This is a genomic window from Mycobacterium sp. SMC-11 (assembly GCF_046250095.1).
GTDB classification, from domain to species: domain Bacteria; phylum Actinomycetota; class Actinomycetes; order Mycobacteriales; family Mycobacteriaceae; genus Mycobacterium; species Mycobacterium heraklionense_A.
The window spans coordinates 2353885-2812161 of the sequence record NZ_CP176430.1 but is presented as its reverse complement, the minus strand read 5'-3'; the positions used below and the strand labels follow the sequence as shown (position 1 = coordinate 2812161).

Genomic DNA, 458277 nt, shown 5'->3' with positions numbered 1-458277 from the left:
CCTGGTAGACCGGCATCCGGCGGTGTCGCCGGAACGGTTGATCGCGCAGCTCAAGCCGCCCCCGACGTTCGCCGGCGCCAGCTTCGCCAGCTACCGGCCAGACCCGGCGCAACCCAGCCAGGCGGCCGCCGTGACCGCGTGCACCGCGTTCTGCGCGCAGGCGCTGACCCGGCGTGCGGGGCGGCGCAAGCTGTTGGGCAAGCGCGAGGTGTTGCCGGGGGTGGGTATCTACCTCGACGGCGGTTTCGGTGTCGGCAAGACGCACCTGCTGGCCTCGATCTACCACACGATCACCGACACCGGGTCCGCCGAGCCGCATCAAACGGCGTTCGCGACATTCATGGAGCTGACCCAGTTGGCCGGGGTGTTCGGTTTCACCGAGTGCATCGAATTGCTCGGCGGCTACACCGTGGTGTGCATCGACGAATTCGAACTCGACGATCCGGGCAACACCACCTTGGTGTCGCGGCTGTTGTCCGAATTGGTGGCGCGCGGGGTCTCTATCGCCGCGACTTCGAACACGCTGCCCGAACAGCTCGGCGAAGGTCGCTTCGCTGTGCAGGACTTTCTGCGCGAGATCAGTGCGCTGGCAAGCATTTTCACCCCGGTACGCGTTGACGGTCCCGACTATCGGCACCGGGATCTGCCACCGGCGCCCGAACCGCCCTCAGCCCAGCAGGTCACGCAGCGCGCAGCAGCGCGGCCCGGAGCGACACTGGACGACTTCGACGGGCTGTGTGTCCACCTGGCCACCATGCATCCGTCGCGCTACCTGACCCTGATCGAGGGCGTCACCGCAGTGTTCCTCACCGGTGCCCATCCCATCGACGACCAGAATGTGGCGCTGCGATTGGTCGCCCTCACCGATCGCCTGTATGACGCCGGCATCCCGGTGGTGGCTTCCGGCGCCAAACTCGACCAGATCTTCAGCGCCGAGATGCTGGCCGGTGGTTACCGCAAGAAGTACCTGCGGGCCACCTCGCGACTGCTCGCGCTCAGCAGCGGGGGTTAGCGAGGCTCGACGCGCGTTAGCTCACAGATTCCACTGCGCCAGGCGCAGGCCGGTGTTGCGCGACAGCATCACCACGTGGGTGACCAAGCCGCGGTAGACATCCCAGTAGACGCCACCGTCGACGGTGGAGCCCGCGGGAGCGTTGGTGAGCACCGCGTCCAGCGTGGTCGGGTCGTCGGTGTGCTTGGACACGTAGGCGTCGCCGCCGGGTGTGACACCGTCGAAGGTGACCGAGGCCGCCATGATGTAGGGGTTGGGTACCGAGATCGGGTGGACGGTTACATTCGCTCGCCACGGACCACCCTGGTTGCGCCAGCGGGGCGTGCCGTTGGCGCCCCAGCCCGGGGGGATCTCACTGGGCACCACGTCGTGCACCGTGACATCGGCGACGATCGGACCGAAGGCCTCATCGTGGTAGGAGATGCGCAGCGTGTCGCCGAGGCGACCGATCGGCGCTTCGGGGGTGGTGGTCGGCGTGGCGTTTCCGGCGGCCGGCGCTACCAGGGCTGCCAACGCGGTGACGACGGAAGTGACCAGGGCCAGAATCCAGCGATGCATCATGTCCTCTTCGTTTGCTTCTGGGCATGATGGCACATCGGCATCGCGGGTGCAGCAGCCTTGGCCCGCCACGTCCGCAGTTGGCTGGTTTCGGCGGTCAGTTCGTGGTTTCCGAACCGGGGGAACCCAGCTTCTCGGTGATCACCTCGAGCGCGCGAGCCAGATCGGTTTCGGCCCGCTCCCGGTCGACTCCCGCGCGATGCAGGGGGCCGCTGCCCTCCTCGGCTTCCAGCAATGCCAGCAGCAGGTGCTCGGTGCCGATGTAGTTGTGGCCGAGGCGAAGTGCGGTGCGGAAGGTCAACTCCAGCGCTTTGCGCGCCGGGCCGTTGAACGGGATCAGGGCGGGCGGCTCGGCGTCGCCGGGCTCAAGGGCGACGGCGGCAGCAACGGCTTCCGGGTCGACCTGTTGCGCGGTGAGCAGCGCGGTGGCCAGCGCGTCGGGATCGTGCAGCAGGCCCAGGACCAGATGATCGGGGGTGATCTCGGCGTTGCGTGCCCGGTGCGCGGCGTTCTGGGCTGCCACCACGGCACTGCGCGCCCGCGGGGTGAAGCGGGCGAAGCCCTGTTCGGGATCGAGCGTGGCGGCCTCAGGGCGCGGAACGAACTTCTTCTGCGCCGCCTGCTTGGTGACGCCCATGCACTTGCCGATCTCGGTCCACGACGCTCCCGATCGGCGCGCCTGGTCGACGAAGTGTCCGATCAGATGGTCGGCGACCTCACCGAGGTGTTCGGCGGCCAGCACGGCATCGGTCAACTGTTCTAGGGGGTTGTCGTGCACGCCGGTGATGGCGTTGATCAGGTCGTCAAGGCGGACGGACTGTGTGAGCGGGGTGGGATCAGGCATGTCGTCAACCTTAGGTTGACGACATGGGGTACGTCAACCGTTAGTTGACGCTGGGGGGCGGTGTGGCGCGACTGGGGGAGGGAAACAGCCATTCCCCGAAGCCGTCGGCGAACCCAGACGACGGGGCGTACCTGACTTTCGCCGGGCTGACATCGGCAGGCAGGGCGAACGCCACGCAGCCGGTTGCGGACTCGCCGGGGGCGATGTGGAACATGCCGGAGTCGAAGTTCGTGCACTCGCGGACATTTTTGAGATTCGGCGCATAGCGCTGCCCGTCCGAGCCGAACGCCCAGACGTTGGTGTTGATGTCGCCGTTCATGGTTGCGGTTCCCGGGTTCGCGATCGTGAACCGCGTCGCGATGTAGGTAGTGCCCGGGTCGCCGGGGCCAGGCGTGACGGTCGCGGGGTTGATCACCTCGTCCAAGGTGACGGTGACGGTGCTGCCGTCGGCTCGGGTGAGGTTCAGGGTGTCGCCGGTGTGCCCGGCGGGTTTCGGGGTGGCCGGGCTCGCTCCGTCGGAGGTGTCGGCCGGGGGCGGCGCGCTCGTCGAGTCGGTATGGCTCGAACAGGCCGCTGACATGGCGACAGTCAAGGCGAACACCGACAGGGTGACGATGGGTCGATTCATGGGGCCACCTTTCGTAATTCCCCCTCCTGCATTGTTAATGATTGTGCTGCTTACCGGCTGATGACCTCGGCCCGACCCGGGATTCGGGCTCGATCTCCGCAGGTGCGGATCTATGGAGTGTGATCTTCGTCATAGCTGCTTGGTGCTCGTGCCGAAGGCGCGCTCGGGGGCAGTGGGGTCGAGGCGGGGCTCGGGGGTCTGATCAGTCGCGGCCGCGTCGGCGCGGTGCTCCAGGCGGCCAAGGCCTAATACTCAGAGACGGAAAAACCCCTGTCGTCACGGGGCGGCGGCAGGGGTTTTCGCAATGTCGAGTCTGGTGCGCGGTACTGGGATTGAACCAGCGACCTCTTCCGTGTCAGGGAAGCGCTCTCCCGCTGAGCTAACCGCGCTTAGAGCCTTGGGACGGAGGTGGAGACGGGAATCGAACCCGTGTGCACGGCTTTGCAGGCCGTTGCCTCACCACTCGGCCACTCCACCGCAAGGGGTTGATGCCACTTGACACCCTCGAGCGGATGACGGGATTCGAACCCGCGACCCTCACCTTGGCAAGGTGATGCGCTACCAACTGCGCTACATCCGCGTGCCTCGGGCGAGATCGTCGCCCGGTGCCTGCAGAACATTAGCGGAGAGATGTGAGACAGCACAACTCCGCATGTCAGCACGGCGATTCGCCTGAAAACCGGCCTGCGCATTGATACTTAGCGGGTCCGGCGTGCTAGTGTTCGTCCTCGTTCATCCGGTCTCGTAGCTCAGGGGGAGAGCGTCCGCCTCACACGCGGAAGGTCGCTGGTTCGATCCCAGCCGGGACCACAAGAGAGCCACCTGGAAACAGGTGGCTTTTCTCGTTTTTGGAGCCAGCCCGAGTGGCCGGCGGTGCGAGGATGAGGCCGTGTCAACGGCGGCGCCCCGCACGGAGGAGCGGGCGGGGTCGGATTTGCTAGCCCGTGCTCGGCCGGGGCCCGCGGCATTGGTGATCGAGGGCGAAGCCGGCATCGGCAAGGTCACGTTGATGATCAGTGCCACGGACGTGGCTGGCTCTCAAGGATTCTTGGTGCTGTCGGCGCATGGGTCTGCAGCGGAAGTCGATTCTGCCTTCGCTGCGGTCGCTGACCTGCTCAACGGGATCGACCAAGCGATGCTGGGGGGACTGCCCGGCGCCCAGCGCGTTGCGCTGGACCGGGCGCGAGACGTGCCACCCCGGCAGAGCCGGACATCGACGAACGGGCCGTCGCCGCGGCGTTCTGTGCGGCCGTCGAGCGCCTCAGTGCGAGATCGCCAGCGTTGCTGGCTTCGTGTCACGGTCGGTGTCGCTCAATCTAATCTCGCCGACTTGGCGCAGTGGTTGACCGTTCGCAACCCTGCGATCGCCACACGTGTTCGGATGGGCCCTTAGAGCGCACGATGGCGCACCACCAGCGGCTCTCAATGCTCGCCGTCGAACTGTTTCTGGCCGAGAAGACCATCGAGAGCACGCTGTCGAGTGTGTACCGCAAACTCGGCGTCCACACCCGGGTCAGACTGGCCGCTGCGCTTGAGGCCAATGATGTGACGTGATCGCCACATCCAGCTCGGGCCCCGACGTAGGCTGCCACGATGACCATGCCGACTGGAATTCTGCGGTCCGTGCGTGTCGCCGCCACGGTTCTCGGTTTGTGCGCCGCGGTCGCGGCCGGCTCGCCGGTGACCGCTCAGGCGGGGTTTTCGGCCGCGCAGGTCAAACGGGCCCCGGCCGGGTCTCCGGTCGGCACGGCGACCATGACGGTCCTCGGGTCTGCCGACGGGCCGGTCAATATCAGCTATCGGATCAACGGTGGCCCGCAGCAGACCGAGTCGAACGTGACGCTGCCGTGGGAGAAGAGTTACCCGGTCTACGACGAGGTCGAGACTTCGGTGACCGCCGACGGCGGGGATGCGGCGCTCAGCTGCACCATCACCATGGACGGCATGCTGGCGGCGTTCAAAACCGAAGCTCACCCCACGTGTAGCTTCGCCTACTACGGATGAGCGCTGGCGCAATGGTGGTCAGCGCAGATGGTCGTTGAGGGTGCCGTCGGTGCCGAACAAGCGTGAGCGCCAATGATCAAGCAAGGCAACGGTATCCACATCGTCAGGGTGAAATCCGGGGCGTAGGTAGACCGCCGCGTCGCGCAGAAATCCGCGGAAGAAAGGCCCGCGGTACAGCGCGGCGATTCCCCGTAACGCCCGCCGCGGTTGCCGCCGTGCCGCAGGGTCGCGGGCCAGCGAGACGACCAGCCCAAGGGCGATGAGCGGAACGGTGGCGGCGATCACCACCGCCATGGCCATGATCCGGACCGCCTCGGAACCGCCGACGGCGCGATAGAGGTCAAAGGCCACCGACTTGTGCTCAAGTTCCTCCACCGCATGCCAATTCAGCAGATTCCACACCTCAGGCGTCCCCGGAATGGCCTGAATCTCGGCGTTGGACAGGATGCGCTCGGCCAGGACCGCGGTGTAGTGCTCCAGTGCCGCGGTCTGGGCCAGGTGCACCATGGCCGGGGTCCGTTCCTCGGCGCGAATTCGCCAGCGGTGCACGGCATCTGAATCCTGCCAGCGGATCGGATAACCCTTGTCGGCGAGGACGGCGTTGAGCCGGCGGTGCTCCTGGCCATGGGTGGACTCCTGACCGATGAACCCCGCGACCTGCTTCTTCAGCACCGGGTCGGTAACGCGATCGGCAAAGCGGCGCACCGAGCGAATGAAGGATTCCTCGCCCGCCGGAAAACCACCGGACAATCCGGCCAGGAAGTGGCTGAGCACCATGTCGTCGTCGGCGAAATACTTGCCGTAGCCATCGGTGTTGTCGAAGTCGTCGTCGAAACGGAAACGGATCCGCCGAGTCCGTGGATAACTCGGGCCCGAGCGCGGTCGCCGTTGGCGTGTCATGGGGCCGAGCGTAGCTAGCACCGGGCGCTCGGGCGCGGCGAGTTTGTCCCGGCCTTGGCGACGGTGGTGGAGATGTAAACCTGAGGCGATTCGTTTAATGGTCCCGTCGCCCCGCGTAGGCGTTAGGCGATCATCGGGTCGATCGCAGACCGGGGCACCAGCACGTGTAACCCCCCGGCCGAGGCGGGCAACAAGACGCCCTGGTCGAAAAAGAAGATCACCCCGTCGTTGGCGACGGCGAAGTTCTGATAGTTGGCGGGGTCGTATAGCGCGGCTTGCGCGAACGGTAACGGTGGTGGTGCCGTGGTGGACGTGGCCGTGGTCGACTGTCCTGGTGGTGCGGGCGGCGGAGCAAGTTGTTGCTGCAGCTCAGTTTGGACGATCGGGGCGACGGTCTTCAGCGGATCGTCCACCTGCCACAACGGCGCGTGTTCTTTGTCGTCCGGCGCCGCCGAGTAGGTGATCGCCTTGCGGTAAGTCTGGTCCCAGTTGAACGCCTTGTACGTCGTCTGTTGCTGCGCCCCGCCGAGATTCTGGTCCACCGTGAACACCACCGCTTGCGTGCCGCGCGGGGGGATCGACGAGCTGTATTCGGTTGGCTTGATGCGCAACTCGTACGGTGTGCTGTGCGGCGCGCCGGACTTGGCCGAGTTCAAGAATGCGTCGCGGGTCGCGGCGATGTACTCGGCGACCGCCTTCTGGTCGGGGTAGTTCAGCGGCATGCTGATGTCGACGACATACCCAGGGTCGGAGACCTGGATCTCACACGTGCGGCCGGTACTGCCCCCGCGGAGCTCGGCGCAGTAATCCTTCGGGGCCGCTGCAGCCACGGCCACGCCGCCGAACGTGACCGCAACCGTCGCGACCCCGGCCACGCTGAAAGCCCGCATGGGTGAGACCTCCTAGCAAAGGCGGCAACGCGCCGCGAGCAAAGATTAACCCCGAAGCCCACCTGACGTGCGGCTTCGTCAACTACGGCCAGCGGTGTTCAGGCCATCTCGGGCACGTTCAGATGAGCGATCGCCAAATCGAATTCCGCGACTTCGAGCACTTCTGCGCCGGCGTCGTTGACGGCCCGGGCCCAGATCGCCTGCTCGCTGCTGCGACTGGCCACCAGTGCCGCTCGGTCGTCGAAGCTGACCGACGAGACCGCGCGTCCGGAATGCCGATCCACCAGCAAAGTGGTGCTGCAGAATCCGTGGAGATCCTCCAATTCGGGCATCAACGCCAGCTTGTAGGTGTCGATCATCCGCTCGCAGCCCGCCGGGTCGGTCCGCAGCCAGGTGACGCGTACACCCGCGTGCCGCCGAGACCGGTGATCACGGCGCGCCGCGGCGATCTCCCAGCGGGTGATCTCGGCAGTGGCGTGGAAGATCTCCGCGGCACGGTCGCACATCTGCTGAGCGCCGGCCTCGCTTGCTCGCAAGGTGTCCTCATCCAGCCAGGACGAGGTGACGATGCACCGGCCGGCGTCGCGGTCGACCAGCATGGACATCCCCGCACAGCCGTCCATATCGGCCAGGGCCGGCATCACCACGCCGCGGACGTGGGTGATCCCCTCATCGAGAAAGGAAGGATGGGCGTGAATGGTGGTTGCGCGCGCAAACATAGGGGCCTCCGGGTGATCGGGGCGACGCCCCGGCGGCGCCGCCGGTCCCTTCCACCATGCTCTCGCTTCGGTGCCGGGACAACCCTTATTCGCCCCCAATTCGCTGGCTATTCGGCGACGGGGTCCCGCTGGGCTCGATGTTGGGCGTCCAGCTCCGCGATCTGGGCGCCGACCCGGCCCTTCAGCGCGAGGGTGGCGATCAGCCCGCCGAGCAGCGCGATCAGCAGCGCCACCCAGGAGAACCGCGACAGCCAGTGTTCGGCCGCGACGCCGGCGTAATACACCAGGGCAGTGGTCCCACCGGCCCAGAAAATCGCGCCGGTCACGTTCGCGATCAGAAAGTGCGGGTAACGCATCTTCAAGGCCCCGGCCAGCGGGCCGGCCAGGATTCGCAGCAGTGCCACGAATCGACCGAAGAACACCGCGCTGGCGCCCCAACGGCCGAAAGACCGTTCGGCGAAGGCGACGTGGCCGGGGCCGAAGTGATTCGGGAATCGACGGCCCAGGCGGTCGAAGAGCGGCATACCGAATCGCCGGCCGATCGAGTAGCCGATCGAGTCACCGATCACCGCGCCGATCACCGCCGCCACCGCAACGCCGACCGGGTCGACCCCCAACTCGTGCCGCGATGACAACAGTGCGGCGCCGACCAGCATGAGCTCGCCCGGCAACGGGACGCCCAGGCTCTCTATCCCGATAACCGCGCCGACGAGCAGGTAAACCAGGACGGGCGGGATCGAATACAGCAGGACATCCACCGACATGCGGCCAAGCATGCCTGACGTTGCCCAGGAAAGCCCGTCACGACCGTCGGCGGCCGGCCCATGCTCACCAAGTAGCGTTGCCCAGGCGTTGCGATCGAATCGAGGAGCGGCAGTGGAATTCAACCTCGCCCAAGTGTTCTCGGCAGTGGCGGCGGCCATTGGCGACCGGGACTGCATCGTCTTCGGCGACCGCCGATTCAGCTATCAGCAGATCGAGGACCGGTCCCAGCGGCTGGCGCGCGCACTGCACGAGCGCGGCCTGGGCGCGCGCCGCGAGCGTTCCGAGCTGGCCCCCGACGAATCCGGGCAGAGCCACCTCGCGCTGTACCTGGCCAATGGCAACGAATATCTGGAGGGCATGCTCGGCGCCTACAACGCCCGGGTCGCGCCGTTCAACGTCAACTACCGCTACGTCGCCGACGAACTGGTCTACCTGCTGACCAACGCCTCTGTAGAGGCGATCATGTACCACGCCCGGTATGCCCCCACGCTGGCCGAAGCGCTGCGGCAGGCCGGTGACCGGCTGCCCAAGATGCCGCTGATCCACGTCGACGACGACTCCGGCCACGCGCCGCTGCCCGGTGCGGTCCGCTATGAGGAGCTGCTGGCCACCACCTCCGCCGAACCCTTGGGCCTGGCGTTGTCCCCGGATGACCTGTACCTGCTCTACACCGGCGGCACCACCGGCATGCCCAAGGGTGTGCTGTGGCGCCAGCACGACATCTTCGTTGGCGCCATGGGCGGCCGTCAGTTCGGCACCGGCGCCGTGCCCACCACATTGGAGGAGATCGTCGAACGCGCCCGGACGGCGGCGGCCGCCGGTTCCATGACCGTGGCGCCGTTGATGCACGGCGCAGCCCAGTGGGCCGCCTTCATCACGCTGCTCGGCGGGCGGCCGTTCGTGATGTCGGCGACCACCGATCACTTCGACCCGGTCGGGACCTGGGAACTGGCGGCCAAAGAGCGGGCCGTCTCGCTCTCGATCGTCGGCGATGCCTTCGCACGCCCGCTGGCCGACGCACTGGAGGCCGGCGGCGCCACGCTTGCAGATGCGCTGTCAGGACTGTTCGTGCTGGCCAGCGGTGGTGCGCCGCTCACCGTGCCGATCAAGCAACGGATCTTGGATCTGCTCCCGCAGCTGTCGATCCTCGATGCCGGCGGCTCATCGGAGACCGGCGCGCAGATGGGACAGACCACCAGTCGGGCTCAGGCCTCCACCGGCCGCTTCACCCCGAACCCGGGCGCTGTCGTGGTCAGTGCGGACATGACCCGCATTCTGCAGCCCGGCGACGACGAGATCGGCTGGCTGGCGCAGCAGGGATATGTGCCGCTGGGCTACCTCGGCGACCCGGAGAAATCGGCCCGGACCTTCCCGGTCATCGAGGGCATCCGGCATTCGGTCCCCGGTGACCGGGCTCGTTGGGATGTCGACGGCGGCATCGAGCTGCTGGGCCGAGACTCGGTGACGATCAATTCCGGCGGCGAGAAGATCTTCGCCGAGGAGGTCGAAGCCGCGATCGCCCGTCATCCCGCCGTCTATGACGTCGTGGTGGTGGGCCGGCCCAGCCAGCGATGGGGCAACGAGGTCGTCGCGGTGGTCCAGTTGGCGCAGGGCGCCGACGCCGGGGCAGCGGACATCGTCACCGAGGCTGCCAACTACATCGCGCGCTACAAGCTGCCCAAAGACGTGGTGTTCTGCGCCCAGGTGCAGCGCTCGCCTTCGGGCAAGGCCGACTACCGCTGGGCCAAAGAACAGGCGCTCGCCGCGCACCGAGTCTGAGGGGTCTGAGCGGCGGCCGCTCAGCCGAACTGCGGCTTGCGCTTCTCCCGGATCGCGGCCAGGCCCTCAAGCACGTCGGGACCGGAAAACCCGAGAAACTCCAGCCCCAACGCGGTCTCGAAGGCCGGCGCGAACTGCCGATACCAATAGTTGAGGCTGTGCTTGGTGAAGCGGATCGCGTCTTGGGCGCCGTGCGCCAGGTCGTCGGCGATGCGGGTCGCGGTGGCCAGCACTTCGTCGTCGTCGACGCACTTGGAGACCAGACCGATCCGCTCGGCTTCCTCGCCGTGCAGCGTCTCGCAGGTCAGCAGGTAGTACTTGGCCTTGGCCATTCCCACCAGCAGCGGCCAGCAGATCGCCGCGTGATCTCCGGCGGCAACCCCGAGCTTGGTGTGGCCGTCGATCAACCGAGCGGTGCGCCCGGCCACCGAGATGTCGGAGAGCAGCGCCACCACCAGGCCTGCGCCGACGGCAGGCCCGTTGATCGCCGAGATCACCGGCTTGGAGAAGTTGACCATGTTCAGCACCAGATCGCGGGCCTCGCGCAGCACCTGCATCCGTCCGGCGTGATCACCGACGATCTTCTCGATCAGCTCAAAGCTGCCGCCCGCGGAGAAGGCCTTGCCCTCACCGCGCACCAACACCGCTCGCACGTCGTCGTCGCGGTCGAGAGCCGGCCACACGTCGGCGAGATCGCGGTGCATCTGCGGGCCCACCGAGTTCAGTCCGGGCGCGTCGAGCACCAGCTCCAGCACGCCGTTGTCGCCGGGCTCGAACCGAAGGCTGGGGAAGTCAGAGGAGGCGCGGTAGCGGGGGGCGTCAGTCATCGTTCGTTTCTACTCGACCGCCCCGCGCCGCGGCGCTGCGGCCTCGCGCTGTCGCGCTCGGGGAACCGTCACGTCGCCAAGTTCCTATCGGCGTGAATCCGCAACGAGCGCAATGGTTCTAGGGCCGGTGGTGCGAGCGCTGTGGGGGCGCGCCAAGGTGCCGCATTCGGCCTCCCAGATTTAGGTTTGCCTTTCTAGTTTCTACAAAATCCCTTGTGTAAACTCTCTGCCCATGGCATATGTGATCGGGAAGCCGTGCGTTGACGTGATGGACCGGGCCTGCGTGGAGGAGTGCCCGGTTGACTGCATCTACGAAGGCGGACGAGCCCTTTACATCCACCCGGATGAGTGTGTGGACTGCGGAGCCTGCGAGCCGGTGTGCCCGGTCGAGGCCATCTACTACGAAGATGACCTCCCGGACGAGCTCCAACCGCACCTGGCCGACAACGCGGAGTTCTTCACCGAGGCGCTGCCCGGACGCGACGAGGCACTCGGCTCACCCGGCGGCGCCGCCAAGATCGGTCCCCTCGGCATCGACACCCCGCTGGTAGCCAGTTACCCACCCCAGGGGGAGTGAGCGACATCGCCAAGCCGCCTGTGCCACCTGGAGGACGTCGCCTCGACGTTCTTCGGCTGGTACAGGCCGCCGACGAACCGCTGAGCATCGCGCAGATCGCCGACGAGTTGGGGGTGCACCCCAATACGGTGCGCTTTCACCTGGACACCCTGGTTGAAGAAGGCCGCGTCGAGCACACCGAACCCGACCACAAGGGACGGGGGCGGCCTGCGCTGATGTTTCGGGCGATCCGGCAGATGGACCGTGGCGGAACCCGCCGGTTCCGGCTGCTCGCCGAGATCCTCACCATCGGTTTGGCCGCCGACGCCGACCCCAGCGGCAAAGCACTGGCCGCCGGCCGGGCGTGGGGTCTTCGGCTGCGGCCGCTGCACCAACCCTCCGGGCCCGTCGACGCCCAGGAATCCACCGACCATCTGCTCGAGATGCTCGACGAGCTGGGCTTCGAACCCGAACGCCTGGAACGCGATGCCACCGGAGACGAGCAACTCGGGCTGCGGCACTGCCCGTTCCTGGAGCTCGCCGAAACCTCCACCCAAGTGGTCTGCCCGATCCACCTGGGGCTGATGCAGGGAGCGCTGGAGGCCTGGGACTCGCCGATGACCGTCGACCGACTCGACCCCTTCGCTAAGCCCGATCTGTGTGTGGCGCACCTGAAAACACCGACCCTCAACGGAGTCCCGGTCCACGCCTCGCGCCCCACCGCCGTACGTGCGGAAGGAACCACCGGGTGAGTGCCGGCGCCTCCGTTGCGATCGCTGCGACATTCGTCTGGCTGGGAATGGTGACCGCGATTTCGTTCATGGAGGCGCCGCTGAAGTTCCGGGCGCCCAACGCGACCATCCCGATCTGCCTCGGTATCGGCCGGTTGGTCTTTCGGGCCCTCAACTCCGCCGAATTCCTGCTGGCCGCCGTTATCGCCGTCACCTTCGCGATCGAGCGGCCGACGGTCGGCATCGCTGTCAGCTACGCGGTCGCCGTGGCGATGCTGGCGGCTCAGGTGCTCGCGGTGCGTCCGGCCCTGGGGCGACGCGCTGACCAGGTGCTGTCTGGACTGGAGGCGCCCCGCTCGCGGGCGCACTACGCCTATGTCGCACTGGAACTGATCAAGGTCGCCGCGCTGGTGCCGTTGGGCATCCTGCTGTTGTCTCGCTGAACCGTCCCACCGAGTGAGAAGGAGTACCGATGGAATCGACTTCGCTGAATGTGCTGGCCGACGAGAAGCTCGCCGAGGCCACCCAGCATCACAGCGGTCGGGCGGCCCACACCGTCTACGGCGGTTCGGTGCATCACCTGCGCCAGACCCTGGTCGCGCTGCAGGCCGGCCAGTCGCTGGCCGAGCATGACAGCCCGGGGGAGTCGACCCTGCAGGTGCTGCGCGGCCGGGTGCGGCTGACGGCCGGCGACGACAGCTGGGAGGGGGCAGCCGGCGACCTCGTCACGCTGCCGCGCACCCGCCACGCGCTGGAGTCGCTGGAAGACTCCGTGGTGCTGCTGACCGTCGCCAAGAGCGCCTCGCACTGAGCGTGCCGCTGCACACACCCTGGTCGCAAGGGGCCGGTCTGCGGTTGCCCATCCTCAATGCCCCGATGGGCGGGGTGGCCGGTGGCCGGTTGGCCGCCGCTGTCAGCGCGGCGGGCGGGCTGGGCATGATCGGGATGGGCAGTACCGCCACGGCGGCGACGCTGGCGACCGAGTTGGCGGCGCTCGGAGCCGCATCGCGGTTCGGGATCGGTTTGGTGGACTGGGTGATCCGCGATCAGCCGGACCTGCTGGATGCCGCGTTGGCTGCCCGCCCGATGCTGCTCTCGGTCAGCTTCGGAGCCGATCTGTCCTGGGTGCAGCGCGCCCACGCGGCCGGGATCCTGGCTGTCACTCAGGTCTATGACGCCGACAGTGCCCGACGTGCCCAAGACGCCGGGCTGGACGTGCTGGTGGCGCGCGGTGCCGAGGGCGGCGGCCACGGGGAGATCCGGCTGGCCACCCTGCCGCTGCTTGATGCGGTCCTGGACACCGTCGAGGTGCCGGTGCTGGCCGCGGGCGGGATCTCCGGGCCGCGCAGCCTGGCCGCCGTATTGGCTGCCGGTGCGGCGGGGGCGTGGCTGGGGACGGTCTTCTCGGCGTGCCCCGAGGCCCTGACCGGCGAGGCTGCCCGCCGCGCCCTGATCGCGGCCGCCGGCACCGACACGATCACCACCCGCGTCTTCGACGTGGGGCAGCGGCTGGACTGGCCGGCGCGGTTCCCGTCACGAGTGCTGCGCAACGAGTTCACCGGCCGCTGGATCGGCCGAGAGGATGACCTGGCCGGCGACCGGGAGGCGGGCGCGGAACTGGCCGCCGGGATCGCCGCCGACGATCAGCGAATTGCCCCGGTCGATGCGGGTCAGGGCGTGGGCAAGCTCACCGACAGTCGCCCAGCGGCCGTGGTCCTCGACGAGTTGTGCACCGGGGCGCAGCGCCTGCTGGCGCGCTGGAGCTGACCTGCGGGCGTCACACCGCCCGCAGATAGCGTTTGGCGATCGTGCGCTGCGCCAACCGCCCAATCGGACCGGCCGCCCTGATCCACCAGCTGGCGGGCCGGGAGAACGCCCGCACTTGCGCGTACACCGTCTCATCGGCCGGGTCATAGCGCACCGAGAACAGCTCCTCACCGGATTCGGGATGCCCGGCCAGCGTGCCATAGGCGAAGCCGCGCCGGTCGGGCTCGTTCACGACATAGACCACCCGGCACGGCGCGCTCAGCACGCCCAGTCGTACTCGCGCCACCGCGTCCACCGTGGCGATGTCGCTGTCGGCGTGCACCCGCACACCCAGCCCAGCGCCGCGCAACATGCCCCAGCGCAGCACCGCGTCGCCGGCCTGCTCAAAACGCCGGCGCCCCCTACCGATCGGCGCGCTCAGGTCGAGGTGGTGATACCCGGCGGGCAGCGTTGCGGCGGTAGCGCCCACTTCGGCGTAGGTGAGCGGCAACCCACGCAGCGTGCTCAAGTCCACGACCCAACCTTGCCATCGCGGGCGTGCCGCCGACACCGCAATCGCAGGAACGTTAAATAAGGGGGTGAATGCCCCACCACACGCCGGCGGCGGTTTCAATCCGCCCGAACCGACCGAAAGGGGCGGGCCGGACTACGGCCGGTTCCTGGAGACCATGCGCGAGCTGCAGGACCACGCCCGCGCCGTCGACGCTCCCGCCGAGGTGATCACTCGGGCCGCCGACGCGCTGCAGGAGGTCTGCGACCTGCTGGCTCCCTACGACACCGACGAATGGTCGTCACCGTCGGGGCGCCGGCTGGACCTGCCGATGCGCGGCAACCTGCTGCCGGTGCCGATGAAGCTCAAGAAGCACGATGACGGGCGACTGCGCGGCTGGGCCAGATTCCGCAGATTCCACCTGGGCCGCAACGGCGCGGCGCACGGCGGGGCGATCGGGCTGCTGTTCGACTCAGTGCTGGGGACTGCGTCCTGGATGCTCACCGGGGGGCCCTATCAGCGCACCGCCTACCTGCACCTCAACTATCGCCAGATCGTCCCGATCGACAAGGAGCTGCAGGTCGAGGCGTGGGTCAGCCGGACGGAGGGCCGCAAGATCTACGTCGAGACCAGGCTGTGCGACGGCGACACCGTACTGACCGACGGAGAGGCCTTGTTCGTGGTGCTCAAACCCGGCCAACCATGAGGCTGGTGTACTCGCGAACGGCTGGCCACCAGTGCCCCGATAGCATGGTCGCGGACGTTTCTAGCCCCTAGCACCCCCTTGGAGACCACGTCATGACCGCGCCCGCCATCCCCGCCCCGGCAAGCCCGATCCGGGTGGCTGCCGGGACAACCGCGGCCGCGGCGGTGCGCGCGGCGGGCCTGCCCGACCGGGGAGCCCCGAACGCCATTGTGGTGGTGCGCGACGCCGAGGGCCGACTGCGCGACTTGAGCTGGACTCCCGAGGTCGACGCCGAAGTGACCCCGGTGGCCGCCGACACCGACGATGGCCGCAGCGTGATCCGGCACTCGTGCGCCCACGTGCTGGCCCAGGCGGTGCAGGACCTGTTTCCGGCCGCCAAACTCGGTATCGGCCCGCCGATCACCGACGGCTTCTACTACGACTTCGACGTGCCCGAGGCGTTCACCCCCGAGGACCTGGCCAAGCTGGAGAAGCGGATGCGCGCCATCATCAAGGACGGGCAGCTGTTCTCCCGGCGCGTCTACGAGTCCAAGGACGCCGCTCGCGCCGAGCTGGCCGGCGAACCCTACAAACTCGAGCTGGTCGACGACAAGTCTGGCGACAGCGACATCATGGAAGTCGGCGGCGACGAACTCACCGCCTACGACAACCTGAACCCGCGTACCCGGGAACGGGTTTGGGGTGATCTGTGCCGTGGCCCGCACATCCCGACCACCCGGTTCATTCCGGCCTTCAAGCTCACCCGGTCCTCGGCCGCCTACTGGCGCGGTGACCAGAACAACGCCAGCCTGCAGCGCGTCTACGGCACCGCATGGGAATCGCAGGAGGCGCTGGACAGTCACCTGGAACTGATCGAGGAGGCACTGCGCCGCGATCACCGCAAGCTCGGGGTCGAGCTGGACCTGTTCAGCTTCCCCGACGAAATCGGTTCGGGGCTACCGGTTTTCCATCCCAAGGGTGGAATCATCCGCCGGGAGCTGGAGGAGTACTCGCGGCGCAAGCACATCGAGGCCGGCTACCAGTTCGTCAACACCCCGCACATCACCAAGTCCGAACTCTACGAGACCTCCGGACACCTCGAGTGGTACCGCGAGGGCATGTACCCGGCCATGCACATCGACGCGGAGTTCGCCGAGGACGGCGCGCTGCGTAAGCCGGGCCAGGACTACTACCTCAAGCCGATGAACTGCCCGATGCACCACCTGATCTTCCGGTCGCGTGGGCGCTCCTACCGGGAACTTCCGTTGCGGCTCTTCGAGTTCGGCAGCGTCTACCGCTACGAGCGTTCCGGCGTGGTGCACGGGCTGACCCGGGTGCGCGGGATGACTCAGGACGACGCGCACATCTACTGCACCCGCGAAAGCATGCGGGACGAGCTGACCTCGTTGCTGCGCTTCGTGCTGGACCTGCTCGCCGACTACGGTTTGGACGACTACTTTCTGGAGCTGTCCACTAAGGACCCGGAGAAGTACGTCGGCTCCGACGAGGTGTGGGAGGAGGCGACCGACACGCTGCGCGAGGTCGCCGAGGAGTCCGGGCTGACCCTGGTGCCCGACCCGGGCGGTGCCGCCTTCTACGGACCGAAGATCTCGGTGCAGGTCAAGGACGCGCTAGGCCGCAGCTGGCAGATGTCGACCATCCAGCTCGACTTCAACATGCCCGACCGCTTCGAGCTGGAGTACACCGCTTCTGACGGGACCCGCCAGCGACCCGTGCTCATCCACCGGGCACTGTTCGGTTCGATCGAGCGATTCTTCGGTGTGCTGACCGAGCACTACGCCGGTGCCTTCCCGGCCTGGCTGGCGCCGGTCCAGGTGGTCGGCATCCCGGTCGCCGACCAGCACGTGGGATACCTGGAAGATGTTGCCGCGCAACTGCGCAGCGCCGGGGTCCGGGTCGAGGTCGACGCCAGCGACGACCGGATGCCCAAGAAGATCGTCAACCACACCAACCAAAAGGTGCCCTTCATGCTGCTGGCCGGCGACCGCGACGTCGAAGCGGGCGCGGTCAGCTTCCGGTTCGCCGATCGCACGCAGATCAACGGGGTACCGCGCGACGAGGCGGTGGCGGCCATCGCCGGCTGGATCGCCGCACGTGCCAACACCGTGCCGACCGCCGAGACGGTCAAGGCGGGCCTTGAGTCGGGTCCCGAAGCGAGTGAGGCGCAGTGAGCAGCGACCAGGCCGGCGAGGAGGCGATCGTCGACACCGGCGCCGGTGATCCCGACCGGCTGGAGCGCCTGTGGACGCCGTATCGGATGACCTATCTGGCCGAGGCACCGCTGAAGCGTGCCGATTCGGGCTCGGCACGATCCACCCAGCCGTTCACCGATATCCCCACGCTCTCCGATGAGGACGGGCTGGTGGTGGCGCGCGGTGAGCACGTCTATGCGGTGCTCAACCTCTACCCGTACAACCCGGGCCATCTGATGGTGGTGCCCTACCGGCGGTTCTCGGAGTTCGAAGACCTCACCGACGACGAGGGCAGCGAGCTGATGGCGTTCATCCAGAAGGCGATCCGCGTCATCAAGGCCGTGTCACGCCCGCACGGATTCAATGTCGGGATGAACCTCGGCGAGTCGGCGGGCGGGTCGCTGGCCGAGCACCTGCACGTGCATGTGGTGCCGCGCTGGGGCGGTGACGCGAACTTCATCACGATCGTCGGCGGCTCCAAAGTGATCCCGCAGCTGCTGCGCGACACCCGCCGGCTGCTCGCCGACGAGTGGGCCAAACAGTAATGAGCAGACTGCCGTTCCTGTCGCGGGCGACGTTCGCCGGCATCACCACGCCGGTGGCGCGCGTGCTGTTACGCGCCGGACTCACCGCCGACATCGTCACGATGATCGGCACTGCCGGCGCGGTGCTGGCGGCGCTCACACTGTTCCCGACGGGTCAGCTGTTCGCCGGCACCCTGATCGTCTGGTTCTTCGTGCATTTCGACATGGTCGATGGTGCGATGGCCCGGCAGAGCGGCGGCGGCAGCGCGTTCGGCGCCGTCCTGGATGCGACCTGCGACCGGATCAGTGACGGCGCGGTGTTCTGCGGGCTGGCCTGGTGGGCGGCGTTCGGTCTGGACGACCCGCCGCTGGTGGTGGCCACCCTGATCTGCCTGGTCACCTCGCAGGTGATCTCCTATATCAAGGCCCGCGCGGAGGCCAGCGGACTGCGCGGCGACGGCGGCTACATCGAACGGCCCGAACGGCTGATCATCGTCTTGGTGGGCGCCGGACTGTCCGGCCTGCCGGTCTTCCCGCTGCCGTGGGCGTTGCCGGTGGCGATGTGGCTACTGGCGGTGGCCAGTCTGATCACCTGCGCCCAGCGGCTGCACACGGTGCGGACTTCGCCGGGTGCGGTGGAGCCGTTGCCGCAGATGTCCGACGGCTCCGACGGCTCCGACGGTGAGGAATCCACAGGACCGTGACATTCATCCCGAGCGGTCTGCGAGTTCCCGGGCTCAGTCAGCTGGACGCCTGGGCCACCGACGCCGGATTCGCGGCGGGCTGGATGCTGGTGCGTGCGATGCCGGAATTCGTCGCCCGCAACGCGTTCGACGCGGGCGCCCTGTTCGCCTCGCGCGGCGGGGGACCCGAGCAGCTGCGCAGGAACCTGGCCCGCGTCGTCGGGGTGGCGCCACCGGAAGTGCCGGCGGAGCTGATGCGGGCCTCGCTGGCGTCCTATGCCCGGTACTGGCGCGAGGCGTTTCGCCTGCCCACCATGGACCACGCGGCGCTGGCGGCGCAGCTGCATGAAACGGTGCGGGGCCGCGACCACGTCACCGCGGCGCTGGCGGCCGGCCGCGGGGCGGTGCTGGCATTGCCGCACAGCGGCAATTGGGACATGGCCGGGGTATGGCTGGCCCAGACCCACGGCGGGTTCACCACGGTCGCCGAGCGCCTCAAACCCGAATCGCTCTATCGCCGGTTCCTCGCGTTCCGGGAGAGCCTGGGATTCGAGGTGCTGCCGTTGTCCGGTGGCGCCCGGCCGCCGTTCGAGGTCCTCGCCGAGCGACTGTCCGGTAACGGCCTGGTGTGTCTGATGGCCGACCGCGACCTGACCCGTGGTGGGGTGGCGGTCGACTTCTTCGGTGACGTCACGCGGCTGCCGGCCGGTGCGGCGAGACTTGCGATCGAGACCGGCGCACCGCTGCTACCGGTGCACTGCTGGTTCGACGGCGCGGGCTGGGGCATCGACATCCAAGCCCCGCTGGACTGCAGCAGCGGGGATGTCGGCCTGATCACCCAGGCGCTGGCCGACAAGTTCGCCGCGGGGATCGCGGCGTACCCGCAGGACTGGCACATGATGCAGCCGCAGTGGATCGCCGACCTTCCCGAATCGCGACGGGCGCGCTTGGGGGAGACCTGATGCGCATCGGCATGGTCTGCCCCTACTCGTTCGATGTACCGGGCGGGGTGCAGGCTCATGTGTTGCAGCTGGCGGAGGTGCTGCGCGGGCGCGGGCATCACGTCAGCGTGCTGGCACCGGCGTCGCCGGATGTCGTGTTGCCCGACTACGTGGTGTCGGCCGGCAAGGCCGTCGCGATCCCCTACAACGGCTCGGTGGCCCGACTCCAGTTCAGCCCCGCGGCGCACCGCAAAGTCAAGAAGTGGTTGGCCAAGGGCGACTTCGATGTGCTGCATTTGCACGAGCCGAACGCCCCCAGCCTGTCGATGCTGGCGCTGAACGTGGCCGAGGGCCCCATCGTGGCGACGTTTCACACCTCGACGACCAAATCGCTGACCCTGAGTGTGGTGCAGGGCCTGCTGCGGCCGATGCACGAGAAGATCATCGGCCGCATCGCGGTTTCCGACCTGGCCCGGCGTTGGCAGATGGAGGCCCTGGGCTCTGACGCAGTGGAGATTCCCAACGGGGTGGACGTGGCTGCGTTCGCCACGGCGCAGCCCCTGCCGGGTTATCCGCGAGCCGGGCGCACGGTGCTGTTCCTGGGCCGCTACGACGAACCCCGCAAGGGGATGGCGGTGCTGCTGGGGGCACTGCCGACGCTGGTCGAGCGGCACGCCGACGTGCAGGTGTTGATCGTCGGGCGAGGCGATGAGGACGAATTGCGCCGCAGCGCAGGGAAATTGGCAAGCCACCTGCACTTCCTGGGTCAGGTCGACGACGCCGAGAAGGCCTCGGCCCTGCGCGGCGCCGATGTGTACTGCGCTCCCAACACCGGCGGGGAGAGCTTCGGGATCGTGCTGGCCGAGGCGATGGCCGCCGGAACCGCGGTGGTCGCCAGCGATCTGGACGCCTTTCGCCGGGTGCTGGGCGACGGGGAAGCGGGCCGGCTGGTTCCGGTCGACGACTCCGCGGCACTGGCCGCGGCCCTGATCGAAGTGCTCGACGATGATGCGCTGCGGGCGTCGTATGTGGCGGCCGGGGCCGAGGCGGTGCGCCGCTTCGACTGGCCGGTGGTCGCCGACCAGATCATCCGCGTCTACGAGACGGTCGCCGGGGTCGGCAGCAAGGTGACGGTGGGCGACTGATGGAGCTGACCATCGTGGCGACCCTACTGGTGCTGGTCGCGGTGGCGGTACTGGCCGCCGCGGTGGCCTGGGCATACCAGACCGCCAACCGGCTCAACCGGCTGCATGTGCGCTGCGACCTGTCCTGGCAGGCGTTGGACGGGGCGCTGGCGCGCCGCGCGGTGGTGGCCCGGGCCGTCGCGATCGACGCCTACGGGGACCAGGTGGCCGGTCGGCGACTGGCTGCCGTGGCCGACGTCGCCGAGCGGGCACCGCGCTACGCACGAGAGGCTGCCGAGAACGCGCTGTCGGCCGAGCTGGCGATGGTCGACGCCCAGTCGCTGCCGCATGTATTGGTCGCCGAGTTGGCAGACGCCGAAGCGCGAGTGCTGTTGGCCCGCCGGTTCCACAACGACGCGGTCCGTGACACCGTGGCACTGCGTGAACGTCCGTTGGTCCGAGTTCTGCACCTCGGCGGAACAGCGCCGATGCCAACGTATTTCGAGATCGTAGAGCGGGCCGGCATGGTCGGCCACGGCGGTCGCAGCGTGCTGGAACCACGCATCTCGGCGCGGGTGGTGCTGCTCGACGAGGGCGGATCGGTGCTGTTGCTGTGCGGTCACGACCCGGCTCTGCCCGACGATGCGGCCAACCCCGCACCACGGTGGTGGTTCACCGTCGGCGGGCAGGTGTTGCCCGATGAGCCGCTCGCCAAGGCGGCGGCCCGCGAACTGGCCGAGGAGACTGGTCTGCGGGTCGAACCCGGTGAGCTGGTCGGACCGATCTGGCGCCGCGACGCGGTGTTCGAGTTCAACGGTGAGCGCCTCGACAGCCAGGAGTTCTTCTTCGCCTACCGCACTGCGCGGTTCGAGCCATCCGGGGTTGGCCGGACTGGGCTGGAGCAGCGCTACCTGCACGGTCATCGCTGGTGCGATGCCGCAGAGATCGCGGCGCTGGCCGCCGGCGGTCAGAAGGTCTACCCGCTACAACTGGGCGATCGTCTGGCCGAGGCGGCTCGCTCGGCCGACGGCGGTGCCGGAGTTGATGCCGGCCTTCGCCGGATTTCCTGACCTGCGCGGCTTAGGCTGAACACGCCTCGGGCGAATCATCCTCGCTACCCAGGGAGTCGTCATGCCGACACATCGTGCTGTTCACGTAGCCGCCGTCGATGCGCCGCTGACTCTGGTCGATGTCGATACTTCGCAACCGGGTCCCGGCCAGGTTCGTATCGCCGTCGCCGCCTGCGGGGTCTGCGGCACCGACCACGCGTTCGTCAGCGGTGGCTTTCCCGCCATGACCTGGCCGCTGACCCTGGGCCACGAGATCGCCGGCACGATCGCCGAACTGGGGTCGGGCGTGACGGATTGGCAGCTCGGTGAGCGGGTCGCGGTCGGCTGGTTCGGGGGACACTGCAACCACTGCATTCCTTGCCGCAAAGGCGATTTCATTCACTGCGTCAACGCCTCGGTGCCCAGCTGGCACTATCCGGGCGGCTACGCCGAATCGGTGACGGTTCCGGCCAATGCATTGGCCCGAATCCCCGACGAGCTGTCCTTCGTCGAAGCCGCGCCCATGGGCTGCGCCGGAGTCACCACCTACCACGCGCTGCGGTCTACCCGGGCGCGAGCGGGGGACCGGGTCGCGGTGCTCGGCCTGGGCGGTCTGGGGCACCTGGGCGTGCAGTTCGCCCGGGCGATGGGCTTCGAGACGATCGCGATCGCACGTGGAGCCGCCAAGGAAGCCGACGCGCTCGCGCTGGGTGCCCACCACTACATCGACTCGACCGCCGGCGACGTCGCTGCGGCGATGGCGGCGCTGGGCGGTGCGTCGGTGGTGCTGGCCACCGCGGCCAATTCGCGAGCGATGGCCGAGACCCTTGGCGGGCTGGCGCCGCGCGGGGAACTGGTGATCATCGGGGTCACCGGCGAGCCGCTGCCGATTGCCCCCGTGCAGCTGATCACCCCCGGGCTCAGCGTCATCGGCCACCCCTCGGGCACCGCCCGCGATGTCGAAGAGACCATGGCATTCGCGGTGCTGTCCGGGGTTCGGGCCCGTGTCGAGGAGCGTCCGCTGGCCCAGGCCGCCGAGGCCTACGCCGCCATGGAGCAGGGGCGGGCGCGTTACCGCATGGTCTTGACCATGTGAGTTATCGCGGTCAGGCAACGTCGGCGTCGTAATCCCAGCGGGTCGGCGGAGTGATCCCCGGCGGCGTCCACGCCACGAACATATGCCCGTCAGGATGGGCTGTCCGGGTCGGTGCCACCCCCAGCAACGCCCGTACCTCGCCCAATGGCTTGTCCAGCAGCTGCTCGTAGGGCGCAGCCATCAGGTTGTCCGCGCGTTGCCCCCGGCGCACCGCCTCCCGAAAGTAGCGCAGCTTGCGGGGCGGTGAAGCCGGGATGATGGTGCCCAGCAGCCCGAGGCTCAGTGTTTTCAGGGCGCCGGACGGCTCCATCTGGCCGCAGTGGAAGCCGAGGTTGCCGAACTCCCCGCCCATGTCGGGACCGTAGCCGCCGAGGGTGTGGAATATGTCGTGCAGCGCGGTGCCGCGCCGCATCATGTAGAAGAAGTCCTCGTCCCAGCCGCGGCGCTCGGCGATCGGCCGGATCACGGTGTCCACGTCGAACACGCCGGCATCCAGGCGGTTGGTGTGTAGAAACGACCGGTAGGCGTGGCCCAGGGACCCGACGGGCAGCGCGGCCAGATAATCGTCGTCGCCGAGCAACGCCAGCAGATCCGGCTTCTCGGCGAACAGCCGCTGGCCGTTGGGGTGGGCGCGCAACTGGTAGTAGCTGCGGGCCAGGATCGGCGCCGCCAGGCCCACGATCAGGTCGAAGGCGGATGACCCGTTCTTGCCCGGATTGGCCAGCAATCGCCAGGAACCGAGCACGGCCTGCCAGTCTCGGTGTTCGGGTACGCCGTTTGACGTTGTCACCATGCGACGATCCTTTCATTCGATGCCCTCATCGGGTGATCCAATAATAGACATTTGAATGGAGATGTCCATATATGTCGGCGAAGACGGTCCGGGGGCGGGGCAGACCGCCCGGCGGCGGCAATCCACCCGAACACGCCCGCGAACTCCTGCTTGAGGCGGCCGAACGCTCGTTCGCCCGGCGCGGCTACCGCGCCTCCACGATGCAGGTCATCGCCCGCGAAGCCGGCTACACCCGCGCGGTGATCTACCGGCACTTCGCCACCCGTGACGAGCTGCTGGACGCGCTGGTGGTCCGCGTCGCCGGACGCCGGATGGCCGAGATCGCCGCCCGGATGGAACCGACCGCCGAACCCGGCGAGCTGGTGACCGAATCGCTGGTGATCGTGGCCACCGAGGTCGGCCGGGATCCGCTGCTGCGGGTGATCTCCGAGCACACCGACGACGGCAACGTCGCCGGGCTGATCGCCCGCTCGGCGACGCTGAGTGAGGTGCTGGCCGGGCAGTTCGAGGCCGGATTCGCCGAGGCGGGCGAGTGCCTGCGCGCCGGGCTACATCCCGGTGACGCCGCCCGGTTCGTGCTCTCGAGCGCCCTCGGCCTGTTGCTGGGACTTATCCCCGGTGTGCACGACGCCGACCAGGTCCGCCGCTATGTGCGGGTGTTCGTATTGCCCGCGCTGCTCGCCGATCCGCCGCCGGCGGGGCCGGTGTTCACGGCGTAGCGGTAATGAGCGGGAAAACCGCTGGCGTCGGCCCACTACACTGAGCGGGTATTACAGGCCAGCAAGGAGAAGCATTCAGTGGACAGCGCGGCGCAGAACGGTTCGGCACCCGACGGACAAACGGGTACTGCGCGAGTAAAGCGCGGCATGGCCGAGATGCTCAAGGGCGGCGTCATCATGGACGTCGTCACCCCGGACCAGGCCCGCATCGCTGAGGCCGCCGGCGCCGTCGCGGTGATGGCACTGGAGCGGGTGCCCGCCGACATCCGTGCCCAGGGCGGGGTTTCGCGGATGAGCGACCCGGACATGATCGAGGGCATCATCGCCGCGGTCACCATCCCGGTGATGGCCAAAGTGCGAATCGGGCACTTCGTCGAGGCGCAGATCCTGCAGAGCCTCGGGGTGGACTACATCGACGAGTCTGAGGTGCTGACCCCGGCCGACTACACCCACCACATCGACAAGTGGCAGTACACCGTGCCATTCGTGTGCGGGGCGACCAACCTGGGTGAGGCGCTGCGCCGGATCACCGAGGGCGCGGCCATGATTCGCTCCAAGGGCGAGGCCGGCACGGGTGACGTCTCCAACGCCACCACCCACATGCGGTCCATCGGCGGCGAGATTCGCCGGCTCACGTCGCTCTCCGAAGACGAATTGTTCGTTGCCGCAAAGGAACTACAGGCGCCCTACGAGCTGGTCGCAGAGGTGGCCAGGGCCGGGAAGCTGCCGGTGACGCTGTTCACCGCGGGCGGCATCGCCACCCCGGCGGACGCCGCGATGATGATGCAGCTCGGCGCGGAAGGCGTGTTCGTCGGTTCCGGCATCTTCAAGTCCGGTGACCCCGCCGCACGTGCAGCGGCCATCGTCAAGGCCACCACCTTCTACGACGACCCCGACGTGTTGGCCCGGGTATCCCGCGGGCTCGGCGAAGCGATGGTCGGCATCAATGTGGAGGACATCGCGCAACCGCACCGGCTTGCCGAACGCGGCTGGTAGAACTTCTTCGTGGCGATCGAAGAGATCCTCGATCTGGAACAACTCGAGGTCAACATCTACCGCGGGAGTGTGTTCAGCCCGCTCTCTGCGGACAACCAGCGCACCTTCGGGGGGCACGTCGCCGGCCAGGCATTGGTATCGGCGGTACGTACCGTGGATCCGCGCTACCGGGTCCACTCGCTGCACGGATACTTTCTGCGTCCCGGAGATGCCAAGGCGCCCACGGTGTTCACCGTGGAGCGGGTCCGCGACGGTGGTTCGTTCTGCACGCGGCGCGTCAACGCCATCCAGCACGGCGAAACCATCTTCAACATGTCGGCGTCGTTCCAGACCGAACAGCAGGGCATTGAGCACCAAGATGTGATGCCCGACGCACCCGACCCGAAAGACCTGCCCGACATCGCCGCGATGAAGGCCTTCGACGACGAGGGATTCAAGGCGTTCGCCGAGTGGGATCTGCGCCGGGTGCCGCGTGAACAGCTGCCGCACATGCCGGGCAAGGTTGCCGAGCAGCAGGTCTGGTTCCGCCATCGCGACCGGCTGCCCGACGATCCGGTGCTGCACATCTGCGCGCTGGCCTACATGAGCGACCTGACCCTGCTGGGCACCTCCTGGGCGATCCACCCGGGTGAGCGGGACGTCTTGCAGGTGGCGTCGCTCGACCACGCGATGTGGTTCATGCGCCCGTTTCGGGCCGACGAATGGCTGCTCTATGACCAGTCGTCGCCGTCGGCGGGTGCCGGCCGGGCGCTGACCCAGGGCAAGATCTACAACCGATCTGGGGACATGGTGGCGGCCGTCATGCAGGAAGGGCTGACCCGCTATCCGTCGGGATATCAGCCGACCAGCCAGTGAGCGGCGCGCACATCGGCGTCCTCGCCTTGCAGGGCGACGTTCGTGAACACCTTGCCGCCCTGAGCGCAGTCGGTGCCGATCCGGTGCCGGTACGCCGCCGCTCCGAGCTGGATTCGGTCGACGCGCTGCTGATTCCCGGCGGCGAGTCGACCACGATCAGTCATCTGCTGCGCGAGTTGGAGCTGGCGGATCCGCTGCGGGCCCGGCTGGCCGATGGGATGCCGGCGTACGGTTCCTGCGCGGGAATGATTCTGCTGGCCAGCGAGATCCTCGATGCGGGCGCGCAGGGGCGTGCCGCAATTCCGTTGTCAGGCATCGATATGGCCGTGCGGCGCAACGCTTTCGGCCGTCAGGTCGATTCATTCGAGGGTGACGTCGATTTCGACGGCTTGGACGAGCCGGTACACGCGGTATTCATCCGAGCACCCTGGGTCGAGCGGATCGGCCCGGGCGTTGCGGTGCTGGCCGAGGCGGCGGGTCATCCTGTTGCGGTGCGGCAAGGTCGCGTGCTGGCCACCTCGTTTCACCCGGAGGTGACCGGTGACCGCCGTATTCACCGGATCTTCGTCGACATCGTCGCGGGACGGGCCTGACTCGTCGCACCCATAGCTGGCCGCCAGTTGGGTGACCGGGAACACCGCCGCGAAGACCGGCCAGGCATGATGTCCGCATGGCAGATCTCGCGCGGGGCGGATTTCGTCGCGCAGTAAAACTGGCGAGCCTCCCGGCCGGAGTCGCAGGCCGCGCAGCGCTCGGTGTGGGCAAGCGGATGACCGGCAAGACCAAAGACGAGGTCAACGCCGAGCTCCTGGAGAAGGCCGCCGACGAGATGTTCAAGGTGCTCGGCGAGCTCAAGGGCGGCGCCATGAAGGTTGGCCAGGCGCTGTCGGTGATGGAGGCGGCGATTCCTCCGCAGTTCGCCGAGCCGTTCCGAGAGGCGTTGGTCAAGCTCCAAAGCGAGGCCCCGCCGCTGCCGGCCGCCAAGGTGCACCGGGTGCTCGACGCCCAGCTCGGCACCAAATGGCGGGAGCGTTTCGCGTCCTTCGACGACACCCCCGCCGCCTCGGCGAGCATCGGACAGGTCCACCGGGCGGTCTGGAAGGACGGCCGCGAGGTCGCCGTGAAGATCCAGTATCCCGGTGCCGACGAGGCGCTGCGCGCCGACCTCAAGCTGATTCAGCGGTTCAACTGGGTCGCCAAGCAGGTCGTTCCCGGCGCCGACGTGGACCGGCTGGTCTCGGAGATCAACGACACCCTGGAAGCCGAACTCGAATACCGCCAGGAGGCCGACAATCAGCGGGCCTTCGCCAAGGCCTATGCCGACGACCCGAAGTTCTTCGTTCCGGCGGTGATCGCCAGCGCTCCGAAGGTCATCGTCTCGGAGTGGATCGAAGGGCGGCGCCTGTCGGCGATCATCAACAGCGGCACGAGACAGGAGCGAGACTCCGCGTGCGCGCTGCTGCTGGAGTTCACCTTGAGCTCGCCGGCGCGTGTCGGCCTGGTGCATGCCGACCCGCATCCGGGCAACTTCATGATGCTGCCCGACGGTCGGCTGGGCGTGATCGACTTCGGCGCGGTGGCCGAACATCCCGAGGGCATCCCGCCGGGATTCGCCGAACTGCTGTGCTGGGCTCGGGACGAGCAGTGGGACGAGGCGATCCGGCTGCTCAAGCAACTCGGGTTCATGCCGGCCGACTATGACCTGAGTGCCGAGCAGCTGGTGGAGTACATCCAGCCGCTGTGGCCCTACATCGACCCGCTGCGCTCGGGGGAGTTCCACTTCACCCGCAAGTGGTTCCAGAAGTCTGCGTTGGTCACCACCGATCCGATGGCGGAAGGCTTCGCCGACCGTTTCAAGATGGCTCGCCGGCTGACCATTCCCGCTGGTTACGTCATGTTGCTGCGCACGCTGGGCGGTCTACTGGGCGTCGCGGTGCAGCTGGACGCGCACGTCGACTACGCCGCGCTGATCGAGCGATGGGCTCCGGGATTCTTCCCGCCCGAGCAGCCCCCGGCACGCAATCAGGACTGACACGTAGACTCGTCGCGCAAAGTTTTGACGCAACAGTGAGGTAGGGCAACCGATGAGCGGCCATTCCAAGTGGGCGACCACGAAGCACAAGAAGGCTGTCATTGACGCTCGTCGTGGCAAGAATTTTGCGCGGTTGATCAAGAATATTGAGGTTGCGGCGCGGGTTGGTGGTGGGGATCCGTCGGGTAATCCGACGTTGTATGACGCCATTCAGAAGGCGAAGAAGAACTCGGTGCCCAATGACAATATTGAGCGGGCGCGTAAGCGTGGTGCGGGTGAGGAAGCTGGTGGGGCGGATTACCAGACGATCACCTATGAGGGGTATGGGCCTAATGGGGTGGCGGTGTTGATTGAGTGTTTGACCGACAATCGTAATCGTGCGGCCAGTGAGGTGCGGGTGGCGATGACCCGTAACGGTGGTCAGATGGCTGATCCTGGGTCGGTGGCGTATCTGTTCAGTCGTAAGGGCACGGTGACCTTGGATAAGAATGGGTTGACGGAGGATGACGTGTTGGCGGCGGTGTTGGATGCCGGTGCTGAGGATGTCAATGATTTGGGGGAGAGCTTCGAGGTGATCTCGGAGCCGGGGGATTTGGTGGCGGTGCGTAGTGCGTTGGTGGATGCCGGGATCGATTATGACTCTGCTGAGGCGAGTTTTCAGGCGTCGGTGAGTGTGCCGGTCGATGTCGAGGGTGCGCGCAAGGTGTTGAAGTTGGTTGACGCTCTTGAGGACAACGACGACGTGCAGAACGTGTGGACCAACGTCGACCTGTCCGACGAAGTACTGGCAGCCCTCGAAGCCGAATAAGCGTCCCCGGCAGACGGCTGGTTTGGCTCACCGGGAATGCAATCCGGTACACGTCGGTTGCGCTGGCCTTCAGCACCCGCGTGATCTCGCCCTCGAGGCTTTGCCGTAAGTCGGCTGACGATAAGTGTTCGATCCCCGTTGTCGGGTGCGAGAACGGCTCGAGCAATAGCCAACCTAACTGCAGCGTTGCCGCATTGGCGCCAGCAAGGCGGCCGGTGAGTTCCTCGTCGCAGCTGCGTTGGCCGTGCCCTACCAGATTTGCTGCGATGGGGAACCGCTCCCGGAGTCGCCCGGCCGGAAAACCGTCGCGGATTGCGCGGGCCGGCATCCGCCACTTCAGCCCTGTTCTGGGTTGTCAGCCACCTAGCTACGCTAGCCGCACTACATCGGTGTAGTCGCTTGACCAGCGGGCGCGCGTCGCGGCGTGCTCGACGCACCGATCCGCCAATTCATGGAGGTCCTGATGGCCGCTCCCACGCAGGCCGCCGGCCGAGTCGTGCCGGGTTGCCAGGAATCGCGGGATCGTCAGCTGAACCGCCAGGGGCGATGTCGCCGCTGCTGCCTGTGACACCACGGGGCGGGTTACACGTTCGGTGACCGCAAGCGGGCACCCACGCCAATGTCGTTCACGGTCGGTACGCCGCACCCTGACGGTCTTCTCTACTTTCGACCGCATTTCGCGGTATTCAGCTTCGCCGTCGGCGGCCGCCGGCTTTCTTCCGACTTTCTTCCGGCTCGTCTGACGGCCACGGCGGACGAATCTTCCTGCTTGCCAGGGCGGTTGCCTCGTTGCGCAGTTCGTTGGCTCGAATCACCCTGTCGTCGAGTCTATCCCGCTGTTGAAGTGGGTTGCGCGCACGCTTCCGCGCGCGCTCATCGAGCATTGCCGAGACAGTAAACCATTGTGGAACAACACATATCGATCTGGATTCTCCAGCTACCAGGGCTGTAGTGACCGCCGATTCCCGGGATCGGCATTCGATGGCGAGGGCCTGTTTCCTCCGATGTTCAAGTGCCGGTGCACCTTTCGGAACCTGCTGATTCAAACTCAACGCAAGTCGTTTCCCGGGATTAACATGACCAGGGTCGAACCTGAACAACGTTTAGCGACAACATGTTTCGTGTTGCTTCCCGCTTGCGTTGGATGCTCGACCCCGGCTTTCCTGGTGCAGTGCGTCTCTGGTTGGTGGTCGACACCGGTGGGCCGTGATGGTCGTATGAGTACCCACCGGGAAGTCGCCAGGGATTCGCCCCAGTACGGAAGGAGATTGGTCATGCCGCTACATGTCGTCCCTGAAGGACTGGCCGCCGCCTGCGCACGCGTGGAAGCACTGACAGCCAGGCTGGCGGCGGCACACGCCAGTGCAGCGCCGGTGATCACGGCGGTGGTTCCCCCCGCGGCCGACCCGGTATCAGTGCAGAGCGCGGTCACGCTCAGCCTCTTCGGCAGCCGGCATGAAGCGGTAGCGGCCCAGGGCACAGCCGAACTCGGCCGATCGGGGATCGGAGTGGGTGAGGCCGGCATCAATTACCTCGCCGGTGACGCCGCAGCGGCGTCGGTGTATCCGAACTGGCGGCTTGCGTGACCGCGCCAGCCTGGATGGCGTTGCCGCCCGAGTTTCATTCAGCACTGTTGAGCAGCGGGCCAGGTTCGGGCCCGGTGTTGGCCGCAGCTGGCACATGGAGCTCACTGAGCGCCGACTACGCATCGGCCGCCGAGGAACTCGGCGAGGTCCTGGGGGCGGTAGAGGCCGGGGCGTGGCAAGGACCGAGCGCCGAATCGTACGCGGCGGCCAATGCCCCCTACCTGGCATGGCTGACGCAGGCCAGCGCCAACAGTGCCGCCGTGGCCGCCCAGCATCAGACCGTGGCCGCCGCCTACACCGCCGCGTTGGCGGCGATGCCGACGCTGGCTGAACTCGCCACAAATCACACGGTTCACGGGGTGTTGCTGGCGACGAACTTCTTCGGAATCAACACCGTCCCCATTGCGATCAACGAGGCCGACTACGCGCGGATGTGGGTCCAGGCAGCCACCACCATGAGCACCTATGAGGCGGTCGCGGGCTTGGCCGCGGCGTCAACCCCGGAAACCCCCGTGGCGCCGACGATCCTCAAATCGGCGGCGCCGGCGGAGACGTCGGATCCGGCGGACCCGTGGGGGCCTGCGCACACCTGGACCGACCCCTTGCTGGAAGGTATCGCACAGGTGCTGCGGGCCGTGGGGATCAACTGGGAACCCGGCGCCGGCACCATCGACGGGCTGCCTTACTCGGCGTACACCAGCCCACTGACCGTGCTGTATTGGGTCAAGAACACCGTGACCCTCATCCAAGAGGTCGACTACGTCATCGCGAACGTGGGTGCTCACCCGGAAGTCGCACTGCTGCTTCTCAACCCGGCTACTCTCTCGACATTCTTGATCGCGCATCCGCTGGTCGCCATCGAACTGGGTGCCGCGATCGCCTCCACGCTGACCGCGCCGTTGGCGAGTCTGAGCGCGTTCGCGGCACTGGCAGCTCTGCCATGGCCGGCCGACGCACCCATCCTGGTCGACTCGGTTCCCGACGTCGCCTCGGCGCCTGACTCGGTCGCAACGATCTCCAACCCGCACCTGGTGAGCGTTGCCGGGTCGGTGCCTGCCGGCGGATCCCCTGGGGCCGGGGTGCCGGCGAGCGCCTCGGCCGGTGCAGGGGCCCCAGCACCGGCGCCGGCGGCAGTCGCGGGAGCGGGAATCGCATTCCCCTACATGATCGGATTCGGGGGCGGTCCCGGGATCGGCTTCGATTCGACCAACCGAACTGGAACGGGCACCGGCGCACGAGCGAAGAGCCCGGCATCGGATTCGGCGGCAGAAGAATCCGCCGCGCGCCGACAGGCCCGCAAGCGCCGGCGCCGGCGGACGCAGTTGCACGATCACGGCGACCAGTTCGCCGACATGAACGTCGATCCCGAATGGGCATCGCCGGACGACAGCCCGACTGCCTCCCAGGGCAGCGCGGGAGGGCTCGGGTTCGGAGACGGCGCCGTCAAACACGCTGCGCGAGAAGCGGGTTTGACCACCGTAAGCGGTGATTCGTTCAGTGGTCTCCCGATTGAACCGTTGATGCCGAGCACCTGGACCGGTCAATCGAGCGATGGGGTGGATCACCACCGGGATCACTGATCGTCGCTCAACGCAAGGCAATCGATGTCGACAGGGAGATAGACCGTGAGTTTGTTGGATGCGCCTGAAACAGGGCGGCTAGCGTGACCGCGCCGGCGTGGATGGCGTCGCCGCCCGAGATCCATTCAACAATGCTGACCAGCGGGCCGGGGCCGGGCTCGGTATTGGCCGCGGCTGGGACATGGAAATCGCTGAGCGCCGAGTACTCCTCGGCGGCGGTGGAACTCAGTGAGGTGCTGGCAGCGGTGCAGGCCGGGGCATGGCAAGGACCAAGCGCCGAAACCTATGTTGCCGCCAACGCGCCATACCTGGCGTGGCTGACGCAGGCCAGCGTCGACACTGCCGCAGCCGCCGCCCAGCATGAGGCCGTGGCGGCTGCCTACATCACCGCGTTGGCGGCAATGCCGACGATGGCGGAACTGGCCGCCAATCACGCCGTTCACGGGATACTCCTGGCGACGAATTTCTTCGGGGTCAACACCGTCCCGATTGCGATCAACGAGGCCGACTACGCGCGGATGTGGGTCCAGGCCGCCACCACCATGAGCACCTACCAGGCGGTCGCGAGCTTGGCTGCCGCATCAATACCGCCGACCGCCGCGGCACCTGCAATCCTCAAGTCAGAGGCCCCGGCGGCGCCCGCGGACACCTCGGACCCCTGGGGCCCTGCCCACACCTGGACCGACCCATTCCTCGAAGGCATCGCGGACTTCATTGATTCGGCCTTGGGCCTGCGCTGGGACCCGGTGACCGGCACCATCGACGGACTGCCCTACAGCTCCTACACCAACCCGTTGACGGTGGCGTACTGGCTCAAGAACACGTTGACTCAGATCCAGGAGATCGACTACATCGTCGCCAATCTCTCGACGAACCCGGAAGTGGGCCTGCTGCTTCTCAACCCGGTGACTCTTGCACCGTGGTTGCTTGCGCACCCACTGACCGCCATCGAGCTGGGCGCCGCGATCTCCTCGAGCCTTGCCGCGCCCTTTGCCAGCATGAGCGCACTTGCGGCCCTGGCAGCCCTGCCGAAGCCGTTCGAGCTGCCTCTTGTTCTCGACGCGGTTCCTGAAGTCGTCGCGGCGCCCGCCGCGTCGGCCGGGACCGGGTCGAACGTGCACGTGGTGAGCGTGGCCGGGTCGGTGCCGGCCACCGGATCCCCCGCGGCCGCCCCGCCGGCCAGCGTCCCCGGCGGTGCGTCACCTCCGGCGCCTCCTGCGCCCGCAACAGCCCCGGCAGTCGCCTTCCCCTACATGATCGGATTCGGGGGCGGTCCCGGCACCGGATTCAATACGAGTAACAGGACCGGAAGCGGCACCGGCTCACAGGCAAAGAGCCCGGCATCGGACTCCGCGGTGGAAGAGTCGGCCGCGCGACGCGCGTCGCGGTCACGGCGCCGCCGGCGGACTCAGATTCGCGAACACGGCGAGCAGTACGCCGACATGAACATCGAAGTGGATCCCGAATTGGGCCCCGAACTGGGTGGTGGCCCAATCGCTTCGCGGGGGAGCGCAGGCGGGCTCGGGTTCGGCGGAAACGTCGTCAAACACGGTCTACGAGAAGCCGGATTGGCCACCTTGACCGGCGACTCGTTCAACGGGGTTCCCAGCGAGCCGCTGCTGCCGGCCAGCTGGACCGGTCAGTCGACCGAAGGAGTGGATCGCAACGCAGAGAACTGATCGTCGGTGAACACAAAGCAAGCGATGTGGAGAGGGAGATAAGCGATGAGTTTGTTGGATGCGCATATTCCGCAGTTGGTCGCCTCAGAGTCGGCGTTTGGTGCCAAGGCGGCGTTGATGCGATCGACGATGGCGCAGGCGGAGCAGACGGCGTTGTCGGCGCAGGCATTTCATGTGGGTGAGTCCGCCGTGGCCTTTCAGGGGTCACATGCCCGGTTTGTCGCGTTGGCGGCGCGGGTGAATGCATTGCTGGACATGGCGCAGGTCAACCTGGCGGACGCGGGCAGTACCTATGTGGCGGCCGACGCGGCCGCGGCGAGCACCTACACCGGATTCTGACGAGAAGGGATTTTGTGATGTCACAGATTCTGTACAACTACCCGGCGATGCTGGCCCATGCCGCGGAGATGAATGGTCACGCGGGCACATTGCAGGCCGTGGGTGCCGATATCGCCAGTGAGCAGGCGGCGTTGCACGCGGCGTGGCAGGGCGACACCGGACTGACTTATCAGGCGTGGCAGGCGCAGTGGAACCAGGCGATGGAGGAGTTGGTGCGGGCCTACCACGCGATGGCCACCACGCATGAGTCCAACACCCTGGGGATGCTCGCCCGCGACACGGCCGAGGCCGCCCGCTGGGGCTGACGCAGCGCCCGTACCGAAACATCCCTTCACCCGAAAAGAACTCTGCCGAACCAAATTCGGCAGGTTGGCGTGTTGGATTCCCCCATCCGCACGCCGGCTTGAACCGCTCAACAACTAGCTAGATCAACAAAGGAGAAAGTTTCATGTCCAGCCAATCGTTGTCCACCCGTTCCGACCTGGATGTGGTGAAGCTCGGCGAATACATCGGCGCCCGGATCGACGGAGTCCAGTTGGGCGGTGACTTGGACACCGAGACCGTCACCGCGATCAACGACGCTTTGGTCGCGCACAAGGTCATCTTCTTCCGTGGGCAGCACCATCTGGACGATGTCAGCCAGTTCGAGTTCGCTCAGCTGCTGGGAACGCCGACGGCCCCCCACCCGCTGTTGCCGGGCGAGGGCGCCATTCTTCCGATCGACTCCTTCGGCGGCACCAGCGCGAGCAGCTGGCACACCGACGTCACCTTCGTGGACCGGGCACCCAAGGCGTCACTGTTGCGGGCCGTGGAGCTGCCGCCCTACGGCGGAACCACGCTGTGGGCGAACACCGTCACGGCCTACGAGCAGCTGCCCAATCCGCTGGCGCGGCTGGCGGATGAGCTTTGGGCGGTGCACAGCAACGCCTTCGACTACACGCAGCTCGAGGTGGCTGACTCCAAGCAGCTCGAGAAGTACGCCGATCTGCTGCAGTCGGAGGAGTTCCAGGCGTACGTCCAGGCGTTCAACTCCACGACGTACGAGACGCAGCACCCCGTGGTGCGGGTGCACCCCGAGAGCGGGGAACGCTCCCTGCTGCTCGGCAACTTCGTGCAACGGATCGCGGATGTCAAGAGCTCCGAGTCGCGTGCGCTCTTCCAGCTCTTCCAGGAGCGGATCACTCGGCCGGAGAACACCATCCGGTGGAACTGGCAGCTGGGCGACCTGGCGATCTGGGACAACCGGTCCACTCAGCACTACGGAGTCTCCGACTTCGGGCAGGCGCACCGGCGGTTGCACCGGATCACCCTTGCCGGCGACATTCCGGTCAGCGTCCACGGCGAGCGCAGTCGCGTCATCCAGGGCGACGCTTCGGCGTACTCCGTCATCGGAGAGCCTCGAGCGGTGGCATAAGCCACCAATCGTTTCGGGCCGTACAGCTTTGAGTGGGAAGTGATTCGAGGATGAGCAACCGTGACGTGGGCGTGCTGGAGGCACGTACTCGCACAACCAAGGTGGACGGCGACATCGTCAGCCGGTTCGCCACCTGCAGTCGAGCGCTGGGTATCGCGGTCCACGGTCGGAAACGGCCCGCCGACCTGGCCGCGGCCCGCGCCGGCTTCGCCGCGCTGACCCGTGTCGCCCACGATCAATGCGATGCGTGGGTGGGACTGGCCGCGGCGGGCGATACCTCGGCACGGGTATTGGAGGCGGTCTGGCGCACCGAGCTGACGGTGGGTGCTCTGCAGCGGCAACTCGACCTGCAGCACGGTGCGCTGGGCTTCCACTACGACTCCGGTCTGTACCTACAGTTCCGCGCCACCGATCCCGACGATTTCCAGCTGGCCTATGCCGGCGCGCTGACCGCGGCCGGCCGGTATGGAGAGGCGTACCGACTTGTCACCGAGATCGCCGAGCGCCGACCGGGTTTCCGTGATGCCCGCTGGCTCGCCACGGTGATCCACTATCGCGCCGAGCGGTGGTCGGATGTCGTGAAGCTGTTGACTCCGATCGTCAACGACCCGGAGCTGGACGAATTGTTCGCCCACGCCGCCAAGATCGCCCTCGGCAGTGCGCTGGCGCGGCTGGGTATGTATGCCCCGGCGTTGTCGTACTTGGAGGAGCCGGCAGGGCCGATCGCGGCCGCGGCCACCGACGGGGCCTTGGCCAAGGGATTGGTCCTGCGTGCGCAGGACGATGAGGAGACCGCGGCCGAGGTGCTGCAGGACCTCTATGCCGCCAACCCGGAGAACGAGCAGGTCCAGCAGGCGCTGTTGGACCACAGTTTCGGGATCATCACGACCACCGCGGACCGGATCGCCGCCCGGACCGACCCGTGGGACCGCGGCACCGAGCCGAACGAATCCGACTTCATCGATCCCGGCGCGCATGAGCGCAAGGCGGAGTTGCTGGCCGAGGCGGAGCGTGAACTCGGCGAGTTCATCGGCCTCGACGAGGTCAAGGATCAGGTGCAGCGGCTGAAAAGCTCGGTGGCGATGGCGATCCGGCGCGAGCAGCACGGTCTGGCCGTGGCTCAGCGCGCCCATCACCTGGTCTTCGCCGGCCCGCCCGGGACCGGTAAGACCACCATCGCTCGTGTGGTGGCCAAGATCTACTGCGGCCTGGGCCTGCTGAAGAAAGAGAATGTGCGCGAGGTGCACCGTGCCGACCTGATCGGGCAGCACATCGGTGAGACCGAGGCCAAGACCAACGCGGTGATCGACAGCGCCCTTGATGGTGTGCTGTTCCTGGACGAGGCGTATGCCTTGGTGGCCACCGGCGCCAAGAACGACTTCGGTCTGATCGCCATCGACACCCTGCTGGCGCGGATGGAGAACGACCGCGACCGGCTGGTGGTGATCATCGCGGGTTACCGCGCCGACCTGGACCGGTTCCTGGACACCAACGAAGGTCTGCGGTCACGTTTTTCTCGCAGCATCGACTTCCCGTCCTATACGGCGGGCGAGTTGGTCGAGATCGCCACTGTGATGGCCGAGCACCGCGACAGCGTCTTTGAACCGAGTGCCCAAGAAGACTTGCAGGCGCTGTTCGGTCAGCTGGCCGCGGCGTCGCACCCCGATGCCAACGGTGTCGAACGGCGCAGCCTGGACATCGCCGGCAACGGCCGGTTCGTGCGAAACCTCGTCGAACGCTCCGAGGAGGAGCGCGAATTCCGGCTCGATCATTCCGAACAGGCTGGCACCGAGGCATTCACCGATGAGGAGCTCATGACTATTACTGCCGAAGACGTCCGTAACTCGGTCACGCCGTTGCTGCGTGGCCTGGGCTTGGAGGCCAAGGTATGAGCGCACCTTCGGACCGGTCTGATCTTACGGAAGACGGGCGGCGCTCGTTCGCGTCGCGAACCCCGGTCAACGACAATCCCGACCGAGTCGAGTACCGGCGCGGTTTTATCACCAAGCATCAGGTCAGCGGCTGGCGATTCCTGGTGCGGCGGATCTCCTCGGGCCTTGCCCTGCATGACACCCGGATGCTCGTGGAACCGCTGCGCACCCAGTCCCGCTCGGTGTTGATGGGGGTGGTCCTGTTGGCCACCGGAGTGGCCGGCAGCTTTGCACTGTCTTTGATCCGGCCGGGTGGATCCGCCGGCAACGATCCCGTGTTGGCTGACCGGTCCACGTCGGCGCTGTATGTGCGGGTCGGAGAGGAGCTGCACCCGGTGCTGAATCTGACCTCTGCGCGGCTGGTCGCTGGTCGTCCAGTGAATCCCACAGCAGTGAAAGCTGCCGTGTTGGACAACTTCCCGCGTGGCAATCTGCTGGGTATTCCGGGAGCGCCGGAGCGGTTGGTGCAAAACGCAGACGCCGACGCGAACTGGACGGTGTGCGACGCGGCGTCCGGCAGCGCCACTGGCGTGACGGTGATCGCCGGGCGGCTGGACACCGACGGGAGTCGCGCTGACGCCTTGGGAACACAGCAGGCGGTGCTGGTCGACAACGGTGCCGGCGCCTGGCTGTTGTGGAACGGCAAGCGCAGCCGGATCGACCTCGACGATCGGGCCGTCACCGCCGCGCTGGGCTTGGATGTCGGTGCATCCAAGCCTCGGCTGATCGCTTCGGGACTGTTCAATGTGATTCCGGAGGCGCCCGCACTGGTGGCGCCGGTGATCCCCGATGCGGGGAACCCGCTGCCGTTCGCGTTACCGGTGCCGGTTTCCATCGGCTCTGTGGTCGTAGCGCATGAGATCGACGACAGTTCCGACACCGCCCGGCAGTACTACGCGGTGTTATCCGATGGCTTGCAGCCGATTTCTGGGGTGTTGGCGGCGGTGTTGCGTAATACGGATTCGCAGGGTTTGGATCGGCCGCCTGTGTTGGGTGCTGATGATGTTGCGCGGTTGCCGGTTTCGCGGCAGTTGGATGTGTCGCGTTTCCCGGAGCAGCCGGTCAGGGTGGTTGATGCGGTGTCGGCGCCGGTGACGTGCGCGCAGTGGAGTAAGCCTGCGGGGGCGAGTACGAGTTCGTTGAGGTTGTTGTCGGGTTCGACGTTGCCGTTGCGTGAGGGTGTGCGGACTTTGGATTTGGTGGGTGCGGGAGTGGGCGGTACCGCCGCACGCGTCGCGCTGGCGCCGGGGTCGGGCTACTTCGCGCAGAGTGTCAACAGTGATCCGGCGGCCAATGCGAGTGCGGGCCCGCTTTTTTGGATCTCCGACACCGGTGTGCGGTATGGCATTAACACCGAGGCCGGCACCAATGGTGGCGAGGGAGACACTATCGCCGCACTGGGTTTGAGTGAGCCGGCTGTGCCGATTCCGTGGTCGGTGTTGTCGCAGTTTGCTGTGGGGCCTGTGTTGTCGCGTAGTGATGCGTTGTTGGCGCATGACGGGTTGGCGCCGGATGCGCGTCCGGGTCGTCGTGTTGCTGGTGAGTTGGGTGGCGTTTCTAGTGTTGGAGAGTCGCGATGAGTCGTTTGATTTTTGAGGCGCGTCGCCGGCTTCCGGTGCCGCCTGTTGATAGGGGCACGATCACGATTGAGCCGCCGCCGGAGTTGCCGCGGTTGGTTCCGGCGTCGTTTTTGCAGCGGGCGTTGCCGGTGGTGATTGTGGTGTTGATTGTGGGCATGGTGATTGCCATGGTCGCGACGGGGATGCGGTTGGTGTCTCCGGTGATGTTGTTCTTCCCGTTTGCGTTGTTGGTGGCGGCGGCCGGTATTTATCGGGGTGGGGATAAGAAGGCCCGCACCGTTGAGGTGGATGCCGAGCGGGCGGATTATCTGCGGTATTTGTCGGTGGTTCGGGACAATATTCGTGGTTCGGCGGCTAAGCAGCGGGCGGCGGCGCAGTGGTCGCATCCCGATCCGGCGGATTTGGTGGCGGTGCCGGGTTCGCGTCGGCAGTGGGAACGCGATCCTCATGATGAGGATTTCTTGGTGGTGCGCACTGGGCGGCATGCGGTGGCGTTGGCCAGTGCGGTGCGGGTGGCTGATACCGCTGATGAGATTGATTTGGAGCCGGTGTCGCACAGTGCGTTGCGCAGCTTGCTCGATACCCAGCGCACGGTGCGTGATGTGCCCGTCGGTGTGGATGTGACGAAGCTGTCGCGGATCACGGTCCTGGGTGAGGGCGAGGCGGCTGCTGATGAGGTGCGGGCGGCGCTGCGGGCGTGGATCGCTCAAGCGGTGACCTGGCATGACCCGACGATGTTGGGGGTGGCGTTGGCGTCACCGGAGCTGGAGACGCCGGCGTGGTCGTGGTTGAAGTGGTTGCCGCACACCGATATCGCCGGCCAGGTCGATGGGGTGGGTCCGGCCCGCTATTTGGCGGCCAGTGGTGAGGAACTGGTGGGCTTGTTGGCCCCGGTGCTGGCGGGCCGCCCGCCGTTTACCGGTGATGCCGGTGAGTCGGGTCGGCATGTGTTGGTGATCATCGATGATCCCGAGTTTGATGTGGCCGCTTCAGCGTTGGGCGCCGCGCGGGCGGGGGTGACGGTGATTGTTCGCGGGACGGTCGCCCCGAATCGGGAGCAGTATTGCGACCCGGAGCGCCCGATCCTGCGGATCAGCGCGGGTGGGGCGGCGATTGATCGGTGGCAGTCCGGCGGCTGGCAACGCTACGTCGACGCCGCGGACCAGCTCGGCGCGGCGGAGGCGGCGCATGTGGCGCGGCGGTTGTCGCGGTGGGATTCCAACCCGACCCATGCGGGGTTGCGCTCGGCGGGCACGCGTGGGGCCACGTTCACCACGTTGTTGGGGATCAGTGATGCGTCGCGGTTGGATGTGCCGGCGTTGTGGGCGCCCCGCAGCCGTGAGGAGGAGTTGCGGGTGCCGATTGGGGTGACCGCGACCGGCGAGCCACTGTTCTTTGACCTCAAGGATGAGGCCGAGGGCGGGATGGGGCCGCATGGGTTGATGATCGGCATGACCGGCTCGGGTAAGTCGCAGACGTTGATGTCGATTCTGTTGTCGTTGTTGACGACGCATTCGGCGGATCGGTTGATCGTGATCTACGCCGACTTCAAGGGGGAGGCCGGCGCCGATATTTTCCGGCATTTCCCGCAGGTCGTTGCGGTGATCTCGAACATGGCCGAAAAGAAATCGTTGGCCGATCGGTTCGCCGACACGTTGCGTGGTGAGGTGGCGCGGCGGGAGTTGCTGCTGCGGGAGGCGGGCCGCCGTGTTCAGGGCAGTGCCTTTAACTCGGTGACCGAGTATGAGGCGGCGATCGCCGCCGGCCATGATTTGGCGCCGATCCCGACGTTGTTCATCGTCGCTGATGAGTTCACGTTGATGCTGGCTGATCACCCCGAGTACGCCGAATTGTTCGACTACGTGGCGCGTAAGGGCCGCTCGTTTCGCATCCACATTCTGTTCGCCTCGCAGACCTTGGATGTGGGCAAGATCAAGGACATCGACAAGAACACCTCGTACCGGATCGGGTTGAAAGTCGCGAGCCCGAGTGTGTCGCGTCAGATCATCGGGGTCGAGGACGCCTATCACATCGAGTCGGGCAAAGAGCACAAAGGTGAGGGCTTTTTGGTGCCGGCCCCGGGTGCGGCGCCGATCAAGTTCCGCTCCACCTATGTCGACGGGATTTACGACCCGCCCCGCCAATCACGGGCCGTGGTGATGCATGCGCTGCCCGAGCCGAAACTGTTTACCGCCGGTGTGGTCGATGCCGGGCAGGAAACCACGATCGTGGGTGAGGTCGAGGAGGAGGTGTTGGGTCCGCCGCGCAAGCTGATCGCCACGATCGGCGACCAGCTGGCCCACTACGGGCCCCACGCCCCCGCCTTGTGGTTGCCGCCCCTGGATGAGCCGATCCCGCTCGCGACCACCCTGGCCGATGCCGGGATCTCCGAGCGGGCGTTGCGGTGGCCGCTGGGACAGATCGACAAGCCCTTCGAGATGCGGCGGGACCCGCTGGTCTTCGATGCCCGCTCCGCCTCGGGGAACCTGCTGATCCATGGTGGCCCCAAGTCCGGGAAGACCACCGCGTTGCAGACGTTCATCGTCTCGGCGGCGAGTCTGCATTCGCCGCGGGAGGTCAGTTTCTACTGCCTCGATTACGGCGGCGGCCAACTGCGGGCCCTGCAAGACCTGGCCCATGTCGGCAGTGTCGCCTCAGGGCTGGAGCCTGAGCGGATCCGGCGCACCTTCGGGGAACTCGAACAACTGTTGGCGGCACGTCAGCAGCGTGAAGCGTTCCGGGACGGCAGCATCGGCTCCCTTAACGATGGCTACGGCGAAGTCTTTTTGGTGATCGACAACCTGTATGCCTTCAGCCGCGACAACACTGATGCGTTCAACACCCGCAACCCGTTGTTGGCCAAGGTCACCGAACTGGTCAACGTCGGGCTGGCCTACGGCATCCATGTGGTGGTGACCACGCCGAGTTGGCTGGAAGTGCCATTGGCCATGCGCGATGGCCTCGGCCTGCGCCTCGAGCTCAAGCTCCATGATGCCCGCGACAGCAACGTGCGGGTCGCCGGAGCCCTCACCCGTCCGGCCGAAGCGGTGCCGGCCAATCAACCGGGTCGCGGTTTGACGATGGCCGCCGAGCATTTCCTGATCGCCCAACCCGATCTGGGCCAGATCGAGGCCATCAATGCCCGCCACCCCGGTCTGGCGGCGCCGCCGGTGCGGTTGTTGCCGACCAACCTGGCTCCCGAAGAAGTCGGGGTCAGCTATCCGGCGGTCGATCATGTGGTCATCGGGGTCCGCGAAGAGGACCTGGCACCAGTGCAGGTGGACTTCACCACCAACCCGCTGCTGCTGGTGCTCGGGGACGCCAAGTCCGGTAAAACCACTTTGCTGCGGCACATCATCCGCACCGTGCGCGAGCACTCCAGTGCCGAACAGGTGGCGTTCACCGTGCTGGATCGGCGCCTGCACCTTGTCGATGAACCGTTGTATCCGGACAATGAGTACACCGCGAATGTGGATCGGGTCATCCCGGCCATGCTCGGATTGTCGGCGTTGATCGGATCCCGCCGGCCCCCGGCCGGATTGTCGGCAGCCGATCTAGCTGGGTGGAGCTATGACGGTCACACCCACTACCTGATCATCGATGATGTCGACTCGATCCCGGACACCCCGGCCCTGACCGGCCCGTATGCCGGGCAGCGGCCGTGGACCACCTTGATCGAGTTGCTGTCGCAAGCAGGCGATCTGGGATTGCGGGTCATCGTCACCGCACGGGCCACCGGTTCAGCACACGCGTTGATGACCAACCCGCTCCTGCGCCGCCTCAACGACCTGCAAGCCACCACCCTGATGCTCTCGGGCAACCCCGCCGACAGCGGCAAAATCCGCGGCCAACGCTTCGCACGCCTACCCGCAGGACGCGCAATCCTGCTGGCCGACAACGACGAACCCACCTACCTACAACTCGTCAACCCACAATTCAGCCAAACCTTGACGCACTAGGAGAAGAACCCATGTCCCTTCTGAAGTTGAGGACCCCATGATGGCCAACACTGTGATTCCGATCGTGCGGATAGCTGTCCTGGCCGAGAGCCGGCTGACGGAGATTGCTCTGCCCGCGGACCTGCCGCTACGCGAGATCCTGCCCACCGTCCAGCGCTTGGTCGTGCCAACCGCTCCCGACGAGGCTCAAGACAGTGCCGGTAACACGGACCGGCTCAGCCTTGCGCCGATCGGCGGCGCACCGTTCAGCCTGGATGCCAGCCTGGACACCGTCGGCGTGGTCGACGGGGACCTCCTGGCCCTGCAGCCGGTGCCCTCCGGGCCTTCGGCGCCCGGCATCGTCGAAGACATCGCCGATGCTGCGGTGATCTTCTCGGCCTCCCGGCGCAAGCCGTGGGGACCGCGGCACATCGGGACCGGAGCACTCGCGGCGGCTGTCGGATTGATCTTGGCCGCAACGGGTCTGGCCGTCACCTATCGGGTGGTCACCGGAGCCCCGGCGGGGTTGTTCGCGGCCGGCGCGATCGCCGTACTTGCCGTGCTTGCCGCGTTCGTCGCCCGCCCACCGTATGACGGAGCGTTGTCCATCGCCGCGCTGGCGCCGATCGCCTCGGCACTGGCCTTGGCGGTGCCGGGGCAATTCGGGCCGGCACAGCTGACGCTGGGAGCCGCCGGCGTTGCTGCGTGGTCCTTGATTCGCGTCATCGGCTCGCACCGTGACCTTGGATTCTTCACGGCAACAGCCGCGGTCGGTGGCGGCGTTGCCCTGGCGGCTGCGGTCGAGGCACTGTGGCCGCTGCCGCTCAGCAGCATCGGCGGCGGCCTGGTCGTGCTGGCCCTGTTACTCACCGTCTCGGCTCCGCAATTGTCTGCGCTGTGGGCACGGTTGCCGCTGCCGGTCATCCCCGCGCCTGGAGATCCGACCCCGGCGGCTCCGTCACTGCGGGTGTTGGAGGACCTGCCGCGTCGGGTACAGGCCAGTGAGAAGTACCAAACCGGATTCATCGCCGGCGGCGTGCTACTTGGCGCTCTTGGCTCGTTTGCCATTGCTGCGCAACCCGAAACGGTTCCGGCGTGGGGATGGTACGTGGTGGTGGCCAATGCGGTCGCCGCCGCACTGCGCGCACGGGTGTGGGATTCCGCCGCGAGCAAATCCTGGCTGCTGGCCCAGCCTTATCTGCTGACGGTGGCGCTGCTGGTGCTCTACGGTGCAACGGGCCGCTATCTTGCCGCGCTGATCGCGGTCGGGGTCCTGGCCGGCTTGGTGTCGATATGGGTGTTGGCCTCCGTGCTTCCGGCCGTCGCCGATCCGCACAGCTATTCGTTGCCGGTGCGCCGGCTGGTCGGCTTCCTTGCCTCGGGTCTGGACGCATCGCTGATACCGGTAATCGCCTACCTGGTCGGCATTTTCGCCTGGGTCCTCGATCGATGAGCCGTTCCCGAATCGGCCCGGCGCCCGGGTACTCCCGGGCAATCCGGCTCGGCGGTGCCGCCGGGGTCCTGGTCGCCGCGCTGTGGACATCCCCGCCGGTCTTGGCGATCACCCCGCCGACCGTAGACCTGGGCGTCGTACCACCCAGCGGCACTCCCGGGCCGGTGCAAGCCACCCAGCAGAACAGCGAGTGCGGCACCACCGAGATCATCGCCGGCACCGATCTCAAGGATCCCCCTGCCGCGCAACGGCAGATCGACCTTGCCGGCGCCTGGCAGTTCGCTCGCGGCGACGGCCAAACCGTGGCCGTCATCGACACCGGGGTGCGGCCCGGCCCGCTCCTACCTGCCGTCGAGCCCGGTGGCGACTACATCGGCACCACCGACGGCCTCACCGACTGCGACGGGCACGGAACGCTGGTCGCCGGGCTCATAGCCGGCCAGCCCGGCGACGACGGTTTCACCGGCGTCGCGCCGGCGGCCCGGCTGCTGTCCCTGCGCGCCGCTTCCGCAAAGATCACACCGGCAACCTCCAACGGTGATCCGGAGTTGGCGCAGGCGGCCTTCATTGTGACGGCCCTGAGTCGGGCGATCGTGCACGCCGCGGATCTGGGTGCACGGGTGATAGCGGTCTCTGCGGTGCATTGCGTGCCCGCCGACCGCAACATCGACCAGTCCGAACTCGGCGCGGCCATTCGCTATGCGGCGGTCGACAAGGACGCCGTTGTGATCGCCGCGGCCGGCGACAGCGGTGCCACCGGGTCGGTTGGCGGTGGAACCGGTTGCCAGTCCAACCCGCTGACCGACCTGGGCCGACCCGAGGACCCGCGCAGTTGGGGAACCGTTGCATCGGTGTCGATCCCGTCGTCCTGGCAGCCCTATGTGCTGTCGGTGGCATCGCTGGCGCCCAACGGCCAGCCCTCGAAATTCACCACGGCCGGGCCGTGGGTCGGTCTCGCCGCACCTGGCGAGAACATCGTGTCGGTGAGTAACCGCGACGACGGTGGCCTGGCCAACGCGCTGCCCGGTGCTAGGCAGAAACTGGTGCCGCTCAACGGCACCGGTTACGCCTCCGGCTATGTGGCCGGCGTCGCGGCGCTGGTTCGGAGCCGGTATCCGGAGCTGAGCGCGGCACAGGTGATCCACCGACTCACCGCCACCGCGCACAACACGGCCCGCGCACCGTCCAACATCCTTGGCGCCGGATCCGTTGACCCGGTGGCCGCGCTGACCTGGCAGCTGCCGGCCGGAGCCGTCCTGGACGCGGTGCCGCTGAAACGGGTGGCCCCGCCTCCGCAACCCGAACCGAAGAACTACACGCCGCAGCTCGTCGCATTGGGCGGCGCAGCGGCACTGGGATTGGCCGTCGGCGCCGCCGCAATAGCGGCACGCCGGAGAAAGGAGACCGCCCTGTGAGCACCCACCGATCATCCTGGCCCGGTACTAGCCGAATCGCCGTGGTGCTTTTCGCTGCGGTGGCCGTGGCCGCCGCCTACCCCTGGCACGCGGCACGCGAGCGTTGGGTGCTGGGCATCGGCATCGCCGTCGTAGCGGTCTTGTTGGCGCGATGGCGTGGGTTACCCCTGACGACGCTGCTGCGGCGCCGGGTGGCGCTCAACCGCGGCAAGCACGGGGAACGCCGGGCCCACAGGACAATCACGGACCCGCGGGTCACCGCGCTGCTGAACGTCGCGGCGCCGCAGGATGACACCGATGCGCTTCCGCTGCCGCTGATCGCCCGCTACCTGGACCGTTACGGCCTGCGGGCAGACTCGATCCGGGTCACCAGCCGCGACGTCGGAGACCAGGCCGGCGCACGGGAGCGGACCACATGGATCGGGTTGACCTTCTCCGCCGTCGACAATCTCGCTGCGCTGCAAGCACGTTCCCCCGAGATCCCCCTGGACAAGACCGCTGCCGTCGTGGCACGCCGACTCGCCGATCACCTACGGGAATCCGGTTGGGCGGCCAGCGCCATCGAGCCGGACGATATCCCGCGCCTGGACTCCGCGGGCTCCCGCGAGACCTGGCACGGGATAGCGCAGGAAAGCGGAGACCACGTTGCCGCATACCGGCTCACACCCGGACACGACCTGCCGGAACTGCTTTCGAAGGTCTGGGCCCACCCGGCACCTGAAACGTGGACCGCGCTGGAGGTCGCCGGCTCCGGCGACGACCAGACGCTGGCGTTCGCGGCCGCATTCCGCACCGAAGCCCAACCCGGCGCCGGTGGACCGCTGCCCGGATTGAGTCCGCAACCAGGAGCCCAACGCTCGTCGCTGGCGGCCCTGCACCCGTCATCGGTGCAGCGCCTGGACGGCCATGCCGTCGTGGCCCGCGACTGGCTGACACGGCTCCGGTGGCCCAGCAGCACCGCCCGGCGTTCGCCGGTTGATGCCATCGTGGGCTGAACAGCGGAGGCCTAATCGCCACGAAGGTTCGCTGTTCACGACGGCTGGTCCCCACGTCAGCGGGCCATCGAGCAATACCGGCTACCGCCACCGAGTCAGTCGGCACTGGCCCCGGAGGCAACCGGGGTGGCTATCCTTTGCCGATGGAAAGCCAAGCATCCGGCAGCCAAGGGCCATTCGTTGAGGAACCGCCAGAGCAGCCGCGAAGTGAGGCTGCCACCCAGCCTGCACGCCGTTCGCTTTCAGCGGCCCTTGTTGCCGTCGCGGTCGCGATGGCCATTGCGCTGACCTCCGCTGCGCTGGTCGCCGCTGTGCTGATTGTGCTTCGCCGCAGCCACGAGCCGGCTGTCGAAGCGTCTGACAGCTCGTTGTCGAGCAAATGCGCGCCCAGCCCCGTGCCGCTTTCCCACCTGGACCACCGCGCCGCCGACGAGCCCAGGCTGGCGCTGCCCCAACCCAACGGCTGGGTCTTCGACGCCGCTGGCCCGCCGAGGCCGCCAATAGTTCGAGCGGTGATGGCTGGCCGAGAATTGGGTGCCTACGGTTTCGTGCCGAACACCGTTGTGACGCTTGAAAACCTCACCGATAAGGTCGAACTCCGCACTCCACAAGACGCACTCGAGTGGGAAAGCGCCGGCATTACCGGCATTATCGACCAGAGTCGCGGCGTTATTTGCGGCTATCCCGCCGTCATCATTGCCTACAACGCCGCCGACGAAGGCCCCGGCGGCATGGCCCTTCGCAGGCGTGAGGTTACCTCCCTGATAGTTGCGGGTCAGGACAGTGGAAACAGGCTCTGGGCTGCCACGGTCACTATTCAGAGCAGGGATCCCAGTAACCCGGCCTACACCATCGCAAAACACGCAATACTCACTGGCTTCCAGTTCGCCTTCGCCGGCGACTAGTCGGATTGCAGGGCGATGCGCAGCGCGTCGATCTGGTCGAGTTCGGCTTGCCCGGCCTGCACGTGGACCGCGTGCAGGGCCCCGTTCCAGGCAAAGGGTGGCTGGTAGTCATCGGCGACCGGTAGGCCGCGGTCGTAACCGAGGGTGAGGTGGGTGCCACCGTGCTGCCAGATGAACGGAAGCGCGTGTTCGGTCGTCGTGCTCGCGACAACGGTGTCGTCGACGACGGCGTCGACGGCGACGCCCCCGGACACCAGGCGCAGCACGCAGCCGATGAGGTGACGCCCGGGCGGCACATGCTGTTCGGACTGAAGCTGCAGGGTGCCACTGGGCAGCGCGACGGCAACATGCAGCCTGCCATCGATGACGTAGGAGGCCAAGCCGCCGTTGCGGTCGCCGATGGCAAACAGCACCCCGCTGGCCGCGTCCTGCTGCGGCACATCCACATCGGCGAGGATGTGACCACCGCCGGCCAGCATCGGCAACGCCTCATCGAGCACTGGACCGGCCTGCGGATAGAGCGTGACCTTCAGGCCAACCGGATACCGCGGCTGCGCTGCGGCGGTCAATCGTCCGATCAGCGAGTCAAGCAGCGGCAGAACATTGTTGGCGGCAGCTTCCTGCGACCACTGCTCCTGTAGCCGCTCGACTACATCGGGATGTTGGTCTGCGAGATCTTCAGACTCCGAGAAGTCCTCGTCGAGGCGGAACAACGACCACCGATCGGTCTCGAAGTCGCGGCTTCCGGTCAGCAGGGTGTCCTCGTCCATCACACCGACCGGAACGTGGTCGGTGGTCGCCTTCCAGCCATCGGCGAAGATCGCCCGCGAGCCCATCATTTCGAAGTACTGCAGCGAACGCGGGTTGGGGGCCGCAGGATCGGTGAACGAGGGCAACAGGCTGGCCCCCTGGACGGGCTGTTGTGCAATGCCGTCGACGGAGTCCGGGACGGCCACGCCGCACGCGTCGAGCACGGTAGGCAGGACGTCGATCGCATGGGCGAACTGTCCACGGACCTCGCCGCCCTCACGAATCTTCTTGGGCCAGTGCGCGATGAATGGAACCCGAGTGCCGCCGAGCCAGGTGTAGCGCTTCCACAACCGAAATGGCGTATTGCCGGCCCACGCCCAGCCCCACGCGTAGTGCGGGTAGGTGCGCGGTCCGCCCCATTCGTCGAGCTGCGCGAGGTTCTCGGCGAGGTCATCGCGTACCCGATGGGTAAAGCGGTGCTCATTGACGGTTCCGGAAACCCCGCCCTCGGCGCTGGCGCCGTTGTCAGACATCAGCAGGATCAATGTGTTGTCGAGCACCCCGATGCGCTCGAGGGTGTCGACCAGCCGGCCGATCTGTGCGTCGGTGTGGCTGAGGAACCCGGCGTAGACCTCATGCATGCGGGCGTAGAGACGGCGCTCGTCCGCGCTGAGATCGTCCCAGGCCGGAACCCAGGGCGGCCGTGGGGTCAAGGAGGTGTTGGCCGGGACTACGCCGGACTCCACCTGGCGAGCGAACAGTTCCTCGCGCCAGCGATCCCAGCCGATGTCGAACTTGCCGGCGTAGGCATCAGCCCATGAGCGCTCCACGTGGTGCGGCGAGTGCATCGCTCCCGGCGTGAAATAGAGGAAGAAGGGCTTGCCAGGGGCGCTGGCCTGTTGACTGAGCACCATCCGGATCGCTTCATCGGCGAGGTCTTCGGTCAGGTGGTAACCCTCATCGGGGCGGGCGGGTGCTTCGACGAACGAGTTGTCGCGAACCAGTTCCGGCGCCCATTGATTGGCGTCGCCCCGCAGAAATCCGTAGTAGCGTTCGAACCCCAATCCCAGGGGCCATTGGTCGTAGGGTCCGGCCCCGCCACGCTCACCGCGCGGTACCAGGTGCCATTTGCCGGTTGCCAGTGTGCTCCAGCCCGCGTCCCGCAGGATCCGTGGCAGCGTGGCCGCCGAGCGGGGAATGTGTGCGGTGTAACCGGGATGCGTGGTGGGCAGATCGGCAAGGAAGCCCATTCCCACTGCATGGTGGTTGCGGCCGGTCAGCAGCGCCGCCCGGGTCGGGGAGCACAGGGCAGTCACGTGAAACCGGTTGTAGCGCAGTCCTCCGGCGGCAAGGCGGTCGATGGTCGGCGTCGAGATGTCCGAGCCGTAGCAGCCGAACTGAGCGAAGCCGAGGTCGTCGAGCAGGACTACCAGGACATTGGGCGCGTCCTGTGGGGGCCGCTGGGGCTGGCTCATCTCGGTGTCACCTTTCGCTATGACCTGCGTGTACTCGATGTTGCGAATCGCACGGGGCAGTGGGTAATTCGCCTTACTAAAGCCGTAATCGACCCGGCTGGAGCGGCCTAGCCGGCCACCGCTTCTGAGGCCGGCCGCGCACCGTCATCGGGCTTTGTTGACAGCGCCTGGTTCGCAGCGGAGGCGGCAGCGGATTGGCGGTCCGAACGGTATGCAGGATCGAAGCGGCGCACCGTGACGACAAGCAGCAGGGCGATGATGGGCGCGATGACGCCGTAGAGTGCCGGCACAGTCCCGATTTCGGCGCTGTCGAGGAGCTGCGGACTCAGGGCGATCGCTGTGGCCACCATTGCGTTGTGCATCCCGATTTCGAGGCTGATGGCAATCGCCTGCCGCGGAGCGAGTTTCATCCACCGAGGAACCAGATAGCCGACGGTCAAGCTGACGGTGGCGAAGGACACGACGGCGCCACTGAGTGTGCCGAGGTTGTTGAGCAGTGTCGATTGCCCCCCGACGATTGCGGCAATGGAGATCGCGACCAGCAGCGTGGCCGCGGCGACCCGGACTGGCCGCTTCAAGCGGCGGGCTAGCTCGGGGAAGCGTTCGCGGATGCCGACACCAATTGCTGTGGGAATCAGGACCAGGCCGACCACTGCGACGAACTTGTCCAGCTGTAGCGGAATGGTCCTGCCCTCGCCGGTGAACCAGTTGATTGAGAATGCCAGGATCGCTGGCAGCGACGCGATCGAGATCACGGCGTTGATCGCGGTAAGCGTGAGATTGAGTGCCAGGTCGCCATTGACCAAGTGGCTGAAGACATTGGCTAACAGGCCGCCGGGGACGGCGGATATCAGCATGAGCCCCACCGCGAGCTTCGGCGGGAGGTTGAATGCTTCGGCGATGAGCAGGCAGAAGGTCGGCAGGACTACCGCTTGGCAGACCAGGGCGACCACGAGTGGGCGCTTCAGCGCGGCGGCCCGGCGGAAGTCGGCGACGGTGAGGGTCATTCCCAGCGCGAGCATGGCCGTCACGACGACCAACGGGAAGAACCGGTTGTCCATGAATGCTCCGCGGTGTTCGTGCGCAGATGCCATGACGGTTGGGCGGCCGCGGGCGTCGGCGCGATGATGCAGAGAAGCTTGCCGCAGCCGGTCGAAATCCGGCCCGCAGATCCGGCTGCCCGCAAGGCCGGGTGGGGCTCCCCGGCGACGTGCTGAGCAAACGGATTCAAAGCCGAACCTCGATCTTGTATGGCGTCACGCATTACCGCGAGCTGCCCAGGACATTCGCCATGGCGGCCGTCTTGTGTGTCGCCACACGCCATGGTGAGTCCACGCCGCTAAGGCCGCGGAACCTGCACGAGGTGTGTTGCCTCATCTGCGATGTAATCGCCAGTGCGCCAAGGAAATACCGGAACCGATGACGATAGGTCGGTGAAGTCCGCCTACCATCGCCGTCTCGCGCGGACGTGCCGTCGCGCCCGCGGGGCATCGTCGCGCCGGCCCCTGGCGGCCGTGCCGCAATGACGACGGCAAGGGTCGGCGGGCGCTCGCATCGCGACGGGGCGGGGCTAATTGCCGGCTACATCGGTCCGACCTCGCCAACGGGCTGGAATCCTTTTGAGCGGAATCAGTAGCGATCGCGCGCTCAACGGGGGCCGAGTCGGGCAAGCTCGGATGAGCGGTTGTTTCGCCACGTTGTGTGCAGGTAATTCCGAAGCGTCCGCGTAGACTCGCCGGGCGAACTTTTCATCAGAAACAGTGAGGTAGGGCAACCGATGAGCGGCCATTCCAAGTGGGCGACCACGAAGCACAAGAAGGCTGTCATTGACGCTCGTCGTGGCAAGAATTTTGCGCGGTTGATCAAGAATATTGAGGTTGCGGCGCGGGTTGGTGGTGGGGATCCGTCGGGTAATCCGACGTTGTATGACGCCATTCAGAAGGCGAAGAAGAACTCGGTGCCCAATGACAATATTGAGCGGGCGCGTAAGCGTGGTGCGGGTGAGGAAGCTGGTGGGGCGGATTACCAGACGATCACCTATGAGGGGTATGGGCCCAATGGGGTGGCGGTGTTGATTGAGTGTTTGACCGACAATCGTAATCGTGCGGCCAGTGAGGTGCGGGTGGCGATGACCCGTAACGGTGGTCAGATGGCTGATCCGGGTTCGGTGGCGTATCTGTTCAGTCGTAAGGGCACGGTGACCTTGGATAAGAATGGGTTGACGGAGGATGACGTGTTGGCGGCGGTGTTGGATGCCGGTGCTGAGGATGTCAATGATTTGGGGGAGAGCTTCGAGGTGATCTCGGAGCCGGGGGATTTGGTGGCGGTGCGTAGTGCGTTGGTGGATGCCGGGATCGATTATGACTCTGCTGAGGCGAGTTTTCAGGCGTCGGTGAGTGTGCCGGTCGATGTCGAGGGTGCGCGCAAGGTGTTGAAGTTGGTTGACGCGCTTGAGGACAACGACGACGTGCAGAACGTGTGGACCAACGTCGACCTGTCCGACGAAGTACTGGCAGCCCTCGAAGCCGAATAGGAGCCACCGCGGTGTCGACGATCCATTTCATCTCCGGTCTGCCGCGCTCAGGCTCGACACTGCTGGCCGCGCTCCTGCGGCAGAACCCGCGCTTCGAGGCCGGGATGTCTGGCCCGTTGGCGGGGTTGTTCGGCGCCCTGCTCGGTGAGATGAGCGCCCGCAACGAGTACTCGGTGTTCATCGACGACGCGAAGCGGGAACGGATCTTGCACGGCCTGTTCGACAGCTTCTATGCCGATTGCGACGCCGAGGTGGTCTTCGATACCAACCGAGGATGGTGCGGCTGGATGCCCGCGGTTTCCCGGTTGTTCCCGAGCGCCAAGGTCATCGCCTGCGTGCGCGAGGTGCCGTGGGTGGTCGACAGCATCGAACGGCTGGTTCGACGCAACGTGTTCACCCCCTCGTCCATCTTCGGCTTCAACCCCGGCGGCACTGTCTACACCCGCGCCAACGCGATTGTGGCGCAGGACGGAATGATCGGGGCCCCATACGACATGCTCAAACAGGCCTGCTTTGGCGCGGAGCGCGACCGACTGCTGGTGGTGCAATATGAGACGCTGACCACCGACCCGGCGTCCACCATGCGTGCCATCTACGACTTCATCGGCGAGCCGATGTTCGAGCACGATTTCGCTCATGTCGACTACGACGTCACCGATTTCGACGAGCGGGCCGGTACGCCGGGCCTGCACACCGTCCACGGCGAAGTCCGGGCCAAGCCGCGGGAGTCGATACTGCCGCCGGACTTGTTCAACAGATTCATCCACGACGCGTTCTGGCGCGACCCAGGCGCCGTGCCCGCCGGTTTGCGGGTCATTTAGCCGAACAACGGTTCTAGACTGACGCCGTGTCGGCCAGGGAACGCCAGGAGTACGGCAGATCCCAGCGGAAGGTGCTTCCGCGGTCCGCGCTCGGGGACTACGAACCGTCGTCGCGACGCGCGGACCCGGTCGCGCTGCTGGAATCTCAATCCAAGTCCCGGGTTCCCGAGTTGGTACCGATCCGCTATGCCCGCATGTTGGCGTCCCCGTATGCGTTTTTCAGGGGCTCGGCGGTGATCATGGCCGCCGATCTCGCCGCCGACCCACACACCGGATTACCGGCGCAGCTGTGTGGGGACGCGCACCTGTCGAACTTCGGCATGTTCGCCTCCCCGGAGCGGCAGCTGATGTTCGATCTCAACGATTTCGATGAGACGCTGCCCGGCCCGTGGGAGTGGGACGTCAAACGGTTGGTGGCCAGTGCCGCAGTCCTGTGCCGCAGCAGGGGATTGCGCCCTGCCAAGCAGGAATCGGTGGTAGCGGCCTGCGCCGAGGCTTACCGCAATCAGATGCGTGAACTGGCCAGGCTCGGTGAGCTCGACGCGTGGTACGCGCGGTCGGTCATCGACTCCGAATTACTGGCCGCCGTAGAACCGGTCTACGCCAAGGCCATCCGGCGTACCGCGGTCGGTGCCCTGTCTCGCGGCCGGCAGCAGGCCGTCGACAAACTCACCCGGCTGCAAGACGGCCGCCTGCGGCTGATCAGCGATCCGCCCCTGATCGTGCCGGCCGGTGACTTGGTCAGTGACGTTGTGGCGCAGCTCTACAACAAGTACATGCGGAAGCTGATCAAGGACTACGTTTCCAGCCTTCCCGACGACCGGAGGGTACTCGCACGGCGCTACCGCTATGTGGAGGTGGCCCGCAAGGTGGTCGGAGTCGGCAGCGTCGGAACCCGAACCTGGATCGTGCTGTTTGAGGGCGTGGGCAGCGGAGACCCGTTGCTCATGCAGGTCAAGGAGGCTCGCCCCTCGGTGTTGGAAGCCCACCTCAAGCGCAGCCGATACGCCAACGCTGGGGAACGCGTGGTAGCGGGGCAGCGGCTGATGCAGGCCACCAGCGACGTCCTGCTGGGCTGGCTGCACGCCATCGGCCCCGACGGCCACCACGGCGACTACTACGTACGCCAACTGTGGGACATGAAGGGATCCGCCGACGTCGAGTCGATGCGGCCCAAGGTGCTTACCGCCTACGTACAGGCGTGTGGGCATGCACTTGCCCGGGCGCACAGCCGTTCCGGCGACCGGGTCGCGATCGCGGCCTATCTCGGCAAGGGGGATAACGCCGACCGGGCCCTGACCCGGTTCGCCCTGGCGTACGCCGAACAGAACGACAACGATTACGAGGCGCTGCGGGCTGCGGCGCGCAGTGGCCGGATCGGCACCGCCTGATACGCGGCCGGGCAGAGCGTGCGGACGCCGCGTGTCGCGCCCTGTTGGTGTCGTCGGACCCCACTAGACTGTCGAACAGTTGTTCGGTACTGGAGAGGAATCCGATGCGGGTGATGGGCGTCGACCCTGGGCTGACGCGGTGCGGGCTGTCAGTGGTCGAAAGCGGGCAGGGGCGTCAGGTCACCGCTTTGGATGTCGATGTGGTGCGCACCCCGGCCGATCAGCCGCTGCCCGAGCGGCTGCTGACCATCAGTAACACCGCCGAGCACTGGCTCGACACCCATCGTCCCGACGTCATCGCGATCGAGCGGGTGTTCTCCCAGCAGAACGTCTCCACCGTGATGGGCACCGCGCAGGCCGGCGGGGTGATCGCGCTGCAGGCTGCCCGGCGTGGCATCACCGTGCACTTCCACACCCCCAGCGAGGTCAAAGCCGCGGTGACCGGCAACGGTTCGGCCGACAAGGCGCAGGTGACCACGATGATCACCCGGATCCTCGGGCTGCAGCAGAAGCCGACGCCCGCGGACGCCGCGGATGCGCTGGCGTTGGCGATCTGTCACTGCTGGCGGGCCCCGATGATCGCCCGGATGGCCGCCGCCGAGGCACTGGCCGCCGAGCAGCGGCGTAAGTACACCGCCAAGCTCAAGGCGGCCCGGGCATGATCGCCTCGGTACGTGGCGAGGTCATCGACATCGCGTTGGACCACGCCGTGGTCGAAGCGGCCGGGGTGGGCTACAAGCTGATGGCCACACCGGCGACCCTGTCGACGCTGCGCCGCGGCAGCGAATCCCGCCTGATCACCGCGATGATCGTGCGCGAAGACTCGATGACGCTCTACGGGTTCCCGGACGGCGAGGCACGCGATCTGTTCCTCACGCTGATCGGCGTCTCGGGTATCGGTCCCAAGATCGCCCTGGCCACCCTGGCGGTCTATGACGCGGCCACCCTGCGCCGGGCGCTCGCCGACGGAGATGTCACCGCATTGACCCGGGTGCCCGGGATCGGCAAGCGCGGTGCCGAGCGGCTGGTGCTGGAACTGCGCGACAAGATCGGCGCGGTGCCCGCATCCGACGGTGCGGTGTTCAGCGGCCATGCGGTGCGCGCACCGGTGATCGAAGCCCTGATCGGGCTGGGCTTTGCCGCCAAGCAGGCCGAAGAGACCACCGATAAGGTACTGGCCGACGCTCCCGACGCGACTACCTCCGAAGTGCTGCGGACCGCGCTGAGCCGGCTGGGGAAGACCAAGTGAGCCAATCCGGCGAGCCCGAAGACCGCGAGGTCTCCCCGGCGCTGACCGTCGGCGAGGGAGACATCGACGCCGGTCTGCGCCCGCGCAGTCTGGCCGAGTTCATCGGCCAACCCCGGGTACGCGAGCAACTGCAGCTGGTTATCGAGGGCGCCAAGAACCGTGGCGGCACCCCCGATCACATCTTGTTGTCCGGCCCGCCGGGGTTGGGAAAGACCTCGCTGGCGATGATCATCGCCAGCGAGCTCGGCAGTTCGTTGCGGGTGACGTCCGGGCCGGCGCTCGAACGTGCCGGTGATCTGGCCGCGATGCTGTCGAACCTGGTCGAACACGACGTGCTGTTCATCGACGAGATCCACCGCATCGCCCGGCCGGCCGAGGAGATGCTCTACCTGGCGATGGAGGACTTTCGCGTCGACGTCGTCGTCGGGAAGGGGCCCGGAGCCACCTCGATTCCGCTGGAAGTGGCCCCGTTCACCCTGGTCGGGGCGACGACGAGATCCGGGGCGCTGACCGGCCCGCTGCGCGACCGGTTCGGGTTCACCGCCCACATGGATTTCTACGAACCGGCCGAACTGCAGCGGGTGCTGGCACGCTCGGCGAAGATCCTCGGGATCGAACTGGGCGCCGAGGCGGCGGCCGAGGTCGCACGGCGCTCCCGCGGCACGCCGCGGATCGCCAACCGGCTGTTGCGCCGGGTGCGGGACTACGCCGAGGTGCGTGCCGACGGGGTGATCACCCGCGACGTCGCCAAAGCCGCGCTGGCCGTCTACGACGTCGACGAATTGGGCCTGGACCGGCTGGACCGCGCGGTGCTCTCGGCACTGACCCGAAGCTTCGGCGGCGGGCCGGTCGGGGTCTCCACCCTGGCCGTTGCGGTGGGGGAGGAAGCCGCCACCGTCGAAGAGGTCTGCGAGCCGTTCCTGGTGCGTGCCGGGATGGTCGCGCGCACCCCGCGGGGTCGCGTCGCGACTCCGGCAGCGTGGACGCACCTGGGCATGGTGCCCCCGGCAGGCGCGGGGGGACTGGGGCAACCGGGGTTGTTCGAGTAGGTCGGGCTAGAGCTTGGCCAGCTCGCCGGCCAGCACGTCCAACCCCTCCGACAGCAATGCGTCGCTGATGGTCAACGGCGGCAACAGCCGCACCACATTGCCGAAGGTCCCACAGGTCAACACGATCACGCCCGCCCGATGACACGCCGCCGCCAGTGCGGCGGTCAGGGCCGGGTCCGGTGCGTTGGTTTCCGGCTGCACCAACTCGACGGCGATCATGGCGCCACGGCCGCGGACATCGCCGATCCGGTCGTCGTCGGCCTGCAGGCGGCCCAGCCGTTCGAAGATCAACCGCTCCATCTGCCTGGCCCGGCCCACCAGGTCGTCAGCCTCGACGGCCGCCAACGCTCCCAGCGCGGCGGCACAGGCCACCGGGTTGCCACCGAAGGTGCCACCCAGGCCGCTCACCTGCGGGGCGTCCATGATGTCGGCACGCCCGGTGACGGCCGCCAACGGCAGGCCCCCGCCGATTCCTTTGGCGGTGCAGATCAGGTCCGGTGCCAGCCCTGTCGGGCCTTCATGATCACAGGCGAACATCGCCCCGGTGCGGGCGAATCCCGTCTGCACCTCGTCGGCGATGAACACCACATCGTTGTCGCGGCACCAGGCCAGCAGCGCCGGCAGAAAGCCCGGCGCCGGGACGATGAACCCGCCCTCGCCTTGGATCGGTTCAATGACCAGCGCAGCCAGATTGTGGGCGCCGATCTGGTTCTCCAGGACGCCGATGGCCCGTTCGGCGGCCCGGTCCCCGTCGCTGCCCAACTCTTTGTCGATCAGCCCATCACGGTAGGGATAGGAGGCCGGCGCGCGGTAGATGTCGGGCGCGAACGGACCGAATCCGCTCTTGTACGGCATCGACTTGGCGGTGAGCGCCATCGTCAAGTTGGTGCGGCCGTGGTAGCCGTGGTCGAACGCCGCCACCGCGGTCTTGCGGGTGTAGGACCGGGCGATCTTGACGGCGTTCTCCAACGCTTCGGCGCCGGAGTTGAGCAGCACGGAACGCTTCTCGAACTCACCCGGAGTGATCCGGTTCAGGGCTTCGGCGACGGCCACATATCCCTCGTAGGGCGTCACCATGAAACAGGTGTGGGTGAACTCGGCGACCTGCTGCTGCACCGCTTCCACCACGCGGGGCGCGGCGTTGCCCACCGTGGTCACCGCGATCCCCGAGCCCAGGTCGATCAGCCGGTTGCCGTCGACGTCCTCCACGATGCCGCCGCCGGCCCGCAGCGCGTACATCGGCAGCGTGCTGCCCACCCCGCGTGGCACGGCCATCGCTCGGCGGCGCGCCAGCTGCACCGAGCCGGGCCCGGGGATCTCGGTGGCCAGGTGACGACTCTGCAGCAGCGGCGGCACTGACATGGGGCGGGCCTCCTTAGCGGTGCTTTCCGCGGCTCAGATCTGGCCGAGTGGCCGGCACGCATTGCCGAAGGGCTGCCAATATTCACCAGGCGGGCAGTCCAGCGGGGTCGGTCCCTGTCCGAGCGGCATGCAGGTGTTGGTGCTGGGCTCCCAGTACTGACCGCCGGGACAGGCCAGCGGGGTCGGTCCCTGTCCGAGCGGCATGCAGGTGTTGGTGCTGGGCTCCCAGTACTGACCGCCCGGGCAGGCCAGCGGCTCTGCCGATCCGATGGCGGGCATGGCGATCGCTCCCAGCGCCAGGGGAGCCGCTGCCAGGGCAACTGCGGTCGCCAGACCACACGCAAAGTTCTTCATCGGCCAACCTTCCCTCAAGAATCTTGACCCCCCTGTCACCGACAGCCTAGGGGGTGGACGGCGGTACCGACGCGCGGTCGGCGGACACAGTGGCACACTGTTGTCATCACAGTGGCCCGCCACGCCTCAGGTGGTCCGGTGCCAAAGAATCATTCGAACAAGTCGAAAGATCGGTTGTCGTCATGGAAAACATGGTTGCCTTCCTGCCGCTGCTCCTCGTCATGGGCGCCTTTATGTTCTTCGCCTCGCGGCGGCAGAAGCGCGCGATGCAGGCCACCATCGATCTGCACGAATCGCTGCAGGTGGGCGACCGGGTGCACACGACGTCGGGGCTGCAGGGCACCATCACCCGCATCACCGACGACGACGTCGACCTGGAGATCGCACCGGGTGTGGTGACCACCTGGATGAAGCTGGCCGTGCGCGACAAGATCGAGCCGGAGGAGTTGACTGCCGAGGCCGCAGTCGAAGGGGCCGTCGAGGGCGCCTAACAACGCACCGCCACTCGGGTGCAGCAGGTCGCCGCCATCCGGCTGGTCGGCTGACACGCCCGACGCGCGGAACGTCCGCCCAACGATCATCCCGGCCAGCCGGGCACGTACCCTTTTGCGGGTGCAGTGGTACTGATCGCTGCGGGCGGCCCGAGCATGGGTCGGCCCCGACGATCACGAGAGCGCATTGCGCAATGAGCGAAGGAGACTCAACAACGTGGCATCGCCTTCGGCGCCGGTGCACCCTGCCCGCAACCTGGCGGTGTTCCTGGCATTGCTCATCGGTGTCTACCTGCTGGTATTCCTGACCGGCAACAAGCTCGCCGAACCTAAACTCGGTATCGACCTGCAGGGCGGCACTCGCGTGACGCTCACCGCGCGCACCCCCGACGGCTCCACGCCGACCCGTGACGCGCTCAACCAGGCGCAACAGATCATCAGCGCCCGGGTCAACGGACTCGGTGTGTCGGGCTCTGAGGTCATCATCGACGGCAACAACCTGGTCATCACGGTGCCGGGCAGCGACGGCAATGAGGCCCGCACCCTCGGCCAGACGGCCCGGCTCTACATCCGGCCGGTGATCAACGGTGTCTCGGTGCAGGAAGCTCAGGCGGCCGGCCGGATGCCCGGCCTCGGCGGTGGCGGTATGCCCGGCGTCCCGGGCTTGCCGCCCGGCGCCGGTGGTGGCGTTCCCGGTCTGCCTCCGGGTCTCGGTGGCGGCGGCGCTCCCGGTCTGCCTCCCGGTCTCGGCGGTGGTGGCGTTCCCGGTCTGCCTCCGGGCGCCGGTGGTGGTGCTCCTGGGCTGCCTCCGGGCTTCGGCGCGGGCGGGCAGGGCCCGTTCGGCGGGAACGGTGCCTCGCTTCCGCAGCAGCCGCTGACGCCGCCGGCCCAGCCGCGTCCTTTCCCGCAGGAGCCGACCCCGACCCCGGGGACCACCTCTTCGGGCCCCGACTCCGAAAGCACCAGCGAGACAGCCACTCCCAGCACCTCGGCCGTTCCGGCGCCCACGGCACCGGGTTCGCCCGCCGAGTCGCCGGCGGCCCCCGGTGCGCAAATGCCCGCCTTGCCGGGCCTCCCGGGGCTGCCCGGTATGCCGGGTCTGCCCGGCCAGGGTGATCAGGCCCAGGGACTGGCGGCCCGTATCGCCGCCGAGAAGCGGTTACGGCAGAGCGACAACAAGGTCGTGCAGGCCTTGGCCCTGCAGATCCAGGCCGGCCGGTGCGACAAGGAAGACATCCTGGCCGGCAACGACGACCCGGACTTGCCGCTGGTGACCTGTTCGCAGGACCACCAGACCGCATACCTGCTGGCGCCGTCGATCATCAGCGGTGACCAGATCGCCGACGCGAGCTCCGGCATGGATCAGCGCAGCGGCGCGAACATCGTCCAGGTGCAGTTCAAGAGTGCGGCGGCCGACACCTGGGCCGACTTCACCGCGGCCCACATCGGCACCCAGACGGCGTTCACGCTGGACTCGCAGGTGGTCAGCGCGCCGCAGATCCAGGAGGCCATCCCGGGCGGCCGCACCCAGATCACGGGCGGCTCGCCGGGATTCACCCAGGATGGCGCCCGTCAGCTGGCCAACGTCTTGAAGTACGGGTCGCTGCCGTTGTCGTTTGAGGCCTCGGAAGCCGAAACCGTCTCGGCCACACTGGGAATGACCTCGCTGAAGGCGGGCCTGATCGCCGGTGCGATCGGTCTGGCCCTGGTGCTGATCTACTCGCTGCTCTACTACCGCGTACTCGGCGTGCTGACCGCGCTGTCGCTGGTGGTGGCCGGGGCCATGGTGTACGCGATCCTGATATTGCTGGGCCGCTACATCAATTACACGCTCGACCTGGCCGGTATCGCCGGTCTGATCATCGGTATCGGCACCACCGCAGACTCGTTCGTGGTGTTCTTCGAACGCATCAAGGACGAGATCCGCGAGGGCCGATCGTTCCGCTCGGCGGTGCCACGCGGGTGGACGCGCGCACGCAAGACGATCGTGTCCGGCAACGCGGTCACCTTCCTGGCGGCGGCGGTGCTCTACTTCCTGGCGGTCGGCCAGGTCAAGGGCTTCGCGTTCACCCTGGGGCTGACCACGATCCTCGACCTGGTGGTGGTGTTCCTGGTGACCTGGCCACTGGTCTACCTGGCGTCCAAGTCGCCGACGCTGGCCAAGCCGTCCTACAACGGCCTCGGCGCGGTTCAGCAGGTCGCACGGGAGCGGCGGGCGGTCGCCAAATCAGGAGGCGCAACCGGCGGCAAGTCCGGAGCCAAAGCGCGCACGCGGGTAACCGCCCAGTCGACGGAACAGGGATAGCCAGATGGCCAAACCGAGCACCAGTAGCGGCACGAAGCGCGCGACGAAGTCCGCAAAGAACGACACGGCAGCCGCCGAGGCCACCAAGAGCCGGACCGCCGCGCAGGCAAAGCCTCGCAAGACCGCTGCAACCCCCAAGGCGCCCAAGCACGGTTTCCTGTCGCGGCTCTACACCGGTACCGGCGCGTTCGAGGTCATCGGTAAGCGGCGGATGTGGTACGCGATCAGCGGCGCTATGGTCGCCATCGCGATCGTCAGCATCCTGGTTCGAGGCTTCACCTTCGGCATCGACTTCGCCGGTGGCACCAAGGTGTCGTTCCCGCGCGGCGACACCAGCGTCACCCAGGTCGAAGAGGTGTTCCGCAAGAGTGTCGGCAATAGTCCCGAGTCGGTGGTCGTAGTCGGCAACGGCAACTCGGCCACGGTGCAGATTCGCGCCGAAACGCTCACCAATGAGCAGACCGAGAAGCTGCGCGACGACCTGTTCGACGCCTTCCAGCCGGTGGGGCCCAACGGCGAGGCGAGCAAGCAGGCGATCAGTGACTCCGCGGTGTCGGAGACCTGGGGCGGGCAGATCACCAAGAAGGCCGTCATCGCCCTAGTGGTGTTCCTGCTGTTGGCGTCGCTGTACATCACGGTGCGCTACGAGTGGTTCATGACCCTCTCGGCGATGATCTCGATGGTCTTCGACATTCTCGTGACCGCCGGGGTGTATTCGCTGGTCGGATTCGAGGTCACACCGGCCACTGTCATCGGCCTGTTGACCATTCTCGGGTTCTCCATCTACGACACCGTCATCGTGTTCGACAAGGTCGAGGAGAACACCAGCGGCTTCGAACACAAGACCCGCTACACCTACGCCGAACAGGCAAACCTGGCCATCAACCAGACCTTCATGCGATCGATCAATACCAGCCTGATCTCGGCATTGCCGATCATCTCGCTGATGGTGGTCGCGGTGTGGCTGCTGGGTGTGGGAACGCTGCAGGACCTTGCACTGGTGCAGCTGGTCGGTGTTGTCGTCGGCACCTATTCGTCGATCTACCTGGCCACACCGCTGCTGGTCACGCTGCGGGAACGCACTCAACTGGTGCAGAACCACACCCGCCGGGTGATGCGGCGGCGCAACGCCACGACCGGCTCCAAGCCGGCAGCGGCCGGTGCCGAGGACTCAGGTGACGCCGAAGACACCGTTGCCGACGTGGACGAGGCCACGGTGGCCTCGGCGCCGGGCACCCCGGCGCCCGGCGCAAAGCCGGTCCGCCCCACCAGCCGGCGCAGCCAGGGTCCGACCGGCAAGCCAGGCGCCGGCCGGTAACCGGCGATGGCGGCCCGCTGTCGGCACGCTGCGATGTGGCTGGTGGCGATCGCCACCAGCCTCGGCGTCTGGTCGGTCCCGGCGTGCACCAGTGCCACCGTCGATCAGATCGACTACGCCGTCGACGGCGGTCTGATCACCTACAACAGCACCACCGTGGCCGGTGCGGCGTCGGCCGGGCCTCAGGCCTTCTCGCGGACCCTGATCGGCTTCGGCTACCACGGGCCGGACGGCCAGATCGTCACCGATCACGACTTCGGCAGCATCTCGGTGGTGGGCCGGGCTCCGCTGGTGCTGGACTATCAGATCGCGGACGCTGCGGTGTACTCCGACGGCAAGCCCATCACCTGTGACGACCTGGTGCTGGCGTGGGCGGCCCAGTCGGGCCGCTTCCCGGGCTTCGACGCCGCAAGCCGAGCCGGCTACCTCGACATCGAGAACATCGAGTGTCAGTCCGGTGCCAAGAAGGCCCGGGTGTCGTTCTTCGGCGGCCGCAACATCGTCGACTACGAGGAACTGTTCACCGCGACCTCGATGATGCCGTCGCACGTCATCAGCGAGAAGCTCGGTGTGAACATCACCGACGCCGTGCTGGGCAGACTTGGGCCCGCCGACGAGGTGATCGGCAAGGTCGCGCAGGCCTGGAACACCACCTGGCAGCTGGACCGCGGCGCTGACCTGCGCTACTTTCCGTCGTCCGGGCCCTACAAGATCGACTCGGTGCTCGAAGGCGGCGCCGTCGTGCTGGTGGCCAACGACCTGTGGTGGGGCGCCAAGCCGGTCACCAAGCGGATCACGGTGTGGCCGCAGACCGCCGACATCGCCGACCGGGTCAACAAACGTGTCATCGAAGTCGTCGACGTGGCGACCGGATCCGCCGGGTCGTTGATCACCCCCGATGACTACCAGAGCAGCGACAGCCCCTCGGGCGGCATCGAGCAGCTGATCTTCGCTCCGACCGGCCCGCTATCGGAGACTCCGGCACGCCGGGCGGTGGCTTTGTGCACCCCGCGCGACATCATCGCCCGCGACGCGGGTGTGCCCGTGGTCAATTCCCGGCTCAACACCGCCATGGACGACGCGTTCGACCAGGCCGAGAACGTGCCCGAGGCCGAACAGTTCGCCCGGGCAAACCCCGACGCGGCCCGCGATGCGCTGGGCGGCAAACCGCTGACCGTGCGGATCGGCTACCGCGGTCCCAACACCCGGCTGGCCGCGGTCATCGGGGCGATCACCAGCTCGTGTGCACCCGCCGGCATCACCGTCACCGAAGTGGCCACCGACGCCATCGGCCCGCTGGCACTGCGGGAGGGGCGGATCGACGTGTTGCTCGCCAGCACCGGCGGATCCACCGGCAGCGGGTCAAGCGGATCGTCGGTGGTGGACGCCTACGAGTTGTTCAGTGGTAACGGAAACAACCTGTCCGGCTACCACAACGATCAGATCGACGGCGTGGTGTCCGCGCTGGCCGTCACCGCCGACCCCGCGGAGATGGTCCGACTGCTCGCCGAGAGCGCTCCGGTGCTGTGGGCCGACATGCCGACGCTGCCGCTGTACCGACAGCAGCGCACCCTGCTGTCGTCGAAGAAGACCTATGGTGTCGCCGCCAATCCCACCCGGTGGGGCGCGGGCTGGAACATGGACCGCTGGGAGCTGCAACAGTGAACCAAGCCGGGCCTGCGGCGGGCGCCGGTCAGATCATCGCGTCGCTGATCCGCGAGGTGGCGGACTTTCCCACCCCGGGAATCGCGTTCAAAGACCTGACCCCGGTCTTCGCCGACGCCGCCGGACTGGCCGCGGTCACCGAGGCGCTGGCTCGCGTCGCGGCCGGTGCTGATCTGGTGGCCGGCATCGACGCGCGTGGATTCCTGCTGGCCGGGGCGGTCGCCGACCGGCTCGGGGTGGGCGCGCTGGCAGTCCGCAAGGGCGGCAAGCTGCCGCCGCCGGTGCTCTCGGAGCGCTATCAGCTCGAGTACGGAACCGCCGTGCTGGAGATTCCGGCCGACGGAATCGATGTGGCCGGGCGGCGGGTGGTAATCCTCGACGACGTGCTGGCCACCGGCGGTACCCTGGCCGCAACGCGGCGATTGTTGGATAGGGCAGGAGCCGAGGTGGTTGCGGCGGCGGTGGTGCTGGAGCTGGCGGGGCTGGGCGGACGTGCCGCCGTGGCACCGTTGCAGCTGCACAGCCTGCACCTGATTTAGTCGATATTCTCGTGGTCGGAGGTGAGCACAGTGGGCCCTGAACAAGGCTTATCGCAGGGCCCCGAGCAGGGCTCAGGCCCCGAGCGGTTCAGCGCTGATGCCGGCCAGCCGGTGGCGGTGTCGGAGGCGATCGCCCAGGACTCGCCCTCCGAGCGCACCGATCTGCTGAAGGTCCCGACCAGCGCGTCCCGGCGGGTCCGGGCCCGGATTGCCCGGCGCATCACCGCCCAACGTGGTGCCTTGAGCCCGGTGCTGGAGCCGCTGGTGGCGGTGCACCGGCAGTATTACCCGAAGGCCAATCTGGCGCTGCTCCAACGCGCCTACGAGGTGGCCGAGCAGCGTCATGCCACCCAGCTGCGCCATTCGGGGGATCCCTATATCACCCACCCAGTGGCCGTTGCCACCATCCTGGCCGAGTTGGGCATGGACACCATCACGTTGGTGGCCGCGTTGTTGCACGACACCGTCGAGGACACCGGATACACCCTGACCGCGCTGGCCGCCGAATTCGGTGACGAGGTTGCTCACCTGGTCGATGGGGTGACCAAGCTGGACAAGGTGGTGCTGGGCACCGCGGCCGAGGCCGAGACCATCCGCAAGATGGTCATCGCGATGGCGCGCGACCCGCGGGTGCTGGTGATCAAGGTCGCCGACCGGCTGCACAACATGCGCACCATCCGCTTCCTGGCGCCGGAGAAGCAGGCCCGCAAGGCGCGCGAGACGCTGGAAGTCATTGCGCCACTGGCGCATCGGCTGGGTATGGCCACCGTGAAGTGGGAGCTCGAGGATCTGTCGTTCGCGATCCTGCACCCCAAACGCTATGAGGAGATCGTGCGACTGGTGGCCGACCGCGCCCCGTCCCGCGATACCTACCTGGCCAAGGTGCGCGCCGAGATCGTCAACACCCTGGCGAAGTCGAAGATCACCGCCACCGTCGAAGGCCGACCCAAGCACTACTGGTCGATCTATCAGAAGATGATCGTGCGCGGGCGCGACTTCGACGATATCTACGACCTGGTGGGACTGCGGATCCTCTGCGACGAGATCCGGGACTGCTACGCGGCGGTCGGTGTCGTGCACTCGCTGTGGCAGCCGATGGCCGGCAGGTTCAAGGACTACATCGCTCAGCCGCGCTACGGGGTCTACCAATCGCTGCACACCACCGTGATCGGCCCAGAGGGCAAACCGCTGGAGATCCAGATCCGCACCCGGGAGATGCACCGCACCGCCGAGTACGGCATCGCCGCGCACTGGCGCTACAAAGAGGCCAAGGGCCGCAACGGTGTTCCGCATCTCAACACGGCCGCCGAGATCGACGACATGGCCTGGATGCGCCAGCTGTTGGACTGGCAGCGGGAGGCCGCCGACCCGGGCGAATTCCTCGAGTCGCTGCGCTACGACCTGGCCGTCAAAGAGATCTTCGTGTTCACCCCCAAGGGTGACGTGATCACCCTGCCCACCGGGTCCACACCCGTGGACTTCGCCTACGCCGTGCACACCGAGGTCGGCCACCGATGTATCGGCGCCCGGGTCAACGGCCGGCTGGTGGCGCTGGAGCGCAAGCTCGAAAACGGGGAAGTGGTCGAGGTTTTCACCTCGAAGGCGCAGAACGCCGGGCCGTCGCGGGACTGGCAACAGTTCGTGGTGTCGCCGCGAGCCAAGGCCAAGATCCGGCAGTGGTTCGCCAAGGAGCGCCGCGAGGAGGCCCTGGAGTCAGGCAAGGACGCGATGGCCCGCGAGGTGCGTCGGGCGGGATTGCCGCTGCAACGCCTGGTCAACGGCGAGTCGATGGCGGCGGTGGCCCGTGAACTGCACTACAGCGACGTGTCCGCGCTCTACACCGCCGTCGGCGAGAACCACATCTCGGCGCACCACGTCGTGCAACGGCTGGTGGCCCAGCTCGGTGGGGTGGACCAGGCCGAGGACGATCTGGCCGAGCGCTCCACGCCGCTGACCATCCCGCGCCGCGAGCGTCACACCGATGATGTCGGCGTCGCGGTTCCCGGCGCCACCGGGGTGTTGACCAAACTGGCCAAGTGCTGTACCCCGGTGCCCGGCGACGAGATCATGGGTTTCGTCACCCGTGGCGGCGGGGTGTCGGTGCACCGCACCGATTGCACCAATGCCGATGCCCTGCGCCAGCAGGACGAGCGGATCATCGAGGTCAAGTGGGCGCCGTCGCCGTCGTCGGTGTTCCTGGTCGCCATTCAGGTCGAGGCGCTGGATCGGCACCGGCTGCTGTCGGATATCACCAAGGTGCTCGCCGACGAGAAGGTCAACATCTTGTCGGCCTCGGTCACCACCTCACGAGACCGGGTGGCGATCAGCCGATTCACCTTCGAGATGGGCGACCCGAAGCATCTTGGCCACCTGCTCAACGTGGTGCGCAACGTCGAGGGCGTCTACGACGTCTACCGGGTGACGTCGGCGGCTTAGAAACCGGTCGCGCGGCGAGAACACCCCGCGAGCGTGCGCCTTTGCACAGCCGTGACGGCGTGTTGACGGGCAAACACGCACGCTCGCGCAGAGAGCGGAGGAGCGCTCGGGCTAGTCGGCGCGCACCGACTTGACGGTCACCTTGGTGACCGGCGAGCCGTCGTCGCCGCCGCCCTGCACACCGGCCGCCGCGATCTTGTCCAGGGTGGCCAGGCCGTCGTCCTGAATCTTGCCGAACACCGTGTACTGCGGCGGCAGCATCGAATCCTTGTAGACCAGGAAGAACTGGCTGCCGTTGGTGCCGGGCCCGGCGTTGGCCATCGCCACCGTGCCGCGCGGGTAGGTGACCGGTCGCTGGGCGGCCGGGTCACCCAAGGAGTACTGGTCGGTGGGGTACTCGTTGTCGAACTCATAGCCCGGGCCGCCGGTGCCGTCGCCGGCGGGATCCCCGCATTGCAGCACGCTGAGCATCGGCGATGTGGTCAGCCGGTGGCACTGGGTGCCGGAGAAGAAGTCCTTGGCCGCCAGGCTGATGAAGCTGTTGACGGTGCAAGGGGATTGGCCGTTGTTGAGCATCAACCCGATGGGGCCCTGGTCGGTCATCATCGAGACGCTGACCTCGGCGGGGTCGGTCGGGACTTTGCCGGACCGCGGCGGCTCGACGGCCTTGGTGGCCGGACGCGCCTTCGGGTACTGGCAGTCGGCGCCCAGCTGAGGCGATGCGGTGAACTTCGGCAGCTGCCCGGCGCTGGCGGCCGGTGCCCCGGAAGCGTCAGAGGAGTCCGCGGACTCCGATGTGTTCGAAGCCGACGAACCGCTCGCGTTGACATTGCCCGGATCGTTGTCGCGCAGCACCACGAACACCACCCCGGCGATCAGCAACACCGCCGCGACGGCGCCGACGATCATCAGTGCCCGGCGCTGCTTGCGGGCCGCCTCGGCACGCTGCTGCACCTGTTGGTCCAGATTGCGCTTGGCGGCGGCACGCCGCTCTGAGTTCGTGGGCACCGGCGGTAACCTCCTGGCTCGCTGACTGAGTCGGGCCTCAAGTCTGCCAGAACGGGCCTGCACCGCCCGCGTCACCGCCGACCCGGCGCGCAATGGGAAACTGGTCGGCGTGTTGGTCACCGGATTCCCCGCTGGAATGCTGGCGTGCAACTGTTATGTGTTGGCACAACGGCAGGGCTCGGACGCGATCGTCGTCGACCCCGGCCAGCGTGCGATGGCTCGGCTGCGGCGTGTGCTCGACGAGAATCGGCTGACACCGTCGGCGGTGCTGCTCACCCACGGCCACATCGACCACATCTGGTCGGCGCAGAAGGTCTCCGACACCTACGGCTGTCCCACCTACATTCACCCCGAGGACCGATTCATGCTCACCGACCCGCTGCGCTCACTGGGCACCGTCCCGGGGCAGGCGTTGTTCGGGGTGTTGAGCAAGGCGATGTTCTCCGAGCCCAAGCAGCTGATCGAACTGGACCGCGACGGAGACAAGATCGGCTTGGGCGACACCACGGTCACCGTCGACCACACACCCGGGCATACCCGCGGTTCGGTGGTGTTCCGGGTCGAAGGTGACGCCGCCGAGGTCGTGTTCAGCGGCGACACCCTGTTTCAGAACTCGGTCGGCCGCACCGACCTGCCCGGGGGCAGTGGCCGGGACCTGCTGACCTCGATCGTCGACAAACTGCTCTGCCTTGACGACGCGACCGTGGTGCTACCCGGCCACGGACCCAAAACCACCATCGGCGCGGAGCGCCGTTACAACCCGTTCCTGGAAGGGCTCAGTGCGTGAGCACGTTTGCCGCACCCAAAGGGGTGCCTGACTATGTCCCTCCGGCCTCGGCCGGCTTCGTCGCCGTCCGTGACGGACTGCTGGCGGTCGCTCGCCGCGCCGGTTACGGCGACATCGAGCTGCCGATCTTCGAAGACACCGCACTGTTCGCGCGCGGGGTGGGGGAGTCCACCGACGTGGTCTCCAAGGAGATGTACACGTTTGCCGATCGCGGCGACCGTTCGGTCACCCTGCGGCCCGAGGGCACCGCAGGCGTGATGCGCGCGGTGATCGAGCACGGGCTGGACCGCGGTCAGCTGCCGGCCAAGCTTTGCTATTCGGGGCCGTTCTTCCGTTACGAGCGCCCGCAGGCCGGACGTTATCGGCAGCTGCAACAGGTCGGGGTCGAGGCGATCGGGGTGGACGATCCTGCCCTGGACGCCGAGGTGATCGCGGTCGCCGATGCGGGCTTCCGTTCCCTGGGACTGGAGGGCTTCCGGCTGGAGATCACCTCGCTGGGCGACGGCACCTGCCGGCCCGCCTATCGAGAGTTGCTGCAGCAGTTCCTGTTCGGGCTCGACCTCGACGAGGAGACCCGCCAGCGCGCGCAGCTCAATCCCCTGCGGGTGCTCGACGACAAGCGTCCGCAGGTGCGTGAGATGACCGCTGACGCCCCGGTCATGCTCGACCACCTCTCCGAAGCCGCCCGGACGCACTTCGACACCGTGCTGGCACACCTGGATGCGCTCGGGGTCCCGTACGTGGTCAATCCGCGCATGGTGCGCGGCCTGGACTACTACACCAAGACCACCTTCGAATTCGTGCACGACGGGTTGGGTGCGCAGTCCGGGATCGGTGGCGGAGGCCGGTATGACGGGCTCATGCGTCAGCTCGGTGGACAGGACCTGTCCGGGATCGGATTTGGTCTCGGCGTGGACCGCACCCTGCTCGCGCTGGCCGCCGAGGGCAAGACCGTGGGGCGGACCAGCCGATGCGACGTATTCGGGGTGGGCCTTTCCGAGGCGGCCAAGCTGCGGCTGGCCGTTATCGCCGCGCAGTTGCGGGCGGCCGGGGTGCGCGTGGACCTGGCGTACGGAGACCGCGGCCTCAAGGGCGCGATGCGTGCCGCGGACCGTTCCGGAGCCGTCATCGCCCTGGTCGCGGGCGATCGCGACCTGGAGGCAGGCACCGTCGGCGTCAAGAACCTGGCCACCGGGGAGCAGATCGACGTGGCGGTCGACGATGTTGTCGCCGAGGTGCTGCGACGAATGTCGCCTTAGTGCACGGTTATCCACAGAACGCGTGACAAAAGCCGACGCTCGGCACTGAGGTGACGGCTTGGGACGGCAGTGTGAACTTCATGCCGACGCCCACCCCCGGTTCGACGTGGCCCTTCCTCGGGTCTGAGGCGTTGGCAGCGGGCAGCGTGAGCAGGCGGACGTTACGCAGTCGGCATCGGCAGATCTACCGCAACGTCTATCTGCCCAACGGCGTAGAACTCACCCCCGTCACCCGTGCAGTGGCCGATTGGCTGTGGTCGGGCAGGACCGCGACGGTGGCCGGGTTGTCCGCAGCGGCGCTGCACGGATCACGATGGATTGACGCGCGATCGCCGGCCGAGCTGAACCGCAAGGCTGCTGGCGACGCCGATGGGATTGCGATCTATCGCGAGCGGCTGGAAGTGGACGAAACGTGCCTCATCCGAGGGATACCAACCACCACGGCCGCCCGGACTGCCTTCGACCTCGGGCGCAGGGGAGGCCTGACCGGTGCCATAATCCGACTCGATTCCCTGGCGCATGCCACAGGGCTTGTCGCGGACGACGTATCCGAGGTGGCCGAACGCCATCGGGGTGTTCGCGGTCTGGTACAGCTACGGCGTGCGATCGCGTTGATGGACGGCGGCGCTGAATCCCCGCAGGAAACCAAGACACGGCTGTTGCTGATTCGCGGCGGACTGCCGTGTCCGGTGACCCAGATCGTTGTGCGAGATGGCTTCGGGCGTCCGTTTGCCCGCATTGACATGGGCTGGCCCGAATACCGGGTGGGCGTGGAGTTCGACGGTGCGCAGCACTGGACCGATCCGCGGCAGCGGACCGCTGACATCGACCGCTATGCCGAGTTGGCCGCGCGCGGCTGGGTGATTGTCCGGGTTAGTAGTGACCTGCTTCGGTATCGGCCGAATGTGGTTCTCATGCGGGTCCGGGCAGCGCTACAGGTCGCTGGTTGCACCCGGACTGAGGCGAATGTCGACTTATTGCACGCGCAGCGCCTCGGGGCGTGACGTAACCCGACAGTCGGCAACACACGGTAGCGTGGCGCGGTATGACGATCATGCGGAACGTGACAGTCAAGGTCGGCACGGTGGTGCTGATGGCAGCCGCCGGAATGGCGGCCAGCCATGCGACGTCACTTGCGGACCCCGAGAACAGCCCAGCCTCTCCGACTGAGAGCCCGGCGGCATCGCCCACCGAGAATGCGGCGCCGTCACCGACGCCCACCCCGACCGAGAACGCGACCGAACCGTCGACCGACGCTCCGAAGAAGAGCACGACGGGCGGCCACGAGGTCACCTACACCATCACCGCCACCAGTGACCTGACCGGCAACATCTCCTACATCAAGACCGACCCGCCCAGCATGGCTGCCTACAACGCCAACTCCTCGGAGTACCTCGAGACGGTTCGGGTGCCGATCGGCGGGGGACAGCCAGTGGTCTACACCACCACCCTGGCCGATCCGAGTCAGTGGGCGCTGGTCACCGCTAGCGGTGGCTTGCGGATCAACCCGGAGTTCCACTGTGAGATCGCGGTCGACGGCGAAGTGGTGGTGACGCAGCAGGGCGGCAGTGGGGTGTCCTGCGCTACCCGGCCCTGGTGACCGATCCGGCTCAGCCGGCGAATACGTACACCCAGGCTTGCGCACCTGAGCGCAGTGGCACCGAGATCCGCCGGTAGGCGTCAACCTCGTACTCGTCAGCGGCCGCCAGTTCGGCGGTGCTGATCGCGAAGACCGTGCCAGGGACAGCGGCGTCATGTGCGTCCGACGGGCGCAGGATCGGATGACGGTCACTGCCACTGACTGCCACCACGTGCGGATCGGTGATCGTCACGTAGTCCAGGTCGTAGCCGATGATCGCGTCGGGCCGGCCATCGGGTTCGCGCCCGAACGTGCTGAGTTGCACCTCCGGTAGCTGCAGGGTGCCGTAGGAGAACAGCAGTTCGGTGTTCACTGGGCACCGCCGGCTTCGTCGGCGGCGACAACGACGACTTCGGCGGGCCCCGAGCCCACCGACCGGAGCCGGTGGCTGATCGAGGCGTCGAAGTAGGCGCTGTCACCAGCGCTGAGCGTCCACGTCGCATCGCCGTACTCCAATTCGACGGTCCCGGCGTGCACGAAGATGAACTCCTGGCCCTGATGAACCGGGTGCGTCGGATGGCCATCACGATTGCCCTGCCCGGTGGGACGAACCACGAACGGGGACATCGTCTTTCCCAGCATGCCCGCGGCCATGGCCCGGTAGCGCTGTCGATCCGTGCTGCGGTCCGCTGCCCGGTCCACGGCGATCTTGTCTTCGTCGCCACGCTCGGAGAACAGTTGGGCCACATCGACATCCAGGGCGCGGGCCACCTTGATGGCTACCGCGATGGACGGCGTACTGCGACTGCGTTCGATTTTGGACAGGTAGCTCTTGGTCAGCCCGGTCCGCTCGGCCAGGCCTTCGAGGGTGAGGCCTCGTTGCTTGCGGACGGCGCGCAGCAGTTCTGTCATGCGTCCATGATGACACAGGAGATGACACAAGGTGTCCTATCGGCTAGAGTTGTGTCATCCACTTCCGTCACCGAGGAGCTGCCATGGGCACCACGTTCGACGATTCCAAATCCGACCTGATGCAACGCGCGGAGCACCGCTTCGCGGAGAACTTCACCGAAACTCAGTGGTCCACTCGCCAGAAATTGGCGCTGACCTGCCGCGCGTTGTCCGACCGTGGTCATGACTCCGGCCTGGCCGGACAGATCACCGCCCGTGCTGAGGCGCCGGGCACCTACTACACCCAACGTCTCGGCCTCGGGTTCGACGAGATCACCGACACCAATCTCCTGCTCGTCGACGAAGACCTCAACGTCATCGAGGGCGAGGGGATGGCCAACCCCGCCAACCGATTCCACAGCTGGATATACCGGGCCCGCCCCGATGTCCAGTGCATCGTGCACACCCACCCGTTTCACGTGGCTGCGCTGTCGATGCTGGAAACCCCGCTGATCGTTTCGCACATGGACACCACACCGCTCTATGACGACTGCGCCTTCCTGCCGCTGTGGCCGGGGGTTCCGGTCGGAAACGAGGAGGGCGAGATCATCTCCGAGGCCATTGGCGACAAGAAGGCGATCCTGCTGGCGCACCACGGCCAGATCGTGGCCGGCGCCAGTGTGGAGGAGGCCTGCTCGCTGGCGGTGCTGATCGAGCGTGCCGCCGCACTGCAACTGGCCGCCATGGCCGCCGGGACCATCAAGGAACTCCCGGAGAAGCTGGCTCGAGAAGCCCACGACTGGACCTTGCTGCCCAACCGCAGCCGGGCGAACTTCGCCTACTACGCGCGCCGCGCCCTGGCCGGCCACCCCGACGCGATCACCCGATAAGCAAGGAGTCCCTTGTGGCAACACAGTTACATGGAGTCATCGGCTACCCGGTGACGCCGTTTCGCGACGGCGGAATCGACACCACGGTCCTGGCCACCGTCATCAACCGGCTCGTCGAGGCCGGGGTGCATGCCGTCGCCCCGCTGGGCAGCACCGGTGAACTCGCCTATCTCGACGAAGACGAGTTCGAGACCTGCGTCGACGCCTCGATCGCCGCGGTCGCCGGGCGTCTGCCGGTGCTGGTCGGGGTCTCGGATCTGACCACCGCGCGTACCGTGCGCCGCGCCCGCTATGCCGCGCAGGCCGGCGCCGACGCGGTGATGGTCTCGCCGGTGTCGTACTGGAAACTGTCTGAACGCGAGATCGCCGCGCATTACCGGGCCGTCTCCGATGCCATCGACATCGACATCGTGGCCTACAACAACCCGGCGACCTCCGGGATCGACATGAGTCCAGAGCTGCTGGTGGCCATGTTCGAGGGCATCGAGCACGTCACCATGGTCAAGGAGTCCACCGGCGATCTGAGCCGGATGCTGCGGATCGCCACGCTGTCCGACGGGCGCTTGCCGTTCTTCAACGGCAGCAATCCGCTGGTGCTCGATGCGCTGCGTGCCGGGGCGGCCGGCTGGTGCACCGCGGCACCCAACCTGCGTCCGCAGCCGTGCCTGGACCTCTACACCGCGGTCACCGCCGGCGAACTGGACAAGGCCCAGGCGTGCTACGACGACCTCAAGCCGCTGCTGGAGTTCATCGTGGCCGGCGGGCTGCCCACCACGGTCAAGGCCGGCCTGGACTTGCTCGGGGTACCGGCCGGAGAACCGCGCCGCCCACTGCTGCCGCTCGACGAGGCGGGTCAGGCCGAGCTGCGCGAGCTACTTACGCGCTGACCCAGGGCTAACCCAGGTCAGCGGCGGCGAAGGTGTCGCACTGGTTGGGGTCGCCGCTCTGATAGCCGACGGTGAACCAGTGCTGGCGCTGCGCGGATGCACCGTGGGTCCAGGACTCCGGATTGACTCGACCGGTGGCGGCCTGCTGAATGCGGTCGTCACCCACCGACGACGCCGCGGACAACGCATCGCTGATGTCTTGGTCGGTCAGCGGCTGCAGGAACGGCACCCCGGTGCCCTCCTGCTTGGTCACCGATGCGTAGTGCGCCCAGACCCCGGCATAGCAGTCGGCCTGCAACTCCGTGCGAACCCCGGCGCCGGTTGCGCCCTGCGCGCCGGTTTGGGCCCGGCCGAGCACGCCGAGCAGGTTCTGCACGTGGTGGCCGAACTCGTGAGCGACCACATACTCCTGCGCCAAGGGCCCGCTGCTGGAGCCGAATCGGTCGACGAGCACCTTGAAGAAGTCGGTATCGAAGTAGGCGGTCTGGTCCGCGGGGCAGTAAAACGGTCCGACAGCACTGCTGGCCGCCCCACAGGCGGTGGACGTCTGTCCGCTGAACAGCTCTACGCGCGGACGCGTGTAACCACGCAGCAGGTCCGACCACACCGCGTCCACCGAGTTTGCCGTGGCGACCACCCGGCATTGCACGTATTTATTGGCGTCCTTGCCGGTGCGGCATTTGTCGAGGTCGAATCCCGGTGACGTGTACTGGCCGCGATCCACGGGCTGCTGACTGAGCACCTCGCCGGGATCGGCCCCCAACAGCAGCGCCACCACCAGAATCACCAGCCCGGCAACGCCGCCGCCGATCGCAATCCCACGACCGCCGCCGCCTGAGGAGGTAGTGCTGGTATCGATCTGCATACCCTCGTTGAAGGTCATCGCACGCTCCGTGGAGTTGTCCGTAGTTAGATGGTGCCCGCCGACCGATTGGGGCACCTTAGCTTCGCATACCGGCGCCCGCCGCCAGGCCCGGTTCAGTGCGGTTGAACGCGTCGAATCCCGCGCCTTGGCTAAGTGAATAGAGCTTTGTCTGACCAGATCCCAAAGCTTTACTGAATGTTTGTCGCCACGCTGTACCCCGAGGTCGCGCCGGTGTTACGTTCTGCATCCGGCCGCAATAGGACGCTTCCAGCGACGGCTGCCGCAGCTACCTGCCCCAGGATTCAAGAGAGGTTGCCTGCTCGGTGAACGCTTCAACTCGTGCCCGCAGGGCCCCGTGGTGCGCCGGCCACGAGTTGTCGTTCGCCTCGGGCGCCCCAGCTTTATCAGACCGTTATTACAACTGTCCGCTAGAGTGACGTACGTCAAGTATTGACGCAGACTTCGAGTACCCAACACTTCCCCGAGACGCTTGCACGCCCCCCAGGAGGAACAATGTCGTTCGTAACCGCTCAGCCAGAGAACCTGACGGCGGCCGCCGGAAGCCTTTCCGGAATCGGCGACTCGATGACCGCGGGGGTTACCGCCGCTGCTGCTCCTACCACTGGTGTGACCGCGCCTGCCGCGGACTTGGTGTCGGCGATGACCGCTGCCCACTTCTCGGTCCACGGATCCCTGTTCCAGGAGGTCAGTGCGCAGGCGGCGGCGGTGCACCAGCAGATCGTGGCCACTTTGGGTAGCAACGCGAACGCTTACGCCCTCACCGAGGCTGTCAACGCCGCGGCTGCTGGCTGAAGCGGGGCGCCTCGATGAGTTTCAGTGTCTTTCCGCCCGAGATCAACTCTGGGCTTATATATACCGGGCCCGGTTCGAGTCCACTGTTGGAAGCTGCGGCGGCGTGGGCTCAGCTGGCGAGCGAGTTGATGACGTCGGCGACAGCGACGCACTCGGTGATTGCCAATCTGGACTCGACCTGGACTGGGGCCGGCTCGGCAGCGGCGACCGCCTCGACCGCACCGTATGTGGCCTGGCTTGAGCAGGCTTCGGCGACCGCCGCCAACAACGCTGCGCTGGCCACCCAGGCGGCCGCGCTGTTCGAGGCGGCGCGGGCCGCGTCGGTGCCGCCCGCGGTGATCGCGGCGAACCGCGCGATGCTGCTGGCGTTGATCTCGACCAACTTCTTCGGCCAGAACACCCCGCTGATCCAGGCGACTGAGCACCAGTACGAAGTGATGTGGGCGACCGACGGCGCCGCGATGGACACCTACAGCGGGTCTGCAGAGGCTAATAACAACGCGCTGCAGCAGGTCTCGACACCGCCGCAGTCCGCCCAGGCGACGGCGCAGGGGACGCCGGGATCGGCCGATGGCGGTCCGGTCATCACCCCGCCTGGCAACGGGCCGTCAGGTTATGACTTTGCCACCGTCGGCGGCTTGCTCGACGCCGTTGGCCTCCCTTCGACGTTGCTCGGCGAGAAGGCGGCGGCCACCACGATCAGCTCGGCGCTGTCGCCCATCAGCTCGGCGAGCATGCCCGCGATGATGTTGGTGCGATTGCTGCCGATGCTGATGCAGTTGGGCCGGTTGGGCGCCGCGGGTGGAACAGCGGGCACGCTGGCCGGACAATCGGCCGCCGGGGGCGCCGGCACCCTGATGACCCAGATCGGCGACTTCGTCAACGACAAGCTGCAGGGCGCGGTCGGCGTGCTTGCCGGCCACTTCAGCTCGGCCACTAACGCCATCTCCGCCAAGCTCGGCCAAGCCGCCTCGATGGGCGCGCTGAAGGTGCCGCAAGCCTGGTCGATGGCCGCCGACGGTATGGTCCGCGCCGCTCCGGTACTGCCCGCAACCACGGTCAGCGCCCCGGTCCAGACCATGTCGGGAGGACTTCCGGGCGGCCCGTTCGGCCACGCCATGATGGGCGCGATGGCCGGACGCGGGATGGGCGCGATCGCCGCCAAGGCCCCCAAGGTTATGCCCCGTTCGCCGGCTGGCGGGTAGCGGAAGGGGCCTGAACACCACGTGTCCGCCGGGTCGGCGCCCGGCTACCACAACGAATTGAAGAGCAAGAGGGAGAAAACCATGGCAACACGTTTTATGACTGATCCGGACGCGATGCGTTCGATGGCGGGCCGTTTTGATGTGCACGCGCAGACGGTGGAGGACGAGGCTCGTCGGATGTGGGCGTCGTCGACCAACATCTCTGGTGCTGGCTGGGGTGGTCTGGCGGAGCGGACCTCGATGGACACCATGGGTCAGATGCAGACGGCGTTTCGCAACATCGTGAACATGCTGCATGGTGTGCGTGATGGTCTGATTCGCGACGCTAACCACTACGAGCAGCAGGAAGCTGCTTCCCAGCAGATCCTGTCGAGCTAGAAGGAGAATCAGGACCATGTCGATCAATTACCAGTTCGGTGATGTGGACGCTCACGGTGCGTTGATTCGTGCCCAGGCGGCGTCGTTGGAGGCGGAGCACCAGGCGATCGTGCACGATGTGTTGGCTGCCGGTGATTTCTGGGGTGGTGCGGGTTCGGTGGCGTGCCAGGAGTTTGTGGCGCAGTTGGGTCGCAACTTCGCGGTGATTTACGAGCAGGCCAACAGTCACGGTCAGAAGGTGCAGTCGGCCGGCAACAACATGGCCAACACCGACGCTTCGGTGGGCTCCAGCTGGGCCTGACCCAAGCCAATCGCGATCAAGAAACCGGTGCAGCCCGCGGGCTGCACCGGTTTCTTGCATTCTGTGGAGAGAAGCGCGGCCTGAGCAAAGCCGACAGCGGCCGGGGCTACATCAGCCCCGGCCGCTGTCAGCGTGCCCTAGCGTGCTGTGGTCAGCCCGTGATCGCTGCCGACGAGCAGGCACCCAGCACCGTGGTGGACAGGAACGTCGCGGCGTTGGCCAGGTAGTTGTCGGTCGGGTCGTAGGTCGGCAACGCCAACACGAACGCCCGCCGGTACTGGGCAGACAGCTCCGCGAAGTCCTGCAGGGTGGGGTTGTTGCTGCGGCGGCCCAGCTGCTGCATCTTGTTGGCCAGGCTGATCATGATGGGGCCCACCGCCAGGTTGACCGCCTTCTGCTGCGGGTTCCAATACGTCCCCGGGATGCTGGGATCGATGCCGTGCCATTCGGCGGCGTCGACACCGAATTTATCCAGCGTGGCCTTCCAGTCCGCACACACCGGATTGGACCCGGTCAGGTAGCGCTGCGGGTTGGCCGGGTTGCCCGGCGAGGCCGTCTTGGAGGGGGCGGACTGCGACTCGACCAGGGGGCCGCGGGCGGCCGCCGAGCCGTTGTTGGCGGCTGCGCAGATCGCGGCCAGCGCCGAGGCCGCACTGTGCGCGGTGCCGGCCAGCGGAGCGTCGCGCTCGGTGTAGGTGGGAATGTGCTCGACGAAGGTTCGGGCGTAAGCGATGAACTGCTCGTAGAGTTCGCGCATCACCCGGTGCGGGGTCAGCTTCACCAGCCCGACGGTTTGGGCGGCGGCGTTGCGCACCACCTGGCCGGCGGCCAGGTACTGCTTCTTCTGCTCGTCATTCCACGCCGACGCCGGAATCGACTGGTCGCGCTCATTCCACTTGCCCTGTCCCAGCATCGACAGGGTGCTCGACAGGTTGCCGCTGATCGATATCCACGCGGTGCAGCTGGGGTCATTGATGATGATCGAGACCGGAGCTGTGTCGTCCGCGCTGGCGATACCCGACGCCGCCGAGCTGCGGCTGGAGGCCGAGCCGTCCAGCGAACTCTTGCCGGGGTCACCGCCCAGCAACACCACCGCGACCAACACCAGCGCCACCACGGCCAGCACGACTACTGCGGCCAACCCCCATTTGAGGCTCTTGTTCTGTTTAGGGGCAGCGGCTTCGTCGTAGTCCTCGTCTTCGTCCTCGTCGTCATAGTCAAAGTCGAGGTCATCGGTGCCGTTAGTCACAGTGAGCCAGCTTAAAGCACCGACCGGCGCGGGGCAGTGTCACGAGAGGCCTCTAGACTTGGCCACCGTCAAACCGTTACCGAACTAACCGTCACCAAGGGGGTATTCGTGCTGCGCAGCCACGACGCCGGCTCACTGCGGGCTACCGACGCCGGGCTCAGCGTCACGCTTGCCGGTTGGGTGGCGCGCCGACGTGACCACGGCGGTGTCATCTTCATTGACCTGCGCGACGCCTCCGGGGTGGCGCAGGTGGTGTTCCGTGACGCGGCTGTCCTGGAGCAGGCGCACCGTCTGCGGGCCGAATTCTGCGTGGCGGTCACCGGGGTCGTCGAGGTTCGCCCCGAGGGCAATGAGAATCCCGATCTGCCCACCGGGGCCATCGAGATCAACGCGACGGGGCTGACGGTTCTCAACGAGTCTGCGGCTTTGCCGTTTCAGCTCGATGAGTCCGCCGGCGAGGAAGCCCGGCTCAAGCACCGCTACCTGGATCTGCGTCGCGAAGACGGGCCCGGCGCCGCACTGCGACTTCGTTCGCAGGCCAACGCGGCCGCCCGTTCGGTGCTGGCTGAGCATAAGTTCGTCGAGATCGAAACGCCCACGCTGACCCGCTCCACTCCGGAGGGTGCCCGCGACTTCCTGGTTCCGGCGCGGCTGCAGCCCGGTTCGTTCTACGCGCTGCCGCAGAGTCCGCAGCTGTTCAAGCAGCTGCTGATGGTGGCCGGCATGGAGCGCTACTACCAGATCGCCCGTTGCTACCGCGACGAGGACTTCCGCGCCGACCGCCAGCCGGAGTTCACCCAGCTGGACCTGGAGATGAGCTTCGTCGACTCCGAGGACGTGATCGGCATCGCCGAACAGGTGCTCAAGGCGTTGTGGGCGCTGATCGGCTACGACCTGCCGTTGCCGCTGCCCCGGATGACCTACGCCGACGCCATGCGCCGGTTCGGCTCCGACAAGCCCGACCTGCGTTTCGGCCTGGAGCTGGTGGAATGCACAGAGTTCTTCTCCGACACCACCTTCCGGGTCTTCCAGGCGCCCTACGTGGGTGCGGTTGTCATGCCCGGCGGGGCGTCGCAGCCGCGCCGGACGCTGGACGGCTGGCAGGAGTGGGCCAAGCAGCGCGGAGCCAAGGGCCTGGCGTACGTGCTGGTGGGCGAGGATGGAGAGCTGTCCGGACCGGTGGCCAAGAACCTGACCGACGCTGAGCGTGCCGGGCTGGCCGGGCACGTGGGTGCCGCGCCGGGGGACTGCATCTTCTTTGCGGCGGGACCGGCCAAGCAGTCTCGCGCCCTGTTGGGGGCGGCTCGTGGCGAGATTGCCCGGCGCCTGGACCTGATCGACCCGGACGCCTGGGCGTTCACCTGGGTGGTCGACCCACCGCTGTTCGAGCCCGCCGACGATGCCACCGCCGCCGGTGACGTGGCCGTCGGCTCCGGGGCCTGGACCGCGGTGCACCACGCCTTCACCTCGCCCAAGCCAGAGCATGCCGCCAGCGTGGAGACTGACCCCGGCTCGGTGCTCGCGGACGCCTACGACGTGGTGTGCAATGGCAACGAGATCGGCGGCGGCTCGATCCGTATTCACCGCCGCGACATTCAGCAGCAGGTCTTCAAGGTCATGGGGATCGACGAGGCGTCGGCGAACGAGAAGTTCGGATTCCTGTTGGACGCATTCAGTTTCGGTGCACCGCCGCACGGCGGTCTGGCGTTCGGCTGGGACCGGGTGGTGGCGCTGCTGGCGGGTGTCGACTCGATCCGCGAGGTCATCGCGTTCCCGAAGTCCGGCGGCGGGATCGATCCGCTGACAGACGCCCCAGCGCCGATCACCGCGGCACAGCGCAAGGAAGCCGGTATCGACGCGGTGCCTCAACAGCGCTGAGGCGCGGGGCGCTAGACAGCGGCGCGGCGGTCGGCAAGGCTGGCGGGCATGGATTCGGCTGAGTTCGCCCGATTGGTCGTCGCCAACATGCCGTTCGCAGCGGCGTTGCAGATCGAGATCGCCGAACTGTCACCCCAAGAGGTGCGCGCGACCATGCCGTGGGCGCCGGAGCGCTGCACCACCGGCGGCATGCTGCACGGGGGAGCGCTGATGGCGTTCGCCGACACCGCCGGCGCGGTGTGCGCGGTGGTCAACCTGCCGCAGGGCGCGAGCACCTCGACGATCGAGTCGAAGACCAACTTCTTTCGCGCGGTGCGTGACGGCGTCGTGACGGCGGCCAGCATTCCGCTGCACGTCGGCCGCACGACGATCGTCGTGCAGACCGACCTGACCGACGACAATGGCAAGCTGGTCGCCCGGGTCACCCAGACCCAGGCGGTGCTGTCGCCGAAGCCGCAATAGCCGAGCTCACCAGAACGGTTTGAGCAGCTGGCGCATCGCCGGCGGCACCCAGCCCTTCACCGACGACGGGAATACGCGTCCCGGCCCGCATTTCGGCCAGGCATACGGCCCCTGCTCATCGAGAACCCGATTGGCGACCGCGATCTGTTCTTCGCGCGACGCTTTCGCCGGAGATCCCACGCCACCGAATGCGCGCCATGTCGATGGCTTGAACTGCAGACCACCGTAGAAACCATTACCGGTATCGGCGGCCCAGTTGCCGCCCGACTCGCATTGGGCGACCGCATCCCAACCCATCGCCATGTTGTCCGCATGCGCCACCCCTGCTGAAGACAGCAGCGTGCCCACAATCCCCCCGGTGATCAGCCCGGACGTGGCCCAAGTCAGCTGCCGCCGTCCAAACTGCACGACACGCCGTGCCGTGTTCCGGTACATATCACAACCTCCGTGATAGGTGTCTATCAGTGAGGTTTCCGAGCATAACGCGATAAATGATGAAATTGCACATTTTGGTCGCCTAAAGATGCAAATGAGTTTGCTGTTATAAATTGAGGCAAAAGTAAACAACAGTTGTTTGAGTTAACGAAGTTGTGATTGTTACGTATGTTGCGAGAGATCTCTTAGAAATTAAGAGAGTTTTGAGTTACTAATGTTGCTGAAGTGACTATTGATGCCAGAGTGGTGGCTGGCGAGTTGGAGAGCACGGGACCTCCCGGCGTCGCCCGGCCGAGAACAAACCGCCGGAATCGCGCGCTCGGTTCCCCAGCGGCATGGCCGGACGCCCCTAGATCGATGGCGGCGACCCGCCGCGCCAGGCTCCGCCGGGCTTGCGATCGACGCTAGGCTGCCTCGGGTGGCCGACCGCTATGGAACCGACATCCTCGCCGACAACCCGCACGCCGCCCGCAGAGTCCGCTCGGTGGAGGTGCCGGTGGAACGCGGCATGGTGGTCGAAGACGCCGAGAGCGGCTTCGTCGGGGCCGTCGTACGGATCGCCTACGGTCGGATGGACCTGGAGGACCGGCACGGCCGCACCCGCGGGTTCCCCGTGGGCCCCGGCTACCTGATCGACGGCAAGCCGGTGATCTTGACCGAGCCCCGCCCGACGGCACCCACGGCGCCGGTCCGGACGGCGTCGGGCTCGGTGGCGGTGCGCGGCGCACGCGCCAAGGTGGCGCTGGCCAGCCGGATCTACGTGGAGGGCCGCCACGACGCCGAACTCGTCGAGCAGGTCTGGGGTGAGGACCTGCGCATCGAAGGTGTGGTGGTCGAGTACCTCGGCGGCATTGACGACTTGGCCGGCATCGTCGCCGAATTCCAGCCCGGGCCCGGCCGCCGGCTCGGGGTATTGGTCGACCACCTGGTCGACGGATCCAAGGAGACCCGCATCGCCGAGGCGGTGCGCCGGGGACCGGGCGGTGCACACACCCTGATCGTTGGGCACCCCTACGTCGACATCTGGCAGGCGGTGAAGCCGGGGCGGCTCGGAATGCAGGCGTGGCCCAAGATTCCCCGCAACGTCGAGTGGAAGCACGGAATCTGCGCCGCGCTGGGCTGGCCGCACGCCGGTCAGGCCGATATCGCCGCGGCCTGGCAGCGCATCCGGGGCCGGGTGCGGGACTGGACCGACCTGGAGCCGGAGCTGATCGGCCGGGTCGAGGAGTTGATCGACTTCGTGACGCAACCCGCCGGCGGTTAGCGAGCCTGGTACCGGCAATCCGGCTGAATCGGGCCACCGGGGTCGCCTGAGCCGGTTGGATGGCAGGCATGAAAACAATTGCCGCCGTGGCACATGCGCCCAACCAGCCCTTCGAGATCATGGAATTGGACCTCGACGGGCCCGGTCCGGGCGAGGTGCTGATCAAGTTCACCGCGGCTGGGCTGTGTCACTCGGACCTGCACCTGGCCGACGGCGATTGGCCGTCCCGGTTCCCGATCGTCGGCGGGCACGAGGGCTCCGGGATCATCGAGGACATCGGTCCCGGCGTCACCAAGGTCAAGCCCGGCGATCACGTGGTGTGCTGCTTCATCCCCAGCTGCGGGGCCTGCCGGTACTGCTCGACCGGACGGCAGAACCTGTGCGACATGGGTGCCACCATCCTGGAGGGCTGCATGCCCGACGGTACGTTCCGATTCCACTCGGGTGGAACCGATTACGGCGGCTTCTGCATGCTGGGCACCTTCGCCGAGCGGGCCACCGTCTCGCAGCACTCGGTGGTCAAAGTCGATGACTGGCTGCCTCTGGAGACCGCGGTGCTGGCCGGCTGCGGCGTGCCCACCGGATGGGCGACGGCCAACTACGACGGCGGGGTGCGGGCCGGGGACACCGTGGTGGTCTACGGCATCGGCGGGGTCGGCATCAACGCCGTGCAGGGCGCCGCGCACGCCGGCGCCAAGTACGTGGTGGCGGTCGACCCGGTGGAGTTCAAACGCGAGACCGCCCTGAAGCTGGGTGCCACGCATGCGTTCGCCACCGCGGATGAGGCGATGGCCAAGATCGCCGAGCTGACCTGGGGACAGATGGCCGACCAGGCGCTGATCACCGTCGGCGATCTCGGTGAGGCAGTGACGACCGCAGCGATCAACACCGTCGGCAAGGGCGGCACGGTCGTCATCGCGGCGATGGCCCGCCTGGAGGACCTGGATGTGCAGGTGTCGGGCACCATGTTGGCGCTGTTCGGCAAGACGATCAAAGGCACGCTGTTCGGTGGTGCCAACCCGCAGTACGACATCGTGCGACTGCTGCGCCTCTACGATGCCGGCCAACTCAAACTCGACGAGCTGGTCACCCGCCGCTACACCCTGGAGCAGGTCAACGAGGGCTACCAGGATCTGCGTGACGGCAAGAATATTCGCGGGGTGATCGTGCACCGCTGACGTCGACGCAGAATTCTTGGTCTCGGCGGTTAGGGCGTTCCCGCCATCGGTGCGCGCGCCATCAGTTGGCGCTCGGTGGTGCTTGGGGTTGGAAGGGTTGGTACCACCACCAGTTGGCGCGTTCGCCGGTCGGCCCGGGGCAGGGTGCGACTGCCGGTGGTGGGGTGTGTGGTGGGCGGGCCAGTGATCCGGGGTGTAGTGGTTGGCCGTCTGTGTCGGTGACGAGGAGTTGGTCGGCTGGGCCGGTGATGGTGATGACGCCTCGGTGATGCAGGCGGTGGTGGTAGGGGCAGAGCAGGACCAGGTTGTTCAGTTCGGTGTCGCCGCCGTCTTCCCAGTGCCGGATGTGGTGGGCGTGTAGGCCGCGGGTGGCGCTGCAGCCGGGCACGGCGCAGGTGGGGTGGCGGTGTTCGAGGGCGCGGCGCAGTCGCCGGTTGATGGTGCGGGTGGATCGACCGCATCCGATCACTTCGCCGGCACGCTGGAACCAGACTTCGCAGGTGGCGTCGCAGGTCAGGTATTGCCGCTCGGACTGGGGCAGTAGTGGGCCCAGGTGCAGGTTGCCGATGTGCTGTTCGACATCGAGATGCACCACCACGGTGGTGCGTTGCCCGTGCGGTCGTCGTTGCACCTCGGCGTCCCAGCCGGTCTCGACCAGCGCTAGGAACGCATCGATCTGGGTCGGCATCGGGGCAGTGTTGTCGGACGTGGTGGTGCTGCTGTCGCGGTCGCGGCCCCACGCGGCGATCAGGGCATCGAGATGTGACTGCAGTGCGGCGTCGAGCATGGCTGATTCGGTGTGTGGCAAGGCGATGCGCCAGATGTCGAGTTCGGTGTTGGAGGTCTTGGTGATCGCCGGTTGCGGGTCGGGCCGTGGATTGGGTTCGGGGCGTGGTTCGAGTTTGACCGCGGTGCGTAGTTGGTTGACGGTGGCTACGTCGGCGAGCTGTGCGTAGTGCTCGTCGGATCCGTCGGCGGCTTGCTGGGCGATGACGCCGAGTTGGTCGAGGGAGAAGCGGCCTTCCCGCATCCCTTGGGCGCAGCGGGGAAAGGCTTCGAGTCGGTGCGCCACGGTCGCGATGGTGTGGGCGTTGGCTGGTGATGTTCCGGTTTTCCAGGCCACCAGCGCGGTGACCGAGCGTGCCCCGGTAGCGCCCCACAGTTCGTCGTGGTCGATCTCGGCGATGATGTCCACGATGCGGCCATCGATCGCGTTGCGCTGACCGGTCAACTCCGCGAGTTCCTCGAACAGCACCTCGAGACGCTGGTCAGGACGTGTTTCGGCGCCCGTTGAGGTCGCGGTCGAGAACATGACATCAGCATGGCAGGACGGTCTGACAAGTTTCGCTGTGTCCAGTTGCGGACGGGTGATCCTCTAGCTACTGCGGGTGGGACGGGAGGCAGCAGCAAGCCCTCGGGTTATCACATGTCTCACCCCGCGATGTTCGGCTCGCGGTTTGCCAAAACGCAACCGACCTCGCGGCACTACCGTGCAGGACTGGATCACCGAGCGTCGGATGGCGGAGGCACGCCGCCTGCTGGAAGACCCCGAACTGCCCGTCGGTGAGGTCGCCCGCCGTGTCGGCTTCCCGGACCAGGGGTATTTCGCCCGGCTTTTCCGCAAGGTCCACGGTGTGTCACCGCGCGCCTGGCGTGAACAAGAACCACGCGACGCGTGAGCCACCCGGCGCGCACGTGGTATGCCTGAAGGCGTGTCCGACGGACTGTTCGACCTCACCGGTGCGCCGGCTCCCGAGCCCGGCGCCGCCGCCTCCACTCCGTTGGCGGTGCGGATGCGTCCGGCGTTTCTCGACGAGGTGGTCGGCCAGGATCACCTGCTGGGCCACGGCTCCCCGCTGCGTCGGCTGGTCGACGGTTCCGGGGCAGCCTCGGTCATCCTCTACGGTCCGCCCGGTACCGGAAAGACCACGCTGGCTTCGCTGATCTCCGGTGCCACCGGCCGACGATTCGAGGCGCTCTCAGCCCTCAGTGCCGGGGTCAAAGAGGTGCGCGCCGTGATCGACACCGCGCGACGCGCGGCCGCCTACGGCGAGCAGACCGTGCTGTTCATCGATGAGGTACACCGCTTCTCCAAAACCCAGCAGGACGCGTTGCTGGCCGCGGTGGAGAACCGCGTGGTGCTGCTGGTGGCCGCCACCACGGAGAACCCGTCGTTCTCGGTGGTCGCCCCGCTGCTCAGCCGCTCGCTGATCCTGCAGTTGCGGCCGCTGGGGCCCGAGGACATCGCCACGGTGGTGCGGCGCGCCATCGACGACGAGCGCGGCCTAGGCGGACGCATCGAGGTGGCGCCCGACGCCGTCGACCTGCTGGTTCGGCTGGCCGCCGGCGACGCCCGCCGGGCCTTGACCGCACTGGAAGTGGCGTCGGAAGGGGTGGCGGCGGGCGAACAGATCACCGTGGAGATCGTCGAGGGATCCCTGGATCAGGCCGCGGTGCGCTACGACCGCGACGGCGATCAGCACTATGACGTGATCAGTGCGTTCATCAAGAGCGTGCGCGGCTCCGACGTCGACGCCGCGCTGCACTACCTGGCCCGGATGCTGGTCGCGGGGGAGGACCCGCGGTTCATCGCCCGCCGGCTGATGATTCTGGCCAGCGAAGACATCGGGATGGGCGATCCGACCGCGCTGCAGACCGCGGTGGCCGCGGCGCAGACCGTCGCGCTGATCGGTATGCCCGAGGCGCAACTGACCCTGGCGCACGCCACCGTGCACCTGGCAACAGCGCCGAAGTCCAACGCGGTGACCACCGCGCTGGGCGCGGCGATGGCCGACATCCGGGCCGGCAAGGCCGGGGCGGTACCGGCGCACCTGCGCGACGGGCACTATGCGGGAGCGCAGTCCCTGGGCAACGCGGTCGGTTACCGGTACGCCCACGATCACCCAGACGGCGTTGTGCCGCAACAATATCCACCCGATGAGCTGGTGGGAGTGGACTACTATCAGCCCACCGGTCGGGGAGCGGAACGCGAGATCGGCGGGCGGCTGGCGCGGCTCAGGGCCATCATCCGGCGCCGCTGATCACCAGGTGCCGGCGGCGAGATCGGCGAACAGGTTGGTCAGAGTGTCCGGAATCGCGTCCAGCGCCGTGGAGATGCCGCTCAGTCCGTCCTGGAATGCCGCAGCCAGCGCCGCCGAGTCGCCCGCGATCAGGGCGTCGAGAACGTGGTCGAATGCCACCTGCGGCGGCAGCACCAGATCGCGCCAGATCAGGAACGCCTCGCCCAGCACGCCCGGATTCTCCGGGACCTCTTGTCCGGCCCAGCTCAGCAGCGTCCAGCCGTCGGTGGGGTTGCCCGCGAGCTGGATCAGCCCGGCGTTCGGGACCAGCCCGGGCGACCCGCCGTTCTGCAACGACGAGATCAGTACGTTGACCAGCGCCATCGGGTCGGGGTTCTGCACGTTGAGCATGGTCCAGATCATCATCGACGCTTCGCTGGTGTATCCCACGGCGGTGATGTTGCCGTCGTCCCCGACCACCGGATTGGCCAGTGCGCCGGCATACATCGCGTTGACGGCCTCGGTGTAGTTGTCGTTGACGACCACCCCGTTGTATTCGTCGGCGCCGGGAATCTGAAAGACGTTGACCAACCCCAACATCCACAACACCACGGCCAGGTCGTAGTAGATGCCGCCGAGGCTCAGCACCGGCTGATTGGCGAAGATCCCGCCGTCGACCTCGACCAGTCCGTTGAGGATCTGCGGCTCCAGGCCCTGCAGCGTCGCGAACGGCGCCGCGGTGTCTTGGGCGTCGGTGTCGGGTCCAGAGAACAGCCCGGCGACATGACCGGGCCCGCCGACCTGTCCGAAGATCAGGTTGGCGGTGTCGATCGCCTGCTGCTTGCCCAGATCGCTGATCCCCGCGCCGGGGAACTCCGGCGAGAACGGAATCCGCGAGTTGGCCGGGGCCAGGTCCTCGGCGTGCCGCACGATGTCGATCACGATGTCCTGGGCGGTCAGCGCGATATCGGCGATGACATGCGCCGGCGGCACGGGCGGTGGAGTGGCGATCGGGGCGATCAGGCTGGCGCCCAGTAGCGCGACGCCGGCTGTGGTGCAGCAGTAGGACTTGTTGACCATTTCAAGCCTCCAACGTCGCAGTAAGCAATACCACGGTGTTCGCTAACGAAAAACCCAGGTGAGGCTAGCAATGCGGGTCCGCAACCACCGCAGCTTTCAGCGGCCATGCCGGGTATTGCCAGCAAATATGCAGGCGGGGAAACAGCTCGTAGCCTGGACGCCATGAACACCGAAGTGCTCGACATCGACACCTCCCGGCGTCGCACCGTCGACCTCACCGAGCAGGTGCGGTCGTTCTGCGCCGGCCAGGGCAGTGGCCGGTCGGGACTGTGCAACGTCTTCGTGCCGCACGCGACGGCCGGGGTGGCGATCATCGAGACCGGCGCCGGGTCCGACTCCGACCTGGTCGACACGTTGGAGAGGCTGCTGCCGCGCGACGATCGCTACCGGCACGCGCACGGCTCGCCCGGACACGGGGCCGATCACGTCCTGCCGGCGATCGTCGCGCCGTCGATCACCGTTCCGGTGGCCGGTGGTGAGCCGCTGCTGGGCGTCTGGCAGTCGGTGGTCCTGGTCGACCTGAACCGCGACAACCCCCGTCGAAGTGTGCGATTGACCTTTGTCGGCGACGCCGCCACCTAAGGATCCTTGCCTGCCGAGAACGCGATCGGCAGCCCGGTACTGTAGTGCCGTCTAAATGGACGAGACGGCGGGAAGCGATAGATAGTGCAGACACACGAGATCAGGAAACGCTTCCTCGATCACTTCGTGAAAGCGGGCCACACCGAGGTGCCCAGCGCTTCGGTGATCCTGGATGACCCCAACCTGTTGTTCATCAACGCCGGCATGGTGCAGTTCGTGCCGTTCTTCCTGGGCCAGCGCACCCCGCCGTACGCCACCGCCACGAGCATCCAGAAGTGCATCCGCACCCCGGATATCGACGAGGTGGGCATCACCACCCGGCACAACACCTTCTTCCAGATGGCCGGCAACTTCTCGTTCGGCGACTACTTCAAGCGCGGTGCGATCGAACTGGCCTGGACGCTGCTGACGGGCAGCGTCGCCGACGGCGGTTACGGACTGGACCCCGAACGGCTCTGGGCCACCGTCTATCTCGACGACGACGAGGCCATCGCGTTGTGGCAGGAGATCGCGGGATTGCCGCTCGAGCGGATCCAGCGCCGCGGCATGGCCGACAACTACTGGTCGATGGGCATCCCCGGACCCTGCGGCCCGTCGTCGGAGATCTACTACGACCGCGGCCCCGAGTTCGGTGTCGACGGCGGCCCGGTCGCCAACGAGGATCGCTACATCGAGATCTGGAACCTCGTTTTCATGCAGAACGAGCGCGGCGAGGGCACCTCTAAGGAGGACTTCGAGATCCTCGGGCCGCTGCCGCGCCAGAACATCGACACCGGCATGGGCATCGAGCGGGTCGCCTTCCTGCTTCAGGGCGTGCACAACGTCTACGAGACCGACCTGGTTCGCCCGGTCATCGACCTGGTCGCCACCCGCGCGCCGCGGGGCTACAACACCGGCAATGACGCCGACGACGTGCGATACCGGATCATCGCCGACCACTCCCGCACCGCGGCCATCCTGATCGGTGATGGGGTGAGTCCCGGCAACGACGGCCGCGGCTACGTGCTGCGCCGGCTGCTGCGCCGGGTGATCCGCTCGGCCAAGCTACTGGGCATAGAGGGTCCGATCGTCGGCGAGCTGATGGCAACCGTGCGTGACGCGATGGGCCCGTCGTACCCAGAACTGGTCACCGACTTCGACCGGATCAACCGGATCGCGGTCGCCGAGGAGACCGCGTTCAACCGCACCCTGACCTCGGGCTCGAAGCTGTTCGAGGATGCGGCGGCAGCCACCCGGTCCGCCGGGGCCACCGTGCTCTCCGGCAGCGACGCCTTCGCCCTGCACGACACTTACGGTTTCCCGATCGAACTCACCCTGGAGATGGCCTCGGAGGCCGGACTCCAGGTCGACGAGGCGGGGTTCCGCACGCTGATGGCCGAGCAGCGACAGCGCGCCAAGGCCGACGCCGCCGCGCGCAAGCACGCCCACGCCGACCTGAGCGCCTATCGGGAGCTGATCGACGCCGGTCCCACCGAGTTCACCGGGTTCAACGAGCTCACCACCGAGGGCCGCATCCTGGGCATCTTCGTCGACGGCAAGCGGGTGCCGGTGGTGTCGCACGAGGATGTCGCCGCGGATCGTGTCGAGCTGGTGTTGGACCGCACCCCGCTGTATGCCGAGGCCGGCGGACAGATCGCCGACGCCGGCACTATCAGCGCCGGCACCGCCCAAGCCGCGGTCACCGACGTGCAGAAGATCGCTCAGACGCTGTTCGTGCACCGGGTCAATGTTGAGTCCGGCGAATTCGTCGAGGGCGACACGGTCACCGCAGCGGTGGACCAGGGCTGGCGCAAGGGCGCCACCCAGGGCCACTCGGGCACCCATATGGTGCACGCCGCGCTGCGGCAGGTGTTGGGGCCCAACGCCGTTCAGGCCGGCTCGCTGAACCGGCCCGGTTATCTGCGGTTCGACTTCAACTGGCAGGGCGCGCTCAGCGACGAGCAACGCCGCCAAGTCGAGGAGGTCACCAACGAGGCGGTCCAGGCCGACTTCGAGGTGCACACCTTCACCGAAGACCTCGAGAAGGCCAAGGCCATGGGCGCCATGGCGATGTTCGGCGAGAAGTACCCCGAGAAGGTGCGCGTGGTCGAGATCGGCGGGCCGTTCTCACTGGAACTGTGCGGCGGCACCCACGTGCACAACTCGGCGCAGATCGGTCCGGTCACCATCCTGGGCGAATCGTCGGTCGGCTCCGGTGTGCGCCGCGTCGAGGCCTACGTCGGGCTGGACTCGTTCCGGCATCTGGCCAAGGAGCGGGCGTTGATGGCCGGGCTGGCCTCGTCGTTGAAGGTGCCCTCGGAGGAAGTGCCGGCTCGGGTGGCCAACCTGGTCGAGCGCCTCAAGGCCGCCGAGAAGGAGCTGGACCGCGCCCGGCTGGCCAGTGCCCGGGCGGCTGCCGCAAATGCCGCCGCCGGCGCCGAACAGATCGGTAACGTGCGCCTGGTGGCGCAGCGGATGTCGGGCGGTATCGGCGGAAGCGACCTGCGTTCGCTGGTCGGCGACATCCGCGGCAAGTTGGGCGAGGCGCCGGCAGTGGTGGCGCTGATCGCCGACGGTTCGGATTCGCAAGGCAGCGTTCCGTATGTCGTCGCCGCTAACGCCGCCGCGCAAGAGCTCGGGTTGCGCGCCGATGATCTGGTCAAGGACCTGGCGGCGGCGGTGTCCGGCCGTGGCGGTGGCAAGGCCGATCTGGCGCAGGGCTCCGGTAAGGACTCCGCCGGGATCGAAGCCGCGCTCGCGGCGGTCCGCGCGGCGGTCGCCCGGAGCGCGCCGGCGTGACCTCACCCCACCATCGCACCCCGGACCGGCCCGGCGGGCCGGACGATCCCGGCCGCGGACGACGGCTCGGGGTGGATGTGGGCAGTGTGCGGATCGGGGTGTCGTGTAGCGACCCCGACGGACTGTTGGCGACCCCGGTGGAGACGGTGCGACGACACGCCTCCGGTTCGCACCTGCGTCGACTGGCTGACCTTGCCGACGAATACGACGTCGTCGAAGTCGTGGTCGGACTGCCGCGCACCCTGGCCGACCGGGCCGGCTCGGCCGCCGAGGACGCCATCGCGGTGGCCGACGACCTGGCCCGGGCGCTGTCCCAACGACGTCGGCTCGCCCCGGTGCGGCTGGCCGACGAGCGCCTGAGCACCGTCAGCGCGGCGCGGTCGCTGCACGCGGCTGGCATGCGCGCCAAACGTCAGCGTTCGGTGATCGACCAGGCCGCCGCGGTGACGATCCTGCAGAGCTGGCTCGACCAGCGCCGGGCCCTGAGCGCGCCGGCCCCGACAGAGGACAACGATGTCTGACGAACACCGTGGGACGGCTTACGGCAAGGCCAAACCGGAAGCGGTAGGGCCGCCGAGGCGCCGGATGAGCCGGACCCAGCGGGCTCGGGAGAACCGGCGGCGACGCCAGCTCAACCGGCACCGCCGGATCGCCCGGGGGCTTGGCGTGGCGCTGATCGTCCTGGTCGCGATCGCCGGGGTTTTCCTGGGTTCCAAGTACTGGCACTCCAGCGGTCCCGTCGTCGACTTCACCGGTGACGGCGGCCAGCAGGTGTTGATCGAGGTGCATGAGGGTGACTTCACCACCGCGATCGCCGAAACCATGTTGGAGGCGGGGGTGATCGCCAACGTCGGAACGTTCCTGGGCGCCGCGCAGGGCAATTCCGCCATCGCGGCGATCCAGCCCGGCTTCTACCGGTTGCGGGCCGAGATCCCGGCGGCCACCGCGGTGCAGCAGCTCACCGACCCGGGGAATCGGGTGGGCAAGCTGGTGATTCCGGAGGGCCGTCAACTCGATGACACCACGGATATGAAGACCGATCGGGTGACGCCGGGGCTGTTTACCCTCATCGCTGAGGCCAGCTGCCTGGACCTCAACGGTGACCGCACCTGTCTTAAAGCCCAGGATCTGCGTCGCGCCGCGGAGATCGAGACGCCGCAGGCACTGTCGGTGCCGGAGTGGGCCTTGGGTCCGGTCAGCAAGATGGGGCGCGACCACCGACGCCTCGAGGGGCTGATCACGGCGGGCACCTGGAACGTCGACCCGACCGCGTCGGCGCCTACCGTGCTGTCGAAATTGATCAGCCAGAGCAGCGCGGAGCTGGACAGGTCAGGCCTGCCCGGCACCGCCGTGCAGCTGGGCATGACGCCTTACGAGATGCTGGTGGTGGCTTCGCTGGTGCAACGCGAAGCGCTGCCGCACGACTTCGCCAAGGTGGCCAGGGTCATCGACAATCGGTTGGGGGAGCCGCAGCGGCTGGAGTTCGACTCGACGGTCAACTATCCACTGGACCGCCAGGAGGTGGCCACCACCGACGCCGACCGGGCCAAGGTGACGCCGTGGAACACCTACGCCTCCGACGGTCTGCCGGCCACTCCGATCTGCTCACCGGGAACGGACGCCCTGCATGCCGCCGAGCATCCGGAGCCGGGCGACTGGCTGTACTTCGTGACGATCGACAAGGACGGCACCACTCTGTTCACGCACAACTACCAGCAGCATTTGAACAACATCGAGATGGCGCTGGACAACGGTGTCCTCGACAGCTCCCGCTGACCCCGGACCGCGCCGAGCCGCCGTGCTCGGTTCGCCGATCGCCCACTCGCGCTCACCGCAACTGCACCTGGCGGCCTACCGGGCGCTCGGTCTGCCGGACTGGACCTATGAGCGCATCGAGTGCGGCGCCGAAGAGTTGCCGGCGCTGGTCGCCGGCTTCGGACCGGAATGGGTCGGTGTCTCGGTCACCATGCCGGGCAAGTTCGCGGCCTTGGCGTTCGCCGACGAACGCACCCGACGCGCCGAACGCATCGGCTCGGCGAACACACTGGTACGCACCGCAACCGGATGGTTGGCCGACAACACCGATGTCGACGGGGTGAGCGGGGCGCTCGGTTCGGTGTTGGGCTCGGCGATCGTGCTGGGCTCCGGCGGCACCGCGCCGGCCGCGGTGGTGGCGCTGACCGAACTGGGCGCCAGTCACATCACGGTGGCCGCACGCAACGCCGACAACGCCGCGCGGGTGGTGGCGTTGGCCACCGAAGTCGGTGTGCCTGCTCGCTTCTGCGCACTCGATGACCCTGACCTGGCCGCGGCGGCCGCCGACGCGTCGGTAGTGGTCAGCACCTTGCCGGCCGACGTCGCCGCCCGGTATGCGCCGGTCCTGGCCGGTGTGCCCGTGCTGCTGGACGCCATCTACAACCCGTGGCCCACCCCGCTGGCCACAGCGGTGAGCGCGGCCGGCGGCACCGTGATCAGCGGCCTGCAGATGCTGCTGCATCAGGCGTTCACCCAGGTTGAGCTGTTCACCGGTCGGCCCGCGCCCCGCGCGGAGATGACTTGCGCGGTCGCCGACCTCGGCTGAGCATGACGCCGTGGAAGTGGTGGCGGCGGGTTCGGTGCTGGCGTGGCTGACGCTGCTGAGCGGGTACGACATCCGTCAGCGCCGACTGCCGAATTGGTTGACGCTGCCCGCTGCGGTGCTGGTTCCGGGGGTGGCTGCCGCGGTTGGCCGAGGACCGGCGGCGCTGGCCGGTGCGGCGGCTCTCACCGGCGTCTATCTGGCCGTTCATCTGATCGCCCCGGCCGGATTGGGCGCCGGCGATGTCAAACTGGCCGTCGCGCTCGGGGCGCTGACCGGTTCCTTCGGCGCCGACGTGTGGCTGCTGGCCGCGCTGGCCGCGCCGCTGCTGACCGGGCTGTGGGGGTTGTCCGTGGCGATGGCGGGCCGCGGACGCACGGTGCCGCACGGACCGTCGATGTGCCTGGCCAGCGCCTTGGCGGCGGGCTTAGGCATGTGGTGAACGGGTGGTGCCGGCGGCCGTTCAGCGGTGTAATGCTCAGGGAACGTAAATTAACGTCGAGTGTGACCTTGTCAGGAAACGTTTGCCGCTCAGCCCATTATTAGGTAGCATCGACCGTATTGAACTGCTGCTGACCGGTGCGTAGCCAGAGGGGGTGACCGTGAAGCGAGCTGTAATTGGGGGCGTGGCAGCTGCTGCGGTTGCCGCTGGTGGCGGCATTGTCCTTGCCAGCAACATGGCATCACCGTCCTTGCCTGACGTGCAGGTTCCGGCGATTCAGCTGTCCAGCGCCGAAGGAAACGACGCCACCGTGCAGTGGCTGGACCTGTTTGCGCAGACCTCGGCCGCCAACGCGGACTCCTTCGGCGGCTACCTGCTGGACCCGAGTTCGGCTGTCCCGCCGGGTGAATCGCCGTTAGTGCTGATCGACCCGGAGACCTCCGCGGAGGACTTCGACCAGATCCTCGACGGGGTGGTCGGAAACGCCGGCAGTCAGCTCAACGCGGTGACCTCGCCGAGCAACGGCCGCGACGCCGTCACCTACCTGATCCTCAAAAACGGTTCCTGAACCCGACTGACGGGTCTCGAGCCGAGATCGAATCCCGGTTGTCGCTGCACTGAGCAGCCTGTGTGTGCAACCGTTAACTCCTCCAAGCCCGGGCGGGCCTGACCGGCATGGGAAGATGGGACACGTGTTGCGTTGGATAACTGCCGGGGAATCGCACGGTCGCGCATTGGTGGCCATGGTCGAGGGCATGGTCGCGGGAGTGGCCGTCACCTCGGCTGACATCGCCGATCAGCTCGCTCGCCGGCGCCTGGGCTATGGCCGCGGGGCCCGGATGAAGTTCGAGGCCGACGCGGTCACCGTGCTGTCGGGGGTGCGGCACGGGATCACCCTGGGCGGCCCGATCGCCGTCGAGATCGGCAACACCGAATGGCCCAAGTGGGAGACGGTGATGTCGACCGATCCGGTCGACCCGGCGGTGCTGGACAGCGAGGGCGGCGCCCGCAATGCGCCGCTGACCCGGCCACGGCCCGGCCACGCCGACTTCGCCGGCATGCTCAAATACGGCTTCGACGACGCCCGCCCGGTACTCGAACGTGCCAGCGCACGCGAGACGGCCGCCCGCGTCACCGCGGGAACCATCGCGCGGGCCTTCCTGGACCAGGCGCTGGGCGTTCAGGTGATCTCCCACGTGATCTCGATCGGCGCCTCCGACCCGTACGACGGTCCGGTGCCGCAACCGTCCGACCTGGCCGCCATCGATGCCAGCCCGGTGCGTGCCTTCGACGCCGGCGCCCAGGAATCCATGATCGCCGAGATCGAGGCGGCCAAGGCCGACGGCGACACCCTGGGCGGTGTGGTCGAGGTGGTCGTGTCGGGCCTGCCGATCGGTCTGGGGTCCTTCATCAGCGGCGACGACCGGCTCGACAGTCAACTGGCTGCCGCGATCATGGGCATCCAGGCGATCAAGGGCGTCGAGATCGGCGATGGTTTCACCACCGCCCGCCGGCGCGGGAGCGCGGCCCACGACGAGATGTACCCCGGACCCGACGGTGTGGTGCGCTCCACCAACCGGGCCGGTGGACTCGAGGGGGGTATGACCAACGGTCTGCCGTTGCGGGTGCGTGCGGCGATGAAGCCGATCTCCACGGTGCCGCGCGCCCTGGCCACCGTCGACATGGCCACCGGCGAGGAAGCCGTCGCGATCCATCAACGCTCCGATGTGTGCGCGGTGCCGGCCGCCGGTGTGGTGGCCGAAGCCATGGTGGCGTTGGTGCTGGCCCGCGCCGCGCTGGACAAGTTCGGCGGCGACTCGCTGAGCGAGACCCGGCGCAACATCGAGGCCTACCGGCGTTCGGTGGCCGACCGGGTGCCGGCCGGCGACCAGGAACGGGCCTCGGGGTAGTTGATGGCACCCAGAGCGGTTCTGGTGGGGTTGCCCGGGGCGGGCAAGTCCACGATAGGACGGCGCCTGGCCAAGGCCCTCGACGTTGAGATGCTCGACACCGATGCCGCCATCGAGGCCCGCACCGGTCGCACCATCGCCGATATCTTCGCCACCGATGGCGAACCGGAATTCCGTCGCATCGAAGAGGACGTGATTCGGGAGGCGCTGGCCGAGCATGTCGGTGTGCTGTCGCTCGGCGGGGGAGCCGTCACCACCCCCGGGGTACGCGAGGCGCTGGCCGGGCACACAGTGGTGTTCCTGGAGATCAGCGCCGCCGAAGGCGTGCGTCGCACCAGCGGCAGCACGGTACGGCCCCTGCTCGCCGGCCCCGGTCGAGCCGAGAAGTTTCGGGAGCTGATGTCGCAGCGGGTGCCGCTGTACCGACGGCTCGCGACGATCCGGGTCAACACCAACCGGCGTAACCCGGGTGCGGTGGTGCGCTATATCGTGTCTCGGCTGGAGGCCGGCACCCCCGCCGGCCGCACGCACCCGCAACCGGCGGCACCAGGCCCTGCCGCCCCGCCGGTTACCCCGCCCACACCCGCCACGTTGGCCGCCCGACAGACCGGAGGACGCAAGTGACCGAGATTCCCGAGCCGATCACCGTAACGGTGGCCACCGACCCGCCGTACCCGGTGGTGATCGGTAAAGGCCTGCTCGGTGATCTCGCCGGGTTGCTCGCCGGGCGCAACAAGGTCGCGATCCTGCACCAGCCGACCATGGAAGCGACCGCTGAGGGCATCCGAACCTACCTGGCCGACAAGGGCATCGAGGCGCACCGCATCGAGATTCCGGACGCCGAGGACGGTAAATCGCTGCAGGTGCTCGGCTTCATCTGGGACGTGCTGGGCCGCATCGGCCTGGACCGCCGCGACGCCCTGGTCAGTCTCGGCGGCGGCGCCGCGACCGACGTCGCGGGATTCGCCGCGGCGACCTGGCTGCGCGGCATCTCGATTGTGCATGTGCCGACCACCTTGCTGGCCATGGTGGACGCCGCGGTCGGCGGCAAGACGGGCATCAACACCGAAGCCGGCAAGAACCTGGTCGGTGCGTTCCACCAACCCGCCGCCGTCGTCGTGGACCTGGCCACCCTGGAGACGTTGCCCAAGCGTGAGATCGTCGCGGGCATGCCGGAGATCGTCAAGGCCGGCTTCATCGCCGATCCGGTGATCCTGGATCTGATCGAGGCCGACCCGGTGGCGGCGATGGATCCGAACGGGGAGGTGCTCGGTGAGCTGATCAGGCGTGCCATCACCGTCAAGGCCGAGGTGGTCGCCGCCGACGAGAAAGAGTCGGATCTGCGCGAAATCCTCAACTACGGGCACACTTTGGCGCACGCCATCGAAGCGCTGGAGCACTACCAGTGGCGCCACGGCGACGCGGTGTCGGTGGGCCTGGTGTTTGCCGCCGAGTTGGCCCGCATCACCGGACGTCTCGACGACGCGACCGCGGACCGGCATCGTTCGATCCTGCTGTCGCTCGGGCTGCCAGTCAGCTACTACGAGGATGCGCTGCCCGCGCTGCTGGAATACATGATGGGGGACAAGAAGACTCGGGCCGGCGTGCTGCGGTTCGTGGTGCTCGACGGTCTGGCGAAGCCGGGCCGGCTGGAAGGGCCCGACCCGATGCTGCTGGCGGCCGCCTACGACGAGGTGGGTCGGCGATTCCGGTTGGAGCGGCGATGAACCGGATCAACGTCATCAACGGTCCCAACCTGCAGCGGTTGGGCCGGCGTGAGCCGGATGTCTACGGCAGCACCAGCTATGCGGATCTCCAGGCGCTGATTGAGCGGGAAGCGGCCGAACTCGGGGTCGACGTTGTGGTGCGCCAAAGCGACAGCGAAGCCGAGCTGCTGGAGTGGATTCACTGCGCAGCCGACGCCGCCGAACCGGTGATCCTCAACGCCGGCGGCCTGACCCACACCTCGGTGGCGCTGCGGGATGCCTGCGCCGAGCTGCCCGCCCCACTCATCGAGCTGCATATCTCCAATGTGCATGCGCGCGAAGAGTTTCGGCGGCACTCCTACCTGAGCCCGATTGCCAACGGCGTGATCGTCGGCTTCGGGGTACGCGGTTACCTACTGGCGCTGCGCTACTTGGTCGAGTCGTCGGAAGCCGAGTCTTCGGACTGAGCCTCGGCGCCGCCGTTGTCCTCGATCACGGGGAACTCGGTGGTGGCGTCGGTGTCGGCCGGGAACTCTTCGGTGGTGAAGCCGGCCGACGGGCCGGCCAGTGTCGCGTCGGCAGCCGGCGCGGCGGCTTCGGTCTGCACGGCGACGGTCTCTTCGGCGGCCAGCGCGGGAGCGCCCACGGTGGCGAACACGTCGGTCGCCGGCTGGCTCTCCTCCGCGGCGGCCGGGACCGGGCGGCGTTCCGGATGCTTCTCGTACTCCTTGTCGATGGCGCGGCGCCCGAGTGCCACCGCGGCCACTGCCACCACGAACACCAGCAACGCGGTGAAGGCAGCGAAGCTGGTCAGCTCGTTGAAGAAGGTGCTGATGTAGAGCGCCTTGTCGAACTGGCCGATGAGCCACGAGACGAATCCGCTGAGCAGCCCGGCGACCAGCCCGGCGGCCAGCCAGGTCATCGCGAGGTCAGCGCGCCGGTCCGGGTCGGCGTTGGCTTTGGCGTCCTCGCGGCCATCGGAACGGCCCCAGACGAACACCGCGATCGCGAACAAGATCATCAACGCCAGGCTGATCAGACCGGCCTGCGCCTCGAAGGCGTTGATCAGCACCCCCTGGATGAGGCGGACCACGACCATCAGTGCAGCGAACACCAGCCCGCGCAGAAACCACTTGCTCATGGGGCCACAGCGTAGCGAGTACCGTCACACCGCGTGACACATTCCTCCCGTCGGGCGCGTCTGACTGCCGCTCTCGGCGCCGCCGACCTGGACGCGATGCTGGTCACCGACCTGATCAACGTGCGTTATCTGTCCGGATTCACCGGTTCGGCCGGGGCGCTGCTGGTCTATGCGGACGAGCGGCCGGCGGTGTTGGCCACCGATGGCCGCTACCGGACACAGGCTGCCCGACAGGCCCCCGACCTGCAGGTTGCGATCGAACGCACCGGGGCCCGCCACCTCCTCATCCAGGCCGCGGCGGCCGGGGCGCGCCGGGTCGGTTTCGAAGCCCACGTGGTGACCGTGGACGGATTCGACGCCCTTTCGGCGGCCATGCAGGCCGAGGCAGCAGTGGCCGACGCGGACAGCCCCGTCGAGCTGGTCCGGGCCTCGAACACCGTGGAGACACTGCGCGAGGTCAAAGACGCCGGCGAAGTGGACCTGCTGCGACGCGCCTGCGAGGCGGCCGACGCAGCCCTGGGTGACTTGGTGGAACGCGGTGGCCTGCGGCCGGGGCGCACCGAACGTGAGGTCCGCCGGGAGCTGGAAGCGCTGATGCTCGACCACGGCGCCGACGCCGCGTCGTTCGAGACGATCGTGGCCGCGGGTCCCAATTCGGCGATTCCGCATCACCGACCCACCGACGCCGTGCTGGCCGCCGGTGACTTCGTCAAGATCGACTTCGGCGCCCTGGTGGCCGGCTACCACTCCGACATGACCCGCACCTTCGTGCTGGGGCAGCCCGCGGACTGGCAGCGGGAGATCTATCAGGTGGTGGAGGCCGCGCAGCGGGCCGGCCGAGAGGCGCTGCAACCGGGTGCGGAACTGCGTGCGGTGGACGCCGCCGCGCGCACCGTGATCGCCGAGGCAGGCTACGGCGAGACGTTCGGTCACGGCCTCGGCCACGGGGTCGGGTTGCGGATTCACGAAGCGCCCGGAATCAACGCGGCGGCCGACGGTACACTGCTTGCCGGTGCTGTGGTGACCGTAGAGCCCGGCGTCTATCTGGCTGATCGTGGCGGGGTCCGTATCGAGGACACGCTCGTGGTCGCTGATACTGCCGGGCAGGCCCCGGACCTGCTGACTCGGTTCCCCAAGGAACTGACCATTCTCTAGGAGACGTGAACGACCGTGGCTTCAACTGCTGACTTCAAAAACGGGCTGGTACTGGTGATCGACGGCCAGTTGTGGCAGATCACCGAGTTTCAGCACGTCAAGCCGGGCAAGGGTCCGGCCTTCGTGCGCACCAAGCTCAAGAACGTGGTGTCGGGCAAGGTCGTGGACAAGACCTACAACGCCGGCGTGAAGGTGGAGACCGCCACCGTGGACCGCCGCGACGCCACCTACCTGTACCGCGACGGCAATGACTTCGTGTTCATGGACAGCGAGGACTACGAGCAGCACCCGCTGCCCGAATCGCTGGTCGGTGACTCGGCGAACTACCTGCTGGAGAGCATGCTCGTGCAGATCGCCTTCCACAACGGAGTGCCGCTGTACCTGGAGCTGCCGGTCAGCGTCGAGCTGGAGGTCACCCACACCGAGCCCGGCCTGCAGGGCGACCGGTCCAGCGCGGGCACCAAGCCGGCCACCATGGAGACCGGCGCCCAGATCAACGTGCCGCTGTTCATCAACACCGGAGACAAGCTGAAGGTCGACACTCGCGACGGCAGCTACCTGGGACGGGTCAACTCCTGACCATGCCCGCTGGCAAGCCGGTAAAGGGCCGGCACCAGGCCCGTAAGCGTGCCGTCGACGTGCTCTTCGAGGCCGAGGCCCGGGGACTGACCCCGGCCCAGGGCGCGGAGTTGCGAACGGCGCTGGCAAGTGAGCAGCCCGACGTGTCGCCGCTGCACCCGTACACTGTCACGGTGGCCAATGGGGTCACCGAGCACGCCGCCCACATCGACGACCTGATCACCTCGCACCTGCAGGGCTGGAAACTGGAGCGGCTGCCGGCCGTGGACCGGGCGATCCTGCGGGTGGCGATCTGGGAGTTGCTGCACGCCGACGACGTCCCGGAGCCGGTCGCCGTGGACGAAGCGGTCAAGCTGGCCAAGGAGTTGTCCACCGACGAGTCGCCCGGGTTCGTCAACGGGGTGCTGGGCCAGGTCATGCTGGTGACACCGCAGTTGCGGGCCGCTTCGCTGGCGGTGCGGGGGGCTACCGCACCGCTCGACACCGAAATGGACACCGACGCCGAGGGCGAGCCGGACTCCGACTCAGCGGACTGAACCGGCCCCGCGCCGCCACAGCACGGGCACACTTGCCCTATGGGCGAGGGCTGGGACGCACCGAATCGGAGACTGCGGGTATCGGCGTTGGCCGCGGTGGCCAATCCGTCGTATTCGCGGGTCGACACCTGGAACCTGCTTGACGACGCCTGCCGGCAACTGGCCGAGGCCAACCGGGCGGGCCTGGAGACCACCCACGAGGCCGCGCGGGTAAAACGCCTGCTTGACCGGCTGGGCGCCTACGAGCGGTACTGGCTGTTCCCCGGCGCCGCGAACCTGGCGGCCTTCCGCGGTTACCTGGAGTCGATGGCGACGGTGTCGCTGACCGAGCGGGTGTCGCTGGTGGTGCGGCTGCTGTCGGACTATGGCGACCGGGCGGCGCTGTTCGATCTCGGTTTGCCACTCTCTGATCAGGAACTCGTGGCCCAGGCCCGCCAGCAGCAGTTCTACACCGTGTTGCTGGCCGACGACTCACCGCCGGATGTGCCCGAGAGCCTGGTGGAAAGCCTGCGCCGACTGCGCAGCCCCGACGACGACGTGCAGATCGAGCTGCTGGTGGTGTCCAGTGTCGAGGATGCTGTCACCGCCGTCGCCCTCAACGGCGAGATCCAGGCCGCGATCGTGCGGCACGACCTGCCGTTGCGCTCCCGTGACCGGGTGCCGCTGATGACCACCCTGCTGGGTGCCGACGACGACCCCACGAGCATCGGCTGCGGCCGCGACGCCATCGAATGCGGTGAGTGGATGCGCCTGTTGCGCCCGCACATCGATCTGTACCTGCTCACCGACGAATCGATCGCCGCCGACACCGAAGACGAGCCGGACGTATACGACCGAAGCTTCTATCGGCTCAACGACGTCACCGACCTGCACAGCACCGTGCTCGCCGGCATCCGGAAGCGCTACGCCACACCGTTTTTCGATGCGCTGCGCGCCTACGCCTCCGAGCCGGTCGGGCAGTTCCACGCGCTGCCGGTGGCCCGGGGCGCCAGCATCTTCAACTCGCGCTCGCTGCAGGACATGGGAGAGTTCTACGGCCGCAACATTTTTATGGCCGAGACCTCATCCACCTCCGGCGGACTCGACTCGTTGCTCGACCCGCACGGCACCATCCGGGTGGCGATGAACAAGGCCGCCAAGACCTGGAACGCCGACCACACCTATTTCGTCACCAACGGGACCTCGACCGCCAACAAGATCGTCGTGCAGGCCCTGACCCGGCCCGGCGACATCGTGCTGATCGACCGGAACTGCCACAAGTCGCACCACTACGGGCTGGTGCTGGCCGGCGCGTATCCGCTGTACCTGGATGCCTACCCGCTGGCGCCGTTCGCGATCTACGGGGCGGTGGCGCTGCGCACCATCAAACGTGCCCTGCTCGACCTGGAGGCCGCCGGCCAGCTGCACCGGGTCCGAATGCTGTTGCTGACCAACTGCACATTCGACGGTGTCGTCTACAACCCCCGCCGGGTCATGGAGGAGATCCTGGCGATCAAGCCCGACATCTGCTTCCTCTGGGACGAGGCCTGGTACGCGTTTGCGACCGCGGTGCCGTGGGCGCGGCAACGCACCGCGATGGTCGCCGCCGAAGGTCTGGAAGCCAGGCTGGGTTCGGCGCACTACGCCCAGGAGTACCAGGCGTGGCACGACAGCATGGAAGGCATCGATCGCGACCAGTGGAGCGAGCACCGGCTGCTGCCACACCCGTCGGCGCGGGTGCGGGTGTATGCCACCCACTCGACCCACAAGTCACTGTCGGCGCTGCGGCAGGCGTCGATGATCCATGTCCGGGATCAGGACTTCAACGCGCTGGCCCGCGAGTCGTTCGCGGAGGCGTTTTTGACCCACACCTCCACCTCGCCGAACCAGCAGCTACTGGCCTCACTGGACCTGGCCCGCAGACAGGTGGACATCGAGGGCTTCGACATGGTCCGGCGGGTCTATGACATGGCGTTGGTGTTTCGCCACCGGGTTCGCAAGGACCGACTGATCAGCAAGTGGTTCCACATCCTCGACGAGAGTGATCTGGTGCCCGACCGATTCCGGGAATCGACGGTCAGCTCCTACCGGGAGGTCCGCCAGGGGGCGCTGGCGGAGTGGAACGAGGCCTGGCGGTCCGACGAGTTCGTGCTCGACCCCACCCGGGTCACCCTGAATATCGGCAAAACCGGGATGACCGGCTACGACTTCCGCGAAAAAATTCTCATGCAGCGGTTCGGAATTCAGATCAACAAGACATCGATCAACTCGGTGCTGTTGATCTTCACCATCGGCGTCACCTGGTCCAGCGTGCATTATCTGCTCGACGCGCTGCGGCGGGTCGCCGGCGAACTGGACCGCGCCTGGAACGCCGCCAGCACCGATGACCGCGCGCTGCAGCGCCGCCGGGTCACCGAGATCACCGAGGACCTGCCGCCGCTGCCCGACTTCAGTGCGTTCGCACCGGCGTTCCGTCCCGGCGGCACCAGCCCGATCGGCGACATGCGTGCGGCGTTCTACGGCGGCTACGAAGAGGCCGACCGCGAGCACGTGCTGCTCGGCGACGCCGGCCGCCGGGTCGCCGACGGCAAGACCCTGGTCTCGACCACCTTCGTCGTGCCGTATCCGCCCGGCTTCCCGGTGCTGGTTCCCGGTCAGGTGATCTCCAAGGAGATCCTGTACTTCCTGGCCGAACTCGACGTGAAAGAGATTCACGGCTACAACCCCGAGCTGGGGTTGGCGGTGTTCACTCCCGAGGCCCTGGCCCGCTATGCGCGGGCACCCGGCGTCGCCGATTAGCCTCACCGCGATTGTTACCCCGGCCACGGGCACGGCGGCGGCGCAATGCGCCCACGCCGGGAGGTTTCTGCTGGCAGCCCGCAGCGGGTGGGTGGCGCAATGCGTTTCATCCCCCGATCAGCGGAATTCGCAGCTCTGGGGTCGCCGAGGTACCGGCCCTTAGCGTGTCTGCATGGCCGAAGCCCACGTCGCATCGCAGCCGATCCGCCGTGCGGATCGGGCCCGGCAGGTCGCCGACGTGTTGCGCCATCAGATCCATGCCGGCGCCTACAACGACGGGTTGCCCGGCGAACCGGAACTGGCCACCGAGTTCGTCGTCTCCCGCAATATCGTTCGCGAGGCGTTGGCCGCGCTGAAGGCCGAAGGACTGATCCATCGCGGGCCGCGAACCGGCACCCACGTGGCTCAGCACAAATACGATCACGGGCTGGACTCACTGCGCGGCCTGCAGGAGACCTTCGACGCGCAAGAGGTGCGCAACGAGGTGCGGGTGGCCACGACGGTAAGCGCCCCGCCGTCGGTCGCCCGCCGGCTCGGACTCGGCGCCGGTGCTCAGGTGGTCTTCATCGAACGACTGCGCTACCTCGGTGATGTGCCGCTGAGCCTGGACCAGACCTATCTGGCGCCCGATATCGGCGCTGCCGTGCTGGCCCATCCTTTGGAGTCCACCGACGTGTTCCCGCTGATCGAACAGATCAGCGGCCAGCGCCTGGGCGATGCGACCTTGGCGCTGGAGGCGATTCCGGCCGACCCGCACACCGCGGCCATCCTGCAACTTCCCGGCGGCGCGGCCCTGCTGATGCTGGAACGGCTCACCAGCTTGGAGGACGGCCGGCCCGTCGATCTCGAATACATCCGGATGCGCGGTGACCGCGTCACCATGCGCGGCACCCTGACAAGGAGCTATCCATGACGCTGGTCAACGGCCGTACCGATGTCCCCGTGACGATCGATGAATCACTGTGCATCTCCGGCTGCACGCTGTGCGTCGACATCTGCCCGCTGGATTCCCTGGCGATCAACCCGGAGAACGGCAAGGCCTTCATGCACGTCGACGAGTGCTGGTACTGCGGACCGTGTGCGGCGCGCTGTCCGACCGGCGCCGTCACCGTCAACATGCCCTATCTCATTCGCTGAATGCATTGACCATCAAGGTGTTTCATGAAGAGATCCCTCATTCTGCTGACCAGCGCCGTTCTCGTCCTGGCCGGATGCTCGCTGGATTCCACGAGCGCGGGTAATTCCGTCGACGTAGTGGTCGGTTATCAGTCCAAGACCATCAACACCGCGACCGCCGGCACCCTGCTGCGGGCCCGCGGCTACCTGGAGCACCGGCTCGCCGACATCACCAAGCGGACCGGAACCCGCTACCGGGTCGACTGGCAGGACTACGACACCGGGGCGCCGATCACCGCGCAGATGCTCGCCGAGAAGATCGACATCGGCTCGATGGGGGATTACCCCATGCTGGTCAACGGCGTTCGAACCCGGGCCAACGAGCAGGCCCGCACCGCGCTTGTTTCGGTGACCGGCTACCACCCCGCCGGCGCCCTGAACATGGTGGTGGTGTCGCCCGACTCCCGAGCAGACACGCTGGCCGACCTGGCCGGGGCCAAGGTGTCGGCCAGCGTGGGCTCGGCCGGCCACGGCACCCTGCTGCGCGCACTGGCCGGCACGGGAACGGGCGTCGAGGTGCTCAACCAGCAGCCTCAAGTGGGAGCCTCAGCGTTGGAATCCGGTCAGGTCCAAGGCCTGTCGCAGTTCGTGGCCTGGCCCGGTTTGCTGGTGTATCAGGATCGGGCACGGCTGCTCTATGACGGCGCCGAACTCAACTACCCGACCCTGCACGGGGTGATGGTGCGCCGAAGCTATGCGCAGGCCCACCCGGAAGTGCTCGACGCATTCCTGCAAGCCCAGCTCGACGCCACCGACTTCCTGAAACGCAAACCGTTGGAGGCGGCCCGCATCGTCGCCGAGGGCAGCGGGCTGCCGCAGGAGGTCGTCTACCTCTACAACGGGCCGGGCGGCACCTCGTTCGACGCCACCCTCAAACCGCAGCTGGTCGCCGCGTTGAAGAACGACGTGCCCTACCTCAAGTCGATCGGCGACTTCGCCGAGCTGGACGACTTCGACGTGGACGGATTCGTCGACGACAAGCCGCTGCGGGCGGCGTTCGACGCGCGAAAGCTGGACTACCACAAGGCGGTCGCCGAGATCGACAAACCCACCACGGTCGGCGGCGAGCTCTGGCTGGACGGCTCCGAAACCACCGTGACGGTGCCGGATTCCGACGCGCTGCTGGATGCCGTGCGCGCCGCGACCGCCCGCGGCGATCACCTGCGGGCCGCCTACGTGCACGACGCCGAGCTGGGGACTCGGTGGTTCGCCGACAAATCGGCGTGGGTTCGCGACGGTACGCACTACCTGCCTTTCGACACGACCGCCGGGGCGAGGCGCTATGTCGCCGCGCATCCGGGTGGCGTCGTGCTGGACTACCGGCAGGCCCTGGCGGGTGCGGCGTGACCGCGGTCCTCACCGGTGCCCCGGCAGCGGCGTCTCCGGTCGGCGCCGCACCGCGCCGGGCCCGGACCCTACGGTGGTCCTGGCTGCTGCGGCTGGCCTCGGTGGCGGCCGCACTGGGGCTGTGGCAGTTGCTGACCGTCGCCGACGTGCGGTGGTGGCTGCGGTTCGACACGCTGCCGACCGTCGATGAGGTCTTCACCACGTTGGTGCGCCGGTTGGGCACCGAGGCGTACTGGCTGGATCTGGCCCAGTCACTGATCCGGATCCTCACCGGCTTCGGTCTGGCCGCGACGGTCGGTGTCGCCACCGGCATCCTGCTGGGCAGGTCGCGGGTGGCTGCCGACGTCGTCGGCCCGCTCACCGAACTGATCCGGCCCATCCCGGCCATCGCGTTGGTTCCGGTCGCGATCCTGCTCTTTCCGGCCAGCGAACAGGGCATCGTGTTCATCACGTTCCTGGCCGCCTTCTTCCCGATCCTGGTCAGCACCCGGCACGCGGTGCGCGCACTGCCCACGCTGTGGGAGGACTCGGTCCGCACCCTGGGCGGCGGACGCTGGGATGTGTTGAGCCAGGTGGTGATTCCGGGCATCCTTCCCGGGGTCTTCGGCGGCCTGTCGGTCGGCATGGGTGTGTCGTGGATCTGCGTGATCTCCGCGGAGATGATCTCCGGGCGCCTCGGCATCGGCTATCGCACCTGGCAGGCCTACACCGTGCTGGCCTACCCGGACGTGTTCGTCGGCATCATCACCATCGGCGTGCTGGGGTTCGCCACCTCGGCTGCGGTGGAGACGGTCGGGCGGCGGCTGACCCGCTGGCTGCCGCGCAGTGAGGAGAACGGGCGATGACGGTCGGCATGAGTTTGACACTGGACCGGGTCCGGCTGTCCTACACCGACGCTCCGGTGATCGACGAGCTGAGCCTGGCGGTGCGCCCCGGCGAGATCCTGGTGCTGACCGGCCCATCCGGCTGCGGAAAGTCGACGGTGCTGCGCGCCCTGGCCGGGTTGCTGCTCCCCGATCAGGGGCAAGTGCTGGCCGACGGCGCCGAGGTGAGGACCACCTCGCGGGACCGCGGCGTGGTGTTCCAGGACAACGCGCTGCTGCCGTGGCGTTCGGTGCGCTCCAACATCGAGCTCGCGCTGCGACTGCGCGGTGTAGCGCGCAGCGGGCGGCGGGCCCAAGCCGACCGGTGGATCGCTGAGCTGGGGCTGACCGGCTTCGGCGACTATCTGCCGAAAAGCCTCTCCGGCGGGATGCGGCAACGGGTTCAGTTGGCGCGCGGCCTGGCCGGCGCGCCTCGTGCGGTGATGATGGACGAACCGTTCGGGGCGCTGGACAGCGCCACCCGCGCCGCCATGCAGGCGCTGCTGATCGACACCTGGCGATCCCACCCGACCACGATCGTGTTCGTCACCCACGACGTCGACGAGGCACTGGCACTCGGCGACCGGGTCGCGGTGCTCGGGCGTGCCGGAGAGCCACTGCGGGCCCTGATCGACGTCCCCGAACCGCGCAGCGGCCGAGCCGAACCCGGACTGCGCGCCGCCATCCTCACCGCATTGGAGCACCCATGACGTTGACGCCCCTGCAGATCCCGGATGTCGCCACACCGCAACGGCTGGACTGCGACGTGCTGGTGATCGGCGGCGGCACCGCCGGCACCATGGCCGCGCTCACCGCCGCCGAGCACGGCGCGCAGGTGCTGCTGCTGGAGAAGGCCCACGTGCGCCACTCCGGGGCGCTGGCGATGGGCATGGACGGCGTCAACAACGCCGTGATCCCAGGCAAGGCCGAACCCGAGGACTACGTCGCCGAGATCACCCGCGCCAACGACGGAATCGTCAACCAGCGCACCATCTATCAGACCGCCACCCGCGGCTTCGCGATGGTGCAGCGGCTGGAACGTTACGGCGTGAAGTTCGAGAAGGACGAGCATGGTGAGTACGCGGTACGACGGGTACACCGCTCCGGCTCCTACGTGCTGCCGATGCCCGAGGGCAAGGACGTCAAAAAGGCGCTCTACCGGGTGCTGCGGCAGCGCTCGATGCGCGAAAAGATCCGCATCGAAAATCGGCTGATGCCGGTGCGGGTGCTCACCCGCGACGGCCGGGCGGTGGGGGCCGCCGCATTGCACACCCGCACCGGCGAATTCGTGGCCGTCGGCGCCAAGGCGGTGATCCTGGCCACCGGGCCGTGCGGTCGCCTCGGGCTGCCCGCGTCGGGCTACCTGTATGGCACCTACGAGAACCCGACTAACGCCGGCGACGGCTACTCGATGGCCTACCACGCCGGCGCCGAGCTGTCCGGCATCGAATGCTTCCAGGTCAACCCGCTGATCAAGGACTACAACGGACCGGCCTGCGCGTACGTGGCCAACCCGTTCGGCGGCTATCAGGTGAACTCGCTGGGGGAGCGATTCGTCGACTCCGACTACTGGTCCGGTCAGATGATGGCCGAGGTCAAATCCGAGATCGACTCCGCGCGCGGGCCGATCTACCTCAAGGTGTCGCACCTGCCCGACGAGACGCTCTCGGCGCTGGAGAACATCCTGCACACCACCGAGCGGCCCACCCGGGGAACCTTTCACGCCAACCGCGGTCACGACTACCGCACCCACGACATCGAGATGCACATCTCCGAGATCGGTTTGTGCTCGGGGCATTCCGCCTCGGGGGTGTGGGTCGACGAGAATGCCCGCACCACGGTTGCCGGCCTGTACGCCGCCGGCGACCTGGCCTGCGTGCCGCACAACTACATGATCGGCGCCTTCGTGTTCGGCGACCTCGCCGGCGCGGACGCGGCAGTAAGCCTGAATGAGGTCACGGCGCCGGGGGAGCTGCCGGCCGACCAGCTCGCCGAGGCTCACGAGCTGATCTATCGCCCGTTGCGCCACCCCGACGGTCCTCCGCAGCCGCAGGTGGAGTACAAGCTGCGCCGGTTCGTCAACGACTATGTGGCGCCGCCGAAGTCGGCTGCCAAACTGTCGCTGGCGGTGCAGACCTTCGAGCGGATGCGCGGTGAGATCGCCGAGATGGGCGCCCGCAGCCCGCACGAGCTGATGCGCGCCGTCGAGGTGTCGTTCATCCGTGACTGTGCGGAACTGGCCGCCCGGTCATCGCTGACGCGTACCGAGTCCCGCTGGGGCCTGTACCACGACCGTGCCGACCTGCCCGGTCGTGACGACGCGCAGTGGGGCTACCACCTCAACGTGCGAAAACGTGCCGACGGCGCCATGGAATTCCTCAAGCGTCCGGTCGCCCCCTACTTCGTGGCTGTGCCGGAACTGGACGGGTTGCCGCCGACCGACCAGTCCGTGCACGCGGTGGCGCAGCCCCCGCTGCTGGGCGGTCAGGCTCCGGTGACCGCGGGGTCACGGGTTGCGGCACCGGCCGCGGTGCAGCCGCCGTCGCCGCGTATCGCGGCGGTCGTCGCCCTGGAGGAGCCGACGCTGGCCGATCTGGCCGGATACCTCGGTGATCCCGATCCGGCGGTGCGCCGTACCGCGGTCGCCGCGCTGAGTGAGCACACTCCGGACGGCTACGCCGCCGCGCTATTCGCCGCGCTGGCCGACGCTGATGCAGCGGTGCGCCGGACCGCTGCCGACGGGGCGCGTGAGCTCGTCGAGGTGATTGCCGATCCGGAGTCGGCCGGTGCACAGCTGAACTCGCCGGATCCGGTGGTGCGGGCCGCCGTGGTGTACCTGTTGTCCAGCCGGCGGGCCGGAGACCCGGCGGACTACCGGGCCGCACTGGCCGATCCCGACCACCGCGTGCGCATCGAGGCGGTGCGGGCACTGGTCTCGGTCGACGACGCGGCAACGGTGGCGATCGCCGCCGGCGACGGCAACCGCGAAGTGCGCGTCGCCGCAGCCAACGCCTTGGCGACGTTGCGCGCCGGGGCGGATGCCGTGCGAGTCCTGATCGGCGACCCGGACCCGCTGGTGCGTGCGGCCGCACTGGCCGCGCTCGGTGAGATCGGCTGCGGGCCGCAGGACCTCACCGTCATCGCCCCGGCACTACGCGAGTCGGCGTGGCAGGTTCGGGTCGGCGCGGCCCGCGCGCTGGTCGGTGCGCACGCCGAAGCGGCGGTGCCGCTGCTGACGGTGGCACTGGAGGACCCGCATCTCGACGTGCGCAAAGCCGCGGTGCTGGGGCTGACCCGCTGGGCCGAATCCGACGTCGCCGCTCGCGATGCGCTCGGGCTCGCGGTCAAGGACAACGACGCCGACGTTCGGGCGTACGCGCGTCGGGCCTTGCAGGAAGCGGCCGGGTCAGTACGCTGACTCGCCATGGCCACGTCGGACGCAGTTGGCGGGTCGGGCGGCAATCCCCGACTGTCCGTACAGGACTGGGTGCAGGCCGGCTTCCGGATTCTGGCCGAAGACGGCGTCAAGGCGCTGACCATCGACCGGCTCTGCAAGCGGCTCGGAGTCACTAAGGGCAGTTTCTACTGGCATTTCGCCGATATGAAGACCTACCGGCAGGCGCTGGTCGACACCTTTGCCGCAGTGCGTGACTCGGACCGTGGCGACTTCGATGCGCTGTCGGAACTGCCGCCGCGCGAGCGGTTGTCGCGCATGATGGCTGCCCTGGTCGGGCCCGCCCATTGGATGCTCGAACGTGCCATGCGCGAATGGGCCCGGTCGGAGGACAACGTCGCCGCGGCGGTACGCAGCTCGGATCTGCGGGTGCTCAAGGCGGTTCGGCAGGCGTTTCTCGATGACGGCTTCGACGCCGATGAGGCCGACATGCGTGCCAACGCGACGTTCGCCGCCGGAATCGGGTTTCTGCATCTGTCCGTTTCGGCACCGAGCGCACGAGCGGCGAGTGGGCGGGAACAGTTCCTGGACGTCATGCTGCGACACTGACCTCCATACCAAAAGGTATGGTACGGTCCGGGCATGGCGACCATGACGGCACCGGTGGTGCCCGAGGAATTCATCTCCAGACTGGCGCAACGCGCCGCAGCAGCCGAGGAGCTGCGCCGACTGCCGGCCGAGACCGTCGACGACTTCCGCAAGTCCGGACTCGCCGACCTGCTCTTGCCGGCCCGTTATGGCGGGCGGCAGGCCGAGTTTCCCGAGATCCTCGACCCGATTCGGCGCATGGCGCACGGCTGCGCGTCGAGTGCCTGGACGCTCGGGTTTTACATGCTGCACAACTGGATGCTGGCGCTCTTCGGTGAGCAGGCCCAGGACGAGGTGTTCGCCGACGGGCCGGTGCTGTGCCCGGCGCCGTTGGCGCCGACCGGGCGCGGCGTGCCCGACGGTGACGGCATCCGGCTGTCCGGCCGCTGGTCGTGGGCGACCGGGGTGGCCGACGCCGACTGGATCATGGTCGGGGCGATCTGCGGCCCCGACGCGGCTCCCTACCCGGCGCTGGTGCTGCTCCCGGCGGCCGATATTCGTATCGAGGACGTCTGGCACACCGCGGGTATGCGGGCCACCGGCTCCAACGATGTCGTCATCGAGGATGTGCACGTCCCGTCGCACCGGCTGGTCAAGGTCCTCGACATCTACTCCGGAACCGCCCCCGGCGCCGAGCTGCATGACGCCTCGGCGTACCGGTGGCCGATGGTCCCGGCGCTGGCCCTGGTCGCCGCGATGCCCGCCCTCGGGTCGGCCGAATGGGTCGCCGACCTGTTCGCCGAGCGCCTGACCGAACGGGTGCTGGCGTATTCCGGTGCCGCGCAGAAGAATCAGCCGGCGGCCCAGATCCGCCTCGGCGATGCGCGAGTTCGACTGCGTGCGCTGCGCGGGCTTCTCGATGACACCGCCGGCCGGATTCAAGACGCGGTGGACGCGCGGGAGCGGATCGGTCGCCCCGTTCGGGCCGATGCCCGGGCGGCGGCCGCCTATATCGTGCACGAATCCCGTGCCGTCATCGCCGATCTGCTCGAAGCCTCCGGCGCCAGCGCGCAGTTCGTGACCAACCCGCTACAGCGCGCCAAACGCGATGTCGACGTCATCTGCGGACACGTCGTCTTCGACTACGACGTGGCACGCGAGCTGTCGGGCGCTCTCGAGGCCGGCGTGAAGATCTCACCGATCTCGATGATCTGACCGAGACGAAGGACACCATGAAAACTCTGTGGGTGGAGGCCAGCCCGAAGCAAGAGCACTCGCTGTCCTCGGCGCTGACCCAGGCGTTCCTGGCCGCCGCGCCCGCGGCAGCGGTCGGCGACGTCGAACGGTTCTCGGTGTGGACCGACGACATGCTGGTGTTCGGGCGCGACGCAGCGTTCGCCAAGTTCGCTCCGCTCTACGGCGAGCGCCGAACCCCCGAGCAGAAGCAGATCTGGTCGCAGGTGCTGGCCGAGATCGAGCGGGTCCGGTCATTCGATCGGCTGGTGGTGTCCTCGCCGATGTGGAATTGGCATGTGCCGCATGCACTGAAGGCCTGGATCGACGTCATCGTGCAGCCGATGGCCAGCTTCACCCTCAACGAGCGCGGCGAGCACGTGGGCACGTTGGGGGAGGGCAAGCCGCTGCAACTCATCTTGACCCGCTCCAGCGCCTACGACGGCGACCGTGCCGACCTGCAGGACTTCCAGCGGCCGTATCTGGAGTACGTGTTCACCATGCTGGGCTATTCCGTCGAGACGCTGGTCTTCGAGCCGACCACGCGCTGGACCGCCGAAGAGCGGGCACAGATGCGCGACGCGGCGCTGGAGAGGGCCCGCCGCGCGGGGGCAAGCCTCTAGACCGCGGAATTCGTTCGCGCGGGCGGCCGCAGAGGCGGTTTACTCAATTCGATGATCCCGCTCGACACCAGGCCGCTGTTCGCGGTGGAACGCCAAGCGCTGCTCGACCTACTGAGGTCGCTGGCCCCCGCGGACTGGGACAGGCCGACAATCTGCCCGGGCTGGGATGTGCGCGACCTCACCGCGCACATCCTCAACGATTACCTGCGGCGCATTTCCGGTGGCCGCGACGGGCATCGCGGTGCGGTGTTCGCCGACGACGAGTCGCTGCCGAATTACCTGGCCCGGGTCAACGGCGAGTTTGTCCGGGCGATGCGGCAGTGCAGCCCCGAGACCATGATCGATCTGTTGGCCCATCTGGGCCCCCAATTGGATGCCGTTTGGGCGAGCGTCGATCTGGCAGGCGCCGCAGCTCTGAACGTGTCGTGGGCGGGCACCGGCACCAGCCCGGCCTGGCTCGATATCGCTCGGGAGTTCACCGAGTATTGGGTGCACCAACAGCAGATCCGAGACGCGGTGTCGCGCCCCGGCGCGGACGAGCTGAAGTTGCAGCATGCGGTACTCGTCACGTTCCTGCACGCTGTGCCGGTCGCGCTGCAGGACCACAGGTGTCCGCGTGGCACCGCGGTTCGGTTCGAGATCACCGGTCCGGCCGGCGGACGCTGGTCGGCGGTTTCCGACGGCACCGGGTGGGACCTGACCGCGGAGCTTGTCGAAGACCCCGCCGCGTCGGTGCGCCTGGATCAGGACGCGCTGTGGCGGCTGGCCAGCCGTGGGATCACCGTCGAACAAGGACGTCGGCGCGCCGAGCTGCACGGCGATCGTGCTCTTGCCGAGGCTGCGGCATCGCTACTGGCCGTGGTTCACTAGCCGAGGCTCAGAGACCCAGGGCCGCGTAGGTCCGCCGGACAAACTTCGGCTGCGCCACCCGCAGCTTGGCGATCGAGGTGTTGCCGGCGACCGCGACGGCCATGTCGGTGGACAGCGTCGGCGAGTTCTGGACCAGATAGATCAGGATCAGGTCCGCGGCCGGGTCCGCCTGCCACCAGGTGCCGTAGGCGCCCGGCCAGCCGAACGTGCCCGCACCGCCCGGCCCGAACAGCGGTTGGGACTTCGCCGGGTCGGTCACCACCGACAAATTGAGCCCGAACCCGCGGCCCACCCAGAACGGGGCGCCCAGGAACGGGTGCCGCTTTTGGTCGTCGGTGAGTTGATCGGTGCGCATCGCCCGCGCCGATTGGGCCGAGAGCACCCGCGTGCCGTCGAACATCCCGTCGGCCAACAACATCCGGGTGAACGCCAGGTAGTCGTCGGCGGTGGACATCAAGCCGCCCCCGGCGTTGGGAAACGCCGGCATCGCGATCGGTACCGGCCCCATCGCGTCGTCGCGCAGCGTGTCCCCGTCGACGCGGTACATGGTGGCGCTGCGCCCGCGTGCCTGCGGTGTGACGCAGAAACCGGTGTCGGTCATCCCCAGCGGGCCCAGGATCCGTTCCTCGATCACCTGCGGTAGCGGCTTGCCCTCCATCCGCGACATCAGCACGCCCAGCACGTCGGTGCCGTGGCCGTAGGTGACGCGCTCTCCGGGCTGATCCACCAGCGGAAGCGCTGCCAGCGCCGTCAGCCAGGCCTCGGGCCCGCGCCCGAAGGGCAGCCGCTGGTACTCCCGCGCGATCGGACCGGGTACCGAGAACCCGTAGCCGATGCCGCAGCAGTGCGTCATCAGATCGCCGACCGTGATGGCGCGCCGCGCCGCGGTGGTGGATTCCAGCGAACCGGCCGGGTCGACCAGCACCCGCGGCGCGGCGAACTCCGGCAACCAGTGCGCGATCGGGTCGGTCAGCCGCAGCCGTCCTTCGTCGACCAGGGTCATCGCGGCGGCGACGGTGACCGGCTTGGTCATGGAGGCGATCCGGAAGATCGTGTCGCGGGTCATCGGCAGGCCGGCGCCGACATCGCGATGGCCGATCTCGTTCACCTGCAGCACCGAGCCGCCCTGCCAGACGAGCGTCACGACTCCGGCGAGCAGGCCGGTGTCGCAGGCCTCGCGCAGCGGCGCCTGATTCGGGTCGAGATTCACCCGGTCAGGTTAGCGGCGTCCCCGCGTCCGGGCGTCCTTAGCCTTCTTGCGAGCCTTCTTGCCGCGAGGGTGCGTGTCTGTACGCCGACACGCCGCACTTGCGCGTACATCCGCGCACGCTCGCGCAAGGCAGCCCGTGGGTGGATGTTAGGCTACCCGGCAGTTCGACATCCTTTAACGATCCGTCCTGCGAGGCGGAGAAGGAGGTCCTGCGGTTTCGCATGGGCGCTGCCGGTAATTCCAGCACCGACCGGGAATTGATGTCCTCGGCGGATGTGGGTCGCACTATTTCTCGGATCGCACATCAGATCATCGAGAAGACGGCCTTAGACGACCCCGATAGGGCTAACGCCCCGCGCGTCGTGCTGTTGGGCATTCCCACCCGCGGTGTCACCCTGGCCCAGCGGCTGGCCGCCAAGATCAGCGAATTCTGCGGGGTTGACGTCGCGCACGGCGCGCTGGACATCACCTTGTACCGCGACGACCTGATGCGTCAGCCCCCGCGGCCACTGGAGCCCACCTCGATTCCGGCGGGCGGCATCGATGACGCGTGCGTGATCCTGGTCGACGACGTGCTTTTCGCCGGCCGATCGGTACGGGCCGCACTGGACGCGCTGCGCGACGTCGGCCGGCCCCGGATCGTGCAGTTGGCCGTGCTGGTGGACCGCGGCCACCGCGAGCTGCCGGTGCGCGCCGACTACGTCGGCAAGAACGTGCCGACCGCGCGCGGCGAAAGCGTGCACGTCCTACTGGCTGAACACGACGGTCGCGACCAGGTGGTGATAACCCGATGAGCACCAGGCATCTGCTGGCAGCCGGCGACTTGAGCCGTGATGAGGCCACCGCGATCCTCGACGACGCCGACCGCTTCGCTCAGGCGCTGGTGGGGCGCGAGGTCAAAAAGCTGCCCACCCTGCGCGGGCGCACGGTGATCACCATGTTCTACGAGAACTCCACCCGGACCCGGGTCTCCTTCGAGGTGGCCGGCAAGTGGATGAGCGCCGACGTGATCAACGTGTCCGCGTCGGGATCCTCGGTCAACAAGGGGGAGTCGCTGCGCGACACCGCGTTGACGTTGCGCGCGGCCGGCGCCGACGCGCTGATCATCCGCCATCCGTCGTCGGGCGCGGCGCACCTGCTTTCCGAGTGGACCGCGGAGGCTCTGGCCGCCGATGCCACAGCCCCGGCGGTGATCAACGCCGGTGACGGCACCCACGAGCACCCCACCCAGGCATTGCTCGACGCCCTGACGCTGCGTCAGCGGCTCGGCGGCATCGAGGGCCGCCGCGTCGTCATCGTCGGCGACATCGTGCACAGCCGGGTGGCGCGCTCCAACGTGAGCCTGCTGTCGACCCTGGGCGCCGAGGTAGTGCTGGTAGCTCCACCGACACTGCTGCCGGTCGGGGTGGCCGACTGGCCGGTGACGGTCTCGCATGACTTCGACGCCGAGTTGCCGGCCGCCGACGCGGTGCTGATGCTGCGGGTGCAGGCCGAACGGATGACCGGCGGATTCTTCCCGTCGACGCGGGAGTACTCGGTGCGCTACGGATTGAGCGAGAAGCGTCGGGCGATGCTGCCCGACCACGCGGTGGTGCTGCACCCCGGTCCGATGCTGCGCGGCATGGAGATCTCCTCGTCGGTGGCCGACTCGTCGCAATCCGCGGTGCTGCAACAGGTTTCCAACGGTGTACATGTGCGGATGGCGGTGCTGTTCCATCTGCTGGTGGGTAGCGAGTCCGCGGGGGAGGCAGAGTTGTGAGCGTGCTGATTCGCGGAGTGCGGTGCTACGGCGAAGGCGACCAGGTCGACGTCCTGGTGGAAGACGGCCAGATCGCCCAGATCGGCACCGATCTGGCTGCCCCGGGCGGGTGTGAGGTCATCGACGCGCCCGGACAGGTGTTGCTGCCGGGCTTCGTCGACCTGCACACCCATCTGCGTGAACCGGGGCGCGAATACGCCGAGGACATCGAAACCGGCTCGGCGGCGGCGGCCCTGGGCGGCTACACCGCGGTGTTCGCGATGGCCAACACCGATCCGGTGGCCGACTCTCCGGTGGTCACCGACCATGTCTGGGCGCGCGGCCAGCAGATCGGCCTGGTCGACGTGCACCCCGTCGGCGCCGTCACGGTCGGACTGGGCGGCACGCAGCTGACCGAGATGGGCATGATGGCCGCGGGTACCGCCGGTGTTCGGATGTTCTCCGACGACGGTGTCTGTGTGGACCACCCGCTGGTGATGCGACGCGCGCTGGAGTACGCGACCGGACTGGGGGTGTTGATCGCCCAGCACGCCGAGGAGCCGCGGCTGACTGTCGGCTCGGTCGCCCACGAGGGGCCCAACGCCGCCCGGCTGGGCCTGGCCGGCTGGCCGCGCGTCGCCGAAGAGTCGATCGTGGCCCGAGACGTGTTGCTGGCCCGCGACGCCGGCGCCCGACTGCACATCTGCCATGCGTCCACTGCCGGGACGGTCGAGCTCCTCAAATGGGCTAAGGCGCAAGGTATCTCGGTGACCGCCGAAGTCACCCCGCATCATCTGATGCTCGATGACAGCCGGCTCGCCGACTACGACGGGATGAACCGGGTCAACCCGCCGCTGCGCGAGGCCAGTGACACAGTCGCCCTGCGCCGCGCCCTGGCCGACGGCGTGATCGACTGCGTGGCTACTGATCACGCCCCGCACGCCGAACACGAGAAGACCTGCGAATTCGCCTCGGCCCGGCCTGGGATGTTGGGCTTGCAGACCGCACTGTCGGTGGTGGTGGCCACCATGGTGCAGACCGGCCTGTTGACCTGGCGCGACGTGGCCCGGGTGATGAGCGAGCGGCCGGCCCAGATCGTCGGCCTGCCCGACCAGGGCCGTCCACTAGAGGTGGGCGAGCCGGCCAACCTGACCGTGGTCGATCCCGACACCACTTGGGTGGTCACCGGTGCGCAGCTGGCCAGCCGGTCGGACAACACCCCGTATGAAGAGATGATCCTGCCCGCGACCGTCACCGCGACCTTGCTGCGCGGCCGGATCACCGCCCGGGACGGGAAGAGCCCGGCATGAACACCCCCACGTTGATCGGCTCGCTGGTCTTCGCTTTTCTGCTGGTGGTGCTGATCGGCGTGGTGATCCGACTGATGATGCGCGGCTGGCGTCGCCGCGGCCAGCTGCAGGACGCGCTGATCGGGACCCTGCCGACGGTGCCCGACACCGTGGGGGCGCCGACCGTGGCTGCCACCCGCGGGCAGTACCTGGGGTGCACGCTGGCCCCGAAGTGGAACGACCGGGTGGTGGTCGGAGACCTGGGCTATCGCACCAAGGCGGTGCTGACCCGCTACCCCGAAGGAATCATGGTGCAGCGCAGCGGCGCCCGGCCGATCTGGATCCCCGCAGACACGGTGATCGCGGTCCGCACCGAACGCGGCATCGCCGGGCGCACGATTCCTTCTTTGCCCACCCGACCCTCCGACGGGGTGCTGGCGATCCGCTGGCGACTGCCGTCGGGCACCGAGATAGACACCGGCTTCCGCGCGGACGACCGCACTGAGCACAGCCGTTGGTTAGAAGAAGAGGAAGACGACAGATGAACTCGCGAGCGGTGCTGGTTCTCGAGGACGGCCGGACGTTCACCGGAACACCGTTCGGGGCCGTGGGACAGACCTTGGGCGAGGCGGTGTTCTCCACCGGCATGTCCGGGTACCAGGAGACCCTGACCGACCCCAGTTATCACCGGCAGATCGTGGTGGCCACCGCACCGCAGATCGGCAACACCGGCTGGAACCGCGAGGACGGGGAGAGCCGCGACGAAAAGATCTGGGTGGCGGGCTATGTGGTGCGTGACCCGTCGCCGCGCGCGTCGAACTGGCGGGCCACCGGCACGCTGGACGACGAGCTGGTCCGCCAGGGCATCGTCGGTATCGCCGGGGTTGACACCCGGACCATCGTGCGTCACCTGCGCAATCACGGCTCGATGAAGGCCGGGGTGTTCTCCGGTGAAGCGCTGGCATCACCGGATGAGCTGGTGACCCGGGTCCGCGAACAGCCGTCGATGCTCGGCGCCGACCTCGCCGGCCAGGTCAGCACCGACGCGGGATACGTGGTGGAACCCGATGGCGCACACCGGTTCACCATCGCCGCGCTGGACCTGGGCATCAAGACCAACACGCCGCGAAACTTCTCGCGGCGCGGAATCCGCAGCCACGTACTGCCGTCGTCGGTGGACTTCGCGGCGATCGCCGACCTGAAGCCCGACGGGGTGTTCCTGTCCAACGGGCCCGGGGACCCGGCCACCGCGGAGGCGATGGTGGCATTGACCCGTGAGGTGCTCGGCGCCGGAATCCCGCTGTTCGGAATCTGTTTCGGTAACCAGATCCTGGGCCGGGCGCTGGGCCTGAACACCTACAAGATGACGTTCGGCCACCGCGGCATCAACATCCCGGTGATCGACCACGCCACCGGCCGGGTGGCGGTGACCGCGCAGAACCACGGCTTCGCCTTAGAGGGAGAGGCAGGGGAAGTCTTTGACACCGACTTCGGCCCGGCGGTGGTCAGCCACACCTGCGCCAACGACGGAGTCGTCGAGGGCGTCAAGCTCGCCGACGGCCGGGCGTTCTCGGTGCAGTACCACCCGGAGGCCGCCGCCGGACCGCACGACGCGGAATACCTGTTCGACCAGTTCGTCGACCTGATGGCAGGGGAGAAGTAATGCCGCGCCGTAGTGACCTGCGCCATGTTCTGGTGATCGGCTCCGGGCCGATCGTGATCGGACAGGCCTGTGAATTCGACTATTCGGGAACCCAGGCCTGCCGCGTGCTCAAGGCCGAGGGCCTGCAGGTGAGCCTGGTCAACTCCAATCCGGCCACCATCATGACCGACCCGGAGTACGCCGACAACACCTACGTCGAACCCATCACCTGGGAGTTCGTCGAGAAGGTGCTCGCCCAGCAGGCCGAGCGCGGCAACAAGGTGGACGCCCTGCTGGCCACCCTGGGCGGGCAGACCGCGCTGAACACCGCGGTGGCGCTGCACGAGCACGGGGTGCTGGAGCGCTACGGGGTCGAGCTGATCGGCGCCGACTTCGAGGCGATCCAGCGTGGCGAGGACCGCCAGCAGTTCAAGGACATCGTCGCCAAGGTCGGCGGCGAGTCGGCGCGTTCCCGGGTCTGCTACACCATGGCCGAGGTCGAGGAGACCGTCGCCGAACTCGGATTACCGGTCGTCGTTCGCCCCTCTTTCACGATGGGCGGTCTGGGATCGGGGCTGGCCGCCAGCCTCGACGAGGTGGCCCGGATGGCCGGCGACGGTCTGGCCGCCTCGCCGACGGCCAACGTCTTGATCGAGGAATCCATCTACGGGTGGAAGGAATTCGAGCTCGAGCTGATGCGCGACGGCAACGACAACGTCGTCGTGGTCTGCTCGATCGAGAACGTCGACCCGATGGGTGTGCACACCGGTGATTCGGTGACCGTCGCCCCGGCGATGACACTGACCGACCGGGAATACCAGCGGATGCGCGATTTGGGCATCGCGATCCTGCGCGAGGTCGGGGTGGACACCGGCGGCTGCAACATCCAGTTCGCGGTCAACCCGAAAGACGGCCGGCTCATCGTGATCGAGATGAACCCGCGGGTGTCGCGATCCTCCGCGCTGGCGTCGAAGGCCACCGGCTTCCCGATCGCCAAGATCGCGGCCAAGCTGGCGATCGGCTACACCCTCGACGAGATCATCAACGACATCACCAAAGAGACCCCGGCCTGTTTTGAGCCGGCGCTGGACTACGTGGTGGTCAAGGCTCCGCGCTTCGCGTTCGAGAAGTTCCCCGGCGCCGACCCGCGGCTGACCACCACCATGAAATCGGTGGGCGAAGCGATGTCGTTGGGCCGCAACTTCATCGAGTCACTCGGCAAGGTGATGCGCTCGCTGGAGACCGACCGGGCCGGGTTCTGGACCAAACCCGATCCCGAAGGCACCGCCGACGACGCGCTGGCGCGGTTGCGGGTTCCCACCGAGGGCCGGCTCTACGACATCGAGCTGGCGCTGCGCCTGGGCGCCAGTGTGGAAGCGGTGGCCGAAGCCTCCGGGGTGGACCCGTGGTTCGTCGAGCAGATCAACGGCCTGGTGGCGCTGCGCACCGAGGTCGTCGACACCCCGGTGCTCGATGCGGATCTGCTGCGCCGCTGCAAGTACAGCGGCCTGTCCGATCACCAGATCGCCGTGCTGCGCCCGGAGCTGGCCGGCGAGGACGGGGTGCGGCTGCTGCGGGACCGGCTGGGTATTCATCCGGTGTTCAAGACCGTCGATACCTGCGCCGCGGAATTCGAGTCCAAGACGCCGTATCACTACAGCACTTTCGAGCTCGATCCTGCCGCCGAGACCGAGGTGGCGGCCCAGGACGTCAAACCCAAGGTGCTCATCCTGGGGTCTGGGCCCAACCGGATCGGCCAGGGCATCGAGTTCGACTACAGCTGCGTGCATGCCGCGATCACCTTGAGCCAGGCCGGGTTCGAGACGGTGATGGTCAACTGCAATCCCGAGACCGTGTCCACCGACTACGACACCGCCGACCGGCTCTACTTCGAACCGTTGACGTTCGAGGACGTGCTCGAGGTGTACTACGCCGAACAGCAGTCCGGGCAGGGCGGCCCCGGGGTGGTCGGCGTGATCGTGCAGCTGGGCGGGCAGACTCCGCTGCGGCTGGCCCAGCGGCTGGCCGATGCCGGCGTGCCGATCGTCGGAACCAGCCCGGAAGCCATCGACCTGGCCGAGGATCGCGGTGCGTTCGGTGACGTGCTGACCACGGCCGGCTTGCCGGCGCCGCGATACGGCACCGCGACGACCTTCGAGCAGGCCAAGCGGATCGCCGCCGACATCGGCTACCCGGTCCTGGTGCGTCCCTCGTACGTGCTGGGCGGGCGGGGCATGGAGATCGTCTACGACGAAGAGACCTTGCACGGCTACATCACTCGGGCCACCCAGCTGTCGCCGGAGCACCCGGTGTTGGTCGACCGGTTCCTCGAAGACGCCATCGAGATCGACGTCGATGCGTTGTGCGACGGCACCGAGGTCTACATCGGCGGCATCATGGAGCACATCGAAGAAGCCGGCATCCACTCCGGTGACTCGGCGTGTGCACTGCCGCCGGTGACGCTGGGGCGCAGCGACATCGAAAAGGTGCGTCGGGCCACCGAGGCCATCGCTCACGGCGTCGGGGTGGTTGGGCTGCTCAATGTGCAGTTCGCCCTCAAAGACGACGTGCTCTACGTCCTGGAGGCCAATCCGCGGGCCAGCCGCACGGTCCCGTTTGTGTCCAAAGCCACCGCGGTGCCGCTGGCCAAGGCCTGTGCGCGCGTCATGCTGGGTACCACGATCGCCGAGCTGCGGTCTGAGGGCCTGTTGGCCGCCGCGGGGGACGGGGCCACCGTCGGCCCGAACGCCCCCATTGCGGTCAAGGAGGCGGTGTTGCCGTTCCACCGCTTCCGTCGCGCGGATGGCTCGAGCATCGACTCGCTCCTCGGGCCGGAGATGAAGTCCACCGGTGAAGTGATGGGCATCGACCGCGACTTCGGTACCGCGTTCGCCAAGAGCCAGACGGCCGCGTACGGGTCGCTGCCGGCACAGGGCACCGTCTTTGTGTCGGTAGCCAACCACGACAAGCGGTCCCTGGTGTTTCCGGTCAAACGGCTCGCCGACTTGGGCTTTCGGGTCCTGGCCACCGAGGGGACCGCGGAAATGCTGCGACGCAACGGGATTCCGTGCGATGTGGTGCGCAAGAATTTCGAGGAACCCAGTCCTGACCGCCCCGAGCTGACCGCGGTGGACGCGATCCGCGCCGGGGAGGTGGACCTGGTGATCAACACCCCGTACGGCAACTCCGGCCCGCGGGTGGACGGCTACGAGATCCGGTCGGCAGCGGTCAGCGTGAACATCCCGTGCATCACCACCGTTCAGGGTGCGGCCGCGGCGGTGCAGGGCATCGAGGCCGGCATCCGGGGCGATATCGGGGTGCGCTCCCTGCAGGAACTGCACAGCACCCTCGGCGGGCAGTAGTGATACCGGGGTTCGGCGCGCGCCTGGCCGAAGCGACGGCGGCCCGTGGGCCGCTGTGCCTGGGTATCGATCCGCACCCCGAACTACTGGCCTCGTGGGGATTGCCCGCGACGGCGGACGGGCTGGCGGCATTCAGCGAGACCTGCGTGACGGCGTTCGCCGGCTTCGCGGTGGTCAAGCCGCAGGTGGCGTTCTTCGAGGCCTACGGGTCGGCCGGCTTCGCCGTGCTGGAGCGCACCATCGCGGCGCTGCGTGAGGCCGGCGTGTTGGTGCTGGCCGACGCCAAGCGTGGTGACATCGGCTCGACCATGGCCGCCTACGCCGCTGCCTGGGCCGGACCGTCGCCATTGGCCGCCGATGCGGTGACGGCCTCGCCCTACCTGGGCTTCGGGTCCCTGCAGCCGCTGCTGGACACCGCCGCGCAGCATCGGCGTGGCGTATTCGTTTTGGCCGCCACCTCCAACCCGGAGGGCGCGAGCGTGCAGCGTGCCCAGGACGCGGACGGCCGCACCGTGGCGCAGGCGATCGTCGACGCCGCCGCAGAAGCCAATCGGGCCGAGAATGCGGCGGGCCTGGGTTCGATCGGCGTGGTGGTGGGCGCGACGCTGCGTGAAGTGCCCGATCTGAGCGCCCTCGGTGGGCCGGTGCTCGTACCCGGCGTGGGGGCCCAGGGAGGCCGCCCAGAGGCCCTTGCCGGGCTCGGAGGGGCCGCTGCGGGCACGTTGCTGCCGGCGGTCTCTCGGGAGGTGCTGCGTGCCGGCCCGGACGTGGGTGCGCTGCGCGCCGCGGCGGAGCGGCTGCGGGACACCGTGGCCTATTTGGCCGCTGCGGGATAGCTCCGGCGACCCAGCGAGGTCCCGCTGCACGCAACAGGGCCTGCGGGGCACCCGGTCCGGTCGCCCGCGCAGGCCCTGGATTGCTGGTTACCGGCCGCCGAAGTTGACGCCGCCGCCGGCGTTGGTGTTGTACCCGCCGCCGAACGGCCCCATGTTGACGTTGGCGCTGTTGTTTTGGCCGCCGCCGGCGCCGATTCCATTAGGGCCGAAGTTGAAGCCGCCGTTTCTGCCGACATTCATGCCGCCGCCGAACGGCCCCATGTTGACGTTGGCGCTGTTGTTTTGGCCGCCGCCGGCGCCGATTCCATTAGGGCCGAAGTTGAAGCCGCCGTTGTTGCCGGTATTCATCCCGCCACCGAAGGGCCCCATGTTGACATTCACCCCGCCGTTGTTGCCGGCGCCGCCGGTGACGCCGTCGTTGGGATCCGCGCTGGCCGCGCCCATCCCGAAAGCACCGAGGGTCAACACCGTAGCCGCCGCAAGCGCCCACCGGCCAGCACGGCCGATTGTCGTCATCGCCATCAATTCCCACTTTCTCTACCGAAACGGTATTCAGCGGAAATGTTCATAGTCATACCCCCCCCATAAACACCCCCGGGTGGACCACCCACCTGGCCGGAACATTAGGCGGCCAACCCGCGGCTTCGACCGTTCAAATGTAGAAACTGCCTGAATAGTTGCTGTCAGTCCACCGGTCAGCTGGATTCCAGTTTCTTGTCGCGCCACTAGGGCCTTCGCGGGGAAACAAACGGGGTCGGGCCGTCGGGGCAGAACATGGTGGTCACCCACCGAGTCGAGGTAGCGGTGTTCGTCGCGGTGGACCTGCCAGGCGGCGGCGCCGGCTGGCCGATCCTGCCTTCGACACGCCCGACACGCCGCGAGGTGCGAAGCCAACGGCAGGAATGTCCGGTCACATTCCGAAGGCCACCGATGCGCCCATGGCGCGGCGTCCCGTACCGCCGACAACAGCCTGCAAAAGGCAAGGTCAGAGTGGTTTTTCGGGCCGGTTTGCCGAAGATCGCGGTTCCCCCGGGGCGGGCCGAGCGGCGGCGGCCGACTCGGGTTCGACGGCGCCGCGCCCAAACCCCATACGCTGGGCATTTGTAGCCGGAAACGGGGGGGTGGGGTTAGATTTCGTCAGACGGCGTGGGTACGGTCGTCGTCTCTGGCCGAAGTACCTGGCCGGGACAAGGAAAACATCGACGTTGTCGATGATGACGAGACGGAGGAATCGTGGCCCTTCCCCAGTTGACCGACGAGCAGCGCGCCGCCGCGTTGGAGAAGGCGGCGGCCGCACGTCGGGCCCGAGCGGAGCTCAAGGACCGGCTGAAGCGTGGCGGCACCAATCTCAAGCAGGTGCTCAAGGACGCCGAGACCGACGAGGTCCTTGGCAAGATGAAGGTGTCTGCGCTGCTGGAGGCGTTGCCGAAGGTCGGCAAGGTCAAGGCGCAGGAGATCATGACCGAGCTGGAGATCGCCCCCACCCGCCGGCTGCGCGGCCTGGGCGACCGGCAGCGCAAGGCGCTGCTGGAGAAGTTCGACTTCTCCTGACCCGGCAGTGAATACCGGTGGAGGACCGGACAGTGGGCACGCGGGACGCGTTGTAGTGCTGTCCGGTCCATCCGCGGTCGGTAAGTCGAGCGTGGTCCGGTGCCTGCGGGAGCGGGTACCGGACCTGTATTTCAGTGTGTCGGCCACCACCCGGGCACCCAGGCCCGGGGAGGTGGACGGCGTCGACTACCGATTTGTTTCGCCGGCCGAGTTCGACCGGCTAGTCGAGAAAAATGAGCTGCTGGAGTGGGCCGATATTCACGGCGGCCTGCAGCGCTCAGGTACTCCGGCGGCGCCCGTCGTCGAAGCCACCCGCTCCGGCCGGCCCGTTCTGATCGAGGTCGACTTGGCCGGGGCCCGGGCCATTAAGAAGGCCCTTCCGGAGGCTGTGACGGTGTTTCTGGCCCCGCCGGACTGGGAGACGCTGCAGGCCAGACTGGCCGGCCGCGGCACCGAATCCGCGGAGGTCATGGAACGCCGATTGGCCACCGCACGCACCGAGTTGGCGGCGCAGGGAGACTTCGACGCCATCGTGGTCAATGGTCGATTGGAAACAGCCTGCTCAGAATTGGTATCCTTGCTGGTGGATACCGCACCGGGCGCGGTCTGATTTACCCGGGACAACAACCAGCAGGCGCGACCCGCCCCCAGTCAAACAGCTTCAGGAGATTGTCTTAAGTGAGTACCTCGCAGACCGACTCGGCCGTGGTGACCGACGCCGAGGAGTTCGACCCGGCGTCGATCGGCGGTTACGACACGCCCCTCGGCATCACCAACCCGCCCATCGACGAGCTGTTGCAGCGCGCGTCGAGCAAGTACGCGCTGGTGATCTACGCGGCCAAGCGGGCGCGCCAGATCAACGACTACTACAACCAGCTCGGTGAGGGCATCCTCGAATACGTCGGGCCGCTGGTCGAGCCCGGCCTGCAGGAGAAGCCGCTGTCGATCGCGCTGCGCGAGATCCACGGCGACCTGCTCGAATACACCGAAGGCGAGTAGCCGGAGCCGGGCAGGACGGGTCAGACCGGTGGGCCAGAAACGGGTCGTCGTCGGTGTCTCGGGGGGCATCGCCGCATACAAGGCGTGCACCGTCGTCCGACAGCTTGCCGAGGCGGGCCATTCGGTTCGTGTCGTCCCGACCGAGTCCGCCCTGAGGTTTGTCGGGGCAGCCACCTTCGAGGCGCTCTCGGGCCAGCCGGTCGACACCGGGGTTTTCGACGATGTGCCCCGTGTGCCCCATGTGGCGATCGGCCAGCAGGCCGACTTGGTGGTGGTGGCGCCGGCCACCGCCGATCTGTTGGCCCGCGCCGTCGCCGGTCGCGCCGACGATCTGCTGACCGCCACCCTGCTCACCGCCCGCTGTCCGGTGCTGTTCGCCCCGGCCATGCACACCGAGATGTGGCAGCATCCGGCCACCGTGGCCAATGTCGCGACGCTGCGGGAACGCGGCGCGGTCGTCCTTGAGCCCGCATCGGGCCGGTTGACCGGCGCCGACACCGGCCCGGGCCGGCTGCCCGAGGCCGAAGAGATCAACACCTTCGCGTCGCTGCTGCTGGAGCGCGCCGACGCGTTGCCGCACGACCTGGCCGGGCAGAAGCTCCTGGTGACCGCGGGCGGCACCCGCGAACCGATCGACCCGGTCCGCTTCATCGGCAACCGCAGTTCGGGCAAGCAGGGCTACGCCGTGGCCCGGGTGGCCGCCCAGCGCGGCGCCGAAGTCACCCTGATTGCCGCGCACACTGCGGGCCTGATCGATCCGGCCGGCGTCCACGTGGTGCACGTCAGCTCGGCCCAGCAACTGCATGATGCGGTGTCCAAGCACGCCCCCGAGGCACACGTGCTGGTGATGGCCGCCGCTGTCGCCGACTTCCGCCCGGTGCGGGTGGCGCAGGCCAAGATCAAGAAGGGCCCCGACAGCGCGGGGGAGCCGACCATCGACCTGGTCCGCAACGACGACGTGCTGGCCGGCGCGGTGCGTGCGCGCACGGACGGACAGCTGCCCAATATGCGGGCCATTGTCGGCTTCGCCGCGGAGACGGGTGACGAGAACGGCGACGTGCTGTTCCACGCTAGGGCCAAGTTGCGTCGCAAGGGCTGTGACCTGTTGGTGGTCAACGCGGTCGGGGACGGGCGGGCATTCGAGGTCGACCACAACGACGGGTGGCTGCTGGCCGCGGACGGAACCGAGTCCGCCCTGGAGTCGGGCTCCAAGACGTTGATGGCCAGCCGCATCGTGGACGCGATCGTGGCGTTCCTTGCCAGCAACCGCGGATAACGCGATCACGACGTCTGGCTGAGATCACTACTGCAGCGGATCGTTGACCGCTCGTCGTCCCTGGGCTAACTTTCAAACCGTAAGTTAGCCGAGAGGGGCCGGGCATGGACGATCGTCGCTACGTGGTGATCGGGGGCGGCCTGGCCGGGCTGGCCGCAGCGGTCTGGCTGGCCGAGGCCGGCAAGAAAGTGACCCTGCTAGAGCGGCGCGGGCGGCTCGGCGGACGCACCCAGGCGATGCAGGTGCAGGGGATACCGGACCTCGCAGACAACGGCCAGCATGTGATCGCCAGCGGCTACGAACACCTGTTTCGCTATTTGACCAGCGTCGGCACCCGGTCGATGGTCGAGTTTCCGACCGGCGGAACGCTGCGCTGGCCCGGCGGCGCCACCACCACGTTGGTGACCCGCGGCCTGGGCGCGGTGCGGACGCTGTTCGGGCCGCACCCCGACGCGAGCCTGTTCGACCGGCTGCGGACCGCTGCGGCGACGGTGCGCCTGACCGGTGAGGCACTGTTCCAACCCGCTGATCTGCCGGACCTGACCACCGACCAGTGGCTGCGCCGCGTCGGTATGCCGGCCCGGGCCCGGGAGGCCGTGTGGGATTGGCTGGCGCTCGGGATTGCCGCCGAGCCGGTGGACCGCGGTTCGGCAAAAGTCTTTGCCGACGTCCTGGCCACCGGAATCCGACTTGGGCTGCGCCACCGCAGTGCGGTGACGATCGGCTATCCCACTACCGATCTCGACACGCTCTATATCTCCGGTGCGCTCGCCGTTTTCGACCGACTTGGTGTCGAGGTGCGCTACCGCACAGTCGCCCGGCGAATCATTGTGGAGGGCAATGCCGTTCGTGCCGTGCAGTTGGCTGACGGCACGGAGGTGGCGGCGGACGCAGTGGTGTGCGCGGTGCCCAACTCGAATATCGGCGGCTTGCTCGATGATCTGCCCGAGCACGCCGAAATTTACGCCGCGGCAGAAAAATTGCACTACACACCGATCGTGAGCACCAACCTCTACCTGGACCGCCCATTGGGCACCGAGGCGGCGATGGAATCGGTGATCGGGGGCACGGGCATCATCGATGAGGTGTTCGACCGGCAGCGGATGCAGCGCCGCGAACCAGGCGGCGCCTGGCTGTATTGCCTGACCACCAGCGGCGCCTACGAGCAGATTCACCGGTCCAACGAGCAGATCGTGACCGAGCAGATGGACATGCTGCGCCGCTACTATCCGGCCGCGGCCGAGGCGAACGTGGTGGCCGCGCAGGTGGTCAAGATGCCCAAGGCCACCTTCTCGCAGGTGGTGGGCACCGACGGGCTGCGCCCGGATCAGCGCACGTCGGTGCCGAGCCTGGTGCTCGCCGGCGACTGGACCCGCACCGATTGGTCGGCGACCATGGAGAGCGCCGCACAGAGCGCTGCCCGCGCCGTGGAATTGCTGCTCGAGCTGCCGGCATCGACGTGAGCGCGCCGCCAGGGCCGAAGCGGCGGATGTCGGCACACGCGCGACGGATGCAGTTGCTCGACCACGCTCGCGACATCGTCGCCGCCGAGGGCTATGCCGCGGTCACCATCGACCGGGTGGCCCGCGCCGCGCAGGTGACCCGGACGGTGGTGTACCAGAACTTCGGCGATCTGGGCGGACTGATGACGGCGCTGCTGGACCGCGAATCGGCCATTGCCTTTGCTGGGATGCGCAGCGTAGCGGGCCCGCTCGACGACGACCCGGACGCGCTCGGCCGCGGCGTCCTGGCGTATCTGCATGCGGCGCCTACCAGTTGGCGCATCATCCTGAGTCCGCCGGCCGGCGCTCCGCCGCAGTTGGGGGTCCGCACGGAAGCGGGCCGTCGCTATGCGCGAACCATCGCCGCGGGGCGGTTGTCCCGGTTAGCGGGCCACTCGGTCGACCCCGACGGTGTGACGACACGGCTGTTGTTGTCGGCGTTGGAAGAACTGGCCCTGCTCCATCTCACCGACCCGCGAGCGCACCCGGACGAATTGGTGCTGAGTTATCTGCGGTCCTTGGTCGCCTGGGCGGTTCGGGTCGAAAAGGCGACGGCGGCGGCGGGACGGTAGAGTAGGCGCTCGCAGGGCCGAGTCGTTCAGGATTCTCGTCGTGGGGGATGTTGTCGAGGATTTTCTGAACGCGGCAGCACAGCCATTACCCCGCCCTTGGCGCCGGGGGATGCGCACCGGGCTGCCAGGCTCTCCCGAGGACCGCACGGCTATATTAGCCCGAGCTAACTTCTTGATCGATTACCCGGAAGGCGACATTGTGAGCGAAAAGGGACGGCTGTTCACCAGTGAGTCGGTGACCGAGGGCCACCCCGACAAGATCTGTGACGCCATCAGCGACTCGGTGCTCGACGCACTGCTCGCCGATGACCCCCGTTCACGTGTTGCGGTGGAAACCCTGGTCACCACCGGCCAGGTGCACGTGGTCGGCGAGGTGACGACCAACGCCCGCGAAGCGTTCGCCAACATCACCAACACGGTGCGCGAGCGCATCCTGGAGATCGGCTACGACTCGTCGGACAAGGGCTTCGACGGCGAGACCTGCGGTGTCAACATCGGGATCGGCGCACAGTCTCCCGACATCGCCCAGGGTGTCGACACCGCGCATGAAGCCCGCGTCGAAGGTGCCGCCGACCCGCTGGACTCCCAGGGCGCCGGCGACCAGGGCCTGATGTTCGGCTACGCGATCGCCGACACCCCAGAGCTGATGCCGCTGCCTATCGCGCTGGCCCACCGGCTGTCGCGGCGGCTGACCGAGGTCCGCAAGAACGGCACGCTGGACTACCTGCGCCCGGACGGCAAGACCCAGGTCACCATCGAGTACGAGGATGACGTCCCGACCCGGCTGGACACCGTGGTGATCTCCACCCAGCATGCCGAGGGCATCGACCTGGTCAACACCCTGGACCCCGACCTGCGCGAGCACGTTATCAACACCGTGCTGGCCGAACTCGCTCACGAGACCCTGGACTCCTCGTCGACCCGCATCCTGATCAACCCGACAGGCAAGTTCGTCGTTGGCGGACCGATGGGTGACGCCGGCCTGACCGGCCGCAAGATCATCGTCGACACCTACGGCGGCTGGGCTCGCCACGGCGGCGGCGCCTTCTCCGGTAAGGACCCGTCGAAGGTGGACCGCTCGGCCGCGTACGCGATGCGCTGGGTGGCCAAGAACATCGTCGCCGCGGGCCTGGCGCAGCGCGTCGAGGTCCAGGTGGCCTACGCCATCGGCAAGGCCGCGCCGGTCGGTCTGTTCATCGAGACCTTCGGCACGGCCACCGTCGACCCGGTCAAGATCGAGAAGATCGTGCCGGAGGTCTTCGACCTGCGCCCGGGTGCGATCGTGCGTGACCTGGACCTGCTGCGTCCGATCTACGCACCGACCGCGGCTTACGGTCACTTCGGCCGTACCGACATCGAACTGCCGTGGGAGCAGCTGGACAAGGTCGACGACCTCAAGCGCGCCATTTAATTCCGCCGAGCAGACGCATAGGCCCCCATTTCCGACCGGATTTGGGGGCCTATGCGTCTGCTCGCGCCGTAACAAATCAGGCGCTGAACCGGTAGTCGTCGATGTCGAAGCGGCGGCTGCGCCAGTAGGCCTCCACCGTGGTGGTGGGCCGTAACGGGACATCACCGTGCTTGTCGAAGTAGTAGCTGTTGGCCGACTTGCAGCTGTCCTGCCAGAACACCTGCCGGTGCCGTTTGCTCATCATCTCGGCGAAGTAGCGGGCGTTGGCGGCCTCCGATATCTCGATCCGGGTCGCCCCACGGTCACGGGCGCTCGTGAGGCACCGCACGATGTGGTGGGTCTGCGCTTCGACCAGCGCGAAGTATGACGACCCGACGTAGCCGTAAGGGCCGAAGACGCTGAACAGGTTGGGGAATCCGGGGATGCTGACCCCCTCGTAAGCCTGCAGCCGGTGCTCATCCCAGAACCGGGCCAGGGTCTGGCCTCCGGTCCCGGTGACGGCGAACGTGGGAATGTTGTCGCTGTCCATCACTTTGAACCCGGTGGCCAAGATCAGCACGTCGACCTCGTGGGACGTCCCGTCGGCGGTGACGACGCCGGTGGGGGTGATCCGGTCGATGGAGTCGACCACCAACTGCACGTTGTCGCGGTTGAACGTCGACAGGTAGGTGTTGTGGAACCCAGGGCGCTTGCAGCCGACGGCATAGCGCGGGGTGAGCTGCTTACGCAGGTTCGGATCGTGCACCTGCCGCCGCAGATACGCCCGCCCGGCCGACTCCATCCGCTTGGCCAGCGGAAACACCGTGAAATACTGCGCCGCAATGGGGAAGGTCGCCTCCACGTAGGCCTGGCTGACCAGCCGCTGCAGGGACTTGCCGCCGGGCATTCGCATCGCCCAGCGAATCGGAGCAGGTAGCGGCACATCGAATTTCGGGAAACACCAGATCGGTGTCCGCTGAAATACGGTGAGCGAGGAAACCTTCGGCGCGATCTCCGGGATCACCTGCACCGCAGAGGCTCCGGTGCCGATCACCGCCACTCTCTTGCCGGTCAGGTTTTGCGAGTGGTCCCAGCGCGCGGTGTGGATCGTCACCCCGGCGAAGGTGTCGACACCGGCGATGTCGGGCAGGTTCGGCGTGGTCAGCACCCCGCTGGCATTGATCAGATACCGCGCGGTCACAGGACCACCCGGGTCGGTCTGCACCCGCCACCAGCCGCGTTCCTCGTCGAACTCCGCCGCAAGCACCACGGTGCCGAACCGGATTCGTGAGCGCAGGCCGTACTTGTCGACGCAGTGCTCGGCATAGGCCTTCAGCTCCCCACCCGGCGCATACGTGCGCGACCAATCCGGGCTCTGCTCGAACGAAAACTGGTAGGAGAACGACGGAATGTCTACGGCGATACCCGGATAGGTGTTCCAGTGCCAGGTACCACCGACGCCGTCGCCGGCCTCGATGATCGAATAGTCCGACATCCCGGCGCGGTCGAGGTTGATCGCCGCTCCGATGCCGGAGAAGCCGGCGCCGACGATCAGGATTTCGTGGTCGGGTTCCTCACTCACGATCCGCTCCTCGTCGCCGACGTCAATCGAGGTCGACGGTAACGCGCGCGCCCGGGGACGGGGGTGGTGTTAGGGCAAATCCTGGGCTTCCTGCGGCGGCAGGCGCCACGGGGGATTCCGGCGGGCCTGGCCGGCGTGAAACAGGCACAACCGGTGGCCGTCGGGATCGTGCAGCCGAGCCTCTCGCCACAGCCACGGCATGTCGGTCGGTGGCTGGGTGAACTCAATCAAACCGCGCAACCGCTGGTACTGGTCGTCGAGATCGTCGGCTTCGAAATAGATGGTCACCTGCTCACCGGCCACGACCTCGCCGACGCGTTCCACCGAGAAGGTGCTGTCCCCGTCCGGGCACTCGAATCGCAGATAGTCGTCCGTCTTGACGATCAGGCGCAGCCCCAGCAGCCGGTAGAACCGCTCGGCACGGTCCAGGTCGGTGCTGCCGACGGTGACCTGGTTCAGTCGCATCGCATCACGCCAGGGCAGCCCGCAAAGCGGCCAATCCGCGGTCGGCGGCGTCGGTGGCCACCGGGATCACTCCGGCGTAGCCCAGATAACCGTGCACCAGCGTTTCGGCGTTGTGCACCTGCACCGGAACCCCGGCAGCCGCCAGCAACTCGCCGTAACGGATGCCGTCGTCGCGCAGCGGATCGTTACCGGCGACCGCGATGTAGGCCGGTGGCAGGCCGGCCAGATTCTCGGCGCGCGCCGGCGCCAGCATCGCCGGCGGACTGGTCAGATCCAGTTCCCCGGCATAAGCGCGCGTCAACGCAGCGATCGCGGCACTGTCGATGATCGGCGCATTGGCGTTCTCGGTAAACGACGGCAGGCTGCCGTCGTAGGTGGTCGCCGGGTACCAGAGCAACTGGAAGGCGATCGCCGGTCCACCGGCATCACGGGCCAGCTGGCACACCACCGCGGCCAGGTTGCCCCCAGCCGAATCCCCGGCCACCGCCAGCTTCGACGGGTCCACGCCCAGCTCGGCGGCGTGTGCCACCACCCACTCGGTGGCCGCCATCGCGTCCTCGACGGCGGCCGGGAACGGATGCTCGGGGGCCAGCCGATAGTCCACCGACACCACCACCGCGCCCGCGTCGACGGCATGCATGCGCGCGGTGCCGTCGTGGGTGTCGAGATCGCCGGCGACGAAGCCGCCACCGTGAAAGAACACCACCACCGGAGCGGCACCCGATTCAGTGCCTGCCGGCCGGTAGATGCGGATCGGCAGGTCACCACCCGGTCCATCGATCACCCGGTCCTCGCTGGGCAGCTCCGGGTGTATGGGTCGATGTGGCAGGTCACGCATGGCGCGACGCGCCGCCTCGGCGCCGTCGTCCAGTGTCAGTCGGAACGGGATGGCTTCCAGTACCTTCAGCACTATGGGGTCGATTGCTGGCATAAAAACACCGTACGCAACCAGACGAGTTTTCACCGGCTGGGCAGCGGCGGGATGGCTCGGAGTGGCTTACGGCATCTTCCTGACGGTGGTGGCGTTGCGTTCGACGCCCGGAGAGGCGCTGACCGGACAGTGGATCGGGCAGCCGGCCTTCAAGGCGGCGATGGCGGTGCTGCTGGCATTCGCCGCGGCCGCCCACCCGATCCTGCGGGAGGCGCGCTGGCTGATCCCCGCCCTGATCTTCTCGGCGACCGGCGACTGGTTACTGGCGATCCCCTGGTGGGAACCGTCCTTCGTTGCGGGTCTGGCCGCATTCCTGGTGGCGCACCTGTGCTTTTTGGGCGCGCTGCTGCCGCTGGCGGTGACCTCGCGCGGCCGGATGGTCGGGGCCGGCCTGGTCGGGGTGAGCTGCCTGGTGCTGTTGGCATGGTTCTGGCCCGGGATGGCCCGCGAAGGTATGACGCTGCCGGTGACGGTGTACGTCGGGGTGCTGGGCGCGATGGTGTGCGCCGCGCTGCTGGCGAAGCTGCCCACACCCTGGACCGCGGCCGGTGCGGTGTGCTTCGCGGTGTCGGACGCGATGATCGGAGCCAGTCAATTCGTCTTGGGCAATGAACTGCTGGCGGTGCCGATCTGGTGGGCCTACGCGGCAGCACAGCTGCTGATCACCGCCGGGTTCTTCTTCGGCCGGTCCACCGGCGCCGAAGAGGCGGCCGCGGACTGAGATTCGCCGCCGGGCCGGAGCGGTCAATGCCGGTGATTCCCGGTCCCGGGGCGCAGTCGTTCCGGATCGAACGCGGGCAGTCGTCGGCGGTGCAGTGCGGTCATGTGGTGGGTCGCCAGCGCATCGCCGTGACCCGAGGCGATGTCGCCGATGCTGAACAGCGACTCGCCGCCGGGAGCGAAGTAGGAGCTGTGGCTGCTCATCGGCAACGTCACGCCGTGGTTTTCGGCTTTGAACCGGGTGGATCCGTAGCCGTCTGCGGCCGGATCGGCGCCGAGCCCGACCGTTGCCGAGGTTGTCGGCAGGGACAGCTGCGGCTGGCCGCCGAAACCGGTGATCGGATCCGAAGAGGCCGCCCCCACATACACATGTCCTCCCGCGGGCAGGTGAAAGTCGTTGGCGCCGTGGGCAAGGTCGGTTCCCGGTGAGCCCACCAGCACTACGTCGTCGGCGCCCAACCCCGCCGAGGCCGCGGCGTCGGCCACTGTTGTCGACCCATAGGAGTGTCCGACCACGGTGACGTGCGAGGCGCCCACGTGCGACGCCGCCAGGGCGCGGACGTCGGCAGCGAGCAGCCGGCCGCCCGCCCGGGCGGCGGCCGGCTGCGTCACCGCCGGATCGAACAGGCTGTCCGGCGCGCGATAACCCATCCACACGACGACCGAATTGCTGCGATCCGGATCGGAGCGGACCACCTCGCGATAGACATCGCGCCCCTCCGGGTGCGACAGGTAGCCATCGCGGACGCTGCTGTGTGCGCCGGGAACCAGCACGGTGGTGTTGTCAGCGGTGTCCGGATCGCCGATTGCGATCGCGGCCCGCCCGCGCCCGCCGAATGCTGCCGGTTCATAGGTGAGCAGCAGCACCGGGGCTGCGCCGTCACCGGCGTTGGCTGCCAGCCCGTCGCGGACGCGTAGCGCATTTTCGTAGCGCACGATGTCGGCGGCACTGACCGCCGACGTCGCGTTGACCACCCGGCGAATGTCGTCGGCCAGCGCCTGCCGGTTGATCCGGTCGCGCAGCCGGGACGGCACACCGTAACCGGCACCCAGCGTCCGCAACCGCGCCGTTTGGCGGCGGTTGTCGGCGACCGCGTCGCCGAGCACCCGCCATATCTCTCGCGTCTTGGCAGCCAAAAACAGCTGGAACTGGCGGACGCCGGCCGGGGTGTCCCACACCGGTGCCCACGGATCGTCCAGGGCGTCACGGATCTCGCCGTGGATGGCATCGAGGTGGCGGCGGCTCGCGCGGGCGTGATCGGCGGCGGCGCGCACCGTGGCGGCCAGCACGCGATCGGTCAGTTGCGCAGTCTGCATCCGCGAGGCGAGGTCTGCTTCACGGACCCGCGCCGTGGCCGCGTGGGCCCCGCGCTGTTCGGGCATACCGCAGCAACGTAATTGGGTGCAGCCGGCATCGGCTCCGGCGATCCACAGCCCGCTCCGCCTGTGATCCGCCGTCAGCCGCGGTCGGCGGCGTCTGCTAGACCTGCGTGGTGAGTGTCGACAGCGAACCCGACGGGCCCAGCGAGCCCATCGCTCGGGTGCTGCCGATGCTCTCGGTGCCGCACCTGGATCGTGAGTTCGACTATCTCGTCACGCCAGAGCAGGCCGAGGATGCCCGGCCCGGGACGCGGGTGCGGGTGCGCTTTCACGGCCGGCTGGTTGACGCCTTCGTCTGGGAGCGCCGCGTCGACACCGATCATGTCGGCCGACTGGGCCGGCTGGAGCGGGTGGTCTCTGCCGAACCGGTGCTCACCGACGAGGTCCGCCGCCTGGTGGAGGCGGTGGCCGCACGCTACGCCGGTAGCCGGGCCGACGTGCTGCGGCTGGCCGTGCCGCCGCGGCACGCCCGGGTCGAACGTGAAGCGATGACGCCGACCGACCCGCCCGTCATCGCCCCGGTAGATCCCGCCGGCTGGCAGCGGTATGGGGCGGGCGGATCCTTCCTGACCGCGCTGGGCGAAGGCCGGGCCGCTCGCGCGGTCTGGCAGGTGCTACCCGGGGACTCGTGGACCGACCGGTTCGTCGACGCTGCCGCCCAGACGATTCGCGCCGGCCGCACCGCCTTGGCGATCGTGCCCGATCAGCGCGACGTCGACGCGCTGTGTGGTGCCGCGACGGCCCGAATCGGCGAGTCGGTGGTGGTGGCGCTGTCCGCGGGACTGGGTCCGGCCACCCGCTACCGGCGCTGGCTGTCGGTACTGCGTGGCGGGGCACGCCTGGTGATCGGCACGCGTAGCGCGGTGTTCGCCCCACTGGCCGATCTGGGCCTGGTGATGGTCTGGGATGACGGCGACGACTCGCTCGCCGAGCCACGGGCGCCGTATCCGCATGCCCGCGACGTGGCGATGCTGCGGGCACACCTGGCGGGCTGCGCCGCCCTGATCGGCGGGCACGCCCGCACCGCCGAAGCGCACGCCCTGGTGGGCACCGGGTGGGCGCACGACGTGGTGGCCCCGCGGGCGGTGTTGCGGACGGCCGCGCCGCGGGTGGTCGCCCTCGACGACACCGGCTACGCCGAGGAGCGCGACGCCGCGGCGCGCAGCGCTCGCTTGCCCACCGTCGCTCTGCAGAGCGCGCGCAGCGCATTGGCGGCCGGGGCGCCGGTACTGGTGCAGGTACCCCGGCGGGGTTATGTGCCGTCGCTGGCCTGCGGGCGCTGCCGCACGGTCGCTCGCTGTCGGCACTGCACCGGCCCGTTGTCGCTGTCGGAGCGCGGTAGTGCCGCATTGTGCCGCTGGTGCGGCCGGGTCGACCCGGCGCTGCGCTGTGGGCGCTGCGGGTCGGATGCCGTGCGGGCGGTGGTTATCGGCGCCCGGCGCACCGCCGAAGAACTCGGCCGCGCCTTCCCGGGTACTCCGGTCGTCACCTCCGCGGGTGACACCATCGTCGACCGCATCGAGGACGGCGCAGCCCTGGTGATCGCCACTCCCGGCGCCGAACCCCGCGCCCCGCACGGCTACGGGGCAGCGTTGCTCCTCGACAGTTGGGCCCTGCTGGGCCGCCAGGATCTGCGTGCCGCCGAGGACACGCTGCGGCGCTGGATGGGAGCGGCGGCGCTGGTGCGTGACCATGCGTCCGGCGGGCTGGTGACGGTGGTCGCCGAATCGTCGATTCCGACGGTGCAGGCCCTGATCCGCTGGGATCCGGTCGGCCACGCCGACGCCGAGTTAGCCACCCGAGCCGAGGTGGGGCTGCCGCCCGCGGTGCACATGGCTGCCCTCGACGGTGATCCGGATTCGGTGACGACGCTGCTGGAGCAGGCGCGGCTGCCCGACGGTGCCGACCTGCTGGGGCCGGTGCCCCTGCCCCCGGGAGTGCGGCGTCCAGCCGGTGTCCCCGACGAGCTGAATGTGATCCGGATGCTGGTACGGGTGGGCCGCGATCACGGCTTACCGTTGGCCTCGGCGCTGCGCCACGGCATCGGGGTGCTCAGTGCACGCGGGTCGACCCACCCGGTGCGGGTGCAGATCGATCCACTGCACATCGGTTAGCCAATCGGCCGGTTCCGCCTCACCACGGTACGAGTTGGATCATCCCGGGCGGCCGGGGCGGTGCCGGCGGGGGCTCGGCGGGACTGCCGTTGTCGGCGCCTCCGCCGCCTGCGCCGCCGTTGGCACCGCCGCCGCTGCCTGGGCCGCTGCCGTCGGTGGCGCTGCCGGACTGCGGACCGCCGGGGGCCGGCAGGTCTTGCGCTGGCGGGGGCGGCTGCTCCGGTGGCGGGGGCGGCAGCTGCTGTGGCGGCGGTAGCTGCTCCGGTGGCGCTTGCGGCGGCGGGGGTTGTTGTGGGGGCGGCGGAGTCTGTTGTCGTGGCGGTGGTTTCGTGACGGCACCGGGGGGCCGGGGGATCTTGGCCTTGGGTGCCTGCGGCGGCGGAATCTTCGGCGGTTTCGGCTGCGACGCATCGCCGGTGGCAATGGTGCCGACCGGTGAGCCGAGCACCGCACCATGAATGTCGGTGCCAGGACGGTATTTGGCTACCAGGAACAGGTGGGCGGGCCCGTTGGATTGCCAAGTACGGCCAGCCGCCAGCGAAGCAATCTTGCCTTGGTCGCCCGGACAGTAGACCTCGACGGCTGCCGCGATGAATCGGCTCATGGTGGCCGACAATCGATCCGATTGCTCGCGTAAGTCGGGGTTCATTCCATAGGCATCGTTGTTCAATCCGTCGAGCACGGTGCGCGCCGGTATACCGTCGTCGAGTTTGCGGCACACGGTATGGCCGGCGGCGACAACGGTCGAAACGTTTTCCATGGCGGGAATCTGTTTCTCTTGGAGCACCGCTAGAAATTGATCGTCTTGATTCGGGTCTGCCGCTGCCGCACCATACGGCAGCGTCCCGGCGGCGATCACGGCAGCGGCGGCCATTGTGACGCCGCGGTACGTCAGGGTGAACATGGCACGGTCCTCCGTTCTTTGTTCGGACCGTGCCCGTCGTCGGCCGTTGGCGGGGGAGGCCGCCACCGTTGTCTGTATTGACAATTGACCCAACGAGATGAAGACGGGCGGGGCGGTGGATGTTGTCTCCGCCGAGTTGTTTGTCGCTTCTGCGCGTGGTTCCCGGTCCGCACCGAAGAGCAGCATGGCAACCCGCGGAATTACGCAGCGGTGATAGCCGAACGGCTGCAGTACTCGCGAGAACCTGCGCGCCGCTACGTGTGCTTGCTGCGATGGAACATATGTTGCGCCTCCGTTTGATGTTCGGTGGCTGTCTACTCGGCAGCTGCCTTGATAAATCGTATACCGATATTTCATGATCGGAATCGGTTTTGCCGCAAGAGTTTGCAGGCCGTCATCTCATGAGTTGGGGCCGATGGATCGGCGATTGAGGTCCAACGGCCCCTGCCGAATCGCCCCGATTCGCAGTAACTTCAAAGGTGAGTCGGCTAGCCGGCTGGCCGGCCGATCGACATGGTTGGAGGGCTGCGATGTCACAAGTGGGAACGACCCCCGGAATCGTGGTGGGGGTAGACGGATCGCCTGAATCCGACGTGGCAGTGGCCTGGGCGACGCATGAGGCGATCATGCGCCAATTGCCGGTCACGCTGCTGCATGTGGTGGCGCCCCTGGAGACCGGCTGGCCGCCCGGGCCGGCTGCCGAGGAGATGCCCAGTTGGCAGGCCGATGAGGCAAACAAGATCCTGGCGCGGGCCCGCAATGTGGTCGACGCCAGCCGCGGTGATGCCGCATCGCCCGAGGTATACACCGAGATGGCCCATGCCCAGGTGGTCTCGACGCTGATCGGTGTCACCAAGAATTGCTGGCTGACTGTCGTCGGCTCAACGGGATTGGGTGCGATCGGCCGCCTGCTGCTGGGTTCGGTGAGCACCAGCCTGATTCACCACGCGCGGGGCCCGGTCGCGGTCATTCGCACCGATCGGGCTTGCACGACGGATGCACCCGTGGTGGTGGGCATTGACGGTTCGCCCGCGTCGGAGCGAGCTACGGCGCTGGCTTTTGATGAGGCCTCGTGCCGCGGAGTGCCGCTGGTGGCCTTGCACGCCTGGAGTGACGTCGGGGTCATGCCGATCCTCAACGTGGACCGGCATGACTACGAGGTACAGGGCCACGAGATCCTCGCCGAACGCCTTGCCGGCTACCAGGAGCAATATCCGGACGTCGCCGTCGAGCGCCGAGTCGTCTGCGACCACCCGGCCCGCTGGTTGGTCAAGGCGGCTGAGCAGGCTCAGCTGGTGGTGGTCGGCAGTCGCGGCCGCGGCGGTTTCGCCAGTCAGCTCTTGGGGTCGGTCAGCTCCGCGGTGGTTCAGGCCGCGGGGATTCCGGTGATCGTGGTCCGCCCTGCCTCGAAATGACCATCGGCCATGCTCGGGGCGGTCCGTTGACCGCCCCCGCACCCGGCCGCGATAGTTAACACTGGATGCCATGGAGTTCGCGACACACGGCGACACGGATGCGCCGAAAGCGGCGCCCTACGTTGCGGCCCACGAAACCCACTCCGGCGTGGTGGTCTTGGCCGGCGATCGCGCCTACAAGGCCAAGAAGCCGGTGCAGACCGACTTCCTGGACTTCCGCACGGTCGAGCAGCGCGAAGAGGCGTGCGCGCGGGAAGTCCACCTCAACAGCCGCATCGCCCCCGACAGTTACTTCGGAGTGGCCCATCTCAACGGCGCGTCCACCGGGGCGCCCGAACCGGTCATCGTGATGCGCCGCTATCACGACGACCAGCGGTTGGCTTCGATGGTCTCCAGTGGTGCCCCCGTCGAAGATGTGCTCGACAGCATCGCCCGGGTGCTGGCCGACTTCCACGAACGGGCTGAGCGCGGCCCGCGAATCAGCCTGCAGGGAAAGCCCGAGGCGATCCACCAACGCTGGTTCGACAACTTCCCCACACTGCGCCGCCACGCCGACACCGCGGTGCCCGCCGAGGCCGTGCGGCATGTTGAGGACCTCGCCGGCGCATACCTTGCCGGCCGGGCGGACTTGTTCGCTCAGCGGATCGACGAGGGCGCCGTCGTCGACGGCCATGCCGATCTGCTCGCCGACGACATCTTCTGGACCGACAACCGGCCGGTGCTGCTCGACTGCCTGGAGTTCAGTGACGACTTGCGTTTCCTCGACCGGATTGACGACGCCGCTTTCCTTGCCATGGATCTGGAATTCCTCGGCTGCAAGGATCTCGGCGACCACTTCCTGGACCGCTACACCGCCTATTCCGGCGACGCTGCGCCGTCGTCGCTGCGGGATTTCTACATCGCCTACCGCGCCACGGTGCGGGCGAAAGTCGACTGCGTGCAACTGACCCAGGGCAAGTCCGGCGCCGACGCCGCCGCGGCGCGCCACCTGGACATCGCCGTGAGCCACCTCGAGCACGGCGCCATTCGGCTGGTGCTGGTCGGCGGCGGTCCCGGAACCGGGAAGTCGACGCTGGCCCGAAAGCTCGCCGAACAGGTCGGGGCCGTGGTGGTGTCCACCGATGACGTGCGCAAAGAACTACACGAGTCCGGGCAGCTGAGCGGGGAGGCCGGCTCCCTCGGTACGGGTTTGTACGCACCGGCCAATGTCGCTGCCGTCTATCAGACGATCCTTCATCGGGCGGGCCGGCATCTGGCCGGCGGTCAGTCGGTGATCCTCGACGGAACCTGGCGCGATGCGCAGGTCCGCGCGCAGGCCCGCCGCCTGGCGGCCGACAAACACGCGGCGACCACCGAGATCCAGTGCGTGGTACCGGTCGATGTCGCCGCCGACCGCATCAGAAGTAGGGCCCCGGGCAACTCCGATGCCACACCGCAGATCGCCGCGGCGCTGGCAGCTCAAGACGTCGATTGGGACACCGCGCACCGCGTCGACACGGCCCAACCGCTCGATGATTGTGTGCGGGAGGCTCAGGAGCTTTGGCGCGCAGCGATCCACCGGCCGCGACGGTGACGCAGTCAGATATCGACGTCGTCCATGTGCGCGGCGGGTTCACCGCCGGCAGCGGTGAACGCGGTAAGCGCACTGACAAGTCCGTGGCGTTCCTTGGCGGGCAACGTCGCCACAATGTCGGCGATCGCGGCCCGTCGCAGGGCGGTGACCTGGTGTACGACATCGCGCCCGCGCGCTGTTAGGTCGGCGACCAATTCGCGTCGTGAGGTGGGGTGCGGGAGTCGATCGATCAGCCCCGCGCCGACGAGTCGGTCGACCATGCGTCCGGTCGTCGAGGGCTGGACACCGAGCAGGCTTGCCAGCGTCGCCAGGTTCATTGCACCGCGGTTGGAGAGGATCACCAGTGTCCGGAACTGGGGGATCGTGATGGTCTCGTCCACTTGGGCGATCGAGTGTGCCGAGATGGCTACCAGGAGCCGCGAGGCGGTCAGGAGTGCGTCAGTGATGGCGTCGACCGAGTCGTTGTTCGCTGCCACGTCGGTGCTCGCCATCGGTGCTTCCTCGGCTCAGGCCCGTCGGCGCGACGAGCTTCATCAGGAGGAGTCATTGTTACATGGCGGCATTATTGCTATCAGCACTATTTCGGGGGTCAGTCCACGACAACACTTGTCCGGCTGCGAATCAGCGGTAGCCGGTATCGGGGCTCACCGCTTCTCGGCGGTCACGAGCAGGTACTCCCATCCCATTACGCCGTCGTAGAGGTACCGCTGGGCCAGTTCGACGAGCTCGGTGTCCAAGGCCGCCATCAGTGCCGGTCTGTCACCGATCGTGCGGTAGGCGTCGATAGTCGGACCGTAGTGGGCCTTGAAGTAGTCATGCACGGTCTGGGCATTGAGGAACCGTTCCACCCGTAACACGCAGCGCTGTGCGTGGTTGACAGTGGCCTCATCGCCGAACAGGTGCGACAAGTAGTCCTCGCGGCCCCATAGTGCCGCTGGCGGTACGCCGGGCACTTGAGTTGGCCGGTATGGCCTGATGGCGCTGAGCATGCGGCCGAAGAAGCCTTCGGGAGTCCAGCTCGCTAGCGCAATGGTCCCGCCAGGTCGGCACACCCGCAGCAGTTCGGACGCGGCGCGCTGTTGGTCGGGTGCGAACATAACCCCGATCCCGGAGAGCACGGCGTCGAACTCTCCGTCATTGAAAGGCAGCGCCTGTGCATCGGCCTCCCGCCATTCCATGGTCACGCCCTGCTCGAAGGCGCGCAGCCGGGACCGCTGCAGCAATTCCGGGGTGAGATCGCTGGAAACCACTGCGGCGCCCGTTCTGGCGGCCGGAATGGAGATATTGCCGGACCCGGCGGCCACGTCGAGCACGCGGTCGCCGGCACCGATACCACTGGCGGCGACCAGCTCCGGCCCGATGGGGGCCATCACCTCCTCTGCCATGAGGGCGTAGTCGCCCAGCGCCCACATCGCACGATGAATGGCCGCCAGGGTGCTTGCGGAAGTGGTGGCGGTCGTGCTGTCCACGGTCATCGGGGTCTCCTACAAATGGGGTTTATGAGGGTTCTCGACGTCGTTGTCATGGCGATGTGCCCGGGCCATCTGGCGCACCGCGTCACATTCCATTGATACATGAAATAGTTGCTATAGGTAATAGTATCCGGCTGCCAGGCTGCTGTGTGACGTCTGTGCTCGGTACAGCCGGTGGCGAGCTGCGCCGGCCTGGAATGCGGAAGTCCGCCATGACCGCTAGAGGCGTGGCAACCGAGGGGCAGTGCGCGATGATCCGGACCGGCGTCTGCAATCGACGCGCTGGCGAAAGGCCGACCGCGCCTTCCCTAAACTGTCCCGGTGCGCATTGTCTTCGCCGGCACCCCGGACACCGCGTTGCCGTCGTTGCAACGGCTGATCGATTCGCCGCACCACGACGTGGTGGCGGTACTGACCCGACCCGACGCGGCGTCCGGCCGGCGGGGGACCCCGCAGCCGTCTCCGGTGGCCCGCCTGGCTCTTGACCACGGCATTCCGGTGCTGCGGCCGGCCCAGCCCAACGCGCCCGAATCCGTTGCCGAGCTGGCCGAACTGGCGCCGGAGTGCTGCCCGGTGGTCGCCTACGGGGCGCTGCTGCGCGACGCGTTGTTGGCGGTGCCGACGCATGGCTGGGTGAACCTGCACTTTTCCCTGCTGCCGGCCTGGCGGGGCGCAGCCCCGGTGCAGGCGGCGATCGCCGCCGGCGACGAGGTTACGGGGGCGACGACGTTTCGCATCGAGCCGGAACTGGACTCCGGGCCGATCTACGGGGTCACGACCGAGACCATCCGGGCCGATGACACCGCCGGTGAACTGCTGGCGCGGCTGGCCGTCTCGGGTGCCGAGCTGCTGGCGGCGACTCTCGACGGCATCGGTGACGGAGCGCTGCACGCGGTGCCGCAACCGCTCGACGGGGTCAGCTATGCGCCGAAGATCAGCGTCGATGACGCGCGGGTGCGCTGGGACTTGCCGGCTGCGGTGATCGACCGCCGGATCCGCGCCGTCACCCCGAATCCGGGTTCGTGGACCATGATCGGCGACCTGCGAATCAGAGTCGGTCCTGTCGGCCTCGCCGATGAAGGGCCGGCAGGACTGTCGCCCGGCGACATTCATGTCGACCGGCGACACGTGTGGGTCGGTACCGGATCGGTGCCGGTGCGATTGGGTCAGATCCAGCCGCCCGGAAAGAAACTCATGAATGCCGCAGACTGGGCGCGCGGCGCTCGGCTCGACGCGGGTGTGCGGGCATCATGACCGGACCGCAACGTGGCCAGCGTCGTCCGCAGCGTCCCCACGACGGCTCGCGCAAATCCCGACGGAAACCGCTGGACCCGGCTCGCCGCGCCGCATTCGATGTGCTGCAGGCGGTCTCGCAGCGCGATGCCTACGCCAACCTGGCCCTGCCGGCGCTGCTGGCCGAACGCGGAATCACCGGCCGTGACGCCGCTTTCGCCACGGAACTGACATACGGCACCTGCCGGGTGCGGGGACTGCTGGACGCCATCATCGGCGCGGCGGCGCAGCGCGAACCCGAGACGATCGACCCGGTGCTGCTGGATCTGCTGCGGCTGGGCAGCTATCAACTTCTTCGAACCCGGGTTGAGCCGCACGCCGCGGTTTCGACCACCGTCGATCAAGCGGCCATCGAATTCGACTCCGCACGTGGGGGTTTCGTCAACGGCGTGCTGCGCACCATCAGCACCCGGGACGAGCAGTCCTGGACCGCGGAACTGGCACCGAACGTCGACAGCGATCCGATCGGCCACGCCGCCTTCGTCCGCGCCCACCCGCGTTGGATCGCGCAGGCGTTCGCTGACGCGCTCGGGGCCGCTGCCGGTGAGCTCGATGCGGTGCTGGCCGGTGACGACGAGCGGCCCCGCGTACATCTGGCGGCCCGACCGGGCGCCTTGACCGCGGCCGAATTGGCCGCCGCGGTGGACGGCGAAGTCGGTCGGTATTCGCCCTACGCCGTCTATCTGCCGGGCGGCGACCCCGGCAAGCTCGATGCGGTGCGCGCCGGTCAGGCGCTGGTCCAAGACGAGGGCAGCCAGCTGGTGGCCCGCGCCCTGACCTTGGCTCCGGTCGACGGTGACAACGGCCGGTGGCTGGACCTGTGCGCCGGGCCGGGCGGCAAGACCGCGCTGCTGGCCGCCCTCGGCGCGCAGACCGGGGCGCGGGTCACCGCGGTTGAGCAGGCCCCGCACCGGGCCGCGCTGGTCGCCGAGAACACCCGTGGCCTGGGCGTGGAGGTGCTGACGGCCGACGGCCGCGAGTCGGGTCTGGAACCCGGCTTCGACCGGGTGCTGGTCGACGCGCCCTGCACCGGTCTGGGCGCCCTGCGACGCAGGCCCGAAGCCCGCTGGCGCCGCCTTCCTGCCGACATCCCAGTGCTGGCGAAACTGCAGCGTGAATTGCTGGCCGCGGCGATCGGGCTGACCCGGCCGGGGGGAGTGGTGCTGTACGCGACATGCTCACCGCACCTGGCCGAGACGGTCGGCGTGGTGGCCGATGCGCTACGCCGGCATCCGGTGCGGGCGTTGGACACCCGGGAACTGTTCGCGCCGGTCGACGCGCTCGGTGACGGACCGCACGTGCAGCTGTGGCCACACCGGCACGGGACCGACGCCATGTTCGCTGCGGCGCTACAAGTAATCTGAGCGCATGTCACGAGCCATGATCGCGCCGTCGATCCTGTCGGCCGATTTCGCCCGCCTCGCCGATGAGGTCGCCGCTGTCAAGGGTGCGGACTGGCTGCACGTCGATGTGATGGACGCCCATTTCGTTCCGAACCTGACGCTGGGCCTGCCGGTGGTGCAGAGTCTGCTGGCGGCCACCGACATCCCGATGGACTGCCATCTGATGATCGAGGACCCGGGACGCTGGGCGCCGCCTTACGCCGAGGCCGGCGCATACAACGTCACGTTCCACGCCGAGGCCACCGACAACCCGGTCGCCGTTGCCCGCGACATCCGTGCCGCGGGCGCCAAAGCCGGACTCAGCATCAAGCCCGGCACGCCACTGGAGCCCTACCTGGAGATCCTGCGCGACTTCGACACCCTCCTGGTGATGTCGGTGGAGCCCGGGTTCGGTGGGCAGTCCTTCATCCCCGAGGTGCTGAGCAAGGTGCGCGCCGTGCGCAAGCTGGTCGATTCCGGGGAGCTGAGCATCCTGGTGGAGATTGACGGCGGCATCAACGCCGACACCGTCGAGCAGGCCGCGGAAGCCGGCGTGGACTGCTTCGTCGCCGGCTCTGCCGTCTACAGCGCCGCTGACCCCGGCGCCGCCGTCGAATCACTGCGCCGTCAGGCTCTGGCGGCGTCACCGCACCTGCGCGCATGAGCATCGAAGCCGACGGCGAGAGAGTCGAGGCATGAGCTCCGAAGGCGACGGCGAGAGAGGAACGAACGAGCAAGGAGTCGAGGCATGAGCGCTGCGTCGGCCGCCGAGCATGCCGTCGACCATGACGCCGCGATGCTGTTGGCGATCGAACAGGCGCAGCGAGTCAAAGGCGACACCTATCCCAACCCGCCAGTGGGCGCGGTCATTCTGGATCGCGACGGCCGGGTGGTCGGCGTCGGGGGAACTCGTCCGGCCGGCGAGGCGCACGCCGAAGTGGTGGCGCTGCGCCGGGCCGGTGAGCTGAGCGTCGGCGGTACGGCGGTGGTCACGCTCGAGCCCTGCAATCACCACGGCAGAACCCCGCCGTGCGTGGACGCGCTGCTGGCCGCCGGGGTGGCGCAGGTGGTCTACGCCGTTGCGGACCCCAACCCGGATGCGGGGGGCGGGGCGGCGCGGCTGGCCGACGCGGGCGTTCAGGTGATCTCCGGGGTGCAGGCCGCGGCCGTGAGCACCGGGCCGCTGCGGGAGTGGCTACACAAGCAACGCACCGGCCGCCCGCACGTCACCTGGAAGTACGCCACCAGCATCGACGGTCGCAGCGCAGCCGCCGACGGTTCCAGCCAGTGGATCACCAGCGAGGCGGCCCGGGCCGACCTGCACCGCCGCCGGGCGGCGGCCGACGCCATTGTGGTCGGCACCGGCACCGTGCTCGTCGACGACCCCACACTGACGGCCCGGCTGCCCGACGGCACCCTGGCCGACCGTCAACCGCTGCGGGTGGTGGTGGGCCAGCGGGAGATCTCCGCGGACGCGCACGTGCTCAACGACGACTCACGCACCATGGTGATCCGCACCCATGACCCCGCCGAGGTACTGCGGGCGCTGTCCGACCGCACCGACGTGCTGCTCGAGGGCGGCCCCACGTTGGCCGGGGCATTCCTGCGAGCGGGAGCGATCGACCGCATCCTGGCCTACGTGGCTCCGATCCTGCTGGGCGGGCCGGTCACCGCCGTCGACGATGTCGGCGTGCCCAACATTGCCCGGGCCCTGCGCTGGCGATTCGACACCATGGAGCAGATCGGCCCCGACCTGCTGCTATCGCTGGTCCCGCACTAGCGCACCCGTCCGCGAGCGTGCGTGTCTGTACACGACACGCCGGGCTCAGGTGGACAACGGCGCACTCTCGCGAAGCTCCACCTCGGGATCTTCGGCGTGCACATCGTTGCTGCCGATGAACAATCCGAGCACCGCGCCGACCACACAGATGAGGGCGGTGATCCCGAAGATCTCGCCGTACATCATGGCGAAGGCCAACTTGGAGTTGGCCGCGGTTCCGGCCATCTTCTCGGCCAGGCTGCCGCCGGGCATCTTGGGCAGGCCGGCCAGGATCTGGTTGAACCGATACAGGCCCCACGCCGACAGGGCGGCCATGCCGATCAGCATCCCCGTCATCCGGGCCACCACCACACCCGCCGCAGCGATACCGTGCTCGCGCGGCGGCACTACGCGCATCACCGCTGAGGTCAGTGGGCCGATCACCAGGCCCAAACCGAAGCCGGCCAGCACCTGGTCGGTGTGTGCCGCCGGAAGGCTCAAGCCGAGTACATCGTGGTGGTAGGCCATCAGGTCGACCGGCCACTTCGAGATCAGCCAGTAGCCCCCGGCGGCGATCAGCAGCCCGACGAACGTGACCAGCCGGTCACCGACCGCGGTGGCTATCGCGCCACCCACCACGGCGCCCACCGGCAATGCGGCCAGGAACCACAGCAGCAGCATCGCCGCCTCGTTCTGGGTCTTGCCGAGCACGCCCTGGCCGAACAGTTCGACGTCAACCAGGGTGACCATCAGCGCGGCGCCGGCGCAGAGCGAGGAGCCCAACGCGGCCAGAAACGGCCCAATCCGGGCGCCGGCCGGGTCGAGCAGCTTCGTCGGCGACTTGATCTCCCACACTACGAACGCCACCAGCGCGATCGCCGCAAACAACAGGTACGCCGCACCGTGGTTGGGCAGCGCCTGCTTGGCGCTGGGGTCGGGGTTGTACAGCCCGATCGTCAGCAGTCCCAGGATCACCGCCAGCAGCAGCCCGCCGACCACATCGACACGTTCCCGCTCGCCGTCCTGGGCCTGCGGGGGGAGACTGAAGTGGATCAACACCATGGCCAGCACGGTCAGCGGCACGTTGATCCAGAACACGTCTCGCCAGCTGGTCAGCGCCCAGACGATGAAGATGCCGTACAGCGGACCCAGCACACTGCCCAGTTCCTGGGCACCGGCGATCCAACCCAAAACCGCAGACCGGCGGCGCTGTGCCCACAGGTCAGCACCGAGCGCGAACGTCACCGGCAACAGTGCCCCGGCCGCGACGCCCTGGATGGTGCGGCCGATCACCAACATGGACAGATCGGTCGACAGTGCGGTCACCACCGATCCGATGGCGAAGGTGGCCAGGCTGACCTGCAGCAGCAGTTTGCGGCCGAACCGGTCAGACGCCCGGCCCAGCAGCGGCATCGCCGCGATGTAGCCGAGCAGGTAGCAGGTGATGATCGGGGTCAGCTGCTGGATCTTGTTGATCGGGATGCCGACACCCGCCGGCTGCGGAGCCATGATGTCGCGCATGATCGTGACCACGACATAGGTGTCGAGTGCCCCCAGCAGGACGGCGAGGCTACCTGCGCTGATTGCCAGCGTGCGGTTGACCCGCATTACGCTCCCGCCGGCTTCTCAATCGTGACGGCTGCATTCCAGTTCGACAGGGTCATCTGGATGGCGTTGCCCGCGCTGGGGGTGAGCTGGGCCTGAACCAGCTGGTGGTCACCGTCTTCCTGGATCCAGACCGTGGCCGGCGTCGGAGCCGTGGCCTTGAGCTGCGGCGCCAGGGAGTTCACGGCGTCGGCGGGCGCGTTGCCGGTGACCCGGACGGCCTTCTGGCCGTTGATGGTGTCGCGGCCGGCGGCCTTCGCGTCAGTCAGGTTGGACAGCATGTTGGCCAAGCCCTTCTCCGGGCTCAGAATCGCGGCAACGTCGTAGATCTTGTCGGCGGAGCCGTAGTTGTCGTAGTCGTCACCGGTGATCGCCGCGTAGAGGTCGCCATCGATCACGATGAACTTGGCGTCGACATCCGAGCCCAGCATCATGATGGTCGCGCTGCCCTTGGCCGCGGTGGTCGGCTGGGTGGTCAGGTCACCCTCAAGGGTCTTGACCGGCAGGTTCTTGATCTGGCCGGTCACCGAGAGTGCCAGGTGCGCGCTCTTGAGGTTGGCGGTGGTGGTGGCCGATTCCTTGACCAGCGTCGTCGCGTCCGGCAACGGTCCGCCGGCATCCTTGGAAGAACAGCCCGCGAACAGCGCGGCGGCAGTGGTCGCGGTGGCCAGGGCGATGAGAAGTCTGCGCATGGGGGACATCGTATAGAGGCCGCCTGGTCGAGGTAGGGCAGCAGGGACTTTGTTCGACGGCGCCGACCCGTCCCCCGCAAGCGGGAGGTGCCCCCAGCGCCCGACTTCGTCACGCTGGCGATCGGCTTGAGCTGTTGGCGCCGACCCGCAGCGCCCGACTTCGTCGCGCTGGCGATCGTCGCTAGCCTGTGGTGATGTTCACCGGAATCGTCGAGGAGCTGGGGGAGCTGGTCGGCCGCGAGGACCTCGCCGACGCTGCGCGCCTGGTCATCCAGGGCCCCACCGTCACCTCCGACGCCCGCCACGGCGACTCGATCGCCGTCAACGGCGTGTGCCTGACCGTCGTCGATGTGCAGGCCGGCGGCCGGTTCAGCGCCGACGTGATGCGCGAGACGCTGGACCGGTCCAGCCTGGGATCGTTGCAGGTCGGAAGCCCGGTGAACCTGGAACGTGCGGCCGCTCTGAACAGCAGGCTGGGCGGCCACATCGTGCAGGGTCACGTCGACGGCACCGGGCGGGTGCTGTCCCGCACCCCCGGGCAGCACTGGGAAGTGGTGCGAATCGGGCTGCCGGCGTCGCTGGCACGCTATGTGGTGGAGAAGGGCTCGATCACCGTGGACGGAACCTCGCTGACGGTCTCCGGACTGGGTGCTGACCCCGACGACTTCTTTGAAGTCTCGCTGATTCCGACCACCCTGGAACTGACCACCCTGGGCCGGGCGCCGGTCGGCACGGTGGTGAATCTCGAGGTGGACGTGATCGCCAAGTACGTCGAGAGACTGGTGACAAAGCCCACGGAATGAGTCCACGGGGCAAACCCTGGGTCTGAGGTGGTTCATACTGGATGGGCGGGTTGCGCCGACGGGGCGCTTTCCGACGGCGAAACCAAGGTGGCACAGATGACGAAGTTGGACACCGTCGAGCGGGCGGTTGCCGACATCGCGGCCGGCAAGGCCGTCGTCGTCATCGACGACGAGGACCGCGAGAATGAAGGCGATCTGATCTTCGCCGCCGAGAAGGCCACCCCGGAGCTGGTGGCGTTCATGGTGCGCTACACGTCCGGATATCTGTGTGTGCCCCTGGACGGCGCCATCTGCGACAAGCTCGGCCTGCTGCCGATGTACGCGGTGAACCAGGACAAGCACGGCACTGCCTACACCGTCACCGTCGACGCGAAAAACAATGTCGGAACCGGGATTTCGGCATCTGACCGGGCCACCACGATGCGTCTGCTGGCAGACCCGGGCAGTGTCGCCGACGACTTCACCCGCCCCGGCCACGTGGTGCCGCTGCGCGCCAAGGATGGCGGGGTACTGCGTCGGCCGGGCCACACCGAGGCCGCGGTCGACCTGGCCCGGATGGCCGGCCTGCAGCCTGCCGGCGCGATCTGCGAGATCGTTAGCCAAAAGGACGAGGGCGCGATGGCCCAGACCGAAGAGCTGCGGGTCTTCGCCGACGAGCACGGCCTGGCCCTGATCTCCATTGCCGACATGATCGAGTGGCGGCGCAAGCATGAGAAGCACATCGAGCGGGTCGCTGAAGCCCGCATCCCGACCCGCCACGGCGAGTTCCGGGCGGTCGGCTACACCAGCATCTACGAGGACGTCGAGCATGTCGCGCTGGTCCGCGGCGAGATCGCGGGGCCGAACAACGACGGCGACGACGTGCTCGTTCGCGTGCACTCGGAGTGCCTGACCGGCGATGTATTCGGCTCCCGGCGCTGTGACTGTGGCCCGCAACTGGACGCGGCGCTGGCGATGGTCGCGCAGGAGGGCCGCGGGGTGGTGCTCTACATGCGTGGCCACGAGGGCCGCGGCATCGGGCTGCTGCACAAACTGCAGGCCTACCAGCTGCAGGACGCCGGCGACGACACCGTCGACGCCAACCTCAAACTGGGCTTGCCGGCCGACGCACGTGACTACGGAATTGGGGCCCAGATCCTCTCGGACCTCGGTGTTCGTTCGATGCGGCTGCTCACCAACAACCCGGCCAAGCGCGTCGGACTGGACGGCTACGGTCTGCACATCATCGAGCGGGTGCCGCTGCCGGTGCGGGCCAACTCGGAGAACATCCGTTACCTGCTGACCAAGCGCGACCGGATGGGCCATGAGCTGACCGGCTTGGAGGACTTCGACGACTCCGCGCAGTTGCCGGACGAGTTCGGCGGGGCGCTGTAGATGAGTCCAGCTGCAGGAGTGCCGGACATGCCGGCGCTCGACGCCTCTGATGTGCGTCTGGCGATCGTGGCCAGCACTTGGCACACCCGTATCTGTGATGCCCTGCTGGCCGGGGCCCGCAAGGTTGCCGCCGACGCAGGCATTGCCGAGCCGACGGTGGTGCGGGTGCTCGGGGCGATCGAGATCCCGGTGGTTGCGCAGGAAGTTGCCCGCAACCATGACGCCGTCGTCGCACTGGGGGTCGTGATCCGCGGTGCCACACCGCATTTCGACTATGTGTGTGACGCGGTGACGCAGGGTCTGACCCGGGTCTCGCTGGACGCGGCGACCCCGGTGGCCAACGGCGTGCTCACCGTCAACGACGAGGCGCAGGCGCTGGACCGTGCTGGACTGCCCGATTCGACCGAGGACAAGGGTGCGCAGGCGGCTGCCGCGGCACTCAGTACGGCGCTGACCCTGCGCGAGCTTCGCGCCGCACTGTGATGCCCCCGGCCGGATCCCCGCGCTGGGATCTTCAGGTACGTCCGCGCATGATGCGCTTTGGCGTATGGATCGTTGCGTTCCTGATCGTGACCATCCACGTCGTGGTGAGCGTGCTGCTGACCATCCGCGCCAGCGGCGTGATCTTTCGTACCTATGACCGGGTGGCGGTCATAGTGCTGGGCCTGATCGTCGCCGGAGCGCTGCTGCTGTTGACGCGGGCCCGGGTGCGGGCGGGTGAGTCCGGGGTGTCGGTCCGCAATGCGCTTTCGGACCGGTTGGTTCCCTGGTCCGACGTTGTCGGCGTGTCCTTCCCACCGGGCAAGCGCTGGGCCCGGCTGGAGTTGCCCGACGACGAATACATTCCGCTGGTGGCCATCCAGTCCGCCGACAAAGAGCATGCCGTCGAGGCCATGCGGGAGCTGCGGGCCTTGGTCTCGCGCTACCGGTCCCCCGGCGAGCAGACGTGAAAGCCCCCTGTTTTGCATGAAAAACGGGGCTTTCACGTCTGTTCACCGTAGAAAGTAGCCTGGTAGCCGTGGCAGACCCCGCGACCTATCGTCCGGCGCCCGGGTCAATCCCCGTCGCGCCCGGCGTCTACCGGTTCGTCGACCCACACGGCCGGGTCATCTACGTGGGCAAGGCGAAAAGCCTGCGGTCACGGCTGACGTCCTACTTCGCCGACATCGCCGGCCTGCACCCGCGGACCCGCCAAATGGTGACCACCGCCGCCAAGGTGGAGTGGACGGTGGTCAACACCGAGGTCGAGGCTCTCCAGCTGGAATACAACTGGATCAAAGAGTTCGACCCGCGGTTCAACGTCCGCTACCGCGACGACAAGACCTACCCCGTGTTGGCGGTCACCTTGAACGAGGAGTACCCGCGGCTGATGGTCTACCGCGGGCCGCGCCGCAAGGGCGTGCGCTACTTCGGGCCCTACTCCCATGCCTGGGCGATTCGCGAAACCTTGGACCTGTTGCTGCGGGTCTTTCCGGCCCGCACCTGCTCGGCGGGTGTGTTCAAGCGTCACCAGCAGATCGGCCGGCCCTGCCTGCTCGGCTACATCGGCAAGTGCTCCGCGCCGTGCGTCGGTCGGGTCAGCGCCGAGGATCACCGGCGGATCGTGGACGACTTCTGCGACTTCCTGGCAGGCAAGACCGATCGGCTGGTCCGCAGTCTCGAGCAGCAGATGCTGGCCGCCTCCGACGAACTGGACTTCGAGCGCGCCGCACGTCTGCGTGACGACGTCGCCGCCCTCAAACGCGCCCTGGAGAAGCAGGCTGTGGTGCTCGGCGACGGCACCGACGCCGACGTGGTGGCGTTTGCCGAGGACGAGCTGGAAGCGGCGGTTCAGGTGTTTCACGTGCGCGGTGGGCGGGTGCGCGGGCAGCGCGGCTGGATCGTCGAGAAGCCCGGCGACCCCGGCGATGCCGACAGCTCCCTGGGGCAACTGGTCGAGCAGTTCGTCACCCAGTTCTACGGCGACCAGGCCGAATTGGAAGGCGCGGCCGACGAGCCGACCAACCCGGTGCCACGCGAGGTGCTGGTGCCCTGCCTGCCGGCCAACGCCGACGAGCTGACCAGCTGGCTGTCTGAGCTGCGGGGTTCGCGGGTGTCGCTGCGGGTCCCGCTGCGCGGCGATAAGCGGGCGCTCGCCGAGACGGTCGAGCGCAACGCCAAAGATGCACTGCAGCAACACAAGATGAAGCGGGCCGGGGATTTCACGGCCAGATCCGCTGCGCTGCAGAATATTCAGGAATCCCTGGGTCTGTCCGACGCCCCGCTGCGCATCGAATGCGTCGATATCAGTCATGTGCAGGGCACCGACGTCGTCGGGTCGCTGGTGGTGTTCGAGGACGGCCTGCCCCGCAAGTCGGACTACCGTCACTTCGCGATACGGGAGGCTGCCGGCGAGGGACGTTCCGACGATGTGGCCTCGATCGCCGAAGTGACGCGGCGTCGGTTCCGTCGGCACTTGGATGCCGAAGTGCTTGCTCCCGAAGGAAAATCGCGTAAGTTCGCCTATCCGCCCAACCTCTACGTGGTGGACGGCGGTGCGCCGCAGGTCAATGCTGCGGCCGCGGTGCTCGCCGAGCTCGGCATCACCGACGTCGCGACCATCGGCCTGGCCAAACGATTGGAGGAGGTGTGGGTGCCGTCCGAACCGGACCCGATCATCCTGCCCCGGCAGAGCGAAGGGCTCTACCTGTTGCAGAGGATCAGGGACGAGGCGCACCGGTTCGCCATCACCTACCACCGAAGCAAGCGGTCGAAGCGGATGACGGAGTCGGTGCTGGATGCGGTGCCCGGGCTGGGCGAGCATCGGCGCAAGGTGCTGATCTCCCATTTCGGTTCGGTGGCACGACTGAAAGGGGCTACCGTCGAAGAGCTCACCTCGATCCCGGGGATCGGCGCGGCGACCGCCGCGGCCGTCCTCGAGGCGCTGGGAGCCGACGGCGCGGCGGGCGCCGGTGAACAGCAACGGATGTCGGGATGACCACGGAATCACCGAAAGGCGTACGGGAGCGCGATGTCGCCGGCCCGGGAGACGGCGCCGGTATCGATGTGGTCCTGGTGACCGGGCTGTCCGGCGCGGGCCGCGGCACCGCGGCGAAGGTCCTGGAGGACCTGGGTTGGTACGTCGCCGACAACCTGCCACCAGACCTGATCACCCGCATGGTGGACCTGGGGCTGGCGGCGGGGTCCCGAATCACCCAGTTGGCCGTCGTGATGGATGTGCGCTCGGCCGGTTTCACCGGCGACCTGGACTCGGTGCGCACCGAACTGGCCACCCGTGGCATCAACCCGCGTGTGCTGTTCATGGAGGCCAGCGACGACGTACTGATTCGGCGTTACGAGCACAACCGCCGCAGCCACCCCCTGCAGGGCCAGCAGACCCTCACCGAGGGCATCGCGGCCGAACGGATCATGCTGGCGCCGGTGCGTGCGGTGGCCGACCTCGTCATCGACACCTCGGTGCTCAGCGTGCGCGAGCTGCGGGAGAGCATCGAGGAGATGTTCGGCGGCGACGCTGTCATCGCGCCCACCTCGATCACGGTGGAGTCTTTTGGCTTCAAGTACGGCCTGCCGATGGATGCCGACATGGTCATGGACGTGCGCTTCCTGCCCAATCCGCATTGGGTCGACGAACTACGCCCGCACACCGGGCAGCATCCGGCGGTGCGCGATTACGTGCTGAACCAGCCCGGTGCCGACGAGTTCCTCGACGGTTACCACCGGTTGTTGACCCTGGTTGTCAGCGGCTATCGGCGAGAGGGAAAGCGGTACATGACCCTGGCCATCGGGTGCACCGGCGGCAAGCATCGCAGCGTGGCCATCGCCGAGGCATTGGCGCACCTGTTGGATGCCCAAGACGACAACGACGAGCTGTCGGTGCGTGTGCTGCACCGGGATCTGGGCCGCGAATGAGTTGCGCCGGCGACGATGCAGTGGGGAGCTTGCGGAGCGATGGGGAGGAGCGGCGCCAGTGAGCGTTGAGCCCGCGCACGGCAATCCGAGCATCGTCGCGCTCGGTGGTGGCCACGGCCTGTACGCGACGCTGTCGGCTGCCCGCCGGCTGACCCCACACGTCACTGCGGTGGTGACCGTTGCCGACGACGGCGGCTCGTCGGGTCGGCTGCGCGGTGAACTCGACGTGATACCGCCCGGCGACCTGCGGATGGCGCTGGCGGCGCTGGCCGCAGACACCCCAAAAGGCCAGCTGTGGGCGACCATCTTGCAGCACCGCTTCGGCGGTTCCGGTGCCCTGGCAGGACATCCGATCGGCAACCTGCTGCTGGCCGGTCTGAACGAAGTGCTGGCCGATCCGGTGGCCGCACTCGACGAGCTCGGTCGGATGCTGGGAGTCAAGGGGCGGGTGCTGCCGATGTGCCCGATCGCGCTGCAGATCGAAGCCGACGTGGCCGGGTTGGAAGCCGACCCGCGCCTGTTCCGGCTGATCCGGGGCCAGGTGGCCATCGCAACCACCCCGGGCAAGGTGCGCCGGGTGCGGCTGTTGCCGGGCAATCCGCCGGCCACTCGCCAAGCGGTGGATGCCATCATGTCCGCAGATCTAGTGGTGCTCGGGCCGGGCTCGTGGTTCACCAGCGTGATCCCGCACCTGTTGGTGCCAGGGCTGGCCTCGGCGCTGCAGAACACCACGGCACGACGCGCCCTGGTGCTCAACCTGGTGGCCGAACCGGGCGAGACCGCAGGATTCTCCGTGGAGCGACACTTGCACGTGTTGGCTCAGCACGCGCCGGGATTCACCGTCGACCACATCATCATCGATGCAGGCCGGGTGCCCAGCGAACGCGAACGCGAGCAGCTACAGCGTGCCGCCACGTTGTTCGCTGCCGAGGTTCGATTCGTGGACGTGGCGCGACCTGGTACACCTTTACATGACCCAGGAAAGTTGGCGGCGGCGCTGGACGGGGTTCGGAGCATCGACGCATCGACGTTGACCGTTCCGACACCGGTCGCGACGCATGCCGAGGGCGGGGGCCGGCAATCCGGCGTGAGTGGACCGAGCGGGCTCGGGCCGGGAGGTGACAAGTCGTGGCGATGACGGCCGAAGTCAAGGACGAGCTGAGCCGTCTCGTGGTCAGTTCGGTGAGTGCACGCCGCGCCGAGGTCGCGGCGCTGCTGCGCTTCGCCGGCGGACTGCACATCGTGGCCGGTCGAGTCGTGGTCGAAGCCGAGGTGGACCTAGGGGTCATCGCGCGGCGGCTGCGCAAGGACATCTTCGACCTGTACGGCTACAACGCGATCGTGCATGTGCTCACCGCCAGCGGGATGCGCAAGAGCACCCGCTACGTGCTGCGCGTGACCAAGGACGGTGAAGCACTGGCCCGTCAGACCGGGCTGTTGGACCTGCGTGGGCGCCCGGTGCGGGGCCTGCCCGCCCAGGTTGTCGGTGGCAGCGTCGCTGACGCCGAAGCTGCCTGGCGGGGAGCGTTTTTGGCGCACGGGTCGCTCACCGAGCCGGGCCGCTCGTCGGCCCTGGAGATCGGCTGCCCGGGCCCGGAGGCCGCCCTGGCGCTGGTCGGCGCGGCGCGCCGGCTCGGGGTCAGCGCCAAGGCCCGCGAGGTGCGGGGCGCGGACCGGGTGGTGGTGCGCGACGGAGAGGCGATCGGGGCGCTGCTGACCCGCATGGGGGCCCAAGACACCAGGCTGGTCTGGGAGGAGCGCCGGATCCGCCGCGAGGTGCGGGCGACCGCCAACCGGCTGGCCAACTTCGACGACGCCAACCTGCGCCGGTCCGCACGGGCGGCCGTGGCGGCGGCGGCGCGGGTGGAACGGGCACTGGCGATCCTCGGTGACACCGTGCCCGATCATCTGGCTTCGGCAGGCAAGCTGCGAGTCGAGCACCGGCAGGCCTCCCTGGAAGAGCTGGGCCGGCTGGCTGACCCACCGATGACCAAAGACGCGGTGGCAGGACGCATCCGGCGGCTGCTGTCGATGGCCGACCGCAAGGCCAAGCAGGACGGTATTCCCGACACCGAGTCGGCTGTTACGCCGGAGCTGCTCGAAGACGCCTAGCGGGTTCGGCGTTAGCCGTCAGTGGAAATGGCTAAGGGATGGCCACATTTCGGCCCAGGTGCCGCGAGGCTGCTGACACAGATAAATCGTGCGATCGGTTTCCCAGGTGTGTTCGCCATCGTCGGCGATGATCGGCGCCAATTCCGTCACTTCGGACCAGTACTCAAGTAGGTAACTGCGCGGGAAGTCACCCACGCAAAGCACGGTGTCCGGGCGGCCCTTCGGCGGGCCCCACAGGGCGTAGTTGTTATGCGCGCTGTAAACCGGATGGCGAAGGTCGGCGGCTGGTCCCAGGATGCTCAACGCGCCGGCTTCGGTGTAGTAACCGGTGAAGATCGGAACGTGTGCGGGCAGCGATGAAGCCGCGGTGACGACCTGTTTGGTGAACTGCGGCCAGCCGTATGTCGAGGCAAGCCACGGGTTGATCGAGCGCAACGCCTGGGCCGTCGAGACCGGCAGCACCGGCAGGCACAGGAGAACGGCGCCCACGAACGACACCGCAAGAGTGGCCGTCCAGCGCAGCGGCGGCCAGGCATGCTCGCCCATTCCGTTGAGATGCAAGCGGGCTGTACGAGCGGACTCGACACGTACCGCTCCGGCCGCGAACAGCACTGCGAACACCGGGGCCGCGTAGTAGGGCCGGCCGCTAGCGCAGGTGAAGACGACCAATGCGACCGCAACCACGACCAAGATCCAACGATGTTCACGCTGGGCAGGTGCCGCCAACCATCGGATCCCGAACACCCAGAGCACCACCAGTAGCGGGCCGGAAAGCCCGATTGTCAGCAGTGGCAGTTGAATCAATGAACCCAGAGTGTCGCGCGAATGTTGCGAGATCATCCGCGCAAACTGCAGATTCGGCCACCCATGCTGCGCCATCCACCAAAGGTTTGGGGCGGCGACGAGAACCGCCAGGCCAGCTGCAAGCCAGGGCCGTGGAGTACGCAGCGTCTCGCGCCGGAACATCACCAGGCCCGCGGCGATTCCAGCAATCAGTGCTACGGCGGTGTGTTTATTCTCCAGCCCGATTCCGGCGGCCGCGCCGGCAAGTAGCCACGATGGCGTGGTGTCGCGGCGTAGTGCCCGCGCAACCAGCGCGAGCACGGTCAGCCAGACCAATTGATCGGTGACTGTTGGGCCGAAAAACATGGAGAGGCCGACGAATGCCGGACAGGCTGCAACGGCGGCGGCAGCCATGACCTGGGCCAGACGACGGCCGCCGAATTCCGCCGCCAGCAGAGCCGCCGACACAACGCAACCGACGTGCGCGGTAATAGCCAACAACCGCACCGTGAATAGACCACCACCGGGGAGAGCTTCGGCGGCATGCGCGAGCAGCGGCACCAGGGGTGGTTGATCGACGTATCCCCACGCCGGATGGCGGCCGCAAATTACGAAATAGAATTCATCGGGAAACCAGCCGTATCGCGTCGCTACCGCCACGTGCACCATGGCGACCGCAGCCGCCACAATCGTCACTGGCCGCCAAGCTATCGCGGGACGAATTGCAACCGCTGAATCGCTCAATGACTCGACCGCCGTCCCGCAGGTAGAAATGTGCTGAAGGCAGATCCTAGGTGTGGCAACCCAGCGATAGTGAACGGCGTGGCTTTCAGGAGCGGGTGCGGCCCCCGACATCGACATGGGTACCAGGCTGAGCAGCCTCAAATCGCTTCGCACGCCTGCGCGTACGGCTATAACTGAACGCGGCACACGGCAGGGAGTGAGGACAGCATGGGGTTCATCAAACCGTCGGTTCCCGACGTCGACCCCGAAACGTGGCGCGCCACCCCGTGGCCCAGGCGGATCCAGGTCTGCAGCAGGCACTGGGCCGAACAGGGTTTCGGCACGCCGTCCGGCGTCTACCTGATCTACCTGATCAAGGTCGCGGCCTACGCCGCAGGCGCCGCGGCGGTCATCGCACTGACTCCGGGCCTGGGCGAGCTCGGGCGCATCGCCGACTGGTGGACCCAGCCGATCGTCTATCAGAAGCTCGTCGTCTTCAGCCTGCTGTTCGAGATTCTGGGCTTGGGCTGCGGATCCGGTCCGCTGACCGCCCGATTCTGGCCGCCCATCGGCGGTGTCCTGTACTGGTTGCGGCCCAACACAATCCGATTGCCGCCCTGGCCCGACAAGGTCCCGTTCACCCGCGGCGACACTCGCACCGTGGTCGATATCGCGCTGTATGCCGCCGTGTTGAGCTCCGGTGTCTGGGCGTTGCTGTCACCAGGTCAGGGTGATCCCGGCCCGGTAGGTCTGTTAAACCCGACGGTGGTGGCGCCGATAGTCATCGCACTGGTGCTGCTGGGCCTGCGGGACAAGACGATCTTCCTGGCCGCCCGCGCCGAGCACTACGGCCTGACGCTGCTTGTCTTCTTCTTTCCCTACGTCGACCAGATGGCCGCGTTCAAGCTCATCATCCTCGGGCTGTGGTGGGGTGCGGCCACCTCCAAGCTCAATCACCACTTTCCCTACGTGGTCGCGGTGATGACGAGCAACAATGCCCTGCTGCGCTCAAAGATCTTCATCGGTCTCAAACACCGGATGTACCGCGATCACCTCAACGACCTGCGGCCCACCCGGATCCCGCAGCTGATGGCGCACGTCGGCGGCACCACCGCCGAGTTCGTCGTGCCGGCGCTACTGGTGCTCGTTGCCGGCGATCACCCCTGGCGGTGGTTCTTGATCGCGTTCATGGTGATCTTTCACCTCAACATCCTGTCCAACCTCCCGATGGGAGTCCCGTTGGAATGGAATGTGTTCTTCGGATTCTCGCTGTTCTTCCTATTCGGACAGCACCCCGAAGTCAGCGTCTATGACCTGCGGTCGCCGCTGTTGATGGCCATCCTGTTCACCGGACTCATCGTTATCCCAGTCGCCGGAAACATGTTTCCGCAGCAGATTTCGTTCCTTCCCGCCATGCGCTATTACGCCGGGAACTGGGCGGCCAGCTTCTGGTGTTTCCGCGCCGGCACCGAGGACATCGTGGAAGCCAACGTGGTCAAGAGCTCGGCGCTGGTCATCAACCAGTTGGCGAAGTTCTATGACCAGTCCACCGCCGACCTGGTCGCCGACAAAGTCCCGGGAGCATTCCGAGCGATGCATCTGCAGGGCCGGGCACTGAACGGCCTGCTGACCCGAGCCCTCGACAACGTGGCCGACTACAACATCCGCGACGGCGAGATCATCGCCGGTCCGCTGATCGGGTGGAACTTCGGCGAAGGCCACCTCCACAACGAGCAGCTGCTCGCGGCCGTGCAGCGCCGCTGCCACTTCGCCGAGGGCGACTTGCGGGTGATCGTGCTCGAAGGTCAACCCATCCACCGCAAAGAGCAGGCCTACCGGATTGTCGACGCCAAATCCGGGCTGATCGAAGCCGGTTACGTGGCAGTGGCCGACATGCTCAGCCGTCAGCCGTGGCCCGAGCCCGGCGACGAGCTGCCGGTCCGCCGTACCGCGGGGCCTGTGGGCTCGATCACGCGCTAGCCGCAATGGCGGGCATCTGCCTTCGCCCGGCTTCGCCGCGCTCGCAACGCCCGCTAGGCTGACGGCCGAGTACACCAGCAACTTCGTAACACGAGGAGAGACCAGTGACGGTCCGGGTAGGCGTGAACGGCTTCGGCCGCATCGGGCGGAACTTCTTCAGGGCATTGGACGCACAGAAGGCTCTGGGCAACAACACTGACATCGAGATCGTCGCGGTCAACGACCTGACCGACAACGCCAGCCTGGCGCACCTGCTGAAGTTCGACTCGATCCTGGGCCGGTTGCCCCACGACGTCAGCCTCGAAGGTGACGACACCATCGTGGTCGGCAACACCAAGATCAAGGCGCTTGAGGTCAAGGAAGGCCCGGCGGCCCTGCCCTGGGGCGACCTGGGTGTCGACGTCGTCGTCGAGTCCACCGGCATCTTCACCAACGCCGCCAAGGCCAAGGGGCACCTGGACGCCGGCGCCAAGAAGGTCATCATCTCCGCGCCGGCCACCGATGAGGACATCACCATCGTGCTGGGCGTCAACGACGACAAGTACGACGGCAGCCAGAACATCATCTCCAACGCCTCGTGCACCACGAACTGCCTCGGCCCGCTGGCCAAGGTGCTCAACGACGAGTTCGGCATCGTCAAGGGCCTGATGACCACCATCCACGCCTACACCCAGGACCAGAACCTGCAGGACGGCCCGCACAGCGACCTGCGTCGCGCCCGCGCCGCCGCGATCAACATCGTGCCCACCGGCACCGGTGCCGCCAAGGCGATCGGCCTGGTGTTGCCCGAGCTGAAGGGCAAGCTGGACGGCTACGCCCTGCGGGTGCCGATCCCCACCGGCTCGGTCACCGACCTGACCGCCGAGCTGAGCAAGTCGGCATCGGTTGCAGACATCAACGCCGCCATGAAGGCCGCCGCCGAGGGGCCGATGAAGGGCATCCTGAAGTACTACGACGCCCCGATCGTGTCGAGCGACATCGTCACCGACCCGCACTCGTCGCTGTACGACTCCGGGCTGACCAAGGTCATCGACAACCAGGCCAAGGTGGTCTCCTGGTACGACAACGAGTGGGGCTACTCCAACCGTCTGGTCGACCTGATCGCTCTCGTCGGCAAGTCGCTGTAACGCGATCGTGGCTGTGTCTTCAGTCAAGGCTGTTTCTGAACTGATCGCCGAGGGTGTTTCGGGTCGGGGCGTGCTGGTGCGCTCCGACCTGAACGTCCCGCTCGACGATGGAAAGATCACCGACCTGGGCCGGATCACCGCATCGGTGCCCACGCTGCGCGCGTTGGTCGACGCCGGCGCCAAGGTCGTGGTGACCGCCCACCTGGGCCGGCCCAAGAACGGTCCGGACCCCAAACTGTCGCTGGCGCCGGTCGCGGCCGCACTCGGCGAGCAGTTGGGCCGGCACGTACAGCTGGCCGGTGACGTGGTCGGCACCGACGCCCTGGCCCGCGCCGAAGGCCTGACCGACGGCGACGTGCTGCTGCTGGAGAACATCCGCTTCGACCCGCGGGAGACCAGCAAGGACGACGGCGAGCGCCTGGCACTGGCCCGGGCGCTGGCCGAGCTGGTCGCCGCGCCGGATGGTTCGCCGGGGGCGTTCGTCTCCGACGGATTCGGCGTGGTGCACCGCAAGCAGGCCTCTGTCTACGACATCGCCACGCTGCTCCCGTCGTACGCCGGGACGCTGGTCGCCGCGGAGATCCAGGTGCTGCAGCAGCTGACCGAGTCCACCGAGCGGCCTTACGCCGTGGTGCTGGGCGGGTCGAAGGTCTCCGACAAGCTGGGCGTGATCAAGTCGCTGGCGACCAAGGCCGACAGCATCGTGATCGGCGGCGGCATGTGCTTCACCTTCCTGGCCGCCCAAGGCCTTGAGGTCGGAACCTCGCTGCTGGAGGCCGACATGGTGGACACCTGCCGGCAACTGCTGGATGACTACGCCGACGTGCTGCGGCTGCCGGTGGACATCGTCGTCGCCGACAAGTTCGACGCCGCCGCCACCGGCGAGGTCGTCGCCGCGGACGCCATTCCGGACGGAAAGATGGGCCTGGACGTCGGCCCCGGTTCGGTGGAGCGGTTCGCCGCGCTGCTGGGCAACGCCAAGACCATCTTCTGGAACGGGCCGATGGGCGTGTTCGAGTTCCCGGCGTTCGAGGCCGGGACCAGGGGAGTGGCCGAAGCGATCGCCGCTGCCACCGCCAAGGGCGCCTTCAGCGTCGTCGGCGGGGGCGACTCCGCTGCGGCGGTACGGGCGCTGGGCCTGCGTGAGGACGGCTTCTCGCACATCTCTACCGGCGGCGGGGCGTCCTTGGAATACCTTGAGGGCAAACCACTGCCGGGTCTGCAGGTTCTGGAAACCGGAGGTTCGTAATGAGTCGTAAGCCGCTGATCGCCGGCAACTGGAAGATGAACCTCAACCACTTCGAGGCCATCGCACTGGTGCAGAAGGTGGCTTTTGCGCTGCCGGACAAGTACTTCGACAAGGTCGATGTCACGGTGCTGCCGCCGTTCACCGACCTGCGCAGCGTGCAGACCCTGGTCGACGGGGACAAGCTTCGGCTGACCTTCGGTGCCCAGGACGTCTCGCAGCACGACGCGGGCGCCTACACCGGTGAGGTCAGCGGGGCGTTCTTGGCCAAGCTGGGCTGCACCTTCGTCGTCGTCGGGCACTCCGAGCGGCGTAGTTACCACGGCGAGGACGACGCGCTGGTCGCCGCGAAGGCTGCCGCCGCCCTCAAGCACGGCCTCACTCCGATCATCTGTATCGGCGAGCACCTGGAGATCCGGGAGGCCGGCAGCCACGTCGAGCACTGCCTGGAGCAGTTGCGTGGCTCGCTGGCCGGGCTGAGCGCCGAGCAGATCGGCGCGAGCGTCATCGCCTACGAGCCGGTGTGGGCCATCGGCACCGGCCGGGTGGCCGGTGCGGCGGACGCGCAGGAGGTGTGTGCGGCCGTTCGCGCCGAGCTGGGCAAGCTCGCCTCGCCCAAGATCGCCGACACCGTCCGGGTGCTCTACGGCGGGTCGGTCAACGCCAAGAACGTCGGCGAACTCATCGGTCAGCCCGATGTCGATGGCGGCCTGGTCGGCGGGGCGTCGCTCGACGGTGAGCAGTTCGCCATGTTGGCGGCGCTGGCGGCCGGCGGGCCCCTCCCTTGACCCGGCGCCGGGTCCGGCCCAGGGCGAACGGTAGGGTAGCGGCATGATCTTGACGCTGCAGATTCTCTTGGTGATCACCAGCCTGCTGGTGATTCTGCTGGTGCTGCTGCACCGCGCCAAGGGTGGCGGCCTGTCGACCCTGTTCGGTGGCGGTGTGCAGTCCAGCCTGTCCGGCTCGACGGTGGTCGAGAAGAACCTGGACCGGCTGACCTACTTCGTCATCGCCATCTGGCTGATCTCCATCATCGCCGTCGGCCTGCTCATCAAATACCAGTAAGCCGGGCGGGCCGCCTCACGCGGCTGTCCTCGAGATTGCACTGATGCAGGTTTTTCCTCGGATTTTCCTGCGTCAGTGCAATCTCGCGGCTCGATGAGCCCACCCCGGTGGCTTGATCAGCTCACCCCGGCTTAGCGCACCACCCGATTCCGCATGGCGTTGAACACGCCGCGCACCGCGTTCTCGGTCGCCGCCAGTGGCGACATCGCCGTCTCGCCGACTTCGACCAGGTAGTCGATCCGGTTGACGATGGCCTCCACCGGTTCGATCAGCGTGACCAGGCGACGGGCCAGATCATCCAGGCTCGCCATGGTCTCCTCAAGATGGTCCAGACCGCCGCCGAGGCGCTCGATCGTGGCGTTGAGGTTGGCCAAGGAACTGTTGAGCTCATTCATGGTGCCGCCCAGACCGCCGAGCACATCCTCGAGCTGCCCGACCGTCACGTCGGCGTTCAACGCCGCCTGAGCCAAAGTCTTGAGCCGCTTACGTTCCGTGCCGGTGCCTGAGCCTCTGTCTGCCATAGCGCTCATTATGACGTGCGCATTAGCCCGGCAGCTGCGCCGCCGCCGCCTCGTCGAGCAGCCACACCGTCTGCTGGCGCCCCGTGGCTCCGGCGGCGGGTACCGCGACCGGGTCGGCGCCACCGACAGCGGCGGCGACCGCCTCGGCTTTGGACTCACCAGCCACCACCAGCCACACCTCGCGGGAGCGCTGGATTGCGGGCAGTGTCAGGGTGATTCGGCGCGGGGGTGGCTTGGGCGAATCAGGTACCCCAACCACCAGGCGGGTGTTCTCTTTGACGGCCGCGGTGTCGGGAAACAGCGAGTTGATGTGACCCTCGGGGCCCATACCCAGCAGGTGCACGTCGAAGTCCGGCGCGGGCTGGCCCGGCGCGGCGTTGGCCGCCAGCACCTCCTGGTAGGCCTGCGCGGCGGCGTCGAGGTCGTCGCCGTATTCACCGTCGCTGGCCGGCATGGCGTGCACGTTGGCAGCCGGGATCTCGATGCGGCCCAACAGCGCTTCGCGCGCCTGTTTGTCGTTGCGGTCGGCGTCGTCCGCCGGAACGAAGCGGTCGTCACCGAAGAACAGATGCACCTTTGTCCAGTCGATCCGCGCGGCGTGCTCGCCGAGGCGATGCAGCAACGCGATGCCGTTACCGCCGCCGGTCAGCACCACCAACGCCCGGCCCCGGGCGGCGACGGCCGATTCGACGGCATCGGCCAGCCGGTCACCGGCAGCGGCGACCAGTGCGTCGGCGTCGGGGTAGGTCGCAACGATCACAGATACTCCACTTCTTCCAGGCCCGTCAGCGCGGCGCCGTAAATAACGTCGGCATCCAGCCGGCGCAGATCTTCTGCCAGACACTCCGCGGTCACCCGGCGGGGCAGCGGCACCAGCGCCGGCGGCCTTCCGGTGCGGCTCAAAGTGGCGGTGACCCCGTCCTGAGGGCGGCTCAGCGCCACGGTCTCGCTGTCGCGGGTCAATTCGATCTTCAGCTCGCCGACCGCACGCCGCACCGGGCCATCGATGCGACTGGCCAGCCAGCCCGCCAGGATGTCCAGGGCCGGTTCGGTCGCCAGCCCGGAGACCACCGCCGAGCGGATCGGCTCGAACGGTGGTTGATCCAGCGCGGAGGCGAGCAGCGCCCGCCAGTAGGTGATGCGACTCCACGACAGGTCCGTGTCGCCGGCGGCGTAGCCGTCTCGGCGACTGTTGATCGCCGCCCGGGGATCGGGCGCGTTGGTGGCGTCGGTGATCCGCCGCAATGCCAGGGCCCCCAGCGGGTCGGTGGCCGGTGCCGCGGGCGCGACATCGGGCCACCACGCGACCACCGGGATATCGGGCAGCAGGAAGGGCACCACGACCGCGTCGGCGTGGCCGGCCAGCGGGCCGTACAGCCGCAGCACCACCACCTCGCTGGCACCGGCATCGCCGAACATCCGCACCTCGGCATCCAAGCGGGACTCACCGGCATCGGGGTCTCCGCCGACCACCGCGATCACCCGGCTCGGGTGTTCTTGGCTGGCGATGTTGGCCGCCGCGATGGACTCATCGAGCAGGGCGTCGGTTTCCAGCGCGATGATCAGCGTCAGCACCCGGCCCGTCGTCGCCGCACCGACTTGCTCGCGGATCGCGTTGAGTTTCTTGTTGATCGCGGTGGTGGTGGTGTTCGGCAAGTCGATGATCATCGGCGCCGCTCCTCAGCATCGCTCGTGCCTCGCTCTGCATCGTCGCCGGCGCGGATCATGGGCGCCGCCATTCCCGCCCGGTTCGGGTGAGCATCTCGAACGCCGACTGCGGTCCCCAACTTCCGGCCACATACGGCTCGGGCTTGCCGTGCTCGGCCCAGTTCTCGAGGACTGGATCGAGGATCTCCCAAGACAATTCGACCTCGGCGTTGACCGGGAACAGGGAGGGTTCACCCAACAGCACATCCAGGATCAGCCGCTCGTAGGCCTCCGGTGAATCCTCGGAGAACGTCGAGCCGTAGGAGAAGTCCATGTTGACGTCGCGGACCTCCATCAGGTGGCCGGGCACTTTGGACCCGAATCGCAGGGTGATTCCCTCGTCGGGCTGCACCCGAATCACCAACGCGTTCTTGCCCAATTCGTCGGTCATGGTGTCGTCGAACGGCAGGTGCGGTGCACGCTTGAACACCAGCGCGATCTCCGTGACCCGCCGGCCCAGGCGTTTGCCGGTGCGCAGGTAGAACGGGACGCCGGCCCAGCGTCTCGTGTCGACCTCCAGGGTGATCGCCGCGAAGGTCTCGGTCCGCGAATCGTGGGCGAACCCCTCCTCGTCGAGCAGGCCGACGACGCGTTCGCCGCCCTGCCACCCGGCGGCGTACTGACCGCGAGAGGTGGTCTCATCCAGCGGCTGCGCCAGCCGGGTGGCCGAGAGCACCTTGATCTTCTCGGCCTGCAGTTCGGCAGGGGAGAAGCTCACCGGCTCCTCCATTGCCGTGAGCGCAAGCAACTGCAGCAGGTGGTTCTGGATCACGTCCCTGGCAGCGCCGATGCCGTCGTAGTAGCCGGCTCGCCCACCCAAGCCGATGTCCTCGGCCATGGTGATCTGGACGTGGTCGACGTAGTGGGCGTTCCAGATAGGGTCGAACAGCTGGTTGGCGAAGCGCAGCGCCAGGATGTTCTGGACCGTCTCCTTGCCCAGGTAGTGGTCGATCCGGAACACCGACTCTTCCGGGAAGACACTGTTGACCACGCTGTTGAGCTCGACCGCGCTGGTCAGGTCGTGACCGAATGGCTTCTCGATCACCACCCGGCTCCACCGGCCGTCCCGCGGCCGGGCCAGCCCCGTCGAGTGCAGCTTCTCGCAGACCACCGGGAACGCGCCGGGCGGGATCGACAGGTAGAAGGCGTGATTGCCGCCGGTGCCGCGCTCGGCGTCGAGCTCCTCGAGGGTATGCGCTAGCCGGGCAAAGGCCTCATCGTCATCGAATGTGCCGGTGACGAAACGAAATCCGGACGCCAGCCGGTCCCACACCACCTGCCGGAACGGGGTCCGGGCGTGCTCTTTGACGGCCTGGTAGACCACGTCGGCGAAGTCCTCGTCGGCCCAGTCCCGGCGGGCGAAACCGACCAGCGCAAAGGTTGCCGGCAACAACCCGCGGTTGGCCAGGTCGTAGATGGCCGGCATGAGCTTGCGCCGGGCCAGGTCGCCGGTGACCCCGAAAATCACCACGCCGCAGGGGCCGGCGATGCGGGGCAGGCGTTTGTCTCGCTTGTCTCGCAGCGGGTTCTGCCACCCCGACAGGGTGTTTCGCGCTGCCCCGGCGCCGGCCATCAGATCACTTGGCCTCTTCGAGTTGAGTTGCCGTGGCGTCCAACAGTTCGCCCCACGACGCTTCGAACTTCTCGACGCCTTCGTTCTCCAACACCAAGAACACATCGGTCAGGTCGATGCCCACCGCCGCGAGTTGGTCGAAGACCTGCTGGGATGCCGCCGCGGTCCCGGCGATGGTGTCGCCGGTGATGTCCCCGTGGTCGGCCACGGCGTCCAACGTCGGTTCCGGCATGGTGTTGACGGTGTGGGCCGCGACCAGCTCGGTGACGTAGAGGGTGTCCGGGTAGTCCGGGTTCTTGACCCCGGTCGACGCCCACAACGGCCGCTGCACCCGCGCACCGTCGGCCGCCAGCTCGGCGAAGCGCTTGCCGTCGAAGACTTCCTCGTAGGCCGCGTAGGCCAATCGGGCATTGGCGAGGCCCGCCTTGCCGCGCAGCGCCAGCGCCTCGGCCGAGCCGATCTTCTCCAGCCGGGCGTCGATCTCGGTGTCCACTCGGGAGACGAAGAACGACGCCACCGAGTGGATCTTGGCCAGGTCGTGTCCGGCGGCCTTGGCGGCCTCCAGACCGGCCAGGTAGGCGTCCATCACCTCGCGGTGCCGTTCGACGGAGAAGATCAGCGTGACGTTGACCGAAATCCCTTCGGCCAGTACCGCGGTGATGGCCGGCAGGCCCGCCTTGGTGGCCGGGATCTTGATGAACAGGTTGGGTCGGTCGACGATCTTCCACAGCTCGACGGCCTGGGCCACGGTCTTGTCGGTCTCGTGAGCCAGGCGCGGATCGACCTCGATCGACACCCGCCCGTCCACGCCGTCGGTCGCCTCCCACGCAGCAGACAGCACGTCGCAGGCGTTGCGCACGTCGTCGGTGGTGACGGTGCGGATCACCGCGTCCACATCGGCGCCGCGAGCGGCCAGCTCGGCCAGCTGCTTGTCGTAGGAGTGACCCTTTTCCAGCGCTTTCTGGAAGATGGTCGGGTTCGTGGTCACCCCGACCACACTGCGGGTGGCGACAAGGTCGGCCAGGTTGCCTGACGTGAGCCGATCGCGGGACAGATCATCGAGCCACACCGACACGCCTGCGGCGCTGAGAGCGGCAAGCTTGGGATTCTGAGTCATGTTGCGCTCCTTCTCAATCGGTTTCGATTGACGTCAGTTTTCCAGTGTTCTTTCGGCGGCGGCGACGACAGCCTCCGCGGTCAGGCCGAACTCACGGAACAGCGTTTGGTAGTCGGCGGACTCGCCGTAGCGTTCGATGGACACGATCTCGCCGGTGTCGCCGACGATCTTGTGCCAGCACTGTGCGATACCGGCTTCAACCGCCACCCGAGCCGACACCGACGGCGGCAGCACCGCGTCACGGTAGTCGGCCGGCTGCGATTCGAACCACTCCAGACACGTCATGGACACCACGCGGGCGTTGATGTCCTTGGCCGCCAAGAGTTTCTGCGCTTCGACCGCGAGCTGCACCTCCGAACCGGTGGCGATCAACACCACGTCGGGGTCTTCGGCGCCGGCGGCTTCGAGACCGCCCAGCACGTAGCCTCCGCGGGCGACGCCTTCGGCGTCGGTGCCCTCGATGATCGGCACATTCTGCCGGGTCAGGATCAGCCCGACCGGACCGCTGCTCGCGCCGCGGGCCAGCACCGTGCGCCAGGCGTACGCGGTCTCATTGGCGTCCGCCGGCCGCACCACCGACAGGCGGGGGATGGCACGCAACGCCGCCAGGTGCTCGATCGGCTGGTGCGTCGGTCCGTCTTCGCCGAGCCCGATCGAGTCGTGCGTCCACACGTAGATCGGGTCGATGTCCATCAGCGCCGCCAACCGCACCGCGGGCCGCATGTAGTCGGAGAACTGCAGGAACGTGCCGCCGTAGGCGCGGGTGGGCCCGTGCAGCACGATGCCGGACAGGATCGAGCCCATCGCGTGCTCGCGGATCCCGAAGTGCAGGGTGCGGCCGTAGGGGTCGGCGGTGTACTCGCCGGTGGAGATCGACGCCGGTCCGAACGACTTGACGCCGTCCATGGTGGTGTTGTTGCTGCCCGCCAGATCGGCTGAGCCACCCCACAATTCAGGAAGCTTGGCGCCGACTGCGTTGAGCACCTTGCCGGATGCGGCGCGGGTGGCCACGGCCTTGGAGCCGGGCTCCCAGTACGGCAGCTCGGCGTCCCAGCCCTCGGGCAGTTCACCGGCGATCAACCGGTCCAGCAGTGCCTTGCGCTCCGGCTCGCGGGCCGCCCACGACTCGAACTGCTGCTGCCAATCGGCGCGGGCCTGCTTACCGCGTGCCACCAGCCCGCGGGTGTGGGTGATCACGTCTTCGCGGACGTCGAACGCCTTGTCCGGATCGAATCCGAGGGCGGTCTTGGTGGCGGCCACCTCGTCGCCGCCGAGCGCGGAACCGTGGATGGCTCCGGTGTTCATCTTGCCCGGGGACGGGTAGCCGATGATCGTGCGCAGCGAGATGAACGAAGGCTTGTCGGTGACGGCCTTCGCGTTGGCGATGGCCTCCTCGATGCCGGTCACGTTCTCGCCGCCCTCGACCTCCTGGACGTGCCAGCCGTAGGACCGGTAGCGGGCCGCGGTGTCCTCACAGAGGGCGATCGCGGTGTCGTCTTCGATGGAGATCTTGTTGTGGTCGTAGAACACGATCAGGTTGCCCAGCTGTTGAACGCCGGCCAGCGAGGAGGCCTCACTGGTGACGCCCTCCTGGATGTCGCCGTCGGAGGCGATCACGTAGACGAAGTGGTCGAACGGGCTCTCGCCGGGCGCGGTCTCCGGGTCGAACAGGCCGCGCTCGTAGCGGGCGGCCATCGCCATGCCGACCGCCGAGGCCAGGCCCTGTCCGAGCGGGCCGGTGGTGATCTCCACGCCCTTGGTGTGGCGGAACTCCGGGTGGCCTGGCGTCTTGGATCCCCAGGTCCGCAGTGCCTCGATGTCGGCCAGTTCCAGCCCGAAACCGCCCAGGTAGAGCTGGATGTACAGGGTCAGGCTGGAGTGCCCGCAGGACAGCACAAACCGGTCGCGGCCCAGCCATGTGGTGTCGGACGGGTCGTGGCGCATCACCCGCTGGAACAGCGTGTAGGCCAGCGGCGCGAGGCTCATTGCGGTGCCCGGGTGGCCGTTGCCGACCTTCTGCACCGCGTCGGCGGCCAGCACCCGGGCGGTGTCGACTGCGACGGAGTCGATCTCGGCCCAGTCAGCGGGGTGGTGCGGGCGGGTAAGAGCGGAGATCTCTGCAGCAGTGGTCACGAACGTCGGGTCCTCATCTTCGAGATAGGTCTTCAAAACAAGCCTGGCTGGTTCTCACCCTAATGCGGGCACGCGCAGTGTTGCAGGTCCGGTCGCCGTGTGGATTCGCCGTGAATTGACCCTGCGATTCGGACGACCTGGCCAAGCGGTCTACCATCGTCCGTAGTAGAAGCTGGCGTCCGTCCGAAGTCGAAGCTGGCGTCGCAGCTGCCATCCTAGGAGTCATCACGTGAGTATTCGCGAGCGCGCTCAGCCGCGCCGAATACGCGCTGTGCGCAACACGTTGTTGGCGTATCTGTCGCTGACCAAGCCCCGAATCATCGAGTTGCTGCTGGTCACGACCATTCCCGCGATGTTGCTGGCCGACCGCGGCACGGTGAATCCGTTGCTGATCTTCAACACGCTGATCGGCGGGATGCTGGCCGCCGCCAGCGCCAACGCGCTGAACTGCGTGGTCGACGCCGACATCGACAAGGTGATGAAGCGCACCGCGCGCCGTCCGCTGGCTCGTGACGCAGTGCCGACCCGCAACGCCCTGGTGTTCAGCCTGGCGCTCGGTGCCGGCTCGTTCATGTGGCTGTGGCGTACCACGAACTTGATGTCGGGCCTGCTGGCCACGGCCACCATCGCGTTTTACGTGCTGATCTACTCGATGGTGCTCAAGCGGCGCACCTCCCAGAACGTGGTGTGGGGCGGGGCGGCCGGCTGCATGCCGGTGGTGATCGGCTGGTCGGCGGTCACCGGCACCATCGGTTGGCCTGCGCTGGTGATGTTCTTGGTGATCTTCTTCTGGACGCCGCCGCACACCTGGGCGCTGGCGATGCGCTACAAGGAGGACTACGCGGCGGCTGGGGTGCCCATGCTGCCGGTGGTCGCCAGCGAGCACGTCGTCACCCACCGGATCGTGGTCTACACCTGGGCGACGGTGCTGGCGACGCTGGCGCTGGTGCCCGCCGCAGGCTGGTTGTATGCGGCGGTCGCGGTAGTGGCCGGCGCGTGGTTCCTGGCCATGGCCCACCAGCTGTACGCGGGCGTTCGTCGTGGTGAGCCGGTCAAGCCGCTGCGGCTGTTCCTGCAGTCCAACAACTATCTGGCGCTGGTCTTCTGTGCGCTGGCGGTGGACTCGGCCATCGGCCTGCCCACCCTGTTCTAGGACCTCCCGCTCCATTCGAACCGGGCTTTCCCGCGCTCGGACAACGCCGCCTCGATACGCAGTCCCATCCGCTCGGGCAACTCGGGCAGCGCGGTGAGTGGGTACCAGCGCGCGTCAGTGCTTTCGTCGTCGGCGGGGTAGGGCTCGCCGGCAACCCAGCGCATCACGAAGACATGGTCGAGGTATTGGGCCCGGTCGCCGTTGACGTGGGTGACGGGCGCGGTGACGTGTACCCAGGTCAGCCGCTCGGGCACCGCGGTGACACCGGTCTCCTCTGCGACCTCGCGGACGGCGGCGTCAGCCGGTTCTTCGCCGGGGTCGACGATCCCGGTCACCGGCGCCCAGACGCCGTTGTCGGCGCGTTCGACGAGCAGCACCTCGTCGCCGCGGATAACCACCGCCGTCACACCGATCAGCCACAGCGGGGCGTGGCCGATGTGGGTACGGAGGTCGACGATGAACTGCGGAGTCGGCATGTGAACGATGGTGCCAGCTAGGCCACGGGCATCACAGCATCAGCGCAGCTAACACAGGGGCGGAATGTCTTGTGCGGCCCGCCGCGGCAGGTATTCAATTGCCGATAATGAAAACCATGTTCAACAGCTGGGCGGACGGCCGGCGGTGACCGCACCGGCGCCGGTGTGGATGGCTTCTCCGCCCGAGGTGCACTCCGCCTTGCTGAGCGCCGGATCGGGGCCTGGTCCGCTGCTGGCTTCCGCTTCCGCGTGGTCGGCTCTGGGAACCCAGTACGCCGACGCCGCTGATGAACTACTTACGCTGCTGGGCTCCGTTGAGGCCGGGGCGTGGCAAGGTCCGAGCGCTCAGGCGTATGCGACGGCGCACTCGCCCTACCTGGCGTGGCTGAGGCAGGCCAGCGCGGACAGTGCGGTAACGGCGGCCCAATACGAGACGGCCGCCGGGGCCTATGTCAGCGCGCTGGCGGCCATGCCGACGCTGCCGGAACTGGCCGCCAATCACGCCACCCACGCGGTGTTGGTGGCGACGAACTTCTTTGGGATCAACACCATTCCGATTGCGGTCAACGAGGCCGACTACGTGCGGATGTGGGTGCAAGCCGCAGCGGCCATGGCAACGTATCAAGCGGTCAGTGGCGCGGCGATGGCCTCGGTGCCGCACACCCCGCCGGCGCCCCCGATCGTCAAGACCGACGCGCAACCCGCCGATGCCGATGAGGGCACCGATCCCACCGTCAACGATCCGCTGGATCAGCTGATCGCCAAGATTCTGCAGACCGCCAGCAACGGGCAGATCAATTGGGATCCCGCCCACGCGATGATGAACGGGATTCCCTATGACGAGTACGTCGATCCCAATCAACCGATGTTCTGGCTGGTGCGGGCACTGGAACTGTTGGAGGACTTTCAGCAACTCGGCGTGAACTTCCAGCAGAACCCCGCATTGGCGTTCCAATACCTGGTTCAGCTCGCCGAGTTCGACTGGCCGACACACCTGGCCGAGATCGGTACCTGGCTGGCCCAGTCGCCCCAGTTGTTCGCCGCCGCGATCGGCGTGTTGGTAGCCCCGGTAGGTGCGGTGGGCGGTTTTGCCGGGCTGGCCGGATTGGCCGGCCTTCCACAACCGCTCCCGCCGCTGCCGTTGGGCGGCACGCCCGACGCCCTTGCCGGGTTCGGATCCGGCTCGGCAGGAGCGCCGACACCCGCGATGCCGACCGCGCCGGCTCCGGCGCCGGCTCCAGCACCGGCCCCCGCGGCGGCCGGCGTCAGCGGCCCCGCGCCGGCGGCGCCACCCCCGCCACCGGGCGGCGCGCCGTTCTTCCCGCCGTATCTGCTTGGTCCGCCCGGCATCGGCACCGGTTCCGGCATGCCCGTCGGGGCGGGAGCATCGCGGAAGGCCTCCGAGCCGCGCGGTTCGGTGGCAGCCGCTGCGGCAACCGCGGCCGAGCGCGATCGGCAGCGGGCCCGACGCCGCAAGCGCATCAAGGCACGCCGGCCCGACGACGCTGTCATGGACCTCAACGTCGGGGTGATGCCGGATTGGGCGGAGCAGGCTGAGGCGAGCGCGACCGCGTCGTCGCACGGAGTAACCGGATTCGCCGGCACGGTGGGCCGCGACGGTGCTCCGGCCGGGGGATTGACGATGTCATCGGGCGGCGCCTTCGACGACGCGGCGCGCATGCCCTTGCTGCCGGGCAGCTGGCCGGACGAAAAAAGGTAGGAGTTCGGGCAACCGAAACTATAGATTCGCTAGAGTGAATCCTCATGTTCGGGCCGGTGTGGATGGCGTCTCCTCCTGAGGTGCACGCGACTCTGCTCAGTGCCGGATCCGGCCCCGGTCCGCTGCTCGCGGCCGCGGGCGCTTGGTCATCGCTGGGCGCGGCCTACACCACCGCGGCGCAGGACCTGCACGCACTGCTGACAGCGGTGGCGGGCGGGCTGTGGAGCGGCGCGGCCGCCGAGCAGTACCAGGCGGCGCATCTGCCGTATCTGGCGTGGCTGTATCGCGCCGCTGCCGACAGCGCCCGGATGGCGGCCGTACACGACCAGGCTGCGGGGGCCTATACCGCCGCGCTGGCGGCGATGCCGACCCTGCCGGAACTGGCCGCCAATCACGCCACCCACGGGGTATTGGTCGCAACGAATTTCTTTGGGATCAACACCATTCCGATCGCCGTCAACGAGGCCGACTACTTCCGGATGTGGGTGCAGGCGGCCACCGTCATGGCGGCTTATCAGGCCGCCTGCGAAGCGTCAGCGGCAGCGATCCCCACCGTCACTCCGGCGGCCCCGATCCAGAGATCAGCAGAGGCCTCGTCACCGTGGTCATCGCAGCGGATAACCGAAAACCCGTTGCAGGGCCTGCTCGATTTCCTCGAGCCATACTTGAAAAGCCTTGGCTTGGAAGACGGGGTCGGAGGGTTCGACCGCGTCACCAATGGGGTGACTACCGTCGTCGCGGATTTCCTGAAGAATTTCGGGATCAATTGGGACCCAGCCGCCGGAACAATCAACGGCTTCGAGTATGAGCTCTATGCCGATGCCACCCGACCGATCTGGTACCTCGCACGAACTCTAGAGCTGTACCAGGACTTCTTGGCTATCACCCAGGACCCCACTCAGATCATCCCGGCGCTGCAGTACTTCGCGGCCCTGGTGCTGTTCGACTGGCCCACCCACATCGCCCAGTTGCTACAGGCGGTAAGCCAACCGGCGGCGATGGCCGCCGCGGCGGGCGCGGTGGTGGCGCCTGTCGGCGGCCTGGCCGGCCTGGCCGGGTTGCCTCAGCCGGTTCCCGCGGGCGGCGCCGTGCCGGTGGGCCCGGTGACTCCGGCGGTCGTCGCAGACGTTCCGGCTGTCGCGGTCGGCTCGGCGGTGGCGGCGGCCCCGCCCCCGCCCGCCGCGCCGCCCGCTGCCGCGCCGGCCGGTGCCGCCCCGGTGCCGCCGGCAGCGGCGCCGCCAGCGACGGTGCCCGCCGCTCCGCCGCTGTTCCCCTACGTGGTCGGGGGTGGGCCCCGGATCGACTACGGATCAGGTCTCGGCGCCCACGCCTCCGCTGCGGACAGCGCCAAGCGCAAGACGCCCACCCCGGAGTCTGCCTCGGCCGCGGCGGCAGCGGAATCCCGCCGGGCCAAACGTCTCCGGCGGCGCCAGACCAGAACACGGCACGGTGACGCCGTTATGGATCTGACCGTCGGGGTGACCCCGGACTGCGAACCGGCACCGGTGTCCGATCACGGCGCGGGGGAACTGGGGCGCTCCGGCAGTGGGCAAGGCGCCGGTAGCCGCGCTACCGGGCTCACCCGGCTGGAAGGGGCGGAATTCGCTGACGGTCCTCGGGTGCCGCTACTGCCCGACGGTTGGTACCTGAACCGAGGGGGCGGTTAGGCGTCGAGCACGATCGAGCCGACAGTCTGGCGGCCCTGCAGATCGCGGTGGGCTTGGGCCGCGTCGGCCAGCGGATAGTGCCGACTCACCGTCACCGCGATCGTGCCGTTTTCGATCGCCTCGAACAGTTCTCCGGCCCGCCAGGTGAATTCCGGTGCGGTACGGGTGAAGTGAGCCAGGTTCGGACGCGTGAGGTAGACCGAGCCCGCGGCATTGAGCCGCTGCGGGTCCACCGGCGGCACCGGACCGCTGGCCGCGCCGAACAGCGCCAAGGTGCCCCGGACGGCGAGGCTGGCCAGGCTGGCGTCGAACGTCGCCGCCCCCACCCCGTCGTACACCGCGACCACCCCGCCGTCGGCCAGCTCCCGGACCCGGGCGCCGAACGCCGCGGCGTCTTCAGGGGCCGAGCCGGGGTAGTCGAGCACCTCCACGGCGCCGGCCTGCCGCGACAATTCGGCCTTGGACGGACTCGACACCGTGGTGATCACCCGAGCACCGAGCGCGGTGGCCCACTGGGTCAGGATCAGCCCCACTCCGCCGGCGCCGGCGTGCAACAACACGGTGTCGCCGGACTGGATGGGGTACACCGACTTGATCAAGTAATGCGCCGTCAGGCCTTTGAGCAGTGCGGCCGCGGCCACGTCGGCCGCAATGCCGTCGGAGATGGGCGCCGTCAAAGACGCTGGGGCCGTGCAGTATTGGGCGTAGGCGCCGGTCGCTGCCGCCGTCACCACGCGATCACCCACCGCCAATGCGGTCACTCCCGCGCCCACCTCGGCGACCGTGCCCGCGGCCTCACTGCCCACCACGAACGGCAGCTCGGCGGGGTAGACCCCGGAGCGGAAGTACGTGTCGATGTAGTTGACCCCGACGGCCTCGACCCGGATCAACACCTCACCGGAGGCAGGGGAGGGCTGTGGTCTGTCGACCAGGTTCAAAACTTCCGGGCCGCCGGTCGCGGCCACTTCCACGGCGTGCATGGTGACTATCATCTCCGAATGTGAGGTCTGCATGAAGCTGGCCCGGCCCGACATCTTCCATCCGCGCATCGTGCTGGCGGTCGATGCGCGGCGCGGCCACCACGATGGAGTCGAAGCCGACGACGACGCTGGGCTGGTCGCGGCGCTGCGCCACCGCGGGCTGCATGCCCGCCCAATGCCCTGGGATGACCCGGAGACGCTGGACGCGGACCTGGTGATCCTGCGCACGACCGGCGGCGGCCCAGCCCGGCAGGCCGAATTCCTGAAGTGGACGACGCGGGTGGCCCACCTGCTGAACCCGCCGGAAGCGGTGGCCTGGAACGCCGACCGTCGCTACCTGGCCGACCTGCAGTGTGACGGGGTGCCGACGTTGGCGGGGCCGGCGCCGGCAGAGCTGAGCACGCTGGTGTTTTTCGGCGCCGGCCGGTCGCACGCGTTCGGCGCCGCGGGCTCCGACCCGGACTTCGAACTGTGGGACGTCGGGCGTGCCGCGCTGCGTTCGGCCGCCGAGCGCCTGAGCATCCGGATCGAAGAGCTGCTCTACGCCCGGGTCGATGTAGCCGGAACGGCCGCGGACGCGCGCCTGGTCGGCTTGGATCTGATTGCGCCGCAATTGGGTTTCAGCGAGCTCGACGCCGACGAACGAGACCGCGCGCAGCGCCGCTTCGCCGTCGAGGTCGGTGCGGCGCTAGAGCGACTCGGGTTGGGTCCGCTGGCGCAGCGAGGCCCATAGTGCCGCGGTCGCGCCGGTGACCAGCACCGCACCCGCAACGTGCAGGGTGACCAGCACGGCGGGCACGCCGGTGAAGTACTGGACCACGCCGATCAGCCCCTGAGCCAACGTCAGGGCAGTCACCACCGCCAGCCGGCGCATCACCGGCTTGGCTGCCTGCACCGCAGCCAGCCCGAAGGCCAGGCCCACCAGGAGGCCGAGGAATCCGATCAGCAGCGACTCGTGCAGGTGGGCGAGGGTGGCGACCTCCACCTTGAGCCGCGCCACCGTGCGGGCCGCGCTCTTGTCGCCGGCGTGCGGGCCGGCGCCGGTCACCAGGGTGCCGGTCACCAGCACCGCGCCCAGCGTGACGGCACACAGCGCGGTCAATCCGCGCAAAGGCGCCGGGACCCGGTAGGTCACCACCGCCGACTCGTCATCGGTCTGACCGACTTTCGCGTAGAACTGCACCGCCAGCCACACCATCAGCATGGAGACCAGCAGGTGCACGGCCACCGTCCACCACGCCAGCCCGGTGCGTACGGTGATCCCGCCGATCACCGCCTGTAACACCGTGGAGCCGGGCATCAGCCAGGCGTAGACCAGTACCTCGGTACGCCGGCGGGCCCGGATCACGGCCAGGACGGCCAGCGCCGCGGTGATCACGACCGCGAAGGTGACCATCCGGTTGCCGAACTCGATGGCCTGATGAATCCGCGGAACTTCCGAGACGGCCACCGGCACGTAGCTGCCGGGGAAGCACTGCGGCCACGTCGGGCAGCCCAATCCGGACGCGGTGACCCGCACGATCGCGCCGGTGACCGCGATGAATCCCTGCGTGAAGACGACCGCGGCAGCCAGCCATCGCTGGGTGCGCAGGCCCGGTTCGGGTAGCAGATCCACCAGGCGCATCAGGAACCGTCCCACGGGCCTGATCGTAGAGGATCGGTAACTACATCCCGTAGTAGGTCAGCTGAACCGGAACCACCGCACGGCACCGACGGCGGCCAACAGGCCCCACACCGTCACCACCGCGATACCGAACCAGTCGATCGAGACGCTCAACGCTTGGGCCAACGCCTCGGTGAGTGCCCCCGACGGGGTCAGCCGGGCGAGCCAGCGGACCGTGCCGGGCACCAGGTCGGTCTCGACCGTCAGCGCGGAGAACCCGCCGAACACGAACCACATCAGGTTGGCGCCGGCCAACACGATCTCGGCGCGCAGGCTGCCGCCGAGCAGCAGACCCGACGCCGCGAAACAGGCGGTACCGAGTGCGATGACCACCGCGCCCAAGCCGAGACCGGCCAGCGTCGGCCGCCAGCCCAGCGCCGCGCCGATCGCCCCGAGCAGCACGGACTGCAACAGAACGACCGTGGCCACCGACAGGGATTTGCCGGCGATGACGCCCCAGACCGGTAGCGCCGTGGCGCCCAGGCGTTTCAGGGCCCCGTAGCGCCGGTCGAACGCCACGGCGATCGCCTGCCCGGTGAAGGCGGTGGCGATCACCGCCAGCGACATGATCACCGGCAACACGGTGGTGGCGCGTTCGGCGTGGCCCTCGCCGAACGGGCCCAGCGGCAGCACCGTCAGCCCGATCAGCAGGGTGATCGGAATGAACATCGTCAGCAGCAGCTGCTCGCCGTTGCGCAGCAGCAGGGTCAGCTCCAACCGGTACTGGGCGGCCAGCATCGCGGGCACGCTGGCCGGACGAGGGTCGGGGGTGAAGGTACCGGGCGCGAAGACCTGCTGGGCACTCATGGGCGTAGCTCCCGTCCGGTCAGCTCCAAGAACACGTCCTCAAGACTGCGCTGCTCGACCCGCAGTGCGGTGGCCAGCACGTCCATCCGGGCGCACCAGGCTGTCACGGTCGCCAGCACCTGAGGGTCAACGGTTCCTTCGACGAGGTATTCGCCGGGCAGCACCTCGCTGGCCCGATAGCCCTCCGGCAATGCCGTGATCAGCAACGACAGGTCCAATCGGGGGGCGGCGGTGAACCGCAACTGCCCCTGGGCGCCGCTGCGAGTCAACTCCGCCGGCGTGCCGGCGGCGACCACCGCACCATGGTCGATGATCAGCAGCCGGTCGGCCAGTTCCTCGGCCTCACGCAGGTGGTGTGTGGTGAGCACCACCGTCACGCCGTCGCGGCGCAAGGCGTCGATCAGCTCCCACACCAGCAGTCGGGCGTGCGCATCCATGCCGGCGGTCGGCTCGTCGAGGAATACCAGTTCCGGCCGGCCGACCAGGGCGCAGGCTAGGGCGAGCCGCTGCTGCTGCCCGCCGGAGAGCCGGCGGTAGGTGGTGCGGGCCGCATCGGTCAGCCCCAGGGTGTCCAGCAGCCATTGCGGGTCCAGCGGGTTGGCCGAATACGACGCGACCAGTTTGAGCATTTCGCCGGCGCGGGCCGCCGGGTAGCCGCCGCCGCCCTGCAGCATCACCCCGATGCGCTCCCGAAGCCGGTCGTTGTCGGCGACCGGGTCCAAGCCGAGCACTTCGATGGTTCCGGAGTCCGGGCGGACGAAGCCTTCGCACATCTCGACCGTCGTCGTCTTCCCGGCGCCGTTCGGACCGAGGAGGGCGAACACTTCGGCGGTCTGTACGTCGAAATCAAGGCCGGCGACCGCATCGACCGCAGACGGACCGGTCCCGTAACGCTTGCGTACCCCGCGCAAGCGCACCGCGACAGCTGAGTTCACGGAGAATCAGCGTAAGCGTCGGTGGCGGCGGCCGGCCGTGGGGTCTGTTCCTCGGCCGCTGCGCTGCCCGTTGGGGTGTCAGCTTCGGCAGGCAATTCACGCCACGGCAGTCGCCGATAGGTCAGCAGGAACAACCCGAGCACCACGACGGCACTGGCCAGGGTGGCGTCCACGATCTGGAACAGCGCGAAACGGTCGCCGTTGGCGGTCGGGCCGAAGATACCCACCACCAGGGTGACCGCGATCACCGCGATCCGGAAGTTCGGGCGGGTCGCCCAGGCGGCCAGCGGGATGATCGCCCACAGCAGGTACCACGGCTGGACCACCGGGAACAGCAGGACGGTGATGCCCAGCGCAACGCCGAGGCCACCGACCGGATGCAGCCGGCCGTTGAACACCACCAGCAACAGCCACACCACGAGCACCGCGATGATCAGGACACCGATGGCACGGGTCAGCGACAGCACCGCGGTGGTGTGATCACCCAGCCCCAGCAGGATCCCGACTTGGCCCGTGCCGAGGGCGATCAGCGTCGGCGGCGACATCCAACTGCGCACCACATTGGCCGTGCCCAGGGTGAACACCCACCCGAAGCCCAGCCCGCTGGCCCAGCCGATCAGGCCCGTCACCGCCGCCGCCAAGGCGGCCATGCTCGTACCGGCCAGCAGAAACGCCCGCAGGTCGCCGCCCCACCGCCAGCCCAGCGCCATCGCGACGAAGCCGAGCGCCAGCAGCGACGGCAGCTTGACCTGCGACGACATCGTGATCAGCACCGCTCCGATGAGCAAGCCGGCCAGCGGAGCCCACTCGTGCCGGTTCGACGGCAGCAGGGGCTGTGCCGCGGTGATCCCGCGCAACGCGAACTCCGTGCCGGTCAGCATGAGCCCGAGCATCAACGCCTCGTTGTGGATGCCGGCAACCAGATGCATCAGCAACAGCGGATTGGCCGCACCGAGCCACAGGGCGCTGACCTCGGCAACCCCGCAGCGCGCCGCCAAGCGCGGCACCGCCCACACGATCAAGCCGACCCCGAGCAGCACCACCACCCGGTGGCACAGCACCGCGGTGACGATGTTTTCCCCGGTCAACGCCGAGATTCCCCGACCGATCCACAAGAACAGCGGCCCGTAGGGTGCCGGCGTCTCCCGCCAGAGGCTGGGCACGGACAGGGTGAAGACGTGGTCAAGGCCCAGGGCCGGCGCCGGGCCCACCCGGTAGGGGTCCAGACCCAGCCGAGAGATCTGGCTCTGCGCCAGGTAGGAGTAGACGTCCTTGCTGTACATCGGCGGGGCGACCAGCAGCGGCAGCATCCACAGCAGCAGGGTGCGGTCGAGCTGGCTGCGCGACATCCGCCGCTTGCCAAGGGCGAACCGCCCCAGCATCAGCCAGGCCAGCGCCATCATCACCGCCCCGGTGGTGGTCATGGTCAGGGCCACCGTCTGCAAGCGCGACGGCAAATTCAGCAGCCTGACCCCGAAGGTCGGGTCTTGCACAACCGGCCGCGCACCGGCCCCGAGCGCACCGATGGCCATCAGCACGGTTCCAGTGGCACCGAACAGGCGGGTGCGCCGCAATGCGACCAGCTCAGCGGCATTAAGCGGGGAGCCGACAGTGCGCTCGTCGCCGTGCAGGTGCGCGATCGACGTGCTCAGCGAATGCCGGCGGAAGGCCATCCCAGCAGCGTAACGGCCGCTCTCCGATGCCCGGGGACGCCCGGCGGCCCGCGGGATGTGATCAGCGCAACGCCCGATCCGGCCTGAACTGAGGTAACCCTTTCTAGACCGAGCCCTGGAATTGCGTCACACTGGTGTTGTGAAATTCGAGGCCTCCGAAATGGGGGAGGTGAAAGCCGCCACCGAATCCGCCGGGCAACGCCCCGGCGGTGCGGTTGTGGCGGGCACCCCGCTGGCGGCCGAAGTCGCCAGCGGCCACGACACGCGTCAGGCGGTGGTACGCCTGCTGATGGAATCCGGATCGATCACCGCGGGGGAGATCGGCGCCCAGCTGGGCTTGTCGGCCGCAGGGGTGCGTCGGCACCTGGATGCCCTGATCGAGATGGGTGACGCCGAGGCACATGCGGCGGCATCCTGGCAGCAGGTGGGGCGCGGGCGTCCGGCGAAGCGGTTTCAGCTCACCGAAGCCGGCCGCGGCAAGCTCGGCCACCGCTACGACGACCTCGCTGTGGCGGCCATGCGCCAGCTGCGCGAGATCGGTGGCGAGGACGCGGTGGTCGACTTCGCCCGACAGCGCATCGACACCATCCTGGCCAAGGTCGCGGCCGTCGCAGCCGGCAGCGGCACCGACGACGACGGCGACCTGGAAGCCACCGCCCAACGCATCGCCGGCGCCTTGACGGAGGCCGGCTATGCCGCCACCACCGCGCGGGTGGACGGTGGCGTACCGGGGGTGCAGATACTGCAGCACCACTGCCCGGTGGCCAACGTCGCCAAGGAGTTCCCGGAGTTGTGCCGGGCCGAGCGGCAGGCGATGGCCGAAGTGCTGGGCACCCACGTGCAGCGGTTGGCGACCATCGCCGACGGCGGCTACGTCTGCACCACCCATGTGCCGTTGACCAACCGGAGCGCCAAGGTCGCCAAGGCCGGCAAGTCCAGCGCCGCCGCGGCCGTCAAAAAACAGCATTAGCAGCACCGACCAACCTTCGGCGCACACCCTGCGCCGAAGCCATCACGAAAACCGAAGGAGCGTCACCATGACACTCACGCCGGAGGCCACCGAAGCAACCGCGGAGCCGACCCAGGAAGAGACGATCGCGTCGCTGGGTCGGTACGAATTCGGGTGGGCCGACAGCGACGCCGCCGGGGCGGCCGCGCAGCGGGGTATCTCCGAGGCCGTGGTGCGCGACATCTCCGCGAAGAAGAACGAGCCGGAGTGGATGCTCGAGGCACGCCTGCGGGCCTACCGGACCTTCATGAAGAAGCCGATGCCCAACTGGGGTTCGGACCTGTCCGGCATCGACTTCGACAACATCAAGTACTTCGTGCGGTCCACCGAGAAGCAGGCCCAGACCTGGGACGACCTGCCCGACGACATCCGCAACACCTACGACCGTCTGGGCATCCCGGAGGCCGAGAAGCAGCGCTACATCGGTGGCGTGGCCGCCCAGTACGAATCCGAAGTGGTCTACCACAAGATCCGCGAAGACCTTGAGGCACAAGGGGTCATCTTCCTTGACACCGACACCGCCCTGCGGGAGCACGAGGAGCTGTTCCGCGAGTACTTCGGCACGGTGATCCCGGCGGGAGACAACAAGTTCTCCGCGCTCAACACCGCGGTGTGGAGCGGGGGATCGTTCATCTACGTGCCCAAGGGTGTACACGTCGACATCCCGCTGCAGGCCTACTTCCGGATCAACACCGAGAACATGGGCCAGTTCGAGCGCACGCTGATGATCATCGACGAAGACGCCTACGTGCACTACATCGAGGGCTGCACCGCGCCGGTGTACACCTCGGACTCGCTGCACTCCGCGGTGGTGGAGATCGTCGTCAAGCCGGGTGGCCGGTGCCGCTACACCACTATCCAGAACTGGTCGGTCAACGTCTACAACCTGGTGACCAAGCGGGCCCGGGCCGAGGCCGGGGCCACCATGGAGTGGGTCGACGGCAACATCGGTTCCAAGGTCACCATGAAGTACCCGGCGGTGTGGATGACCGGCGAACACGCCAAGGGCGAGGTGCTCTCGGTCGCGTTCGCCGGCGAGGACCAGCACCAGGACACCGGCGCCAAGATGCTGCACCTGGCGCCCAACACGTCGTCCAACATCGTCTCCAAGTCGGTGGCGCGCGGCGGCGGCCGATCCTCCTACCGGGGGCTGGTCGAGATCCACAGGGGTGCGCACGGCGCGAAGTCCAGCGTGAAATGCGATGCGCTGCTGGTCGACAACGTCAGCCGCAGCGACACCTACCCCTACGTCGACATCCGTGAGGACGACGTCACCGTCGGTCACGAGGCCACCGTGTCGAAGGTCAGTGAAAACCAGCTCTTCTACCTGATGAGCCGCGGCCTGACCGAGGACGAGGCGATGGCAATGGTGGTGCGCGGCTTCGTCGAGCCGATCGCCAAGGAACTGCCGATGGAGTACGCGCTGGAACTCAACAAGCTGATCCAGCTGCAGATGGAAGGCTCGGTGGGCTAGGTGACTTCCCCTGGTTTGACGTCCGCCCCGGCGGCCAACCTGACCGCAGCCGTCGAGGGTGGCACCAAGGGCACCGCGTTCACCTCGTTCGACGTCGAGGCATTCGAGGTGCCGCACGGTCGCGATGAGGTGTGGCGGTTCACCCCGCTGCGCCGGCTGCGCGGCCTGCACGACGGCTCCGCGGTCGCCGACGCGCCCGCCGGCATCGAAGTCCGCGGCTCGGAGGGCGTGCGGACCGAGACGGTCGGGCGCGGCGATGACCGGCTGGGCGCCGCTGGAGTGCCAGCGGACCGCATTGCGGCCCAGGCCTTCTCGGCGTTTCGTGAGGCGACGGTGGTCACCGTGCCCAAGGAAGCGAGCGTCGAGGAACCCATCGAGATCACTGTCACCGGCCCGGGTGCGGGAGCGACCGCCTACGGCCACCTGCTGCTGCGTGCCGAGGAACTGTCACGCGCAACCGTCGTGATCGACGTGCGGGGCAGCGGAACCTATGCCGACAACGTCGAATTCGTGGTCGGCGACGGCGCACAGCTGACCGTGGTCTGGATCGCCGATGCCGCCTCGGACCTGGTGCACGTCACCATGCACCACGCGGCGCTGGGCAGGGACGCGGTGCTGCGCCACAGCGCCGTGCAGCTGGGTGGCGAACTGGTACGCCTGACCGGCCGGGTCCGCTTCGACGGTCCCGGTGGCGACGCCGAGATGCTCGGCCTGTACTTCGCCGACGACGGCCAGCACCTCGAATCGCGCCTGCTGGTCGACCACGCCCAGCCCAACTGCCGCTCCAACGTGCTCTACAAGGGTGCGCTGCAGGGCGACCCCGCGTCGGCGCTGCCGGACGCCCACACCGTCTGGGTCGGCGACGTGCTGATCCGCGCGAGCGGCGTCGGCACCGACACCTTCGAGGTCAACCGCAACCTGGTACTGGCCGACGGAGCCCGGGCCGACTCGATTCCCAACCTGGAGATCGAGACCGGGGAGATCGTGCAGGCTGGGCACGCCAGCGCGACTGGACGATTCGACGATCTCCAGTTGTTCTACCTGCAGGCGCGCGGCATCCCGGAAGAGCAGGCCCGGCGCCTGATCGTGCGTGGCTTCTTCGGCGAGATCATCGCCAAGATCCCCGTTCCGGCTGTGCAGGAGCGCCTCACCGAGGCCGTCGAGCGTGAACTCGCGGTCACCGAGAACAAGTAAGCGACTTAAGGACCCGAAACAGCAATGAGCACTTTGGAAATCAAGGACCTGCACGTCAGTGTGTTGCCGGGCGGCGCCGGGGATGAGGGCGCCTCGGCGATCCCGATTCTGCACGGTGTGAACCTGACGGTGAACTCCGGTGAGACACATGCCCTGATGGGCCCGAACGGGTCGGGCAAGTCCACCCTGTCCTACGCGATTGCCGGGCACCCCAAGTACACCGTGACATCGGGGTCGATCACCCTCGACGGCGAGGACGTGCTGGCGATGAGCGTCGATGAGCGTGCACGCGCGGGCCTGTTCCTGGCCATGCAATACCCGGTCGAGGTGCCCGGGGTGTCGATGTCGAACTTCTTGCGCACCGCGGTGACCGCCGTGCGCGGTGAGGCGCCGAAGCTGCGGACCTGGATCAAGGAACAGCGGGCAGCGTTCGCCGAATTGGGTATCGACTCCGCCTTCGCCGAACGCAACGTCAACGAGGGCTTCTCCGGCGGTGAGAAGAAGCGCCACGAGATCCTGCAGCTGAGCCTGCTCAAGCCGAAGATCGCGGTCCTCGACGAGACCGACTCCGGCCTGGACGTCGACGCGCTGCGGGTGGTCAGCGAAGGGGTGAATCGCTACCAGGAGGCGGAGAACGGTGGCGTGCTGGTGATCACGCACTACACCCGCATCCTGCGCTACATCCAGCCGCAGTTCGTGCACGTCTTCGCCGGCGGGCGGATCGTCGAGTCGGGTGGGCCGGAGCTGGCCGACGAGCTGGAGGAGAACGGCTACGTGCGCTTCACCGAACAGGCAGCTGCGGCGGAGGCCTAGAACATGACGCTCTCGGTCAGTCGTCCGGCGGTGCCGGACCTCGACGCGATTCGGGCGGACTTCCCGATCCTGAACCGTGTCATGCGCGGCGGGAGCCGGCTGGCCTACCTGGACTCCGGGGCCACCTCGCAGCGTCCGGTTCCGGTGCTCGACGCCGAGCGGCAGTTCCTGCTGAACTCCAACGGCGCGGTGCACCGCGGGGCGCACCAGCTGATGGAGGAGGCCACCGACGCCTACGAGGACGGCCGGTGTGCGATCGCGCGCTTCGTCGGCGCCGAGCCGGACGAGCTGGTGTTCACCAAGAACGCCACCGAGTCGCTGAACCTGGTGTCCTACGTGGTCGGTGATGACCGCTTCGAGGCGGCCGTAGGCCCGGGTGACGTCATCGTCACCACCGAACTGGAACACCACGCCAACCTGATTCCCTGGCAGGAACTGGCGCGGCGCACCGGAGCGACCCTGAAGTGGTACGAGGTGACGCCCGACGGGCGTATCGACCTGGACTCGCTGGAACTCGACGAGCGGGTCAAAGTCGTTGCGTTCACGCATCACTCGAACGTGACCGGCGCGCTGGCCCCGGTCGCCGAGCTGGTGTCGAGGGCCCGCGCGGTCGGTGCGCTCACCGTGCTCGACGCCTGCCAGTCCGTGCCGCACCAGCCGGTCGACTTCCACGCGCTGGGGGTGGACTTCGCGGCGTTCTCCGGGCACAAGATGCTCGGACCCAACGGGATCGGGGTGCTCTACGGCCGGCGGGAGCTGTTGGCGGCGCTGCCGCCCTTCCTGACGGGTGGATCGATGATCGAGACGGTCACGATGGCGTCGAGCACCTACGCGCCGGCGCCGCAACGTTTCGAGGCAGGCACGCCGATGACCTCGCAGGTCGTCGGGTTGGCCGCGGCCGCTCGCTACCTCGATGCGATCGGGATGGATGTGGTGGCCGCCCACGAACGTGAGCTGGTGGCCGCCGCACTCGAGGGGCTCGCCGGCATTCCCGGGGTGCACATCGTCGGGCCGACCAGCACGATCGACCGCGGCTCGCCGGTGTCCTTCGTGATCGACGGGGTGCACGCGCACGACGTCGGGCAGGTGCTCGACGACGACGGTGTCGCCGTGCGGGTGGGCCACCACTGCGCAATGCCGTTGCACCGCAAGTTCAATGTGGCTGCCACCGCCCGGGCGTCGTTCGCGGTTTACAACACCCACGAGGAGGTGGAGCGCCTGCTGGCGGGTGTCCGCCGGGCCGTGGAATTCTTTGGGGGAGTGTGAGACGTTGCGTCTTGAGCAGTTCTATCAAGAGGTGATCCTCGATCACTACAAGCATCCGCAGCATCGCGGTCTGCGGGAGCCCTACGGCGCGCAGGTGCACCACGTCAACCCCACCTGCGGTGACGAACTGACGCTGCGGGTGGCGCTGTCGCCCGACGGTACGCAGATCGCCGATGTCTCCTACGACGGGCAGGGTTGCTCGATCTCGCAGGCCGCGACCTCGGTGCTGGCCAGCCAGGTGATCGGTCTGACGGTGGAACAGGCGTGCGCGACCTTCGATGCGTTCCACGAGATGGTGTCATCACGAGGCACCGTGGAAGGCGACGAGGAGGTGCTCGGCGACGGCATCGCCTTCGCCGGGGTGGCCAAGTACCCGGCGCGCGTCAAGTGCGCACTGCTGGGCTGGATGGCGTTCAAGGATGCGCTGGCGCAGACACTCGCGAAGACAGAGGAACAAACGCTGGCATCCGTCAGTGGGACAACCCAGGAGATGAACCGATGAGCGAATTGGGACCGGACGAACTGCTCGCCGAACTCGAGGAATCGATGCACGACGTCATCGACCCCGAGATCGGTATCAATGTCGTGGACCTGGGCCTGATGTACGACCTGTCGCTCCGCGAAGACGAGGACGGTCCGGCGGCGGTCGTGACCATGACGCTGACCTCGCCGGCCTGCCCGCTGCAAGACATGATCGTCGAGCAGATCCAGAATGCCACCGTGGGTGCCGGTCTGGTCAAGAAGGCTGACGTCAACTGGGTTTGGGAGCCGGCCTGGGGACCGGACAAGATCACCGATGAGGGCCGCGAGATGATGCGCGCAGTCGGTTTCACGGTCTGACCGTGCCGGCATCCGAGTTCTGGCTCTGCCGGACCTGCGGTGTCGAACACGATGCGACGCCGCAGGTGTGTGCGATCTGCGAGGACGACCGGCAATGGGTGCCGCAGGGCGGCCAACAGTGGGCCACCTTGGACGAGCTGGCCGCCGAGGGGATGCGATCCACCCTCGTCGCGCTGGAACCCGGGCTGATCGGAATCGGTAGCAATCCGCCACTCGGTATCGGTCAACTGGGCAAGCTGGTGTGCACGCCCGGCGGCAACATCCTGTGGGATCCGTCGGGATTCGTCGATGACGCCGCAGTGGCCGCGGCGCTCGAGCAGGGCCCGGTGCTTGGTGTCGTCGCCAGCCACCCGCACATGTTCGGCGCCCAAGTGGAATGGGGCCGGCGACTCGGCGGGGTGCCGGTGTATGTCAACGCCGCCGACAACCAGTGGGTGATGCGTCCGGACCCGGCGATCCGATACTGGTCCGGCCGCCTGGAGCTCGCTGAGGGGCTGACCCTGGTTCAGGTCGGCGGCCACTTTCCGGGTAGCTCCGTCGCGTGCTGGGACGCCGGTGCCGACGGTCGCGGGGTACTGCTGGTCGGCGACACCGTCTTCCCGAACCCCGACCGGCGCACCGTGGCGTTCTTGCGCAGCTATCCCAACCGGATTCCGCTGTCGGCCGCGGTCGCCCAGCGGATGGCCGGCACCTTTGAGCAGTTGCGGTTCGACCGCATTTACGGGTTGCACACCAACACCATCGACACCGATGCGGTGGCCGCGATCCGGTTCTCGGCGGACCGTCACGCCGCCTGGGCGCGCGGCGACCACGACGACCTCACCTAGCGCGGGACCGGTCAGCGTTGTCATGTGTCCCGGCCGATGGCCCGGGGGACGGGCGCTGCCATACTCGTCGCGTGACTGTGACTGAAAACGAGCGGCCACGGTGACGACAAGCAGGCGACGGTTTATGGCCGGGATGGCGGCCGCGGCAGCGGGCACAGCGGTCGGCGGGCTCGCGGCGTGCGGATCACGGGGGCCGGGGGCCGACACCATTTTCCTTGGTGGCCCGGTGGTGACTGTGGCGCCGGGCGCCCCGGAAGCCGAAGCACTCGCGGTCACCGGCGGGCGGATAACCCAGGTCGGCACTGCCGACGAGGTACTGCGACTGCGCGGGTCGGGCACCACCGTCATCGACTTGCGCGGCCGGGCGCTGCTACCGGCGTTCGTGGAACCGCATGGGCATCCCTTCGAGATGGGCTCCACGCTGGCCCCGCCGGCCATCGACGTGCGTCCGTTCACCGTCCCCACCGCAAACGGGGTGTTCGCCAAGCTGGCCGAGGCCGTGGCGGACACGCCGAAGGGCCAGCCGATTCTGCTCAATGGGGTGGATCCGCTGCTGCAGACCGGGTTGCAGCCGTTCACCCGTACCGAACTGTCCCGGCTCGCCCCCAACAACCCCGTGGTGATCATTTCCAACAGCGGCCACGCCGCCTACGGCAACACCGCCGCGTTCACCGCGGCAGGTATCACCAAGACCACCCCCAACCCGGCCGGAGCGCAGTACATCCACGGGCCCGACGGACAGCTGACCGGCGAGGTCCGCGAGGCGGCGGCGGTGATGGCGCTGGTCGCGCCGTTCTCGGGCGCCATCATGGCCAACGCCGGGGACAATCTGCGCTGGGCCTACTCCCAACTCGCGCGCGCGGGTATCGCCACGGCCACCGAGCATTCCTATGACGCGCGTGCGCAATCGGAGGTGTTCGGCAAGCTCGCCCAGCAGGCCGACTGCGCGGTGCGGGTGCGTGCCTATGAGATCGGCACCGCGGAACTGGCTGCGGATTCGAAGAATGTTCGCGGCAAGCGGGCCCGCGCCGACGTGCTGTTCGACAAGATCGGGATGAAGATCTGGGCGGACGGTTCGCCCTGGCAGGGCAACATCTTCACCACCTTCCCGTATCTGGCCAACGCCACCACCGCGAGCATGGGCTTGGGCCCCGACCATCGCGGCAGGATGAACTACCCGCCCGAGCAGATCCAGGACTTGACCAAGTCCTTTGTCGATCAGCATTGGCAGGTCTCCTGCCACGTTCATGGTGATGCCGCGATCGACGTGGTGCTGGACGCGTTCGAACAGGCGCGCACACCGCCGGCGCTACGGCCCCGGATCGAACACGTCGGGGCCATGCGACCCGATCAGTTCGCCCGGGCCGCACAGCTGGGAATCACCCCGAGTCTGTTCATCGAACACATCTATTTCTGGGGAGATGTGTTGGTGGACAAGCTCTTCGGTCTCGATCACGGCTCGCACTGGATGTCGGCGCGTTCCGCTGTCGACGCCGGCCTGCGGCTCTCGTTCCACAATGACGGCACCGTCACCCCGCCCAACCCGATCGGCAACATCGCCACCGCGGTGAACCGGATCGCCAAGGGCAGCGGCCGGGTGCTGGCCCCCGAACAGCGCATCGGCGTCGATGCGGCGATCAAGGCGCAGACCCTCAACGCCGCTTGGCAACTGCGGCTGGACACCGAGATCGGCAGCCTGGAACCCGGCAAGTACGCCGATCTGGTGGTGCTCTCGCACAACCCTCGCCGGGTTCCGCCGGAAGACCTGCGCGACGTGGCTGTCGAGGCCACTTTTCTGATGGGTCGGCAGACCTACGGGAAGGTGCTGGGGTAACGGCTCAGATGCCGCCGAGGCCCGCTATGCGGGCGGCTCGGGGCAGTTGCCGTCGCCGGCCCACACGGTGACCCGCCTCGCCTGCAGCACGCCGTCGCCGTCCTTGGTCCCGCCGGCGGCGACACACTTTCCGGCGCTGATCGACGGTGCGCTGACGGCGACCATCCGGCGGAAGTGGGTGCTGTCGTTGACCGTGACCGTGGTCGGCCCAGACGGACCGCTGATCGTCAGGGTGTCGCCGGAGACGGACTCGACCACACCGCGGACGCCGCGGTGCGGCTTCGGCGGCGCCGGGGCGTCGGCCGCCGCGGCGGGCCGCTGCGGGCATTTGCCGTCGACGGTGGTGCTGATCGCCACGAACTTCGCGGTGATGGCGCCGCTGTCTGCCGGAGCGCTGTCGGGTCCGGCACCGGCCTTGATGCAGGTGCCGGCGGTGATCTCACCGCGCTGCGCGGGCACCGACTCGAAAATCCGGGTGTCGTCGGCCAACGCGACCGTGGTGGTGCCGGACGAGCGGGCCACCTCGAAGGTGTTGCCGGACACCGAGGAGACCGAACCCATCACGTGGTCGCCCTGGGCGTGAGCCAATGCCGGGACGAACAGTCCGGCCGCGAAGAGCGCCGTCGCTCCGGTCAGTGCACGGATCGTCTGGCTCATGCCGCGGTCCCAGCTTCGGCTCTCCTCCGTCGAGCCTCGCTGAACCGTCGGGGTGGGTGTGCTCGGGCGGGGGGACATCGGCAGTCTCCGTTCGTTGAAAGCGGCGGCGGCGGGTGCCGCCGGCCGGTGCTACCACCGTCGATGGTCGAGTTAGCGGGCAGCTAGCTCCCAGCTGTGAGTCCGCTGTGTAGACCACTGCGGCGCTGCGTGACGGGGTTCGGGAACACCGCGGCGTATCCGGGCGTTGGGCCAATCATGGCAACTCAAGACCTCACCGCAGCGAAATTCGAAGAAACCATCGCCGACAACGACATCGTGCTCGTCGATTTCTGGGCGTCCTGGTGCGGGCCGTGCCGCTCGTTCGCGCCGACGTTCGCGTCGGTCTCCGAGAAGCACCCCGACGTGGTGTTCGCCAAGGTCGACACCGAAGCCGAGCAGCAGCTGGCCGCCGCCGCCCAGATCCGCTCCATTCCCACCCTGATGGCGTTCAAGAAGGGCACGCTGGTGTTTAACCAGGCCGGTGCACTGCCTGCCGCGGCGTTGGAGAACCTGGTCCAGCAGGTCAAGGATCTCGACGTCGAAGCCGCCCTGGCCGAGCAGGCCGCTACGGGCAAGCCCGACCAGGTCTGAGTGTGCGCACGCGATAGCGTGCACCCGTGTCTTCCGAATCCGAGTTGGGCTCCGAGTTCGTCAAAGTCGAACGTCCCCGCCCACACGTCGCCCTGATCACGCTGAACCGCCCGGAGCGGATGAACTCCATGGCGTTCGACGTCATGGTTCCGCTGCGCGACGTGCTGGCGGAAGTCAGCTACGACAACTCGGTGCGGGTGGTCGTGCTGACCGGGGCGGGCCGCGGGTTCTCTTCGGGTGCCGACCACAAGTCCGCGGGTTCGGTGCCGCACGTGGCCGGATTGACCCGGCCGACGTTCGGATTGCGGTCGATGGAACTGCTCGACGACATCATCCTGGGGCTGCGGCGCCTGCACCAGCCGGTGATCGCGGCCGTCAACGGGGCGGCCATCGGTGGCGGCCTGTGCCTGGCGCTGGCGGCCGACATCCGGGTCGCCGCGTCTGGTGCGTATTTTCGAGCCGCCGGCATCAACAACGGGCTGACCGCCAGTGAGCTGGGGCTGAGCTACTTGCTGCCCCGGGCGATCGGGGCGTCGCGGGCGTTCGAGATCATGCTCACCGGCCGCGACGTCGACGCCGCCGAGGCCGAACGAATCGGCCTGGTATCCCGGGTGGTGGAGCAGCCGGACCTGCTGGACACCTGCTACGACATGGCCGAGCGGATCGCCGGTTTCTCCCGGCCGGGGGCCGAATTGACCAAGCGGACGCTCTGGAGCGGACTCGACGCCGGTAGTCTAGAGGGGCACATGCAGGCCGAGGGGCTCGGACAGCTCTACGTGCGCCTGCTGACCAGCAACTTCGAGGAAGCCGTCGCTGCGCGCGCCGAGAAGCGCCCACCGGTCTTCACCGACGATAAGTAGTCAGCACCGACGATAAGTAGCACCACGACAGGAGTACGCGCGCGTGATTACCGCAACGGGCCTGGAGGTCCGCGCCGGAGCGCGCACCCTACTCGACTCGGTGGACTCGGTGCTGCGGGTGCAGCCCGGAGATCGGATCGGTCTGGTCGGCCGCAACGGCGCCGGCAAGACCACCACGCTGCGCATTCTGGCTGGTGAGGGCGAGCCATACGCCGGCACCATCACCCGCACTGGCGAGGTCGGCTACCTGCCGCAGGACCCCAGGGAGGGCAACCTCGACGTCCTGGCGCGCGATCGCGTGCTGTCGGCCCGTGGCCTCGACACCATCCTGGCCGACCTGGAGAAGCAGCAGGTGCTAATGGCGGAGGTGGTCGACGACACCGAGCGCGACCGCGCGATCCGCCGCTACGGCCAGCTCGAAGAGCGATTCGCCGCCCTGGGCGGCTACGCCGCCGAAAGCGAGGCGGGCCGGATCTGCACCAGCCTGGGCCTGCCCGACCGGGTGCTGACCCAGCCGCTGCGGACCCTGTCCGGTGGCCAGCGCCGCCGCGTGGAACTGGCTCGGATTCTGTTCGCGGCGGGCGAGGGTGGCGCCGGCGGCGCGGGCTCGGGCACCACCTTGCTGCTCGACGAACCGACCAACCACCTCGACGCGGATTCGATCGGCTGGCTGCGCGACTTCCTGAAGAACCACAGCGGGGGACTGGTACTGATCAGCCACGACGTGGACCTGCTGGCCGACGTGGTCAACCGGGTGTGGTTCCTCGATGCGGTGCGCGGCGAGGCCGACGTGTACAACATGGGCTGGCAGAAGTACCTCGACGCCCGAGCGACCGATGAGCAGCGTCGTCGCCGGGAGCGAGCCAACGCTGAACGCAAGGTCACCGCGCTGCGCAACCAGGCCGCCAAGCTGGGCGCCAAGGCCACCAAAGCCGTTGCTGCGCAGAACATGCTGCGTCGCGCCGACCGGATGCTGGCGGCGCTGGACGAGGAACGGGTCGCCGACAAGGTCGCGCGGATCAAGTTCCCGACGCCGTCGGCCTGCGGGAAAACCCCGCTGATGGCGTCCGGACTGACCAAGGTGTACGGCTCGCTGGAGATCTTCACCGGTGTCGACCTGGCCATCGACCGGGGCTCGCGGGTCGTGGTGCTGGGCCTCAACGGCGCCGGTAAGACCACCCTGCTGCGCCTGCTCGCCGGTGTCGAAACCCCCGACGCCGGCCAGCTCGAGCCCGGCCACGGCTGCAAGATCGGCTACTTTGCCCAGGAACACGACACTATCGACAACGCGGCCAGCGTGTGGGAGAACATCCGGCACGCCGCCCCCGACACCTCCGAGCAGGATTTGCGGGGACTGCTGGGCGCGTTCATGTTCACCGGGCCGCAGCTGGAGCAACCGGCCGGCACCCTGTCCGGTGGTGAGAAGACCCGGCTGGCGCTGGCCGGACTGGTGGCCTCCACCGCGAACGTGCTGCTGCTCGACGAGCCGACCAACAACCTCGACCCGGCATCACGCGAACAGGTGCTCGACGCGCTGCGCAGCTATGCCGGGGCGGTGGTGCTGGTCACCCACGACCCGGGTGCGGCCGAGGCGCTCGACCCGCAGCGAGTGGTGTTGCTGCCCGACGGCACCGAGGATCACTGGTCGGCGGACTACCGCGACCTGATCGAGCTCGCCTAGCGGCGATCGCAAGCGCGGCGGAGCCGGGCGCGGCGGGCCGCCGACCCGATTCCCCTGTATTTCAGCCAAACCCGCCCGATCGCCTCGTCGGCTTCCTACGCTGAAGCCGTCAACGCGGCGAGGGGATGGTGAGGGGACGTGGCAACGACGACGAAACCGAACAAGCAACGCGACCGTCAACTGGTCGAGTTGCGCAGCGCCTATGAGGGCGGGGCGAGCATCCGGACTTTGGCGGCGTCGACCGGGCGCTCGTACGGTTCCGTGCACAGCATGCTGCGGGAGTCGGGTGCGGCGATGCGCAGCCGCGGTGGGCCCAACCACCGCACCCGATCGCGTTAACGCCGCGAAATCAGCTCTGCCGCACCGAATCCTCGACCAGGTCGAGGACCGCTGACAGTCGCTGCGGATCTTCGCCCGACGCCAGTCGCGCGACCAGGCCGTCGAGCACCAGGTCCAGATAGCAGTGCAACACGTCGCCGGGGACGTCGTCGCGCAGCCGACCGGCCTGCTTCTGGCGATGCAGTCGATCCGTTGTGGCAGCAGCCAATTCGGCCGACCGCTCCGCCCAGCCCCGGCTGAACTCCGGGTCGTGGCGCAGTTTGCGGGCGATCTCCAGTCGAGTGGCCAGCCAGTCGAACTGTTCCGGCGCCGCCAGCATGTCGCGCATCACGCCGATCAGGCCCTCGCGCGAGGCGACATCAGCCATCCGCTGCGCGTCTTCGCGCGCCAACTCGAAGAACAGCGTGTCCTTGTCGCGGAAGTGGTGGAAGATCGCCCCGCGCGACAGCCCGATCATCTGCTCCAGCCGCCGCACCGTCGCCTGGTCATAGCCGTAGGCGGCGAAGCAGCGCCGCGCGCCATCGAGGATCTGACGGCGCCGGGCCGCCAGGTGATCCTCGCTGACCCTGGGCATCAGGTGATCGCTGTCTACGCGGTCGCAGACGACTTCAGCATGTTGCGCAGCACGTACTGCAGGATGCCGCCGTTGCGGTAGTAGTCGGCCTCACCGGGGGTGTCGATGCGCACCACCGCGTCGAATTCGACCTTCTCTCCACTTTCCTTGGTGGCGGTGACCTTGACCGTCTTCGGCGTCTTGCCCGCGTTGAGTTCTTCGATACCGACGATGTCGAAGGTCTCGGTGCCGTCCAGGCCCAGCGTCTTGGCGGTCTCGCCGGCCGGGAACTGCAGCGGGATCACGCCCATGCCGATCAGGTTCGAGCGGTGGATGCGCTCGAAGGACTCGGTGATGACGGCCTTGACGCCCAGCAGCGTGGTGCCCTTGGCCGCCCAGTCGCGCGATGAGCCGGAGCCGTATTCCTTGCCGCCCAGCACGACCAGCGGGATGCCGGCCTTCTGGTAGTTCATGCAGGCGTTGTAGATGAACTCCTTCGGGCCACCCTCCTGGGTGAAGTCCCGGGTGTAGCCACCCTGGGTGCCCTCCAGGCCGATGGTGTCGAGCACCCGGTTCTGCAGGCGGATGTTGGCGAAGGTGCCGCGGACCATGACCTCGTGGTTGCCGCGACGGCTGCCCAGCGAGTTGTAGTCCTTGCGCTCCACACCGTGGGCGTCCAGGTAGTCCGCCGCCGGGGTGCCGGGCTTGATCGGGCCGGCCGGGCTGATGTGGTCGGTGGTGACCGAGTCGCCCAGCAGCGCCATCACCCGAGCACCCTTGATGTCGGAGACCGGCTCGGGCTCCATGCCCATGCCGTCGAAGTAAGGGGCCTTGCGCACGTAGGTCGACGCCTCGTCCCAGGCGAAGGTGTCACCGTCCGGGGTCGGCAGGTTGCGCCAGTTCTCGTCGCCCTTGAACACGTCGGCGTAGGACTTGCGGAACATGTCCTGGTTGATCGCGGACTTGATGGTGTCGTCGATCTCCTGCGCCGACGGCCAGATGTCGCGCAGGAAGACGTCGTTACCCTGCGTGTCCTTGCCCAGCGAATCGGTCTCGAAGTCGAAGTCCATGGTGCCGGCCAGGGCGTAGGCGATGACCAACGGCGGGGAGGCCAGGTAGTTCATCTTGACGTCGGGGGAGATACGGCCCTCGAAGTTGCGGTTACCCGACAGCACCGCGGTGACGGTCAGGTCTTCCTCGTTGACCGCCTTGGAGATCTCCTCGGGCAGCGGGCCGGTGTTACCGATACAGGTGGTGCAGCCGTAACCGCCCAGGTAGAAGCCGAGCTTCTCCAGGTAGGGCCACAGGCCGGCCTTCTCGTAGTAGTCGGTGACGACCTGGCTGCCCGGGGCCATGTTGGTCTTGACCCACGGCTTGGACGACAGGCCCTTCTCGACGGCGTTGCGGGCCAGCAGGGCTGCACCGATCATCACCGAGGGGTTGGACGTGTTGGTGCAGGAGGTGATACCCGCGACCGCGACGGCGCCGTGGTCGAGGATGAACTCGCCGCGCTCGCCCTTGACCCGCACCGGCTTGCTCGGCCGACCGTCGGCGCCGTTGGCGGCGGACTGCACGTCCACCGCGCCGTCGTCGGCAAAGGACAGCGAGACCGGGTCGGAAGCCGGGAAGGATTCCTCGATGGCTTCATCGAGCTTGGTCTCCGGCGTCGGGTGCTGCTCTTCGACGTAGTTGTGGATGTCCTTGCGGAAGGCGATCTTGCTCTCCGACAACAGGATTCGGTCCTGAGGACGCTTCGGTCCGGCGATCGAGGGGACTACGGTGGACAGGTCCAGCTCCAGGTACTCGGAGAAGGCCGGCTCGTGATCCGGGTTGTGCCACATGCCTTGAGCCTTGGCGTAGGCCTCGACCAGCGCGAGCTGCTCGTCGGTGCGGCCGGTCAGCCGCAGGTAGTTGATGGTCTCGTCGTCGATCGGGAAGATCGCGCAGGTCGAGCCGAACTCGGGGCTCATGTTGCCCAGGGTGGCGCGGTTGGCCAGCGGCACCTCGGCGACGCCCTTGCCGTAGAACTCGACGAACTTGCCGACCACGCCGTGCTTGCGCAGCATGTCGGTGACGGTGAGCACCACGTCGGTGGCGGTAACGCCCGGCTGGATCTCGCCGGTCAGCTTGAAGCCGACGACGCGGGGGATCAGCATCGACACCGGCTGGCCCAGCATGGCGGCTTCGGCCTCGATACCGCCGACACCCCAGCCCAGCACGCCCAGGCCGTTCTGCATGGTGGTGTGGCTGTCGGTGCCGACGCAGGTGTCGGGGTAGGCCTTCCCGTCACGCACCATCACGGTGCGGGCCAGGTACTCGATGTTGACCTGGTGCACGATGCCGGTGCCCGGGGGGACGACCTTGAAGTCGTCGAAAGCGCCTTGACCCCAACGCAGGAACTGGTAGCGCTCGGCGTTGCGCTGGTACTCCAGCTCGACGTTGCGCTCGAAGGCGTCGGCGGTCCCGAAGACGTCGAGGATCACGGAGTGGTCGATGACCATCTCGGCGGGCGAGAGCGGGTTGACCTTGTTGGGGTCGCCGCCCAGCGCGGTGACGGCCTCACGCATGGTGGCCAGGTCCACGACACACGGCACACCGGTGAAGTCCTGCATGATCACCCGGGCCGGGGTGAACTGGATCTCGATGCTCGGCTCGGCGTTCGGGTCCCAGTTGGCGATCGCGTTGATGTGATCTTTGGTGATGTTGGCGCCGTCCTCGGTGCGCAACAGGTTCTCGGCCAGCACCTTGAGGCTGTAGGGGAGTTTCTCGGTGCCGGGGACGGCATCGAGGCGGTAGATCTCATAGTCCTGATCACCCACGGTCAGGGTGGCGCGGGCTCCGAACGAATTCACCGAATCTTTGCTGGTCACTTCAACTCCCCGAGATCGAGTTCTCATCCGTCGACGGGTCCGCGCCGACGGGCGACCTAACCCTAACAGTACGATTGTCCTGTATAAAGTAAGGTTCACCTCACCTGGCCGGGGTTGATACCGTCATCAACCGTGACGATCCAGCACCCGCCGGCCTACATTCCCGGCGAGCTCTGCATCACTGTCGGCCTCGACCCGGCCACCCCGCCCGACGATTGCATGGCGTTGGTCAAGGTTGCTGTCGCCTCCGACGGAGTGAGCGCACCGGCGGCCGATGTGCCGGCGCTGCGCGAGGTGGTGGCACAGGCGGGCCGCGACGGCATTGACCTCAAGATCGTCGAGGTCGCCCGAAACCCGGGAATGGACACCGCCCTGCGCGACGTCGCCACCGTGGTCGGCTACGACTATCCGGATTCGACCGTCCTGGTCGTCAGTACGAACTATGTCGGCAGCTACAGCGGCCAGTTTCACCGGTCGAAGCTGGAGGCCGCCGAAGATCACGCCAAAACCGGCGATCCGGTGACTTCGGCGCAGAATTTCCTGCACGAATTGACCACCCCCGATCTGCCCTGGACGGGACTGACGGTGGTGCTGCTGGTGGGGGTGGCGGCGGCGGCCGTCGGCACCCGCTTCCTGCAGCGACGCAGCAAACAGGCCTCAGAAGGTGCGACGCGCGCCGGCGTCGCGAATTAGCGGCCTCACCTCCGAAAACCCGGAAACTGGGCGATTAACTGTCGCCCGGTTGTGGGCTGCTGCAAATAAATAGGTCACCGAATGGTCACAACCGGCTTAATTACACAAACGTAGTTTGTTACGAACGTTTCTCCAGTGACTGATGTGACGTATGGTCTCAAAAGGCGCAGCTGTTGCATCTGTTGTTTCTGTGCTTTTGCCACCGGCCGAAGCATGGCGCCGCCTGCTCAGAGTCCGAGGAGATCCAAGCCGAATGAGACGCATCCGCTGTGGCTCCGATGGCTCTGTTTTCCGGCTGGCGATCCGGGTCGCCCAACCTGCGACGGTGTCGGTACTCAGTGCCGCGATGGTGCTGGGCACCCCGGGGCTGGCCGCCGCTCATCCCGGGCCGGACCCCGATGGCATCGCAGCGCTGATCGCCGATGTCGCCGACGCCAACCAGCAGCTGCAGAACCTGGGCGCGCAGATCGCCGAGGAGAAGGAAGGCGTCAACAAGGCCCTGGTGGATCTGCAGACCGCGCGTGACGACGCGGCCGCCGCCCAACAGGAGGTGGAGTCCGGCCGGCAGGCGATCGCCGACGCCGACGCCGCGATCGCCGCCGCGCAGCGACGGTTCAACACCTTCGCCGCGTCGACGTACGTCAACGGGCCCTCCGACAGCTACCTGACCGCGGCCAACCCCTCGGAGATGATCGCCACGGCGGCGGCCGGCCAGACCCTGGCGCTCTCCTCCCAGCAGGCGCTGGACCACCTCAAGCAGGCTCGCACCGAACAGTTGAACAAGGAGTCGGCCGCCCGGCTGGCCAAGCAGAAGGCCGACCAGGCCGTCGCCGACGCGCAGTCCAGCCAGGACGCCGCGGTGGCTGCGCTCACCGACACTCAGCGCAAGTTCGGCGAGCAGCAGGGCGAGATCGACCGGCTGGCCGCACGGCGCAACGCGGCACAGGCCAAAATCGCGGCGGCCCGTGGCCACGAGCAGCCGCAGACCGGGCCGGCGCCGGCCGGTGCTCCCGCCGGTGATCGGTGGGGAAATCCGGTGGCCGGCCCCACGGTGGGCAAGCCCGCGCAGTGGGACGGTCCCTGGGACCCGACCCTGCCGATGGTGCCCAGCGCCGACGTTCCCGGCGACCCGGTCGCGGTGATCAACCAGGTGCTGGGGATCTCGCAGACCTCGGCGCAGGTGACGGCAAACCTGGGCCAGAAGTTCCTGCAGTCGCTGGGGCTGGCCAAGCCCGACGACACCGGTATCAACAACGGCAAGATCCCGCGGGTCTACGGCCGGCAGGCCTCCGAATACGTGATCCGCCGAGGCCTTTCGCAGCGCGGCGTGCCCTACTCCTGGGGTGGGGGCACCGCTGCGGGCCCCGGCCGCGGTATCGGCTCCGGTTCGGGCACAGTCGGTTTCGACTGTTCCGGGCTGATCCTCTACGCCTTCGCCGGGGTGGGCATCAAGCTGCCGCACTACTCGGGTTCGCAGTACAAGATGGGCCGCCAGATCCCCTCGGCGCTGGCGCGTCGCGGCGACGTCATCTTCTACGGACCCGGTGGCAGTCAGCACGTAACGCTCTACCTCGGCAACGGCCTAATGCTGGAGGCCCCCGACGTGGGGCAGACGGTGAAGGTGTCGCCGGTCCGCAAGAGCGGCATGACGCCCTATGTAGTCCGATACATCGAGTACTGACGGCGGTGCAATGCAACTGAGTTCCTTACGACTATCGCGCCTCCTCGGGTCGCTGCTGGTGGCGATCCCGGTGCTGGTGGGCCTGGCCGGACCGGCCGAGGCGGACCCGGGATGGGACCCCACGCTGCCGGCGACAATCAGCGCCGGTGCGCCCGGTGATCCGTTGGCGATCGCCAACGCCTCGCTGCAGGCCACCGCCAATGCCACCCAGACCACGATGGACCTGGGCCGCAAGTTCCTGTCCGGCCTCGGGTTCAACGTGGGCGACGAAGCCGCCGGCAACGTCTCGCCCGGGCAGCGGGTGCACGGAAAGCAGGCCATCGAGTACGTGATTCGTCGCGGCGGCTCACAGATGGGCGTGCCCTACTCCTGGGGCGGCGGTTCGCTGACCGGTCCCAGCAAGGGCGTCGACTCCGGGGCGGGCACGGTCGGTTTCGACTGTTCGGGCCTGATGCGTTACGCGTTCGCCGGGGTGGGCGTGCTGATCCCGCGGTTCTCCGGCGATCAGTACAACGCCGGCCGGCACATCCCGCCCAATCAGGCTCGCCGTGGCGACCTGATGTTCTACGGCCCCGGCGGCGGCCAGCACGTCACCATGTACCTGGGCGGCGGGAAGATGCTGGAAGCCTCCGGCAGCGCCGGCAAGGTGGTCGTCAGCCCGGTCCGGACCGCCGGGATGACGCCGTATCTGACCCGGATCATCGAGTACTGACAGCAGCCGTCGCGTAACAGCGGGGCCATACGTCGACGGATGCTGCGAACCCTGGAATAGTGAAACGAGGGCACAACGCTGCCCCTCGGCCGCGTGCCGTGCAAGCAGTTGTGTCTGACCGACCTTTGTGGAGGATTTGTCGATGACGTCATCGGATGGGACGCCCGCGGGCGCCAGCGGTTTCCCCGGCTCGGCCGGTGCCGAAGCAGGCACAGTCGGCGGTAGCGGGCTCGCCGCCGACGTACACGTGCTGGAGCGGGCCATCTTCGAGGTCAAGCGCGTCATCGTCGGTCAGGACCAGCTCGTCGAGCGCATCCTGGTCGGCCTGCTCGCCAAGGGCCACGTGCTGCTGGAAGGCGTGCCGGGCGTCGCCAAGACCCTGGCGGTGGAGACCTTCGCCAAGGTGGTCGGCGGGACCTTCGCGCGCATCCAGTTCACCCCGGACCTGGTGCCCACCGACATCATCGGTACCCGCATCTACCGGCAGGGCCGCGAGGAGTTCGACACCGAACTCGGCCCGGTGATGGCCAACTTCCTGCTCGCCGACGAGATCAACCGTGCGCCGGCCAAGGTGCAGTCGGCGCTGCTGGAGGTCATGCAGGAGCGCAAGGTCTCCATCGGCGGCAAGAGCTTCGCGCTGCCCAACCCGTTCCTGGTGATGGCCACCCAGAACCCGATCGAGCACGAGGGCGTCTACCCGCTGCCCGAAGCGCAGCGCGACCGCTTCCTGTTCAAGATCAACGTCAGCTACCCCTCGCCGGAAGAAGAACGCGAGATCATCTACCGGATGGGTGTGACGCCGCCGGAGCCCAAGCAGATCCTCGGCACCGGCGACCTGGTGCGGTTGCAGACGCTGGCGGCCAACAACTTCGTGCACCACGCCCTGGTGGACTACGTCGTGCGGGTGATCACCGCAACGCGCCAACCCGAGCAGTTCGGCATGCCCGACGTGAAGAACTGGCTGTCGTTCGGTGCGTCGCCGCGTGCCTCGCTGGGCATCATCTCCGCGTCCCGCGCGCTGGCGCTGGTGCGTGGCCGCGACTACGTGATTCCGCAGGACGTCATCGAGGTCATTCCGGACGTGCTGCGGCACCGCCTGGTGCTGTCCTACGACGCGCTCGCCGATGAGATCACCTCCGAGATCGTCATCAACCGGGTGCTGCAGACGGTGCCGCTGCCGCAGGTGAATGCGGTTCCGCAGCAACAGCACTCGCCGGCACCGGGTGCCCCGACCGCAGCGGCAGTGGCCGGCGGTCGGTGAGCGACCCCGACACCGGGGCTGGATCGTCCCAGCCGCCGGGAACCAGCACTGCGCCGCCGTCGATGTTGCGCGGCGAAATCCGCGACCCGAAGCTGGCGGCGGCGCTGCGCACGCTGGAGCTCACGGTCAAGCGCAAGCTCGACGGGGTGCTGCACGGGGATCACCTCGGTTTGATCCCCGGCCCCGGCTCCGAACCCGGCGAATCGCGGCTCTACCAGCCCGGCGATGACGTGCGCCGGATGGACTGGTCGGTCACGGCGCGCACCACCCATCCGCACGTGCGGCAGATGATCGCCGACCGCGAGCTGGAGACCTGGCTGGTGGTCGACATGTCGGCCAGCATGGACTTCGGCACCGCCACCTGCGAGAAGCGCGACCTGGCGGTGGCGGCGGCCGCGGCCATCGTCTACCTCAACAGCGGTGGTGGTAATCGGCTGGGCGCACTGGTGGCCAACGGTGAGCGCGTCGTGCGGGTGCCGGCCCGCTCCGGACGCAACCACGAGCAGACCCTGCTGCGCACCATCGCCACCATTCCGCGGGCCCCGGCCGGGGTGCGCGGTGACCTGGCGGCGGCCATCGACGCCCTGCGCCGGCCCGAACGCCGGCGCGGGATGGCGGTCATCATCAGCGACTTCCTCGGTCCGATCAACTGGATGCGCCCGTTGCGGGCGATCGCCGCCCGCCACGAGGTCTTGGGCATCGAGGTGCTCGACCCGCGCGATGTCGAGCTGCCCGACGTCGGCGACGTGGTGCTGCAGGACACCGAATCCGGGGTCACCCGCGAGTTCACCATCGACGCCAAGCTGCGGGACGACTTCGCCCGGGCCGCGGTGGCCCACCGCGCCGACGTCGCGCACGCGCTGCGCAGCTGCGGCGCACCGTTGCTGGGGTTGCGGACCGACCGGGACTGGATTGCCGACATCGTCCGCTTCGTCGAGTCACGCCGGCGCGGGGCGCTGGCGGGAACGCCGTGACCTCGACCCGTACACAGACAGGTCTGTTATGACATTGCCGCTACTCGGGCCGATGACGCTTACGGGCTTCGCCCACCCGTGGTTCTTCCTGTTCTTGTTGGTGATCCTCGGTCTGATCGCGCTGTACATCCTCATGCAGGTGGCGCGGCACCGGCGGATCCTGCGGTTCGCCAACATGGAGCTGCTGGAGAGCGTGGCGCCCAAATCACCGACGCGCTGGCGGCACCTGTCGGCGATCCTGCTGATCAGCTCGTTGCTGCTGTTCACCGTGGCGATGGCCGGCCCCACCCACGATGTCCGGATTCCGCGCAACCGCGCGGTGGTGATGCTGGTGATCGACGTATCCCAGTCGATGCGTGCCACCGACGTCGCACCCAGCCGGCTGGCAGCCGCCCAAGAGGCCGGCAAGCAGTTCGCCGACGAGCTGACCGCGGGCATCAACCTGGGTCTGATCGCCTACGCCGGAACCGCGACGGTGCTGACCTCGCCGACCACCAACCGCGACGCCACCAAGGCCGCGATCGACAAGTTGCAACTGGCCGACCGCACCGCCACCGGTGAAGGCATCTTCACCGCGCTGCAGGCGATCGCCACGGTGGGCGCGGTCATCGGCGGCGGCGACACCCCGCCGCCGGCCCGCATTGTGCTGCTCTCCGACGGTAAGGAGACCGTGCCGTCCAACCCCGACAATCCCAAGGGGGCGTTCACCGCGGCGCGCACCGCCAAGGACCAGGGCGTGCCCGTGTCGACGATCTCATTCGGCACGGCCTACGGCTATGTCGAGATCAACGAACAGCGCCAACCGGTGCCCGTCGACGACGATTCGCTGAAGAAGATCGCCGACCTGTCCGGCGGCAGCGCCTACACGGCCTCCAGCCTGCAGCAGCTCAAAGAGGTGTACGCGACCCTGCAGGACCAGATCGGCTTCGAGACCATCCGCGGTGACGCCAGCACCGGCTGGCTGCGGCTGGGCTCGTTCATCTTGGCGTTGGCCGGGTTGGCGGCCCTGCTGCTCAACCGGCGTCTGCCCGCTTAAGTTCAGCCCCGATTGACTCTGCGCTCATGGCGCACAAGTGCGAGTAGCCCGCGCCCTGTGCGCAGAGTCAGCGCGTCGATTCGATAGGTTATGCCGGTGACAGACAGCGAAGCCCCCGCAGGAAAGCCCGCATTTGTGTCCCGTTCGGTCCTCGTCACCGGTGGAAACCGGGGCATCGGACTGGCGATCGCGCAGCGACTGGCCGCCGACGGCCACAAGGTGGCGGTGACGCACCGCGGCTCCGGCGCACCCGAGGGACTGTTCGGGGTGGTCTGCGATGTCACCGACAACGACGCCGTCGACCGCGCCTTCAAAGAGGTCGAGGAGCACCAGGGCCCCGTCGAGGTGCTGGTGGCCAACGCCGGCATCTCCAAAGACGCGTTCCTGATGCGGATGACCGAGGAGCGCTTCGAAGAGGTCATCAACGCCAACCTCACCGGCGCCTTCAGGGTCACCCAGCGGGCGTCGCGCAGCATGCAGCGCAAGCGCTTTGGCCGGATCATCTACATCGGATCGGTCTCGGGCATGTGGGGGATCGGCAACCAGGCCAACTATGCGGCGGCCAAGGCGGGTCTGATCGGCATGGCCCGCTCGATCTCCCGCGAGCTGTCCAAGGCCGGCGTCACCGCCAACGTCGTGGCGCCCGGCTACATCGACACCGAGATGACCCGCGCCCTCGACGAGCGGATCCAAGAAGGCGCGCTGGACTTCATCCCGGCCAAGCGGGTGGGCACCGCCGAGGAGGTCGCCGGTGCGGTCAGCTTCCTGGCATCGGAGGACGCCAGCTACATCGCCGGCGCGGTCATCCCCGTCGACGGCGGCATGGGCATGGGCCACTAGCGACTCGTTCAGTTCAAGATAGGGGACTTTTCATGGCAGGCATTCTCGAAGGCAAGCGGATCCTGGTCACCGGGATCATCACCGACTCCTCGATCGCGTTCCACATCGCCAAGGTGGCGCAGGAGGCCGGCGCGCAGCTGGTGTGTACCGGCTTCGACCGGCTGCGGCTGATCCAGCGCATCATCGACCGGCTGCCGGAGCCGGCGCCGCTGCTCGAACTCGACGTGCAGAACGAGGAGCACCTGGGCTCGTTGGCCGAGCGGGTCACCGAGGTGATCGGCGAGGGCAACAAGCTCGACGGCGTGGTGCACTCCATCGGCTTCATGCCGCAGACCGGGATGGGCATCAACCCGTTCTTCGACGCCCCCTACGAGGACGTCGCCAAGGGCATCCACATCTCGGCCTACTCCTATGCCTCCCTGGCCAAGGCGGTGCTGCCGATCATGAACCCCGGCGGCGGCATCGTCGGCATGGACTTCGACCCGACCCGGGCGATGCCGGCCTACAACTGGATGACGGTGGCCAAGAGTGCCCTGGAGTCGGTGAACCGGTTCGTGGCGCGCGAGGCCGGCAAGGTGGGAGTGCGGTCGAATCTGGTTGCGGCCGGGCCGATCCGGACGCTGGCGATGAGCGCCATCGTGGGCGGTGCCCTCGGTGAAGGCGCCGGCGAGCAGATCCGGCTGCTGGAAGAGGGCTGGGACCAGCGGGCCCCGATCGGCTGGGACATGAAGGACCCGACGCCGGTCGCCAAGACCGTCTGCGCGCTGCTGTCCGACTGGCTGCCGTCCACCACCGGAACGGTTGTCTACGCCGACGGCGGCGCGCACACCCAGTTGCTCTAAATGGAGCTAGATGCCGTCCTGCTGCTGTCCTTCGGGGGACCCGAAGGCCCGCAGCAGGTTCGGCCGTTCCTGGAGAACGTCACCCGCGGACGTGGCGTGCCCCCGGCCCGGCTCGACGCGGTCGCCGAGCACTACCTGCACTTCGGTGGCGTGTCGCCGATCAACGGGATCAACCGCGCGCTGGCCGACGCAATGCGTGCCGAAATGCCCGGTCTGCCGGTGTATTTCGGCAACCGTAACTGGCAGCCCTACGCCGAGGATGTCGTCGCCCAGATGGCGGCCGACGGCGTGCGACGCGCCGCGGTGTTCCCGACCTCGGCGTGGGGCGGATATTCGGGCTGCGACCAGTACGCCGAGGACATCGCCCGAGCACGAGCGGCGGTCGGGGAGCAGGCACCGGAACTGGTGAAACTGCGCCAGTACTTCGACCACCCGTTGTTCGTGGCGATGTTCGCCGAGGCGATTGGCGCCGCCGCCGACACGCTGCCGACGGGCCTGCGTGATTCGGCCCGGCTGGTGTTCACCGCGCACTCCATCCCGGTGGCCGCCGACGCACGCTACGGCCCCCGGCTCTACAGCCGCCAGGTCGCCTACGCGACGAGTCTGGTCGCGGCCGCCGCGGGCTACCCCGACTACGACCAGGTGTGGCAGTCGCGTTCGGGCCCGCCGCAGGTGCCCTGGCTGGAGCCCGACGTCGAAGCGCACCTGGCGGCCCTGGCCGAGGACGGCGTGCGCGCGGTGATCGTGTGTCCGATCGGCTTTCTCAGCGACAACATCGAGGTGGTCTGGGACCTCGACAACGAAGTCCGCTCCGCGGCGCAGGACGCCGGAATCGCCTACGCGCGGGCGACCACGCCGAACGCCGATCGACGGCTGGCCCGGCTGGCCCGGGGCCTGGTCGAGGAGCTGCGCGACGGCATCGCACCCGAACGCATCGCCGGTCCGGGCGGCCTGGGCTGCGGGTTCGGGGTCAACGGGGCGCCCTGCGGTTCATCGCACTGCGTCGCCGAGGTTGCGCCTCGCGGCTAGCGGCGATCAGTTCCGCCAGGCCGAGTACAGAATCTCGGTCACCGCTGCGCTGCGTGCCGCGCGCACCACGCTTGTCAACGGCGCGACCGCATCAACGGCGCGCTGCACCGCCGCTGAAGTCTGAGCGCTGGCGGTCAGCAGATCGGCGCTGACGGTGATTATCGCTTCGACGTGGGCGGCGCTCTGCAGAACGCGCACCGCGCGGTTCGGCGCGTGATCCGGAATCCGGTGCAAAAGCGCGGCTTCCATCATCTGCTCCACCCGCAGCCGCGGATCTTCCACGCCGTAGTCGGCCCACCGCGAACCGGTGGAGCCCAGTGCTTCGGCGGCCGTTCGCACCGCCGACCGCAACGTGTATTCGGCGTCACCGAGATCGTGCTGGTCACTCGCCGGAATGCTGGTGAGCGGGAATACGGTCCAGCACAGCTCGGCGGCGTAACCATCGTCGGTGTCTTCTGAGTAGGCCGGAACCAGCCCGATCGGCGGCGAGGCATCCGACGAGCCGATCAGAACGGCCTCGCCGGCGAGGATCGCCTCCTGGGAAAAGGTTGTCGCGGCCGGCAGACCGCGGACATCGCCGGGAACTGGAAACACCGGTCGGATGCTGTCCCCGGCGGCCGCCGGCGACGCGCCGCGCACCAACTTGAGCAGGGCGGCCGCGCCGCCGTCGCACGCGTCCGGCCATGACAGGCCGATGCTGCTTGCGACGACCGCATCGTGGGCGGCCACCGATTGCACTGGCGCCCAGGCCGATAATGCGTCCAACACATCATCGGGTGCGGCCCGGCCGGCAAGCCAGGCGTTGGCCCAAACCGACAGGGAAGTACTCGGGCACCACATGATGCAAGGCAGTGTAGTTGCCCGCGGCGTCGCTGCCGGACCGCACAGGTTCAGGCCGTTCTCGGGCTATCCTGACCGCATGCCGACTGCCCTGATCTGGTTGGTCTTCGCACTCGGGCTCGCAGGAGCCGAGGCCCTCACGGGCGACATGTTCCTACTCATGCTCTCCGGTGGTGCCCTGTCGGCGGCGGCAGCCAGCGCCCTGACCGACTGGCCGCTGTGGACCGACGGTGCGGTGTTCCTGGTGGTTTCGGTGCTGCTGCTGGTCTTAGTGCGGCCCGCGCTGCGCCGCCGGCTGTGGGCGGGAACAGGCGGCGAAACGGGGGTGCTGGCGCTGCAAGGCAAGACCGCCCTGGTGCTCGACCGCGTCGAACAGCACGGCGGCAGGGTGAAGCTCGACGGCGAGGTGTGGACCGCCCGGGCGCTCACCGAAGGTGACATCTTCGAACCAGGTGAGCAGGTCACCGTGATGCACATCGACGGCGCTACCGCCGTGGTCGGCAAGATCCTGTAAGGAAAGGAATCGTCATGGAAGGCGTCACAACCGGGCTGTTGCTGCTGGCCGTGTTGGTGGTGTTCGCGGTGATCGTGGTCGCTAAGTCGGTTGCGCTGATCCCGCAGGCCGAGGCGGCGGTGATCGAGCGACTCGGCCGCTACAGCCGCACCGTCAGTGGTCAGCTGACCCTGCTGGTTCCGTTCATCGACCGGGTGCGGGCCCGCATCGACCTGCGTGAACGGGTGGTGTCGTTTCCGCCTCAGCCGGTGATCACCGAGGACAACCTGACGCTCAACATCGACACCGTCGTCTACTTCCAGGTCACCAACCCCAAGGCCGCGGTCTATGAGATCAGCAACTACATCGTCGGTGTGGAACAGCTGACCACCACGACGCTGCGCAACGTGGTCGGCGGGATGACGCTGGAGCAGACGTTGACCTCCCGTGAGGTGATCAACAGTCAGCTGCGGGGTGTGCTCGACGAGGCGACCGGGCGGTGGGGCCTGCGGGTGGCCCGGGTGGAGCTGCGCAGTATCGACCCGCCGCCGTCGATCCAGGCCTCGATGGAGAAGCAGATGAAGGCGGACCGCGAGAAGCGGGCCATGATCTTGACCGCCGAGGGCCAGCGCGAGGCCGCGATCAAACAGGCCGAGGGCCAGAAGCAGTCCGAGATCCTGACTGCCGAGGGCGCCAAGCAGGCGGCGATCCTGGCCGCCGAGGCCGACCGGCAATCCACGATGCTGCGGGCCCAAGGTGAGCGCGCCGCCGCCTATCTGCAGGCCCAGGGCCAGGCCAAAGCGATCGAGAAGACGTTCGCGGCGATCAAGGCCGCCCGGCCCACCCCCGAATTGCTGGCCTACCAGTATCTGCAGGTGCTGCCGGAGATGGCGCGCGGCGAGGCCAACAAGGTGTGGGTGGTGCCCAGTGATTTCGGCACGGCCTTGCAGGGCTTCACCAAACTGCTCGGCGCTCCCGGCGAAGACGGCGTCTTCCGCTACCAGCCGTCACCCGACGACGAGCCGCGGCACCGGTCCGAGGACGACAGCGACGAAGTCGCCGACTGGTTCACCACCCAGACCGACCCGGCGATCGCCCAGGCGGTGGCCAAGGCCGAGGCCGATGCACGCAAGCCGGTCGAGGGGACCCTGCTGCCGCCGCAGCTCGATACGGGCCCGGCGTGAGCGCGCTGACGGCACGGCCGACCTACGCGGCGCTGGCCGCATTCCTCGCCGGTGACGCCGTGGCGTCGGCGATCCCGGTGCCCTATGTGGCCAAGAACATGGATGCCATGCGGATTCCTGAGCAGGTCCGCTGGGCGGTCCCGGTGGCCAAAGCCGCCACCGCGTTGGGGCTGGCGTCGGTGTTCCGCTTCCCGGCCGTCGCCCGGCTCACCACCGGGTTGTTGACGTTGTATTTCGCCGGGGCGCTGGGCATCCACCTGCGCGTGCGCAACCGGATCGCCAATATCGTGCCCGCGGTGCTGCTGCTGATGGTGTTCGCCGCGATGACGGCGCAGGGCCCGCACACCGCCGGGGGCGGAGTACGGGCCCTGGAGTCGTAGCGTCGGGTGCTAGCCCCTGCGGGAGGAGGCGGCGGTGTGCTCGTCGAGGGTGGTCGCTTTGTAGGCGTATGCGGCCACGACCGCGCCGAGCAGCTGGGCGATCAGATAGACCCAGAGGAACTTCCAGGCGAAGATCCCCGACAGCATCAGGCCGAAGGTGATGGCCGGGTTGAACGCGCCGCCCGAGATCGCGCCGACCGCCACCACGCCCACGGTCACCACGAATCCGATCGCCAGACCGTAGAAGCTGTTGCCGGCGCTGTCTTTGCTGGTTGCGGTGTGCAAAACGACGTAACACAGCGCGAATGTGAATACTAATTCGGCCAAGAATGCGGGCCAGACGGTGCCGGCCAGATCAAGTGTGCCGGTGGCGTACTTGTCATGCCACAACCCGAAACCCACACCGAACGCGGCGAGTGCGCCGACCAACTGCGCAACGATGTAGGGACCCAAGTCGCCCAATGGCAGTGCGCCGCGCAAATACGCGGCCACGGAGACGGCCGGGTTCAGGTGGCCGCCCGAGATGTGCCCACTGGCATAGACCATCACCATCAGCACCGAGCCGATGCCCAGCGCGGTGGCAGCGACGCATTCGGTGCCGGACAAGACGATGCCGAGCACGGCGAACATGAAAACGAACGTGCCGATCATTTCGGTCAAATATTTGCGCACCGAGGCGTTCCGATCAGCCATTGATCCGGTCCCTTCACTCCGTCGAGCACTTGTCCAATTTGTGCTGTGCCAGCACATGGCACTAGGGAAGACTGTAACGGCGCAGGCTCTTGCGCTCGCTATTCGCGCGCCGTTTTTCACCGAATTGTTGCTGGATTAATGAGGGCTTCGTGTTGTTTGCCGATGCGCTATCGGTCCAGGTGCAATTCGACCAGTGGCAGTGCCGTATTGGGTGGGGTTACCGCTTCGCCCAGCGTCTTCTCGAGTACCGCGCTGAACTTCTCCCACGCGCGGGGGTGGCGCTCGATGTAGCGGCCCAGCACCTGGTCGGCTTCGGCCTGCTCCAGCACTCGGGCGGTGGCCGGCACCGCGGCGCTGCTCCCGGCGCAGACCCGCACGCGGGGGTTGGCACGGATGTTGCGAAACCACTGGGCGCGCTCCCCGAAGCCCGATGCCACCACATAGCTGTCACCGGCGGCGTGGTCGATGACCTCGAGGACGACGCGGCGGCGGACGCCTGTGTTGCGCCCGATGTGCTCGAGCATCAACAGGCGCTGGCCGAGGAGGCCGCCGAGTCGTGCGCGGTACAGCCAGATCGGGGCGCGCATCAGCCGGCGTGAACTCAACAGTCGGCTGACCGTGTCGGCCAAGGACGGCATCTTCAGCACGCTACTCGCGGCTGCGCCGGCGCGGCGGATCGTGCGTTGGGCGGACGAACAAGGCCAACAGCGTCTTGCCGACAGACACCGCAGCCGACGGGCTGTCCACCATAACCGTGACCTGGTCGCCGAATCGGCGGCGAAGTTCGCGTTGCAGTCGGTCATACAGCGTCGATTCCGAGGCGGGGCAGCCGTGACAAGCGCCGGACATCCGCACCCGCACCTGGTCGCCGGTCACCCCGACTAGCTCGATCGCGCCGCCGTGGGATGCGGCGATATCGCCGATCGGCCCGTCGAGCAGTTCCCGGGTTGTCCGCGTCAGGTCGCCGGTGCGCTCGGCGGGGGCGACGCGCCAGCCGTCCGGCGCTCGCAGCGCTTCGTCGAGGGCGGCGCGGATCTCCTCGCCGCGAGCCCGCCAATTCTGCCGGCGGCAGAGCGTGATCGTGATCTCGGATCCGGCCACCGTCAGTTCGTCGATGACGCCGTCGTCCCGCAGCTCGCCCAGCCGGCCGGGAGCCTGCTGGACCCTCCCGGCCGCCGGCATACGGTCGGCGTCGACCACCCACCGCACGCGTTGCGGGTCAGCGGTGGCCACCGCATGCATGGGAATCATGCGCCCAGGCCTACTGCGATCGACCGGGCGGCGAACGCCATCACCCAGGCCAGCACGAACATGTACCCGAAAGCGAAGGCGGGCCATCGCCAGGAGTTGGTCTCTCGGCGCATGACCGCGACGGTGGACATGCACTGCAGCGCGAACATGAAATACACCATCAGCGCGATGACCGTCGGTGCGGTGAACACGTGCCGGCCGTTGTCGTCGGACATCGACAGCAGCGCCTGGTGCGGGTCGGTGGGGTTGGTGGCCGCCGACACCTGGCCGAGCGTGGACACGAACACCTCCCGGGCCGAGAGTGAGCCGACCAGCGCAATGTTGGTGCGCCAGTCGAAGCCCAGGGGTGCGAAAACCGGCTCGATCGCCCTGCCGATGCCGGCGGCGTAGCTGTGGTCCAGGACGTAGGCGGTGGCGTCGGGTGGTGGCAGCGCTGCCGTCTCGGCGTTGCGAGTGGGCAGATTCATCAACGCCCACAGCACCAGCGAGGTGGCCAGGATGACGGTTCCGGCCTTACGCAAGAAGATCTTCGCCGCATTCCACATCGCGATGAGAACCGCAGTGGGCGAGGGGAAGCGATATGGCGGCAGTTCCATGGTGAACGGCAGCAGGTCGCTGCGCAGAATCGTCGACTTGAACACCGCTGCGGCCAGCAGAGCCGAGGTGCCACCGCCCAGGTACAGCAGGAACATGGTGACGCCTTGTGCGCTGAAACCCCACCATCGCGTCTGCGGTGCCACCAGGAGCCCCACGAGCAGGGTGTAGACCGGCAGCCGCGCCGAGCAGGTCATCAAGGGCGCACTGATGATGGTGGCGATTCGGTCACGCGATGACGGCAGTGTGCGCGTTGCCATGATCCCGGGGACCGCACAGGCGAATGACGACAGCATCGCCACGAACGCGCGACCTTCCAGCCCGGTTCTGGCCATGACGCGATCCATCAGGAATGCGGCACGTGACATGTAGCCGACATTCTCCAGCAGCCCAATCAGCAAGAACAGCAACATAATCTGCGGAAGGAACTGCAACACGGTGCCGACCCCGCCGATCACCCCGTCGCCGATCAGACCGCCCACCACTGTGCCGCCGAGGTGGCCATCGACCTGCGTTCCCAGCCAGTCGAGCCCGGCGGCGATCCGGTCCTGCAGCGGGGCGGCGACGGTGAAGATGATCTGGAAGAACGCGAACATGACCGCGAAGAAGGTCACGATGCCCCACAGCGGGTGCAGTACCAGGCCGTCAATCCGGGCGGTCCGCTGATCCCGGTGCGGGGCGACGTAGTTCGCGGCAGAAAGCACCGAGGTGCCCCAGGCGTCGAGCGCCTCGGCCTCCGACGGCGGCAGTACCGCTGGCCGTGACCAGGTGTCACTGGAGCCCAACAGGGCGCGCAGCCCCTCGATGCCGGCGCCACGGTTGGCGATGACCGCGACGGCCGGTACGCCGATCGCGGCCATGAGAGCTTCCACGTCGACTCCACCGCGGCGCGAACGCAATTCGTCGGTCATGGTGAGCACCAACAGGGTGGGAAGGTCCAGGCGCAATACCTGACCCACCAAGGTGATCGAGCGGCGCAACGTGGTGGCGTCGGCGACCAGCACGATCGCGTCGGTCCGGCCGATCCCGTTGACTCCGCCGGCCAACACGTCGACAACAACCTGTTCGTCCGGGCTGATCGGGTCCAGGCTGTAGATGCCGGGCAGGTCTTCGATCGCCACCTCGACACCGCCGACGGTCACCACCCCGACACTGCGCCCCACCGTGACGCCCGGATAGTTGCCGGTCTTGGCGCGCAGTCCGGTCAGGTGATTGAAGAGGCTGGTCTTGCCGGCATTCGGGCTTCCGACCAGCGCGATCCGCTGTGCCGGCGTCACATTTACGGCAGTGGCCCTGCCCTCGTGACAGTCGGTCATCGCTGACCCCCGCCGACATCGATTTCTGGGTCGATCTCGATCAGGCGGGCTTCCCGGCGTCGCAGACACAGTTCGGTGTCTTGCACGCGGTAGATGGTGGGATCGCCCAACGGGGCCCGGCGGATCACGTCGACGCGGGTGGCCGGGCGGAATCCGAGCTGGCGCAGTCGATCTGCCACCGCCGGCGGGGCGTGCGATGCGGCACCGGTGATGGTGGCCCGCTGGCCCGGCGCCAAGTCGGCGAGCACGGTCGCCGAGTCGGTTCCCCGCGACGATCGCGGCCGCCACCTGCGCATCAGAAGCCCCAACGTTAGATCAGCTTACTGCCTGAAAGGTACGCCTGATTCGCCGATCACGTCGGTGGCCGAGTCGCCGTGATCAGCCGATGGTCACCGATTCGGCCGGGTCGAGTTCGCGAGTTTCCGGGCCGGCCTCGGGCCGGTGTGCGCGGTGCGAGCGCACCTCGTAGACCAGCAGTGCCACCCCGACCGCGGCGGTGCACGCCGAAACCGCGAACAGCAGCGGGCTCACCTCACCGGTCAGGGCGTCGCCGAGCACCACCACCGCGGCCGTGCCCGGCAGCAGACCGATCAGGGTGGCCACCGTGTACGGGACCAGTCGCACCGCCGAGGCGCCGGCGGCGTAGTTGATCACCGAGAACGGGATCGCCGGAATCAACCGCAGCGACACCACGGCGGGCCACCCGCGCTGACGCAGGCGGGCGTCGAGCGAGTCGAGCCGCGGATGACGCACCACCCGGCTCAACTGCCAACCGAACACCCGCATCAGGATCAGCACACCCACGGCGCTCAACGCGCTGGCCACCACCGCCAGCAGAACACCCAGCCACGGACCGAACAGCAGGCCGGCGGCCAGCGTGAACGCGGTGCGCGGAAAGGGGAACACCGTGACGACGGTGTGCGCCACCAGAAACGCCACCGGAAACCACGGCCCCAACGTCTGCGCCCAGTCCCGCAGCTGCACGGCGGAGGGCACCGGGACCAGCAGCGCGACCGCGACCAGGCTTCCGACGACGGCCGTGGTCAACGCCAGCCGTCGCAGCGCCACTTGGCGCGCGGTGGCGATGAATACCGACCAGGCGCCACGCAGCACATGCGGGATTCGGGTCGCGGCGGGTATCACGGCACCCAAGACTACGGGCCGGGGGTGAACACTTCGCGTCACTCAGCGGGAGTTTTGCCGCTCGGTACACCTCACCCGAGTCGGCCGATCGGCATCATTTAGCCTGGTTGACACATGTTGGGTAGCGATTCAACGGCTACCCGCGAGTAACCACAGGAGTCGCCGGTGTCAATCGACGTGTCCGCCGAGCCCGCCGGCATCCAGCAGGCCCGAGCCCGCTGGCGTGCCGCCGTGGCCGGGGTGCTGGCCAAGAGCGCACGCCGCGAGCCGGCCGATATCGACGCCGAGACCGGCGGTGAGCCCGAGCGGCTGCTGGACACCCCGGTGGAGGGATTGGCGGGGCAGGGCGGTTTCGCCGTGCGGGCGCTCTACACCGCGTTGGACGCGCTGCCGGAGCCGCCGTTGCCGGGCCAGTGGCCCTTCGTGCGCGGTGCCGACGCGCGGCGCGATGTCAACACCGGCTGGCAGGTCGCCGAGGTCTTTCCCATCGGCGGGTCGGCTTCGGCCGCCGAGGCCAATGGCAGCATTCTGAGTGCCCTCACCGATGGCGTCAGCGCGCTGACACTGCGGGTCGGCGAAGGGGGCGTGCCGGCTGCCGAGCTGCGGGGCGTATTCGACGACGTCTACCTGGACCTGGTTCCGGTACTGCTCGACGGTGCCGGCGCCGGCGACTACGCCACCGCCGCCGAGACCATGCTGGCGCTGGTCGACGCGCTCGACCAGGACAACCGCGCCAACCTGTCGGTCGATCTGGGTGCCGACCCGCTGACCGCGCCGCTGAGTGACCGTCCGGCACCGTCGATCGACGAGGTGATCGCGGTGGCGTCGCGGGCCGTCGCCCATCGGGGGGTTCGGGCCATCGCCGTCAACGGCCCGGCCCTGCACAACATGGGGGCCGGCGCGTCAGGGGAGTTGGCTGCCGGCCTGGCCGCGGCCGTGGCCTACCTGCGCGTGCTTACCGATGCCGGCCTGTCGGTGGCCGACGCCGCCCGCCAGATCAGCTTCCGGATCGCCGCCGACGACGACCAGTTCATCACGATCGCCAAGATCCGGGCGGCGCGCCAACTGTGGGCCCGCGTGACCGAGGTCGCGGGGGCGCCCGAAGCCGGCGCCGCCGTCGTCCACGCCGAGACATCGCTGGCGATGATGACGCAGCGTGACCCGTGGGTGAACATGCTGCGCACCACCCTGGCCGCCTTCGGCGCTGGGGTCGGCGGGGCCGACACCGTGTTGGTGTGGCCGTTCGACACGGTGATTCCGGGTGGGCAGCCCGGCACCTCGACAACGTTCTCGCGGCGGATCGCCCGCAATACCCAACTACTGCTGCTGGAGGAGTCGCACCTGGGCCAGGTGCTGGACCCGGCCGGCGGATCCTGGTTCGTCGAAGACCTCACCGAACAGTTGGCGCAGCAAGCCTGGCGCCAGTTCCAGGAGATCGAAGCACTCGGCGGATTCGAGGCCGCCGGCGAGCACATCGCCGAGCGGATCGCCGAGGTTGCGGCCGCGCGGGCCGCGGACGTCGCACATCGGCGCACTGCGATCACCGGGGTCAACGAGTACCCGAACCTCGATGAGGCTCCGCTGCCACCATCGGCGACGCAGCATGCCCCGGTCGGCGTGCGGCGCTACGCGGCGCAGTTCGAGGAATTGCGGGACCGCTCCGACGCCTACCTGGCGCGCACCGGTGCCCGGCCGCAGGTATTGCTGCTGCCGCTGGGGCCGATGGCCGAACACAACATTCGGACCACCTTCGCCGCGAACCTGCTGGCCTCTGGCGGCATCGCGGTGATCAACCCCGGCACGGTGGACGCCGAGCAGGTGGCCGCCGCCGTCGCGGAGGCCGGCTCACCCGCCGCGGCGGTGCTGTGCGGCAGCGATGCCCGCTACGGCGTCGAAGCGGCCGCGGTCATCGGGGCGGTGCGCGCCGCCGGAGTCGACCTGGTCTACCTGGCGGGGCCCGCCAAGGCACTGGCCAGTAACGCCGACGCCGATCCGAAGCCAGACGACTACCTGACCATGAAAATCGATGCCGTGCAGGCGTTGTCGGACTTACTGACCCGATTGGGGGCCTGAGAGCCATGACCACGAGCACCTCACACGGCACACTTGGCAGCTTCGCCGAAGTCGCGCTGCACGGCGACCGCGTCGCCGAACCGGTGACCGAGGCCGCCGTCGCCGAGCACGTCGCGGCCGCCGCGGCCGCGCACGGCTACACACCCGAGCAGCTGGAATGGCAGACCCCGGAGGGAATTGCGGTCAAGCCGGTGTACACCGCCGCCGATCGCTCCGCCGCGGTCGCCGAGGGTTACCCGCTGGACAGCTTCCCCGGCGAAGCGCCGTTCGTACGCGGGCCGTACCCGACGATGTACGTCAACCAGCCGTGGACGATTCGCCAGTACGCCGGGTTCTCGACCGCGGCGGACTCCAACGCGTTCTACCGCCGCAATCTCGCGGCCGGGCAGAAGGGTCTATCGGTCGCGTTCGACCTGGCCACCCACCGCGGCTACGACTCGGACCACCCCCGGGTGCAGGGTGACGTCGGAATGGCCGGGGTGGCAATCGATTCCATCCTGGATATGCGGCAACTGTTCGACGGGATCGACCTGAGTGCGGTCAGCGTCTCGATGACCATGAACGGCGCCGTGCTGCCCATCCTGGCGCTGTACGTGGTGGCCGCCGAGGAGCAGGGGGTGCCACCGGAGAAACTGGCCGGCACCATCCAGAACGACATCCTCAAAGAGTTCATGGTGCGCAACACCTACATCTATCCGCCGAAGCCGTCGATGCGGATCATCTCCGACATCTTCGGCTACACCAGCGCGAAGATGCCGAAGTTCAACTCCATCTCGATTTCGGGCTACCACATCCAAGAAGCCGGTGCCACAGCCGATCTCGAGTTGGCCTACACGCTGGCCGACGGTGTGGACTACATCAAGGCCGGTCTGGACGCCGGTCTGGACATCGACAAGTTCGCGCCCCGGCTGTCGTTCTTCTGGGGCATCGGGATGAACTTCTTCATGGAGGTCGCCAAGCTGCGTGCGGGCCGGCTGCTGTGGAGTGAGTTGGTCGCGCGGTTCGACCCCAAGAGCTCGAAATCGCTGTCCCTGCGCACGCATTCGCAGACTTCCGGCTGGTCATTGACCGCCCAGGACGTCTTCAACAACGTCGCGCGCACGTGCGTCGAGGCGATGGCCGCCACCCAGGGCCACACCCAGTCGCTGCACACCAACGCCCTGGATGAGGCGTTGGCGCTGCCCACCGACTTCTCCGCCCGCATCGCCCGCAATACCCAGCTGCTGCTGCAGCAGGAGTCGGGCACCACCCGGCCGATCGACCCGTGGGGCGGCTCGTACTACGTGGAGTGGCTGACTCATCAGTTGGCGCAGCGGGCCCGGGCCCACATCGAGGAGGTCGAGGCACACGGCGGCATGGCCCAGGCCATCAGTGACGGTATCCCGAAGCTGCGCATCGAGGAGGCCGCCGCCCGCACCCAGGCCCGCATCGACTCCGGGCGGCAGCCGCTGATCGGCGTCAACAAGTACCAGGTTGCCGAAGACCAAGAGATCGAGGTGCTCAAGGTCGAGAACAGCCGGGTGCGCGCCGAACAGCTCGCGAAATTGGAGCAGTTGCGCGCCGAGCGTGACGAGGCGGCCTGCCAGGCCGCGCTGGCCGAGCTGACCCGGGCGGCCGGGACCACCGGGCCTGCTGGGGAGGACGGGCTGGGCAACAACCTGCTGGCGCTGGCCATCGACGCCGCCCGGGCCAAGGCCACGCTCGGGGAGATCTCCGACGCACTGGAGAAGGTCTACGGTCGCCATCAGGCCGAGATCCGTACGATTTCTGGCGTCTACCGTGACGAAGTCGGGAAGGGCTCCAACATCGCTAGCGCAACCGTCCTGGTCGAGAAGTTCGCCGAGGCCGACGGCCGTCGGCCCCGCATCCTGGTCGCCAAGATGGGCCAGGACGGGCACGACCGCGGCCAGAAGGTGATCGCCACCGCGTTCGCCGACATCGGTTTCGACGTGGATGTCGGCGCCCTGTTCTCCACCCCCGACGAGGTGGCGCGCCAGGCTGCCGACAACGACGTGCACGTGGTCGGGGTGTCGTCGCTGGCCGCCGGGCACCTGACGTTGGTGCCGGCGCTACGGGATGCGCTGGCGCAGGTGGGCCGGCCCGACATCATGATCGTGGTCGGGGGAGTGATCCCGCCCGGCGACTTCGACGAGCTCTATGCCGCCGGGGCGACCGCGATCTTCCCGCCCGGCACGGTGATCGCCGATGCTGCGGTGGACCTGCTGAAGACCCTCGCGTCCCGCCGCGGCTACAACCTCGCAGAGCTCGCCGACCCGGCAGAACCGGCGGCAGACCAGAAATAGATGGCCGACAACGTGTCTGACACCGTTGCCGAGCTTGCGGCGGCGGTGCGCTCCGGTGACCGCTCCGTGCTGCCGCGGGCCATCACCCTGGTCGAGTCCACCCGCGCCGACCACCGTCAGCAGGCGCAGGAACTGCTGCTGGCGCTGTTACCGGACGCCGGTGGGGCTCGCCGGGTGGGTATCACCGGCGTTCCCGGCGTGGGCAAGTCGACCACCATCGAAGCCCTCGGGATGCATCTGATCGAGCGGGGCCACCGGGTCGCCGTGCTGGCGGTCGACCCGTCGTCGACGCGCACCGGTGGTTCGATCCTGGGGGACAAGACCCGGATGCAGCGGTTGGGGGCGCACGAACGCGCCTACATCCGGCCGTCGCCGACGTCGGGGACCCTGGGCGGAGTCGCCAAGGCCACCCGCGAGACGGTGGTGCTGCTGGAGGCCGCCGGCTTCGATGTGATCCTGATCGAGACCGTCGGCGTCGGCCAATCCGAGGTCACGGTCGCCAACATGGTCGATACTTTCGTCTTCTTGACGCTGGCCCGCACCGGCGACCAGTTGCAGGGCATCAAGAAGGGCGTGCTGGAGCTGGCCGACATCGTGGTGGTCAACAAGGCCGACGGCCACCACCTGGCCGAAGCGCGGTTGGCTGCGCGGGAGTTGTCGACCGCGATCCGGCTCATCTACCCCCGCGAAACACTCTGGCGGCCACCGGTTTTGACGATGAGTGCCATCGAGGGCACCGGGCTGCCGGAATTTTGGGACACCGTAGAGCGACATCGGCAGACGCTGATCGACGCCGGCGAGTTCGACGCCCGGCGACGGTCGCAACAGGTGGATTGGACGCGCCAGCTGGTGCGCGACGCCGTACTCGAACGCGCATTGTCGGACCCGGCGGTGCGCGACGTGCGCACCGAGGTGGAACAGCAGGTGCTCAGCGGAGAACTGACCCCGGCGCTGGCCGCCCAGCGAATCCTCGGGGCGATCTGGAATTAGTGGCACGCGCGTCCGGTAATCCGACTTATTTCACCCGGTCGACGCGGTAGATTCCCAACTATGACACCGCATCTCGAGGTTCGTCGGGCGCAGCTTCCGGCGAACGTGCACGGCGTGGCCGACCCGAACTTCGCCTGTGCTGTGCGCGCTTTCGCCGCGATGTTCCCGGGTCGCCGTTTCGGTGGCGGGGCGCTGGCGATCTACCTCGACGGACAGCCCGTGGTGGACGTGTGGACCGGGTGGTCCGATCGGGCGGGACAGGTGCCGTGGTCGGCCGACACCGGCGCCATGGTGTTCTCGGCGACCAAGGGTGCGGCGTCGACGGTCATCCACCGGCTGGTCGACCGGGGACTGATCGACTACGACGTGCCGGTGGCGCAGTACTGGCCGGAGTTCGGGGCGAACGGCAAGGCCGCCATAACCGTTCGCGAGTTGTTGGGGCACCGGGCGGGCCTGACTCACCTCAACGGCGCCAGCAGGGCGGACCTACTGGACCACGTGACGATGGAAGCCCGAATGGCCGCTGCGGCGCCGGGGCCCGAGCGCGGCAAACCCGCCTATCACGCGCTGACGTACGGCTGGCTGGTGTCCGGGCTGGCCCGCGCCGTCACCGGCGTGGGAATGCGCGAGCTGTTCCGCACGGAGCTGGCCGGACCGCTGGGTGTCGACGGACTGCACTTGGGTCGCCCGCCCGCCGACGCTCCTACCGTCGCAGCGGAGATCATCATGCCCCAGCGCAGTCGGCGGAACGCGGTAGTGGACCTGTTGGCGCCCCGGGCCGCCGCGGCGCTGCGGTACGGGGGCCTGGGCGCCTTCTACTTCCCAGGGGTGATGGACACCGTCCGCGGCGGCATTCCGTTCCTGGACACCGAGGCCGCCGCCCTCAACGGGGTGGCGACCGCCCGCGGGCTGGCCCGCCTCTACGGCGCCCTGGCCAACGGAGGGCAGATCGACGGCAGCCAATTGCTGTCACCCCGGCTCGTGGCGGGCCTGACCGGTCCGCGCACCCTGGAGCTGGACCGCACCATCGGGGTTCCGTTGGCGTTCCACCTGGGCTATCACGCGATCCCGTTCGGACCGGTGTTGCCCGGATTCGGTCACGTCGGCCTGGGCGGTTCTATGGGCTGGGCGGATCCGGCCTCCGGTCTGGCGATCGGCTTCGTGCACAACCGGCTGCTGACCCCGTTCGTGGCGATCGACCACGCCGGTTTCGTCGGCACGGCCGCGCTGATTCGCCGCGGCGTCGCCCGAGGGCGCCGGCACGGCTACACCCCGATCCCGCAGTTGGGGGAGCCGTTCGCGGCGCCGGATGCAGCGACCGGCTAGTGCTCTACCGCGTCGCAGCTTGCCGCTGTGCTGATTGGCGGCGACCCGCTTTACCCGGCTCCGCCGGGTTTGCGATCGCCGTTGTGCTGATTGGCGGCGACCCGCTTCACCCGGCTCCGCCGGGTTTGCGATCGCCGCTAGGGTTGCCGAGTGACTGACCGTACGCCGAAGCTCTACATCTTCCCGCACGCCGGCGGATCGCCGCAGTACTACGTGCCGTTCTCCAAGACGTTCACCACCGACGTCAAGCGCATCGGCGTGCAATATCCGGGCAAGGGCGGAACCCACGACCTGGGCGCCTTCACCAGCATCGAAGACCTCGCCGACCAGGTCTGCAAGACCGTCGCACCGCCGGCTCCCACCGACGGGCCGGTTGCCTTCTTCGGACACAGCATGGGTGCACTGCTGGCGTTCGAGGTGGCGCGCCGATTCGAGGCGGACGGACATCGGATTGCCGCGCTGTTCGTGTCGGCGGCGGGCGCTCCGGGACGAGCCGGCTACGACAACATCCCCGAGTCCGATCGCGGCCTGCTGGACGCCGTCAGCACCATGACGGGAGTCAACCCCGAATTCTTGGAGAACGAGGAGTTCGCGGCCAAGATTCTCCCGACCCTGCGCGGCCTGAAAGCCATTGCTAACTATGACTGTCCGCCCGAGGCACGGGTGTCCTGTCCGCTCTTTGCGTTCCATGGTGACGAAGATGACGTCGCCACCGCGGAGAAGGTGGGTCCCTGGGCGGAGCGCACCACCGCCGAATTCAGCGCGCGGGTGTTCACCGCGCCCGGCCACCACTTCTACCTCACCGAACACCTGCCGGAACTGGTCGGCGATATCGAGCAGAAGATCGCCCAGTACTGCCAGGGCTGACGCGTACCGGCCCGGTCCGGAATGTGAATGGGCCCTTGGTGCCGAAGTTACTCGTGATGCGCGTAATTGACTTCTCCGCTACTATGGCGGATCTGCTGCGTTTGCGCTGTATGTGGGCCATAAATTGCCTGTCAGCAGCGCGTCCGTGGTAGCCTCCGCGGGAGGGAAACGCCTGGGATGTCGGGGTCCAAGGAGTTTTAGCGCAGGTTCCACACATCCAGAAGGGGTACCCGTGGCGTTGGTCGAATCATCCGCACCGGCCGTGTCGGCCGGGCGATCGCGGCGCTCGGAGGTCCCCGCCCCCGTCTCCACCCGGCACGGCGAGCAACCAACCTGCGCTGAGGCTGAAGTATTCAGCTGAGCAAGCCCGCTAGGGATGCCCGCCGGACGTGATCCCGTGGGGGATCCATCCCAAATGTCGCTAATCCAATTGCATACCTCCGCTGTGCAGGGACCTTGCGCAGCGAAACCGTCAGTTCGGACAGTAAGCGCAACGACTCTCGACGGGGCCGAAGTACTCAGCAGGTGAGGTCCACGGACCTGACAGCATAAGGAGAAGACAACGCAATGTCGGTAACTGAAACGCACATCCCGACCCTGTTGGCGAACCTCGAACGGGACAAGCCGAACGAGCCTGCGTACACGTTCATCGACTACGACGTCGACCCCGCTGGCTACCGCGAGACCGTCACCTGGTCGCAGCTGCGTAACCGCGTGCGAGTAGTGGCGGCAGAGCTGGCAACCTGCGCCTCTCCGGGCGACCGGGTGGCGATCCTGGCTCCGCAGAGCCTGGAGTACATCGTCGGGTTCTACGGTGCGCTGGAGGCGGGCATGATCGCCGTCCCGCTGCCGGTGCCGATGTTCGGCGTGCACGACGAGCGGGTGTCGGCGGCGCTGCGTGACAGTGCCCCGGCCGCGATCCTGACCACCACGTCGGCGGTCGGCGACATCGCCAGCTCGATCAAGGGCCTGGGCGGAAAGCCGCCGGTGGTCATCGAGGTCGACGCCTTGGACCTCGACTCCGAGCCGGTGGCAGCACCCGGCGCGACGGCGCAGACCAAGGTCGCCTTCCTGCAGTACACGTCGGGTTCGACCCGGACCCCGGCCGGCGTCATGGTCACCCACGCCAACGCCGTGTCGAACATGGTGCAGATGGCTGACGACACCTTCGCGCTGACCGGCGGCAAGGCGCCGGAAGGCCTCAACCTGGTGTCGTGGATGCCGTTCTACCACGACCTGGGCCTGCTCGGAACCGTCATCTACCCGCTGGTCCTGGGAGTGCACACGGTGCACATGAGCCCGATGGCGTTCCTGGCGAAGCCGGCGCGCTGGATGCAGGAGCTCGCCAAGGTTCCCGTCGGCTTCACCGGTGGACCGAACTTCGCCTATGAGTTGGCCGTGCGGCGGACCTCCGATGAGGACATGGCGGGTCTCGACCTGGGCAACGTGCACACCTTCTGTTTCGGTGCGGAGCGCATTCACGCCGCGACGCTGCGACGCTTCGTCGACCGTTTCGCCAAGTTCAACGTGAACCCTGCCGCCCTGCGCCCCGGCTACGGGTTGGCCGAGGCGAGCGTTTACTTGACGTCCAACACGCCCGGAAATCCGCCGCCGACCGCGCGGTTCGACTACACCAAGCTGGCGGCTGGTACAGCCGAGCCCAGCGGTGCCGAAGGCGGCGTCGAGCTGGTCAGCTGTGGTGTTCCTCGGGCCTGCACGGTGCGTATCGTGGACCCGGAAACCCAGACCGAGAACCCGGAAGGCACAGTCGGCGAGATCTGGACGCACGGGCCCAACGTTGCGGCGGGCTACTGGCACAACCAGCAGGCCACCGAAGCCACCTTCGGTGGCAAGCTCGTCGACCCGACACCGGGGACACCGCAGGGGCCGTGGCTCATGACCGGCGACCTCGGCGTCATCTCCGGTGGCGAGCTCTACATCGTCGGCCGGATCAAGGACCTGCTGATCGTCGACGGGCGTAACCACTATCCGGACGACATCGAGGCCACCGTTCAGGAGATCACCGGTGGGCGTGTCGCCGCGGTCTCGATCCCCAACAGCCAATCCGAGCAGCTTGTTACGATCGCGGAGTTCAAGAACAAGGGGGGTTCCGATGAGGAGATCCTGGACAGGCTGACCGAGGTGCGTCGCAAGGTGACGGCTGCGCTGTCCAAGGCGCACGGCCTGGTGAGTGGAGATTTGGTCCTGGTGTCTCCGGGTGCCATCCCGATCACGACCAGCGGCAAGATCCGCCGTTCCAGCTGCGTAGAGATCTACCAGCGTGATGGGTTCGACCGACTGGATGCTACTGCTCGGTCTGTATGACAGATGACGAGCTGCTCGCGCGGCTCTCGGGGAGGTTGAGTTGAGCGAGAAGAGTGCTGCGCCGGTCGGGGGGCCGGATCGTCGGGCGATTGTTGCTGAGGCGCTGCGCAAGATTGATGATTTGACGGCGCGGTTGGCTGTTGCTGAGGCTGGCGATACTGAGCCGATCGCGGTGGTGGGTGTGGGGTGTCGTCTGCCTGGTGGGGTGGATGGTCCGGCTGCGTTGTGGCGGTTGTTGTGTGATGAGGGTTCGGGGATTGTTGGGGTTCCGGCGGATCGCTGGGATGCTGATGCGTTTTTTTCGTCGGATCATTCGGTGCCGGGGACGATTTGTTCTCGTGAGGGCGGGTTTTTGACGTCGTGGCAGCCGGCGGAGTTTGACGCGGAGTTTTTTGGTATTTCGCCGCGTGAGGCCGATGCGATGGATCCTCAGCAGCGGTTGTTGATGGAGGTTGCCTGGGAGGCGTTGGAGCATGCCGGGATCACCAAGGAGGCGATCCGGGGCACTCAGACCGGCATCTTCGTCGGCATGACCACCAACGATTACGCGCTGGACATCATGAGCCAGATCCGGCCACAAGAAGTCGACCCCTACGTTCCCTTCGGTAATGCGGCCAATTTCGCGGCGGGTCGGTTGTCGTATTTCTTGGGTGTGCATGGTCCGGCGATGATGGTGGATACGGCGTGTTCGTCGTCGTTGGTGACGATTCATTTGGCGTGTGCGAGTTTGCGGCGTCGGGAGTCGGATCAGGCGTTGGCGGCCGGGGTGAACTTGATCTTGACCCCGCAGAACAGTATTGCGACGTCGCGGTGGGGGATGTTGGCCCCCGATGGGCAGTGCAAGACTTTTGATGCGGCCGCTGACGGCTACGTCCGCTCGGAGGGCGCTGGGGTGGTGGTGCTCAAGCGGCTCTCGGATGCGCAGCGTGATGGTGACCGGATTTTGGCGGTGGTGCGGGGTTCGGCGGTGAATCAGGATGGGCCGTCGTCGGGTCAGACGGTGCCGTCGGGTCCGGCGCAGCAGAAGGTGGTGCGGGCGGCGTTGGCGTCGGCGCGGTTGTCCCCGGCTGATATCGACTATGTCGAGGCGCATGGCACTGGTACGGCGTTGGGTGATCCGATTGAGTTGGATGCTTTGTCGGCGGTGTTTGGTGAGCGGGGTTCGTCGGCGCCGTTGGTGTTGGGGTCGGTGAAGACCAATTTGGGGCATTTGGAGTCGGCGTCGGGTGTTGCCGGGTTCATCAAGACGGTGTTGTCGGTGCAGCAGGGTTTCATTCCGCGGCATTTGAATTTTTCGGAGTTGACGCCGAATGCGGGTGTGGGGGCGTCGAAGTTTGAGATTGCTGGTCGGGGTAGGGCGTGGCCGGCGGTGTCGCGTGTGCGTCGGGCGGGGGTGTCGTCGTTTGGGGTGTCGGGCACGAATGCGCATGTGATCGTTGAGCAGGCGCCGGATGCTGAGGTTGTGGCGGTGGCTCCTGCGGTGCCGGTGAGCACGTTGGTGGTGTCGGGCAAGTCGCCGGCGCGTATCGCGGCCACCGCCGAAGTACTCGCACAGTGGATGACCACCGACGGCGCCGAGATCGCGCTGCCGGACATCGCACATGCGCTCAACCATCACCGCACTCGCCACCAGAAATTCGCCACCATCGCCGCCCGCGATCACGCGCAGGCCGTTACCGCGCTTGCCGCGCTGGCCGCCGGTGAATCCGCACCGGGCGTGGTGGAACCCGCTGAAGTGCTGCCCGGACCCGGCACGGTGTTTGTGTTTTCGGGTCAGGGTTCGCATTGGGTGGGGATGGGTCGTCGGTTGTTGGCCGATGAGCCGGTGTTTGCTGCGGCTGTTGATGAGTTGGAGCCGGTTTTTGCGCGGCAGGTGGGTTTTTCGCTGCGTGAGGTGATCGAGCAGGGCGTTGAGATTTCCGGTGATGCGCAGGTGCAGCCGGTGATCATGGGGTTGCAGTTGGCGTTGGCTGCGTTGTGGCGTTCCTATGGGGTTGTTCCGGATGCGGTGATTGGGCATTCGATGGGGGAGGTGTCTGCGGCGGTGGTGGCCGGGGCGCTGACGCCGGAGCAGGGTTTGAAGGTGATCGGGGTGCGGTCGCGGTTGATGTCGCGGCAGGCCGGTCAGGGTGCGGTGGCGTTGTTGGAGTTGGATGCTGCCTCGGCCCAGGAGTTGTTGGTGGGTTATCCCGGGGTTGAGGTGGCGGGGTATTTGTCGCCGCGGCAGACGGTGGTGGCGGGTGCGCCGGCGGATGTGGATGCGGTGATTGCTGCGGTGGCTGCTGCGGAGCGGTTTGCGCGGCGGGTGAATATGGAAGTGGCCTCGCATACCGCGTTCATGGATCCGATCCTGGATGAACTGCGTGCCGAACTGGCCGACATCACCCCCCAAATGCCCCAGATCCCGTTCCTGTCCACCGTGGTCGATCCGCTCGGACCCACCCCGGTGCTCGACGCCCGCTACTGGGCAGACAACGTGCGCCAACCGGCTCGGGTGAATCAGGCGGTCGCTGCCGCCGGGGACAAATACGGCACGTTCATCGAGATCAGCCCGCACCCGATCCTGACCCACACCATCGACGAGATCCTGGACGCGGTGCCGCACTGCAGCGTTGCCACGCTGGTGCGCGACGGCGACGACACCGTCGCGTTTCATCAGCATCTCAACAGCGCCCACCCGGTGAGCCCCCGCGAACTGCCGCACCCGTCGGGGACCTACCCGGTGCTGCCGACCACACCGTGGCGACACACCCATCACTGGCTTGTGGTCGAAAGCTCCATCACCGCAGCCGAATCCGCTCCACGGCCGGGCCTGCTGCTGGGCACCCACATCAAGATCGGCAGCACGCCGACCATCCACCTGTGGCAAGCCCGGCTGTCGCCGGAGACCAAGCCGTATCCCGGCAGTCACCGCAACAACGGGGTGGAGCTGGTCCCGGCGTCGGTGCTGCTGCAAACCCTGTCGGACGCGGCGTTCGAGGTCAGCGGAGACTCCGGGGTCAGCGAGATCAGGTTCGAGCACCCGATCATCGTCGACCGGCCGCGGACCATCCAGGTGGTCGCCGACGGCGAATCAGTGACAGTGTCGTCGAAGTCGGTTTCCGACGACCCGGCCGCCCGGTGGGTCAAACACCTCAGCGCCCGCATCACGCCGCGCAACGAATCCGTCGGGCTCTCTGTTGATTCCAGCCTCACCAACGGTCACAGCGGAACCGCCTTCGATGACGACGCGGTGACCGAACTGTGGCTCACCTGGGGTAGTGAGGGGCGTCCCTTCGAGTGGTCGCTGACCTCCGGTCGGGTCACCGCGACCCAATTGCGTGCCGACGTCGCGTCCGCACAGTCCGGCACGGCAGCGCTGCTCGACGCCGCTCTGCATGTCGCCCGTCTGGTCGACAACACCAACCCCGAGCTGATGGTGCCGGCGTCGGTCGACGATGTCCGCTTCGGCGACGCACCGGTCGACGGTCGGGCCGGAGTCACCGTGCACCGGCGCGACTGCGGTGAGGGCGAACTCATCGTCGACATCGCCGTAACCACTGCCGACGGTGCCCGGTGTGTCGACATCCGGGGGCTGCGCTACACGGTGCTGAACGTGGCCACCTCGGACGACCCCAGCTCGATCGCCCACGCGATCGACTGGCAGCCCTGGGACGCCGAATGGCAGACCCCGAGCCAGCCGGGGACCCTGACGGTGGTCGGTGGCGGCGCCGCCGCCGACCGTCTGCGCGACGGACTGAGCGCGGTTGGTCACCGCAACGTCGGGATCGCCGAGGCCCAGAACGTCGTCTATGTCGCCGACCCGGGCCCCACCGAGGAATCCGACCTGGACTGCGCGGCCCGACTGGCCGGCGAGGTGGCCGACCTGGTGGCCACGCTGGCCGACCGCGACACGCACCCGCCGGCCCTGTGGATCGTCACCCACGGCGTCCACGAGGCTGCCTCCGCCGCTGCCGTGCGCCAAAGCTGCCTGTGGGGAATGGCGGGCGTGATCCGGGCCGAGCAGCCGCAACTCTGCGGTGGGTTGGTGGACCTGCCAACCGATGACACCGCTGATGCAGCTGCGAGCGCCGCGGCGCTGTCGAGCATCCTGCGCACGCCGGCCAAGTCCATCTTGGTGTGGCGTGGCGACCAGTTCCTGACGCCGGCTTTTACTCCGATCTCCGGTCCGCCGCAGCGCCAGCCGATGGTGTGCCAGCCGGACGGCGCCTACCTCATCACCGGCGGTATGGGAGCGCTCGGCCTGCTGATGGCCGGATGGTTGGCCGACCGCGGTGCCCGCCGCCTGGTGTTGGCCGGCCGCAGTGCCTTGCCGCCCCGGCGCGACTGGGACTCCGAGGAGCTCGAGGCCGGCGTGCGGAACAAGATCGCCGCCATCCGGGCGTTGGAGCGGCGCGGTGTCACCGTTGACGTGGCTGGCCTGGACGTCGGGTCTCGGGCTGCGGTGACCGACCTGTTGGCCCGTCGCGACGCCGCCGGCGCCCCGCCGATTCGCGGCATCATCCATGCCGCCGGTATCACCGAGGGGCAACTGCTCACCGAGGTGGAGGCCGAGCGGCTGCGCGACACCATGTGGCCCAAGGTCGCGGGCGCCCAGGTGCTGAACGAGATCTTCCCGCCCGGAAGCCTGGACTTCTTCTTCATGACCGCAGCCGCCGGGGCGGTGTTCGGGGTTCCTGGTCAGGGCGCCTATGCAAGCGCCAACGCCTACCTGGACGGCTTGGCCCGTGCCCGCCACAAGCTGGGTTGCCACAGCGTCAGCCTGGACTGGGTGGCGTGGAAGGGCCTGGGGTTCGGGGCCGAGGCGCACGTGGTGCTGCACGAACTGGAACGGATGGGTTCGCGGCCGATCACCCCGTCGGAAGCCTTCGCCGCCTGGGACCACGTGGAGCACTACGACGTCGCGCAGGCCGTCATGGTTCCGCTGCCCAGGGAAGGAAAGCCCGGGGAGTCCGCTTCCGGTGGCGCCGGACCGGTCCGCGACTGGGCGCAGCTGCCCGCCGATGAGATACTGAGCGAGCTGGAAATCGGGTTGCGCAGCATTCTGGCGCGCGAGCTTCGCATGTCGGAGGCTGAGCTACAGCTGGACCGGCCGTTCGCCGAACTCGGCCTGAACTCCGTGATGGCGATGGCGGTCCGCCGTGACATCGAACAGCTGGTCGGTATGGAGCTGTCGGCGACCATGCTGTGGAATCACCCGACAACTGCGGCACTGGCGGCGCACCTGACCGGCAAGCTGCTGCCGCAGGACGATGTCGGCGGCGGCGCGGCGGCCTCAGGCGGTGAGCTGCCGGAGTCGACCGACAGTGTTTTGAACGAGCTGTTCGACAGCGTGGAATCGGCTCCGGCCGGATGGGACGGGATCTAGTGGGAATTGAGTTCCCCGCATGACCGCAGCATTTGATGAAGAAGCACTGCGCCACTGGCTGGCCGACTATCTGGTCACCAACATCGGTTGCAGTCTCGAGGACATCGATTTCAACGCGTCGCTCAACGATCTGGGCGTCGGATCCCGCGATGCCGTGGTGCTCTGCGGCGAGCTGTCCGAACTGCTCGGCCGCAAGGTCTCACCAGTAGAACTCTGGCAGCACCCGTCGGTCGCGGAACTGGCCCGGTTCCTCATCGAGCCCGAGTCCGCCGACGAAGAGTCGGCACCCGAGCCGGGGCGCTTCGGCACCGATGAGCCCATCGCGGTGATCGGCCTGGGTTGCCGGTTCCCCGGGGACATCAACTCACCGGACGCGATGTGGCAGTTCCTGCTCGACGGCGGCAACGCGGTGACCGAAGTGCCCGCCGATCGCTGGGCGCCGTTCGACGACGGGTCAGCCGAGACGGGCAACGCGATCGCCCGCACCACCCGCTGGGGCTCGTTCCTGCGCGATATCGCCGCATTCGACGCCGACTTCTTCGAGATCTCCAGCCGCGAAGCGGTCAAGATGGATCCGCAGCAACGGCTGCTGCTCGAGGTGGCGTGGGAGGCCTTGGAGCACGCGGGAATTCCGGCGACCTCGTTGCGGCGATCGCAGACCGGTGTGTACGTCGGAGCCAGCATCACCGAATACGGATGCCACGCGTCTGCCGACCTGCCCAGCGTGGACGCCTGGAGCAACGCCGGTGGTGCACTGAGCATCATCGCCAACCGGCTGTCGTATTTCTTGGACCTGCGGGGCCCGTCGGTCACCGTGGACACCGCATGCTCGTCTTCGCTGGTCGCCCTGCACCTGGCCTGCCGGAGCCTGCGAACCGGGGAGTGCGAGACCGCGATCGCCGGCGGGGTGAACCTGCTGATGTCACCCGCGGTGTTCCGCGGTTTCGACCAGAGCGGGGCATTGTCGACGACCGGTGCATGCCATGCGTTCGACGCCGACGCCGATGGATTCGTCCGCGGTGAGGGCTGCGGCGTTGTGGTGCTCAAGCGGCTGTCCGTCGCCCGCCAAGACGGCGACCGCGTGCTGGCGGTGGTGCGTGGATCGGCGATCAACCAGGACGGCCACTCCAACGGCCTGCTGGCGCCGAACCCGGCCGCCCAAATGGCGGTCCTGCGGTCGGCCTACGCCGACGCCGGCATCGCCCCGCAGGAAGTCGACTACGTCGAAACCCACGGAACCGGAACGCTGCTGGGCGACCCGATCGAGGCCAAAGCACTGGGCACGGTGCTGGGCCGGGGCCGTTCTCCGGAGGCGCCGCTGCTGCTCGGCGCTGCCAAGTCGAACCTCGGTCATCTCGAGGCGGCCGCCGGGATGGTCGGCTTCATCAAGACGGTGCTGGCCGTGCAACGCGGGCGGATTCCGAAGAACCTGCATTTCAACACCCCGAACCCGCACATCACGTTCGAGCAGATGCGTTTGAAGGTCGTTGCCGAACAGCAGGATTGGCCCTCGACGGATCACCCGCGGCGAGCCGGGGTCTCCTCCTTCGGCTTTGGTGGCACCAACGCCCACGTGGTCATCGAGCAGGCGCCCCCCGCCAAGATCACGGCGCGCGAAGTAGATCCGGCGGTGACCACCCTGGTGGTCTCCGCGCGGACCCCGGAACGGATCGCTGCTACAGCCAGCGACCTGGCCGACTGGCTGGAAGGCGACGGCGCCGGCGTGGAACTGCCCGACGTCGCGCACACCCTCAATCATCACCGTGCCCGCCAACCGCTGTTCGGCACGGTCTGCGCCCGCGACCGGGATGCGGCGGTCAGCGGCCTGCGGGCGCTGGCGGCCGGTACCTCGGCGGAGGGCCAGGACTGCGGCGTCATCGGTCCGCACGAGGGCCCGTGCGGCCCCGGCACCGTCTTCGTGTACTCCGGTCAGGGCTCGCACTGGATCGGCATGGGCCGTGCGCTGCTCACCGACGAACCGGCGTTCGCCCGGGCACTGGCCGTGCTGGAACCGGCGTTCGTCGAACACGTCGGGTTCTCGCTGTGGCAGGTGATCTCCGCCGGTGAACCGGTCAGCGGCGATGCGCAGGTACAGCCGGTCCTGATGGGGCTGCAGCTGGCGCTGACCGAGCTGTGGCGGTCCTACGGGGTCCATCCCGACGCTGTTATCGGTCACTCGATGGGCGAGGTCACCGCCGCGGTGGTCGCCGGCGCGCTGAGCCCGGCCGACGGGTTCCGGGTCATCGCGGCCCGTTCGCAGTTGATGTCGCGGCAGGCCGGGCAGGGCGCGGTGGCGCTGCTGAACCTGGATGCCGAAGCCGTCGAGGCGCTGCTGGCCGACTACCCGGATGTCAGTGTGGCGGGCTACCTCTCGCCGAAGCAGACCGTGGTGGCCGGCCCGGTTGCGCCCGTCGACGCGGTTATCGCGACCGTCAGCGGCCAGAACAAGTTCGCCCGGCGGGTCAACATGGAAGTGGCCTCGCACACCGCGCTGATGGACCCGATCCTGCCCGAGCTTCGGGCGGCGCTGGCGGATCTGACGCCTGAAGTCGCCACCATCCCGTTCTTCTCGACGGTGACCGAAGCCGCCATGCCGGCCGGTGGCATGCCGATCTTGGACGCCGACTACTGGGTGAACAACGTTCGGCAGCCTGCGCTGCTGACCCAGGCGGTCGCCGCTGCGGCCGGCGAGTACACCACGTTCGTGGAAGTCAGCGCGCACCCGATTCTCACTCACGCGATTGCTGACACCGTGGAAGCCCTCGGCGGTCACCACCACACGGCCGGAACCCTGGTCCGCGACGCGGACGACGCGGTTAGCTTCCACACCAACCTCAACCGCACGCACACCACCCAGCCTCCGCAGACCCCGCACCCGCCCGAGCCGCACCCGGTGTTGCCCGCCACCCCGTGGCAGCACAGCAGCTACTGGATCGAGACCGCGGCCGGCCGGCGCCCCGCCGCGCCGGCAGGCGCAGGGCCGCAACGGGCCGCCGGCAGCCCGGGAGCGGTGCCCGAGGATTGGTGGTGCGAGCTGACGTGGCCGGCTGCTGAAGCAGCGGCCGGCGATACCATCACCCAGCAGACGTGGCTGGTGATCGGCGACCAGGAGTTGGGCGCCGAGATCGACGCGAAGCAGGGCGGCGGCGTCACTGCGCTGGACGCTTCGGTGTTGGGCGCCGATGGCGACCGCACCGCACTGGGCGCGGCGCTGGGCACTGCCACCCATGTGCTGTACGCACCGTCGACGGACGCGACGGATCTGACCGCCGCGCCCGCCTACGACGCATTCAACGCGGCCCGGCGCCTGGTCACCGCGATGGCAGAACAGACGTCGAACCCGGCGAAGCTGTTCCTGCTGACCCGCAATGCCCAACCTGTCGGCGAAGGCGACCGGGCCAACCCCGCGCACGCCGTGCTGTGGGGCCTGGGCCGCAGCCTGGCCCTGGAACACCCAGAGATCTGGGGCAGGGTCGTCGACGTCGACGAGTCGGTCCCCGCAGCATTGATCGCCGGATACCTGTTGGCCGAGGCCGACGCCGCCGACAACGAGGACCAGGTCGTCTACCGGGCCGGTATTCGTCGGGTGCCGCGTCTGCTCGGCAGCCGTCCCACTGGTGCTGCGCCGGTCGAATTCGACGCCGGCAGTTGCCATCTGGTGGTCGGCGCGACCGGCAATATCGGTCCTCAGCTGGTACGGCAACTGGCGGCCAGTGGAGCCAAGACCATTGTCGCGGTATCCCGACGCCCGGGCTCAGTGCTCGACGTGTTGGCGACCGAGTTGGCTTCGGCTGGAACGACACTGGTGACGGTGGCTGCTGACGCCGCCGACGAGACCGCGATGGGTGCGCTGTTCGATCGGTTCGGCGCCGACCTGCCGCCGCTGGAAGGCATCCACGTGGCCGCCTTCGCCGGCGGCCCGGTGACCCTGCGCGACATGACCGACGACGACGTCACCACCATGTTCCGCCCGAAGCTCGACGTGATCGCGGTGTTGCACAAGCTGTCGCTGCGACAGCCGCTGCGCTACTTCGTGTTGTTCTCGTCGATCTCTGGCATCACGGGGTCGCGCTGGCTGGCGCACTACACCGCCACCACCACCTTCCTGGACACCTTCGCCTACGCGCGCCGCGCGGCCGGCCTGCCGGCCACCGCGATCAACTGGGGTTTGTGGAAGTCGTTGACCGACACCCAGTCCGATGTCGAACGTCAGGTGACTGTCGACTCCGGTCTGGAGCCGATGGCCGACGATGTCGCCATCGGAGCCCTGCCGCTGGTGATCGGCGCCCACAACGCGGTGCGGCACACCGTCGTCGCGGCGGACTGGCCGCGGCTTGCCACCGCGTACCGCACCCGGGCGGCGCTGCGCATCGTCGACGACCTGCTGATCGTCGACGCACCCGCTGACGGGCCGGCGGCGCAGAGCACCGAGTTCCGCCGCGTTCTGGCCGAGGCGGAACCCGAACAGCGTGCGGAGCTGCTGCGCGAACACGTCACCGACCAGGTCGTCGCCGCCATGGGACTGGGGTCACGCCATGCGCTGGACCCGACCGCCGGATTCTTCCAGTCCGGCATGGATTCGCTGATGAGCGTCACCCTGCAGCGGTCGCTCTCGGACAGCCTGGGCGAAACTCTGCCGGCCGCAGTGGTGTTCGACTACCCGACCATCGACGCCCTGACGGGGTACCTGGCATCGATCCTGCCCGAGGTAGCGGAAGCCGCCCAGCAGGACAGCGCCGACGCCTATGACGACATGAGCGATGACGAGCTGCTCGCGCAGCTTTCGGAGAGGTTGAGTTGAGCGAGAAGAGTGCTGCGCCGGTCGGGGGGCCGGATCGTCGGGCGATTGTTGCTGAGGCGCTGCGCAAGATTGATGATTTGACGGCGCGGTTGGCTGTTGCTGAGGCTGGCGATACTGAGCCGATCGCGGTGGTGGGTGTGGGGTGTCGTCTGCCTGGTGGGGTGGATGGTCCGGCTGCGTTGTGGCGGTTGTTGTGTGATGAGGGTTCGGGGATTGTTGGGGTTCCGGCGGATCGCTGGGATGCTGATGCGTTTTTTTCGTCGGATCATTCGGTGCCGGGGACGATTTGTTCTCGTGAGGGCGGGTTTTTGACGTCGTGGCAGCCGGCGGAGTTTGACGCGGAGTTTTTTGGTATTTCGCCGCGTGAGGCCGATGCGATGGATCCTCAGCAGCGGTTGTTGATGGAGGTGGCCTGGGAGGCGTTGGAGCATGCCGGGATCACCAAGGAGGCGATCCGGGGCACGCAGACCGGCATCTTCGTCGGACTGACCACCAACGACTATGCCGTCCTCGCGGCGGAGCGGACCGGCCCGCGCGACATCGACCCGTACCTCTCATTCGGCAACGGACCGAATTTCGCGGCGGGTCGGTTGTCGTATTTCTTGGGTGTGCATGGTCCGGCGATGATGGTGGATACGGCGTGTTCGTCGTCGTTGGTGACGATTCATTTGGCGTGTGCGAGTTTGCGGCGTCGGGAGTCGGATCAGGCGTTGGCGGCCGGGGTGAATTTGATCTTGGCCCCGCAGAACAGTATTGCGACGTCGCGGTGGGGGATGTTGGCCCCCGATGGGCAGTGCAAGACTTTTGATGCGGCCGCTGACGGTTACGTGCGTGGCGAGGGCGCTGGGGTGGTGGTGCTCAAGCGGCTCTCGGATGCGCAGCGTGATGGTGACCGGATTTTGGCGGTGGTGCGGGGTTCGGCGGTGAATCAGGATGGGCCGTCGTCGGGTCAGACGGTGCCGTCGGGTCCGGCGCAGCAGAAGGTGGTGCGGGCGGCGTTGGCGTCGGCGCGGTTGTCCCCGGCTGATATCGACTATGTCGAGGCGCATGGCACTGGTACGGCGTTGGGTGATCCGATTGAGTTGGATGCTTTGTCGGCGGTGTTTGGTGAGCGGGGTTCGTCGGCGCCGTTGGTGTTGGGGTCGGTGAAGACCAATTTGGGGCATTTGGAGTCGGCGTCGGGTGTTGCCGGGTTCATCAAGACGGTGTTGTCGGTGCAGCAGGGTTTCATTCCGCGGCATTTGAATTTTTCGGAGTTGACGCCGAATGCGGGTGTGGGGGCGTCGAAGTTTGAGATTGCTGGTCGGGGTAGGGCGTGGCCGGCGGTGTCGCGTGTGCGTCGGGCGGGGGTGTCGTCGTTTGGGGTGTCGGGCACGAATGCGCATGTGATCGTTGAGCAGGCGCCGGATGCTGGGGTTGTGGCGGTGGCTCCTGCGGTGCCGGTGAGCACGTTGGTGGTGTCGGGGAAGTCGCCGGCGCGTATCGCGGCCACCGCCGAAGTCCTCGCACAGTGGATGACCACCGACGGCGCCGGGGTGGCCCTGGCCGACATCGCAGAGACCCTGCGGCAGAACCGAAGCCGCTACAACTACACCGCGGGCGTATCCGTTCGCGATCGCGCCGCCGCGGTGGCGGGCTTGACCGCCCTCGCTGCCGGCGAGTCTGCGCCCGGCGTCATTGAGCCCCGGCAGCGGCCGGCGACATCACGGCCGGTGTTTGTGTTTTCGGGTCAGGGTTCGCATTGGGTGGGGATGGGTCGTCGGTTGTTGGCCGATGAGCCGGTGTTTGCTGCGGCTGTTGATGAGTTGGAGCCGGTTTTTGCGCGGCAGGTGGGTTTTTCGCTGCGTGAGGTGATCGAGCAGGGCGTTGAGATTTCCGGTGATGCGCAGGTGCAGCCGGTGATCATGGGGTTGCAGTTGGCGTTGGCTGCGTTGTGGCGTTCCTATGGGGTTGTTCCGGATGCGGTGATTGGGCATTCGATGGGGGAGGTGTCTGCGGCGGTGGTGGCCGGGGCGCTGACGCCGGAGCAGGGTTTGAAGGTGATCGGGGTGCGGTCGCGGTTGATGTCGCGGCAGGCCGGTCAGGGTGCGGTGGCGTTGTTGGAGTTGGATGCTGCCTCGGCCCAGGAGTTGTTGGCGGGTTATCCCAGTGTTGAGGTGGCGGGGTATTTGTCGCCGCGGCAGACGGTGGTGGCGGGTGCGCCGGCGGATGTGGATGCGGTGATTGCTGCGGTGGCTGCTGCGGAGCGGTTTGCGCGGCGGGTGAATATGGAAGTGGCCTCGCATACCGCGTTCATGGATCCGATCCTGGATGAACTGCGTGCCGAACTGGCCGACATCACCCCCCAAATGCCCCAGATCCCGTTCATTTCGACGGCGGTGGATCCCGCGGGTCCCACACCGCGATTGGACGCGGATTACTGGGTGGCCAATGTGCGCAAGCCCGCGCTGGTCAGCCAGGCCGTGGCCGTGGCAGCGGCGGACCACGACACCTTCATCGAGATCAGCCCCCACCCGTTGTTGACCCACTCGATCATCGAGACGGCCGAAGCCACCGCCACCGATCCGGTGACAGTGGCCTCAACCCTGCGCCGGGGCGACGACGAAACACTGAGCTTCCACGTTCAGCTCACCGAAATCGGCGGGCAGCGCGGCGGCACCGGCGTCGCTAAGGCCGGCGGATTCGCCGAACTGCCCACCACCCCCTGGCAGCACAGCCGGCACTGGCTGCACGTGCCCGCACGGGCCGGCCAGGCACCGGATGTGCATCCGCTGCTCGGCGTCCACGTCGAGTTGCTCACCGGCGGCCACCTGTGGCAGAACGACCGTGTTACCGAGGCCATGCCGTGGCTGGCCGAGCAACCGGTGCACGGACAGGCCGTCGCGTCGGTCGCGGCACTGATCGAGATGGCGGTGGCGGCCGGCAGCCAAGCCCTCGGCAAACCCGCCGAGTCGATCGCGGTGACCGGCCTGCAGATCGAACAGCCGCTGGTCCTCGACGGCGGGACGCAGGTCACCACCCAGTTCAGCGAGGCTGATGGCCGGAGCCGGATTGAGATTCACGCCCGCCCGGCCGGCGAAGCCTGGACCCGGTATGCGGTCGCCGACATCGCAGTGGCGCCGGCTGGGCGGTCGGTACCGGAGTCTGACGAGGGGACCGAGCACAACGTGCTCACCCTGCCCGACGTTGTGGCCACCCATCCCGCTTACCGCCTGCACCCGGCATTGCTCGATGCTGGGCTGCGGCAGCTGGCGGCGGGCATCCCGGCCGATGACGCAGAACACGGCGGTTACGTGCCGACCGCGGTGGCCGCGGTGCGGGTGTTCGCACCGGCCGGACGCCAGGTGCGTTGCCACACCGAGGTGAGCAGTCCCGAAGACAAGGTGGCCGTTGGCCGGGTCGTCCTGACCGATGACACGGGCACCGCCGTTGCCGAACTCACCGGCGTCGAGCTGCGGCCGCTGGATCCCCGCGCCCTGCGGGTGCCGCTGGACCAAAAGCTCTTCGCCACCGAGTGGGCGCCGGCGGAATCGGTCACGACGTCAGAGGGCACCGGTGCGGCCGCCGGCAGCTGGCTGTTGCTCTCCGAGACCGGCACCGACACCGAGGCTTTGGCCGCGCAGTTCGCCGCACGGTTGGCCGCGCCGAACCGCAAGGTGCTCTCCGGCGCATTCGCCGATGGCCCCGCGCTGATCGACGCGGTGCGCCAGGCCGGCGCCGACCCGGCACATCCGCCGGCCGGCGTCGTCGTCTTCCTTGACCGGGTCGGGTTCGACGGGTCCGACCCCGACGGCGCCCTGGCCCGCGCCCGCGACCTCATCTGGACGGCTTCGTCGACGGCCCGCGCCGCAGTCGACGGTTGGTCCGGCGTATCTGGGCCAACCAAGCCGCGACTCTGGCTGGTCAGCCGGGGCGGTTTGGCCTTCGCCCGTGAACCCGGCGACCCCGCTATCGGTGCGCTCAAGGGCGTGGTCCGTACCTGGCGGTTCCCCGGCGAACTGGCCCGGGTGCTGGCCGACGAACCCGACCTGGGCGCCACCCTGGTGGACCTGGAGGCCTCGGCGGACGCCGCGGCCCTGGCCGATGCCGTGCTCGCCGAACTGGGCGCCCCGCTGCGCGACGACGTGATCGCCTGGCGCGGCGGACAGCGCTACACCGAACGCCTCACCAGGGCCACCCTCGACGGTGCCGCCGACGAGACCGAAACGCCCCCGGCAGCCCCGGCTCGCCAAGCCGAGGTCCGCGCCGACGGCTCCTATCTGCTCACCGGAGGCCTCGGCGGACTGGGCATCGTGGTGGCCCGCTGGCTGGTGGCCCGCGGCGCCGGGCGGATCGTGCTCAACGGCCGCAGCGAGCCCGGCGATCAGCAGCGCGCCGTCCTCGATGAACTGGCCGCCGCCACCGAAGTGGTCTTTGTCGCCGGCGACATCAGCTCGCCGGGGGTGGCCGACCGTCTGGTGGCCGCCGCCCAGGAGACCGGCAAGCCGCTGCGCGGTGTGGTGCACGCCGCCGGTGTGCTGGGTGACGGCCTGGTGACGGCGGTGACTCGAGAGAGCCTGGAGAGCGTCTGGTCGGCCAAGGCCGTCGGCGCCGCCCGGCTGCACGCCGCCACCGCTGCCTCCGAGCTCGACTGGTGGGCGGGCTTCTCCTCGATGGCCGCGTTGCTGGGCCTGCCCGGCCAGCTCGGATACGCCACCTCCAACGCCTGGCTGGACGCGCTGATGGCGTGGCGGCATGCATCGGGCCTGCCCGCGACCGCCATCAACTGGGGCCAGTGGTCGGACGTGGGTCTGGGCCGGTCGATGACGCTGAGCGTCCTCGACCCGATCAGCCCCGACGAAGGCGTCGAGGCGCTGGACGCCGTGCTTGGTGCGGGCTCCGGCCTGATCGGCGCCCGGATCGGGGTGGGACGACTGCGCATCGACCGTGCGGTCGCCACCTCGCCGGAGTTCCGGGATCTGACCTTCTTCGAAGACCTCGTCGGTGAGGCCTCTGAAGCCGGAGTGACATCCGGGGCTGCTGCGACAGGTGAGCAAGCATCCACCGGCGCGTCGGCGGCGGGCGTGCCGGATTGGGCGACCATCCCCGCCGATCAGCGGCGCGAGGAATTGGTGGTCCGGCTGCAAGCTATCCTGGCCCGCGAACTTCGGACATCTGCGTCAGCGGTCGATGTGGATCAGCCCTTCCCGGAGATGGGGCTCGATTCCATGATCGCGATGACAGTTCTGAAAGAGACACAACAGTTGGTGGGGGTGGATTTGTCGGCGTCAATGCTGTGGAATCACCCCAGCATCTCAGCGTTGACGACGCACCTGGTGGGACTGCTGGCGTCGCGTTATGCCGAGCCGGACGGCACCGCGGGGCAAGACGACGATGATTTGGGGTTCGGCTCATCCGGCGGCGTGCTGGATGAGTTGTTCGATCAGGTCGAGTCGGCTTCGACCGGTAGCGAGAGCGGTATTTATTGATGACGGGAACCTCCACGACGTCGATCTTCAACAGGATGTCGGCCATGGGCGCCGACAAACGGGGGGCGCTGACCGAGCAGTTCGACAAGGCGTCGCGGATCGCCGCCGCCGAGCCGATCGCGGTCGTCGGAATCGGCTGCCGCTTCCCGGGTGGCGCCTCGGGCCCGGACGCCTACTGGGAGCTGTTGGAGATGGGGCGCGACGCCATCACCGAGATCCCCTCGGATCGTTGGGACGCCGACGAGTACTACGACCCGGACCCGCTCGCCCCGGGCCGGATGTCGTCGAAGTGGGGCGGCTTCATCTCCGACGTCGCCGGATTCGACGCCGACTTCTTCGGGATCTCGCCGCGCGAAGCCGAGGCCATGGACCCGCAACAACGGCTGATGCTCGAGGTCGCCTGGGAGGCCCTCGAACACGCCGGGCTGTCGCCGGAAACCCTGACAGGCATCCGCTCCGCGGTGATGATGGGTGTGTATTACACCGAATACCAAGGGATTTCGGCGGCCAACCCCGACGCTATCGACGGCTACTCGGCCACCGGTAACGCCCATGCCGTCGCCGTCGGCCGGATCGCCTACCTACTGGGTCTGCGCGGTCCCGCGGTCGCGATGGACTCGGCCTGCTCGTCATCGCTGGTCACCATCCACATGGCCTGCCAGAGCCTGCGCATGCGGGAAAGCGACCTGGCCCTGGCCGGCGGCGTGAGCCTCATCCTGCGGCCGGAAACCCAGATCGCCATGGCCAAGTGGGGCATGCTGTCTCCGCGCGGCCGGTGCCACACCTTCGACGCAGGAGCGGACGGATTCGTGCGCGGCGAGGGCGCCGGGATCGTCGTACTCAAGCGCCTCGCCGACGCCATCCGCGACGGCGACCGGGTGCTGGCGGTGGTGCGTGGTTCGGCGATCAATCAGGACGGCAAGTCCAACGGGCTCACCGCTCCGAACACCATTGCCCAGATCGACGCGATCAGCCGGGCGTTGCGCAGCGCCGACGTCGCCGCGAACTCGGTGAACCTGATCGAAACTCACGGCACCGGAACAGCTTTGGGTGACCCGATCGAGTTCGAGGCGCTCGCCGACGTCTACGGGCGCGGCGCCGACAAGTGTGCGCTGGGCGCGGTCAAGACCAATATCGGCCACCTTGAGGCGGCCGCCGGGATCGCCGGCTTCATCAAGGCTGCGTTGTCTGTGCAACGCGGACAGATCCCGCCGAATCTGCACTTCTCCAAATGGAACCCGGCGATCGACCCGTCCCCGACGCGGCTGTTCGTCCCCACCGAGATGACGCCGTGGCCGGCGGCCGAGGGACCGCGGCGTGCCGCGGTGTCGTCGTTCGGGCTGGGCGGAACCAACGCGCACGTGGTGCTCGAACAGGGTCCCGATCCGGTCCCCGCGCCGACTTCGACCGAGCCGGTCGCCACCCTGGTGATCTCGGGTAAAACCGAGCAGCGAGTGGCGGATTGGGCTGCCACCCTGGCCGACTGGGTCGCCGGGCCGGGCGCCGCGGTACCGCTGGCCGACATCGCGCACACCCTCAATCACCACCGCAGCCGCTACGCCAAGTTCGCCACCGTCTGCGCACGCGACACCGAGCAGGCGTTGGCCGGGCTGCGGGCGGTCGCCGGCGGTTACCCGGCCCCCGGTGTGGTCGGCACACGCGTCGCGCTGCGTGGCAAGGGAACCGTCTTCCTGTACTCGGGCCAGGGGTCGCAGTGGGCTGGCATGGGCCGCCAACTGTTGGTCGACGAGCCGGCGTTCGCCGCCGCCGTCGACGAGCTGGAGCCCGATTTCGTTGCGCAGGTGGGGTTCTCGCTGCGTCAGGTCCTCGAATCCGGCGAGCCGGTTGTCGGCATCGACCGCATCCAGCCGGTGCTGGTGGGCATGCAGCTGGCGTTGACGGCGCTGTGGCGATCCCACGGAGTCGAACCGGACGCGGTGATCGGGCATTCGATGGGGGAGGTGGCCGCGGCCGTGGTGGCCGGCGCGCTGAGCCCCGCGGACGGCCTGAAGGTGATCGCCACCCGGTCCAAGCTGATGGCCCGACTGAGCGGCCAAGGCGCGATGGCACTGCTGGAATTGGATGCCGACGCCGCCGAGAAGCTGGTCGCCGAGCACCCCGACATCACTGTTGCGGTGTACGCCGCGCCGCAGCAGACCGTGATTGCCGGCCCGCCAGATCAGGTCGATGCCGTGGTCGCGATCGTCGACGCCCAGGGCAAGCTGGCCCGCCGCGTCGAGGTGGACGTGGCCTCGCATCACCCGACCGTCGACCCGATCCTGGGCGAACTGCGGACCGCGCTCGCCGACCTCAAACCGTCAGCGCCGAAGATTCCGCTGATCAGCACGGTTGGCCAAACCGGCAGCGAGACACCAGCATTCGATGCGGATTATTGGGTGCACAACCTGCGCAACCCGGTGCGGTTCGCCCAAGCCGTGACCGCGGCCGCCGCCGGACACGCGACCTTCATCGAGGTCAGCCCGCATCCGCTGCTCAGCCACGCCATCAACGGCAACCTCGAAACTGCGCGGCCCGCCGGCGACAGCGTGGTGACCGGCACACTGCTGCGCGACCAGGCCGAAGCGCTGAGCTTCCACACCAATCTGGCGACCGTCGCGCCGCCGTCGTCGGACGCACCGCAACCCGACGGCGGGATCGGCCGCGCCGACCTGCCGCCGCGGCCGTGGCAGCACGTCCGGTACTGGGCGGCGCCGACCGCCGCCAGCCGCCACACCGCCGATGCGCATCCACTGCTGGGCATCCACGTCGAGCTGCCGTCGGGTCACGGCCATGTCTGGCAGGCCGACGTGGGTACCGACCTCGTCGCGTGGATGGCCCACCACAAGGTGCACGGCCAGGTCGTGATGCCGGCCACCGGATTCGCCGAGATGGCGTTGGCCGCGGCCGGTGAGGCCTTGGGGCTGCCGGCCTCGGCTGTTGCTGTGGACCGGGTCGAGGTCGAGCAGATGCTGCGCGTCGACGAGCGGACCGAGGTGACCACCCGGCTGCTGCACGACGCCGACGGTTCCGACGAACTGCGTATCGAGATCCACTCCCGCCCGGCCGGCGGCAGTTGGTCTCGGCATGCAGTGGCCCGCGCCGCGGCGGCACAGCCCGCAGCGGCCGCGCAACGCCCGGCTCCCACCGGCGGCGGCACCGCGCTGTCACCGGCGGACCTGTACACCGCACTGCGCCGCACCGGGCTGCAGCATGGGCCGGCGTTCGCCGCGCTGACCCGGATCGTGCGCAAGCCCGGCGGCGCCTCGGAAGCCGAGATCGTGCTGCCCGATGAGGCGACCGCGCACCGCGGCTACCGCATCCACCCGGTGATGCTCGACGCCGCCCTGCAGTGCCTGGCCGCGGCGCTGCCCGACGAGTCGTTGATGGGCTCGGCCGGGATGGAAGAGGCGACCTATCTTCCGGTGGCGGTGGAGAACATCCGGATCTTCGGCGACGTCGGACGTCGGGCCCGCGGGCACGCCGAGCTGGTCAGCCACGACGACGGCGGAATCCTGGGCCGGGTCACCCTGACCGACGAGACCGGGACAGTCACCGCCGAGCTGTCCGGGATCTACCTGCAGCGGGTGCAGCGCCGTACCGTGCCGCTGCCGTTGACCCAGAAGATCTTCGACACCGAGTGGGTCGACGCGGCCGCTCCCGCGCAGCCGCCGGCGGCCGCGGACGGCAGCTGGCTGGTGCTGACCGAGGGCTCCGAAACCGAAGCGCTGGCAGCCGATTTCGCTGCCCGGTTCGGCTCGGACGGTCGCCGGGTGATCACCGCGGACCTGACGAGTGAGCCCGCGGTGCGGGAAGCGTTCGCACAGACCGCCGACGACCCGAACCGGCCTCCGGTCGGGGTGATCGTGCTGGCCGCCCGCAGTGCGTTTGACGGGACCGAGGCCGGTGACGCGCCGGCACGCGGTCGCGACCTGGCCTGGTCGGTGGCCTCCACGGTGCGCACCATCGTTGGCGGCTGGCACGGCACCGCGCCGCGGCTGTGGCTGGTGGGTCGCAACGGCCTGACCGTGGGTGCTGGCGAGTCCGGCGGTTCAGCGAGGCTCGACGGGGGAGAGGCGAAGCTGGGACCGGCGCCTGAGTACGGCGACCCGTCGATCAGCGCCCTCAAGGGGCTGGTGCGGGTGCTGGCCTATGAGCACCCGGACCTGCACACCGGCGTGGTGGACCTGGACGCCTCGGCGGACCCGACGGCGGCCTTGATCACCGAGCTGGGGCTGGCGAGCACCGACGACGTGGTGGCCTGGCGCGGGGAGAACCGTTACGCCGAACGTCTTAAGCGCGCGAACTTGAAACCCACCGGTGTTCCGGCCGTGCGGTCCGACGGCGCCTACGTGCTGACCGGCGGCCTGGGCGGCATCGGACTGGTCGTCGCCCGGTGGCTGATCGACCACGGTGCCGCGCGGATTGTGCTCAACAGCCGGTCACAGCCGTCGGAGGAGCAGCGCGCCGTGCTGTCCGAGCTCGAGGCACGGGCCCAGATCGCGGTCGTCTCGGGCGATCTCGCCGCACCCGGTGTGGCCGAGAGCCTGGTCGCCGCCGCGGAACAGACCGGCCTGACGCTGCGCGGTGTCATCCACGGTGCCGCGGTCATCGATGACCAGATCGTGGTCGGCATCGACAAGGAGACGCTCGGTCGGGTGTGGGCACCCAAGGCGGCAGCGGCGCTGCGACTGCACGTCGCGACCGTCGGCAAAGAGCTGGACTGGTGGGTCGGGTTCTCCTCGACCTCGTCGCTGCTGGGCGCACCCGGTCAGGCGTCCTACGCCGCGGCCAGTGCCTGGCTGGACGGCCTGGTGGCGTGGCGGCGGGCGGCCGGGCTGCCGGCGATCACCATCAACTGGGGCCAATGGTCCGGTGTCGGTGTCGCCCAGGAGCTCAAGTTCAGTGCGCTGGACCCGATCAACCCCGACGAAGGCATGGAGGCCCTCGAGGCGATTCTCGGCGGCGACCTTTCCCGGATCGGTGTTGCGCGACTGCGCTTGGACCGGGTGGCCGCGGCCTTCCCGGAACTGCAGCAGCTCGGGTACTTCGCGACGCTGGCCGAAGAGCTCGACCTCGACGACGAGGACGACGACTGGCCCGGTCCGGAAGGACTGAAGCAGCTCGGCGCCGCTGACGCCACCAAAGCCGTTGTCGCACGGTTGGGTTCGCGAATCATGGCCATCATGGGCTACCCCAAGGGCAGCGTTATCGACCCGACGCGGCCGTTGACCGAGCTGGGCATGGACTCGCTGATGGCGGTGCGCATCCGCAACACCGTTCGTGGCGACTTCGGCGCGGAACCCCCGGTGGCCCTGCTGCTTCAGGGTGCCTCGCTGACCGACCTGGCCGCCGACCTGGCCCGCCAACTCGGCCTCGCCGAGCAGGAGGGGGCCGACGGCGCAGGCGATGCCGGCGGTGTTCGGAGCCGAGCCCAGCAGCGTGCCGCGGCACGTCAGCGGGCCGCGGCAAGGCGAAAAGTAGGAGATCGTTCGTGACCAACAACGAAGTGCCGCCCAACGCGATCGCGGTTGTCGGCATGGCGGGACGCTTTCCGGGCGCCCGCACGCTGACCGGATTCTGGAACAACCTGCGCAACGGCGTCGAATCCATTGTCACGCTGTCCGAGGACGAGCTGCGCGCCAGCGGCGTCAGCGACAAGGCACTGGCGAACCACAACTATGTGCGGCGGGCCGCGTTGCTGGAGGGCATCGATGAGTTCGATGCGGGCTTCTTCGGCTTCACCCCGCTGGCCGCCCGCACCATGGATCCGCAGCACCGGCTGTTCCTGCAGACCGCCTGGCACGCGCTGGAGGACGCCGGCTACCGGCCCGGCGAGATCGAGGGATCCGTCGGCGTCTACGGCACCAGCACCACCAGTGGCTACCTGCTGCACAACCTGATGTCGCACTACGACCCGAACCTGATCATCGGGCAGGGCGTCAGCTTCGAGATGGTCAACCTGTCGTTGCAGAACGACAAGGACTATCTGGCCACCCGGGTGGCCCACCAGCTCAACCTGCACGGCCCGGCGCTGTCGGTGCAGACGGCCTGCTCGTCGGCGTTGGTCGCGCTGCACCTGGCCTGCCAGAGCATCCTCAACGGGGAATGCGACATGGCGCTGGCCGGTGGGGCGTCGCTGCGCGTCCCGCACCATGTCGGGTACTGGCACGAGCCGGGTTCGATGGTCTCGGCGAGCGGGCACTGCCGGCCGTTCGACGTGCGGGCCGACGGCACGATCTTCTCCAGCGGTGTGGGCGTGGTGGTGCTCAAGTCGCTGGAGGCGGCCGTCGACGATGGCGACCAGATCCACGCGGTGATCCGGGGTTCGGCGCTGAACAACGACGGCGGCACCAAGATGACCTACGCCGCGCCCACCGCTGCCGGCCAGGCCGACGTGATCGCCGAGGCGCACGCGGTCGCCGAGGTCGACGCGTCCACCATCAGCTACATCGAGTCGCACGGCACCGCCACCCCGCTGGGTGACCCGATCGAGATCGAGGGCCTGCGACAGGCTTTCGCGGTCTCCGAGGAACAGCGGTCCGGCCCCTGCTACGTGGGCTCGGTCAAGTCCAACATCGGGCACCTGGAGTCGGCAGCCGGTATCGCCAGCCTGATCAAGACCATCCTGTGCCTCAAGCACCGGGCGATTCCCGGCACGCTGCACTACACCAGCCCGAACCCCGAACTGCACCTCGAGGACGGGCCGTTCCGGATCCGCGGCGAGTACGGGCCCTGGGAATCCGACGGCATCCGGCGCGCCGGGGTCAGCTCGTTCGGCGTCGGCGGCACCAACGCCCACGTCATTGTCGAGGAATGGCCGCAGGAGGACTCGGCGGCGGCGACGCCCAAGCCCGGCCCCGAGGTGCTGCTGCTGTCGGCACGCACCGCCGAGGCGCTGGCGCAGGGACGCTCGGACCTGGCGGCTGAGCTCTCCGGCGACGACGACGAGGCGCCCAACCTGCCCGACGTCGCTTACACGCTGGCCGGCCGGCACGCGCACAACCTGCGGTTGGCCGCGGTTGTCGCCGATCGCGCCGATGCGGCCACGGTGCTGGGCGCCGAGGAGAGCGAGAACGTCTTCATCGGCGAGGGTGTAGACCTGGGAGACGACGCCGCCGACCGGGTGGTGTTCCTGTTCCCGGGGCAGGGTGCCCAGCACATCGGGATGGCCCGCGGACTCTACGACAACGAGCCGGTGTTCGCCGAGTACTTCGATCGCTGCGTCGCCGGCTTCGAGGCGGAACTGGGCTACGACCTGCGCGCGATGATCTTTGAGGGCACCTCGCGTGACCTCGAGCGCACCGACCGCACCCAGCCGGCCCTGTTCACCGTGGAATACGCGCTGGCGAAGTTGGTCGAGAGCTACGGCGTGCGTCCGACCGCGCTGGTCGGCCACAGCATCGGCGAATACGCCGCGGCCACCGTCGCCGGCGTCTTCGACCTCGACACCGCGATCAAGGTGGTGGCGATGCGGGCCCGGCTGATGCATGCCGCGCCGCGCGGCGTCATGGTGGCCGTCCCGATCAGTGCCGACGCGGTCGGCGCTTACCTGACCGGTGATGTGGACCTGGCCGCGGTCAACGACCCGGACGGCTGCGTGGTCGCCGGCACCGAAGCCGACATCCGTGAGTTCTCCGAGGCGCTCAAGCAGGCGGGGATCACTGCGCGCCGGGTGCGGACCTCGCACGCGTTCCACTCCCGCCTGATGGACTCGATGATCTCGGAGTTCACCGCATTCCTGTCTCGGCAGACGCTGAACGAACCGCAGATCCCACTGCTGTCGAATCTGACCGGCACCTGGCTGGCGCCCAGCGAGGCGACCAACCCGGCGACGTGGGCGCGCAGCGTGCGGGCCACCGTGCGGTTCGCCGACGAGATCGACACCGTGCTGAACGAGCCGCACCGCGTCCTGGTCGAGGTCGGCCCGGGCGCCACGCTGACCGCGTCGGCCGCCCGCAACCCCAAGTTCGCTAGTGGGCATCGGGCCGTCCGGCTGATGCGCCACCATGCCCAGAACCGCGACGACCGCGACACCTTCCTGCTGGCGCTTGGCCAGCTGTGGGCTGCCGGTGTCGAGGTGGACTGGTCGCCATTGCGCGGCGACTACCAGCCCAAGCGCGTTACGGTCCCCGGTTACCCCTTTGAGCGCCAACGGCATTGGCTTGAGCACAATGCCGGCGCCACCTGGGTGTCCGGCTCGGGCGCCGCCGGCGGTGGCGTGGACGGGCAGAGCGGCGGTAACGGCACCGGCGGCTCCAGCGGCACTTCTATCGAGGCGACGCTGCAACGGATCTGGGCGGTATGCCTGGGTGTCGGTTCGGTGGACCGCACCGCCAACTTCTTCGATGTCGGCGGCGACTCACTGGTGGCGATCAGCGTCGCCATGGCCGCCTCGCACGAGGGACTGGACCTCACCCCGCAGGACCTCTACGACAACCCGACGGTCGCGGCGCTGGCCAAGGCACTGACCGCCCGCTATGCCGCCGGCGGGCTGGGCCGCCAGTCGCTCGGCGAGGTGGAGCACCCGCCGGTGCCGCCGAACATCACCTACTTCCTGGAAAACGGTGTCCGCGAACACGGTCGCTGGCGCATCCCGCTGATCCTGCGGTTGCGGCCCGACGTCTCGGTCGACGACGTCCGGGCCGTGCTGACCGCGGTGGTCAACCACCACGACGCACTGCGGTTGCGCATCACCGAGCGGGCCGGTACGTGGGAGCAGCGGATCGTCGAGCCGCAAGAACACGGCGAGTTCGGGGAGATCAGCATTCATTCGCTGCCCGAGGGCCTGACCGCCGAGCACGACGCGGTGCGTACGCTGCTGGCCGAGCACATCCGCGATCAGGATCTGTCCAGCCCGCCGCTGACGGCGCTCTACGTCCGGGGCGCGTCGGGTGACCTGTGTTACCTGGCCCTGAGCCTGCACGCCAGCGTCGGTGACGAGGCCTCCCGCGACATCCTGGTCACCGACATCTTCACCGGGTTCGGTCAGAAGCTGGGCGGCAACGACATCGAACTGCAGCCGGTAGGCGTCGGATGGACCGAGTGGTCGCAGCGTTGCGCCGGGCTCGCGACCCACCCCGCGGTGCTGGAAAGCCGCGAATTCTGGCTGAAGACAACAAAGTCGGCGACGTTGCGACTGGCCGCGGATGTCGCCGAACCGCCGGCTGCGGCCGATCTGTCTAAGCTCACCACGACGCTGCCCGCCGCCGACATCAGCGAGATCGACGATGCGCGTCGGCGGCTGCGGCTGCCGATCAACGAGATCCTGCTGGCCGGGCTGAGCCGGGCGGTGGCATCGGTGGTCGGCGAGGGCACTCTTGCGGTCGATATGGGGGGAGCGGGCCGTTCGGTGCTCAAGCCCGAGGTCGATCTGCGCCGTACCGTGGGCTGGTTCACCACGCTCTACCCGGTCGCACTGCGCTGTTCCGCCGGCAGCCAGGAAAGCGCCCGGCAGTTGCTGGACTCGATCCACGAAACATTGGACGGTGTCCCGCATTACGGGATCGGCTACGGTCTGCTCCGCTACCTGTACGCACCGACCGCGCGACTGTTCGGCTCGCTTGCCCCCGCCGATGTGCACTTCTCCTACCTGGGAGCGATTCCGGAGCCGCCGGCGCTCGGCGATGCTCCCGTGCAGTTCGACTCCGACACTGCGATGCCGGTGCGCGAGGCGATTCCGGGCCTGGGGCACGCGCTGGAGTTGCGGGTCTATCGCACCGGCGGTGTGCTGTACCTGGACTGGTGGCATGACAACCGCCGGATCGAGGAGTCTGTGGTGCGCGCGATAGCCGACGGGTTCACCGCGGCAGTCATGGACCTGGTCCGCGCGGCCCTCGCCGAAGAGGACATGGCCTCGGAGGGCGAGGACGAAATGACCCTGGTCGAGCTGTCGTAGTCCTTTGATTTAGGAGATAACCGAAAGTGTTTGCCACGTCGGTCATTCGGAAGCTGGCGATCAGTGAGGAAATGCTGGCCGAAACCCACAATTTCGTGGGTCTGGCCGCGCACGTCACCGGTCCGGTCGACCTCGATCTGCTCTCGGAGGCCTACGAGGCGCTGCTGGAGGCGCATCCGATCCTCACCGGCCGGCTGGAGCGACTGCCCGACGGGCGCCACCAGTTCGTCACCGACGACCTGATGCCCGACGGCATCGAGGTGATCGAACTCGACGAGCCCGACGCGCAGCCGCCTGCTCCGCGCTTCGACCAGACGGAGTCGCTGGTGGCGATGCGGGTGATCATCCGTGACGGGCAGGCTCAGCCGACCCTGTACGTGCACCACGCCGTCGCCGACGGTCACCACATGTACGCGCTGATCGAGGAGATGCTGTCCTTCTACACCGACCTGGTCACCACCGGCCGGATCGGTGCGATCAACGTTGAACCCGCTCCGCTGTCCATCGAGGCGGTGCTGGCCGATCGGGGGATCGAGAAGCAGCAGCGTTCGGGGATCGAGCGGTTCATGCCGGCGCTGTTCGCCTACGACCTGCCGCCGACCCGGCGGGCCGTCGGGCAGGAGACGCCGTCATCGCCGATGCTCGTGCCGATGGCGTCGACCCGGTTGACCGAAAGCCAGACCGACAACGTGGTTGCGTTCGGCCGGGCACACGACCTGAGCCTGCACGCCGTGCTCTCGGCTGCGGTGTTGATCGCCGAATGGCAGCTGCGCGGCAAGCTGAGTATCCCGGTGCCCTACGTCTACACCGTTGACTTGAGATACTTTCTGTCACCGCCGGTTTCGGCCACTGGATGCACCAACCCGATCGGGCTGGCCACCTACCTTGCCGAGGTTGACGCCAAGACCGATCTGGTCGAGATCGCTCGCGACATCGCGGCGAACTTCCAGAAGGACCTCGACGAGGGTGTCATCCAGCAGTCCCGGTTGCACTTCAGCCCGCAGTACGTCGGAAATCCGCCGGGGCTACCCGATGTCGTCGTGCTGAGCAACAACGGTCTGGTTCCGCCGGTGCGGACGCCACCGGGCGTCGAGGTGACCACGACACATGGCGAGCTGTACTTCGCCGTGAGCGCAGGCATAGACATCTACTTCACCCAGATCTTCTCCGGGCAGCTCAACATCGAATACCACTCCCACGGACCGGCGCCGGAGCGCTCGGTGGAGGCGATTCGCGCGCTGCTGTGCGATATCGCCGATCGGCACGCCGCCGGCGTCAGCTGACCGGGCCGAAGGCGTAGCGGTGGTACTGCAGCATTCCGCGCAGCGGCCGCACCGCCCGGGCCAGACGACTGCTTCGCCGGAACCCGGCCGGGACCCGGCTGAAGGTCTCCGCGTCGAAGAGATTGGCGGCCGCCAACAGTCGAATGCCGGTGACCTTGTCCAGAATGTCGCGGGGGCTGTTGACCGCCCAATGCAGCGTGGAGCCGGACTGTCGCTGCAGCCGCTGGGCCTTTTGCGTCTTGACGCCGAGCCAGTTGTAGAAGTCGATCTGCAGTTCCCCGGACGGGAAGCGGTCAACGAAGCTCTGCAGCAGCGCCACTCCGTCGGCCTCGGCCAGGTACATGCTGATGCCCTCGGCCAGCAGCAGCACCGGGCGATCGGTGGGAATCTCGTCCAGCCACGACGGGTCCGTCGCCAACGTCGCGATCAGGTGGTAGCCCGGGCGGTCGGGGTACACCTGCTTGCGCAGCGCGATCACCGGCGGCTGATCGACGTCGTACCAGGCCACCTCGGGTCCGGGATCGATCCGGAAGACCCGGGCGTCCATACCGCAGCCGAGATGAATGACGGTCGCGTCCGGGTGGGCGGCCAGAAACTGGCGCGCCCAGATGTCGTACTGGGCGGTGCGCACCGTCACCAAGGGCGCCCAACGGCCGGGAGCCTTGAGTGTGTCCCAGTCGAAGTCGATACGCGCGACCGCCTCCCTGGCGTACCGATCGCCCAGCACCGGCTGGTCGAAATCAGCGTCGAGGGCCTTGAGGTAGAGCGTCGTCAGCATGGTTGCCGCGGCGCCGTGCAGGTCGACGGGGATCTTGTCTGCCACGTCGGCGAGCCTAATACCCTTGACGGGCAGTCGATGCACCGCACGGTCGGACCCGGCGGTTCAGCGAGGCTCGACGGAGGAGAGTCGAAGCTGGGACCGCCGCATGAACCCGGCGGTTCAGCGAGGCTCGACGGAGGAGAGCCGAAGCTGGGACCGCCGTATGAACCAGGAGGCACAGATGGCGATTGAGGCCAGCGAGCGCAACGGACGAGCGCCGCGGATCCTGTTGTTGTACTACAGCTTCTCCGGGCAGTCACTCAAGGTGCTCGAGGCTGCCGGGGAGGTGTTCGAGCAGCGGGGCTGCGAGGTGGTCAAAGCCGGTATCGAATTCACCGACCCGCGCTACTCCCAGCGTTTTGCGCAGTTCCCGCTGCGCCGGGTCTGGCCGGACATGCTCAGCGTGCTCAAGGCGCAGCAGCGGGGCGAGACGGGGGAGATCCGCACTCCCGACGCGGTGCGCGATGGTGGTTACGACTTGATCTGCATCGGGTCGCCGACCTGGTGGAAGGCGCCCGCCATGCCGATCAGGTCGTTTCTGCAAACCGATGAGGCCCGAAAGCTCTTGGACGGCAAGCCGTTTGTGGTGTTCACCGTGTGCCGCGAGTTCTGGCAGGAGAACTATGCCGAGGTCTGTCGGCTCGCGGAGGGGTGCGGTGGTCGCTATCAGGACGAGATTCACCTCAGCTACCCCGGAGACCCGCTGCGCTCGATGCTGGCGTTGACCAGCTACCTGGGCAGCGGCCGCTACCGAGAGCGTTACCTGGGCCTACGCCTGCCACCCACCAACGTTCAACCCGAGCAGCTCGACCGGGTCCGCAAGTTCGCTGCGGGCCTGGTGAGTCGGTTATTCGGCAAATGAGAGGTCAGCAGTAATGCCCCGTTCCTTTGAGGTGACGTTCTCCTCACCTGCCTCGGTCGAGCAGGTGCACCGTGCCTTCGGCGACCGGACCTACTGGCAGGCCCGGCTGGAGGCCTTTGGCGGAAGCAAGACGCTCGACTCCCTGGATGTCGATGCCGATGGCCGCATTCGGGTCGTGGTGACCGAGGACCTGCGCCACGGCGCATTGCCCGGCATGTTGGCCAAGGTGTATCGCGGCGACCTCAACATCGTCACCACCGAGGTGTGGACGCCGGCGGGCGACGGCCGGGTCAACGGTGATATCACGGTCGCGGTGACCGGCGCTCCGGGGTCGGGGAGTGGCACCGCGGTGCTCGAGCGCGACGGCACCGGCTCGAAGCTGGCGCTGAATGGCACGATCCGGTTCAAGGTGCCGTTAGTGGGTGGCCCCATCGAGAGCTTCTTAGCCCGTGAATTCTCGCAAGGCATTCCGGAAATACAACGGTTCACCACGACCTGGCTGGGTGAAAATGCCTGAATCCGAGTTCACATACAGTCATGTGCCGACAACGGCCGAGGCGTTGGCTCGGCTGGAGATGCCGCTGGCCGAGGCCATGATGACGCAGCGCGCGATACGGCGCGTGTACTCCGATCCGGTCGATGACGCGGTGGTGCTCAAGTGCATCGAGTTGGCGCTGCGCGCCCCGACCGGAAATGACGGGCAGAACTGGGAATTCATCGTTGTGAAGGACCGCCGCGTCAAAGAAGAATTGGCTAAGCGTTATCGGCAGGCCTGGAAAGTTCAGCGCGGTGTGGTGCTGCGGAGAAAAATCAAGACCGACGAATCAATCGCCGGTATTGCCCGGGCGATGGAGTGGCAGATCGACCATTTCGCCGAGCTCCCAGTGCTCGTTGTGGCCTGCCTGCGACTGGGTGCACGGGAGGGCCGCTTGCCGGTGGTGCGCATGCCGCACATCGCCGAGTCGGCCTACTGGGGGTCGATCTACCCCAGTGTTCAGAATCTGCTGCTCGCAGCCCGTGCCATGGGCTTGGGTGCCTCGCTGATCACCCTTCCGCTGTGGAATCAGCGCGCCGTGCGGCGCGTATTGCGCCTGCCGCACGCGGTCACGCCGTGTTGCATCGTGCCGCTGGGATGGCCCCGTGGGCGCTACGGCCCGACCACCCGTAAGCCGGTCGGGGAGGTGGCTCATCTCGACGGCTATGGCGATCTCGCATGGCGCGATAGCTGAATAAAAGCTAAAGATCTACCTTTGACGAAGTTTACGTGGAACTTAGCGGAAAACATTCCCCAAGTGATGTAAGTTAATCACTGCTCGCTTAGACACCCGGCTGTGACAGCTATATGCTGTCACGGTTCGTGGGGGACACAAGGGGGATTTGTGATTGGTGGGGGGACGCGTCAGCGTCGGTACACAACAGGCGGAGCGCATCGAGCGGTTCCGCAGCGTCGATTCGCGATTGCCGGGGGGCCGGTAGCCGTCCCGCAGGGCCGATCTGCGACTGCCGGGGCGCACCGCGCAGCGGCACAGCGTCGATCCGCGGCTGCCGGCACACGCCTTGTGGCGCCGCAGCGCCGGTACACCACAGCCGGCGCCGCAGTCGCGGCCGCGACAGCCGTAGCTGCGGTCACTCCGGTCTCGCCGGTCGCACCCTGGATTACAGATCTGACCGCGGCCGAGCGAGCGGTGCAGCTGGCGGCCGAGGCGTCGTTGCTCAATGTGCCGTTCAACCTGTTCCAGGACATCGTCAACATCCCGTTCAACGAGGTGTCGGCCACCAACGTGCTGGCCAACTCGTTCTTCTTCACCGGCAACTGGTTCACTCCCAGCGCCACCAATATCTGGGGTGAGGACCCGGGCGACCCGGGCCACTTCATGGCCGTCATGGACTTCATGCTGCCGTTCGCCCCGCAGCTCTCCGGCCTGTATGACCCGACGATCGACCCGGATGCGTTGGCCAACGGCACCGCGGGCTGGGGTCAGCAGTTCGCGATGTTCGCCGCGGCCATGCTGCCGGTCAGCGCATCGTGTGACTCGATCCAGTGCTATCCGATGTCGCCGGTCGAGCCGATCACCGGGTTCACCGGCTTGGACGCGACGCTGAACTTCTTCCAGAAGTTCACCAACTTCCCGAACGACGACAATCAGCTGGACCTGTTCAAGTACTGGCTCAAGGTGCCGATCCAGGACCTGTTGAACGGTTATAAGTTCCCCGACAGCCCGTGGAGTGACCCGGACAACCCGACCTCCGGCGGCATCGCCAACCCGGACGCCGGCGTCGGTCCGGGTGGGGCGGTGCCGGGCGGGCCCATGTATGGCGGGAGCCCATGGTCCGGTGAGGCTCAGCCCGGGTTCGGCTACCCGGGCACCCACCCGCTCCTCGACGAGAACGGCGACCCCGTCCTCGACGAGTACGGCAACCAGGTCAACCTGATGCCGTGGGCGGGACTGACCTTCAAGCTGGACCCGTTCGGCCCCCTGCAGCGATGGTTCGACAGCCTGATGCAGCCGGTCGACTGGAGCGTCAACGGCGACGACCCGCTCACCGGCTTCCACTTCTCCGGCCCGGAGGAAGTCTTCCAGGCGATGAAAGCCCTGATCGCCGGGATGGTCGTCGACTTCAACCCATACGTCGCCGGCAGCCCGATGTGCCCGGGGCTGTGCAACATGCCGCCGGTCTCCCCGCCGTGGGGAGTGACCAGCCTTGACCTCGTCAAGTCGATCCAGGCCATCGGCGCCCCCAACCCAGTGATCCAGCAGTGGATCGACCTGACCGAGCAGGAAGGGGAGAACGCCGTCGGCAATGCCAACGGTGGGACCGACGAGCAGATCCTGGCCGGTATCTCTGCTCTGCAGACCGGGATGTTCACCTTCGACGCCGACACCCACAACCAGATCATCGACTTGCTCGGTGACATCAACCCGTATCTGCCGGCCCTGGCCGTCAACGGCGGTGTGTTGACCGACCCGGGCCTGCTGGGGCCGTGGCCGATCAACCCCGAAACCGGCTACTACATGCCGCCGACCTGGAACCCCGACCTGCCGCTGGACGAGCAGGAGATCGGCGACTACGGCGGCAAGAATTCGCTGTTGCTGTGGGACGATTTCCTGCGGTTCCTCGACCCGAGCGGCGGACTCGTCACCGATCTCGACGCGTTCTGGAGTGAGCTCGCGAGCTGGTTCCCCTTCTAGATCGACTCCGCGTCAGAGCGACTTCGCGATAGCCCGGCCCGTTTGCGGCCGGGCTGTCGTGCGTTCGGGGCCCGCTGCACTTCTCCGTGCACGGTTCTCACAGCAAACACTGCGCGCACGTCTCCATTGCCAACATGTGACTCTCGATTTGCGCTCAGGTAACACTTTGGTAGATTCATGAACCGCATGCGGCTGTGCCGCTTTCTGTACTTACCTTAGCTTGTTGGAGGACCCCGGGATGGTTTCAGCCTTGCGTTCGTACTTCTCCGCGGGGCTGGTCGTCACCACCGCCGGACTCATCGCCGTCGCTCCGGCAGCGCCCGCGATTCCGCAGCTGCCCACGGTTCAACTGGACACGCAGCTGACCGCCGGTGAGTCATGGTTGAACGTTCCGCTGAACCTGTTCCAGGCGTTGGTCAATATTCCGGCTAACGAGATCCACGGGCTGGACACGCTGGCAAAGTCGCTGTTCTACAGCGGCCCCTGGATGGCTGGAAGTCCCACCAACGCCTGGGGCGAGGACCCCGGCGACATGGGGCACTTCGAGGGCATCCTTCAGATGATGTTCCCGTTCCCGTTGATCTCCGGCGCCGGTCACGAGGGGGACCGGCTGTTCCCCGGCCTCGGACAGCAGCTGTCGATGTTGGCCAATGTTCAGATTCCGATCGACCTGAGCTGTGCGGGTCTGGACTGCCTGCCGGCGATGCCGACCAGCCCGATCACCGGATTCACCTGGATCGACCAGACCTTGTGGAGCTTGCTGATTGCCACTGGCCTGCAGAAGTTCCCGCTGATCGAGAACTGGTTCCAGATCCCGTTCTCGGACATGACGGACGGCAACCAGTTCTACTTCGACCCCAATGGGCCAGGCATGGTCAACATCGGGTACGCCAACGACATGTACTACTGGCAGGGCACCCGCACCCTGGAAGAACTGGGGTTGAACCCCGAGGACTACCCCAATATCGACCCGGACGCCCCGCTGATGCCCTGGGCGGGCAGCTACTACGCGATGGACTTCACCACGCCGTTCACCAACTTCTTCGACAGCCTGCTGCAGCCGTTCGACGCCGATAAGTTCGACCTTCCCGACCCGATCGAATTCGCGCGTGTGCTGCAATCGTTTATCGCCTCGTCCTTGCTGGCGTTCAACCCGTTCATCCCGGGTAGCCCGCTATGCCCCGGACCGTGCCTGCTTCCCGAGCCCGGCGGCAACATCTTCAACCCCGAGGACTGGAACACGCCCAGCTACTACTGGCTGGTCAAGATCATGGACGACCTGTGGCCGGGCAACCCCGTCATCGGTGAATGGATGGACGCCTACGACGAGGGCACCGCTAACGTCTCCAACCCGGAGATGATCGAGACGCAGGCGTGGTTGTGGCGCTTGGGCACTGTGCTGCTCGACATCAAGAACCCGCTGCCGCCGGACCCGGTCATCGACACCACCGGCTTCTTGCCGACGCCCGAGCAGCTCCAGGCCTTCTTCGGCGACTACTGGTACAACATCTTCGACAACATCGGGATCATCGGGCCCTTCGACATCCAGGGTCTCTGGGACGCGATCTTCGACGTCACCCCGGCGGCGTAGCCGTCCTCAACGGCCTGACTTCGGCGTCCCACGTGCCGGCCCGTCCGGCGCGTGGGATCGTCGGCCAGGCCAGCCTGTCACGACGAGCGTCGAAACCGTTGGGGCCCACGACATCCGGACGAGGGTAAGGCGTTCGGGCATCGCCCGGCGTCGTGCCTGTGTTATGTGTCCAGGACGCCGATGAGGCCCGACAGATCCGGGAGGTAGGGGTACAGACTCGGCAGCTCGCTGTCTGGCAGCATGCCCAGATCGACTTGGGCGGCGATCCAACCTTGCTCGAAACCGAGTTGCAGATTCTGCGACACGACGTCCCAATCGATTCCCGGCATGCTCCACGACACCGGCGTGAGAACATCGGCCGGATCTGAGCGGTCGTAGCCCAGATCGATGAGCACCCGCAGGGCGGGCTGCACCAAATCCGCCATCGCCGGCCCGAACACCGGGAACGCACGGATCCCATCGAGCAGCGGCAGATTCTGGGTGGGAATCAGGAAGTAGTCGGTGTTGACGCCGTCCGACGATGTCGGGAGCTTCACCGCGTCTTGGATCGCGTTCGGGTCGAAGGTCGTCGGCCACCCGGGCAGCAGCGCCGGGTGCAGGTAGACGTAGCCGGCCATGGCGTTGGCGAGCGCGAGGAAGTTGAGCGGATATTTCGGGAAGTCCGTCGCTCCGCTGTACTCGATGTTGTAGATGTCCGTGTGGTAGACACCGTCCGCGGGCGCCACCGCCATGTCCGAATCGAAGCGGGTGAAGAAGCCGCCGTTGGGGCTGTTCAGGCTTTCCAACAGAACAAAGCGCAGGGTGTCCGGATCGGGCTGCTCGCCGGGCGGAAGGCTTAAGAGGTTGACCAACTCCTGGGTGGCCACCGCAGCGCTCATCGAGTAGCCCCACACGGCGATGTTGTCGCCCTCGGCCAAGTGCGCCAGCAGTGCCTGGTGCAGATCGTCGACGCCCTGGGTCAGTCCCGGTCCGTAATCGGTCTCCGGCGTCGTCACGCCGACGGGGGTATATCCCGGAAACGTCGGCTGCCCGTCAAACGGGTGTTCGGGATCGAGGAAGCCGGCAATGACCTGGTCGATGTAGGACTGCACCGGCGTCGGTTGAAAGGCCGATCCCATGATCAGCGCGGTGTTCTCACCGAAGGCGAACCCTGCGCTGAGCACAGCGGTCATCCCCATCAGGCCGGCGCAGCCCCCCGCCACGAATCCGGCCGTCAACCATCGATTGCTTGTATGCGTCATCGATTCCCCCATTTATCCCCGACACATGCTCGTGTCAGCGTACACAGGAACTCGCCCCAGCGCGCGCCGAGGCAGCGAATATTTTCCGGACGCCGCCGCCAGCCGGATTGCGTTTGCTGGTTCCCGGCTCAGCGGGGGATAAGGTAGGCGCGTGGCTTTACCAGCTCCGGGCGCCGACCGTGCAGCGATTGTCACCGGCGCGTCGTCGGGAATCGGTGTGGCCTTGGCATGCGAACTCGCCCGGCGCGGCCACTAGCTGATTCTGGTGGCGCGCAGCGCCGATCGGCTGCGAGCGCTGGCCACCCAGCTCAGTTCCTCGGGGCTGGGGCCGGCCCACGTTCTGCCCACCGACCTGTCCAACCCCGCCGAGCGTGCTGCCCTGCCCGACCGGGTCGCCGACTTGGGCCTGGTCCCCGACGTGTTGGTCAACAATGCCGGCGTAGCGCTGGTCGCGTTGGCCGCTGCGGCGGAACCGGAACGGCAACTGGGCCTGATCGAACTCGATGTGGCCGCGGTGGTCGACCTGTGCACCCGCTTCCTACCGGGCATGGTGGCGCGGGGCCGCGGAGCCGTCCTGAACGTGTCATCGGTCGCCGGGTTCGGCCCGCTCCCAGGCCAGGCCAGTTACGGCGCCGCCAAAGCATTCGTGGCGTCCTATACCGAGAGTCTGCGTAGCGAACTGCGAGGCACCGGCGTCGTCGTCACTGCATTGTGCCCGGGGCCGGTGGACACCGGACTGGACCTCGTCGCCGGATTCCGGCCAGGAGAGCGCAAGCGGGTGCTGCCGGCTGTGATGTGGAAGCCGGTGGACAAGGTTGCCCGAGCTGCCATCGACGGCTTGGCCGCAGACAAGGGCAGGGTGACGCCGGGCTGGGCAAACCAGCTGCTGGTGGACGCATACCGGGTGCTGCCGCACGGCCCGCTGCTACCGTTGCTGGCGCGGCGCACGCCGCTATCGACGCGCAAAGCAGGTACCGGGAAAGGCGGGTTATCGTCGAAGGCAACGAAGAGCGGGTCGCCGGACAGGGGGAGCGGTGTCGTGCTTGAGGTGATCGACAAGGGCTGCGTCAGCGACGCCCATCCGGTTCCCTTGCTGTTCGTCCACGGCGCGTGGCATGCCGCATGGTGCTGGGATGAGAATTTTCTCGGATACTTCGCCGACCTGGGCTACCGGGCGCTGGCGCTCAGCTTCCGCGGCCATGGCGGCAGTCCCACCGACAAACCGTTGCGTACCTGCAGCGTCGAAGACTATGTCCAAGACGTTCGCTCGGTCGCCGACGAATTGCCGGTGCCTCCGGTGGTGATTGGCCATTCGATGGGCGGGCTGATCGTGCAGAAGTACCTTGAGAGCCGGCCGGCGCCCGCCGGGGTCTTGATGGCGTCGATTCCGCCGCAGGGTAACTTCGGCTCCAGCCTGCGCTGGCTGCGCCACCGCCCGTGGCACGCAGTCAAGATGGCGGTCACCGGAAAGTCCCTGCCCTACATCAACACCCCCGAACTGGCCCGGGAGAAGTTCTTCTCCGAGGCCACTCCCGAAGACACGGTGCTGGAATGCGCGGCACGGCTACAGGAGGACAGCGCACGCGTCAGCGTTGACTGCCTGGTGCTCAATCTGCCGCACCCCAAGCGGGTGACCACGCCGCTGCTGGTGTTGGGTGCCGAACACGACGGTGCGCACACCTGCAAAGAGGTACGGTCCACTGCGCGTGCCTACGGCAGCGAAGCCGAGTTCTTTCCGGGCATGGGCCACAACATGATGCTCGAGCCGGGCTGGGAGACCGTCGCCGAGCGCATCCACACCTGGCTCGGCTCCCGCGGCCTTTAGCTCCTACGCGTACGGACCTGACCGGCCCGCCGCTCAGTCCTTGGTGAAGTGGTACAGGCGGTAGACGAACTCGCCGTTCTTGAGCGCGCCGTTGAAGGTCCAGTCGGTTGCGGCGCTGGCGAAGCGGGCCAGACCGCCGTGGTGGGCGATCATGTCCTGCTTGCGGGCCAAGTTCTTCTCATTTCCGCGCAACACGTCCATGCTGATGTCCTCCTGCGACACCAGGCGCAATCCCGTGTCGGCCAGCTCGGCATCCCAGCGGGCCAGCTCACTGCGGCGGCGGAAATCGGTGTACAGGAAGTGCCCACCCGGGGCCAGCACCCGTGCCGTGCCGTTGAAGAATTTGGCCGGGTGCGGGTACAGGTGCGACGCCTCTACTTGGAACACCACGTCGAACGAGCCGTCCTCGAAGGGCAGGTTCTCGGCGTCGCCCTGGACGAAGTCCATCCCGGGCAGCTGGTGGCGCTGCCGGCAGAACTCGATGGCAGTCTCATTGAGGTCCAAGCCGGTGTAGGAGGCGGGCTTGAAGGTGCGGGCCACATAGGACGCACCGCCCCCGTGACCGCAGCTCACCTCGAGCACCTTCTTGCCGGCCAGATCAGCCTGGGCGGCGGTGCGGTGGTACTGCTGGATGAAGAACCGGTTGGGCTCGTCCGAGGCTTCCAGCGGCACCGCCATCGGCGGGTCCTCTTCGTAGCCGTAGTTGAGGAACAACCAGTCGTCACCGCTGAGCATCTTGGTCTGGGTCGAGAACCGCTTGGTCACAAACGAGGTGAACAGCAGGTGGTAGACGAACGGGTTCGTCATGACGCGGTGGGATACCGGATTGAAGATCAGGCGGTTCATCGTGACCATCGAAAAAGTATCTCACGATTCGCGTGAGCGCGCCGAGGCCGGGCCTATGGCTGCGGCACCCTCACTCGCGTAATCCGCGCATCAGGATTCGGTCCCACATCCGGTCGGTCAGTAGGGAGCGGGCAAACACCGTGGCCTTGCCGGACAGTCCAACCACGTAGCGCGGCCGGGGATTCTTGGCCCGAACTACGCGCAGGACAGCGCGCGCGACCACGTCGGGTTCGATCATCACTCCGCGCTTGGCCGAGAGCTGACGGGTGTTGTCGGCGTAACGGATCTTGAAGCCGCCGTAGGGGTCATCGGCGGCATAGGACGGACGCGCTTCCTGCTGTGAGGTGACGAACGGCGTCCGCACAGCGGTCGGGTCGAGCAGCACCACACGCACCCCGAACGGCGCCACTTCGGCACGCAGGGAAAGGGATAGCGCCTCCATGCCGTACTTGATCACGTGATAGCCGCCGGCGCCCGGGCTGGCGAAACGCCCACCGGTGCTGCCGATGTTGACGATGACGCCGGACCCGCGCCGCCGCATTCCCGGCAGCACTGCCTGGGCTAAGTGAAGCGTCGCAACCACATTGGTCTCGAAGAGGCTGCGCAGGTCGTCGAGAGCCAATTGCTCGAGCGGACACGTGAGCGGAAATCCTGCGCTGTTGACCAGCACATCTACCGCGCCATGATCGGATTCGATCTCGGCGACGAGCCGATCCGCCGCGGCTTCATCAGTGATGTCGAGCGCGCGGGCGTTCAATCCACGTGCCGCAAGTCGTTGCAGCGCTTCGGGGTTGCGTCCCACCGCGAAGACCCGGTAACCGGCGGCCTGCAACCGATCGGCGGTCGCCTCGCCAATCCCGCTCGTCGCCCCGGTGACCAGCGCTACGGGCTGGGCACTCATCGGGTGCCGATGTTGCCGGACTGTGCGGGCGAGGGGTCCACGCCGGTTTCGGCGGGCACCAACTCGACGGGCAGGTGCTCCAGGCCGCGCATGGTCGCATTAACCAGGTAGCGGTACTCCCCGTCGAGTCGGATCTCTTTGACATGGGGAATCAGTTGCGTCAGTACCCGGCTCACCTCGATGCGGGTCAGGTGGGTGCCCAGGCAGTAGTGAGCCCCGCCACCGAATGCGAGGTGGTCGGTCGGATTGCGGTCCAGGTCGAACGTGTCGGGATCGGGGTAGTGCAGGGGGTCGCGGTTGCCGGCTGCATACAGCACCAATACCCGCGCACCGGCCGGGATGACGTGGTCGCCGACGCGATAGTCGCGGGTGGCGGTTCGGTAGAAGCCTTGAACGGGGGAGACCAGCCGCAGCTGTTCTTCGATCGCCGCGGGAATCAGCTCGGGGTGCTCGCGCAGCCGGGTGTAGACGTCCGGGCGCTGTGCCAGCGTCAGAAACAACCCGGAGATCAGATTTGTCGTGGTTTCGCTGCCGGCGCCGACGAGCATCGACGCGGTCCAGAACACCTCGTCATCGGAGAGGGTGTCGTCACCGCTGGGCGCCGCCAGCATCGAGATCAAGTCATCGCCGGGTGCCTCGCGGCGCGCCTTGATCATCGGGTCAAGGCTGCGGTGCATCGCGATGACCGCCTGACTCGAGCGCATGTTCATCGTCATCCCGCGCAACGACAGCGGCGCGAACGCGGCCTCATTGATGGTGTCGGCCCACTCCAGGAATTGGTGGCGGTCTTCCTGCGGTATCGCCAGCATCATGGTGATCAGCCGGTTCGGCAGGGGTTTGGCTAGGTCGGCCACGATCTCGACGCGTCCACGTTTGATCATCTCGGCGACGAGTTCGTCGGCGGCGCGGTTGATGTTGATCTCCCACGATTTCATCGCGCGGGGGGTGAAGGCCCGGGATACTGACCGGCGCAGCCGAGTGTGCACCGGCGGGTCGCTGGCGTTCATCGTCTGTAGCCGGACCCGGAAGCGGGCTTGGCTCTCCGCCGAGGACAACGCCTCGTCGTCGCGCAACGCCTGGCGGACCTCGTCGTAACCGGGGATGATCCAGATGCCGCGCTTACGGCTGTACCAGACCTTCGGGCCGGACAGCAGCGTGCGATATCCCGGATATGGGTCCCGCATCGTCTCGCGAGCGAACGGGTCGAAGTCGGTCAGCGGTGCCGTTTCGCGTCTGGTCACGGCGTACCGATACGCGGTCGCCCGGTCGCGGACCACGCCGATCAGCCCGTCGGTGCCGATCTTGAGCAGGCTGGCGCGGAAACGAAGCCGGCGCGTCAGTTCCTTCTGATCCATCTAGGCAAGCCCCTCGTCACGATCGTCGGGTTTGGAGCCCGATTGGGCCGCGATTGGCCGTAGGCGCCACCCTAACCCGGTTTCCTCCGTCGTCTGAAGGGACGTCGGTCAGCAAAGAAGCGCCGGAGCGCCGGACGTGTGTCCCGATCTGCTCCGGCGCTTCGACGCGGCGTCCTCAGTCTTTGACGAGGTCGAAAATGCGGTAGGTGATCTCCCCGCGATCCAGGTCGCGGTAGAACAGCGACCCCTCCACCACGGCGAACTCCCGGGCGAAGCGGCGCAGGAAGAATGGCATCCGCTCGTTGATCAGATCGTTGGAGCGCGGCGAGTTGGCTGCCAGGCCACGAACGACCTCACGGCTGATGTCACGTTCGTTGATCAGCCGCAGCGGCGGGGTGGCCAGGGTCTGCTGCCAGGACTCGATGTCCTCTTTGGCGCGGAAGTCGGTGTGCAGGAAGTGCCCGCCAGGACGCAGCACCCGGCCCACCTCACGGACGAACTGCGCGAAGTCGGGGTAGATGTGCGAGGCCTCGACGTTGACCACCGCGTCGAACGTGTTGTCCGGGAACGGCAGGTTCAGTGCGTCACCCTGCACGAAGTCCAAGCCAGGCACCTGGTGGCGTTTCTGGCAGAAGGCGACGCCGTCAGGGTTGAAGTCCAGGCCGGTGTAGGAGGCCGGCTTGAGGGTGCGTGCCAGGAAGGACGCGCCGCCGCCGTGGCCGGAGCTGACTTCGAGCACCTTCTTGCCTGCCAGGTCGATCTGGGTGGCGGTCTGGTGATAGAGCTGGATCGAGTACCGGTTGGGTTCGTCGGCCTCATCGAGCTTCAGGCCCAGCGGCGGGTCCTGCTCGTAGCCCCAGTTGAGGAAGACGACGTCGTCATGCCCCATCCGCTTGGTCATGAACGGGTACCAGTACTTGAAGGCCTTTTTGTACAGCGGCATCGCCGAGATGCGGTACACCAGATCGGCACCGACTTTTTCCAAGGTCTCAGATGGGGAACGCACCATACCGAAAGTATGGCACAGGTCAGTGTCCGCGCTATCCGACGGTGACCGGGGCCGGAGCCTGCGTGCGGCGCGGTTCACCGCGGTAGCGTGACGGCGCCCCGTCGATCTTGCAGACGCGCCACATCAGACGTCCCGCAGGAGACATCAAACCGATGTCCTCGCAGAGCATCCGGATGTCGGCGAAGGTGTCTTGCAGAGCCCGCCTCAACTCGGGTGAACCGGCCCGCAGCTGCCTACGCACCGATCGGGGGACATCGAAGTACCGGAAGAAGCGGCCCGGCAGCACCACCATCGGTTTTGCCAGCAGCCGCATCACGAATGGGACGTACAGCGACATCCAAAACCGGTTGATCCGCCACACATGGGGAACACGCTTGCGCAGGTAGGTGTGGGCGAACGAGATGTGACGCGCCTCTTCGGCGACGTGGATGGCCATGACCTTCTTCACCACGGGATGGCCTGCCTCTGCCTCCCGCAGCGCGTTGGTCTGGATCACGTCGACCGGTACCTCGCCAGCCAGGACACCGAAGAAGAACACGTTGGGAAACGGCCCGGCGTACAGCGGCATCAGCGGCGAGAGAAGGCGCATCCACCACTGCATGCCCGGAACATCGAAGCCGATCCGATTCACCAGCTCCTGAAACATCAGGACGTGGTTGCACTCTTCGACGGTCTCGTGCATGCAGTAGCGATGTTCAGGGGAGCCGTTGGGCACCCGTGAGGCGTACTGCACCAGACCCCGGATCAGCATGCTCTCGAACTGCAGGGTGACCTTCGCGATGTTGGCCTGTCGCCACATTCCGATGGCGATCTGCTTCTCCAACGGCTGGCTGCGGTACCAGTCGGTGCGTGCCAGCGGGTCGTCGGTCAACACCCACCGTGGGTCGTCGGCGACGATGGCGTGCTCGGGTGCGTCCCAATCGATGTCGGTGAAGGGATCGAAGCGGCGTCGCACCGAGCTCGCCGACAAACTCGCCAGCGCCGCCGAATATTCGGCGTCATCGGCGACATCCATGTTTCGCCGGTAGCGACCCACTGCGCGAACGACGCCGATCAGCACCGAACAGGCAACCAGCAGTGCGGCCGCCGTCCCCAAAATGTCCATCCACATCGCCATTGGCGAACACTCTCCCCGTAAGTGCGTCCGGGTGCCCGCAGGCGCCGCGGCTTGGCCAATCGTAGCGTGGAGATTGGCAAATCATTAAGGCGAGGCGCCACACTTCGGTGTGATTGCCGCCATCTCGCGACCGAGCAGCGGCCATTAGTTTATATTCAGGCGTGGCTTAGCCTTTGTCCCACTGACCTGCGCGCACAGCGCCACAGTAGGGCATTGCGGTAGCGTGTTCACCTTATGGGGACCCAGCAATACCCGGACTATCAAGCCGTCATCGTGGGCGCGGGCTTCGGCGGCATAGGTGCGGCCATCCAACTCAACAAGCTGGGCTACGACAACATCGTGATCGTCGACCGCCTGGACGGGCTCGGCGGAACATGGCGGGTCAACCACTACCCGGGGCTCTCCGTCGACCAGCCCTCTACTACTTATTCCTACTGGTTCGAACCCAACCCCTACTGGTCGCGGCTGTTTGCCCCCGGCAACGAGGTCCAGGCCTACGCCGAGCATGTGGCGGACAAGTACGACGTGACGCGCTTCATGCGCTTCAACACCACGGTTGACGGCGCCCAGTGGGATGAAGACGCGAAGCTGTGGCGGACGTCGCTGGCCGGCGGTGAGACGCTGACCTCACAGTTCCTCATCGTCGCCACCGGCTTCCTGTGCCAGCCGAAGATTCCCGACATCCCCGGCATCGACACGTTCGCCGGCCATATCGTGCACACCGCGGAGTGGGACCACGACTATTCGATGGCGGGCCGCCGGGCGGCGGTCATCGGAACCGGCTCCACCGGGATCCAGGTGATCCCCGAGCTGGCCAACGAGGTCGCCGATCTGACGGTCTATCAGCGCACCCCGATCCTGGTGACGCCCAAGTCCGACGTGGTGTTCCCGCCGGTGGTGCAACGGATGTTCGCCCGGGTGCCGTTCACCCAGCGCATTGTCCGGTGGCTCACCGACAACACCACGGACTTCATGATGGTGCTGACGATGTGGCGCTACCGGCGCTTCAAGTTCCTCAACAAGGCGATGGCGGCCCAGTCCGCACGGCATCGGCGGCGCTCGGTGCGGGATCCCGAGCTCGCCCGCAAGATGGCGCCCGACTTCGACTTCGGCTGCAAGCGTCCGTCGATCTCCAACAATTACTACCCGACATTCGCCAAGCCGAATGTGCACCTGGTGACCGAGGGAATCGAGCGGATCGAACCCGACGGCATCGTGGCGCGGGACGGCACGAAGCGCGAGATCGACACCCTGGTGCTGGCGACGGGATACGACGTCTGGGAGGGCAACCTGCCGGCGATCGAGGTAATCGGTCGCGGCGGTCGCAACCTGGGCAAGTGGTGGCGTGAGACGCGTTTCCAGGCATACCAGGGCATGACCGCCCCGCAGTTCCCGAACTTCATCAACATGGCCAGCCCGTTCTCCTGGGTCGGGTTGTCCTGGTTCAACACCGTGGAGTATCAGACCCGGCACATGAACCGGCTGTTCGGTGAGGTGCAGCGGCGCCAAGCGCAGACGTTCGAAGTCACCGAGGAGGCCAACGCCCGGTTCTACGAGCGGATGATGGGCCTGCTGGACAGCTCGGTATTCCACCTCGGCAACTGCGCGACATCGAATTCCTATTGGTTCAACCAGACCACCGGGGAGGCGCCGCTGTTCCGGCCCACCTCGGTGCGCAGCGCTGTGAAGGAGCAGGACCACTTCCCACTCTCGGACTATCTGATCGGATAGCTTCCGCTGCTACGGTCCTGAACAGGGGGTTACAGTGATCGTTTGGGCACATTGTCAGGTGAGGGGCCTGGGGCAGTGACGCGTACACACCACCCGAGCCACGAGCGGTCGGCCGCGGCCGCCTTCGTTCGCCGATTCGCGTGGCCGATCATCCTGGGCTGGGTGGCCCTCACCGCGTTGGTGAGCGTCGCGGTGCCGCCGCTGGAACAGGTCGCCAAAGAACACCCGGTGTCGTTGAGCGCCAAAGACTCACCGTCCATCCAGGCGATGGCCCGGCTCGGGCACGACTTCGCGGAGTCCAACACCGACAGCGCGGCGATGATTGTCATCGAAGGCGACGAGCCCCTCGGCGATGCCGCGCACCACTACTACAACGAGCTGATCGCCCAGCTCAATGCCGATACCACGCACGTTCAGCACATCCAGGACTTCTGGGGCGATCCGCTGACCGCGGGGGGCGCCCAAAGTTCCGACGGCAAGGCCGCCTTGGTGCAGCTGAACCTCGCCGGAAACCAGGGTGAGGCGCTGGCCAACGACTCGGTCGAGGCGGTCCGCGACATCGTGGCGCGCACACCGGCGCCCGAGGGGGTCCGGGCCTACGTCACCGGCCCGGCGCCGATGGTCACCGACATGAACTCCAGCGGCGACCGAGCGGTGCTCAAGATCCTGGTGGCCACCGTCTCGGTGATCTCGCTGATGCTGCTGTTGCTCTACCGATCGTTCAGCACGGTCGCGTTGCTGCTGGCCGTGGTCGGGGTAGAACTGGCGGCGGCACGGGGAATCGTGGCCTTCCTGGGCCACTACGACCTGATCGGGCTGTCCACCTTCGCGATCAACATCCTGGTGACGTTGGCGATCGCCGCCGGCACCGACTACGGCATCTTCTTCATCGGCCGCTACCACGAGGCCCGCCATGCCGGCGAGGACCCGGAGACGGCCTACTTCACCACCTATCGCGGTGTCGCCCATGTGGTGCTGGCCTCCGGCCTGACCATCGCCGGCGCCACCTTCTGCCTGAGCTTCACCCGGTTGCCGGTGTTTCAAACCATGGGCGTGCCCTGTGCAGTCGGCATGCTGGTCGCGGTGGCGATCGCGCTGACGCTGGTTCCGGCGGTCCTGGCGGTCGCCACGCGCCGCGGACTGCTCGAACCTCGGCGCAAGATGTCCGACCGCGGCTGGCGCAAAGTGGGCACGGCGATCGTGCGCTGGCCCGGCCCCATCTTCGTGGCCGCCTGCGCGATCGCACTCATCGGACTGCTCGCCCTGCCCGGCTACAAGGTGAGCTACAAGGACCCGTCGTTCATCCCGCAGGACACCCCGGCCAACCTCGGCTGGGCGGCCGCGGCGCGGCACTTCCCGGAATCGCGCCTGCTGCCGGAGGTGCTGCTGATCGAATCCGATCACGACATGCGCAATTCCGCGGACTTCCTGGTGCTCAACAAGCTGGCCAAGAGCGTCTTCGCGGTCGAGGGTGTTGCCATGGTGCAGGGAGTGACCCGGCCAGAGGGCACCCCGCTCGGTCACACCTCGATTCCGTTCCTGCTCAGCATGCAAAGTGCCGGGCAGATGCAGAACCTGGACTTCGTCAAGAGCCGGGTGGCCGACATGCGCCAGCAGGCCAACGATCTCGAGGGCACCATCGCCTCGCTGCAGCGGATGTACGGGCTGATGCAGCAGTTGGGCACCAGCACGCATCACGCGACCGGTGTATCGCAGGAGGCGATGGACCTGGCCCAGCAGGTGCGCGGCGACATCACCGACTTGAACGAGAACTCCAAGTCGCTTCGTGAATCCATTGAGAAGCAACAGAATTGCGCCAGTGATTCGACCTGCTTGTCGCTGCGCGCGGCGTATGCGTCGATGGACGGCACCATGCTGCTCACCGACAAGATCAACGAACTGGCGCCCGACATGAGCAACATCGATGTGGTGACGCCGCAGCTGTTGGAGATGATGCCGGCGCAGATCGCGGCGCTCCGCAGCCTGCAGACGATGATGCTGACGTTGCACAGCACCATGTCGGGGATCATGGCGCAGCTCGAGGAGGTCGGCGGCGACTCGGCCGCGATGGGTCAGGACTTCGACGCGGCGAAGAGCGACGACTCGTTCTACCTGCCTCGCGAGGCCTTCGATAACCCGGACTTCAAACGCGTGGTCCAGCTGTTCCTGTCGCCGGATGGGCACGCGGCGCGCTTTTTCATCACCCACGATGGCTACCCGGCGACTCCGGAGGGCATGGCACGGGTCAACCTGATCAAGAAGGCGGCCACCGAGTCCTTGAAGGGCACTCCGCTGTCGACCGCCAAGGTGTACGTGGCCGGCACCGCCGCGCTCTTCAACGACTTGCAGGGCAGCGCCGACTACGACCTACTGATTGCCGGCATCACCTCGCTGGCAATCATTTTCATCATCATGCTGCTGATCACGCGCAGCTTTATCGCCTCGGTGGTGATCGTCGGGACGGTGTTGGCGTCGCTGGGGGCATCGTTCGGGCTGTCGGTACTGCTGTGGCAGTACATCTTCGGCATCCACCTGCACTGGCTGGTGATGGTGATGTCGGTGATCATCCTGTTGGCGGTGGGCTGTGACTACAACCTGCTCCTGGTCGCGCGGTTCAAAGAGGAGATGGGTGCCGGGCTGAAGACCGGCATCATCCGCACCATGGGCGGCACCGGCAAGGTCGTCACGGCTGCCGGGCTGGTGTTCGCCTTCACCATGGCGTCGATGCTGGTCAGTGATCTGCGGGTGGTGGGCCAGGTGGGCACCACGATCGGACTCGGTCTGTTGTTCGACACGCTGGTGGTGCGCTCGTTCATGATGCCCTCGATGGCGGCGCTACTGGGGCGGTGGTTCTGGTGGCCGCTGAATGTGCGGGAGCACCCCGCGCGGGCGCGGCCAGTGGCTGTGCCGCCCGCCTCGGCCGCCCCAGAAGGCAAGTCCGACGCGAATGACCGCACCTTCGAGGACATGGTTGCCACGGCGTTCCCGGAGCTGTCCGGTGGTCCGGCGAAGCCGTCGGCCGAAGACCGGGCTACCGAGGTGCTGGCCGCGATCCAGCCTCCGGAGGAAGAGGTCGACCACTGAGCTGGTGCTGAACCGGCTCTGGTCAGCGCGCTACCGCGTGGGCTAGATTTAAACGAGTCCTGATTGTAGAAATACTTCGCGGGTCTGACGCGGTGGTCAACGGCGCCCGCCGGCGGGCCGGAGGGGAGAGGCCATACATGTCCGATCAAGCCCTTTCGGCCGCCTTGGAGCGGGAGCATCTGCAGATCGACGCCGGAATCAGAGCTTTCCTGGCGGGTCTTGAGGGCGGGAGTGTCGACGCCGACGGCCTGCGCGCGACGCTGGCTGTGCTGCGACGCCACATCTACCTGGAGGAACAGCTGCTGTTCCCGCCGATCAGCACGGGCGCGCACATGATGGCGGTGTTCGGGATGATCCGGGGCCACGGCGAGATCTGGCGCACCATGAACGCTCTCGACGACCTGGCCCGCGCCGGCGCCGACCAGGCCACCCTGCGGGGCGCTTGCTGCCGGCTGCTGGACCAGCTGGCCGACCACAACAAGGTGGAGGAGCCGGTGATCTACCCGGCCGCCGACACCGGGCTGGCGCCGGAAGTGGCTGCAGAGGTGGCCGAATTTTTGGCCGCCGGCCGGATGCCCGAAGGGTGGACCTGCGCACGGGGAGCGGCCTGAGCGGGCATAAAACCAGCGATCAGGCTTCGCCGGCGATGAGCGCCGAAAGGCCGGCGTGATAGGCAGCCAGGCTGTGCCGCCAACCGATGTCGACGGCCCCACCGCTGTCCACGGCGATTTCGGCGCCCACGTGCACATACGGTGCGGGCGGCACCAGCGGGACGATGTCGAGGAAATTCACCACGCGATAGCAGCATTCGATGGCGGCGTCGAACGCGGCCTTGAAGTCGGCCACGCCGACTCGCGGGCCCCCGAACGTGGTCAGCCGCGGCTCGATGGTGTTCGGGGGCATCCCGTGCGCGACATCGGGAGCGGCCAGCACGGCCAAGGCGCCCCCGAGGCTGTGCCCAGTGATGAGGATCTGACTGCACCCGGCGGTCGTGGTGGGCAGGTTGGTGGCGATGGAGGCACGGACACAGCCGTAGACGTCCTGGAAGCCGGCATGCACCTGGCCGAAACCCGCCACCGGCGAATACGGTGCCGGGAAGAAGTCGAAATCGGCGATCCAGTCCGCCACATCGGAGCTGCCACGAAATGCGATGAACGCAGTGCCGCTGGTGATGTCGCGGCCCATCAACCCAAAGATGTTGGTGTCCTTGGCCATCGCCGTCGCAGGATGCTGCTCGGGCAGCGCCGCCAAGTATGCCTGGTCGGCTTTGATCAGGGCGGTTTGGCTGAACCCGGGCGGCAGCGTGGGCGCAGCTCCGGACATCACGGTGTAGGCCGCCGACGCCAGCGGCAGCACCACATCGCGGGCGTACGACGGGCTGAAAGCCACGTTGAGCAGTGTAGAAGCTCCAGCCCTGCCAGAGCCGCTGTTGGTGGCAGGCTTTAGACTTCTGATTAACGGCATTGAACCGGCAATCACCGGGGAGCCTTCGGAAGAACAGCCGCACCGCCCAGGGATCGGCTCAGTAGAACCGAACGGGACGGCCCGTCACAGCCTTACATCGAGCGGTCGCGCCCCAAGACGGGAGTGCGGCAAGCGGGGTGGTACCGCGGCGCTCGCGCAACCGCGCGGCGTCGTCCCCGGGCCGGGCCCTTGGGAGACGACACACCGTGAGCGAACGCAGCTATCCGAAGCCGACCGCCGGCGCCCCCGACTTCCCGGCGGCTGAAGCCGCCGTCCTGGACTACTGGGCCGCCGACGACACCTTCCGGGCCAGCATCGCCCGCCGCGACGGCGCGCAAGAATACGTCTTCTACGACGGGCCACCGTTTGCCAACGGCCTGCCGCACTACGGGCATCTGCTGACCGGCTACGTCAAGGACATCGTGCCGCGCTACCGCACCATGCGTGGCTACAAGGTGGAGCGCCGGTTCGGCTGGGACACCCACGGGCTGCCGGCCGAGCTGGAGGTGGAGCGCCAGCTCGGCATCACCGACAAGTCGCAGATCGACGCCATGGGCATCGCCGCGTTCAACCAGGCATGCCGGGATTCGGTGCTGCGCTACACCTCCGAGTGGCAGGCCTATGTCACCCGCCAGGCCCGCTGGGTGGACTTCGACAACGACTACAAGACCCTCGACCTGCCGTTCATGGAGTCGGTGCTGTGGGCGTTCAAGCAGCTCTGGGACAAGGGCCTGGCTTACGAGGGCTACCGGGTGCTGCCGTACTGCTGGCGCGACGAGACCCCGCTGTCCAACCATGAGCTGCGGATGGACGACGACGTCTACAAGAGCCGCCAAGACCCGGCGCTGACCGTCGGGTTCCGGATTGTCGGCGGGGGACCGGCCGCTGAGCTCGAGGGTGCTCACCTGTTGGTGTGGACCACCACCCCGTGGACATTGCCGTCCAACCAAGCGGTGGCGGTCAACCCCGATGTGACCTATGTGCTGGTCGCGGCCGGCGAGCGGCGATACCTGCTCGCCGAGGCGCGGCTGGGTGCCTACGCACGCGAGCTGGGCCTGGGCGAGGGCGACCAGGCGCAGGTGCTGGGCAGCTACCGCGGCTCGGAGCTGCTCGATGTGCGCTATGCGCCGCCGTTCCCGTATTTCATGGATTCGGCGAACGCCTTCCGAGTGCTGGCCGCCGATTTCGTGTCCACCGAGGACGGCACCGGGATCGTGCACCTGGCGCCCGCCTACGGCGAGGACGACAAGAACACCACCGACCCGGCCGGAATCATCCCGGTCACTCCGGTGGACGCCAAGGGCCGCTTCGACGTCACTGTGCCGGACTATGTCGGCCAGCATGTCTTCGACGCGAACAAGGCGATCATCGCCGATCTGAAGAACGGCACCGGGCCGGCCGCTGCCAACGGCGCGGTGTTGGTGCGCCACGAGACCTACGAGCACCCGTACCCGCACTGCTGGCGCTGCCGTAACCCGCTGATCTACAAGGCGGTGTCGTCGTGGTTCGTCCGGGTCACCGAGTTCCGGGACCGAATGGTCGAACTCAATGAAGAGATCACCTGGTATCCCGAGCACATCAAGGATGGGATCTTCGGCAACTGGCTGCGCGGCGCGCGCGACTGGTCGATCTCCCGAAACCGCTACTGGGGCACGCCGATTCCGGTGTGGAAATCCGACGATCCGGCCTATCCGCGAATCGACGTCTACGGCAGCCTCGATGAGCTGGAACGCGACTTCGGGGTGCGGCCGGACAACCTGCATCGCCCCTACATCGACGAGCTGACCCGGCCCAACCCCGACGACCCGACCGGCCGGTCGATGATGCGGCGCATCCCCGACGTGCTCGATGTCTGGTTCGACTCCGGCTCGATGCCCTATGCCCAGGTGCATTATCCGTTCGAGAACTCTGAATGGTTCGACGGCGGGGGAGGGCAGGTTGCCCATTACCCGGGCGACTTCATCGTCGAATACATCGGCCAGACCCGCGGCTGGTTCTACATGATGCATGTGCTGGCAACCGCGCTGTTCGACCGTCCGGCATTCAAAACCTGTGTGGCACACGGCATCGTGCTGGGCAGTGACGGGCAGAAGATGAGCAAGTCGTTGCGCAACTACCCGGATGTGAGCGAGGTGTTCGACCGCGACGGCTCCGACGCGATGCGTTGGTTCCTGATGGCCTCGCCCATCCTGCGCGGCGGAAACCTGATCGTCACCGAGGCGGGCATCCGCGAGGGCGTACGTCAGGTGATGCTGCCGCTGACCAACGCCTACACCTTCCTGACGCTGTACGCCCCGAAACCCGGTGTCTGGCGCACCGATTCGCGGCATGTACTGGATCGCTACATCCTGGCCAAGCTGGCGTCGCTGCGCGAGGACCTGACCCAGGCCCTGGATGTCTGCGATATCTCCGGCGCCTGTGAGCAATTGCGCCAGTTCACCGAGGCACTGACCAACTGGTATGTGCGGCGGTCCCGGCAGCGGTTCTGGGACGAGGACGCCGACGCGATCGACACGTTGCACACCGTGCTGGAGATCACCGCGCGACTGGCCGCGCCGCTGCTGCCACTGACCACCGAGGTGATCTGGCGCGGTGTCACCGGGGAACGCTCGGTGCACCTGACCGACTGGCCCGAGGCTGCCGATCTGCCCGCCGATGCCGCGCTGGTGGCGGCAATGGATCAGGTCCGCGAGGTCTGTTCGGCGGCGTCGTCGGTGCGCAAAGCGCACCAGCTGCGGGTCCGGTTGCCGCTGCCCAAACTCACCGTCGCCGTCAACGACCCGCAGCGGCTGGCACCGTTCACCGACCTGATCGCCGACGAGCTCAACGTCAAGGCCGTCGAGCTGACCGACGACATCGCGCAATACGGGCGATTCGATCTGGCGGTCAACGCGAAGGTGGCCGGTCCCCGCGTGGGCAAGGATGTCCAGGCCGCCATCAAGGCGGTCAAGGCCGGCGAGGGCGTCGTCAACCCCGACGGCACCCTGAGCGCGGGCCCGGTGGTGTTGCTGGACAGCGAGTACACCTCCAAACTGGTGGCCGCCGACCCGGAATACACCGTGGCGCTGCCCGAAGGCGCCGGCCTGGTGGTGCTCGACAGCGCCGTGACGCCCGAGCTGGAAGCCGAAGGCTGGGCCAAGGATCGGATCCGGGAACTGCAGGAGCTGCGCAAATCCAGCGGCCTTGAGGTCTCCGACCGGATCAGCGTGGTGATCGCGGTGCCCGAGCAGCGGCGGGAATGGGCGCAGAATCACGCCGAGTTGATCGCCGGCGAGATCTTGGCGACCAGTTTCGAATTCGGCGAGCCGGCCGATCCCGTGGAAATCGGGGACGGCGTGCGGGTGTCCATCGACAAGGCTTAAGGGCTCAGCCGCAGAAATTTCCGATCTCGGCCAGGGCCGAGTTTCTCGCGCCGAGATTCTTATCGTCGACGGGGGCCCGTGGACGGTGACTGCGCCGTCAGCTGTTGACAGCTCGATTAGGGCATTTATGCAGTTTGCGGTGGTAAAAAACACCTCCGTCGGCGTGCACAAGCAGTACCGGTGAGACCGGTGAAACGTCGGCGAAACGGCCCTGAACTGCCACGTCGGCGACTTCAGGGCCTGTTCGTCCCCGATTAACCTTCAGGCCATACGAACAGTTGTCTGCGGTTGGTTCTGACCCACCCGAATTGCCAGGAACCTGGCAAGCCGTTGCGTGACGCAACTCGGGTGGGTCCGTTCATTACTTGGCTAGAGGGGCAGGGCATTCATGGATTTCGGGGCACTCCCGCCAGAGGTCAACTCCGCGCGAATGTATGCCGGCCCCGGCTCGGCACCGTTGCTGGCCGCCGCCGCGAACTGGTCGGCGATGGCGACCGAGCTGCACTACACCGCCACGTCGTACGCCTCGGTGATCGCCGACCTCGCGGACTCGGCGTGGCAGGGGCCCTCAGCGGCATCGATGTCGGCAGCGGCCGCCCCGTACGCGGCGTGGCTGAAGGCCACGGCCGTGGGGGCCGAGGAGACGGCGCTGAAGGCGACGGCAGCTGCTGGCGCCTATGAGGCCGCGTACGCCGCGACCGTGCCACCGCCGGTGATCGCGGCCAACCGCGCCCTGCTTGCCTCGCTGGTGGCCACCAACTTCCTCGGACAGAACGCCCCGGCGATTGCGGCGACCGAAGCGCAGTACGGCGAAATGTGGGCGCAGGATGCGGCCGCGATGTACGCCTACGCCGGCTCGTCGGCGACCGCCAGCAAGCTGGAGCCGTTCAACGCCCCGCCGGAGACCACCAACAGCAGCGGCCAGGCCAGTCAGTCAGTGGCGGTCACCAACGCGGCGCAGTCCGCGGCGGCCTCGAATACGCAGTCGAGCCTGTCCGACTTCCTCACGCAGATCCCGAACGCGCTGCAGAACATGATTACGAATCCGCTGACGCCCACCCAGATCGTGGACGACTACCAGGCGATCATCAAGACCCTCACCGGCGTGATCAGCACCGCGAACGGCCCCTACGGTATCAACGCCCTGAGCTCTGCCCGCAGTGTCTACCAGATGGCCATCAGCATCCCGGCGGTGGCCAATGCACTCGGAAATCTGAGCAGCACGCTCAGCCCAAAGCCGATCGTCGGTGCGTTGTCGCCGTTGTTGTCCAGCCCGCTGTTGAGCGGCTCGCACGCCGTTCCGGCGGCGGTGTCGGGGGCCGTGGGCCGGGCCGGTCTGATTGGCTCGTTGTCGGTGCCTTCCAGTTGGGCCAGCGCCGTTCCGGCGGTCAAGACCGCCACAGTGGCGCTGCAGGCCAGCGTGCTCGAGGCCGCCCCGGCACTTGCGGTAAACGGCGAGGGCGTGCTGGCCGGCCAGATGGCGCTGTCAAGCCTGGCTGGGCGGGCGATCGGCACACCGATACGTCAGGCCGCGGGTGCCACCGCCACCCGCGCGATCAGCGCAATCAGTCACGTCACCAACAACCAGACGGGGCCCGATATCGCCACTACCGCCACCGTCATCGTCATCCCGCCGATCGCGAAATAACGAAAGCAGGACGCGTTCATGGTTTTTCAGAGTTTCGCAGCGCAGCCCCCAGAGGTCATCTCAGGCCAGCTGTATTCGGGACCGGGCGCTGACCCGTTGTTCGCCGCGGCGGCGGCCTGGTCGGGGCTGGGCGCCGAGCTGCACGCCGCCGCATCCTCCTACCAAGCGGCACTGGCAAGCCTCAGTGGCGGCTGGCAGGGACCGGCGGCCGCGGCCATGGCGGCCGCAGCCGCACCGTATGTGACGTGGTTGTCGACCACGGCGGCACAGGCCGAGCAGACCGCCGCCCAGGCGTCGGCCGCAGCAGCGGCCTACGAATCGGCCTTCGCGGGAATCGTGCCGCCGCCGGCGATCGCCGCCAACCGCAGCCAGCTGGCCTCGCTGGTGGCGACCAACATTCTCGGGCAGAACACCACCGCGATCGCCGCTGTCGAGGCGGAATACGGCCGGATGTGGGCGCAAGACGTCGCCGCCATGCTCGGGTACGCCGGCGCGTCGGCGGAGGCCACAAATCTGACCTCGTTCACCGCGGCGCCGCGGACCACCAACGGCGACCCGGGAAGCGCGGAGTCCTCCGCTGAACCCGACCTGATCCAGCTGATCACCAAAGAGATCAACTCGTGGACGTCGGGCTATAACACCGGCTGGCAGAACATGATCGACGGCCTCACCGGGACCACCTACACGCATAACTTGTGGGAGAGCCACCTCTCGCTGGCCAACGGTGTCAGCGGCCAGACCGGGTGGGTCAACGCCGTCCATGCCAGTACCAACATGGGGATCACCCAGTTCCGGTCCGGGTACAAGGCAGTGGTCCCGGTGATTCCGAAGTCGGCGCTCGGCGGCCTGCACAGCTCCGGATTGACCGCGGGCGCCGGTCTGAGCAGGGCAGCAGGGGCCGCTGCGGGCAGCGCGATGCGCGTGGGTGCGTTGTCGGTGCCGCCGAACTGGGCCAGTGCCACCTCGGCGATCCAGCTCGCCTCCACCTCGCTGCCGCAGACCGCGTTGGGCGCCGCCCCCGCAGCGGGAACCGTTCCGGGCATGCTCGCCCCGGCAGCGCTGGGCAGTGCGGCCGGCGGCGCATTGGGCGCGCCGGCCACCCGCACGGTGGCCCCGGTCGCCCGTGTGGTGTCGACCAACATCAAGGACCGCGAGGCGCCGGTCCCACTCGACCAGGTGATCGCGCAATTGCAGCAGACGCCGGATGTGGTCCAGCATTGGAACGTCGACCAGGCCGGCCTCGACGAGCTTGTCGCGAAGCTGTCCCTGAAACCGGGCATCCACGCGGTGCACGTCCTCGACGACGAGGACAGTGCCCTCGCGGGATCGCAGTCCGCGCTCGGCTGACGCGGTCCCGGTGCCTCACGACCTCGGCCGCCCCAGGAGGAACCCGATGAAGCTGTTGTTAGTCCCGATCGTCGCCGCTGCCGCGCTCGCCCTCGCCGCGCCCGGGCACGCTGACCCCACTGCGGTGGAGGTCAGCGCCGTCGACAGTACGGAGTTCATCTCGTCGCTTCGGCAGGTCGGGATCGTCTTCGACGACCCGGCTCAAGCCGTGGCCGCCGCCGAAGCGCTCTGCGGCTTGGCGGCCAACGGGGAGACAAGCCTCGAACTGCTCAACGACATCACCGAGGCCAACCCCGACTTGACCGTCGCCGACGCGGCGCGGTTCGCGGCGATCTCGGCGAAAACCTATTGCCCGCACCAGCTCAACAAGGGCGGCGGAGGGTCGAAGTAGCGCTGCGTCATCCTTTGACGGCCAGCCAGCGCTGTTGACCGCCCGCCGTGGCCACCTGTACGTCGCGGAAATCTTTGCTGCGCAAGCGGTCTGGCAGTGCACCGGATGAGGCCGGGTTGGAGGTGTCGCGAAGATGCATCGGCTGGAGCTTCGTCGAGTGCACCCCGTCGCTACCGGCGAAGACCGCGCCGGGGGCAGCAGCCGGTGTACCAGATTCTTCGCCATCGTCTCGACACCAGTCGGATGCGACCGCAAGACGGAGCGCCCAATAGGCTGAAGCCCGTGGACGCCCGATGGGTCCTGCACCTGGATATGGACGCGTTTTTCGCCTCCGTCGAGCAATTGACCCGCCCGACGTTGCGGGGGCGGCCGGTACTGGTCGGCGGGCTCGGGGGCCGCGGCGTGGTGGCGGGGGCCAGTTACGAGGCGCGGGTCTTCGGCGCCCGCTCGGCGATGCCGATGCATCAGGCGCGCCGGCTGGTGGGGGCCCCCGCCGTGGTGCTGCCGCCGCGGGGCGCCGTGTACGGTATGGCCAGCCGACGGGTCTTCGAGACCGTGCGTGCGGTGATTCCGGTCGTCGAGCAGCTCTCCTTCGACGAGGCGTTCGGGGAACCGGCCGAGCTGGCGGGCGCAACCGCTGCGGAGGTTCTGGGGTTCTGCGAACGCCTTCGTGGACGAGTACTCGACGAGACCGGCCTGGTGGCATCGGTCGGGGCGGGCTCGGGCAAACAGATCGCCAAGATCGCCTCCGATCTGGCAAAGCCGAACGGGGTGCGGGTCGTCAGCCGCTCCGAGGAACGGCTGCTGCTGGACGGGCTTCCGGTACGTCGACTGTGGGGGATCGGTCCGGTCGCCGAGGAGAAGCTGCACCGGTTGGGCATCGACACCATCGGGCAGCTGGCCGCACTGACCGACAGCGAGGTCGCCGACATTCTGGGCGCCACCATCGGCCCGGCCCTGCACCGCTTGGCTCGGGGGATCGACGACCGACGGGTTGCCGAACGTGCTGAGGCCAAACAGATCAGCGCCGAGTCGACCTTCGCCGTCGACCTGACCACCTTGGAACAGCTGCGGGCTGAGATCGGTCCGATCGGTGAGCACGCCTACCGCAGGCTGCTGCGTGACGGGCGCGGTGCTCGCACCGTGACGGTGAAACTCAAGAAGGCCGATATGAGTGTGCTGACCCGCTCGGCCACGTTGCCCTATGCGACCACCGACGTCGCCGCGCTCACGGCGGCGGCCGGCCGGCTGCTGCTCGATCCGCAGGAGATCGGCCCGATCCGGCTGCTTGGCGTGGGGTTTTCCGGGCTGACCGATGTTCGCCAGGAGTCACTGTTCCCGGATTTGGAGTTTTCAGAAATGGGCGCTTCATCACCGGAAGTGACTGCGCGGGAACCGCTTCCCCCGGCGGCAGCGGAATCGTGGCGAGTCGGGGATGACGTCAACCATCCTGATCTCGGCCACGGTTGGGTTCAGGGTGCCGGGCACGGGGTGATGACGATCCGCTTCGAGACGCGCGGCTCGGGTCCCGGCCCGGTGCGCACGTTTCCCGACGACGAGCCGGGGATCAGCCGCGCCGACCCCGTGGCCAGCCTGGACTGGCCGGACTACGTCGCTCGCCCGGAGGAGCCCAGCTAGCTCGTCAACGGGAGTGCCTGCACCACCGGATCGTGCAGCACCGGGAAGTTGACGGAGTTGGCGATAAAGCAGATCCGGTGGGCGTCGGAATGCAATGCCAGCGCCCGCTCCACCATCGCGGCGTCGGCGACCTCGATTCGCGGCTGCAGGACGACAGTGGTGAAGTGTCCGCCCTCGGTGTTCTCGATCATCGTGCCGACCGGCCTGTCCTGGTAGGAGACGACCACAACGCCGTTGGTCGAACACAGATACAGGTAGGACAGCATGTGGCATTGGGACAGTGCGGCTAACAGCAACTGCTCGGGATTCCACCGTGTCGGATCACCGCGGAACGCCGGGTCGGCGGTGCCGGGAATAGGGGGACAGCCCGGCGCGGCCACCTCGTGCTCGCGCCCGTAGCTGCGATAGTCGCTGGTCCCGCTGCCGTGATTGCCGGTCCAGCTGACATCCACGGTGTAGGTGTGTTGGGTGGACACGCGGCCTCCACGGGTTAGGGGTGGTGCAGGGTCGTCACCACAGCACACCGTAGACGCTGGCGACGGTAAACCCGTGGTGGCCATAGCCTTTGCAGGTCACGGCGCCCTGGTAGCCCACGGCACAGCTGGAGCCCCAGTTCTCCAGTCGATGGCCCTCCGGCAGCACATCCACGTCCCGGGTGAACGATGCGATGTCGCTGTGGCGGTACATCGCGGGCACCCCGCCGGCTTCGAGCACGGTCTGGTTGGCGCCGTCGGGCGCGTCTGTCGGCACCGCATCGCATCCGATCGGCCCGCCGTTGGGCCCGATGCCGCACGAGCGGCCGTCCGGCGTTCTGAAGAACACCCAGTAGAAGTCGGTCGGCGACGAGTACCTCCCGGTGGCGATGGGGTAGTCGTCGACGGCGTCCGTCCCGGGCGGCGGCTCGGCGTGGGCCGCTGCGGCGGACCCGAGCATGAGAACGGCGGCGCCGAGGAGGGTGGGGATCCTGGCCATCGGTCAGCCCCACCGGTCGATGACGTCTGCGACCGGCCGCCCGGCGGCCAGCGCCGCCATCAGCAGGATCCGGGCCTGCGGCGGCCGCAGTCTCGGCACCACCACCGCCCCGGCCTCCACCAGGGCGCGCCCGGGGCCGTAGTCCGCACCGATGCGCCCCTCCGGCACCCGGCTGGACACCGCGACCACGACGCCGGCCGCACAATGCCGGCGCACGCCGTCGACGACCGCTGTCGTGGCGTTGCCCGACCCCAACGCGGCCAACACCACCCCGCGCGCACCGGCGTCGACGCAGGCATCCAGGGCGACCGCGTCGGCACCCGCGTACAGCGCCACGACATCCACCCGCGGCACAGTGGCCGGTGCACCGAGGTAGGGCCGAGTCTTGTCGCCGGACAGCGTGACCTGTCCCTCGGTGACGCTGCCCAGCAGCGGACCGGTGAATCCGGTCAGCCCGGTGATGGTGGCCTTCTGCAGCCCCAGTGGGGCCAGCACTCGGCCGGCGAAGCACATCAGCACCCCCAGGCCGCGGGCCGCCGGATCAGCGGCCACGGCCAGGGCGTCGCGCAGGTTGCCCGGCCCGTCGGCGTCGGGGGCGTCCGCACCGCGCTGAGCCCCGGTCAGCACGACCGGTGCGTCCCCGCGGTAGCCGAGTTCTAGCCAGAGCGCACCCTCTTCGCAGGTGTCGGTACCGTGGGTGACCACCACGCCGTCGGCGCCGCCGTCCACCGCGGCATTGACCGCGGCGAGGAGCGCAGCCCAGTCGGCCGGGCCCAGCTGCGAGCTGTCCCGCGCCATCAGGTCCACCACGGTGACGTCCGCGGTGCCGGTATCTGCGAGCAGGTCCGAGCCGCTGCGGGCGGGCCGCAGCGCCCCGTCGCCCTGGGTGCTGCAGGAGATGGTGCCGCCGGTGGTGATGACGGTGAGGCGCTTGGACAGCATGCCGCGATCATGCCGCACCTGGGTTAAGGAATGATGGGGAGCGTGACTGACGAGACAACCGACTCGACCGAGACGGAGGTGGACTCGGCCGCGGCACCTGAGACGGAGCCCGCCGCCCCGCCCCGCCGGCTGGGGCTACTGCTGTCAGTGGCCGCGGTGGTGCTGCTGGCGGACGTCGTCACCAAGGTGCTCGCGGTGAAAATGCTCACCCCCGGCCAGCCGGTGCCGATCATCGGCGACACCGTGACCTGGACCTTGGTCCGCAACTCCGGCGCCGCGTTCTCGATGGCCACCAGCTACACCTGGGTGTTGACGCTGATCGCCAGCTCGGTGGTGCTCGGCATCATCTGGATGTCGCGCCGCCTGGTGTCGCCTTGGTGGGCGATTGGGCTGGGCATGATCCTCGGCGGCGCGCTGGGCAACCTGGTGGACCGGTTCTTCCGGGCTCCCGGGCATCTGCAGGGCCACGTGGTCGACTTCCTGTCGATCGGCTGGTGGCCGGTGTTCAATGTCGCCGACCCGGCCGTGGTGGGCGGTGCGATCCTGCTGGTGGCGCTGTCGGTGTTCGGCTTCGACTTCGATGCGGTGGGGCGCCGCCGCGCCGGCGACGATGCTGACGAGCGGCCTCCAGTAAGTGCCGCCGACGGCAACGGCGAGCAAGCCTGATGCGGCTGTGACCGAACGATCCATGCCGGTCCCCGAGGGGCTGGCCGGCATGCGCGTGGACGCCGGGCTGGCCCGCCTGTTGGGCCTGTCGCGCAATGTTGTGGCGACCCTGGCCGAAAACGGTGATGTGGAATTGGACGGCGTAGCCGCCGGCAAGTCCGACCGGCTCGTCGCCGGTGCGTGGCTGCAGGTACGGCTACCCGAGGCGCCGCCGCCGCTGGAGAACACCCCGGCCGAGGTCGAGGGCATGACGATTCTGTACTCCGACGCCGACATCGTCGCCGTCGACAAACCCCCCGGGGTCGCCGCGCACGCGTCCGTGGGCTGGACCGGCCCTACCGTGCTGGGCGGCCTGGCCGCGGCCGGCTACCGCATCACCACCTCCGGGGTTCCGGAGCGCCAAGGCATCGTGCACCGCCTCGATGTCGGGACCTCCGGGGTGATGGTGGTGGCGATCTCCGAACGCGCCTACACCGCGCTCAAACGCGCGTTCAAGGCGCGCACCGTCGAGAAGCGCTATCACGCCCTGGTGCAGGGCCATCCGGATCCGTCCAGTGGCACCATCGACGCACCGATCGGGCGGCATCACGGACCGGACTGGAAATTCGCCGTGACCGCCGACGGACGGCACAGCATCACGCACTACGACACGGTGGAGGCGTTCGTCGCCGCGAGCCTGCTCGACGTCCATCTGGAAACCGGCCGCACCCACCAGATCCGGGTGCACTTCTCGGCCCTGCGCCATCCCTGCTGCGGCGACCTCACCTACGGCGCCGATCCGACGTTGGCGCGCAAGCTCGGGCTGGAACGCCAGTGGCTGCACGCCCGCTCACTGGCTTTCGCCCACCCCAGCGACGGGCGGCGCATCGAGATCACCAGCGAGTATCCCGCTGACCTGCAACACGCCTTGGACATCCTGAACCGCTGAGCGCACCCAAAACGCAGCGTCAGGGCTTGCGGGCTTCGACGAGCACCCGGGTGGCGTGTGCGACGAAGCACCCCTGCGACTCGATCTGCTCGTGCATCTCGCGCAGCCGATCACGGTGATCCTCGACCGCAAAGTCGGGCACGGTCCAGATCACCTTGCGTAGGAAATAGATGACCGCACCCACGTCGAAGAACTCGGCCCGCAGCCGCTCGAGCCGCAGATCGAGGACCTCCATGCCGGCGGCTGCCGCCTCGGCACGCACCGCTTCCGGCTCATACTGGGCACCTTTGCCCGGCATCGGCCCGAGAAAGAACTCGCTCAGCTCGCGCATCGTCGCCGGCCCGATCTGCTGGGCGAAATAGTGGCCGCCGGGCCGTAGCACGCGGGCGATCTCGTCCCACCACGTCGCCAATGGGTGCCGGCTGCTGACCAGATCGAATGCCTCGTCGCCGAAGGGCAGCGGCGGCCGGTCCGGCACCGTCACCACCACCACGCCACGCCGATGTAGCAGCGCGGTGGCGCGTGCGGCATTCGGCGGCCAGGATTCGGTGGCCGCCATAGTCGGGGGGAAGCTCGTGAACTCCGCCAACTTCTCCACGCCGGCCAGCACCTCGCCGCCACCGGTGTGCAGGTCGACCGCGGCCGAGACTCCCGACAGCCGCCCGGCCAGCTGACGCTGATAACCCCAGGACGGTCGCTGTTCGGTGGCGCGGCCGTCGAGCCAGGAGAATTCCCAGCCGTCAACGGGTGCGGCGACGGCTTCGGCCACCAAATCGTCGAAGCTGCGCGACATCGAGCTCGTTAGCGCTATTCGTCGGCCGGCTTGGCCGACTTCGGCGGCCGGATCTTGAAGGAGATGCGCAGCTTGGTGCGGTAGATGATCCCGCCCTTGTCGTCGAGGGTGAGATCCTGCTCGACGACCTGAGCAACGCGGATGTCGTCGATGGTCTGCTTGGCCCGGTGTACCGCCTCGGCCGCGGCGTTCTCCCAAGACGACGGGCTGGTCCCGATGATGTCGATCACCCGGTACACGCTCATGTATGACTCTCCTCGCTTGCGCCGAACCTCAACGTAGTGCACGGCGGCGCCCGCTGTCCCGAGAAACGGCAGCGGGAAAGACACGGTTGACGACACGCCCGAGAAGCGTCAGTGCTCGGCCATAGACTGGCGGTCCTATGGACAGTTCATCCTCGCGGTCCTTCGTGCACCTGCATAACCACACCGAGTACTCGATGCTCGACGGCGCGGCGAAGATCGCCCCGATGCTGGCCGAGGCGCAGCGGTTGGAGATGCCCGCGATCGGGATGACCGACCACGGAAACATGTTCGGCGCCAGCGAGTTCTACAACGCGGCGACCAAGGCCGGCATCAAGCCGATCATCGGGGTGGAGGCCTACATCGCCCCCGCGTCTCGTTTCGACACCCGCCGGGTCCAGTGGGGTGATCCCAGCCAGAAGAGCGACGACGTTTCCGGCAGCGGCTCCTACACCCACATGACGATGGTGGCCGAGAACGCCACCGGATTGCGCAACCTGTTCAAGCTCTCCTCGCTGGCTTCCTTCGAGGGCCAGCTCGGTAAATGGTCGCGGATGGACGCCGAGATCATCGCCGAGCACGCCGAGGGCATCATCGCCACCACCGGCTGCCCGTCCGGGGAGGTGCAGACCCGGCTGCGGCTGGGCCACGAACGTGAGGCGTTGGAGGCGGCCGCCAAATGGCGGGAGATCTTCGGAGCGGAGAACTATTTCCTGGAGGTGATGGACCACGGGCTGTCCATCGAGCGCCGGGTACGCGAAGGGCTGCTGGAGGTCGGGCGCAAGCTTGGCATCCCGACGTTGGCCACCAACGACTGTCACTACGTCACCCGCGACGCCTCGCAGAACCACGAGGCGCTGCTGTGCATTCAGACCGGCAAGACGCTGTCGGACCCCACCCGCTTCAAGTTCGACGGGGACGGCTACTACCTGAAGTCGGCCGCCGAGATGCGTGCGCTCTGGGACGCCCAGCTGCCCGACGCCTGTGACTCGACCCTGCTGATCGCCGAGCGGGTGCAGTCCTACGCCGATGTCTGGGCGCCGCGCGACCGGATGCCGGTGTTTCCGGTGCCCGACGGCCATGACCAAGGATCCTGGTTGCGTCACGAGGTGCAGGCGGGCCTGGAACGACGCTTTCCGGCAGGTGTGCCGAGCGAGTACACCGACCGCGCGTCCTACGAGATCGACGTCATCTGCGGCAAGGGATTCCCGTCCTACTTCCTGATCGTCGCGGACCTGATCAACTACGCCCGCTCGATCAACATCTGGGTGGGTCCGGGCCGAGGTTCGGCCGCCGGGTCGCTGGTGGCGTACGCGCTGGGCATCACCAACATCGACCCGATCCCGCACGGGCTGCTGTTCGAACGCTTCCTCAACCCGGAACGGCCGTCGGCCCCCGATATCGACATCGACTTCGACGACCGCCGCCGCGGCGAGATGGTGCGCTATGCCGCCGAGCGGTGGGGTAGTGACCGTGTCGCCCAGGTGATCACCTTCGGCACCATTAAAACCAAGGCGGCGCTGAAGGATTCAGCCCGTGTGCATTACGGCCAGCCTGGCTATGCGATCGCCGACCGGATCACCAAGGCGCTGCCGCCGCCGATCATGGCCAAGGACATTCCGCTGTCGGGTATCACCGACCCGAACCACGAGCGGTACAAGGAGGCCGCGGAGGTTCGCGGGCTGATCGACACCGATCCCGACGTGCGGACCATCTACGAGACGGCGCGCGGCCTGGAGGGCCTGGTCCGCAACGCCGGCGTGCATGCCTGCGCGGTGATCATGAGCTCCGAGCCGCTGATCGACGCGATCCCGTTGTGGAAGCGCCCGCAGGACGGCGCGATCATCACCGGCTGGGACTACCCGTCGTGTGAAGAAATCGGCCTGCTGAAGATGGACTTCCTGGGCCTGCGCAACCTGACGATCATCGGCGACTGTCTAGAGAACATCAAGGCCAACCGGGGCATCGACCTGGATCTGGACACCGTGCCGTTCGATGATCCCGCCACGTATGAACTGCTGGGCCGCGGTGACACCCTGGGCGTGTTCCAGCTCGACGGCGGCCCGATGCGTGACCTGCTGCGCCGCATGCAGCCCACCGAGTTCAACGACATCGTCGCGGTGCTGGCGCTATACCGGCCCGGGCCGATGGGCATGAACGCCCACAACGACTACGCCGACCGTAAGAATGACCGTCAGGTCATCAAGCCGATCCACCCTGAGCTCGAAGAGCCGCTGCGCAGCATCCTGTCGGAGACTTATGGCCTGATCGTCTACCAAGAGCAGATCATGTTCATCGCGCAGAAGGTCGCCTCCTACACGATGGGCAAGGCCGATGCGCTGCGTAAAGCCATGGGCAAGAAGAAGCTCGAAGTGCTGGAAGCCGAGTACAAGGGCTTCTATGAGGGGATGACGGCCAACGGCTTCTCCGAGAAGGCCGTGAAAGCGTTGTGGGACACCATCCTTCCGTTCGCCGGGTACGCGTTCAACAAGTCGCATGCGGCCGCCTACGGCCTGGTGTCGTACTGGACGGCCTACTTGAAGGCGAACTACCCGGCCGAATACATGGCGGGACTGTTGACGTCGGTCGGTGACGACAAGGACAAGGCCGCGGTGTACCTGGCTGACTGCCGCCGGCTGGGCATCACTGTGCTGCCGCCGGACGTCAACGAGTCCGAGCTGAACTTCGCTTCGGTGGGCGAAGACATCCGCTACGGGCTGGGCGCGGTGCGCAACGTCGGCGCGAATGTCGTCGGCTCCTTGATCGCCACCCGAACACACAAGGGCCGGTTCACCGACTTCTCCGACTACCTCAACAAGATCGACATCGCAGCCTGCAACAAGAAGGTCACCGAATCCTTGATCAAGGCCGGTGCCTTTGACTCGCTGGGGCATCCGCGTAAGGGGCTGTTCCTGGTGCACACCGACGCCGTCGACTCGGTGTTGGGCACTAAGAAGGCCGAGGCGGTGGGGCAGTTCGACCTGTTCGGCGGGGGAGACGGCGAAAGCGCCACAACCGACGCCGTGTTCGGCATCAAGGTGCCCGACGAGGAGTGGGCCGACAAGCACAAGCTGGCCTTGGAGCGAGAGATGCTCGGCCTGTACGTGTCCGGACATCCGCTCAACGGCATTGCGCATCTGCTGGCCGCCCAGGTCGACACCCAGATCCCGGCGATCTTGGAGGGCGACGTCGCCGCCGACACCCAGGTGCGGGTCGGCGGCATCCTGGCATCGGTGAACCGCCGAGTCAACAAGAACGGATTGCCCTGGGCCTCGGCGCAATTGGAGGATCTCACCGGCGGCATCGAGGTGATGTTCTTTCCGCAGACCTACTCGGCGTACGGTGCCGACGTCGCAGATGACGCCGTGGTGCTGGTCAGCGCCAAGGTCAACATCCGCGACGACCGGATTTCGTTGATCGCCAATGAACTGGTCGTGCCTGATTTCTCCGCCAATGCCCCGGATCGTCCGCTGGCGGTGAGTCTTCCGACCCGGCAGTGCACCATGGATAAGGTCAGTGCGCTCAAGCAGGTGTTGACCCGCCATCCCGGCACCGCGCAGGTACAGCTGCGGCTGATCAGCGGGGAGCGCATCACCGTACTGGAGCTGGATCCCTCGCTGCGCGTGACGCCGTCGTCGGCGCTCATGGGGGATTTGAAGGCATTGCTCGGCCCCGGCTGCTTGGGCGGGTAACCGGCGAAGGCGCTCTCCGGCGGGAGCGCGGTCTACCGCCCGAGCGGGTCAACTCGGACGATCACGCTGTCCGGCCACAGATTGCGAGTTCGGGTGCGCCGCAACTTGTCCCGCAGTGGCAGATCCCGGTGCACGTTGGTCACACCGGGTACCGGGACCATCGGCACGACGTTCCACTGCCAGCCGTAGCGCCGGTGCAGGGTGCGGTTGGCGGCTTCGGCCTCCTCGCCGGACAGCACGCTCGCCCGGCCCGGTAGCGCCGTCGCGTGGCGTCGGCGCCGGCCGCGGTGGTCACAGGCGGTCAACTCGACTTCTGGGCGCGGGGTCAACCTTCGCGTCTTGGGGCCGATCTTGGTCCGAAACAACACGGCGCCGTGATCGATCGCGAACCACACCGGGGTATCCACGGGCGTGCCATCGCGGCGAAAGGTGCGCAGTAGCGCGTAGCGGGCGTCTCGCAGCTCGTCGAATGAGCCTGGGTGCATACCACCAGGAAACAACTTAGAGTTGACTTCAAGTCAAGCCCTTCGGAGGTGCCGGTGTCTGGTCGATTGACCATCGGCGAGGTGGCCGACCGCAGCGGCGTCGCCGCTACTACCTTGCGCTATTACGAGCGGATCGGCTTGCTGGTGTCGCCGGATCGGGTAGGCGGCCAGCGCCGCTATGACGATGCGGTGCTGGCCCGACTCGAGGTGATCGGGCTGTGCAAAGCGGCGGGGTTCGCCCTCGGGGAGATTCAGCTGCTGTTCGCCGACGATGCGCCCGGGCGGCCGGCCAGTTATGCGCTTGCCCAGGCGAAACTTGCCGAGATCGATGCCCAGTTGGAGTCGCTGTCGCGGGCGCGTGCGGTCATCGAATGGGGAATGCGGTGCACTTGTCCGTCCATCGATGCGTGTACCTGTGGAATCCACCCACCGAAAGCCTAAGCCTCAACAGAACGGTGAGATTCGTTCCGGATTACAACACCGCATTACTGAGGTAACGTCTGAAACTTCTCGCGTAACACGTGTGGCCTCGGGGGGAGGTTGAGACTGTTGAGGGCTGTGTGGAGGCGGGTCCGGTGGGCGCGCTGACCCACGAAATCGAACTTTACCCAAGAATGGAATTAGCATAGGGTGTCAATGCTGTAACACAGGCGTAACGATTAGCGACCTTGTGATTCACAGCAATGTATGAGCTTGAACAACACGGAGGCAGTCATGTGGGTTTCGCGTCGTCTTCTCAACCTGGTGGGGATGGGCGCTGCCGCCGCGTTCGCCGCGCTGGTGATTCCGGTGTCCACCGCTAACGCGGCGGGGGACCCGTTCCTGGATGGCGGGCCGTATGAGACCTGCAATGGGGCGGTCTGCCTGGTGATGGGTGACATTCTGGATGGGAACTGGAAATACGAGGGCATCCGTCCGGTCATAACGGACTGGAAGGGCGACCAGCCTTACACCGTCCAGGTGACCGACGGCGACAACACAATCGACGCCGGAACGTACAACATCAAGATCGAGGACTACTGGAACTCGTTCTTCTCCACCAGGGCCTACCAATTCGGTGATTTCACCGCCAACTCCAGCCTGCCCGCCGACTTCGACATGAGCAGCCTGGGCAACTTCGGATATCTGTCCGGCTCCTCGATCTACGAGGTCAACATCGGCGACTTCACCAACCTGACGATCAACGGCGTCGGGCCGCACGACCTGAACTACTGGGTCATGTCTCTCGGCGACATCAACTACTCCGTGGTGACCGATCCGATCAACTTCACGTCCGCGGGCGTGATCCAGTTCGGCGACGACGCTCCGATGCAGATATGGAACAGCCTGTTCCACTCGTGGACCCCTGAGGTTCCGGACTATCTCATTCCGAACGATCCTTTCGCCAACCTGGACTTCGACCCATGTGACTTCCTCGGCGGTTGCGTCTAGCCAGGCACGTCAGAACTTGTAGCGCAGCACCCGGGCCTTGCCGGCCACCGACTTGAATCGGCCGGCAAGCCGGGTGATGGTGCGGGCCGGGCCGGGAAACGAATCCACCTCGGCGGCATGCGCCAGGCAGGCCTGTTCGACCAGGCGCAGCCGCGGCTCCCACCGCTGAGGCGTGCGAGGGTCGGTGAATCCGGGATTGGCCCAGACGTGGCGCAGCACAGTGAACATTCCCCGGGGCGCCAGCTTCATGCCCAGCCAGCTGAATGGCCCGACCCGGCCGTAGTCGTTGAACGCCAACTCGCCGGTCCCGAAATGGTCGATGGCGTGCCCTATCAGCGCAATGACCTGTGGCTCGGAGAGAAAGGCGAACAATCCGTCGGCGATCACCATGGTGGGTCGCCCGACCGGGATGCCGTCGGTCCAGTTCGTGCCGGTGAGGTCGGCGGCGATCACATGCTCGGCGCGCTGCGCCGGCACCACCTTCTGGCGCAGCGCGGTCACGTGCGGCAGATCGATGCTGTACCAATCGACGCCGGCCGGCGGCTTCACCCGCGCCAACGGCTCGTTGAGCCCGGCGCCGAGGTCGACCACCACCGCGTCGGGATGCGCAGCCGTGTAGGCGCGGACGCGCTCGTCGAGCATCTTGGCGCGCAGGGCGGTTTGGCGCACCACACTCGCCGGGATCCGGAAGGCCGGGAAGTCGTAATCGATCTGGCCGACGACGCGGTCGGAGAACTCGTCACCGAGGATCGGGACGGGAGCACGACAGTCCAGTGCGCGGGCGTACGCCGTGAGGAAGGCGGTCTGCTCGAGGCGGCTGAACTCGGTGACGGCAATCGGCATGGGCTCACCGTAAGCGATGTGGCCCGCAGCGGCCCGTAACGGCAATCCCGCGCCCCGGCCGGGACGGCGCCACTAACGTCGACGCCATGGAAACCGACACGGAAACTCTGCAGGCCTCCACCATCGCGGTGACAGCCGACGGTGCGCTCGGCTCCATCACGCTGAGTCGTCCGGACAAGCTCAACCCGCTGGGCACGGTGACGCTCGACGAGTTGGTGGCGGCGGCCCGTTGGTTCGACGAGCGGCCCGCGGTCAAGGTGGTGGTCGTGGCCGGCAGCGGCCGGGCGTTCTCTGCCGGCGCCGACCTGGCCGCGTTCGTGGCTGCCGCCGACGGGGCCGGAGCCCTGCGCGAAGCCGCCGACGCCGGTCGCCGGATGGCGGATGCCATCGAGGCTATGCGGGCGGTGACGGTGGCACGGCTGCACGGTCATTGCGTGGGCGGCGGTGTCGTGTTGGCCGCGGCGTGCGATCTGCGGGTGGCCGCCGAGGACACCCGATTCTCGATTCCAGAGGTCGACCTGGGCATTCCGCTGGCCTGGGGCGGTATTCCACGGCTGGTCCGCGAGATCGGTCCGGCGCTCACCAAGGAACTGGTGATGACCTGCCGCCCGTTCGGTGCCGCCGAGGCCAAGGCAATCGGTTTCCTCAACCGGGTGGTACCCGAGGCCGACCTCGATGCGGCGGTCGACGAGCTGGTGGGCCAGCTGGTCACCAAGTCCGCCCTCACCTTGGGCGGCACCAAACGACAGGTCAATGCCGTCACCGACGGCATGGTGGGGACCACGCGCAGCTGGAATGACGCCGATGCATTGGTCACCGCGGTGCACGATCCCGAATCGCAGGCCTCGGCGATGGCATATCTGGAACGAGTCAGTCGCCGCTGAGGCGGCCGCGAACAGGAGGACAGATGACGCAGACACCGCCGGCGGCCACCTTATGCGAGGCCTTTCAGCGCACCGCCGCAATCGATCCGGACGCGGTCGCGTTGCGCACCGTCGGCGATACGCAGACCCTGACCTGGCGTGACTACGCCCAGCAGGTACGCCAAGTCGCGGCCGGCCTGGCCGGGCTCGGGGTACGCCGCGGCGACACCGTGTCGCTGATGATGGCGAATCGGATCGAGTTCTACCCGCTCGAGGTCGGAGCGCAGCATCTGGGCGCGACGTCGTTCTCGGTGTACAACACCCTGCCAGCCGAGCAGCTCGGCTACCTCTTCGCCAATGCCGGCACCAAAGTCGTGATGTGCGAGCAGGCGTATGTCGAGACCATCCGGGCCAGCGGAGCGGCGATCGAACACATCGTCTGCGTAGACGGGCATCCGGACGGCACCTTGTCGGTCGAGGAGCTTTTGGCCGCCGCCGCTGACGACTTCGACTTCGAATCCTCTTGGCGGGCAGTGCAGCCCGACGATGTCGTGACGCTGATCTATACCTCCGGTACCACCGGCCTACCCAAGGGTGTGGAGATGACGCACACCAATCTGCTGTTCGAGGCGGCTGCCCTCGACGCGGTGCTCGGCGTGCGCTTCGGCGACCGGATCACCTCATATCTGCCCTCGGCGCACATCGCCGACCGCGCGATGGGCCTCTACAACTCCGAGATCGCCGGAGTGCAGGTGACCGTGGTGCCCGACGCACGCCAGATCGGTGCGGCTCTGCCGGATGTGCGGCCGACGATCTGGGGCGCGGTGCCGCGAGTGTGGGAGAAGCTCAAGGCGGCAGTCGAATTCGCCGTCGCGGGGGAGCCGGACGACAATCGTCGTGCCGCGTTGCAGTGGGCGCTGGCGGTAGGTGCGAAACGGTCCGTGGCGCAACTGGCCGGTGGCCCGGTCTCCGACGAGCTGGCCGCGGAGTGGGCGCAGGCCGACGAGCTGGTGCTGTCCAAGCTTCGGGCCAAGCTGGGCCTGGACGAGCTGCGGTGGGCGGTGTCGGGCGCGGCGCCGATTCCCAAGGAGACCATCGCGTTCTTCGCGGGCCTCGGGATCCCGATCTGCGAGGTCTGGGGCATGTCGGAACTCAGCTGCGTGGCGACGACCGTGCATCCACGGGACGCCCGGCTCGGTACGGTCGGAAAGTTGTTGCCGGGATTGGAAAGCCGCATCGCTGACGACGGCGAGTTCTTGGTGCGCGGCCCCCTGGTGATGCGGGGTTACCGAAAAGAGCCGGCCAAGACCGCCGAGGCAATCGACGCCGACGGATGGCTGCACACCGGTGACATCCTCGAACAGGACGCCGAGGGTTATCTGCGGGTGGTCGACCGCAAGAAGGAACTGATCATCAATGCGGCGGGCAAGAACATGTCGCCGGCGAACATCGAGAACGCGATCCTGGCGGCCTGCCCAATGATCGGGGCGATGGTCACGATCGGCGATTCCCGGCCCTACAACACCGCGCTCATGGTGTTCGACGCTGACTCGGTGGCGCCCTATGCCGCTGCTCATGGCCTGTCGGCGGCGACACCGGCAGCGCTGGCCGATGACCCGGGGGTGATCGCACAGATCGCGGCGGGCGTCGCCGAGGGCAACGCCAAGCTGTCCCGGGTAGAGCAGATCAAGCGTTTCCGGGTCCTGCCGGCGTTATGGGAACCCGGCGGCGACGAGGTCACGTTGACGATGAAACTCAAACGACGGCCGATCGCGGAGAAATACGCCGAGGAGATCGAAAGCCTCTACGCCCATGACCCGGGTCCCCAAGTACATCAGCCCCGAGCCGCCGAAGACGCGGCACCGACCGCCGCAGTCTGACGGGAGAACGCTACGTCGCCAACGGTTTTCACGTTCGGCCACGGCACCGCGGACCGGACCGAGATCTCCGCGCTGCTCACAGGTGCCGGCATGCAAAGCCTGGTCGACGTACGCAGCGCTCCGGGAAGCCGGCACAACCCTGACACGGCGCGGGAGGAAATGCAGCACTGGCTGCCAGCAGCCGGCATCGGCTATCGGTGGGAGCCGCGGCTAGGCGGCTGGCGACGGGTCAAGGGGCCAAGCCCGGACATCGGGTTGCGCAATGACTCGTTTCGGTCCTACGCCGGCTACATGCGCAGCGAGGACTTCCAGGCCGGAATCGATGAGCTGCTGGCAGAAGCGGCGGGTCAACAAGTTGCGGTGATGTGCGCCGAGACCGTCTGGTGGCGATGTCACCGCAAGCTGATCGCCGACTACCTCACGCTGGCGCGCGGAACCGAGGTACGGCACCTAATGCACGACGGCAAGCTGCGCGACCATCGGCCGACCGTCGAAGCCCGACTTGCCGGCGATGTCCTGATCTATGACGGCTGAGGGCCGGGCGCATGTGCGGGTGTTAGGGTTTCCCAGCCCGGACCTGCTGTCGAGGAGATGCCCGATGCTGTTGCGCCCCACCGTTTTTATCGCCACGTTGGCTGCCATGGCTACGTTCGGAATTGCCGGGTGCTCCAGCAAGTCGGCGTCGTCGCTCGTCCGCCATGCACTCCCGGACGTGCTGCACTCCAGTGACTCCGCTGAGATGGACGCCGGCTTCATCGATGCCGCGTTCAAGGCGATCGACGCCAAAGTCGGCGTGCCGGATTACGGCGTGATCCGGGTGTCAGTCCACCCGTCGATGGTCGCGATGCAGGTGGTGGATCCGAACAATCCGAGCAATGTCGATGAATATGACTACCGCCGCGGAAAGGGGGCCGTCGATGCGCCCATCCCGGTGGATCTGACCGGCAGTGAACCGGGCGCACTCGAGCAGAACACCATCTCTCGTGTCGACCTGAACCCGAACGTGATCGCCAAGGCCATCCAGGAGGCTCCGGGACAGTCGGGTATCGAGCAGGCGACCGCGTCCGGGGCGACGATCTCCTACCCGTTAGTGGCCGTCGAAGGCGCTCCGCCGCGTATCCAGGTCGAAGTGACGGGCCCGCGCGGCCACGCCAATCCCCGGTACAGCCTTCAAGGCGAGAAGCTCGAGCAGTAACGCCCAGTCCCAGTCACGATCGGCGCAGCGGTCCCAAGACGAGCCACACCGCGGTACAGACACCCGCAGCGGTCAGAACCGCGGCCGCGGCGCTGGACGTCACGGCGCCGACGATCAGCAGGGCGACCAGTCCCGTGGCCAGCGCAACCAATTTGTAGGCCGGCCAGGGCACGCCGGCGACGGGCACTTGCTGCCCGAGGAGCTCGGCGGTGGTCATAGATTTAACGGTACGCGATAACCAATTGTTAGGCCAGCCGAAATCTGCAGGTCGGATTGTTATGTCGTAGTACGGGGCTATTCTGGCCGCATGCCTTTGAGCGGAGAATATGCCCCCAGCCCGTGGGATTGGTCCCGGGAGAACGCCGAGAAGTACATGTCGTCCGGCGGTACCGAAGGAACCGACATGAAGGGGATGCCGGTCATCCTGCTGACCACGGTCGGCGCCAAGACCGGCAAGCTGCGTAAGACCCCGCTGATGCGGGTGGAACACAACGGTCAGTACGCGATCGTCGCATCGCTTGGCGGTGCCCCGAAGAACCCGGTCTGGTACTACAACGTCGCCAAGAATCCGCGCGTGGAGCTGCAGGACGGAACCGTCACCGGCGACTACGACGCGCGGGAGGTGTTCGGCGAGGAGAAGTCCCAATGGTGGCAGCGCGCCGTGGCGGCCTACCCGGACTACGCCGAGTATCAGGAGAAGACCGATCGACAGATCCCGGTGTTCGTGCTGACCCCGGTGGGCTGAACCCCCTGCTGGGTGACACCATATTGCGGTGTCCGCCGAACTGCGCCAGAACCGAAGTGGCTCCCATCCAGGCCCCGCACAGGGCCCGTTGAAGGGGCCGTTGACCGCGGCCGACATCGACGCGGCGGCCAAGCGAATCGCGGGCGTGGTCGCACCCACCCCGCTGCAGTACAGCGACCGGCTCTCAGCGCTGACCGGGGCCAACGTCTATCTCAAGCGCGAAGACCTGCAATCGGTGCGCTCCTACAAGCTGCGTGGCGCCTACAACCTGCTGGTCCAGCTCAGCGAATCCGAACTCGCGGCCGGCGTGGTGTGCTCGTCGGCCGGGAATCACGCGCAGGGATTCGCCTACGCGTGCCGGTCGCTCGGCGTCCACGGCCGGGTCTATGTGCCGGCCAAGACCCCGAAGCAGAAGCGGGACCGCATCCGTTACCACGGCGGCGAATTCATTGAGCTGATCGTCGGCGGTGCGACCTACGATCTGGCGGCGGAGGCTGCCCTGGCCGATGTCGCCCGCACCGGTGCGACGCTGGTGCCGCCGTACGATGACCTGCGCACGATGGCGGGCCAGGGCACCATCGCGGTGGAACTACTCGACCAGCTCGATGCCGAACCGGACCTGGTGGTGGTGCCGGTGGGGGGCGGCGGGTGCATCTCGGGGATCACCACCTACCTGGCCGAGCGGACCACCAAGAGTGCTGTGCTCGGCGTCGAGCCGGCCGGCGCCGCATCGATGATGGCCGCGTTGGCCGCGGGGGAGCTGGTGAGCCTGGACCACGTCGACCAGTTCGTCGACGGTGCGGCCGTCCGGCGTGCTGGCGCTCTGCCGTTTGCGGTGCTGTCCGGGGCCGGCGACATGGTCTCGGTGACCACCGTCGACGAAGGTGCGGTCTGCACCGCGATGCTCGACCTGTATCAGAACGAGGGCATCATCGCCGAGCCGGCGGGCGCCCTATCGGTGGCCGCGCTGCTGGAGGCTGATGTCGTCCCGGGTTCCACGGTGGTGTGCCTGATCTCCGGCGGTAACAATGACGTGTCCCGCTACGGCGAGATCCTGGAACGCTCGCTGGTGCACCTGGGGCTCAAGCACTACTTCCTGGTCGACTTCCCGCAGGAACCGGGCGCCCTGCGGCGCTTCCTCGACGAGGTTCTCGGGCCCAGCGACGACGTCACGCTGTTCGAGTACGTCAAGCGCAATAACCGGGAGACCGGCGAGGCGTTGGTCGGTGTGCAGCTGGGGTCGGCTGCCGATCTCGACGGACTGCTGGAACGTATGCGTACCTCGGAGATCCACGTCGAGCCGCTGGAGCCGGGCTCTCCGGCCTATCGCTACCTGCTGTAGAGGCGGGTCCGCCGCGGCAGGTGAGCTCCGGGCGCCGAACGGGTAGCCGACCGTGATGGTGTCATCGGAGACAATGCGCATGGATGAAACCGACGTCCGGCGGGTGCTCGATATCGCCCTGCGCTTCGGGCAGTTGCTGCTGGGTTCACAGGCGGGGACCGCCGACGTCGCCTCGAGCATGTTGGCCATCGCCACCGCCTACGGGCTGCCGCAGACCCAGGTGGACATCATGGCTAACTCGATCCGGGTGTCGGTGCCCCGCGGGGTGCCGGGCGCCCCGGTCACCGCGATGTATCTGGTGCAGTCACGCTCACTGGACTACACCCGGCTGCAGCTGGCCACCGATCTGGCCGAGCAGGTCGTGAACTCGACACCCGACCCCGAATGGGTGCAACAGCAGCTGGACATCGTCAATCGGGCCGAGCACCCCTACCCCCGCTGGGTGGCCACCACCGGCTGGGCGGTGATGGCCGGTGCCTTCGCCGTACTGATCGGCGCCGGGCCGCTGGTCGCCCTGATCTCGGCGGTCACCACCGCGCTGATCGACCGGATCGGCCGCGTACTTAACGGCTGGCAACTGCCACTGCTGTTCCAACAGGTCGTCGCCGCCGCGGTCGCCACCGGGGTCGCCATCGGCCTGCATGCCGCCGGCTGGCTCCCCGCCGGGACCCCGGTGGCACCGGTGGTGGCCGCCAACATCGTGGTGCTGTTGTCCGGGCTGGCGACCGTCGGCTCCGTGCAGGACGCCATCACCGGCTACCAACTCACGGCCGTCTCGCGGGGGATGGACATCCTCCTGATGTCGGTCGGCATCCTGGTCGGCGTCTCGATCGCGGTGCAGATCGGCGGGTTCTTCGGAGTGCAAGTCCGGGTGAGCCCCGAGATGCCGGTCGCGGCACTGAGCGTTCCGGTGTACCTACTGGCAGGCGCCACCGGCGCGGCCGCCGCCGCGCTTGCGGGCTATGCGCAACTCAAGGCGGCACTGGCGGCCGGTCTGGCCGGGGCGACCGCCACGCTGCTGTTCTTCGGACTGCAACTGGTGCAGGCCAATTCGATCGTGAGCTCGTTCGCGGCCGCCGCGGCGACCGGGCTGGTCGGCACCCTGCTCGCGCCGCGGCTGCGGGTCACTCCGCTGGTGATCATCATGGCGGGCATCATCCCGCTGGTCCCCGGTCTGACCCTGTTCCGGGGCTTCGTGCAACTGGTCAACGGGCAACCCAACGCCGGAGGCACCCTCGGGCTGGCGGCCGGGCTGGCCCTGGCACTGGGCGCCGGCGCAGTGTTGGGGCCGCTGCTGGCGCCGTCGGTGCGGCGCGAACTGAGCCGCTACCACCTGCGCGGACGCGGGCAGGCGACACGTCGCCTCCGCAGCCCGTATCGCATCCCACAGCTCGCCGGCATCCGCTACTTCGGGCGCCGGGCGGCCTAGCTCACCGGCTCTTGCACAGCACGGTCAGCGAGCGTCCCATCACCGTCACCGTCTGCCCGGCGTCAACCACCAGGTCAGTGCTGCCGGCCGGGTGCGCGGTGTCGATCACCGCGGTCCAGACCTGCGCGTATTCGGTATTGGGCGTCACGAACTCCACCGGTGTCTCGCCGGCGTTGAAGCACAACAGAAATGAGTCGTCGATGATCCGCTGCCCGCGTAGATCCGGTTCCGGCAAGGCTTCGCCGTTGAGGAAAACCATGACGCACCTGCCGAATTCGCTGCCCCAGTCCTGCTGAGTCATCTCGTCGCCGGCCGGGGTCAACCAGGCGATGTCACGCACCTCGTCGCCGCCGCAGATCGGACGGCCTTCGAAGAACCGGCGTCGCCGGAACACCGGGTGTGCGGCGCGCAACGCGGTCATCGCCCGAGTGAAGGCGAGTTGGTCGGCGTTGCGTTCCGCCAGCGTCCAGTCCATCCAGGACAGTTCGGAGTCTTGGCAGTAGACGTTGTTGTTGCCGCGCTGGGAGCGGCCCATCTCGTCGCCGTGCAAGATCATCGGGGTGCCCTGGCTGATCAGCAGGGTCGCCATGATGTTGCGGACCTGGTGGGCGCGCAACGCCAGGATCGCGGGGTCGTCGGTCGGGCCCTCCACACCACAGTTCCACGACCGGTTGTGGCTCTCGCCATCGCGGTTGTCCTCGCCGTTGGCTTCGTTGTGTTTCTCGTTGTAGGACACCAAGTCCGCCAAGGTGAAACCGTCGTGGCAGGTGACGAAGTTGATGCTTGCGCTGGGACGCCGACCGGTCGCCTCGTAGAGGTCCGAGGAGCCGGTCAGGCGGGAGGCGAACTCGCCGAGGGTTTCCGGCTCGCCGCGCCAATAGTCGCGGACCGTGTCGCGGTATTTGCCGTTCCATTCCGTCCATAGCCCGGGGAAGTTGCCCACCTGGTAGCCGCCTTCACCGACGTCCCAGGGTTCGGCGATCAGCTTCACCTGGCTGACCACCGGGTCCTGTTGCACCAGGTCGAAGAATGCCGACAGCCGATCGACGTCGTGCAATTCCCGGGCCAGGGTGGAGGCCAGGTCGAAGCGGAAGCCGTCGACGTGCATCTCGGTGACCCAGTAGCGCAACGAGTCCATGATCAGTTGCAGGGTGTGCGGATGACGGGCGTTGAGGCTGTTGCCGGTGCCGGTGTAGTCGGTGTAGTGCCGCAGGTCGTCTTCGTCGAGCCGGTAGTAGGCGGCGTTGTCGATTCCGCGGAAGTTCAGCGTCGGGCCCAGGTGGTTGCCTTCGGCGGTGTGGTTGTAGACCACGTCGAGGATCACCTCGATGCCGGCCTGGTGGAACGCGCGCACCATCGCCTTGAACTCGGCCACCGCACCGCCGGCCTGACGGTTGGCCGCGTACTCGTTGTGCGGAGCGAAGAAGCCGAATGTGTTGTACCCCCAGTAGTTTCGCAATCCCAGCTGCAGCAGCCGCTGATCGTGCAGGAACTGGTGGACCGGCATCAGCTCGATGGCCGTGACGTTCAGCGACTTGAGGTGGTCGATGATCACCGGATGCGCCAGCCCGGCGTAGGTGCCGCGTAGTTCGGCCGGAATGCCCGGGTGGGTCTGGGTCATGCCCTTGACGTGCGCCTCGTAGATGAGCGTCTGGTGATACGGGGTGCGCGGTGAGCGGTCGGCCGCCCAGTCGAAGTAGGGGTTGATCACCACGCTGGTCATGGTGTGGCCCAGCGAGTCGAGAGCGGGGGGCGCAGCACCATTGTCGGGATCGGCCAGGTCGTAGGAGAACAGTTCCGGACCGAAGTCGAAGGCGCCGTGAAAGGCCTTGCCGTACGGGTCCAGCAGCAGCTTGCTGGGGTCGCAGCGGTGGCCCGCGGCGGGGTTGAACGGTCCATGGACCCGGAAGCCGTAGTGCTGGCCGGGTCCGACGCCGGGCAGGTAGGCGTGCCAGACGTAGCCGTCCACCTCATCGAGGGCGATCCGGGTCTCGGTGTGGTCGCGGTCGTCGATCAGGCAGAGTTCGACACGCTCGGCGACTTCGGAGAACACCGCGAAGTTGGTGCCGGCTCCGTCGTATACCGCTCCCAGCAGAGCGTTTCCGGGCCAGACCGTGGGCGCGGACGGCTCCGGTGGGGGCTCGGGGCCCGACTCAGCCGACGACACCGCTCGACCTTATCCGCTTTCCCGGCGTCCGCCGCCGAGCATGGCCGGGTTCACCACCAGCCGGTGGCCGCACCCATCTGACGACCGAGTTCTCCGGTCATGGTGCGCATGTAGGTCGCCGACAGGTGGTGAGAGTCATGATAGACCAGCACATTCCCCTCGACTGCGCGGCAGATCTCTTTGTCGCAGACGGCGTCGGAGAGGTCCAGCGGCTTGAGCAGCGGGAATTTTCCGACGAAGTCCAGGGTGGGGTTGCGCTCGACGAGCACTTCGGAGCGTTTGATGCCGCAGGATTCCGCGTCACCGCCGGAGGCCAGGCAGTCCGCCGGCTGGAAGGGGTCACCGTCGCGCACCAGCCACGGGGTGTCGCGGACTCCCAGGATGGGAATGTGGTTGTCCGACAGCTGCTTCCAGATCCCGATATAGGTTCCCGGCATCACGTCGCCGGGTTTGATGTTCCACGGCCGGGTGGCGGTGGTGAACACGAAGTCCGGGTGGTCGGCGATCAACTTTTCCATCGTCTTGCCCACCCACTGGTAGCACTGCGGGTAGGGGGCGTTATTGCCCATGATCAACGGAACCTTCTCGGTGGACAGCGGGCAGCCCATCTTGAGGTAGGTGACCACCTTGAAGTGGTGCCGCTGGCCGAGGATGTCCAGCGCGGGCAGCCAGTGTTCGGCATGCGATCCGCCGGCCAGTGCGACGGTCCGGGTCGCCTCCTTGTCGCCGTAGGTGCAGTTGATCAAGTCCGGGTTAGTGAAGTTGCTGATGCAGCCTTCCCGCGTGGAGCGCGGCAGGTCCTTCTTGGCCTCGAGGATGGTGGGCCGCATCCGAAGCTTGGGGACTCGTTTGTGCTTGAGCAGCGCGCGGGCGCCGGGGTAGTCGTCCTTGCTGAGCTTGACCAGCTCGGTGCCGCTGGCGCGTTGCACCGTGACATGTTCGCGCCAGGAGAATGACGTCGCCGTGAGCGCCACCCCCAGCAGCACCACGGTCGAGCCCAGTACCGACGTCGGGCGCCGCCACCAGCCGGCTGCGGGCTTTCGCCATCGCGGGCGCACCACCTGCGCAGCGGCCTGGCCGGCCGGCTTGCGGGAGCGCAGCGGGTCTTCGACGAACCGGGTGGTCAGGTAGGCCAAGACACCCGACACCAGCAGGATCACTGCGCCGTCCAGCAGGCTTGCGTGCCGATGCCCGCTGTAGGACAGCCAGAAGATCAGCAGCGGCCAGTGCCACAGGTACAACGAGTAGGCCATCGAGCCGAGCGCCACCAGCGGCGCCGACGCCAGCCACCGATTGGGCCACGGCAGTTTGGCACTGGTACTCGGCCGGGCCTGCCGGTTGGCCCCGGCCAGGATGAACGCCACCGTGGCGCCGACCGGCACCAGCGCCCACGGGCCGGGGAACTCCCGCACGCCCTCGATGAGGGCCCCGCAGCTCAGGATGGCCGCCAGCGCCACCGTGCTGACGACGGTCCGCAGCCACATCGGCCAGCGAATGTAGGGGACCAGCGCGCCGACCAGCGCGCCGAGTAACAGCTCCCAGGCGCGGGCGAAGCTGTTGTAGTAGGCCAGCGACTGATTGGCCTGGTGCGCGACGATCGCATACCAGAACGAGGCCACCGTCAGCGCAGTGAGCAGCACGACGAACGCGGCACGCAGGTGCTTGCCGAGCACCCGCCGGAACAGGAAGGCGAAGCCGAAGACCAGCAGCAGGAAGCTCAGATAGAACTGGCCCTGCACCGACATCGACCAGATGTGCTGCAGGGGGCTGACGGCCTCACCTGCCTGCAGGTAGTCCGCGGCGCTGCGGGCCAACTCCCAATTCTGGTAATAGCCGAGGCTCGCCAGGCTCTGGTCGGCGAAGGTCTCCCAGCGAGTCTGCGGCTGGATCCAAATCGTCAGCAGCGCGCACGCGGCCAACACCACCACCAGGGCGGGCAGCAGGCGGCGGACCAGCCGGACCAGGTCGGGGACCGGTGACAGTGACGAGGTCGGGTTCAGCGCTACCCGCAGCAGCTTGCCGCCGAAGAAGAAACCCGAGAGCGCCAGGAAGACATCGACCCCGCCGGAGACCCGCCCGAACCAGACGTGGAACACCGCCACCAACGCGATTGCGACGCCCCGCAGACCGTCCAGATCGTGGCGGTAGAAGCCCTGTTTGCGGGTGCCCAGCACGGTGGCCGACCCGGGGGTCGGAACTGACTCGGATCCGGGTTCCGCGACAGCTGTTACTGCCGGTCGAGGCGGGGACAGGGCAATCATGATCGCCCGACAATCTACCTAACCTGCCTGGAGAAACCGCATTCTGCGCGTTGTGACGTCGACCGAGTCGGTCAGGAGCCGAGCACCCGGGTCAGGTAGGGGACCATGTTGGAGGTGCGCGCCGGCGACACCGCGACCGCGGGGCTGGTGCCCTCGATCATCTGGTTGTTGCCCAGGTACAGCGCGACGCTCTGGGTTCCGCCCGGGCCGTAGCACAGCAGATCGCCGGGGCGGGCTTGGGCGGGCGGGACCTTCTGGCCGACGCTGCACTGCTCGCCGGAGGTGCGCGGCATTCTGATGCCGGCACCGGCGAACGCGTACTGGATCAGGCCGGATGCGTCGAAACCGACGGTGGTGGTGTCGGGGATCTCCCCGGTGGGAGCCAGCGCCGTGCCCGGCAGACCCGGGGCGACGCTGCCCGGCAACAGGGGATTGCTGGGGGTGCTCGGGAGGCTGGCGCGGCCGGTGATGTCGGACAATGAGCTGCGGGTGGTGGCAGCGCGGGCCCGCGCGCTGTTGGTGGGCCCGTTGACGTCACCGCCGCCGTAGACGAAGGGCACGCCGCGCTGCGACAGCGCGCGCTGGATCACCCGCTCGACGAGCTGGTCCTGACCGGTCTGTGACAGCGGGTCCGCGTGGGCGGGCGCGGCAGTCAGCGCCGGGGCCAGGGCCGCCGCCAATGCGATCGCGGTAACGCAGACGCGTTTCATCAGGAACAACCCCCTTCTCGGCCGATATTCACGGCAGTATCACTCGTCACTTCTGTCACAGAGACTACCGGCGTTTACGCCCCGTCAGCCGCCGTGGAGGAGAAATTGCGCAACCTGTGACCCAACGGTTACGCCAGCGGCCACTACTGTCGTCAGGCATGCCCGCGTTGACTCCCGACCAGATCAGCGCCATCGACGCCGCACACCTGTGGCACCCGTACAGCACCATCGGCGCCGAATCCCTGGCGCCGACGGTGGCACTGGCCGCCCGGGGCGCCTACCTGACTTTGGTCGTCGATGATGCGCCGGTCGACGTACTCGATGCGATGAGTTCCTGGTGGACCGCGATCCACGGCCACGGCCACCCGCAGCTGGATGCCGCGCTCACGGCCCAGGTGGGCACGATGAGCCACGTCATGTTCGGCGGACTCACCCACGAACCCGCCGCTCGGCTGGCCCAGCTGCTGGTCGACATCACCCCGGCCGGGCTGGACACGGTGTTCTTCTCCGACTCGGGGTCGGTGTCGGTGGAGGTCGCGGTCAAGATGGCGCTGCAGTACTGGCGCGCTCGCGGACGCGGCGCCAAACACCGGTTGATGACCTGGCGCGGCGGCTACCACGGCGACACATTCACCCCGATGAGCGTCTGCGACCCCGACGGGGGCATGCACTCGCTGTGGCGCGATGTCCTGGTGGCGCAGCTGTTCGCCCCGCAGGTGCCCCGCGACTACGACCCGGCCTACAGTGCCGCGTTCGAGGCGCAGCTGGAGCAGCATCGCGAAGAGGTGGCGGCGGTGATCGTGGAGCCGGTGGTACAGGGAGCCGGCGGGATGCGCTTCCACGATCCGCGCTATCTAGCGGACCTGCGCGAGGCCTGCACCCGCCACGGCGTGCTGCTGATATTCGACGAGATCGCCACCGGCTTCGGCCGCACCGGTGAGCTCTTCGCCGCCGACCACGTGGGCGTGAGCCCCGACATCATGTGTGTCGGCAAGGCCATGACCGGCGGCTACCTCAGCCTGGCTGCCACGTTGTGCAGCACCGAGATCGCCCACACCATCAGCGGCGGCGAGGCCGGCGCGCTGATGCACGGGCCGACGTTCATGGCGAACCCGCTGGCCTGTGCGGTCTCGGTCGCCAGCACCGAGCTGCTGCTGGGCCAGGACTGGCGCGCGTCGGTCGCCGAGATCGGAGCCGGGTTGACCGCCGCCCTCGGGCCCGCGCGTGAGCTGCCCGCAGTCGCCGATGTCCGGGTCTGCGGTGCCATCGGAGTCATCGAATGCCGGGAGCCGGTGGACCTTGCCGTTGCCACTCGAGCGGCGCTGGCCGGCGGCGTGTGGCTACGCCCATTCCGCAACCTGATCTACGCGATGCCGCCCTACGTGTGTACGCCCGAGGAGATCGCCCGGATCGGCGGCGCGATGGTCGGCGCGGTGCATGCCTTAGCCTGAACACTGTTCAAGTCGTCTCGAGACCGCACAGGGAGCGCCGCGTGACCCGCACCGATGTGTCGCCACTGGCCTGGCTGGCGGAGGTGGAACAGCGGCGTCGACAGGCCGGTCTGCGACGTTCCCTGCGGGTGCGACCCGTCGTGGCCACCGAACTGGACCTGGCGTCCAACGACTACCTCGGCCTGGCGACCCACCCGTCCGTCATCGCCGGAGGTGTCGAGGCGCTGCAGACCTGGGGCGGTGGCGCCGGGGGATCGCGCCTGGTGACCGGCAATACCGAACTGCATCAGCAGTTCGAACAGCAATTGGCCGATTTCGTCGGTGCGCCAGCGGGTTTGGTGTTCTCCTCCGGTTACACCGCCAACCTCGGCGCGGTGGTCAGCCTGTCCGGGCCGGGGTCACTGGTCGTGTCGGACGCCTACTGTCACGCATCCCTGGTGGACGCCTGCCGGCTGTCGCGAGCACGGGTCGTCGTCACCGAGCACCGGGACGTTGACGCGGTGTCCGCCGCACTGGCCGGCCGGTCCGAGGAACGCGCCGTGGTACTCACCGAGTCGGTGTTCAGCACTGACGGCGCACTGGCCCCGCTGCGCCAGCTGCACGAGGTGTGCCGCCGACACGGCGCGCTGTTGATCGTCGACGAGGCGCACGCGCTGGGCGTGCGTGGCGCCGGCGGCCGCGGGCTGGTGCACGAGGTCGGGCTGGCCGGCGCGCCCGACGTGGTGATCACCACGACGCTCTCCAAGGCCCTGGGCAGTCAGGGCGGTGCGGTGCTGGGGCCCGTGGAGGTTCGTGACCACCTCATCGACGCCGCCCGCACGTTCATCTTCGACACCGGACTCGCCCCGGCGGCGCTGGGCGCCGCCTCGGCCGCCCTGGACGTGCTGGTCGCCGAGCCGTCCCGCGCCGCCGACGTGCTGCGGCACGCCGGTGTGCTGGCGCAGATCTGCGAGCTGCGCGACCAGCCGCAATCCGCGGTGGTCTCGGTCATTCTCGGGGACGCCGAGACGGCGGTGGCCGCCGCGACCGCCTGCCTGGACGCCGGAGTCCGGGTCGGCTGCTTCCGGCCGCCCACCGTGCCGGCGGGCACGTCGCGGCTGCGGTTGACCGCGCGGGCTTCGCTGACCGCCGACGATCTGGAGCTGGCGCGACGGGTGCTGCGCGACGTGCTGCGCGACCATCCCGCCTCCATGTCATGACCGTCCTGGTCATCACCGGCACTGGTACCGGGGTAGGCAAGACGATCGCCACCGCCGCGCTGGCCGGCGCTGCCCGGCAGGCGGACCTGGACGTGGCGGTGTGTAAACCGGTTCAGACCGGCACCGCCGACGGCGACGACGACCTGGCCGAGGTCGGCCGGCTGTCGGGGGTGAGCGAACTGTTCGCCGCTGCCCGCTACCCGGCGCCGCTAGCGCCGGCGGCCGCGGCCGAGCAGGCCGGGATGACGCTGCCGTCCCGCGCAGAGCTGCTGGACATGATCCGCGCCGCCGACCGGCCGGGACGACTGACCCTCGTGGAGGGCGCCGGTGGCCTGCTGGTGGAGTTGGCCGCCGACCGCGTCACCCTGCGCGATCTGGCCGTCGACCTTGGCGCTCCCGTGCTGGTGGTGGTCGACGCCGAACTGGGCACCCTTAACCACACCGCACTGACCCTGGAATCACTTGCTGGACAAGGGTTGTCGTGCGCCGGATTGGTTATCGGCAGCTGGCCGGCTCGGCCCGGACGGGCAGCCACCAGCAATCGCGGGGCGCTGGCCCGGCAGGCGCCGGTACGCGCCGTGCTGCCGGCCGGAGCCGGCGCGCTGGGGGGCGCGGAGTTTGCCGCGATGAGTACCGCGGCGTTCGACACCGACTGGGTGCGCAGCCTGGCGGGGTAGCGATGGTGCACTCGATCGAGCTGGTCTTCGACGCCGACACCGAGACCGCGGTCCGGCGGATCTGGACTGACCTGGCCGCCGCCGACGTGCCCAGCCAGGCTCCGGCCGCTCGACCGCACGTCACCCTGGTGGTCGCCCAGCGCATCGATCCGCAGGTCGACGCCGCGCTGGCCACCGTTACCGACCGACTGCCCATGGCCTGCACGCTTGGCGCGACGCTGATCTTCGGCCGCTCGCACGGGGTACTTGCCCGGCTGGTGGTGCCGACGGTGGCACTGCTGGAGCTGCACGAGCAGGTCTACCGGTTATGCGCACCCCACCTGATACCCGGCCCGTTGGCCAATGTGGCGCCCGGGGAGTGGACGGCGCACACCACGCTGGCCCGCCGGGTCGGTCCGGCCCAGTTGGGCCGGGCTCAGCGCATCGCCGGCCGCTCCGATGTCAGCGGGAGATTTGTCGGGCTGCGCCGATGGGATGGCAACGCGCGCACCGAATATCTACTCAGCTGAGCGTCGCCCCGGCCCGCATCGTCAGGCCGTCGATCAGCAATCCCAGCCCGAACGCGAACGCACTGCTCGGGTCGGCCTCGGGCGTGATCTCGGCAGCGCCGGCGGCGTCCCACTGCAGGCGGGACTGTTCGTCGGCGGTGAACCCTAAGACGTAGTAGACGACGGTGCGGGCGACCTGCCCGGCCTGATCCGGGTGCACTCCCGCGGCCGTCGCCGACTCCGCCAGCAGCGACAGGATGTCGGTGGCCGCCTGGGACTGGCCCGCCGCCATGCTGGCCGACACCAGTTCGGCGCCGTCGGTGTGCGACAGCAGCGCATCCCGCAGGCGTTCACCTACGGTTTGGATCCGCCACTGCCAGCCGCCCGGCCCGGGGTCGGCACAGGCCGGCGCCAAGACGCGGTCGGCGACCGCCCCCAGTAGCTGCTGCTTATTGGCGAAATGCCAGTACAGTGCGCTGGGGCTGACATTGAGCTCGCGCGCCAGCCGGCGCATCGACAGATCGGCGATGCCGTAGTCGTCCAGGATGGTGGTCGCCGCGGCGATCACGTCAGGTTTGTGCAGCTGCACCCCGCTAGCCTAACCTGAACACCGTTCAAGTCTTGAGGGGAGCACGCGTGACCCGCGGCGGCGACGATGCAGAAGCGAAGCGATGAGGAGGAGCGGCGCGCATGACTGACGACATCCTGGCGCTGGCGCGGGAACAGGTACTGGAGCGCGGCGAGGCGTTGCGACGGGATCAGGTTCTCGAGGTGCTGCAGCTGCCCGACGACCGCCTCGATGAGCTGCTGGCGTTGGCCCACGAGGTGCGGATGCGCTGGTGCGGTCCGGAGATCGAGGTCGAGGGCATCATCAGCCTGAAAACCGGTGGCTGCCCGGAGGATTGCCACTTCTGCTCGCAGTCGGGACTGTTCTCCTCACCCGTGCGCAGCGCGTGGCTGGACATCCCCAGCCTGGTCGAGGCGGCCAAGCAGACCGCCAAGACCGGAGCCACCGAGTTCTGCATCGTCGCCGCGGTACGCGGGCCCGACGAGCGGCTGCTGGCCCAGGTCGCCGCGGGCATCGAAGCGATCCGCAACGAGGTCGACATCCAGATCGCCTGTTCGCTGGGCATGCTGACCCAGGAACAGGTGGACAAGCTGGCCGCCATGGGCGTGCATCGCTACAACCACAACCTGGAGACAGCGCGATCGCATTTCCCCAACGTCGTCACCACCCACACCTGGGAAGAGCGGTGGGAGACCCTGCGCATGGTGGCCAAAGCCGGCATGGAGGTCTGCTCCGGCGGCATCCTCGGCATGGGCGAGACGCTGGAGCAGCGCGCGGAGTTCGCCGCCGATCTGGCTGAGCTGAACCCCGACGAAGTTCCGCTGAACTTCCTCAATCCGCGCCCGGGCACCCCGTTCGGCGACTTGGAGGTGCTGCCGGCCGCCGACGCACTGCGGGCCGTCGCCGCGTTCCGGCTGGCCCTGCCGCGCACCATGCTGCGCTTCGCGGGCGGCCGGGAGATCACGCTGGGCGACCTGGGCGCCAAGCAGGGCATCCTGGGCGGCATCAACGCCATCATCGTCGGCAACTACCTGACCACGCTGGGCCGGCCGGCCGAGACCGACCTGGAACTGCTCGACGACCTGCAGATGCCGATCAAGGCACTCAACGCCACCCTGTGATGGTCCGCGACCTGCCCGTTCCGGTGGGAGCCGGTGTCTACAACGTCTACACCGGCATGCAGATCGACGATCCTGCCGGCGCATCGCTGCCCACCGCGGCCCAATTGGGCCTGGAGCCGCCGCGATTCTGTGCCTCCTGCGGACGCCGGATGATGGTGCAGGTCCGCCCGGACGGTTGGTGGGCCAAGTGCTCGCGACACGGCCTGGTCGATTCGACCGACCTGGACACCCAACGGTGACCACGCCGGGCGCCCCGCGGATCACGCGGGGACGCGCGTACCTGACCATCGCCGCCGGATTGGCCGTGGTAGGCCTGCCGATCGGCGCCTTGTGGGCGTGGATCGCCCCGCCCATCAACGGGGTGGTGGCACTGACCCGCAACGGCGAACGGGTGCAGGCCTACCTGGGCAACGAGGCCGAACACTTCTTCATTGCGCCGTTTCTGCTGCTCGGACTGTTGAGCGTGGCGGCGGTGGTAGCGGCCACCTTGGCCTGGCAGTGGCGGGCGCATCGGGGGCCGGGCATGATCGCTGGCCTGTTGGTGGGCCTGAGTGCCGGGGCGGCGCTGGCGGTACTGACCGGCACCGCCTTGGTGCAGCGCCGCTACGGCACTATCGACGTGGATGCCGCACCGGTGAGCCCCGAACACCGGGTGCACTACGTCGCCGAGGGGCCACCGGTGTTCTTCGGACACACGCCGCTGCAGATCGCGGCCTCGCTGCTGTTGCCCGCCGCCACTGCGGCGCTGGTGTACGGCATGTGCGCCACCTGGAGCACTCGTGATGATCTCGGCGGCTATCCGCCGGAGCCCGTGCGGCGACCGCAGCCAGCCGTCACAGCGGAAGGCGTCGCACCGCCCCGCCGGTGATGACCCGGCCCGCGACCACACCCAGGCGCAATAGCCCGAGGTAGGTCTTGGGGTTCAGCAACGCCGGCCACGCGCTGCTCACCGGTGTCTGTGGCAACGGCCGGTTGGCGAACCGGTCCCGCAACCAGTCCAGCACCATCGGTGCCGACAGTGGATGCAAGGTCACGTGCTCGCTGAGCAGATCGCGGTGATAGGTGATCCGCACGCCGCCGGCGGCATAGGTCTCGGCGAGGGTGTCGATGTCGTCAACGGAGATCACCTGGTCGTGGATGGCCTGCAGCATCAGAACCGGGACAGCCGGGATCTCGCCGCCCAGGCGGGTGTCGTCGAACACCTGCTGGACGACGGGGTGTTCGATCAGTTGCGCCAGGGGCCGGTCGATGAAGGTGTCCAGGGCGCGGTGATGCAGGCGCAGCACCGCGCTCGCGGTGGTGACCGACTCCAGTGAGTGCAGCAGTGCACGGCCGTCGACGGTGGCGTGCTCCTCGATGACTTTGTCGAGGTCGGGATAGACCCGGGCCAGCGCGGAGATCATGATGGCCGGCAGGCCGGACCAAAACGAACCGTTGAGCCGCTGCAAGGTGTTGCCCAGATCGCCCACCGGCGAGCCCAGCGCAGCGCCGACGATGTTGAGGTCGGGCGCGTAGTCGCCGCAGACCTGGGCCGCCCACGCCGTGGACAGGCCGCCGCCGGAATAGCCCCACAAACCCACCGGGGCGTCGGGGGACAGGCCCAGTTGTTCGAAGCCCAGTGCGGCCCGCAGCGCGTCGAGCACGTAGTAGCCGGGTTCATCCGGCGCCCCCCAGTGGCCGAAGCGGCCCTCATGGTCGGGAATCGACACCGCCCACCCCTGCGACAGGATGGCTGAGATCAGCACGAACTCGAGTTGGGTGAACGATCCGTGCGCCCGAGCGCGGCGGCGCAGCGCGAAAGACGGGAAACACCGACCGTCCACCGCGTCGATCGCGCACTGGTACGACACGATCGGCGTCGGCCGGGTCCGGTCCCGGTCGGTGGGAACCACCACGGTGGTCACCGACACCTGGGGGACGTTGTTGCGGTCAACGGTGCGGTAGAGCAGCTGGGTGGCCTGCAGTTGCTGTGGGATCAGGCCTAAAAACGCCAGTTCAACGTCGCGAGAGCGGAGAACGGTGCCGGCCACCGCGTGCTGGAAGCCAGCGGGTGGCTCATAGAACGGATCTTCAGCGACCGGCAGGGGGCGTTCGCCCGATCGCAACGGCTGGTGCGGGGCCTGCCCGATCCACTCGACAGATGTTTCGCGGGCCAGACTGTCGACGTCCATCCCGGCATTGTTACTTAAGAAGGCGTTAAGATTCCAGTCGACTCACCCGGGCGGGCGCAACGCGGCGAATTCGTCGGTGACGCGAAGTTCGGAGTCGGTGAACCGGTAGCGGGCCGCCGGACGGCCCCCGCTACGCCCCGAACGGGCGGTGGTGCCGGTGCGGGTGATCACTCCCCGGCGCACCAACACCCGCTGCAGATTGGTCGCGTCGACCTGGTAGCCCAACACGACGCTGTAGATGTCGCGCAGCGTTGACAAGATGAATTCCGTTGGCGCCAAGGCGAATCCAATGTTCGTATACGACATCTTGGCGACCAGGCGACTGTGTGCGTGCGCCACCATCGGTCCGTGGTCGAACGCCATCGGCGGCAAGTCGTCGACCGGATGCCAGTGGGTGTCGCTCGGTAGCTCCGGGTCGGCGGGGGAGGGCACCAGGCCCAGAAACGTCGAGGCGATGGTGCGCACGCCGGGCACTCGGCTCGGGTCGGAAAACACAGCCAGCTGCTCAAGGTGGGCGATCTCACGTAGGTCGACCTTTTCGGCCAGCTGGCGGCGGGCCGATGCCGTGACATCCTCGTCATTGCGCAGCAGGCCACCGGGCAGTGACCAGCGTCCCGACTGCGGTTCGCGTGCGCGTTCCCACAGCAGCACATTGAGTCGGGGACGGCGCTGGTCAAGGCCGCCAACCTGGAAGACCACGGTGAGCACTTCGTGCGCGGTGCTAGTATGGACCACGTTTTCGATTATAAGTCGAAAACCTGTTTTGAGAAGGAGTCGCTCATGACCACCCTCACCGACAGCGGTGTGCAGGCAAACAGCCTGGCCGACCGCATCGTGAACTCGCCGGCCGGCTACAGCGGTATCGAACCCGACGAGGAATGGGTGGCCGAGGTTCTCCGGCTCAAGAAGGAACGCAACGCGACGATCCTCGCCCACAACTACCAGCTGCCGGCGATCCAAGACATCGCCGACCACGTCGGGGATTCCCTGGCACTGGCCCGGATCGCGGCCACCGCCGACGAAGACACCATCGTGTTCTGCGGTGTGCATTTCATGGCCGAGACGGCCAAGATCCTGTCTCCGGACAAGACGGTGCTGCTGCCCGACACCCGGGCAGGCTGTTCGCTGGCCGACTCGATCACCGCCGAGGAACTGCAGGCCTGGCGCGACGAATACCCCGACGCGGTCGTGGTGTCCTACGTGAACACCACCGCGGCGGTCAAGGCGCTGACCGACTACTGCTGCACCTCCTCGAATGCCGTCGATGTGGTCAACGCGATCGATCCGGACCGCGAGGTGCTGTTCCTTCCTGACCAGTTCCTGGGCCAACACGTCAAACGGGTCACCGGCCGCGACAACATCCACATCTGGGCCGGCGAATGCCACGTGCACGCCGCCATCAACGGCGACGAGCTCGCGGAGAAGGCGCGGGCCAACCCCGACGCCGAGCTGTTCGTACACCCCGAGTGCGGCTGCGCGACGTCGTCGCTGTACCTGGTCGGTGAGGGTCACTTCCCCGAGGAGCAGGTCAAGATCCTGTCCACCGGCGGCATGCTTGAGGAGGCCGCGCGCACCGGGGCCCGCAAGGTGCTGGTCGCCACCGAGATCGGCATGATCCACCAGCTTCGCAAGGCTGCCCCGCAGGTCGACTTCGAGGCGGTCAACCGCAAAGCGGCCTGCAAGTACATGAAGATGATCACCCCGGCCGCCCTGCTGCGCAGCCTGACCGAGGGCGCCGACGAGATTCACGTCGACCCCGAGACGGCGCGCCTGGCAGCCCGCAGCGTGCAGCGGATGATCTCGATCGGACACTCCGTCCCGGTCAGCAAGTGACCCCTGGTCCCAGCTGGCAGCAGCGGGCCGATGTCGTCATCATCGGCACGGGTGTCGGCGGGCTGGCGGCGGCGCGAGCCGCGCACCGCGCCGGACGCGAGGTCGTGGTGCTCAGCAAGTCCGCTGCGGGCTCTGCGGCAACCGCGACGCACTACGCCCAGGGCGGGATCGCGGTGGTCCTGCCGGGCAATGACGACTCGGTGGCGGCACACGTCGCCGACACCCTGGCCGCCGGCGGCGGATTGTGCGACCGCGACGCAGTGACCTCGATCGTGGCCGACGGCTATCGCGCGGTTTCTGACCTTGCCGGCGCGGGTGCGGTGTTCGACCAGGGCTCGGACGGAGACTGGGCGCTCACCCGCGAAGGTGGACACTCCCGGCGCCGCATCATTCATGCCGGCGGCGACGCCACCGGAGCCGAGGTACAACGCGCCCTGGATCAGGCCGCCGCCGAACTCGATGTTCGCTGCGGTCAGGTGGTGCTGCAGATCCTGCGTGACACCGATCGCGTCACCGGTGTGCTGGTGGCCAATGCCGACGGAATCGGCGTGATCCACACCCCGTCGGTGGTGCTGGCGACCGGTGGTCTGGGACATCTGTACCGGGCGACCACCAATCCCGGTGGGGCGACAGGAGACGGGGTGGCCCTGGCGCTGTGGGCCGGCGTCACAGTCAGCGACCTGGAATTCATCCAGTTCCATCCGACCATGCTGTTCTCCGGGGCCGGCAACGGTAGCGCCACCGGCGGGCGCAGGCCGCTGATCACCGAAGCGGTGCGCGGAGAAGGCGCCAAGCTGATCGACGCCCGCGGCGCCTCGATCACCGAAGGGGTGCACCCGATGGGGGATCTGGCTCCGCGCGATGTGGTCGCGGGGGCGATCGACGCGCGCCTGCGCGAGACCGGCGACCAGTGCGCGTATCTCGACGCGCGCGGGATCGACGGCTTCGCAGAACGCTTCCCGACCGTCACCGCTGCCTGCCGCAACGCCGGTATCGACCCTGTGCGCCAACCGATTCCGGTGGTTCCGGGCGCGCACTACAGCTGCGGTGGCGTGATCACCGACATCACCGGCCGCACCGAGTTGCCCGGCCTGTTCGCCGCGGGCGAGGTGGCACGAACCGGAATGCACGGTGCCAACCGATTGGCTTCCAACAGCCTGCTGGAAGGCCTGGTGGTCGGTGACCGCGCGGGCGCTGCGGCTGCAGCGCACGCCGTCGCGGTAGGTCCGTCCGACGCCGCGGTACCCGAGCCAGTCCGGTACGCGGCACTGGATCGGCCGACGCTGCAGGACGCGATGTCGCGCGACGCGTCGGTGGTCCGCGACGCGCGTGGGCTCGCCCGACTGCAAGAGCTGCTGTGTGGCGCCGGTACACGCCCGGTCGCCGACCGGGCCGGCGTCGAGGACGCCGCACTGACCTTGGCGGCCCGGGTCGTCGCGGCGGCGGCGTCGGCGCGCGCCGAAAGCCGAGGCTGTCACCACCGGGCCGACTGCCCGGCCGCCGACCCCGGTCAGGCCCGTAGTTCCACCATCCGGCTGCGCGACGGGATTGTCGCGCTCGAGACACCCGCGGGAGTCGCATCGTGATGCTGTCCGAGTCCGAACTCGACGAGGCGCGCCAGGTCATCGCTCGCGCGCTCGATGAGGATCTGCGTTACGGGCCCGATGTCACCACCGCCGCGACGGTTCCCGCCGGTGTGACGGCCGAAGCGGCCATGGTCACTCGGGTGCCCGGGGTGATCGCCGGGGTCGACCTGGCCCTGCTGGTGCTCGACGAAGTACTCGGATCCGACCGCTACCAGGTGTTGGACAAGGTGACCGACGGTGCGCGGCTGCCGGCCGGCGCACCGGTACTGAGCCTCAAGGCCGACACCCGTGGCCTGCTGACCGCCGAACGCACCATGCTCAACTTGGTGTGCCACCTGTCGGGGATCGCTACCACCACCGCGGCCTGGGTCGATGCCATCAACGGAATCGCCGGCACGTCGGCGCGTATCCGCGACACCCGCAAGACGCTGCCCGGACTGCGGGTGCTGCAGAAGTACGCAGTACGGGTCGGCGGCGGGGTGAATCACCGGATGGGCCTGGGCGACGCCGCCCTGATCAAGGACAACCATGTGGCCGCTGCGGGTTCGGTCGCAGCGGCGCTGCGGGCAGTGCGGGAGGCGGCGCCCGACGTGCCCTGCGAGGTCGAAGTGGATTCGCTCGAGCAGTTCGACGAGGTGCTCGCCGAGGGGCCCGAGTTGGTGCTGCTGGACAACTTCGAGGTCTGGCAGACCCAGATGGCGGTGCAGCGGCGCGACTCCCGCGCCCCCGGCGTACTGCTGGAGTCATCGGGCGGACTCACGCTGGACTGCGCTGCCGCCTATGCCGCCACCGGCGTCGATTACCTGGCCGTGGGAGGCCTGACCCATTCGGTGCAGGTGCTCGACATCGGCTTAGACATGTAAGGCAAGTAGCGATTTCGGCGCGCTCTTGCCCGCTCAGCGGGCAGAACCGCGCCGAAATCACGTTCTGACTCAGCTGATATCGGTAACGAGTACCGCCACCTTGCGGTTCTGCACCCGCAGCAGGAATGGCAGCGAGGTGTCACCCGAGCCGGCCGGCAGGATCCGCGGGTTGACCACATGCAGTTGTCTGCGGGACAGCTGGACGTCGGCCTCGCCGGCGGCCAGCACGTTCTTGACCCAGTCGGTCTTGCCGTGTCCGAGCGCGATCGCCAGCATGTTGCCCTTGCGGTAGGTGGTCACCACCGTCCGGTAGGGCTTGCCGGACTTGCGCCCCCGATGGGTGATCACCGATGTGCCCGGAATGAACTTGGATAACGGCTTGACCACCGGATTCACGTACTTGATCTGCAGGCGATCCACCCATGCCGGGAACACGGCCGGCAGCGTGGACGGGTCAGCGGCACCCTTGTCGGAAGCCATGGCAACTCCGTTCCTCGTGGGACGTCACACTGCGCACCACCCTAGCCGCGGGCCGGTGCATGGCGGGTCATGCTGGCGCTGCGTTATTGACTTGAGGCCCTCTGGGACAATGGACCGTGTGAACACCGGCCTGATGGCACGCATCGACCTGCGCGGCACCGAACAGTCGGACCTCTCCAAGGCCGAGCTGCGGGCCGCCCTGCCACGCGGTGGTGTGGACGTGGAGGCGGTACTGCCGAGGGTGCGCCCGATCGTCGAGGCGGTCGCCGAACGCGGGGCCGCCGCAGCCTTGGAGTTCGGCGAATCGTTCGACCGGATCCGACCGGCCACGGTCCGGGTGCCGGATGCGGCACTGGAGCGCGCGCTGGCCGAACTGGATCCCGCCGTACGTGCCGCTCTAGAGGTAGCGATCAGCCGCGCCCGGGCGGTCCACTCCGATCAGCGGCGCACCGACACCACCACCACGCTGGCCCCAGGCGCCACCGTCACCGAACGCTGGCTTCCGGTCGAGCGGGTGGGCCTGTACGTGCCGGGAGGTAACGCGGTCTACCCGTCCAGCGTGGTGATGAACGTCGTCCCAGCCCAGATCGCCGGCGTCGAGTCCCTGGTGATCGCCAGCCCGCCCCAGGTCGCCTTCGACGGTCTGCCGCACCCCACGATCCTGGCCGCAGCCCGGTTGCTCGGCGTCGACGAGGTCTGGGCGGTCGGCGGTGCCCAGGCGGTGGCGTTGCTGGCCTATGGCGGCACCGACACCGATGGGGGTGAACTGGCGCCGGTCGACATGGTCACCGGCCCCGGCAACATCTACGTCACCGCCGCCAAGCGGTTGTGCCGCTCGCAGGTGGGGATCGACGCCGAAGCCGGGCCCACCGAGATCGCCATCCTTGCCGACAACACCGCGCACCCGGCGCATCTGGCCGCGGACCTGATCAGTCAGGCCGAGCACGATGAGATGGCCGCCAGCGTGCTGGTCACCACCAGCCCCGAGTTGGCTGATGCCACCGACCGCGAGGTGACCGCCCAGCTGCAGACCACCGTGCACCGCGAGCGGGTGACCACGGCACTGTCTGGACCGCAGTCGGCGATCGTCCTGGTCGACGACCTGGACGCCGGTATCCGCGTGGTGAACGCCTACGCCGCCGAGCACCTCGAGATCCAGACCGCCGATGCCGCGGCCGTGGCGACCCGAATCCGTTCAGCCGGTGCGATTTTCGTTGGACCGTACGCGCCAGTCAGCCTCGGCGACTACTGCGCCGGCTCCAACCACGTGCTGCCCACCGCGGGCAGTGCGCGGCACTCCAGTGGGCTGTCGGTACAGACGTTCCTGCGCGGCATCCACGTCGTGGACTACACCGAGGCCGCACTCAAAGATGTCAGCGGACACGTGATCGCGCTGGCCACGGCCGAAGATCTTCCCTCACACGGCGAAGCGGTACGACGGAGGTTCGAGCAGTGAGCGGCACACCAGCCCGCCCGGGCGCGCAGATCACCCTGGCGGATCTGCCGCTGCGCGACGATCTGCGCGGCAAGTCGCCCTATGGTGCGCCGCAACTGGAAGTTCCGGTGCGGCTCAACACCAACGAGAATCCGCACCCGCCGAGCCAGGCGCTCATCGACGACGTGGCACGTTCGGTGCGTGAGGCCGCCGCCGAGCTGCACCGCTACCCCGACCGCGATGCGGTGGCGCTGCGCACCGACCTGGCCGCCTATCTGACCGCCCAGACCGGCGTCGAGGTGGGACCGGACAATGTGTGGGCAGCCAACGGGTCCAACGAGATCCTGCAGCAGTTGCTGCAGGCATTCGGCGGCCCGGGCCGCAGCGCCATCGGATTCGTGCCGTCGTACTCGATGCACCCGATCATCTCCGACGGCACGCAGACACGGTGGCTGGCCGCCAACCGGACCTCCGACTTCGGGCTGGACGTCGAGGTGGCCCGCGCCGCCATCGCCGAGCACCACCCCGACGTGGTATTCGTCGCGTCTCCGAACAACCCGTCTGGACAGAGCATTCCGCTCACGGATCTGCGGAGCCTGCTCGAAGCATCGCCCGGGATCGTGATCGTCGACGAGGCCTACGGCGAGTTCTCGTCGCAGCCCAGCGCGATAGCGCTGATCAATGACTACCCGGCGAAGCTGATCGTCAGCCGCACGATGAGCAAGGCGTTCGCGTTCGCCGGCGGCCGGCTCGGATACCTGATCGCGGCTCCGGCGGTGATTGATGCGATGTTGTTGGTTCGTCTTCCTTACCACCTGTCGGTGGTCACCCAGGCAGCTGCTCGCGCCGCGCTCCGCCACGCCGACGACACCCTGGGCAGCGTCGCGCAGTTGATCTCCGAACGAGACCGCGTCTCAAGCGAACTGTCCGCCATGGGATTTCGGGTCATTCCCAGCGACGCCAACTTCGTGCTGTTCGGCCAGTTCGCCGACGCCCCCGCAACCTGGCAGCGCTACCTGGATGCCGGCATCCTCATCCGCGATGTCGGCATCCCCGGCTACCTGCGGGCCACCACCGGACTTCCGGAGGAGAACGACGCACTGCTCGCCGTCAGCAAGCAGCTTGCGGCCACCGAACTCGCCCAACCGTTATTAGGAGAATCATGACCCGCCGAGCCCGGGTGCAACGCGCCACCCGCGAATCCGATATCACGGTCGAACTCGACCTGGACGGCACCGGCATCGTTGACATCGAGACCGGCGTGCCGTTCTTCGACCACATGCTGACGGCGCTGGGCAGTCACGCCAGTTTCGATCTGACGGTGCGTGCCCGCGGCGATGTCGAGGTCGAGGCCCACCACACCGTCGAGGACACCGCGATCGTGCTCGGGCAGGCGCTGGGTGAGGCGCTCGGCGACAAAAAGGGCATTCGCCGATTCGGCGACGCGTTCATCCCGATGGACGAGACGCTGGCCCACGCTGCCGTCGACGTGTCCGGCCGCCCGTACTGCGTGCACACCGGGGAGCCGGATCACATGATGCACACCACGATTGCTGGAACGCAGGCGCCGTATCACACGGTGATCAACCGGCACGTGTTCGAGACGCTGGCGTCGAATGCCCGTATCGCACTGCACGTGCGGGTGCTCTACGGTCGCGATCCGCACCACATCACCGAGGCCGAGTACAAGGCCGTCGCGCGTGCATTGCGCCAGGCGGTGGAGCCCGACCCGCGCGTGACCGGCGTGCCGTCCACCAAGGGAGCCCTGTGAGCAGCTCTCCCAGGGTGGTGATCCTGGACTACGGTTCCGGCAACCTGCGCTCCGCCCAGCGCGCCCTGCAACGGGTCGGCGCCCAGGTCGAGGTGACCGCCGACGCCGAGGCCGCCGCCGATGCCGACGGTCTGCTGGTGCCGGGCGTCGGGGCATACGCGGCGTGCATGGCCGGGCTGCGCAAGGCCAACGGCGACAAGATCATCGCCGAACGAGTACAGGCTGGCCGGCCGGTCCTCGGGGTGTGTGTGGGGATGCAGATCCTGTTCGCCCACGGCGTCGAGTTCGGGGTGGACACCGCCGGCTGCGGCCAGTGGCCGGGTGCGGTCACCCGGCTAGACGCCCCGGTGGTCCCACACATGGGCTGGAACGTCGTCGACGCCGCACCCGGCAGCAGCCTGTTCGCCGGCCTGGACGCCGATACCCGGTTCTACTTCGTGCACTCCTATGCCGCACAGCGGTGGGAGGGGCGTCCCCAGGCTTTGGTGACCTGGGCGACCCATCAGGTACCGTTCGTGGCGGCTGTCGAGGATGGGCCGTTGGCCGCCACCCAGTTTCACCCCGAAAAGAGTGGGGATGCCGGGGCGACATTGTTGAGTAACTGGGTGGAGGCACTGTGAGTACTGCGGTGAACAAGGCACTGGTTCTGTTGCCGGCCGTCGACGTGGTCGATGGCCGCGCGGTTCGTCTGGTGCAGGGCAAGGCCGGCAGCGAGACCGAGTACGGTTCGGCGCTGGACGCCGCGCTGGGCTGGCAGCGCGACGGCGCCGAATGGATCCACCTGGTCGATCTGGATGCCGCGTTCGGGCGCGGATCGAACCGCGAGCTGCTTGCCGATGTCGTTGGGCGCCTTGAAGTGAAGGTCGAACTGTCCGGTGGCATCCGCGACGACGAGACGTTGGCGGCGGCGCTGGCCACCGGGTGCGCACGGGTGAACCTGGGCACAGCGGCCTTGGAGAACCCGCAGTGGTGCGCGCGGGCGATCGCTGAGCACGGCGACAAGGTCGCGGTCGGGCTGGACGTGCAGATCGACCCCAATCACCCGGACGGCATCCACCGTCTGCGGGGCCGCGGTTGGGAGACCGACGGCGGTGACCTCTGGCCGGTACTGGAACGTCTTGACCGGGAAGGTTGTTCGCGCTACGTGGTCACCGACGTGACCAAGGACGGCACGCTGGGCGGACCCAACCTGGAACTGCTCGGCGCGGTCGCCGACCGCACCGACGCTCCGGTGATCGCCTCCGGGGGAGTATCGAGCCTGGATGACCTGCGGGCGATCGCCACGCTGGTCGGCCGCGGCGTCGAGGGCGCCATCGTCGGCAAGGCGCTCTACGCGGGTCGCTTCACTCTGCCCGAGGCGCTGTCAACGGTGCAGGAGTAGGCCGACATGGCGCTAGACACCGCGGATCTGGACGCGCTGGTTGCAGCGGCGTCGCAGATCCTCGATGTCGCCGCCGAGCCTTTCCTGGCCGGTCACCGGGCCGACTCTGCGGTCCGCAAGGGCGCCAACGACTTCGCCACCGAGGTCGATCTGGCCTTGGAGCGGCAGATCACCGAGGCGCTGGTGACGGCAACCGGAATCGGGGTGCACGGCGAGGAATTCGGCGGGCCACCGATCGATTCGCCGCTGGTGTGGGTGCTGGATCCCATCGACGGGACCTTCAACTACGCCGCAGGATCACCGATGTCCGCGATTCTGCTGGGACTGCTGCGCGACGGTGAGCCGGTCGCGGGATTGACCTGGCTGCCCTTCGCCGACCAGCGCTACACCGCGGTCGCCGGCGGCCCGCTGATTCGCAACGGGGTGGCGCAGCCGCCACTGAAACCCGTCGACCTGGCCGACTCGTTGGTCGGTATCGGCACCTTCAACGTCGAGTGGCGCGGCCGGTTCCCCGGCCGCTACCGGCTTGCGGTGCTCGAAGGCCTGACCCGGGTGACCTCGCGGACACGGATGCACGGCGCCACCGGAATCGACCTGGCCTACGTCGCCGACGGAACCCTTGGCGGTGCAATCAGTTTCGGCGACCACATCTGGGACCACGCGGCCGGTGTGGCCATGGTGCGCGCAGCCGGCGGCATCGTCACCGACCTGGCCGGCGCACCTTGGACGGCCCACTCGGACTCGGCGCTGGTCGCCGCGCCCGGGGCACACGATCAGATTCTCGACATCCTCAAGCGAGTCGGCGCACCGGGGGACTACTGACATGCATAAGCACAGCGGTTCAGCGAGGCTCGACGCAGGAGAGGCGAAGCTGGGACCGATGCATAAGCACAGTGATGTGGCGGTACGGGTCATTCCGTGCCTGGATGTCGACGGCGGACGCGTCGTCAAGGGCGTCAACTTCGCGAACCTGCGCGATGCCGGCGACCCTGTCGAGCTGGCCGCGGCCTATGACGCCGAGGGCGCCGACGAGCTGACCTTCCTCGACGTGACGGCGTCGTCGTCGGGCCGGGCCACCATGCTCGAGGTCGTCGCGCGCACCGCCGATCAGGTGTTCATCCCGCTCACCGTCGGCGGCGGCGTGCGCACCGTCGCCGATGTCGACGTGTTGCTGCGGGCCGGCGCGGACAAGGTGTCGGTGAACACCGCCGCTATCGCTCGCCCCGAACTGTTGGCGGAGTTGTCCCGCCAATTCGGCTCCCAGTGCATCGTGCTGTCGGTCGACGCCCGTACCGTCCCCGCCGGCGCGCCGCCCACCGCCTCGGGATGGGAGGTCACCACCCACGGCGGACGGCAGGGTACGGGTATCGACGCGGTCGAATGGGCCGTCCGCGGTGTGGAACTCGGCGTGGGGGAGATCCTGCTGAACTCGATGGACGCCGACGGCACCAAGGCCGGGTTCGATCTGTCGATGCTGCGCGCGGTTCGGGCTGCGGTCAGCGTGCCGGTGATCGCCAGCGGGGGAGCCGGTGCGGCAGAACATTTCGCCCCGGCGGTCGCCGCAGGTGCCGATGCGGTTCTGGCTGCCAGCGTGTTTCACTTCCGGGAATTAACCATCGGCCAGGTCAAAACCGCGATGGCGGCCGAGGGGATCGTGGTCCGATGACTCACCGGCTGGATCCGGCGATCGCGGCGCGGCTCAAGCGAAACGCCGAAGGACTGGTCGCGGCGGTTGCGCAGGCGCGGGGCACCGGCGAGGTGCTGATGGTCGCCTGGATGGATGACGACGCGCTGGCCCGCACCCTGGCAACCCGCGAAGCGACGTATTTTTCGCGATCGCGAAACGAACAGTGGATCAAGGGCGCGACCTCCGGCCACACCCAGTATGTGCATTCGGTGCGGTTGGACTGCGACGGAGACACCGTACTGCTGGAAGTCGATCAGATCGGCGCAGCTTGCCATACCGGTGCCCGTACTTGTTTCGACGACGACGTGCTGTTGGAAGCTGCGGATTGATCGAGCGGCGGGGCTACGCGCCAAGTATGGCTCTGCCGTGCCCCAGAGCGCGTGTGCCATTCGCGCCCGATACGCAGAAATAAAGATTTTCTACCTATTCATCTGCGACCGCGGCCACGAATAGTGGTTAACAATCACTAATGGCAATTAACAAATGGGGCCACGCTCCGAAAAATGGCGGAGCCCTCGATCAAGCGGCATGCGGCACCCTTCCGAAACAATGGTTAACAAAAGGGCCTCAGGCTGGGGATTCGGACCCCCACTGCGCACTTCCTGCGCCGTCCAGCCAGAATGGCAATTAACAAAATTAGGCTTGCCCAAGCGTCAATTAAAGTCGATATAGTTACGCGCGTGACGGGAGAGCAAGCGAGGATCATCAGCCAACGCGTCGACGTCCAAGCCGCTGCCATCTACGCCCGTATTTCTGCAGATATGGAGCGGTTGAATTACCGCCATACCGAGGCCCACGACAAGGAGCTCTCCGAGCTGCACACGTTGATCCGCCGCAGCGAGACGCGGATTGCCGCGCTCGGCGATCAGGTCGACAAGTCCCGGTACGAGCTCGCCACCACCTCGGCGCAGTACACCGAACTGGCCCGGGCAATCCCCGGCGATATCGCCGACCTCAGTGATCAGTTGACGTCGATCTTGTCGTCGGCCACGGCCGAAGCCGATCGCATCCGCACCACCGCGCATGACCACGCCGCCGAGATCATTGCCGAGGCACAGAAGGAACACGATGCGGCTGTCGCGGTGCGCGCCAACCTGGAAGAACAGACCAGCCAACTGCACGCCACCCTGGCACTGCTGCGCCAGCAAGCTCGTCAGGACGCCGCCGACATCGTGCGCGACGCCGAGAGCGCAGCCGAGGAACTGCTAGCCCAGGTCCGGCTGGACATTGAAGCTCAGCAGGCAGCGGCACAGGCCAAATTGCAGGAACTCCTGGCGGTTCGCGCAATGATCACCGAACAACTGCGCGATTTCTACACCAAGGTCAATGAGCTCGAGCAGTCCGCGGAGCCGGTCGACAAGGCCCGCACCGTAACTGTCGCCTCGCGCCGGGTTCACAGCTCCGATGAGGGCGAGGACTGGGATGTCCTATTCCAGCAGCGTCCTTCGACCAAGCGGCTGGAACGGCCGGCCCTCGACCCCCAATCCTCCGACGAAACACACCTCAACTAGGAGCCCCCGGTGAGCACAGCAATTTCTCTCTTCGAGCCGCAATTGCCCAACTTCACGACGCAACTGCGCGGCCTCGATCGTGGCCAGGTGCTGGACTACATCCAGAACCTGCACCAGGAGCTCGAATCTCTCCAGCAGCGCATCCCGGCACTCGAAGAACAGCTCACCGATGCCCGACGAGATCTCACCAACACTGAGGATGATCGGACCCGGCTGCGCAGTGAGATCGATGCACTGCGCGGTGACATCGCTCGGCTATCCGGTCCGATCGATTCCGTGGAGGGGATGTCCGACCGAATCGCACGGATGATGCGGGTGGCCTCCGATGAGGCCCGGCGCACCAAGGCTATGGCTCAGGAGGAAGCCGAAGCGCTCACCCGCGACCTGCGCGACGAGCTTGAGGCAGCCCGCCAGGATCGCGCCGCGGCCAGTGCCGCTTTGGCTGAGCTTCAGGAATCGACGTCGCAACGGCGCGAGCAGATCCTTACCGACGCCAAGGCCGAGGCCGAAGAGCTGCTGCGCGCCGCGCAGGCCGAATGCGCTCGGCTGATCAGCGAAACGGAGGAGACCGAGCGTGCCCGCCGTGAGGCCGCGCAGCGACTCGCCGAGGAAGACGAGCGGCGCCGGCGCGAAAGCGAACGCGAGCAGGCCAAGCAGGTCAGTGCGGCGTGGGAACAGGCGCAGATCCAGATCGCCAACATGGAAAAGGACAGCCGCCTCAAGGCCGCAGCCTTGATCGCCACCGCGGAGCGTGAAGCCAAGCTCATCTTGGAGCGCACCGATGCCGAAGTCATGCAGTTGATTCACGTCCGCGGTGACGTCGTCGGCGCGCTCAGCGAGATCCAGAGCCGGATCGAGTCAGCCATCCGTCGCGACCGGATGAGCGTGGTGAAGCGAACCGGGGATTCCGAGCAGGCCTAACCGGCTCGATTCCGAGGCGGGAACTGCTCGCCCGGCTTCGCCGCGCGAGCAGTTCCCGCTAAGCCGACGAGCGCGCCCGCAGCACCTCCAGCGCCTTGTCGGCGTGGGTGTCCATCGAGAATTCGCTGGCGATCACGTCCAGCACGGTGCGATCGGTGTCGATGACGAATGTGGTCCGCTTCACCGGGATGAGCTTGCCCAGCATGCCGCGCTTAACGCCGAACTGGGAGGCCACCGTGCCGTCGGTGTCGGACAGCAGGGGGTAGTCGAAGCCCTGCTGGTCGGCGAACTTGGCCTGCTTGGCCACCGCGTCGGCGCTGATGCCGACCCGAGTAGCCCCGACGGCGGCGAACTCGCCGGCCAGGTCGCGGAAGTGGCAGGCTTCCTTGGTGCACCCCGGCGTCATGGCGGCCGGATAGAAGAACAGCACCACCGGCCCGTCGGCCAGCAGGTCGCTGAGTTTGCGCGGCGCCCCGGTCTGGTCGGGGAGCTCGAAGTCGGCCACGGTGTCACCGGTTTTCATGGCGGTCAGGCTACTCCGGCTACGTGTGCGGTGGCGGCGATAGTGGTGGGTGCGCCAATGTCTGGGAAGATGGGCGCGTGCAAATCACGAGCACTTCTAGGGCCGGCGTCACATCCCGGGCGGACTTCCGGGCGCTGGCGGCTGAGCACCGTGTGGTCCCGGTGACCCGCAAGGTGCTCGCCGACGCAGAGACACCGCTGTCCGCATACCGCAAGTTGGCCGCCAACCGCCCCGGCACCTTCCTGTTGGAGTCGGCCGAGAACGGCCGGTCGTGGTCGCGGTGGTCGTTCATCGGCGCCGGCACGACCTCGGCGCTGACGGTGCGCGACGGCCATGCGGTGTGGCTGGGTGCAGCACCGCAGGATGCACCCACCGGCGGGGACCCGTTGCAGGCCCTGCGCGAGACGCTGACGCTGCTGGAGACGGCCGCCATCCCCGGCCTGCCGCCGCTGTCGAGCGGCCTGGTGGGTTTCTTCACCTACGACATGGTGCGCCGCCTGGAGCGCTTGCCCGAGCTGGCCGTCGATGACTTGCGGCTGCCCGACATGCTGTTGCTGCTGGCCACCGACATGGCCGCCGTCGACCACCACGAGGGCACCATCACGCTGATCGCCAACGCGGTCAACTGGAACGGCACCGATGAGCGCGTCGATGAGGCCTACGACGACGCGATCGCCCGCCTCGATGTGATGGCCGCGGCGCTGAGTCAGCCGTTGGAGTCCAGCGTCGCCACCTTCGATCGGCCGGACCCGGTCTACCGCGGCCAGCGCACGCCCGAGGAGTACGGGGCGATAGTCGAGCGGCTGGTCGGCGAGATCGAAGCCGGCGAGGCGTTTCAGGTGGTTCCGTCCCAACGTTTCGAGATGACCACGCCGGCAGACCCGCTCGACGTCTACCGAATGCTGCGGGTGTCCAATCCGAGCCCGTACATGTATCTGCTGCAGGTGCCCGACGACGACGGGGGACTGGCCTTTTCGATCGTGGGCTCCAGCCCCGAGGCGCTGGTGACCGTGCAGGACGGCCGCGCGACCACCCATCCCATCGCCGGCACCCGGTGGCGCGGAGCGACCGAGGACGAAGACCAGCTGCTGGCCAAGGACCTGTTGAACGATGAGAAGGAGCTCGCCGAGCACCTGATGCTGGTCGATCTGGGCCGCAACGACCTGGGCCGGGTGTGTGTACCGGGGACCGTACGGGTCTCTGACTACAGCCACATCGAGCGCTACAGCCACGTCATGCACCTGGTGTCCACCGTCACCGGAGAGCTCGCCGAGGACCGGACCGCGCTGGACGCCGTGACGGCGTGCTTCCCGGCGGGAACCTTGTCCGGGGCACCCAAAGTGCGCGCGATGGAGCTGATCGAGGAGGTCGAGAAGACTCGGCGCGGCCTCTACGGCGGCGTCGTCGGCTATCTGGACTTCGCCGGCAACGCCGACTTCGCGATCGCGATCCGCACCGCGTTGATGCGGGCCGGCACCGCCTACGTCCAGGCGGGTGGCGGAGTGGTGGCCGACTCCAACGGCCCTTACGAATACACCGAGGCATCCAACAAGGCCCGGGCCGTGCTGGCTGCGATCGCCGCCGCCGAGACCCTGGCAGCGCCCGGGACCGATGGCTGACGGTCGCGAACGCCACGACACCCGCGCACTTCGCGGGGCACAACTGCTGCTGGTGGCGGCCGCCGGGGGTCTGTGGGGCGCCGCACGGCTACCGTGGGTCCTGATCCGCTCGTTCGACGGGCTCGGGCAGCCCAAGGAGATCACTCTCACCGGCGCGACCTGGTCGACGGCGCTGTTGCCCCTGGCGCTGCTGTGCCTGGCCGCCGCCGTCGCCGCGATGGCGGTGCGTGGGTGGCAGCTGCGGGTGCTGGCGGTGGTGTTGGCCGCGGTGAGCCTGGCGTGCAGTTATCTGGCCACCAGCATGTGGGCGGCCCGCGACATCACGCTGCGGGCCCTAGACATCGCCGAGATTCCGCTGACTTCGCTGCTGGGCACCGAGCGCCGTCTCACCGGCGCCGTGTTGAGCCTGGTCGCAGCTCTGGGTGTGCTGGCTGCGGCGGTGCTGCTGATGCGCGTCGCCGCACACAGCACTGGCCGGGTCACCAAGTATTCGGCGCCTGCGGAGCGCAGGGCGGCTGCGCGTGATCTCGAGGCAGACAAGCGCGCAGACAAGGATGGGCAGTTGTCTGAACGCATGATGTGGGACGCGCTCGACGAGGGCCGAGACCCCACCGGGGATCCGGATAACCGGGCAACCAACCCAGACGGCTAGGCGTACTTGACGGGCCGGTGACACCGCGGGCAGCGACGGTCGTTACCCTTCGATAAAGGTCTTCGACGAAGGTCCATTGGACGCGGGAGAGGAAGCGGCAGTCATGACTTCGGCATCCGTGCTCGACTCCATCATCGAGGGAGTCTGCGCCGACCTTGCCGCCCGAGAGGCCCTCGTCCCGCTCGCGGAAGTCAAGGCAGCGGCCGAGGCCATGCCTCCGCCACGGGACGTGATGGCCGCACTGCGGGAGCCGGGCATCGCCGTCATCGCCGAGGTGAAGCGCGCGAGCCCCTCCAAGGGCCAGCTGGCGCCCATCGCCGACCCGGCGGAGCTGGCCAGCTCGTACGCCGACGGCGGGGCCCGTGCGATCAGCGTGCTAACCGAACAGCGCCGGTTCAACGGCTCGCTGGCCGACCTGGACGCAGTACGTGCCGCGGTGTCGGTTCCGGTGCTGCGCAAGGACTTCATCGTGCGGCCGTACCAGATTCACGAGGCCCGCGCCCACGGCGCAGACATGCTGCTGCTGATCGTGGCGGCGCTTGAGCAACAGGCACTGGAGTCGATGCTGGACCGCACCGAGTCGCTTGGCATGACCGCACTGGTCGAGGTGCACACCGAAGAAGAAGCCGACCGGGCATTGACCGCCGGCGCCAAGGTGATCGGCGTCAACGCGCGTGACCTGACCACGCTCGAGGTCGACCGCGACTGCTTCGCGCGGATCGCACCCGGACTGCCCACCGAGGTGGTCAAGATCGCCGAGTCCGGGGTGCGCGGCACCGCGGACCTGCTGGCCTACGCCGGCGCCGGCGCGGACGCTGTCCTGGTCGGCGAGGGACTGGTCACCAGTGGCGACCCGCGGGCGGCCGTTGCCGATTTGGTCAGTGCGGGTAAGCATCCGTCCTGCCCGAAGTCGGCTCGCTAAATGTCAGACACCTCGCACCCGAGCCTTCCGCGTGCCAGCGCCGGAGTGGCTGAGCCGACCGCGCACGACCCCGATGCCCGCGGGCACTTCGGTGTGTACGGAGGCCGCTACGTCGCCGAAGCGCTGATGGCAGTCATCGAAGAGGTCACCGCCGCCTACGACAAGGTGCGCAACGACCCGGCGTTCTTGGACACCCTTGACGACCTGCAGACGCACTACACCGGCCGGCCTTCACCGCTGTATGAAGCCGAGCGGCTGACCGCGCACGCCGGCGGGGCCCGCATCTTCCTCAAGCGAGAAGACCTGAACCACACCGGTTCTCACAAGATCAACAACGTGCTCGGTCAGGCTCTGCTGGCGCGACACATGGGCAAGACCCGGGTGATCGCCGAGACCGGCGCCGGTCAGCACGGGGTCGCCACCGCCACCGCGTGCGCGTTGCTCGGCCTGGAATGCGTGATCTACATGGGTGCCGTCGACACTCGGCGTCAGGCGCTCAACGTGGCACGGATGCGGCTGCTGGGCGCCGAGGTGGTCTCGGTCGAATCCGGTTCGCAGACCCTCAAAGACGCCATCAACGAAGCCTTCCGGGACTGGGTCACCAACGCCGACCGCACCTATTACTGCTTCGGCACTGCGGCCGGGCCGCACCCGTTCCCGACCATGGTGCGCGACTTCCAGCGGATCGTCGGTCTGGAGACGCGTGTTCAGATTCAACAGATGGCGGGTCGTCTTCCCGACGCCGTGGTGGCGTGTGTGGGCGGCGGGTCGAATGCCATCGGCATCTTCCACGCCTTCCTCGACGACCCCGCGGTCCGACTGGTCGGGTTCGAGGCCGGCGGCGACGGTGTGGACACCGGCCGGCACGCCGCGACATTCGCCGGTGGGACTCCGGGTGCCTTCCAGGGGTCGTTCTCCTACCTGCTGCAGGACGAGGACGGTCAGACCATCGAGTCGCACTCGATCTCGGCCGGGCTGGATTACCCGGGGGTGGGCCCCGAACACGCCTGGCTGCGTGAGACCGGCCGCGCCGAATACCGACCGATCACCGACACCGAGGCGATGGATGCGTTCGGAATCCTCTGCCGCACTGAGGGAATCATTCCGGCAATCGAATCAGCACACGCGGTGGCCGGAGCGCTCAAGCTGGCGACCGAGTTGGGACCCGGCAAGGTCATCGTGGTCAACGTGTCCGGGCGCGGCGACAAAGACGTGGAGACCGCCGCCAAATGGTTCGGTCTGTTCGACGAGGCAGGAGATGGGTCGTGAGCGACCACGCCGGCGACCGGCTGGCCCCGATGTTCGCCGCGTGCCGAGCCGAGAGCCGCGCCGCGCTGATCGGCTATCTGCCGACCGGCTACCCGGACCTACCGGGCTCCATCGCCGCGTTGACGGCCCTGGTCGAATCCGGTTGTGACCTGATCGAAGTCGGCGTGCCCTATTCCGATCCCGGAATGGACGGCCCGACCATCGCACGCGCTACCGAGACCGCCCTGCAGGGCGGGGTGCGGGTGCGCGACACGCTGACCGCAGTGGAGGCCATCACCAAGGCCGGCGGACGAGCCGTGGTGATGACGTACTGGAACCCGGTGCTGCGTTACGGCGTCGACGCGTTCGCTCGCGACCTGGCGTCAGCCGGTGGGCTGGGTCTGATCACCCCGGACCTGATCGTCGACGAGGCCGATGACTGGCTGGCCGCCTCCGAACAGCACGCGCTGGATCGGATCTTCCTGGTGGCGCCCTCCTCGACGACGCAGCGACTGTCCGAAACCGTCAAAGCGACCAGCGGATTCGTCTATGCCGCTTCCACGATGGGCGTCACCGGCGCCCGCAACACGGTGTCCAACGCGGCGCCGGAGCTGGTGGCCAGGGTTCGTGAGGTCTCCGACATCCCCGTTGGCGTGGGGCTGGGCGTGCGCTCGGGCGCGCAAGCCGCCGAGATCGGTGCCTACACCGACGGTGTCATCGTCGGTTCGGCGCTGGTCACCGCACTAGCCGATGGCCTGGCCGAGCTGCGAGCGTTGACGCAAGAGCTTGCTTCCGGTGTGCGTCAAAAGGTTTCCACCCAATGACGTTGGATTGGCTGACCTACTTTCCCAGTCCTGCGCGCGGTGTCTGGCACCTCGGACCGGTGCCGATCCGGGCCTACGCCCTGTGCATCATCATCGGCATTGTCATTGCCCTGCTGCTCGGTGATCGCCGGTGGCGGGCCCGTGGCGGCGAGCCGGGCGTCATCTATGACATCGCGCTGTGGGCGGTGCCGTTCGGGCTGATCGGCGGTCGGCTCTATCACCTGATGACCGACTGGCGTACCTACTTCGGCGAGGGTGGCGTCGGATGGGAAGCGACGCCGCGGATCTGGGACGGCGGTCTGGGGATCTGGGGCGCGGTGGCGCTCGGTGGGGTCGGCGCGTGGATCGGTTGTCGACGCCGCGGGATCTCCCTGCCGGCGTTCGGCGACGCCGTCGCCCCCGGGATCGTGTTGGCCCAGGCCATCGGGCGCATCGGCAATTACTTCAATCAGGAGCTCTACGGCCGGGAGACAACGCTGCCGTGGGGCCTGGAGATTTTTTGGCGCGAAGACGCCGCCGGGGTCCGCGACCCACACCTGCTCGACGGCGTGTCGACCGGCGAGCTCTACAAGATCGTGCAACCCACGTTCTTGTACGAATTGTTGTGGAACCTCGTGGTGTTCCTCGTGCTGATCTACGCCGACCGACGGTTCCGGATGGGGCACGGACGGTTGTTCGCGCTCTACGTCGCCGGTTACTGCATCGGCCGGTTCGGTATCGAGCTGCTCCGTGACGATGCGGCGACCCATATTGCCGGGATCCGGGTCAACTCGTTCACCTCGACGTTCGTCTTCATCGGTGCGGTGGTGTACATCCTGCTCGCAACCAAGGGGCGAGAAGATCCCGAAGCCATCCGGCGAGCTTGGCAACCCGAGGAGATCACCGACCAGGACGCTGCGGCAGAAGCGGAGTGCGAAGCCGCGCCGGACGAAGAGCACGAAGAGTCCGACGACAAGGAGCTGGTGGCGGCCGGGGTCGCCAACGGCGTCGGCTCGGTGGTTCGGGTGCCGAAAAGACTTACCGGCGAAGCTGACTCGGCCGAGGGCAACGCCGACGACAGTGACGACGCCGATGACGCCGCGCCCGAGGCCTCCCAGGAGGATGAGCCGGAAGCCGAGGACGCCGACGAGGCTGACGAGGAAACCCCTGCCGAGGACGCCGACGAGGAGCCTGCCGAGGCCGAGCCGGCTGACGAGGCCGAGCCGGCTGACGAGGCTGAGGACTCCGTCGAGCCGGAGGTCGCCCAGGAGGACGCGGCCGAGGAATCGGCCGAGCCCGAAGCGGTGACGGACGCCGACGAAGACGAGGCGGTTGATTCCGAGCCGGACAGCGACGTCGAGGAAGAGTCCGACGACTCAGGCGAGGCCGAACACCCCGACGATCCCGTGGACGAGGTGGCCGACGAACCCGAAGCCGTCGAAGCCGATTCGGACGACTCGGACGACTCGGACGAATCCGAAGAACCGGACGCCTCGGACGAGGCTGACCAGCACTGACGGCGGGCCAGACGCCGTATCCGGCATTTCTGGCATGCTGCAGACATGACCGATCCGTCGTGGCCCCCGCCGGGGCCGCATGGCGGGGGACAGCCCTACCCGCCACCGCCGGGCCATCCGGGGCCGTATCCGGGCTACCCGGACGTGTGGGCGCCCTACGGCCGGCATCCGAGGACGGGCCAGCCCTATTCGCCGAAGTCGAAAGTCACCGCCTCACTGCTGCAGCTGTTGGGGTTCTTTGGTTTCCTCGGATTCGGTCGCATATATCTGGGCCAGGTCGGGCTGGGCCTGGTCCAGCTGTTGATCGGTGTGTTGGCCACCATCACGACCTACGGGCTGGGCATCGTCGTACCGTTCGTCTGGGGTGTCATCGACGCGATCCTGATGCTCAGTGGGCGGGTGCACGATAAGCAGGGCCGACCGCTGCGCGATGCCACCTGATCGATCGCCGCACCCGTGCGTCACACGGTATTTCGTTGGCGGCAACCATTCCTGAGGGAGCCGGCTCAGCCGGTCCGACTATGCTGGCGCCGTGAATAGACGCGGAAAGATCGTCTGCACTCTTGGTCCCGTGACCCACTCCGCGGAGATGGTCCGGGCCCTAGTCGACGCGGGCATGGACGTGGCCCGCCTGAACTTCAGCCACGGTGATCACAAAGACCACCAGGCGTCCTACGAGTGGGTGCGTGCAGCCTCGGATGCGACCGGGCGGGCCGTCGGTGTGCTGGCCGACCTGCAGGGCCCCAAGATCCGGTTGGGGCGTTTCGCCGATGGCCCGGTCTACTGGGCCAACGGTGAGACGGTGCGGATCACCGTCGAAGACTGCCTCGGCGACCACGACCGGGTGTCGACCACCTACAAGCAGCTGGCAGCCGATGCGGCTCCGGGAGACCGGGTGCTGGTCGACGACGGCAAGGTCGGCCTGGTGGTCGAGCACATCGACGGCGACGACGTGGTCTGCACGGTCACGGAGGGCGGTCCGGTCAGCAACCACAAGGGCATTTCGCTGCCCGGCATGAACGTCTCCGCGCCGGCGCTGTCGGAGAAGGACATCGAGGACCTGGAGTTCGCGCTGGAGCTCGGCGTCGACATCGTGGCGCTGTCGTTCGTGCGCTCGCCGTCGGACGTGGAGCTGGTGCACGAGGTGATGGACCGGGTCGGCCGTCGTGTCCCGGTGATCGCGAAGATGGAGAAGCCGGAGGCCATCGAGAATCTCGAGGCCGTGGTCCTGGCCTTCGACGCGGTCATGGTGGCCCGCGGCGACCTGGGCGTGGAGTTGGCCCTCGAAGAGGTGCCGCTGGTGCAGAAGCGCGTCATCCAGGTGGCGCGTGAGAACGCCCGCCCGGTGATCGTGGCGACCCAGATGCTGGAGTCGATGATCGAGAACTTCCGGCCCACCCGGGCGGAAGCGTCCGACGTGGCCAACGCGGTGCTCGACGGCGCCGACGCGGTGATGCTGTCGGGGGAGACCGCGGTGGGCAAGCACGCTCTGGATGCCGTGCGCACCATGAGCCGGATCATCTGTGCGGTGGAGCAGAACTCCACGGCGGCACCGCCGTTGACGCACATGCCGCGTACCAAGCGGGGCGTGATCTCGTTCGCGGCACGCGAGATCGGTGAACGCCTGGATGCCAAAGCCTTGGTGGCGTTCACCCAATCGGGTGACACCGTGCGACGGCTGGCCCGGTTGCACACCCCGCTGCCGTTGTTGGCGTTCACCGCGCTGCCCGAGATTCGCAGCCAGTTGGCGATGACCTGGGGGACCGAGACTTTCATCGTCCCGCAGGCGCACACCACTGACGGGATGATCCGCCAGGTGGACAAGGCGCTGCTCGATCTGGGGCGTTACGAGCGCGGTGATCTGATGGTGATCGTCGCGGGCGCCCCGCCGGGAACCGAGGGCTCGACCAACATGATCCACGTGCACCGTCTCGGGGAGGACGACATCTAGTGCCGGCCGAGCCGAACACGGATCTCGAGGAGCTGCTGGCGGTACTGGATCTCAAGAGTGTCGATGACGACGTCTTCGTCGGTTCACACCCGAGCAAGACGCCGTTGCGCACGTTCGGCGGCCAGCTCATGGCCCAGTCGTTCGTCGCCGCCAGCCGCACCGTGGCCGAGCACCTGCCCCCCGGTGCGCTGTCGGTCCACTTCATCAACGGTGGTGATCCCGCCCGCGACATCGAATTTCGGGTGCACCGACTGCGCGACGAACGCCGGTTCGCCAATCGCCGGGTCGACGCGCTGCAGGGTGACACCTTGATCGCCACGTCGATGGTCTCCTACCTCTCCGGGGGGAGCGGCCTGGAGCACAGCGTCGAGGCGCCCACGGTCGCCGAACCCGAGTCGTTGCCGCGGCTGCGCGAACTGCTCACCGGTTACGAGGAAGTCGTCCCGGGCTTCGTTAAGGCGCCGCACCCGATCGAGTGGCGCTACACCAACGACCCGGCCTGGGTGATGCGCGACAAGGGCGGCCAACTGGGCCACAACCGGGTCTGGGTCAAGGCCGACGGGGCGATCCCCGAGGATCCGGTGCTGCATACCGCGATGATGGTCTATTCGTCGGACACCACGGTGCTCGACTCGATCATCACCACCCATGGGCTGTCATGGGGCTTCGACCGGATCTTCGCGGCGAGCGCTAACCACACGCTGTGGTTTCACCGACCGATCCGGTTCGACGACTGGGTGCTGTATGCAACGTCGTCACCGGTGGCGGCGGACTCCCGCGGGCTGGGCACCGGACACTTCTTCGACCGATCCGGACAAGTGCTGGCCACGGTCACGCAAGAAGGCGTGCTGAAGTACTTCCCGAACTCGAAGCGCTAGGCCGCTAGACCGCTAAGCCGGCATCAGCGCGGAGTCGGATTCCTCCTGCACCATGGGGGCGTCGGCACCGCTGCCGAAGGTGTTCTCGAAGTGCTCGCGGAACCGTTCGGTGCATTGCTGCTGGGCGTCGGCGTCCGAACCGGCCTTACTCATGCACGCCACGTAGTCGCCGGCGCCGGCGGTCCGCCAAATGCCGACGTAGACGAAGATGCAGCCGATACCGGCGATCACCGCCAGCGCACCCAAGACGACCCCGGCGAGTGCGACACCGCCGTTGTCGGCTTCCCCGCGCTTGGCTCGACCACGACCGATGAGTCCGAGCACGATGGCCGCCAGGCCCAGTCCCACGCCACCGATCACCGACAACGCGGTGACGATGCCGGCGATAGCAACGATCAGGGCCGCGATGCCTGCGCCGTTCCTGAGCACCTGCGGCGCCGCAGGTGGGGGATAGCCGGGGTACTGCCCGGGCGCCGGATACGGGTAGCCCGGCGGCGGGGGATAGCTGGGACCGGGCGACGGCCAGGATTGCTGAGACTCAGGCGACAGCGAGGGCATGCCGGACTCGGGCATTGAGCAGACTCCAGATCAGAGCTTCAGTCAGGTGTCAAAACAGGTCAGAACCCAAGGGTACCCGCGACTGGGCAAACAAGCCGCGGGCCGTCTGTCGCCGCTACCCGGCCGACAACGCAGTAGCGACTTTGTGGGATGCGCTCCGAATCTTGAGTGCGGTGACGATCTCGACGATTCCGATCACGATCAGCCAGCTGCCGACGACCACCGCCAGCACCCACAGCGAGGCGAACGGCGATGCCAGCGTCACCAGACCGGCCAGCAGACTGACCACGCCCATGAAGATCTGCCAACCCCGGCCCGGCAGCGCCGGGTCGCTGATGGCCGCCACGGCGGTCGCCACCCCGCGGAAGATGAAGCCGACCGCGACCCAGATGGCCAGCAGTAACACCGCCAGCGCTTCTTCGTCGGAGTTGAAGTGCCGGAAACACAGGACCGCCAGAATCACCGACGCGGTGCCGCTGAGGAACAGCAACACCCGACCGCCGGCGGACATGACGGGCAGGCTGAAAGCGAAGATCAACTGCGCGATTCCGGTGACGACCAGATACACACCGAACAGCACAGCCGCGGCAATGATGGACCGGCCCGGCCAGACCAAGACCAGCACGCCCAAGACGAGGGCCAAGACACCAGATGCCAGTGTCGACTTCCACAAATTCGGCAGCAGGCTCGAAACCGATGTTTCCATGGCCGAAGTCTGGCACAGATGCGGCGTTTCGGCCGGGTAATGGCCGCCTCAGCGGCCCGAGATGATCTGCGTGGTCTGCCGCGCGTAGATCTCGGCGAGGAACTGCTCGACGGCTACCGCTGTATGCGCTGCCCGGGGCGAGCCGAAGATGTCGAAAGCGTGCTGAGCCAAAGGCAACTCGGCATAGACCACCGGGCTCGCGCTGACTTCGCGTAGCCGGCCGGCAAATGCGCGGCCCTGCTCCACGGGCACCAATGAATCATTGGTTCCGTGCAGCACGAAAAAGGGTGGGGCATCGGCAGATAGATATGTCATCGGGGAAGCGTCGCGGTAGGTGTCGGGGAAGCGCCGCCGGCTCTGCTTGAACACATAAGCCCCCAATGCCGGGGTCAGCAACGGGTGCAATCCGGTCTCGCCGGTGAAGTCGTAGATCCCGTAGAACGGCACCGCCGCCCGCACGCTGGTGTCGGCGTCGGCGAAGCCCGGCTGGAAACGCGGATCGTTTGCGGTCAACGCAGTCAGGGCGCACAGATGGCCACCTGCCGAGCCGCCGGTCACCGCGACCCAATCCGGGTCGCCGCCGTAGTCGGCGATGTGGGCTTTTGTCCAGGCCAGCGCCCTTTTGACGTCGATGATGTGGTCGGGCCAGGTGGAACGTGGGCTCAGCCGGTAGTTGATCGACACACACACCCAGCCGCGCTCGACCAGATGGGCCATCAGCGGATGTGCTTGGCCACGTTTGCTTCCCACCATCCAGGCGCCGCCGGGTATCTGCAGCAGTACCGGCGCGCGACCGTCGCGGGGCAGGTCGCGGTGCCGCCATACATCGAGGGTGTTGCGGCCGCCGTATTCGCCATAGGGGATGTCGGAGTCGGTGGCGTAGTCCTGGTAGACCCGCATCATCCGGACCACGCCGGGCGCCTTGGCGATCTCCGCGTCCGGCCCCGGCCGCTTCCACAGGTCCCGGCTTTCGGTGCGTCGTCCCGCACCGAGTTCGGCGTCCAGCGCCGCGGTCAACGGCTTATTGGCCATCCGCCCGGCATAGTTCAACCCCAACAGGCCCAGCCAGGAGAGCGCCGACAGCAGCCAGCTGGTCCGCCGAGCCCGCGGTGACAGCCGCCGGCTCACCGCCGCCAACGCCGCGGATTGTCCGGCGATGAGCTGCAACGGCAGCTCCGAGGCGAACAGGCCGAAGGCGAACGCGTACAGCGACGGATAACCGCGCTTGGTCAGCGGGCGATACCCATTAATGGTGGTGGCCAGACCGGCCAGCGAACCGAGCACGGCCAACAGCCTTCGCATTGCGCTCCTCAGCGTTGTGGGACGACCTGCTTCGGCACCCTACCGAAACCGGCCGAACCACCCGATCTGTGCAGCGGTCCCAGCTTCGCCGCTCCTACGTCGAGGCTCGCTGAACCACCCGGTCTGTGCGAGTCAGCCCGCTGGGGTCGCCGACAGGGACCGGGACGCCGGACCGTGCGGGGCCGGAGGACGGGCGTTGACCAGAAACCAGGTCCGCATGATGCCCTTGCCTTTGACGTCGACGTCGCCGCGCTCCTCGAACACGAAGTCATCGTTGAGGCGTTCGTGGACTGCTTGCGGCACCTGGATGCGGTCCTGGGCGCCGGTCGACTCCATCCGGGAAGCGAGGTTCACCGCGTCGCCCCACACGTCGTAGAAGAACCGGCGGTTGCCCACGACTCCGGCCACCACCGGCCCGGTGGCCAGGCCGATCCGCAGCGACACCGGTCGGCCCAGCGGGTCGCGCAGGTCGGCGACCGTGGCGGCGATGTCGAGCGCCAGACGCGCCAGCGCATGCAGGTGATCGGGTCTCGGGTCGGGGACACCGCTGACCACCATGTAGGAGTCGCCGCTGGTCTTGATCTTCTCCAGGCCGTGTTGATCGACGAGCCGGTCCAGGTCGCTGTAGAGCTTGTTGAGGAATCCGACCAGCTGACCGGGGTCGGTCTGGCTGGCCCGCCGGGTGAAGTCGGCGATGTCGGCGAACAGCACCGAGGCGTCGGTGTAGCTGTCGGCGATCACGTCCACTGCCGGGTTCTTGAGCCGGTCGGCGACCGCCGTGGGCAAGATGTTGGCCAGCAGCGCCTCGGACCGCTCGTACTCGGCCTCCATCGCCGCTTCGGCGTGGGAGATCTCGCGCAGCGCGAACCAGACTGTGGCGACCACCATGAAGCAGGCCGAGACGACTACCAGCACGTAGGACAGGTTGTGCAGCCATTCCGGTTGGTGCAGGTTGTCGGCCGGGACCAGGAACTGCAAGGCGATCGTCAGCGCTGCACCGATGCCGGCCACCACGGCCGCCAGTTTGATCCGGTCCACGCCCAGAATCAGCACGCTGATCGACGCCGAGGCCAGGAAATAGAACTGGATCCCCGACCCGGTGCCCACCACCCAACAGACGATCGCGGTCGTCAAGTAGGCGATGGCCACGAAGGTCAGCGGCGCGATGAGCTCGCCATAGTGATACAGCAGCGGGGTCAGGGCCAGCGCGACCGCGGCGATGAGATTGATCGCGCCGATCCACCAGTAGACGGGGTCAACCCAGATCTCCAGCAACCCCCAGCCCGCGCTGATGAGCGCCGCGAGTCCGGCGGAGAGCTTGAGGATCCGCAGCCGTTGCGACAGCCGCGCCGCGTAATGGCGGGTGCGGGCCGGTATGCAGTGTGTGCGCCGGTAGGGGCTGGAAGCCTCGGCCGGCACCGCAAGGAACCGCTTGACGGACACAAGCGACAGCCTAATCCGCTGAGCTGGGCCGTTGGTGGTTTCACCAGGTCGGGAGCCTACGTCTAAGGTCGGCGCTCATGGTGATCCGTTCCGTCGCGCTGTTCGTGTTGGCTGCCATCGCCGAGATCGGCGGGGCCTGGCTGGTGTGGCAAGGCGTGCGGGAGCACCGCGGCCTGCTGTGGGCCGGCGCCGGGGTGATCGCCCTGGGGCTGTACGGCTTCGTCGCCACCTTGCAGCCTGACGCCCAATTCGGCCGGATCCTGGCCGCCTACGGCGGGGTGTTCGTCGCCGGCTCGCTGGCGTGGGGGATGGCGTTCGATGGCTTCCGGCCCGACCGTGCAGACGTCCTGGGTGCGCTGATCTGTCTGATCGGGGTGGGCGTGATCATGTATTCGCCGCGCTAGGAGACTCAGCCGACGGGTTCGATCCCCGCATTTGAGATCACGAATCCGCGTCCCGATGAATCCACGGTGCACGTCACTCCGGTGGCTTCCGACTGGCAGTTGAACGGTCCGGCACCGGCGCTCTGGCCGAACGGAAGGATCGGTTGATCGAACGGGGGATTGGACAAGCAGTTGACGCTGTCACGGCAAATCGACAACTCCCCGTCGGCGCCCATCGACACGTGCTGCGGCGGATTTACCGACATGCAGTAAGCCGCATCGGGCAGTTCACCGCGCCGGTAATTGATTTCGCAGTTGAAGCCGGCCCGCGTCCCGAAAAACGGCACAAACGGCAGATGGCACGATTCGCAGTCGTCGTAGCTGGGTTCGCGCGCCAGCTCTTGCAGCGGGTCGCGTTGCAGGAGGTTGCCGCCGACGCCGCCGTCGTGGCCGGATGATGCGTCCTCGTATTGCCCGCGAGCCTTGGCCGGCACGTGCTTAGTGTGCTGCGCGTGGTTCGACGTCCACAACAGAAAGCCGACTGACACGCCCAGGAGCACCACCAGCACACCCAGCACGGATTTCCTCAATGGCCCTCCTCGGCTGCCCAGTCACGGCGTGCCCGAGTCTAGGTTCGGCGGTGTCGGTTGGGGGCGGCAATGGCGAATCGTTTGGGGCTCGTCGGATCATCTTCGCGGGCAAATAGCGAGGGCCAATGCCGTGATGGTGATTTCGAGGACGGATATCGGCCGCGATGAATAAGGTGCTGTGCGTGAGATGGATGCGGATGGTGTTGGTAGGTGCCGCCACGGTGGCCATTACTGCGGTTGGAATGCCAACCGCCAGTTCGGAGCCCGGAATCCCCGGTACTGAAGACGCGAGTTGCGAGAGCTACGGATTTGGCAACACCGCTATGGCCTGCGATGGCCCCATCCGCGAAGACGGCACCTGGCGCCGCTGCGCCCAATGGCAGCCGTGGTACGTGCCCGGCCCCTACGGCAGCTACACACCCGGCGGCAGCAAATGCTGGACCGTCGAAGGTGGCGCAGACACAGGAAACCCATTGCTGCCGCAACACCACATCGACGGCTGATCATTACGCCGGCACACCGCAGCCTCGTTGGCGTGCCGCCTGGGACTAATGCAAAGGCAATCCGGATGGCCGCATGCTCGGCTGACGATCAACTCGTGACCTGCTTGCTACTTGTGGTGCCCTCGGTGAGATTCGAACTCACACTGCACGGGTTTTGAATCCGTTTCCTCTGCCAGTTGGGATACGAGGGCCCTGCGCTGACGCGCGGCTTCCTACCTTAGACGATGCCCCTCGGGGTTGCCCCAACCGGCAGCCACGACAGAATAGGGGGATGACCGAGCCCACGTCCGACAGCAGCCCACGCCCAGCCCGGCGGGTGCTGATCGCCGAGGATGAAGCGCTGATCCGGCTGGATCTCGCCGAGATGCTGCGCGAAGAAGGCTATGAGGTGGTCGGCGAGGCCGGCGACGGCCAAGAAGCCGTCGAGCTGGCCGAACTGCTGCGCCCGGACCTGGTGATCCTCGACGTGAAGATGCCGCGCCGCGACGGGATCGACGCAGCCTCCGAGATCGCCGCCAAGCGGATCGCGCCGATCGTCATCCTGACCGCGTTCAGCCAGCGCGACCTGGTCGAACGCGCCCGGGACGCCGGGGCGATGGCCTACCTGGTCAAGCCGTTCACCGCCGGTGACCTGGTCCCGGCCATCGAATTGGCGCTCAGCCGAGCTGAGGAGATCACCGCGTTGGAGCGCGAGGTCAGCAACCTGTCCGACCAGCTGGAAACCCGCAAGCTCGTCGAGCGGGCCAAGGGCGTGCTGCAGACCGTGCACGGCTTCACCGAACCCGAGGCCTTCAAGTGGATTCAGCGCGCGGCCATGGATAAGCGGACCACCATGCGCCAGGTCGCGGAAGTGGTGCTGGAGAACGTCGAGGCGCCGGTCAACCCACCGGCCTGACCGCCACGCCACCAGGTGCGCTGAGCCCCGTTGCGCTGGTTCAACCAGTACGCTCGATGACGTGCAGCGCAGAATCATGGGCATTGAGACTGAGTTCGGTGTCACCTGCACCTTCCACGGTCATCGGAGGTTGTCGCCCGACGAGGTGGCGCGCTATCTGTTCCGCCGGGTGGTGTCCTGGGGACGTAGCTCGAATGTGTTCCTGCGCAACGGCGCTCGGTTGTATCTGGATGTCGGCAGTCACCCCGAGTACGCCACCGCCGAGTGCGACAACCTGATTCAGCTGGTCACCCACGACCGCGCCGGTGAACGCGTACTGGAAGACCTGCTGATCGACGCCGAGCAGCGGCTGGCCGACGAGGGCATCGGCGGCGACATCTACCTGTTCAAGAACAACACCGATTCGGCCGGCAACTCCTACGGCTGCCACGAGAACTACCTGATCGTGCGGGCCGGGGAGTTCTCCCGGATCTCCGACGTGCTGCTGCCGTTCCTGGTGACCCGCCAGCTGATCTGCGGCGCCGGCAAGGTGCTGCAGACCCCCAAAGCTGCCACGTTCTGCTTGTCCCAGCGTGCCGAGCACATCTGGGAAGGCGTCTCGAGCGCCACCACCCGGTCGCGGCCGATCATCAATACCCGCGACGAACCGCACGCCGACGCCGAGAAGTACCGGCGTCTACACGTCATCGTCGGCGACTCCAACATGTCCGAGACCACGACCCTGCTCAAGGTGGGCAGCGCGGCGCTGGTGCTGGAGATGATCGAGGCCGGGGTGTCCTTCCGGGACTTCTCGCTGGACAACCCGATCCGGGCGATCCGCGAAGTCAGCCACGACGTCACCGGCCGGCGCCCGGTGCGCCTGGCCGGCGGACGCCAAGCCGGTGCCCTCGACATCCAGCGTGAGTACTACGGGCGGGCCGTGGAGTACGTGCAGACCCGAGCCAGCAACCCGCAGCTTGAGCAGGTCATCGATTTGTGGGGCCGCCAGCTCGACGCCGTGGAAACCCAGGACTTCGCCAAGGTGGACACCGAGATCGACTGGGTGATCAAGCGAAAGCTGTTCCAGCGCTACCAGGATCGCTACAACATGGAGCTGTCGGATCCCAAGATCGCCCAGCTGGACCTGGCCTATCACGACATCAAGCGCGGGCGCGGGGTGTTCGATCTGCTGCAGCGCAAGGGATTGGCCACCCGCGTCACCACCGACGAGGACGTCGACGAGGCCGTCGACACCCCGCCACAGACCACCCGCGCCAAGCTCCGCGGCGAATTCATCAGTGCCGCACAGGCAGCCGGCCGCGACTTCACCGTCGACTGGGTGCACCTCAAGCTCAACGACCAGGCCCAGCGCACCGTGCTGTGCAAGGACCCGTTCCGGTCGGTCGACGAGCGGGTCAAGCGCCTGATCGCCAGCATGTAGCCCCCAGCGATGACTCGGCTCAGCGGCCTGGCCGCGCTCATCGGACTGGGCATCGTGCTGGCCGGGTCGCCGGCCGCGCACGCCAACGGCGTGGTCATCTGCCAGTTCAGCGTGGCCAAGCCGTTCGTCTACTCGGTCAGCGGTGTCGACTACATGGGCAGCCGCGTCGACGTCAGCGATTGCCGGACCGATCTGCCCGGCACGCCGCTGACCATGCAGATGCACCTGACCGCCTCCGGCGCCCCGCTGGAGCTGGCTGGCCCGTCGCACACCCTCACCTACTCCGAGACCCGTGCGGTGCACAACGGCGACAGCTTCTCGGTGGCGTTCCCCAACGACGGCCGGCTGATGCCGCTGTACCCGGGCGTCTACGGTGCCAAGATGACGGCACGCACCGATCGCCCGGGCGAGCCACGCGCCGAAGACCCCGAATTCTCGGCCTACCAGTGCAGCACCTGGGAGTTCCCGGGGATGACATGCGCGCCGGCGAACCACATCTGAACAAGCACGTAACGCACGAGCCTTATCCTGTCTTGTCATGGCGACCGCGAAAGTCGAGCGACTCCTCAATCTCGTCATCGCGTTGCTGGCCACCCGCAGCTACCTGACCGCCGAGAAGATCCGAGCCACCGTGGTCGGCTACGGCGACAGCCCCAGCGATGACGCGTTCTCGCGGATGTTCGAGCGCGACAAGAACGAACTGCGTGACCTGGGCATTCCGCTGGAGACCGGCAAAGTGTCCGGGTTCGATACCGTGGACGGCTACCGGATCAATCCCGACACCTACGCCCTGCCGGCCATCGACCTGACCCGCGAGGAAGCCGCCGCGGTCGCGGTCGCAGTTCAGCTGTGGCAGTCCCCGGAGTTGCGTGCCAACGCCGAGGGCGCAGTCGCCAAACTGCATGCCGCCGGCGTCGAAGTGGATCCGAAACAGGCCGACGTGCTGGTGGCGCCGCCGACAGCGCTGCCGGGCATGCACCGGGCCGAGCCGGCGCTGGGCGCACTGATGGACGCCGTCCAGGCGGGGCAGGCCGTACAGTTCGGGCACCGCCCCTCACCGGTCGAGCCGTATGTCACCCGCACTGTCGAGCCCTGGGGAGTGGTCACCCACGCCGGACGCTGGTATCTGGTGGGCCACGATCGTGACCGCAACGCGGTACGCACCTTCCGGATGTCGAGGATCGCGCCGGAGGTGCGGCCGATCGGGCCAACCGACGCCGTCACCCGACCCGACACCGCCGATCTGCGCGCGATCGTCGCCGACGCGGTCGGCGATGCGCCCAGCGGGCTGCAGGCACGTATCTGGGTCGCCGATGGCCGCGCGGTGGCGCTGCGCCGGGCCGGCACGGTCTTGAGCCGTCACGCGCTGGCCGGCTGCGACGGCGACATCATCGGTGTCGATATGGGCACCCATGACCGGTTGGCCCGGGAGATCGCCGGCTACGGCGCCGACGCCATCGTGTTGGACCCGCCGTCGCTGCGCCACGACGTGGTGGCGCGCCTGAGCGCTCGCGTCGGGGAGGTGCCGGTATGACCCAGCTGTCGAAACGCCTGGTCCGGCTGCTGAACATGGTGCCGTATCTGAAGGCTCGCCCCGGAATCAGCAAGCAGCAGGCCGCCGCCGAACTCGGCGTGAGCCTCAGCCAGCTGCAGTCCGATCTGGAGCAGCTGGTGATGTGCGGCCTGCCCGGCTACGGGCCCGGCGAACTGATCGACGTGACGTTCTACGAAGACCGCCTCGACGTCTTCGAATCCGCCGGCGTCGATCGGCCGCTGCGGCTGACCTCGCGGGAAGCCACGGCCATGCTGATGGCCTTGCGCACCCTGGTCGATATGCCCGGCATCGTCGACCCGCGGGCCGCCCGCAGCGCGATCGCCAAGATCGAGGAGGCCGCCGGGGCCGCGGCACCAGTGGCGCCCACCTCCGCCACGCACGACGAGTCGGCCGCCGATGTAGTCCGCGACGGCGTCCAGCAACACCGAGCGCTGGCGATCGACTACTACGCGGCATCCCGCGACAGCGTGTCGCAGCGGATCGTGGATCCGATCCGGGTGGTGCTGATCGGCGCACACAGTTACCTGGAGGCCTGGTGCCGCGAGTCCGAGGGGGTGCGGCTGTTCCGTTTCGACCGTATCGACGGCGCCCGGCTGCTCGACGAGCCATCAGCTCCGCCGGAGCCGGCGCGGCGAGCCGAAACCGACACCTCACTGTTCGACGCCGACCCGTCACTACCGGTCGCCATCGTGCGGGTGGCGCCGTCGGCGGCGTGGATGTTCGAGTACTACCCGATGCAGGCGCTCGGCGAGCTGGCCGACGGCTGGCGGGAAGCCCAGCTGACCTACGCCTCCGAGGAGTGGCTGATCCGGCTGCTGCTCGGAATGGGCGACGAGGTGCAGGTCAAGGCGCCGGAATCGGTGGTAGCCGGGGTGCGTGACGCCTCGGTGGCCGCGTTGGCGATATATGAGCAGGCACGCCCTTGACGCTGTACAGCGTCGGAGCCCTCATAGCCGACATCGCCTTCCTGGCCCTGATGGTAGGAGTGGTGGTGGGCATCGTTTTCCTACTCAAGGCCAAGGCGAAGAACGCTGGTCAACCACCGATGGCGCCGAACTGGTATCCCGATCCGGCTGACCCAGAGCTGCTGCGCTACTTCGATGGCCAGAACTGGACCGGGTCCACCCGGCCACGGGATGCACCGTCGGGTTCTTGAGCTGCGGTAGCATCGTGGCGACGTCTGGAGGTAACCAAAGTGAACGCTTTAGGACCGTCGCACCTGGCGATCCTCGCCGTCGCCGTGATCATTCTCTTCGGCGCCAAGCGACTGCCCGATGCGGCACGCTCGCTCGGTAAGTCGCTGCGCATCTTCAAGTCCGAGGTCCGCGAGCTGCAGAACGAGAGCAAGCCGGATTCGAGTGCGACTTCAACCACCGTCCAGTCCGAGCGGGTCGACCCGCCGGCGGCCGGTGGCCAGTCGGCGTAACCCGGTCCCGCCGTCGCGGCGACCGCGCCCCATTCGACTGTGCGCACGCTCGGAGTTCTGCGGCGGCTCGACCCCCGTCAGCGGCGTAGCCGCACCAATCCCGACGGGACGATGTCGCTCGTCGACCACCTGCGGGAACTACGTACCCGGCTGCTGATCTCGATGGCCGCGATCGTGCTCACCACGATCATCGGCTTCATCTGGTACACCCAGCCGCTCTTCGGGCTGGAAAGCCTCGGCGAGTGGCTGCGTCACCCGTACTGCGAGCTGCCGGCCTCCTCGCGCGCGGCGATCGGACCCGACGGGCAGTGCCGGCTGCTGGCCACCGCGCCGTTCGACCAATTCATGCTGCGGCTCAAGGTGGGCTTGGCCGCCGGAATCGTGCTGGCCTGCCCCGTCTGGTTCTACCAACTGTGGGCGTTCATCACCCCGGGGCTCTACCGCAAAGAGCGACGCTTCGCGGTGGTGTTCGTCGTCTCGGCGGCCGTGCTGTTCGTCACCGGCGCCATCCTGGCCTACCTGGTGCTGGCCAAGGCACTCGGATTTCTGCTGACCGTCGGCAGCGACGTCCAGGTGACCGCCCTGTCCGGTGATCGCTATTTCGGGTTCCTGCTGAACCTGCTGGTGGTGTTCGGGATCAGCTTCGAGTTCCCGCTGCTGATCGTGATGCTCAACATGGTCGGCGTGATCAGCTACGCCCGACTCAAGGAGTGGCGGCGCGGGCTGATCTTCGCGATGTTCGTGTTCGCCGCGTTCTTCACCCCGGGCTCGGACCCGTTCTCGATGATCGTGCTGGGCAGCACGCTGACCCTGTTGCAGGAGTTCGCCATCCAGATCGCCCGGTTGCACGACAAGCGCAAGGCCAAGCGGGAAGCGGCCACCGCGCTGGCCGACGACCAAGCCTCGCCGATCGAGGCGCCCACACCGGTCACTATGCCGCATGAGTAGTCCGCCGCAGACACCCGGACAGACCGAGCTGAGTCGGTTCATCGCGGAACTGCCCTTCGGGCTGGACGGTTTCCAGCGTCGGGCCTGCGAGGCCCTGCAGGACGGTCGGGGTGTGCTGGTGTGTGCTCCCACCGGCGCCGGTAAGACCGTCGTCGGCGAGTTCGCCGTCCACCTGGCCCTGGCCGGCGGCGGAAAGTGCTTCTACACCACGCCGATCAAGGCGCTGAGCAACCAGAAGCACACCGATCTGGTGGCCCGCTACGGCAAAGACCGGGTGGGGCTTTTGACCGGCGACCTGTCGATCAATTCGAATGCCCCGGTGGTCGTGATGACCACCGAGGTGCTGCGCAACATGCTCTATGCGAATTCGTCTGCGCTGCAAGGCCTTTCCCACGTCGTCATGGATGAGGTGCACTTCCTGGCGGACCGGATGCGTGGAGCGGTGTGGGAAGAGGTCATCCTGCACCTGCCAGAGGAAGTGCGGCTGGTAAGCCTCTCGGCGACGGTCAGCAACGCCGAGGAATTCGGCGGATGGATTCAGACGGTGCGCGGCGACACCTCCGTCGTGGTCGACGAACATCGCCCGGTGCCGTTGTGGCAGCACATGATGGTCGGCAAACGGCTCTTCGACTTGTTCGAGTCGCGGCCAGATTCCGACGGCCGCGCCGCGGGGGGTCGGCCGCGCGTGGACTCCCAGTTGCTGCGCCACATCGCCCATCGCCGTGAAGCCGACCGACTCACCGACTGGGGCAGCACCCGCCGATCAAGGCACGGAGGCTCCGGCCGCCCAGATCGGCCTACCTACCGGCCACCGATGCGCCCGGACGTTATCGCGGTGCTGAACTCCGCAGGTCTTTTGCCGGTGATCACCTTTGTGTTCTCCCGGGCCGGCTGCGACGCCGCGGTCAAGCAGTGTCTGCGCTCGCCGCTGCGGCTGACCACCGAATCCGAGCGGGCCCGTATCGCCGAGGTGATCGATCACCGCTGCGGTGATCTGGCCGACGACGACCTAGACGTACTGGGTTACTACGACTGGCGCGAGGGGCTGCTGCGCGGTCTGGCCGGCCACCACGCCGGGTTGTTACCGGTGTTTCGTCACACCGTCGAAGAGCTGTTCGCCGCGGGTTTGGTCAAGGCCGTGTTCGCCACCGAAACCCTGGCGCTCGGGATCAACATGCCGGCCCGCACGGTGGTGCTCGAACGGCTGGTGAAGTTCAACGGTGAGCAGCACGCCGCGCTGACGCCGGGGGAGTACACCCAACTGACCGGCCGGGCCGGCCGGCGCGGCATCGACGTCGAAGGCCATGCGGTGGTGCTGTGGCACCCCGGGGAGAGCACCGCCGACCCCGACCAGGTGGCCGGCCTGGCATCCACCCGTACCTTCCCGTTGCGCAGCTCGTTCGCGCCGTCGTACAACATGACGATCAACCTGGTGCAGCACATGGGGCCAGAGCAGGCCCACCAACTGCTGGAGCAGTCATTCGCCCAGTTTCAGGCCGACCGGTCTGTCGTCGGTCTGGTGCGCAGCGCCGAGCGCGGCGAGCGCACCCTGGACGAGATCGCCGCCGAATTCGGCGGGCGCGATTCAGCAGTGCTCGACTATGCCCGGCTGCGGGCGAAGATCTCCGAACGCGAACGCGCCCACGCGCGGGCCTCGCGGTTGCAGCGCCGTCGGGCAGCCAGTGACGCTCTGGCGGCGCTGCGCCGCGGCGACATCATCAACCTCAGCCACGGTCGTCGCGGGGGACTGGCGGTGGTGCTGCAGGCCGACCGGGATTCCGACGAACCAAGGCCACTGGTGCTCACCGAGCATCGCTGGGCCGGCCGGATCTCCTCAGCGGACTATTCGGGCGCCGTCCCGCCGATCGGCACCATGAGCCTGCCCAAGCGAGTGGAACACCGCCAGCCGCGAGTGCGCCGCGACCTGGCCTCGGCACTGCGATCCGCGGCCGCCGGGCTGGTGGTTCCCAGCGGGCGTAAACGTCGCGGCGACGCAGATGACGCACCGGTGGATCCGGAGCTGGCGGCCCTGCGCCAGCGGATGCGCGACCATCCCGTTCACGACGCGCCGGATCGCGAAGCCCAGGTGCGCGTCGCCGAGCGCTACCTGCGCGTGGAAGCCGATAACGCGCAGTTGCGCAGGAAGGTCGAGGCCGCCACCAATTCGCTGGCGCGCACCTTCGACCGGATCGTCGGGCTGCTGACCGAACGCGGCTTCATTCGCGCCGGTGACGACGCAGAGCGCGGCGACGGTACGGAGCCGCGCGATGACGCGACCGATGCTGGGGATGGCAGCCCCCGAGTCACCGACGACGGCCGGATGCTGGCCCGGATCTACAGCGAGAGCGACCTTTTGGTGGCCGAGTGCCTGCGTACCGGGGCATGGCAGGGCCTCAAACCTCCGGAACTGGCTGCGGTGGTCTCCGCGGTGCTCTACGAAACCCGCGGCGCGGACGGGCCCGGCGGACCGCCGACCCTGCAGGCGCCCACCGAAGCGGTGCACCGCGCGCTGCACCAGACCCGCAAGCTTTCGGCCGCGTTGCGGGCCGACGAGCGCCGGCACGGCATCAGCCCGACCCGGGAACCCGACGACGGGTTCGTCGCCGCGGTCTACCGGTGGGCGCGCAGTGGCGATCTGGCGTCGGCACTGGCCGCGTCAGATGCGGCCGGCGGGGGCACACCCCTGTCGGCGGGCGATTTTGTGCGCTGGTGCCGCCAAGTGCTCGACCTGCTGGATCAGCTGCGGAATGCGGCACCCAGTGCGGAGTTGCGGGCCACAGCAAAACAGGCGATCGACACGGTTTTGCGCGGGGTCGTTGCCGTTGACGCCGGGTAGGCTGGTCCGGGCGCTACGGTGGAGAGCCGGCGGTGATCAGCACCCGCTACGTGAGAGGACTTGAGGAACAACGATGAGCGGACCGCAGGGATACGACCCGACGCAGCCGTGGCAGCCTCAGCAGCCCGGTCAGCCCGAGGACCAGGGCGCCGGACAGGGTCCCGCGACCGGCGCTGAGCAGCAATGGCAGCCGCCGGCCTACACGCCGCAGCAGTACCCCCAGTACCCGCAGCAGGGCGCCTACCCCTCGGCGCCGCAGCCGTATCCCGGCTACCCGCAGCCCGAGCAGTACGGTCAGCCCTCGCCGTACGGCCAGCCGGGCCAGTACGGTCAGCCCTCGCCGTATGGTCAGCCCGGCCAGTACGGCCAGCCCGGGCAATACGGCCAGCCGGGCCAGTACGGTCAGTACCCGCAGCAGCCGGGCCAGTACCCGGCGCCGGGCACCGCGACCAAGCGCCCGTCCGGGATGGTCAGCTCGGTGCTCGCCGGGTGCGTGGGTATCGCCGTGCTGGTGTTGCTGGTGCTGGGCTTCTGGAAGCCCGGTTTCTTCGTGACCACCAAGCTCGACATCGACAAGGCCCAGGAAGGCGTTCAGCAGATCCTGGCCGACCAGACCAACGGCTACGGCGCCAAGAACGTTAAGGACGTCCGCTGCAACAACGGGCAGAGCCCGGTGGTCAAGCAGGGCGACACCTTCAACTGCGAGGTCAGCATCGACGGGACCAAGCGCCAGGTGACCGTCACCTTCCAGGACAACTCGGGCACCTACGAGGTCGGCCGGCCCAAGTAGGCCGCCGCGTTCAACCGGGCTCGCCTAATCCGGCAGCGCGTCGAGCGCCCGCTGGAGCCGGGCAATCGAGGACCCGACACCTAGGCGCTCCGCCAATTCGGCGACCCGCGCCGGGTCGGCGGCCACCCGCGGCAGGGTGTCCGACGGTGTCGACAGGGTGACCGGAGCGTCGGTGGCCACACGTACCACCGGACCGGCGGCCTCGATGTAGTCCTGCCCGGCCTGCAGTTTGGCCCGAACCCCTTTGGCCATAGGCGATCCCGGGTCAGCGGCGGCGGCCAGCACCGCCGCCAGCGAGCCGTACTGAGTCAGTAGGCCGGCCGCCGTCTTCTCACCGATGCCGGCCACCCCGGGCAACCCATCGGAGGGGTCGCCACGCAGCAGCGCCATTTCGGCGTAGGCAGCCCCGGCCCGCTCCGGCGGCAGGCTATAGCGCTGCGCCACCTCGGCCGGGCCGAACAGCGTCGCTTTGGCCAGCCCTTGGCCCAGGTAGAGCACCGACACCGCGACCGGCTGGTCGGCGACCACCTGCAGCAGGTCGCGGTCACCGCTGACCACGATCACCGGGTCGCGCTGCTCGGCGGCCGCCAAGGTGCCCAGCACGTCATCGGCCTCGAAGTCGGGTGCTCCACCCGTGGTGATGCCGAACGCGTCGAGCAGCTCGGCGATCATCTCCACCTGTGGGCTCAGCTCGTCGGGCACCTCTTCGATGTCTGAATCATCGGGTACCTCTTCGGCCACCCGGTGGGCCTTGTAGGACGGGATGCGGTCCACCCGCCACTGCGGCCGCCAGTCCAGATCCAGGCAGACCACCAGCCGTTCCGGACTCTGGCGGGTGATCAGGGTGGCGACCGAGTCGAAGAAACCACGCACCGCATTCACCGGCCGGCCGTCGGGTGCGGTGATCGAGGACGGCACCCCGAAGTAGGAGCGGAACCACATACTGGCACCGTCGAGCAGCAACACGGGAGCAGTCATGGGTGCCAGCCTATTGGCCGGCGGTTAGCAAGCCTCGACGGAGGAGAGGCGAAGCTGGACCGCCGTTTGGGCCCGCCCGATAGCCTGATGTGCGTGACTTCCCGGTTCGAAAGCAGCGTCTACGCCCACCGATTGGCAGCCGCGGCCGCTGCCGCCGCGAACGCCGGCCTGGCCGGGCTGGTGATCACGCCCGGCTACGACCTGCGCTACCTGATCGGGTCGCGGGCTCAGACTTTCGAGCGGCTCACCGCGCTGGTGCTGCCGGCATCGGGTTCGCCCACCATGGTGGTGCCGCGGTTGGAGCTGGCGGCGCTGCGCGAATCCGCGGTGGCCGACCTGGGTGTGGCGGTGCGGGACTGGGTTGACGGCGAGGATCCCTATCGCATGGTGGGCGAGGCGCTGGGCGGTGCACCGTCGTCGGCGGTCGCTGTCACCGACTCGATGCCGGCGCTGCATCTGTTGCCCCTGGTGGACGTGCTCGGCACCACGCCCGTCTTGGCGACCGGTGTGCTTCGTGATCTGCGAATGATCAAGGACCCCAGTGAGATCGATGCCCTGCGCAAGGCCGGCGCGGCGATCGACCGGGTGCACGCCCGGGTACCGGAGTTCTTGGTCCCGGGCCGCACCGAAGCCGACGTCGCCGCCGACATCGCCGAAGCGATCGTGGCCGAAGGCCATTCGGAGGTGGCCTTCATCATCGTGGGTTCGGGCCCGCACGGCGCCGACCCGCACCATGAATGCTCCGAGCGGGTGCTGCAGGCCGGTGACATCGTGGTCGTCGATATCGGCGGGCCGGTCGAGCCTGGATACAATTCCGACTCCACCAGAACCTACAGCCTGGGTGAGCCGAATCCCGAGGTAGCGCAACACTATTCAGTGCTACAGGAGGCGCAGCGCGCCGCGGTCGCCAGCGTTCGCCCGGGAGTGACGGCGCAGCAGGTCGACGCGGCGGCCCGTGATGTGCTGGCGAAGGCCGGCCTGGCCGAATACTTTGTGCACCGCACCGGGCACGGCATCGGCCTGTCGGTGCACGAAGAGCCCTACATCGTTGCCGGCAATGACGAGACGCTCCGGGCCGGGATGGCGTTCTCGGTCGAGCCCGGCATCTACTTTCCCGGCAACTGGGGCGCCCGCATCGAGGACATCGTGATCGTCACCGCCGACGGCGTGGAATCACTGAACGGTCGGCCGCATGACCTGGTGGTGGTGCCGGTGACGGAGTCGGCTGACTAGCGGTTGCCGCGGTCGAGCAGGTCGGCGGAACCCAACACGCGTTCCACCTGCACTTCGATCACCACTCGCTGCGGATTCACCCGTGGCGTGCGGTAGCGCTGGGCGTATCGCAGCTCGGCGTCGCGAACCGCCGCGGGGGCGTCGTTGACGGTGGCGCTGCCTTCCAGTGAGAGCCAGCGTGCCCCGTCGACCTGGCTGAGCACGGCAACCCCGGCGCGTTCGGCGTTGACCGCCTTCTGCGAACCGCCGGTGGTGATCACCCGGGCGATGTGGGTTTTGGGATCGAAGGTGAAGCCCACCGCGACCACGTGTGGCGAATTGTCGGCGCGCAAGGTGGTCAGCATCGCCAGGTGGCGTTCGGTGAGAAACGCCAACGCGTCACTGGTCAGTCGAGTCGTCGCGTTCGCCATCACCGCCCACGCTAGCGCAGGCGATAATCTCAGCCGTGAACGACACGGTTGACGGGCCGGTGGTGATTTTCGGCGGACGCAGTGAGATCGGCCTCGAGTTGGCGCAGCAGCTCGCGCAGGGGGCGACGGTGGTGCTGGCGGCACGCTCGGCGGATCGGCTCGACGCCGAAGTCGCCACGGTGCGCAACGCGGGGGCGGCCGCGGTGCACACCAAGGAGTTCGATGCCGACGACGTGAGCGCCCACGGCCCTTTGGTGGCGGACCTGATCGCCGAGCACGGACCGATAGGTACCGCCGTGTTGGCATTCGGCGTGCTGGGCGATCAGGCCCGGGCGGAGTCTGATGCGGCGCACGCGGTGGCCGTGGTACACACCGACTACGTCGCCCAGATCAGTTTGCTCACCCACCTGGCCGCGGCTATGCGGACCGCCGGGCGAGGCCGCATGGTGGTGTTCTCCTCGGTGGCGGGGGTGCGGGTCCGACGGGCCAACTACGTCTACGGCTCGGCCAAAGCCGGCCTCGACGGCTTCGCCAATGGCCTCGCCGACGCACTGCACGGCACGGGTGTGCGCCTGCTGCTCGTGCGACCGGGTTTCGTCGTCGGCCGGATGACCACCGGCATGAATCCCGCTCCACTGGCGAGCACCCCGCGCCAGGTTGCGGTCGCGGCAACCCGGGCACTGCGCAAGCGCCGCCGCAGCGTGTGGGTGCCATGGGCACTGCGCCCGCTGTTCGCCATCCTGAGAATTGTCCCGCAATCTGTGTGGCGCCAGATGCCGCGTTAACAAACCGGGAGCCCGGCGCGGGGCCGCGACCGGCGGGTTAGTACGATGTGACGGAACGCGACATTCCCAGGTTGTGGGAATAGGCGAAGAATTTCGGTATAGTTTTCTGACCTCTTCCCGCCTGACAGGACTAGAGTGTAAAACCATGGACGATCGAAAAAAGGACCCGTCGGTCGTGCTGCCTTACCTGGTCGGTAGGCCGCTTCCGGCAACTGAGGTCTACGAAGCCTTCGGCTACCGGAAGTCTGCCTATTACAAGGCTGCACACGAAGGGCGTTTGATCACCGCCGACAACCTGATCCGGGTTGCCACTCACTTCGGTTTGAACGCGGTTGATCTGTTGGTCCGCTACGGCCTGATCACCCTGGATGCCGTGACGGCCTTTGTCGATGCCGAGCAGCCGAAGTCCGAGCTACCCAAGCTCGCCGACTTGCACCCAATCGCAAGCCGCCCACCGCTGTAACGGTTGGACTGTTCGCCGCGGCGCTCGCCGGCACTTTGAGCAGGCACGCGGGCTCCGGGCCTCGGGGCGGGTAGGTTCGCGGTCATGGCCCCAACTTTCGCCCAGATCGCCAAGTCCGACTATTTGCTGCTGACCACGTTCACCAAGGATGGCCGGCCCAAGCCGACCCCGGTGTGGGCCGCGGCCGAGGGTGACCGACTGCTGGTGATCACCCAGGAGTCGTCCTGGAAGGTCAAGCGAATCCGCAACACCCCGCGGGTGACCTTGGCGGTCTGCGATGTGCGGGGACGGCCCAAGGGCGAGGCTATCGAGGCCGTCGCCACGGTCTTGGACAAATCTGACAACGCCGCCGTCTATGCGGCAATCGGCAAGCGCTACAAGCTGATCGGGCCGGTGTTCAACTTCTTCAGCAAGCTGCGGGGCGGCATGCGCACCAACGTCGGGCTCGCGTTGACCCCGGCCGGGCCGGAGTGATCGACTGCATCACATATAATGGACTTTGCTCATTGAAATGAGCATCCTTGGATCGGAACCCGACCCCTAGGAGCCAACATGGCCACCGTCACTTCCGATCAGATTCTCGGTGACATCGTCACCGCCGACCCGTCGTCCACCCGCATCCTGAGCCGGTTCGGGATCGACTTCTGCTGCCACGGTCAGCGCACCCTGGGTGCGGCGTGCGCCGCGGACGGAGTCGACGCCGACGAACTGCTGGCCGCGCTCAACGCCACGTCACCCGGCCAGCCGGCCGACTGGGCCGACTACGACGACACGTCGCTAATCGCCCACATCGTCAGCACCCACCACCGGTTCCTGTGGGATGAGTTCCCGCGATTGGCGGAGTTGGTGGACAAGGTGGCGCGGGTCCACGGCCCCAACCACGGCGAGCTGCCGCGGGTCCGCGAGGTGTTTCATCAGCTCCGCGGCGGCATGGAACCGCACCTGCGCACCGAAGAGACGCTGTTGTTCCCGCAGATCAGCCTGCATGCCGGGGGTTCGGGCCGACCGCTGCCCGACGAGGTGCGCACCGAACTGGCCGAGAACCAGCAAGAGCATGACAATGCCGGCCATCTGCTGGCTGAACTGCGTGAGCTCACCAACGGCTACACCGTCCCGGCGGATGCCTGCGCCAGCTACACCGCGATGCTGGCCGGTCTGGCGGACCTGGAGTCCGACATCCACCTGCACGTACACAAGGAGAACAACGTGCTGTTTCCGCGGGTGCTGGCGGCGGCCGGCGGTCCGGCCTAAGCGGTCAGGCCTGGGGGCGCAGGTGCTCGCCGAAGAAGCCGAACACGCGGTCCCAGGCATCGGCGGTCGCGGCCTCGTTGTAGCCGAAGCCGGCGATGCGGATCAGCGGCTGGCCGGGCAGCTCGTTGGCGAAGCTGTGGCCGACTCCGGGGTACACCTTGATGTCGTGCGCAATGTCCTTGTCCTCGACCACCCGGCGTAGCCGATCGGCGGCGCCGCGGCCCATCGGGTCGCGGCCTCCGAAGCTGGCCACAATGGGGCAGGCGCCGTCGAGGGTCTGCTCGAGGCGGCGGGGTAGCGGCACGCCGTAGAACGGTGCGGAGGCCCCGAATCCCTTGGGCGCCAAGATCAATGCGAACTGGCCACCCATGCAGAAGCCGGCGATACCGACCGTGCCCGAGCACTCGGGCATGCCCCGCAGATGATCGCGGGCGGCCAGGATGTCATCGAGTGCACGGCCTCGCTGGGTGAGCAGCTCCCGCATCACCCGGGTGATGCAGCGCGCCCGGCCGCCCCGGGAGTACAGGTTCGGCGACAGCGCGAGGTAGCCCGCGCCCGCGATCCGTTCGGAGATGGCCTGCATGTCCCTGCCGTAGCCGATCGCGTCATGGATCACCACCACACCGGGCCATGGCCCGGGCCCGGCCGGAGTGTCCAGCAGCGCATCGATGGGGCCGGCGGGCGCCTCGATTCGGATCGTGGTCATCGCATCAGTATTGCCCTCCCGGCAGGTCGCCGCGCCGGCCTGGAACCACATCACCGGCCCGAACGTTGGGATGGCATGGTGAGCGGTGTGCTGCGGATCTTCGGTCTCTACGCCCTGGTGGAGCTGGCGGCGGTTGCCGGGTTGATCTGGGCGATCGGCTTCGGCTGGACGACGTTGCTGCTACTGGGCATCTTCCTGGCCGGACTTGTGCTGGCAACTGGGCAGATCCGGCGTCAGTTCCGCCGGCTGTGTAAGCAGGCTGACCCGGGTGTTCTCGCCGACAGCGGGCTGGTCACAGCCGGCAGTGTGCTGGTTCTCGTTCCGGGACCGGTGACTTCGCTGGTGGGTCTGCTGTTGTTGGCGCCCCCGACCCGGGCTGCGGCCCGCCCGCTGCTGGGCGCGGTGGCGGCCACCGCGCTGGGCAGGCATACCCCGCTGGTGGCGGCGGCCACGGTCGGTCGGCAGTGGTACACCGCCCGGCGCCCGCCCGGAAACCGAGCCGACTACATCGACGCCGAATTCGTCGACGTCACCGACACCGGGCAGCGCGTCCTTCCGGTCGCCTGACCGGCAGCCTGCGCCAACCCGTACTTTCTACGACGTGACCGTTGTGACCGGCAGGCCTGCCTCTTTGCTGCTCGGCGGGCGAATCCACAGTCCGAGTCATCCCGACGCCACCGCGATGGCGGTCCGGGACGGCGTGGTGGCCTGGCTCGGCAGCGACGACGTCGGCCGCGAACAGTTCCCGCAGGCCGAGGTGATCGAACTCGACGGCGCGCTGGTGACACCGGCATTCGTGGACAGCCACGTCCACGTCACCGAGACCGGCCTGTGCCGCATCGGCCTGGACCTTCGGCCGGCGACCTCGGCGCAGCACTGCCTGCAACTGATCGCCGACTACGCCGCAGCCCACCCCGGTGAGCCGATCCGCGGACACGGCTGGGACGAATCCGGCTGGCCCGACGGCCGTGCCCCGGACACCGCGGCCATCGACGTCGTGGTGGGGGATCGACCCGCATACCTGTCTCGCACCGACGTCCACTCCGCACTGGCCTCCACCGCGCTGCGCAACCTGGTGCCGGATTTGCCGGCCGGGATCGACCCTGCCGTCCCGCTGTCCGGCGATGCCCACCATCGGGTCCGTGCCATGGCCGGCAGCCTGCTCACCGCCGCGCAGCGCGCCGAGGCCCGGGTGGCTGCGCTGGATGCCGCCGCCGCGGCGGGCATCGTCGCGGTACATGAATGTGCCGGCCCGGACATCGGTGGTCTCGACGACTGGCGCGAACTGCGGGCCCTGGGCGAAGCCGGCCACGGCGTCGAGGTCGTCGGCTACTGGGGCGAAGCGGTCACCAGCGCCGCCCGGGCACGCGAATTGATCGCCGAGACCGCCGCGCGGGGGCTCGGCGGCGACCTGTTCGTGGATGGGGCGTTGGGCTCGCACACCGCCTGGCTCCGCCAGGACTACGCCGACGCCCCCGGCTGTACCGGGGTCTGCCATCTGGACCTCGACGCCGTCACCGCCCACCTGTGGGCCTGCACCGAGGCGGAGGTGACCGCCGGGTTCCACGTGATCGGCGACGCCGCGGTCACCACGGTCGTTGCGGCGCTGGAACGGGTGGTGGAGAAATTCGGGGTGCCCGCAGTGGCCCGTTGCGGACACCGGCTGGAGCACCTGGAGATGGTCAGTGCCGAGCAGGCGGCCAAGCTGGGTTCCTGGGGCGTGATCGCCAGCATGCAGCCGGCTTTCGACGCATTGTGGGGTGGCGGGGAGGGCATGTACGCCCAGCGTCTGGGCGCCGAGCGAGCCGCCGGGCTGAACCCATTTGCGCTGTTAGCATCCCAAGGCGTGCCCCTCGCGTTTGGTTCTGACAGCCCGGTGACCGCATTGGATCCGTGGGCTGCGGTGCGCGCCGGCGCGAACCACCGCACGCCGGGCAGTGCGGTTTCGATGCGGGCGGCTTTCGCCGCGGCGACGCGCGGTGGCTGGCGGGCCGCCGGTATCAACGACGGCCTCACCGGGACCCTGGTGGCCGGCGCACCCGCCTCCTATGCGGTCTGGGAGACCAATGCCCTGGCCGTGGAGGCGCCTCGCGACTCCGTTCAGCGGTGGTCGACCGATCCACGAGCACGGGTGCCCGCGCTGCCGGTGCTCGATCCCGGCGCCAGCCCGCAATGCCGTCGCACTGTGCACCGTGGTGTGGTCCTGCATGGCTGAGCCCACCGAGGAACCGGCAACGGAAACCCCCACCGACGCGGCCGCTGACGTTCCCACCGATTCTGACGGCGACGTTCTCACCCACGCCGACCCACCCGCGCCGAACCTGCTGGAACGCTTGGGCATCGCCGCGGCTGATCGCTGGGCACAGCTGGCCGCATCGGTGGCTGCGGGCATGCTGTTGCGTTCCAGCTTCGCCCCGCTGAACTGGTGGTGGGCCGCGATTGTGGCCTTCGCGCTGCTGAGCTGGGTGCTCGTTCGCCGCGAGACCACCATTGCCGGAGGTTTCGGCTACGGTCTGCTGTGCGGCGTGGCGTTCTACCTGCCGCTGCTGCCGTGGGTGGGCGGGCTGGTCGGCCCGGCGCCCTGGCTGATCCTGGCGCTGATGTGTGCGCTGTTTCCTGCCCTGTTCGGATCGGCGGCGGTGGCAGTGCGGTCACTGGCCGGCTGGCCGATCTGGTTCGCGCTGCTGTGGGCCGCCCAGGAATGGGCGAAATCGGTAGTTCCGTTCGGCGGGTTCCCTTGGGGGGCGGTGGGATACGGACAGACCGCCGGCCCGTTGCTGCCGCTGGTCGCACTCGGCGGTGTTCCGCTGTTGTCGACCGGGGTGGTGCTGATCGGTTGCGCCGGCACCGCTCTGACGATCGAGATCGTGCGGTGGCTGCGGAACCCACCGGCGCCCGGCTCGACTGACCGCCCGCCGGCGGTGCTGCTGCCCGGACTGTGTATCTGTCTGGTGATGCTGACCGCCGTGGTGGTGTGGCCGGGGGTGCGCCGTTCCGGCGTAGGCGCCGGGGACGAACCGTCGATCACGGTGGCCGCCGTGCAGGGCAACGTGCCGCGGCTGGGGCTCGACTTCAACGCCCAGCGCCGGGAGGTGCTGGATTATCACGTCCGCGAAACCCTGCGGCTGGCAGAGGATGTCGCGGCCGGGCGCGCCCCGCAGCCACTGTTCGTGATCTGGCCGGAGAACGCTTCGGATATCGACCCGGTGACCAACATCGACGCCGCGCAACAGATCACCGTCGCCGCCCAAGCGGTCGACGCCCCGATCCTGGTGGGCACGGTGCGTACCGCGCCCGGCTGGAGCCGGGACAATCCGGTGGCGTCGAATTCGGTGCTGGTGTGGGATCCGCGCACCGGGCCGGGGGAGAGCCACGACAAGCGGATCGTGCAGCCGTTCGGCGAGTACCTGCCGTGGCGCGGGTTCTTCCGGCACCTGTCCGGCTATGCCGATCGAGCCGGGTATTTCGTTCCCGGTCACGGCAACGGGGTGGTGCATGTCGCCGGTGTCCCGGTCGGGGTAGCCACCTGCTGGGAGGTGATCTTCGATCGCGCGCCGCGCCAGTCGGTGCTCGCGGGCGCCCAGCTGCTGGCGGTGCCGACCAACAACGCCACCTTCGACGAGACGATGAGCGACCAGCAGCTGGCATTTGCCAAGGTGCGCGCAGTCGAGCACGACCGCTACGTCGTCGTCGCCGGAACTACCGGAATCAGTGCGGTGATCGCCCCCGACGGCCGTGAGCTGGCCAGGACCGCCTTCTTCGAGCCTGCCTACCTCGATAGCCATATACGGCTCAAGACCGCGCTGACCCCGGCGACGCGGTGGGCGCCGGTGCTGCAGTGGGTGTTGCTCGGAGCGGCCGTTGCGTCCCTGCTGGCCGCCATACGGCAAAATGGAAACTTCACGCGCGGTCGGATTACGCGACGTCATTTCAAGCGGGGCCGCACCGGCGCCGATGCGGAGAACGGGAGGAACGGCGCCGATGAGTGAGCGTCCCAGCCTGCATACTCTGGTGGTCATCCCCACCTACAACGAGTTGGAGAACCTGCCGATCATCCTGGACCGGCTCCAGCAGGCCCGACCCGACGTACACGTCCTCGTCGTCGACGACGGCAGCCCGGACGGTACCGGGAAGCTGGCCGACGAGCGGGCGGCCGCCGACCCCGAGCGCGTTCACGTCATGCACCGGACCTCCAAGGCCGGATTGGGCGCGGCGTACCTGGCCGGTTTCGCCTGGGGACTGGACCGCAACTACGAGGTGATCGTGGAGATGGATGCCGACGGCAGCCACGCTCCCGAGCAGCTCTACCGGTTGCTGGACGCCATTGATGCGGGCGCCGACCTGGCGATCGGCTCACGCTACGTCGACGGCGGGACAGTGCGAAACTGGCCGGTGCGTCGGCTGGTGCTGTCCAAGACCGCCAACACCTATGCGCGTCTGCTCCTCGGCGTCGGAATCCACGACATCACCGCGGGTTATCGGGCCTACCGTCGCGGCGTGCTGGAGAAGATCGGTCTGGACGCGGTCGACTCGAAGGGCTACTGCTTCCAGGTCGACCTCACCTGGCGCGCCGTCAACAACGGGTTCACCATCACCGAGGTGCCGATCACGTTCACCGAACGTGAGCTGGGCGTGTCGAAGATGAGTGGCTCGAACATCCGCGAAGCGATGGTCAAGGTCGCGCGGTGGGGGATCGGTGGCCGGGTGAACCGGCTGCGGGGCGCCCGAAGCTAAAACACCGCGGCGTCTCGGGCGAGACGCCGCGGTGCAAAAAAGCCCGCGGTTTTAGCCGCGCCGCTTCGTCTTGATCAGCTCCAGGCGCTCCTTGAGCAGCTCCTCGAGTTCTTCGACCGAGCGGCGCTCCAGCAGCATGTCCCAGTGGGTGCGCGGCGGCTTGACCTTCTTGGGCTCGGGCAGGTCGCCCTCGAGCAGGGTGCCTTCCAGGCCGTTACGGCACATCCAGGTGCCGGGGATCTCCGCGTCGTCGGCGAAGGGCACCTCGAACTCTTCACCGTTGTCGGTGCGGTAGCGCGCCATGCGGCGCGGCGCCAGGTCGTGGTTGCGGTCGGTCTCGTAGCTCACGGCTCCCAGCCGACTGCCCCGCAGAACACGATCAGCCATGACCCACTCTCCTTATGCCTATTGGTGAAAAATGCCTCGCGAGTGTCAACGCGAGCGAACCCTCTGAAGTTCCCGGCGCATATGGCGCGACCTCTCATGATACCGGGAACGTCGCCGTCCCCGGATTAAGGTGTTCGACGTGCCTCGCAGTCCCCGCCCCCAGCCGTGTCGATGGTGTGGCCGCGACGTGGGTGATGCCGGGATCGGCCGGCGCCGCCAGTACTGCCGGCAGTCCTGCCGGCAGCGCGCCTATGAGCAGCGTGCCCTGATCAGCAGCGGTAAGACGACCGCGCTGACGCCCGACTCCGTGGTGCTCTCCGCCGACGAGGCGACCGCCCTGTCCGATCGGGTCTATCAGGTGCGATGCGCGGCCGAGGACATCGCTACCGCCTTGTCCGAAGACGCTCCCCACGACGAGCTGCGGCAACTGTGCGACGCCCTGCTGCAGGCCGTCGATTCGGCCGACCGCTGGCGCTGAAGCTCAGCTGGCGCAGCTGAACTGCTCGCCGGCGTCGGCCGCAGGAGGCACCGGGTGCAGGCAGCCGAAGGTCCCGATGCCCTCCGGGCGCAGCAGCACCGCCGATCGGTGGGCGTAGTTCACGCAGATCAGCCCGACTCGATCCGCCCGGCAGCGGTAGTCGCCGAACGACAAAGTGGATCCGTCCGGCAGTTGCGCCCCGTCGCCGTGCACAAACCGGCCCGGATCGCCGTGCGCGGAGCCCACCTGCAGCGTGTTGCCACCGAAGTCGACCCAGCCGCCCTTCCACTCGCCGTAGATGTCCGCGGGCTGCGCCGGCGGGTTCGCCAGATCCACCACACAGGCCAGGGCACTGTCGGAGGACCCGGAATCGCTGATGCAGGTGGTGGCGCGGCGGGGTGCGGCCGCCACTGTGAAGGCGACATCATCGATGAGGTCGGTGACCTCGCCGTCGCGGGTGGCCTTGTGGTAGTCGGCGGCGTCGACGGGTTGGCCGGCTTCTATCCACGCGATGACGTCGGCGATCGCCGCGCCCGCAGCCGGGGGAGCCAGCGGCCCCGAGGGCTTCGCCGAGGTTGACGTCACCGATGTCGGCGGCGGAGCGGTGCTGGAGGGAGACGAACCAGTCGAAGTGAGCGTCGGCTCTTCGACCTTGGCGCCAGAACATCCCGCGACCAACAGCAGTACGGCGACCAGCCCGGTGAGACGCATGCCGTTAGGCTAACCGGCCCTGCTCAAGCGGCGGTCCAGCCTCACCTCTCCTTCGTCGAGGTTCGCTAACCACCGCCGAAGCCGCTACCGTTCGGCTCATGCATAACCACCCCGTGCAGGCCCGCATCGCCACCGGCGTTGTGGAGGGTTTCGTCCGCGACGGGGTGCGCAGATGGCGGTCCATTCCTTACGCCCGCCCGCCGATCGGTCCGCTGCGGTTTCGGGCGCCCCAGCCGGCGGAGCCGTGGTCGGGGGTGCGCCATTGCCACGGGTTCACCAATTGCGCGCCGCAGGAACGGTTCTACACCGTCCTGGGTCCCGGCCGGTTCCAGCCGACCAGTGAGGACTGCCTGACGCTCAACGTGGTGGCCCCGGAGGACACCGACACCGGACCGCTACCGGTCATGGTGTTCATTCACGGCGGCGGCTACATCATGGGCAGTTCGGCCACCCCCATCTATGACGGTGCGGCGCTGGCCCGTCGCGGTTGTGTGTACGTGTCGGTCAACTACCGGCTCGGTGCGCTGGGGTGTTTGGACCTGTCCTCGCTGTCGACCCCCGAGGTAACCCTGGACAGCAACCTGTACCTGCGCGACCTGGTGCTCGCCCTGCGCTGGGTTCAGGAGAACATCGCGACATTCGGCGGCGACCCCAATAACGTCACCATCTTCGGGGAGAGCGCGGGCGCGCACGCGGTGGCCACCCTGTTGGCGGTTCCCGCGGCACAGGGCTTGTTCGCCCGTGCGATCGCCGAAAGCCCGGCCGCGGGGCTGGTGCGCAACACCGACATTGCGGCCGCCTTCGCCGAGCGATTCGCCGCGCTGCTCGGGATCCGGCCGTCCGGAGCCCAGGCACTGCTGCGCGTGACGCCGTCGGAGCTGCTGACCGCCCAGGACCGATTGATCGCCGAGGGCAATCGAGACATGCTGGGCGCGTTCCCGATCGGGCCGGTCTGCGGCGACGACGTGCTGCCGGTGGACCCGATTGAGGCGATGCGGCAGGGATCAGCGCACCGGGTTCCGCTGATCGTGGGCAGCAACGCCGATGAGGGGCGGCTGTTCACCCGGTTCTTGCGGATGTTGCCGGTCGACGAGCCGATGGTCGAGGCGGTACTGGCCGGCACCGACGCGGGGGTGCGTGACCGCATCATCGCCGCCTATCCGGACTACCCGAAGCGGGCGGCCTGCATCCGGCTCGGCGGTGATTTCGCCTTCAATGCCGCGGTGTGGCAGATCGCCGATGCCCATGGGGCGCATGCGCCCACCTACGTCTACCGCTACGACTACGCGCCGCGGATGCTGCGATGGTCGGGTATGGGTGCCACGCACGCCACCGAGTTGTTCGCGGTATTCGATGTGTACCGCAGTGGCGGTTTTGGCCGGCTGCTCACTGCCGGCGCGGACCGCCGGACGGCGTTGCAGGTCAGCAAGCAGGTGCAGCGCCGTTGGGGAGCGTTCAGCCGGGCCGGGGTGCCGGGCGAGGGCTGGCCGGCCTACACCGCCGACGAGCGTGCCGTCATGGTTCTCGACCGCAAGACCCGCTTGGAATACGACCCGGCCCCGGAGCGCCGCAAGGCCTGGCAAGGCTTTTCGCTAGCCCACTGACGTCCGCGAGGGGAATCAGGCCCGGGTCACCCGGGTGCCGCCGGCCAGTTCGTCGTGCTTGCCCTGCTTGGTCGGGCTGCCGCTGATCGTCACGGCGATCACGACGTAGGCCACGAAGGCCAGCAGCCCACCGAGGTAGGGGACCATGGCCAGCAGAGTGAACGAATTGCGGATGGCCGACTGCGAAGCCGTCGGCTTCGACACCCCGTCGGGCCCGTGCACCGATAGGCCCAGCAGCCGTTTGGCCGGGGTGGCGCCCTGCGTCACCTCGAACAGCACGAAGTAGCCGAAGGTCAGCGCCCCGGAGAACAGGCCGGTCACCAGGAACGGGTAATCGTCGGAGAACAAGAACACCGACAGGAAGAACGACACGATGCCGACCAGCACGCCGTCGAGCGCGCGGGCCCAAAAGCGCCTGCCGAGCCCGCCCGGTTGCTGTCCCCATCCGGGCTGCGGCCCCCAGCCCTGCGGCGGTGGATAGCCACCGGGCTGACCGTATCCGGGGCCGTATCCAGGGCCGTTCGGGCCGAAATCGCCGGTTGTCATCAGATTCGCTCCTGACCACGTTGGATGTTCGCCAATGTACCGTGACGAACAGGGCGGGAAGCGGTTTCTGCGGAGGGCGAAACGGCGGACTGATGTACCGGATCGCGGTGGCGCTCATCGTCGCGTCGCACCTTGCGTTCGTCGGCTATGTCGTGGTCGGCGGCTTTCTCGCGGTGCGGTGGCCGCGCACTCTGTGGCTGCACGGTGTGGCGGCCTTCTGGGCGGCGCTGATCGTGGTAGCGCATCTGGACTGCCCGCTGACCTGGCTGGAACGACGGGCGCGCGCCGCCGCCGCAATGGCCCCGCTGCCGGCGGATGGATTCATCGCCCACTATCTGGCCGGTGTGGTTTACCCGCCGGCGTGGACCGCCGCAGTCGAGGCCGCGGTGCTGGTGACGGTCCTCGGGTCCTGGGCGCTGTGTGGCCGGGAAGCGCTGCGGCGCCGCCGATACTGTGGACGCATGCGGGCGCTGGTCATCGTCGACGTGCAGAACGATTTCTGCGAGGGGGGAGCGATCCCGGTGCCTGGCGCCGTGGCTGTCGCACAGCAGATCAGCCGTTACGTGGACAGCCCGGCCGGCAAGGCCCGCTACGGGCACGTGGTGGCCACTGCGGACTGGCACATCGACCCCGGAGCGCACTTCTCCGACCATCCGGACTATCGGGATTCTTGGCCGCCGCACTGCGTCGCGGGAAGTCCCGGGGCGCAACTTCATCCGGCACTGAACACCGACCGGATCGAAGCGGTCTTCAAAAAGGGCGCCTACAGCGCGGGATACAGCGGTTTCGAGGGTGTCGATGACGAGGACACTTCGCTGGGCGACTGGCTGAACCAACATGGGGTGCGCAACGTCGACGTGGTCGGTGTCGCCATCGAACACTGCGTGTGCGCCACCGCCAAAGATGCTGTCCACAAAGGCTTTTCCGTTACCGTGCTAGCGCCCCTTACCGCGGGCGTGTCCACCGAGTCGACAGACACGGCGCTGGCGGCGATGCGCAGCGCCGGTGTCACTGTGAAGGAGACCATCTGATGACCGACGCCAAGACCGCGGAGCTGCTGGCCGCAGTCGAGCAGTCACCGGCCGCGGCCGCGGCACACGATAAGGCCGGTTGGACAGGGCTGTTCAGCGCCGACGGCCGGGTGGAGGACCCGGTGGGGTCGCGTCCGCACGTCGGCCCCGCGCAGATCGGCCGGTTCTACGACACGTTCATCGGTCCGCGTGACATCACCTTCCACCGCGATCTGGACATCGTGCGCGGGACGACGGTCGTGCGGGATCTGCAGCTCGAGGTCGCGATGGGACCGTCGGTCACCATGCACATCCCGGCGATCCTGCGCTATGACCTGCGAGGGTCGGCCGACGGCTGGGAGCTGCAGCGCCTGCGTGCCTACTGGGAGCTGCCGGCCATGGTGGGCCAATTCCTTGGCAACGGTGTCGCCTCGCTGCCCGCCGGGATCGGGTTGTCGCGAGCACTGCTACGCAATCAGGGACTGGCCGGCGCCGCCGGATTCGTCACCGGGTTCCGCCGACCGAGCAGCAGAGGCAAGAAGCCGGCGCAAGCCTTCCTGGAAGCGCTCGCCGCGGGCAGCACAGCCACCGCCCGATCTTTGCTATCACCCAGTGCCACAGTCACTTACGGCGATGACACCGCCGTGGAGCTCGCCGACCTCGGAGCGCAGCTGGACGGCGCGCGGCTGACCAAGATGTTGGCTGCGGGCAGCACCATCGCGGTGTCGACCACCTCTGCGCAGCGACGCGCCGTGCTCTTCTTCGACGTGGCCGGCCGTGGAGCGCCGATCACGACAATCCGGTATTTCCCAGGAGCCTGATTAGGCGACACAGCGGCGATAAACTCACCAACGTGCCGAGCTTTCGAATTGCCGAAGTCGCCGAGCTCCTCGGGGTCAGCGACGACACCGTCCGCCGGTGGATCGACTCCGGTCGCCTGTCGCTGACCGCGGGCAGTGGCCCTCGCATGGTCGACGGCGCCGAGCTGGCACGGTTCGCCCAGGAGCGCGCTGCCGTCGAACCGGTGTCACGTAATCCGGTGGTGGGCCAGTCGGCACGCAACCGGATGGTCGGGCTGGTCACCAAGGTCACCCGCGACACGGTGATGGCACAGGTCGAGGTTCAGGCCGGCCCGTTCCGGTTGGTCTCACTGGTCAGCAGGGAGGCCGCCGACGAGCTGCAGCTGCAGCCCGGCAGCCTGGTGGTCGCCTCGGTCAAGGCCACCAACGTCGTCGTCGAACTGCCACGGCGGGCCGGTGCGGCCAGCCACACCGACCCGGCCGCCGAATTCGGATAGCTCAGGCCAGCAGGATCGCCAGCGACGCCGCCGACAACAGCAGATAGGCGGCCGGGAATCCGATGTTGGAAAACACCCCGGCTCGCACGTGGGTCACAACCGCCCCGATGAAGTACGCGACCAGGCCGGCCGCGGCGGCGATGCCGAGCTCCGGGACGCCTGCCAGGCCGACGAGCAGGCCGGCACCGCCAGCAAGTTTCAGCCCGCCCAACAGCGGCAACCAGGACCGCGGCACTCCCACCCGCGCGGAGTTTGCCAAGACGAACTGTGCGGGAATGAAATCGGGCACGGCGATGGCTACGGTGGCGACCGCGGTCACCACGACGGTTACCAGATGAATCATCTGTACGCTCATGGTGTTGCTCTTCCTGTCGTCGGTGGATGTGGCTCTATCCCTGTGACGACTCCCGAACGGGAAAGGTGACCCATGGGCAACACCGACGTTTTGGCCCAACGGTTCGAAGACAACCGCCGACATCTGCATTCGGTGGCGTTTCATCTGCTCGGCTCAACTGCTGACGCCGACGATGCTGTCCAATCAGCGTGGTTGAAGGCCAGCAGCGCCGATTTCGCCGTGGTGGACAATCTGCCCGGCTGGCTCACCACCATCACCGCACGCACCGCCATAGACCAGTTGCGGGCACGCTCACGTCGCGTCGAGCAATCGCTGTCGGAGATGCCCGAGTTGGACAGCTCCCCAGCCTTGGCCGCACCGGCCGCCGACGAACAGGTGCTGCGCTCCGAAGCGGTCAGCCGGGCCCTGCTGGTGGTGCTGGACCGGTTATCTCCGGCGCAGCGCGTCGCCTTCGTGCTGCACGACGTGTTCGATGTGCCGTTCGAGCAGATCGGCGAGGTACTGGACCGCTCGCCGGACGCGGCCAAGAAGTTGGCCAGCCGTGCTCGGGCCCGTCTGCATGCCGCGCCCGCCGAGCAGCCGCGTCGCCGCGCCGAGCATCTCGAGATCGTCAGCGCGTTCCTGGCCGCCTCGCGCGGCGGCGACATCCCCACCCTGCTGGAGTTGTTGGCGCCCGACGTGGTGCGCCGCGTCGACCCCGTGTTGATACCAGCCGGCGTGCCCACCGAGATGTGCGGCGCCCGCGATGTCGCCACCGAGACCCGGCACTTCACCCGGCGGGCACGCGCCGGTGCCGTACTGCTCATCGACGGCGCGCCGGGCATCGCGATCGCGCCCGCAGGGCGCCTGCTGGCGCTGTTGCGCATCGGAATCGGCGACGATGGGCGCATCCACACTATTGACATCGCGGGCGATGCCGAACGGTTGCGCGGCGCGACACTGCAACTCCCGGGGGCCTGATCAGCTGCAAGAACACGTGACAGCCGCCCCTGGCGGCGGGTTCTGCTTTGATGGGTCACGCGAACCGATGTGTGAGGGGGCGTCCATGCCAGACGAAACGACGGCCGCAGGGCAGACCGCGGCGGCGGGGGAGAGTACGGCGCCTGCGCCGTCACCGCCCGCGGTGACGGCCCGCGGCATCACCATGACCGGGCCGTGGGGACGCGTCTTCGGACCTCTCGATCTGGACATCCCGGCCGGCGGTACCACCGTGCTGGTCGGTCCTCCGGGGTCGGGTCGCACCGCCCTGATGATGAACCTGGCCGGCCGGATGAAGCCGTCGTCGGGCACGCTCACGGTGCTCGGGCGCAACAAAGCCCGCGACATCTTCGATGTCGCAGCGCTGGCAGGGATCGAACAACTCGACGCGATTTTCGAGTCGGTGACGGTCGCAGACCTGATCACCGAACAGCTCCGCTGGGATGCACCCTGGTATCAGTTGGTCCGCCGTGCCGGCGACGCGGAACGCGACGCGATCTGCGGCCCGGTCTTCGGTGACCTACCGGTACCCCAACTGCACGACTACGTCGAGCATCTCGACGAAATGACCGGGCTCTTGTTGCGAATCGCGCTGGCCAACACCGCACGTCCACCGCTGCTGGTGGTCGGCAGCATCGATGAGATCAAAAACAGCCGCGATCGCGCCATCCTGCTTACCCGCCTGGTCGCGCTGGGGGAGAAGCAGACCGTGATCACCTCATCGGCCAATCCGATTCCCGACGGGTTCGGGCTGGCCGGGCAGATCACCGTCGACCGTCTGGAGCGCGCCGAGCTCGTTCCCGGCCGACACGAGAAGGGGAATCGCTGACCATGCTCGCCGGAATGTCGCTGGGAACCGACCTCAAACGCTATTCACGTGGCACCATGCCGCGTCTGGCCCTGATCACCATCATCGTGCTGCCGCTGCTGTATGGCGCGATGTACCTGTGGGCGTTCTGGAATCCATTCGCCGCCATCGACAAGATCCCGGTCGCCCTGGTCAACGAGGACACCGGCGCCGTGGTAGCCGGCGAGCAGTTGCACGCCGGCGATGAGGTGACCCGAGCATTGGTCGAATCCGGCCAGCTTGACCTGCATCAGGTGTCGGAAAGCGAAGCCGTCAAAGGTGTTTCCGACGGAACCTATTACTTCTCGATCACCCTTCCTTCCGACTTCAGCACGGCGGTGGTCTCCCCGGCGGGCCCGCATCCGCAAAAGGCGCAGATCCAGTTCCGGTTCAACGACGCCAACAACTACCTCGCCTCGGTCATGGGGCAGAACGCCGCCCGCGAAGTGCTCAACGAAGTGAGCTCCAAGGTCGGCCAACAGGTGATCGGCACCGCACTGACCCAGGTGACCGACGAGGTCAAGAAGGCGGCGGAGGGAGCCGGCCAGCTCTCGGACGGCTCAAAAACGTTGGCCGACAACATGGGCACGGCCCGGGATGGCTCGGCGGCGCTTGCCGACGGAATCCGTCAGTTGAACCATGGTGTCCAACAGGCGACCGATCCGCTGCTCAAGGTGACCGATGACCTCGCCAACATGGGCTTCGACCCCAACGCCGCCGGCGCGGCCGCCGCGAGCCTCAGCGGCAACCTCAAGACGGTCAGTGACCGGATCGCGTCGCTCAACGTCAACTACCAACAGGCCGCGGGGATCGTGAACCAGGTGGTAGACGCCCTGCGCGGCAACCCCGACCCGGCGGTACGCGGGCTCGGTGACACCCTCGCCGGCGCCCAGCGGCTGCTCGATGTCGAGGGACTGGACCCGGCCACCGATGAGGGCCTGGCCAATCTGCGCGCCAACACCCAACAGTTGGAGAACGATCTGGCCAATCCCAACAGCGGGCTGCGCACCTTCATGACCCACGCCCTCGACGGCGGTCTCCGCTCAGATGTGGTGGCGCTGCGCGACGGCGCCACCGCGCTGGTAGCCGGGGCGAATCAGCTCAGCGACGGCCTGGTCCAACTGGCCGACGGCAGCAATCAGCTCAAGGACGGCGCCGCCCAGCTGGCGTCGGGACTGGGCGAGGCCGACCAGCGCGCATCGACCATCACCGACCAGCAACGTGTCGACGTCTCGGCAATCCTGGCCAGCCCGGTCGGGGTGGACATGGACTTCACTCATCAGGCCGCCACCTTCGGCACCGGGTTCGCCCCGTTCTTTTTGCCGCTGGCACTGTTCATCGGCTCGCTGATCGTGTGGATGTTGTTGACTCCGCTGCAGACTCGCGCCATCGTCAACGGCCTTGGCGCGCTGCGGGTGGTGCTCGCCTCGTACTGGCCGGCCCTGCTGCTGGGGGTGTGCCAGGTCTTGCTGATGTACACGGTGGTGCACTTCGGGGTGGGGCTGCAGGCCCGCCACGCCGCGGGCATGGTCGCCTTCCTGGCGTTGATCGCCGCGTCGTTCCTGGCGATGATCCAGGCGTTCAACGCCGTGCTCGGTGTTGCCGTGGGCCGGGTGTTCACCCTGGCCTTCCTGATGTTCCAGCTGGTGTCGTCCGGCGGCGTGTATCCGGTGGAGACGACGGCGAAACCGTTCCAGATATTGCACCCCTATGACCCGATGACGTATGCGGTCAACGGGTTACGCCAGCTGACCGTCGGCGGTATCGACGAGCGGCTCTGGACGTCGGTGGCCGTGTTGGCCGGGATCCTGGTGGTGTCACTTGTTGCCAGCTCCCTAGCTGCGCGCCGAGATCGTCAGTTCACCCTCGAACGCCTCTACCCGCCGATCGAAGTCTGACGGTTTCGCGGGTGCTGGCCTCCGGTGCACGATCGCTTACCCGCCGCAGCGTGCTGCGCGGCGCCGGAGCGATCGGGGCCGCCGCACTGTTGCCGGCGATGTCGGCCTGCGCCAGCGACGACGACGCACTGACCTTCTTCTTCGCGGCCAATCCCGAAGAAGCCGACGCCCGGATGCGGATCGTCAACGCGTTCCAGCGCGAACACCCCGACATTCGGGTTCGCACGATTCTGGCCGGCGGCGACCCGACCCAGCAGATGTCGACGTTCTGCGCCGGCGGCAAGTGCCCGGATGTGCTGATGGCGTGGGAGTTCAACTACGCCGGACTTGCCGACCGCGGCGTGCTGTTGGACTTGAACACTCTGCTGGATCGGGATCGGCAGTTCGCGGCGGCGTTGCACGCCGACAGCATTCCCGCTCTCTACGAGACGTTCGGCTTCAACGGCGGCCAGTACGCGTTCCCGGAGCAGTGGTCGGGTGCGTTCCTGTTCTATAACACCAGGATCTTCGCCGACGCCGGGGTGCCGCCACCGCCGGGCCGCTGGAATACGCCTTGGACGTTCGACGAGTTCCTGGCCACCGCGGCCGCACTCACCCGACGGTCCGACAACGGCCGAGTCACCCAGTGGGGCTTCGTCGACACCTGGTCGCCGCCGTACTCCGCGGCGCTGTTCGGCATGAACAACGGGGTGCCGTGGGCGGTGCCGCGCGTCAACCCGACCCACCTGAACTTCGACGACGACGACTTTCTCGCCGGGATCCAGTTCTACGCGGATCTGTCCAACGTGCATCGCGTGGCGCCCGCCGCCGCGGACACCCAGTCGATCTCGACGATGGGCCTGTTCACGTCCGGCAACGCGGCGATGGCACTCGGTGGGCACTGGCGCTACCAGACCTTCGTCCAAGCCGAGGAGCTGGAGTTCGATGTGGCGGTGTTGCCGACCGGACCGGCTGCCGGCGCCAGGGGCATGGCGGCTCAATCCGCCATCGGCAGCACCGGACTGGCCATCGCCGCCGACAGCCGCCACCAGGAACAGGCCTGGGAATTCCTCAAATTCGCGGCGGGGCCGGTGGGACAGTCGCTGATCGGCGAGTCCGGGCTGTTCGTACCGGTGCTGCGCTCGGCAATCGGCACAGCCGGATTCACCGCCGCCCACACCGGGATCCGCAACCTCGCGGTGCTGACCGGCGGCCCAGCGCATTCCGAAGGACTACCGATCTCCCCGGACTGGCAGAAGGTCCATGCCCTGATGGACCGCGCCATCGGGCCGGTACTGCGCGGCAAGCGGCCCGCGGCAACGCTGAAACGTGAGCTGACGCCGCAGATCGACGAAGTGTTGGCCAGCGCATGAATCCCACCCGCAGACGAGCGCGCGCAGGACGCTGGTTCATCGCCCCGAACCTGGCGGCGGTCGCTGTGTTCATGGCGTTCCCACTGGCCTTTTCGCTCTATATGAGCTTCCAGCGGTGGGATCTGTTCACCCCGCCGACGTTCGTCGGCGCCACCAACTATCGCGACCTGTTCACCGGTGACCCGTTGTTCGGCATCGCGGTCCGCAACACGACGGTGTTCACCCTGGGCACGGTGATCCCGACGGTGTTGATCAGTCTGGCGGTGGCGGGACTGCTGAACCGGAAGATCAAGGGGATCGGCCTGTTTCGAGCGATCGCCTTTCTGCCGTTGGCGGTGTCCTCGGTGGTGATCGCGGTGGTGTGGCAGTTCGTGTTCAACACCGACAGCGGCCTGCTCAACATCATGCTCGGCTGGTTCGGTATCGCACCGGTGCCGTGGCTCACCGAACCGCACTGGGCGATGGCCTCGTTGTGTCTGGTCAGCGTCTGGAAGAGCGTGCCGTTTGCGACGGTGATCCTGCTGGCGGCAATGCAGGGCGTGCCCGACTCCCTGCACGAGGCAGCCCGCATCGACGGCGCCGGCGAGGTGCGCCGCTTCGTCTCAATCACGGTGCCGATGATCCGCGGCGCCGTGTGGTTCGTGGTGGTGATCTCGGTGATCAACGCATTCCAGGCATTCGATCTGGTGTACGTGCTCACCGGCAGCAGCGGCGGACCCGAAACCGGCACCTACGTCTTGGCCATCATGTTGTTCCAGCAGGCCTTCGCCTTCTTGGACTTCGGTTATGCGTCCGCGCTGGCCTGGGTGATGTTCGCGGTGCTACTGGTTCTGACCGTCCTCCAACTGCGCCTGTCGCGCAGGAACGCGGTGGACCAGTGACCGGCCCACCGACACGGCACCGCATCGCCGGGCTGCTGGGCGTCTACGCGGGATTGGGCGCCGTCACCGCCTGCGCGTTGTTTCCGATCCTGTGGGCGCTCTCGGGCTCGCTGAAGCGCCAGGCCGAGATCAGCCAGCCGATACTGTTGCCGGCCCATCCGCAGTGGTCCAACTACGTCGAAGTGTTCGCCCGAATGCCGTTCTGGCGGATGCTGTTCAACACCATTCTCTACGCCGGCTGCGTAACCGCCGGGCAGGTGTTCTTCTGTTCGCTGGCCGGCTATGCCTTCGCCCGGCTGCCGTTCACCGGCCGTGACACGCTGTTCGTGCTGTATCTGGCCACGCTGATGGTGCCGTTGACGGTCACGGTGATTCCGCAGTTCATCTTGATGCGGGTGTTCGGGTGGACCGACACCATGTGGGCGATGATCATCCCCGGCCTGTTCGGCAGCGCGTTCGGCACCTATCTGATGCGACAGTTCTTTGCCACCCTGCCTATCGATCTGGAGGAGGCCGCGATCTTGGACGGCTGCTCACCGTGGGCGATCTATTGGCGGATCCTGTTGCCGCACGCCAAACCTGCGGTGATGGTGCTGGCGGTGTTGACCTGGATCAACGTCTGGAATGACTTTCTGTGGCCGCTGCTGATGATCCAGCGCAAGGGCATCGCCACCCTGACCCTCGGGTTGGTGTGGATGCAGGGGGAGTACGTCGCCGAATGGCCGGTGCTGATGGCCGCCTCCATGCTGATGTTGGCCCCGCTGGTGATCATCTACACGATCGCCCAGCGGGCCTTCGTCAGCGGGATCGCGGCCACGGGCTTCGGTGGACGGTAGGCAGGAGAGCGCAGTGGCCTCAGTGACCTTCGACTCGGTGACCCGGCACTATCCGGGTACCGATCGCCCCGCCCTCGACGCGCTGAACCTTGCGGTCGAAGACGGTGAGTTCATGGTGCTGGTCGGGCCCTCGGGTTGCGGCAAGACGACGACGCTGCGGATGCTGGCCGGCCTGGAACCCGTTGACGCCGGTCAGATATACATCGGGGATACCGATGTCACCGCCACCGATCCCGGCCATCGCGACATCGCCATGGTGTTCCAGAACTATGCCCTGTATCCGCACATGACCGTGGCGCAGAACATGGGCTTCGCCCTCAAGGTGGCCAAGACCCCGAAGGCCGAGATCCGCACGCGGGTAGCCGAAGCCGCCCAGCTGCTGGGGCTGGCCGAGCTCTTGGCGCGCAAGCCCAAGGACCTCTCCGGCGGCGAACGCCAGCGCGTCGCGATGGGCCGCGCGATCGTGCGCCGTCCGCAGGTTTTCTTGATGGACGAGCCGCTGTCGAACCTGGATGCCATGCTGCGGGTACAGACCCGTAATCAGATCGCCGAACTGCAGCGGCGACTGGGGATCACCACCGTCTATGTCACCCACGACCAGGTTGAGGCCATGACGATGGGGGATCGCGTCGCGGTCTTGCGCGACGGGGTGCTGCAGCAGTGCGCCCCGCCCCGCGAGCTCTACCGCACGCCGGCCAACGTGTTCGTCGCCGGATTCATCGGGTCTCCGGCGATGAACCTGTTCACCGTCACCACCGTCGACGGCGCGGTCTCGCTGGGCGGCCATCACATCGACGTACCGAGCGAAGTATCTTCAGCAGCAACGCAACTGGTCGTCGGTATTCGACCCGAACACCTGCAGATCGCCGATCGTGGGATCGGTATCGAGGTGGACTTCGTCGAGGAACTGGGTGCCGACACGTACCTGTATGGCACGACGGTTGACCCGCAGACCTCGCAATCAGTGGTCGCCCGGGTTCCCGGCAACACCGAGGTACGCCGCGGCGCCCGGCTGTCACTGGGCTTCGACGCGACCGATCTGCACTTCTTCGGCGCCGACGGCGCCCGGCTCGGGTGAGCGACCACGCGTCAGCCTGACGTTTCGCCCGGGCCCGAGCGTGACCGCCAGATGGTGCAGCATCAGGACGAATGCGACGGTCCAGGCGGCCAGCGCGATCCAGCTCTCGACCGATCCGATGTAGTAGACGATCGGCAGCTGGTCGGCCTGTCCCAGGTAGTGACTGCCGACCCCGTACATGCCCAGCGGGAAGATCACACTCCACCAGGGCGCTTCGTAGCGCAGTGGAACACGATGCACCACATGGCGCCACACCCCGGCGGCGATCATCGGCGGAATCAGCCAGGTGCCGAACGACCAGAACACCACCGACGTGCCGGCGATCAGACCGCGGGTGGCGTGCACCATCGGCGCTTCGGCCATCTCGACGATGTGGGCACCGGCCAGCACGGTGATCGCGGTGGCGCCCATCGCAACCCAGTACTGCGGGACGAGGTCTTCGGGAAGCAGCGGGTAGAGCAGCAGGCGCAGCGCAACAAAGATTCCGGCGGCACCGTAGAGGAACACCCCGACTGACCAGGAAACCACCGCAAGCAGCGCCAGGCTTTGGCGCCACGGCTCGGATACCTCCACCTCGAGCACCGCGGCCAACACCGCTATGGACTGGCTGGCCACCACCCAGATGAACCAGGTGCCGTTGGCCCGGCGCACCACCGGCCGCTCCGAGGTCCCCAGCACCGCGGTCCACGGAATCAGATAACCCAGCACCAACCAGGTCACCGTGCTGACCACCAGCAGCCCCACCGCGACAGTGCTGTGCCCGTCGATGACCAGCCGCGCTCCCAGCACATTGGTGGCCGAAACGAATGTGAACAGACCGAAGGCGCGTCCGGAATCGTAGAGATCGGCCAAGAATTCGCGCCGGTAGGCGACGACGCGCACGGTCGATACCACGATCAACACCACGTAGGAGGCCACCGTCACCCACAGCAGCAGCACCGAAACCCAGTGGGATTTCTGGTGATACATCGCGGTCGACACCATACCGCTGGCCATCACCAGCGCGAAGTAGCCCGGGTTGAGCGTGCGGATCGCCTCACGGGTCCCGGTCGCCGGCACCGCTGCCCCCGCTCGGGTGCCCATCAGTCGAGCAATTGGCGCAGCACGTATTGCATGATGCCGCCGTGCCGGTAATAGTCGGCCTCGCCGGGTGTGTCGATGCGCACCGTCGCATCGAATTCGATGTCGCCGGCCTGTACATGCACGGTGTCGGGGATGCTGTCGCTCAGCGCGGTCACCCCGGTGATGTCGAAGGTCTCTTCACCGGTCAGGCCCAGCGAGTCCGCGTCGGCGCCGTCGGGAAACTGCAGCGGAAGCACGCCCATCCCGATCAGGTTGGACCGGTGGATGCGCTCGTAGGACACCGCCAGCACCGCCCGCACACCGAGTAGCACGGTGCCCTTGGCGGCCCAGTCGCGCGAGGAGCCGGATCCGTATTCCTTACCGGCCAGGATCACCAGGGGAGTGCCGGCGGCAAGGTAGTTCACCGACGCGTCGTAGATGGTGCTTACCGGACCGTCCGGCTGGGTGAAGTCGCGAGTGAAGCCGCCCTCGGTGTCGGGAGCCAATTGGTTGCGCAATCGTACGTTGGCGAAGGTGCCGCGGATCATCACTTCGTGGTTGCCGCGCCGCGAGCCGTAGGAGTTGAAGTCCTTGCGTTCAATTCCGTGCTCGGACAGGTACTTTCCGGCGGGCGAGTCGTATCGGATGGATCCGGCCGGGCTGATGTGGTCGGTGGTGACCGAGTCGCCGAGCTTGGCCAGCACCCGGGCTCCGGTGATGTCGGTGAGTGGCGCCGGGTCGCGGGTCATGCCGTCGAAGTACGGCGGCTGGCGCACGTAGGTGGAATCCGGTGCCCAGGAGAAGGTGTCGGTGTCGGGGACCTCCAGGGAACGCCAGCGGTCGTCGCCGGTGAAGACGTCGGCGTAGCTGTTGGTGAACATCTCGGCCTGCAGGTTGTCGTCAACCACGGCGGCGATCTCGTCGGTGGTGGGCCAGATGTCGCGCAGGTACACCGGTTCGCCGTCGCTGCCGGTGCCCAGCGGATCGGTGAGCAGGTTGACGCGCAGTGTGCCGGCCAGTGCGTAGGCGACCACCAGCGGCGGGGACGCCAGAAAGTTCATCCGGACCTCGGGGTGAATGCGGCCCTCGAAGTTGCGGTTGCCCGACAGCACCGAGCACACGGTCAGATCGTTGTCGACGACGGCTTTGCTCACCTCTGGGATCAGCGGTCCTGAATTGCCGATGCACGTGGTGCACCCGTAACCGACCAGGTTGAAGCCCAACTTGTCCAGGTAGGGCGTCAGGCCCGCCCGCTCGTAGTAGTCGGTGACCACCCGCGACCCGGGCGCCAGGGTGGTCTTCACCCACGGCTTGCGCGACAGACCCTTGTCGACGGCGTTGCGGGCCAGCAGGGCCGCGCCGACCATCACCGAGGGGTTGGAGGTGTTGGTGCACGAGGTGATTGCGGCGATAACGACATCACCGTTGTCGATCTCGGTGCGGGTGCCGTCGGCGAGTTCGATCGGCTTGGCATCGGTCCGCCAAGGCAGCTTGTCGCCGCCGGCCCACTGTTCCCGGGGTTTGCCTTCCGGTTGGGATTCGCCGAACGCGATCGGGTCGCTGGCCGGGAACGAATCCGCCGACGCCTTGTCCAGGTCCGACAGGGCCTGGGCGGTGGTTTCGGCGCCGTCGAGCAGCGCGGCAACGGTGTGCGGGGCCAACCGCAGCGGGATGCGGTCCTGCGGCCGTTTTGGGCCGGCGATCGACGGCTCAACACTGCTCAGATCCAATTCCAGTGTTTGTGAATAGACCGGTTCGCGATCCGGGTCGTGCCACATGCCCTGCTCTTTGGCATACGCCTCCACCAGCTTGATCTGGTGCTCGGAACGGCCGGTCAGGCGCAGATAGTCGCAGGTGACGTGGTCGATCGGGAAGATGGCGCAGGTGGCCCCGTACTCCGGGCTCATGTTGCCGATCGTGGCCCGGTTCGCCAGCGGGACATTGGCCACGCCTGGGCCGAAGAATTCGACGAACTTGCCGACCACCCCGGTGGCGCGTAGCAGCTCGGCGACGGTGAGCACCAGGTCGGTGGCGGTGGTGCCAGGCTGCAATTCACCGGTCAGTTTCAGGCCGACCACCGGTGGGATCAGCATGCTCATCGGTTGACCGAGCATGGCCGCTTCGGCTTCGATCCCGCCGACGCCCCAGCCCAGCACTCCAAGCCCATTGACCATCGGGGTGTGCGAGTCGGTGCCGACGAGGGTGTCGGGGTAGGCCAGCGGCCCGTCAGCGCTGTCGCGGGTGAACACCACCCGCGCCAGGTACTCCAGGTTCACCTGGTGGCAGATGCCGGTGTCGGGCGGAACCACCGAGAAGTCGTCGAAGGCCTGCTGGCCCCAGCGCAGCAGCTGATAGCGCTCGGCATTGCGCTCGAACTCCAGCTCGGCGTTGACCGCGAACGCGTCGGTGCGGCCGAAGACGTCGGCGATCACCGAGTGGTCGATCACCAGCTCGGTGGGGCACAGCGGGTTGATGCGCGTGGTCTTGCCACCCAGCTCGGAGATCGCGTCGCGCATCGCGACCAGGTCGACCACACACGGCACGCCGGTGAAGTCCTGCATCAACACCCGCGCCGGCGTGTAGGCGATCTCCCTGCCGTGCGCGGCGCTCGGGTCCCAGGCCGCCATCGCGTCGACCTGCTCGGCGGTCACCAGCCGGCCGTCTTCGTTGCGCAGCAGGTTTTCCAGCAGAACCTTGAGACTGTAGGGAAGTCGCGCCGAGCCATCGACGCGATCGAGCCGTCGAATTTGATACGTGGTGTCGTCGACGCTCAGCTCGCCCCGGGTTCCGAAGCTGTCGAGGTTATTGTCTGCGGCCATTGCGGGCCCTCCCACCGGTCGGATCGGTTATCACCGACCCTAGGTCCGCTTTACCGAAGGGACCAGGGGGAGAAGGCCCTCAATCAGCCTTGCTGGGCCGCGCGCTCCAGCACCGGCCGCTTGTCCGGGCAGTAGGTGTTGACCGAGGCGCCGAGGAACTGCCAGGCCTGCGCCTGGTTGGTGCCCTTCTGCAGGTTGGGGGTGATGAAGCGGACCGACTTGGCCGCGTCACCGTCGACACCCTTGTCCAACCGCTCGCAGACGATCTTGCCGAGCCAGGCGTTGTAGTCCCGCGGGCCGTAGATGCCATAGGTGTGCAGTTCTCGGGCGAAATCGGTGTCGGGGTCGGCGTGAGCGGGTGCTGCCAGGGTCACGGCCAAGCCCAAGACCGCTGCGGCGAGGGTCATCGATTTCATGAGATGCAGTGTAGACCCATCTGCTTAGGTGATCTTCCTTTGCAGCCGGGGGAGGCCGGCGTGAGGCCGCGCTCACCTGCGCGAATCGCACTCAATGTGGCGCCCGTCCCCCATTCAGTGTGACGAGCAAGACAATAAGGAATTTATGAGGTTTATAAATTTGTGACTATTAGCCAAATTTCTCGTATTGTGTCTCCCCGTGGGCCGACACGAGTTAGCCAGCCAGCGCAAACGATCATCGGTATTGATGGCGGCAGTCCTCGCACCAGCTGCATTGTTCTTTGCTGTGGGAGGTAGCGCCAATCCTGCCGTGCCGAAAGAATCCATTGCGGTGGTTGCTGAAGACAATTCACCAGGCGGTTTGCAGCTGGTAGCCGCACCGGCAGCGTCCCCGGAAACGGGACCACCCGCGCGGTTTGCAGTGGCGTCACGAACGCGCACCGTGCCGCGGTTCCTGCCCGCGGGAGTCGCGCCCGAACGTGGCCTGCAGGTGCGCACGATCCAGGCCGCCCGCAGCATCAGCGACGCCTTTCCTCAGATCATGCAGATCGGTGGCGTACGGGCCGACGCGCTGCGCTGGCACCCCAACGGCTTGGCGCTCGATGTGATGGTCCCCAACCCGAGCAGCGCCGAGGGCATCGCGCTCGGCGATTCGATCGTGGCCTACGTGATGGAGAACGCCGGCCGATTCGGCCTGCAGGACGCCATCTGGCGCGGTGTCTACTACACGCCCGGCGGCGGTGCCCAGCGCGGCGGCTACGGCCACTACGACCACGTCCACGTCACCACCACCGGCGGCGGGTATCCCAGCGGCAGCGAGGTTTACCTGCGCTGACGACCGACCTGACGGTCAGCATCGCGGACGGCGTCGCGCTGCTCACGCTGAATCGGCCACAGGCCCGTAACGCCTACACCGCGACCATGGGGCGGCTGCTGAGCCAGGCCTACCGTGACTGCGACGCTGACGACGCGGTTCGTGCGATCGTTCTGACCGGCGCCGGCGACGCCTTTTGTGCCGGAGCCGACCTGTCGTCGCCGACAAGTCCGTTCGAGGCACCCGAGGACTCCGGCGCGTTCACCGCCTCGCCGATAAGCCCGGCGGCATTCGAGTTGAACACTCCCGTAATCGCCGCGGTCAATGGTCACGCCATCGGGATCGGGCTGACCATCGCCTTGCAAACCGATATCCGGATCGTGGCCGCGGACGCGAAATACGCCGTGCCGCAGGTCCGCCGAGGCGTCGTTCCGGATTGCATGGCGCATTGGACGCTGCCCCGACTGGCGGGCACCGCCGTGGCCGCCGACGTGCTGCTGACCGGGCGCACGTTCGACGGGCATGAGGCCGCCCAGATGGGCATCGCCAGCCGCTGCCTGCCGGCCGGGGACGTCCTCGACCATGCGCTCTCGATCGCCCGGGACATTGCCGTCAATGTGGCCCCCAGGTCGGCGGCGCTGAGCAAGCGGTTGCTGTGGGACACCGTGATCAACGGCTATGGCCCGCGGCAGGTCGCTGAGCTGGAAACCCAACTCCATCACCAGGTGATGGGGAGCCCCGACGCACGCGAAGGTGTCGAGGCGTATCTGCAACGACGCGCACCCCGCTGGAGCACAACGCCTCAGCGCCCGGAGACCCCAGCGCCCAGCGGCCGGTCGACGAAGAAGTCCATCAGCGGCTCTGGTCCGCCCCCGTAGCTGGAGAAGTCGGTCACGCCGGCCTCCGTCAACACGTCGGCGTCGATGTAGCACTGGCCGCTGGCCTCGGCGGCCGGGCGGCGCAGGATCTCCACGGTGGCATCGGCCATGATCTGGGGGCTGCGTGCCTTCTCGAGTAACTCGCCGCCGTCGGGGGAGTTGGCCACCGCAGAGGTCGCGATGTATGTCTCCGGCCACAGGCAGTTGCACGCGATTCCGGCGTCGGCGTATTCAGCGGCCCAGCCCAGCGTCAGCAACGTCATTCCGTATTTGGACAGCGTGTAGGACGGGTGCACGCCCAACCAGTACGGGTTCATGTTGATCGGGGGAGCGATCGTCAGCACGTGCGGCACCGCGGACTTGCGCAGGTGCGGCAGGCACGCCTTTGTCAGCAGGAACGTCCCGCGCACATTGATGTCCTGCATGAGATCAAACTTCTTGGCCGACAACTGCTCTGACGACTCGGTCGCGATGGAGCTGGCATTGTTGACACAGATGTCGATGCCGCCGAATCTGTCCACCGCGGCGTCGACGGCGCGGTGCACGTCCTCCTCGCTGCGCACGTCGCCCACGACCGCCAGAGCCTTGCCGCCGGCTTCCTCGATCTCGGCGGCCGCGGTGTGCACGGTGCCGGGCAGGCGCGGATGCGGCTCGGCGGTCTTGGCCAACAGCACCACGTTAGCGCCCAGTCGTGCCGCACCTAGTCCGATGGCCAGCCCGATACCGCGGCTTGCGCCGGACACCACCATGGTGCGGCCGGAGAATTCGGTGTCTGCCACCTGCTCACCCCTCGTCGTCGATGCGCGGGGAGCAGCGGACCTTCCGATTGGTTTCGCCCGCCCCACGTCCGGCCGCAAGCGTGACAGTTTAGCGCAGAATTGTAAAGTTCGTCAGGGAGAGCCCGGGGCCTTGAGTGCGGCGGCCAACATGGTCGCCGTCAGCCGGACCATCGCCTCGCGATCGGCGGTCGCGGGCCGCTGCAAGGCGATTCGCAGGCAGGCGCTCGAAGTCACGCCCATGGTCACGAACACCAGATCGTCCAACTCCGCGGGTGACAGGTCGGGGCGGGACCGGCTCGGGATCACGCTGCCCAACGGCAGCAGGCTGCGCTCGATCTCGTCCATCGCGGTGTGGTTGAGATAGGGCGGCAGATCGAAAGATGAGGATGTGAGCGCCGCCAGCAGAATCGGGGCGTGCTGCTCATAGACCGTCGTCAGCGTGTCGACCACCAGCAATGCCGCCTCGTCGACCTCGAGGTCGATGGCCTGGCCGACGGTACGGACCAGCTGGAATGAGATGTCGCGGGTCGCGGCATCCACCAACTCGGCGATGATCGCGGCGCGATCCGGAAAATACCGATAGACAGTGCCGATACTGACATGCGCGGTGTCGGCGATGCTCTGCGTGGTCAGCGTTTCCACACCGCGTCGCGCGATCAACTGGCGGGCGGTGTCGAGCAGGCGGCTGCGCATCTCGCGGGCTCGCTGCTGCTGTGGCCGCGACCGTGGCTGCGCGGGCATAGCACCCCGAACGAAAGTGAGTAGTAAGTGAGGCATTCTCATGTTCCCATAGCTGTATGGCAAACGCGTCCAATGTCCCCAATGCCGACCTAGCCGTTGCGCGATACGGCCAGGCCGGCCGCGACTGGATCGCCGGGACACGGATTGCCGACCCGCTGGCCGATGCCGTGGTCGCCGATTTCGCCACGCTGCCTCGCGGGGCAGGGATGGCCATGTTTCGGGCCGCGGTCCAGCACGGCATCGACTCTGTCGAGTCGCCACCGGAGTCGCTGCGGGCATTGTTCGACGAGATCGACCACCAGCCCGACTGGCTCGACCACGACCGTCTGGACCGCGCTGCGGGGCATATCGTGCGTCACACCGCGTCCTACGGCATCGTGTTGGGTGCGGCCTCGTTGACTGCCGGCGCCATGAATGCCGCGGCCGGGATGCCGTTGGTGTTGACCGGCCGCTACACCAGCCAGGCGGCCGTGCGGTCGATCGAGGTCGGCGCGTGGCTGGAAGAGATCCTGACGCCCGGCGGGCTGCGGCGCGACGGCGCCGGTCTGGCCACCACGTTGCGAGTCCGCATGATTCATGCGTTCGTCCGGCGTCATCTGCTATCCGAGAGCGACTGGGACAGCGAAGCGTGGGGCGCTCCCATTCCGCAGAGCTACATGGCGTTCACCATTGTCGAGTTCGGTCGGATCGCACTGGCGGCCATGCACCAACTGGGGGTCCGCTATACCCAAGACGAACTCGACGACATCTACCACTTCTGGCGTTACGTTGGTCTACTCAACGGTGTTGCAGCTGAACTGAATCCGGCCACCGAAGCCGATCAGATCCGCATCGCCGAGCTGTATGCGCTGACCGCGGTGGAACCCGACGACGGAGATCGTGACTTCGTCCGCGCCTTGACGCACGACTACCTGGCGCGCGAGATCGCCGAGCTGCTGCCGTTCAGGGGATCGTGGAAGCACCGGGTGGGCGTGAACATCATCAACGGCATGACCCGGGCATTTCTCGGCGATGCCAATGCCAGCCAACTTGGCGTGGCGGACACGGCCTTCAAGTACCTGCCACGGGTGCTCGGCCCGACCGTCGGCGGGATCAACGAGGTGCTGGCGCGCATTCCCGGGGTCAACGAACTGCGGACCCGGCGCGCCTTGGCCAACTATCCGCGGCTGATGGCCGAACAACGGCAGCGCTACGGGGTACACCACGACCTGGTCGATGCCGCGCCCGACAATGGCGGCCATCCCGCGGCGGTGCGCTCGGCGTAGGCGGTCGGCGGAACGTCGTCGACGGTAACCCATTCGAAGTCGTTGCGGAGTTCATGGCCGGCGACCCGCTACGCTGCGGACATGGCGCTGCTGGCCGGTACAGAATTCGCTGGTTACACGATCATCAGAAGTATTGGCGCAGGCGGGATGGGCGAGGTATATCTCGCCGAACATCCACGCTTACCCCGGCGTGACGCCCTGAAAATCTTGCCCGAAGCTTTTACCGGCAATCACGAGTTTCGGGGTCGGTTCGTTCGCGAAGCAGATCTTGCCGCAGGTCTGTGGCACCCGCACATCGTCGGTGTTCACGATCGCGGCGAGTTCGACGGCCGACTGTGGATCGCGATGGACTACGTCGACGGCTGCGACGCAAGCCAATTGATGCGTACCAAGCACCCAGCTGGCATGCCAGTAACCGAGGTGACAACCATTGTCTCGGCGATCGCCCATGCCTTGGACTACGCGCACCAACGCGGTCTGCTGCACCGCGATGTCAAGCCGGGAAACATCTTGATCGAATCCGCGTCAGCCGGCCCGCCTCGTATCGCCCTGTCTGACTTCGGGATAGCCCGGGAGATGGTCGACTCTGCTGGACTCACGGCAACGAATCTGACGGTCGGGACTGTTGCCTACGCTGCACCAGAACAGCTGATGGGGCAAAGCCTCGACGGGCGGGCTGACCAGTACGCGTTGGCGGCGACCACATATCACCTGCTTACCGGCTCAGCGCCGTTTAGCAACTCAAACCCGGCAGCCGTGATCGGGCAGCACCTCACCGCGACACCGCCGAAGGTGAGCGCCTTACGTCCGGAGTTGGCTGCGCTTGACGAGGTACTCGGGAAAGCACTGTCCAAGGCCCCGGCAGATCGGTTCGCCACCTGCGCGGAGTTCGCGTCGGCACTACTGCAGGCCGAAAATGATGCTAGTAGAGCGACCGTGCAACGCCACGTCGCAGCTACCCCTGCCGCAATTCAAACCCAGGAGAAGCGTCGGCCACGCGTCCAGAGACGCAGCGTCGCAATCTTGTCCGTCGCGACCGTCCTGATCGCCACTGTGGTCGCCATGGGGACTTTTATCCGAAGCCACCCGGCCACCCACGTCGAGGAAGTTCACCCGATGGCCGCGACGGCGCCACTCGACGGAACATTTCGCATCCAATACCATTCCGCACAATCAACTTTCATGGGCGCTCCGAGTCCACGGCCGGATGACGATTCCGTGCGGTGGTGGGCCATGCGGACTGGCTGCAACCAATCCACCTGTTTCGCCATTGGCATGCAATTGGATTCCGAGGACCACAGTCGACTGCAAGAGAAAGCCCTTACTTTGCGGTTTCAGTTTGTCGATGGCAACTGGAACGAGTTCCCGAGGCGGGAACGCCAAGATCTGGACACGTGTTCGATCGGCGAGAACGGCACGCTGGAGAAGGGGCAAGACACGACCGTAACGGCTTGGCAGCTGCGACCGCAGCCTGACGGGTCGTTCCAGGGCACCCTAACCATGACAGCCATTACCGGAGAATGTGGACGGCAAGCCATCGTGTACCAAACCCCGTTCACCGCAGAGCGATTCGGCGACAATCCGTCTGGCATCACCATTCCGGATCCGATAACCGACGAACTGCCACCTGTTCCTGAAACGGTCCCGGGCTCGGTCTTGGCTGGTATGTACGAGCTGACTCTCGATATCGGCCAGACCCGTTCGGATGGGACTTTCAGCCACGGCGACGAGGGGATCCACGAGTGGCGGGCGTACCGATCACGATGCATAGCCTCCGGATGCGTAGCCACCGCCGCCGTGCTCGACAGTACGAACCCCACTGAAGCCGCCGGGCCCGCCGGTGTTCTGCGACTGATCGATGGCCAATGGAAGGAGACTGAGCCACCGCTGCGTGTCCCATGCGAATCCGACAACACCCGCGAGCACACCACGGAAAGATCGCTGACGCTGAAACCGCTACCCGATGGCACCCTCAGTGGGACATACAAATACACGATCAATTCGAACGAATGCGGCGGTAAGGGGTCATGGTTCGAGGTCCCTGTTACGGCGGTGCGCAAAGGAGAGGTCCCGGCGACCGTCATGGTCGCGGATCCGGCGCTGTTCGGCTGACTCTCGAATTGCTATCTCCTGCTCGTGATTGCGAGGCCGCCCGAGGGGGTAGTGCTACTAGATCGACACCCACAGTGGGGGTCTAGGCATTTCCGAAGGAGGTCTCACTATGTTCGTTCTTCGCGTGGCATTCGCCGCGGCCGTGGCGTTAGCGCCTGTGGCGTATGTGACAACGATAGAGCCCGCAGTGGCCTCGGCTCAGCCGCCTGACTGCGGTCCGGGCAACTGGTGGAATCCGGGAGCCAATGCATGCCAGCCCACCGCACCGCCGAATTGCGGTCCGGGCAACTGGTGGAATCCGGCAGTCAATGCGTGCCAGCCGGTAACGCCGCCACCGCCGCGGTAGCGCTGCAGCACTCGGCCATGACGGTCATCTACCCCCGGCTATGACCGCCATGGCCAGATAGCCTTCTCGGACACTTCGATAGCGAGGCGCCCATCCCGTGGCCTCGCGAAAGCGTTTGTTGCTGACACGCAGCGATCTGGTCATCGACGTAGTGCGATCGCCGAGCAGCAGTGCCAACTGACCCGGCCCGGTGATCCATGGCCTGACACCAGCGGAATCGGCTAGCGCCTGGGTGTTCTGCGACTTGGTGACCGGCTCGTCGTCGACGACGTTGTAGGTGCCGGCGGCACAGGTCAATGCGGCAACAACTGCGCTGGCGGCGTCGGTGAGGTAGATCGACGACATGTAGGAGTCGCGGCGGCCGGCCTGGAACGCCACGTGGCGCCGGGCTATATCCATGATCTGTTCGCTATGCGCCGCTCCTGGCCCGTAGAACAAGCCGAATCGCAAAATGACTGCATCGCCGCCGGTTTCGGCAAATCGCCGCGCGCTGGCCTCGGCAGCATGGTTGCCTGTCGAGATGGGGTAGTGGTCGACAGGGCAATCCTCATCAAGCCAGCGATCAGCTCCATCGCGATAGAGCATCGCCACCGACTCTTGCACCACTCGCGAAACCCCTGCGGCGTGCGCTGCAGCGACGACCGCCGCCGACCCCTCGGTACGGATGCGATGGCACTGCTCCCAGGCGGATTTCAAGACGAACCGCTGCGGAGGCGGAAGTGCCGAAGCCATGTTCACCACCGCATCGTGGCCACGAAACGCCTTGCTGAGCGCATCGCGATCGAACAACGACACCTGAATAGGCGTGGCACCCTGGCCGGTCACGACCGATGCTTTCGCGTCATCGCGCACCATCGCTGTCACTTCGTGCCCAGCGGCGATCAAAGCGGGGATGGTATGGCCGCCGATCGCGCCGGTGCCGCCCGTGATGAACACTCGCACTGCTCGCACCTCCTGGGAAGTTCGCCGATCTCTACATGTTGCCTGAGCCGATGTAGCGCGGCTTGTGCGTGTCAATTTTCGTTTGCCATAACTGTTTTCACGACATCCGGATTGAACAGGGCCTGCATGCCGTTTCGTCACGGTGACGTATTGATCCGGCGGCGCCGGGAGAGGAGAGGGTAGTGATACCTGCCGCGCGGCCTTCGCCGCATTGCCAACTACGATCGCACCAAGCCGCCAACCCGCGGTACTCCATCGCTAGCGCGGAGATGTGTTGCAACCATGAGCCAGACTTCACCCAGCGCCCGGGTTCTCGTTCTCCTGGGCAGCTTGCGATCCGGTTCGCTTAATCGCCAGCTGGCCGCGACGGCCATCAACGTTGCGCCCGCTCAGATCGAGCCGATTCTGTTCGATCGTCTAGGCGAGCTGCCGCATTACAACGAAGACCTCGACGTGGCATTAGGCGACGAAGCTGTCGAAGCTCTTCGCGCAGCGGCGGCCAACTCCGACGCCCTGTTGGTGGTCACTCCCGAATACAACGGCGGTTTGCCCGGAGTCCTGAAGAACGCGTTCGATTGGCTCTCACGCCCCTACGGCGAGGCTGCATTGGTGGGCAAGCCCGCGGCAGTGATCGGCACCGCGCTGGGCCGCTACGGCGCGGCCTGGGCGCACGCGGACGCACGAAAGACGCTCGCGATTGCCGGCGCAAAGGTACCCGACGACATCGAACTGTCGATCCCGGCCAAGAACTTCAACGGGCTACATCCGCAGGAGTCAGACGAAGTAGTCGAATCGCTGCGCGGAGTCTGGTCGCAGCTGATTCGCCACTTGCAGAGCTGATTTCGGGCCGACGTCCGTCTAGGAAATCACCTGGTGGCCCCCGGCGAGATAGCTGCAGAGCATCGTGACGATCGCGTCTTCCGCTACGTCGGCGGCAACCGGGGTGGGTGTCGCGATAAGTCGGTGGACCAGCGCTTCGATGGTGGCGACGACGACCTGTGCGGCGGTCGTGGGGTCGCTGACGCTCACCTCTGGGTACGCAGCGAGTAGCTGTGCGGTGGATGCGACCGCCATGCGTTCGAGATGGTGCAGGTGCTCGAGGAACTCGGGGGATCGCGGCGCCTCCTCGAAGAGCACTCGATGCAGCCCCGGGTCTTCGCGATGGTTGTCGATGGCCGAGCGGACGAAGACACGGAGCGTGTCCTCAAGACGGTCGGGCAGGCCGTCGGCGGTGCGCCGAGCCAGCAGTTCCATACCCGCCTCGACGTGCTGGTCCATCAGGGCGCGCAGGATCGCATCCTTGTTCGGGAAGTACTGATACAGCGAACCGATGGACAGCTGCGCAGATTCAGCGATGCGGTTGGTCGTGCTCGTCGAATACCCGCGCTCGGAGAAAACTTGAGCGGCAGCATCGAGTACGCGTTGCCGAGTCTCCTTGGCACGGTCCTGTTTCGGCTGCTTACGGGGGCGATACCGGTCTGGTGGAGCGATTGCTGGACTCCTGCCGAAATGCGAGTAGTCAAACCAAGGAATTCGCCTCAGTATTGAGGTGATCCTAACAACGGCGAGGGGTTGCTCGGCGTCCCACAACAGCCCTGCGTAACCCAGATCAAGCGCGCCAATCAAAGCCAACGAAGGAACGACATGAGATCGGCTCGTACCGATGAACAGGTAATCCGCACAGCCAGCGTGATCGACTGCCCGACTGACGCGGTGTGGCGGCGGATCACCTCGCAGGACGGGATCAACGACGAGATGGGTCCGTATCTCAAGATGACCATGCCGCGCAGCTTCCGTGGCAATTCCATAGCCGACGTGACACCCGGCACCCGGATCGGTCGCAGCTGCCTATTGCTTTTCGGGGTCATCCCGGTCGGTTTCGACGACATCACCATCGCCGGGATCGAGCCGGGTCGGATGTTCCGAGAAGAATCCCGAATGACCGGAATGCGTATTTGGGTGCATCACCGCACCTTGGAGCCGACGAACGGTACCGCCGGCGAGACAACCATTGTCACGGACGAGATCACCGTAGCTCCACGGACGCTGTTAGGACTCATCCCTGGATCGAGCACACTGGTGCGCACCATCCTCGGGCACTTCTTCGCCCATCGTCACCGGCGGCTGGCGCGGACGATGCGCACCCTTGGTAGCTCCGAGCCGCCTCAGCCCTGATTCGCCACTCCGAGAAGTGATTTCGCGCCGATGGGGCGCTCCGGGCATACCCAATCATTTCGTCACTGTGATGTCTGGCGATCGGCATTCCACAAGCTATCGAGGAAGCAGCGAAAAGTATCAGCTCTTTCGCCGACTCATGCTGCGAGGGTTGGCTGCAGAGCTTGGCGATCCAGTTGAGCCTTGACCCGAACCCAGCTGTACGGTCTAAGGTACTTCACGCGCTTATCGTCATTTCGAGTCAAGCGGCGGAAATCAAGGATTTGGCAACCTCGAGGTTGGTTCCTTTGCTTAATGACGATGGCATCGCGGTGCCGTTGAACACGCTGCACGCGGTTTTGAAAATGGAGATGATTCCTGCCGAGTGTTGGATATCGCACGAACGATGCAGTCGACGCACGTATCGAAACGCATACGAGACGCAGCAGCCAGGGTCGCGGCATTTCAGGCGGGTTAGGCTGGCAGGTGCTCGATCTCGCGCGAGTCCCTCCACGACGACCACACGATCCGCAGCGCGGTTGCCCCGAGGAAGTCTTCACGGTGGCCCGCGGGTCAGCCAGGGACCCCACGGGCCGCCGGCCAATGCACAAATTTGGCTCTTCCGGTTTTAGAGTGCATCGATTCGTGAGGTTGCCGAAGTGGATCAGGGGATCGGAGTCGATAGTGGGTCAGGTTTCGAAATCCGAGGATGTCGCGGAGTAGGGCTTCGAGCCGGCCGTTGATGGCTTCGGTGGGTCCGTTGGAACCGCGGTGGTCGAAGTAGGCCAACACTTCGTGGCGCCGGCGCCAGAGCGTTCGGCCGAGTTGGGCAACTCATCAAGGCCGCCCGGTAGCCCGTTTCGGATAGACTCGATAACCTTGGTTATCGCGGCCTTGCCGCGGCGGTGGTTGGGGTCGGCGCAAGCAGCGATGATGCGCTGGTGCCTATTCATGCAGCAGCCCCTCGCCTAGGGGACGGGCGCTGGAACGGACGCTAAGCCTCGCCAGACCACGATGAACCGATGCAGGTTCCGTAGAGGATCTCGTCGATACCGCCGATGTACATGATTTCTGCGTGCCTGGCGCCGCCGCCGCGCGGTCGCCGCTGCGCACCAGCTGTATTTGTCGCGGTTAGCCGACATAATCGGGCGTTATCGGTGGTGGCGGTGGCATTTTGCGGCGACGACCGTAGGCTCTGAGCGAGCAAGCTAGCTCTCCGCGGACAAGCTTGTTTAGGTGCGGCGCGAGCAAGGATCGTGCGCGGCACGTCGTCGTCTGGCGCTGGGAGCGCCTTAACTGAAGCGACACGGCCACGTCGATCCAGTGCGAAGCACTTGCCGGATGATGGAATTGATCAGGGTCGCTCGTCATTTATTGGTCGCCCGTGTGACAGATTTGCTGGTTGTTGGGCAGTGGGCGCATTCCGACCAGATCGGTAGGCGCGATGCCCTAACCGCGCTCGCTTTGAATGATGATGATGGTGGATGATGTCGGAAAATCCGTTGCCCCTGGAATCGCGGATCTCGAGAGTGCGCGATCATCTGACGCTCGGCGCCGTGGCAGTAGTGGGCGCAGGGTTGTCGATTGACGCGCGGTTTCCGATGACAGGCGGGCTCAACACCCTGCTCTGGGAGGCGCTCGACACAGACCCTTCTGCGCGTATAGCCGTAGCGGAGCGGTTGGGTCGGCCCGACGAGCGTTCCAAGCGACTTCTAGGCGATCAATGGGACGACGTGGTCGTCGGGTGGAGTGCAGTCGGCCTTAGTGCCGTCGCGCGCGATCGTTTTCAGCGACAGTTCGCGTCCCTAGATAATGATCGTTCGGCGCAACCGTCACCAGCGCATGAGGCCCTCGCGCGTCTCATCCATAGAGGCGTAGTCGAGCTAGTCGTCTCGCTGAACTGGGACACGGCCCTTGAGCGCGCCTATCGACGTCTGTACGGGACGATCCTCCCACGTGGTGTACTCGTGAAGCCCCACGGTGACGCAGCTCAGCCTGAAGTTCCGTGGACGCTTCCGAATGACCCCGGAATCGTCCCGGCCGAGGTCCTGGACGCTGTACGCAGAATCGAGCGGGAGTACGTGCGGACCCTCCTTATAGTTGGATATTCCGAGCGAGATGAAGCCGTTGTCAGAGGATTAATCGACCCTCTCGATGACACTTGGCGAACCGTCCGAATCGGACCTTCTGGAAGTGGCCCCGACGATGTGCCCATGGGCGCCGAAATCGCGCTGCCTAGGCTTGCCAGTGATTTCGCATCACAAGAGGCCGCATCAGCCTGGCATCCGGTGGCGTTTCAGGGTAGCCGCGGTATTCACGCGGCGCTGCGGGGTGAGCGGCTTAGCCCCAGTGATGTGGACGCCTGCCCACCGCTGAGCGAAGTCGGGTTGGTGACCGAAGCACTCTGTGTTGATCGTGCGGTCGTTATAAACGGTCCGACCGGAAGCGGCAAGTCAATAACGTCATATCAGGCGCTGCATCGCTTGACTAAGGATGGCTTCGAAGTCCTGCGATTACGTGATGATGCACGAAATTGGGGTGTCGAACGATGGTTCACGGACCTGCGTCTCTTTCCATGGCCAAAGGTTCTGTTTGTCGACGACGCGCAAGACCTTTCGCCAGACACTGTGCGCGAACTCGCCGAGCGGGCCAACGCCGATACTCGTGTGCTTGTCGCTGGAATCGATCAGGTAGCGGGCGGAGTCCGAACGCTGAAGATCAGCGCGGGCGCGGCGGTTGCCCAGCTGGCTCATTGGGTGCGGGAGCAGCGCGAGGTCGTGTTCCCGTTGGTCGCGGAACTCGACGATCATGTGGGATCGCATTCGAAAGACTTCTTCTTCGACAAGCGCATTGATGTGGCCTCGAAGGAACGGACACCGTGGCTCTTCTTCCATGCGTTAACAGGCGGCTGGCGACGGATTTATCGCGCTGCTCTGGAAATGCGCGATCTTGAACGCGCCGACCTTGCCTTGCTTCTGGTCGCGGTCGTGCAGATCGCGGGCGCAGACGCAGGAGCAAGTCACCAAAGGCTCTTAGCTTTTGCCCAGCAACTCGACAAAGACGAAGCCTGGCTTGCGAGGTCGCTGACGACGCTGAAGAGCCGGCGCCTGGTGATCGAGACTGACGGTCGGCTCCGCTGCGGCCATCTTCAGAACGCGTTCGCAATGCTGGCGTGGATGCTGCACCCACCTCCGTTGGACGATGCAGCACCCCCGGTTCGGTCCACTAATCCAGTCCCACCCATTGCATCTGCGTCTCAGGACTCCAGGCCAACCCCGCTGCTTTTGCACGCCAAGTCTTCAGATGAGCGGCCACGACTCGCCGACGCGGACGCGCACGCGGACCGCGAACTTGCCAGCAAAATAGTCACTTTCGCGCTCGAATCCGAGGAGACTCCCCTGCGCGGCCTGTCTTGGCTCGCAGATTGCGGACCATTCTTTGGAGCACGGGATGTCCTGCGTTGGCAGCGCGTCCTAGATGTCAGCCGCTATCAGTCTCTGGCCCGGCGGGCCCTCTTAACCCCATCTTCAGGGGACGTCGCCGCAGCAGCCCAGCTGCTCGCAGAATCGATCAGCCATTGCTGCGACATCGGGATTCTAGAGATTGTCCGAGAGAACGACGACCGACTGAGTGAGTGGTTCTCGGCAGTAGCCCCAGAGAATGCGTGGGCTCTTGGCGATCTCGTCAACAGCCTGTACCAGCTTGATCGGGAACTTGCCGCACACTTGGCAGCGCACGCCGATCCCCAACGTCTGGCTCGACTTGTGATCGATGGTGGATGGGCGCACTCCGCGTCTACTGGTCATGCTCTAGATCGACTCTGCAACGTTGGAGGAGCTGCGGTCAGGGATGCCATCCGCTGCTATCTCGACCGTGACAACTACGCAGAAATGTTCGACGTCGGCACCGAGTTCTGGCGAGCCACCGCCCTGTTGGCAGATCTCATCTACCTCGACCACGAACTCGCTCTGTTCCTTCTGAACCGGGTAGCACCGCGTCTCGCGAACCAGTTCGTTGACGACCCGGTCCGCAGGTGGAATGAAATGTTTGATTTGGCAATTCATCTCGGATTCGGACCTTTCGGTCCGCCGGGAAGGCGACCTCCTCGAGAGGTACTAAAGGCGGTGAAGGCGTTCACCAAGGCGCTGGATCAAGAACGCCTCGCCGCAGCGCTCTCCGGTCCGAATGATCTATGGGGCCAGTTGAACTTTGACCGGTGCATCGCGTTTCTGCTCGACGCCGATCCTAAGGTCTTTGCAAGCATTGTGACCAAGGTCGACATGGTCGCCTTTGAGGAGTCACTCCGGCGAACCGCGCACGACCCCGACAAGACCGCTCTCATAATTGCTTCTGCACTGCAGGATTTTCGCCCAACGGAAGTCCACGACATACTCGACCGTCTGGAGCCGGACCTTCAACACCTTGACTTATGCTTCGCGTACATCGCACCTGACGTTGCATTGCGTGCAGTTCGTCGAGGCCTTCCGCTAGATCTTGAACTCAGCGGCCAACAACATTGGAAGACGGCCGCGGAGGTGCTTGACCGAATAAGGGAACATGATGGCGCGATCGCAGGAGAGGTGGCAGCGGCGAATGCCGAGGCAATGGCCATAGGACTCGCAGCCGAGAACGCGAGCGATCCGTGGGCGGATCTCCGGTATTGGATAAAGGCGTGCGACCTCGTAGCCCCACACCTCATCGATGAGGTAATCGAGCAATTGCCTAAGGGAGCGGTATTGAGCTGGCAGCGAGGGCTCAAGCGTCCAGGAGTATATCAGCAGTCTCGGCGGCGCGACATTGCACCACTTGTCCAAAGGGCGACACGGCTGAGCGGATATGTCGAAGCTGAGGCTAAGCAGCTAGTGCGTAGATATCCGAGTCTCGCCTCTCAAGTTGAAACAAGTCAGGCATAGAGCTACCGATCACAATTCGCTTCCGCTCAGTGGAGTCGGACAAGCGTCGCTCACCGAAGGTATATCTCGACGCTCCTGGACGAAATCCCTGCTTGGCACCTGTGCTCCCAAGGCAAGCGCGAGACAACTCAATCCATATGTTCTGGTCTAGGTAAATGCGCTTCATCTTGAGATGTCCGATCCGGGACTAGTTGAGAGTAGGGGAGCGCGCTGACCAGGGCGCTCTCAATTGGTCGTGGACGCAATCGAACCGGGTTCTCCACGACCAGCTGAGAGTGCCGGACCAACTCCATGAAGGTCTGACAGTGGCGGGCACTTGACTTTCCAGCTCCCGGCGAACGCATGCCTAGCTCCTCGACAATTATTGTCGCAGCTGTAACTGCCCGACCCGAGTCTTGCCAGCTCCGTTGGTTCCTGATGCACTTTGTATCCACTTCTGTTGTTCAACAACCAATTTGATCGTGAGATGAACTCGAACGGGATCGAGTTGACTACGCTAACGGATATGTGGCTGACGGGAAGGCCCGCAACGGAACGGTAGCCGACCTGACTGCTGTGGTAAGTCCACGCCCTCGCGCACGCCACTTTAGGCAGCCACGACGATCGGGGCACGGCATGTAGTGGTACGCAAAACCCGCTGCAGCGGAGGCCAACTGGTGACTTGACTGTCAGCGACGCCGGGCCGACGAACTGGCATTCCCCCCGGCGCCGGTGCTCGACCGCCAGCGACATTGCAAATGTCTGCGGCGATGCGATATAGGGACCGCCCGATGGTGAGTCTAAACTGAGCTCGCGATGATCCACTTCGATTGCCCCACTGGAGAACAACGTGAGCGATGAATCGCAGGCATGGAAGGCGTTGGAATTTGAACGCCTTGTCGGCGAAGCGCTGCACCAAGTACTCGATGTCACATCGATCGAGGCGCAGCCGCGCCTGGATGACAAGATGCGCCCAGACTTTGTTGCGCACCTCGGGGGCGGGCGCATCGCTATCGTCGAGGCCAAGTGGGTAATGCCGGCCACCGCCCGCCGCATCGATCAAACGGCGTCGCAACTGCGCAGCCTTCGGCAGGCATATCTAAAGTCCGCCGGCGATGACAGCCGACCGCCAGAGCTTATCCTTGCCGTTCCCGGCGTGCTGGCGCCCGAACACCTTTCCCAGCTGAGGGAACTGGGCGTCGACATGGTGCTCGACGGCCCGCGATTGCAGGCCGCCGCGCCCGGGCTGGACTGGTCACGCGTTGACACTGCACGCCGTCCGGTCGAGGACATCGGCCAGATGGCGTTAGCCAGCCAGCTGCTCGCCAAGCTGCGCCTGATCCCACCCGGAAGGCCGGATTGGGCCGCATACCAGAGCACCCTCCGCGACCTTCTCGCGGTGCTGTGGTGTCCACCGTTGGAGTCCCCGCTCAGTGAGCACGCCAACGCCAGCGGGGTCAACCGGCGTGACATCATCCTGCCCAATTACGCCGACAGCGGGATGTGGAAGTTCCTGCGCGACCGCTACGCAGCGGATTACGTCGTCGTCGACGCCAAGAACTACGTCGGGAAGGTCCAAAAGGCCGCAGTGCTGCAGATGGCCAACTACCTGGGCGCTCGCGGCACCGGGCTGTTCGGAATCATCGCCTGCCGCAACGCTGGCGACAACAGCGCGGAAGTCACCCGCCGCGAACAGTGGTTCCAATACGAAAAATTGATCGTCATCCTCAACGACAACGATCTCGAACAGATGGTGCTTTCGGTAGGAGGAGACGATGGCCCCGCCATCGTCGTCAGACAGAAGATCGAGGATTTTCGGCTCAGCATCTGACGCACCGCCGAGGGAGTTGCCCGTACCCAGGTCGGCAATACCGGCCGTTCCGCCGCCAAGTGGCGCTGCATTCATACACCCCTTTCGCCGAAGTCCTGGAACTCCGTGAAGTGCAAGCGATTACGCGTATATACCAGAGGAGCATCTATGGCGCGTAGTCGAGTGGCACTGCCACGAGGGGCTCGTGCCGGGACCTTCCGGGCGCAGCCACTCATGCCGGAGCACATGGAGGGCCACCATCATGGTCTTCGAATCACCGTCTGGTAACAGCGGTGACGAAAAGCTGGATAATCACACTCTTATTCACGAAATAGTGCGTTGCGAGCCTCTGGCCTGCCAAAAGAGCGACCAGGCCGATAGTCATCCAATACGTCACTGTGACGAATATGCCGGGCGTGACTAGGATGGGGACGGGGCGGAGTTATCCGGCACACTCAGGCGGATCGCGGACAACCTTGAGGGCCTGTCCGGCAGTCTCAACTAATGGCGGATTCGGATGCCAGAACGGCATCGCGGCGGCCCCTGGAGTCGAGTGCAGAGTCGGGAGCTGGTGCGACACGCGCTGTCAGATGATTGTGGAAGATCGGTCGGATCCGGATCGCTCCCAGATGGTCGCGGAACACTGTCGAGAAGTCGTGGATCGGACAGCGAAGGGAACGACACGACAGATCTGGTCCGGCCCACCTCCAGCAGGTATCGCTACTGGTAACGATGCGTGCCCGAGTGGTGCGAGTTCAATCAGGGCTTGTGTTAGACCGCCGGCATCAGATCGCTGTGTCGCTATTCTGAGCCCGGTAGTGGAGCCGACCTACTCGGCAGCGTTGTAGGCGGTGCGGGCCTGCGTCAGTTCGAGCCAATGGGCCTCAAGCCCCGCCAGGGTAGGGCCGACGCCGAGACTGGGCAGCGGCTGGGAGTGGCCATCGATGTACCGGCATGCTTCCTCAAAGATTCGGTTGACAGTCTCGATCGCGACTGGGAGTGCCCCGGACTTGATCTTTGGCAGATTGGTCATGCGAACATTTGGTTGGTAGCGCTGAGTCACACCTTGTAGCAGTTCCGTCTCTGTGAACACCTCGCACCAGGCCCTGATCCAGTCGTAGCCGGTCCGTATCAGCGCCGCGCGGGCGTCGCCCTGCTGTGACTTCGCTGCCTGAATCGTTTCGTTAATGTTCCTCTTTAGGTTGTTCAGGCTGTCCCAACGGGGGCCGGTTGCCCGGGTGATCTGCCCCTTGCCGTCTTCGTCAGTCACTTGAAAGTACGAGCAACGCTTTGTTTCCTCCATAAGTGTGAGCAGCGTTGTCGCGAAGAAGATGTCGTGTGTGAAGACGATTACTTGCGTCGTCTCGGCAAGGGCGGCGATCCGCTGAGCGACTTCGTTGATTCGCCGGTGATCGAGACTGGAGACAGGATCGTCGAAGATAACTGGCGCGGTAATGCCCGCGAGTCGTGCTTCAGCAAGAAAGTCTGCCATCGCGAGTACTTTCTGCTCTCCTTCGGAGAGCACCGTCGATGGCTTGTGCTTACCGTTGAGGACCTTTCTGCGCTGTGCGCGGCCCTGACGGCCCACGAACTCAACCCGCAGCGCGGGCGCTCGGAGGGCGATGCATTCTTCGTTGAACAGCGCGTCGAAGCTCTCGTTGATCATTTGGTCGCTTGCGGTCTTGGCCAGACCCGTGACCGTACGTAATAGACCCGGCATCGGCTTGGCGAGCAACGTTAGCCGGTCGGCCTGCTTCGCGTCGCGGACGAGTGACTCGATCTGCGTCCACGACTTCGTCAACTCGGCCGAGGCTTCCAGCTCGACAAGTTCCTTCTTCTTCTCCGTCAGAGTCTCGGCCCGGCTGGCGGTTTGCTTCCTCAACTCGGCTAAAGTCTGCGTGACGCCGGTCAGCGCAGCGGTGAGTGACTCGAAGTCTGCCGAAGCTGGCTCGGTTAGGCTCGGCTCGATGATTACCGCCGACTGACAGTGCTCTACTAGCTTGCTCGTTGTGGCCAGCACTCGATCGAGTTCGGCGTGGAATGAGGGCTTTTCGTCCGTGTCGGCATATTCGCTCGCGTATGTTTGAGCATCTCCGGCCTGTGTAGAGGTGACGGGTTCGATGAGCGTATCCAGCCGCATCTTTGATGCGCCGATCTCGGCGGTGATTTTGTCTTCAAGAAACTCGGAGTACTTGCTTACGAGGGCCCGAGCGTCGTCGCCCAGCGGCTGACGGCAATAAAGGCAGCGGGCGGGATCGTGGGCTTCTAGGCCAACGAGGTGTGCTTGGTATATCTCACCAGCTTCAATGAAGGCGCTCCAGGTGTCGTCGGGTTCAGCAGGAAGATCGGCAGCCTCGAACAAGGTCGTTCGGAATGTGCGGTAGTCGCTTTCCAACCCAGCCAGCGTAGCCAGTTCGCGGTTATAGGCGTCTACGTCGAATGTGGCCACCACACTGGCGGCGGCACACGCCTGAGTGAGGATCAGTTCCACGCGCTGCTGGAGTTTGATCTGGGCACCGATAGTGTCTGCTTCTAGCGCTGCGACCGTGCGACGCAACTCAGCAATGCGAGTGTCGACGTCTAGGTCGGTGTCCGCTGCCGCCCTCAATTGCTCCAGATCTGTTGCAGCCCCAAGTGTTTCGATGAGCGGGTAAACCGTCGCGCCGCGCGGAAATCGCTGCAGGATACTTGTGGATCCCGATCTCAAATCTCGAACAGATTGCTCTAGCTGAGCCTGTACCGCCTTAATGCCGGCGATCACGTGGTTGAAGAGTGCTAATACCGCTGGCACATAGACATATTCAAGATCAACATCGACGTGGAAGCTGACGCAGGGGCTGTCGAAAATTGAGATCCTGGTAAACGGGGCCACGCCGTGCTGACCTGTCCACGTGAACGTCTTGGACTCTAAACCCAGCGTGTAAGAAACAACGGCAGACGTCGCCTGCGGCGAGGCTTCTTCGATGTTCCCAAGGATTTCGTCGGCAGTTCGACTGGCGGCGAGGGCTTTGAAGATCCGCGAGTAACCCGTCTTCCCAGTGCCGTTCTCCCCAAACAGGATAGTGAGCCCCTCATGGGGCTCGATGAGGCCACCTTCGACGAGGGCGTTGACGCCAGTGACCCCCGAGAGTGAGGTCAGGGTCAGTGGTTCGATCGCTTCGTCCTCGCTTTCGAAGGTGGCCAATGGCACCTCCACGGCAAGTTCGCGAGTGTCGAAGGCCTTCTCCTGTCGGAAAAGTGCGTATGCGTCGGCCTCTTCTTCGTTTCCAAGCGGCCCGCCACCCTGGAGGACGTGTCTGACGATGAAGCGCACCCACTCGTCTGAAGCATTCGCCCATTCACTGAGAAGGTTTCGCGGATCTACCCGCTGCGGTGTCGCCAAGCCTGCCACTGTGGCCCTCCATCGCCAACTAGTGCGAGGTCGCGATTGACCTAGCAACTTCCCATGGACCTTAGTTGGCGTGCGCACCGGGCAGGGCCCACACGCTCGAAGATCCCCAGCTTGAAAGGCGTCGATTTACTGCCTGATGAGAAAAATCCCTTGCCCCACGACACAACCTGTGGTGGTTGACCGAACCTATGGGCACTACAGATTGTGTCCACTAACGGCGCGTCGCGGCGATTATCGTCGTACGTGTGTTCTATCCTGCCGATGCAGGACACCCCGCAACCGTGGGGTGTAGACCACGGAGACGGGGCGCGGAGATGCGTGTAGGAACCATCACTGTAATCCACTCCATGGTCGCGTCAAATCGGAATGGCTCACCTTGCTAGCCGGCTGTGAAAGGTCGAGGTGATGGAATATGGAGGTGTCAAATGGCACGAAGTGTGAATAGGAGCGCAGGCTCTGGCCGGTTTGTAACCGCGTCAACCGCTCGGCGCAACCCTAGCGGAACCACGACCGAGAAAGTGGGTCGGGGTACGTCGAACAAGTCGACCGTTCATCGTTCGGCTGCTACTGGCCGGTTCGTCACTGAGGCCACTGTCAAGCGTCATCCCGACAAGACAATCACCCAGAGAGTGTGACATGGCCGGTTTCAAGATGAACCCAAACTTCGAGCGTGAGTTTGCCCGTCAGTTCAACGCACGGCTCCAGAAGGTGTTCGACTCGGTTTACAGTTGCCGCGCCGGTCAGGCAGTGGGAGAAGTTAAGGCTGCGCTAACGCGCGAAGCCGGTCGGATCGGATTGACGCTGGATGACGCGAAGTTGACGGAGCTTGCAACGGCGATCAGCACAGGAACCCGACTAAAGGTTCGCGCGGCGTAGTCCCGGTGAGCCTGGGGGCCGGGTTCGCACCTAGCCCCCAGGTGCAGCTCGAAGTCGAATCGGCAAGTAGCAGCGTTCAATCCAGACGCGTGGCGATGTATCTCGCGTAGGTCGACGCCGACGCTCGAGCGTGGACTTCGAGGGTCTGCGGGCTATATCCGAGCGTTTCGGCAAGGATGGCGATTGGGGTGGTCTGGGTCAGCTCGTTGAGTGTGCCGAGGCGCGCCTCCAGGGAGGCGAACACGGGGCGCAGGTGATTTCGGAGATGCGGCGGAGTGAGGTGCATACCGGGCCGGTGACCGCGGAATATCCACGGAGACTTGGGATGTGCAGCGGTCCGCTTGTTGTAGTTACTGGCAGCGAGCGCCCTCGGTGGCTCATCGAGTGGCAGTGGCAGTTCGATCGGAGCATCAGCGAGCGTGACGGTGGCGGCTTCGGCGGTGATCGTCACGCGATCCCAGGTGAGCGCTGCGACGTCTTCCATTCGTTGGGCAAACACGATAACGAGGATGGCGGCGAGGCGATCTCGAGGATGGAGCGTCTGCTGATGTGCGACCTTCTCTATGACAGCGTTCTGCTCGGTGATTGGCATTCGCGGTCCGCGGCGATGGGGTGTCACTTCGAGATCGCCTGGGACCAACCTGCTCTTGATGGCCCACCGGATGAAGCGAGCGATGTGTTCGCGGGTGGTTGGCCGGGTTGATTGCCTGAGGTCGATGTGCGATTGCGTGAGTTGGTCAATGCCAGTGTTGTGCTCAGCGGTGAGCCAGTTGCAGAACTCGATTGTGACAGTGAGAGATTGCTTGGCCCGCAGGAACGCAGAGTCTGTAACCGGGGTCATCGATACAAGCCGCTTTTCCAAGCTCCACCGGAGGAAGCGGGAAATCACCTTTCGGTAGTCGGCCGTGGTGATGCGCTCAAGCGCCGTGGCTGCCCACGCCTGGAACCGAGCCAGTCGCTCGTCACGCGAAGGAGGTCTTCAGGCTTCCGGGGTCGTGCCATCACCATCGTCCTGCACGATGCGGGTACGCTTGGCCACCGGGTTGCCCGGTGTCACTCCCAGTTCGCGTGGCTGCGGGGCGTTAGCTGATGCTGCTGCTTGCATTTCGACGTAGGGTTCGAAGAGGTCGTTGGGTGTGCAGTCGAAGATGTCGCAGAGGGCGGCGAACGTTCGCGATGGAATTCGCTGTGGCTCACCGGTGACAAGTCGGTACACCTGCGCGTCGGATAGATTGATTCCGCGTGATCGCAGGAGTGGGCGCAGCTCAGTCGATTTCCAAAGGTTGTGCGCTGCCATGACGCGCCTGAGATCCCGGTGAAAGCCGATCCGACGTTGCTCAGCCATTGCTTTCACCCATCTGGAGGCGTCGAGTAATCATCTGCTGGATCACATTCTGTTTGAAATCCGACGAAACCGAGGTGTACAGCGAGGTTGTCGAGGCATACGAGTGCCCGAGCTGCCGCTGCACGAACAACGGGTCGTAACCGGCTTCCAGAAGGTGCGTAGTGTACGAGTGGCGCAACGCGTGCAAGCTCAGTTCCTGGGGCAGTCCGGCAAGCCGCCGGAACGACGTAAATGAACGTCCGAGGGCACCCCAAGGTGAGCCTGTGTCCGCGTTCGCTAGGCCAGAGAGCAGGGGAGCGGTCCGCGGTCGCAAATAGCTCCCGGCCCTCGGAGCACTACCACCCATGAAAATTCGGGCGACGTCAGAACCGTTCGCCGGCGTAGCCCCGATCCCATCGTGCCCTTGGCCCAGCGAACGGTCATCGCGCCGAAGTTGCTAAAGCGGGGAACGTGCGGGTTTGGTCCAAAGTCGGTCAGGTCGAGCATGACCAGTTCTCGTCGACGCAGTCCAAACGCGTAGCCGATCTTGAATGCCGTCAAGTCGCGCAGCGCCGTTAGCCAACGTTTGGATCCCTTACTGTGGGCGTCATCAACGAAGTCATCCACGACGTCGAACAGGTGCTGCAGTTCAGCCTTTGTAAATGCACGGCGTCCCGGTGGAACCGCGTCGTCCGTGGTGTGCTGCGGCGTGTTCCATTCAAAGACGACCTTCGACGGAACGTCACGGAATTGCTTCTCGCAGAAATCAACCCATCCATACCGACTGTCACTGACATAACTACAGAACATCGATACAGCGTTACTGTACGAGCGCAGCGTCGACAGAGCGATCGGTGTCGCCTGCGACCGTAGTTCAGCTAGGAATTGATCCACGTCGTTCGCTCGCCAGCGCCATGGGTACTCGTTGGTGAATTCGACGAATCGGGCGATCACACGGCACCGCGCTTTGATCGTGTCGATCTCAAGGCCACGAGCCAGCATCTGAGCTCGCCAGCCATCAAGCATTGCGTCGAAGACGGTCTCGTCTGCTCGCAGCAGCGAAACATCGTCGGCACGCAGAATCCGAGGGACGAAGCCCGGAATCTCCTCAGCGGCCATCGCCGACTCCACGTGACAGTCGGCTCGACGACGTGGATGCCGCCCGGGACGTTGACCGGGGAGTCGAACGGAGAATGCGCAAAGTCCCAGCGGGACATAGTAATTCGTCACTGTGACGTTTTGGCACGTTGTCGGCGGACGAGGGGCGGCCCGGCGCGGACTTGCCAGGTGGACTTGAGTGAACTGCCATCGAGATCTCGTCACCCAACAACGAAATCGTTCATTAAGTGATTGAAATCTACGCCGAGCTGGAGCAATGGCCAACAGGTGACACGGGGTGCCGTTGGATAGAACGGGAGGGTCAAGCGTGTCAGCTGCGCCGACGTTGTCATCGCGCAGAGGTGCGAGTCCTTGCACCTAGTGCAACTCGCATTGATTTAACGCCGATAACGTACATTATGTCAGGTTAAAGTCTCCGTTTTCATCAGATGAATCATTTCCGGCCCGATCGCCCCGATTGGCATGGGCGCCGTCATTCCGGGGATTCCAGGCGAAAGTCGTTGGCCCACTGAAGTTGTGGGTCAACGCGACGGGCCTGCTACGCCGGTAGTTGCGCGGGGTCGCCTCGACGCGCTGATAAAAGCCTCCTGGAAGCGATGGCTCTACCTGCACCGATGTGGTAATGATTCATTAGATGATTCAATGATGCATCAGATGAGACAGCCTGGAGGCCGGTTTGCCTGTCGATAAGAGCGGTCGCGTGTACCTCGTCGGCTCGGTCCCCCTGCTGCATCCCGAGGTCCAAACCGTCGACGAGATGCTGGATGGGTGGCGCAACCAGCAACTATGTCGAAACCTCGATCACGACACGATCGCCGGTCGGATCGCACTCGTCCGCCGCTTCATCGCCGACACCAACGAGTTCCCTTGGTCGTGGACGCCGGCCATCGTCGAGGAGTTTTTCGGTGACCTCCGCAGCATCAAGGCTGTCAAGCAGTCCACCGTGCGGGGCTACCAGAACGGGCTGCGGTTGTTCTGCTCCTATATTGCCGATCCTGACTATGGCTGGGACCGGGTGTGCGAACAGCGCTTTGGTACGCACCCCGCGCAGGTGTTCTTTGCCTGGAACACCGCAACGCACGTCCAGGACAATGAGCAGTCCCCCGAGAAGCGGCCGTTCACCAAGCAGGAGCTGCAGATTTTCTTCGACCACGCCGATGATCAGGTCACGCTGATCGCCAACTCGAACAGGAAGGGGTGGCTGCCGGCCTACCGGGATTCGGTGATGTTCAAGGTCGCCTACTCCTATGGGCTGCGCTTCAACGAGCTGCGCCACCTGCAGACTGTCGACTTCTCCCGCAATCCCCATGCCGCGGAGTTCGGCCGTTACGGCGCGGTCCTGGTCCGCTACGGCAAGGCCAAGAAGGGTTCGCCGCCCAAGCGTCGCACCGTGCTGACAGTCTTCGATTGGACGCCGGAGATCATCGCCGACTGGCTGGCTCACGGCCAGCCCTACATCGACGACAGCATCGATCTGTTCCCTAGTGAGCGGGGCTCACTGGTCGCCGAGAACACCCTGCTGCGCCGGTTTCGGCGCTACTGCAAAGATCTCGGCCTGGCCGAGGGCCTGGATCTGCATTCGTTTCGCCGCTCCTACATCACCCACCTCATCGAGGACGGCTGGGACGCCAAGTTCGTCCAGGACCAGGCCGGCCACGAATTCGCCAGCACCACATCGCTGTACACCAGTGTTGGCAGCGACTTTCGGACCCGCACCCTGCGCCGCGTGCTCGACCAGACCATCAAGGATGCGCTCTCGCTGGGAGAGGAAACCTCATGAAACGCGAAGTCGACTACAGCTGGCGACTGGCCGAGCTCATGGCCGCTCATGGCATGCACAACAGCACCGACCTGATCCCCCGGCTCGCCGAGCGTGGGATACAGCTGTCCCGGCCCCAGGTGTACCGCGTCGTTCATCAACGGCCCGAACGTGTCTCACTGCAGCTGATGGCGGCGTTGTGCGACATCCTGGGCTGCGGCGTCGAAGACCTGGTCACTGTAACCGCCACCGACGTCCGCCGCCGCAAGACCGCCTCGGGCACGACCCCGCCCGCGCCGAACGTCGTCGAACTCAACAAATCGGTCCGACCACGGCGCGCCCGAGTCATCACCGATGACCATTGACCCAAAGCCCCGCTCGACACGACGTGGAAGGCCACCGGTCACTGATGGTGACCAAGAGTGCAGCAGGTGCCACCGCATGGCCAACAAACTGCGGGTGTATTGGCCCGGTGATCAGCTCTGCCACAGCTGCTTCTACGCCGCGATGCGCACGCATGGCATCTGCCCGCTCTGCGGCCACGATGGCGTCCTACCAGGACGCGCGAACCACACCGACCCACGGCCGGTCTGCCTGACCTGCTCCGGCATCCCCGGCAACTTCACCTGCCGGACCTGCAAACAGGAAGGCGAGATCTACCGCAACGGCGTTTGCGCCCGATGCGCACTGCGCGATGACCTCTGCCGGATCCTGTTGCACCACCCGGCAGACTCTGCCGCGATGGAGACCCTCATCGAAGTACTGTGCGGCGTGGACCGGCCCGAGAGCATCCTGACCTGGAAACGCAGCCAGAAGGTCCTGGAAATGCTCGGCGGGATCACCTCCGGCGCAATACCACTCACCCACGACGGCCTCACTGCAGCGGGCCGCGGCAAACACATCGGCCACCTACGATCGATCCTGGAGCACCATGGACTGCTCCCACCACGAGACGAACACCTGGCACGCTTCGAAGAATGGTTGAGCGCCAAACTGGGCGCCGTCGCTTCACCGGCAGTCCGCGCACCGATTGAGCAGTTCGCCACCTGGCACCACCTACGTCGGTTACGCAGTGAGTCCCAGCCCGGCCAATCATCCGACGGACCGAAGCGATCCGCGAAACAAGAGATCACCGAGACCATCAAATTCCTCACCTGGCTCGAGAACACCCATGGCCGCACCGCCGTGGACTGCACACAGCACGACGTCGACGAATATCTCGCATCGGGACCCACCACCCGCCACTTGATCAGAACATTCTTCGTCTGGGCCAAGAGCAGCAGGATCAATACCGGAGTGCAGATCGGATTCCGGCAGGCCAGAACAACCCCGACAATCACCCAAGAACAGCGACTGGCCTGGCTCAAGGAACTGCTCACCGGCAACGCCGAAAGCCTTCCCTATCGCGTGGCCGGCGTCCTCGTGCTGCTCTACGCACAACCACTCACCAAAATCGCTGCCCTGCAGAGCACCGTTATCTCCCAAGCCGACGGGCAAACGCTCATCGCGCTGGGCAAACAGCCCATCCCGGTGCCCGAACCGTTCGCCTCACAGCTCAACTACCACCTTCGCCATCGACCCAATCTGCGCACCACCGGCGGAGCCGTCGGCACCCCCTGGATGTTCCCCAGCAGCAGACCGGGCTGGCACCTGGACCCACAAACGATCATGCACCGGCTTCGATGGGTGGGCATCAACACGCTGGGCTCACGCAACACCGCGTTGAAGGAACTCGTCGCCCAGGTCCCCGCTCCCCTGGTCGCCGAGATGCTCGGATACAGCGACCAAGTCACCCAAAAACATGCTGCGGACGCCGGCAACACCTGGGCCGCCTACGCATCCACCGCACCCGAACGGAGCAGCGTGATTCCTCCGCGACAGCAGCCGCAGCCTGTTCCTCACTTTGCGCACGCTGACAACGGTGACCAACTGACCTTAGACCTCACCGATGACGACATCGACGATGGTGCTCCCCCAGCCAGTCCCGTTCAGGCTCTCCTCGATGCCCTTGATGGCGCAGCGGACACCGTCACGCAAGCACGGGCCGCTGTCACCGCAGCCGAAGAGGAACTCGCACAGGCTGTGCTACACGCCTATCGCTCCGGGTTCACTTGGACGAGAATTGCTGCGAGACTGGGTATCTCGCCGCAGGCTGCACACCAACGGTGGGCGGCACGGGCCCGCAACCCGGCCGAGCACGACAGGCCGGGCAACGCTCACGACACGCAGGATCCGTAACGAACTTGGCCCTCACGCAGGACCGCGGTGATCGCACTACATGTGGCCGCTCGGCGGGATCATCTACTGGCAGCAATTCGGGTCGAGCACCACACACAGTGCTTGCAGGGCTTCGGGTTTCACCCGGTGAAAGACGTTCATGCCACGCCGATCGGAGATCACCAGGCCAGCCTTGCGGAGCTGCCCGAGGTGATGGCTGACCGTGGATTCGGCCAGGTCGAGTACCGCGGCCAGCTCCCCGCTAGTCTCCTCCCCAGGGCGCGAACTGAACAGCAGCGACATGATCTTCACGCGCATCGGATCAGCCAGGGCCTTCAGGCGCATCGCCACCTCCAGGGCGTCGGCGTCGCTGAGCGGTCCGGCGGCCACCGGGGCGCAGCACACCGGGGCGGACATGTCGATCACGGGCAGCGCTTTGGGCATGACATCCATCCTGCCACAATTCTTGACATATATCGAAAAGGTGGCATGCTGAGCACTGACGCGTCAGTTCGATATATGTCTCATCAGTGGTTGGAGGCCCATCATGTCCCGTGTTCAGTTAGCGCTCAACGTCGATGATCTCGACGAGGCGATCACGTTCTACACCAAACTCTTTGGCGTTTCCCCCGCCAAGGTCAAGCCCGGTTACGCCAACTTCGCGGTCACCGAGCCGCCGCTGAAGCTGGTGCTGCTCGAAAACCCAGGCAAGGGCGGCACCATCAACCACCTCGGGGTCGAGGTCGAATCCAGCGAGACGGTGCACGCCGAGATCGCCCGCCTGACCGGCGAAGGGCTGTTCACCGATGAGGAGATCGGCACGACCTGTTGTTTTGCCACCCAGGACAAGGTCTGGGTGACCGGCCCGGCCGGAGAGAAATGGGAGGTCTACACGGTGCTGGCCGACTCCGAGACATTCGGCACCAGTCCCCAGCTTCTCGCCGAGGGTGAGGCTGCCGAGGGTGGAGTCTGCTGCGGCGGAACTGCCGCCGCCGACGCGGAGCCCCAAGCGGCGAAGACGTCGGCCTGCTGCTGAGCGGGATCCGCGCCACGACACCAGGGGCCCACCATCACACGATGGTGGGCCCCTGGTCATTGGTGGCCTGGCTTGACGGCTAGTTCGATAAGTATCAATATTGATGTATGTCGAAATCATCTGATCCGGTCGACGACGCGTGCTGCCCACCCGGAGCACTACTGGGGGAACCCCTCTCGGCCGCAGAGGCCGCAGATATGGCAGTCAAACTCAAGGCCCTGGCCGATCCGGTTCGGCTGCAGTTGTTCTCGGCGATCGCCAGCCACGCCGGCGGCGAGGCCTGCGTCTGCGACATCTCGGCCGGGGTGGAGGTCTCCCAACCCACCGTGAGTCATCACCTCAAGGTGCTGCGCGACGCCGGCCTGCTCACCTCGCAGCGTCGGGCCTCGTGGGTGTATTACGCGGTGGTGCCCGACGCACTGGCCAGCCTGGCCGTGCTACTCGGCGCGACGTTGGCGGGGGTGCCGGCATGACCGACACCAGCACTGCGCCGCCGGTCGTCGGCAAGCTCTCCACCCTGGATCGGTTCCTGCCGGTCTGGATCGGCGCCGCCATGGTCGCCGGCCTGCTGCTGGGCCGCTGGATCCCCGGCTTGAACACCGCGCTGGAAAGCGTTCAGCTGGACGGTATTTCACTGCCCATCGCCCTGGGCCTGCTGATCATGATGTATCCCGTGCTGGCCAAAGTCCGCTACGACCGCCTCGACACCGTCACCGGAGACCGCAAACTTCTGCTCTCCTCGCTGGTGTTGAACTGGGTGCTCGGCCCGGCGTTGATGTTCGCGCTGGCCTGGATGCTGCTGCCCGACCTGCCCGAATACCGCACCGGACTGATCATCGTCGGGCTGGCCCGCTGCATCGCCATGGTCATCATCTGGAACGACCTGGCCTGCGGAGACCGCGAAGCCGCCGCAGTCCTGGTGGCACTCAACTCGATCTTCCAGGTCATCATGTTCGCGGTGTTGGGCTGGTTCTATCTGTCAGTGCTGCCTGGCTGGCTCGGCCTGGAACAGACCACCATTTCGACTTCACCGTGGCAGATCGCCAAATCCGTGCTCATCTTCCTCGGCATCCCACTGCTGGCCGGCTACCTCTCTCGCCGGATCGGAGAAAAGACGAAAGGCCGCGACTGGTACGAGGCCAAGTTCCTACCCCGGATCGGGCCCTGGGCGCTCTACGGGCTGCTGTTCACCATCGTGATTCTCTTTGCCCTGCAAGGCGATCAGATCACCAACCGACCCCTGGATGTGGTCCGCATCGCCCTGCCCCTGCTCGCCTACTTCGCGATCATGTGGGGCGGTGGCTACCTGCTCGGCACCATCTTGGATCTCGGCTACGAGCGCACCACCACCCTGGCGTTCACCGCCGCCGGCAACAACTTCGAACTTGCGATCGCCGTGGCGATCGCCACCTACGGCGCCACCTCCGGCCAAGCCCTGGCCGGCGTCGTGGGCCCGCTGATCGAAGTCCCGGTCCTGGTCGCCCTGGTCTATGTCTCGCTGGCGCTACGCAAACGATTCCACCACCACACCCCCCAACACCTGCCCACCGGCTCGACGACGAGAACGGAACCCACACCATGACTGACAGCCCCGTCACTCACCAACTGCGCGACGACCTCTCGATCGACCAACAGCTCGCCTTGAAGACCGCGGCGACCCGGCTGCACGGCGAGTTCGATGGCACATTCGGCACCGAGACCATCGAACGGTTCCTCTGCTCGTCCTACGACCAATTCGCCGGTCGCGCCACCATTCCCAACTTCCTGCCGCTGCTGGCCGAACGGTTCGCCCGCCAACGCCTGCACGCCCTGGCACGGGTCGAAGGCAAGATCAGCGACGGCAAGCCCACCGTGCTGTTCCTCTGCACACACAACGCCGGCCGCTCGCAGATGGCGCTCGGTTACTTCACCCATTACGCCGGCGACAACGCGATCGCCTGGTCGGGGGGTTCTGAACCCGGAAACGAGATCAACCCGGCCGCGATCGCTGCCATGGCCGAGGTCGGTATCGACATCACCAGTGAATACCCCAAACCCTGGACCGACGAAATCGTGGCTGCCGCCGACGTTGTCATCACCATGGGCTGCGGGGACGCCTGCCCGATCTTCCCCGGAAAACGCTACGAGAATTGGGAACTGCCCGACCCGGCCGGCCAAGGCCTCGACGCTGTGCGCCCAATCCGCGACCAAATCGACCAACGCATCCACCAACTGTTGGCCCAGCTGAACGTCGCAGTCACCCCGTGACCATCGCACCGCACGAGCATCCGTCGCGATGATCCGCAGTCAACATCAGGTGGCGCCAATGACCGCCGACCATGCCGATGCCGTCCTGGCGATCTACCAAGCCGGGATCAACACCGCAAACGCCACCTTCGACCTCAATGCTCCGGACTGGGCAACCTTCGACACCGAACACCTCCCGGATCACCGCTTCGTCGCCACCGACTCCGACGGACACGTCATGGGATGGGCTGCCGCTGCACCTGTCTCATCACGGTGCGTGCATGCCGGGGTGATAGAGCTCAGTGTGTATGTCGCCGAGCACGCTCGCGGCCAAGGTATCGGGACACTGCTGCTGCAGTCTCTGATCTCCTCCAGCGAGAACGCCGGAATCTGGACCCTGCAAAGCCAGGTGTTTCCCGAGAACACCGCCACTCTCGCCCTTCACCACCGGGCCGGATTCCGCGTCGTCGGCGTGCGCGAGCGCCACGGCCGACACCACGGCCACTGGCGTGACGTCATCCTCCTCGAGCGGCGCAGCCCGCACATCATCTGACCGCCCACAACGAAGGAGAACACCCGGTGACCAACTCACCCCCAACCGTCCTGTTCGTCTGCGTCAGCAACGCCGGAAAATCAGTGATGGCAGCAGGACTCATGCACCACATCGCAGGAACAGCCATTCACGTCGCCTCGGCGGGCACCCACGCCAAGACCGCCGTCAACGACCTCTCAGCGCAGGCATTGGCCGAAGTTGGCGTCGACATCAGCGGCCACCAGCCCGTCCAACTCACCGATCAGATGCTCGACGATGCGGACCTGGTGGTCATCGTCGGCACCCAAGCCGAACTCGGCAACCACCCTGGCACCACCATCCAGCGATGGGACACCGACGAACCCTCACTCCGCGGCATCGACGGAATCGAACGCATGCGAATTATCCGCGACGACATCAACACCCGCGTCCAGAACCTCGCCGCCAGTCTCAGCGACTAGCCATCCAGACAGAGCCGCAGTGACAACTCGCCTCCCGGTGTTTCGCGGGAAGGTGCTCGACTCAGGTGGTGGGGCTTGCGGGGTAGGCGTGGACCAGTGCGCTCGATAGTTTCGGAATGGCGTGGGTGAGGGCGTGTTCGGCGTCGTGGGCGATCTGATGGGCGTTGGTGAGGCTGGTGGACGGGTCGATGTCCAGTTCGGCGTCGGCGTGGATGCGGTGTCCGATCCAGCGCATTTTGACGCTGCGCACAGCGGTGACACCGGGTTCGGCGGCCAGCGTGGTCTCTGCGGCGGCGACGAGTGCGGGGTCGATGGCATCCAGTAGGCGTCGGAACACGTCGCGTGCGGCAGTGCGCAGTACCGCCAAGATCGCCACGGTGATGAGCACGCCGATGATGGGGTCGGCCAGCGGGAAGCCTAGGGCGACGCCGCCGGCGCCGAGCAGCACGGCCAGGGAGGTGAAGCCATCGGTACGGGCGTGCAGCCCGTCGGCGATCAGGGCGGCCGACCCGATTTGGCGTCCGACGCGGATGCGGTAGACCGCGACGAGTTCGTTGCCGATGAAGCCGACCAGCCCGGCCACGGCGACCCATCCGAGGTGTTGGATCGGAACCGGGTTGATCAGCCGGCGAACGGATTCGATGCCGGCGATGATGGCCGAGAGAGTGATCATCGCGACCACGAAGAGTCCGGCCAGGTCTTCGGCGCGGCCGTAGCCGTAGGTGTAGCGGCGGGTGGCGGCCTTGGTGCCCAGCGCGAAAGCGATCCACAGCGGGATGGCGGTCAGGGCGTCGGAGAAGTTGTGGATGGTGTCGGCCAGCAAGGCTACCGACCCGGAGATCACGACGATTACCAGCTGCGCGATGGAGGTCGCTGCGAGCGCGAGGAGGCTAATCTTGACTGCGCGGATGCCCGCGGCACTGGATTCCAGGGCCCCGTCGATGCTGTCGGAGGCGTCATGGCTGTGCGGGGCGAAGATCTCCTTGATCGCTGCGCGCAGGCCTTTGGGGTGATCGTGGCCGTGATCTAAGCCGTGGTCGTGACCGGCGTGTTCACCGTGGTCATGTCCGACAGCCGCGGCGGGTCGGGCCTTGTGCATCATGTGCGGCGTCCCTTCGATCGGATCGGCGTGGGGTCGACGGTGGCGGGATGCAGGGTGGCCAGGTCGGCGGCGTCGCGGTGATGGCCCGGCACATCTGGTCCGGCGTGTTCGGCGTTGAACACCGCGTCGGTGACAAGTTGACCGATGTGGTCGTTGTCGAGGCTGTAGAAGATCGTGGTGCCCTCGCGGCGGGTCCGCACCAGCCGCGCCATCCGCAGCTTCGCCAAATGCTGAGATACCGACGGCGCTGGTTTGCCGATATGGGTCGCCAGGTCGTTGACCGACATCTCGCGGCTCACCAGCGCCCACAGCACCTGAACTCGAGTGGCATCGGCCAACATCCGGAACACCTCGACCACCAGATCGACCTGGTCGTCGGGCAGCCGACGACTACAAGCCCCTTTATCTGCATTCATGCGCAGATAATAGTAGGAGTATGGAGCGAGTGTAAAACGTTGATCAGGTGGTGGCCCGGGCCACGCGGGCGTGGGCCAGGCGCGATCACTGCGCCCCGTCATTCAAGCGTCGCTGATTCAGGCTGATCACCCGGCGGTCACTCATCGCGACGGCTCCATCCAGATTGTCTGCAAAGCAGCGTGTTTCGGCGATGCGGCGGGCCTCCACGGCGACCCCTCGACCACCCACGCCATGAAATCATTTGCCCGCTTCAACCGATCGGCGTCGCGAGTGTTCCAGGGGTTTGAGGCCGAATCCGATTCATCGAGATAGCCGGTTTGCGCGCGATAACGCCGCAGTGGCGTTGGAGGACGAGCCGAGTTTGGCTAGTTCGACGGTTGGCCATGTCAGCGTTAATGGGCCCCGGCCGACACGACGGGGGCAGCTTGATGCCCCGCTTACCCCATCGACCCCTAGACCAACACTCAGCAAACTAGTTTCCGGGTAGGCGCCCAAAGGAGCGGCAGCCATCCAATACGACAAGCTGCTTAGGAAGCCTTATCGCCGACGGCCGCTTTCAGCACGACGAATACGGCGGAATCGAATATGGAGGGTTACCAGTCATCCGTTATTGTCTTGTGTCCCAATGTCTTTCAATCGCCGATAATTTTGTCCGGTCTCATCTGATCTGGCAGATTTCTCATCTGATCGTGCAGGGTATGGCTTTGTCGTTGAATCTCATTGAGTCTGGCAGACGAGGTCAGTGTGGACTGACGGTGAGCCGCTCGGCCGCCGCGCTTGCGCGGCTGATGAATCCGGGATGACCTGACAGTGTGGGACTTGAGCGTTTCGGATCGTTCACGACTGCCTCAGAGTTTGCCGGACATGCGCTCCCGCAAACTGAATCCAAGCTCGACGGATTTCTAGTCGACGGTCTCGCCACTCGCCCTGGCGGCGCATGACGGGCTTGGTCTCATCGATCTCAATCACTCCTGTCAATTGCTTGACGTGGTGCACGAGCGCCCCCGCGGCCGCGAGCACCGCTTCGCGGTAATGCTCGTCATTCCACAACTTTCGAGCGGCGCCCCAGATGAGCGGATTCATCGCTTCGACATCGACCTGGAAGGGCTGCTCGGCGTCGGCTTGCTTGATCATTTCCTCAAGGCGGCCTAAGACGTTGTTACACACCGCCAGAACATCGTCAGGATAGAACAGTGGCTTCGGCTGTGTGACCGTCAGCCACGCGTCTATTACATCGAACTCACCGGCGCCGGCCACGGCGATAGGGTATGGCTTTGTCGTTGAATCTCATTGAGTCTGGCAGACGAGGTCAGTGTGGACTGACGGTGAGCCGCTCGGCCGCCGCGCTTGCGCGGCTGATGAATCCGGGATGACCTGACAGTGTGGGACTTGAGCGTTTCGGATCGTTCACGACTGCCTCAGAGTTTGCCGGACATGCGCTCCCGCAAACTGAATCCAAGCTCGACGGATTTCTAGTCGACGGTCTCGCCACTCGCCCTGGCGGCGCATGACGGGCTTGGTCTCATCGATCTCAATCACTCCTGTCAATTGCTTGACGTGGTGCACGAGCGCCCCCGCGGCCGCGAGCACCGCTTCGCGGTAATGCTCGTCATTCCACAACTTTCGAGCGGCGCCCCAGATGAGCGGATTCATCGCTTCGACATCGACCTGGAAGGGCTGCTCGGCGTCGGCTTGCTTGATCATTTCCTCAAGGCGGCCTAAGACGTTGTTACACACCGCCAGAACATCGTCAGGATAGAACAGTGGCTTCGGCTGTGTGACCGTCAGCCACGCGTCTATTACATCGAACTCACCGGCGCCGGCCACGGCGATACGCACGCGCGGGCCCAGGCAGATTGGCGATTCGGCCGGCCGCCCTGGAGACTCGCTCCTTTGCTTCGGCATACGCCTCATCGGATACGTCTTCTCTGGGAGTAACCGGCGGAAGCAAGCCGGGCGCCAGGTTCATCGGCGTGAAGTTGCACAGTTCGAGGAAGCTGACGAACTCGTCTCTGAACTTACCGATATCGGCCGCGAGGCCGCGCAGATAAATCGGATTCGTCGTTGCATCCACGACTCAGACCGTAGCCTGGGCAGCTGACATGCCGTCAAAGTATTGGAGTCCGTGCCCGTCGGCCCATCAGCACGCTGCATAAGCAAGGTGCCCGCATCATCTCCCCCTTGGAAGGATGTCGGTCCAAGTCACCAGCCAATCGGTACGGTGTTGGACTGTGCCCGCTGTACCCGCGCTTAGCGCCGAATGGCCTTGGCTGGGCGCGTACCGCCGGGTGCGACTCCACCGTCGACGAGGTCGCCGGCAAGGATCGAATCCCACAACGTCGGTTGATCGTTTACAGTACGAAACATGATGGCCTCGAATCCTTCTCGCCAAAGGTTCGAGGACATCATCCCAGATCAGCGACCTTCAAAGGGCTCGACACACTCCGACTTTTTCGGTCGAAGTAGCTAGTAGTCGAGGGTTTTGTAGCCCTGCTCCTGCAGCCCAAACAGATACATCAGAGCGTTCTGAGTGGTCGGTATTTCGGGCGGCAGCAGGGCCGGGTCGACGCCTAACGCCTTCACCGCAATATCGCAGACCACGATCTTTAGCCCGTCGTCGTTGACAGCCCGACGAGCAGCATCCTTTACCGCCTGATCCGTGGCGATCTCGCTAACCACTTGCCCATACGCCACGATCTGGAAATCAATGGCGGAGCTCTTTGCCTTGAACTCGCGGCCCGTCATGATGGCCGCTTCGAGGTGCTGCGCATTCGACACCGACAAGGCATATTTACCATCAGGCCTGATAGCATTCTCCGTTGCAGTGATCTGCTCGTCGCTCGGCGGCTGCGCGAATGCCGGACTCGTGATTCCGACCTGAAAAACAGCGACGGTAGCCAGCAGAATCAAAGACCTCTTGAGTTTCTTCAAATGGTTTCCATTCTCTAGGTTACTAGTTGTATAGGGGGCCGCTAAAATCGCTCCGTGCCGAAGAAAATTGGACGCCATGCACAAGCGATGCTCTGCCATAGCGGTCCATGCAAGGTTCACCGAGCTTCTCCGTGAGAGCGATAGGGCGTCGTGCCAGCAGCACGGATCGCTGAGCATGGCGGCACACTCGCCCAACAGCGCCGCTTCACTTCAGGAACTCCGTCGCCAGCCATCACTGTCGGCCCTTTCTCCCTCAGTTGCACCTGCATTCGTCATGGTGCAGTTCAAATGATTCAGCGACTCAATTCAGTCGGCCAACCGAGCCTCACTGCGACCCCTACCACCTTAGCAATAGCTACGTAGTTGTTACGTAGATGCCCGGGTCTCTGCGACCAAGTTCGATAGCACCGGGCAGTCCGGCCAACCCAGCGAGGATCGTGTCGATGCCGCAATCAAATCGTCGGTCGTCGTAGCGGGTCAGGATTGCGATGACCTCATCGGCGCCGCCCCAGAACGGCTGCTTGCCTGCGGCGACGACGAGCTGGTTCAGGCGCTGGCCGCAAACGATCCAGACGCCTCGATCCGACAGTGGGCGTCCGAACAACTCGCCAACGAAGCGACCCAGGACGGCCTATTCAACTGACGCACCACGCATCCCGTCCATCGAGCGCCTCCGTCGTCGGCGGGATCCACCCGACTCGGTTACTGACCGTACAGCGGCTGGATGCGCTTGAATTCGATACGGAGGCCGGGGTCTCAGCGTGGGGCTCTCATAGTGTCGCCGGTATCGCGTGAGCGCGCACGTACGTACGTAACAGTACCCGGCACAAGCAGTCGATGAGGGTAGATTTCTAATTTGCCACTAAGCCAAGGTAAGTGTGTATATGGGAGGGTCATCCCTTCCCCATCTGGCAGCCTCGACCGACGAGCGGGACGCCGTGCCATTGTGCGATCCGGTTGCCCGTCCAGTCAGCGTGTGGACTCTCACGGTCGCCACTACGGCGCCAGTTGCGCATTCAGGGTATTGATTCGAAACGCCTTTCTGTTCAATGCATTACACAGATCATAATGCTAAAATTTGTGGCCTACCGCGGCACTAATCCTGCCGCCCAGGTCGAATGGACAATGGCTGGCCTGCAAAACCTGCTCGACCTATGGCCGGTCAGATTCTGACAGAACCGCCCCCACAAGTGGATTGCGCCCGGCTGCGAAAAACCCTCACCCGCAACGAGGCCTACTCAGCCCTGGCCGCGGTTTTCGTTACCTATGACACGATTATGCGGGTAAGCCTTGGGGCGTCAGGTAGGTCGCCGATCCACTTCCAGGGCTCGATTATCGAGTGGGGCCAGCTGATGCTCGTAGCTGCCGCGACAACGGCCGACTGGTCGGGGCTCAGACCGGCACCGCGGGCAGGCGGATCACTGGTTGACGCGGTGGCCGACTCAAACGGAGCTCAGGGCTACCCAGTGGCACACAGGCCGATCGATTCTGGAGCGCTAGCCGCATCAGGCATCATCGGAACATGCGGTGGTGGGAACAGCTTACTGACACAGACATCCTGAGGCGCACGGACCTTCCCCGGACGGCCATATCGCTCGACGATGAGCTCGTGAAACACATCGGGTCAGACGGATTGGCTTGGGCCCACGCGCTGGCCGCGGAGTTTGCGCAGAACTTTGTCGCGACAACGGTTCCTGCATTGAGCGACTCTGCCGATTTTACGCCAGGCCTCAGCGTGAGCACCGAGGCGAACTACCTAGCCCTGCTGCGTTCGTTGGTCACGGAAGGTTCAGAACCTCAACCGCCCCGCGAATCCTTGGACTTCACCGATGAAGCAGTCGCACGGCAGGTTCCGTTGGTATCGGTGTTGCGCGGCTATCAGAACGGGGTCGAGCACTGGCTGCGATGGTGCTCGCCGGCCATCACGCGGTACACGGCTCCAGAACATCGGGCAGCTGAACTGGAGTTTGCCGTATCCGTGTGCGTCCGCTACGTCGATCGCCTCTCCGAGATCATGATCAACGAGTACGAGCGTGAGATGACGCGCCGCATGAACTCGGGGGCGGCGCAACGGGCCGGGTCGGTCGCCGCGATTCTCGCAGGCGAAGAAGTTGACGTGGGCGAGGTGTCGCGAGTGCTGAATTACCCGCTGCAGGCCAACCACATCGCTTTGACATTGCAAGCCCGTGCAGACGGCACCAATCATGTTGACGCGCTCGAGAAAGAGGTCACGACGTTCGCCCGCCGGGTAGGAGCGACCGGACTGCTGGTGAACCCCACCGGTCTGACGACGATGGACGCGTGGTTGGCGACCGATGACGACGCTGTCCGTCCCGCCAAGCCTGCCAATGAGAACATCATCATCGGCGTGGGGACGTGCACATCAGGCATCGCCGGCTTTGTCCAGTCCCTCGAAGAGGCGCACAGTGCGCTCGACGTCCTTGGCGCGTCCGTCCCTGGGCACTTCGCCAAGATCCTGTACTACGACCAAGTTCGTCTGCTTTCTCTCGTGGTAAAGGATCCGACAGCGATTACTAGGTTTGTCACTGCCACACTCGGAGATCTCGCCGGAAGCGACGAACGTTCACGCGAGCTGCGCGAAACGCTGCTGGCCTTTCACACAACAGATAGGAGCTATACCGCGGTAGCCCGCAGCTCACACATGCACAAGAACACGGTGATCCAGCGCGTGGCGAGGGCCAGCGAGTTGGCCGGTCGAGATCTCACCCGTGGCGTCGACACACATGTCGCCTTGCTCTTGACTGAGGCATTCGGCGTCGCGGGCACCCCGTCAGCCCGTAGCGTGAATGGTCACCGAGGTGGCTAGTTCCGGTTCCACCAAAGATGTTGTGCAGCTGTCGAATCAGTACTGTCAATGTTCGGTCTCAAGAGATACTTGACGCTTTGTTCTCACGAGGCGCTTGACGTTTCGGCCTTGATCATGATCTTGTTCCGTCCGGTCTCGTCGGTGTCGGAGTGGACGGTTCGTGGATCATCAAGAGACATTGGTGGAGTTCCGGTATCGGGCGGTGTGCGCGGTGTTGGGCGGCTCACCGATCGGCGAGGTCGCGGTGCGTTACGGGACGACGCGGCAGTCGCTGGACTCCTGGCGTGCACGGTCCAAGCAGGAGGGCATGGCAGGCCTGCTGATCGGTCCGCGGCGGTCGCATACCAGTCCAACGAAAGCTGTCCGCCGACATCGAGACGCTGATCTGTCGACTGCGCCTCGCCCGGAAACTTGTCGATTGCGGTGGGCATCAAAGGGGCGGGCTGCTGCTGTTCGCCGACAATGATCGATCCCAACCGCCGCTTCACAGTGCGGGAGATGGTGATGCCGGCGACGATGAAGTCGAGTTCGCCTGCGGCGATGCCACGTTCGGCTTCTTTCGTCGGTGTTTGGTCGACCGCGGTGTGATGCCTCAAGCGGCTCGCGAGTTCTTCGATACTGGGACACTGCCCACGTACATTGGACGTTGGTTACCCCAGCCGTCGGATGTTCTCACGTCCCGCCCCACGGTGCACGGAGAGGCGTGGGAACGCTGCCCTGAATAATGGGGGGATTTCATCGCCGTGCTCGGCGAACTGAAAAAATGGCGGAACAAACGGACAGCGTGCGTGGAGTCCTGGTCACAGGCTCAGCGGCGGCCGGAGCCGCGCATCCCCTGTCCGATCGCGACATCGAGATCTACCCCCACGACGTCGACGGCCTACTCAACGACGATTCATGGCGGAACGCGCTGGGCGAGGTCCTGGTCGTCGAACACCTGGAGAACGACCAAGAACAACCGACCCGACTGATCTACTACGTCGGAGGAAAGCTCGACTTCACTTCAACTCCGGCCGGTGACTTACCCACCCCCGTCCATACGCGGCCGTTTCAGAGCCTCTTAGACAAGGACGCACGTGCCCGCAATCGCCGGCGGCGACCGTCGAAACCCCGGACCTACCAGGGCAGGACGAAGTTGATAGGGCGATCAACTGGGGGTACGCAGCGGCGCTGATGTGCGCCAACGCGGTTGTGCGAGATAAGCTTTGGTCGGCGAAGTTGCGCGACAACGATCGCAAGAGCGAACTTCTACGGATGATCGAGTGGGATCACCAATCGCGCTATGGTGCCAGCGTCGACACTCGCCACTTAGGCACCCGAATGAACACCTGTATGGATGCAGACATCCGCAACGAACTCACGCACTGCTGGAGCCACTTCGATGCCGGAGACACCGCCGCAGCATTGCGTCGACCAACGGGGCTGTTCTCCCGATTGGCCGAACGGGTAGCGACAGCTCTCGGCCTCCCCCCGTTTGATCACGAACGTCTTCTCGCGGAGATCGAACACATCCTCCAACTGCGCCACGACCAATGCTCAGGCCCCGACACCCTAGGCGGAAGGAGTTGGTGCCGGTCTCGATGATGTTCCACCGAAGGTGAGTGGGTCAACGATGGCTGCGCACAACCGGGGGTCGGTGAACGTTTTGGTCCACCCTGAGAAACTCTCTTCGAGCGATGGCCACCGAGGCTCTCTTCTCGTTCGGGGAGCACCTGGAACAGCAGCTCGGCGCCGCGACGGTCGAGTTCCATATAGCCCAGTCGAATGCACACGAGCGCTGCGCATGGTTCCAGAGACCATCGTTGGCCGGGATGTGTGGGCTTGCAGCACGTTGGCTGTCGTGAGCGGCACTGGAATATTCGAATGTGACTGCAAACACAGTCGACATCCCAGTCAGTCCAAGTCGAGGAGATCTCCATGTCAGTTGAAGCCCTAGCCGTCACGCCGGCACAGGTGGCAGCACCGGGCGGTGCGTATCTGTCGGACCCATCGAACGCGACCATCGTCATGGGTGGCAGCGTTTTCGACGGGGCGCCGCACTGTCCGGGCGCCACCATTACCGTGCACGCACTGGGCGACCGAACAACCGGTCAGCTCATCTACACCGAGGTGACGTTTCCAGCGGGGCAGCGCTCCTGGTTCCACACCCATCACCGCGAGGACGAGGGCTTCCACGTGCTCGAAGGCCAGTTGACGCTGACTGTGATTGACGACACGGGCGAACGTCACGCGTTGGTCACCAACCCCGGCGAGTTCGTGTGGGGACCGCAGGAGTATCCGCATAGCTTTCACATCACCAGCGACGTGCCCTGCAAGGCCATCATTGTTCTCACACCCGGATCGTCGCTGACCAGCTTCTTCGGCGCGTCGCAAAATTTGCAGCTCGATCACACCGACAAAGCAGCCGTCGCCGCATTCGTTGAGGAGACGAATCGGTTGTACGGTACCGAGTTCTTCCCTGAGATCCCCTTGGACGTGTGACAGCAATGACTCGATCGATTGCCGACAACCAAGAAGTGGTGCGGCGCTTCCTTGCCAGCCTTGAACGGCTGGACGTACCGGCCCTCAAAGACCTCATAACCGATGACTTCAGTTGGACGGTTCCAGGCGGACTTTCCATCTCGGGCACTTACGAGGGAAAATCAGCATTCGAGGACGAGTTCCTATCCGGAGCAGCAGAACTGTTCGCTCCCGGTACTTTGAACTTCGACATTCAACATCTCTTCGCTGAAGGCGAAGTGGTTGTGGCTGAGTACATCGGCACTGGAAAATCCGCGACCACGGGAAAGCCATATCGAAACGACTACTGCGTCATCTTCCGCATCCGGAACGGCAAAATCGAGGTCGGACGCGAATACATGGACACAGCACACGTCGCAGAAGCCCTCCTCGCCAGCCCCGCTTGACCAGCTGCTGGCGCCGTCGCATCGGGAAGAACGAGGCGGCGGCGCCAGCCGACTGCCAGGCCTCTCGGAAGCCACTAGCGAATCGCATGGCACAGAACGGGATTAGAATTGTCACTAGACCGAGACGACTACCGCGAGCACCTGGCGTATTACGGTCACGGTGTCCGCCACCGCGAATCAGCGGCCGGCATACGAGTCGCGACCCGCGCGGGCGTGGTACGCGGGCGACGCATCATGGTCGACGGTCGAGATGTCCACGCGTTCCTGGGAATGCCCTACGCGGGCCCGCTCCGCGGTGCGGCTCGATTCGCGATCCCGTCACCGGTGCTCCCCTGGGACGGCGAACGCCCTGCCATCAGCCACGGTCCCACACCACCGCAATCACCCTATCCCGCGCCTACTTCGGCACTGTTGGATAGCGTGGTCGTCGCTGGTGCCGACTCCCTTAACCTCTCGGTCTGGACAGTGGATCCGGGAGCAACACGGCTCCCTGTCATGGTGTGGATTCACGGCGGAGCATTCGTGCGCGGCAGCCATCGGCTACCGGTGTTCGACGGGGCTGCCTTCGCACGTGACGGTGTGGTCATGGTGGGGATCAACTACCGAGTGGGCGCACTTGGATTCCTCAGTGTTGTTGGGGCACCGGACAACCGCGGCCTTCGCGACCAGATTGCGGCACTGGAATGGGTGCGTGACAACATCGCTGCGTTCGGTGGCGACCCCGACCAAGTGACCATCTTCGGCGAGTCCGCAGGCGGAATGAGCATCACAGCACTGCTATCTTCGCCGAAGGCCGTCGGGTTGTTTCACCGAGCCATCGTTCAGAGCGGCAACGCCACGTCCGCAGCCGACATTTCCGATGCTCGTCTGGTTGCCGGCGAGTTCACCGGAATGCTGAGCCTCGATTCGACCGTCGACAGTCTCACCGATCTTTCGCCGGACGTCCTGCAGAGGACACAGGATGCGCTCGGAGCCGAGCTCCTGCGAGACCCTGAACCGACGCGGTGGGGTGCCAGCGTAATCGAACGCGGCTTCGGAGTGATGAGCATGTTCCCGACCATCGATGGCGACGTTCTCCCAGCACTCCCGATCGATGCACTCAAATCAGGTGCGGGCGGTGATGTCGAACTCCTCGCCGGAACGACTCGCGACGAATTCCGGTTCTTTCTAGTACCGAGCGGGCTTGCATCGTCTGTAACAGCGGAGGATCTGTCGGCGATAACAGATCGTTTCGGTATTTCAGATGCGGCGGCTGAAACGTTCGCACACAACCGCCCCGATGTAGCGCCGGGCGATCTACTGTGCGCTCTCCTGACGGATCACGTATTCCGTTCTGGTACCGCGGAGTTGGTAGACACAGTGGCCCACCGCGCTGGCGGCCGGGCGTGGCAATACGAATTCGCGTGGCCCACACCGGTCCACAATCTCCGAGCATGCCATGCGCTCGAACTCGGCTTTGTCTTCGACACCCTGAGTACTTCACCTCCGATCGCGGGGGCGGCTCCACCACAATGTCTCGCAGACGAAATGCACGAGACATGGGTGCGGTTTGCAACTACCGGCGACCCAGGATGGGAACGCGTGGGAGCGGCCCGCAGACCGGTGCGAACATTCGGTGATCCAGCACTCCCCTCGGGCGCGGTGGTCACCGACCCGCGAGACGACGAATTGAGCGCGGTTCGGGCACGCCAACGCACGGGGATTCGTCACGAGCGCAACCGCTAGCTCTTCGACTTGAAGCCGGTTCCCCGGACTCGTCGACACCGTGCATTGCGTCAGTTCTCGATGATCTCGCACGCTTCCAAGCGCGAGTTGAAGCGCATATTCGCGGGTCTGATCTGCTGATCGCGTCCAAAGCTAAGACTCTCGTGATGATCCCGCTGAGCGGCACAACGCGCCGGCCCGCCGTCGGCCTCGTGCCAATCTCGGTTGGCATTCCAAGAAGGAATTTCGCCAACTGACCGACTCTGCCCAGGGAGGCTTCGATGTCCGAACTACTTATCCCAAACTATGATCCGCAGACACTTGTGCGCTCGATTGTGGTTGAGATTGAAGCTCCCGGCAGCGTGGTATGGGAGGTTCTGACCGACCTCGACAAGTACCCGCTGTGGAACCCATTCTGCATATCGGCCGTCTCGACACTGGCCATCGGCGCGCCCGTGGAGATGGTGCTCGCCGACTACACGGGCGTCGGCGGCACGTTCCCGAACACGGAATACGTGTGTGCGCTCGTAGACGAACGCCTGTTGTCATGGGAGCTGCGGGCAACCCCAGAATCGCCCTATGCCGCCCGACGAGACCAGGTCATCGAACCACTTGGTGTTTTCCGCTGCCGCTATTACTCGACTGACGCGTTCCTGGGCGAGTTCGCACACGACATCATGGCGGAAACCGGCGACTGGGTGAAGCGCGCGTTCGACGACACCGCAGTGGCGTTGAAGCGGCGCAGCGAGACCCTGCATGCAGAGCGCAGCGCAGAATCGAAGTGACCACGACATGCAAAAGTGGGGCGACTTGACCATCTTTACAGACAAACCATCCACCCAGTGGACACATCCTTGGCACCACGATTCGTTCGCCCCATAACCTCATGTCATGTTCTCGCAGCCATTACAACGAGCGATCACTGACGCTGAACAGCTGATCGCAGCGGCGCCCCACAATGATTCCGACGCAGACCTTTTCGAAGGCCTTCAGTACCTCGCCGGTGGCGTGGCCGCATGCACACACCTGGCGTTCAACCAGCGTCCGGATTATCCGCTTCTGTTGTCCGGCACGGGCCCGTTCACCAAAATCGGACTCGACAACCCTGACACGCTGTATTTCGGTACCAAAATGCGTGGCGGCCACGAATACGTAATCACCGGGGTCCGCGGAACTACGACGGACCTGAGTTTTCAGTACCTTGCGGGGGAGTACACCGCTGACACCGTCCCAACTAGCGAGGTGGCGTTCGACGACCGGGAACTCGAGATCGCCCCGGACGGCTCGTTTGAATGGCGTTTCCGACCGCAACGTTCCGGACAACTGGTAATCCGTGAGGTTTACAACGATTGGTCGCAGCGCCGTGGGTCGCTGGCGGTGTACCGCACAGATACCGTGGGCACCGCTCCCTCGCCGCCCACACGCGAGTTGGTGGAGGAGCAATTTCAGACCGCCGCAGAGGAACTCGTCAACCGAGTTAAGACTTGGCTGCAGTTCCCGAAGTGGTTCTACCTGAACCTTCCGGTCAACACACTGGTCGCCCCGCGTTCAACTCCCGGTGGCCTTACCACCCAGTACTCGTCGGCCGGCCACTACCACCTGCGCAGCGATCAGGCGCTGATAATCACGCTGCCGATGAGCGACGCCCCGTACCAAGGCTTTCAATTGGGCAGCATGTGGTACATCTCGTTGGACTATATCAACCACCAAACGTCTCTCAACGGCGCACAAACACAAGTAGATCCGGACGGGATGGTTCGCATCGTCGTGGCCGACCAAAACCCCGGCGTGACGAACTGGGTCGAGACCCTCGGCCACCAGCGTGGTTACCTCCAGTTTCGCTGGCAGCGGTTGTCGAGGGAGATGACAGCGGCCGACGGACCCACCATGCAGCTAGTAGATCTCGATGCCGTCCCGTCCGCCCTCCCCTTCTTCGAGACCAACAAGATCTCCGCGGAAGACTGGAATGCGCGAATCGCCCTGCGGCAAAATCAAATCGGCCACAGAATGTTGGGCTGATCGATGACTGGATTACTTGCGGACAAAGTCGTTGTGGTCAGCGGTGTCGGGCCGGGATTGGGCTCCACCCTCGCGCATCGCTGCGCCATGGAGGGGGCTGATCTGGTTCTGGTATCGCGCACTCCGACACGCCTTGAGGGTCTTGCCAAAGACATCATCAGCATGGGGCGGCGGGCGGTAGCGGTGCCCACCGACATCACCGTCGACGACGATGTCGCCGACCTCGCACGGACCGCGGTGGCGGCGTTCGGCCGAGTCGACGCCCTGGTCAACAACGCATTCATGCACCCGTCGATGCAACCGTTCTCCGGAACCAGCTTCGCTCACATCCGAGATTCCCTTGAGCTGACTGTTCTGGGGGCGCTGCGAACCGTGCAGGCTTTCACACCCGCGCTTGCGGAATCACGGGGATCGATCGTGAACCTCAGCTCTATGGTTATCCGGCACTCCGATCCCCTCTACGGTCCCTATAAGCTGGCGAAAACCGCATTGCTGGCAATGTCGCAATCGTTGGCAAGCGAGCTGGGCAGCAGCGGAATTCGTGTCAATTCCGTTGCCCCCGGCTATATTTGGGGTCAGATTCTGAAGGACTACTTCGAGCAGCAAGCGCGGGAGACCGACTGTTCGGTCGATGATGTCTACCGCGCCACGGCAGCCGGATCCGATTTGAAACGGTTGGTAACTGAAGACGATGTCGCCTCGGCGATCCTCTTCCTGATCAGCGACATGGCCAACGGCATCACCGGCCAAACCATTGACGTCAATTGCGGGGAGTACAAATCATGACAACACCGACGACCGATATCGGAACCGTAGAAGAACTGTGTGTCGAAGCGGTCGAGGCGGCCGGATACGATGATTTCGGCTACGACGACGACAACTTCCGCGGCGCACTTCAAGTTCTGCTCGACTCCTACCGTCGAGAAGCGGACTTCACTCCTCTGGGTGCCACGATGACGCGGCACTATCTGCGCGGTGGGCTGGTGGCGCGGTTGCTCAGTGAGGCGGCGTGGAAGCGCTATCCAGCGCACGCCGACGTCGCAGTCGAACGGCCGATCTTCGTGACGGGACTACCTCGGACCGGCACCACCGCGTTACATCGCCTACTCGGTGCGGATCCGGGGCATCAGGGGCTGGAACTCTGGTTGGCGGAGTATCCGCAGCCCCGTCCGCCCCGCGAAACGTGGGAGTCTTTCGCGGAGTTTCGCCGGTTGCGCGCCTACTACGCGAAGGCTCACCGCGACAATCCCGAGTTCTTGGGTCTGCACTACATCGCCGAGGATGCCCTCGAAGAGTGCTGGCAGCTGCTGCGGCAGTCCGTCCATTCGGTGTCGTACGAGTCGCTAGCCCACATACCGACGTACCGGCAGTGGCTAAGCGCTCAGGACTGGACCCCCGCCTACCGGAGACACCGCCGCAACCTGCAACTGATCGGGCTCAACGACATCGGAAAGCGTTGGGTGCTCAAGAACCCCAGTCATCTCTTCTCCCTTGACGCGATCCTCGCGGTGTACCCGGATGCACTTATCGTGCAATGTCACCGACCCCCTGAGACCCTGCTGGCATCGATGTGCTCGCTCGCCGAGCACTCCACTGAGGGCTGGTCCACCACCTACGTCGGAGCACAAATCGGCCACGATGTCCTCGAGACATGGACTCTGGCTATCGAGCGGTTTCGCACCGCCCGCGCGGCTCACAACCCGAAACAGTTCTGTGACGTTGACTACTTCGACTTCGTGGCCGATCCGGTCGGCACAGCAACCGGCGTATATCGCCACTTCGGGCTGCCACTCACTGACCAAGCCGTGTTGGCGATGAACCACGTTCACGCAGAAGGCACACATGGCCCCGGTGCACCGAAACACCGTTATTCGCTTACAGACTACGGATTGGACGCTGAACAAGTCAGATCGCGGTTCGCCGGCAAGTAATTCCATACCAACGCCGATGTACGGCCATCCTTGGCGTCGAACCATGAGTACCCCGCCACTCTGACGGGAGGCGGAACGGCGGCCGACGGTCTCCACATCGACTGCTAGCCAGAGTTACCAAACTCGAGTGTATATTCGGTTTTGTGGCAGAGGGGCTCGACACAGCGGCAGACATTCCGGATGGTAAGCGTCGCGCGCTCCGCGGATCGCGAGGCGCTTATGCCAAATCGGCGGACCGCAGAGACCGAATACTTGCTGCGGCGTTACAGGTGTTCACGCGCTTGGGCTACAACTCCGGCACCGTGCGGGCAGTCGCCAGACAAGCAAATATGGCGGAAGCCACTGTGCTGCACCATTTTCCGAGCAAGAACGCACTCCTCGCCGCGTTGCTCGAACAACGTGAGATGCATACCCGTGCCAGTCTTACGACAGCGACCGACGCACTTGAAGCACTGTTTCAAGCCGTTGACCTCGACGACGGCCAAACTAGGACCTATGCGGAACTGTTGACCCGCCTCGCTGCCGAAGCAACCGACTCGGAACATCCGGCTCATGAGTTCGTGGTTCGCCGATACGACACTGTGCGCGAGGAGCTCACAGAATCTTTCACGGACCTTGATCGCCAAGGACGATTGCAGCGAGGTGTCAGTCCCAGCAGCGCGGCGAGATTGACCATTGCCGCGTGGGAAGGCTTACTCCTGCAGTGGCTGCTCGACAATCGTACTGTCGACGTTCGGGCCGAGATGCGCTCGCTCATAAGGCTTTTTGTTGACTCGGATCAGGTCCAGCGCCGACAACACTGTGCCGGTTCAGTCCCCGACTCCTAGCCACGACCGAGTAATAGGACTAGCAACAGGTTTCAACGCCCAGATAGCACTCACAGCATCGCCCCTTGGCTCATATTGGTCGCGACGGATACCGCGTCGCTGCGCGATGCAATGTCTAGCTATCCGCCAGCGACAGGAGATCACGTTGGGTGCTTCGCGGTACTACGGTTCCATCGGTAAGCGTGCGGTAGCGCTGGGTGTCGTCATCGCGATACTGACCAGCCAAGATTTCACAGCCGCTTGGCCGGTTACGAGTTCGTCTGCCGCGACGGGGTTGAGCCGGACACGGAACTCGGCATGTGCGGACGATGTCGATGATGTACCGGTAACGGCGACCTTGCAATCCGCGAAACACAGTTCATCGGGCTCGATAGAGGGCAACAGCTCACGAGGTGTGGACCCGGCGGAGCTCCACGCCGATAGCCGAGATCAGACCTCCGTCCATACTCCGATTTACAACATGGTGAGAGCATGGACTAAGTCCTCAGTTGGTCAAGCGATTGCGGATTTTGTGAACACTCTGTTGGGTTCTCACGCGATTGGTGATGGCGCAGCGGGGACTGATGCTTCACATCCGAACGGGACCGATGGGGGGTGGTTGTTCGGTGATGGCGGGGCGGGCTGGAACAGCACCGTGACCGGCGTTGCCGGCGGTAACGGCGGCGCTGGAAGCTTTTTCGGCGACGGTGGGAATGGCGGCTCGGGCGGACCCGGCGCTGTCGGCGGTAACGGCGGAGCAGGTGGAAGGTACACAGGCATCGGCGGCCGCGGAGGTGATGGCGGCGCCGGAACTGGTGATCGGGCCGGAGGCGCAGGCGGCACGGGCGGTGACGCCAAGGGACTGATGTGGCCCGTTGGTGGTGCGGGCGGAAAAGGGGGCGCGGGAAGTGGGCAGGGAGCTGGCGGTGCCGGCGGTCCTGGTGGCGCGGCACATGGTTTGTTGTTCAGTACCGGCGGGCTTGGCGGCAACGGTAGTGACGGTGGCGACGGTGGTGTCGGCGGCGATGGCGGCAACGCAACCGGGTTCCTGGCGTGCGGCGGTCGAGGGGGCAATGGAGGTGACGGCAGCCTGACCGGGCCCCTTCCTGCCCTGGGCGGCGCTGGGGGCACCACCACACAGTGGTTCGGCAACCACGGAGCCAATGGTCTTGCCGGCATTCAATCCGGTGTGCGGTTGGCTCCCAGACACTCCAAGTTCAACACCACGGGCAGATGGTTCACCGACAACGACGGCAAGGTCATCACCTTTCGCGGGATGAATGTCGTCGACATCCGGGATCCGATCAGACCACCGTCAGCGGAAGGGTTCGATGACGACGACGCCGACTTCTTTGCCGCCAATGGTTTCAACGTGGTGCGGCTGGGAGTCGATTGGGAGCTTCTGCAGCCCCGACCCGGCGTCTACGATGACACCTATCTGAATTCACTGGGGCAGACAGTGCAATTACTGGCTGGTCGCGGCATCGTCAGCTTGCTCGATCTCCATCGAAATGTGCCGCCCAGTTACGTCACCGGCGACCTACCCCCCTCGAGCTTGCCGTTTCCGGCTAGTGTGTTCTTCGATTCAGCGAAAAATGCTGTCATCGACCGGTTCTGGGCTAACGAGAAGGGCCCGACCGGCGCTGGGCAGTTGAATGAGTATGCGAAAATGGTCCAGTATCTGGCGCACCACTTCAACGGCAACCCAGACATCCTGGGCATCGAAATCATGAACGAACCCTTGCCGGGCAATCAGTTCGTTCCCTCGATCCTGAGCAGCTCGTACCACGAAGCCCAGCAACTTACCCCCTTCTACAACCAGGTGGCCGCGGCAATTCGCAGCGTGAACCCGGATGTGACGATCTTCTTCGAACCCAGCGTCCTGGCCAGCGCGACGGTACCGGTACGGCTGAGCACAATCCGCGACTCCAACACCGCGCTGTCGTTTCACGACTACGGCTATGTGAACCTAAACGGCCGGGTGCTGCCCGACGTCAAGGACATCGCGGGCACGGCAAACGCCTACGCCGAAGCCCACAACATCCCGGCCATGATGACCGAGTTCGGATCCTCGAACAACTCCTCATCGCTGGACCAAACGCTGCGTCCCGCCGACCAATACCTGCTCGGCTGGACCGAGTGGTCCTATGCCAACACCGGCTACCTCGGCGTGGACGGCACCGTCGAATGGCTCGTTGACGATCCCAGTAAGCCGTTGACCGGCCACAACGTCAACCACTCCAGCCTCGAAACCCTGACCAGGCCCTACGCCCAGGTCGTCGCCGGCACCCCTACCGCGATGTCGCTGGGAGACAACGACACTTTCCGCTTCGGTTACACCACCGAAAGAGCAGATGGCCGAGGCCGTTTCGCCACCGGTTCACAGACCACACTGTCCGTGCCCCGCGCTCACTACCCCAACGGGTACCACGTCACTGTCGAAGGCGGGCGCGTCGTCTCAGCACCCAACGCGCCCAAACTCGTCATCGCCTCCGACAACGCCACGACCACCGTGACGGTCACCATCACCCCCATCGGATAGGGATAAGCGAATTTTCCCTTCGCTTCCACATCGTGACCCGTGGCCGTCATCGATCAGGTCGAAATGCCGAGCCTCGCAGCCTACAGGCCAGCTCACATACCCTTGTTCACGCAGCCCGTCACACCTGTCGGTACCGCTGCCACTGCACTTGGTCACACAGGTCCGGCACCTCCTTCAGAACCTCGACGAGATGTGAGCGCGCCGAACTGTGCAGGCTCCTGTCAACGATCGGGCAGCTGGTGCTCGGGAATTCAGTGTTTGCTTGCCCTGCACGGCGAACCGCCGATCGATTCGCATAAGTGGTCGTCTCGGCTGGGTAGAATTCGATCATTTCAAGCGCGTCGACGGCAAGAACCCCTCGCTGCGCCGAGATTGCCGTCGGCGTCAACGGAGGTTGGGCAGATACACAACGCCGAATGACCACGAGTGCGACAGATAGCACCCGGCGTCCTCACCGGTCACTTTGGTCAGTGTCTAGATCGACGGGACAGTGTCGTGAATGCGATCGCCCATTGCAATCCGCTGAGTGCGCGGAGTTTCCATCCCACTTCGCCGCTCGTCGCAGCAACGCGGGTGTGGATCCTCGGAATGTCGGCAATATTCTCCACCAGGCGTGGCTGGATCTCGACTCGTTCAACCTTCCACTGGTCGCCGCAGCGTTTTAGGTCGACATCGTAGAATCCCCAACTGGTGTAGGTGTCTTCGGGTAGCAGGCCCACACTGTGAGGCACGACCTGATAGGAGCCCAGGTGGGCAGCGTCGCCGTCAATGACGACCAGTTCGTTAGGGTGGGTGTGTAGCGTTTGGTACCACCCTGTATTCCGCAGCTCCAGTGCCGTGACCCACTCCGCGCGCGATACCGGGTTGCCGTCGAGAGTGGGGTCGCCCCACAGATTGTTCGGCACCAGCATGGTGAACGGATCCGTCACGCACTCGCCGGCAGCTTGCCAGTCCTTGTTATCAATGGCCAGAAAGAACCGGTTGAAGACATCGGTTATGGCCAGCCGGTCAAGCACGTATTGGAGCTTCTCGTCAGTGCTATCGAGCGGTAGAGCTACCTGGTCCAAGAGTCGTTTCATGGAGCTGATCCCCTTCGTCGTGTAACTGAGCATTTGTTTGACCGGGCCTTCGAACAAAGATCTCTTTCGGAGCGGGACCAAGTTTGTGATCACCGGATCCCACTTTGCTCTGCGTTCTCCGACTACGAATCTAGATAGCACTCAACCCAATTGGAAAACTCGCACGCTAGATGCCAGTGGTGCCCAATAATGAGTCGACGGGGCAGGGTGACGGGGAACTCGATTCCCAATTTGGCACTGAACCCCACCTTTTCATCGCGAAACTGGTGTAGCGCGGCACCGATCTCGGTACCCCCCGGAAGCCGACAGCGACCACCGAAGCGAACCGGATATCGATCGTCGACGCCGATGATGAGATCGTCAGTGTCGCCGAACGTGACCATGAAATGACTTGGAAGCGGGGAGCCGCCCGTGGTCTCGATTACGTCTTGGCGACCGTCAGAAAGCCTCGTGATCATGTAGTGATCGGGATTGGCAGCCAGCATCGCAGGCTGGTCGTCGGCGTCGTGGCGTTCCATGAACCAGTCCACAAAGCCCTGCGCCGTCCCTGCATTGACCACCATCTCAACCGAACTGAGCGCCCGACGCCCGCGAGACAGGGCCACTCCTACTTTGCTGACGGCGCCGGTGATCATGAGTTCACGCGAGAGCATTTCGACAACTTGCTCGTGGCGGAGATGCGCTTTGAGCGCGGCCAGCGCTCGACGCTGCTCGACAAGTCCGGCCGGCGCGGGCGGGCATTCCTGCGCGCCCAATATGGCTTCGACGGCGTTCCTGCCCAGATGCCTTTTGTATAGCCGCAATACGACGTCGGCTCGACGCTGTTCCCACGACCGAACCTCGGCGGTGGTAATCGGTCGGCCCTCAGCGTAAAAGCTGACCGGGGATTCGGGTATTTGCTCGGGATCTGGTGGCATGCGCTTCCTTGCTTTCGCTATGTTCGGTGAGCCTGGCGCACAGTCGCTCGACGTAGGTTTCTCAACGGCGGCTGCCGCTCTGGGTACGTACGCTTACCAAAACGGTACAGCGACATACCCGGCAGGGGAAGTGCAATTGCCCCTGAGACCGCTTCCCGAGCGTGCGCCACTATGATTCGACACGACGGAGAGGGGATGTGGAGGTGGTGACAGGTGCCCAAAACCCTCGGCGACGACGCCACCTGGAGGCGATCCAGTGGGATCGCCAACGGATTCTCGACGCCATGGCCGAGTCGATTGCCGCCGTCGGCTACGCCAATACAACTGTTGCCGATGTGGCCCGCCGCGCTCAGACATCGCTACGGACCTTTTACAGGTTCTTCGCCGATCGTGAGGCGGCTTTGGTGGCGCTGATCGCCGCGACAAACGACGACGTGATCGCCCATACCGCCGCTGCAGTGGATCCACATGCCGACTGGCAGACGCAGATCCGACAGGCCGTCACTGCGTGGATCGAGTGTTCGGAGTCGCGGCCGGCGCTCATAGTTAGTTGGATCCGGGACGTGCCGGCCCTCGGCGCCGGCTGCCGCGACCTTCAGGCACAGTCGATGGACGCCTACATCGCGATGATCCAAGCCCTAAGCAGCACAAAGGCACTACACGACGCCGGGATCCGGCCGGTTTCTCGGACACGGGCAATCATCCTGATCGGCGGTATCAATGAACTCACTGCGACGACGGTGGAACACGGCGAGCGCCTCAGCGATCTCACTGAAGACATCATTGATGCAACGATCGCCCTGCTCAACCCCGTCGCAGAGTCGGCCGACTGAGCCGCAACGTCGCCATCTCCCGCCCGCCGCGCAAAAACCCATTTGCCGCCCGTGGATGTGTTCCCGGCAGTCGATGGTGCCGGAAAGACCAGTCGCTCGGCACCGCCTACGGACCCTCGTCAGTTTCTCCAACCGGCCCGACGCTCACTGACTGCGGCTGGAACCCATCACCGTGAGGGTCTACGTCCAATGGTCCTCGCGGCCAAAGGCGGTCGGCAGAGACAGCCTGCACAACTAGGACACGATCGCAGCGTTCTTGTGATGGCTCGTCAACGAGGTTTTGCGCCAGGAGTCGATCCCGGCGACCGACGTCCCACCGTGGAATCAACGGACCCTCCTCAACGGCGGCCCCAAGTCCAGCCCGGGTGCCGCCAGGATCGCCGAGACAACGCCACCACCGGGGACTCTGACAGCCAAGGTACGTCGTGTACGTTTCGGAGGACGGGGAAGCCCGAACCGAGACTGCAAACGTCGTATGGCCATGAGGAACTTCATCGAAATGCGCCACGCGGCGCGGCGAGCGGTTCACAAGGCGGCGCGAAGGATCAGCGCCAACGACGACCTCCTGGGGCGCCGCAGCAACGCTGAGCCGCTCATGGAAGCCCGAGATCTTCCAACGCATGGTCTCGACGATGCCACTTCCATATCCCTCCGGAACCGTTGGCGGCGTTGGTCGCGAAACCGCGAATCGACCTGTTCGTCAGGTCGATTCTTGTCCCGCCGGTCGCGTGACGAGTTCGCACAGATGTGGCGGTTAGATACCGCGGTCAGGGTTGAGAATACCGGTTGGGTCGAACGCTCGTTTGATGCCCAACATCAGTTCGTGTTCGGTGGATCCCACCATTGTCTCAAGGTAGGAATGCTTGAGGACTCCGATGCCGTGCTCGCCACTGATCGAGCCTCCCAGGTTCAAGCAAGCGGAGATCAGGTCGTTGAACGCTCGCTGTGCCCGCGCGACTTCCCTGCTGTTCGCGGCGTCGAAAACGATGGTGGGATGGAGGTTTCCGTCTGCTGCATGTCCGAAGGTGCCGATCAGAACGTCGTGTCGGCGCGAAGTCGACTCGATCGCGGCGAGCATCTCGGGCAGTCTTGGAACCGGTACCGCCACGTCGTCGAGAAGGGTGCTACCGCGCCGTTCGAGAGCTGTCAGCGCAACGCGTCGAGCCTGCATGAAGTCCTCACCCTCGGCAGGGTCGTCTGTGCAGTAGACCTCGGTGGCGCCGGAGCGGGCGCAGGCCGCGGCACTGGCTGCTGCCTCAGCGGCGGCGTCGCGTCCATCACACTGAACCAGTAGAAGCGCACTGCCCTCGGAATGGTCAAGTCCCATCCGGGTCATGTCGTTGACAGCCGAAACGGTGGCGCTGTCCATGAGTTCAACCAGGCATGGTTGCGCCGATTCAGTGATCGCAAGTACCGCGTCGACGGCCTCGCTGGTTTTGGCGAAGTTCGCGACCACAGTGGACGCCGCTGTGGGGGCGACGCGTAGGCGCATCGTCGCTTCAACGATCACTGCCAGAGTCCCTTCCGAACCCACCAGCAATTGCGTCAAGTTCAGTCCCGCGGTGTTCTTGCGAGTGTCCGAACCGGTGTGAATGATCCGGCCGTCCGCGAGAACCGCTTTGATGCGTGCGACGTGGTCCGCAGTCACGCCGTACTTGGCGCAGCACGGTCCGCCGGCGTTCGTCGCCAGGTTGCCGCCGATGCTCGATATTGCGCGGCTACCTGGGTCCGGGACGTACCACAGTCCGACCTCCTTCGCCGCCGCCGCCAAATCTGCGTTCAGAACACCGGGTTGCACCGTCGCGGTCCGTGCTCGCGTATCGATCTCGATGACTGTGTTCATCCGCTCAACGCTGAGAAGAATGCAGCCCTCGACGGCGTTGGCGGCGCCGGTCAATCCGGTACCAGCGCCACGGGTCACCACCGGGGTGCCATGCGAATTCGCGATCTTCAGAGTCAGCCTGACATCGTCGATGGTTCGAGCGCGAACGAGAGCTAGCGGACGACCAGCATCGGTCAACAACGACTGATCGCGACGGTATCCGAGCATTGCATCTTCGTCATGTGTGACCGCATCACCGAGGGCCCGCTGCAGCATCTCGATGACGACGCGCTGCGCGCTAGCGGTCGAAGCGTCGGTTCGCATCTCCGGGGACATCCAGCACCTCCAATATCAACTGTCGCCGCGACCCGGTTCAGAGCGCATTGCAGTTCGGTGTCGTGGCAGCTCCATTGAACCGGTCGGTGATCCAGGCCATGCTGCGCTCGCCATCGACGAAGGCCGGCAACAACGCGTTGACGTTGAGCTTGTTGAAAAGCGGAGGCGCCTCATTGGTCCACAGTTGCACATCGGCACCCTTGGCGCACCAGTCTCGTACCGTCTCGACTGTCGACTGATAAGGCCCGAAGGGATCCCACCGATTCTGCGAGATATAGACGGGCCCTGTCGGTTTCGTGTTGCCAAGGCGTTGCATCCCTAGAATGCTCTTGAATGGATCGTTGCGTACCAGTTTATCGAGATCATCCTTGAACCAAGGTTGCAGGTGCCGAAAGGCGTAGTCGATACCGGTCTGCAGCATGCATTGCCGCCCGGTGTTGGCCAGCATTTCGACGCCTCGTGGGGTCAGCGCATCCCAAATGGGTTGCTCGGTGGCGGGATAGGACGCCTGAATGCCTCGCAGTACCCACCCCATCGCCCCGGCGAGGTAATTCCCATCGATGCTTGGCACCGTGGCAGCCAGATCGGTCGGGGCAGCGTTGGCGTAGGTTCCGACCACCTGCAGTTCGGGTGCATACGTCGAAGCGAGCTCGGCGGCCGACAAGGCTGCGTGTCCGCCGGCGAGCCAGCCCCAGAATGCCACCGGACCAGTGGGATCCAGTGAGGTGGAAGGAACGTGCCTGGCCGCGCGCGCTGCGTCGAGGAGGGCGGATGCCCCGGCTACCCGGTTGACGAACTGGGGTGACATGGGTCCGTGCACACCCATACCGACGCCGTCGGTGATGACGATGGCGAAGCCGCGGGCGAGCAGTGTCGCGATGAAGCCTTCTTCGAGGTTGAACATCACGTCGAATCCGGTGTCCAGCGAGGCGTGGATGCCTTGGTTGAACAGCCGCGATGGCGCGCATTGTTCTCCCATGCCATAGGGTGCGGTGGCGTAAGCCAGGAGGGGACGCGGTCCGCTCCCCGGCCATGGGTTGTCCGGCTCGATGTAGGTACCGGTTACCGCGACCGGATTGCCGCTAGCGTCGGTACTGCGGTACATGATCCGCGTTCCGGTGCCTACGTAGGAACCCAGTTGCCCAGACGGCTCTAGGACTAGGCGTGACGGCTCCGACCGGATCAGGTCGCCAGGCTTGCCGGGGGGAAGCGGATCGGGAGGCGTGTAGAAAGCCTCGTACTGGCTTTCGTCGGCGTGCGCCATCACCGGTGCCCCGAAGCCGAAGAAGATCATTACGCTGAGGACTAATCGGCCGGCGGTACACAGGGACGCGCGGCGGCGGTTGGTAGATTGGCGCGTACTAACTGCTGCAGGTGCGCAGGATCCGGTGAGCATGATTGTGTCATCCTTGACAGTGCTAGTGTGACCGAATCGGTCATGGAGTTGCCCGGTGTCGGATCCGCCAGACCCACCCGCCAGCCTGAACAGGCTCTGCGACGAACCAGCAGCCGCTCGAAGGCACATCCGAGCACACCAGGGGAAAGTTAAACTTTTGTGCGACTGGCTGTTTGGAGTGTGTCGCTCACACCAGTCGACATACATCGGCGCTGAGGTCAGGCCGGAGAACTCGTGGCTGTCTTCGCCAGAAGAGATCAGCCTCGTGCTGGGAAGGTCAATCCTTCAGGGGGTGATCGTCCAAGTGCGGCCCTGTTCAACAACGCCATCGTGATGGAATTCCTCTCAGTGCCACGATATTTGGCGATCGGGTTGTCAGTCAGCAGGTGACGATCGTCTAGTTACGAAAGGCGCTATTTCAGGGACGGGGTCTGGCCATGACGAGGGAATGGATCTGGTTGGCGCCAGCACAGAACTTGGTGAGCAGCGTCCGCAGACGGTCGACGTCACGACCGAGATGAGCGTTTGCGGTCAGCATTGCTCAGCGACTGGTCGCAGCCGGGCAACGGCTAGTCCAGCAAGTCGGGTTGCTGTGCGACGATTCGCTGATACAGCGGCTGGAACTGGAACCATCCTGCGTACTCGAGGCCGACTTGGTCGTATGTGAGCTTCGCTGTGGCGGGGTCTAGCGGCTTGGGATCGCCGGCTGCCATCGCGGTGAGTTGGGCCTGTGCCGAACGTTCCATGGTGATGAACCACCACGCCGCGGAGTCGACAGTCTGGCCGACGGTTAGCAGGCCGTGATTGGAAAGTACGACTGCCTTGTTCTGGCCGAGCGCAGCTCCGATGCGTCTGCCCTCGTCCAGTTCGGCCACGACACCGGTGTAGTCATCGAACACCGCGTGATCGTCATAGAAGGCGCACGAGTCCTGGGTCAACGGGGCAAGGCCGATTCGTAAGCTGGACAACGCTTTTCCGTACAGAGAGTGCGCATGGGCTGCCGCTACTACGTCCGGCCTGGCGGCGTGAACCTGTGAATGTATGACGAATGCCGCGCGGTTGACCGGCTTGTTTCCCTCGACAATCACGCCTTGGTGGTCGACTAATATCAGGTCGCTTGTCTTGATCATGCTGAAGTGCATGCCGAATGGGTTGACCCAGAAGTGGTCGGTCTTCTCCGGGTCTCGGGCGGTGATGTGGCCTGCCACGCCCTCATCGAACCCGCACTGACTGAACAGGCGAAACGCTGCTGCCAGGCGTTGCTTTCGGTGCTGGCGTTCCTCGTCGATCGACGTGAACACCGGTGGTGCCGGTACGTCGATCCCAGGTCGGGTCTGTGCTAGGTCCGACACGAAGTCCTCCTTCTGATTGGTGAGGTGTTTTGTGATGACGAATTACATGCTGACGAGCGTTTTGAACTGTCGCTCGGTTCGTGGAGGCGGCGATTCCCAGTGGGCAACGCAGGGGTATGGGAACCGCCGACTGTCTGGCAGCCAGCCCCGAAGGTGGTTGACCACTATGTATCCGCGGTCGGCGAGGTGTTCGGCAACGGCCGCCCACAGCGCATGCGGGTCGGTGGTCGCATCGATCGATACCACCGCGCCGTCCGCGATCCCCAGTGCCACGACGTCATAGAGCAGACTCGCAACCGAGCGCGCATTGGCGCTCGACCGAATCTGCTCGGCATGCCCGGTCGGTTGTGGAGTACTCGCATCAATTGACAGCAATTTGCAACACGGCCTGCGGGCATACTGGTCGTCAAGCGCTAACGAAATCGATTGTGCCTGACGCAGGTCCGAAGCCGTCAGGACCACCAGCTCCAGTTCCGATGGCTTTGCGCGACGAAGCTGTGTGACATCAGTCGCGACGCCAACGACGAGAGGAACTTCTCTGCGCACGTAATTCATGATCGACCTCTCTCAAACTCAGCCGGACATCTTGGGGTTGCGGTGGCCCTGCCGCGAACGCGGGGTCAACTCGGGCCGGTCAGAGCGCCCAATGGTGGTCCCAGTTGACCCCGCGGACACTTAGCCGCGCAGGCCCATCTTGTCCAGAATTGGCATGATGTCGTCCTGCATGGCGTGCAGCCCCTTTTGCGGGTCAACAAAACAGGTCAGAACGCTTTCGATACCGCCGTCTTGGTTCAGTTCTCGGAGCTTCTCGGCGATGGTCTCTGGCGAGCCGACGAGTTGAGGAGAGGTGAACCCGAGTGGGTAGCCCTCGTAGATCTCTTTTCCTAGGCCCGCGTATGGATCGTTGTTCAAGGAATCCTCGTCGTTGTCCTTGAAGAGTTCCATGCCCTTGAGCTGCCTGGCGTATCCGAGCATCGCCTCTCGATCGATCTCTGCACGAAGCTCCTCGAACTTTTCCGCCGCGAGCTCGTCGGTGGCTTCCGGCAGCACCCAGCACATGGTGGCCGCGCGAATGGACCGGCCAAACGATGCGGCCAGCGAGTGGGCGCGGTCGACCTTCGCCCGGTATTCGTCAATTGAGTAGCCGATTGTGAAGAGCCAGTCGACGTTTCGGGCACCGAATAGCACTCCCTTATCCGACATGCCTGCGTTCATGAGCACCGGTCGCGGTGAGCGGGTCGGGCCGGGCTTTACGACGGCGCCGTACGACTGGTAGAACTTTCCCTCGAAGTCGAACGGTTCAGGTTCGGTCCACAGGTGCTTGAGAAGGACTGTGAATTCCTCGGCCATGTCGTAGGCGAGGTCGTGATCGATGTGTTCCATCCCGAACGCCGCCATTTCCTGGGCTTGGTAGCCGGTGACGATGTTCAGGCCCCACCGCCCGTTGGAGATGTGGTCGATGGAGGCGCCGATCTTGGCGATGTGTAGCGGATGGAACCGGAAAGTGATGTGACAAGTGGAGAACACTCCCATGTTCTCGGTGATGGGAGCGGTTGCTGCCGCTGTAGTCAGAAAGTCCAGCGACGCTCCGTTGAAGTCGGTGTCACCGCCGGAACCGATCCACCGGGCGAACGGGACCTGGTAGTCGTACCCGATGCGCTCGGCGTGCTCGATGAGGTGCCGCGAGTTGGACCATTTCCAATAATCACGCTCCCGGTCGTTGTTTCGTAGCGTCGCTTTGGACATGGTCATCCCGCCGCGGATGTTCCATGCGAAGAACCCGAGCTCCAGGGCTTTACCGCGACGAGTATCGGGCTGTCCCCCTGGATCGCTCGGGACGCCGTCCGGGATTATCAGCTTTCGTGCCATCGAAATCTCCTGCTGCAGTTGGATCTGTGTCTAGTCAAGAAGCCTGCGCCAAGGCAGCAGCTGCCGCGTTCGCCATTTGCTCGTCCTGGTCGGGCATTCCCCCGCTAACACCGATGGCGCCGATCAAACGGCCTTCGACCATAATCGGCACTCCACCGGAGATCGGGCAGATCCTGTCGATGCCGAACAGCCCGAGCTCGAACTCCTTGCTCGCGCTGGTTACCCCAAGCCAAGCGCTAGTCGGTAGCTGCGTGGCCACGCTCGAGTAAGCCTTGTCCTGTGCCACCTGGATTCCCGAGAGGAGGGAACCGTCCATACGCAAGAACGCCTTAAGCGTGCCGCTCTCGTCCAGAATCGCGATCGAGGCCGCGAGCCCCAGCTTCGCGGCTTCTGCGGCAGCTGCATCGAGTGCCAGCTTGGCCGCATCGGCGCTGATGCTGAGTTTGGTGACGCTGACGGTACTCATGTGGATCTCCTTGTTTCGATATTCGGTGTGATTGACAGTTGTGAGTTCAGGGGTGAGCCGACCACAGATCAGGGCACCAGCACAGCGCGGCCGACAACCGAGCCGTTCATCAGTGCTTCGAGCGCTGCGGCAGTATCGGCCAGCTTGAAAGTAGTGTGCAGAGACCGAAGACCGGTGCGCTGCAATCGGATCAGTTCCTGCAGTTCGGTGTAGTCGCCGACCAGATTCGTCAGGATGGTGATCTCCTTGAGGACGGCACTGAGCGCATCAACCGTCAGGGAGGGGCCACCACCGACTAGCGACACTGTGCCGCCTTTACGGACGAAATGCAAAGGTGTCACCGACCCGGAACCACCACTGGCGCAATCCATCACGGCATCGACACCACCGTTGGTCAGTTCTAGGACCGACTCCAGGATCGTGTCGGTGCTGCCATGGAAACTGGTGTCCGCACCAAGCTCCTCGCCGAGACGGGCACGCGCACTGTCGGTATCGAGCGCAATCACGGTGCATGAGGTCATTGCCCGCAACAATTGAACAGCGAAATGCCCGACGCCCCCTACCCCGATTACCGCGACGACCCCTGTGGGATCAACATGAGGAAGCAGCCGTTTGACGGCGTGGTAAGCAGTGAGGCCGGCATCGGAATAGCCGGCCATCTCCACCAGGTCCGCATGCGCCGCAAGCCGGACAACGGCACGTTCACTGGTGCGCACGAACTCGGCGAACCCGCCCCAGGTTCGTGCATCCACGCCGGGGAATCTGCTATTGCTGCAGTACATATCACGGCCGGCCCGACAGCCGTCACAGCGCCCACAGGTGATCAGTGGATGAAGCAGAACGGGATCACCGACAGCAACAGTCGAGACCTCCGAGCCGACCGCCTCAACCCAGCCAGTGGTCTCGTGGCCGGCGACGTAGGGAAAGACCGGCTTGCCGTAGGCCGCAACGAGGCCGCCTGACATTGTTTCGAGATCTGTCCGACAGACGCCCGCAGCTGCGACCTTCACGATGACGTCGGTACTGCTCTGTAATCGTGGGTCATCGACCTCACGTACCTCCATGCGGCCGAACTCTGGAATTACCGCGGCGATCATCTTCTCTCCTCTTCGCTGAGTCACTGATCGGCGCACACTCTGCAGTGACCGATAGCGGTGGACCGGCACCGCAACCCGAGCAGTGAAATCCACACAGTGATCATCGTGTGATGCACATCGCATTAGCAAGACCAAGACGATATGGTTTGCCTATCGTTCAATATCCACTGAGTATGATTGGGGTAAAAGCGATGGAGATCAGGCATCTTCGGTACTTTCTCGCGGTTGCAGAGCACCTCCATTACGGGCGGGCCGCAAAATCGCTGAACATGGCGCAGCCTCCGTTGAGCCAGCAGATTCGACGACTCGAAAGCATGCTGCAACTGGAGTTGTTCGAACGATCGAGCAGGCGGGTCGCACTCACGGAAGAGGGCCGCTTCCTGCTCGAAGCCGCTCGCGAAGTGATCGGCCAGGCCGACCACTTCGAACACCTCGCCACAGCGCTCCGACTTGGCACGGCAGGCCAATTGCGAATCGGATTCGCGGCAACCGCGATGAACTGGGGACTGGGGGCAAAACTCCGCGAGTTCCGGACGGCATATCCAGCCGCGCAGGTGGTTGCACACCAGATGTCGGTCGCCGACCAGGCAGTAGCCCTCCAGGACGACCGACTCGACCTCGCATTCACCGTCGGTGGGCTCAACTACGACAACCTTGAGGTACTCGACCTGACCGAAGAACCACTGCGTGCGATCATTCCCACCGACCATGCGCTGGCCGGCCAGACGTCCGTCCGGCTCGCGGATCTGGCCGGCGAGACCTTTTTGAGCTATCGGTTCGACGACCATCTGGAGGACATCGTCGCCGCCGCCTGCTACGGCGCAGGGTTCACGCCCCGAATCTCCTATCAAGGCGCCCAGAGCCACACACTGCTCCACATGGTGGCAGCGGGATTTGGCCTGGGACTCCTACCTGCGTGCGATGCGAAAATGGGTGCTGACGGCGTGGCGTTCGTCGACCTCGAACCGCCGGTTCCCACGGTGCGCATATCGGTGGTGCGGCATTGGCGTCGGCTCACCCCGCTGGGGGCCCGCATGCTTGAACTTCTCGGGCGCGGCGGGTCGGCGGGTGCAATGGTATCCGACGATTGATGACGATTGATATTGATCCCGTCTCATACAATCGCAGACTCATATCGATGAGCTCTTGTTTGTGGTCGCAAGCACAGTGATCCTGGTTTCAGCAGAAAGGGAGCATGCTGTGGACCACTTCGACTACGTAGTGATCGGGGCCGGATCCGCCGGTTGTGTGATCGCTGGGCGGCTGTCCGAGGATGAGCGGCGGACAGTCCTCGTCCTCGAAGCGGGACCGATGGACAACGATCCGAGAATCGCCGACCCCGTTCGCTGGATGGAGCTGGCCGGCTCGGTCATGGACTGGGGTTATCTCACCGAACCGCAGAAGCACGCTGCCGGACGGCAGATCTACTGGCCGCGCGGACGTGTCGTCGGCGGGAGTAGTTCCGTCAACGCCATGGTTCACCTGCGCGGCTGTCCCGGAGACTACGACCTATGGGCCGAACAGGGCTGCACCGGGTGGGACTACGCGTCGGTACTGCCGAGCTTCAAGGCCTACGAAGACTTCGACGGTGGGGACCCTGCGTATCACCGCGCAGGCGGAGCGCTGATGCTGTCGATGCCCGAACACGTCCACCCGCTGTCCCAGTCTGCGCTCTCGGCCGCCCTGGGAATGGGACATCCGGAAAACACAGACTTCAACAGCGAGAACGTATTCGGAGTCGGCTGGAATCCACTTACCGTGCATGGTGGACGTCGCCAAAGCTCCGCATCGGCGTTTCTCACTCCCGCGCTCGGTCGCCGCAATCTGTCACTGAGAACTGGCGTGCTCGTGACCAAGCTCCTGGCCGATTTCGACCGAATCACGGCCGTGGAGTACGTCGAGGACGGCACCACACGTACGGTTCGGGTCGGGAGCGAGGTGGTGTTATGCGCCGGCGCTATCGAGACCCCAAAGTTGTTGTTACTCTCCGGTATCGGTCCTCCGAAAGATCTGTCCGATCTCGGCATCCCAGTTACGGCGGATGCCCCGGGAGTCGGTGCGAACCTGCACGATCATCCCGGAGTTGGTATCACGTTCTCCGCGAAGCAGCCGGTCCTGCCCGGTGTCAATCAGCACAGCGAACTTGGGATGTTCGCAAACATCAACGGGACCGGTGATCGACCACAAGTGCAGTTCGGTGTCGTGCTCGTACCGCACGTTGCACCCGGAATGGACGCTCCACCTAGCGGATTCACCTTCTATCCATCCTGGACTACCCCCGAGAGCCGCGGTTCGTTGCGACTGCGTTCGACCATGCCCACAGACCATCCGATGATCGACCCCCACTACCTCGAAGCACAGTCGGATCTGGACGGATTGGTGGGGGCCATCGAAATGTCCCGGGAATGGGCGCACGCGCCCGAGATGGCGGAATGGACGGAACGCGAAGTGCTTCCGGGTCCCGGCACACGCGACAAACGGGACCTATGCGACTACGTGCGACGCGCAGTCGGAACCTGGTTTCATCCAGTGGGCACATGCCGGATGGGTTCAGATCCTGATTCGGTTGTCGATCCGAAGCTCAAACTCAGAAACTTCGACAACGTCCGGATCGCTGATGCTTCGGTAATCCCCACCGTGCCGCTGGCGAACACCAATGCGCCGACCCTGATGATCGCCCACCGCGCTGCAGACTTCATGCTCCGGACTTGATCCGACGACAATTCAGCGGCAGGCGTGCCTAACGTATCTCGCCACTCCCATTGCAGTGCAACAACTCCCGAAAGGACTGACGTGACTGCGCTAGTCATCGCTCGCATCCGAGTGACCGACACCGAGAAGTACGAGGCCTACAAACCGCTATCGAAGATGGCCATCGAGCAGTTTGGTGGGCGCTATCTAGTTCGCGGTGCGGAGCCGATCACTCTGGAAGGGGAATCCGAGGACGTGCGCCTGGTCATCGTGGAGTTCGATTCGGTTGAGGCGGCCGTAGGTTTCTACGACTCAGCTGAATATCGTCGCGCGCGCGAAGCCCGCAACGGAGCCGCCGACACGGTCATCGAAGTCCTACAAGGCGTCTAGTTAAGCCAAGCCAACAACGACCATTATTGGAGATAGCAATGACACAATCGAGTTTCGACTGCACCGGAGTCATCCCTGCGTGCCTACTTCCACTACATCAAGATCTCAGTCTGGACGTTGTGAGCTATCGTAAGCACCTCAACGATATCGCCGCGGTTCGCGGGGTTTCGGCAATCACGGTCAACGGCCATGCTTCCGAAGTGTCGTCGTGTACGTTCGACGAACAACAGCAGTTGCTGGAAGTTGCATGCGACCAGGTCGGCGACCGTATGCCCGTCGTCGCGGGAGTCTACGCCGACGGGACTGCCGAGGCTGTACGTCTGGCACGCATGGCCGACAGAGGTGGGGCCTCAGCCCTACTGGTGTTCCCCCCCAACGTGTTTGCGATGGGAAGCCGGCCGGAGATGGTTCTCGCACATTTCTCAGCGATTGCCGATGCAACGTCATTGCCGCTGATCATCTTCCAGTTCCCTGTACAGGAGTCCATGTCGTACAGCCACGACGTTCTGGCCACGCTAATCGAATCCGTCCCCACCATCAGGGCGATGAAGGATGGCTCCGGTGACCCCGTGCGCAGCGAAATGGCAGTGCGCGACTACCAGTCCGACACCTTCAGTGTGCTGTCCACCCACAGCGCCTGGCTCCTGCAATCACTCGTAGTAGGTTGCAAGGGCCTGCTTTCTGGTGCAGGTAGCACCGTCGCAGCAATGCAGGTCGAGTTGTTCGAGGCGGTCCAGAATCACGACCTCAAGACTGCTCAGGCCGCCGCCGAACGCCTCTACAGCACGACCAAAGCCTTTTACCGCAGACCGAGCGTCGACATGCACACCCGAATGAAAGCAGCACAGGTCCTACTCGGCCGGTTGCCGTCGGCCGCGGTACGGCCTCCGCTGCAACAGCTACCTGCAGATGAGATCGCACTCATTGGTGACCTCATGAAGGCTGCAGGCGTCGTCGACTGAACCAGTTCATCGCCCACCCTAAGGCTGGGCTGGGAGCGCCAGTCGGTGGCACCCATTCACAGCATTTCATTCCGACGAGGAGACCGATGAGCTTCACCAGCCCATTCGCTGAGATCGATATTCCGGACGTCACTGTCTACGAATTTCTATTCGGCAACGTCGATCCGGACCACATGGCCCGAACGGCGCTGGTGGATGGAGCTTCCGGATCAACGATGTCCTACGGTGAACTTTTGGCCGCCATCGACGGTGTCGCCGGCGCCCTCCTCGCCCGCGGCTTGTCGGTGGGCGATGTCGTCGCCCTTCACGCGCCGAATATGCCTGCGTTCGCTGCAGTCTTCCATGGCATACTCCGCGCCGGAGGCGTGGCCACCGCTATCAACGTGTTGTATACAGCGGACGAAATCGCCAGGCAACTTACTGATTCCTCTGCGCGGTTTCTGTTCACGTGTTCGTCGTCGTTGCGCCAGGCGGCAGCAGCAGCAGCGCAGGCAGGGATTCCCCGCGAGAACATAGTCGTGCTCGACGGGCATGCCGAAGGCTTCACCTCGGTCCAGAGCATGATCGAGGAAGACAGGCCCGTCCCGGAGATTTCAGTCGACCCCGAACAACACCTCGCAGTTCTCCCCTACTCCTCGGGAACCACCGGACATCCCAAGGGAGTCATGCTCACACATCGCAATCTCGTTGCCAACTTGTGTCAAATTAGTGCGCCGATGGGGATGCGGTCGGAAGACAAGATACTGGCGGTCCTGCCCTTCTTCCATATTTACGGCATGACCGTGCTGCTCAATGCAGCGCTTCATAAACGGGCGTCCCTGGTAACGATGCCCAGGTTCGAACTCGGTCAATTCCTCCAGGTCGTCTCCACGTATCGGTGCACGTACGTATTCATCGCCCCGCCTGTCGCGATCGCGCTGGCGAAGGATCCGTCGGTTGACGAGTTCGATCTCTCGTCGGTGCACTCGATCCTGTCCGGCGCCGCACCGCTAGACAGAGAACTGGGACAGGCTGTCGCGAGCCGACTCGGTTGCCAGGTTCGTCAGGGTTACGGGATGTCGGAGATGAGTCCTGTCAGTCACGTCATTCCCCTTGATCGCACAGATATTCCACTCAACTCCGTCGGGCTCACAGTCGCGAACATGCAATGCAAGCTCATCGACCCGGCCTCCGGCCTCGAGATCGAGCAGCCATCGGACGGGGTGAGCGCACCCGGGGAGCTCTGGTGTTCAGGACCAAACATCATGCTCGGCTACCTCAACAATGACCACGCCACTGCAGAGACCATCGATTCCGACGGATTTCTGCACACCGGAGACATAGCCACGGTCGATTCCGAAGGCGTGGTGACAGTCGTCGACCGCATGAAAGAACTGATCAAATACAAGGGATACCAGGTCCCGCCTGCAGAACTCGAAGCGCTCCTCCTGACGCATCCCGATATCGCCGATACGGCGGTAATTGGCGTGCTCGACAACGAGGGCGAGGAAGTGCCCATAGCATTTGTCGTCACACAACCGGAAGCAAACATCGATGAGGACTCCATCATCGCCTATGTGGCAGAGCGCGTTGCACCGCACAAGAAGATCCGCTACGTCGAGTTCATCGACACAATCCCCAAGTCGGCGGCCGGCAAAACCCTCCGCAAAGAGCTTCGGGCTGCGTCCGTGACCGCTCGTTGAGGCCGCGTCGACGTCAATGCGGTGCCGCAACCCAGATCCATCAAGCGGAGAACTCCGCGAATTTCTCAACGCAAGACGCTCCACTTCGCTCGCCGACTGAGTTCAGCCAGTCGAATCTGCGCGCACTGGCTCAGCATGCAGGGCAGCCGCAGCCTCCGTGTCATATGTTCTGAGGGCGATGGCCAGCTCCACTCCCCCGCCCGGCACTCCCCGAGCTACGCACAGTGATCATCGCGCGGGTGCGGCGTCTCCCGACCAGGACTGCAGAAGCGCGAGCTCGCAATTTCGGCAGCACTTTGCACGAGGCGCTGTCGACGCTTGTGTTCGCAGAAGCCGTTCCGCAGCGACGTCCACGGCAGGCCGATTTCCGCGATGCTCTCCTCGGTGGTGCTGTGATCTGCGGCGGCGAAGGCGGAATTCATCGCACTCTGCGATCGATGCCGTCGTTTGGTGTGGAAGGCACCGAAACTCATCGTTTTCACGCGCCCCGGGCGAAGAGACCTTCGGTAGTGATCGCAATCCATGTAGCGATGAGTTCGTCGGCCGTCCTGTCGTCACGGGGTTGCCGGTCGGGTCGCCAGTTCAGCGCCAGAATGCCGTTCATCGCAGCCCACAGCGCTGTTGCGGCCACGGCAGGGTCGAGGTGTGAGTTGATGCTGCCGTCGGCAATACCTTCGGCCAATGCCTCGGCGAGTTTGGTGTTCTGTTCCTCGACGAGGCGAGCCACCCGGTCGAATGCGTTGCGCTCGCGGGGTGGGTTGATGAGTAGTCGGAACTGGTCCGGCCGTTCGAGCGCGAATCGCGTGTAGGCCTCGGCTGCCCGCATGATCCTCTCCACCGGTGAACCGGCGGCCGCATAGGCGGCATCCATGTACTGGCGGTTCTGCTCGAGCGCCCGCTCGGCGACAGCGATCAGCACGGCTGAGCGGCCACCGATCCGGTTGTAGATCGTCTGTACCGCGACGTCTGCGCGGTCAGCGACCGCTTCCAGGGTCAGTGCGTCGGCACCGCATTCGAGCACCACCCCCTCGGCGGCGTCGACGATCGCACGGCAGGTGGCGGCCGCGCGCCGCGCCGTCCGACTCAACCCGTCTGCAGGCATCCCAGCACGGTACCCCCTGCCTGTAGCTATTTCTATGATTGGACCTGGTTCCATTTCTGTAATCTATTCCATACAGTTGAGGCCGGATGGTTACGATCACCCCCCGGCCGGCCTTAGTTACGGAGATCACGATGAATAGATCCGACATCACCTTCATGTCTGACGCGACGAGGTGCGCAGGCTGGTTCTATCGGGCGGATGCGGACCGACCGGCACCATGCATCGTGATGGCGCACGGCCTGGCCGGCGTGAAGGAAATGCGGCTGGACGCCTACGCGGACCGGTTCGCGGAGCAGGGCTACCACGTCCTGGTGTTTGACTACCGACACTTCGGAGTCAGCGGAGGGTCGCCGCGCCAACTGCTCGACATCGGTAGACAGCACGCCGACTGGACGGCCGCGGTCGCATACGCCCGGTCCCGGCAGGAAGTGGATCCGTCGCGAATCGTGTTGTGGGGATCGTCGTTGTCTGGCGGGCACGTCATGGCTATGGCCGAACCGTTAGGTGTGGCCGCGGTCATCGCGCAGATTCCCCATGCCGACGGGTTCGCCTCCGTGCGGGCCCTGGGGCCTGCACAAGCCGTAAAGTTGACCGGCCACGGGGTCTACGACGCGGTGCGCGCCTTGATGCGACTGTCCCCGCACTATGTCGACGCCTCCGGTGAGCCCGGCTCGCCGGCCTTGATGACCGCGCCTGAGGCGCGAGGATACCGGCGCCTGGTCCCCGCTGGCCAAGCCTTCGACGAACGGGTCGCCGCACGCTTCGCGTTGGCGGTTGGTCTCTACTCGCCGGGTCGAAAGTTGCGCAGTCTGGAAGTCCCGATCCTGGTGCAAGTGGCAACCAAGGATCAGACCACCCCACCCGCCGCTGCGGTCAAAGCGGCCAAGCGCGCACGAAGAAGCGTACTGAAGTCTTACGACATCGGACATTTCGAACCCTACGTCGCTCCCGCATTCGACTCCGTCATCGGCGATCAGATCCAGTTCCTGCAAAAAGCGCTCGGCCGGGAGACCTCGTCCCCAAACTCCCGCACCGTCGTCATCACCGGCGCCGGCGCCGGTATCGGGCGAGCAGCCGCGCGTCGATTCGCCGAGCGCGGCTGGACGGTCTGCGCCACCGACGTCAACGGCAGCGCGCTGCAATCCCTGCGCGAAGAGCTGGGTGACCATCACACCTACGCCAGGATGGACGTCACCGACAAAGCTGAGGTCGGCCGTGTTCTCGCCGACTTCGCTGTCCAGCACGGCGGCACCTTCAACCTGCTGCTCAACAACGCCGGCATTGCCTTCCTTGGGGACTTCGACGAGTTGATCCTCGAACAGCACGAGCTGGTCACCAGCGTGAACATCAACGGAGTACTCAACTGCACCCACCTCGCCTTCCCGTATCTATCGAAGGCACGAGAGGCCAAAGTCATTAACATGTGTTCGCTGTCCAGCGAGTACGGCCTCCCCAGTGAAGCCGTCTATTCAGCCAGCAAGTTTTGGGTACGCGGCTTCACCGAGGCGATGAACATCGAATGGGAGCAGCACGGGATCCACGTGTGCGACATCATGCCCAATTTCGTCGCGACCCCGATGATGGACATCCCGCACACTGAATTGGTGAAGTCAGTCGGCGTTAAACTCACCGCCGACGAAATCGCCAACACCATCGTGCAGGCCGCAAGCGACCGCCGCCGAGTCCACTGGACAGTCGACACCATCACGGGCACGATCCTGCGAGCAGTCAACAACAACTGTCCGGCCCCGATCCGGCGACGCCTCATCAAGCGACTCGCCGGCTACTAACCCCGAGCACCACATCGAGAGGCTGGTCGCACCGACCGCCTCGAAACCCCCGGCAGTCTCTATGCATCGAGTTTTCATCCGCCACGGCCAACCCGCGGAGTTACGCGCACCTGTCGGCTTTTCTGCCATCGCTTCCTTTGTGCCGTCCGTCGAAGAGGTTTCCTCCCAGTCAAACCGCCTCTTTGGTGACCATCGGTCACTAAAGGGGCGGCGAACGCCGGTTCGGTAGGGCCTCGGGACATGACGAGCCCTTCAGTCGCTCCGCGGCAACGCGGTCGGCCGGCGCAGATCAGTCGCGACCGCATCCTCAAGGCGGTCTCTTCGGCGGCGAATCTCGACACGCTGACGATGCGGGAACTGGCCGGCATCCTCAACGTCAGCCATGGTGCGCTGTATCGGTGGGTCAAGAATCGCGACGAACTCTTCGACCTGGTCAGCGAGTGACTCATCGAGCCGATCTTGTCCATCGACGACCCGGAGGATGGCGCGTTGCGGCTTCGGCTGACGCGGATCGGATGGGGCATGCATGATGAGTTCCTCGCCCTACCCGGTTACGCCACCCATTTGTCGCGGCCCCATCCCCGCACTCCGTCGACCGCCTTCGGCATGTCCTCGTCGCGGCATCCGTGACGGCGGGGCCAGCCGCGATCTGGCCGGGCACAGTTATCACATCTTCACGACCGCGATTGTCAGTTGGCTTGCCTTGCAGGAGAACTCCGCTACGTCTCGGCCCCGCGACGCCGCGATTCGAGTTGTTCCTCGACGTCTTGCTGCGAGGGCTCCGGCACGTGAGCCGGGAGCCCTCGCAGGTGAACGGCTCGGCCTACTTGGACTCGATGCGTCCCAGAGGGTCGCTGGTCGCGGCCAGGGCGCGACGGGTGGTTGGCCACGCCTCCACGTCGAGGCCCAGCGCAGTACGCAGGTAGGCCAGGGTTACCCGTTGGACCAGCGCGACGCGCTCGGGGCTGTCGTCGGTGGTCCGGGTGTCGTTAGAGCCATGGATGCCGCCGAGCCCATGTTCGGCGCCGAACAGCGTGATTAGATCGGTGGCCCCTGGGCTGACGCGGTAGCCGTCGGTGAACCAGTCCGGACCACGGGTGGTGAGCGGCGACTGGTCATGATCACCGGCGACCATCAGGCTCGGCGCCTTCAGCTCGGCGAAGTCCGGATTCATGAACGGAAAGCGCTGGGCTGCCATCGGGCTCAGATCGGCGCCACCGGTCCCGGGCAGACAGAGCAGCACCGCCGCACTGACCCGCGCGTCGGCCATGATGTCACCAGGCATGCCGTCGGTGTCGCAGACCCGCGCCCCGACGAGGGTGCTAGCGGTTTGTGCGCCCCACGAGTGCCCGGCGACGGCGATGCGACTGCGGTCGATGCGCCCCGCCAGCCCCGGCACGCCGGCTTCGACCGCATCGAGCTGGTCGAGGATGCCAATCAGGTCCTCGGTCCGGATACGCCAGATCAGCGGAGTCCGCGGGTCGCCGGGGGCCAGGCCCTGGGAATCGAGGTGGGTGGGCTGGATGACGACCAAACCGTGGGCGGCCCAAAACTCGACCAGCGGTGCGTAATCGTCCATCGTCAAGGTCATGCCGTGCGAGAAGAGCACCACGGGAAGATTCTGACCCGTCATCGGCGCGCTCACCCGCACCTGCAGGTCCGAACCCCGGCCCGGGGCTGCCAATCCGAGTGGTTTGACGGAGATGACGGGTGCGGCCGGTTCCACGGTTGCGGTGTCACTCATGAGATCCCTTTCCAGGTGGGGTGTTGGAGTACAGCGCACCGATCTGGCAGGATGCACAAATGATCCGGAACGCAGCTCCATATCAATATATGGAGCGCTGCTCCGTTTTGCAAGCATGAGGAGGCACGTCCGCGTGATGACGGCAGACACACCGTCGCCCTCAAGCGGTGGCCGGCGGAAGCGATCAGACGCCCGCCGAAACCAGCAAACACTCCTGGACGCCGCAGCGGCCGTGTTCGTCCGTGCGGGGGTGGACGTCCCCGTGCGTGAGATTGCCGCCGAGGCTGGCGTCGGTATGGGCACCATCTACCGGCACTTCCCCACCCGGGCCGACTTGGTGGTGGCGGTCTTTCGGCATCAGCTCGACGCGCTCGCCGAGGAAACGGGCGTCGCAGCAGCCGGTACGCCGTATGACGCCCTGCGGTCATGGGTTGCCCGGTTCGCCGATTTCCTCGTCACCAAACATGGCTTGGCCGAAGCACTTCAGTCCGACCAGGCCGGTTTCGAGAGCCTGCACGTCGAGTTCGTCGAACGCCTCCTGCCCGTTCTCGACGAGCTGCTGCAGGCGTCGGCCGCTGCCGGCCATACCCGCGCGGACGTGCGGGCGTATGACCTGATGCTCGGCGTCGGCAACCTGTGCATCGGCGTCGAGACATTTCCCGGCTACCGCGCCCGGGACATGATCGAATTGCTCCTGGCAGGCCTTGCGCAACCCGACCCGCGAAGCTGACAGGCACACACCCGAGACGGGCCTGCCTCCTACCCTTCCCCGCGCACATTTAATGGGGTTCAGTCCGGCACGGGGTCAAGTCCAGGGACGTGGTGTACGGCCGAGGTGACCTCCTTTGCTGTCGATGAGACCGCGACTGGCATCGAGTAACCCAAAGCCCCAGCGGATTAGCTCGCGCCGATGACATACTAATTAGCCCGCCTAAACTTCTTGCCGTGCTTTACTTCGCTAGTTCTTTTCCGAGGATGCGTCCAATGGCAGCGGATTCGATGTCGGCCTGTCTCATGAGCCCCCAGCTAACGAGGCTGGCTCCCTCCAGCAGGCTGAGGATCTCCAAGGCCTTCTGCCGCGCGTCTCGGGTTGCTGGGATTTCACCGTTCGCGACCCCGCCCGCAATGGTCTTCTCGATCCATTGCAGGTGGGTCTCGAAGTACTTGGCTGTCAGGGCCTGCATACTGTCGGGCAGAATCGTCATTTCCGCGGCAAGTGCCCCACACAGCGGGAGCGTCTCCGCCGATCTGGATTCCTTGAACATCTCCGCGAATGCCGCGAGGCGAGCCAAGGCACCGGGCCAGTCGGCTTCGATCGCCTCGAGTTGTGCTGCCAGCTCAGCGATATACGTCTCTACGACTGAGACGCCCAGGTCCTCTTTCGTCGGAAAATGGTAGTGGATGCTCGCTTTTCGTATCCCGATCCGCTTCTCCAAGTCGGCATAGCTGAATGCCGAGTATCCCCTGGCGCGAATCAAATGCTCCGCCGACTCTATA

At 66.8% G+C, this 458277-nt stretch carries 414 protein-coding genes, 5 tRNA genes and 10 pseudogenes (2 of these 429 cut by a window edge); 298 read left to right on the top strand and 131 right to left on the bottom strand.

The window, feature by feature from the left end:
* Positions 1-1012 carry the 3' portion of a cell division protein ZapE gene (gene zapE, locus ACKY0X_RS13175; RefSeq protein ID WP_409426392.1) on the top strand. It extends 68 nt beyond the left edge of the window, so only the last 1012 of its 1080 coding nucleotides appear in the window; the start codon falls outside the window, past its left edge; it ends in the stop codon at positions 1010-1012.
* 21 nt (positions 1013-1033) lie between these two features.
* On the opposite strand, the gene ACKY0X_RS13170 is transcribed toward zapE, so the two are convergent.
* The 6 genes from ACKY0X_RS13170 to ACKY0X_RS13145 form a co-directional block, all read right to left on the bottom strand.
* Positions 1034-1570, bottom strand: coding sequence for a hypothetical protein (locus tag ACKY0X_RS13170; protein ID WP_064891277.1), 537 nt, complete (start codon positions 1568-1570; stop codon positions 1034-1036).
* 97 nt (positions 1571-1667) lie between these two features.
* A complete protein-coding gene (locus tag ACKY0X_RS13165) occupies positions 1668-2414 on the bottom strand; it encodes a Clp protease N-terminal domain-containing protein (RefSeq protein WP_409426391.1) in 747 nt (248 codons plus the stop codon).
* Between the two features lie 40 nt (positions 2415-2454).
* Positions 2455-3042: a hypothetical protein gene (locus ACKY0X_RS13160; RefSeq protein ID WP_409426390.1), complete on the bottom strand. Its 588-nt coding sequence runs from the start codon at positions 3040-3042 to the stop codon at positions 2455-2457.
* Between the two features lie 314 nt (positions 3043-3356).
* Positions 3357-3431, bottom strand: a tRNA-Val gene (locus tag ACKY0X_RS13155).
* Positions 3432-3448: 17 nt separating this feature from the next.
* Positions 3449-3519, bottom strand: a tRNA-Cys gene (locus ACKY0X_RS13150).
* A 30-nt stretch (positions 3520-3549) separates the two neighbouring features.
* Positions 3550-3622: transfer RNA gene (locus ACKY0X_RS13145), tRNA-Gly, on the bottom strand.
* A 158-nt stretch (positions 3623-3780) separates the two neighbouring features.
* On the opposite strand from ACKY0X_RS13145, the gene ACKY0X_RS13140 reads away from it, so the two are divergent.
* The 3 genes from ACKY0X_RS13140 to ACKY0X_RS13130 all read left to right on the top strand — a co-directional run bounded on the left by ACKY0X_RS13140 (position 3781) and on the right by ACKY0X_RS13130 (position 5046).
* Positions 3781-3852 (top strand) — tRNA-Val (locus ACKY0X_RS13140).
* Between the two features lie 591 nt (positions 3853-4443).
* Entirely contained in the window at positions 4444-4596 is a 153-nt protein-coding gene (locus ACKY0X_RS13135; protein ID WP_409426389.1) for a LuxR C-terminal-related transcriptional regulator, read from the top strand.
* Positions 4597-4635: 39 nt separating this feature from the next.
* The gene (locus ACKY0X_RS13130; RefSeq protein WP_409426388.1) at positions 4636-5046 is read left to right on the top strand and encodes a hypothetical protein; all 411 of its coding nucleotides are present in this window, start codon (positions 4636-4638) and stop codon (positions 5044-5046) included.
* A gap of 18 nt (positions 5047-5064) precedes the next feature.
* Here the strand turns inward: ACKY0X_RS13130 and ACKY0X_RS13125 are convergent, their stop codons facing one another.
* The 4 genes from ACKY0X_RS13125 to ACKY0X_RS13110 all read right to left on the bottom strand — a co-directional run bounded on the left by ACKY0X_RS13125 (position 5065) and on the right by ACKY0X_RS13110 (position 8319).
* Positions 5065-5946, bottom strand: a complete 882-nt coding sequence (locus ACKY0X_RS13125; RefSeq protein WP_409426387.1) for a metal-dependent hydrolase — start codon at positions 5944-5946, stop codon at positions 5065-5067.
* Positions 5947-6068: 122 nt separating this feature from the next.
* Positions 6069-6836, bottom strand: coding sequence for an esterase (locus ACKY0X_RS13120; protein ID WP_409426386.1), 768 nt, complete (start codon positions 6834-6836; stop codon positions 6069-6071).
* Between the two features lie 98 nt (positions 6837-6934).
* The gene (locus ACKY0X_RS13115; RefSeq protein ID WP_409426385.1) at positions 6935-7555 is read right to left on the bottom strand and encodes a hypothetical protein; all 621 of its coding nucleotides are present in this window, start codon (positions 7553-7555) and stop codon (positions 6935-6937) included.
* 107 nt (positions 7556-7662) lie between these two features.
* Positions 7663-8319, bottom strand: coding sequence for a DedA family protein (locus ACKY0X_RS13110; RefSeq protein WP_409426384.1), 657 nt, complete (start codon positions 8317-8319; stop codon positions 7663-7665).
* 112 nt (positions 8320-8431) lie between these two features.
* Here ACKY0X_RS13110 and ACKY0X_RS13105 point away from each other — a divergent pair, with 112 nt between their 5' ends.
* Positions 8432-10099, top strand: coding sequence for an acyl-CoA synthetase (locus ACKY0X_RS13105; RefSeq protein ID WP_409426383.1), 1668 nt, complete (start codon positions 8432-8434; stop codon positions 10097-10099).
* Positions 10100-10119: 20 nt separating this feature from the next.
* Here ACKY0X_RS13105 and ACKY0X_RS13100 read toward each other — a convergent pair whose 3' ends face one another.
* Positions 10120-10926, bottom strand: a complete 807-nt coding sequence (locus tag ACKY0X_RS13100) for an enoyl-CoA hydratase/isomerase family protein (RefSeq protein WP_409426382.1) — start codon at positions 10924-10926, stop codon at positions 10120-10122.
* Positions 10927-11158: 232 nt separating this feature from the next.
* On the opposite strand from ACKY0X_RS13100, the gene fdxA reads away from it, so the two are divergent.
* The 5 genes from fdxA to ACKY0X_RS13075 all read left to right on the top strand — a co-directional run bounded on the left by fdxA (position 11159) and on the right by ACKY0X_RS13075 (position 13980).
* Positions 11159-11503 (top strand): ferredoxin, encoded by a 345-nt coding sequence (fdxA, locus tag ACKY0X_RS13095; protein ID WP_024441594.1) that lies wholly within the window; start codon positions 11159-11161, stop codon positions 11501-11503.
* A complete protein-coding gene (locus ACKY0X_RS13090; RefSeq protein WP_409426381.1) occupies positions 11500-12234 on the top strand; it encodes a helix-turn-helix transcriptional regulator in 735 nt (244 codons plus the stop codon). Before fdxA ends, ACKY0X_RS13090 begins: the two co-directional genes overlap by 4 nt.
* Positions 12231-12656: a hypothetical protein gene (locus tag ACKY0X_RS13085; RefSeq protein WP_409426380.1), complete on the top strand. Its 426-nt coding sequence runs from the start codon at positions 12231-12233 to the stop codon at positions 12654-12656. The genes ACKY0X_RS13090 and ACKY0X_RS13085 overlap by 4 nt, the downstream gene beginning before the upstream one ends.
* Before the next feature lie 29 nt (positions 12657-12685).
* Positions 12686-13024 carry a cupin domain-containing protein gene (locus ACKY0X_RS13080; protein ID WP_065039147.1) on the top strand — a complete coding sequence of 113 codons (339 nt, stop codon included), beginning with the start codon at positions 12686-12688 and terminating at the stop codon, positions 13022-13024.
* Between the two features lie 65 nt (positions 13025-13089).
* Positions 13090-13980: an NAD(P)H-dependent flavin oxidoreductase gene (locus ACKY0X_RS13075; protein WP_409429621.1), complete on the top strand. Its 891-nt coding sequence runs from the start codon at positions 13090-13092 to the stop codon at positions 13978-13980.
* Positions 13981-13990: 10 nt separating this feature from the next.
* Here the strand turns inward: ACKY0X_RS13075 and ACKY0X_RS13070 are convergent, their stop codons facing one another.
* Complete coding sequence (locus ACKY0X_RS13070) at positions 13991-14494, bottom strand: DUF1990 domain-containing protein (protein WP_409426379.1); 504 nt, start codon at positions 14492-14494, stop codon at positions 13991-13993.
* Between the two features lie 64 nt (positions 14495-14558).
* Between ACKY0X_RS13070 and ACKY0X_RS13065 the strand changes: the two genes are divergently transcribed.
* The 8 genes from ACKY0X_RS13065 (at position 14559) to ACKY0X_RS13030 (ending at position 22785) form a co-directional block, all read left to right on the top strand.
* Positions 14559-15176, top strand: coding sequence for a PaaI family thioesterase (locus tag ACKY0X_RS13065; protein WP_409426378.1), 618 nt, complete (start codon positions 14559-14561; stop codon positions 15174-15176).
* A gap of 92 nt (positions 15177-15268) precedes the next feature.
* Entirely contained in the window at positions 15269-17347 is a 2079-nt protein-coding gene (gene thrS / locus ACKY0X_RS13060) for a threonine--tRNA ligase (RefSeq protein ID WP_409426377.1), read from the top strand.
* The gene (locus tag ACKY0X_RS13055) at positions 17344-17913 is read left to right on the top strand and encodes an HIT family protein (protein ID WP_409426376.1); all 570 of its coding nucleotides are present in this window, start codon (positions 17344-17346) and stop codon (positions 17911-17913) included. The genes thrS and ACKY0X_RS13055 overlap by 4 nt, the downstream gene beginning before the upstream one ends.
* Positions 17913-18596, top strand: coding sequence for a phosphatidylinositol phosphate synthase (gene pgsA, locus ACKY0X_RS13050; RefSeq protein WP_409426375.1), 684 nt, complete (start codon positions 17913-17915; stop codon positions 18594-18596). The genes ACKY0X_RS13055 and pgsA overlap by 1 nt, the downstream gene beginning before the upstream one ends.
* A complete protein-coding gene (locus ACKY0X_RS13045; RefSeq protein WP_409426374.1) occupies positions 18593-19537 on the top strand; it encodes a phosphatidylinositol mannoside acyltransferase in 945 nt (314 codons plus the stop codon). The genes pgsA and ACKY0X_RS13045 overlap by 4 nt, the downstream gene beginning before the upstream one ends.
* Positions 19537-20661, top strand: coding sequence for a glycosyltransferase family 4 protein (locus ACKY0X_RS13040; RefSeq protein ID WP_409426373.1), 1125 nt, complete (start codon positions 19537-19539; stop codon positions 20659-20661). The genes ACKY0X_RS13045 and ACKY0X_RS13040 overlap by 1 nt, the downstream gene beginning before the upstream one ends.
* On the top strand, positions 20661-21710 hold the full coding sequence (locus tag ACKY0X_RS13035) for an NUDIX hydrolase (protein WP_409426372.1): 1050 nt from the start codon (positions 20661-20663) through the stop codon (positions 21708-21710). Before ACKY0X_RS13040 ends, ACKY0X_RS13035 begins: the two co-directional genes overlap by 1 nt.
* Positions 21711-21771: 61 nt before the next feature.
* Complete coding sequence (locus ACKY0X_RS13030) at positions 21772-22785, top strand: alcohol dehydrogenase catalytic domain-containing protein (protein ID WP_409426371.1); 1014 nt, start codon at positions 21772-21774, stop codon at positions 22783-22785.
* Between the two features lie 10 nt (positions 22786-22795).
* Here ACKY0X_RS13030 and ACKY0X_RS13025 read toward each other — a convergent pair whose 3' ends face one another.
* Positions 22796-23578, bottom strand: coding sequence for a Coq4 family protein (locus tag ACKY0X_RS13025; RefSeq protein WP_409426370.1), 783 nt, complete (start codon positions 23576-23578; stop codon positions 22796-22798).
* 71 nt (positions 23579-23649) lie between these two features.
* Here ACKY0X_RS13025 and ACKY0X_RS13020 point away from each other — a divergent pair, with 71 nt between their 5' ends.
* From ACKY0X_RS13020 to ACKY0X_RS12930, 19 genes are all read left to right on the top strand, one after another.
* Positions 23650-24297, top strand: coding sequence for a helix-turn-helix domain-containing protein (locus tag ACKY0X_RS13020; protein ID WP_409426369.1), 648 nt, complete (start codon positions 23650-23652; stop codon positions 24295-24297).
* Positions 24298-24375: 78 nt separating this feature from the next.
* The gene (gene pdxS / locus ACKY0X_RS13015) at positions 24376-25293 is read left to right on the top strand and encodes a pyridoxal 5'-phosphate synthase lyase subunit PdxS (protein WP_046283662.1); all 918 of its coding nucleotides are present in this window, start codon (positions 24376-24378) and stop codon (positions 25291-25293) included.
* Positions 25294-25302: 9 nt separating this feature from the next.
* Positions 25303-26148, top strand: a complete 846-nt coding sequence (tesB, locus tag ACKY0X_RS13010) for an acyl-CoA thioesterase II (protein WP_409426368.1) — start codon at positions 25303-25305, stop codon at positions 26146-26148.
* Positions 26145-26741, top strand: coding sequence for a pyridoxal 5'-phosphate synthase glutaminase subunit PdxT (gene pdxT, locus ACKY0X_RS13005; RefSeq protein WP_409426367.1), 597 nt, complete (start codon positions 26145-26147; stop codon positions 26739-26741). Before tesB ends, pdxT begins: the two co-directional genes overlap by 4 nt.
* A 77-nt stretch (positions 26742-26818) precedes the next feature.
* On the top strand, positions 26819-28180 hold the full coding sequence (locus ACKY0X_RS13000; protein WP_065039132.1) for an ABC1 kinase family protein: 1362 nt from the start codon (positions 26819-26821) through the stop codon (positions 28178-28180).
* A gap of 52 nt (positions 28181-28232) precedes the next feature.
* The gene (locus tag ACKY0X_RS12995; RefSeq protein ID WP_409426353.1) at positions 28233-28988 is read left to right on the top strand and encodes a YebC/PmpR family DNA-binding transcriptional regulator; all 756 of its coding nucleotides are present in this window, start codon (positions 28233-28235) and stop codon (positions 28986-28988) included.
* A gap of 1274 nt (positions 28989-30262) precedes the next feature.
* Positions 30263-30574, top strand: a complete 312-nt coding sequence (locus ACKY0X_RS12990; RefSeq protein ID WP_409426366.1) for a PE family protein — start codon at positions 30263-30265, stop codon at positions 30572-30574.
* The gene (locus ACKY0X_RS12985) at positions 30571-32154 is read left to right on the top strand and encodes a PPE domain-containing protein (RefSeq protein WP_409426365.1); all 1584 of its coding nucleotides are present in this window, start codon (positions 30571-30573) and stop codon (positions 32152-32154) included. The genes ACKY0X_RS12990 and ACKY0X_RS12985 overlap by 4 nt, the downstream gene beginning before the upstream one ends.
* Before the next feature lie 101 nt (positions 32155-32255).
* The gene (locus tag ACKY0X_RS12980; RefSeq protein WP_409429620.1) at positions 32256-33833 is read left to right on the top strand and encodes a PPE domain-containing protein; all 1578 of its coding nucleotides are present in this window, start codon (positions 32256-32258) and stop codon (positions 33831-33833) included.
* 45 nt (positions 33834-33878) lie between these two features.
* Positions 33879-34172 (top strand): hypothetical protein, encoded by a 294-nt coding sequence (locus ACKY0X_RS12975; protein WP_064891024.1) that lies wholly within the window; start codon positions 33879-33881, stop codon positions 34170-34172.
* Between the two features lie 17 nt (positions 34173-34189).
* Complete coding sequence (locus ACKY0X_RS12970; RefSeq protein WP_409426364.1) at positions 34190-34477, top strand: WXG100 family type VII secretion target; 288 nt, start codon at positions 34190-34192, stop codon at positions 34475-34477.
* Positions 34478-34620: 143 nt separating this feature from the next.
* Positions 34621-35586 carry a TauD/TfdA dioxygenase family protein gene (locus ACKY0X_RS12965; protein ID WP_409426363.1) on the top strand — a complete coding sequence of 322 codons (966 nt, stop codon included), beginning with the start codon at positions 34621-34623 and terminating at the stop codon, positions 35584-35586.
* A 50-nt stretch (positions 35587-35636) separates the two neighbouring features.
* Positions 35637-37478, top strand: coding sequence for a type VII secretion AAA-ATPase EccA (gene eccA, locus ACKY0X_RS12960; RefSeq protein ID WP_409426362.1), 1842 nt, complete (start codon positions 35637-35639; stop codon positions 37476-37478).
* Positions 37475-39097, top strand: a complete 1623-nt coding sequence (gene eccB, locus ACKY0X_RS12955; protein ID WP_409426361.1) for a type VII secretion protein EccB — start codon at positions 37475-37477, stop codon at positions 39095-39097. Before eccA ends, eccB begins: the two co-directional genes overlap by 4 nt.
* Positions 39094-43056 (top strand): type VII secretion protein EccCa, encoded by a 3963-nt coding sequence (gene eccCa / locus ACKY0X_RS12950; protein WP_409426360.1) that lies wholly within the window; start codon positions 39094-39096, stop codon positions 43054-43056. The genes eccB and eccCa overlap by 4 nt, the downstream gene beginning before the upstream one ends.
* 37 nt (positions 43057-43093) lie before the next feature.
* Positions 43094-44488 (top strand): type VII secretion integral membrane protein EccD, encoded by a 1395-nt coding sequence (eccD, locus tag ACKY0X_RS12945; RefSeq protein WP_409426359.1) that lies wholly within the window; start codon positions 43094-43096, stop codon positions 44486-44488.
* On the top strand, positions 44485-45903 hold the full coding sequence (gene mycP, locus ACKY0X_RS12940; protein ID WP_409426358.1) for a type VII secretion-associated serine protease mycosin: 1419 nt from the start codon (positions 44485-44487) through the stop codon (positions 45901-45903). The genes eccD and mycP overlap by 4 nt, the downstream gene beginning before the upstream one ends.
* A complete protein-coding gene (eccE, locus tag ACKY0X_RS12935) occupies positions 45900-46898 on the top strand; it encodes a type VII secretion protein EccE (protein ID WP_409426357.1) in 999 nt (332 codons plus the stop codon). Before mycP ends, eccE begins: the two co-directional genes overlap by 4 nt.
* A 143-nt stretch (positions 46899-47041) precedes the next feature.
* On the top strand, positions 47042-47803 hold the full coding sequence (locus ACKY0X_RS12930) for a hypothetical protein (protein ID WP_409426356.1): 762 nt from the start codon (positions 47042-47044) through the stop codon (positions 47801-47803).
* Here ACKY0X_RS12930 and ACKY0X_RS12925 read toward each other — a convergent pair.
* Positions 47800-50028: an arylsulfatase gene (locus tag ACKY0X_RS12925; RefSeq protein WP_409426355.1), complete on the bottom strand. Its 2229-nt coding sequence runs from the start codon at positions 50026-50028 to the stop codon at positions 47800-47802. The two genes, ACKY0X_RS12930 and ACKY0X_RS12925, sit on opposite strands and share 4 nt — an antisense overlap.
* 107 nt (positions 50029-50135) lie before the next feature.
* Positions 50136-51089 carry a bile acid:sodium symporter family protein gene (locus ACKY0X_RS12920; RefSeq protein ID WP_409426354.1) on the bottom strand — a complete coding sequence of 318 codons (954 nt, stop codon included), beginning with the start codon at positions 51087-51089 and terminating at the stop codon, positions 50136-50138.
* Between the two features lie 716 nt (positions 51090-51805).
* Between ACKY0X_RS12920 and ACKY0X_RS12915 the strand changes: the two genes are divergently transcribed.
* From ACKY0X_RS12915 to ruvB, 6 genes are all read left to right on the top strand, one after another.
* Positions 51806-52561, top strand: coding sequence for a YebC/PmpR family DNA-binding transcriptional regulator (locus ACKY0X_RS12915; RefSeq protein WP_409426353.1), 756 nt, complete (start codon positions 51806-51808; stop codon positions 52559-52561).
* Positions 52562-52572: 11 nt separating this feature from the next.
* Positions 52573-53382, top strand: a complete 810-nt coding sequence (locus tag ACKY0X_RS12910; RefSeq protein WP_409426352.1) for a sulfotransferase family protein — start codon at positions 52573-52575, stop codon at positions 53380-53382.
* 26 nt (positions 53383-53408) lie between these two features.
* Positions 53409-54773, top strand: coding sequence for a DUF2252 domain-containing protein (locus tag ACKY0X_RS12905; RefSeq protein ID WP_409426351.1), 1365 nt, complete (start codon positions 53409-53411; stop codon positions 54771-54773).
* A 104-nt stretch (positions 54774-54877) separates the two neighbouring features.
* Complete coding sequence (ruvC, locus tag ACKY0X_RS12900; protein ID WP_409426350.1) at positions 54878-55435, top strand: crossover junction endodeoxyribonuclease RuvC; 558 nt, start codon at positions 54878-54880, stop codon at positions 55433-55435.
* Entirely contained in the window at positions 55432-56022 is a 591-nt protein-coding gene (gene ruvA, locus ACKY0X_RS12895; RefSeq protein WP_409426349.1) for a Holliday junction branch migration protein RuvA, read from the top strand. Before ruvC ends, ruvA begins: the two co-directional genes overlap by 4 nt.
* Positions 56019-57071 carry a Holliday junction branch migration DNA helicase RuvB gene (gene ruvB / locus ACKY0X_RS12890; protein ID WP_409426348.1) on the top strand — a complete coding sequence of 351 codons (1053 nt, stop codon included), beginning with the start codon at positions 56019-56021 and terminating at the stop codon, positions 57069-57071. Before ruvA ends, ruvB begins: the two co-directional genes overlap by 4 nt.
* A 6-nt stretch (positions 57072-57077) precedes the next feature.
* Here the strand turns inward: ruvB and gabT are convergent, their stop codons facing one another.
* Both gabT and ACKY0X_RS12880 read right to left on the bottom strand, forming a co-directional pair.
* Positions 57078-58427, bottom strand: coding sequence for a 4-aminobutyrate--2-oxoglutarate transaminase (gene gabT / locus ACKY0X_RS12885; protein ID WP_409429619.1), 1350 nt, complete (start codon positions 58425-58427; stop codon positions 57078-57080).
* A 39-nt stretch (positions 58428-58466) separates the two neighbouring features.
* Positions 58467-58787: a hypothetical protein gene (locus ACKY0X_RS12880; protein WP_409426347.1), complete on the bottom strand. Its 321-nt coding sequence runs from the start codon at positions 58785-58787 to the stop codon at positions 58467-58469.
* Positions 58788-58969: 182 nt separating this feature from the next.
* Here ACKY0X_RS12880 and yajC point away from each other — a divergent pair, with 182 nt between their 5' ends.
* The 6 genes from yajC (at position 58970) to ACKY0X_RS12850 (ending at position 67541) form a co-directional block, all read left to right on the top strand.
* Positions 58970-59278 carry a preprotein translocase subunit YajC gene (yajC, locus tag ACKY0X_RS12875; RefSeq protein ID WP_409426346.1) on the top strand — a complete coding sequence of 103 codons (309 nt, stop codon included), beginning with the start codon at positions 58970-58972 and terminating at the stop codon, positions 59276-59278.
* Between the two features lie 217 nt (positions 59279-59495).
* Positions 59496-61583 (top strand): protein translocase subunit SecD, encoded by a 2088-nt coding sequence (secD, locus tag ACKY0X_RS12870; RefSeq protein ID WP_409426345.1) that lies wholly within the window; start codon positions 59496-59498, stop codon positions 61581-61583.
* Between the two features lie 4 nt (positions 61584-61587).
* On the top strand, positions 61588-62901 hold the full coding sequence (secF, locus tag ACKY0X_RS12865) for a protein translocase subunit SecF (RefSeq protein WP_409426344.1): 1314 nt from the start codon (positions 61588-61590) through the stop codon (positions 62899-62901).
* A gap of 6 nt (positions 62902-62907) precedes the next feature.
* Positions 62908-64566 carry an ABC transporter substrate-binding protein gene (locus ACKY0X_RS12860; protein WP_409426343.1) on the top strand — a complete coding sequence of 553 codons (1659 nt, stop codon included), beginning with the start codon at positions 62908-62910 and terminating at the stop codon, positions 64564-64566.
* Entirely contained in the window at positions 64548-65105 is a 558-nt protein-coding gene (locus tag ACKY0X_RS12855) for an adenine phosphoribosyltransferase (RefSeq protein ID WP_082981199.1), read from the top strand. The genes ACKY0X_RS12860 and ACKY0X_RS12855 overlap by 19 nt, the downstream gene beginning before the upstream one ends.
* Before the next feature lie 111 nt (positions 65106-65216).
* Positions 65217-67541, top strand: coding sequence for a RelA/SpoT family protein (locus ACKY0X_RS12850; protein ID WP_409429618.1), 2325 nt, complete (start codon positions 65217-65219; stop codon positions 67539-67541).
* A 111-nt stretch (positions 67542-67652) separates the two neighbouring features.
* On the opposite strand, the gene ACKY0X_RS12845 is transcribed toward ACKY0X_RS12850, so the two are convergent.
* The gene (locus ACKY0X_RS12845; RefSeq protein WP_409426342.1) at positions 67653-68549 is read right to left on the bottom strand and encodes a peptidylprolyl isomerase; all 897 of its coding nucleotides are present in this window, start codon (positions 68547-68549) and stop codon (positions 67653-67655) included.
* 109 nt (positions 68550-68658) lie between these two features.
* On the opposite strand from ACKY0X_RS12845, the gene ACKY0X_RS12840 reads away from it, so the two are divergent.
* The 4 genes from ACKY0X_RS12840 to ACKY0X_RS12825 all read left to right on the top strand — a co-directional run bounded on the left by ACKY0X_RS12840 (position 68659) and on the right by ACKY0X_RS12825 (position 72195).
* Positions 68659-69336, top strand: a complete 678-nt coding sequence (locus ACKY0X_RS12840; protein WP_046285532.1) for an MBL fold metallo-hydrolase — start codon at positions 68659-68661, stop codon at positions 69334-69336.
* Positions 69333-70595: a histidine--tRNA ligase gene (hisS, locus tag ACKY0X_RS12835; protein WP_409426341.1), complete on the top strand. Its 1263-nt coding sequence runs from the start codon at positions 69333-69335 to the stop codon at positions 70593-70595. Before ACKY0X_RS12840 ends, hisS begins: the two co-directional genes overlap by 4 nt.
* Positions 70596-70675: 80 nt before the next feature.
* Positions 70676-71599 (top strand): endonuclease domain-containing protein, encoded by a 924-nt coding sequence (locus ACKY0X_RS12830; protein ID WP_409426340.1) that lies wholly within the window; start codon positions 70676-70678, stop codon positions 71597-71599.
* A 41-nt stretch (positions 71600-71640) separates the two neighbouring features.
* Positions 71641-72195: a hypothetical protein gene (locus ACKY0X_RS12825; protein WP_409426339.1), complete on the top strand. Its 555-nt coding sequence runs from the start codon at positions 71641-71643 to the stop codon at positions 72193-72195.
* Between the two features lie 10 nt (positions 72196-72205).
* On the opposite strand, the gene ACKY0X_RS12820 is transcribed toward ACKY0X_RS12825, so the two are convergent.
* Positions 72206-72547 (bottom strand): gamma-glutamylcyclotransferase family protein, encoded by a 342-nt coding sequence (locus tag ACKY0X_RS12820; RefSeq protein WP_065042358.1) that lies wholly within the window; start codon positions 72545-72547, stop codon positions 72206-72208.
* On the bottom strand, positions 72544-73086 hold the full coding sequence (locus tag ACKY0X_RS12815) for a helix-turn-helix domain-containing protein (protein WP_409426338.1): 543 nt from the start codon (positions 73084-73086) through the stop codon (positions 72544-72546). Before ACKY0X_RS12815 ends, ACKY0X_RS12820 begins: the two co-directional genes overlap by 4 nt.
* A gap of 83 nt (positions 73087-73169) precedes the next feature.
* On the opposite strand from ACKY0X_RS12815, the gene ACKY0X_RS12810 reads away from it, so the two are divergent.
* Positions 73170-73955, top strand: coding sequence for an aldolase (locus ACKY0X_RS12810; RefSeq protein WP_409426337.1), 786 nt, complete (start codon positions 73170-73172; stop codon positions 73953-73955).
* A gap of 14 nt (positions 73956-73969) precedes the next feature.
* Positions 73970-74842, top strand: coding sequence for a dihydrodipicolinate synthase family protein (locus ACKY0X_RS12805; protein WP_409426336.1), 873 nt, complete (start codon positions 73970-73972; stop codon positions 74840-74842).
* 7 nt (positions 74843-74849) lie between these two features.
* On the opposite strand, the gene ACKY0X_RS12800 is transcribed toward ACKY0X_RS12805, so the two are convergent.
* Positions 74850-75725 carry a neutral zinc metallopeptidase gene (locus tag ACKY0X_RS12800; protein WP_308483370.1) on the bottom strand — a complete coding sequence of 292 codons (876 nt, stop codon included), beginning with the start codon at positions 75723-75725 and terminating at the stop codon, positions 74850-74852.
* Between the two features lie 495 nt (positions 75726-76220).
* Here ACKY0X_RS12800 and ACKY0X_RS12795 point away from each other — a divergent pair, with 495 nt between their 5' ends.
* The 4 genes from ACKY0X_RS12795 (at position 76221) to ACKY0X_RS12780 (ending at position 78404) form a co-directional block, all read left to right on the top strand.
* Positions 76221-76520 carry a PE family protein gene (locus ACKY0X_RS12795; RefSeq protein ID WP_409426335.1) on the top strand — a complete coding sequence of 100 codons (300 nt, stop codon included), beginning with the start codon at positions 76221-76223 and terminating at the stop codon, positions 76518-76520.
* Between the two features lie 14 nt (positions 76521-76534).
* Complete coding sequence (locus ACKY0X_RS12790; RefSeq protein WP_409426334.1) at positions 76535-77725, top strand: PPE family protein; 1191 nt, start codon at positions 76535-76537, stop codon at positions 77723-77725.
* An 81-nt stretch (positions 77726-77806) separates the two neighbouring features.
* The gene (locus ACKY0X_RS12785) at positions 77807-78103 is read left to right on the top strand and encodes a WXG100 family type VII secretion target (RefSeq protein WP_047317297.1); all 297 of its coding nucleotides are present in this window, start codon (positions 77807-77809) and stop codon (positions 78101-78103) included.
* Positions 78104-78119: 16 nt separating this feature from the next.
* Positions 78120-78404, top strand: a complete 285-nt coding sequence (locus ACKY0X_RS12780) for a WXG100 family type VII secretion target (protein ID WP_047317298.1) — start codon at positions 78120-78122, stop codon at positions 78402-78404.
* A 151-nt stretch (positions 78405-78555) separates the two neighbouring features.
* Here the strand turns inward: ACKY0X_RS12780 and ACKY0X_RS12775 are convergent, their stop codons facing one another.
* Positions 78556-79653 carry a hypothetical protein gene (locus ACKY0X_RS12775; protein WP_409426333.1) on the bottom strand — a complete coding sequence of 366 codons (1098 nt, stop codon included), beginning with the start codon at positions 79651-79653 and terminating at the stop codon, positions 78556-78558.
* Positions 79654-79761: 108 nt separating this feature from the next.
* Between ACKY0X_RS12775 and aspS the strand changes: the two genes are divergently transcribed.
* Positions 79762-81531: an aspartate--tRNA ligase gene (gene aspS, locus ACKY0X_RS12770; protein ID WP_409426332.1), complete on the top strand. Its 1770-nt coding sequence runs from the start codon at positions 79762-79764 to the stop codon at positions 81529-81531.
* A 48-nt stretch (positions 81532-81579) separates the two neighbouring features.
* Positions 81580-81993 carry a PaaI family thioesterase gene (locus ACKY0X_RS12765; protein ID WP_046286191.1) on the top strand — a complete coding sequence of 138 codons (414 nt, stop codon included), beginning with the start codon at positions 81580-81582 and terminating at the stop codon, positions 81991-81993.
* A 6-nt stretch (positions 81994-81999) separates the two neighbouring features.
* Here ACKY0X_RS12765 and ACKY0X_RS12760 read toward each other — a convergent pair whose 3' ends face one another.
* Entirely contained in the window at positions 82000-82428 is a 429-nt protein-coding gene (locus ACKY0X_RS12760) for a transglycosylase family protein (RefSeq protein ID WP_204368935.1), read from the bottom strand.
* Positions 82429-82846: 418 nt separating this feature from the next.
* On the opposite strand from ACKY0X_RS12760, the gene ACKY0X_RS12755 reads away from it, so the two are divergent.
* Together ACKY0X_RS12755 and ACKY0X_RS12750 are read left to right on the top strand one after the other, a co-directional pair.
* Entirely contained in the window at positions 82847-83692 is an 846-nt protein-coding gene (locus tag ACKY0X_RS12755; RefSeq protein WP_409426331.1) for a DUF3097 domain-containing protein, read from the top strand.
* A gap of 68 nt (positions 83693-83760) precedes the next feature.
* Complete coding sequence (locus ACKY0X_RS12750; protein ID WP_409426330.1) at positions 83761-84870, top strand: NDMA-dependent alcohol dehydrogenase; 1110 nt, start codon at positions 83761-83763, stop codon at positions 84868-84870.
* Between the two features lie 61 nt (positions 84871-84931).
* On the opposite strand, the gene ACKY0X_RS12745 is transcribed toward ACKY0X_RS12750, so the two are convergent.
* Positions 84932-86182, bottom strand: a complete 1251-nt coding sequence (locus ACKY0X_RS12745; protein WP_409426329.1) for an HNH endonuclease signature motif containing protein — start codon at positions 86180-86182, stop codon at positions 84932-84934.
* A 178-nt stretch (positions 86183-86360) separates the two neighbouring features.
* Between ACKY0X_RS12745 and ACKY0X_RS12740 the strand changes: the two genes are divergently transcribed.
* Both ACKY0X_RS12740 and ACKY0X_RS12735 read left to right on the top strand, forming a co-directional pair.
* On the top strand, positions 86361-86549 hold the full coding sequence (locus ACKY0X_RS12740) for a helix-turn-helix transcriptional regulator (protein ID WP_409426328.1): 189 nt from the start codon (positions 86361-86363) through the stop codon (positions 86547-86549).
* 21 nt (positions 86550-86570) lie between these two features.
* On the top strand, positions 86571-87911 hold the full coding sequence (locus ACKY0X_RS12735) for a replication-associated recombination protein A (RefSeq protein WP_409426327.1): 1341 nt from the start codon (positions 86571-86573) through the stop codon (positions 87909-87911).
* On the opposite strand, the gene ACKY0X_RS12730 is transcribed toward ACKY0X_RS12735, so the two are convergent.
* The gene (locus tag ACKY0X_RS12730) at positions 87912-88970 is read right to left on the bottom strand and encodes a histidine phosphatase family protein (RefSeq protein WP_409426326.1); all 1059 of its coding nucleotides are present in this window, start codon (positions 88968-88970) and stop codon (positions 87912-87914) included.
* A 174-nt stretch (positions 88971-89144) separates the two neighbouring features.
* On the opposite strand from ACKY0X_RS12730, the gene ACKY0X_RS12725 reads away from it, so the two are divergent.
* The 11 genes and pseudogenes from ACKY0X_RS12725 (at position 89145) to aroQ (ending at position 99433) form a co-directional block, all read left to right on the top strand.
* Complete coding sequence (locus ACKY0X_RS12725) at positions 89145-89552, top strand: secondary thiamine-phosphate synthase enzyme YjbQ (protein WP_409429617.1); 408 nt, start codon at positions 89145-89147, stop codon at positions 89550-89552.
* 84 nt (positions 89553-89636) lie between these two features.
* On the top strand, positions 89637-92330 hold the full coding sequence (alaS, locus tag ACKY0X_RS12720) for an alanine--tRNA ligase (protein WP_409426325.1): 2694 nt from the start codon (positions 89637-89639) through the stop codon (positions 92328-92330).
* Positions 92327-92851 carry a Holliday junction resolvase RuvX gene (ruvX, locus tag ACKY0X_RS12715; protein WP_409426324.1) on the top strand — a complete coding sequence of 175 codons (525 nt, stop codon included), beginning with the start codon at positions 92327-92329 and terminating at the stop codon, positions 92849-92851. The genes alaS and ruvX overlap by 4 nt, the downstream gene beginning before the upstream one ends.
* The gene (gene mltG, locus ACKY0X_RS12710) at positions 92844-94106 is read left to right on the top strand and encodes an endolytic transglycosylase MltG (RefSeq protein ID WP_409426323.1); all 1263 of its coding nucleotides are present in this window, start codon (positions 92844-92846) and stop codon (positions 94104-94106) included. Before ruvX ends, mltG begins: the two co-directional genes overlap by 8 nt.
* A complete protein-coding gene (locus tag ACKY0X_RS12705; protein ID WP_409426322.1) occupies positions 94084-94911 on the top strand; it encodes a shikimate dehydrogenase in 828 nt (275 codons plus the stop codon). Before mltG ends, ACKY0X_RS12705 begins: the two co-directional genes overlap by 23 nt.
* Positions 94912-94921: 10 nt before the next feature.
* Positions 94922-95350 carry a prepilin peptidase gene (locus ACKY0X_RS12700; protein ID WP_409426321.1) on the top strand — a complete coding sequence of 143 codons (429 nt, stop codon included), beginning with the start codon at positions 94922-94924 and terminating at the stop codon, positions 95348-95350.
* Between the two features lie 184 nt (positions 95351-95534).
* Complete coding sequence (locus tag ACKY0X_RS12695) at positions 95535-95918, top strand: hypothetical protein (protein WP_065041361.1); 384 nt, start codon at positions 95535-95537, stop codon at positions 95916-95918.
* Positions 95919-96042: 124 nt separating this feature from the next.
* Positions 96043-97260 (top strand): chorismate synthase, encoded by a 1218-nt coding sequence (gene aroC, locus ACKY0X_RS12690; RefSeq protein WP_409429616.1) that lies wholly within the window; start codon positions 96043-96045, stop codon positions 97258-97260.
* A gap of 3 nt (positions 97261-97263) precedes the next feature.
* Positions 97264-97779 (top strand): annotated as a pseudogene (locus ACKY0X_RS12685) (shikimate kinase); the annotation flags it as partial.
* Between the two features lie 101 nt (positions 97780-97880).
* Complete coding sequence (gene aroB, locus ACKY0X_RS12680; RefSeq protein WP_234784811.1) at positions 97881-98987, top strand: 3-dehydroquinate synthase; 1107 nt, start codon at positions 97881-97883, stop codon at positions 98985-98987.
* The gene (gene aroQ / locus ACKY0X_RS12675; RefSeq protein ID WP_409426320.1) at positions 98984-99433 is read left to right on the top strand and encodes a type II 3-dehydroquinate dehydratase; all 450 of its coding nucleotides are present in this window, start codon (positions 98984-98986) and stop codon (positions 99431-99433) included. The genes aroB and aroQ overlap by 4 nt, the downstream gene beginning before the upstream one ends.
* Here the strand turns inward: aroQ and ACKY0X_RS12670 are convergent.
* Complete coding sequence (locus tag ACKY0X_RS12670) at positions 99394-100107, bottom strand: B-4DMT family transporter (protein WP_409426319.1); 714 nt, start codon at positions 100105-100107, stop codon at positions 99394-99396. The genes aroQ and ACKY0X_RS12670 overlap by 40 nt on opposite strands.
* A gap of 33 nt (positions 100108-100140) precedes the next feature.
* Between ACKY0X_RS12670 and ACKY0X_RS12665 the strand changes: the two genes are divergently transcribed.
* The 14 genes from ACKY0X_RS12665 to ACKY0X_RS12600 all read left to right on the top strand — a co-directional run bounded on the left by ACKY0X_RS12665 (position 100141) and on the right by ACKY0X_RS12600 (position 115249).
* Positions 100141-101262 (top strand): aminopeptidase P family protein, encoded by a 1122-nt coding sequence (locus ACKY0X_RS12665; protein WP_409426318.1) that lies wholly within the window; start codon positions 100141-100143, stop codon positions 101260-101262.
* A gap of 15 nt (positions 101263-101277) precedes the next feature.
* Positions 101278-101841 (top strand): elongation factor P, encoded by a 564-nt coding sequence (efp, locus tag ACKY0X_RS12660; protein ID WP_024442176.1) that lies wholly within the window; start codon positions 101278-101280, stop codon positions 101839-101841.
* A gap of 2 nt (positions 101842-101843) precedes the next feature.
* The gene (gene nusB, locus ACKY0X_RS12655) at positions 101844-102377 is read left to right on the top strand and encodes a transcription antitermination factor NusB (protein ID WP_409426317.1); all 534 of its coding nucleotides are present in this window, start codon (positions 101844-101846) and stop codon (positions 102375-102377) included.
* A gap of 39 nt (positions 102378-102416) precedes the next feature.
* Entirely contained in the window at positions 102417-105155 is a 2739-nt protein-coding gene (locus ACKY0X_RS12650; protein ID WP_409426316.1) for an aminotransferase class I/II-fold pyridoxal phosphate-dependent enzyme, read from the top strand.
* Positions 105156-105327: 172 nt separating this feature from the next.
* On the top strand, positions 105328-106068 hold the full coding sequence (locus tag ACKY0X_RS12645) for a GntR family transcriptional regulator (protein ID WP_409426315.1): 741 nt from the start codon (positions 105328-105330) through the stop codon (positions 106066-106068).
* Complete coding sequence (locus ACKY0X_RS12640; RefSeq protein WP_046188009.1) at positions 106065-106292, top strand: ferredoxin family protein; 228 nt, start codon at positions 106065-106067, stop codon at positions 106290-106292. The genes ACKY0X_RS12645 and ACKY0X_RS12640 overlap by 4 nt, the downstream gene beginning before the upstream one ends.
* 24 nt (positions 106293-106316) lie before the next feature.
* Positions 106317-107678 carry an ABC transporter substrate-binding protein gene (locus ACKY0X_RS12635; RefSeq protein ID WP_409426314.1) on the top strand — a complete coding sequence of 454 codons (1362 nt, stop codon included), beginning with the start codon at positions 106317-106319 and terminating at the stop codon, positions 107676-107678.
* Complete coding sequence (locus ACKY0X_RS12630; RefSeq protein ID WP_409426313.1) at positions 107675-108523, top strand: ABC transporter permease; 849 nt, start codon at positions 107675-107677, stop codon at positions 108521-108523. The genes ACKY0X_RS12635 and ACKY0X_RS12630 overlap by 4 nt, the downstream gene beginning before the upstream one ends.
* Positions 108520-109251, top strand: coding sequence for an ABC transporter ATP-binding protein (locus ACKY0X_RS12625; RefSeq protein WP_409426312.1), 732 nt, complete (start codon positions 108520-108522; stop codon positions 109249-109251). The genes ACKY0X_RS12630 and ACKY0X_RS12625 overlap by 4 nt, the downstream gene beginning before the upstream one ends.
* Positions 109248-111959, top strand: a complete 2712-nt coding sequence (locus tag ACKY0X_RS12620) for a fumarate reductase/succinate dehydrogenase flavoprotein subunit (protein WP_409426311.1) — start codon at positions 109248-109250, stop codon at positions 111957-111959. Before ACKY0X_RS12625 ends, ACKY0X_RS12620 begins: the two co-directional genes overlap by 4 nt.
* Before the next feature lie 6 nt (positions 111960-111965).
* A complete protein-coding gene (locus ACKY0X_RS12615) occupies positions 111966-112544 on the top strand; it encodes a TetR/AcrR family transcriptional regulator (protein WP_409426310.1) in 579 nt (192 codons plus the stop codon).
* 42 nt (positions 112545-112586) lie between these two features.
* The gene (locus ACKY0X_RS12610; protein WP_409429615.1) at positions 112587-113738 is read left to right on the top strand and encodes an acyl-CoA dehydrogenase family protein; all 1152 of its coding nucleotides are present in this window, start codon (positions 112587-112589) and stop codon (positions 113736-113738) included.
* 17 nt (positions 113739-113755) lie between these two features.
* A complete protein-coding gene (locus ACKY0X_RS12605; protein ID WP_409426309.1) occupies positions 113756-114379 on the top strand; it encodes an NAD(P)H-dependent oxidoreductase in 624 nt (207 codons plus the stop codon).
* 51 nt (positions 114380-114430) lie between these two features.
* A complete protein-coding gene (locus ACKY0X_RS12600) occupies positions 114431-115249 on the top strand; it encodes a maleylpyruvate isomerase N-terminal domain-containing protein (RefSeq protein ID WP_409426308.1) in 819 nt (272 codons plus the stop codon).
* A 7-nt stretch (positions 115250-115256) separates the two neighbouring features.
* Here the strand turns inward: ACKY0X_RS12600 and ACKY0X_RS12595 are convergent, their stop codons facing one another.
* Positions 115257-116459 (bottom strand): serine hydrolase domain-containing protein, encoded by a 1203-nt coding sequence (locus tag ACKY0X_RS12595; RefSeq protein ID WP_409426307.1) that lies wholly within the window; start codon positions 116457-116459, stop codon positions 115257-115259.
* 221 nt (positions 116460-116680) lie between these two features.
* Between ACKY0X_RS12595 and pyrR the strand changes: the two genes are divergently transcribed.
* The 7 genes from pyrR to pyrF are packed head-to-tail and all read left to right on the top strand — an operon-like array spanning position 116681 to position 125326.
* Entirely contained in the window at positions 116681-117253 is a 573-nt protein-coding gene (gene pyrR, locus ACKY0X_RS12590) for a bifunctional pyr operon transcriptional regulator/uracil phosphoribosyltransferase PyrR (protein ID WP_065041346.1), read from the top strand.
* Positions 117250-118218: an aspartate carbamoyltransferase catalytic subunit gene (locus tag ACKY0X_RS12585; RefSeq protein ID WP_409426306.1), complete on the top strand. Its 969-nt coding sequence runs from the start codon at positions 117250-117252 to the stop codon at positions 118216-118218. The genes pyrR and ACKY0X_RS12585 overlap by 4 nt, the downstream gene beginning before the upstream one ends.
* Complete coding sequence (locus ACKY0X_RS12580) at positions 118215-119507, top strand: dihydroorotase (protein WP_409426305.1); 1293 nt, start codon at positions 118215-118217, stop codon at positions 119505-119507. The genes ACKY0X_RS12585 and ACKY0X_RS12580 overlap by 4 nt, the downstream gene beginning before the upstream one ends.
* A complete protein-coding gene (locus ACKY0X_RS12575) occupies positions 119504-120031 on the top strand; it encodes a transporter (RefSeq protein ID WP_065041343.1) in 528 nt (175 codons plus the stop codon). The genes ACKY0X_RS12580 and ACKY0X_RS12575 overlap by 4 nt, the downstream gene beginning before the upstream one ends.
* Positions 120028-121149 (top strand): glutamine-hydrolyzing carbamoyl-phosphate synthase small subunit, encoded by a 1122-nt coding sequence (gene carA / locus ACKY0X_RS12570; RefSeq protein ID WP_409426304.1) that lies wholly within the window; start codon positions 120028-120030, stop codon positions 121147-121149. The genes ACKY0X_RS12575 and carA overlap by 4 nt, the downstream gene beginning before the upstream one ends.
* Positions 121149-124490, top strand: a complete 3342-nt coding sequence (gene carB, locus ACKY0X_RS12565) for a carbamoyl-phosphate synthase large subunit (RefSeq protein ID WP_409426303.1) — start codon at positions 121149-121151, stop codon at positions 124488-124490. The genes carA and carB overlap by 1 nt, the downstream gene beginning before the upstream one ends.
* Before the next feature lie 2 nt (positions 124491-124492).
* Positions 124493-125326, top strand: a complete 834-nt coding sequence (gene pyrF / locus ACKY0X_RS12560; RefSeq protein WP_409429614.1) for an orotidine-5'-phosphate decarboxylase — start codon at positions 124493-124495, stop codon at positions 125324-125326.
* Positions 125327-125413: 87 nt separating this feature from the next.
* Here pyrF and ACKY0X_RS12555 read toward each other — a convergent pair whose 3' ends face one another.
* The gene (locus ACKY0X_RS12555) at positions 125414-125848 is read right to left on the bottom strand and encodes a hypothetical protein (RefSeq protein ID WP_409426302.1); all 435 of its coding nucleotides are present in this window, start codon (positions 125846-125848) and stop codon (positions 125414-125416) included.
* Between the two features lie 711 nt (positions 125849-126559).
* Between ACKY0X_RS12555 and mihF the strand changes: the two genes are divergently transcribed.
* The 7 genes from mihF (at position 126560) to metK (ending at position 132637) form a co-directional block, all read left to right on the top strand.
* Positions 126560-126877 carry an integration host factor, actinobacterial type gene (mihF, locus tag ACKY0X_RS12550; protein WP_003932123.1) on the top strand — a complete coding sequence of 106 codons (318 nt, stop codon included), beginning with the start codon at positions 126560-126562 and terminating at the stop codon, positions 126875-126877.
* Between the two features lie 7 nt (positions 126878-126884).
* Positions 126885-127487, top strand: a complete 603-nt coding sequence (gene gmk, locus ACKY0X_RS12545) for a guanylate kinase (RefSeq protein WP_409426301.1) — start codon at positions 126885-126887, stop codon at positions 127485-127487.
* A gap of 68 nt (positions 127488-127555) precedes the next feature.
* A complete protein-coding gene (rpoZ, locus tag ACKY0X_RS12540) occupies positions 127556-127876 on the top strand; it encodes a DNA-directed RNA polymerase subunit omega (protein WP_046285309.1) in 321 nt (106 codons plus the stop codon).
* Positions 127877-127904: 28 nt separating this feature from the next.
* Positions 127905-129152: a bifunctional phosphopantothenoylcysteine decarboxylase/phosphopantothenate--cysteine ligase CoaBC gene (gene coaBC, locus ACKY0X_RS12535; protein ID WP_409426300.1), complete on the top strand. Its 1248-nt coding sequence runs from the start codon at positions 127905-127907 to the stop codon at positions 129150-129152.
* Positions 129153-129256: 104 nt separating this feature from the next.
* The gene (gene hpnE, locus ACKY0X_RS12530; protein WP_409426299.1) at positions 129257-130615 is read left to right on the top strand and encodes a hydroxysqualene dehydroxylase HpnE; all 1359 of its coding nucleotides are present in this window, start codon (positions 129257-129259) and stop codon (positions 130613-130615) included.
* 26 nt (positions 130616-130641) lie between these two features.
* A complete protein-coding gene (locus tag ACKY0X_RS12525; RefSeq protein WP_409429613.1) occupies positions 130642-131226 on the top strand; it encodes a TetR/AcrR family transcriptional regulator in 585 nt (194 codons plus the stop codon).
* A gap of 199 nt (positions 131227-131425) precedes the next feature.
* Positions 131426-132637, top strand: coding sequence for a methionine adenosyltransferase (gene metK, locus ACKY0X_RS12520; RefSeq protein ID WP_065038737.1), 1212 nt, complete (start codon positions 131426-131428; stop codon positions 132635-132637).
* A 76-nt stretch (positions 132638-132713) separates the two neighbouring features.
* On the opposite strand, the gene ACKY0X_RS12515 is transcribed toward metK, so the two are convergent.
* From ACKY0X_RS12515 to ACKY0X_RS12505, 3 genes are all read right to left on the bottom strand, one after another.
* Positions 132714-134198 (bottom strand): flavin-containing monooxygenase, encoded by a 1485-nt coding sequence (locus ACKY0X_RS12515; RefSeq protein WP_409426298.1) that lies wholly within the window; start codon positions 134196-134198, stop codon positions 132714-132716.
* A 69-nt stretch (positions 134199-134267) separates the two neighbouring features.
* On the bottom strand, positions 134268-134663 hold the full coding sequence (locus ACKY0X_RS12510; protein WP_409426297.1) for a VOC family protein: 396 nt from the start codon (positions 134661-134663) through the stop codon (positions 134268-134270).
* A 4-nt stretch (positions 134664-134667) separates the two neighbouring features.
* The gene (locus ACKY0X_RS12505) at positions 134668-135594 is read right to left on the bottom strand and encodes an alpha/beta hydrolase (RefSeq protein ID WP_409426296.1); all 927 of its coding nucleotides are present in this window, start codon (positions 135592-135594) and stop codon (positions 134668-134670) included.
* Between ACKY0X_RS12505 and ACKY0X_RS12500 the strand changes: the two genes are divergently transcribed.
* Positions 135575-136315, top strand: a complete 741-nt coding sequence (locus tag ACKY0X_RS12500; RefSeq protein WP_409426295.1) for a lysoplasmalogenase — start codon at positions 135575-135577, stop codon at positions 136313-136315. The two genes, ACKY0X_RS12505 and ACKY0X_RS12500, sit on opposite strands and share 20 nt — an antisense overlap.
* 23 nt (positions 136316-136338) lie before the next feature.
* On the opposite strand, the gene ACKY0X_RS12495 is transcribed toward ACKY0X_RS12500, so the two are convergent.
* The gene (locus ACKY0X_RS12495; RefSeq protein ID WP_409426294.1) at positions 136339-137697 is read right to left on the bottom strand and encodes a DUF4226 domain-containing protein; all 1359 of its coding nucleotides are present in this window, start codon (positions 137695-137697) and stop codon (positions 136339-136341) included.
* A 167-nt stretch (positions 137698-137864) separates the two neighbouring features.
* On the opposite strand from ACKY0X_RS12495, the gene ACKY0X_RS12490 reads away from it, so the two are divergent.
* On the top strand, positions 137865-139808 hold the full coding sequence (locus ACKY0X_RS12490) for a primosomal protein N' (RefSeq protein ID WP_409429612.1): 1944 nt from the start codon (positions 137865-137867) through the stop codon (positions 139806-139808).
* A gap of 19 nt (positions 139809-139827) precedes the next feature.
* Here ACKY0X_RS12490 and ACKY0X_RS12485 read toward each other — a convergent pair whose 3' ends face one another.
* Positions 139828-140712 (bottom strand): DUF732 domain-containing protein, encoded by an 885-nt coding sequence (locus tag ACKY0X_RS12485; protein WP_409426293.1) that lies wholly within the window; start codon positions 140710-140712, stop codon positions 139828-139830.
* A gap of 530 nt (positions 140713-141242) precedes the next feature.
* On the opposite strand from ACKY0X_RS12485, the gene ACKY0X_RS12480 reads away from it, so the two are divergent.
* Both ACKY0X_RS12480 and ACKY0X_RS12475 read left to right on the top strand, forming a co-directional pair.
* Positions 141243-142127: a universal stress protein gene (locus ACKY0X_RS12480; protein WP_409426292.1), complete on the top strand. Its 885-nt coding sequence runs from the start codon at positions 141243-141245 to the stop codon at positions 142125-142127.
* Positions 142128-142197: 70 nt separating this feature from the next.
* Positions 142198-143700, top strand: coding sequence for a nucleoside monophosphate kinase (locus ACKY0X_RS12475; protein ID WP_409426291.1), 1503 nt, complete (start codon positions 142198-142200; stop codon positions 143698-143700).
* A gap of 5 nt (positions 143701-143705) precedes the next feature.
* On the opposite strand, the gene ACKY0X_RS12470 is transcribed toward ACKY0X_RS12475, so the two are convergent.
* Positions 143706-144191 carry a MarR family transcriptional regulator gene (locus ACKY0X_RS12470; protein WP_409426290.1) on the bottom strand — a complete coding sequence of 162 codons (486 nt, stop codon included), beginning with the start codon at positions 144189-144191 and terminating at the stop codon, positions 143706-143708.
* A gap of 153 nt (positions 144192-144344) precedes the next feature.
* A complete protein-coding gene (locus tag ACKY0X_RS12465; RefSeq protein ID WP_409426289.1) occupies positions 144345-145175 on the bottom strand; it encodes a class I SAM-dependent methyltransferase in 831 nt (276 codons plus the stop codon).
* Between the two features lie 318 nt (positions 145176-145493).
* Here ACKY0X_RS12465 and fmt point away from each other — a divergent pair, with 318 nt between their 5' ends.
* The 4 genes from fmt to ribD all read left to right on the top strand — a co-directional run bounded on the left by fmt (position 145494) and on the right by ribD (position 149627).
* Positions 145494-146426 carry a methionyl-tRNA formyltransferase gene (gene fmt / locus ACKY0X_RS12460; RefSeq protein ID WP_409426288.1) on the top strand — a complete coding sequence of 311 codons (933 nt, stop codon included), beginning with the start codon at positions 145494-145496 and terminating at the stop codon, positions 146424-146426.
* Positions 146423-147829, top strand: a complete 1407-nt coding sequence (locus ACKY0X_RS12455; protein ID WP_409426287.1) for an RsmB/NOP family class I SAM-dependent RNA methyltransferase — start codon at positions 146423-146425, stop codon at positions 147827-147829. Before fmt ends, ACKY0X_RS12455 begins: the two co-directional genes overlap by 4 nt.
* 4 nt (positions 147830-147833) lie before the next feature.
* Positions 147834-148511 (top strand): ribulose-phosphate 3-epimerase, encoded by a 678-nt coding sequence (rpe, locus tag ACKY0X_RS12450; protein WP_308483312.1) that lies wholly within the window; start codon positions 147834-147836, stop codon positions 148509-148511.
* Positions 148512-148595: 84 nt separating this feature from the next.
* A complete protein-coding gene (gene ribD / locus ACKY0X_RS12445; RefSeq protein ID WP_409426286.1) occupies positions 148596-149627 on the top strand; it encodes a bifunctional diaminohydroxyphosphoribosylaminopyrimidine deaminase/5-amino-6-(5-phosphoribosylamino)uracil reductase RibD in 1032 nt (343 codons plus the stop codon).
* A 45-nt stretch (positions 149628-149672) separates the two neighbouring features.
* Here the strand turns inward: ribD and ACKY0X_RS12440 are convergent, their stop codons facing one another.
* Together ACKY0X_RS12440 and ACKY0X_RS12435 are read right to left on the bottom strand one after the other, a co-directional pair.
* Positions 149673-151214, bottom strand: a complete 1542-nt coding sequence (locus ACKY0X_RS12440) for an MFS transporter (RefSeq protein WP_409426285.1) — start codon at positions 151212-151214, stop codon at positions 149673-149675.
* A complete protein-coding gene (locus ACKY0X_RS12435; RefSeq protein WP_409426284.1) occupies positions 151214-151912 on the bottom strand; it encodes an LppX_LprAFG lipoprotein in 699 nt (232 codons plus the stop codon). Before ACKY0X_RS12435 ends, ACKY0X_RS12440 begins: the two co-directional genes overlap by 1 nt.
* 185 nt (positions 151913-152097) lie before the next feature.
* Here ACKY0X_RS12435 and ACKY0X_RS12430 point away from each other — a divergent pair, with 185 nt between their 5' ends.
* The 8 genes from ACKY0X_RS12430 (at position 152098) to whiA (ending at position 160101) form a co-directional block, all read left to right on the top strand.
* A complete protein-coding gene (locus tag ACKY0X_RS12430; protein ID WP_409426283.1) occupies positions 152098-152706 on the top strand; it encodes a riboflavin synthase in 609 nt (202 codons plus the stop codon).
* 96 nt (positions 152707-152802) lie between these two features.
* Positions 152803-154080, top strand: coding sequence for a bifunctional 3,4-dihydroxy-2-butanone-4-phosphate synthase/GTP cyclohydrolase II (locus ACKY0X_RS12425; RefSeq protein ID WP_409426282.1), 1278 nt, complete (start codon positions 152803-152805; stop codon positions 154078-154080).
* Positions 154081-154563 carry a 6,7-dimethyl-8-ribityllumazine synthase gene (ribH, locus tag ACKY0X_RS12420; protein WP_046287041.1) on the top strand — a complete coding sequence of 161 codons (483 nt, stop codon included), beginning with the start codon at positions 154081-154083 and terminating at the stop codon, positions 154561-154563.
* Positions 154563-155030 carry a PH domain-containing protein gene (locus ACKY0X_RS12415; protein ID WP_409429611.1) on the top strand — a complete coding sequence of 156 codons (468 nt, stop codon included), beginning with the start codon at positions 154563-154565 and terminating at the stop codon, positions 155028-155030. The genes ribH and ACKY0X_RS12415 overlap by 1 nt, the downstream gene beginning before the upstream one ends.
* A gap of 68 nt (positions 155031-155098) precedes the next feature.
* Positions 155099-157057, top strand: a complete 1959-nt coding sequence (gene uvrC, locus ACKY0X_RS12410) for an excinuclease ABC subunit UvrC (protein ID WP_409426281.1) — start codon at positions 155099-155101, stop codon at positions 157055-157057.
* Complete coding sequence (gene rapZ / locus ACKY0X_RS12405) at positions 157054-157989, top strand: RNase adapter RapZ (protein ID WP_409426280.1); 936 nt, start codon at positions 157054-157056, stop codon at positions 157987-157989. Before uvrC ends, rapZ begins: the two co-directional genes overlap by 4 nt.
* Before the next feature lie 91 nt (positions 157990-158080).
* Positions 158081-159127: a uridine diphosphate-N-acetylglucosamine-binding protein YvcK gene (yvcK, locus tag ACKY0X_RS12400; RefSeq protein ID WP_409429610.1), complete on the top strand. Its 1047-nt coding sequence runs from the start codon at positions 158081-158083 to the stop codon at positions 159125-159127.
* Entirely contained in the window at positions 159124-160101 is a 978-nt protein-coding gene (gene whiA / locus ACKY0X_RS12395; RefSeq protein WP_105295195.1) for a DNA-binding protein WhiA, read from the top strand. The genes yvcK and whiA overlap by 4 nt, the downstream gene beginning before the upstream one ends.
* A gap of 18 nt (positions 160102-160119) precedes the next feature.
* On the opposite strand, the gene ACKY0X_RS12390 is transcribed toward whiA, so the two are convergent.
* Positions 160120-161580 (bottom strand): glycosyltransferase family 39 protein, encoded by a 1461-nt coding sequence (locus tag ACKY0X_RS12390; protein WP_409426279.1) that lies wholly within the window; start codon positions 161578-161580, stop codon positions 160120-160122.
* A 255-nt stretch (positions 161581-161835) separates the two neighbouring features.
* On the opposite strand from ACKY0X_RS12390, the gene ACKY0X_RS12385 reads away from it, so the two are divergent.
* The 5 genes from ACKY0X_RS12385 to secG all read left to right on the top strand — a co-directional run bounded on the left by ACKY0X_RS12385 (position 161836) and on the right by secG (position 167025).
* Positions 161836-163587, top strand: a complete 1752-nt coding sequence (locus ACKY0X_RS12385) for a DUF3556 domain-containing protein (protein WP_409426278.1) — start codon at positions 161836-161838, stop codon at positions 163585-163587.
* A 104-nt stretch (positions 163588-163691) separates the two neighbouring features.
* Complete coding sequence (gap, locus tag ACKY0X_RS12380; RefSeq protein ID WP_047318012.1) at positions 163692-164714, top strand: type I glyceraldehyde-3-phosphate dehydrogenase; 1023 nt, start codon at positions 163692-163694, stop codon at positions 164712-164714.
* Positions 164715-164727: 13 nt separating this feature from the next.
* Positions 164728-165963, top strand: coding sequence for a phosphoglycerate kinase (locus ACKY0X_RS12375; RefSeq protein ID WP_409426277.1), 1236 nt, complete (start codon positions 164728-164730; stop codon positions 165961-165963).
* Positions 165963-166748 (top strand): triose-phosphate isomerase, encoded by a 786-nt coding sequence (gene tpiA / locus ACKY0X_RS12370; protein WP_046283014.1) that lies wholly within the window; start codon positions 165963-165965, stop codon positions 166746-166748. Before ACKY0X_RS12375 ends, tpiA begins: the two co-directional genes overlap by 1 nt.
* Positions 166749-166791: 43 nt before the next feature.
* Entirely contained in the window at positions 166792-167025 is a 234-nt protein-coding gene (secG, locus tag ACKY0X_RS12365; protein ID WP_308483296.1) for a preprotein translocase subunit SecG, read from the top strand.
* Between the two features lie 131 nt (positions 167026-167156).
* On the opposite strand, the gene ACKY0X_RS12360 is transcribed toward secG, so the two are convergent.
* From ACKY0X_RS12360 to tkt, 6 genes are read right to left on the bottom strand one after another with little or no spacing between them, the layout of a single operon-like run.
* On the bottom strand, positions 167157-167555 hold the full coding sequence (locus ACKY0X_RS12360; RefSeq protein WP_065038704.1) for an ATPase: 399 nt from the start codon (positions 167553-167555) through the stop codon (positions 167157-167159).
* A gap of 13 nt (positions 167556-167568) precedes the next feature.
* Positions 167569-168306 carry a 6-phosphogluconolactonase gene (gene pgl / locus ACKY0X_RS12355; RefSeq protein WP_409426276.1) on the bottom strand — a complete coding sequence of 246 codons (738 nt, stop codon included), beginning with the start codon at positions 168304-168306 and terminating at the stop codon, positions 167569-167571.
* A complete protein-coding gene (gene opcA, locus ACKY0X_RS12350) occupies positions 168303-169214 on the bottom strand; it encodes a glucose-6-phosphate dehydrogenase assembly protein OpcA (RefSeq protein WP_409426275.1) in 912 nt (303 codons plus the stop codon). Before opcA ends, pgl begins: the two co-directional genes overlap by 4 nt.
* Positions 169215-169269: 55 nt before the next feature.
* The gene (zwf, locus tag ACKY0X_RS12345) at positions 169270-170826 is read right to left on the bottom strand and encodes a glucose-6-phosphate dehydrogenase (protein WP_409426274.1); all 1557 of its coding nucleotides are present in this window, start codon (positions 170824-170826) and stop codon (positions 169270-169272) included.
* Positions 170827-170830: 4 nt separating this feature from the next.
* Positions 170831-171943, bottom strand: a complete 1113-nt coding sequence (gene tal / locus ACKY0X_RS12340; RefSeq protein WP_409426273.1) for a transaldolase — start codon at positions 171941-171943, stop codon at positions 170831-170833.
* 33 nt (positions 171944-171976) lie between these two features.
* Positions 171977-174076, bottom strand: a complete 2100-nt coding sequence (tkt, locus tag ACKY0X_RS12335; RefSeq protein WP_065038747.1) for a transketolase — start codon at positions 174074-174076, stop codon at positions 171977-171979.
* A 229-nt stretch (positions 174077-174305) separates the two neighbouring features.
* Here tkt and ACKY0X_RS12330 point away from each other — a divergent pair, with 229 nt between their 5' ends.
* Positions 174306-175229 carry a heme o synthase gene (locus ACKY0X_RS12330; protein WP_065038699.1) on the top strand — a complete coding sequence of 308 codons (924 nt, stop codon included), beginning with the start codon at positions 174306-174308 and terminating at the stop codon, positions 175227-175229.
* On the opposite strand, the gene ACKY0X_RS12325 is transcribed toward ACKY0X_RS12330, so the two are convergent.
* A complete protein-coding gene (locus tag ACKY0X_RS12325; protein ID WP_409426272.1) occupies positions 175226-175705 on the bottom strand; it encodes an NUDIX hydrolase in 480 nt (159 codons plus the stop codon). The genes ACKY0X_RS12330 and ACKY0X_RS12325 overlap by 4 nt on opposite strands.
* A gap of 169 nt (positions 175706-175874) precedes the next feature.
* On the opposite strand from ACKY0X_RS12325, the gene ACKY0X_RS12320 reads away from it, so the two are divergent.
* Together ACKY0X_RS12320 and ACKY0X_RS12315 are read left to right on the top strand one after the other, a co-directional pair.
* Positions 175875-177425, top strand: a complete 1551-nt coding sequence (locus ACKY0X_RS12320) for a PPE domain-containing protein (RefSeq protein WP_409429609.1) — start codon at positions 175875-175877, stop codon at positions 177423-177425.
* Positions 177426-177469: 44 nt separating this feature from the next.
* Positions 177470-179092: a PPE domain-containing protein gene (locus tag ACKY0X_RS12315; protein ID WP_409426271.1), complete on the top strand. Its 1623-nt coding sequence runs from the start codon at positions 177470-177472 to the stop codon at positions 179090-179092.
* Here the strand turns inward: ACKY0X_RS12315 and ACKY0X_RS12310 are convergent.
* On the bottom strand, positions 179089-180072 hold the full coding sequence (locus ACKY0X_RS12310; RefSeq protein ID WP_409429608.1) for a quinone oxidoreductase family protein: 984 nt from the start codon (positions 180070-180072) through the stop codon (positions 179089-179091). The two genes, ACKY0X_RS12315 and ACKY0X_RS12310, sit on opposite strands and share 4 nt — an antisense overlap.
* A 31-nt stretch (positions 180073-180103) precedes the next feature.
* Here ACKY0X_RS12310 and ACKY0X_RS12305 point away from each other — a divergent pair, with 31 nt between their 5' ends.
* Positions 180104-180805, top strand: a complete 702-nt coding sequence (locus ACKY0X_RS12305; RefSeq protein WP_409426270.1) for a hypothetical protein — start codon at positions 180104-180106, stop codon at positions 180803-180805.
* Here ACKY0X_RS12305 and ACKY0X_RS12300 read toward each other — a convergent pair.
* Genes ACKY0X_RS12300 through mptB form a run of 4 tightly spaced genes read right to left on the bottom strand, consistent with a single transcriptional unit; the run spans position 180761 to position 185150 of the window.
* A complete protein-coding gene (locus ACKY0X_RS12300; protein WP_409429607.1) occupies positions 180761-181696 on the bottom strand; it encodes a COX15/CtaA family protein in 936 nt (311 codons plus the stop codon). The two genes, ACKY0X_RS12305 and ACKY0X_RS12300, sit on opposite strands and share 45 nt — an antisense overlap.
* A 57-nt stretch (positions 181697-181753) precedes the next feature.
* A complete protein-coding gene (locus tag ACKY0X_RS12295; protein ID WP_409426269.1) occupies positions 181754-182542 on the bottom strand; it encodes an ABC transporter permease in 789 nt (262 codons plus the stop codon).
* Positions 182539-183477: an ABC transporter ATP-binding protein gene (locus ACKY0X_RS12290; protein WP_409426268.1), complete on the bottom strand. Its 939-nt coding sequence runs from the start codon at positions 183475-183477 to the stop codon at positions 182539-182541. Before ACKY0X_RS12290 ends, ACKY0X_RS12295 begins: the two co-directional genes overlap by 4 nt.
* The gene (gene mptB, locus ACKY0X_RS12285; RefSeq protein WP_409426267.1) at positions 183474-185150 is read right to left on the bottom strand and encodes a polyprenol phosphomannose-dependent alpha 1,6 mannosyltransferase MptB; all 1677 of its coding nucleotides are present in this window, start codon (positions 185148-185150) and stop codon (positions 183474-183476) included. The genes ACKY0X_RS12290 and mptB overlap by 4 nt, the downstream gene beginning before the upstream one ends.
* Before the next feature lie 139 nt (positions 185151-185289).
* Here mptB and ACKY0X_RS12280 point away from each other — a divergent pair, with 139 nt between their 5' ends.
* From ACKY0X_RS12280 to ACKY0X_RS12240, 9 genes are all read left to right on the top strand, one after another.
* Positions 185290-186120 (top strand): helix-turn-helix transcriptional regulator, encoded by an 831-nt coding sequence (locus tag ACKY0X_RS12280; protein ID WP_409426266.1) that lies wholly within the window; start codon positions 185290-185292, stop codon positions 186118-186120.
* Between the two features lie 67 nt (positions 186121-186187).
* Positions 186188-187633 carry a Fe-S cluster assembly protein SufB gene (sufB, locus tag ACKY0X_RS12275; RefSeq protein WP_409426265.1) on the top strand — a complete coding sequence of 482 codons (1446 nt, stop codon included), beginning with the start codon at positions 186188-186190 and terminating at the stop codon, positions 187631-187633.
* Positions 187634-188827, top strand: a complete 1194-nt coding sequence (gene sufD / locus ACKY0X_RS12270) for a Fe-S cluster assembly protein SufD (protein WP_409426264.1) — start codon at positions 187634-187636, stop codon at positions 188825-188827.
* A 24-nt stretch (positions 188828-188851) separates the two neighbouring features.
* A complete protein-coding gene (sufC, locus tag ACKY0X_RS12265) occupies positions 188852-189640 on the top strand; it encodes a Fe-S cluster assembly ATPase SufC (RefSeq protein ID WP_065038690.1) in 789 nt (262 codons plus the stop codon).
* A 3-nt stretch (positions 189641-189643) separates the two neighbouring features.
* Complete coding sequence (locus ACKY0X_RS12260; RefSeq protein ID WP_409426263.1) at positions 189644-190906, top strand: cysteine desulfurase; 1263 nt, start codon at positions 189644-189646, stop codon at positions 190904-190906.
* Complete coding sequence (sufU, locus tag ACKY0X_RS12255; RefSeq protein WP_409429606.1) at positions 190893-191408, top strand: Fe-S cluster assembly sulfur transfer protein SufU; 516 nt, start codon at positions 190893-190895, stop codon at positions 191406-191408. The genes ACKY0X_RS12260 and sufU overlap by 14 nt, the downstream gene beginning before the upstream one ends.
* Positions 191405-191746: a metal-sulfur cluster assembly factor gene (locus ACKY0X_RS12250; protein ID WP_065038687.1), complete on the top strand. Its 342-nt coding sequence runs from the start codon at positions 191405-191407 to the stop codon at positions 191744-191746. The genes sufU and ACKY0X_RS12250 overlap by 4 nt, the downstream gene beginning before the upstream one ends.
* Positions 191747-191748: 2 nt before the next feature.
* Positions 191749-192573, top strand: a complete 825-nt coding sequence (locus ACKY0X_RS12245; RefSeq protein ID WP_409426262.1) for a hydrolase — start codon at positions 191749-191751, stop codon at positions 192571-192573.
* Between the two features lie 100 nt (positions 192574-192673).
* Positions 192674-194407 (top strand): amidohydrolase, encoded by a 1734-nt coding sequence (locus tag ACKY0X_RS12240; RefSeq protein WP_409426261.1) that lies wholly within the window; start codon positions 192674-192676, stop codon positions 194405-194407.
* A 24-nt stretch (positions 194408-194431) separates the two neighbouring features.
* On the opposite strand, the gene ACKY0X_RS12235 is transcribed toward ACKY0X_RS12240, so the two are convergent.
* The gene (locus ACKY0X_RS12235; protein ID WP_409426260.1) at positions 194432-195064 is read right to left on the bottom strand and encodes a DUF5666 domain-containing protein; all 633 of its coding nucleotides are present in this window, start codon (positions 195062-195064) and stop codon (positions 194432-194434) included.
* 255 nt (positions 195065-195319) lie between these two features.
* Here ACKY0X_RS12235 and trxA point away from each other — a divergent pair, with 255 nt between their 5' ends.
* The 4 genes from trxA to ACKY0X_RS12215 all read left to right on the top strand — a co-directional run bounded on the left by trxA (position 195320) and on the right by ACKY0X_RS12215 (position 198574).
* On the top strand, positions 195320-195694 hold the full coding sequence (gene trxA / locus ACKY0X_RS12230; protein WP_409426259.1) for a thioredoxin: 375 nt from the start codon (positions 195320-195322) through the stop codon (positions 195692-195694).
* 26 nt (positions 195695-195720) lie between these two features.
* Positions 195721-196554, top strand: a complete 834-nt coding sequence (locus ACKY0X_RS12225) for an enoyl-CoA hydratase (protein WP_409426258.1) — start codon at positions 195721-195723, stop codon at positions 196552-196554.
* Between the two features lie 43 nt (positions 196555-196597).
* On the top strand, positions 196598-198235 hold the full coding sequence (locus tag ACKY0X_RS12220) for an ABC-F family ATP-binding cassette domain-containing protein (RefSeq protein WP_409426257.1): 1638 nt from the start codon (positions 196598-196600) through the stop codon (positions 198233-198235).
* 138 nt (positions 198236-198373) lie between these two features.
* Positions 198374-198574, top strand: a complete 201-nt coding sequence (locus ACKY0X_RS12215; RefSeq protein WP_046282993.1) for a helix-turn-helix domain-containing protein — start codon at positions 198374-198376, stop codon at positions 198572-198574.
* A 10-nt stretch (positions 198575-198584) separates the two neighbouring features.
* On the opposite strand, the gene ACKY0X_RS12210 is transcribed toward ACKY0X_RS12215, so the two are convergent.
* Both ACKY0X_RS12210 and acnA read right to left on the bottom strand, forming a co-directional pair.
* Positions 198585-199148, bottom strand: coding sequence for a TetR/AcrR family transcriptional regulator (locus ACKY0X_RS12210; protein WP_065041140.1), 564 nt, complete (start codon positions 199146-199148; stop codon positions 198585-198587).
* 14 nt (positions 199149-199162) lie between these two features.
* Positions 199163-201997: an aconitate hydratase AcnA gene (acnA, locus tag ACKY0X_RS12205; protein ID WP_409426256.1), complete on the bottom strand. Its 2835-nt coding sequence runs from the start codon at positions 201995-201997 to the stop codon at positions 199163-199165.
* A 132-nt stretch (positions 201998-202129) separates the two neighbouring features.
* On the opposite strand from acnA, the gene ACKY0X_RS12200 reads away from it, so the two are divergent.
* From ACKY0X_RS12200 to ACKY0X_RS12160, 9 genes are all read left to right on the top strand, one after another.
* The gene (locus ACKY0X_RS12200; RefSeq protein ID WP_409426255.1) at positions 202130-202690 is read left to right on the top strand and encodes a DUF6676 family protein; all 561 of its coding nucleotides are present in this window, start codon (positions 202130-202132) and stop codon (positions 202688-202690) included.
* Positions 202691-202943: 253 nt separating this feature from the next.
* The gene (gene ripA / locus ACKY0X_RS12195) at positions 202944-204371 is read left to right on the top strand and encodes an NlpC/P60 family peptidoglycan endopeptidase RipA (protein ID WP_409426254.1); all 1428 of its coding nucleotides are present in this window, start codon (positions 202944-202946) and stop codon (positions 204369-204371) included.
* Between the two features lie 10 nt (positions 204372-204381).
* A complete protein-coding gene (gene ripB / locus ACKY0X_RS12190) occupies positions 204382-205083 on the top strand; it encodes an NlpC/P60 family peptidoglycan endopeptidase RipB (RefSeq protein ID WP_409426253.1) in 702 nt (233 codons plus the stop codon).
* Between the two features lie 142 nt (positions 205084-205225).
* Entirely contained in the window at positions 205226-206344 is a 1119-nt protein-coding gene (locus ACKY0X_RS12185) for an AAA family ATPase (RefSeq protein WP_046283023.1), read from the top strand.
* A gap of 62 nt (positions 206345-206406) precedes the next feature.
* Entirely contained in the window at positions 206407-207318 is a 912-nt protein-coding gene (locus ACKY0X_RS12180) for a DUF58 domain-containing protein (protein ID WP_409429605.1), read from the top strand.
* A gap of 28 nt (positions 207319-207346) precedes the next feature.
* Complete coding sequence (locus tag ACKY0X_RS12175) at positions 207347-208354, top strand: VWA domain-containing protein (RefSeq protein WP_046282987.1); 1008 nt, start codon at positions 207347-207349, stop codon at positions 208352-208354.
* A gap of 90 nt (positions 208355-208444) precedes the next feature.
* Positions 208445-209194 (top strand): 3-oxoacyl-ACP reductase FabG1, encoded by a 750-nt coding sequence (gene fabG1, locus ACKY0X_RS12170; RefSeq protein WP_046282986.1) that lies wholly within the window; start codon positions 208445-208447, stop codon positions 209192-209194.
* A 32-nt stretch (positions 209195-209226) separates the two neighbouring features.
* Positions 209227-210036 carry an NADH-dependent enoyl-ACP reductase InhA gene (gene inhA, locus ACKY0X_RS12165; RefSeq protein WP_024443408.1) on the top strand — a complete coding sequence of 270 codons (810 nt, stop codon included), beginning with the start codon at positions 209227-209229 and terminating at the stop codon, positions 210034-210036.
* Positions 210037-211065 carry a ferrochelatase gene (locus ACKY0X_RS12160; RefSeq protein ID WP_409426252.1) on the top strand — a complete coding sequence of 343 codons (1029 nt, stop codon included), beginning with the start codon at positions 210037-210039 and terminating at the stop codon, positions 211063-211065.
* A gap of 6 nt (positions 211066-211071) precedes the next feature.
* Here ACKY0X_RS12160 and ACKY0X_RS12155 read toward each other — a convergent pair whose 3' ends face one another.
* Positions 211072-211905: a hypothetical protein gene (locus ACKY0X_RS12155; protein WP_409426251.1), complete on the bottom strand. Its 834-nt coding sequence runs from the start codon at positions 211903-211905 to the stop codon at positions 211072-211074.
* A gap of 79 nt (positions 211906-211984) precedes the next feature.
* Here ACKY0X_RS12155 and ACKY0X_RS12150 point away from each other — a divergent pair, with 79 nt between their 5' ends.
* From ACKY0X_RS12150 to ACKY0X_RS12140, 3 genes are read left to right on the top strand one after another with little or no spacing between them, the layout of a single operon-like run.
* Entirely contained in the window at positions 211985-212419 is a 435-nt protein-coding gene (locus ACKY0X_RS12150) for an NfeD family protein (RefSeq protein ID WP_409426250.1), read from the top strand.
* A gap of 14 nt (positions 212420-212433) precedes the next feature.
* Entirely contained in the window at positions 212434-213582 is a 1149-nt protein-coding gene (locus tag ACKY0X_RS12145; protein WP_409426249.1) for an SPFH domain-containing protein, read from the top strand.
* Entirely contained in the window at positions 213579-213962 is a 384-nt protein-coding gene (locus ACKY0X_RS12140) for a DoxX family protein (protein WP_409426248.1), read from the top strand. The genes ACKY0X_RS12145 and ACKY0X_RS12140 overlap by 4 nt, the downstream gene beginning before the upstream one ends.
* 9 nt (positions 213963-213971) lie before the next feature.
* Here the strand turns inward: ACKY0X_RS12140 and ACKY0X_RS12135 are convergent, their stop codons facing one another.
* The 6 genes from ACKY0X_RS12135 to ACKY0X_RS12110 all read right to left on the bottom strand — a co-directional run bounded on the left by ACKY0X_RS12135 (position 213972) and on the right by ACKY0X_RS12110 (position 218959).
* On the bottom strand, positions 213972-214655 hold the full coding sequence (locus ACKY0X_RS12135) for an MIP/aquaporin family protein (RefSeq protein ID WP_046282981.1): 684 nt from the start codon (positions 214653-214655) through the stop codon (positions 213972-213974).
* Between the two features lie 167 nt (positions 214656-214822).
* Positions 214823-215293 (bottom strand): nitroreductase family deazaflavin-dependent oxidoreductase, encoded by a 471-nt coding sequence (locus ACKY0X_RS12130; protein WP_409426247.1) that lies wholly within the window; start codon positions 215291-215293, stop codon positions 214823-214825.
* A gap of 10 nt (positions 215294-215303) precedes the next feature.
* Positions 215304-215906: a NifU family protein gene (locus tag ACKY0X_RS12125; protein WP_409426246.1), complete on the bottom strand. Its 603-nt coding sequence runs from the start codon at positions 215904-215906 to the stop codon at positions 215304-215306.
* Positions 215903-217777 carry a ferrous iron transporter B gene (locus ACKY0X_RS12120; RefSeq protein WP_409426245.1) on the bottom strand — a complete coding sequence of 625 codons (1875 nt, stop codon included), beginning with the start codon at positions 217775-217777 and terminating at the stop codon, positions 215903-215905. The genes ACKY0X_RS12125 and ACKY0X_RS12120 overlap by 4 nt, the downstream gene beginning before the upstream one ends.
* Before the next feature lie 35 nt (positions 217778-217812).
* Complete coding sequence (locus ACKY0X_RS12115) at positions 217813-218112, bottom strand: ferrous iron transport protein A (protein ID WP_409426244.1); 300 nt, start codon at positions 218110-218112, stop codon at positions 217813-217815.
* Positions 218113-218194: 82 nt separating this feature from the next.
* Positions 218195-218959 carry a TVP38/TMEM64 family protein gene (locus ACKY0X_RS12110; RefSeq protein WP_409426243.1) on the bottom strand — a complete coding sequence of 255 codons (765 nt, stop codon included), beginning with the start codon at positions 218957-218959 and terminating at the stop codon, positions 218195-218197.
* Between the two features lie 165 nt (positions 218960-219124).
* Here ACKY0X_RS12110 and mutA point away from each other — a divergent pair, with 165 nt between their 5' ends.
* The 12 genes from mutA to ACKY0X_RS12050 all read left to right on the top strand — a co-directional run bounded on the left by mutA (position 219125) and on the right by ACKY0X_RS12050 (position 255658).
* Positions 219125-221032, top strand: coding sequence for a methylmalonyl-CoA mutase small subunit (gene mutA / locus ACKY0X_RS12105; protein ID WP_409426242.1), 1908 nt, complete (start codon positions 219125-219127; stop codon positions 221030-221032).
* A gap of 5 nt (positions 221033-221037) precedes the next feature.
* Entirely contained in the window at positions 221038-223335 is a 2298-nt protein-coding gene (gene scpA / locus ACKY0X_RS12100; RefSeq protein ID WP_409426241.1) for a methylmalonyl-CoA mutase, read from the top strand.
* The gene (gene meaB / locus ACKY0X_RS12095; protein ID WP_409426240.1) at positions 223336-224325 is read left to right on the top strand and encodes a methylmalonyl Co-A mutase-associated GTPase MeaB; all 990 of its coding nucleotides are present in this window, start codon (positions 223336-223338) and stop codon (positions 224323-224325) included.
* Between the two features lie 60 nt (positions 224326-224385).
* Positions 224386-225651 carry a serine hydrolase domain-containing protein gene (locus tag ACKY0X_RS12090; protein WP_409426239.1) on the top strand — a complete coding sequence of 422 codons (1266 nt, stop codon included), beginning with the start codon at positions 224386-224388 and terminating at the stop codon, positions 225649-225651.
* Positions 225652-225801: 150 nt separating this feature from the next.
* A complete protein-coding gene (locus ACKY0X_RS12085) occupies positions 225802-226518 on the top strand; it encodes a thioesterase II family protein (RefSeq protein ID WP_409426238.1) in 717 nt (238 codons plus the stop codon).
* Between the two features lie 567 nt (positions 226519-227085).
* Positions 227086-228843 (top strand): AMP-binding protein, encoded by a 1758-nt coding sequence (locus tag ACKY0X_RS12080; protein WP_409426237.1) that lies wholly within the window; start codon positions 227086-227088, stop codon positions 228841-228843.
* A gap of 40 nt (positions 228844-228883) precedes the next feature.
* Positions 228884-234211: a type I polyketide synthase gene (locus ACKY0X_RS12075; protein ID WP_409426236.1), complete on the top strand. Its 5328-nt coding sequence runs from the start codon at positions 228884-228886 to the stop codon at positions 234209-234211.
* A gap of 19 nt (positions 234212-234230) precedes the next feature.
* Positions 234231-239012 carry an SDR family NAD(P)-dependent oxidoreductase gene (locus ACKY0X_RS12070; protein ID WP_409426235.1) on the top strand — a complete coding sequence of 1594 codons (4782 nt, stop codon included), beginning with the start codon at positions 234231-234233 and terminating at the stop codon, positions 239010-239012.
* Positions 239009-244480, top strand: a complete 5472-nt coding sequence (locus ACKY0X_RS12065; RefSeq protein WP_409426234.1) for an SDR family NAD(P)-dependent oxidoreductase — start codon at positions 239009-239011, stop codon at positions 244478-244480. The genes ACKY0X_RS12070 and ACKY0X_RS12065 overlap by 4 nt, the downstream gene beginning before the upstream one ends.
* Positions 244480-249975: a type I polyketide synthase gene (locus tag ACKY0X_RS12060; RefSeq protein ID WP_409426233.1), complete on the top strand. Its 5496-nt coding sequence runs from the start codon at positions 244480-244482 to the stop codon at positions 249973-249975. The genes ACKY0X_RS12065 and ACKY0X_RS12060 overlap by 1 nt, the downstream gene beginning before the upstream one ends.
* Positions 249972-254375: a type I polyketide synthase gene (locus ACKY0X_RS12055; RefSeq protein ID WP_409426232.1), complete on the top strand. Its 4404-nt coding sequence runs from the start codon at positions 249972-249974 to the stop codon at positions 254373-254375. Before ACKY0X_RS12060 ends, ACKY0X_RS12055 begins: the two co-directional genes overlap by 4 nt.
* A 26-nt stretch (positions 254376-254401) precedes the next feature.
* Positions 254402-255658: a phthiocerol/phthiodiolone dimycocerosyl transferase family protein gene (locus ACKY0X_RS12050; RefSeq protein ID WP_409426231.1), complete on the top strand. Its 1257-nt coding sequence runs from the start codon at positions 254402-254404 to the stop codon at positions 255656-255658.
* Here ACKY0X_RS12050 and ACKY0X_RS12045 read toward each other — a convergent pair.
* A complete protein-coding gene (locus ACKY0X_RS12045; protein WP_409426230.1) occupies positions 255651-256481 on the bottom strand; it encodes a class I SAM-dependent methyltransferase in 831 nt (276 codons plus the stop codon). The genes ACKY0X_RS12050 and ACKY0X_RS12045 overlap by 8 nt on opposite strands.
* 160 nt (positions 256482-256641) lie before the next feature.
* Between ACKY0X_RS12045 and ACKY0X_RS12040 the strand changes: the two genes are divergently transcribed.
* The 5 genes from ACKY0X_RS12040 to ACKY0X_RS12020 all read left to right on the top strand — a co-directional run bounded on the left by ACKY0X_RS12040 (position 256642) and on the right by ACKY0X_RS12020 (position 262122).
* Positions 256642-257340 carry a flavodoxin family protein gene (locus ACKY0X_RS12040; protein ID WP_409426229.1) on the top strand — a complete coding sequence of 233 codons (699 nt, stop codon included), beginning with the start codon at positions 256642-256644 and terminating at the stop codon, positions 257338-257340.
* A 13-nt stretch (positions 257341-257353) separates the two neighbouring features.
* Positions 257354-257857: a DUF2505 domain-containing protein gene (locus ACKY0X_RS12035; protein ID WP_409426228.1), complete on the top strand. Its 504-nt coding sequence runs from the start codon at positions 257354-257356 to the stop codon at positions 257855-257857.
* Positions 257850-258569, top strand: coding sequence for a nitroreductase family protein (locus ACKY0X_RS12030; RefSeq protein WP_409426227.1), 720 nt, complete (start codon positions 257850-257852; stop codon positions 258567-258569). The genes ACKY0X_RS12035 and ACKY0X_RS12030 overlap by 8 nt, the downstream gene beginning before the upstream one ends.
* A gap of 330 nt (positions 258570-258899) precedes the next feature.
* A complete protein-coding gene (locus ACKY0X_RS12025) occupies positions 258900-260531 on the top strand; it encodes a hypothetical protein (RefSeq protein ID WP_409426226.1) in 1632 nt (543 codons plus the stop codon).
* A 238-nt stretch (positions 260532-260769) separates the two neighbouring features.
* The gene (locus ACKY0X_RS12020) at positions 260770-262122 is read left to right on the top strand and encodes a hypothetical protein (RefSeq protein WP_409426225.1); all 1353 of its coding nucleotides are present in this window, start codon (positions 260770-260772) and stop codon (positions 262120-262122) included.
* A 161-nt stretch (positions 262123-262283) separates the two neighbouring features.
* Here the strand turns inward: ACKY0X_RS12020 and ACKY0X_RS12015 are convergent, their stop codons facing one another.
* The gene (locus tag ACKY0X_RS12015) at positions 262284-263363 is read right to left on the bottom strand and encodes a PE-PPE domain-containing protein (RefSeq protein ID WP_409426224.1); all 1080 of its coding nucleotides are present in this window, start codon (positions 263361-263363) and stop codon (positions 262284-262286) included.
* A gap of 151 nt (positions 263364-263514) precedes the next feature.
* Between ACKY0X_RS12015 and ACKY0X_RS12010 the strand changes: the two are divergent.
* Together ACKY0X_RS12010 and ACKY0X_RS12005 are read left to right on the top strand one after the other, a co-directional pair.
* Positions 263515-264315: pseudogene (locus ACKY0X_RS12010) on the top strand (SDR family NAD(P)-dependent oxidoreductase); the annotation flags it as partial.
* An 87-nt stretch (positions 264316-264402) separates the two neighbouring features.
* The gene (locus ACKY0X_RS12005; RefSeq protein WP_409429604.1) at positions 264403-265188 is read left to right on the top strand and encodes an alpha/beta hydrolase; all 786 of its coding nucleotides are present in this window, start codon (positions 264403-264405) and stop codon (positions 265186-265188) included.
* Between the two features lie 33 nt (positions 265189-265221).
* On the opposite strand, the gene ACKY0X_RS12000 is transcribed toward ACKY0X_RS12005, so the two are convergent.
* The 5 genes from ACKY0X_RS12000 to ACKY0X_RS11980 form a co-directional block, all read right to left on the bottom strand.
* Positions 265222-266034 (bottom strand): phthiotriol/phenolphthiotriol dimycocerosates methyltransferase, encoded by an 813-nt coding sequence (locus ACKY0X_RS12000; RefSeq protein WP_409429603.1) that lies wholly within the window; start codon positions 266032-266034, stop codon positions 265222-265224.
* A 70-nt stretch (positions 266035-266104) separates the two neighbouring features.
* The gene (locus tag ACKY0X_RS11995) at positions 266105-266935 is read right to left on the bottom strand and encodes an SDR family NAD(P)-dependent oxidoreductase (protein ID WP_409426223.1); all 831 of its coding nucleotides are present in this window, start codon (positions 266933-266935) and stop codon (positions 266105-266107) included.
* Positions 266932-268290, bottom strand: a complete 1359-nt coding sequence (locus ACKY0X_RS11990; protein WP_409426222.1) for a cytochrome P450 — start codon at positions 268288-268290, stop codon at positions 266932-266934. The genes ACKY0X_RS11995 and ACKY0X_RS11990 overlap by 4 nt, the downstream gene beginning before the upstream one ends.
* Positions 268291-268465: 175 nt before the next feature.
* Positions 268466-269233: a phthiotriol/phenolphthiotriol dimycocerosates methyltransferase gene (locus ACKY0X_RS11985; protein ID WP_065040433.1), complete on the bottom strand. Its 768-nt coding sequence runs from the start codon at positions 269231-269233 to the stop codon at positions 268466-268468.
* Between the two features lie 97 nt (positions 269234-269330).
* Positions 269331-270404 carry an AurF N-oxygenase family protein gene (locus ACKY0X_RS11980; protein ID WP_409426221.1) on the bottom strand — a complete coding sequence of 358 codons (1074 nt, stop codon included), beginning with the start codon at positions 270402-270404 and terminating at the stop codon, positions 269331-269333.
* A gap of 246 nt (positions 270405-270650) precedes the next feature.
* Here ACKY0X_RS11980 and ACKY0X_RS11975 point away from each other — a divergent pair, with 246 nt between their 5' ends.
* From ACKY0X_RS11975 to ACKY0X_RS11965, 3 genes and pseudogenes are all read left to right on the top strand, one after another.
* Positions 270651-272147, top strand: a complete 1497-nt coding sequence (locus ACKY0X_RS11975; RefSeq protein WP_409426220.1) for a flavin-containing monooxygenase — start codon at positions 270651-270653, stop codon at positions 272145-272147.
* A gap of 75 nt (positions 272148-272222) precedes the next feature.
* Positions 272223-275060: pseudogene (locus tag ACKY0X_RS11970) on the top strand (RND family transporter); the annotation flags it as partial.
* Between the two features lie 308 nt (positions 275061-275368).
* Positions 275369-275842, top strand: a complete 474-nt coding sequence (locus ACKY0X_RS11965) for a hemerythrin domain-containing protein (protein WP_409426219.1) — start codon at positions 275369-275371, stop codon at positions 275840-275842.
* A gap of 19 nt (positions 275843-275861) precedes the next feature.
* On the opposite strand, the gene ACKY0X_RS11960 is transcribed toward ACKY0X_RS11965, so the two are convergent.
* Positions 275862-276620 carry a lipase family protein gene (locus ACKY0X_RS11960; RefSeq protein ID WP_409426218.1) on the bottom strand — a complete coding sequence of 253 codons (759 nt, stop codon included), beginning with the start codon at positions 276618-276620 and terminating at the stop codon, positions 275862-275864.
* A 281-nt stretch (positions 276621-276901) separates the two neighbouring features.
* Between ACKY0X_RS11960 and ileS the strand changes: the two genes are divergently transcribed.
* The 5 genes from ileS (at position 276902) to ACKY0X_RS11935 (ending at position 285081) form a co-directional block, all read left to right on the top strand.
* The gene (gene ileS, locus ACKY0X_RS11955) at positions 276902-280057 is read left to right on the top strand and encodes an isoleucine--tRNA ligase (protein WP_409426217.1); all 3156 of its coding nucleotides are present in this window, start codon (positions 276902-276904) and stop codon (positions 280055-280057) included.
* Between the two features lie 388 nt (positions 280058-280445).
* Positions 280446-281705, top strand: a complete 1260-nt coding sequence (locus ACKY0X_RS11950) for a PPE family protein (RefSeq protein ID WP_409426216.1) — start codon at positions 280446-280448, stop codon at positions 281703-281705.
* 18 nt (positions 281706-281723) lie between these two features.
* Positions 281724-283052 carry a PPE family protein gene (locus ACKY0X_RS11945; protein WP_409426215.1) on the top strand — a complete coding sequence of 443 codons (1329 nt, stop codon included), beginning with the start codon at positions 281724-281726 and terminating at the stop codon, positions 283050-283052.
* Positions 283053-283098: 46 nt separating this feature from the next.
* Complete coding sequence (locus ACKY0X_RS11940) at positions 283099-283443, top strand: DUF732 domain-containing protein (RefSeq protein ID WP_409426214.1); 345 nt, start codon at positions 283099-283101, stop codon at positions 283441-283443.
* Between the two features lie 282 nt (positions 283444-283725).
* Complete coding sequence (locus tag ACKY0X_RS11935; RefSeq protein WP_409426213.1) at positions 283726-285081, top strand: DNA polymerase IV; 1356 nt, start codon at positions 283726-283728, stop codon at positions 285079-285081.
* Here the strand turns inward: ACKY0X_RS11935 and ACKY0X_RS11930 are convergent.
* Genes ACKY0X_RS11930 through ACKY0X_RS11920 form a run of 3 tightly spaced genes read right to left on the bottom strand, consistent with a single transcriptional unit; the run spans position 285078 to position 286995 of the window.
* The gene (locus tag ACKY0X_RS11930) at positions 285078-285557 is read right to left on the bottom strand and encodes an OsmC family protein (protein ID WP_409426212.1); all 480 of its coding nucleotides are present in this window, start codon (positions 285555-285557) and stop codon (positions 285078-285080) included. The two genes, ACKY0X_RS11935 and ACKY0X_RS11930, sit on opposite strands and share 4 nt — an antisense overlap.
* Before the next feature lie 34 nt (positions 285558-285591).
* Positions 285592-286053 (bottom strand): hypothetical protein, encoded by a 462-nt coding sequence (locus tag ACKY0X_RS11925; RefSeq protein ID WP_409426211.1) that lies wholly within the window; start codon positions 286051-286053, stop codon positions 285592-285594.
* A gap of 3 nt (positions 286054-286056) precedes the next feature.
* Positions 286057-286995: an asparaginase gene (locus ACKY0X_RS11920; RefSeq protein WP_409426210.1), complete on the bottom strand. Its 939-nt coding sequence runs from the start codon at positions 286993-286995 to the stop codon at positions 286057-286059.
* Between the two features lie 42 nt (positions 286996-287037).
* On the opposite strand from ACKY0X_RS11920, the gene lspA reads away from it, so the two are divergent.
* Both lspA and ACKY0X_RS11910 read left to right on the top strand, forming a co-directional pair.
* Entirely contained in the window at positions 287038-287661 is a 624-nt protein-coding gene (gene lspA, locus ACKY0X_RS11915; protein WP_409426209.1) for a signal peptidase II, read from the top strand.
* Between the two features lie 7 nt (positions 287662-287668).
* Positions 287669-288589, top strand: coding sequence for an RluA family pseudouridine synthase (locus ACKY0X_RS11910; RefSeq protein WP_409426208.1), 921 nt, complete (start codon positions 287669-287671; stop codon positions 288587-288589).
* 19 nt (positions 288590-288608) lie between these two features.
* Here ACKY0X_RS11910 and ACKY0X_RS11905 read toward each other — a convergent pair whose 3' ends face one another.
* The gene (locus tag ACKY0X_RS11905; protein ID WP_409426207.1) at positions 288609-289382 is read right to left on the bottom strand and encodes a methyltransferase domain-containing protein; all 774 of its coding nucleotides are present in this window, start codon (positions 289380-289382) and stop codon (positions 288609-288611) included.
* A gap of 14 nt (positions 289383-289396) precedes the next feature.
* Positions 289397-289627: a dodecin family protein gene (locus ACKY0X_RS11900; RefSeq protein WP_046283061.1), complete on the bottom strand. Its 231-nt coding sequence runs from the start codon at positions 289625-289627 to the stop codon at positions 289397-289399.
* A gap of 137 nt (positions 289628-289764) precedes the next feature.
* Between ACKY0X_RS11900 and dnaE the strand changes: the two genes are divergently transcribed.
* Positions 289765-293316, top strand: coding sequence for a DNA polymerase III subunit alpha (gene dnaE, locus ACKY0X_RS11895; protein ID WP_409426206.1), 3552 nt, complete (start codon positions 289765-289767; stop codon positions 293314-293316).
* Between the two features lie 32 nt (positions 293317-293348).
* Here the strand turns inward: dnaE and ACKY0X_RS11890 are convergent, their stop codons facing one another.
* Positions 293349-293801 carry a PPOX class F420-dependent oxidoreductase gene (locus tag ACKY0X_RS11890; protein ID WP_409426205.1) on the bottom strand — a complete coding sequence of 151 codons (453 nt, stop codon included), beginning with the start codon at positions 293799-293801 and terminating at the stop codon, positions 293349-293351.
* 54 nt (positions 293802-293855) lie between these two features.
* Here ACKY0X_RS11890 and ACKY0X_RS11885 point away from each other — a divergent pair, with 54 nt between their 5' ends.
* A complete protein-coding gene (locus tag ACKY0X_RS11885) occupies positions 293856-294242 on the top strand; it encodes a MerR family transcriptional regulator (protein WP_409426204.1) in 387 nt (128 codons plus the stop codon).
* 273 nt (positions 294243-294515) lie between these two features.
* Positions 294516-295232 carry a hypothetical protein gene (locus ACKY0X_RS11880; RefSeq protein ID WP_131810470.1) on the top strand — a complete coding sequence of 239 codons (717 nt, stop codon included), beginning with the start codon at positions 294516-294518 and terminating at the stop codon, positions 295230-295232.
* Positions 295233-295241: 9 nt separating this feature from the next.
* Here ACKY0X_RS11880 and ACKY0X_RS11875 read toward each other — a convergent pair whose 3' ends face one another.
* Positions 295242-296075 carry a class I SAM-dependent methyltransferase gene (locus ACKY0X_RS11875; protein ID WP_409426203.1) on the bottom strand — a complete coding sequence of 278 codons (834 nt, stop codon included), beginning with the start codon at positions 296073-296075 and terminating at the stop codon, positions 295242-295244.
* An 86-nt stretch (positions 296076-296161) separates the two neighbouring features.
* On the opposite strand from ACKY0X_RS11875, the gene ACKY0X_RS11870 reads away from it, so the two are divergent.
* The 4 genes from ACKY0X_RS11870 to ACKY0X_RS11855 all read left to right on the top strand — a co-directional run bounded on the left by ACKY0X_RS11870 (position 296162) and on the right by ACKY0X_RS11855 (position 300013).
* Positions 296162-296959 carry an enoyl-CoA hydratase/isomerase family protein gene (locus tag ACKY0X_RS11870; RefSeq protein WP_409426202.1) on the top strand — a complete coding sequence of 266 codons (798 nt, stop codon included), beginning with the start codon at positions 296162-296164 and terminating at the stop codon, positions 296957-296959.
* 23 nt (positions 296960-296982) lie between these two features.
* On the top strand, positions 296983-298818 hold the full coding sequence (fadD11, locus tag ACKY0X_RS11865) for a fatty acid--CoA ligase FadD11 (RefSeq protein WP_409426201.1): 1836 nt from the start codon (positions 296983-296985) through the stop codon (positions 298816-298818).
* Positions 298819-298881: 63 nt separating this feature from the next.
* The gene (locus ACKY0X_RS11860; RefSeq protein ID WP_409429602.1) at positions 298882-299352 is read left to right on the top strand and encodes a DUF488 family protein; all 471 of its coding nucleotides are present in this window, start codon (positions 298882-298884) and stop codon (positions 299350-299352) included.
* A gap of 64 nt (positions 299353-299416) precedes the next feature.
* Complete coding sequence (locus ACKY0X_RS11855; protein WP_409426200.1) at positions 299417-300013, top strand: hypothetical protein; 597 nt, start codon at positions 299417-299419, stop codon at positions 300011-300013.
* Positions 300014-300026: 13 nt separating this feature from the next.
* Here ACKY0X_RS11855 and ACKY0X_RS11850 read toward each other — a convergent pair whose 3' ends face one another.
* A complete protein-coding gene (locus tag ACKY0X_RS11850; protein WP_409426199.1) occupies positions 300027-300230 on the bottom strand; it encodes a hypothetical protein in 204 nt (67 codons plus the stop codon).
* A 90-nt stretch (positions 300231-300320) separates the two neighbouring features.
* On the opposite strand from ACKY0X_RS11850, the gene ACKY0X_RS11845 reads away from it, so the two are divergent.
* The 3 genes from ACKY0X_RS11845 (at position 300321) to ACKY0X_RS11835 (ending at position 303529) form a co-directional block, all read left to right on the top strand.
* The gene (locus ACKY0X_RS11845) at positions 300321-300758 is read left to right on the top strand and encodes a nitroreductase family deazaflavin-dependent oxidoreductase (RefSeq protein ID WP_409426198.1); all 438 of its coding nucleotides are present in this window, start codon (positions 300321-300323) and stop codon (positions 300756-300758) included.
* A gap of 28 nt (positions 300759-300786) precedes the next feature.
* Positions 300787-302100, top strand: coding sequence for a threonine ammonia-lyase IlvA (ilvA, locus tag ACKY0X_RS11840; RefSeq protein ID WP_409426197.1), 1314 nt, complete (start codon positions 300787-300789; stop codon positions 302098-302100).
* 79 nt (positions 302101-302179) lie between these two features.
* A complete protein-coding gene (locus ACKY0X_RS11835) occupies positions 302180-303529 on the top strand; it encodes a threonine/serine exporter ThrE family protein (protein WP_409426196.1) in 1350 nt (449 codons plus the stop codon).
* A gap of 1 nt (position 303530) precedes the next feature.
* Here ACKY0X_RS11835 and glgX read toward each other — a convergent pair whose 3' ends face one another.
* The 3 genes from glgX to ripD all read right to left on the bottom strand — a co-directional run bounded on the left by glgX (position 303531) and on the right by ripD (position 308667).
* Positions 303531-305696, bottom strand: coding sequence for a glycogen debranching protein GlgX (gene glgX / locus ACKY0X_RS11830; RefSeq protein WP_409426195.1), 2166 nt, complete (start codon positions 305694-305696; stop codon positions 303531-303533).
* A 50-nt stretch (positions 305697-305746) separates the two neighbouring features.
* Complete coding sequence (locus ACKY0X_RS11825) at positions 305747-307957, bottom strand: acyltransferase family protein (RefSeq protein ID WP_409426194.1); 2211 nt, start codon at positions 307955-307957, stop codon at positions 305747-305749.
* 71 nt (positions 307958-308028) lie between these two features.
* On the bottom strand, positions 308029-308667 hold the full coding sequence (ripD, locus tag ACKY0X_RS11820) for an NlpC/P60 family peptidoglycan-binding protein RipD (protein WP_409426193.1): 639 nt from the start codon (positions 308665-308667) through the stop codon (positions 308029-308031).
* A 158-nt stretch (positions 308668-308825) separates the two neighbouring features.
* Here ripD and ACKY0X_RS11815 point away from each other — a divergent pair, with 158 nt between their 5' ends.
* From ACKY0X_RS11815 to ACKY0X_RS11800, 4 genes are read left to right on the top strand one after another with little or no spacing between them, the layout of a single operon-like run.
* A complete protein-coding gene (locus ACKY0X_RS11815) occupies positions 308826-310118 on the top strand; it encodes an adenosylmethionine--8-amino-7-oxononanoate transaminase (RefSeq protein ID WP_409426192.1) in 1293 nt (430 codons plus the stop codon).
* A 41-nt stretch (positions 310119-310159) separates the two neighbouring features.
* Positions 310160-311317 (top strand): 8-amino-7-oxononanoate synthase, encoded by a 1158-nt coding sequence (locus ACKY0X_RS11810; RefSeq protein ID WP_409426191.1) that lies wholly within the window; start codon positions 310160-310162, stop codon positions 311315-311317.
* Positions 311314-311994, top strand: a complete 681-nt coding sequence (gene bioD / locus ACKY0X_RS11805; protein ID WP_409426190.1) for a dethiobiotin synthase — start codon at positions 311314-311316, stop codon at positions 311992-311994. Before ACKY0X_RS11810 ends, bioD begins: the two co-directional genes overlap by 4 nt.
* A gap of 2 nt (positions 311995-311996) precedes the next feature.
* Positions 311997-312503, top strand: coding sequence for a 2'-5' RNA ligase family protein (locus ACKY0X_RS11800; protein WP_409426189.1), 507 nt, complete (start codon positions 311997-311999; stop codon positions 312501-312503).
* Here the strand turns inward: ACKY0X_RS11800 and ACKY0X_RS11795 are convergent.
* Positions 312496-313071: a TetR/AcrR family transcriptional regulator C-terminal domain-containing protein gene (locus ACKY0X_RS11795; RefSeq protein WP_409426188.1), complete on the bottom strand. Its 576-nt coding sequence runs from the start codon at positions 313069-313071 to the stop codon at positions 312496-312498. The two genes, ACKY0X_RS11800 and ACKY0X_RS11795, sit on opposite strands and share 8 nt — an antisense overlap.
* A 101-nt stretch (positions 313072-313172) precedes the next feature.
* Here ACKY0X_RS11795 and bioB point away from each other — a divergent pair, with 101 nt between their 5' ends.
* Genes bioB through ACKY0X_RS11780 form a run of 3 tightly spaced genes read left to right on the top strand, consistent with a single transcriptional unit; the run spans position 313173 to position 315039 of the window.
* Positions 313173-314171: a biotin synthase BioB gene (bioB, locus tag ACKY0X_RS11790; RefSeq protein ID WP_046283082.1), complete on the top strand. Its 999-nt coding sequence runs from the start codon at positions 313173-313175 to the stop codon at positions 314169-314171.
* On the top strand, positions 314171-314410 hold the full coding sequence (locus tag ACKY0X_RS11785; RefSeq protein ID WP_409426187.1) for a hypothetical protein: 240 nt from the start codon (positions 314171-314173) through the stop codon (positions 314408-314410). The genes bioB and ACKY0X_RS11785 overlap by 1 nt, the downstream gene beginning before the upstream one ends.
* Positions 314407-315039 (top strand): DUF2567 domain-containing protein, encoded by a 633-nt coding sequence (locus tag ACKY0X_RS11780; RefSeq protein ID WP_409426186.1) that lies wholly within the window; start codon positions 314407-314409, stop codon positions 315037-315039. Before ACKY0X_RS11785 ends, ACKY0X_RS11780 begins: the two co-directional genes overlap by 4 nt.
* On the opposite strand, the gene ACKY0X_RS11775 is transcribed toward ACKY0X_RS11780, so the two are convergent.
* Positions 315005-316342: a lipase family protein gene (locus ACKY0X_RS11775; RefSeq protein WP_409426185.1), complete on the bottom strand. Its 1338-nt coding sequence runs from the start codon at positions 316340-316342 to the stop codon at positions 315005-315007. The two genes, ACKY0X_RS11780 and ACKY0X_RS11775, sit on opposite strands and share 35 nt — an antisense overlap.
* A gap of 42 nt (positions 316343-316384) precedes the next feature.
* Entirely contained in the window at positions 316385-317077 is a 693-nt protein-coding gene (locus ACKY0X_RS11770; protein WP_409426184.1) for an NUDIX hydrolase, read from the bottom strand.
* 45 nt (positions 317078-317122) lie between these two features.
* On the opposite strand from ACKY0X_RS11770, the gene nadA reads away from it, so the two are divergent.
* The 3 genes from nadA to nadC are packed head-to-tail and all read left to right on the top strand — an operon-like array spanning position 317123 to position 320624.
* Entirely contained in the window at positions 317123-318175 is a 1053-nt protein-coding gene (gene nadA, locus ACKY0X_RS11765; RefSeq protein ID WP_409426183.1) for a quinolinate synthase NadA, read from the top strand.
* Positions 318172-319761, top strand: coding sequence for an L-aspartate oxidase (locus tag ACKY0X_RS11760; RefSeq protein WP_409426182.1), 1590 nt, complete (start codon positions 318172-318174; stop codon positions 319759-319761). Before nadA ends, ACKY0X_RS11760 begins: the two co-directional genes overlap by 4 nt.
* The gene (nadC, locus tag ACKY0X_RS11755; RefSeq protein WP_409426181.1) at positions 319758-320624 is read left to right on the top strand and encodes a carboxylating nicotinate-nucleotide diphosphorylase; all 867 of its coding nucleotides are present in this window, start codon (positions 319758-319760) and stop codon (positions 320622-320624) included. Before ACKY0X_RS11760 ends, nadC begins: the two co-directional genes overlap by 4 nt.
* Before the next feature lie 69 nt (positions 320625-320693).
* Here the strand turns inward: nadC and ACKY0X_RS11750 are convergent, their stop codons facing one another.
* The gene (locus ACKY0X_RS11750; RefSeq protein ID WP_409426180.1) at positions 320694-321104 is read right to left on the bottom strand and encodes a nitroreductase family deazaflavin-dependent oxidoreductase; all 411 of its coding nucleotides are present in this window, start codon (positions 321102-321104) and stop codon (positions 320694-320696) included.
* Between the two features lie 130 nt (positions 321105-321234).
* On the opposite strand from ACKY0X_RS11750, the gene hisD reads away from it, so the two are divergent.
* The 10 genes from hisD to ACKY0X_RS11700 all read left to right on the top strand — a co-directional run bounded on the left by hisD (position 321235) and on the right by ACKY0X_RS11700 (position 329810).
* Positions 321235-322560, top strand: coding sequence for a histidinol dehydrogenase (gene hisD / locus ACKY0X_RS11745; RefSeq protein ID WP_409429601.1), 1326 nt, complete (start codon positions 321235-321237; stop codon positions 322558-322560).
* Positions 322557-323705, top strand: a complete 1149-nt coding sequence (locus ACKY0X_RS11740; RefSeq protein WP_409426179.1) for a histidinol-phosphate transaminase — start codon at positions 322557-322559, stop codon at positions 323703-323705. The genes hisD and ACKY0X_RS11740 overlap by 4 nt, the downstream gene beginning before the upstream one ends.
* Entirely contained in the window at positions 323702-324310 is a 609-nt protein-coding gene (gene hisB, locus ACKY0X_RS11735) for an imidazoleglycerol-phosphate dehydratase HisB (RefSeq protein WP_409426178.1), read from the top strand. Before ACKY0X_RS11740 ends, hisB begins: the two co-directional genes overlap by 4 nt.
* The gene (gene hisH, locus ACKY0X_RS11730) at positions 324307-324930 is read left to right on the top strand and encodes an imidazole glycerol phosphate synthase subunit HisH (protein ID WP_409426177.1); all 624 of its coding nucleotides are present in this window, start codon (positions 324307-324309) and stop codon (positions 324928-324930) included. The genes hisB and hisH overlap by 4 nt, the downstream gene beginning before the upstream one ends.
* A 20-nt stretch (positions 324931-324950) precedes the next feature.
* Positions 324951-325691 (top strand): bifunctional 1-(5-phosphoribosyl)-5-((5-phosphoribosylamino)methylideneamino)imidazole-4-carboxamide isomerase/phosphoribosylanthranilate isomerase PriA, encoded by a 741-nt coding sequence (gene priA / locus ACKY0X_RS11725; protein ID WP_409429600.1) that lies wholly within the window; start codon positions 324951-324953, stop codon positions 325689-325691.
* 6 nt (positions 325692-325697) lie between these two features.
* Entirely contained in the window at positions 325698-326513 is an 816-nt protein-coding gene (locus ACKY0X_RS11720) for an inositol monophosphatase family protein (RefSeq protein WP_409426176.1), read from the top strand.
* A gap of 58 nt (positions 326514-326571) precedes the next feature.
* Positions 326572-327357, top strand: coding sequence for an imidazole glycerol phosphate synthase subunit HisF (gene hisF, locus ACKY0X_RS11715; protein WP_409426175.1), 786 nt, complete (start codon positions 326572-326574; stop codon positions 327355-327357).
* Positions 327354-327707: a phosphoribosyl-AMP cyclohydrolase gene (hisI, locus tag ACKY0X_RS11710; RefSeq protein WP_409426174.1), complete on the top strand. Its 354-nt coding sequence runs from the start codon at positions 327354-327356 to the stop codon at positions 327705-327707. The genes hisF and hisI overlap by 4 nt, the downstream gene beginning before the upstream one ends.
* Positions 327708-328058: 351 nt before the next feature.
* Positions 328059-328889 carry a hypothetical protein gene (locus ACKY0X_RS11705; protein ID WP_409426173.1) on the top strand — a complete coding sequence of 277 codons (831 nt, stop codon included), beginning with the start codon at positions 328059-328061 and terminating at the stop codon, positions 328887-328889.
* 9 nt (positions 328890-328898) lie between these two features.
* On the top strand, positions 328899-329810 hold the full coding sequence (locus ACKY0X_RS11700) for a hypothetical protein (RefSeq protein WP_409426172.1): 912 nt from the start codon (positions 328899-328901) through the stop codon (positions 329808-329810).
* Between the two features lie 58 nt (positions 329811-329868).
* Here the strand turns inward: ACKY0X_RS11700 and ACKY0X_RS11695 are convergent, their stop codons facing one another.
* Positions 329869-330333 (bottom strand): peroxiredoxin, encoded by a 465-nt coding sequence (locus ACKY0X_RS11695; RefSeq protein ID WP_409426171.1) that lies wholly within the window; start codon positions 330331-330333, stop codon positions 329869-329871.
* Between the two features lie 83 nt (positions 330334-330416).
* On the opposite strand from ACKY0X_RS11695, the gene ACKY0X_RS11690 reads away from it, so the two are divergent.
* The 9 genes from ACKY0X_RS11690 to ACKY0X_RS11650 all read left to right on the top strand — a co-directional run bounded on the left by ACKY0X_RS11690 (position 330417) and on the right by ACKY0X_RS11650 (position 339923).
* On the top strand, positions 330417-331952 hold the full coding sequence (locus tag ACKY0X_RS11690; protein WP_409429599.1) for an anthranilate synthase component I: 1536 nt from the start codon (positions 330417-330419) through the stop codon (positions 331950-331952).
* Positions 331945-332604, top strand: coding sequence for a TIGR02234 family membrane protein (locus tag ACKY0X_RS11685; RefSeq protein ID WP_409426170.1), 660 nt, complete (start codon positions 331945-331947; stop codon positions 332602-332604). The genes ACKY0X_RS11690 and ACKY0X_RS11685 overlap by 8 nt, the downstream gene beginning before the upstream one ends.
* A 103-nt stretch (positions 332605-332707) precedes the next feature.
* On the top strand, positions 332708-333526 hold the full coding sequence (trpC, locus tag ACKY0X_RS11680) for an indole-3-glycerol phosphate synthase TrpC (RefSeq protein WP_046286467.1): 819 nt from the start codon (positions 332708-332710) through the stop codon (positions 333524-333526).
* Complete coding sequence (gene trpB / locus ACKY0X_RS11675; RefSeq protein ID WP_046286466.1) at positions 333527-334795, top strand: tryptophan synthase subunit beta; 1269 nt, start codon at positions 333527-333529, stop codon at positions 334793-334795.
* 29 nt (positions 334796-334824) lie between these two features.
* Positions 334825-335598 carry a tryptophan synthase subunit alpha gene (trpA, locus tag ACKY0X_RS11670; protein ID WP_409429598.1) on the top strand — a complete coding sequence of 258 codons (774 nt, stop codon included), beginning with the start codon at positions 334825-334827 and terminating at the stop codon, positions 335596-335598.
* Positions 335595-337094, top strand: a complete 1500-nt coding sequence (gene lgt / locus ACKY0X_RS11665) for a prolipoprotein diacylglyceryl transferase (protein ID WP_409426169.1) — start codon at positions 335595-335597, stop codon at positions 337092-337094. Before trpA ends, lgt begins: the two co-directional genes overlap by 4 nt.
* 45 nt (positions 337095-337139) lie before the next feature.
* A complete protein-coding gene (locus tag ACKY0X_RS11660; protein WP_409426168.1) occupies positions 337140-337535 on the top strand; it encodes an NINE protein in 396 nt (131 codons plus the stop codon).
* Between the two features lie 91 nt (positions 337536-337626).
* The gene (gene pyk, locus ACKY0X_RS11655; RefSeq protein WP_409426167.1) at positions 337627-339045 is read left to right on the top strand and encodes a pyruvate kinase; all 1419 of its coding nucleotides are present in this window, start codon (positions 337627-337629) and stop codon (positions 339043-339045) included.
* The gene (locus ACKY0X_RS11650) at positions 339045-339923 is read left to right on the top strand and encodes an acyl-CoA thioesterase II (RefSeq protein ID WP_409426166.1); all 879 of its coding nucleotides are present in this window, start codon (positions 339045-339047) and stop codon (positions 339921-339923) included. The genes pyk and ACKY0X_RS11650 overlap by 1 nt, the downstream gene beginning before the upstream one ends.
* A 12-nt stretch (positions 339924-339935) precedes the next feature.
* On the opposite strand, the gene ACKY0X_RS11645 is transcribed toward ACKY0X_RS11650, so the two are convergent.
* The 4 genes from ACKY0X_RS11645 to ACKY0X_RS11630 form a co-directional block, all read right to left on the bottom strand.
* The gene (locus ACKY0X_RS11645) at positions 339936-340496 is read right to left on the bottom strand and encodes a DUF4190 domain-containing protein (RefSeq protein WP_409426165.1); all 561 of its coding nucleotides are present in this window, start codon (positions 340494-340496) and stop codon (positions 339936-339938) included.
* A gap of 100 nt (positions 340497-340596) precedes the next feature.
* A complete protein-coding gene (locus ACKY0X_RS11640; protein ID WP_409429597.1) occupies positions 340597-341205 on the bottom strand; it encodes an HdeD family acid-resistance protein in 609 nt (202 codons plus the stop codon).
* A 30-nt stretch (positions 341206-341235) separates the two neighbouring features.
* Positions 341236-342489, bottom strand: coding sequence for an alpha/beta hydrolase fold domain-containing protein (locus ACKY0X_RS11635; protein WP_409426164.1), 1254 nt, complete (start codon positions 342487-342489; stop codon positions 341236-341238).
* A 132-nt stretch (positions 342490-342621) separates the two neighbouring features.
* Positions 342622-343932, bottom strand: coding sequence for an adenylate/guanylate cyclase domain-containing protein (locus ACKY0X_RS11630; protein WP_409426163.1), 1311 nt, complete (start codon positions 343930-343932; stop codon positions 342622-342624).
* A gap of 77 nt (positions 343933-344009) precedes the next feature.
* Here ACKY0X_RS11630 and ACKY0X_RS11625 point away from each other — a divergent pair, with 77 nt between their 5' ends.
* Positions 344010-344336 carry a YnfA family protein gene (locus ACKY0X_RS11625; RefSeq protein ID WP_046284053.1) on the top strand — a complete coding sequence of 109 codons (327 nt, stop codon included), beginning with the start codon at positions 344010-344012 and terminating at the stop codon, positions 344334-344336.
* A gap of 5 nt (positions 344337-344341) precedes the next feature.
* On the opposite strand, the gene ACKY0X_RS11620 is transcribed toward ACKY0X_RS11625, so the two are convergent.
* Positions 344342-344905 carry a hypothetical protein gene (locus ACKY0X_RS11620; RefSeq protein WP_409426162.1) on the bottom strand — a complete coding sequence of 188 codons (564 nt, stop codon included), beginning with the start codon at positions 344903-344905 and terminating at the stop codon, positions 344342-344344.
* A 191-nt stretch (positions 344906-345096) separates the two neighbouring features.
* Here ACKY0X_RS11620 and ACKY0X_RS11615 point away from each other — a divergent pair, with 191 nt between their 5' ends.
* A complete protein-coding gene (locus ACKY0X_RS11615; RefSeq protein WP_065040754.1) occupies positions 345097-345408 on the top strand; it encodes a hypothetical protein in 312 nt (103 codons plus the stop codon).
* 114 nt (positions 345409-345522) lie between these two features.
* On the opposite strand, the gene ACKY0X_RS11610 is transcribed toward ACKY0X_RS11615, so the two are convergent.
* Positions 345523-345599, bottom strand: a tRNA-Leu gene (locus ACKY0X_RS11610).
* 80 nt (positions 345600-345679) lie between these two features.
* On the opposite strand from ACKY0X_RS11610, the gene ACKY0X_RS11605 reads away from it, so the two are divergent.
* The 10 genes from ACKY0X_RS11605 (at position 345680) to ACKY0X_RS11560 (ending at position 355278) form a co-directional block, all read left to right on the top strand.
* The gene (locus tag ACKY0X_RS11605; RefSeq protein WP_409426161.1) at positions 345680-346303 is read left to right on the top strand and encodes an ANTAR domain-containing response regulator; all 624 of its coding nucleotides are present in this window, start codon (positions 345680-345682) and stop codon (positions 346301-346303) included.
* Between the two features lie 61 nt (positions 346304-346364).
* Entirely contained in the window at positions 346365-347723 is a 1359-nt protein-coding gene (gene pafA / locus ACKY0X_RS11600) for a Pup--protein ligase (protein WP_105295526.1), read from the top strand.
* 9 nt (positions 347724-347732) lie between these two features.
* Entirely contained in the window at positions 347733-348224 is a 492-nt protein-coding gene (locus tag ACKY0X_RS11595; RefSeq protein WP_409426160.1) for a hypothetical protein, read from the top strand.
* Between the two features lie 37 nt (positions 348225-348261).
* The gene (locus ACKY0X_RS11590) at positions 348262-349257 is read left to right on the top strand and encodes a helix-turn-helix transcriptional regulator (protein WP_409426159.1); all 996 of its coding nucleotides are present in this window, start codon (positions 348262-348264) and stop codon (positions 349255-349257) included.
* A complete protein-coding gene (locus tag ACKY0X_RS11585) occupies positions 349254-350204 on the top strand; it encodes a helix-turn-helix transcriptional regulator (RefSeq protein WP_409426158.1) in 951 nt (316 codons plus the stop codon). Before ACKY0X_RS11590 ends, ACKY0X_RS11585 begins: the two co-directional genes overlap by 4 nt.
* A complete protein-coding gene (locus ACKY0X_RS11580) occupies positions 350201-350434 on the top strand; it encodes a DUF2510 domain-containing protein (RefSeq protein ID WP_409426157.1) in 234 nt (77 codons plus the stop codon). The genes ACKY0X_RS11585 and ACKY0X_RS11580 overlap by 4 nt, the downstream gene beginning before the upstream one ends.
* 39 nt (positions 350435-350473) lie before the next feature.
* Positions 350474-350704, top strand: coding sequence for a Sec-independent protein translocase subunit TatA (tatA, locus tag ACKY0X_RS11575; protein WP_409426156.1), 231 nt, complete (start codon positions 350474-350476; stop codon positions 350702-350704).
* Positions 350705-350743: 39 nt separating this feature from the next.
* Positions 350744-351652 (top strand): twin-arginine translocase subunit TatC, encoded by a 909-nt coding sequence (gene tatC / locus ACKY0X_RS11570; RefSeq protein ID WP_409426155.1) that lies wholly within the window; start codon positions 350744-350746, stop codon positions 351650-351652.
* Positions 351645-354488: a DEAD/DEAH box helicase gene (locus tag ACKY0X_RS11565; protein ID WP_409426154.1), complete on the top strand. Its 2844-nt coding sequence runs from the start codon at positions 351645-351647 to the stop codon at positions 354486-354488. Before tatC ends, ACKY0X_RS11565 begins: the two co-directional genes overlap by 8 nt.
* Positions 354489-354561: 73 nt before the next feature.
* On the top strand, positions 354562-355278 hold the full coding sequence (locus tag ACKY0X_RS11560; protein WP_065039810.1) for a DUF4333 domain-containing protein: 717 nt from the start codon (positions 354562-354564) through the stop codon (positions 355276-355278).
* Positions 355279-355302: 24 nt separating this feature from the next.
* On the opposite strand, the gene ACKY0X_RS11555 is transcribed toward ACKY0X_RS11560, so the two are convergent.
* Positions 355303-356256 (bottom strand): 5'-3' exonuclease H3TH domain-containing protein, encoded by a 954-nt coding sequence (locus ACKY0X_RS11555; protein WP_409426153.1) that lies wholly within the window; start codon positions 356254-356256, stop codon positions 355303-355305.
* A gap of 87 nt (positions 356257-356343) precedes the next feature.
* Between ACKY0X_RS11555 and ACKY0X_RS11550 the strand changes: the two genes are divergently transcribed.
* Complete coding sequence (locus ACKY0X_RS11550; protein ID WP_409426152.1) at positions 356344-357489, top strand: M24 family metallopeptidase; 1146 nt, start codon at positions 356344-356346, stop codon at positions 357487-357489.
* On the opposite strand, the gene ACKY0X_RS11545 is transcribed toward ACKY0X_RS11550, so the two are convergent.
* The gene (locus ACKY0X_RS11545) at positions 357486-357899 is read right to left on the bottom strand and encodes a F420-dependent biliverdin reductase (protein WP_046284039.1); all 414 of its coding nucleotides are present in this window, start codon (positions 357897-357899) and stop codon (positions 357486-357488) included. The genes ACKY0X_RS11550 and ACKY0X_RS11545 overlap by 4 nt on opposite strands.
* 35 nt (positions 357900-357934) lie before the next feature.
* On the opposite strand from ACKY0X_RS11545, the gene ACKY0X_RS11540 reads away from it, so the two are divergent.
* The 4 genes from ACKY0X_RS11540 (at position 357935) to ric (ending at position 360398) form a co-directional block, all read left to right on the top strand.
* Entirely contained in the window at positions 357935-358684 is a 750-nt protein-coding gene (locus ACKY0X_RS11540) for an SDR family NAD(P)-dependent oxidoreductase (protein ID WP_409426151.1), read from the top strand.
* A gap of 145 nt (positions 358685-358829) precedes the next feature.
* A complete protein-coding gene (locus tag ACKY0X_RS11535) occupies positions 358830-359147 on the top strand; it encodes a hypothetical protein (RefSeq protein WP_409426150.1) in 318 nt (105 codons plus the stop codon).
* A gap of 84 nt (positions 359148-359231) precedes the next feature.
* Positions 359232-359621, top strand: coding sequence for a PPOX class F420-dependent oxidoreductase (locus ACKY0X_RS11530; RefSeq protein WP_409426149.1), 390 nt, complete (start codon positions 359232-359234; stop codon positions 359619-359621).
* A gap of 78 nt (positions 359622-359699) precedes the next feature.
* The gene (ric, locus tag ACKY0X_RS11525) at positions 359700-360398 is read left to right on the top strand and encodes an iron-sulfur cluster repair di-iron protein (RefSeq protein ID WP_409426148.1); all 699 of its coding nucleotides are present in this window, start codon (positions 359700-359702) and stop codon (positions 360396-360398) included.
* A gap of 4 nt (positions 360399-360402) precedes the next feature.
* Here ric and ACKY0X_RS11520 read toward each other — a convergent pair whose 3' ends face one another.
* Positions 360403-361104 carry a dienelactone hydrolase family protein gene (locus tag ACKY0X_RS11520; RefSeq protein WP_409426147.1) on the bottom strand — a complete coding sequence of 234 codons (702 nt, stop codon included), beginning with the start codon at positions 361102-361104 and terminating at the stop codon, positions 360403-360405.
* Positions 361105-361179: 75 nt separating this feature from the next.
* On the opposite strand from ACKY0X_RS11520, the gene ACKY0X_RS11515 reads away from it, so the two are divergent.
* The 4 genes from ACKY0X_RS11515 (at position 361180) to ACKY0X_RS11500 (ending at position 365838) form a co-directional block, all read left to right on the top strand.
* Complete coding sequence (locus ACKY0X_RS11515; protein WP_409426146.1) at positions 361180-361671, top strand: FxsA family protein; 492 nt, start codon at positions 361180-361182, stop codon at positions 361669-361671.
* A gap of 115 nt (positions 361672-361786) precedes the next feature.
* Positions 361787-363319, top strand: a complete 1533-nt coding sequence (locus ACKY0X_RS11510) for an amidohydrolase (RefSeq protein WP_409429596.1) — start codon at positions 361787-361789, stop codon at positions 363317-363319.
* A complete protein-coding gene (gene lnt / locus ACKY0X_RS11505; RefSeq protein WP_409426145.1) occupies positions 363312-365093 on the top strand; it encodes an apolipoprotein N-acyltransferase in 1782 nt (593 codons plus the stop codon). The genes ACKY0X_RS11510 and lnt overlap by 8 nt, the downstream gene beginning before the upstream one ends.
* Positions 365086-365838 (top strand): polyprenol monophosphomannose synthase, encoded by a 753-nt coding sequence (locus tag ACKY0X_RS11500; RefSeq protein WP_207543137.1) that lies wholly within the window; start codon positions 365086-365088, stop codon positions 365836-365838. The genes lnt and ACKY0X_RS11500 overlap by 8 nt, the downstream gene beginning before the upstream one ends.
* Positions 365839-365889: 51 nt before the next feature.
* Here the strand turns inward: ACKY0X_RS11500 and ACKY0X_RS11495 are convergent, their stop codons facing one another.
* Positions 365890-366225 carry an RNA polymerase-binding protein RbpA gene (locus tag ACKY0X_RS11495; RefSeq protein WP_046284032.1) on the bottom strand — a complete coding sequence of 112 codons (336 nt, stop codon included), beginning with the start codon at positions 366223-366225 and terminating at the stop codon, positions 365890-365892.
* 139 nt (positions 366226-366364) lie between these two features.
* Here ACKY0X_RS11495 and ACKY0X_RS11490 point away from each other — a divergent pair, with 139 nt between their 5' ends.
* On the top strand, positions 366365-366703 hold the full coding sequence (locus ACKY0X_RS11490; RefSeq protein ID WP_409426144.1) for a hypothetical protein: 339 nt from the start codon (positions 366365-366367) through the stop codon (positions 366701-366703).
* Positions 366704-366706: 3 nt separating this feature from the next.
* On the opposite strand, the gene ACKY0X_RS11485 is transcribed toward ACKY0X_RS11490, so the two are convergent.
* Positions 366707-367414, bottom strand: coding sequence for a hypothetical protein (locus ACKY0X_RS11485; RefSeq protein ID WP_409426143.1), 708 nt, complete (start codon positions 367412-367414; stop codon positions 366707-366709).
* Between the two features lie 98 nt (positions 367415-367512).
* On the opposite strand from ACKY0X_RS11485, the gene ACKY0X_RS11480 reads away from it, so the two are divergent.
* Positions 367513-369018 (top strand): carboxylesterase/lipase family protein, encoded by a 1506-nt coding sequence (locus ACKY0X_RS11480; protein WP_409426142.1) that lies wholly within the window; start codon positions 367513-367515, stop codon positions 369016-369018.
* Positions 369019-369033: 15 nt separating this feature from the next.
* On the opposite strand, the gene ACKY0X_RS11475 is transcribed toward ACKY0X_RS11480, so the two are convergent.
* The gene (locus tag ACKY0X_RS11475; RefSeq protein ID WP_409426141.1) at positions 369034-369564 is read right to left on the bottom strand and encodes an RDD family protein; all 531 of its coding nucleotides are present in this window, start codon (positions 369562-369564) and stop codon (positions 369034-369036) included.
* A gap of 92 nt (positions 369565-369656) precedes the next feature.
* Between ACKY0X_RS11475 and ACKY0X_RS11470 the strand changes: the two are divergent.
* The 4 genes and pseudogenes from ACKY0X_RS11470 to ACKY0X_RS11455 form a co-directional block, all read left to right on the top strand.
* Positions 369657-369971: pseudogene (locus tag ACKY0X_RS11470) on the top strand (DUF2784 domain-containing protein); the annotation flags it as partial.
* Between the two features lie 54 nt (positions 369972-370025).
* Positions 370026-370595: an isochorismatase family protein gene (locus tag ACKY0X_RS11465; RefSeq protein WP_409429595.1), complete on the top strand. Its 570-nt coding sequence runs from the start codon at positions 370026-370028 to the stop codon at positions 370593-370595.
* Positions 370595-371395: a nuclear transport factor 2 family protein gene (locus ACKY0X_RS11460; RefSeq protein WP_409426140.1), complete on the top strand. Its 801-nt coding sequence runs from the start codon at positions 370595-370597 to the stop codon at positions 371393-371395. The genes ACKY0X_RS11465 and ACKY0X_RS11460 overlap by 1 nt, the downstream gene beginning before the upstream one ends.
* 32 nt (positions 371396-371427) lie before the next feature.
* Positions 371428-371871 (top strand): molybdopterin-binding protein, encoded by a 444-nt coding sequence (locus ACKY0X_RS11455; protein WP_046284027.1) that lies wholly within the window; start codon positions 371428-371430, stop codon positions 371869-371871.
* Between the two features lies 1 nt (position 371872).
* Here ACKY0X_RS11455 and ACKY0X_RS11450 read toward each other — a convergent pair whose 3' ends face one another.
* Positions 371873-372226, bottom strand: a complete 354-nt coding sequence (locus ACKY0X_RS11450; RefSeq protein ID WP_409426139.1) for a DoxX family protein — start codon at positions 372224-372226, stop codon at positions 371873-371875.
* Between the two features lie 72 nt (positions 372227-372298).
* Between ACKY0X_RS11450 and ACKY0X_RS11445 the strand changes: the two genes are divergently transcribed.
* The 7 genes from ACKY0X_RS11445 to ACKY0X_RS11415 all read left to right on the top strand — a co-directional run bounded on the left by ACKY0X_RS11445 (position 372299) and on the right by ACKY0X_RS11415 (position 380096).
* Positions 372299-373186, top strand: coding sequence for a sigma-70 family RNA polymerase sigma factor (locus ACKY0X_RS11445; RefSeq protein WP_409426138.1), 888 nt, complete (start codon positions 372299-372301; stop codon positions 373184-373186).
* Between the two features lie 85 nt (positions 373187-373271).
* Entirely contained in the window at positions 373272-374033 is a 762-nt protein-coding gene (locus ACKY0X_RS11440) for an ATP-binding cassette domain-containing protein (RefSeq protein ID WP_409426137.1), read from the top strand.
* A gap of 2 nt (positions 374034-374035) precedes the next feature.
* The gene (locus ACKY0X_RS11435) at positions 374036-375949 is read left to right on the top strand and encodes a YhgE/Pip family protein (protein WP_409426136.1); all 1914 of its coding nucleotides are present in this window, start codon (positions 374036-374038) and stop codon (positions 375947-375949) included.
* Positions 375950-376047: 98 nt separating this feature from the next.
* The gene (locus ACKY0X_RS11430; protein WP_409429594.1) at positions 376048-377301 is read left to right on the top strand and encodes an ABC transporter substrate-binding protein; all 1254 of its coding nucleotides are present in this window, start codon (positions 376048-376050) and stop codon (positions 377299-377301) included.
* Positions 377298-378182, top strand: coding sequence for a carbohydrate ABC transporter permease (locus ACKY0X_RS11425; protein WP_409426135.1), 885 nt, complete (start codon positions 377298-377300; stop codon positions 378180-378182). Before ACKY0X_RS11430 ends, ACKY0X_RS11425 begins: the two co-directional genes overlap by 4 nt.
* Positions 378179-379018, top strand: coding sequence for a carbohydrate ABC transporter permease (locus ACKY0X_RS11420; RefSeq protein WP_409426134.1), 840 nt, complete (start codon positions 378179-378181; stop codon positions 379016-379018). Before ACKY0X_RS11425 ends, ACKY0X_RS11420 begins: the two co-directional genes overlap by 4 nt.
* 13 nt (positions 379019-379031) lie before the next feature.
* Positions 379032-380096 (top strand): ABC transporter ATP-binding protein, encoded by a 1065-nt coding sequence (locus ACKY0X_RS11415; protein WP_409426133.1) that lies wholly within the window; start codon positions 379032-379034, stop codon positions 380094-380096.
* On the opposite strand, the gene ACKY0X_RS11410 is transcribed toward ACKY0X_RS11415, so the two are convergent.
* The 3 genes from ACKY0X_RS11410 to ACKY0X_RS11400 form a co-directional block, all read right to left on the bottom strand.
* Positions 380034-381179: a tellurite resistance/C4-dicarboxylate transporter family protein gene (locus ACKY0X_RS11410; RefSeq protein WP_409429468.1), complete on the bottom strand. Its 1146-nt coding sequence runs from the start codon at positions 381177-381179 to the stop codon at positions 380034-380036. The genes ACKY0X_RS11415 and ACKY0X_RS11410 overlap by 63 nt on opposite strands.
* A complete protein-coding gene (locus ACKY0X_RS11405; protein ID WP_409429467.1) occupies positions 381179-383977 on the bottom strand; it encodes an aconitate hydratase in 2799 nt (932 codons plus the stop codon). The genes ACKY0X_RS11410 and ACKY0X_RS11405 overlap by 1 nt, the downstream gene beginning before the upstream one ends.
* Before the next feature lie 83 nt (positions 383978-384060).
* A complete protein-coding gene (locus ACKY0X_RS11400; protein ID WP_046283159.1) occupies positions 384061-384393 on the bottom strand; it encodes a DUF732 domain-containing protein in 333 nt (110 codons plus the stop codon).
* 199 nt (positions 384394-384592) lie between these two features.
* Here ACKY0X_RS11400 and ACKY0X_RS11395 point away from each other — a divergent pair, with 199 nt between their 5' ends.
* Together ACKY0X_RS11395 and ACKY0X_RS11390 are read left to right on the top strand one after the other, a co-directional pair.
* Positions 384593-385228 carry a hypothetical protein gene (locus ACKY0X_RS11395; RefSeq protein WP_409429466.1) on the top strand — a complete coding sequence of 212 codons (636 nt, stop codon included), beginning with the start codon at positions 384593-384595 and terminating at the stop codon, positions 385226-385228.
* A complete protein-coding gene (locus ACKY0X_RS11390) occupies positions 385225-386085 on the top strand; it encodes an enoyl-CoA hydratase/isomerase family protein (protein ID WP_409429593.1) in 861 nt (286 codons plus the stop codon). Before ACKY0X_RS11395 ends, ACKY0X_RS11390 begins: the two co-directional genes overlap by 4 nt.
* On the opposite strand, the gene ACKY0X_RS11385 is transcribed toward ACKY0X_RS11390, so the two are convergent.
* Entirely contained in the window at positions 386010-386834 is an 825-nt protein-coding gene (locus tag ACKY0X_RS11385) for an SDR family oxidoreductase (RefSeq protein WP_409429592.1), read from the bottom strand. The two genes, ACKY0X_RS11390 and ACKY0X_RS11385, sit on opposite strands and share 76 nt — an antisense overlap.
* A 141-nt stretch (positions 386835-386975) precedes the next feature.
* A complete protein-coding gene (locus tag ACKY0X_RS11380) occupies positions 386976-387605 on the bottom strand; it encodes a TetR/AcrR family transcriptional regulator (RefSeq protein WP_409429465.1) in 630 nt (209 codons plus the stop codon).
* Between the two features lie 56 nt (positions 387606-387661).
* On the opposite strand from ACKY0X_RS11380, the gene ACKY0X_RS11375 reads away from it, so the two are divergent.
* From ACKY0X_RS11375 to ACKY0X_RS11365, 3 genes are all read left to right on the top strand, one after another.
* Complete coding sequence (locus ACKY0X_RS11375) at positions 387662-388870, top strand: oxygenase MpaB family protein (protein ID WP_409429464.1); 1209 nt, start codon at positions 387662-387664, stop codon at positions 388868-388870.
* Positions 388871-388951: 81 nt separating this feature from the next.
* On the top strand, positions 388952-390982 hold the full coding sequence (locus ACKY0X_RS11370) for a serine/threonine-protein kinase (protein WP_409429463.1): 2031 nt from the start codon (positions 388952-388954) through the stop codon (positions 390980-390982).
* 249 nt (positions 390983-391231) lie between these two features.
* Positions 391232-391372: a hypothetical protein gene (locus ACKY0X_RS11365; RefSeq protein ID WP_409429462.1), complete on the top strand. Its 141-nt coding sequence runs from the start codon at positions 391232-391234 to the stop codon at positions 391370-391372.
* On the opposite strand, the gene ACKY0X_RS11360 is transcribed toward ACKY0X_RS11365, so the two are convergent.
* Positions 391353-392270 carry an NAD-dependent epimerase/dehydratase family protein gene (locus tag ACKY0X_RS11360; RefSeq protein ID WP_409429461.1) on the bottom strand — a complete coding sequence of 306 codons (918 nt, stop codon included), beginning with the start codon at positions 392268-392270 and terminating at the stop codon, positions 391353-391355. The two genes, ACKY0X_RS11365 and ACKY0X_RS11360, sit on opposite strands and share 20 nt — an antisense overlap.
* Positions 392271-392552: 282 nt before the next feature.
* Here ACKY0X_RS11360 and ACKY0X_RS11355 point away from each other — a divergent pair, with 282 nt between their 5' ends.
* Positions 392553-393110, top strand: a complete 558-nt coding sequence (locus ACKY0X_RS11355; protein WP_409429460.1) for an NAD(P)H-dependent oxidoreductase — start codon at positions 392553-392555, stop codon at positions 393108-393110.
* An 18-nt stretch (positions 393111-393128) separates the two neighbouring features.
* Here the strand turns inward: ACKY0X_RS11355 and ACKY0X_RS11350 are convergent, their stop codons facing one another.
* Entirely contained in the window at positions 393129-393761 is a 633-nt protein-coding gene (locus tag ACKY0X_RS11350) for a TetR/AcrR family transcriptional regulator (RefSeq protein WP_409429591.1), read from the bottom strand.
* 153 nt (positions 393762-393914) lie between these two features.
* On the opposite strand from ACKY0X_RS11350, the gene ACKY0X_RS11345 reads away from it, so the two are divergent.
* Positions 393915-394445 carry a hypothetical protein gene (locus ACKY0X_RS11345; RefSeq protein WP_409429459.1) on the top strand — a complete coding sequence of 177 codons (531 nt, stop codon included), beginning with the start codon at positions 393915-393917 and terminating at the stop codon, positions 394443-394445.
* A 552-nt stretch (positions 394446-394997) separates the two neighbouring features.
* On the opposite strand, the pseudogene ACKY0X_RS11340 reads toward ACKY0X_RS11345, so the two are convergent.
* Positions 394998-395275 (bottom strand): annotated as a pseudogene (locus ACKY0X_RS11340) (transposase); the annotation flags it as partial.
* 1362 nt (positions 395276-396637) lie between these two features.
* Between ACKY0X_RS11340 and ACKY0X_RS11335 the strand changes: the two are divergent.
* Positions 396638-399337, top strand: coding sequence for a hypothetical protein (locus tag ACKY0X_RS11335; protein WP_409429458.1), 2700 nt, complete (start codon positions 396638-396640; stop codon positions 399335-399337).
* Positions 399338-400166: 829 nt separating this feature from the next.
* The gene (locus ACKY0X_RS11330) at positions 400167-401147 is read left to right on the top strand and encodes a hypothetical protein (RefSeq protein WP_409429457.1); all 981 of its coding nucleotides are present in this window, start codon (positions 400167-400169) and stop codon (positions 401145-401147) included.
* A gap of 808 nt (positions 401148-401955) precedes the next feature.
* On the opposite strand, the gene ACKY0X_RS11325 is transcribed toward ACKY0X_RS11330, so the two are convergent.
* Positions 401956-404517, bottom strand: a complete 2562-nt coding sequence (locus tag ACKY0X_RS11325; RefSeq protein ID WP_409429456.1) for an AAA family ATPase — start codon at positions 404515-404517, stop codon at positions 401956-401958.
* 636 nt (positions 404518-405153) lie between these two features.
* Between ACKY0X_RS11325 and ACKY0X_RS11320 the strand changes: the two genes are divergently transcribed.
* On the top strand, positions 405154-405393 hold the full coding sequence (locus ACKY0X_RS11320; RefSeq protein WP_409429455.1) for a hypothetical protein: 240 nt from the start codon (positions 405154-405156) through the stop codon (positions 405391-405393).
* Between the two features lie 76 nt (positions 405394-405469).
* Here the strand turns inward: ACKY0X_RS11320 and ACKY0X_RS11315 are convergent, their stop codons facing one another.
* From ACKY0X_RS11315 to ACKY0X_RS11305, 3 genes and pseudogenes are all read right to left on the bottom strand, one after another.
* The gene (locus ACKY0X_RS11315; protein ID WP_409429454.1) at positions 405470-406234 is read right to left on the bottom strand and encodes a hypothetical protein; all 765 of its coding nucleotides are present in this window, start codon (positions 406232-406234) and stop codon (positions 405470-405472) included.
* Between the two features lie 138 nt (positions 406235-406372).
* The gene (locus ACKY0X_RS11310; protein WP_409429453.1) at positions 406373-406738 is read right to left on the bottom strand and encodes a helix-turn-helix domain-containing protein; all 366 of its coding nucleotides are present in this window, start codon (positions 406736-406738) and stop codon (positions 406373-406375) included.
* Positions 406731-407836, bottom strand: a pseudogene (locus tag ACKY0X_RS11305) (tyrosine-type recombinase/integrase). Before ACKY0X_RS11305 ends, ACKY0X_RS11310 begins: the two are co-directional and overlap by 8 nt.
* Positions 407837-408512: 676 nt before the next feature.
* On the opposite strand from ACKY0X_RS11305, the gene ACKY0X_RS11300 reads away from it, so the two are divergent.
* The 3 genes and pseudogenes from ACKY0X_RS11300 to ACKY0X_RS11290 all read left to right on the top strand — a co-directional run.
* Positions 408513-409616: a tyrosine-type recombinase/integrase gene (locus tag ACKY0X_RS11300; protein WP_033725362.1), complete on the top strand. Its 1104-nt coding sequence runs from the start codon at positions 408513-408515 to the stop codon at positions 409614-409616.
* Positions 409613-409960: a helix-turn-helix transcriptional regulator gene (locus ACKY0X_RS11295; protein ID WP_033725363.1), complete on the top strand. Its 348-nt coding sequence runs from the start codon at positions 409613-409615 to the stop codon at positions 409958-409960. The genes ACKY0X_RS11300 and ACKY0X_RS11295 overlap by 4 nt, the downstream gene beginning before the upstream one ends.
* A gap of 76 nt (positions 409961-410036) precedes the next feature.
* Positions 410037-411437, top strand: a pseudogene (locus ACKY0X_RS11290) (hypothetical protein); the annotation flags it as partial.
* Positions 411438-411896: 459 nt separating this feature from the next.
* On the opposite strand, the gene ACKY0X_RS11285 reads toward ACKY0X_RS11290, so the two are convergent.
* Positions 411897-412256, bottom strand: coding sequence for an Rv2640c family ArsR-like transcriptional regulator (locus tag ACKY0X_RS11285; protein ID WP_033725383.1), 360 nt, complete (start codon positions 412254-412256; stop codon positions 411897-411899).
* 103 nt (positions 412257-412359) lie between these two features.
* Between ACKY0X_RS11285 and ACKY0X_RS11280 the strand changes: the two genes are divergently transcribed.
* From ACKY0X_RS11280 to ACKY0X_RS11255, 6 genes and pseudogenes are all read left to right on the top strand, one after another.
* Positions 412360-412848, top strand: coding sequence for an ArsI/CadI family heavy metal resistance metalloenzyme (locus ACKY0X_RS11280; protein ID WP_409429452.1), 489 nt, complete (start codon positions 412360-412362; stop codon positions 412846-412848).
* Positions 412849-412955: 107 nt separating this feature from the next.
* Complete coding sequence (locus ACKY0X_RS11275; RefSeq protein WP_033725365.1) at positions 412956-413321, top strand: ArsR/SmtB family transcription factor; 366 nt, start codon at positions 412956-412958, stop codon at positions 413319-413321.
* Positions 413318-414364, top strand: a pseudogene (arsB, locus tag ACKY0X_RS11270) (ACR3 family arsenite efflux transporter); the annotation flags it as partial. The gene ACKY0X_RS11275 and the pseudogene arsB, both read left to right, overlap by 4 nt.
* Positions 414365-414426: 62 nt before the next feature.
* Positions 414427-415095, top strand: coding sequence for an arsenate reductase ArsC (locus tag ACKY0X_RS11265; protein ID WP_033725367.1), 669 nt, complete (start codon positions 414427-414429; stop codon positions 415093-415095).
* 58 nt (positions 415096-415153) lie between these two features.
* The gene (locus tag ACKY0X_RS11260) at positions 415154-415627 is read left to right on the top strand and encodes a GNAT family N-acetyltransferase (protein ID WP_088304394.1); all 474 of its coding nucleotides are present in this window, start codon (positions 415154-415156) and stop codon (positions 415625-415627) included.
* An 86-nt stretch (positions 415628-415713) separates the two neighbouring features.
* On the top strand, positions 415714-416067 hold the full coding sequence (locus ACKY0X_RS11255; RefSeq protein WP_044524883.1) for a low molecular weight phosphatase family protein: 354 nt from the start codon (positions 415714-415716) through the stop codon (positions 416065-416067).
* Between the two features lie 61 nt (positions 416068-416128).
* On the opposite strand, the gene ACKY0X_RS11250 is transcribed toward ACKY0X_RS11255, so the two are convergent.
* From ACKY0X_RS11250 to ACKY0X_RS11220, 7 genes are all read right to left on the bottom strand, one after another.
* Positions 416129-417169 carry a cation diffusion facilitator family transporter gene (locus tag ACKY0X_RS11250; RefSeq protein WP_033725373.1) on the bottom strand — a complete coding sequence of 347 codons (1041 nt, stop codon included), beginning with the start codon at positions 417167-417169 and terminating at the stop codon, positions 416129-416131.
* Positions 417166-417585 (bottom strand): metalloregulator ArsR/SmtB family transcription factor, encoded by a 420-nt coding sequence (locus ACKY0X_RS11245; protein WP_033725375.1) that lies wholly within the window; start codon positions 417583-417585, stop codon positions 417166-417168. The genes ACKY0X_RS11250 and ACKY0X_RS11245 overlap by 4 nt, the downstream gene beginning before the upstream one ends.
* An 838-nt stretch (positions 417586-418423) precedes the next feature.
* On the bottom strand, positions 418424-418843 hold the full coding sequence (locus ACKY0X_RS11240) for a TIGR02391 family protein (protein WP_301122510.1): 420 nt from the start codon (positions 418841-418843) through the stop codon (positions 418424-418426).
* 150 nt (positions 418844-418993) lie between these two features.
* On the bottom strand, positions 418994-419425 hold the full coding sequence (locus ACKY0X_RS11235) for a TIGR02391 family protein (protein WP_301122511.1): 432 nt from the start codon (positions 419423-419425) through the stop codon (positions 418994-418996).
* Complete coding sequence (locus ACKY0X_RS11230; protein WP_301122512.1) at positions 419397-419660, bottom strand: hypothetical protein; 264 nt, start codon at positions 419658-419660, stop codon at positions 419397-419399. The genes ACKY0X_RS11235 and ACKY0X_RS11230 overlap by 29 nt, the downstream gene beginning before the upstream one ends.
* 392 nt (positions 419661-420052) lie before the next feature.
* Positions 420053-420517 carry a hypothetical protein gene (locus tag ACKY0X_RS11225; protein ID WP_409429451.1) on the bottom strand — a complete coding sequence of 155 codons (465 nt, stop codon included), beginning with the start codon at positions 420515-420517 and terminating at the stop codon, positions 420053-420055.
* Between the two features lie 355 nt (positions 420518-420872).
* On the bottom strand, positions 420873-421121 hold the full coding sequence (locus ACKY0X_RS11220; RefSeq protein ID WP_079627764.1) for a hypothetical protein: 249 nt from the start codon (positions 421119-421121) through the stop codon (positions 420873-420875).
* Between the two features lie 1005 nt (positions 421122-422126).
* Here ACKY0X_RS11220 and ACKY0X_RS11215 point away from each other — a divergent pair.
* The 5 genes and pseudogenes from ACKY0X_RS11215 to ACKY0X_RS11195 form a co-directional block, all read left to right on the top strand.
* Positions 422127-423344: a PucR family transcriptional regulator gene (locus ACKY0X_RS11215; RefSeq protein ID WP_409429450.1), complete on the top strand. Its 1218-nt coding sequence runs from the start codon at positions 422127-422129 to the stop codon at positions 423342-423344.
* Positions 423345-423504: 160 nt separating this feature from the next.
* The gene (locus ACKY0X_RS11210; protein WP_356948483.1) at positions 423505-423810 is read left to right on the top strand and encodes a helix-turn-helix domain-containing protein; all 306 of its coding nucleotides are present in this window, start codon (positions 423505-423507) and stop codon (positions 423808-423810) included.
* The gene (locus tag ACKY0X_RS11205; protein WP_409429590.1) at positions 423704-424069 is read left to right on the top strand and encodes an Imm1 family immunity protein; all 366 of its coding nucleotides are present in this window, start codon (positions 423704-423706) and stop codon (positions 424067-424069) included. The genes ACKY0X_RS11210 and ACKY0X_RS11205 overlap by 107 nt, the downstream gene beginning before the upstream one ends.
* On the top strand, positions 424069-424518 hold the full coding sequence (locus ACKY0X_RS11200) for an aminoglycoside 6-adenylyltransferase (protein WP_409429449.1): 450 nt from the start codon (positions 424069-424071) through the stop codon (positions 424516-424518). The genes ACKY0X_RS11205 and ACKY0X_RS11200 overlap by 1 nt, the downstream gene beginning before the upstream one ends.
* A pseudogene (locus tag ACKY0X_RS11195) lies at positions 424470-424928 on the top strand (aminoglycoside 6-adenylyltransferase); the annotation flags it as partial. The gene ACKY0X_RS11200 and the pseudogene ACKY0X_RS11195, both read left to right, overlap by 49 nt.
* On the opposite strand, the pseudogene ACKY0X_RS11190 reads toward ACKY0X_RS11195, so the two are convergent.
* Positions 424897-425119, bottom strand: a pseudogene (locus ACKY0X_RS11190) (ATP-binding protein); the annotation flags it as partial. The pseudogenes ACKY0X_RS11195 and ACKY0X_RS11190 sit on opposite strands and share 32 nt — an antisense overlap.
* Before the next feature lie 142 nt (positions 425120-425261).
* On the opposite strand from ACKY0X_RS11190, the gene ACKY0X_RS11185 reads away from it, so the two are divergent.
* The 9 genes from ACKY0X_RS11185 (at position 425262) to ACKY0X_RS11145 (ending at position 435252) form a co-directional block, all read left to right on the top strand.
* The gene (locus ACKY0X_RS11185; protein WP_301122517.1) at positions 425262-425825 is read left to right on the top strand and encodes a cupin domain-containing protein; all 564 of its coding nucleotides are present in this window, start codon (positions 425262-425264) and stop codon (positions 425823-425825) included.
* A gap of 5 nt (positions 425826-425830) precedes the next feature.
* The gene (locus ACKY0X_RS11180; protein WP_301122623.1) at positions 425831-426250 is read left to right on the top strand and encodes a nuclear transport factor 2 family protein; all 420 of its coding nucleotides are present in this window, start codon (positions 425831-425833) and stop codon (positions 426248-426250) included.
* Between the two features lie 108 nt (positions 426251-426358).
* The gene (locus tag ACKY0X_RS11175) at positions 426359-427975 is read left to right on the top strand and encodes a carboxylesterase/lipase family protein (protein WP_409429448.1); all 1617 of its coding nucleotides are present in this window, start codon (positions 426359-426361) and stop codon (positions 427973-427975) included.
* Positions 427976-428235: 260 nt separating this feature from the next.
* Positions 428236-428739 (top strand): SRPBCC domain-containing protein, encoded by a 504-nt coding sequence (locus ACKY0X_RS11170; RefSeq protein ID WP_409429447.1) that lies wholly within the window; start codon positions 428236-428238, stop codon positions 428737-428739.
* Positions 428740-428845: 106 nt separating this feature from the next.
* Positions 428846-429973 carry a hypothetical protein gene (locus tag ACKY0X_RS11165; RefSeq protein ID WP_409429446.1) on the top strand — a complete coding sequence of 376 codons (1128 nt, stop codon included), beginning with the start codon at positions 428846-428848 and terminating at the stop codon, positions 429971-429973.
* Between the two features lie 3 nt (positions 429974-429976).
* Complete coding sequence (locus tag ACKY0X_RS11160) at positions 429977-430759, top strand: SDR family oxidoreductase (protein ID WP_409429445.1); 783 nt, start codon at positions 429977-429979, stop codon at positions 430757-430759.
* A complete protein-coding gene (locus tag ACKY0X_RS11155) occupies positions 430756-431904 on the top strand; it encodes a sulfotransferase family protein (RefSeq protein ID WP_409429444.1) in 1149 nt (382 codons plus the stop codon). The genes ACKY0X_RS11160 and ACKY0X_RS11155 overlap by 4 nt, the downstream gene beginning before the upstream one ends.
* A gap of 143 nt (positions 431905-432047) precedes the next feature.
* Positions 432048-432731, top strand: coding sequence for a TetR/AcrR family transcriptional regulator (locus ACKY0X_RS11150; protein ID WP_409429443.1), 684 nt, complete (start codon positions 432048-432050; stop codon positions 432729-432731).
* 106 nt (positions 432732-432837) lie between these two features.
* Complete coding sequence (locus ACKY0X_RS11145) at positions 432838-435252, top strand: cellulase family glycosylhydrolase (protein WP_409429442.1); 2415 nt, start codon at positions 432838-432840, stop codon at positions 435250-435252.
* 467 nt (positions 435253-435719) lie between these two features.
* Here the strand turns inward: ACKY0X_RS11145 and ACKY0X_RS11140 are convergent, their stop codons facing one another.
* Positions 435720-436331, bottom strand: a complete 612-nt coding sequence (locus ACKY0X_RS11140) for a nuclear transport factor 2 family protein (RefSeq protein WP_409429441.1) — start codon at positions 436329-436331, stop codon at positions 435720-435722.
* A gap of 122 nt (positions 436332-436453) precedes the next feature.
* Positions 436454-437248: a hypothetical protein gene (locus tag ACKY0X_RS11135; RefSeq protein ID WP_409429440.1), complete on the bottom strand. Its 795-nt coding sequence runs from the start codon at positions 437246-437248 to the stop codon at positions 436454-436456.
* Positions 437249-437445: 197 nt separating this feature from the next.
* Here ACKY0X_RS11135 and ACKY0X_RS11130 point away from each other — a divergent pair, with 197 nt between their 5' ends.
* Complete coding sequence (locus ACKY0X_RS11130; protein ID WP_409429439.1) at positions 437446-438081, top strand: TetR/AcrR family transcriptional regulator; 636 nt, start codon at positions 437446-437448, stop codon at positions 438079-438081.
* A 754-nt stretch (positions 438082-438835) separates the two neighbouring features.
* On the opposite strand, the gene ACKY0X_RS11125 is transcribed toward ACKY0X_RS11130, so the two are convergent.
* The 7 genes from ACKY0X_RS11125 to ACKY0X_RS11095 form a co-directional block, all read right to left on the bottom strand.
* Positions 438836-440179 carry an FAD-binding oxidoreductase gene (locus ACKY0X_RS11125; protein WP_409429589.1) on the bottom strand — a complete coding sequence of 448 codons (1344 nt, stop codon included), beginning with the start codon at positions 440177-440179 and terminating at the stop codon, positions 438836-438838.
* A gap of 97 nt (positions 440180-440276) precedes the next feature.
* Complete coding sequence (locus ACKY0X_RS11120; RefSeq protein ID WP_409429438.1) at positions 440277-441533, bottom strand: lipase family protein; 1257 nt, start codon at positions 441531-441533, stop codon at positions 440277-440279.
* Between the two features lie 671 nt (positions 441534-442204).
* Positions 442205-442987, bottom strand: a complete 783-nt coding sequence (locus ACKY0X_RS11115) for a class II aldolase/adducin family protein (protein ID WP_409429437.1) — start codon at positions 442985-442987, stop codon at positions 442205-442207.
* Positions 442988-443029: 42 nt separating this feature from the next.
* Positions 443030-443542 (bottom strand): hypothetical protein, encoded by a 513-nt coding sequence (locus tag ACKY0X_RS11110; protein ID WP_409429436.1) that lies wholly within the window; start codon positions 443540-443542, stop codon positions 443030-443032.
* Between the two features lie 120 nt (positions 443543-443662).
* Positions 443663-444856: an LLM class flavin-dependent oxidoreductase gene (locus ACKY0X_RS11105; protein WP_409429435.1), complete on the bottom strand. Its 1194-nt coding sequence runs from the start codon at positions 444854-444856 to the stop codon at positions 443663-443665.
* Positions 444857-444890: 34 nt separating this feature from the next.
* Positions 444891-445322: a heme-binding protein gene (locus ACKY0X_RS11100; RefSeq protein WP_079628397.1), complete on the bottom strand. Its 432-nt coding sequence runs from the start codon at positions 445320-445322 to the stop codon at positions 444891-444893.
* Between the two features lie 68 nt (positions 445323-445390).
* Positions 445391-446419, bottom strand: a complete 1029-nt coding sequence (locus tag ACKY0X_RS11095) for an NAD(P)-dependent alcohol dehydrogenase (protein ID WP_409429434.1) — start codon at positions 446417-446419, stop codon at positions 445391-445393.
* Positions 446420-446610: 191 nt separating this feature from the next.
* Here ACKY0X_RS11095 and ACKY0X_RS11090 point away from each other — a divergent pair, with 191 nt between their 5' ends.
* From ACKY0X_RS11090 to ACKY0X_RS11070, 5 genes are all read left to right on the top strand, one after another.
* Positions 446611-447510 (top strand): LysR substrate-binding domain-containing protein, encoded by a 900-nt coding sequence (locus ACKY0X_RS11090; RefSeq protein WP_079628395.1) that lies wholly within the window; start codon positions 446611-446613, stop codon positions 447508-447510.
* 109 nt (positions 447511-447619) lie between these two features.
* Positions 447620-449131, top strand: coding sequence for a GMC family oxidoreductase (locus tag ACKY0X_RS11085; RefSeq protein WP_301122521.1), 1512 nt, complete (start codon positions 447620-447622; stop codon positions 449129-449131).
* A 24-nt stretch (positions 449132-449155) separates the two neighbouring features.
* Positions 449156-449500, top strand: a complete 345-nt coding sequence (locus tag ACKY0X_RS11080) for a DUF1330 domain-containing protein (protein WP_356948482.1) — start codon at positions 449156-449158, stop codon at positions 449498-449500.
* Between the two features lie 38 nt (positions 449501-449538).
* Positions 449539-450462 (top strand): dihydrodipicolinate synthase family protein, encoded by a 924-nt coding sequence (locus ACKY0X_RS11075; protein ID WP_079628393.1) that lies wholly within the window; start codon positions 449539-449541, stop codon positions 450460-450462.
* An 86-nt stretch (positions 450463-450548) separates the two neighbouring features.
* Positions 450549-452144 carry an AMP-binding protein gene (locus tag ACKY0X_RS11070; RefSeq protein WP_301122522.1) on the top strand — a complete coding sequence of 532 codons (1596 nt, stop codon included), beginning with the start codon at positions 450549-450551 and terminating at the stop codon, positions 452142-452144.
* Between the two features lie 215 nt (positions 452145-452359).
* Here the strand turns inward: ACKY0X_RS11070 and ACKY0X_RS11065 are convergent, their stop codons facing one another.
* Both ACKY0X_RS11065 and ACKY0X_RS11060 read right to left on the bottom strand, forming a co-directional pair.
* Positions 452360-452617, bottom strand: coding sequence for a hypothetical protein (locus ACKY0X_RS11065; protein WP_221883420.1), 258 nt, complete (start codon positions 452615-452617; stop codon positions 452360-452362).
* Between the two features lie 5 nt (positions 452618-452622).
* On the bottom strand, positions 452623-453246 hold the full coding sequence (locus ACKY0X_RS11060; protein ID WP_079628239.1) for a TetR/AcrR family transcriptional regulator: 624 nt from the start codon (positions 453244-453246) through the stop codon (positions 452623-452625).
* Positions 453247-453332: 86 nt separating this feature from the next.
* Between ACKY0X_RS11060 and ACKY0X_RS11055 the strand changes: the two genes are divergently transcribed.
* Complete coding sequence (locus tag ACKY0X_RS11055) at positions 453333-455036, top strand: SDR family oxidoreductase (protein WP_409429433.1); 1704 nt, start codon at positions 453333-453335, stop codon at positions 455034-455036.
* Positions 455037-455276: 240 nt separating this feature from the next.
* Positions 455277-455480: a TetR/AcrR family transcriptional regulator gene (locus ACKY0X_RS11050; protein ID WP_221883421.1), complete on the top strand. Its 204-nt coding sequence runs from the start codon at positions 455277-455279 to the stop codon at positions 455478-455480.
* Positions 455481-455859: 379 nt separating this feature from the next.
* Here the strand turns inward: ACKY0X_RS11050 and ACKY0X_RS11045 are convergent, their stop codons facing one another.
* Complete coding sequence (locus tag ACKY0X_RS11045) at positions 455860-456780, bottom strand: alpha/beta hydrolase family protein (protein WP_221883422.1); 921 nt, start codon at positions 456778-456780, stop codon at positions 455860-455862.
* 115 nt (positions 456781-456895) lie between these two features.
* On the opposite strand from ACKY0X_RS11045, the gene ACKY0X_RS11040 reads away from it, so the two are divergent.
* On the top strand, positions 456896-457510 hold the full coding sequence (locus tag ACKY0X_RS11040; protein WP_356948481.1) for a helix-turn-helix domain-containing protein: 615 nt from the start codon (positions 456896-456898) through the stop codon (positions 457508-457510).
* A 220-nt stretch (positions 457511-457730) separates the two neighbouring features.
* Here the strand turns inward: ACKY0X_RS11040 and ACKY0X_RS11035 are convergent, their stop codons facing one another.
* Positions 457731-458277, bottom strand: partial view of a TetR/AcrR family transcriptional regulator gene (locus ACKY0X_RS11035; RefSeq protein ID WP_079628242.1) — the 3' portion only. It continues 26 nt past the right edge of the window; only the last 547 of its 573 coding nucleotides appear in the window; its start codon lies beyond the right edge, outside the window; it ends in the stop codon at positions 457731-457733.

What these genes read in the sequence shown, in the direction of transcription:
- ACKY0X_RS12795 (WP_409426335.1), top strand. Translation starts at nt 76,221, where the DNA reads ATGTCGTTCGTAACCGCTCAGCCAGAGAACCTGACGGCGGCCGCCGGA.
- ACKY0X_RS11060 (WP_079628239.1), bottom strand. Translation starts at nt 453,246, where the DNA reads ATGCCTGCAGACGGGTTGAGTCGGACGGCGCGGCGCGCGGCCGCCACC.
- ACKY0X_RS12235 (WP_409426260.1), bottom strand. Translation starts at nt 195,064, where the DNA reads ATGAGCCAGACGATCCGTGCACTGACCGGAGCGACGGCGCTCTTCGCG.
- secG (WP_308483296.1), top strand. Translation starts at nt 166,792, where the DNA reads ATGATCTTGACGCTGCAGATTCTCTTGGTGATCACCAGCCTGCTGGTG.
- pgsA (WP_409426375.1), top strand. Translation starts at nt 17,913, where the DNA reads ATGAGCAGACTGCCGTTCCTGTCGCGGGCGACGTTCGCCGGCATCACC.
- ACKY0X_RS12260 (WP_409426263.1), top strand. Translation starts at nt 189,644, where the DNA reads ATGACGCTCTCGGTCAGTCGTCCGGCGGTGCCGGACCTCGACGCGATT.
- trxA (WP_409426259.1), top strand. Translation starts at nt 195,320, where the DNA reads ATGGCAACTCAAGACCTCACCGCAGCGAAATTCGAAGAAACCATCGCC.
- ACKY0X_RS11430 (WP_409429594.1), top strand. Translation starts at nt 376,048, where the DNA reads ATGTCGGCCTGCGCCAGCGACGACGACGCACTGACCTTCTTCTTCGCG.
- ACKY0X_RS13075 (WP_409429621.1), top strand. Translation starts at nt 13,090, where the DNA reads ATGGGCGGGGTGGCCGGTGGCCGGTTGGCCGCCGCTGTCAGCGCGGCG.
- ACKY0X_RS11070 (WP_301122522.1), top strand. Translation starts at nt 450,549, where the DNA reads ATGAGCTTCACCAGCCCATTCGCTGAGATCGATATTCCGGACGTCACT.
- ACKY0X_RS12625 (WP_409426312.1), top strand. Translation starts at nt 108,520, where the DNA reads ATGACGGTCGGCATGAGTTTGACACTGGACCGGGTCCGGCTGTCCTAC.
- pyrR (WP_065041346.1), top strand. Translation starts at nt 116,681, where the DNA reads ATGGGCGCTGCCGGTAATTCCAGCACCGACCGGGAATTGATGTCCTCG.
- tal (WP_409426273.1), bottom strand. Translation starts at nt 171,943, where the DNA reads ATGACTCAGAATCCCAAGCTTGCCGCTCTCAGCGCCGCAGGCGTGTCG.
- bioD (WP_409426190.1), top strand. Translation starts at nt 311,314, where the DNA reads ATGACCGTCCTGGTCATCACCGGCACTGGTACCGGGGTAGGCAAGACG.
- ACKY0X_RS13030 (WP_409426371.1), top strand. Translation starts at nt 21,772, where the DNA reads ATGCCGACACATCGTGCTGTTCACGTAGCCGCCGTCGATGCGCCGCTG.
- ACKY0X_RS12150 (WP_409426250.1), top strand. Translation starts at nt 211,985, where the DNA reads ATGCCGACTGCCCTGATCTGGTTGGTCTTCGCACTCGGGCTCGCAGGA.
- ACKY0X_RS12815 (WP_409426338.1), bottom strand. Translation starts at nt 73,086, where the DNA reads ATGACAGAACTGCTGCGCGCCGTCCGCAAGCAACGAGGCCTCACCCTC.
- nadA (WP_409426183.1), top strand. Translation starts at nt 317,123, where the DNA reads ATGACCACCCTCACCGACAGCGGTGTGCAGGCAAACAGCCTGGCCGAC.
- ACKY0X_RS12780 (WP_047317298.1), top strand. Translation starts at nt 78,120, where the DNA reads ATGTCGATCAATTACCAGTTCGGTGATGTGGACGCTCACGGTGCGTTG.
- ACKY0X_RS11605 (WP_409426161.1), top strand. Translation starts at nt 345,680, where the DNA reads ATGACCGAGCCCACGTCCGACAGCAGCCCACGCCCAGCCCGGCGGGTG.
- ACKY0X_RS11160 (WP_409429445.1), top strand. Translation starts at nt 429,977, where the DNA reads ATGACTGGATTACTTGCGGACAAAGTCGTTGTGGTCAGCGGTGTCGGG.
- ACKY0X_RS11990 (WP_409426222.1), bottom strand. Translation starts at nt 268,290, where the DNA reads ATGGATCAGAAGGAACTGACGCGCCGGCTTCGTTTCCGCGCCAGCCTG.
- ACKY0X_RS12210 (WP_065041140.1), bottom strand. Translation starts at nt 199,148, where the DNA reads ATGCCCAGGGTCAGCGAGGATCACCTGGCGGCCCGGCGCCGTCAGATC.
- ACKY0X_RS12555 (WP_409426302.1), bottom strand. Translation starts at nt 125,848, where the DNA reads ATGGCGATGACGACAATCGGCCGTGCTGGCCGGTGGGCGCTTGCGGCG.
- hisB (WP_409426178.1), top strand. Translation starts at nt 323,702, where the DNA reads ATGACCCGCCGAGCCCGGGTGCAACGCGCCACCCGCGAATCCGATATC.
- inhA (WP_024443408.1), top strand. Translation starts at nt 209,227, where the DNA reads ATGGCAGGCATTCTCGAAGGCAAGCGGATCCTGGTCACCGGGATCATC.
- ACKY0X_RS12995 (WP_409426353.1), top strand. Translation starts at nt 28,233, where the DNA reads ATGAGCGGCCATTCCAAGTGGGCGACCACGAAGCACAAGAAGGCTGTC.
- ACKY0X_RS11815 (WP_409426192.1), top strand. Translation starts at nt 308,826, where the DNA reads ATGCCCGCGTTGACTCCCGACCAGATCAGCGCCATCGACGCCGCACAC.
- ACKY0X_RS11435 (WP_409426136.1), top strand. Translation starts at nt 374,036, where the DNA reads ATGCTCGCCGGAATGTCGCTGGGAACCGACCTCAAACGCTATTCACGT.
- ACKY0X_RS11440 (WP_409426137.1), top strand. Translation starts at nt 373,272, where the DNA reads ATGCCAGACGAAACGACGGCCGCAGGGCAGACCGCGGCGGCGGGGGAG.
- ACKY0X_RS13135 (WP_409426389.1), top strand. Translation starts at nt 4,444, where the DNA reads ATGGCGCACCACCAGCGGCTCTCAATGCTCGCCGTCGAACTGTTTCTG.
- ACKY0X_RS11285 (WP_033725383.1), bottom strand. Translation starts at nt 412,256, where the DNA reads ATGCCCAAAGCGCTGCCCGTGATCGACATGTCCGCCCCGGTGTGCTGC.
- ACKY0X_RS11450 (WP_409426139.1), bottom strand. Translation starts at nt 372,226, where the DNA reads ATGAGCGTACAGATGATTCATCTGGTAACCGTCGTGGTGACCGCGGTC.
- ACKY0X_RS11110 (WP_409429436.1), bottom strand. Translation starts at nt 443,542, where the DNA reads ATGAATTACGTGCGCAGAGAAGTTCCTCTCGTCGTTGGCGTCGCGACT.
- ACKY0X_RS11185 (WP_301122517.1), top strand. Translation starts at nt 425,262, where the DNA reads ATGTCAGTTGAAGCCCTAGCCGTCACGCCGGCACAGGTGGCAGCACCG.
- ACKY0X_RS13025 (WP_409426370.1), bottom strand. Translation starts at nt 23,578, where the DNA reads ATGGTGACAACGTCAAACGGCGTACCCGAACACCGAGACTGGCAGGCC.
- trpC (WP_046286467.1), top strand. Translation starts at nt 332,708, where the DNA reads ATGACTTCGGCATCCGTGCTCGACTCCATCATCGAGGGAGTCTGCGCC.
- scpA (WP_409426241.1), top strand. Translation starts at nt 221,038, where the DNA reads ATGACCACGAGCACCTCACACGGCACACTTGGCAGCTTCGCCGAAGTC.
- ACKY0X_RS12975 (WP_064891024.1), top strand. Translation starts at nt 33,879, where the DNA reads ATGAGTTTGTTGGATGCGCATATTCCGCAGTTGGTCGCCTCAGAGTCG.
- trpB (WP_046286466.1), top strand. Translation starts at nt 333,527, where the DNA reads ATGTCAGACACCTCGCACCCGAGCCTTCCGCGTGCCAGCGCCGGAGTG.
- ACKY0X_RS11410 (WP_409429468.1), bottom strand. Translation starts at nt 381,179, where the DNA reads ATGGGCACCCGAGCGGGGGCAGCGGTGCCGGCGACCGGGACCCGTGAG.
- ACKY0X_RS11550 (WP_409426152.1), top strand. Translation starts at nt 356,344, where the DNA reads ATGTGCGTGACTTCCCGGTTCGAAAGCAGCGTCTACGCCCACCGATTG.
- ACKY0X_RS12490 (WP_409429612.1), top strand. Translation starts at nt 137,865, where the DNA reads ATGCTCTCGGTGCCGCACCTGGATCGTGAGTTCGACTATCTCGTCACG.
- ACKY0X_RS12640 (WP_046188009.1), top strand. Translation starts at nt 106,065, where the DNA reads ATGACGCTGGTCAACGGCCGTACCGATGTCCCCGTGACGATCGATGAA.
- ACKY0X_RS11365 (WP_409429462.1), top strand. Translation starts at nt 391,232, where the DNA reads ATGCCAGCCCACCGCACCGCCGAATTGCGGTCCGGGCAACTGGTGGAA.
- ACKY0X_RS12600 (WP_409426308.1), top strand. Translation starts at nt 114,431, where the DNA reads ATGATCCCGCTCGACACCAGGCCGCTGTTCGCGGTGGAACGCCAAGCG.
- sufC (WP_065038690.1), top strand. Translation starts at nt 188,852, where the DNA reads ATGAGCACTTTGGAAATCAAGGACCTGCACGTCAGTGTGTTGCCGGGC.
- ACKY0X_RS11090 (WP_079628395.1), top strand. Translation starts at nt 446,611, where the DNA reads ATGGAGATCAGGCATCTTCGGTACTTTCTCGCGGTTGCAGAGCACCTC.
- ACKY0X_RS11545 (WP_046284039.1), bottom strand. Translation starts at nt 357,899, where the DNA reads ATGGCGAACGCGACGACTCGACTGACCAGTGACGCGTTGGCGTTTCTC.
- ACKY0X_RS11045 (WP_221883422.1), bottom strand. Translation starts at nt 456,780, where the DNA reads ATGAGTGACACCGCAACCGTGGAACCGGCCGCACCCGTCATCTCCGTC.
- ACKY0X_RS11315 (WP_409429454.1), bottom strand. Translation starts at nt 406,234, where the DNA reads ATGACCCCGGTTACAGACTCTGCGTTCCTGCGGGCCAAGCAATCTCTC.
- ACKY0X_RS11320 (WP_409429455.1), top strand. Translation starts at nt 405,154, where the DNA reads ATGGCCGGTTTCAAGATGAACCCAAACTTCGAGCGTGAGTTTGCCCGT.
- ACKY0X_RS12035 (WP_409426228.1), top strand. Translation starts at nt 257,354, where the DNA reads ATGCCCCGTTCCTTTGAGGTGACGTTCTCCTCACCTGCCTCGGTCGAG.
- ACKY0X_RS11370 (WP_409429463.1), top strand. Translation starts at nt 388,952, where the DNA reads ATGGCGCTGCTGGCCGGTACAGAATTCGCTGGTTACACGATCATCAGA.
- ACKY0X_RS11120 (WP_409429438.1), bottom strand. Translation starts at nt 441,533, where the DNA reads ATGATCTTCTTCGGCTTCGGGGCACCGGTGATGGCGCACGCCGACGAA.
- ACKY0X_RS13040 (WP_409426373.1), top strand. Translation starts at nt 19,537, where the DNA reads ATGCGCATCGGCATGGTCTGCCCCTACTCGTTCGATGTACCGGGCGGG.
- ACKY0X_RS11310 (WP_409429453.1), bottom strand. Translation starts at nt 406,738, where the DNA reads ATGGCTGAGCAACGTCGGATCGGCTTTCACCGGGATCTCAGGCGCGTC.
- ACKY0X_RS11660 (WP_409426168.1), top strand. Translation starts at nt 337,140, where the DNA reads ATGACCGATCCGTCGTGGCCCCCGCCGGGGCCGCATGGCGGGGGACAG.
- ACKY0X_RS11275 (WP_033725365.1), top strand. Translation starts at nt 412,956, where the DNA reads ATGTCGAAATCATCTGATCCGGTCGACGACGCGTGCTGCCCACCCGGA.
- ACKY0X_RS12160 (WP_409426252.1), top strand. Translation starts at nt 210,037, where the DNA reads ATGGAGCTAGATGCCGTCCTGCTGCTGTCCTTCGGGGGACCCGAAGGC.
- ACKY0X_RS11170 (WP_409429447.1), top strand. Translation starts at nt 428,236, where the DNA reads ATGTCCGAACTACTTATCCCAAACTATGATCCGCAGACACTTGTGCGC.
- ACKY0X_RS11635 (WP_409426164.1), bottom strand. Translation starts at nt 342,489, where the DNA reads ATGCGAAGGCTGTTGGCCGTGCTCGGTTCGCTGGCCGGTCTGGCCACC.
- ACKY0X_RS12385 (WP_409426278.1), top strand. Translation starts at nt 161,836, where the DNA reads ATGGGGTTCATCAAACCGTCGGTTCCCGACGTCGACCCCGAAACGTGG.
- ACKY0X_RS11870 (WP_409426202.1), top strand. Translation starts at nt 296,162, where the DNA reads ATGGAAACCGACACGGAAACTCTGCAGGCCTCCACCATCGCGGTGACA.
- ACKY0X_RS11890 (WP_409426205.1), bottom strand. Translation starts at nt 293,801, where the DNA reads ATGCACCCAGGCTCATTCGACGAGCTGCGAGACGCCCGCTACGCGCTA.
- mltG (WP_409426323.1), top strand. Translation starts at nt 92,844, where the DNA reads ATGTCTGACGAACACCGTGGGACGGCTTACGGCAAGGCCAAACCGGAA.
- ACKY0X_RS12970 (WP_409426364.1), top strand. Translation starts at nt 34,190, where the DNA reads ATGTCACAGATTCTGTACAACTACCCGGCGATGCTGGCCCATGCCGCG.
- ACKY0X_RS12510 (WP_409426297.1), bottom strand. Translation starts at nt 134,663, where the DNA reads ATGCGACTGAACCAGGTCACCGTCGGCAGCACCGACCTGGACCGTGCC.
- hpnE (WP_409426299.1), top strand. Translation starts at nt 129,257, where the DNA reads ATGGACGATCGTCGCTACGTGGTGATCGGGGGCGGCCTGGCCGGGCTG.
- ACKY0X_RS13115 (WP_409426385.1), bottom strand. Translation starts at nt 7,555, where the DNA reads ATGTTTGCGCGCGCAACCACCATTCACGCCCATCCTTCCTTTCTCGAT.
- ACKY0X_RS11695 (WP_409426171.1), bottom strand. Translation starts at nt 330,333, where the DNA reads ATGAAAACCGGTGACACCGTGGCCGACTTCGAGCTCCCCGACCAGACC.
- ACKY0X_RS11460 (WP_409426140.1), top strand. Translation starts at nt 370,595, where the DNA reads ATGACCGACGCCAAGACCGCGGAGCTGCTGGCCGCAGTCGAGCAGTCA.
- ACKY0X_RS11720 (WP_409426176.1), top strand. Translation starts at nt 325,698, where the DNA reads ATGGCGCTAGACACCGCGGATCTGGACGCGCTGGTTGCAGCGGCGTCG.
- ACKY0X_RS11200 (WP_409429449.1), top strand. Translation starts at nt 424,069, where the DNA reads ATGGGGGGATTTCATCGCCGTGCTCGGCGAACTGAAAAAATGGCGGAA.
- secF (WP_409426344.1), top strand. Translation starts at nt 61,588, where the DNA reads ATGGCCAAACCGAGCACCAGTAGCGGCACGAAGCGCGCGACGAAGTCC.
- ACKY0X_RS13100 (WP_409426382.1), bottom strand. Translation starts at nt 10,926, where the DNA reads ATGACTGACGCCCCCCGCTACCGCGCCTCCTCTGACTTCCCCAGCCTT.
- ACKY0X_RS12495 (WP_409426294.1), bottom strand. Translation starts at nt 137,697, where the DNA reads ATGCCCGAACAGCGCGGGGCCCACGCGGCCACGGCGCGGGTCCGTGAA.
- ACKY0X_RS12325 (WP_409426272.1), bottom strand. Translation starts at nt 175,705, where the DNA reads ATGCCGACTCCGCAGTTCATCGTCGACCTCCGTACCCACATCGGCCAC.
- ACKY0X_RS12030 (WP_409426227.1), top strand. Translation starts at nt 257,850, where the DNA reads ATGCCTGAATCCGAGTTCACATACAGTCATGTGCCGACAACGGCCGAG.
- ACKY0X_RS12155 (WP_409426251.1), bottom strand. Translation starts at nt 211,905, where the DNA reads ATGTGGTGCCCGAGTACTTCCCTGTCGGTTTGGGCCAACGCCTGGCTT.
- ric (WP_409426148.1), top strand. Translation starts at nt 359,700, where the DNA reads ATGGCCACCGTCACTTCCGATCAGATTCTCGGTGACATCGTCACCGCC.
- ACKY0X_RS11585 (WP_409426158.1), top strand. Translation starts at nt 349,254, where the DNA reads ATGACCCAGCTGTCGAAACGCCTGGTCCGGCTGCTGAACATGGTGCCG.
- ACKY0X_RS11555 (WP_409426153.1), bottom strand. Translation starts at nt 356,256, where the DNA reads ATGACTGCTCCCGTGTTGCTGCTCGACGGTGCCAGTATGTGGTTCCGC.
- ACKY0X_RS11145 (WP_409429442.1), top strand. Translation starts at nt 432,838, where the DNA reads ATGCAATGTCTAGCTATCCGCCAGCGACAGGAGATCACGTTGGGTGCT.
- ruvA (WP_409426349.1), top strand. Translation starts at nt 55,432, where the DNA reads ATGATCGCCTCGGTACGTGGCGAGGTCATCGACATCGCGTTGGACCAC.
- ACKY0X_RS12930 (WP_409426356.1), top strand. Translation starts at nt 47,042, where the DNA reads ATGGAAAGCCAAGCATCCGGCAGCCAAGGGCCATTCGTTGAGGAACCG.
- ACKY0X_RS12915 (WP_409426353.1), top strand. Translation starts at nt 51,806, where the DNA reads ATGAGCGGCCATTCCAAGTGGGCGACCACGAAGCACAAGAAGGCTGTC.
- ACKY0X_RS11155 (WP_409429444.1), top strand. Translation starts at nt 430,756, where the DNA reads ATGACAACACCGACGACCGATATCGGAACCGTAGAAGAACTGTGTGTC.
- ACKY0X_RS13160 (WP_409426390.1), bottom strand. Translation starts at nt 3,042, where the DNA reads ATGAATCGACCCATCGTCACCCTGTCGGTGTTCGCCTTGACTGTCGCC.
- fadD11 (WP_409426201.1), top strand. Translation starts at nt 296,983, where the DNA reads ATGACGCAGACACCGCCGGCGGCCACCTTATGCGAGGCCTTTCAGCGC.
- carA (WP_409426304.1), top strand. Translation starts at nt 120,028, where the DNA reads ATGAACTCGCGAGCGGTGCTGGTTCTCGAGGACGGCCGGACGTTCACC.
- ACKY0X_RS12435 (WP_409426284.1), bottom strand. Translation starts at nt 151,912, where the DNA reads ATGTCCCCCATGCGCAGACTTCTCATCGCCCTGGCCACCGCGACCACT.
- fdxA (WP_024441594.1), top strand. Translation starts at nt 11,159, where the DNA reads ATGGCATATGTGATCGGGAAGCCGTGCGTTGACGTGATGGACCGGGCC.
- ACKY0X_RS12585 (WP_409426306.1), top strand. Translation starts at nt 117,250, where the DNA reads ATGAGCACCAGGCATCTGCTGGCAGCCGGCGACTTGAGCCGTGATGAG.
- meaB (WP_409426240.1), top strand. Translation starts at nt 223,336, where the DNA reads ATGGCCGACAACGTGTCTGACACCGTTGCCGAGCTTGCGGCGGCGGTG.
- ACKY0X_RS11560 (WP_065039810.1), top strand. Translation starts at nt 354,562, where the DNA reads ATGAGCGGACCGCAGGGATACGACCCGACGCAGCCGTGGCAGCCTCAG.
- ACKY0X_RS12250 (WP_065038687.1), top strand. Translation starts at nt 191,405, where the DNA reads ATGAGCGAATTGGGACCGGACGAACTGCTCGCCGAACTCGAGGAATCG.
- carB (WP_409426303.1), top strand. Translation starts at nt 121,149, where the DNA reads ATGCCGCGCCGTAGTGACCTGCGCCATGTTCTGGTGATCGGCTCCGGG.
- ruvC (WP_409426350.1), top strand. Translation starts at nt 54,878, where the DNA reads ATGCGGGTGATGGGCGTCGACCCTGGGCTGACGCGGTGCGGGCTGTCA.
- nusB (WP_409426317.1), top strand. Translation starts at nt 101,844, where the DNA reads ATGCCCGCTGGCAAGCCGGTAAAGGGCCGGCACCAGGCCCGTAAGCGT.
- ACKY0X_RS12360 (WP_065038704.1), bottom strand. Translation starts at nt 167,555, where the DNA reads ATGAGCGCTATGGCAGACAGAGGCTCAGGCACCGGCACGGAACGTAAG.
- ACKY0X_RS12785 (WP_047317297.1), top strand. Translation starts at nt 77,807, where the DNA reads ATGGCAACACGTTTTATGACTGATCCGGACGCGATGCGTTCGATGGCG.
- dnaE (WP_409426206.1), top strand. Translation starts at nt 289,765, where the DNA reads ATGGACAGTTCATCCTCGCGGTCCTTCGTGCACCTGCATAACCACACC.
- ACKY0X_RS11280 (WP_409429452.1), top strand. Translation starts at nt 412,360, where the DNA reads ATGTCCCGTGTTCAGTTAGCGCTCAACGTCGATGATCTCGACGAGGCG.
- ACKY0X_RS13130 (WP_409426388.1), top strand. Translation starts at nt 4,636, where the DNA reads ATGACCATGCCGACTGGAATTCTGCGGTCCGTGCGTGTCGCCGCCACG.
- ACKY0X_RS11565 (WP_409426154.1), top strand. Translation starts at nt 351,645, where the DNA reads ATGAGTAGTCCGCCGCAGACACCCGGACAGACCGAGCTGAGTCGGTTC.
- ACKY0X_RS11135 (WP_409429440.1), bottom strand. Translation starts at nt 437,248, where the DNA reads ATGCCACCAGATCCCGAGCAAATACCCGAATCCCCGGTCAGCTTTTAC.
- ACKY0X_RS12000 (WP_409429603.1), bottom strand. Translation starts at nt 266,034, where the DNA reads ATGAACCGCCTGATCTTCAATCCGGTATCCCACCGCGTCATGACGAAC.
- ACKY0X_RS11445 (WP_409426138.1), top strand. Translation starts at nt 372,299, where the DNA reads ATGGGCAACACCGACGTTTTGGCCCAACGGTTCGAAGACAACCGCCGA.
- ACKY0X_RS11475 (WP_409426141.1), bottom strand. Translation starts at nt 369,564, where the DNA reads ATGACAACCGGCGATTTCGGCCCGAACGGCCCTGGATACGGCCCCGGA.
- ACKY0X_RS11265 (WP_033725367.1), top strand. Translation starts at nt 414,427, where the DNA reads ATGACTGACAGCCCCGTCACTCACCAACTGCGCGACGACCTCTCGATC.
- ACKY0X_RS12920 (WP_409426354.1), bottom strand. Translation starts at nt 51,089, where the DNA reads ATGGACAACCGGTTCTTCCCGTTGGTCGTCGTGACGGCCATGCTCGCG.
- ACKY0X_RS12760 (WP_204368935.1), bottom strand. Translation starts at nt 82,428, where the DNA reads ATGTACCGGAACACGGCACGGCGTGTCGTGCAGTTTGGACGGCGGCAG.
- hisF (WP_409426175.1), top strand. Translation starts at nt 326,572, where the DNA reads ATGCATAAGCACAGTGATGTGGCGGTACGGGTCATTCCGTGCCTGGAT.
- ACKY0X_RS11495 (WP_046284032.1), bottom strand. Translation starts at nt 366,225, where the DNA reads ATGGCTGATCGTGTTCTGCGGGGCAGTCGGCTGGGAGCCGTGAGCTAC.
- ACKY0X_RS11975 (WP_409426220.1), top strand. Translation starts at nt 270,651, where the DNA reads ATGGGGACCCAGCAATACCCGGACTATCAAGCCGTCATCGTGGGCGCG.
- ACKY0X_RS11520 (WP_409426147.1), bottom strand. Translation starts at nt 361,104, where the DNA reads ATGACCACGATCCGAATCGAGGCGCCCGCCGGCCCCATCGATGCGCTG.
- ACKY0X_RS12080 (WP_409426237.1), top strand. Translation starts at nt 227,086, where the DNA reads ATGTCGGTAACTGAAACGCACATCCCGACCCTGTTGGCGAACCTCGAA.
- ACKY0X_RS11825 (WP_409426194.1), bottom strand. Translation starts at nt 307,957, where the DNA reads ATGATTGCCCTGTCCCCGCCTCGACCGGCAGTAACAGCTGTCGCGGAA.
- ACKY0X_RS11255 (WP_044524883.1), top strand. Translation starts at nt 415,714, where the DNA reads ATGGCAGCAGGACTCATGCACCACATCGCAGGAACAGCCATTCACGTC.
- ACKY0X_RS12505 (WP_409426296.1), bottom strand. Translation starts at nt 135,594, where the DNA reads ATGCCAGCAATCGACCCCATAGTGCTGAAGGTACTGGAAGCCATCCCG.
- ACKY0X_RS11925 (WP_409426211.1), bottom strand. Translation starts at nt 286,053, where the DNA reads ATGGCCAGGATCCCCACCCTCCTCGGCGCCGCCGTTCTCATGCTCGGG.
- mycP (WP_409426358.1), top strand. Translation starts at nt 44,485, where the DNA reads ATGAGCCGTTCCCGAATCGGCCCGGCGCCCGGGTACTCCCGGGCAATC.
- ACKY0X_RS12130 (WP_409426247.1), bottom strand. Translation starts at nt 215,293, where the DNA reads ATGCCGTCCTTGGCCGACACGGTCAGCCGACTGTTGAGTTCACGCCGG.
- ACKY0X_RS13120 (WP_409426386.1), bottom strand. Translation starts at nt 6,836, where the DNA reads ATGCGGGCTTTCAGCGTGGCCGGGGTCGCGACGGTTGCGGTCACGTTC.
- ACKY0X_RS12115 (WP_409426244.1), bottom strand. Translation starts at nt 218,112, where the DNA reads ATGCGCAGGTGGCGGCCGCGATCGTCGCGGGGAACCGACTCGGCGACC.
- ACKY0X_RS11295 (WP_033725363.1), top strand. Translation starts at nt 409,613, where the DNA reads ATGAAACGCGAAGTCGACTACAGCTGGCGACTGGCCGAGCTCATGGCC.
- ACKY0X_RS11775 (WP_409426185.1), bottom strand. Translation starts at nt 316,342, where the DNA reads ATGGACGTCGACAGTCTGGCCCGCGAAACATCTGTCGAGTGGATCGGG.
- ACKY0X_RS11965 (WP_409426219.1), top strand. Translation starts at nt 275,369, where the DNA reads ATGTCCGATCAAGCCCTTTCGGCCGCCTTGGAGCGGGAGCATCTGCAG.
- ACKY0X_RS11590 (WP_409426159.1), top strand. Translation starts at nt 348,262, where the DNA reads ATGGCGACCGCGAAAGTCGAGCGACTCCTCAATCTCGTCATCGCGTTG.
- ACKY0X_RS12020 (WP_409426225.1), top strand. Translation starts at nt 260,770, where the DNA reads ATGGTTTCAGCCTTGCGTTCGTACTTCTCCGCGGGGCTGGTCGTCACC.
- ACKY0X_RS12300 (WP_409429607.1), bottom strand. Translation starts at nt 181,696, where the DNA reads ATGCGCCTGGTGGATCTGCTACCCGAACCGGGCCTGCGCACCCAGCGA.
- ACKY0X_RS12465 (WP_409426289.1), bottom strand. Translation starts at nt 145,175, where the DNA reads ATGACCGTGGACAGCACGACCGCCACCACTTCCGCAAGCACCCTGGCG.
- ACKY0X_RS11625 (WP_046284053.1), top strand. Translation starts at nt 344,010, where the DNA reads ATGGTGATCCGTTCCGTCGCGCTGTTCGTGTTGGCTGCCATCGCCGAG.
- ACKY0X_RS11905 (WP_409426207.1), bottom strand. Translation starts at nt 289,382, where the DNA reads ATGTCGCGCAGCTTCGACGATTTGGTGGCCGAAGCCGTCGCCGCACCC.
- ACKY0X_RS13035 (WP_409426372.1), top strand. Translation starts at nt 20,661, where the DNA reads ATGGAGCTGACCATCGTGGCGACCCTACTGGTGCTGGTCGCGGTGGCG.
- ACKY0X_RS12145 (WP_409426249.1), top strand. Translation starts at nt 212,434, where the DNA reads ATGGAAGGCGTCACAACCGGGCTGTTGCTGCTGGCCGTGTTGGTGGTG.
- ACKY0X_RS12650 (WP_409426316.1), top strand. Translation starts at nt 102,417, where the DNA reads ATGGGCGAGGGCTGGGACGCACCGAATCGGAGACTGCGGGTATCGGCG.
- ACKY0X_RS11345 (WP_409429459.1), top strand. Translation starts at nt 393,915, where the DNA reads ATGAGATCGGCTCGTACCGATGAACAGGTAATCCGCACAGCCAGCGTG.
- mptB (WP_409426267.1), bottom strand. Translation starts at nt 185,150, where the DNA reads ATGGCCTTCCGCCGGCATTCGCTGAGCACGTCGATCGCGCACCTGCAC.
- rapZ (WP_409426280.1), top strand. Translation starts at nt 157,054, where the DNA reads ATGACCACGGAATCACCGAAAGGCGTACGGGAGCGCGATGTCGCCGGC.
- ACKY0X_RS13110 (WP_409426384.1), bottom strand. Translation starts at nt 8,319, where the DNA reads ATGTCGGTGGATGTCCTGCTGTATTCGATCCCGCCCGTCCTGGTTTAC.
- ACKY0X_RS11105 (WP_409429435.1), bottom strand. Translation starts at nt 444,856, where the DNA reads ATGGCACGAAAGCTGATAATCCCGGACGGCGTCCCGAGCGATCCAGGG.
- ACKY0X_RS11385 (WP_409429592.1), bottom strand. Translation starts at nt 386,834, where the DNA reads ATGGTGGTGTCCGGCGCAAGCCGCGGTATCGGGCTGGCCATCGGACTA.
- ACKY0X_RS12610 (WP_409429615.1), top strand. Translation starts at nt 112,587, where the DNA reads ATGACGGCACCGGTGGTGCCCGAGGAATTCATCTCCAGACTGGCGCAA.
- ACKY0X_RS12880 (WP_409426347.1), bottom strand. Translation starts at nt 58,787, where the DNA reads ATGAAGAACTTTGCGTGTGGTCTGGCGACCGCAGTTGCCCTGGCAGCG.
- ACKY0X_RS12965 (WP_409426363.1), top strand. Translation starts at nt 34,621, where the DNA reads ATGTCCAGCCAATCGTTGTCCACCCGTTCCGACCTGGATGTGGTGAAG.
- eccCa (WP_409426360.1), top strand. Translation starts at nt 39,094, where the DNA reads ATGAGTCGTTTGATTTTTGAGGCGCGTCGCCGGCTTCCGGTGCCGCCT.
- thrS (WP_409426377.1), top strand. Translation starts at nt 15,269, where the DNA reads ATGACCGCGCCCGCCATCCCCGCCCCGGCAAGCCCGATCCGGGTGGCT.
- ribH (WP_046287041.1), top strand. Translation starts at nt 154,081, where the DNA reads ATGAGTCCAGCTGCAGGAGTGCCGGACATGCCGGCGCTCGACGCCTCT.
- ACKY0X_RS11335 (WP_409429458.1), top strand. Translation starts at nt 396,638, where the DNA reads ATGGGCGCCGAAATCGCGCTGCCTAGGCTTGCCAGTGATTTCGCATCA.
- ACKY0X_RS11480 (WP_409426142.1), top strand. Translation starts at nt 367,513, where the DNA reads ATGCATAACCACCCCGTGCAGGCCCGCATCGCCACCGGCGTTGTGGAG.
- ACKY0X_RS12305 (WP_409426270.1), top strand. Translation starts at nt 180,104, where the DNA reads ATGAAGCTGGCCCGGCCCGACATCTTCCATCCGCGCATCGTGCTGGCG.
- ACKY0X_RS12135 (WP_046282981.1), bottom strand. Translation starts at nt 214,655, where the DNA reads ATGGCTGATCGGAACGCCTCGGTGCGCAAATATTTGACCGAAATGATC.
- ACKY0X_RS11465 (WP_409429595.1), top strand. Translation starts at nt 370,026, where the DNA reads ATGCGGGCGCTGGTCATCGTCGACGTGCAGAACGATTTCTGCGAGGGG.
- ACKY0X_RS12480 (WP_409426292.1), top strand. Translation starts at nt 141,243, where the DNA reads ATGTCACAAGTGGGAACGACCCCCGGAATCGTGGTGGGGGTAGACGGA.
- ACKY0X_RS11400 (WP_046283159.1), bottom strand. Translation starts at nt 384,393, where the DNA reads ATGAAATCGATGACCCTCGCCGCAGCGGTCTTGGGCTTGGCCGTGACC.
- bioB (WP_046283082.1), top strand. Translation starts at nt 313,173, where the DNA reads ATGACTGACGACATCCTGGCGCTGGCGCGGGAACAGGTACTGGAGCGC.
- ACKY0X_RS11140 (WP_409429441.1), bottom strand. Translation starts at nt 436,331, where the DNA reads ATGAAACGACTCTTGGACCAGGTAGCTCTACCGCTCGATAGCACTGAC.
- lnt (WP_409426145.1), top strand. Translation starts at nt 363,312, where the DNA reads ATGGCTGAGCCCACCGAGGAACCGGCAACGGAAACCCCCACCGACGCG.
- ACKY0X_RS11050 (WP_221883421.1), top strand. Translation starts at nt 455,277, where the DNA reads ATGACGAGCCCTTCAGTCGCTCCGCGGCAACGCGGTCGGCCGGCGCAG.
- ACKY0X_RS13125 (WP_409426387.1), bottom strand. Translation starts at nt 5,946, where the DNA reads ATGACACGCCAACGGCGACCGCGCTCGGGCCCGAGTTATCCACGGACT.
- ACKY0X_RS12730 (WP_409426326.1), bottom strand. Translation starts at nt 88,970, where the DNA reads ATGGTCAACAAGTCCTACTGCTGCACCACAGCCGGCGTCGCGCTACTG.
- ribD (WP_409426286.1), top strand. Translation starts at nt 148,596, where the DNA reads ATGAGCGCTGCGTCGGCCGCCGAGCATGCCGTCGACCATGACGCCGCG.
- ACKY0X_RS12645 (WP_409426315.1), top strand. Translation starts at nt 105,328, where the DNA reads ATGGCCGAAGCCCACGTCGCATCGCAGCCGATCCGCCGTGCGGATCGG.
- ACKY0X_RS11515 (WP_409426146.1), top strand. Translation starts at nt 361,180, where the DNA reads ATGGTGAGCGGTGTGCTGCGGATCTTCGGTCTCTACGCCCTGGTGGAG.
- ACKY0X_RS12090 (WP_409426239.1), top strand. Translation starts at nt 224,386, where the DNA reads ATGACACCGCATCTCGAGGTTCGTCGGGCGCAGCTTCCGGCGAACGTG.
- ACKY0X_RS12415 (WP_409429611.1), top strand. Translation starts at nt 154,563, where the DNA reads ATGCCCCCGGCCGGATCCCCGCGCTGGGATCTTCAGGTACGTCCGCGC.
- ACKY0X_RS11500 (WP_207543137.1), top strand. Translation starts at nt 365,086, where the DNA reads ATGAGTGAGCGTCCCAGCCTGCATACTCTGGTGGTCATCCCCACCTAC.
- rpe (WP_308483312.1), top strand. Translation starts at nt 147,834, where the DNA reads ATGTCACGAGCCATGATCGCGCCGTCGATCCTGTCGGCCGATTTCGCC.
- ACKY0X_RS11880 (WP_131810470.1), top strand. Translation starts at nt 294,516, where the DNA reads ATGTGGGTTTCGCGTCGTCTTCTCAACCTGGTGGGGATGGGCGCTGCC.
- aroQ (WP_409426320.1), top strand. Translation starts at nt 98,984, where the DNA reads ATGAACCGGATCAACGTCATCAACGGTCCCAACCTGCAGCGGTTGGGC.
- ACKY0X_RS13020 (WP_409426369.1), top strand. Translation starts at nt 23,650, where the DNA reads ATGTCGGCGAAGACGGTCCGGGGGCGGGGCAGACCGCCCGGCGGCGGC.
- ACKY0X_RS11785 (WP_409426187.1), top strand. Translation starts at nt 314,171, where the DNA reads ATGGTCCGCGACCTGCCCGTTCCGGTGGGAGCCGGTGTCTACAACGTC.
- ACKY0X_RS11100 (WP_079628397.1), bottom strand. Translation starts at nt 445,322, where the DNA reads ATGAGTACCGTCAGCGTCACCAAACTCAGCATCAGCGCCGATGCGGCC.
- opcA (WP_409426275.1), bottom strand. Translation starts at nt 169,214, where the DNA reads ATGATCATCGACTTGCCGAACACCACCACCACCGCGATCAACAAGAAA.
- ACKY0X_RS12125 (WP_409426246.1), bottom strand. Translation starts at nt 215,906, where the DNA reads ATGATTCCCATGCATGCGGTGGCCACCGCTGACCCGCAACGCGTGCGG.
- ACKY0X_RS11645 (WP_409426165.1), bottom strand. Translation starts at nt 340,496, where the DNA reads ATGCCCGAGTCCGGCATGCCCTCGCTGTCGCCTGAGTCTCAGCAATCC.
- ripD (WP_409426193.1), bottom strand. Translation starts at nt 308,667, where the DNA reads ATGAAACGCGTCTGCGTTACCGCGATCGCATTGGCGGCGGCCCTGGCC.
- ACKY0X_RS11875 (WP_409426203.1), bottom strand. Translation starts at nt 296,075, where the DNA reads ATGCCGATTGCCGTCACCGAGTTCAGCCGCCTCGAGCAGACCGCCTTC.
- ACKY0X_RS12620 (WP_409426311.1), top strand. Translation starts at nt 109,248, where the DNA reads ATGACGTTGACGCCCCTGCAGATCCCGGATGTCGCCACACCGCAACGG.
- ACKY0X_RS12070 (WP_409426235.1), top strand. Translation starts at nt 234,231, where the DNA reads ATGACCGCAGCATTTGATGAAGAAGCACTGCGCCACTGGCTGGCCGAC.
- ACKY0X_RS13165 (WP_409426391.1), bottom strand. Translation starts at nt 2,414, where the DNA reads ATGCCTGATCCCACCCCGCTCACACAGTCCGTCCGCCTTGACGACCTG.
- ACKY0X_RS12175 (WP_046282987.1), top strand. Translation starts at nt 207,347, where the DNA reads ATGACATTGCCGCTACTCGGGCCGATGACGCTTACGGGCTTCGCCCAC.
- ACKY0X_RS12430 (WP_409426283.1), top strand. Translation starts at nt 152,098, where the DNA reads ATGTTCACCGGAATCGTCGAGGAGCTGGGGGAGCTGGTCGGCCGCGAG.
- sufB (WP_409426265.1), top strand. Translation starts at nt 186,188, where the DNA reads ATGACACTCACGCCGGAGGCCACCGAAGCAACCGCGGAGCCGACCCAG.
- ACKY0X_RS11615 (WP_065040754.1), top strand. Translation starts at nt 345,097, where the DNA reads ATGCGGATGGTGTTGGTAGGTGCCGCCACGGTGGCCATTACTGCGGTT.
- ACKY0X_RS12315 (WP_409426271.1), top strand. Translation starts at nt 177,470, where the DNA reads ATGTTCGGGCCGGTGTGGATGGCGTCTCCTCCTGAGGTGCACGCGACT.
- ACKY0X_RS11075 (WP_079628393.1), top strand. Translation starts at nt 449,539, where the DNA reads ATGACACAATCGAGTTTCGACTGCACCGGAGTCATCCCTGCGTGCCTA.
- ACKY0X_RS12745 (WP_409426329.1), bottom strand. Translation starts at nt 86,182, where the DNA reads ATGTTCTCGACCGCGACCTCAACGGGCGCCGAAACACGTCCTGACCAG.
- ACKY0X_RS12295 (WP_409426269.1), bottom strand. Translation starts at nt 182,542, where the DNA reads ATGAGTGCCCAGCAGGTCTTCGCGCCCGGTACCTTCACCCCCGACCCT.
- ACKY0X_RS11855 (WP_409426200.1), top strand. Translation starts at nt 299,417, where the DNA reads ATGCTGTTGCGCCCCACCGTTTTTATCGCCACGTTGGCTGCCATGGCT.
- ACKY0X_RS11485 (WP_409426143.1), bottom strand. Translation starts at nt 367,414, where the DNA reads ATGCGTCTCACCGGGCTGGTCGCCGTACTGCTGTTGGTCGCGGGATGT.
- eccB (WP_409426361.1), top strand. Translation starts at nt 37,475, where the DNA reads ATGAGCGCACCTTCGGACCGGTCTGATCTTACGGAAGACGGGCGGCGC.
- ACKY0X_RS11405 (WP_409429467.1), bottom strand. Translation starts at nt 383,977, where the DNA reads ATGGCCGCAGACAATAACCTCGACAGCTTCGGAACCCGGGGCGAGCTG.
- ACKY0X_RS11995 (WP_409426223.1), bottom strand. Translation starts at nt 266,935, where the DNA reads ATGAGTGCCCAGCCCGTAGCGCTGGTCACCGGGGCGACGAGCGGGATT.
- ACKY0X_RS12425 (WP_409426282.1), top strand. Translation starts at nt 152,803, where the DNA reads ATGACGAAGTTGGACACCGTCGAGCGGGCGGTTGCCGACATCGCGGCC.
- ACKY0X_RS12500 (WP_409426295.1), top strand. Translation starts at nt 135,575, where the DNA reads ATGGGGTCGATTGCTGGCATAAAAACACCGTACGCAACCAGACGAGTT.
- ACKY0X_RS11950 (WP_409426216.1), top strand. Translation starts at nt 280,446, where the DNA reads ATGGATTTCGGGGCACTCCCGCCAGAGGTCAACTCCGCGCGAATGTAT.
- fabG1 (WP_046282986.1), top strand. Translation starts at nt 208,445, where the DNA reads ATGCCGGTGACAGACAGCGAAGCCCCCGCAGGAAAGCCCGCATTTGTG.
- tpiA (WP_046283014.1), top strand. Translation starts at nt 165,963, where the DNA reads ATGAGTCGTAAGCCGCTGATCGCCGGCAACTGGAAGATGAACCTCAAC.
- ACKY0X_RS12485 (WP_409426293.1), bottom strand. Translation starts at nt 140,712, where the DNA reads ATGTTCACCCTGACGTACCGCGGCGTCACAATGGCCGCCGCTGCCGTG.
- ACKY0X_RS13000 (WP_065039132.1), top strand. Translation starts at nt 26,819, where the DNA reads ATGGCAGATCTCGCGCGGGGCGGATTTCGTCGCGCAGTAAAACTGGCG.
- ACKY0X_RS12060 (WP_409426233.1), top strand. Translation starts at nt 244,480, where the DNA reads ATGACGGGAACCTCCACGACGTCGATCTTCAACAGGATGTCGGCCATG.
- ACKY0X_RS11940 (WP_409426214.1), top strand. Translation starts at nt 283,099, where the DNA reads ATGAAGCTGTTGTTAGTCCCGATCGTCGCCGCTGCCGCGCTCGCCCTC.
- ACKY0X_RS12735 (WP_409426327.1), top strand. Translation starts at nt 86,571, where the DNA reads ATGCCTGAAGGCGTGTCCGACGGACTGTTCGACCTCACCGGTGCGCCG.
- ACKY0X_RS12015 (WP_409426224.1), bottom strand. Translation starts at nt 263,363, where the DNA reads ATGACGCATACAAGCAATCGATGGTTGACGGCCGGATTCGTGGCGGGG.
- whiA (WP_105295195.1), top strand. Translation starts at nt 159,124, where the DNA reads ATGACGGCCGAAGTCAAGGACGAGCTGAGCCGTCTCGTGGTCAGTTCG.
- ACKY0X_RS12320 (WP_409429609.1), top strand. Translation starts at nt 175,875, where the DNA reads ATGGCTTCTCCGCCCGAGGTGCACTCCGCCTTGCTGAGCGCCGGATCG.
- ACKY0X_RS11180 (WP_301122623.1), top strand. Translation starts at nt 425,831, where the DNA reads ATGACTCGATCGATTGCCGACAACCAAGAAGTGGTGCGGCGCTTCCTT.
- ACKY0X_RS11380 (WP_409429465.1), bottom strand. Translation starts at nt 387,605, where the DNA reads ATGCCCGCGCAGCCACGGTCGCGGCCACAGCAGCAGCGAGCCCGCGAG.
- ripB (WP_409426253.1), top strand. Translation starts at nt 204,382, where the DNA reads ATGCAACTGAGTTCCTTACGACTATCGCGCCTCCTCGGGTCGCTGCTG.
- ACKY0X_RS11355 (WP_409429460.1), top strand. Translation starts at nt 392,553, where the DNA reads ATGAGCCAGACTTCACCCAGCGCCCGGGTTCTCGTTCTCCTGGGCAGC.
- ACKY0X_RS12750 (WP_409426330.1), top strand. Translation starts at nt 83,761, where the DNA reads ATGAAAACAATTGCCGCCGTGGCACATGCGCCCAACCAGCCCTTCGAG.
- ACKY0X_RS11835 (WP_409426196.1), top strand. Translation starts at nt 302,180, where the DNA reads ATGGATGAAACCGACGTCCGGCGGGTGCTCGATATCGCCCTGCGCTTC.
- eccD (WP_409426359.1), top strand. Translation starts at nt 43,094, where the DNA reads ATGATGGCCAACACTGTGATTCCGATCGTGCGGATAGCTGTCCTGGCC.
- ACKY0X_RS11260 (WP_088304394.1), top strand. Translation starts at nt 415,154, where the DNA reads ATGACCGCCGACCATGCCGATGCCGTCCTGGCGATCTACCAAGCCGGG.
- ACKY0X_RS12605 (WP_409426309.1), top strand. Translation starts at nt 113,756, where the DNA reads ATGAAAACTCTGTGGGTGGAGGCCAGCCCGAAGCAAGAGCACTCGCTG.
- ACKY0X_RS11900 (WP_046283061.1), bottom strand. Translation starts at nt 289,627, where the DNA reads ATGAGCGTGTACCGGGTGATCGACATCATCGGGACCAGCCCGTCGTCT.
- ACKY0X_RS12980 (WP_409429620.1), top strand. Translation starts at nt 32,256, where the DNA reads ATGGCGTCGCCGCCCGAGATCCATTCAACAATGCTGACCAGCGGGCCG.
- ACKY0X_RS11510 (WP_409429596.1), top strand. Translation starts at nt 361,787, where the DNA reads ATGGCGGTCCGGGACGGCGTGGTGGCCTGGCTCGGCAGCGACGACGTC.
- ACKY0X_RS11530 (WP_409426149.1), top strand. Translation starts at nt 359,232, where the DNA reads ATGGCCCCAACTTTCGCCCAGATCGCCAAGTCCGACTATTTGCTGCTG.
- ACKY0X_RS11945 (WP_409426215.1), top strand. Translation starts at nt 281,724, where the DNA reads ATGGTTTTTCAGAGTTTCGCAGCGCAGCCCCCAGAGGTCATCTCAGGC.
- ACKY0X_RS12925 (WP_409426355.1), bottom strand. Translation starts at nt 50,028, where the DNA reads ATGAGCCAGCCCCAGCGGCCCCCACAGGACGCGCCCAATGTCCTGGTA.
- ACKY0X_RS11800 (WP_409426189.1), top strand. Translation starts at nt 311,997, where the DNA reads ATGGTGCACTCGATCGAGCTGGTCTTCGACGCCGACACCGAGACCGCG.
- ACKY0X_RS12455 (WP_409426287.1), top strand. Translation starts at nt 146,423, where the DNA reads ATGACCGGACCGCAACGTGGCCAGCGTCGTCCGCAGCGTCCCCACGAC.
- ACKY0X_RS11040 (WP_356948481.1), top strand. Translation starts at nt 456,896, where the DNA reads ATGAGGAGGCACGTCCGCGTGATGACGGCAGACACACCGTCGCCCTCA.
- hisI (WP_409426174.1), top strand. Translation starts at nt 327,354, where the DNA reads ATGACTCACCGGCTGGATCCGGCGATCGCGGCGCGGCTCAAGCGAAAC.
- ACKY0X_RS12990 (WP_409426366.1), top strand. Translation starts at nt 30,263, where the DNA reads ATGCCGCTACATGTCGTCCCTGAAGGACTGGCCGCCGCCTGCGCACGC.
- ACKY0X_RS11165 (WP_409429446.1), top strand. Translation starts at nt 428,846, where the DNA reads ATGTTCTCGCAGCCATTACAACGAGCGATCACTGACGCTGAACAGCTG.
- ACKY0X_RS11425 (WP_409426135.1), top strand. Translation starts at nt 377,298, where the DNA reads ATGAATCCCACCCGCAGACGAGCGCGCGCAGGACGCTGGTTCATCGCC.
- ACKY0X_RS11750 (WP_409426180.1), bottom strand. Translation starts at nt 321,104, where the DNA reads ATGGCTTCCGACAAGGGTGCCGCTGACCCGTCCACGCTGCCGGCCGTG.
- ACKY0X_RS11845 (WP_409426198.1), top strand. Translation starts at nt 300,321, where the DNA reads ATGCCTTTGAGCGGAGAATATGCCCCCAGCCCGTGGGATTGGTCCCGG.
- ACKY0X_RS12765 (WP_046286191.1), top strand. Translation starts at nt 81,580, where the DNA reads ATGGATTCGGCTGAGTTCGCCCGATTGGTCGTCGCCAACATGCCGTTC.
- ACKY0X_RS12475 (WP_409426291.1), top strand. Translation starts at nt 142,198, where the DNA reads ATGGAGTTCGCGACACACGGCGACACGGATGCGCCGAAAGCGGCGCCC.
- ACKY0X_RS12825 (WP_409426339.1), top strand. Translation starts at nt 71,641, where the DNA reads ATGACGATCATGCGGAACGTGACAGTCAAGGTCGGCACGGTGGTGCTG.
- ACKY0X_RS11065 (WP_221883420.1), bottom strand. Translation starts at nt 452,617, where the DNA reads ATGAGTTTCGGTGCCTTCCACACCAAACGACGGCATCGATCGCAGAGT.
- ACKY0X_RS11985 (WP_065040433.1), bottom strand. Translation starts at nt 269,233, where the DNA reads ATGCCGCTGTACAAAAAGGCCTTCAAGTACTGGTACCCGTTCATGACC.
- ACKY0X_RS12525 (WP_409429613.1), top strand. Translation starts at nt 130,642, where the DNA reads ATGTCGGCACACGCGCGACGGATGCAGTTGCTCGACCACGCTCGCGAC.
- eccA (WP_409426362.1), top strand. Translation starts at nt 35,637, where the DNA reads ATGAGCAACCGTGACGTGGGCGTGCTGGAGGCACGTACTCGCACAACC.
- ACKY0X_RS12310 (WP_409429608.1), bottom strand. Translation starts at nt 180,072, where the DNA reads ATGCACGCCGTGGAAGTGGCCGCGACCGGCGGCCCGGAAGTTTTGAAC.
- ACKY0X_RS12180 (WP_409429605.1), top strand. Translation starts at nt 206,407, where the DNA reads ATGTTGCGCGGCGAAATCCGCGACCCGAAGCTGGCGGCGGCGCTGCGC.
- yajC (WP_409426346.1), top strand. Translation starts at nt 58,970, where the DNA reads ATGGAAAACATGGTTGCCTTCCTGCCGCTGCTCCTCGTCATGGGCGCC.
- ACKY0X_RS13080 (WP_065039147.1), top strand. Translation starts at nt 12,686, where the DNA reads ATGGAATCGACTTCGCTGAATGTGCTGGCCGACGAGAAGCTCGCCGAG.
- ACKY0X_RS12470 (WP_409426290.1), bottom strand. Translation starts at nt 144,191, where the DNA reads ATGGCGAGCACCGACGTGGCAGCGAACAACGACTCGGTCGACGCCATC.
- ACKY0X_RS12040 (WP_409426229.1), top strand. Translation starts at nt 256,642, where the DNA reads ATGAACCAGGAGGCACAGATGGCGATTGAGGCCAGCGAGCGCAACGGA.
- ripA (WP_409426254.1), top strand. Translation starts at nt 202,944, where the DNA reads ATGAGACGCATCCGCTGTGGCTCCGATGGCTCTGTTTTCCGGCTGGCG.
- ACKY0X_RS13170 (WP_064891277.1), bottom strand. Translation starts at nt 1,570, where the DNA reads ATGCATCGCTGGATTCTGGCCCTGGTCACTTCCGTCGTCACCGCGTTG.
- ACKY0X_RS12440 (WP_409426285.1), bottom strand. Translation starts at nt 151,214, where the DNA reads ATGCGGGTCAACCGCACGCTGGCAATCAGCGCAGGTAGCCTCGCCGTC.
- ACKY0X_RS12615 (WP_409426310.1), top strand. Translation starts at nt 111,966, where the DNA reads ATGGCCACGTCGGACGCAGTTGGCGGGTCGGGCGGCAATCCCCGACTG.
- ACKY0X_RS11250 (WP_033725373.1), bottom strand. Translation starts at nt 417,169, where the DNA reads ATGATGCACAAGGCCCGACCCGCCGCGGCTGTCGGACATGACCACGGT.
- ACKY0X_RS12830 (WP_409426340.1), top strand. Translation starts at nt 70,676, where the DNA reads ATGCCGACGCCCACCCCCGGTTCGACGTGGCCCTTCCTCGGGTCTGAG.
- ACKY0X_RS11920 (WP_409426210.1), bottom strand. Translation starts at nt 286,995, where the DNA reads ATGCTGTCCAAGCGCCTCACCGTCATCACCACCGGCGGCACCATCTCC.
- ACKY0X_RS11375 (WP_409429464.1), top strand. Translation starts at nt 387,662, where the DNA reads ATGGCAAACGCGTCCAATGTCCCCAATGCCGACCTAGCCGTTGCGCGA.
- ACKY0X_RS12185 (WP_046283023.1), top strand. Translation starts at nt 205,226, where the DNA reads ATGACGTCATCGGATGGGACGCCCGCGGGCGCCAGCGGTTTCCCCGGC.
- ACKY0X_RS11535 (WP_409426150.1), top strand. Translation starts at nt 358,830, where the DNA reads ATGGACGATCGAAAAAAGGACCCGTCGGTCGTGCTGCCTTACCTGGTC.
- ACKY0X_RS11595 (WP_409426160.1), top strand. Translation starts at nt 347,733, where the DNA reads ATGACTCGGCTCAGCGGCCTGGCCGCGCTCATCGGACTGGGCATCGTG.
- trpA (WP_409429598.1), top strand. Translation starts at nt 334,825, where the DNA reads ATGTTCGCCGCGTGCCGAGCCGAGAGCCGCGCCGCGCTGATCGGCTAT.
- lgt (WP_409426169.1), top strand. Translation starts at nt 335,595, where the DNA reads ATGACGTTGGATTGGCTGACCTACTTTCCCAGTCCTGCGCGCGGTGTC.
- ACKY0X_RS12670 (WP_409426319.1), bottom strand. Translation starts at nt 100,107, where the DNA reads ATGAGCAAGTGGTTTCTGCGCGGGCTGGTGTTCGCTGCACTGATGGTC.
- ACKY0X_RS11095 (WP_409429434.1), bottom strand. Translation starts at nt 446,419, where the DNA reads ATGATCGCCGCGGTAATTCCAGAGTTCGGCCGCATGGAGGTACGTGAG.
- ACKY0X_RS11685 (WP_409426170.1), top strand. Translation starts at nt 331,945, where the DNA reads ATGGCTGACGGTCGCGAACGCCACGACACCCGCGCACTTCGCGGGGCA.
- ACKY0X_RS12635 (WP_409426314.1), top strand. Translation starts at nt 106,317, where the DNA reads ATGAAGAGATCCCTCATTCTGCTGACCAGCGCCGTTCTCGTCCTGGCC.
- ACKY0X_RS11850 (WP_409426199.1), bottom strand. Translation starts at nt 300,230, where the DNA reads ATGACCACCGCCGAGCTCCTCGGGCAGCAAGTGCCCGTCGCCGGCGTG.
- ACKY0X_RS11245 (WP_033725375.1), bottom strand. Translation starts at nt 417,585, where the DNA reads ATGAATGCAGATAAAGGGGCTTGTAGTCGTCGGCTGCCCGACGACCAG.
- ACKY0X_RS11980 (WP_409426221.1), bottom strand. Translation starts at nt 270,404, where the DNA reads ATGGACATTTTGGGGACGGCGGCCGCACTGCTGGTTGCCTGTTCGGTG.
- ACKY0X_RS11125 (WP_409429589.1), bottom strand. Translation starts at nt 440,179, where the DNA reads ATGCTGCAGCGGGCCCTCGGTGATGCGGTCACACATGACGAAGATGCA.
- ACKY0X_RS12800 (WP_308483370.1), bottom strand. Translation starts at nt 75,725, where the DNA reads ATGACCTTCAACGAGGGTATGCAGATCGATACCAGCACTACCTCCTCA.
- ACKY0X_RS11055 (WP_409429433.1), top strand. Translation starts at nt 453,333, where the DNA reads ATGGTTACGATCACCCCCCGGCCGGCCTTAGTTACGGAGATCACGATG.
- ACKY0X_RS12860 (WP_409426343.1), top strand. Translation starts at nt 62,908, where the DNA reads ATGGCGGCCCGCTGTCGGCACGCTGCGATGTGGCTGGTGGCGATCGCC.
- zwf (WP_409426274.1), bottom strand. Translation starts at nt 170,826, where the DNA reads ATGGCCGGCGCCGGGGCAGCGCGAAACACCCTGTCGGGGTGGCAGAAC.
- ACKY0X_RS12810 (WP_409426337.1), top strand. Translation starts at nt 73,170, where the DNA reads ATGGGCACCACGTTCGACGATTCCAAATCCGACCTGATGCAACGCGCG.
- ACKY0X_RS12790 (WP_409426334.1), top strand. Translation starts at nt 76,535, where the DNA reads ATGAGTTTCAGTGTCTTTCCGCCCGAGATCAACTCTGGGCTTATATAT.
- ACKY0X_RS12575 (WP_065041343.1), top strand. Translation starts at nt 119,504, where the DNA reads ATGAACACCCCCACGTTGATCGGCTCGCTGGTCTTCGCTTTTCTGCTG.